The organism is Klebsiella sp. DY2415 (assembly GCF_026314315.1).
GTDB lineage: Bacteria > Pseudomonadota > Gammaproteobacteria > Enterobacterales > Enterobacteriaceae > Klebsiella > Klebsiella ornithinolytica.
Genome location: NZ_CP111115.1, coordinates 2,470,741 through 2,926,558, shown reverse-complemented (window position 1 = coordinate 2,926,558; position 455,818 = coordinate 2,470,741). Strand labels below are relative to the sequence as shown.

Sequence of the window (455,818 nt, the reverse complement as noted above, 5' to 3'; positions counted from 1 at the left end):
ATCGCGTCGAGCGGCTGCTGCGACGGCGCGAGCACGGCGGCCATTTTCGCCACATCCAGCGAGGAGCCGCCGCCGATCCCAATGACCATATCGCAGCGTGCCTCACGGGCCTGTTCCGCCGCGCGCACGGCCAAATCGGCGGGCGGGTCGGCGACGACCCGGTCGAATCGGGTTATCGTATAGCCGCTGCGGCACAAGGCGTCTTCCACCGGTGCCAGCACGCCGGCGCTCACCAGCCCGGGATCGGTGACCAGTAAGATTCGCCGGGCCTGAAAGTAGCGCCGGACGATATCGCCCAGCCGTGCCGCGCCTTGCCATTCGACGAGTACGGTCCCGACGGTGGTGAAGGTGAAGGCCTTTCCTGATGGGGGCATACTGACTCCTTATCTGTCGTTGTCCGTCTGCGGAATTAAAAAGCTCTGCACCTCTTTTTTATCCAGCAACGGGGCAATCACTTCGAGGCCCAGGTGCTGAAAATGCGGGGTTGCCCGGTGCGCATCGAGCCCGCCTGCGTGACGATAGCGCTCGAGGATCACAAAGTGGCGACGATCTTCCAGGGACTGAAAGAAGGCATAGGAGAGATTGTCCGTCTCCTGACGGGTGGCTGCGGCGAGGGCGTGCAATGCGGTTGCCACGTTCTCAACCTCATCCGGACGCGTGTAGTAGTGGGCGATGACCTGTAGCTGCTGATTTCCCATAGAGAGCTCCGCGTTATTGCGATGAAAGGGGCAGATTCCACAGCGCACTGTCGCTGCTGGAGACTGCCGTCGCGCCGCTGGCAAGCGCCGCGCGGATTTGCGCTTCGTTACTGACAAATCCGGATGCGACAATTGGCGGCAGGCGCTGGCGATCGGCCTGCGGCAGCATGGCCAGCATCGGGGCCGGCATCAGCTGCACATAATCGGGCTCGCTCTGCTCCAGCGCATGCAGACTGCGCAGCCAGGTCGAACGGTCGGTGACAAAGATCTTTTGCATCGTCACCAGCCCGCTTTTTTTGGCCCGCTGCACGGTCTGCAGGCGCGTGGAGAGCAGCCCCATGGCGCCGGTTTCGGCAATATAGTCGATCCCGCCTTTATCCTGCGACAGGCCGTTGCAGCTGTCGATATTGACGATCACATACTTGTCTGCCTTTGCCAGCAGGGTAATCACCGGCTGAAGTTTAATCAGATCGATATTGGCAATAATGCAGACCAGCGCCCGGCTGGTGAGCGCCACTTTTAACTGGTCGATGCCGTAGATCGCCATAATCATTGGGTGGCACGCCAGCTGCGTGCCGAGGTTTTTGATCATTGTTGACCTGCCGGGCGCGAAACGTATTCATCGCTCAACCCCAGTTTCCCCGGATTGAGAATACGGTGTGGATCGAGTGCGGCTTTGATCTCCGCCATCACCTTCAGGGTTTCACCTAAGGCGGCCTGCATATAAGGCGAACGCAATAAACCTACTCCATGATGATGGCTGAGAGACGCGTTGTGGCGAATCAGCACCGCGTTTGCCGCATCCCAGGCAGCGCGATACCAGGCCGCTCGCTCCTTAACGGCGACATCTCCGCGCAGCGAAAAGTAGAGACAGGCGCCATCGACGTAGGCGTGAGACTGATGGGCGGAGCCGGCGAGGGTACCCGGGACGGCGTTAATGGCGGCGACGACCTCCTCATAGATAGCGGCCAGATCGCGCCAGCGGCCAACCATCTCCAGGGTATCGGCCACCAGGCCTGGGCTGCGTGCAAAGCCTTCGGCGCTCTTCCCGGTGAGATAGCGGGTATCCAGCCAACGCTCAAATATCGGATCGCTCTCCAGCGGCTGTCCCTGGCATTGCTCACAGACGCGCGCCGAGATGGCCATCACCGCGTCCACCAGCTCCTTTTCACCTTCATCGGCAATCAACAGAACGTTGGTCTCCGGTAAGGAGAACTGCACGCCGCTTTCGAGATTATCGTACAGCCGCAGGGCGGCGGGGGTTGCGCCATGCTGGAGGATCTGTCGGCAGGCTTCGAGGCCGTCGGCAAAGCTGGCGAAACCCCAGGCGATGGCGCGGCCATACTCCGGCAGGCGATGCAGTTTCAGGCGTACGCGCACAATGACGCCCAGCGTACCTTCAGAGCCGATAAACAGCTGCTGAATGTCCGGTCCGGTGGCGCTGCGCGGCGCACCGCCGACGGTAATTAAGCGCCCGTCAGCCAGCACCACATCCATGCCGTATACCATATCCTCAATTTTCCCGTAGCGGGTCGACAGCTGACCGGCGCCGCGACAGGCGACCCAGCCGCCCACCGTGCTGATGCCAAACGAAGAGGGCCAGTGGCCCATCGTCATGCCGTACTCCTGCTGAATGGTTTGCTCGAAGATATCGCCAAACATCCCGGCTTCTACCTCTACAATCTGGCTGTCCGGGTCAAAGCTCAGCAGCTGGTTGAGATCACAAACGTCGAGCACAATGCCGCCGCGTACCGGCAACGCGGCGCCGGTGACGTTGCTGCGTCCGGCGGAAACCGTTAGCGGCAGATGGTAGCGATGGGCGATGCTGACCACCTCCTGAACCTGTTCGACGCGGGAGACGCGGACGATAACCGCAATGGGGGTTGCCGGGTTGCCATCGGTCTCGGCGATCATCGAGCCGGCCCACCAGTCGCGGGTCCAGCTCACGACATCATGACGGGCGGTGAGCACCTCGTTGGCTACGCTGCGCAGCTGGTCTACCACGCTGTCACTCACAGTGACAGGGTCACGTTGCATGCCGTCCCCGCAGCCCTCGGCCTGGCTTTGTGCGGCCCAACCCGGTGGCGTGTGGACGCCGACAAGATAATTACCGCGGTTATAACCACGTTTAATCGCTTCTTTACTGATCATTCTGCGCTCCCCATAAGGATGGATTTTTCATGTTTAACGGCGGCCCGGTAGGCGGCAATTTGCTGCGCAACGACTGCCGGGGCCAGGTTGAGTTCCTGCTGTAAGAGTTCGCCGACGCGGTCGGCGGCGGTCGCCGAGGCATCCCGCGCCATCAGCCGGGCGCGTAAACGACGTGACAAAATGTCGTCGACGCTGCCGGCCAGCTCATGACGAATGGCGTAAATCACTTCGGCTTCGGTGTAGGGCAGACCGGCAATAATCGGCGTCTCTAACGCCGGGTTGGCGTGGATGAGGTCGCTGACAAAATGGGCTTCGGCGCCATAACGCTCGCCGAGGTGGGCGGAGAGCCCGCCGGAAGCGAGAATAGCCTGCGGATCGTAGCCGGCGGCGCCAAGTAAAAAGGCGCTTTTGGTGGAACAGGCGCGTTTGCGCCCCAGCAGTTTCGCGGCCACATCGACGGTCTGTTCCGCCATATGCCGGGATGTGGTCAGTTTGCCGCCGACAATCGTAATCAGGCCATCCGGCGCGACATCAATTTCGTGATTGCGTTTCAGCTCCACGGTTTTTCCGCCGGGGCTGCCTATCAGCGGGCGGCAGCCGGCAATACTGCCAACCACATCCTGCGCGGTGAGCTGGGTTTTGAGCGCGGAATTGGCTCCATCCAGCAGAAAATCCAGCTCTTCCCGGGTGCAGCACACATCGTCCAGATCACCGTGATAATCTTCATCGGTGGTGCCCAGATAGGAGACATTGCCCCAGCGGGTAATCGTCGCGCGGCGTTTGCGCCCGGCGACGGGGATGGTGACTGTGCAGTCATTGCGAATTTTGAGCCACGGAATCGCGACATGGACGCCTTTTGCCGGGCGGATTTGTAGCGCCGACGGGGCGCCTTTTTTCTGCCCATTCCAGTCGCGCAGCCACACGCCGGTGGCCATGATCACCACCCGGGCTTTGACCGCGATCTCGCGATCGTCGGCCCGGACCCGCGCGCCGTTCACTTTGCCATGACCATCGCGAGTCGTGTCGATCGCCTGGGCATGGTTCACCACCGCCGCCCCGTGAAATGCGGCGGTACGTACCAGGGCCAGCGTCAGCCGGGCGTCATCGACTCTGGCGTCAAAGTACATAAAGCCGCCGGAAAGCTGCTCTTCATTCAGCGTCGGACAGTGGGAGAGCACCTCCGCCGGCGTGAGTTTCTGGTGCAGAATGCCTTCTCGCCAGCCGCCGGCCAGATCGTAAGTCCACAGCAGGCTCTCAAAGGCGGAGGCCATGCGTTTGTCGAAAATGCCGTTTTTATCCAGCACCGGAAACATAAACGGCAGGCGCTGTACCAGATGGCGGGCATTGCGGCGCAGACGCTGACGCTCAAGCAGCGAGTGGCGCACCAGCCCTAAATTCCCCTGTTCGATATAGCGCAGGCCGCCGTGGACCATTTTTGATGATTTGGACGAGGTGCCGGAGGCAAAGTCGTTCTTTTCCACCAGCGCCACGCGGTAGCCGCGCAGGCTGGCGTCCAGCGCGGTGTAGGCACCGGTGACGCCGCCGCCGACAATCAAAATATCAAAGGTATCGCTGGCCAGCCGGTCCAGCTGTTCTTCGCGCTGCAGGCGCAGCGGGGCAGTGTCGAACATTTCGCTGCGCGCTTTGTTGGCTTTACGGGACGGAAAAAACTTCATCAACGCCTTTACTCCTGATTGTGGGATGAGGTGGCGGCCGTGGCCAGCTCCTGGGTGATGCGGCTCTCCCAGAGGGTTCGCTGCTGCCGACGGCATTCACTATCGATGGATGGCATAAATCGACGGGCGACCTGCACGGTCTGACAGGCCTCGTGTAATGAGTCCCACAGCAGACCGCCGGATCCGGCGAGAAACGCGGCTCCTCGCAGGCTGGCGCGCGCCGTTTCGGCCATTCTGAGAACCGGAATGCCGCTCAGGTCGGCCTGGATTTGCATCAGGATATCGCTGTTGGACATTCCGCCGCCCACCACCAGCTCACTGACGCTGAGGCCGGTGGCCTGTTCGTTGGCGCGAATGCAGGCGGCTACCGAATGGGCGATGCCTTCGAGAATCGCCCGGGCTATCTGCGCGCGGGTGGTGGAGATGGAAATCCCGTTTAGCGAGGCGCGGGCCTGCGGTTGCAGCACCGGAACGCGAAGCCCGGTTAGCGCCGGAATAAAGCTTACGCCGCCAGCGCTGGCGGTTTGCGCTGCCAGGTCGCTGATCTGCTCCGGCGTGTCGAACCAGCCCAGATTTTCACACACCCAGTTAAGGGCGGATCCGCTGGTGGGGACGAAGGTTTCGACGGAATAGTGGGCTTTACCGTGCTGGCGCCTGGCGGTCATCACCAGCGTGCTTTCACCGGCCTCGTGTAGTGTCGGGAGCCGGTCGCCAACCAGCAGATCGACAAAACTGCCGGTGCCGTGCATACACAAGGATTGACCGCGGGCGATGCAGCCCAGCCCGACGGCGCCGGCAAACTGATCGCCCATGCAGGCCAGTACCGGCACGGCGATGCCGAGCACCGATTTTCGCGAGGTGCCGAGCATCTCACCATCATCGACCAGGGTCGGTAACAGTCCGCTCGGGAAAGCCAGTTCCGCCAGCCACGGGGCGTAGTAACGGTGATCCCGCAGCTGATAGGCACCGGCCGAGGTGGCATTGGTCGGCGTGGACAGGCAGCGCCGCTCCTCGGTGAGATGCCAGAGCAGCCAGCTATCGATGGTCCCAAACATCAGGCGTCCGGCCCGGTGCGCCGCTGCGATCGCCGGGGTATCGGCAATATGGCGGGCGGCCCACAGGTAAGGGGAGCGAATCCCCACCGGACGACCGGTGTGATTCAGCAGCGGTCGGTCCCATTCGCCGGCTTTATCCGCCAGTGTCCGGGCGTAGCGAGCATCCTGCCAGACCATCGCCGGCACCAGCGCCTGGCCGCTCTGGCGATCCCAGAGTACGGCGGTGGATCGCTGGGTGGCGATAGCCAGTGCCTGAATGTGCATGTTGCGGCTTTGCGCTTCGGCGATGGTCTTGCGACATACCGCCAGCGTCATAGTCAGAATCTCGTTGGCATCTTGTTCCACCACGCCGTGACGGGGGCTGACGACCCGAAGCGGGTGATATTCCAGACAGTGAACCTGTCCGTCCTGGCCGACGACCGCCGCGCGGGTGCCGGAGGTACCTTCATCAATGGACAGAATAACGTTTTGTGGTGAATTCATTTTGTGCCTCGGCCGGTTTCCTGCGCGACAGGCTGCAGGGGGGAACGGGAGAGTGGGGTAAATTGCGGCGCGCCAGGTTCGTTATCCGGCTGGATCGCAGTGCGCGTCGGATCCCAGGAGATAACGAAGCAGACGATGCTGGCGAAAAGCGGGACGGCCGACATGATCAAAAAGGTCGACTGTAATCCGTACATTTCACGAAAGATGGGGAAGACAAACAAACCGATGGCGGCGCCAATCGCCCCCAACGCACCGACGATGCCGTTGGCGCCGGCGCGTAATTCGCTGCGAAAGGAGAGAGAAGAGAGACTCTTACCGTTGGCGCCTGGACCGCCGGAATGAAACAGGATAAACAGAGCCGGTACCATCAGCGACGCCCACAGCGGCATGCGGTCGCTGAACAAACCGAGAGTGAGCAGCACCAGAAAAGCGATGGCGAAGCCGATAGCGGAGGAGCGGCGCAGACCGAGACGACGACCGATCGACGGTGACAGAAAACCGCCGACAATGCCGAATATGTTAAAAAACAGTGAACCAAGCGTTGCGTAGACAAAGCTTTTACCGAACAGACTGGCGCTGATGACCGGGAGATACCAGCCCACGCCGAAATATTGAATCGACTGACAGATCTGCACTGTTGATGCCAGAATTGTCCGCGGTAAATAGACGCCGCGAAAAATAAGCACAACGTTTTTAATCCCTTTTTGCGCCTGGCCAATTATCGGTTTTTGTTCGCTGGCGGGGGCGAGAATAAAACGATCGCCATATATTTTTTGCATCGCTTTGACCGCGTCAGCCAGGCGCGATTTACGCGCTAACCACACCGGACTTTCAACCAGATAACGTATTTGCAGCAGTAAAATAACTATTCCACAGAGCGCCGTTGCGGCCACCGAATAGCGCCAGATAGTATCGCCGACCTGCCATGAATAAAATAACAACGCCAGCACCAGATTTAAGCAGACGGCGACATACCAGACCCCTTGCCAGGTGTTGAGCCGGCTTTTAAAGCGCGCCGGGGTAAACTCCGCGAGCAGCGCCATCGCCACCGCAAAATCCATGCCGTAGGCGATGCCCACAAAGAATCGGCCGGTAAGTATCAAATTGAAATCAGGAGAGAAAGTGACGAGAAGGGCGCCGAGAACGGCGCATATTTTTGCCGCAATCAGCGGCGTGACCCGCCCCCAGCGGTCGGCGATCCAGCCGCCGACTGGATTAAAAATAATGGCAATCCATGAAGAAAAAGAGGTCAGCATCGCCACGTCCGTAGCGCTTAGCTGTAAATCCCGGGTCATCGGATTGAGCCCGGCGCTTAATGCTGAATTAGAGAAGGCGTCTAAAAATAATCCACCGAGTGCCAGCCACCAGATAATGCCGGCTTTACCCGCAATATTCGGCTGCGCATCGATAAACTGAATAATATCGTCAATGCCGCGAATATTTTTTTTGCTTGTATTTTTATGAACAGACATAGCGGTCCCCTTTGCAATACTCGAAAGAAGGCCGCTACATACAGGAAAGGCAATGAGAGACCATCTTAATGAATGACAGATAGTCTCTAATCTAAAATCTGTAGGCTGAACTCTAGAGCGCTGAACGGCGGGTGTCAAAGTGCCGGGAAAGCTTTACGCGCAATTTGTGACATGTAACTCATTTGTTAATCATTAGATCTAAAAAAATCGTCCGCGCCGATAGCGTCGGCAGCGGAAGTCGGCGCGGGCTGAGCTATAACAGTTTTTATAAACGGCTATTTTTTCATGGCTGATATACTATAGGCGCAAACCTGAACCGCGAGACTCCTCATGAAAAAGTATCAGCAGCTTGCGCAGCAGTTGACCGAACAGATTGCGCTCGGCGTCTGGCAACCCGGCGATCGGTTGCCTTCGTTACGCGAACAGGTGGTCAGCAGCGGGATGAGTTTTATGACCGTCAGCCACGCCTACCAGCTGCTGGAAAGCCAGGGCCGGATTATTGCCCGCCCGCAGTCCGGCTACTACGTGGCGCCAAAACCGGTCAGACTACGCCAGCCGCCACCGCCTGCGCAGGTGACCCGTGATGAATCGGTCGATATCAACACCTACATTTTTGAGGTGCTGCAGGCCAGCCGCCGGGCTTCGATGCTGCCCTTTGCCTCGGCATTTCCCGACCCGCGGCTGTTTCCGCTCCAGCAGCTTAATCGCTCGTTGGCGCAGGTGAGCAAAACTGCGACCGCCATGAGCGTCATTGAGAATCTGCCGCCGGGCAATGATGAGCTGCGTCACGCGATTGCCCGGCGCTACGCGCTGCAGGGGATGAACATTTCGCCGGATGAAATCGTGATTACCGCCGGTGCCCTGGAGGCGCTGAATCTCAGCCTGCAGGCGGTGACGGAGCCTGGCGACTGGGTGGTGGTGGAAAACCCCTGTTTTTACGGCGCGCTGCAGGCGCTGGAAAGGCTGCGGCTGAAAGCGCTGTCGGTGGCGACGGATGTCAAAGAGGGGATTGATTTAGCCGCGCTGGAGCAGGCGTTGCAGAGTTACCCGGTCAAGGCCTGCTGGCTGATGACCAACGGGCAAAACCCGCTCGGCTTTACCCTGAGTGCGGCGAAAAAGGCGCAGCTGGTGGATCTGCTGGCCCGCTATAACGTGGTGCTGATTGAAGACGATGTCTACAGTGAACTCTATTTTGGCCGCGAAAAACCGCTCCCCGCCAAATTCTGGGACCGGCAGGAGATGACGCTGCACTGCAGTTCGTTCTCAAAATGCCTGGTGCCCGGTTTTCGGATCGGCTGGGTGGCGGCCGGTAAACATGCCCGACGTATTCAGCAGCTGCAATTAATGAGCACGCTCTCCACCAGTTCGCCGATGCAGATGGCGCTGGTCGATTACCTCTCTACCCGGCGCTATGACGCCCATCTCCGCCGCCTGCGCCGCCAGCTTGCCGAGCGCAAACAGCAGGCCTGGCAGGCGCTGCTGCGCCATCTGCCCGCCGAGGTGAAAATCCATCACAGCGACAGCGGCTACTTTTTGTGGCTTGAACTGCCGGAAGGGGCCGATGCCGGTGAGCTGAGCGCCAGGGCATTGCGCGATAATATCAGTATTGCCCCCGGGAAAATGTTCTCTACCACCGCCAGCTGGACCTCTTTTTTCCGCTTTAATACCGCGTGGGGCTGGGGAGAAAGAGAAGAGCAAGGAGTTAAACGACTCGGCGAACTTATTCGCGAGCAGCTGAGCTAAAGAACTGATTTTTTATATACCGCTAAACAGCCGCTGATGAAATAACTAAATATTATTATCAAACCCGGCCGGCTAATATTTTACCGGCCGTGGTCATAGGAAATACGCATAGCCGTATCCTGCCTCTAACTCCTTGTCTATAATCCATATTGTTGCCAGGTCTTCATCGATTTTTGTGGAATGCGCCCCTTGTCACAACCTGAATAAATTTCTCCAGGGGGCGTAAGTGCGCCGTCTATGGTTAAAAAGGGAGATATTTTTACGGCACGGCTGCCGCTAATTTTATTGTGACAGGAGTAACACCCGATGAGCAAAAAAATTGCCCGTGGCAGCCTCTATGCGCTGGGGATGGCGATCCTGACTGCGCAGGCCGCTGAGCCGCCCGCTTCGCTGGATAAAGGAGAAGGCCGACTCGATATTATCGCCTGGCCGGGCTATATCGAGCGTGGCCAGACGGATAAAAATTATGACTGGGTCACCCAGTTTGAAAAAGAGAGCGGATGTCAGGTGAATGTGAAAACGGCCGCCACGTCCGATGAGATGGTCAGCCTGATGGCGAAAGGAGGGTACGATCTGGTCACCGCTTCGGGTGACGCCTCTCTGCGCTTAATTATGGGCAAGCGGGTGCAGCCCATTAATACGGCCCTGATTACCAACTGGTCTAGCCTCGACCCGCGCGTTGAAAAAGGCGCCTGGTTTAACGTCGGCGGTAAAGTTTACGGCACCCCGTACCAGTGGGGGCCAAACCTGCTGATGTACAACACGAAAATATTCCCGACGCCGCCAGACAGCTGGAACGTGGTCTTTGTGGAGCAAAAACTCTCCGATGGTAAAAGTAATCAAGGGCGCGTTCAGGCCTACGACGGACCTATCTATATTGCCGATGCGGCGCTGTTCGTGAAAGCAACCCAGCCGCAGCTGGGCATTACCGATCCCTACCAGCTGACCGAAGCACAGTACCAGGCGGTGCTGAAGGTGTTGCGCGCTCAGCATGGGTTAATCCACCGCTACTGGCATGACACCACCGTTCAGATGAGCGACTTCAAAAATGAAGGCGTGGTGGCCTCGAGCGCCTGGCCATACCAGGCCAACGGCTTAAAAGCCGACGGCCAGCCGGTGGCCACCGTCTTCCCGAAAGAGGGGGTGACCGGCTGGGCGGATACCACGATGTTACATAGCGACGCCAGACACCCGGTGTGCGCCTATAAATGGATGAACTGGTCGCTGACGCCGAAGGTACAGGGCGACGTGGCGGCGTGGTTTGGCTCGTTGCCGGTGGTTCCGCAAGGCTGTAAGGCGAGTGCGCTACTGGGTGACAAAGGTTGCGAAACCAATGGCTACAACGAGTTCTCTAAAATTGCATTCTGGAAAACGCCGGTGGCCGAAGGGGGTAAATACGTGCCTTACAGCCGCTGGACGCAGGACTATATCGCGATTATGGGCGGCCGGTAATCGGCCGGAGGCGGAACATGACGTACGCGGTAGAGTTTCACAACGTTTCACGTTTCTATGGTGACGTTCGCGCGGTGGACGGCGTCAACATGGGGATCCGTGATGGCGAGTTTTTCTCCATGCTGGGGCCGTCCGGCTCCGGCAAAACCACCTGCCTGCGGCTGATCGCCGGATTTGAGCAGCTCTCCGGCGGGGCGATTTCCATTTACGGTCACAAGGCCAGTGAGCTGCCGCCGTGGCAGCGTGACGTGAATACCGTCTTTCAGGACTATGCGCTGTTTCCGCATATGTCGATCCTCGATAACGTTGCCTACGGGCTGATGGTCAAAGGTATCGGCAAAAAGGAGCGCCACTTTCGCGCGCAGGAGGCGCTGGAAAAGGTGGCCCTCGGGTTTGTGTACACGCGTAAACCGTCACAGCTCTCCGGCGGACAGCGGCAGCGGGTGGCGATTGCCCGTGCGCTGGTGAATGAACCGCGGGTGCTGCTGCTTGATGAGCCGCTCGGCGCGCTGGACTTAAAGCTGCGGGAGCAGATGCAGGTCGAACTGAAAAAACTCCAGCAGACGCTGGGGATCACCTTTATCTTCGTCACCCACGATCAGGGCGAAGCGCTGTCGATGTCCGATCGGGTGGCGGTCTTTAATAACGGGCGTATCGAGCAGGTTGATGCCCCGCACGACCTCTATCTGCGTCCTAAAACCGCGTTTGTCGCTGGTTTCGTCGGTACCGCGAACGTATTTGATAGCGATCTTGCCGCCCGCCTGTGCGGGATGCGCGGGGTCTGGTCACTGCGGCCGGAACATATTCGCCTGAACAGCGGCGGAGAAGTTCAGGTGCAGGGCGTGGTGCAGGCGGTTCAGTACCAGGGAGCGGCAACGCGTATCGAACTGAAGCTGGCGAATGGCGACAAGCTGCTGGTCAGCCTGGCGAACAGCGATGGCGGTATGGCATCCAGCGCGCCGCAGACCGGACAAACGGTGCTGGCTTCGTGGTCACGTTCGGCGATGGTGCCTTTGGAACAAGGGGGCTGAGATGACGATGGTCATTCCGCGCGCACCGTCCGGGCGTCTGTCCGCACTCTTCTGGCGCAGGCCATCGCTCGGCCTGTTCTTGCTCCTGCTGGGGCCGTTAATGTGGTTCGGCATTGTCTATCTGGGGTCACTGCTGACTTTACTGTGGCAAAGCGTCTACACCTTTGATGATTTCACCATGTCGGTCACCACGGATCTGACGCTCGCCAACCTCAAAGCGCTGTTTAATCCGGCGAACTACGACATCATTGTCCGCACGCTGGTGATGGCGCTGTCGGTGACGATAGCCAGCGCGGTGCTGGCTTTGCCGATGTCGTGGTATATGGCTCGCTATACCCGCGGCAAAATGAAAGCATTCTTCTATATTGCCGTCATGCTGCCGATGTGGGCGAGCTATATCGTGAAGGCCTACGCCTGGACGTTACTGCTGGCGAAAGATGGCGTGGCGCAATGGTTTCTCGGGCATCTTGGGCTGGAGGGGGTGTTAAACCTGGTGCTGACGATTCCGGCGGTCGGCGGAAATACGCTGTCGACCTCAGGCCTCGGCCGTTTTCTGGTGTTTGTCTATATCTGGCTGCCGTTTATGATCCTGCCGGTACAGGCGGCGCTGGAACGCTTGCCGCCTTCGCTGCTACAGGCTTCCGCCGATCTTGGCGCCCGCCCGCGGCAGACCTTCCGCCACGTGGTGCTGCCGCTGGCGATCCCCGGCATTGCCGCCGGGTCGATTTTTACTTTCTCCCTGACGCTGGGGGACTTTATCGTTCCGCAGCTGGTGGGGCCGCCCGGCTTCTTTATTGGCAATATGGTCTATTCCCAGCAGGGGGCGATCGGCAACATGCCGATGGCGGCCGCATTTACCCTGGTACCGATTGTGCTGATTGCCCTTTATCTGGCGTTCGTGAAGCGCCTGGGAGCGTTCGATGCACTCTGAACGGGCACCGCTGTTCCTCAAAGTCGCCACCTGGGGCGGGGTGGTTTTCCTCCATTTTCCGCTGCTGATTATCGCGCTGTATGCTTTCAATACCGAAGATGCTGCCTTTAGCTTTCCGCCTCAAGGGCTGACGCTGCGCTGGTTCAGCGAGGCGGCAGGGCGCAGCGATATTATCGAGGCCGTGACGTTGTCACTTAAAATCGCCGCAATGTCGACGGCGATTGCGCTGGTACTTGGCACGTTGGCTGCAGGCGCATTATGGCGCAGTACGTTTTTTGGCAAAAACGCGGTGTCGTTACTGCTGCTGTTGCCGATCGCGCTGCCGGGGATTATCACCGGACTTGCGCTGCTGACGGCCTTTAAGGAGGTCAATCTGGAACCTGGCCTGCTCACTATCGTCGTGGGGCATGCCACGTTTTGCGTGGTGGTGGTGTTCAACAATGTCATCGCCCGTTTTCGCCGGACATCGTGGAGTCTGGTGGAGGCATCAATGGATTTAGGCGCCACGGGCTGGCAGACCTTTCGCTATGTGGTGCTGCCGAATCTGGGATCGGCGCTGCTGGCGGGGGGAATGCTGGCGTTCGCCTTATCGTTTGATGAAATTATCGTCACCACGTTTACCGCCGGGCATGAGCGTACCTTACCGCTGTGGTTGTTGAATCAGCTGGGGCGCCCGCGCGATGTACCGGTAACTAACGTGGTCGCGCTGCTGGTGATGCTGGTGACGACGATACCCATTTTGGGGGCCTGGTGGCTTACCCGTGATAGCGACATGAGTGCTGAAAACAGTAAATAATTCATTTCTACAGGATAATGCTATGCAACATAACCTTTTGATTAACGGTGAGTTAGTGGCGGGTGAAGGCGAAATGGTGCCAGTATTCAATCCTGCTAATGGTGAGGTCATTCTGGAGATTGCAGAAGCCACGGAGGCCCAGGTCAACGCGGCGGTTGAGGCAGCGGATCGGGCCTTTGTCAGCTGGAGCCAGACGACGCCGAAAACTCGCGCGGACTCTCTGTTAAAGCTGGCGGAGGCGATTACCGATCACGCGGAGGCGCTGGCGAAGCTGGAATCCTTAAACTGCGGCAAACCGCTGCACTGCGTGATGAACGACGAGCTGCCCGCCGTCGCCGATGTGTTCCGCTTCTTTGCCGGCGCGGCGCGCTGTCTGCCGGGTATGGCGGCGGGGGAATATCTGGAGGGGCATACCTCGATGATTCGCCGGGATCCGGTTGGCGTGGTGGCCTCTATCGCACCGTGGAACTATCCGTTAATGATGGCGGCGTGGAAGCTGGCGCCGGCGCTGGCAGCCGGCAACTGCGTGGTCATCAAACCGTCAGAGATTACGCCGCTGACGGCGCTGAAGCTGGCTGAGCTGGCCAGAGAGATTCTCCCTGCCGGCGTGCTGAACGTGCTGTTTGGTCGTGGTAAAACCGTGGGCGATCCGCTGACCGGCCATTCGAAGGTGCGCATGGTGTCGCTCACCGGCTCGATTGCCACCGGCGCCCATATTATCGGCCATACGGCCTCGTCGATAAAACGCACGCACATGGAACTGGGCGGCAAAGCGCCGGTGATCGTGTTTGACGATGCGGATATCGATGCCGTCGTGGAGGGGGTGAGGACCTTCGGTTTTTATAATGCTGGCCAGGATTGTACCGCAGCCTGCCGTATTTATGCCCAGCAGGGTATCTACGATCGGCTGGTGGAGAAACTGGGCGCGGCCGTGGCTACGCTGAAAATTGGCCAGCCGGACGACCCTGCTACTGAACTGGGGCCGCTGAGCTCGCAGGCGCATCTGGAGCGGGTCAGCGCAGCCGTTGAAGCTGCCCGCGCATTACCGCATATCCAGGTGGTGACCGGAGGAAGCCCGGCGACTGGCAAGGGATATTTCTATCAACCGACGCTGCTGGCGGGCGCCAGGCAAGATGATGATATTGTTCAACGTGAGGTGTTTGGTCCGGTGGTCAGCGTGACCTCGTTCAGCGATGAAGATCAGGTGCTGGCATGGGCCAATGATTCCCAATACGGCCTGGCTTCGTCGGTATGGACCCGCGATGTGGGCAGGGCTCATCGTCTGAGCGCGCGTCTGCAGTACGGCTGTACCTGGGTTAATACCCACTTTATGCTGGTCAGCGAGATGCCGCACGGCGGACAGAAACTCTCCGGCTATGGGAAGGATATGTCGATGTATGGTCTGGAAGACTACACCGTCGTGCGTCATGTGATGATAAAACACTAAGTGCCGACAGAAGCCGGGTGCCTGTTGCCGGCATAGAGATAAAAAGCCGCCTGCGGGCGGTTTTTTTACTGCCGCCGCGCGATGGGGAGATAAACCGCTGAACCGTGAATTGCGAGGGTGCCATTCGGAGATTGTCGTCGCGCTATGGCTAACTGAACTGTCTATATAGCGCAGCAAGAGAAGAGATTAATGATCACATCTGGCTTTAACATCGCCGATAAAAGATGCGACGGCATCCTGTAAGACGTTATTTTTGTTGGTTCTGTTAAGCGTCATTAGCGCTTTTGTCTCATCGGTGGAAATTTGCCATGTCTGGATAGTCAGTCCCAGATCCGTGGCATAGGTTCCCGTCATGGCCGTTGGACTTACCACGGTGTAATTCATGATGCTGTCGGTGACGGAAGGGGATTTTTTATCAATGTTCACCACAAACACTTTTCCCGCGAAACCATCGTTTTTAATGGCATATTGATCGTACTCATGGGCGCCAGAACCCCGCAAGTTTTCAATAACCCAGCATCCCGCATCGGCGGATGAAGCGGCCAGAAGCAGGAGGCAACCGAGAAAATAGGTCCGCGCCATTATTCATTGTTCCTTGTCGTGACAATCTGAAGGGGCCGATGAAATACTGGCCGCCAATCTAACGCTAAATATTGCCTGTTTTCACATGCAAATACATTAGCAAAGTCGGGAAATGGCTATCAGTTTTCCTGTTCATCGCAAAACATTGTCGTTCTGTAGGGCGCTGGCAGAGTGTAATAGCATCCTAATGGTTATTTATTCTGTTTTTATGCTATATTTTCAGTTTATAATTTAATTTATACAGGTTATGTCAGATAAATATATTGCGTACCGCATTTTACTCGCGACCATAGTGATGGCTATGCCAATCCTTTCATCAGCCGCAGGCGCGGACAATGCTGAATACACGGAAAAAAGGCGACTCAACTGCATGTTGGTGGATCAAAACATCATCCTGGCTGATAGTCCGGCCATCGGCAGCTTTTCAGCGGGGTGGCTGCGGCGAATTGACACGACATGGCAGCAATTTGCATCGATCGAGATAGATGGCTGGTATGTAAGAGCTTATGGCGCCGACAATTTTAGCGATGCGGAAGGAACCATCTATGCCAAAGACCTGGACCAATCCGAAGTTCTCTTCAACCGCAAAAATGGCGTCGCCACCATCTCCTTTCCTCTGCAGGATGGGCGTACTATGCTTAAAAAATGGCGTTGTGATACAGGGCCTGATATCACTAAATAACCGATGGCAAAAAACAGCTTCAAGGAAGATAACCTATTGTTTATAATGGATTAGGGTTGGCTTTCGGCTAACGCGGGACAACCCTTACGCTATACGACATCGTGAAATTCAAGGAGAGTTGACCAATGAAAAGCGAAGAGCTGACTCGTAAAGCTGAAGAAGAGATCTCGGCGCTGATTAGCAAAAAGATTGCAGAACTGCGCAAGAAAACGGGGCAAGAAGTCTCTGAAATTGAGTTTGTTGCTCATGAAACCATGTCGGGTCTTGACGGATACGACGTCAGAATCAAGCTGATGTGAAAGATAAAGGTCGCCGGGGCGGCCTTTTTTATGCCCGCTGCTGCGGGCACAACCTTCAGAGGTCGGCCGTGAGTATGAGGCGGTGGCCGGGTGACGCTGATGGCGCGATCGCGAGCTTGTAACGGACGGGATAGTCACTCATCGAGTGCATTAGCTTGCTAATAGTCACAATGGCAGTAATTGCTAAAACAGAGACAGCGAAATATGAGAATATTCTTACGCCCCTTCAAGAGCTAAGCCAATGAGTGCCGGAGATAAGCGCCGGGTGGGGCGCGTAACCTGCCTGTCAGCGTGGAGAGACAGAGAGCGAATCCAGATGATATATCCGCTGCTGCGGCAATCCACAATAAAACCCCTGTACTGAATACAGGGGTTTTTTGTTGCTGTGTACCACGTCGGCACAATAGGTGAGAGAAGGGCGCAGAGAGGGCTGAACGATCTATTTCCCGCATAAACTATAGTGTTATTTATCGCGCATGAAGTTGCAGTGAGCAAAACGTTTGTGGCCTATTCGCACGATGTTGTCACGCGCGTGTCGTGCTATCGCTTTGATTTTTTGGTCGGTAAACCAGACTGACGACGGTCGCGAATGTAAGAGACCAGATTATACGCTGCAATTACCAGCAATAGCAGTGCCACAATAAGCACAATAATTCCAGACATGTACCACCCCAAAATAAATGAGTAAAAACAAAAAAGGTCAAAATATGCAGTTAAAATGTAATTTCTAAAGGGTGATAACGCAAATGATATTTACTGATAAGTGCATTGTCAGTCACTGTTGAAAAGACAGGGTTGATTTAATTATTTGTTATTAATCAATGTATTGGTGTGTTTTTTCTTGCTGGTTTTTTGGGCTGGCGTTTAAGTTGTTCCGCATTTTTAGTCAACTTCCTATAGGTTTTTTTATTATCCATCATTAATTTACCGTATAATTTATGATGTTTTTTAGGTTTGTTCTTATACACTATTTTTATTATTCATCGAACTCTTCGGAACCTCATGTAAGGTATCAGACAGTTATTTTCTTTTTAATTTCACCTGACCAGATTGTTTTCATAGAGGAAATGACGACAAATTGTTCATATTGTCCAGTAACCTGCAGAGATGAAAGGGGGAGAATGAAGGGATATCCGCGGAGGCATCTTTTTGTTCCGCGACATTTTGTTCCACTACATGGTGTAGAAAAATGCTAAGAAACGCTGTCTGGCCGCGGCGGCCTGGGGGTAAAAGGATGCTTGAGGTTTGACTTTACAGGCTGGCTCATGCGAACATTTGTCATAATTTGTTACTTCGACGTTGATCTTGTTTTGAAAAAAATAGCTTTTTTTCTGTCAGTGGCCTGCGCCACGGCAATTCTGTATGGCAATTTACCTGCCCGGCGTATTAGCCTGTGTGAACAGCAGGGGGTCAGCGAATCCGTCTGTACGGCGGCTGAGTGGGATAATGAAAAAGTTAATCTGCTGCCTGGCTATGACCCTGAATATATGAAGGCTAATGCCGAGCTTCAGGCTCAGACCCGCGCGGATAAAACCGTCGCGATTAAAGCGTAAAAAAGCAGCCCGCAGAGGCTGCTTTTTTAGGTTTCTTTGCTGAATAAAATCACTAAAACCAACCAAAACGAACAGATAACAGGCTGATAAGCGCGAAAGCTACGCCGACATTAATCAGAATTACGGTTTTGCTGGAAACATCCATAACGCCACCTTTATGAGTAAGCCTCTACAGGTATAGTACGAGGCGAAAGGAAGTGCTATCAGACAAGGATGAATTGGTTGTTTTCCGCTGATTAAGCGTGCGATTCATTGTGTGATTTTGCGGACTGTGTCGCACTTCTGCTGCCACGCATCTCCGTATCATAATGGGGCTTATCAGGGAAGGAAGAAGAATGACCTTATACCAGAAAATGCTGGTTTTTTATGCAGTTATGGGATGTATTTGTGCAATCATTAGCTGGTTTCTGACAAAAGAGAGCCGTTTGATTCGCCTGCTGGCCGCTCTGTTGATCGGCGCCACCTGGCCGTTTAGCTTTCCGATGGCGCTGCTGGTCTCTTTATTCTGACAGCATAAAGCGATGGCAACCGCCACAATATTGCTGTATAAAAACACAGTAACTGTTGGCGGGGCAACCTTATGAAGCGCTATTTTTCCTCATTCGCTGGCGCGAACGTGCGCTGGTTTGATTTCCCAGGGCACGGCGACCCGGTGGTCTTTATTCACGGGCTGGGTTGTGCATCCTCTTATGATTATCCCGGCGTGGCGACCGATCCGGCTTTTTCCGGCCGGCGGGCCCTGCTGATCGATCTGCCGGGCTTTGGCTATAGCGACAAGCCCGGCTCTTTTGGTTACGGTATCGCTGAACAGGCGCGGGTTGTTGTGGAGTGGCTTGACAGTCTGCAGCTGACCCGCTGCTCACTGTTCGGGCATAGCATGGGCGGCAGTATTGCCATTGAAGCGGCGGAGCTTCTGGGCCGTCGCGTCCAGGCTCTGCTGGTCTCCGAACCTAATCTTTATGCCGGCGGCGGCATGTACAGTCGGGCTATCGTCGCCCAGCCGGAAGCCGAGTTTGTCGCCCGCGGCTTTGCCGATCTGCTGGCAGCGGAAACGTCTCCCTGGAGCGGATGTCTGCAAAACAGCGCCCCCTGGGCAGTATGGCGAGGAGCCAGCAGCCTGGTCGACGGGGCGTCGCCGTCCTGGTTCGCCCGCTTTCAGCAATTATCCTGCCGCAAGGCGCTGATTTACGGTGAGCTGTCGCTCCCGGCTCAGGAAGCTGACGACGTTGTCGCCGTCGGTATTCCGCTGCTGGTGGTGCCGGATGCGGGCCACTCTATGGCCTGGGAGAATCCCGTTGCCCTGGCCGATTGCATGGCGCAATTCTTCGGGGGTACGCAGGCGGACGGCTAAATATCGCCGTGATCACTTGTTTGCCCGACCGCGCGGAGGACGGAACCGCCAGCCGTGGCTTGCGAAGACGCTGGCGTGTAGCGGGACTAACTTTCTCGGCCCGGTTGGCAGGAGATGCGCTGGTTAAAGATCAGCATCTTTCGTTGTGGCGCGCTGTCGTCACGGCGATGCGACCGTTCCGCGGTTAGCCCTCCCCGGAACGGCAGCGCAATGGGGCTGTTTTAAACTGGTGATGAGAATCGGCAACCGGCAGATCCGCTGATTAAAACGGCAGTTCGCGCGGACTGGTCTGCAGCGTTATCCAGCGCAGTTCGGTAAACTCAGCAACACCTGCGCGGCCACCAAAGCGTCCGTAGCCGGAAGCTTTGCAGCCGCCAAACGGCATCTGCGCTTCATCGTGCACGGTGGGGCCATTAATGTGGCAAATGCCGGTTTGCAATCTCTGGGCAACATTCCACGCCCGGGCGGTGTCGCGACTGTATACCGCCGAGGAGAGTCCGTATTCACTTTCGTTGGCTACCGTCAGCGCCTCCTGCTCATCCTGCACCCGGATAATGGCTTTTACCGGGCCAAAGGACTCCTCCTGCCATATCCGCATGCTGCGGGTCACCCCATCAAGCAACGTGGCGCGCATCTGGGTTGTGTCGGCTTTACCACCGGTTAAAAGCCGGGCCCCTTTTGCCAGCGCGTCGTCAATCAGCGCATTGCAGCGTGTAACGGTCTTCATATCGACAACCGGCCCCATCAGCCCTGCGGGCAACGTTGCCGCGCGGCGGCTGAGCAGGGCGATAAAGGCATCGGCTATCGATTCGTCGACGATAATGCGCTCGGTCGACATACAGATCTGCCCGGCGTTAGCGAATGAGCCAAAGAGGGCTCCGGCCGCCGCTTGTTCGAGATCGGCATCATCGAGGACCAGCAGCGGCGCTTTGCCGCCCAGTTCAAGCACTGCCGGTTTCAGGTACTGTCCGCAGGTGCGGGCGATAATGCGTCCGACCGGCGTAGAGCCGGTAAAGTTAACGCGGCGTACTGCCGGATGGGCGATAAGCGACTCCACCAGCGCGGGCGCATCTTCCGGCGCGCAGGTGAGATAGTTCACGACACCGTCCGGTAATCCCGCCGCAGCCAGGGCATCAATAATCAGCGCCTGACTGGCGGGCGACATCTCGGCTCCTTTGAGGATCACCGTATTCCCGCAGGCTAACGGAGTTGCAATCGCGCGCATGGCGAGGATCAGCGGCGCATTCCACGGCGCCATCCCCAGTACCACTCCAGCACCCTGACGGACGGCCATAGCCAGATTGCCCGGTACATTCGACGGAATAATCTGCCCTTCAATCTGGGTGGTGAGGGCGGCGGCTTCCCGCAAAATGTCGGCGGCGAGATGAACGTTAAAACCCGCCCAGTGCGCCGTCGCGCCCGTCTCAGCCGACATTGCGGCGATGAATTTTGCCTCACGTTGCTGCATTTGCTCCGCCGCCTCCAGCAGCAGGCGGCGACGTTCGGCGGGGGCCGTGTCGCGCCATTGCGGGAAGGCGGCAGCGGCGGCCTCGACGCTGCGCCGGGCGTCGGCCAGGCTCGCAGCCGATGCGGTGGAAGCCGGCTGTTCGCTGAGCGGATTGGTGCGGGTAAAAGTGGCCTGGCCTTCAGCATCATGCCACTGGCCATCGGTATATAAGTTGCAGGTAATTGTCATGGGAAAACCTCGTTGGGTTGTGTTCTGCGGTTTTCCGAGTGTATCGGGCGACGGGAGCGCATGGGACAGGCAGGGCGGTTATCGCACGTTTTTTTTCTGGTTTTATAGGCAGTTCACAACTTCAGCAGGTTGGCCCGGACTGGAGAATAAATCGGCGAAAACAGCGCTTTCAGCATAACCTGATACCGATTGATTATTTGCCGGTTGCATGCCGCTGTGCTGTTATTAGAGCACTTATAACAAATTGATAAGGTTTATAACCATGTCTACAGGGAAAACGTTAATTGCGCTGGCGTTAAGCGCCTGGTTGCCGGCTGGCGCCGCGTGGGCGGCCGGTAACGATACGCTGATCTATTGCTCCGAAGCATCGCCGGAATCATTTAACCCGCAGATTGCCAGCTCCGGCCCCTCGTTTGTGGCCAGCTCGCAGGTGCTGTATAACCGCCTGATCACCTTTGATCCGCTTAAAAACACACCGATCCCTTCGCTGGCCACCGCGTGGACGGTATCGCCAGATGGCAAGACCTGGACCTTTACCCTGCGTAAAGGAGTGAAGTTCAACAGCAATAAGTACTTTACCCCGAGCCGCGATTTTAACGCCGATGACGTTCTGTTCTCCGTCCTGCGTCAACAGGATGCGAAACATCCGTACCATAACGTTTCGCAGGGCAACTATGAATATTTTCATGATGTCGGGCTGGATAAGCTGATTAAAGAGGTGAAAAAGGTCGATGATTATCATGTCCAGTTCGTACTGAGCGAGCCGAATGCTGCCTTCCTTGCCGACTGGGGAATGGATTTTGCCTCAATACTCTCCGCGGAGTACGCCGATGCCATGATGAAGAAAGGCACGCCGGAGTATGTTGATACCTGGCCTGTCGGGACCGGCCCGTATGCGCTTCAGCAGTATAAAGTCGATTCGCTTATCCGCTACATTGCTAACCCGCATTATTGGGAAGGCGAGGTGCCGACAAAACATCTGATCTTCTCCATCACCCCGAATGTCGAGACTCGCCTGGCGAAGCTGCAAACCAACGAATGTCAGATTATCCCGGCGCCGTCGCCGGTGCAGTTCGCCGCGATCAAGGGCAATAAAGATCTGGCGCTGCAGGCTGTTGAAGCGTTGAACGTCGGCTATCTGGCGTTTAATACCGAGAAAAAACCGTTTGATAACGTGCTGGTACGTCAGGCGCTGAACTACGCCACCGACAAACAGGCAATCGTCAAAGCGGTATTTATGGATTCGGGCGTGGTAGCCAAATCTCCGCTGCCGGCGAATATGCTCGGTTATAAGAAAGATCTGCCGGATTACGACTACGATCCGCAAAAGGCGAAAGCGCTGCTGAAGCAGGCCGGGCTGGAAAAAGGGGCGGAGGTGACCTTGTGGTCGATGCCGGTACAGCGCCCCTACAACCCCAATTCGCGCCGCATTGCCGAAATGATTCAGAACGACTGGAGCAAAGTGGGCATCAAAGCCAAAATCGTCACGTATGAGTGGGGGGAATATCTCTCCGGCATGCGCAAAGGCGAACACGACAGCGCCCTGTTTGGCTGGATGTCGGACAATGGCGACCCGGACAACTTTGCCGGGACATTGCTGAGCTGTGATAATATCAAGACCGGTTCCAACGTTGCCCGCTGGTGCGATAAGTCGTATGACGCGCTGGTCAAAAAAGCGATCCTGGTCAGCGATCCGCAGCAACGCGCCGCGCTGTATGGTCAGGCGCAAGAGATCTTTTATCAGCAGGCGCCATGGATCACCCTGGCGACCGGGAAAACCTACTACGCCACGCGCAGCAACGTTAGCGGGTATAGCGTGAGCCTGATGGGGAGCGATTTTTCGAAGGTCAAATTGAACTAAGCCGAAAGGAGCACATATGGCACATCTGGATGACGTTATCGCCCGCGTCGATGCGGCGATCGCCGAAGGGGTGATTACTCACATGAATGAACTGCTGGTGGCGCTGAGCGATGATGCTGAGCTGAGCCGCGACGAACGCTATACCCAGCAGCAGCGTTTACGCACCACGATTGCCCACCACGGCCGTCAGCAGCATGAAGAGCAGGAAACGCGCCGCGAGCAGTTGAATAAAGGCGGCGCCATTCTCTGATATTGCGCGCTAAAACTGGCGTCTGGCTACCAGCCAGGCGCCTGCCACCAGCATAACCGCGCCGCACAGCGGCCCCAGCAACGCCCGCCACGGCACGCCGTGCGCGCGAATGATATCCATCACGAGTCCCCCCACCAGCTGGCTGGCAATCAGCACCGCAATCGTCGTGGCGGCACCAACGTTCTGATAGCCACTGATGCTGGCGAAGACAAAAAACGATCCCAGCAATCCTGGAATGAGCGTCCACCATTTTATGCTGAGCGCCAGCTCCTGAAAGCCCGCTGCACCGTGGCGCAGGAGCAGGATGGTAACGAAAATCACAATCCCCACCAGCGAGTTCAGCAGCATCGCAATGAGTATTGTGGAGGCGGACTGCGTAATACGCACCATCAGCGTATTTTGCACGACCAGTCCGACGCCGGCGGCAATCAGACAGGCGAGGGTCAGCGAAGCGTTCATGCGCTGGCATCCGGATCGTGACGATCGTCGAGCTGGAGCTGCATAAAGGTCAGATCCAGCCAGCGGCCAAATTTTGTGCCGACCTGCGGCATCTGTCCGGTGGTCACAAACCCGAGCGTTTCGTGCAGATGCAAAGAGGCCTGGTTTTGCGCTTCGATACCGGCCACCATGACATGTTTGTTCAGGCGACGGGCCTCCTTAATCAGCGCCACCAGCAGGCTGCGGCCTAATCCTTTACCCTGATGATCGGGGTGGACGTAGACCGAATGTTCGACGGTATGGCGAAAGCCGTCAAATGCGCGCCAGTCGCCAAACGAAGAATAGCCGGTCACGACGCCGTTTTCTTCGCTCACCAGGACCGGATAGCCTGCCAGCTGACGCGCTTCAAACCAGGCGATGCGATTATCGGTATCGACGGTTTTGTCATTCCAGATGGCGGCAGTGTGCAGCACCGCGTGGTTGTAAATTTCGGCAATCGCCGCGCAATCTTCTTTGCAGGCATAACGAATGGTCATAGCAAACCTCAACTCAATATCCGTACACTATAGTAGTACGATATTATTACAATAATGTACGCGACGCTGTCATCTGTTTTAGCAAGAAATTTATCATGGCCTGTCGTCTGCTCGCAGGTATATCGGGGGGGAGATGGCCAGACGAGACGACGCGGGTTTTGCCTGAGGTCGCCTTGTTTGAGATTAATTCATACACTATAGTACTACGCTATGAATACTATTGAAGACAATATGAATCAGCGCATTAGCGCACGTATCCGCATCGAGCGCGAATCTCGCGGCTGGTCGCTCAGCGAACTGGCCGAGCGCGCCGGCGCCTCACGCGCCATGATCCACAAGATCGAACGCGGCGAGAGTAGTCCGACGGCATCGATGCTGGGGCGGCTGTCCGGCGCTTTTGGCATTAGTATGTCGACGCTGATTGCCCGAGCGGAGATGCAGGAAGGTAAACTGCTGCGCTTTGCCCAGCAGCCGGTATGGCGCGATCCGCAAAGCCACTATTTACGGCGTCACGTTTCGCCGCGCAGCGATCTGCCTATCGATCTGGTGCAGGTGGAGCTGCCGGCGGGTAGCGATGTACCGATGCCCGCAGCCTCCTACGCGCTGGCGCGTCAGCTGATCTGGCTGCAACAGGGGGAGCTGGTTTTTGTCGAGGGCGCGACCCGGCATGAGATGCGAGCCGGCGATTGTCTCGAACTGGGGCCGCCTAACGACTGCCGTTTTATCAATGAATCCAGCACATCCTGCACCTATCTGGTCGTGCGATTAAATCAATCTGCCTCATAATGCCAATGTGTGCGGCGGCAATTGCGACTAGCCTCAGTACAGGTCCTAAACAAGAGGAGTTTGCTATGGCTTTTCATCCGCAACGTCACCGCCGCTGGGTGCTGGCTTCTCGCCCGCACGGCGAGCCGACAGGGGATAATTTCCGTCTGGAAGAGAGCGAGGCCCCGACGCCGGGTCCCGGGCAGGTGCTTCTGCGCACGGTTTATCTCTCGTTAGATCCCTACATGCGCGGGCGCATGAGCGATGCGCCGTCCTACTCGCCGCCGGTTGCCATCGGCGCCGTGATGGTCGGTGGAACGGTGAGTCGCGTTGAAGCGTCTGACCACGCTGACTTTACACCGGGAGAGTGGGTGCTGAGCTCCGGCGGCTGGCAGGATTTTGAACTCTCCGATGGCAACGGGCTGGTGAAGCTGGGTGAACATCCGCAACACCCCTCGTGGGCGCTCGGCATCCTTGGGATGCCTGGTTTTACGGCCTATATGGGGCTGCTGGATATCGGTCAGCCGAAGGCGGGAGAAACGCTGGTGGTGGCCGCGGCCACCGGGCCGGTTGGCGGTACGGTCGGCCAGATCGCGAAGCTAAAAGGCTGCCGTACGGTAGGGATTGCCGGGGGCAGTGAGAAATGCCGCTACGCGGTCGAGACGCTGGGCTTTGACGTCTGCCTCGATCACCGCGCGCCGGATTTTGCCGAACAGCTGGCGCAGGCCTGCCCGCAGGGCATTGACGTTTACTATGAAAACGTCGGCGGCAAGGTGTTTGATGCCGTGCTGCCGCTACTCAATACCTCGGCGCGAGTACCGGTGTGCGGCCTGGTCAGCGGGTATAATGCGACTGGACTGCCGGAGGGGCCGGATCGTCTGCCGCTATTGATGGCGACGCTGCTGAAAAAACGGATCCGGATGCAGGGCTTTATTATCGGTCAGGACTACGGGCATCGTATTGCCGAGTTCCAGGAGGAGATGGGGCGCTGGGTACGGGAAGGCAAAATCAAGTACCGCGAGCAGCTTGTTGATGGCCTGGAGCGTGCGCCCAATGCGCTGATTGGTCTGCTGAAGGGCGAAAACTTCGGCAAAGTCGTGGTCCGGGTTTCACCCGACGAATAGGTCTTATGCCCCGGCGGCAGAGCGCCGGGGCGAGGATCGGCCAGGCACCAGAAATGGCGCGCCCCATCCGGGTTTTTCCTTAACTCACCTCTTTGTTAAATATCCTGCCTTACCTTTCTTCCGCGACCGTGATAAGGGGGATAAGGAGGCAGCTACGCGTCCAGGCCCGGCGGGAAGCAGCGATTATCGTGGCAGCTGCCAGCGGCGGAGGTATGGCACTGACCGCAGGTGGCATGACTCTGATTGGTGCTGCACCCGAGCTGGTTCTGGCGGCAAGGCTGGTCATCGCTGGTTACAAAACCAACCCCGCGCTTTGTCTGAATCAGGCTGGTATTTATGCGGCAGATATTGTGGCACCAGAAGCCATCATTGGTACTGGCGCTGTAACGACCGGCAGCACATTAATCCTAGGTAAAACCGAGGACAGCGTGAAGAAGCTGAGCCGACAGCTGGTGAACGTTTTCGATGAGTTCTACAAAACAAAAACGTTCAATACCCAGCCTGTTGCTGGTTTTATCAAAGGAGAAACAGCAGCCGGGGCTAATCTGTCGACGAAAACGGCTGATTATGTCAAAAGCCTGCAAAAAGATAACACTGCCAAATTAGTAAGTATTTTTAACAAACAAAACCCTAACGCTGAATTAAATGTTTTTGGGAAACCTTTACAACAAGTTTTGGGACCTGGAGGGAGTGATACCAGAGGTAAAATTAAAGTTTTTGCTTCAGAAAAATTAACTGAGGATGAAATTATTAGCTTTGCTACATCTCTAACTGGTGGAATACCATTTAAAGAGCAGATTCTTCCAGACGGTAGGCTGATGTATGCAAAAATAAACGACAATCAAACAATCAATCTTCGAGATTTTTCAGCTTCTGCAGAGAAAACCGGAGCAAGGTGGACAATTGAAATCATTGGGAATTCAGATATTAAAACTGTCTCCAAAACATCATTAAATAGATTTGAAGTGAAATTTAGATAAAAGAGGAGGTAAGGTGACGTATTTAACCGAGAAACAATACCAGGAAAGGAAAGAGTTTCTTCAAGGGGCTTCTACCACCATGTTATGGAAAAATATCGACCCAGAAAGTGTTGATGGCACCTATAAGCTAACTTATAAAGAAGAAAAAGCGCTTTATATCTGGTTTATCGGGCGTTTGCTGGAGGATGGTGAAATCAAACTTGCTCGTCATGGAAAGTTCCTCCCAGGAAGCATCGACAAGCAGCTCGAAGCTTTTGAAATGGCATTTCCCAAAACTGAGGATGATATGAATTGTGATGCATTTGAAGGATTTTGGTTTTTAAGTGAAAACTGCCCAGCTGGCATTGTCTGGATCCACGAGAACGGCTATGAAGACTGGACCTGATACACCGCTAGTCATAACGGCTCTTCGGATCCGTTATCCTTGAATACCTTTCCAGGGTAAACGCTGTTTGTCGGTCACGATACTGGAATTAACGAAGCTGCCTGCCTCTGATAGAGCCAACCCGGACAGACCAAAGGCAGGTTTATTGACGAACGAGCGGACAGGCTCTGCGTCTGACAAACTCATCGCCTGATACTCTGCAAACTGCCGACGCTCGTCTTTATCCAGAAGGCAGTATCGCAGCCTTTAACGTCTCTCAGAATCCTTATTCAGCCATAAAACGCCAGCCGCTCGACTAACAGGTCCACAAACCGCTCCCGGTCGATATCCAGCAACACCGTGGTATTCGGCTGCTTGCCGGTGAGGAAGTAATAATCAACCACCGTCATCCCCTGGGTGTATTTCCCCTGAGTTTCCACGCCCACCCAGCGCTCAACGCTGGTAAACAACTCCGGCTTCAGCAGCCAGGCAATGGTGCAGGGATCGTGCAGCGGAGTACCGGTGAAACCCCATTTGGCATCCTTGTGATACTCCATAAAGAAGTCGAGCAGCTCGGCAACAATGGTCGCCACCGGGTTGCCCACCTGGCGGAAACGTTCGATATCCAGGCCATGAATCTGCGCCCGATGCGTGACGTCCAGCCCGGCCATCACCACCGGAATACCCGACTGGAAGACGATCTCCGCCGCTTCCGGGTCGACGTAGATATTAAACTCGGCGGCGGGCTGCCAGTTGCCCAACACCATCGCGCCGCCCATCAGGACAATGCGGGCGATCTTGTCATGCAGTTCCGGGTGGCTGTTGAGCAGCAGGGCGACGTTGGTTTGCGGGCCGGTGGCGACAATCGTCACCGGTTGCGGGCTTTCGCGTAGCGTTTTGGCCATCAGCTCGACGGCGGTGCAGGCCTGCGGCGTAAAATCTGGTTCCGGCAGCGCCGGGCCATCAAGCCCGCTTTCGCCGTGAACGTTTTCGGCGATGATCAGCTCCCGCATCAGCGGCTTACGCGCGCCGCCGGCGACAGGAATGTCCTGCCTTCCCAGCAGCGTCAGCATGCGCAGCACGTTGCGCAGGGTTTTGTCCGGCGTCTGGTTGCCAGCGGAGGCAGTGATCGCCTTGACGTCAAGTTCGGGTGAGGCGAGGGCGAGAACCATCGCGATGGCGTCATCATGACCGGGGTCGCAATCGAGAATGATCGGCAGTGCCATAGCAGCTCCTTGTTGGGCGTTATTTGTGACAAGGGTAACGCTCGAGGGCACAACAGACGAGAAAGGATAAAACAAAGCGTGATGTAAGCCGCAATAAGACGCGCGTGGGGACGATCCGCCGGTGGCGCCATGCTTTCCGGGGCTACGGGTTTGTGCGGTCTGTTTCCCCGGTGGCGCTGTGCTTCCCGGGGAGTCAGGTTTGTACGATCTAAGGCTGGGATTACTCAAAACGCCAGGCGAGATTCAGGCCGACGCCATAGTTACGTCCCGGCGCGGGTTCGTAGTAACGACCGTTGGACTCGTTGACAATCACCGAGCCGACGTAGCTGCGATCGAAGAGGTTATCGACGCGGCCAAACAGATCCATGTCCATCTTGCCATAGCTCCACTTATAACCGGTGGTGAGACCGACCACCGTCCAGGACGGGGCTTTGGCGGTGTTTTCGTCGTTAGCCATGATATCGCTCATATAGCGAATATCGCTGCCGGCGTACCAGCCGCGATCCGGCTGATAGCCGAACGAGGCGTAGCCCATATTGCGCGCGATGCCCGGAATACGGTTGCCGTTGCAGCTGGCGTCATCGCAGACATTGGTCCGGTAGGTCGCATCCAGCCAGGTCCATGCGGCTTTCAGACGCCAGCTTTCGCCAAACTGCTGATCCAGCCCCAGCTCCATCCCCTGACGACGGGTTTTGCCGGCGTTTTTGTAGCTGGTACGGCCGCCGCTGCTGGCATCCACCACGATCTCGTTATCGGTGTTGGTCTGGAACAACGCGGCGGTAAACAGGCCATTGCCGATCCGCGTCTTACTGCCGATCTCGACCGTGTCGTTAGTCGCAGGCTGCAGGCCGAAGTTCAGACCGCTCTGGTTATCGGAACGGTAGGAGAGTTCGTTAATGGTGGGCGTCTCAAAGCCGCGCCCGGCGGAGAGATAGACGTTCCACGCCTCGGTGACCGCATACTTTAACGAGCCGGCCGGCAGCCATTTATGGTAGCTGGCGTCGCCGCTGTCATCGCCGTTACCCGGGGTAACGTAATAATCGTTGGAGTCAAACCATACCGAACTGTAGCGCACGCCGGCATCGAGGGAGAGTTTGTCCGTCAGCTGCCACTGGGTCTGCAGATACGGGTCGATGTTCCACATCAGATTACGTTCATTACGGCGCAGGTTCCCCTCTTCGCCGTACTGCGGCGCGCCGTTGACCATCACGAAGTTTTCAAACCCTTTGCGCCGCTCGCTCATGTTTTCATAGTCGAGACCGGTGGTGAAGGTGACCGGCACCAGCAGTTCGCCGCGGTGAGTCCAGCGGGTATCGATCCCCTGATAGTGGCGCGTCAGGTCGATAACGCCGCCCGCGTGAGAGGGGTTTATCTGAGGCGCGCGTGGGATTGACTGATATTGCGTGGTTTCACGTTCACCGGCGTACATCATCACGCTCAGGTCATCCTGCTCGCTGAGCTGACGCTCGTAGCGCAATCCTGCCTGGGTCTGCTTCGTCGACTTACGGGTATTGTACTGATCGCCGCGTGGCGACTGACGCGGGTTATTCCGCCATTCATCGTAGGTCAGGCCGCCGGCGTCATTGGCTTTGATATCCACGCTGTTAAACAGCAGGGTCAGCTTACTGACGTCATTGATGCGCACGCCCAGTTTGGCGTTCGCCAGGTTTTTGCGGGCGCCGCTGTGATCGCGGTAGCCGTGAGTGGTAAAACGGTTGGTCGATACGGTGTAATCGACGTCCCCGGCATGCGTTCCGTCGCCGACGGCGCCGGTCGCCTTCAGGCCATAGTGCCAGGTGCCGAAGCTGCCGTAATAGCTGCTGGCTTCGATGGTTGGCGGCTGGCTGCCGGTTTGGGTCGTCACATTGATCACCCCGCCGGAGGAGTTGCCGTACAGCGCAGAGAACGGACCGCGCAGGACATCGAGGCTATCGACGCTGCCGATATCAATATTCGAGGTTTGGCCCTGGCCATCGGGCATGGTGGCCGGAATACCGTCAACGTAAATGCGCAGCCCGCGCACGCCGTAGGTGGAACGGGAACCAAAGCCGCGAATCGATAGCTGCAGATCCTGAGCATAGTTCTGTCGGTTCTGAACCTGCAGTCCCGGTACGGCGCCCAGCGATTCAGAGAGATTGACTCGCGGCGCCGCCTGACGCATCTCATCGCCGTTAACGACGCTGACCGCGGCGGGGGTATCGAGCTCGGAGACCGCGGTCGGCGCGGCGGTCACAACCATAGTTTGTTCATCGCTGGTGCCGGGCTGGGCCACAGCGATCAGCGGAAAGAGGAGGGCAGGTAGCGCAGCCGTGCGCACGGAAAGGATTTTCATAGAGCTACTCGTGAAACGAACCAAACGGAACATATGTCCACATGTTAACCCTTTTGTAATTTTTTGAAAATTATTAACGTTATTTTCGTTAAATAATGGCACCGAATGGTTATTTTCGCCGTCAGTTTTCATAAATAACGCTCCACTTCATGTCAAATAATGATTACTATTCGCATTTGAAAATGAACGCAAAGCCAGGACTTTGTGTCAGGGAAGCAATGTCGAGCAGGCACATAGGTGTTTTATTCAAGGGAGTCGTCATGTCATTACGTCATCTGTCCGCGCCGCGTCTGCGTCGTTCACTGTTATTAACCTCTTTACTGCTGGCGGGGAGCTTCAGCGCTCATGCGGCAGAAGAAATGTTGCGCAAGGCGGTCGGTAAGGGCGCATACGAAATGGCTTACAGCCAGCAGGAAAATGCGCTGTGGGTCGCAACTTCTCAAAGCCGTTCACTGGATAAAGGCGGGATTGTTTATCGTCTCGACCCGACCACGCTGGAAGTGACGCAGGTTATTCATAACGATCTGAAACCGTTCGGCGCGACGATCAACACTGCTACGCAAACGCTGTGGTTTGGTAACACCACTGACAGCACCGTTACCGCCATTGACGCGAAAACCGGCGCGGTGAAAGGCCGTCTGGTGCTCGACAATCGTCAACGCAGTGAAACCGTGCGTCCGCTGGCGCCGCGTGAGCTGGCGGTCAATGAAAAAACCAACACGGTCTATATCACCGGGTTGGGTAAAGAGAGTGTGATCTGGGTTGTGGATGGTGAAAAGCTGACGCTGAAAGACACTATCACCAATACTGGCGCCATGGCGACCGGGCTGGCGGTGGATGCTGATGCCAAGCGTATTTACACCACCAATGCCGATGGCGAGCTGCTGACCATCGACAGCGAGAGCAACAAAATTCTCAGCCGCAAGAAGCTGCAGGATGACGGTAAAGAGCACTTCTATCTGAACCTGAGCCTGGATACCGCCGGCCATCGCGCCTTCATCACCGACAGTAAACAGCCGGAAGTGCTGGTTGTTGATCTGCGCGACGGCAAAGTGCTGCAGAAAATCGCTGCGCCGGAATCCCTGGCGGTGCTGTTCAACCCGACGCGCAATGAAGCCTACGTGACCCATCGCAAAGCCGGCGAAGTCAGCGTAATTGATGCTAAAACCTATAAAGTGGTCAAAACCTTCAAAACGCCGACCTACCCGAACAGCCTGACGCTCTCCGCCGACGGTAAAACGCTGTATGTCAGCGTGAAGCAGGAGTCGACCCGTCAGAAAGAAGCGACCCAGCCGGATGACGTTATCCGTATCGCGCTGTAAGTCGTGATTGAGGAGGGGGAGACCCCTCCCGCCCGCCAGAATCACCCTCTGTTACAAACACTTATTGGCCCGATTGCGGTTATGGTTTTACAATCATCGTTTTGCCGCCTGCTGCCTGGCGGAATTAATCATTCTGGAGGATGTATGAATAAGCCATTTATGGTTCTGTGCGCTGGCGCGATGCTGGCACTGCTTGCGGGCTGTACTTCAAACTATGTAATGACGACGAAAAGCGGGCAGACCATTGTGACTCAGGGTAAGCCGCGTCTGGATAAAGACACCGGTATGACCAGCTATGTGGATGAATCCGGCAATCACCGCCAGATTAACAGCAGCGATGTGTCGCAGCTGGTGGAAGATAACTAAGCAGGAAGCGGCGGTTTGCCCGGTGACGGACAAACCGCGATAGGGTTATTTTTGCGCTGACTGTACGCCCGGCGCCGTACTATGGATAGCATGAACGCGCTTACGCACGCCAAACCAACCGGCCACCAGCAGTACCGCAATCAGTGGAATGGAACCGATGGTATAGGTACCGTTCGGGTAATCGAAGGCCATCAGCACCAGCACGCTGAGCAGGAACAACAGGGTCAGCCAGGAGGTGAACGGCGCACCCGGCATCTTGAAGCTGACATCCGCCGCTTTCCCTTCCTTGATAGCTTTACGCAGACGCATCTGGCACACCACGATAAAGCCCCACGACGCGATAATCCCCAACGAAGCCACGTTTAAGACGATTTCGAAGACCTGCGACGGCACCAGATAGTTCAGGAACACCCCGACGACATACACCGCCAGCGTGGCCAGAATCCCGGCATACGGCACCTGATGACGGCTCATCTTCGACATAAACTTCGGCGCGGAACCGCCCATCGACATCGAACGCAGAATACGCCCGGTGCAGTACAGGCCAGAGTTGAGGCTGGAGAGCGCGGCGGTGAGCACCACGATATTCATTACGCTACCGATGTACGGTACGCCCAGCTTCGAGAAGAAGGTCACAAACGGACTTTGCCCGGCCTGATAGGCATTCCACGGCAGCAGCAGCACCAGCAGCAGCACCGAGCCGACGTAGAACAGGCCGATACGCCAGATCACGCTGTTAATGGCGCGCGGCACCATCGTCTGCGGCTCTTTACACTCGCCGGCGGCGGTCCCGACCAGTTCGATGGAGGCAAAGGCAAACACCACCCCCTGAACCAGTACCAGCGCAGGCATCAGCCCGTGCGGGAACAGACCGCCGTTATCGGTAATCAGGTGGAAGCCGGTGGCATTCCCGTCCAGCGGTTTGCCGCTGCCGAGGAAAATGGTCCCGACCACCAGGAAGGCGACAATCGCCAGCACTTTGATCAGGGCGAACCAGAACTCCATTTCGGCGAACCACTTCACGCCGATCATGTTCATGGTACCGACGATCGCCAGCGCCCCGAGCGCAAAGACCCACTGCGGGACATCGCCGAAGGCGCCCCAGTAGTGCATATACAGCGCCACGGCGGTGATATCGACAATCCCGGTCATCGCCCAGTTAACGAAGTACATCCAGCCGGCGACGTAGGCCGCTTTTTCACCCAAAAACTCGCGGGCGTAGGAGACGAAACTGCCGCTGGAAGGACGATGCAGCACCAGTTCGCCGAGGGCGCGTAAGATAAAGAATGAGAACAGGCCGCAGACCAGATAAACCAGCGCCAGCGCGGGGCCAGCCATCTGTAAACGCGCGCCTGCGCCGAGGAACAGGCCGGTACCGATGGCGCCGCCGATGGCAATCATCTGTACCTGACGGTTGCCCATCGCTTTGTGATAGCCCGATTCCTGGGAGTTGAGCCAGTGACGTCTGGCGGCATGGTGTTCCGCCGTCGAGTGTTGCTTTGTATTCATTGATGTACCCATTTTCCTGTCAATGTCCATGAGTGGTTCATCGCACCGCTGAGTAGCAGTACGTTATGCTGGCTTTCCCATCATTCTGACGTAGGAGATAAGCAGAGCATGGCGCAGCATCCTACACGTATCGAGATAGTCACGCACGTAAAACATTTCTCGAGCGCACTTGCTTAAATATCAATGAGTTCAAAGACGGAGGGCGTCCACCAGCAGGCTGAAGGCCGTCGTATGCTGGCGGCGGCTGGGGTAGTAGAGGTGATAGCCGGGGAAGGCGGGAGTCCAGGCCTCGAGGACCCGGATGAGTCGTCCTTCCGCCAGCGCCTGCTGCACGCTATCTTCCGGGACATAGGCCAGACCCAGCCCCGATTCCGCGGCATCAATTCGCTGCGGCAGGCTGTTTAAGGTAATTTGTCCTTCAACCCGCACGCGGACTTCGTGATCGTCCTGCGCAAACTCCCAGGCATAGATACCGCCGAGGGTCGGCAGGCGCAGATTAATACAGCGATGTTGTGCGAGATCGTAGGGCGTTTGCGGGATACCGTAGCGCTGAAAATAGGCCGCTGAACCGATTACCGCCATGCGCATATCGGGCCCGATGCGCACGGCAATCATATCTCTGGCAACCTGTTCACCCAGACGAACGCCGGCGTCATAGCGGCCGTCGACAATATCGGTCAGGCCGTTGTCCACGGTGATTTCGATATTGATCTCCGGGTATTGCAACATGAAGTTTTTCAGCGCCGGCCAGAGCACGGCGCTGGTGGCATGCTCGCTGGCGGTCAGGCGGAGGTTACCCGCCGGACGGTCGCGGGTATCGCGCAGAGCGTGAAGCTCCTGTTCTATCTCTTGCAGGTGCGGACTCAGGCGCTGGAACAACTTTTCGCCCGCTTCGGTAGGCGCCACGCTGCGGGTGGTGCGGGTCAGCAGCCGCACGTCGAGCCGGGCCTCGAGGTTGCGCATCGCGTGGCTGAGGGCGGACTGGGAGACGCCAAGCTGAGCGGCCGCACGGGTGAAGCTACGCTCGCGGGCGACCACCATAAACGACAGCAGGTCGTTAACGTTATCTTTTAACATCACTTTTCCGGATTAATGAATTTCGTTCATGGTTCCTTTCTGATTTTGCAGTCTAATCCTCGTTGCCAGATTGCGCTACTTTGAACAGACACGTCATGTTGAGAGGAACAGAAATGAACATTATTCGTAGCGGCTCACAGCCTTCGAGAAAGGGGCCGGATAGCTGGTTTACCGGCGATGTTCGTATTGATGCGCCGTTCCAGGCCAGCGAGCCGGCAAAAGTGGGCGGTGCGACGGTCACTTTTGAACCCGGCGCGCGTACCGCCTGGCACACCCATCCGCTTGGTCAGACGCTGATCGTCACCCAGGGGCGCGGCTGGCTGCAGGAGTGGGGCAAAGAGCCGCAGGCGCTGAATCAGGGCGATATTGCCTGGATTCCTCCGGGCGTAAAACACTGGCACGGCGCCAGCAGCGAGACCGCCCTGGTGCATATTGCGATTGCCGAAGCCGAAAACGGCAGCCCGGTAAGCTGGCTGGAAAAAGTGACCGACGACCAGTATCCGGCAGGCTAATCCCGTTGGCCCCGCGTCCGGCCCGAGCTACCGGCCGTGTTCCGTGGGGCAGCCGGTAGCGCCGTTGGGCTTTTTCGGGCTATGATTCTCAGCGGCGCAACGGCTGGGAGACAGCGATGAATATCAACGTAGTGGGGACCAGTGGCGTCGGCAAATCGACGCTGGCGCGAAGGCTCGCGCAGATCTTGTCCGTTCCCTACATTGAGATGGACAGGCTTTACTGGCGCGCGGAGTGGCAGGGCGTGCCGGATGAGGTGTTCTTCGCCAGGGTGGTTGCAGCCACCGAGACTCCCGGCTGGGTGCTGGACGGCAACTACAACCGCAGCCGCCCGGTTAAGTGGCGCAATGTCGATCTGGTGGTGTGGGTGGATTATGGTTTCGCCCGAACTCTGCGCCAGGCCATCTGTCGGGCCATCTCCCGGGCAAGCAGCGGTCAGGAGCTGTGGCCGGGAACCGGCAACCGTGAAAGCTTCCGTCGCGCCTTCCTCAGCCGCGACTCGATTATCTGGTGGACCCTCAAAACCTGGAAGAACAATCGCCAGCGTTATCAGTCTGATATGACCGACCCGGCGTATCGGCACATCCGCTTTGTACGCCTGCGTCACCCGCGGCAGACCGAGGATTTCATCCGTCAGCTGCAGCGGCAGGTGGCGCCGCGTTAAGTGCGTATATCTATTTTCCGGCAGAGTACATGTAAATAAATTGTTTCTCAGTGGCCGCGGCAGATTCTAATAATGCAGGCATGTTAATTAATACGAGCCTGCGAAATGTCTTATCGAATCAGTATCCTGGATAAAAGTCCGCTGGCGGCGGGAGAAACGGCCGCTCAGGCGCTGACGCGTACATTAACGTTGGCGCAACAGGCGGAAGCCTGGGGCTATCACCGCTTCTGGATTGCCGAGCACCACAACACCGATCAATTAGCCAGCCCGTCGCCGGAAGTGGTGATTGCCTGGATCCTCGGCCAGACCCGGCAGATTCGCGTCGGATCCGGCGGCGTCATGCTGCAACACTACAGCCCGTACAAAGTGGCGGAAAACTTCAACCTGTTGGCCTCGATAGCGCCTGGCCGCGTCGATCTTGGCGTCGGAAAAGCGCCGGGCGGCCTGCCGCTGGCAACGCGGGCGCTGCAGCAGGGGATTGATCCGGCGGAGAAGGGGACTTTTGCCGATAGCCTCGCCCAGCTGGATAACTGGCTGTCGCTCACCGATGCCGCAGGGGAAGAGAACCTGCGCGCCACGCCAATCCCGCCGCGTCGCGCCGACGGCTTCCTGCTCGGCGCCAGCCTGGAGAGCGTTCAGCTCGCCGCCCGGCTGGACTGGAATTTCGTTTTCGCCGCCCACCTTAACGGCGACAAAACGCTGCTGCGCGAGGTGTTAACCCGCTGGCGGGCGCTGAGTCGCCGCGACGCCATCATCGCTATCCAGGTCATTGTCGCTGAAGAGAGCGCCACGGCGATTGAACTGGCGAAGCAGATTGAAATCTGGGGCGTCGAACTGGAAAACGGCCAGCGGGTGACGGTAGGTAGCGAAGCGCAGGCGGCCGCCTTTGCCCGTCAGGCCGGAAGTCCGCCGGTGCGCATCGCCCGCCGCGAGGCCTCGCTGCTGGCGGGAACCGCAGACGAAGTAAAAGCGCAGCTCGACGCCCTGCATGCCGCCTGGCATATTGACGAATTTATCATCGACACGCCGATCGCCGAGGGGCAGGCGCGCCTCGACTCACTCCGCCTGCTGGCTCAGGCCCATCTTGGCGCGGAGGTGTTGCCATGAGCTTTGAACAACAGCTGATTAGCTGGCGGCGCGAGCTGCATCAGTATCCGGAACTTTCGTTGCAGGAGGTGGCGACGACGGCGCGCATCCGCGACTGGCTTGAGAGCGGCGGCCTGCGGGTGCTGCCCTACGCGCTGAAAACCGGCCTGGTCGTCGAAGTGGGCCGCGGCGAGAAGATTATCGCCCTGCGTGCAGATATCGATGCGCTGCCGATCGCCGAGACCACCGGCCTGCCGTATCGCTCGCAAAACGAAGGGGTGATGCACGCCTGCGGCCATGATATTCACACCAGCGTGATGCTGGGGGCGGCGCTGCTGCTGAAAGAACGCGAAGCGACGCTCCCGGGACGAGTACGGATTCTGTTCCAGCCGGCGGAAGAGAATTTTGGCGGGGCGAAAACCCTGATTCGCGCCGGGGCGCTGGAGGGCGTCTCGGCGATCTTCGGTATGCATAATGAACCCGGCCTGCCGCTGGGCGAGTTCGCCACCCGCGGCGGGGCGTTCTACGCCAACGTCGATCGTTTCGTCTTTAAGGTCACCGGCAAAGGGGCGCATGCCGCCCGACCGCACGAAGGCAAAGATGCGATTTTGCTGGCCAGCCAGCTGGTCACCGTCCTGCAGAGCGTGGCCAGCCGCGAGGTGAATACCCTCGATTCGGTGGTCCTGAGCGTAACGCGGATCCAGGGGGGCAATACCTGGAACGTGCTGCCGGAAAGCGTGGAGCTGGAAGGTACCCTGCGTACCCACAGCAGCGAGGTGCAGCAGCGGGTCAAGGCGCGGGTCAGCGATATTGCCGCCGGTTTCGCCAGTGCTTTTGGCGCCCAGATAGATGTGTTCTGGTACGCCGGTCCCACGGCGTTGGTCAATGACCCGCGCTGGGCGGAATTTGCCAGCGACGTTGCCGCTCGCTCCGGCTACCGCACCCGCCATGCGGATCTGCATATGGGCGGCGAGGATTTCGCCGTCTATCTACAGCATATTCCCGGCGCGTTTGTCAGTATCGGCAGCGCCAGCGAATTTGGTCTTCACCACCCGGCCTACAATCCGGATGACAACTTAATTGCCCCGGCGGCCCGCTATTTTGCGGCGCTGGCGGAGCAGGCTTTAGGCCAGATCTGACGCCTGAGCGTTCGGGCTTCTGTTTTTATTTTCGGCAAGGAAAGGGGTTGCTATGTCTGAAAAACGACAATTGCGTCTGGGCACAATATTACACGGCGCATCGGGAAATATGTCCGCCTGGCGTCATCCGGCCGCGCAGGCGGATGCCAGTATTAATTTTGAGTTCGTTAAGCAGACGGCCTTAAAAGCCGAAGAGGGCAAGCTGGACTTTTTATTTGTTGCCGATGGTTTATATATTAATGAGAAATCTATCCCGCATTTTTTAAACCGTTTTGAACCGCTGACCGTGCTCTCGACGCTGGCGGCGGTCACCCGCAATCTCGGGCTGGTGGGCACCTTATCGACCTCCTACAGCGAGCCTTTTACCACCGCGAGGCAGTTTGCCAGCCTTGACCATCTGAGTCAGGGACGCGCGGGCTGGAACGTAGTGACCTCGCCGCTGGAAGGATCGGCAAAAAACTTTTCGCGCGCGCAGCATCCTGACCACGCGCTGCGCTACCGTATTGCCGATGAATATTTGCGGGTGGTGAAAGGATTATGGGATTCCTGGGAACAAGATGCCTTCGTCCGTAATAAAGCTACCGGACAGTTCTTCGATAAAAATAAGCTGCATACCCTCGACCATCGCGGTGATTTTTTCCAGGTTGCCGGCCCGCTCAATATTTCCCGTACGCCGCAGGGGCGGCCGATTATTTTTCAGGCCGGGGCCTCCGATGACGGTAAAAAGCTGGCGGCCCGCCATGCCGATGCCATTTTTACCCATCAGGCGTCACTGGCGGAAGCGCAGGCGTTTTATCGAGATGTGAAGCATCAGCTGGAGGCCTGCGGTCGTCAGGATAACCAACTACATATCTTCCAGGGCGTCAGCGTGATTGTTGGTGACGATGCCGACGACGTCGAACAGCAATACCAGACGACCGCCGCGCTGGTATCGATTGAGGATGCCCTCAACTACCTCGGACGCTATTTCGAACACCATGACTTTGCGCAGTATCCGCTGGATGAACCGTTCCCCGATATTGGCGACCTCGGGAAAAACAGCTTCCGCAGCACCACCGATGAAATTAAGCGCAATGCGCGCGAACGTGGACTGACTCTGCGCCAGGTCGCGCTGGAAGCCGCCAGCCCGCGCCCGCTTTTCGCCGGTACGCCGCAGGAGGTCGCCGACGGTTTGCAGCTCTGGTTTGAACAGCGAGGGGCCGACGGTTTTATCATTCAGGGCGGCACGCCGGATACCTTCCCGCGCTTTGTCGATCGGGTGGTGCCGATTTTGCAAGCGCGCGGGCTGTTCCGTCGGGAGTATCCGGGAACGACGTTGCGCGAAAGCCTGGGGCTGACGCAGCCGGTTAATCAATTCCAACAACAATAACAACAGAGAACGCTCGCTATGCAGAAAAAGTCACTTTTACTGGCCCTTGCGCTGGGTTTCAGCGCGCCATTATGGGCGCAGGACGTCAATATCAACGGTACCGGCGTAAGCGTGGAGGCCAATAAAGCGCCGGTGCACACGGCCAAAAATCCGCAGGCGATCGCCCGGCTGCCGGCGAATTATCACCTTGCGGTACCGGGTAAATTTACCGTGGCGGTCGCGGCGCTGAACTCGCCGCCACTGACCGTCTTCTCGGACGACAACAAGACCCTGCTCGGCAGCGAAGTCGATATCGCCCGCCTGGTCGCCGACAGCCTGGGGCTGGAGCTGAACGTCGTGCCGACCTCCTGGGAGGACTGGCCGCTGGGCGTCTCCTCCGGCAAATATGATGCCGCGATCAGCAATATTACCGTCACCAAAGAGCGCAAAGAGAAGTTCGACTTTGCCACCTATCGTAAGGACTCGCTGGGTTTCTACGTCAAGAGTACCAGCCCGCTGAGTAAAATTGACCAGGCGGAAGACATTGCCGGGCTGCGGATTATCGTCGGCTCCGGCACTAACCAGGAAGCCATTCTGCTGGCGTGGAATGCGGAAAACCTGAAAAAGGGGCTGAAGCCCTTTACGCCGGTCTACACCAAGGATGATGCCGCCCAGACGCTGGCCATTCAGTCCGGTCGCGCCGACGCCTTTTTTGGCCCGAACGTGATCGGCGCCTGGAAGGCCGCGCTGACCGGGAAGACCAAACTGGTGGGCAGCGTGGACGGCGGTTGGCCGAAAGCGGCGCACATTGCAGTTACGCTGAAAAAAGGCAGCGGGTTGGTTGAGGCCGTGCAGACGGCGTTAAACGGCGCCATTCAGAACGGTGACTATGGCAAAGTGCTTACCCGCTGGGGGGAAAGCGTGGAGAGCATCCCGCAATCCGAAATTAACCCGGCTGGGCTGGGCGATTAACAGGAGGCAATATGAGTGCAGCATTTCGCGATATCTCACCTGAAGCGCCGGAACTCCAGCCGATTATTCACGGCCTGTTCGCCGAATACGCGTCGCGCTATGGCGACTATTTTTCTCGCGATGCGGAGGTTGAGCTGACCGAGTGGTATCTGCCGCCGCAGGGGCTGTTTATCGTCCTTGAACGTGAAGGCGAAATTATCGCCACCGGCGCCTATAAGCCGAAGGACAGTCATACGGCGGAAATCAAACGCATCTGGACCCATTCGGCCCTGCGCCAGCAGGGGCTGGCGGCGAAAGTGGTACAGGAGCTGGAGCGGCGGGCGGTTTTGGCAGGTTACAGCCATATCTACCTGACGACCGGCTTTCGCCAGCCGGAAGCGGTCAGGCTCTATCTGAGTCAGGGGTACGACGCGCAGTTTGACCTGGCACGCAACCCGGAAGAGTACAGCCAGCCGCCATTTGACGGACGGTTACGGTTCACCAAAGCGCTGGCAGTAAGCGTTTTAAGCCGCAGCGCCTGAGGAGAGAACATGAACAGATCGGAAACGATTAAAGTGATCCCGGCGCGCTATCCGCTGCGCGCCGTTGGCGCGGTGGTGGCGCTGCTGGTGCTGGCGGTCGTCGTGCAGTCGGTAGCCTTTAACCCGCGCTGGGAGTGGGCGGTTTTCGCCCGCTGGTTCTTTGACCCGGTCATTCTTGAAGGGCTGGGACAAACGCTGCTGCTGACGCTGCTGGGTACCGTCCTGAGCGTGATTTTTGGCGGACTGCTGGCGCTGGCCAGGCTCTCTTCCTCGTGGCTGCTGAGCAGCCTGGCCTGGGGCTATATCTGGCTGTTTCGATCGCTGCCGCTGATTGTGGTGCTGATCATCCTCTACAACTTCTCTTATCTGTATGACACGCTATCGCTCGGTATTCCGTTTACCGGGATCAGCTGGGGGAGTTATCAGACCATCAATGTGCTGGGGCAGTTCTCCACCGCGGTCGTGGGGCTGACGCTGGTGCAGAGCGCCTATACCGCGGAGATCATTCGCGGCGGTTTCCTCGGCGTTGACCACGGTCAGTATGAGGCGGCTGCGGCGCTGGGGCTGCCGGCGTGGCGGCGTACGCTGCGTATTATTCTGCCTCAGGCGCTGCGCACGATTTTACCCTCTGGTTTCAATGAGATTATCAGCCTCGCCAAAGGGACCGCGATGGTTTATGTGCTGGCGATGCCCGAGCTGTTTTACACCATCCAGATGATTTACAACCGAACCCAGGAGGTGATCCCGCTGTTGATGGTGGGGGCCGTCTGGTATCTGGCTATCACCAGCGTCCTGTCGCTGATTCAATATCTGGTGGAACGCGCCCTGGCGCGCAGCGAACGCCGTTCGGCGGTCAACTCGCCGCGCCGGGCGCGCGCCGATGAATCCTCTCGCCAGCCGCAGAAACCGCAGGAGGCCATTCATGCCCAACTCTCATAACGGCCATATTTCGATTACCGGCGTCAGTAAGTATTTTGGCCGCCATAAAGCGCTGGATGATGTCTCGCTGGAAATTGCGCCCGGCACGGTGACGGTGATCCTCGGGCCATCCGGTTCGGGGAAATCAACCCTGCTGCGTGCCATAAACCATCTTGAGCGAGTGGATGAAGGGTTTATTCAGATTGATGGCGACTACATTGGCTATCGGCGCCAGGGCGATAAGCTCTATGAGCTGAAGGAGAGAGAGATTCTGCGCCAGCGCGTTAACGTCGGCTACGTCTTTCAGAACTTCAACCTGTTCCCGCATCTGACGGTGCTGGAAAACCTGATTGAAGCGCCGATTGCCCACCGGCAGGCGAGCCGCAAAGAGGCCATCGCGCGCGCTTATGAGCTGCTGGACGTGGTGGGGCTGCGCCACAAGGCCGAGGCCTGGTCGCGCCATCTCTCCGGCGGCCAGCAGCAGCGTATTGCCATCGCCAGGGCGCTGGCCCTCAAGCCGCGAGTGCTGCTGTTCGATGAACCGACATCGGCGCTGGATCCGGAGCTGGTGGGCGAAGTGCTCGATGTGATTAAAAAGCTGGCCCGCTCCGGTACCACGCTGGTGGTGGTGACGCATGAGATTGGTTTTGCCCGCGAAGTGGCCGATCAGGTGGTGTTTATGGTCGAGGGGAAAATTATTGAGCAGGGCAGCAGCGATGCGGTGCTCAATCATCCGCAGCATCAGCGTACGCGGCAATTTTTATCAAAGGTGCTGGCATGAAAAAAAGGATAGTCGCCCTGGCGCTGGGCGCGCTCTCTGCGGGAGCGCAGGCGGAAATCGATCTCCGGGCGAATGAACGGCCGCTGCCGGTAACGGTGGACAACGCCGCGATCGCCAGGATCCCGGCCAGCTATCGCTTTGTTGAACCCGGTACGCTGACGGTGGCGATTTCAGCGCTTAATTCCCCGCCGCTGGCGCTGCTGGCCAGCGACAACCGGACGCGGATCGGTAGCGACCCGGATATTGCCCGTCTGCTGGCCGGCAGTTTAGGCCTCAAGCTGAAACTGGTGCCGACGGCATGGGAAGACTGGCCGCTGGGGATCACCTCCGGGCGCTATGACGTGGCGCTGGTCAATATCGCCGTCACCGAACCGCGCAAAGAGAAGTTCGATTTCGCCACCTATCGCGTCGATTCGCTGGCATTTTCGGTTAAATCCACCAGCGCCATCGACAAAATCAGCGGTGCGGCGGATCTCTCCGGGCGGAAGGTGATCGTCGGATCCGGCACGAATCAGGAGCGCATTTTGCTGGGCTGGAACGGGGAAAATGAAGCGGCGGGACGTCAACCGGCTTTGCCGATCTATTTGACCGATGACGCCTCCGGCAACCTCTATATTCAGTCAGGGCGCGCCGACGTCTTTTTTGGCCCGCAGTCCACGGCAGCCTATAAAGCGGCGCTGACCGGAGCAACCAAAGTGGTTGGGCTGGGGCCGAAAAAGGCCTGGGTCGCCACCACCACCAAAAAGGGCAATGGCCTGGTGTATGCGTTGCAGGCGGCGCTCGATGGCGCCATTGCGCGCGGAGAGTACCAGCAGGTGCTGGCGCGCTGGGGCGAACAGGGAGAGGCGGTGACACAATCGCAGGTGAATCCGCCGGGCATTACCTACTAAAAAAACCGCTGTTTCGCCGGAGTACGGGGCGAAACAGCGGGGGATTATTATTGATAGCGACTTTCATCGCGGTGTTCAGCAATCGGCAAAGATGATGTCAATGTCACTTTATGCGTTGTGTGGCGGATTTAACTTTCGGCAACGTATTTAATATGATAGCTGCACCATCATTTTCAGCTCGCCGGTTTTTAATTCCAAAGATAAATATGATGATGACGATTTTGATTTTTATCAAAATCCGTATATTTTTCGTGTGGTTAATATTTTCACTCCGCGGTTCTGCTGGGACCATCTCTTTACATCAATAATCATCAAGGGATTGAAGTGAATATATTATCAGAAGTTATTATACCCTTATCGGGCGTGGTGTTTCCTGCTGTTGTCGCATTCATTCGCGCTGTTTATAATCGCTGGGGAGAAGGCAGGAAGCTTCATCGTGACAGTCAGTTTGATAAAGTGAATGTGGAAAAGCGCCTGGCAACGTTTCGCCGTATTAAACAATTGAAAAATAAAAACGATCTTACCCCGTTTGATTTACTGGCTATCAAGGCGTTATATGAAGGTATCGGCATAAGATATCCGGTGACCATCAGCCATAAAATTCTTGAGTATATTGCCAGCAACAATATCGATTTCAATGAGCCAACCCTGAATAGCTTTCTTCGGATGTCGAGGCTGCTGAATGTTACGGATTCAGGCGTGACGCAACCGTCCAGTAAAAGGAAAAAGGCGCGCCGGGAGATAGTTATTTTCGGCGGGCTGATGATTGCCGCTATCATATACGGATTCTTTATGTCGGTGCCCGACGTGGTAGCCGAAATGTCAGGCGCGGCCGCGGTAGCCTGTTTTGTCGTTTTATTTCTTGTTTACCTGGCGATGTTTATTCTGATTGTCAGTGCCGTGGTTAACAGCTTATATGACATTCAGTGTGCCAAAAAATTCTGGAAGACATTTTCACCCTTTCTCAATCGTCAGCCATGAATATTGCTTGCAACGCCGCGAGTATTCTGCGGATAAACGGTAAGGTATGAGGTATTGAAAAGCAGGGCGTCGCTACGCTAAACGTAGCGCTACCGGTCAAAGATCATCGCGGATAACGCCTGTTCTGTAGCATCTTGCGCCGTACTGCTGGCCGGATCTCCAGCATGTCAGCCCGATTTTGTGTCTAAACTTAAGCTTTATCGTGGAGGCAGATGATGATTACTGTCTATGGCGTTCCCGGCTGGGGATCGGCGATCGGTGAGCTGATGCTGACCCTCGCCAACATTCCTTACCATTTCGTTAACGTAGCAGGCTTCGACCAGCCGGGGCCGCAGCGCGATAGCCTGATGCAGATAAACCCGCTGTGTCAGGTTCCCACTTTGCGACTGGCGGATGGCAGCGTGATGACCGAAACCGCCGCGATGGCTCTGATGATCCTCGATAGCCGTCCGGATCTGGCGCCGGCGCCGGGCACAGCGCAGCGCCATCAGTTTCAGCGTCTGTTGATCTGGCTGGTGGCCAATGTTTATCCCACCTTTACCTACGCCGATTATCCGCAGCGCTGGGCCGCCGATGCGGCGGAGCAACTGCGGCAAAACTGCATCCGCTATCGTCAATCGCTGTACCTGTGGCTGGAGCAGCAGCTGGCGGCGGCGCCTTATGCGTTGGGGGCGGAGATAACCCTGCTGGATTGTTATATTGCGACGATGTGCCGCTGGGGTCCGCGGCGGGAGTGGTTTTCCGCCCATACGCCGAAGTTTGTCGCCGTGGCTGACAAAGTCTGTCAGCACCCGGATCTGCAGCAGGTACTGCGTGACAACGAGTTGATTTAAAGCACAAAAGGCCAACCGACTGACTACCGCTATGCTAGTTTATTGCTCTCACAATAAGGAGCCTGCTATGCCGCATGTTGATATTAAATGTTTTCCCCGCGAACTGACCGATGATCAAAAAAGCGCCCTGGCCGCCGACATTACCGAGGTGCTGATCCGCCATCTGAACAGTAAAGACGGGGCGGTGAGCGTCGCCCTCAATCTGGTTGAGCAAAGCGACTGGCAAAAAGTCTGGGACAGCGAAATCGCCCCGCAGATGGAGCAGCTGATTAAGAAGCCGGGTTACAGCATGTAATGGCGAACCTTTCCCGGACAGTGATTGCCGCACCTGTCCGGGCTACCTGTCAGCTGGCCGCTGCCAGGCCCGTCGCCGTGGCGGTCTGTTGTCACGGAGTACGGTTTTAAAAGGGTGCGGAAGTTGTCGCCCGGGCGATGCTGTGCAGGGTCCGGGCGACCTGTTTTCTGCAGATCATCATCCGCAGCAGCGGCCACGGTTTTGCCGATTAGAACCAAATCTCCGACTGGATGCCGAAGTTCCAGTTCCCCCCGGCGGTAAAGCCTTTGCTGCCAAAATCATCGTTGATAGCGTAGTGATCCAGCGCTTTGTCCCAGTTCATCCACGTTACGAAGAACCGAATTTCCGGGCGAGCCTTGATATCAAACACATCGCCGACCTTAAACGTCGGCGCAAAGGTCAGCTTATAGAAATCGCCGCTCACCGCCTGATACTGGTACAGATTGTCGTTATAGCGGTAGCTACGCCCGTCAGGATTCAGGTCCATATACTGCCATGACGCTTCGTACAGCAGAGCGAAGTTACGGGTCAGCGCCTGCGAGACGCGCAGGTTGAAGGTCGCCCAGTCGTAGCGGTCGCCGTCGCGGTAGCGGTTTTCACTATGCTGGGCAATCACCGATGGCGCCAGCTGCCAGTTTTTCCCCAGCGGTAAAATGCCGTACGAGGCAAAACGTAACGATTTGGCGTTCTCGGTGAGGTCGCCGTCGCTACCGGGCTGCCGCGCCTCGGCGCCCAGTCCGCTGCCGTACTGCAGAGCACTTTCCGATACTCCCGGAGCCAGACTGTAGAACCGCTCTTTGTCGTGATACGCGAGCATCGCGTAATAGCCATTTTTCGCCGTATTGTCGCTGCGCAGAGCGTAGCTGCCGGTGGTGGAGGTATTATCTTTCAGCGAATCATTGCCCTGAGCGGTCATCGCGGTGGTCATCAGCTGCCATTTTTGCCAGAAGTGGTTTGCCGTAAACATCAGGTTCTGAATGTCGTTATCTGCGTAGTTATCGCTTCCCAGGTCGCCAAAATTACGCGCATAGAGCGAATAATCGCCGCGCAGGCTGTCGCCCCAGTTGACGTCGTAGATCCCGCCGCCGGTGCCGCCAAGGAACATGATATCGCTGTCGGTAAAGTGGATATCAAAGTTATCGCGGTCAAAGCGTTTACCCGCCCAGATCGACGCGTGCTTAAACGGTCCGGAGAAGTCGGCGAAGTTTCCCATCTCGACGTACAGCTGGCGCACGTTCAGATGATGGCTGTCGTTATCCTGTACCCACGGGTCTGGGTTGGTCGCACCATCGGCCAGCATCGTTTTGAAGCGTGCCCACGACCCGTCGCTGAAGGTCATCTTCTTGCCAAAGCTTAGCTCGACGTAGTTATCCTTTTCATTGCCAAGACGGCCAACGTGGGCATCACCGTTGAGCGAACTGGCCGGAGAGATCCCCGGGCCGCCGCGTGCGCCTTTGCCGTGGCTGTCAACCAGCATCCCGGCGCGGGCATAGGCATTGAACTCAAACCCGTCGCTTAGGCTGCTCTTCGCCAGCTGCTTATCGGTCGCCTGCTGTTTTTGTTCGGCCACCGCGGTTCTTTGGCTCAGGGTCTGTATCTGTTTTTCCGCTGCCGCCGCACGTTGCTCGGCGGCGGTGGTCCGTTGTTCCGCCTGTTGCACCCGGCGGTTTGCTTCTCCCGCCTCACGTTCGGCATGGTTCAGGCGAGCCTCCAGCTGCGCCAGCCTTTGTTCGACAGAAAGCGGCGTGGCATCGGCGGCGAAGGCCGAAAAAAGGGCGCAGCAAACCGCTGCGCTTATCACAGAGATGCGCATATCAATCCTTATTTATTCCAGAGGTAGAACGGTGCAGGGGCGCCTTAGATGGCGTGTTTTTCTCCTAAAGCCACCGACGGGTCGGGCGGCGCGCGGCGCCCTGCATCGAGGTCGGCGCGAATCTGTTCGTAATGATCGTCAAGGCGATAGAAGCGCCCGATCCACAGCATTGAGGCAACGATCAGCAGCGCCGGGATGTAGAGATAACAGGCTTTAATCGCCAACATTGCGCTGTCGCTCTGTACCTGGTTAGCGATATAGCCGCCGGAAGAGAGCAGCACGCCGGTGATCGCACCCGCGCCGGCCATCGCCACTTTCCCCAAAAAACCGTTGATGGAGGTTAAAATCCCCGCCGTATTGATGCCGGTTTTCCACACGCCGTAATCCACGGGATCCGCCTGCATGGAGAAGTAAATGGCCGTTCGCTGACCGGCGCCGAGGGACAGTACCACCGCCCCGGCAATCAGCCCCCAGCTGTTAGCGCCGGCCGCCATCATCATGCCCATACCCATGAGGTTAATCGCGCTCGCCCACAGATAAACGTGGCGCTTTTTCATCCGGCTGGCGAGCAGCGGAACGGTGAGAGTGCCCAGCAGCGGGACAAACGTGGAGATCCCGGCAACGATCGCCGTCAGATCGTTATTGCCAACGTAGTAGTGGAAGAAATAGACCAGCGCCCCGGTCTGGAAGAAGAACGCCCCCCACATCAGGAAAATGTTCACCGCGAAGACCAACCAGGGACGATTGGCGCGCAGGCTGACCCACGCACGTTTTAAGGTCATCCGTTCTTCGGTGATGCGGATGTTTTCTTTGACGTTACGGAAGCTCACCAGCAGGAAGAAGGTGGCCATCACGCCGAAAACCACCGCGGTATAGAAGAAACCATCGGCCTGGCTACCGTTGCCCAGCGCCCCGACCAGCGGTAGGGTAGCGACCGCGACAATCGTTGCCCCAAGTGAGCCCAGCAGAATACGCACCGCCGATAGCGTGGTGCGCTCCCGCGAGTCGTTGGTCAGAAACGGGAGCATCGCGCAAAATGGAATATTGACCAGGGTGTAGAGAAACGACAGACACAGGTAGGTCACAAAGGCGTAGAGCAGCTTACCGGTGGTGCCAAAATCGGGCACGTAGAAGGCCAGAATACAGAGCACACCGAAGGGTACTGCGCCAATCAGCAGGTACGGACGGCAGCGCCCCCAGCGGGTGGCGGTATTATCGATCACCAGCCCCATCAGTACGTCAGCGACGCCATCAACCAGACGGGTGACGAGGAACATCAGGCCGACATAGTAGGCGGGAAGGCCCATCACATCGGTATAAAAGAACATCAGATATAAAGAGATCATCTGCCACACGAGGTTGCAGGAGAGGTCGGCGATGCCATAGCCAATGCGCTGCCGCCATCGGGTAAAGAATGTTTCTGCCATAAAATGCACTCGCTTATTGTTGTTGTTAAAGTCCGTACTGGCGAATAAACCAGGCCGGGGTACAGCTCCACGCATGGCAATAGCTGTTGATCAGTTTGCTGCCATAAGGGGAAAACTCAGGATCCGCCGGGTCAAAAATTTCCCAGAAGGTATCGGCGCCGTAGTTGATCATCGCGCCCCAGTAGGCCTTGATTTCGGCAATGGCTTCTTCACGGAGCCCGCACTGCAGCAGGGCGGCGATATAGTGATGGCGCAAATAGGGGGTATTCATGGCGATGGCCGGCGGATGGCGTCGCAGGTTATGCATGATCTCCCGACGCTGCCCGGCGCTACCGACTTCCGCCAACACCAGCCAGATCTGCGAGGCCCAGGAGACCTGGCGCTGTGCGCCGCTGACGTAAAATCCCTGCTTCTCATCCCACAGTCTCTCCTGTACCGCTGCGCAGAGCTGCTGCAAACGGGCGCGGTAGTCCGGCACCCGCTCAGGCTCAAAGCGCTCGGCCAGCCGGATGGCGCGGCGCAGGCAATAGATCAGCACGCCCTGAGCCGCGGCTTGTTTATTCAATGATGCCTGCCAGTCGATAAAGACCCACCAGTCATCGCTATCGCGCACCAGGCCAGACGCTTCGCAGCGGGCCAGGGCGAGGTCGATTTGTCGACGCGCCGTCGGCCAGAGTTCGCGAGCGGTTTTGTCATCTTCGGTACTGTGCAGATAGTTATAGAGAATGTCGGCAAAAAAAAGAGAGTAATCAAAGAGAAAGGTATCATCAGCCAGCACGTCCGGCTGGACGAAAACGTTGGCTGACACCATCCCGTCTTCCCGGGTATGACCGGCAAACAGGTACAGACAGCGGCGGACCAGATCGTGGTGCGCGAAGGTAACATCATTGACCAACGCCTGCAGGCGTAAATCCCCGAGCCACAGGCGGCGGTCACGTTTCGGACCATCTTCAAACACCTCCTGCATACAGTTCTTCAGAGTCAGGACGGCAACCCGGTCAATAGCCTGAAGCTGCGGATCGGTGGTCACCGCCGGCGGGCAGGTTTGCGTTGCTGACGTCACGGCATTGACCTGGATCTGGTTGAGACGCAGGCGGAATTTCTCCGACACCGCCTTAACCTCCACTTTCAGGTAGCGAAAGCAGTAGCGGCGTGGCAGGTCGACGGCGGCGGGCAACACGTCAAGCCACAGGTCCTGCTGCTGCAACCAGCTGCTGCTGAGCCAGCCCTGATAATCGCTGAAGGGTTCGCACACTTCGCACAGGGTTTCGCCGAAGGTCAATTGCAAATGGGCCGGGGCGTCGGGGGGGCTGCCGGCGCTCAGACAGGTGAAGTGCAGATAGCCGACGATGTGGCTGCCGAAATCGATGATCGCACTGTCACCGCTGGTCAGTTCACGCCGGGAAAAGTCCGCTAAGGTGCCTACTTCATCCCCGCGCCAGCCGAACAGGGCCTCGGGGTCGGCATGGGCTTGTATCACCGCCATCGGCTGGCGCGACTGGCTGCGCAGTACGGGTCTGAGCGCTTCGGCGGTACGTAAAAAATGCGGGTGGCGGGTCATCGCGACCTGCGCGTTGCGTTGAATGGCCTGTGACATACTGCGTCCTCTGAGTTGATTTTCACGCAGCATAAGATGTCGACGCCCGCCACAACCACTCTGGCAATGCCAATCCTGTTATGAAAATGGCACTGATAGTGGGGTAGGACGGTTGGCGATCACAATTCTATAAATCTTGTACGTGGCAGCCAGTAAAATGCATTATCGTGCCACTGCCCGAATGCCGTTTTGGATATTGTTAACGATGATATTAACCGTTGAGTATTATTTCGCCGATCCGCAGGATAAACTGGGGATGTACGCCAGCGATCCGGAAGATAACAGTCATGAACACAGCCACGAGTTTGCTGAACTGGTGATAGTGGACGAGGGGCACGGCTTACATATTATTAACGGCCGGCCATTATATATTCAGCAGGGCGACGTTTTTTATGTTCAGCCTGGGGATGTACATTATTATGATGAGCTTGGAACACTGAAATTAATTAATGTATTGATTAACCCCGAGGTTGAATTTCATTATTTACAGCATCTCGATTCGCTATTGCAGACCTTCTCTTCCCGGCAGGCCTCCTGCTACGGCTGGCTGGCGCCAGATGCCCGCCATATCTGCAAGGAACTGGTGGGGAAAATATTTTCGGCGGATGGCCAGCGGGGGGAAAACAGGGCGCTGCGGGAAGCCGCATTTTTCCAGCTGGTGACGACCATAATGTATGCGGAAACCGAAGCGGAATATAGCAATACCAAATATAAACTGCATAAGCTGCTGACCTGGTTACAGGAGCACTGTTTTGAAGACCATAACTGGCAACAGCTGGCCGAAAAATTTCATCTGACGTCACGTACTGCTTTTCGCCATATAAAAGAAGCCACCGGGATGACGCCGGATAATTATTTAAAACGCCTGCGTTTAGTCTCAGCGCGAGTAAAGCTCCGGGAAACGGATATGACGATTACCGATGTGGCTTATTTGTGTGGATTTGCCAACAGTAACCACTTCACGACCCTGTACAAAAAGGTTTTTGGGGTGACCCCCAGCGAAGACAGGCGTCGTTTGCTGCGCTGAGGGAGCCACTATTTCAAGGCGACATTTTGTGCCTTCGCCCACTTGCGCAGGCGGGCGCAGGCGTTGGCATAAGGCGACGAGGTGTTGAGTGAAATCATCCGCCCCAGAGTCCATTTCCCATACCACGGCCGACCGTAAAGCGAATCATTGTCCTGGGCTTCGATGCAGGCGATAAGCCGCCGTTTAGCCTGATGCAGAGAATCGAGCAGAGCCGGGTAGTCCTGCGCGGGGTAATCGAGGTAGAACTTTTGCGCCAGCAGCCCAAGCTGGTTCCATTGAAAACCTGTTTCCGGGAAGTCGATGGGCTGCTGCGCTTCATCGTGAGCCAGCCATTTGAGAACCAGTTCATTCCATCCCAGCAGATAACAGACCAGATCGCGAACGCTCATTTCGGTGTTCTGTGCATGACCGGGAAGGGTCTTTTGCTCCGTCATCTCCGGGGGAATATGCGTCAAATAGCCGGCTAGTTTAGCGTAGTTTTTATTGATGGCTTGCAGGAGTTGCGCCTGGGTTTGCGGTACGCTCATAGCGAGTTCCTTTCGGTGGGATGAGTTGGTTATACGGTATGTTTGCGCAGAACGACGCAGGGGGCGACCGTGCTCAACAATCGGCGCCGTTTGTCGCCCGGGCAGGGCGCCTGCGTCGCTCATCAGATTAAATTTCGCCTCGCGCGCTGGCAAATGCGCAAGGTGGCGGGAGACGGGTTGTCTGCCAGCCATTGCGCGCAGAGCGACTGTACCCACTCCGCTCTCTCTTTACCCGCGTCATTCAGCCAGTTGGCCACAGAATCCTGGACATATCTCGACGGATCGGCACGCAGTGGGGAAAGTATTGCCAGCGCCCGCTGGGGCTGTTGTTTCAGCTCAGCGATATGCGCGCACCAGACGCCGCGCGGGCGCAGGGACTCGCAGGCAAAACGGCGAATGTACTGCGATGCGCAACAGGTCCAGGGGGTGAGCAGGGCGATAGTAAGATCCAGATCGTGCGCCAGATGCGGACGCAGCGCCAGCCACGCCCATTCGCGAACACCAAAATGACTATCGTCGGCCAGGGGATAGATAGCGTGTAAGCGCGCATCGAGCGTTAAATCCGGCGCGGCGCCGAGCATAAAACAGGCCCAGCCGCGCACGGTATCCGACGAATGAGCCGCACAGCGGTCGAATCCACTCTCCCCGAGTTCGCTCAGCAACAGACGAGCAATACCCGCCATTCGTTTAACAATACCCTGCGCAGCCAATCCCTCTGCGGCCTGGTGGGAAACCGGCGACAGCTCTGGAAAGACCGAGCGCAGCAGAACGGCCTGATCGATGGCCAGGATTTCCGTCAGGTTGGCACCTGGCAACTCTCCCCGCGAAAGCCGGTGCAAAATGTCGTCAGGGATATCCGCGACGCGGGTTGCGCCTTTACGTTGTTGTTCAACCGGCATGGGCATCTCCTTTTCCTGCCTGGGTACCGGCGGCAACTTTCGCCAGCAGTTCAGACAGCTGGGTGCGTTCTTGCGCCGAGAGAGGGCTGAACAAACCGGCGATCCAGCGGCTGTGTCGGGCAAAAACGCGGGCGATAAGCTGCTTCCCCTCAGAGGTTAATGCGATACGCATGGCCCGGCCATCAAGGGGATCGGCGTGGCGTTCAATCAGCCGGTCGCGTTCGAGACCGTTCAGCAATCCGGTAATGGTTGCCCGGGTGACGCCGGCTTTTTCCGCCAGTACGTTGGGGGCCAGACCGTCAGGCGCGCCATCGAGTATAAACAACAGAACAAAGCGCCCCTCGGACAATCCCCATGGCGCCAGCAGCAGCGCACAATCGCGATCAATCGCAGCGGCCAGCGAGAGGGTCTGAAAACAGAGACGGATCGTATCGACATCGGCAAGCTGAAGACGCCGGGCCTCCTGCAATAACGAAAGATATTTCTGTTCAAGCTCCATCGCGGCCTCTGCAATATAGTATGGCGCCTAACTATATGGGTGAGTTTATCGATAATCAAATGTCAACGCGCGTTTTGTGAACATCGGCATAAAAGATGATAAATCGGGCCTGGACAGCGTGCCGGTATTTTGCCGGGTGGCGGCTGACGCCTTACCCGGCCTACAGGGGGACACGGGTGATAGCGGAATAGCCTGACCGGCGAGGGAGGGGATGTTATGCGCCGATCGTGTAGGCCGTGCCAGCGAAGCGCCGGCGGGCAATTCCCCGGAGCTCATATGCGGCCAGCAAGCCAGGCAGGCGAGCCAGTAAATACGGGGTTGCGGATGTGATAGCAGGCGAGGGAGTGGATGTCATGTGCCGATCGTGTAGGCCCGTGCCAGCGAAGCGCCGCCGGGCAATTTCCACGAAGCGTATATGCGGCAAGCAAGCCAGGCAGTAAATACGGGGTTGCGGATGTGATAGCAGAATAGCCTGACTGGCGAGGGCGTGGATGCCATGCGCCGATCGTGTAGGCCCGTGCCAGCGAAGCGCCGCCGGGCAATTCCCCGAAGTGCATATGCGGTCAGCAAGCCAGGCAGGCGAGCCAGTAAATACGGGGTTGCGGATGTGATAACAGAATAGCCTGACCGGCGAGGGAGGGGATGTCATGCGCCGATCGTGTAGGCCCGTGCCAGCGAAGCGCCGCCGGGCAATTTCCCCGAAGCGCATATGCGGCCAGCAAGCCAGGCAGGCCGGTAAACCCTGCCTGCGCCGGCGAATGGGGTTACTCTTCCGGAGTATTGGCGCGCACGTGGCGGCCGCTGGCGACAAAGTTTCCGGTGCCGAGATGATGCAGCGTATTGATCTTATCGTCGTCGAACTGCCAGCGTCCGGTGACGAAAGCGCGCTCATCGGCGGCGGCGGAAACCACCTCGCCAAACAGCGTGTCGTACTGCTCCTGAGCTGCCGTTGGCGGCAACAGTCGGCACTCCATCCACGCCAGGCACTTCTCTTCAATCAGCGGTAATCCCAGCTCCGGCCCCTGCACCACGGGGATGCCGTAAGCGTTAAATTTATCCTCATCACGTCCACTGATGCTGCCGACCGCGTAGGTCCAGCTGGCAGCTTCTACGCCGGGGACCACGATGCCGAAGGTACCGTTGCGCTCAATGATCTCCCTTGTCCAGGCACTTTTATCCACCACGATGGCGAGTCGCGGCGGGGCAAATTCCACCGGCATCGACCACGCGGCGGCCATGACGTTACGGCGTTGAGAAGCGGCATCGTAACTGGTTATCAGAATGGTCGGGCCATGATTGAGCAGGCGACTGGCGTACTGGAGTTCCACGTGGCGAAAACGGCTCATAAGCGTTCCTTGGTAAATGGGTCTGATGCCAGACAACACGTTAATCCGCAATGAAAATGTAATCAATATGTCATGCGGGCTCCCTATAGTCGGCACCACTAAATCCCAAAGAGGATAACAATATGTTAGCTCTCCTGTCTTTATCACAGGTGAGTGCGGCCCGCCGGCTGTTGACGGCGGGCGGAGCAACGCTTTCCCGGCAGGGAGGGCGATAATGCGCGCGCTTACCGGCATCAAACTCGACGGCGTTTCGTTCGCCTTCGGCACTCATACTGTCCTGAATCAAATAGACCTGCATATCGATGCGGGTAGCATCGTGGCGCTGCTGGGGCCGTCTGGCTGCGGCAAAAGTACCCTGTTGCGCCTGTTGGCGGGGCTCAGCGTTCCGGCAGCAGGCGAGATACGCTTTGGCGATCGTCTGGTGGCGAAACCCGGCTGGGGTATGGCGCCGGAGCAGCGTGACATCGGCATGGTTTTTCAGGACTACGCCCTGTGGCCGCATATGACGGCGGCGCAGAATGTCGCCTTTCCACTGCGGATGCGCGGCGTAGCGCGCGCAGCGCGACAACAGCGGGTTAATGATGCGCTGGCGATGGTTGGCCTCAACGGCTTTGCCGATCGTAAACCCTCCGGTCTTTCCGGCGGTCAGCAGCAGCGCGTCGCGCTGGCTCGCGCCATCGTTGCCGAACCTCGCGTGCTGTTGTTTGACGAACCGCTCTCCAACCTCGATAGCGAACTGCGCGAATCGCTGTGTGTCGAGATGAGCCGTCTGCTGCGTCAGCTGGGGATCACCGCGGTATATGTCACTCACGACCGCCGCGAAGCCGAACTGCTGGCCGACCGAATTGTTCATTTATCTGCCGGCACTATTGCCGCCGTTCGCACCATCACTTCATCCTCCGGGGAACTCGCATGAAAACCGTTATGACCGTTAAGAAAGGAGCTGTGCTCGCGATGTTGTTGTCTGCCACCATGATGTCCAGCGCCCACGCGCTGACCGTATATACCGCCGGGCCGGGTTCGCTGGCGAAAAGTCTCGCCAGCGGCTATGAAAAGAAAACCGGGGTGAAGGTCAATATTTTCCAGGCCACGACCGGTAAGGTGATGGCGCGTCTCGACGCGGAGCAGGCCAATCCGCAGGCGGATGTGCTGATCTCCGCCTCCTGGGATACCGCGGAAGATTTGCATCAACGCGGCTGGCTGCTGCCGTATCAAAGCGCCAATGCCGATAAGGTCCCGGCGAACCTGAAATCTGCGGATTACGTTGCGCAGGGGATATCGGCACTGGGGATCGTCTGGAACAGCAAAAGCGGCACCCCGGAGCCGAAAGAGTGGCGCGACCTGACCGAAGCGGCGTTTAAAGATAAGGTCACGACGCCAGATCCGGCGCTCTCCGGCGCATCGCTGGATTTGCTGATCGGGTTGCAGAATGGCATGGGCGACAAGGCCTGGGCATTGTTCGACGAACTGAAAAAGAACGGCATGGTGGTCAGCGGGCCGAACGCTCAGGCGGTGACGCCGGTCATGCAGGGGGCGAAAGCGGCGGTGTTCGGCGCGGTGGACTATGTCTCTTACGGTAATATCGACCAGGGGGAATCCCTGAAAGTGATTTTCCCCGCCAGCGGCACGGTGATTGCCCCGCGGCCGATGATGATCCTTAAAACCACGGCGCATGCTGACGATGCCAAAGCCTTCGTTGACTATGTCCTGTCGCCGGAAGGCCAGGCGCTGGTCGCCGGCGCGTGGCTGATGCCCGCACGTAGCGATATCCCGGCTAAACGTCCGCTGCTTAATGAACTGAAAATTCTGCCGACCACCAGCGATGGCAGCAGCGAACGCAGTACGGTACTTTCCCGCTTCAATACCCTTTTCGCGCAGTAATTTGCCTTTCTCCCGGGGGGCGGTTGACGCCTGACCCGGGAGACGGGGCCGTATTCCCAGGACTCTACCGTGAAACAGAAACTGATTTCCGGCGTCACTCTGACGGTGCTGCTGGTGCTGGTGGCGTTACCGCTTTTATTCATCGTCTTACAGGCGATTTTCCCCCATTTCAGCGCCGGTTCCCTGAGCGGAGCGCTGACGGGCGTACCGATGCTGTTCGCCGATCCTCAGCTCCTGCCGATGCTCGGCGGCACCCTGTGGGTGGCCTGCGGCGTCGCGCTGATGAGCGTGGTTATCGGCCTGCCGCTGGGGGTGCTGCGCGGCCTGTTTAATGTTCCGCTGCCGCGCCTGTGGGATCTGCTGTTCCTGATCCCGTTCCTCACGCCGCCATATATCGCGGCGCTGTCGTGGATGCTGGTGCTGCAAAGCAACGGCTATCTGCAACAGCTCACCGGCTGGGATCTGAACGATCTGCTGTTCAGCCGCGGCGGGATCGTGCTGGTGATGACCTTTAATATCTTCCCGGTGGTCTATTTTGCCGTTTCCCGCAGCCTGCTGGCGAGCGGTCAGCGGCTGGCGATCGTCGCGCGCGTTCACGGCGCCAGCGCCTGGCGAGCCTTCTGGCATATTACGCTGCCGATGCTTTCCCCGGCGCTGGCGGCGGGGATGCTGCTGGCGTTTACCCTGGCAATTGAGGAGTTTGGCGTCCCGGCGGCGTTAGGATCGCGGGCCGGTCTGGTGATGCTCACCGTCGGTATTGAGAAAAAACTGGCTGACTGGCCCATCGATCTGCCGGGCGCGTCGCTACTGTCGCTGCTGCTGATTGGCGTCGCGCTGCTGGCCTGGTGGCTGCAAAAGCGGTTGGTGGGGGATACCGAGGTCACCAGCGTGACCGGCAAGCCGGGGAAAACAGCGGGGCGGAACTGGGGTGGCTGGCGCTGCCCGCTGTTCTGCTGATGCTGGGTATCGCAGGCGTCGCCGTGGTGCTGCCGGGCGCGGCGATGGTCCTGACCGGCCTGATGGGGACCTTATCAGGCGGCATTCATGCCGATAATTTTACTTTCCGCCATTTTGCCGCGCTGTTTGCCAGGCAGGGGGATGCGTTGTCGGCGCTGGGAACCAGTCTGTCGCTGGCGCTGGCGTCGGCGCTGATCGTCGGCCTGGTGGGGCTGATTGTCGCATGGCTGGTGCTGGTGCAGAAAATCAAAGGCCGTGGCATCGTCGATGCGCTGTCGCTGATGCCGGCGGCGCTGCCGGGGGTGGTCGTGGGCGTCGGGCTGATTCTGCTGTGGAACCAGCCGTTCTGGCCGGTTTCGCCCTATAACAGCGGATGGATGCTGCTATTGTCATACTGTTGCCTGCTGCTGCCGTGGCCGGTGCGCTATGTTGGCAGCGCTCTGCGCCAGCTGGGGAATAATCTCGAACCGGCGGCGCGGGTCCACGGCGCATCGCCGCTGCAGGCGCTGCGGCTGATTGTGCTGCCGCTGGTCTTTCCGGCGCTGCTGGCGGCGATGCTGATGGTGTTTGCCGTCGCTTCGCGTGAACTGGTGACATCGCTGCTGTTGGCTCCGGCGGGGACGCAAACCGTGTCCGTGTTTATCTGGCGTCAGTTTGAGCAAGGGTCGATCGGCCAGGGCATGGCCATGGCTTCGCTGACGCTGTTGACCGGCCTGGCGTTGATGCTCGGCGCGCTGGCCTTGATGCAACGCGGCGCGCGCGGTTAAGGGTGACCGCACAAAATATGCAGTCGGCCGGGGAAAATAGGCTATAAATGTCGAACACCGATTGCTGGAGGCATTGATGAGTCGATTTTTAAGCGCTTATTTTTCTCGTCTGGGCTGGACGGGAACCCCTGATGTATCGCTTAACACCTTGCGCGAACTGCATATTCACCACAATGGCGCGATCCCGTTTGAAAATCTGGATGTTCTGCTGCCCAGAGAGATCCATCTTGACGATCGGACGCTGGAAGAGAAGCTGATTAACGGCCGTCGTGGCGGTTACTGCTTCGAGCAAAATGGGCTGCTGGAGCGGGTACTTCGCGAGCTGGGTTTTAACGTCCGTAGTCTGCTGGGGCGCGTGGTGCTGGCCAATCCGTCGCAGATGCCGCCGCGAACCCATCGCCTGCTGCTGGTTGAGGTCGACGGTGAGCGCTGGATCGCCGATGTCGGCTTCGGCGGCCAGACCCTGACCGCGCCTGTCCGGCTGCTGGCGGATGCGGAACAGTCAACCCCGCACGGTGTCTACCGACTGATTTGCGAAGGGGATGAGTGGACGTTACAGTACAGCCATCACGGCCACTGGCAGTCGATGTACGTTTTCGACCTCGGGCGCCAGTATGCCGCTGACTATGTCATGGGGAATTTCTGGTCGGCGCACTGGCCGCAATCGCATTTCCGCCACCATCTGCTGATGTGTCGTCATTTGCCGGACGGCGGGAAAATGACGTTAACTAACTTCCACTTTACCCATTGGGATAATGCCCATGTGGTGGAGAAGATCGATTTACCGGATGTTCCTGCGCTGTATGAGGCGCTGCAAACCCGCTTCGGTCTTGGCGTCGATGATGCCAAATATGGCTTTACTGAAGGTGAGCTCGCAGCGGTCATGGCGGCGTTTGATACCCATCCTGAGGCGGGGAAGTAGGGGCGACGCTGTCCAGACAGAAGGGGCGGTCGGCCGTGCAGGCGGACCGCATCTATCGCATCGCCAGACCCGCAAGGTGAAAGGTCGCATCTGAAATCCTCTCCGGTTTTTTTCAGGGCGTCGTCCCAGCGAAAACAGAGTATAGCGACCGCCTTTTCTCGGCCATAAACCGGGGAACTGCGGCATTTGTCCTGTCACTTTCGGCGATGTTAACCCACAAGAGACATGCTTCCAGCGTCACCCGTTGTTCACCAGCATCCCCCCGGGGCCGCGGTCTGCTAATGCCGGCCGCGAGCGGTATCGGGCACCTGCTCTTTACCCGAGAGTCATGCTTCGCGATGACCCAACGTGGTGGCGCTGCGTCTCCTGTAGCGTCAGCCGCCGGGAAGCATCCTCAGCAACCGGGTCGGCTTCCGGCTCCTGACTGGTCACAGCCTCTGTTATTGCAGCGTTGCTTAGCGCGGCGGAGGAATATCCGTCAGGCTGAACATTTTCCCGCTGCCGAATGACCAGTCTTCCGGCTCGGTATAGCCGATCACTACCATCACCTCATGCGGGCTGATGCCCAGCGACTGCTCAAGTCGCGTCACTAAATCCTGATAAAAACGCTGCTTTTGCAGATGGCTGCGTGGCTTACCGGCGGTTATCTGAAACAGCAGGAAATCATCGCTGCGTCCGTCTTCAGCCCTACAGAGATAGTGCGGGTTAACTATCCGCTGCCCTGGGCTGTAGCAGTCAAAAAGCTGAAAGCAGTCGCCGGCCGGGACCGAAAAATGATCTTCAAGCGCCTGCTGCAAATCGATAGAGATTCGAGCGTGCCATTGCGCGAAACGCTGCGCAGAAATGGCGATGCGGGTTATGGGCATGCGCGTCTCCTCATTCGGTATCAAGCTGGCTAAACACATTGAGTGCTGAAACCGCCGCTGGCCATCCGGCGTAAAACGACAGGTGGGTAAAAAGCTCGGTGATTTCGCTCTCCGTTACGCCGTTTTCCCGGGCGAATGTCAGGTGCCAGGCAAGCTGTTCAGGACGATACATTGCGACCAGCGCGCTGAGAGTGATGAGGCTTCTGTCACGCGGTGACAGCGCGGGGCGTTGCCAGATATCGCCAAACAGGATCTCTTCACTCAGTGATGCCAGCTTTGGCGCCAGCGCTGCCAGGGTTTCCCGGGTCAGATTAACTTTGTCCATTTGCAATCTCATAGGTGGGATGTCACGGAGACGATATCCGGTTATGATGGTTTCGATAATCATATAATTTGTGAGTAATAATCCTGAAAAACGGGATGATTAATGATGACCAGACGACCACTGACCTTTGATGCCGACGCGCTACGCGCTTTCGTGACCGGAATGGAACTCGGCAGTTTTGCCCTTGCCGCCGAACGCCTGGGGCGTTCAACGTCGGCGATCAGCGCTCAGCTTAAAAAGCTTGAGCAGCAGAGCGGCACGGCGCTGGTACAAAAGGCCGGGCGTCATCTGGCGTTGACGGCGGAAGGGGAAATTATGCTGAGCTACGCGCGGCGAATGCTTAGCCTGAATGACGAGGCCTTGGCCGCGCTGCAGGCCAGAGGGGTAAGCGGCGAGGTTCGTCTCGGACTGCAGGAGGACTTTGGCGAGGTGTTACTGCCGGCGGTCCTCGGGCAATTTTCCCGGGCTTGTCCCGAGGTGGAGATTGCGATTACCGTCACGCGGAATGCGCCGCTGCGCGAGGCGATGATGCGCCAGGAGCTCGATCTGGCCCTGAGCTGGGAAGGGCGCGACGCACCGGTTTTTGATCATCTGCTGGGGAGACTGCCGCTGCAGTGGATCGCGGCGGCGGCGTTCGATGTTGCCCGTTATCTCGACAGCAACCAGCCGCTGCCGCTGCTGGCCTTTGAAGCGCCGTGCGTCATGCGCACCGCCGCCACCGCGGCGTTAGATAAAGCCGGAATCCCCTGGCGTATTGCCTTTACCAGTCGCAGTCTGAACGGAATCTGGGCTGCCGCATCTGCAGGACTGGGGGTGGCGCTACGCACAACGATAGGCATGCCTGCTACGCTGCAGATCGTTGATTGCGCAAAATTGCCCGCGGCGGGTGACATTGGGGTGGGATTATATGGCGATGAAAATCGGCTTACCGGGCCGGCGAAACTGCTGCTGCACACTATTACCGCCTGTTTTGCGCTGCATATGCCGCCGACGGATAATTGCGCTTTGCGCTGAAATCCGCTTGTTAATCTGTTTGTTGCGCCTGGAGGCGTAAATTTGCTATCTGTTTGAAAATAGAAAAACGATGAAAGCAACAATCGCGCACAGGCACACAAATATGACGCTCGCGGTGTACTCCTTTACCTCCGTCAGATAATCGTCATTAAATCTGTTTAACGCTTTAACGGCATCGTTTTCGTTTTCAGCTTCTACCTCAACGTGATGTTTTCTGAATCCCTGTCGTTTCATCTCTTTAAGCAAAGAGGATGTCACTGCGTCTTTTGCTACGGCTCTCCCGCCGCGACTGCTGATAAAAATGACGTATTTACCCATGGTTCCCTCACCTACGTATCATCCGGTTGAGTCAGCGCGTTTCAAGAGAAGAGATTACGTGCGGGAACAGTATAAGTCATTGCGGGAAGCGACTACAGGTTTACCTTTTCCCCCTGTTTTAACAGCGTCAGCCTCCTGGCGCGGAGGCTGACGGGTTAGCTCATAAGGGTTGACAGAGAGGGAGTCAAACCTTCAGCGTCGGGATCTCACCAGCTGGTAGCGGCGGGTCAAATACTCTATTGGCGCGCTCCAGACGTGCACCAGGCGAGTGAACGGGAAGATCAGGAAGATGGTCATCCCCAGCACCAGGTGAACGCGGTAGATAAATGCCACGCCATCAAGATGCGCCGAGGCGCCGCCGTGGAAGGTCACCACCGCCTGCGCCCAGTCCACCAGCTTCAGCATTTCACTGCCGTCAGGATGTTGAGCGGAGAAGGGGATGGTCGTCAGACCCAGCGCACACTGAATCAGCAGAATGCTCAGAATCACAATATCCGCCGTCGATGAGGTGGCGCGAATGCGCGGGTTGGTCAGACGACGAATCAGCAGCCCGGCGCCGCCCACCAGCGTCAGTACGCCGCAGATCCCGCCGAGAATCATCGCCATCAGCTGCTTTTGCGACATTGGCAGGAACCAGGAGTAAACCCAGTGCGGGGTCAGCATCCCGAAGAGGTGGCCGAAGAAGATGCCCAGGATGCCGATATGGAACAGATTCGACCACAGCACCATGCCGCGTTTGTCGAGCATCTGGCTGGAAGAGGCGCGCCACGTATACTGCCCGTAGTCGTAGCGTAGCCAGCTGCCGATGAGAAACACCGTCCCGCACAGATAGGGGTAGATATCGTAAAAAAAGACGTTCAGGTACTGTATCATTTCGGGCCTCCGGCACCGACGTCGACGTACTGTGGCGCGACGTCCTGGCTAAAGCGTCGTTGATAATGTTGCATCGGGGAGCTGTCGCAGGCGGTGGCGTTATCTTCGATAAACTTCACCTGCTCCTCCTCCCACACCGCATCCAGCGCCTGGCGGGTATCATCGCGCTTTTCACCCGCCACCTGCCTGGTGACACTGTCACTGCTGAGCGCGCTGCCAGCCAGCGCCAGCAGGACGTCAAACAGCTGATAATATTGACACTGTCGCTGTTTGACGCGCCCGCCAAGCAGCGCCAGAATCGGGGCCACGTTTTGCAAGCCTTCTCTGGCGTCGTCTGGCGGCAGGCTACTGAGGTACTCCAGATAGAGCGGTAAATGGTCAGGCAGCTCCCGGCAGTCGATGTGCAGCCCGGCCTGCTCATACTGATTCATCAGCTCGACCATCGCCTGGCCGCGGTCGCGGGACTCCGCGTGCACGTGCTCAAACAGCAGCAGCGAGGTGGCCCGTCCGCGGTCAAACACTTCACACCATTCGGCCTGGCGGTCGAGCAGCGGGGCGGCCAGCAGCGATTCAACAAACGGCAGTAGCGCCGGCGCATCGGCACGGACCAATTCCAGCGCCTCTTCACGGTTGTCCCACAGCAGGCTATCCGGATACTCCAGCAGCAGACCGATAATTTTGAGGATCCGCATTACTCTTTCTCCCCGATGTTGATCGCATCGATGCGCTGGCTGTTGAACAGGTTGAATTTGGTATCCGACCCGTGACAGCCATCGCCGAAGGTAAATCCGCAGCCGTTGCGTTCCGGGAAGGCATCTTCCGCCATTTCCCGGTGGCTGGTGGGGATCACGAAGCGATCTTCGTAGTTAGCGATGGCCAGGTAGCGGTACATCTCCTCGACCTGTTCCACGCTTAAGCCCACCTCTTCGATAGCCCGGGTGTCGGTCACTCCTTCGACGGTCTGTGAGCGTTTGTAGTGGCGCATCGCCATCATGCGTTTCAGGGCGCGCAGCACCGGGCCGGTATCGCCGGCGCTCAGCAGATTGGCGAGGTACTGCACCGGAATGCGCAGGCTTTCGACGGCAGGCAGAATGCTGCCATTATTTGGCAGGCCGCCGGCGTCGGCGACCGACTGAATCGGTGACAGCGGCGGGACGTACCAGACCATCGGCAGGGTGCGATACTCCGGGTGCAGCGGTAGCGCCAGCTTCCAGTCCATCGCCAGTTTATACACCGGCGATTTCTGCGCCGCGTCGATGACGTTATGCGGGATCCCTTGTTTCAGCGCCTCTTCAATCACCGCCGGGTCGTGCGGGTCGAGGAATACCTCGCACTGGCGTTCATAGAGGTCGGTTTCATGTTCGGTGCTGGCCGCTTCCTCAATCCGGTCGGCGTCATACAGCAGCACGCCGAGGTAGCGAATGCGCCCGACGCAAGTTTCCGAACAGACCGTCGGCTGGCCGGATTCAATCCGCGGATAGCAGAAGATGCACTTCTCCGATTTGCCGCTCTTCCAGTTAAAGTAGATTTTTTTGTACGGGCAGCCGCTGATGCACATGCGCCAGCCGCGGCATTTATCCTGATCGATCAGTACGATGCCATCCTCTTCGCGCTTATAGATAGCCCCGCTCGGGCAGGTCGCGACGCAGCTCGGGTTAAGGCAGTGTTCGCACAGGCGCGGCAGATACATCATGAAGGTGTTTTCAAACTGGCCGTACATCTCTTTCTGCATGGCTTCGAAGTTACGGTCACGGGCGCGCTTTTCAAACTCGCCGCCAAGCAGCTCTTCCCAGTTGGGGCCCCAGCTGATTTTATCCATTCGCTTACCGCTAATCAGCGAACGGGGGCGGGCGGTAGGCAGATGCTGGCTCTCCGGCGCGGTATGCAGATGCTGGTAATCGTAGGTGAAGGGTTCGTAATAGTCGTCGATGCCCGGCAGCTGCGGGTTGGCGAAGATTTTTGCCAACACGCCAACGCGGTTGCCGAGGCGCGGCGTCAGCTTACCGGTGATCCCGCGGATCCAGCCGCCTTGCCACTCTTCCTGGTCTTCCCAGTTTTTCGGGTAGCCGATACCGGGTTTGGTTTCGACGTTGTTAAACCAGGCGTATTCCATCCCTTCGCGCCCGGTCCAGACGTTCTTGCAGGTGACCGAGCAGGTGTGGCAGCCGATGCATTTGTCGAGATTGAGCACCATTCCAACTTGTGAGCGGATTTTCATTTTTTCGCCTCCTGTACCTGATCGCGACCTTCGTCATCCAGCCAGTTAATGTTTTTCATTTTACGAATCATGATGAACTCATCGCGGTTGGAGCCGACGGTACCGTAATAGTTAAAGCCGTAGGCCAGCTGCGCATAGCCGCCAATCATGTGGGTGGGTTTCGGGCAAATGCGGGTCACCGAGTTATGAATGCCGCCGCGACGGCCGGTGACTTCAGATCCGGGAATGTTCATGATGCGCTCCTGCGCGTGGTACATCATGGTCATGCCGGGCGGTACGCGCTGGCTGACCACCGCCCGGGCGGTGAGCGCACCGTTGGCGTTGAAGGCCTCAATCCAGTCGTTGTCCTCAATGCCAAGCTCTCTGGCGTCGGTTTCACTGATCCAGACGATCGGCCCGCCGCGCGACAGGGTCAGCATCAGCAGGTTTTCGCTGTAGGTGGAGTGAATCCCCCATTTCTGGTGCGGGGTGAGGAAATTGAGCGCCTTTTCCGGGAAGCCGTTCGGCGGAATCTGATGCATATGGCTGACGCTCCGGGTATCAATCGGCGGCCGGTAGACCACCAGACTTTCACCGAAGGCGCGCATCCACGGATGATCCTGATACAGCTGCTGGCGGCCGGAGAGCGTGCGCCAGGGGATCAGTTCATGGACATTGGTGTAGCCGGCGTTGTAGGAGACGTGCTCGCTTTCCAGCCCGGACCAGGTCGGACTGGAGATGATTTTGCGCGGCTGGGCCTGAATATCGCGAAAGCGAATCTTCTCATCTTCTTTGTTGATAGCCAGATGGGTGTGATCGCGTCCGGTAAACTCTCCCAGCGCCTGCCAGGCTTTGACCGCCACCTGGCCGTTGGTTTCTGGCGCCAGGCTGAGGATCACTTCCGTGGCGTCGATGGCGCTGTCGATGCGCGGGCGGCCTTTTGCCGGGCCGTCGAGCTTGACGTAATTGAGTTTGCCGAGGAAATCGACCTCATCCTGCGTTTTCCAGCTGATGCCTTTACTGCCGTTGCCCAGCTTATCCAGCAGCGGGCCCAGGGAAGTGAAGCGCTCGTAGGTGGCAGGGTAATCGCGCTCGACTACCGCAATGGTCGGGGCCGTTTTCCCCGGAATCAGATCGCACTCGCCCTTATGCCAGTCAACCACATCGAAAGGCTGGGACAGTTCGCCCGCAGAGTCATGCTGCAGAGGCAGAAGCACCACATCGGTCTCCGCGTCGAGATGGCCGACGCAGACCGTCGAAAAGACGTTGGCGATCTCTTTATAGATTTCCCAGTCGCTTTTGGCTTCCCAGGCCGGGTCGACGGCGGCGGAAAGCGGGTGGATAAACGGATGCATATCCGAGGTGTTCATATCGTCTTTTTCATACCAGGTGGCGGTCGGCAGAACGATATCTGAGAACAGGCAGGTGCTCGACATGCGGAAATCGAGGGTCACCAGCAGATCGAGCTTGCCTTCAATCGCCGGGGTCTGCCACTCGACCTCTTCCGGTTTAACCTCGTCCGTCGCCCCCAGTTCATCGCCCTGGATGCCGCTGTCGGTGCCCAGCAGATATTTGAGCATGTACTCATGCCCCTTGCCGGAGGAACCCAGCAGGTTGGAGCGCCAGATAAACATATTCCGCGGATGGTTTTTACCGTTGTCCGGCTGCTCGCAGGCAAAGCGGATGGCGCCGGATTTTAACGCCTGCACGGTGTAGTCGGCGGGTGAGAGGCCGGCGGCATCGGCCTGCTGCTTAATGGTCAGCGGATTGACGCTGAGCTGCGGGGCGGAAGGCAGCCAGCCCATGCGCTCGGCGCGCACGTTAAAATCAATCAGGTGTCCGGTATATCGACTGGCGTCCGCCAGCGGTGAAAGCAGCTCCTGGGCGGTCAGCTTTTCATAGCGCCACTGGCTGGAGTGGTTGTAGAAATAAGAGGTGCTGTTCATCTGGCGCGGCGGGCGGTTCCAGTCGGTGGCAAACGCCAGCGGCAGCCAGCCGGTCTGCGGACGCAGTTTTTCCTGGCCGACATAGTGCGACCAGCCGCCGCCGCTCTGTCCGACGCAGCCGCAGAACACCAGCATATTGATCATCCCCCGGTAGTTCATATCCATGTGGTACCAGTGGTTGACGCCGGCACCGAGGATAATCATCGAGCGACCGTGGGTTTTATGCGCGGTATCGGCGAACTCCCAGGCGATTTGCTCTATGTGGTGGCGGGGAACGCCGGTAATCTGCTCCGCCCAGGCCGGAGTGTAGGCTTTCACCTCGCTGAAATCGCCGGCCGCGTTCTCATCGTCGAGCCCCCGGTCGAGGCCGTAGTTAGCCAGGACCAGGTCATAGACGCTCACCACCAGTTTGCTCTCGCCGCTGGCCAGGGTCAGACGTTTGGCCGGAAGCCGATGAATCAGCACCGGCTGCTGCTCAACGCTGCGAAAATGCGGGTTCTCGTTGCCACCAAAGTAGGGGAAGCCCACGGCGGCGACGGTATCTTTGATATTCAGCAGGGACAGCGCCAGTTCGGTCTCCTTCCCGGCAGCCCGCGGTTCGAGGTTCCATTTCCCTTTTTCGCCCCAGCGAAAACCGATAGAGCCATGGGGGGCGACCAGTTCACCGGCGGAACTGAAGGCCACGGTTTTCCACTCCGGATTGTTGCTCTCACCCAGCCCGTCCAGCAGGTCAGAAGCGCGCACCATTCGCCCGGGGACGGTGGTACCATCGTCGCGATCGTCGAGCAGCACCAGCATCGGCATGTCGGTGTAGTGGCGGCAGTAGTTAAGGAAGTAATCGCTCGGATTGTCGAGATGGAAGCGTTTTAAGATGACATGGCCCATCGCCATGGCCAGCGCGCTGTCGGTACCCTGTTTCGGCGCCAGCCACTGATCGCACAGTTTCGCCACTTCCGAATAGTCCGGCGTAATAGCAATAGTTTTGGTGCCTTTGTAGCGCACCTCGGTAAAAAAGTGGGCGTCAGGCGTTCGGGTCTGCGGCACGTTAGAGCCCCAGGCGATGATGTAGCTGGAGTTATACCAGTCGGCAGATTCCGGGACGTCGGTCTGTTCGCCCCAGGTCATCGGCGAGGCGGGGGGCAGGTCGCAATACCAGTCGTAGAAGCTCAGGCAGGTACCGCCAATTAGCGACAGGTAGCGGGTACCAGCGGCATAAGAGACCATCGACATCGCCGGGATCGGCGAGAAGCCGACAATGCGGTCCGGGCCATAGTGCTTGATGGTCCAGACGTTGGCGGCGGCAATCAGCTGGTTCAGCTCTTTCCAGGTCGAGCGAATAAACCCGCCTTTGCCGCGCATCTGCTTGTAGCTGAGACACTGCTGCGGATCTTCCATAATGCTGTTCCAGGCATCGACCGGGTCGGGATGGCGGGCCAGCGCCGTGCGCCACAGCTCAATCAGCCGTTTACGTGCCAGCGGGTATTTGAGTCGGTTGGCGCTGTAGAGATACCAGGAGTAGCTGGCGCCGCGCGGGCAGCCGCGCGGTTCGTGGTTGGGCAGATCCGGGCGGGTACGCGGATAGTCGGTCTGCTGGGTTTCCCAGGTGACCAGCCCGTTTTTGACGTAAATTTTCCAGCTGCATGAGCCCGTACAGTTTACTCCGTGCGTGGAACGGACGATCTTGTCGAACTGCCAGCGCTGACGGTAACTATTTTCCCAGTCACGGTTGGTATCCAGGACCTGACCGTGGCCGTTGGCAAAGGTCTCGCGTTTCTGCTTAAAGTAGCGAAAGCGATCCAGTAGTTTACTCATGACGTTTCTCCTGCTCCGATAATGTCCGGCATCAAGCCCTTGCCGGATGCGACGCGTTAGCGCCTTATCCGGCCAGCAAGACCGCACGATCCCGTAGGCCGGATAAAGGCGTCAGCCGCCATCCGGCAACGATGCCGTTATTTTTTTGCCGGTTTACGACGACCGTAGACCAGCCAGGTCACCAGTACGCAAACGATATAAAAGACAAAGAAAACCTTCATGGCGCCAACCGGGGAACCGGTCATGGCTAGCGAGGTGCCAAAGGCTTTCGGGATGAAGAAGCCCCCGACCGCGCCAATAGCGGAGATAAACCCGAGCGCGGCGGCGGTATCGGTGACCGCTTCGTGCTGGGCCTGCTCATCGCTGCCGCCGCGTTTCTTGACGCTATCGATGGTTATCTGGCGAAAGATCACGGCGATCATCTGGAACGTAGAGCCGCTGCCGAGACCCGCGGTGAGAAACAGCCCCATAAACACCACGTAAAACGCCAGAAAACTCCCGGAACCGGAGCCGGGTAGGGTGAGGAACAGCAGGCCGGTAAACAGCGCCATCAGAATGAAGTTCACCAGGGTGACGTTGACGCCGCCCAGACGGTCGGAAATGATGCCGCCGAAGGAGCGCGCCAGGGCGCCGATAAACGGGCCAAAGAAGGCCAGTTTCAGGATATTCACATCCGGAAACTGCGTTTTGGCCAGCATCGCGAAGCCGGCGGAAAACCCGATGAACGAGCCGAAGGTGGCGAGATAAAGCAGGCTCAGCAACCACATATGCGGGCGTTTCAACACCGGGAGCTGATCGCGAATGGAGGTTTTGGCACCGGCGATATCGTTCATCCCGAACCACGCCGCCACGGTAGCGGCGAGCAGCAGCGGCACCCAGATGAGCGGCGAGTTGCCGAGCCACAGGGTTGCGCCGTCCGGTTGATCGACGCCGCGAACGCCGACAAAAGTGAAGATCGGCACGAAGATCACTACCGGCGAGAGCAGCTGCATCACGCTGACGCCGAGGTTACCCAGGCCGCCGTTCACGCCGAGGGCGCTGCCTTGCTTCGCTTTCGGGTAGAAAAAACTGATGTTGCCCATGCTGGAGGCAAAGTTAGCTCCGGCAAAACCGCAGAGCAGAGCGATGAGAATAAATATCCAGAATGGGGTTGCCGGGTTTTGCACCGCGATCCCAAGCCACAGGCAGGGCACCACTAAAATAACGGTGCTGATCACCGTCCAGTAGCGTCCGCCAAATATAGGAACCATAAAAGAATAGGGCACGCGTAATATTGCCCCGGACAGCGAAGGAAGCGCGGTTAATAAAAAAAGCTGATCGGTAGTGAAATTAAAGCCGACTTTATTAAGATTCACCGCAACCGCGCTGAATAACATCCAGACGCAGAAGGCAAGAAGTAAACAACTTACTGAAATAAAAAGATTTCTTCGTGCAATGGCTTTGCCTTTATTTTCCCAGAATGCTGGATTTTCCGGGCGCCACCCCTTTAAAAGGTAATGATTATCTTTCTCACTTTCTCTTGACATATTGCCCTCGAATGCACAGTAACCAAAGAAAATTTAAAGATGACAACACCGCAAATTAAGCAGAAGAGGCGATTAAGGCTGGTCGAATGAATTATTGTAGTGTTTGAAGAATAGATAAAAAAAAACGCTTCAGGAAAGCGCGTGCGCAATAGGGGTTTATTATTTGTTACTAAATGTAAATGAAATGTGACTTAAACTGCGCTCCTGTCAGCAGCGGCGACAGGTCTACCGGGCCGACAGACCGTGCCTTCCCGGCGCATTCAGAAGCTCAGTTGGCTAAATGGTTGGCGGGCGCAGTAGTTCTAACGTTATATAGTAGTTTATATAGCGTGTAAATGCGCTGTCGTCGATCGCTTCCATTCCCAGCGCATAAATCCCATCCAGCCCGCAGACCAGGGCAATTAAACGCCAGGCGATATTCTCCGCGCTGTCATCGGGATGAAATTCACCGCTTTCGCTGCCGAGACGAATAATATTGACCGTCTCCTCGTGCCACATCGACATGGTGAGCAGGTAGGCCTCTTTGATGTCGCTATCGCTCCCGGAGAGCAGTTGGCCTTCGCGCCACAAACGGATATAGGGATCCAGGCGGCCATCTTCGCTGCCGAGCATTGAAAACAGGCGCTCGCGCGAGCTGGCGTCTTCCGCTACCAGCTGGATATCCAGCATCTCACGAATTAAACGAACGAAGGCCTGCGCCTTAAGCTCGCCGATGGAGGTGAAATGGTGATGCAACTGCCCGGTGGAGACTCCGGCTTCGGCGGCGATTTGCCGGACGGTCATGGCGCCTAAGCCCCCCTGCAGCGCGACACGCATCGCCGCCAGCATGATCACCTCCCGACGCGCTTCCCGATTTAAGTAGTGCATATTTCCCCGCTGAGCCGTGGTTTTCTTCGATAGTAACAAAAAGTTGGACAGTTGTTCAACAATCCGGCAGGATCGCAATCCTGGACGCGTGTCCAATTTGCAAAATTGAGGAAAAAGTATGTCTCGGCAATGGTTAACGCTGGTGGCGATTTTGTTGGTGTATTTACCGGTGGCGATTGATGCCACGGTACTGCATGTCGCCGCGCCAACGCTTAGTATGTCGTTGGGGACCAGCAGCAATGAGCTGCTGTGGATCATTGATATTTATTCATTAGTCATGGCCGGTATGGTGCTGCCGATGGGGGCGCTCGGCGATAAAATTGGTTTTAAACGGCTGTTGCTGCTCGGCAGCGCTATTTTCGGCGTTTCGTCGCTGGCGGCGGCGTTTTCACCCACTGCGCTGGCGCTGATCGCCTCCCGCGCGCTGCTGGCCATTGGTGCGGCGATGATCGTCCCGGCGACGCTCGCCGGTATCCGTAACACTTTTTCGCAGGCGCGCCACCGCAACATGGCGCTCGGCCTGTGGGCGGCGATTGGCTCTGGCGGCGCCGCCTTCGGCCCGCTGGTGGGCGGGATCCTGCTGGAGCATTTTTACTGGGGATCGGTATTCCTGATCAACGTGCCCATCGTGCTGGCGGTTATCGCCTTCAGTGCGCGGATGGTGCCGCGCCAGCCGGCACGGCGCGAACAGCCGCTTAATCTGACCCAGGCATTGATGCTGATTGTGGCGATCCTGATGCTGGTGTTCAGCGCAAAATCGGCGCTGAAAGGGCAGATGGCATTATGGCTGACCGGATCGATCGCGCTGGTGGGCCTGGCGCTGTTGGTGCGCTTTGTTCGCCAGCAGCTTTCCGCCGTGACGCCGATGGTCGATATGCGCCTGTTTACGCATCGCATTATCTTAAGCGGCGTGATGATGGCGATGACCGCCCTGATTACCCTGGTTGGCTTCGAGCTACTGATGGCGCAGGAGCTACAGTTCGTCCACGGCAAAACACCGTTTGAAGCCGGGCTGTTTATGCTGCCGCTGATGCTGGCGAGCGGGTTTAGCGGACCTGTTGCCGGGGTGATGGTTTCTCGCCTGGGCCTGCGGCTGGTGGCAACCGGCGGTATGCTGCTGAGCGCGCTCAGTTTCCTCGGTCTGTCGATGACCGATTTCAGCTCCCAGCAGTGGCTGGCATGGGGATTGATGATTCTCTTAGGCTTCAGCGTCGCCAGCGCATTGTTGGCTTCCGGCTCCGCCATTATGGCGGCGGCGCCGAAAGAGAAAGCGGCGGCGGCCGGCGCCATTGAAACGATGGCCTACGAGCTGGGGGCCGGTCTGGGGATCGCGCTGTTTGGCCTGATTCTGACCCGCAGCTACAGTTCATCGATTGTGCTGCCCGCCGGGGTGGACGGTCAGGCCGCAGCGCAGGCCTCGTCGTCCATCAGCGAAGCGATCGCCCTGGCGCAATCGCTGCCCGCAGTTCCGGCGCATTCGCTGATTGCAGCGGCGAAAACCGCGTTTATCAGCGCCCACAGCATCGTGCTGGCCACCGCCGGGGTGCTGCTGCTGCTGCTGGCAGCCGGGATCTGGCGCAGTCTGGCGCAGGCGCCGAAAATGAACTAGCCCTACAGCTGGAGAGAAAGCTCCATGGCCGCCCGCCGCAGCGGGGCCAGCGCTTTCTCTCTCAGCGCGGCGGCGCTCATGGCACTGGCGGGCACGCCGACGTTGAGCGCCGCCACCACCTGGCCGCTGCGTGACAGCAGCGGTACCGCCAGCGAACATAATCCCACCTCAATTTGCCGATCGGCGATCGCATATCCCTGCATACGTACTCTGGTTATTTCCTCCCGCAATCCCGCTAAATCACACAGCGTATGCGGGGTGTAGCGAATTAAATTCGCGCGTGACAATGTCACGTCCAGCTGCTCTTCCGCCAGGGCGCTAAGCAGTACGCGGCCCATTGAGGTCGCCCATGCGGGGAGACGGCTGCCGCGACCGATATCAACGCTCAGCAGATTGTTGACTGCGGCCCTGGCAATATAGAGCACGTTATCGCCATCGAGGGTGGCGGCGGAGCAAGATTCGCCGAGGCTCTTACCGAGGTTATCCAGCGCGGTCTGGGCCACTTTCGCCAGCGGCGTTCCGGCCAGATAGGCGTGGCCGACGGCCAACACCCGCGGCAACAGTTCATAGCTGCGTCCGTCAGGACTGTGCACCATGCCGAGTGCGGCCAGGGTATACAGGCAGCGGCGGACGGCGGCGCGGGAAATCTGCGTTTTCTGGCTGAGCTGCGAGATAGTCAGCCGCTGGCGCTGGGGAGTAAAGGCGCTGAGAACTTCCAACCCGCGCGCCAGCGACAGCATGAAATTCGGGTCGTGTTCGGCCTGCCTGGCGCTGAGGGGGGTTGGCGGTGTCGCGCTCATTGAATTCCTCTCCATTCGAAAACAAAAGCTCAGGGGCACCACTATACCGTGGGGAAAAAGGGCGGCGACGGAATGTGCCTGTTTTACCACCCGGATCACATTATTAACCTCATTTTAACAAGCGCGTCGATAATCGCACAACATTTCGATTATCGCCGTTGACCATTTCACCGGCTCCCCCCTATTGTCAAAGTCACCGTCACCCTTCGTTATGGTTGGCGTCACAAAAAGTTATGAATTTAACGATCAGGAAGAAAACATGACCGCGACCGTAGAACGCATTGAAAGCTGGCTGGTTGATGTCCCGACCATTCGCCCGCACAAACTCTCAATGACAACCATGGGCTGCCAGACGCTGGTGATTGTCCGCATTACGCGCTCTGACGGTATTTGCGGTATCGGCGAGGCGACCACCATCGGCGGGCTGAGCTATGGCGTCGAGAGTCCGGAAGCCATCTCCAGCGCCATTAACCATTATCTGACGCCGCTGCTCAAAGGGCAGCCCGCCGATAACCTGAATGCGCTGACGCAGCGTATCAACAGCGCCATCAAAGGTAACACCTTCGCCAAATCCGCCATTGAAACCGCGCTGTTGGATGCGCAGGGCAAGGCGCTGGGGCTGCCGGTTTCAGCGCTGCTTGGCGGCGCGCTGCAGACCTCGCTGCCGGTGCTGTGGACCCTGGCGAGCGGGGACACCAACAAGGATAGCGCCGAAGGGGAAACGCTGCTGGCCGAAGGTCGCCATCAGGCATTTAAGTTGAAAATTGGCGCCCGCGAACTGGCGACCGATTTACGTCATACCCGGGCGATTGTCGAAGCCCTCGGCGATCGGGCGAGCATTCGTGTCGATGTCAACCAGGCCTGGGACGCCACTGTGGCGGCAAAAGGCTGTCGTGAACTGGCGGCGATGGGCATCGACTTAATTGAACAACCGGTCAGCGCGCAGGACAACGCGGCGCTGGTTCGCCTCAGCCATCACATTGAAACCGCGATTCTGGCGGATGAAGCGGTGGCGACGCACTACGATGGCTATCGCCTGGCGCAGCAAGGCTTCAGCGGCGCCTTTGCCTTGAAAATTGCCAAAGCGGGCGGCCCGGCCAGCGTTTTAGCCCTGGCGCACGTCGCGCAGGCGGCGGGTATCGGATTGTATGGCGGCACCATGCTGGAAGGAACCGTGGGCACCGTCGCATCGTTGCACGCCTGGTCGACGCTGCCGCTGCAATGGGGCACTGAAATGTTTGGTCCGCTGTTGCTCAAAGATGACATCGTCAGCGTGCCGCTAACGTTCACCGACGGCAGCGTCGTCCTGCCTCAGACGCCGGGTTTAGGTGTCGAACTCGATGAAGATAAATTGCAGTTCTATGCCCGCAAAGCGTAGGACATGACAGGAGAAAAATATGCTGTTTAAAGTGGATATGACCGTCAAGATCCCGCTGGGATATCCCGCCGCCGAGCTTGAGGAGATTAAACAACGAGAAAAAGCCTATTCGCAGCAATTACAGCGTGAAGGCACCTGGCGACATATCTGGCGGGTCGCCGGACTGTACGCCAATGTCAGTATTTTTGATGTGCGTGATGCCGACCAGTTACACCAGATATTAATGGCTCTGCCGTTATACCCGTTTATGGAAATACGCGTCGAGGCATTGTGTCGTCATCCCTCCTCGATTCGTGAAGACGATAGCTAAAAATAATAAAAAACCTCGCGCCGGATATTCCGGTGTAAACCCTACAAGCCAACTGCAAGCAATAAGTGAGAATCACAATGAAAAATTCTTTCGTACAACAAGAAGCCGTGCAGAAATTATTACGTGAAAGTGCCGGGTTAAATGTTCCCGGCGGTAATGAACGCTTTAAAGCCATTGTGCATCGTTTACTGGAAGATATGTGCACCCTGATCGACGATTATAATATTACCCAGGAAGAGTTCTGGCATGCGGTGAACTATTTGCATGAACTGGGCGGGCGTCAGGAAGCGGCGCTGCTGGCGGCAGGTCTCGGGCTGGAACACTTCCTCGACCTGCGTCAGGATGCGATTGACGCCGCAGCGCATCGGGAAACCGGTACGCCGCGCACCATTGAGGGGCCGCTGTACGTGGCCAATGCGCCGCTCGCAGAAGGGCACGCGCGGATGGATGACGGCCGCGATGCGGGTGAAGTCATGTGGCTGCACGGTCAGGTGTGCGACACCCAGGGACGTCCGGTTGCCAACGCCATTGTGGATATCTGGCACGCCAACACCCTGGGGAACTATTCGTTCTTCGACCAGAGCCAGAGTGAATACAACCTGCGTCGCCGCATCCGCACCGGCGCAGATGGCCGCTACAGCGTGCGTAGCATCATGCCTTCTGGCTACGGCTGTCCGCCGGATGGCCCGACCCAAAAGCTGCTTAACCAGTTGGGTCGTCACGGCAACCGTCCGGCACATATTCACTTCTTTGTTTCCGCGCCGGGCCACAAGCATTTAACCAGCCAGATTAACCTTAACGGTGATAAGTATCTGTGGGATGACTTTGCCTTCGCCACCCGCGATGGCCTGATTGCCGACCCGGTTAAAATCACCGATCGTGAGCTGATTCAGCAGCGTGAGCTTGACGGCGAACACACCGAAATTCGCTTCGACTTTACTTTGTGCCCGGCCCTCAACGCCGACGAAGAACAGCGTATTTCCCGCCTGCGCGCACAAGAGTAATGACCGGCGCACCTCCCGGGCCGGTGCGCCTGGGCGGTGAGCCATGCTGTTGCCCGGCCTGCCACGCGCGGCCGGGGATATTCCCGAATTGATTATTCTCTCTGACTTTATTAATTCCTGAATTCTGCAGGAGGGCTAAGCTCATGCAAAAAACACTCTCGCTATTAAAAGATAAAATCAGCAATGCATTAATTGTTGACCGGAAAAAACATATTTATCGCTGCCATCGTTCGATTTTTACCGATCCGCAGCTATTTGAATTTGAGATCAAACATATATTTGAAGGGAACTGGGTGTTCCTCGCCCATGAAAGTCAAATCCCTGAGCCCGGTGATTATTTTACCCTGACTCTCGGACGACAGCCGGTTATTATCACCCGCGATAAACAGCATGCCTTGCACGCGTTAATTAATAGCTGCGCCCATCGCGGCGCCATGCTCTGCCGTCGTAAAACCGGCAATAAAAACTCGTTTACCTGTCCGTTCCACGGCTGGACCTTTGGCAACAACGGTAAATTGCTGAAAGCCAAAGATGAAAGCACCGGCGGTTATCCGGAGACCTTTAAACATGAAGGGTCGCATGACCTGAAAAAACTGCCGCGCTTTGCCTCATATCGCGGCTTCTTATTCGGCAGCCTCAGCGAGGACGTGCAGCCGCTGGAAACCTATCTTGGCGAAACCTGCAAAATTATCGATCTGATGGTCGATCAGGCGCCGGAAGGGCTGGAAGTGCTGAAAGGCTCCTCCAGCTATGTCTACGAGGGCAACTGGAAGCTGGGGGCGGAAAACGGCGCCGACGGCTACCACGTTAGCGTGGTGCACTGGAACTACGCCTCCACAATGTCGCGCCGCAACTACGAAGCCGAAGGGACGCATTCCGTCGATGCCAACGGCTGGTCGAAAAGTCTCGGCGGAGGTTACGGTTTCGAAAACGGCCATATGCTGCTGTGGACCCGGGCGCTCAACCCGGAAGTGCGCCCGGTTTTCGCCCATCAGGCCCGCTTACAGGCCGAGTTTGGCGAGCTGCGCGCCGACCAGATGGTCAATGAAACGCGCAATCTTTGTCTCTATCCCAACGTCTATTTGATGGACCAGTTTTCCACACAGATCCGCGTTATTCGCCCGCTCGCAGTAGACAAAACCGAAGTCACTATCTGGTGCTTCGCGCCGAAAGGCGAGCCGGACCAGGCCCGCGCGCTGCGCATCCGCCAGTACGAGGATTTCTTTAACGTCAGCGGCATGGGAACGCCGGACGATCTGGAAGAGTTCAGCGCCTGCCAGCGCGGCTATCTCGGCGAGAACCTGGCGTGGAGCGATCTCAGTCGCGGCGCGCTGCACTGGGTCGATGGCCCGGATGAACACGCCCGGCATGCCGGATTCACTCCGCTGCTTAGCGGGGTGAAATCGGAGGATGAGGCGCTGTACATCGCCCATCACCATCACTGGCAAAACGTGATGATGGCGGCGCTGGAAAAAGAGCAGCAGCGCTATGAACAGTCCATAACCCAACGCGTGGAGGTGGTGTGATGCTGACGCTTGAACAGGTTCGCCAGTTTCTCTATTACGAAGCCCGCCTGCTGGACGACCGTCAGTGGGATCAGTGGCTGACGTGCTACAGCCCGAAAGTGGTGTTCTGGATGCCGGCATGGGGCGATGACGACAAGCTGACCCGCGACCCGCAGCGCGAAATATCGCTGATCTATTACCCGAACCGCGAGGGACTTGAGGACCGCGTCTACCGCATCAAAACGGAACGTTCTGGCGCCAGTACGCCGGAGCCGCGTACCACCCACCTGATCAGCAACGTTGAGCTGCTCGGCGAAAATGAGCAGGGGGTGGAGGTGCGCTACAACTGGGTGACTTACAACCACCGGTACCAGCACACCGATGCGTGGTTTGGCTCGACCTGCGTCACCTTGACGACCTGCGACGGCAAACCGCAGATCCTGCGTAAGACGGTGCGGCTGAACAACGATTATATCCGTCAGGTGATTGACGTTTACCATATTTAAGAGGTGGATATGTTTACTATCGCACTCAATTTTGAGGATGGTATTACCCGCTTTATCCAGTGCAATGCGGGAGAAAAAGTGCTGGACGCCGCCTACCGCCAGAAGGTCAACCTGCCGATGGATTGCTCGGACGGCGTCTGCGGGACCTGCAAATGCCATTGCGCCAGCGGCGACTATGGCATGGGGGAAGAGTATCTCGAGGAGGCATTGAGCGAAGAAGAGGCCGATGCTCGTCAGGTGCTGACCTGTCAGATGATCCCGACCAGCGATTGCGTGATTGACGTTCCGGTGGCTGCGGCGCAGTGCAAAACCGCGCTCGCCAGCAGCGGTGCGGCGGTGATGCAGGTGAATCACCTGTCGGAGACCGCCATTGAGCTGGTGCTCCAGCTGGATGAACCGCTGGCTTTTCTGCCCGGACAATACATCAACATTCAGGTACCGGGCACACCGCAGGTGCGCGCTTACTCTTTCAGTTCGCTTCCGGGCGAGCGCGAAGGTCGGTTCCTGATCCGCAATGTGCCCGGCGGGGTAATGAGCCAGTGGCTGACGCGCCAGGCGGCAGCGGGCGATCGTCTCACCCTCAGCGGCCCGATGGGCAGCTTCTACCTGCGCAACGGGGAACGTCCGCTGCTGATGCTGGCGGGCGGGACCGGGCTGGCGCCGCTGCTGTCGATGCTGCACACCCTGGCCCTGCAGGGCAGTACCCGGCCGATTACGCTGCTCTATGGCGTCACCCGCGATAGCGATCTGGTGAAGACCGAGGCGCTGGATGCGTTTGTCGATCAGCTTTCCGGCTACCGCTGGCTGCCGGTCGTTGCCGATGAACAGAGCGCCTGCCCGCAGCGCGGGTTTGTCACCGGGCATCTTGATGACGCGATGCTTAACGATGGCGATGTCGACATCTATCTGTGCGGCCCGCCGCCGATGGTCAACGCGGTTTCCGGCGCGCTTCGCGAGCGGGGAATTAATCCGGCAGGTTTCTGGTACGAAAAATTTCTCGCCAGCCAGAGTGCGGCGGCATAAGGAGGAGCGATGCGTTTTCAACATCAAGTGGTGGCCATTACCGGCGCCGCCCAGGGCATTGGCCGTCAGACGGCAGAGCAGGCCGCCCGTGAAGGGGCCCGTTTGCTGCTGATCGACCGTTCGCGCTATGTCCACGAGCTGGCGGCGACGCTGGCCGAGGGGGGCAGCGACGTGCTGGCGCTGGAGGCAGACCTCGAACAGTGGGAGAGCACCGAGCAGGCTTTTGCCGCCGGGGTCGCCCATTTTGGCCGACTGGACGTGGTGATTAATAACATCGGGGGGACGATCTGGGCGCGGCCGTTTGCCGAATATCAGCCGGATCAGATTGAAAAAGAGATTCGTCGCTCGCTGTTTCCGACGCTGTGGGGCTGCCGCGCGGCGCTACCGTGGATGCTCAAACAGGGCAAGGGCAGCATTGTTAACGTCTCGTCCGTTGCCACCGCGGGCGTTAACCGGGTGCCTTACTCGGCGGCGAAAGGCGGGGTCAACGCGCTGACCCGTTCGATTGCTATGGAGTACAGCGGCAGCGGGATTCGCATCAACGCCGTGGCGCCGGGCGGAACCGAGGCGCCGGCGCGCTTAACCCCGCGGAATCATGAAACGCCCACGGCGCAGGAGCAGGAGTGGTATCAGCAGGTGGTCGATCAAACCGTGGAGAGCAGCCTGATGCATCGCTACGGCACGCTGACGGAACAGGCGAACGCGATCCTGTTTCTCGCCAGCGATGAGGCAAGCTATATCACCGGCGTTACGCTGCCGGTGGCCGGAGGCGACCTCGGCTAACGTCGGGTGGCATACCAGCAGAGCAGGGAGCCGGCGCATACCATGCCGGCTCCCTGCCAGAATGGCCAGGAGAGGACCGCGCTGAGCAGCACCGCCGCCAGCGCCGAAGAGAGCACCGGGGTAAAGTAAGAGGCGGCCGCCAGCAGGCTGACGTTGCCGTGGAGAATACCTACGTTCCAGGCCGCATAGCCAAACCCCAGCGCCACCGCGCACATCACCAGCTTAATGACCACCGGCCAGCTGAAAATCATCGGCGGTTGATCGCTGAACATAAACTTGAGCCACAGGGTCAGGGCGGTTAATAAAACAAACAGGGTGATGCCGTTTTTGCCGCGCGCATATTTTGCGGTGACCGTGCAATAGGTCGCCCAGATAAATGCGCCGACAAAGGCCAGAATATAGCTCAGGGGGCTGGAGACGACGTTCCGGGTAATTTCATCGATATTCAGGCCATGCTCACCGCCTAATACCCAGGTGACGCCAAGCAGCGCGAGAAATAAGCCGGGAACGACCAGCCAGCTGGTTTTCTGACCATTAAAGAGAATGGCAAAGAGAATCGTCAGGCTGGGCCACAGATAATTGACCATCCCGACTTCAATCGCCTGCTGGCGGCTGCCGGCAAAGCCCAGCGACAGCGCCAGACAAATTTCATAGCTGACGAACAGCAGACTGCCGGCCAGCAGATAGGCGCGCGGCATTTGCCGCAGCCGGGGAAACCCGACGGTGGCCAGCAATAATAAGCCGCTCAGCGTATAGATCATTGCCGCGCCGCCGACCGGACCTAACCCTTCACTGACGCCACGAATTAATCCGACCATCGTGCTCCACAGCACAATGGCAGCCAGACCGGTCAACGTTGCTTTTTTCTTTTCCATGTCAAACCTGACACCGATATTCATCAAGAGTCGATTTATAACACTTTTTCATTCCTTCTGGCCCCTGTTTTCCTTCGCGCTTAATACAAAGGGAGTAATGAAATCCGCTGACCTTGACTATTAAGGGGGCGATGGTTTTCGACATTGATTTGACGCAAAAAAATCAGGGGCATTGCTGTTAGTTTCCCCCGCGATGAACACGCATCCTGCATGGAGAAAAACAATGGACGTCAGCCGCAGAAAGTTTTTTAAAATCTGCGCAGGCGGTATGGCCGGAACAACAGCTGCTGCCCTGGGTTTCGCACCCAAAATGGCGCTGGCTCAGGCGCGTAATTACAAATTATTGCGCGCCAAAGAGATCCGCAACACCTGCACATACTGTTCCGTGGGCTGCGGGCTATTAATGTATAGCCTGGGCGACGGCGCGAAGAACGCGAAAGAAGCCATTTATCATATTGAAGGGGATCCCGATCACCCGGTCAGTCGGGGCGCTTTATGCCCGAAAGGGGCGGGGCTGCTGGATTATGTTCACAGCGATAACCGTCTGCGCTATCCGGAATACCGCGCGCCAGGCTCTGACAAATGGCAGCGCATCTCCTGGGACGATGCCTTTACCCGTATCGCCAGACTGATGAAAGCCGACCGTGATGCCAACTTTATTGAGAAAAACGAGCAGGGCACCGTGGTTAACCGCTGGCTTTCAACCGGGATGCTGTGCGCCTCGGCGGCGAGTAACGAAACCGGGATGCTGACGCAGAAGTTTGTGCGTTCGCTCGGCATGCTGGCAGTGGATAACCAGGCGCGCGTCTGACACGGACCAACGGTAGCAAGTCTTGCTCCAACATTTGGTCGCGGTGCGATGACCAACCACTGGGTTGATATCAAAAACGCTAACGTCGTGGTGGTGATGGGCGGCAACGCCGCTGAGGCGCATCCGGTGGGATTCCGCTGGGCGATGGAGGCGAAAAACAACAACGATGCGACGCTGATCGTCGTCGACCCGCGCTTTACGCGTACGGCTTCGGTCGCCGATATCTATGCGCCGATTCGATCCGGGACCGACATTACCTTCCTGTCGGGAGTGCTGCTGTACCTGATTGAAAACAACAAAATCAATGCGGAGTACGTTAAGCACTACACCAACGCCAACCTGCTGGTGCGCGATGATTTTGCCTTCGAAGATGGCCTGTTCAGCGGCTACGACGCTGAAAAACGGCAGTACGACAAAACGTCGTGGAACTATCAGTTCGACGAAAATGGCTACGCCCTGCGCGATGAGACCCTGCAACATCCGCGCTGCGTATGGAACCTGCTGAAGCAGCATGTCTCCCGCTATACGCCGGAAGTGGTGGAGAATATCTGCGGAACGCCGAAAGCCGATTTCCTGAAAGTGTGCGAAGTGCTGGCTTCCACCAGCGCCGCGGACCGGACCACCACTTTCCTGTACGCATTGGGCTGGACGCAGCATACCGTCGGCGCGCAGAACATCCGCACGATGGCGATGATCCAGCTGCTGCTCGGCAACATGGGGATGGCCGGCGGCGGCGTTAACGCATTGCGCGGCCACTCCAATATTCAGGGCTTAACCGACCTCGGCCTGCTGTCGACCAGCTTGCCTGGCTATCTGACGCTGCCGTCTGAAAAACAGACCGATCTGCACACCTGGCTGGCGGCGAACACGCCAAAAGCAACGCGACCGGATCAGGTGAACTACTGGAGCAACTATCCGAAGTTTGCGGTCAGTCTGATGAAAGCGTTTTACGGCGATGCGGCGCAGAAAGAGAACGACTGGGGCTTTAACTGGCTGCCGAAATGGGATCAGGCTTACGACGTCATCAAGTATTTCAACATGATGGATAAAGGTCAGGTCACGGGCTATATCTGCCAGGGCTTCAACCCGGTGGCCTCGTTCCCGGACAAAAACAAGGTGGTCCGCAGCCTGAGCAAGCTGAAGTACATGGTGGTTATCGACCCGCTGGTGACCGAAACCTCGACCTTCTGGCAAAACCACGGCGAGTCGAACGATGTTGACCCGGCGGCGATTCAGACCGAAGTGTTCCGTCTGCCCTCCACCTGCTTTGCTGAAGAGGACGGGTCGATTGCCAACTCCGGGCGCTGGCTGCAGTGGCACTGGAAAGGCCAGGATGCGCCGGGCGAAGCGCGTAACGACGGCGAAATTCTGGCCGGGATTTACCATCGCCTGCGCGAAATGTATCGCCGTGAAGGCGGCAAAGGCGCGGAACCGCTGCTGAAGATGAGCTGGAGCTACAAGCAGCCGGATCATCCGGAGTCGGAAGAGGTGGCGAAAGAGAATAACGGCTACGCGCTGGAGGATCTCTACGACAGCAACGGCGTTCTGCTGGCGAAAAAAGGCCAGCTGTTGAGCAGCTTCGCGCTGTTGCGCGATGACGGCACTACGGCATCGTCCTGCTGGATCTACGCCGGTAGCTGGACGGAGCAGGGTAACCAGATGGCTAACCGCGATAACGCCGATCCGTCAGGGCTGGGCAATACGCTGGGCTGGGCCTGGGCGTGGCCGCTGAACCGACGCGTGCTGTACAACCGGGCGTCGGCGGATATTAACGGCAAGCCGTGGGATCCGAAGCGGATGCTGATCCAGTGGAACGGCAGCAAGTGGACGGGGAACGATATTCCTGACTTCAATACCGCCGCGCCGGGCAGCAATACCGGGCCGTTTATCATGCAGCCGGAAGGGTTGGGGCGTCTGTTTGCGCTCGATAAGCTGGCCGAAGGGCCGTTCCCGGAACATTACGAGCCGATGGAAACGCCGCTGGGGACCAACCCGCTGCATCCGCAGGTGATCTCCAGTCCGGTGGTGCGTCTGTATGAAGAGGACGCCCTGCGCTTAGGGAAAAAAGATAAGTTCCCTTACGTCGGCACGACCTATCGCCTGACCGAGCATTTCCATACCTGGACCAAGCATGCGCGGCTCAACGCCATCGCCCAGCCGGAACAGTTTGTGGAAATCAGCGAAGGTCTGGCGCAGGCGAAAGGCATTGCCAACGGCGATCGGGTGACGGTGAGCAGCCAGCGCGGCTTTATTCGCGCGGTGGCGGTGGTGACTCGCCGTCTGCGGACCCTCAACGTTCACGGCCAGCAGGTGGAGACCGTCGGGATCCCGCTGCACTGGGGCTTTGAAGGGGTGGCGCAGAAAGGCTATATCGCCAATACCCTGACGCCAAACGTCGGCGATTCCAACTCGCAAACGCCGGAGTATAAAGCGTTTCTGGTCAACATCGAGAAAGCGTAAGGAGCGATTCAATGGCGATGGAAACACAAGACATTATTAAGCGCTCCGCAACCAACCCGATAACCCCCGCGCCGCGTGCGCGGGACTACAAGGCGGAAGTGGCTAAGCTAATTGATGTCTCCTCCTGCGTGGGCTGCAAAGCCTGCCAGGTGGCCTGTTCCGAGTGGAACGATATCCGCGACGAGGTGGGGCATTGCGTCGGGGTGTACGATAACCCGGCGGACCTGAGCGCAAAATCCTGGACGGTGATGCGCTTTAGCGAAACCGAGCAGAACGGCAAGCTGGAGTGGCTGATCCGTAAAGATGGCTGCATGCACTGCGAGGAGCCAGGCTGTCTGAAAGCCTGTCCTTCCGCCGGCGCGATTATTCAGTACGCCAACGGCATCGTCGATTTTCAGCAGGAGAACTGCATCGGCTGCGGCTACTGCATTGCCGGCTGTCCGTTTAATGTCCCGCGTCTCAATAAAGAGGATAACCGGGTCTATAAATGTACCCTCTGCGTGGATCGCGTTAGCGTCGGTCAGGAACCGGCGTGCGTGAAAACCTGCCCGACCGGCGCCATCCATTTTGGCAGCAAGAAGGAGATGCTGGAGGTCGCGCAGGAGCGGGTCAACAAGCTGAAAGCGCGCGGCTATTCACAGGCCGGGGTATACAACCCGCAGGGGGTGGGCGGTACCCACGTGATGTACGTTCTGCACCATGCTGACCAGCCTGAGCTGTACCACAATTTGCCGAAAGAGCCGCAGATTGATACCAGTATTAATCTGTGGAAAGGGGCGCTGAAACCGCTGTCAGCGGCCGGTTTTATCGCTACCTTTGCCGGGTTGATTTATCACTACATCGGCATCGGGCCGAACAAGGAAGTGGATGACGACGAGGAGGAGCATGATGAATAAATCGAAAATGATTGTGCGCACAAAGTTTATCGATCGCGCCTGTCACTGGACGGTGGTTATCTGCTTCTTTCTGGTAGCGCTCTCCGGGATCTCGTTCTTTTTCCCGACGCTGCAGTGGCTGACGGAAACCTTCGGTACGCCGCAGATGGGGCGCATTTTGCATCCGTTCTTCGGCGTGGCTATCTTCATTGCGCTGATGTTTATGTTTGTACGCTTTGTCCACCATAATATTCCGGACAAGCAGGACATCCCGTGGCTGAAGGGCATTGTTGAAGTGCTGAAGGGCAATGAGCATAAAGTGGCCCGCGTCGGCAAATATAATGCCGGGCAGAAGATGATGTTCTGGACCATCATGAGCATGATTTTCGTGCTGCTGGTGACCGGGGTGATCATCTGGCGTCCCTGGTTTGCCCCTTTCTTCCCGATCCAGGTCATTCGCTACAGCCTGCTGATTCACGCCACCTCGGCGATTATTTTGATTCACGCCATCCTGATCCATATGTATATGGCATTCTGGGTGAAAGGGTCAATTAAGGGGATGGTCGAAGGGAAAGTCAGCCGTCGCTGGGCGAAGAAACACCACCCGCGCTGGTATCGCGAGGTTGAGCGCCTGGAAGCGAAAAAAGAGAGTTCGGAAGGTATCTCGTCCCGCCGTTCCTGACCGTTTCATGGCGCGACCCGGTCGCGCCATGTGCTTTCAGCTCTCGCTACGCAGGACTTCCAGCCCAACGCGCTGGCCGTAAGAGAGTTCCAGCGTATTGCCATCCGGGTCGCGGAAAAAAACGTAATAGCCCACCGGTTCCCCAAGTTGCTCCGGCTCCTTTCTCAGCACGCCCTCCCGCCGCGCCATCGCGGTTTTCCCGTCGATCTCCGCTTTGGTCGCGCAGGCGACACCTAAATGACCAAACGGCCCCAGCGGGGTATCGGTCGGCTCGTCCGCCTGCACCAGCACCAGGGCGAATAAGCGGGTACGATCGCTTAACCACGCCACGTGGCGTGCGGAGGGAAGATTCGGCGAGCGCCGGTGAATCACCTGCATGGCGGTATAACGGGTATAAAAATCGATGCTCCTGTCGAGATCCCGCACCATAAAGGCGACGTGGGTAAAACCGCTGTCAATCTCATGCATATCATGTCCTTATTGTGGTCTGACGAGGATGCGTTAAGGGTAATACCTGAAGTTAACTTGAGGTAAACGGCGGATTTGTCGATTTGAGCTCCCCAGAAAAGGGGGCCTTGCCCGCCCCGGCACCAAAGGGCCGAGGCGGGCAAGGCGGAGTCCGGGCTCAGAAACGCTCGGCAATAAAACGGAAAGGGTAATCGGCCGTTTTCACTTTGCCAATTTTACGTTTGGGTAATTTGACCGGTTCGGTATGGACGCTCTTATAGGGGATCTGCGATAGCAGATGAGTAATGATATTCAGGCGCACGCGCTTCTTCTCTTCCGAACGGGCGACAAACCACGGCGCCCAGGAGGTGTCGGTGGCGGCAAACATCGCATCCCTGGCCTGCGTGTACTCATCCCAGCGGTTAAATGACTTGATATCCATCGGTGATAATTTCCAGATTTTTCGCCCGTCATCAATGCGGTCGCGCAGCCGACGTTCCTGCTCTTCCGGCGTCACCTCGAGCCAGTATTTGAGCAGGATGATGCCGGACTCCACCATCGACCGCTCTACCAGCGGCGCGCCTGCAAGGAATTTTTCCACTTCGTCGGCGCTGCAAAATCCCATCACCCGTTCAACGCCGGCCCGGTTATACCAGCTGCGGTCGAAAATGACGATTTCTCCGGCGGCCGGCAGATGCGGGATATAGCGTTGAAAATAGAGCTGGGTCTTCTCCTTGTCGGTCGGTGCCGGCAGGGCGATCACCCGGAACACACGCGGGCTGACCCGCTCGGTGATCGCTTTGATGGTGCCACCTTTACCGGCGCCATCGCGGCCTTCAAAGACAATGCAGACCTTCAGTCCCTGACTGACCACCCACTGCTGCAATTTAACCAGCTCAACGTGGAGCTTGCGCAGCGCTTTTTCATACTCTTTGTCGCCAAGCGGCTTCATTTTGGTCGAACCCGCTACACCCTTGGCCTTCTTGTTGTTTCCCATGGCTATCGCTCCGTTCTGAGAGGGGAAATGGGACCCGTGTACCGTAAAGTGTAATCACCCCGGGCCAGAGTGGCGGACATTATGACAATTCCGCGGGTTAATGGCTGAAAGCGGCAAGGCGTCACGCGGCAGAAGGCATGAAACTTGTCCAGATTTGGACAAGTTTTCTCTTTTCATTCCGCCAGCGAGCGCATACCGTTTGCCGACTCTTTGCCATCAGACCGTCAGGTCTGGCTCCTGAGGATTGCCCGTAGGGCTGGCGTTAACGCTTTCGGGAGCGAACTAAAAAGGAATTGACCGATGAAAACAGCGAATGGTATAGCCATTTTTTTGGGATGCGCACTGACCTTTTCCGTCAGCGCGATGGATAAAACGGCCGGTGGCGCCGTGGCGGGAGCCGCCGTGGGGGCGCTAAGCGGAAAAAGCGTACGCTCTACGGTACAAGGCGCGGTCGTCGGTGGCGGTATCGGCGCCATGACTGAACACGGCGACAAAGGCAAAGCCGCACGTACCGGCGGGGCCATCGGCGCCGCAGTCGGAGCGGGCGCCGCAGCCGTTTCCGGCAACAGCGTGCTGCAGGGCGCGGCGCTGGGCGCCGGGGCCGGCGGCATGATCGGGAAAGCGACCCACTAACGCTCTCCAGCCGTATTGCGCTGCGATACGGCTGACTGCCTCTGCGTCACGCCGACGCGCCGGCCATCCTCTCTGATTCATCTCTCCCGCCCCCAGACTCACATGCAGGGATCGCGCTATTTTATGGACAAACGGGTCAGCGGACGTTTTTGTCTGGTTTGCCGATCCTGAATGGTCAATAATGCCGGCCAAAAATCCAAACTACGTGATTAACTGAATGAAAAAGACGATTTTTTCGCTCGCGCTGGGTACGTTTGGCCTGGGCATGGCGGAATTTGGCATTATGGGTGTGTTGCCGGAAATTGCTCACGATGTCGGGGTCTCCATTCCTGTCGCCGGCAACATGATCGCCTGGTATGCCTTCGGGGTGGTGATTGGCGCGCCGGTGATGGCGCTGTTTTCCAGCCGCTTTTCATTAAAGTCGGTGATGCTGTTTCTCGCGGCGCTCTGTATTGTCGGGAATACCTTGTTTACCTTTTCTTCCAGCTATTTCATGCTGGCGACAGGGCGGCTGGTGTCCGGCTTCCCGCATGGCGCCTTTTTCGGCGTCGGGGCGATTATTCTGTCGAAGGTGGCGCCGCCGGGTAAAGTGACCGCTGCGGTGGCGGGAATGATTGCCGGGATGACGGTGGCTAACCTGGTCGGCGTCCCCGCCGGGACATGGCTTGGGCATCAGTTCAGCTGGCGCTATACCTTTCTGGGCATTGCCGTCTTCAACGTGGCGGTGCTGATGTCGATTCTCTGGTGGGTACCGACCGTCTTTGATCGATCCACATCGCGGCTGCGGGAGCAGTTTCACTTCTTATCGTCGCCTGCGCCGTGGCTTATTTTTGCCGCGACCCTGTTTGGCAACGCCGGGGTGTTTACGTGGTTCAGCTACATCAAACCCTTTATGATCCATGTCTCCGGATTTTCCGAAAGCGCGATGATCGCCATCATGATGCTGGTAGGGCTGGGGATGGTTATCGGTAATCTGCTGAGCGGGAAAATCTCCGCTCGCTACAGCCCGCTGCGCATTGCGGCCGCCACCGACGGCGCCATTGTGGTGGTGATGCTGCTGATCTTTCTCTTTGGCGACCATAAAACGGCATCGCTGCTGCTGGCATTTTTGTGCTGTGCCGGACTCTTTGCGCTGGCGGCGCCGCTGCAAATCTTATTGCTACAGAATGCGCGGGGCGGAGAGATGCTGGGGGCGGCCGGCGGGCAGATAGCCTTCAACCTCGGCAGCGCGATCGGCGCATTTTGCGGCGGGATGATGATTACCTCGGGCTTTGGCTGGAATGCGATTGCGCTCCCGGCGGCGTTACTCTCCTTCCTGGCCATGACATCCCTGTTGATTTACGCCCGCGGCCAGCGAAACCGCATCGCGGCGGGCGCGGTGAATTAATCGGTTTCCCACGGTTCGCCAAGGGTCAACATCAGGCGGTTAGCCCATGCGAAAAAGGCCGCCGATTGCAGTAAATCGAGCTGGGCCAGCGTGTCCAGCCCCTGTTCTTCAAGGCCATGAAGATGCGCTGTGGTCAGGGCTGGCGGCGTGACGGAAAGGGCGGCGGCAAAGTCTATTTCCGCCCGCCAGCGCGGCGACTGGCCGTCGCTCAATGTTTCCCCCGGCGTCACCGCCAGCAGCGTTTCTATCGCACTCTCATCTTTTGCCAGCTGCGCCGCCTTGCGGGCATGGACCGATGCGCAATAAATACAGCCGTTAACTTTACTGGCGACCGTGGCGGCCAGCTCCCGTTCCGCACGCGGCAGACCGCCTGGAGTGTAGAAGATGCCTTTGTCGGTCAGCGTACGCTGCTCCAGCACCGGCTGATTGCGCGCCAGCAGCCGGAAGTAGGGGGATTCCGTATGGCCAAATTTCGCCAGAATCGCCCGTTCGTCGTCGTTGAAGGCTTCCAGCGGTTTGGCCTCAAGCCAGGGCTCCCAGTTGAGCTCATCTCGGGTGAAATGTCCCGGGGCCGGCCTACCGCTGACCGTTTGCCGGGTGGTATGCCAGAAACCGGCCGCCACCGGCGTATCGGCGCTGGCAAAGGGTTTGCCGTTCAATAACCGCAGACCGTTGAGCAACCGGCTCTGGAAGCTGACGAAGGCGATCAGCTGGGCGAGGGTGACTATCCCCCGCGGGGTCCAGCCGGCGCGGGTAAGCGCCTGCAGCGCCGAAGGCGTGGCTTCCACCGGGCTGAAGGTTAACAGGCGGGCAAACGCCAGCGCCGGTGTCAGCCGCGCGGAGGTCGGGTCGGCGAGGCCAAAACCGGCATAGTGGGCGGCCAGCGCATCGGCCTGATGCAGTTTCGCCACTTTGGCGGCGACGGCAAAACGCTCATCGGGTGGAAAATCCTCATCCTGCTGGCTGAACAGCACCTCATAGCTGCCCTGCGCATGGCGGGTCGCTGCGTCGCGCACGGCCCGGGCCTCGGCTAACGGGGAACCCGGGGAAATCTCTGCCAGCTCTGCCAAAATATCCTGACTCAGTGTCATGGTGACTCCTACCTTAGTTGCGGGGCGATATGCTGAGCGATCAGCTCAAGGGAACGCAGCGTGTCACGGTGCGCGGGCTCAACGGAGTGGACCTGGAACGAAATATCGGTGACGCGGGCCAGCACGCTGTCCCGCGCCAGAGACGCCTGTACATGTTCGACATCCCCGACGTGGGCATCCAGTTGCGACAGATGGTCGGTGACAGTGTCACCGATTATTTCATGCCCGGCGGCGCGATGCGCCGCCGCCTGCTGGCGTAATCCGGGTGCTGCAACCTGCAGAGCGTACTCCTGGCTGTCGGCAATAAAGGCGGTGCGCGAGGCGAGGATCCTTGGCGCTTTGCCGGCGGGCAGCGCCGCGAGGTAGGCATCGATCAGCGGATTCTGGATGGCATCAAGCGCTAAATATGGCTGCCCGGGCGGGCGCGGCTGCGTGCGGGAGAGCATCAGGCCGTGACCGGCCTGACCGGCGCGAATGGCACCGTCAATTGAAAACGTCGCTATCCAGATCCGTTCAGCCAGCTGCGGCGCCGGCGGGTAGAGATGGTTTTCTGGATGGGCCAGTGAATCACCGCGCCAGGCGCTGTGGATCAGATGCAGATTATCGGCAAAGGCGGCGCCCCGCTGTTCGCTGGTTAAGCCAAACGGCAGAAATGAAGTGGGCGTACCGCCGGAGCCAAAGCCGACTTCAAGACGCCCGTTGGCCAGAAGATCCAGCACCGCCGCGTCTTCGGCGACCCGCAGTGCGTTCTCCATCGGCAGCGTAATAATGGCGGTACCGAGGCGAATATGTTCGGTCTGTGCCGCTACGTGGGCGAGAAAGACCAGCGGCGAAGGCAGGCCGCCTTCATGCTCGTGGAAGTGATGCTGGGCAATCCACGCGCTGTCAAAGCCGAGACGTTCGGCGTGGCGAATCTGTTCGGTTGCCAGCCGGTAGCGCTCTTGCGCAGGGGCAGAGTCCAGCAGGCGGGTGAAAAAACCCAGGCGTTTACGCGTCATGCGATCTCCTTGCTCAGAGTGGACAGGTGGGGAATAGCGGCGATGAGGTCACGGGTATAGTCGTGCTGCGGCTGGCTAAACAGGCGGTTGACCTCGCCGTATTCCACAACCTGACCGGCGCGCAGTACCGTGACGCTCTGCGCGATGCGACGCACCGTCGCCAGGTCGTGGGTGATAAACAGATAGGTCAGCCCCAGCTGTTGCTGGAGCTGCTGAAGCAGGGCCAGAATCTGCGCCTGCACCGTGACATCCAGCGCGGAAGTCGCTTCGTCGAGGACCAGAATCGTCGGCTCCAGCACCAGCGCCCGGGCAATGGCGACCCGCTGGCGCTGGCCGCCGGAAAGCTCGCGGGCGGTCCGCGTCAGCAGCTCCGGCGCCAGTGCGACCCGGGCGGCAACCGCCTCGACCCGGGCACGACGGATGGCCGGGCTCAGCGGTTCGAAATTTTTCAGCGGCTCTTCGATAATCGCAAACAGGGTCTGACGCGGGTCGAGCGAGGCGAACGGGTTCTGGTAGACGAACTGAATTTTACGCCGCAGCTGACGCTGCGCCTCGCGACTTAAATGACCGGCATCGATACCATCGATGGCGATGTGGCCGCGATCGGCCTGTTCAAATCCGAGCAGAATCCGCGCCAGCGTGGTTTTGCCCGAACCTGATTCACCCACTAACGCATGGGTTGTACCGCGTTTCACCTCAAAGCTGACGGCGTCAAGCGCCTGCAGCCCGGCGTCGCCCAGCGAAAAACGTTTACTGATATCCGCGACCCGGATAGCGGCCGTCGCCGGATGGCGGCGCTGCGCTGCCCCTATTGTCGGCTGGATTCCCTGCAGATCGCTCAACAGCTGGCGAGTGTAGGCGTGTTGCGGTGCGCGGATAACATCCGCCGTAATGCCCTGTTCCTGAATTTCTCCGTGGCGAAAAACCAGCAGCCGGTCGGCACGCTGCGCCGCCAGCGCCAGATCGTGGGTGACGAGCAGTACCGCCGTCCCGGACTCCCGGCGCAGGGTATCGAGGAGGTCGAGAATACGTTTTTGTACGGTGACATCGAGGGCGCTGGTTGGCTCGTCGGCAATGATCAAGTCCGGCTTCAGGGCAATGGCGATCGCAATTAACACCCGCTGCTTCATGCCGCCGGAGAGCTGATGCGGATACTGATGAAAGCGCTGTTCGGGGTGGCTGAGGCCAACTTTGCTCAGCAGGGCCAGCACCTGCTGCTTACGTACGGCGGCGGGCTCTTTCTGGTGCAGACGCAGAATTTCGCCAACCTGCGCGCCGATCGTTTGTACCGGGTTCAGGGAGTTGCCCGGGTCCTGCGGGACCAGACTGATGCGCGTGCCGCGCAGACTATCAAGTCGTTTCCCCGACCAGCCGCTGATATCCTCGCCATTGATCTCCACTCGTCCACTGTCGCGTCGGGCATTGTTCGCCAGCAGGCCGATAATGGCCTGGGCGGTGGTGGTTTTGCCGGAACCCGACTCCCCGACAAATGCCAGCATTTCACCGCGTTGCAGGCTGAAACTGACGTTATGCACCACTTCCTGCCAGCGGTGCTGCGAGCGGTAGCTGATGCGCAGGTTTTCCACGCGTAATACGTTCATGAGCGCTCTCCGCTAAATTGACGGCTGATGCGGTTGGCCGCCAGCACCACCGCGACGACCGCCACGCCGGGAAAGGTGGTCAGCCACCAGGCGGTTGAGAGATAGTTACGGCCTTCGGCAATCAGCAGCCCCCATTCCGGCACCGGCGGCGGGGTCCCGTAGCCGAGAAAGCTCAGGGTGGAGAGGGCGAGAATCGCCTGGCCAAACTGCAGCGTGGCGAAGGCCAGTACGGCGGTGAGGGAATTAGGTAAAATATGCCGCCAGAAGACGGCGAAGAAAGTGCCGCCGCTGCCAAAGGCCGCTTCGACGTAGTCGCTGTGCCGCACGCGGACTACTTCCGCTCGCGCCAGGCGGGCAAAACTGGCAATGGCGGCAACGCCCACGGCAACCGCGGCGTTCAGCGTGCCGAAGCCAAGCAGGATAATCACCGTTAATGACAGCAGCAGCGACGGGATGGCCAGCAGGACGTCAACCAGCCGCATCACCAGCGACTCGACGCGTCCGGCAACGGCACCGGCCAGCGTACCGAGCGCGGTGCCGACCAGCAGCCCGATAGCGACGGCCGCCAGCGCGGCGGAAAGAGAGTGGACCGCGCCATAGACGATCCGCGTCCACAGATCGCGTCCCAGCTGGTCGGTTCCCAGCCAGTGGCCGACCTGCGGCGCCAGACGCTGCGCGCCGGAGGTCCCTTCAAGCGGGTTATAGCCGCTGAACAGCTGCGGGGCGAGCGCCATCAACAGCGCGGCGATCATGATGCTCCAGGCGAGCCATAGCCCCGGCTGGAAACGCAGCGGTCGACGGCCGGGCGCCCGCCGGCGGGCGGCGGTAGCGTAATCAACGAGGCTCATACCACTCCTCCGGTCACTGTTTTCAGGCGGGGATCGAACAGCGGCATCAGCAGATCCACCAGCAGGTTAATCAACACAAACGCGAGGGCGGAGATCATCACCACCGCCTGTAAGACGGCAATATCCTGATTGTTGACCGCCTGCTGGGTCAGTTGACCCAGACCGCCGCGGCCGAAGACGGTTTCGGTAATCAATGCGCCGGCGATCAACTCCCCCAGCAGCAGCCCGGCGATATTCAGCGCCGGTAGCAGGGCGTTGCCGGTAACGTGTCGCCACAGGACGCCGGTTTCACTCATCCCCTTGGCGCGGGCGACGGCGACAAACGGCAGGGCGGCCACCTGGTCCATGCTGCGCATCAGGATCTGCGCCAGCGGGGCGGAAATGGGCACCGCGACGGCAATGATCGGCAGTATCAGGCCCTGTAGCGGGCCGGGGTTGATCACCGGGATCCAACGCAGCTGGAAGGAGAAGAGTTGAATCAGCGCAATGCCCAGCCAGAAGGTCGGCAGCGAGATAAACAGCACCGGCAAAGATTGTAAGGTATTGCTCAGCCAGCGCAGCCCCGGCAGGCGTGAGGCGAAGGCCAGGCTAAAGGCCAGCACGATAGCCAGTATAAACGCCGGGATCGCGAGGCTGAGCGTATCCGGCAGGTTGCTGGCCAGCAGCGTACTGACCGCAATACCCGCCTGTAACGAGTAGCCAAAATCCCCCTGCAGCATCGCCGCTAAGGTGTGGAAATACTGCGTCCAGATTGGGCTGTCGGCGCCGTAGGCGATGCGCATATCGGCGATTTGCGCCGGACTGAGACCCAGATCCGGATTCTGGAACTTGATCAGTACCGCGTCTCCCGGCAGCACCTGCAGCAGCACGAAGGAGAGGGTGAAGGCCGCCCACAGCACCAGTAAACTCTGGCCCAGACGTCGCAGAAGGTTATGGCTCATCCCATGCTCCTCAGTGCTTTTCCAGCCAGCTGCCGTAGAACGACGGACGACCAACGGCTTCAAAACTCACCCCCTTCACCCACGGCGCGCCGGCAAAGACCTGCGGCTCTTCAAATATCGGGATCACGTAGGCGTTATCCAGCAGATAGCGCTGGGCATCCCCGGTCAGCTGCAGGCGTTTTTGCGCATCGACTTCGGCGGAAATCGCGGTCAGCAGATCGTTAAGCTTATCGTCGCGGAAGTGCTGCACTTTGTCGCTGGAACCGCCTTGTTGCAGCAGGGCATCGCGGTTGGTCGGGAAGAACATGCTTTTCACCACGTCCGGGTCGGCGCGACCCACTTCTGAAACGGTCAGCGGGGTCTTCAGCGGATCGAGGTTATCAATTACCCGGCTACCGGCATCGCCCGCTTTTACGCTCAGCGCCGCCCCCACCTGGCGCCACTGCTGGGCGATCAGCTGGAGCACCTCTTTGTTTTGCGGCTGCGGCAGCGATTCATAGACCGTCAGCGCCAGGCGCTGGCCATCTTTCTCTCTGATCCCGTCGGCGGCCGGTTTCCATCCGGCTTCATCGAGCAACTGTCTGGCTTTGGCCTGATCGAAGGTCAGCTTGTCGCTCAGATTGACATAACCTGCCGCCGTGCTGGCGATAGCCGAGGTCGCCTGCGGGTAGTTGGCGGAGAACAGCGTATCAACCACCTGTTTTGCATTGGTGGCATGCAGCAGCGCCTGGCGGACGCGCAGGTCGGACACCAGCGGGCTATCCGGGCGGAAACTCAGGCTGTCATTGACGCCGCGGGTGGGGGCGGCATAAATCCTGAATCCCTGGTCGGTCGCCTGCTTTTCATCGTAGGCCTGGACCTGGCGGATAAAGTCGGCCTGACCCGCCAGTAACGCCCCGATACGCACGCTGTCTTCCGGGGTGACGATAAAGGTAATGCCGTCGAGGTTGGCCGGCCCCTGTTGAGCCAGGTTTTTCGGCCCCCACTGGTAATCCTTACGGGCGACCAGCGTCAGCTCGCGACCCGGCTTTTCATCTTTAACGATAAAGGGTCCGGAGCCGATAATATTGCGCGCGTCGCCGAGCTCGTCGAAATTACGCTGCAAGGTGCTGAGAGAGACCAGCCCGGAGCCAATGGTGGCGGTACCCTGCAGGAATCCTGGCGACGGTTTTTTGAAGTAAAACTTCACCGTTAGCGGATTGATGACTTCGCTATGGTCGTAGTTGTTGATCACTTCAGAGACCGGCAGCCGGTGGGCTTTATTGCCGAGACCGTAGGTATCAAAATTTTTGGCCACCGCGTTGGCATCCAGCGGGGTACCGTCGGAGAAGGTGATGCCCGGACGCAGCGTAAAGGTGTATTCGGTTTTGTCGGCGTTCGTGACCCAGCTCTCAGCAATCCACGGTTCAACCGCCAGCGTCTTCGGGTTTTGCCAGGTGAGCTTATCGGTTATCTGATTGAGAATGCCGCCGTTGGGGTAGAAGCCTCCGGCCGGTGGATAGAGATTGGTGTGCGGCTGCTGCTCCAGATAGATTAATGTCCCGCCTTTGACCGGCGTATCGGCGGCCCAGGCGGAAAAAGCGCCGGATAAAAAGAGGGCTGCCAACGCGGGCAGACGAAAACGGCTTTGCATGGTGAATTCCTTTGTTATCTATTGTGTTGCCATCATCGGGCGCGGATATAAACAAAGGAACCAACGAATTGCGCTAAGCATTTGCGGAAAAGGCATTTACCGCGTCGGGGAAATATTCTATGTGGGTAACAGCCGGAGGAATGCGTTCATGCCGGATGGCCAGCGTCATGAAACGGCCTCTCCCTGAGCGGGAGAGGCGCGAGGCTTAGCGGCGGAAATCGATAACCATACGGCCGCGAATTTGCCCCTGTTCCATCTCTTTAAAGATGGCGTTGATGTCGCCCAGCGGACGCAGCGTCACTTTAGGAACGACTTTCCCTTCGGCCGCGAACTGGAAGGCTTCGGTCAGATCCTGACGGGTGCCGACCAGCGAGCCCACCACTTCGATACCATCCAGTACCAGACGGGGAATATCGAGGCTCATGGCTTCCGGAGGCAGGCCAACGGCCACCACGCGGCCTCCGGCGCGAACGGCGTCAACGGCGGAGTTAAACGCCGCTTTGGCGACAGCGGTGACGACGGCCGCGTGAGCGCCGCCGGTTTTTTCCTGAATGACCTTCGCCGCATCTTCATTGCGGGAGTTTATGGTCAGATCTGCGCCCATCTCGGCCGCCAGCGCCAGCTGCGCATCGTTAACGTCGATGGCGATGACTTTGGCATTGAACACGTTTTTCGCATATTGCAGCGCCAGGTTGCCGAGGCCACCAAGACCGTAGATGGCAATCCATTGGCCCGGTTTAATATGGGAAACTTTCACCGCTTTATAGGTGGTAACACCCGCGCAGGTGATGCTGCTGGCGGCAGCAGAGTCGAGGCCGTCCGGCACTTTGACCGCATAGTTAGCGGTGACGATGCACTCTTCAGCCATGCCGCCGTCTACGCTGTAACCGGCATTTTTTACCGAACGGCAGAGCGTTTCGTTGCCGCTGTTACAGTAATCGCAGTGCCCACAGCCTTCGAAGAACCACGCCACGCTGGCGCGGTCGCCCGGTTTCAGGGAGGTGACGCCCGGACCAACCTGCTGTACAACGCCCACGCCTTCATGGCCCAGAATCACGCCGGTTTTATCGCCAAAATCGCCGTTTTTCACGTGCAGGTCGGTATGGCATACGCCACAGCACTCCATTTTCAACAACGCCTCTCCATGTTGCAGGGGACGCAGTGTTTTTTCCGTCACATCAACCTGATGATCGTGGGTAACAACGGCTGCCTTCATGTTTACTCCTTGAATTTTGAAGAAAAAATGGGTGTTTACTCTTAAATAATACTCATTAAGGATTAACCCTTATAGTCAGGAATGCAAGGGAGCTAGTGAAATATGTGGTCTAGAGCAGCACTAATAGCGCAAAATTCGAGCATATGTGTGAATTTTGGCTGTTAATAATTATGTAATGAGGTCGTCATATTCTGTTCATGGCTAAGCGGCAGGCTGTTACAGGCAAATTTCTTATAACAACAGAGTGATACTACAATGCATCTGGTAAAAACTATCCTCGCCGCATCGCTGTTCCTGTCTGCCGCCACTCAGGCCCACAACGTACTGGACTTTCCGCAGCCGGAGAACAACCCGGAAGAGTTTTACGCGGTCACGGAAATTCCGACGGGCGGTATCATCAAATATGAGACCGACGCGAAGACGGGATTTATTATAGCCGATCGTTTCCAGTCGATGCCGGTCGCCTATCCGGCTAACTACGGTTCACTGACCCAGTCGCTGGCGGGAGACGGCGATCCGCTGGACGTGGTGTTCTACACGCGTGCACCGATGGCGCCGGGGACGCTGATTAAGCTGCGGGCAATCGGCGTCCTGAAGATGATCGATGGTGGGGAAAAGGACGATAAGATTATTGCCGTGCCGGCGAGCAAAATCGATCCGACCTATGATGACATCAAGAATATCAGCGACCTGCCTGCCATTGAGCAGGAGCGGCTGCAGGCCTTTTTCCGCGTCTATAAGCAGCTGCCTGACGGGCGTAAAAAGGTGGAGCTGAACGGCTTTAACGATGCCGCTGCGGCAAAACAAGAGATTAAGCAGGCATGGGATGCGTGGAAAGCCAAAAATCCACAATAAGATAAAAACAGGCACCGCACGGTGCCTGTACTTTTTTAGCCGGGCAATGACCCGTTGCGACCGTGTTTAATCCTGACAAAGAGCCGATGAGCCGGAAGGAAATACCGTTCGTGTGCGCGGGCCGAATGGCGGCGTGGATTGACAGGGAGAACGCAATAATGGTTGTATTGTGCAACTATTAACTCACCTGCACCCATCGCCATGACGCATCCATCGCTTATTAACCAATCGCTCATCACTGAAATACGCCGCTCTTCCCGCCTGATGGTTCGTGAACTCGGCTTCATGAATTCTACGCTAGCAGCCACCGACTATTCACCCTCCGCCGTGCATACGCTGCTGGAAATTTCCGCACACGGGGCGATGACCGCCGCGCAGCTGGTTCAGATCCTCGGCCTGGAGAAATCAAGCGTCAGTCGGATGTTGTCCCGTCTGCTGGCCGCCGGCGAGCTGCAGGAAAAACCCGACGGCGAAGATGCCCGCTTCAAGCAACTCGAACTGACGGAACAGGGACGAGGGACGGTCGGACGGATTAACGATTACGGGGCGATGCGGGTCATTGATGCGCTTATGCATCTCGATGCCGGACAACAGCAAAACGTGGCGCTGGGGCTGACCGCGTACGCGCAGGCGCTGGCGAAATGCCGCGACGTACCAAGGCCCGCTGCGGCAAACAACGTGACGATTGTGCGCGGATACCGGCCGGGTATGATTGGCCGCATTGCGCAGATGCACGGCGAATATTATGCCCGGCACCACGGGTTCGGCCACTTTTTCGAAGGTAAGGTCGCCAGCGGGCTGGCAGAGTTTTCTGCCCGACTTGACGCAGAGTGCAATCAGATCTGGCTGGCCGTGCTGGAGGGCAAAATCGTCGGCTCCGTGGCCATCGATGGTGAAGATCTGGGCAATAACGAAGCGCATCTACGTTGGTTTATTCTCGACGACAGCTGTCGGGGCAGCGGCGTTGGCCGACGTCTGTTGGCCGAGGCGATGGCTTTTTGCGACCGTCGCGCGTTTTCTGCCGTTCAGCTGTGGACCTTCAGCGGGCTTGACGCCGCGCGCGCGCTGTATGAATCATTCGGCTTTACGTTACATAAAGAGTGGCAGGGCGATCAGTGGGGGATGATGATGACCGAACAGCAGTTCAGCCGATACCCGGCGGATGCAGCGTCGGCGTAACCACCGTCCTTGACCGCGTACACCCGGCTAAGCTGTCTCCACCTTAGCCGGGGATTCAGTCTCCTTTAACTCAGTCTGGCGGTAATGGCCGCGATCTCCTCGCGCCACTGCGCCTGCAGGTGGGGTTTCTGGTGCTTAGGTTTACGCGATACATCATCCGCCAGCCGTTGTTCCAGATCGATCAGCCGTTCCAGCAGGGCGTCATGGTCTTCGGAGACGGTGGTCGTCGCATCCGCGTCGGCGGGCCTCCCGGGCAGGGCGCCCCGCCGCGCAGGCGGGTGTAAACGTCGTCGGCGCTATGCCACTCGCTCAGCCCGTTATCATCAATCAGCCAGAAGCGGTTACAGCTCTGGCTTATCAACTGACGGTCATGACTGACCAGCAGCAGACCGCCGGAATACTCGCGCAGCGAGGCAGCCAGCGCCTCTTTGCCTTCCATATCCAGATGGTTGGTGGGCTCATCCAGCAGAAGCAGGCTATAGCTCGCCAGCGACAGTCCGACAAACAGCAAGCGGGAACGTTCGCCCCCGCTGAGGGTGCTGACCTTTTGCCCGTGGCGGCTCCAGCTGAAACCGGCGGAAATCAGCGCCCGCTTACGGCGTTCACCGGCGGGTTCGAAGCGCTCCAGCGCCTCCAGCAGCGTGGCATTATCCGCCAGCTGATGCAGCGACTGGTCGTAGTAGCCCGGATGTAATCGTGGATGCAGACGCAGGCCGACATCCGGCGCCGCCTGCTGCATCTGCCGCCACAGCAGGCGCAGCAACGACGATTTCCCGCCGCCGTTGCGCCCCATAATCGCCACCCGGTCGCCGCTGCGCAGACGCGCCAGCCCGGCGGTGAACAGGGCTGGTAATCCCGGAGCCGGGGGCACCGGCAGCTGTTCAATTTCGAGTAAACGATCGGCCCGCAGGGCGTCACCGTTCAGCGCCAGCCGCCACGGCGTGCCGGCGGTCAGCTCGGTTTGACTCTCCTTCAGGCGCGCGACCTGTTTCTCCATCTGTTTGGCTTTGCGCGAGAGATCTTCGTTGTCGTACACCTGTCCCCAGGTTGCCAGCCGTTTGGCGCTGGTGGTGACGCGGTCGATTTCTCGCTGCTCGGCTTTATGACGCAGGGCATCGCTTTCGTCCCGTTCCGCCAGCGCCTGACGCGCCGCGCTACAGGGAAGAGAGAAGGCGTGCAGGGTTCTGTCGCGCAGGATCCAACTGGCATTAGTTACAGCATCCAGTAAGAGGGGGTCATGGGACACCAGCACGAAGCTCCCCTGCCAGGTTTGCAAGAAGCTTTCCAGCCACAGCAGGGTCGGCAGATCGAGATGGTTGCCGGGTTCGTCAAGCAGCAGGAGATCCGGCTGCTGAATTAACGCTCTGGCCAACAGCAGTCGGGTATGTTGCCCGCCGCTTAGCGTTGCCGCTCGCTGGGTGAACGCCACCGTCGTAAAGCCCATTTCTGCCAGCAGACGTTCTGCCTGCCAGCGCTGTTGTTCACGCCCGCTGGCGGGAAGCCGCGCCAGAACCACCTCAATGAGCGATTGTTGCAGCAGGGCATCCGGCAGGTGCTGTTCAACCCGCGCCATCAGGCAATGGTGCGCCAGCGCCACGCTGCCGGCAGCGGGCGTCAGCGTGCCGTCCAGCACCTGCAGCAGGGTACTTTTGCCGCAGCCGTTATGGCCGATCAGACCGATGCGGTCGCCTTTTTTCAGGGTAAAGGAGAGGTCGGTGAAAAGCGGCCCGAATGCCGTTTCAACATGCAGAGATTGCGCGCTAAATAATGTACTCATAGTGAACTTACTCAAGAGTTACAGGCGTAAAAACGCCTCGTCAAACATCGCTGACGATAACCCGGTAAGCCCGAGGGAAGGGAATTAGTCTGGGGTGTCTTCGCTCAAGCTGAAGTTATCGCAGCACGATACCGATAACGCTTGAGCAGTGACGATTACCAAATGTCAGTGAAAACATAGATATTTCACATAACAGCATGGGGTCCTCCTTTTTCATTCAGTGAGTTGACAGGTGAAGGGAGTGTAGATGAAGAAAGACGTTTTGGCTAGTTAAATGAAATTTAAGGTACTGTTTTATTTAATTGCACATGACATGTAGATTTGACATTCATAAATAATGAGCGGTAATTGTAATAATATCAGGAAATATAAATAATTTAATATGTTACATTGTTAATTTTTATGAAAATTTTATTTAAACTCAAGTGTTCTATCATTGACGTGACATCTTCTTTACTCTGGGTAAGTTAATGGTAATTTATCATCCTGAACAGCCGAATGTATGCGCTTTCGTTCTGTCAACCGCTCAATACAATTCGAGTTGAAACTCTTCTGTAATATGATAGCGTTAACCTGGTATGTTCATTGAGTTTATTATTTTGCAATTAGAAATAAAACTCGAATGCGATTTGGTTTTTTTATTAAATTTTAAATCTCAATGTTTTATGTGGAGATTAGATTAAATTTTCATTTCGCCATTTTATTAATGTCGACTCGGCCACCTCAAAATGCATTGCATCTTCATTTGGAAAACTTACTCCCCAATACCATCCTCCGGCATTAAAATATTTTGAGAGGATTAGAAGGCCACGGAAACACTTATCATCACTTTGTTTATCAAGTACACCTGATAATTTGATATCTATTGCTAAACCCCAGGAATGATTAGAAGGATTGTCACCAAGGTGAAGAGTGCCATCTTTCCGCTTAATTTTAACTTTACGGGCACATAACATTCCAGCCGTACCTAGTATTGCATAAAGATCGGGTATTTCATTTTTTACCGAATCTAAAATATCGGTCAATGACTTTAGTGCCACATCCATGCCCGTACACTTAAATGGACCTACTGACTGCGTAATAATTCTATTTTTAAAGGGGCCAGTAACAGACTGGCAATCACCTGTGTAATTATCTCTCGGTTCTCCAAAAAGACTTATCAAAGTTGATAGTTTCGGTGAGCTAAGGCCAACATTTACACTATTAGCTCGGGGTTTATCTATCAGTTCAAGATACTTATTCATTATTCCTCCGATCGGTGCCTGCTAACGTTTCGAAGATGACACTGATAGAATAGATTAAAGATGTTATTTTTTACAATATCCCGACAAACAAAATCATTTATACTTTTATAAAACTAAAACATAACTATTGATATGAATAAATAACTATACTTTTATGAATATATAAAATACTAATTTACCCTGAGGCGAGCAGCATAGCATGATATGCTGCTCTGATACTAAGCCGGGCCTGAGATTCAGGCCCATTGAATACCGGTTAAATCGAGGTCCGGCGGTAGTTGCGATACTCCGGCAACCAGAAGTTATCGCTGATCGCCTGCAACAGCGCCTCGGCGGAGGTTTTCACCGCCACGCCCTGTTCCTGAGCGACTTTGCCGACCGCGAAAGCGATCGCGCGTGAGACGGTCTGGATATCTTTCAGTTCCGGCAGCACCGGGCCTTCGCCGTTGTTGACCAGCGGCGAGTGCTTCGCCAGCGTCTCACTGGCCGCCATCAGCATCTCATCGGTGACTCGCGATGCCCCTGAGGCGATGACGCCAAGACCGATACCGGGGAAGATATAGGAGTTGTTGCACTGGGCAATAACGTACTGCTTACCTTTCAGCGTGACCGGCGCGAACGGGCTGCCGGTGGCAACCAGCGCTTCGCCGTCGGTCCAGCTGAGGATGTTCTGCGGCGTGGCTTCCACCCGAGAGGTCGGGTTCGACAGCGGCATTACGATTGGACGCGGGCAGTGCTTATGCATCTCGCGAATAATCTCTTCGGTGAACAGACCCGGCTGGCCGGAGACACCGATCAGGATATTCGGTTTCACATTGCGCACAACGTCAAGCAGGGAGAGCACTTCGTTGGTGGTATCCCACTGCTGCAGATTTTCACGCTTCTGCACCAGTTTGTTCTGGAACGGCAGCAGGTTCGGCATGGCGTCAGTCAGCAGGCCGAAACGGTCAACCATGAACACGCGCTGACGCGCTTCTTCTTCGCTTAATCCTTCGCGTTGGATCTGGGCGATAATCTGTTCGGCAATCCCGCAACCGGCAGAGCCGGCGCCGAGGAAGACGATTTTCTGTTCGCTCAGCTGGCTGCCCGCACCGCGGCTGGCTGCAATCAGCGTGCCGACGGTCACCGAGGCGGTGCCCTGGATATCATCATTGAATGAGCAAATCTCATTGCGATAGCGGTTGAGCAGCGGCATAGCGTTTTTCTGCGCGAAGTCTTCAAACTGCAGCAGAACGTCCGGCCAGCGGTGCTTAATGGCCTGGATAACGTCATCGACAAACTGATAATACTCATCGTCGGTAATACGCGGATGGCGCCAGCCCATATACAGCGGATCGTCGAGCAGCTGCTGATTGTTCGTCCCCACGTCCAGCACAATCGGCAGCGTGTAGGCCGGGCTGATACCGCCGCAGGTGGTGTACAGCGAGAGTTTGCCGATCGGGATCCCCATACCACCGATGCCCTGGTCGCCGAGACCCAGAATGCGTTCCCCGTCGGTGACGACGATCACTTTGACGTTGTGGTTCGGGACGTTTTGCAGGATATCGTCGAGGTTGTGCCGGTTCTGATAGGAGATAAAAACACCGCGCGAACGACGGTAGATCTCAGAGAAGCGCTCGCAGGCGGCGCCGACGGTCGGCGTATAGATGACCGGCATCATCTCATCGAGATGGTTGCCAATCAGGCGATAAAAGAGGGTTTCGTTGGTGTCCTGAATGTTGCGCAGGTAAATATGCTTGTCGATCTCAGTTTTAAATCCCTGGTACTGGATCCATGCGCGTTCAGCTTGTTCCTCAATTGTTTCAACAACTTCTGGCAGCAGGCCGAGCAGGTTAAAGCTGCTGCGCTCTTCCATGCTGAAGGCGCTACCTTTGTTGAGAAGGGGAAATTCGAGCAGAACGGGGCCAGCGTAGGGGATATACAGGGAACGGTTTTTCTTATGGGTGAATTGCATCGCACTAACTCCTTGATGTTCACTTCAGACCGTGCGCGGCGATAAGCGTGCGGGCTGGCAGGGAATGCAGCGGGAGCAGTATAGAGCAGATGTTATCAAAGAGGGGAAATTGTATTAAAAAAACACCATCCTGACGAAAGGACGGTGTTTTTATCATCATTCAGCTGAGAAATTAACCCGCGCGGCGCTTACGGCCGGTGGCATGAGCGTGGTTAATTGTCGTTTCCACATCGCCGTCCAGCACCACTTTTTTCTGCTGGGACAGTTTATAGTTCAGACCGAGAAGATGACGTGCCTGGTGGTTCGATTTCATTCTTACTCCTTAATCCAGTTCTGTTTCAAGGACAAGCCCGGCGTGGCCGGACGAAATGTAACCCTAAGAACGGCGCGCTAGCGCGACCGTCTATCTATCGTGGTCTATTTTTCCGCCCCTGGCAACTTTATCACCCGGAATCAGGAATAGTCTGCGTTTACCACTTCATCTCGCCGGTGTTCACCTTCGCACTCAGCTCCAGCGAACTGACTTCCGCCAGCTCCGGCCAGCGCTGTTTCATCTCGGCGATCACCCCGGCGGAATCTTTGTGCGTTTTCAGCGCCTGCTCAAACTGCTGCAGATAGTCGCGGGTAAAGGCGATCGCGCGATCCCCGGCCGGCGGTGTGCCAAGATAGTGGCCCGGAATGACCTGCTGCGGATGGAGTGCGGCCATATCGTCGAGCGTTTTGCGCCACTGCAAGCGGCTTTCGGCGCTCTGGGTATCGGCCGTCCATACGTGCATACCCCAGGCGACACCGGTACCGCCGAGGATGGCTTTGTTCGCCGGGATCCAGACGAACGCCGCGTAGTGTTGCGGCTGACGAATTTCAACTTTTTCGCCGTCAATGGTAAAGGTGTTGGCTGCAATCACCTGCGGCGTATAAAGCTGCTTCGGTGCGCCATCTTTCATCTGCGGGCCCCAGAATGCCAGCTTCGCGGCCTGGGTTGCTTCGATGTGCTTGACCACCTCGGCCGTGGCGACAACTTTTGCGTCCGGGAAAGCCTTCACCAGCGGCTCGAGGCCGAAATAGAAATCCGGATCGCCGGAGGTAATGACAATGCGGCTCAGTTTCTTACCGCTTTTGCGGATCATATCGACCAGCTTTTCGCCATCTTTCACGCTAAATTGCGCATCAAACAGCACCGCTTCATGCGGGCCGGAAGCCAGCGTCGAGTTCACGGCGAAGATACCTTTATCCTGCGGGTTATAGGTCTGCAATGTTAAAGGTGCGGCAAACGCAGCGGAGCTGAACAGCGCGGTGGCAACGGCAAGGGCGGATAATTTCATGTTGGTTTTCTCTGTGTCTGTTGAATAACGCTATTTTACGGATTTCCTGATTTGCGAAAATTCCTGAAAAAAGAGATGCTGAGTTTCATAAAACGTGCAGATGGAAGTGAAAGATGGACAGAATTATTGCCGCGCAGGTCTACATGCGGATCTGCGAACTGGGGAGCCTGAGCGCCGCGGCCCGTGCGCTGGGGATGTCGCGTCCGATGGTCAGTCGCTATCTGGAGCAGATGGAACACTGGGCGGGTACCCGCCTGATCCACCGTTCGACGCGCAAATTAACCTTAACCGCGGCCGGGGAGAAGGTGCTGCAAAAAACCCGCAGCCTGACGCAACTGTCGGATGAAATTGCCGGGCAGACCGAGCGGGCGGTGCCCAGCGGCACGCTTCGCGTCGCCTGCGCTCACTTTACGGCTATGCAGCTGATTTCACCGCTGTTACCCGATTTTCTCGCCCGTTATCCCCAGCTGCGTCTCGAACTGGATATCAATAATCATCCGGTGAGTCTGATCGGCGAGCGCATCGACGTGGCGATTCGCATCACCGATAACCCGGAGCCAGGAGCGATTGCCCGTCGGCTGGGGGTCTGTCGTTCGGTCCTGTGCGCATCGCCGCGCTGGCTGCAGTTACATGGCCAGCCGCAGACGCCGGCGGAGCTTAGCGAACATAACTGTCTGCACTACAGCCATTTTGTCGCGCCGAGCTGGCAGCTTACCGACTCGCAGGGCGAGGAGGTCTCGGTGACGGTTTCCGGAAACCTCAGCGCCGGGATCTCCTCATTACTACTCGAAGCGGCGGTAGCCGGATGCGGTATCGCGATGCTGCCGGAACTGGAAGCGCAGCGCGCGCTCAACAGCGGGGCGCTGAAGCCGGTGTTGCCGGGCTGGACGCCGAAAGCACTCAGCGTCTACGGCATCTATTTATCGCGCGACTATCAACCCAGCGCGCTACCGCTGTTCCTCGATGAGATCCAACAGCAGCTGGCGCAGCTTAGCTAGCGCGCTTTCGTACCGCCGATCCTGCGTCGTGCCTTGCGGGCGCGTGTGCTCCTGCCATCACTCACCTCGCTACCTGCTACCTGGTGGCGTCCGCACGTCTGTCTCTTGTTCGCGCCGACAGCGTCCTCTTTCGTGAGCCATCTCCGACTTTCATCTAATTTTCGTGTTAAAAAAACGACAGAAGGCGCCACCTGATAATTTTTTGTTTTATAGGGGATTTTCCTAATCCACCCCCGAAAGACGCCTCACCATCTATACTTTGGGTTCGACATACCAACAGGAGCGATTACATGGCAATCCATAAGAAAGGTCAGGCGCACTGGGAAGGGGATTTAAAAAGTGGCAAGGGGACCGTTTCGACAGAAAGCGGGGCGTTGAGCCAGCAGCCGTACGGTTTCAATACCCGTTTTGAGGGAGTAAAAGGGACCAATCCGGAAGAGTTGATAGGCGCTGCGCATGCGGCCTGCTTCTCGATGGCGCTGTCGCTGATGCTCAGTGAAGCCGGCTATACGGCCACGGCGATTGATACGGTGGCGGTGGTGACGCTGGATAAATCCGGCGGCGGTTTTGCGATTACCCAGGTGGCGCTGCAGAGTCAGATTGTTCTGCCGGGCATTGAAGCCGATGTCTTTGACGGCATTATCCAGAAAGCGAAAGCCGGCTGCCCGGTATCGCAGGTGTTGAACGCTGAGATTAGTCTCGACTACCAGCTGAATCCTTGAGTCTTTAGTGCCCGTTGCTGGCGGGCACTCTGCATCCTCGCTGCGGATAAAGTCACGGCCTGCACATGAGTCCCGCGCCGAATAGTGGTATGTTTTGCTGTCACGGAGAGAATCAGGCAAAACAATGACCAGCATACGCGGAATGATAGAAGCTCAGGTTCTGGGCTTAACCGGCATGGCGCTGAAAGAGATTGATTTCGAGCACCCGCAAGGGGAGCCGGGGCTGTTCGGCCCCCGATCGGCTATCTGGCAGGTACACGGCGACTTTACGTCGATGCTATGCGGAGGCGTGAGCGCACTGTTGCTCCAGATGTTGCACCCGCTGGCGCTGTCCGGCGTCTGGGATCACTCCAATTTCCGCGACGATATCTTCGGCCGCCTGCGGCGCACCAGCCAGTTTATCTCCGCGACCACCTTTGGCACCACCATCGATGCGGAAAGGCTGATTGCCAAAGTGCAGGGCATTCACCTGCGGGTCAGCGGGCACGATAAAGACGGCACGCCGTATAAGGCCAGCGATCCGGCGCTGCTGACATGGGTACACGTGGCCGAATGCAGCAGCTTTATGGCATCGCATCTGCGCTATAAGCGTACGGTGGTCAGCGAGGAGCGACAGACGCAATATTTCCACGAGGCGGCTGAGATTGCCCGCCGTCTGGGCGCGCGCGATATCCCGGTGACGCCGCAGCAGGTGACGGAATATCTGCAGGATATGCGCCCGCGTCTGCGCTGCGATGAGCGTACGCGGGAGGTGGCGAACGTGCTGCTGACCACCCGTTTACCCGGCCGTCTGACTCAGCCGGCAGGCCAGTTGATGATGCGTGCCGGGATTGATCTGCTGCCGCCCTGGGCGCAGGAGATGCTCTCTCTGACGCTGACTCCCTGGCAGCGGCATACCGCCCGGCTCGCGGTACAGGGTATCGCCAGGGTGCTTCGCGCATCGGTACGCAACGGCGCCTATCATTGTGCGATGCGCAGAATGGCCGTGAATTAACGTTTTTGTCGCGGATAGCACCTGTCGGCTATTATTTCAGAATAAAAAAGTCGGCGCGATTTATATTTTTATGCGCGTTTTCGGCCCTCTGTGAATTAAATTATCGGCTCGCTGGAATCGATTGCGTGTGGGCCCCGCGACAGGTGCGTTAACTGTCCAGAGGAGGCTGACGCCGGCAGGTTGATAATGTAGCCACATTAATCTCAGGGTTGATTCATTGGCGCTCTACCTCGCATCCCCGCAGTGGTTTTCATATTGCCCGATAAATAAAAAAGGACCATAATTATTGCGCCATTATTCCATCGCATATTAATGGTTAATAACAAACGCATTGTCGTGTTTATGTTCAATAAAATAATCCAATCGGTTAATAGATATTATCTATAGCCAGACTGGGCATTCAGGAAGTCATACAATGATCATCCGACCAGAACAACACTGGTTCCTTCGTCTGTTTGACTGGCACGGCTCCGTGCTGTCAAAAATCATTTTTCGCCTGCTGCTTAACGTCCTGATGTCGATTATCGCCATCATCAGCTATCAATGGTACGAACAGCTGGGTATCCATCTGACCGTGGCGCCCTTTAGTTTGCTGGGGATAGCCATCGCGATATTCCTCGGTTTTCGCAACAGCGCCAGCTACAACCGTTTTGTCGAAGCGCGTAATCTCTGGGGGACGGTACTGATTGCCGAACGCACCCTGATGCGTCAGCTGAAAAATATTCTTCCGACGGAGCACCAAACGCATCAAAAAATCGCCAGCTACCTGATTGCCTTTAGCTGGAGTCTGAAACACCAGTTACGTAAAACCCATCCCGGGGCTGACCTTAACCGGCTGCTGCCCCCCGATACCGTCGCGGAGATCCTCGGCAGCTCGATGCCGACTAACCGCATCCTGTTGCTGGTCGGTCATGAGCTGGGCCAGCTGCGCGAAGCGGGGAAGGTGAGCGATATCACCTATGGTCTGATGGACAATAAGCTCGACGAGCTGGCCCACGTGTTGGGCGGATGCGAACGCCTGGCCAGCACGCCGGTCCCTTTCGCATATACCTTGATTCTGCAGCGTACGGTCTATCTGTTCTGCACCTTGCTGCCTTTCGCGCTGGTCGGCGATCTGCACTACATGACGCCGTTCGTGTCGGTCTTTATCTCTTACACCTTCTTGTCCTGGGATTCGCTGGCGGAAGAGCTGGAAGATCCGTTTGGCACCGCGGCGAACGATTTACCCCTCAACGCCATGTGCAACACCATCGAACGCAACCTGTTGGATATGACCGGTCAGCACCCGCTGCCGGAAACGCTGCAGCCCGACCGCTACTACAATCTGACCTGATGGTTCTCTCTGCGTAACTGTTAAATAAGTTAAATCTAACGCGTGATAGATAACATTGATTATACAGTTGCGATCCCGATTGTTATGCTTTCGTTAACAAAAACGTCCGCCGCGGTGTTCTCCGGCGGACGAACTTTTTCACGTTGCGGATCGCCCTGATTAAGGTGATTCGGCACGTCGTTCTCGCTTATCGACGGCGCATTCTGGAGTAGATATGAATATGAAAAGACGCTCAGTACCTGGCGTGCATCCTTATGATGGCCCGGCCGGCGGCTGGGGCGCATTGAAAGCAACGGCCATCGCCGTGCGGACACAAATGGATGCCCTGGAGGCGCCCGTCACCCTGCTGCGCACCAATCAGCCTGACGGCTTTGACTGCCCCGGCTGTGCCTGGCCGGATAAAGAACACAAATCTACTTTCCAGTTTTGCGAAAATGGCGCCAAAGCGGTGACCTGGGAAGCGACCAGCAAACGCGTTACGCCGAAATTTCTGGCGGCGAACACCGTCACTTCGCTGTTGGCCAAAAGCGACTTTGAGCTCGAAGGCTACGGTCGCTTAACCCATCCGCTGGTCTACGATCGCGCCAGCGACACGCTGCGCCCGACCAGCTGGGAAAGCGCCTTCGCGCGTATCGGCGAAGTGGTCAGCGGCATGCAGCCGGACGAGGTCGAGTTCTATACTTCCGGACGCGCCTCCAACGAAGCGGCCTGGCTGTTCCAGCTGTTTGCCCGTGAACTGGGCACCAACAATTTTCCCGACTGTTCGAATATGTGCCATGAATCGACCAGCGTCGGGCTGCCGCAGTCGATCGGCATCGGCAAGGGAACGGTGTCGCTGGATGATTTTGATAAAACCGAGCTGGTGATTTCCATCGGCCATAATCCGGGAACCAACCACCCGCGTATGATGGGGACACTGCATGAGCTGGCTCGTCGCGGCGTACCGATTATCGTGTTTAACCCTTTGAAAGAGCGAGCGCTGGAGCGTTTTGCCGACCCGCAGAATGTTATCGAGATGGCAACCCTGCGCTCGACAAATATTGCCTCTACCTATTTTCAGGTGAAGGCCGGTGGCGATGCGGCGGCGCTGAAAGGCATTGCCAAAGCGCTGCTGCAGATGGAAGAAGAGCAGGGTAGCGTCCTCGATCGCGCCTTTATTACTGAACATACGCAGAACTTCCCGGCGTTTGTCGATGATTTGCAGAAGACCTCCTGGCAAGATATCGAACGCGAATCCGGTCTCACCCGCGCTGACCTGCAGCGGGTTGCCGACGCTTACGCTAAATCGAACGCCACGATTGTGACCTATGGCATGGGGATCACTCAGCATAACAAAGGCACATCAAACGTGCGGCTGATCGCCGACCTGCTGCTGATGCGCGGGAATATCGGCAAACCCGGTGCCGGGATCTGTCCGTTGCGCGGTCACTCCAACGTCCAGGGCAACCGCACCGTCGGGATTACCGAGAAGCCGGGCGCCGCCTTCCTGGCGAAGCTGCAGGAGGTGTTTGGGTTCGTGCCGCCGCACAAGCATGGCCATGACGCGGTGAAAGCGCTGCAGGCGATGATCGAGGGCAAATCGAAGGCTCTGCTGTGTCTTGGCGGTAACTTTGCGGTGGCAATGCCCGACCATGAGCGCGCGTTCCCGGCAATGCGCGGGCTGGATCTCAGCGTGCACGTCGGGACAAAACTGAACCGTTCGCATCTGCTGGTAGCGAAAGAGACGTTTATTCTGCCGTGTCTGGGCCGCACCGAGCTGGATATGCAGGAGACCGGGCGGCAGTCGATCACCGTGGAAGATTCCATGTCGATGGTGCACGCCTCGTCAGGAAAACTGAAACCGGCCTCGCCGCTGCTGCGTTCAGAACCGGCGATTGTTGCCGGTATGGCGATGGCGACCCTGGCAAACACTAAAGTCGACTGGCGCTCGCTGGTGGCAGATTACGACCGTATCCGCGATCTGATCGAACGCACCATTCCCGGTTTTGATAACTACAACGAGCGTATTCGTCACCCGGGCGGTTTTCGCATGCCGCTGCCGCCGACGGAGCGCATCTGGCCAACGCCAACCGGGAAAGCCATGTTCTCGGTGTTCCACGGCGTACATGAGAACGTCCATGTTGCGGGCGAGGAGGTGCTGCGGCTGGTCACACTGCGCAGCCACGATCAGTACAACACCACCATCTACGCCATGGATGACCGCTACCGCGGTATTTTTGGCCGTCGCGACGTGCTGTTTATGAACGAGCAGGATATGGCCAGTCAGGGATTCGAGCACGGCGACCGGGTGGATATCACCACCGCGCTGCCGGACAGCGATTTGCGTCTGGAGGATATTACGCTGGTGGCCTACAACATCGCGCCAGGCACCGTTGGCGCCTACTATCCGGAAGCCAACGTCCTGGTTCCGCTGGACTACATTGATGAAGAGAGCGGCACGCCTTCTTATAAATCCGTGCCGATTCGTCTGACCCTGCGCTCGAAAGAGATTCGGCCGGTCTCCGGCCTGCGCTAATCTGCCCGCGACCGCTGCCGACCTCAACGTCGGCAGCAAACTCTCGCTATTCTGGCGCCAGTACCAGCTTGATGCCAAGGCCGACAAAACCGGCGGCAAAAGCGACCCGCAGCCCCAGTAACACCCTGGGACGGGTCAGGACATAGCCGCGCATCGCGGCCGCGCAGGCGCCGTATAACATAAAGACCAGTAGCGTCATCAGCATAAAAATCCCGCTCAGCGTCAGCATCGCTTCCCCCGGGGAGGCGGCATCGCTGCGGATAAATTGCGGCAGAAAGGCGAAAAAGAAGAGCGGCAGTTTCGGGTTGAGAAGGTTAATCATCACGGCATGCGTGATGATTTTCAGCGGTGAATCGGCCTTGTCGCGGCTCTCTGGCGTGAGCGCGCCCCGTTGAGCGAGCGTATTCCATGCCATGTACAGCAGCCAGGCGACACCGAGATATTTGATCGCACCGAAGAGTTCCGGAGTGCGGTGGAGCAGCGCCGCCAGACCGGTGACGGCGGCAAGCAGATGCGGAATGATACCCAGGGTGCAGCCGAAAGCGGCCGCGAAGCTCCTGCGTCTTCCGGCAGCGAGTCCGGTGGCGATGGTGTAGAGCGTCCCGGTGCCGGGGGCGAGTACAACCAGCAATGAGGTGAGTAGAAATTCAGGGCTGATGAACGACATGGCGGTGTTCCTGTGAGAGAAATCAGTCGCTCTGAGTATTTCGCCACACCGCGGGCGCGTCTTGAATAAAATTGCAGGCGAGGTTACCGGACGGAGTGATAGCTGCCCGGGGTGGTGCCGAACTGTTTTTGAAAGGCGCGAGTCAGATGGCTTTGATCGGCGAAGCCGGCCATCTGCGCCGCATCGGCGGGGGAATGTCCGGCGCTTAACAGCCGACGCGCCAGCCGTACCCGGGACTGCACCAGATAGGCATGCGGGGTAATGCCCGTTTCGCGGGCGAAGCCGCGGATCAGCTGGAAACGACTCATGCCGCACAGCGCGGCGAGCATGTCGAGGGAGGTTTTTTCCTCCGGAGCATCATCAAGATACTCTTTTGCCAGCGCGATGGTCGGGGAGTAACGGGCCGGTGCCGTCCGGACGAGACGATGGCAGCCGGTTGCCCGCAGCAGACAGAGCAGCAGCCCCTCTTCAAGCGCCGTCTCATCGCCCGTGCGGGCGGTGATTTCAGCGAACAGTCGCTGCATGAGCAGGCGCAGCGGCGGGTCGTCGACCACCGGGCGCAGCAGGATATCCTCACTTTTGACCGCGCCCTGAAATTCATCGACGACGAGCTGCGGATCGAGGTAGAGCATTTGCCAGCTGCGGGGACCGTTCAGCGGTACGCCATCGTGCATTTCTCCCGGGTTGACCATAATGATCTGCCCGGCCGAGGCGTCAACCTGGCCAAGATGACTCCACGAGCGCTGGGCACCGCGAATGAAAATACCGAGGCCAAACTGCTCGTGAGCATGGCGCGAAAAGTGCTGTTCGGTCAGCAGTGACATGGCCTCGAGACCGGGGAGAGGCAAGTGATGCTGCTGGACGTGATGGATGCGGGGCGCCATGTGCTCCTCCCGAAGCGGTTCTGTGCGAGTGTAGTCCGCCGATCGTCACTTCCGCAAGCGCCGGACCGGCTTGTATTTGTCCGATGCTGAACGTAACATTTAACTAACATACTTTTGACCGGGCGAGGGGAGTCTGCATCGCGCCGGCGTTCGCATATAGCGAACGGCAACACACTGGATTAACCATGGATATTAAACAGCTCAAATACCTGATCGCACTCGATCAAACGCGTCATTTTGGCCAGGCCGCGGCGCTGTGCCATATCACTCAGCCGACGCTTTCGATGCGCATCCGCAATCTGGAAGAGGAGCTCAATCTGGTTCTGATTCAACGCGGGCAGCGGTTTGAGGGGTTTACCGCGGAAGGCGAACGTATTCTGGCCTGGGCACGGGCGCTGCTGGCGGCTCATGACGGGCTGGAGGCGGAAGCGGCGATTTGTCGCGGCCAGATGGTGGGGCAACTGCGGGTAGGGATGGTGCCGCTGGCCAGCCTTAACCCGATGCAGCTGATTAAACCGCTGGCCGGGAAGTACCCGGAGCTGCAGTTCAGCCTGCTTTCTCTCACCTCGGAGCAGATTATCGATGGCGTCAGCCGTAATCAGCTCGATCTGGGCATTTGCTACCTTCACCACGTCGATAGCCAGCTTTTCAACATTAAGCGGCTGCCGGCAACGCGAATGGGGTTGCTGCATGATAAACGCCATTTTCAGTTTGCCGAAGGGACGCCAGACTGGGAAACGCTGGCCGCATTACCGCTTGGTTTTCTCACTAAAGGAATGCATTACCGTGAATCCATTGAGATGAGTTTTAAGAGTAAAGGGTTCACGCCGAAATATGTTTTTGAGAGCGATTCTACCTTCCAGATTATCCAGGCGGTGCAGGCGGGAATTTGCTGCGCCATTATGCCGCTCAACAATGGTCTGGAGGCGTTAAGCGATAATCTGGAGATTATTCCCATCGTCGAAACCGAAGTAGAGTCAATGCTGGCGCTGATCATGCGCAACCAGCAGCCGGTCTCGTCACTGGCGGAGAAATGTTTTGCCGATGCGCAGGTCATTTTTAATTAATATGGCCGGGGGATGGGAGGCCGTCCCTGGGGCTCAATGGCATATTCATTTGGCAGACTACGGCTTAGTGCGCTGACGATTGCCCGCCATGAGCCGACTGCGCCGCCGATAATCACCCGGCGGCGCAGCGGACAGTCAGATATTTTCCAGCTCGATACCGCGGGTTTTCGGGCCGTAAATACCCACCGAGAGCATCACCATCAGCATGCTGGCCACGATGAAGCTAATCACCCCCGGGGTGCCGGCGTATTGTAAAATCAGGCCGATCAGAAGGCTGGTGAGCGCCGTTGACAGGCGGCTGAACGAGTAGCAAAAGCCCACGGCTCTGGCGCGAATCCGCGTCGGGAAGATTTCCGCCTGGTAGGCATGATAGCTGATGGTCAGCCAGGCGTTGGACCAGGTAATCATAAACCCGCAGACAACCAGCATCACCGGGTTATTCTGCAGCGCAAACAGGGTACCGAACACCACCGTCATCAGCGCGGAAAGAACGATCTGCCACTTATTCTCAAACCGGTGGACAAAGCGGGTGCAGAACAAGCAGCCCAGCGGGTAGGCGAGAGTGATAAAAAAGGCGTACAGCAGGCTGTGGGTAATGCTCGCCCCCTGGCCGGAAAGCAGCGCCGGCAGCCAGTTGCCGAAGCCAAAAAAGCCGATCGCCTGAAAGAAATTCATCACCATCAGCATGAGGGTTCGTCTGCGGTATTCCGGCGCCCAGATCTCTTTAAAGGTTCCACTTTTGCGCTGCGCTTCCCGGGTGTCCGGGATATGCTGCGGCGAAGGCGTGACGCCACAGCGCCGCTCCATCTGACACATCACCGCGTGCGCATCCGCATGGCGACCTTTCACCTCCAGCCAGCGGGCCGACTCCGGCAATTTTTTGCGGATGACCCAAATGATCAGCGAACACAGTGCGCCAAAGATAATCACCCAGCGCCAGCCGCTCAGGCCGAACAGCGTCGTCGGGACCAGCATCCATGACATCAGCGCGACGGCGGGAACCGAGAGAAACTGGATAAAAAAGGCAAAGGCGAACGCTTTGTTGCGCAGATGGGTCGGGACCCATTCGCTCAGGTAGGTGTCGATGGTCACCAGTTCAATTCCCAGCCCAATACCAACCAGGAAGCGGCACAAGATGACCCCTTCGGCGCTGTTCTGGAAAGCCATCAGCAGTGAAAACGCGCCGTACCAGGCCAGCGCAAACATAAAGGTCAATCGGCGGCCCAGCTTGTCCGCCAGCGGCGCCAGCAGACTGGCGCCGATAAATAATCCGAAGAAGGTGGCCGAGGCAAATGAGGCCTGATCGGAGATGCCAAAAATGCCCTGTTGGTCGGTATGAAAAATATGTTCTGCCAGCAGTCCGGTACTGATATACCCGGTCTGAAAAAGATCGTAGAGCTCAAAGAAGCCGCCCAGCGCCAGCAGAGTAATAAACGACCACAGGCCGACAGAGGCAGGCAGGGCATCAATGCGGCGGGTTAAGCTGGAGTGGGGGTGTTCTGCGGGTGCAAAAGGCGCATCCCCCAGAACCTGGGTGGTAGACATATTATTATTTTCCTCAGATAAAATGTTTGCCTGCTAATGTTATTAGATTGTTAATGGTTTTAAATTTTTAATTCCTCTTTCCATGGGACTTCCACAGCAAAAAATCTCGCCGATATGCAAAATGTCTACTGGATACGCTGGTTTCTTCGTAGGGTGGCCGACGGATTTGAAGTAAATGACCATGACACCGGCGGCCAGCATGATGCGCTGAGCCGCTGCTTAGCGGCCCACTTTTACCTGTGGCGGCAGCGCCTGTAATATCCGCTCTGCTTCCGACCCGGTCAGCGAATAATCGAAAAAGCGCTGATAAAAATCGCGGGTGATGGCGATCATATCCAGATCGTTAAAACGCTGTGGTTGCAACCGTTTCGCCGCCCATTGGATCTGCAGCGCGCTTTCCGTGCCGTAGCGATCCCACGGGAACACGCCTGCCGGATTCTGCCAGACCTTGCCGTTTTTTACCGCCCGTAGCGGCGCGAACAGCTTGCCATAAGCCGAGTGCTGTAAATCGCCGCACCCGGCGCCGAGGATGATGATATCTGGCTGCCAGGCGAGCACTTTCTCCGGGGAAATTTCCTGCATATTGCCGGAGATTTCCGCCGCGGCGTTTCGCCCACCGGCCAGGTGAATCCAGGTATCGATTAGCGTATGGCTGCCGTCAACCTTAAGAGGCTTCAGCGACTGGATATGCAGCACCCGCGGCCGCTCGCCGTCCGTCAGACCCCGGTTGCGCTGAGCGGTGACGGCGATAACCTGTTGCAGATACCGGTTGTACGCCTGGGCCCTGGCCCGAACCTGGGGCGTATCGAAGACCGCTGCGGTGGTCTCTACGGCGTGGGCCAGCGACGGGTAGTCGGTAAAGTGCATTTCCATCACGGCTAATCCCGCCTGGCGATAGGCGTCCGCATCGCCATTGCCCTGCGCCACAAAGACCACCTGAGCATCGCGCGTCAGCAGCGCTTCGCTGGTGAAGTGGGGGCCGCGACTTATCAGCACCTGATTGAGCCGGGGAGCGATATGAAACATCCACGGGCGGCTATCCGGACGGTTAACCGTGGCGACGATACGGTCGCCGACGCCGAGCGTCATCAGCAGCGAGTGGTGCGCGAACCACCCCTCTGCCACCTGAGTCACCCGATCGGGCAATATCACCGGGTGCCCGGCATCGTCCGTCACCTGACGGTCGGCCAGCACCGGGAAAGCGAGTAGCAGCGAAAGCAGACCAGCGGCTATCTTTTTCATGTCGTTCCTCAGAAATCAAACTGTACTGACGCCGTCGCTTCGCGCGGTGCGCCGGGCTGAGCGCTGGCGTAACCTGCGCCGGTATAGCCTGTCAGCGCGCCGGGCACGATGTTGGTCCAGTAGTGGCGATTAGTAATGTTAGTAATTGCTAACCTGAAGGTGGTGTCGGTGCCAAACAGTCGGGTGCGGTAGTTGCTGCCGATATCCACGGTGGTATAGCTGGCGACCCAGCTGTCATTGGCATTATCCGTCGCCCGGCGCCCGACGTAGTGAATATTGCCGTTGACGTCGAGTCCAGGAACCGGGTCGATGCTGTAAATGGCCAGCAGGTTGGCGGTGAAGCGCGGCAGGCCGACAACCTGCTTATCATCGGCATCCGCGCTCGAGGTATTATGCAGACGCGGGTCGAGCCAGGTAGCGCCGCCGAACAGTCGCAGGTTAGAGGTGACGTGTCCGTCGGCCATCAGCTCCAGCCCGCGGTTTTTTTGCGTACCGTCTTCGGCAAAATCGCCGCTATCGTTGGTGTAGGCGAACGGACGTTCGGCCTGGAATAGCGCCGCGGTTAAGAGCAGGTCGCGGTGCGGGGCATATTTCGCGCCGACTTCCAGCTGATGGCTACGATAAGGGTCGAGAACCTCTCCGGCATTGCTGGCTCCGGCCGGCGCCGTGTCGCCCTGTTGCATGCTGTTTGCCCAGGTCGTGTAGAGCGTCACATTCTCCACCGGTTTATACATCAGACTGGCTGAGCCGCTGGTACCCCGGTCATCATGATTGCTGCTGCGATTTCCGCTTTTGTTGTAATTGTCGACGGTGAACAGGTTTTCGCTACCCGAGAGCAGCAGGCTCCACTGCGGGGTGAAAGTCAGCGTATCGCTCAGTAAAAAAACGTGCTGCGTGGTGGTGGCCGAATGATAGCGATCGGTAAAGTCCGGGTAAGCAGGGCGGGCGTAATCCGGATTTTCCGCCAGCGAGGCGTGTCCCAGCGTTTGCGTCCCGCCGTTGCGTGGATTGTCGTTTTTCCACACGAAACCGCGCATGCCGACCGCCAGATCATGCTGCAGCCAGCCCGTCTCGACGCTGCCGGTAAGATTGGCAAGATAGCTGTTGATGGTAAAACGGCTGGCGGCAGAGTTGGCGGTTGTGGTGGTGTAATGGCCTCGATTGTCGGTGAGCGTATTGGTCACGGCGGTGGATTCGCGGTCGGCAATCTGGCGCAGTACGCCAATGTCCAGCAGCCAGTTACCGTCAAAATCATGCTTAATATGCAGGCTTCCGGTTGTGGTGGTGTCGTCGTTGCCGGCGTAGTACTGGCCATATTGGCTTTTGGTCGGATCCAGCGGCGACGGGAAACGGGTGCCTTTTGCGAGGGCAAAAGTGCCGGGAAGACCTTTTTGATAGAAGTGGTAGTAGCTGAAATTGCTCTCCAGCACCGTCTGGTCGGTCAGCTGGAAGTCAAGCGCCAGACCCGCATACTGGTTGCGCTGACGGCTACCGTGGGTATAGCTGCTGCCGTCCTGATCCCGCAGATTGAGGCGATATTTTACTCTGTCGGCCGCGTCAACCGGCCCGCTCAGGTCCAACGCGGCATTCGCGCCGGAGGCGGTCCCTCCGCCAACGGTTACCCTGCGCAGCGGCACATCGGTAGGCCGTTTCGAGACCAGGTTAAACATGCCTGCCGGGTTCGCCGGGCCATATAACGCGCCGGCCATACCGTTCAGTACCTCAATGCGTTGAAACTGTTCAGCGGGGTACTCGGTGGTCGACACCACGTTCAGGCCGTCAATCATGCTGTTCTGGACCACGCTGCCCTGCATACCGCGGGTTTGCGGACGAACGCCGTCGCCCTGGACGGAGGGCAGATAACGGTAGATATCTTTGACGCTGCTGGCCTGCACCTGGCGGGTCAGAGAGTCGGAGAGCGTCTGCACGGACCACGGAACGTTAATCAACTTCTGCTTGCCGAGGTTGCCTACCGTAGCCTGCTGTTCAGCGGCAGGCGTAACATCATCAAGGGATTGCGTAAGCGGTTCTGCGGTGACAACCAGGGTTTCTGCCGCATATACGGGCATCGCCGGCATAATGAGAGAACAGGGAATCATCCCGGTAAATAAAACGAGTTTATATGAGCGCATTAATTTTGAGTTCAGACGAATGAAAGCGGAATGAGGCGGGTAAAATCTCGTCTCTGTCTGAAGGGTACGGTTTTTATTTGTATGACAAAAAGATAAAAAACATCGCTGTATATGTCAATATATAACGTTGGTTTTTGTAGGTCGGCACAGTCAACCTGCTACTGAATAAACAATGCTATTTATCTGTTTTTGCAGGTTTTAGTCTGCTGATGTGCCCCTGAAGAGAGCGATGGATTTTTTTCAGGTCCGCGAGAGGTATAAAACCGTTGTGCTGCAGATAAGCTTGTTATTGTCGTGCAGGGAAGGTGTAATTGATGAGGATTCCTCATCTTTTTCCGGTGCAGATGCGCCGGTAACACCACGAAGAGCGAAAATGACGCAAGGAATGACTGAATTCAGGTTTACTTCGTTTATGGCGCAGCGGGCTGAGGAGCTGGCGTTGGCCCTTGATGCAGATCAGCAGGCGCTGGTTAATCAACTGGACACGCTGGGGAGCGGACTGACCTCAGGCAAGGCCGCCGGCGCCAAAGGGCTGTACGTCTGGGGGCGTACCGGGCGCGGCAAAAGTTTTATTATCGATCATTTCTTTACCAGCCTGCCGCTGGCGGAAAAGCGCCGGGTGCATTTCCACTATTTCTTTCGCGAACTGCATCAGCGGCTGAACGCGCAGCCCGCGCTAACCCTGCCTGAGGTGCTGGCACAGATGACCGACGGCTGTCGACTCCTGTGTTTTGATGAGTTCCATCTGCACGATCCGGGCGACGCCATGTTGGTGAAAGCGCTGCTTACGCTGCTGTTCCAACGCGGCATCATTCTGCTGGCTACCTCCAACTATCCCCCGGATCAATTACTGGCTAACCCGCTGTATCACGAACGTTTTGTGCCGTCGATTGCGCTGATCAAACAGCACATGACGATAGCCGCGCTCAATGGTGAAGAGGATTACCGGGCGCGCCATGCGCCGGCGGAAAATCCATTCTGCCGCGGGAGGTTTCTGGTGCAGCCCTCTGCACAAACCCGCCAGCGACTTGAACTACCGGATCCCTGCGTCAGCGCGCAGCCGCTGCAGGTGGGCTATCGTACGCTGCACGCCGCCTCTGCGCCGGCGCATTTTCTGCATTTCACCTTCAACCAACTGTGCATGGCGGCGACATCGGTGATGGATTATCTGGCGCTCTGTGAACGGCATGAGCGCTGGCTACTGGATGCGGTTCCGCCTTTGCGTCAGGCAGGCCCGGCGGCGCAGCAGCGTTTTATTAATCTGGTGGATGTGCTCTATGAAAAGCAGTGTCAGCTGATCGTGGTGGCTGCCTGCGGACTGAGCGAACTGGTGGCGGATGTCGAACAGGAAGATATTCAGCGTACCTACAGCCGGTTATTGCAGCTGGGGAAAACATAAGAGGGGAAGGGGAAAAGCCCCGGCGGGCATAGCGCCAGCCGGGGAGGGAGATTACAGATCGTAACGGTCGAGGTTCATCACTTTGGTCCAGGCCGCAACAAAGTCCTTAACCAGTTTCTCCTGAGCATCCTGGCAGGCGTAAACTTCCGCCAGCGCCCGCAGGACTGAGTTCGAACCGAAGACCAGGTCGGCGCGGGTCGCGGTGTACTTGCTCTCACCGCTCTGACGATCGCGGCCTTCGAACAGTTCGCCCTGCTCGTCGGTAGCGTTCCAGACGGTGGCCATGCTGAGTAAGTTGACGAAGAAGTCATTGCTCAGGACGCCGACGCGATCGGTGAAGACCCCGTGCTGGCTGCCATCATAGTTGGCGCCCAGCACCCGCAGGCCGCCCACCAGCACCGTCATTTCCGGCGCGGTCAGCGTCAGCTGCTGGGCTTTATCCAGCAGCAGCGTTTCTGTCGAGACGCCACCTTCGATACGGCGATAGTTACGGAAACCATCCGCCAGCGGTTCCAGCAGATCGAAAGACTCGATATCCGTCTGATCCTGACGGGCATCCACCCGGCCCGGCGCGAACGGTACGCTGACCTGCACACCGGCAGCCGCAGCGGCCTGTTCGACACCCACGACGCCTGCCAGCACGATGATATCGGCCAGCGACGCTTTACCCGAGGCTTTCTGAATGGCCTGCAGCGTCGGCAGCACTTTTGCAGCAACGGCGTTCACCGGCCACGATTTCTGCGGATCCAGCGCCAGACGCGCACCGTTAGCCCCGCCGCGTTTGTCTCCGCCGCGGAAGGTGGAGGCAGAGGCCCAGGCCACCGACACCAGCTCGCTGACCGACAGTCCGGCATCGGCGATGGCGGTCTTCAGCGTCGCAATATCCGCCGGCGTTGGGTTGTGGATGGCGGCCGGTAACGGATCCTGCCAGATCAGGTCTTCTTTCGGCACTTCCGGTCCGAGGTAGCGCGATTTTGGCCCCATATCGCGGTGGATCAGTTTGAACCAGGCGCGGGCGAAGGCTTCATTAAAGGCCTGCGGATCGTTGAGGAAGCGACGGGAAATCTTGCCGAATTCCGGGTCAAAGCGCAGCGTCAGGTCGGTAACCAGCATGGTCGGCTTGCGTTTTTTCTCCGGATCGAACGGATCGGGGATCAGGTCCGGGGCGTCTTTAGCTTCGAACTGAATAGCGCCAGCCGGGCTGCGGGTCTGGACCCACTCGTATTTGAACAGGTTCTCGAAGAAGTAGTTGCTCCACTGGGTCGGGGTCTGTGTCCAGACCACTTCCAGACCCGAGGTGATCGCATCGGGACCGGCTCCGCTGCCATAGCTGTTTGCCCAGCCGAGGCCCTGCGCTTCAATCGGTGCGGCTTCAGGTTCTGGGCCTACGTGAGTGGTTACCGCTGCGCCGTGGGTTTTACCGAGAGTATGACCGCCGGCAATCAGCGCGACGATCTCTTCATCGTCCATTGCCATGTTGCCGAAGGTGGCACGAATGGCGGCGGCGGCGGAGAGCGGGTCGCCGCTGGCGTTCGGGCCTTCCGGGTTAACGTAGATCAGGCCCATTTCGGTGGCCCCCAGCGGCTGTTGCGCCAGGCTTTCCGGGTGACGATGTTCGAGCCAGGCCTTTTCATGGCCCCAGTCCACGTCCAGATCCGGTTCCCAGACATCTTCACGACCGGCGCCGAAACCGAAGGTGCGGAAACCGGCGTTTTCCAGCGCGACGTTACCGGCCAGCATATAGAGGTCGGCCCAGGAGATTTTCTGGCCGTATTTTTGTTTTACCGGCCACAGCAGGCGACGGGCTTTATCGAGGCTGACGTTATCCGGCCAGGAGTTCAGCGGCGCAAAGCGCTGCTGTCCACGGCCTGCGCCACCGCGACCGTCAACGGTACGATAGGTGCCTGCACCGTGCCAGGCCATACGAATAAACAGCCCGATGTAGCTGCCCCAGTCTGCCGGCCACCACTCCTGCGAATCGGTCAGCAGCGCTCTCAGGTCTGCCTTCAGCGCGGCATAGTCGAGTTTTTTGAACTCTTCACGGTAGTTAAAGTCTTCGCCGAGGGGATTTGAGCGGTTGGAATGCTGGTTCAGCAGGTCCACGCGGAGTTGATTAGGCCACCAGTCGCGGTTGGCGGTGCCGCCACCGGCACTTTGTGTGGGCTTCCCTGCGTGAAAAGGGCACTTCCCGGCGGATGCGTTGTTAGATGAATCGTTAGACGTGCTCATATCAGGCTCCGTTTGCTTTTGTGAATGCCATTACGATATACACTGCAACCAATAAGTGATACTTGAAAGAATCTACGGAATTAATAGTTATATCCTTTTAACAACAGGTGACAAAGAAATCCATAAAAAATTTGTGGATTAAAGCCAAAATACGTAAAGCAGCTTACGTATTTTCTTATTAGCTAATCAGTATAGGACACTGTAGCGAAGCCTCTGGTGATAAAAGCAGCGGTTGCAAAAAAAGCTAAGCAGGTGAATTCTGGTCATTTACTGGTTTCCGTCGCGACGACAAGAAATAAGATTACCGCGGTCGAGTTCCTCCGTTTATATAACCCGGTAGTGCTTGCAAAATGCGCCCAGGCCTGTTTTTGCTTGATTGCCTGCGGCGGGTCGTTGGTCGCACAGATGACCTGCACCAAAGTTACGCATTGCCCCAAAACCACTCCCCATTGTGGTGTGATGCCACGCTACTTTCAGTTATCTCACTGAATTAAAAAGAACAATTTTCTGGCATGCCCTTTGCAATCAATACATCAGAAGGCAGCGCAACAGACAATCAAGATGATCCAATAGCTGGCTAGGGTTCCGGTTCACGCAGGTGAATGTCTGGTCCGAGAGCTGGCGACCTCTGCGAGGTTACACGGCGGGACAAAAGCCCGGGAGACAGCAGCACCGTCAGGTGTCGCGCTGCTCCTGTTTTTGTGCCAACCAGAGGTTCATAATGAAGACATCCCGTGTAATCCGCTCGTTCATGCTGTCGCTGGCGCTGCTGGCCAGTTTCCCTTCCTTTGCCGCCGTAAAAAAAGAGTTCAACGTCTGCTGGACGATCTATGCCGGCTGGATGCCCTGGGGCGCCATCAGCAACGAAAAAATTATTGATAAATGGGCCGCGAAATACGGCATCAAAATCAATATCGTCCAACTCAACGACTATATCGAGTCGATTAATCAGTACACCGCCGGTCAGTTTGATGGCTGCACCATGACCAACATGGATGCGCTGACGATCCCCGCAGCGGGCGGCGTCGATACCACCGCGCTTATTACCGGCAGCTATTCCGACGGCAATGACGGCGTGGTGCTCAAAGGCAGCGCTAAAACGTTAGCCGATCTGAAAGGGATGCAGGTCTATCTCCCTGAGCTGTCGGTTTCGCACTATCTGCTGGTTCGCGGTCTGGAGAAGGCCGGTCTGCAGGAGAAAGATGTCAAAGTGGTGAATACCTCCGATGCCGATATTGTCTCCGCTTTTGGCACCAGCAGCGTCCGCGCCGCCGTGGCGTGGAACCCGCAGCTGTCGGCGATTAAAAAGACCCCGCAGACCAGCGAAGTCTTTAGCTCAGCGCAGGTTCCCGGCGAGCTTATCGACATGATGGTGGTCAACACGCAAACCCTGAAAGATAACCCCGCGCTGGGTAAAGCCCTGACCGGCGCATGGTTTGAGATGATGGCCAAAATGCATGCCGGAGATGCCCAGGCGCTAAACGCGATGGCGGCAGATTCCGGCACCGATCTTGCTGGCTACCAGGCGCAGCTGAAAACGACCCACTTGTTCTGGACCGCCGCCGAAACCCTGACATTCATCTCCAGCCCGGAGCTGGCAAAAACCATGCAGCGCGTGGCGCAGTTTTCATTTGATAAAGGGCTATTGGGTGAAGGGGCGCAAAGCGCCGACTTCATTGGCATGCGCTTCCCCGGCGACGTCACCGTCGGCGATAGCGCCAATACCCGACTGCGCTTCGACGATAGCTATCTGAAAATGGCCGCCGCCGGCCAGCTGTAATCATTGATGACGGGAGTGAACGCCATGCGCCAAATTAACCGCCATCCACAGCAGGGCATGCGGCTGATGCTATTGCTGCTGCCCTTTGTGTTGCTGATCGCCGCCTGGTTTATCGGCTCCGCTATTCGCCTTGAGGCTAACCCGCAGGACAAGCTGTTGCCCGGTTTGTCGCAGATGGCGGCGGCCGTCGAGCGGATGGCGTTTACGCCGGACAAACGCAGCGGCGAATACCTGCTGTGGGGCGATACGCTGATCAGCCTGACCCGCCTGCTCATTGGGCTGGCGGTGTCCGCGCTGATTGGCCTGAGCATCGGGATCGTTGCCGGCGTGTTTCCGCTCTATCGCGCGGCGCTGTCGCCGTTGATGACCGTGGTCTCGATGGTACCGCCGCTGGCGATCCTGCCGGTACTGTTTATCGTCTTCGGTCTCGATGAACTCTCTAAGGTGATGCTGATCGTGATTGGCATCACGCCGATGCTGGCGCGCGATCTTGAACAGCGGGCGCGGGAAATCCCGGCGGAACTGTTTATCAAAGCCCAAACCCTCGGCGCCAACAGCTGGACGGTGGTCCTGCGGGTGGTCCTGCCGCAGCTGCTGTCCCGTCTGATCACCTCGCTGCGTTTGCTGCTGGGATCGGCCTGGCTGTTTCTGATATCGGCGGAGGCGATTTCCGCTACCGCCGGGCTGGGCTACCGCATTTTCCTCGTGCGGCGTTACATGGCGATGGATGTGATCATCCCCTATGTCATCTGGATAACCCTGCTGGCCTGGCTGATGGATCTGGGGCTGCGCCAGCTGCATAAAGTCTGCTTCCCGTGGGCCGAAGGAGGCCGGACATGAGTTTTATCCGCATCAACAATATCTGGCAGGAGTACGGCGACCATGTGGTGCTGGAGCGCATCAATTTAGAGGTCAAAGAGGGGGAGTTTTGTTCAATGGTCGGCGCTTCCGGCTGCGGGAAATCCACCTTTTTGCGCCTGCTGCTGGGGCAGGAGCAACCGACCCGGGGGGCGATTACGCTCGAGGGTCAGCCGCTGGCTCCCGAGCCGGATCGCAGCCGCGGCGTGGTGTTTCAACGTTATTCGGTCTTCCCGCACCTGAGCGTGCTGGATAACGTGACCGTCGGTCTGGAGCTGCCATCTTCGCCGTGCTTTGGCCGTCTGTTCGGTGCCCGCAAGCGCGCTGCCCGCGAACAGGCGGCACAGATGCTGGACAAAGTGGGGCTCGCCCACGCCCTGGACCGCTATCCGGCACAGCTGTCCGGCGGGATGCAGCAGCGGCTGGCGATCGCCCAGGCCTTTGTGATGCAGCCGCGGGTTCTGCTGCTCGACGAACCTTTCGGCGCGCTCGACCCCGGTATCCGTAAAGATATGCACGCACTGCTGCTCCAGCTGTGGAGCGAAACGCGAATGACGGTCTTTATGGTCACCCACGATCTGGCCGAAGGATTCAACCTCGGCACTCGTCTGCTGGTCTTCGATAAGGTACGCCACGACCCGCAGGCTCCCAACGCCTATGGCGCGCGCATTACCTACGATATTCCGCTTAATGAGACCCGGATGTCGCAGATGCTCAGCACCGGTACCGATAACAATGTCTATGCCTTAAGGAGATAGCCCGATGACAGCGCTTTTTCATACCTCACCAAATCTGCGCGAAGAATTTTTGCCGGGCGGGGGCCATACCTCGTTCATTTTACGCCGTGGACAGATCCTGCGTTTGACCGACATCGAGGGCGGTGCGAACGTCAGCATGATGATGCTCAACCCGCACGAGAAAAGCGAGCGCCTGAACCTGCCGGACACCCTCAAGGGACAGCACACCGCGCGACTGACGGCCGGACACTGTTTCTACTCCGATATGGGGCGGGTACTGGCGGGCATTATCGCCGATAGCTGCGGCTGGCACGATCCGTTCGGCGGGGTGCTCAATGCGCAAGAGACGGAAGAAAAATATGGTGCCGGTCGCTACCAGGAACTGCGCAACACCTTCCATCGCAACGGCACCGATAATCTGCTGGTCGAAATGGGCAAATGGGATCTCGGCCTCGAGGATCTGCTGATGGTGGTCAACTTGTTCAGCAAAGTCACCGTCGACAGCGAAGGGCGCTTTCAGTTTTGTGCGGGCCATTCCACCCCGGGTAGCTACGTTGAACTGTTCGCGCCGATGGATGTACTGATGGTCCTCACCGCGCTGCCGCATCCGATGAACCCGTCTGACGAATATGCTCCTCGTCCGGTCCAGCTGGACTGGTATCAGGCCGACGATGAGCAGGCGGCGGTCGAATCGCTGTTTACCCGCGATGAAAACCAGCGCGCCTTCACCAACACCCACCTGTTCGCCCTTTGAGGAGCCTGCGATGAGCCTTGTGACCAGTACCCGTAACCCCGCCGATGCCGTCTATCGCCACGTGATTCCCGCAGGCGAACCCTGGCTGTTCGAAATCAAAAAGGGGCAGACCCTGCGCCTGCTCGATCTGGAAGGCAACCAGGCTGTCGATACCCTGTTTTATTGCGCCGACAGCCCACGCGAGCGTTACGATCCGCAGCGCACGCTGCGCCGCCAGGGCAACGCCTACCTGACGACCGGCAGCGTGCTGTACTCCAACCTCGGGAATCCGCTGTTGACCATCGTGGCCGATACCTGCGGGCGCCACGACACCCTCGGGGGGGCCTGCGCGCAGGAGAGCAACACCGTGCGCTATGCGCTGGATAAACGCTACATGCATAGCTGTCGGGATAATTTTCTCTGCGCCTGTCTGCATGACGGCCGGCTGCATAAGCGTGATATTGGCGCCAATATCAACTTTTTTATGAACGTTCCGGTGACGGAAGCCGGCGGCCTGACTTTTGAAGACGGGATCTCTGGCGCCGGGAAGTACGTCGAGCTGCGCGCGGAGCGCAACGTGATCGTCCTGATCTCCAACTGCCCGCAGCTGAATAACCCCTGCAACGGCTGGAATCCGACGCCGGCGGAGGTGCTGGTATGGAACTGACCCGTTGGCAGCGCTGGCGCCTGCTGGCCTGGCGTCTGTTTGCCGTTCGCGCCGACCGCCTGTTAAGCACACCTTCGCGCAAGCCCTGAATGCTTGTGCGCCCCGGGGACGGCCCCGGGGACGTCGAATTTTTTGGCGGGACGACCCGCCACGACGCGAGTCCCTTGTATGTTCAAAACCTTACTGATTGCTAACCGCGGCGCCATTGCCTGTCGAATTTTACGCACCCTGCGCGCGATGCAGGTGAAGGGCGTAGCGGTCTATTCCGACGCGGATCTCAGCAGCCTGCATATCCGTGAAGCCGATGAGGCGATCGGCCTTGGCGACGGCCCGGCGGCGCAAACCTACCTGATGACGGAAAAAATCATCGCCGCCGCTGTAAAAAGCGGGGCCGAAGCGATTCATCCCGGCTACGGTTTCCTGTCGGAAAACGCCGCCTTCGCCGAGGCATGTGAAGCTGCCGGGCTGGCGTTTGTTGGCCCGACGCCCGCTCAGCTCCGCACGTTTGGCCTGAAACACACCGCCCGGGCGCTGGCCAAAGCGCAGGGCGTGCCGCTGCTGGAGGGGACCGGTCTGCTGGCCGATAGCGTTGAAGCGTGCCGGGCGGCGGACGCCATCGGTTATCCGGTGATGTTAAAAAGCACCGCCGGGGGCGGCGGTATCGGGATGCGCGTCTGTCGCGACGCCCGCGAGCTGACGGACGCTTTTGAGACCGTACAGCGGCTGGGGCAGAACAACTTTAGCGATGCGGGCGTGTTTCTCGAAAAATACATTGAACGCGCGCGCCATCTGGAAGTGCAGATATTCGGCGACGGGCAGGGCGAGGTCATCGCCCTCGGGGTGCGCGACTGCTCGATACAGCGGCGCAATCAAAAAGTGATCGAAGAGACTCCGGCGCCCAATTTACCCACCGCAACGGCGGAGGCCCTCTGTGCGGCGGCGGTCACGCTGGGCAAAGCGGTCAGCTATCGTAGCGCCGGGACGGTCGAATTTGTCTATGACAGCGTGGCGCAACGCTTCTATTTTCTCGAGGTGAATACCCGGCTCCAGGTGGAACATGGCGTCACCGAGCAGGTGTGGGGCGTCGACCTGGTGCGCTGGATGGTGGCGCTGGCGGCCGGTGATTTACCGCCGCTCACTGCGCTGCTGGCCGATCTGACTCCTCGGGGGCACGCTATCCAGGCGCGTATTTATGCGGAGGATCCGGGCCGGCAGTTTCAGCCATCGCCGGGTCTGCTGACCGAGGTGCTCTTTCCACCGGCGGACGGCGAAACGCTTCGCATCGACCGTTGGGTAGAAGCCGGCTGCGACGTGCCGCCATTTTTTGATCCGATGCTGGCCAAAACGATCGCCTGGCGGCCAACCCGCGCAGAGGCTATCGCTGAACTGGCCCGGGCGCTGGCGAACACCCGCCTGTATGGCGTGGAAACTAACCGCATCTATCTCCAGCAGATTCTGGGCTTTGAACCCTTTACCCAGGGTGAACCCTGGACCCGTTGCCTGGAACAGCTGAACTATCGGGCCGCCACCGTCGAGGTACTCAGCGCCGGGACGCAGACCAGCGTCCAGGATTTTCCCGGACGGCTGGGCTACTGGGCGGTGGGCGTCCCGCCGTCGGGGCCGATGGACGATCGGGCGCTGCGCCTCGGCAACCGGCTGCTGGATAACCCGCCGGGAGCAGCGGCGCTGGAAATCACCCTGAACGGGCCAACGCTGAAGTTTCATTGCGCAGCCCTGGCGGTGGTGAGCGGCGCCGGCGTCCCGGTCACCCTTGACGGTATCGCGCAAGAGATGAACCGCGTATTGCCGATCCCGGCCGGGGCGACGCTGAAAATCGGCGCCGTCGAAGGGGCGGGGGTCAGAAGCTACCTCTGCCTGCGCGGCGGCATCCAGGTGCCGGATTATCTGGGCAGCAAAAGTACCTTTACTCTTGGACAGTTTGGCGGCCATGGCGGACGGGCGCTGCGCAGCGGGGATGTTCTGCATCTGGCGCCAGACGGCAAGGGAGAAACTGGCGCCGCGCTGCCTGTTGCGCTGGTGCCGCCGCTGGCAACGGTGCGTACCCTGCGGGTGATTTACGGTCCGCACGGTGCGCCGGAATTTTTTGCCGCAGATTACATCGACACCTTTTTTGCCACCGACTGGGAGGTGCATTTTAACTCCAGCCGTACCGGCGTGCGGCTGATTGGCCCTAAACCGCTGTGGGCCCGCGACAGCGGCGGCGACGCGGGGCTGCATCCGTCGAATATTCACGATAACCCTTATGCCGTCGGCGCGGTTGATTTTACCGGCGATATGCCGGTTATTCTTGGCCCCGACGGCCCGAGCCTCGGCGGTTTCGTCTGCCCGGTGACGGTGATTGAAGCCGATCTCTGGCAGCTGGGGCAGTTGAAAGCCGGCGACAAGGTGCGTTTTGTCGCCGTGGATCTGTCCACGGCCCGTCGACTGGCGGCTGGCTACCGGGAGGAGCTGGCGACGCTGGAGGCAATGCCCGTGGCGTGGCAACCCGCGCGGCTAACTTCCCCGTGGTGATGAGCTGCGGAGAGGCGGATAAGCGTCTGGTGGCCCGTCTTTCCGGCGATACCCATCTGCTGCTGGAAGCGGGAGAGGCGGAGCTCGATCTGGTGCTGCGCTTTCGCATTCATGCTCTGATGCAGGCGCTGGAAAGCGGCTCCCGCGCGGGGGTGATTGACCTGACGCCAGGTATTCGCTCTCTGCAAATTCATTTCCAGCCGGAAACCCTGACGCTTGACGCGCTGTTGAGCTGGGTGAGCGTGGCGTGGGCGGCGGTGTGCGTCAGCGACGATCTGCAGGTGCCGACCCGGGTGGTCCATCTGCCGCTGTCGTGGGACGACCCGGCCTGTCGCACCGCTATCGATAAATATATGACGACCGTACGGCGCGACGCGCCATGGTGCCCGAGCAACCTCGAATTTATCCGCCGGATTAACGACTTACCGGACGAACAGGCGGTATGGCAGACGGTGTTCGACGCCAGCTATCTGGTGATGGGGCTGGGCGATGTCTATCTTGGCGCGCCGGTGGCGACGCCGCTCGATCCGCGTCATCGTCTGGTGACCACCAAGTACAACCCGGCGCGTACCTGGACGGCGGAAAACTCGGTGGGGATCGGCGGGGCCTATCTGTGCGTCTACGGTATGGAAGGACCCGGGGGCTACCAGTTTGTTGGCCGAACGCTGCAGATGTGGAATCGCTATCACGAGGTCGCCGACTTCGCCGGTAAACCCTGGCTGCTGCGCGTCTTCGACCAGCTGCGTTTCTACCCGGTTTCTGCCGAGGAACTGCAACAGATCCGCCGCGATTTTCCGCTTGGCCGCTATCCGCTGCGCATTGAGCACAGCACTCTGCGGCTGGCGGAGTACCAGCAGTTTCTGCAGCAGGAAGCGGTAAGTATCGACGCTTTTCGTCAGCATCAACAGCGCGCCTTCAATGATGAACGCGAACGCTGGATAGCCAGCGGCCAGGCGCATTTCGATAGCCAGGAAGTCCCGGCTGACGCGGGTGTCGAGGCGCCGCTGCAGCGCGGACAGCAGGGCGTGGAGAGCCCGATCTCCGGCAATCTGTGGCAGGTGCAGGCCGCCGCGGGGAGTCATGTGCGCGCCGGCGACGTTCTGGTGGTGCTGGAGTCAATGAAAATGGAGATCCCGCTGTTGGCGCCGTGCGACGGCGTGGTGCAACAGATGAATGTTCAGCCTGGGGCGTCGGTACGCGCCGGGCAACGTGTGGCGGTGATCCTGGAGGAGAACGTATGAGTCAGCCAACCTTTGATTTACGTCTTGCGACCCTGGCAGAGGCGTATCGCCGCGGCGAATTGACGCCGCGCGCGCTGCTGGCCGATCTCCGCCAGAAGGCGCAGACGCTGAATCCGGAGTATCAGTTGTTCATTCATATACTGACGGCGGATGAGCAGGAGCCCTGGCTGGCGGCGCTGGATACGGTTGCGCCGGAGACGCTACCGCTGTACGGCGTGCCGTTTGCCATCAAAGATAATATCGATCTTGCGGGAATTGCCACCACCGCCGCCTGTCCGGCCTTCGCCCGCACCGCGACTGAGGATGCCACTATCGTGGCCCAGCTGATTGCCCTCGGCGCTATCCCGGTCGGCAAAACCAATCTCGATCAGTTTGCCACCGGCCTGAACGGAACGCGTTCGCCCTACGGCCGCTGCCGAAACGCGTATCATGCGGACTATCCCTCCGGTGGATCCAGCGCCGGTTCCGCGCTGGCTGTCGCGCTCGGAGTGGCCAGCTTCGCCCTCGGAACCGACACCGCCGGCAGCGGGCGGGTCCCGGCTTCGCTCAATAACCTGGTGGGACTGAAGGCCAGCAAGGGACTTATCTCTACCGCCGGGGTGGTGCCGGCCTGCCGGACCCTCGACTGTACGACATTCTTTACCGCCACCGCCGACGAGGCCAGCCGGCTGCTGGCCCTGACCGCACGGCTGGATCCACGAGATGCCTACAGTCGCCGCAACCCGCAGTGGAACAGCCGTCAGGCGTTTGGCGCCCCGACGCCGGGATTTCGCTTCGGCGTGCCGCAGACGCTGAATTTCCTTGGCTGTGCGCAGAGCGAGTCACAGTTTATGCAGGCGAAAGCACGGCTGATAGCCCTTGGTGGCGTGCCGGTCAACCTCGATATGACGCCGTTTCTTGCCGCCGCGCGCCTGCTGTACGACGGCCCGTGGGTCGCAGAACGTTATGCGGTGGTGGAACCATTGATTACGCAGCAGCCTGAGGCGGTGCTGCCGGTGATTCGCGAGGTGCTGGCGAAAGCGCCGGATACCGATGCCGTGGCCACATTCCGCGCAATGTACCAGCTGCAAGCGTACAAGGCGCAGTGTGACGCGTTGCTGGAGACGCTGGACTGCGTGCTGACGCCGACCTGTCCGCGCCCGGTGACGCTGGCCGAACTGGAGGCCGAGCCGGTGCAGCGAAATGCCGATCTTGGCTACTACACCAACTTTATGAACCTGCTGGATTATGCGGCGGTGAATGTGCCGGTCGGTTTTCTGGCAAACGGATTGCCCTCCGGCGTCACCCTGTTTGGCCGGGCTTTCACCGACCAGTACCTTCTCGGTGTGGCCGACGCGTTCCAGCGCGTACAGCCACTGCCGCTGGTCGGCGGGAATCTGCTGGCCGCATCGTTGCCTGCCGCCACCGGGAGCCACGATCGTATGCCGCTGGTGGTCTGTGGCGCCCATCTTGATGGCCTGGCGCTGAACGGGCAGCTGCGGGAGCGGGGCGGGCGTCTGCTGACGGCCATGCAGAGCGCTCCATGCTATCGGCTGTATGCCCTGGCCGACGGACGTCGTCCAGGGATGGTGCGTGATGAAAACGACGGCGCGGCCATCGCCGTGGAGGTCTGGGAGCTGCCCTCGTCGGAGCTGGGCTCGCTGCTGGCGGCCATTCCCACACCGCTGGGGCTGGGCAAGGTCGAACTGTCCGACGGACGCTGGCTGAGCGGTTTTATCTGCGAAGGGTACGGTCTGCAGGGGGCTACCGACATTACCGGCTACGGAGGCTGGCGGGCCTGGCTGACCCGCGGCTGACCCCGGGGCCTCTGCCTTAACCGGGCAGAGGCCTTTTTGTGACAATGTCACACTCATTTCATCCCCCGGGTTTGTGCTGGCGCCTGCCGGGTATCTAACATGCTGAAACATTTCTGCTAAATCATTAGCAACCTTTCTGTAGGGCTGACGCGTCGATAACGCTATTCTGCTGCGCTTTTTCTTTTTTTCGCCTTTTATGCAAACTCAAGTGAATTGCCGCTAATGACCCTATTGAGAGATGAAATTCGCGATCACTCAGCGGAAGAGATGCTGTTTATTCGTCGTGCCGCGATCGCGTTTCTACTGGTGGTGGTCTGCTTTGGCGTGCTGATTTTTAACCTCTACCGTTTACAGGTTAAGCAGCACGATTTCTATCAGACCCGATCGAATCAGAATGACATAAAAATGCTGCCTATCGCGCCAAGCCGTGGGCTTATTTTCGATCGCAACGGTATCCCGCTGGTACAGAACATCACCCTCTACCGCCTGCAGGTGATCCCGAGCAAAATTCCCGATATGACCGCATTGCTGAACGCATTGACACCGATCGTGGATTTGAGCCCCGATGATATCGCCAGTTTCCGCGACGATATGCACCACAACAGTCGCTACAAGCAGGTGACCCTGAAGTCGGCCCTGAGCGATGTTGAAGTGGCGCGATTTGCGGTCAACGAGTTCCGTTTTCCGGGCGTCACGGTGGAGAGCTACCAGCAGCGTGACTACCCCTACGGCGCCCAGCTGGCGCACGTGGTCGGCTATGTATCGAAAATCAACGACAGCGACCTGCAACGCCTGGACAAAAACGGCGAGGCGGAAAACTATGCTGCGGACCATAATATCGGCAAGCAGGGCATCGAAGGCTATTACGAAAAAGAGCTCCACGGCATGACCGGTTATCAGGAGGTGGAAGTCGATAACCATGGTCGCGTGGTGCGCCTGCTCAAAGAGGTGCCGCCGGTAGCCGGGAAGAATATCTACCTGACGCTGGATCTGCATTTACAGCAGTATATTGAAGGGGTACTGAAGGGGCAGCGCGCGGCGGTGGTGGTGGTTGATCCACGCGACGGCGGCGTGCTGGCGATGGTCTCCAGTCCCAGCTATGACCCAAATCCCTTCGTGAAGGGGATTGGCTATAAGGCGTACCGTTCTCTGCTCGATAACCCGGACCGCCCGCTGATTAACCGCGTGACCCAGGGGCTCTATCCGCCGGCATCGACGGTAAAACCCTATATGGCGCTGTCGGCACTTTCCGCTGGCGTGATTACGCCCACCACCACCTTTTTCGGCGCGCCGACCTGGACACTGCCCGGCACCCAGCGCCGCTACCGCGACTGGCTGAAAACCGGTCACGGGATGTTGAATGTCACCAAGGCGATTGAGGAGTCGGCGGATACCTTCTTCTATCAGGTGGCCTTCGAAATGGGCATTGACCGCATTCACAGCTGGCTGAGCAAGTTTGGCTACGGGCAGTTAACGGGGATTGATTTGAATGAAGAGTATGCCGGGGTGTTGCCGAGCCGCGAGTGGAAGCAGAAGGTGCATAAAAAACCGTGGTATCAGGGGGACACCATTTCGGTCGGCATCGGCCAGGGCTACTGGATCGCCACGCCAGTCCAGATGGTGAAGGCGCTGACGACGCTGCTCAACAACGGCAAGGTAAAAAATCCCCATCTGCTCTATTCCATGAAGCGCGGCAATAAGGTTGAACGCTATCAGCCGCCGGATAATACGCCGCAGGTGGGCGACCCGAAATCGCCGTACTGGGGCATCGTGCGCAACGGGATGTACGGCATGGCTAACTTGCCTAATGGCACCGGTTATAAACTGTTTCATACCGCGCCGTACCAGATTGCCGCGAAATCCGGTACCTCGCAGGTCTTCAGCCTGAAAGAGAATCAGACCTACAATGCGAAGATGATCCCGGTCAGACTCCGCGATCATATTTTCTATACCTTGTTTGCTCCGTATCAGCATCCAAAGGTGGCGATGGCGCTGATTCTGGAAAACGGCGGCGGCGAGGGTGTTGTCGCCGGGCCAACGGCGCGCGCTATCCTTGACCACATCTTTGATCCGGCCAACGCGCCTGATGTCGCACAGGGGGCTGAGGCCAGCGTTCCGCAGATAGACAGCGCCGACGCGCAGTAGAACAGGAGAGTATCGCCCGGTGTTGTGCTGGCCGGGCGAGGTTGGCTTTTTTCTCTGCAGCGCTTATTCCCGCATGGTGTCACTCATAGAGATTGGTTATTTGTCGAAACAGCCGCCTTTCTCCATAGTGAAAGGACTGTAGAAAGCATCGAAGGGTAACGGGCTATGGCGTTGAGAAACAAACTTCTTATTGTGCAGACCGGCGCGCCGCCGGCGGAAATTGAGGCCGAACATGGCGATCTTCCGCAGTGGTTTGGCCGGCTGCTTGCCCCCTGGCGTCAGCAGATCGCCACCGTGCGTGTCTATGCGGGGGAAACATTGCCCGATCCGGATAGCCAGACCGTGGCGGTAATGACGGGGTCATGGGCGATGGTCACCGATCGGCTGGCGTGGAGCGAGAAAACCGCCGCGTGGATCCGTTCGGCGATGGCGGTAGAGATGCCGTTATTTGGTATCTGCTACGGTCATCAGCTGATGGCCGACGCGCTCGGCGGCGAGGTGGCGTACCATCCGGCAGGACGTGAAACGGGATGCAAGGCGATTACGCTTTCCGCTGCCGGACGAACGGACCCGTTGCTCAGCGACCGGCCGGCCCATTTCCCCGCGCACCTCAGCCATCTGCAAACGGTCGTCAGGCTGCCGCCGGATGCGACGGTGCTGGCCGCTTCAGCGCACGATCCCCACCAGATAGTGCGCTATACCCGCCATGCGCTGTCCACACAGTTCCATCCGGAATTTACCCCTGAAATTGCGCGTTCATTGATCCACTATCGTGATGACGTGCTGCGAACGGAGGGGATCGATCCCCGGCAACTGCTGGATAAGGTGGAGGCGTGTCCGGTCGCGGCGGGAATATTAACCCGCTTTGTGGCCAACTATCTGGAGCCGGACGTTGCACATGCTTAACAGGCCGCTGAGGGCTTAACGTAAAGCGTTGGCCCGCACAGCGCGCCTTCCGTCTGTATCACAATGTATCTGCCGGGGGAGCAATACATCGCGATACAAAACCCCGCCATTCTGCGCATATGCCGTATACAAAACGCGGGTTAACTGTCTGGGTACGCTCTTCTCTTTCAGTTAACAGGTGGCTTTATGAACAGTTTATCTCGGGTCCGTAACGGTAGTGCGCTGATGCTGGCGCTGTCGGCTCTGTGGTCAGCCAGCGTTTGTGCGGCGGACGATGCCGGTGTATTCGATCATGTTCAACAGATTCAGGCCGGCGATCTGAATATCGGCTATGTCGATATCGGTCCGCGCGACAGTCAGCCGGTTATCCTGCTGCACGGCTGGCCGTATGATATTCATAGCTATGAGAAAGTGGCACCCGCGTTAGCGCAAAAAGGGTTCCGCGTTATCGTGCCGTATCTGCGTGGATATGGTACCACCCGTTTTCTCTCTGCGAAGACGCCGCGCAACGGACAGCCGTCGGCGATGGCGGCAGATATTATTCACCTGATGGACGCCTTGCAGATAAAACAGGCCGATGTGGCCGGTTTTGACTGGGGGGCGCGTACCGCCGATATCATGGCGGCGCTGTGGCCGGAGCGGGTTAAATCGCTGGTTTCGGTGAGCGGGTATCTGATTGGCAGCCAGCAAATCGGCGCCAGGCCGCTGCCGCCGCAGGCGGAACTCTCCTGGTGGTATCAGTTTTATTTCGCCACCGCGCGCGGCGAGGCGGGCTATCGGCAGAATACGCGCGATTTTGCGCAGCTGATCTGGCATCAGGCCTCGCCGGGCTGGGCCTTCAGCGAAGCCGAATTTGCGCAAAGCGCCAAAGCGCTGACAAACCCGGACCATGTTGCCGTGACCATCAGTAACTATCGCTGGCGGCTGGGCATCGATAAAGGCGAACAGAAATATGCCGCCTATGAACAGAAACTGGCGCTGCTGCCGACGATTGCCGTCCCGACCATTACGCTTGAGGGCGACAACAACGGTGCGCCGCACCCGACGCCGGAGAGCTATCGGGCGAAATTTAGCGGCAAATATGAGCACCGGACCTTAACCGGCAACATCGGTCACAATCTACCGCAGGAAGATCCCGCCGACTTTGTTAAAGCGGTGGTCGATGCCGACCGTCTGTAGCGCGTGCGCCGGAGGCGGCGAGTTGCGCTTCCGGCAACAGCGCATATTCTTGTTGAGTTGCATTCATTCACGACGGAGCCTGCGGTGGAACATATTGACCATATTCTGGTTGTCGATGACGACCGCGATATTCGTGAACTGGTGACCGATTATCTGAATAAGTCGGGATACCGCGCCACGGGTGCTGCAAATGGTAAAGCGATGTGGTCAGTGCTGCAGGGTCATCATGTGGATCTGATTGTCCTCGATATTATGCTTCCCGGCGAGGATGGCCTGATCCTCTGTCGCCAGCTGCGTAGCCACGGTCAGCAAAATATCCCGGTTCTGATGTTAACCGCCCGCACCGACGACAGCGACCGTATTCTGGGTCTGGAAATGGGCGCCGATGACTACCTGGTCAAACCCTTCGTCGCCCGGGAGCTGCTGGCGCGGATTAAAGCGATCCTGCGGCGCACGCGCGCGCTGCCACCCAATCTGCAAATTACCGAAGCCGGCAGGCTGATTGCGTTTGGCGACTGGCAACTGGATACCTCCGCACGTCATCTGCTGGATAATGACGGCACTATCGTCGCGCTGAGCGGGGCAGAATACCGACTGCTGCGGGTTTTTCTCGACCATCCCCAGCGGGTGCTCAACCGCGACCAGCTGCTGAACCTGACCCAGGGACGCGATGCCGAGCTGTTTGAGCGCTCCATCGATCTGCTGGTGAGCCGCTTACGCCAGCGGCTGCGGGAAGATGCCCGCGAACCGGCCTACATCAAAACCGTGCGTAGCGAAGGGTATGTCCTCGCGGTCCCGGTTGCCATTCGCGAGGTCCGCGAATGAGGCTGTGGCCCGCTTCTCTGCGGTCACGGCTGATGCTGATGATTTTCTTCACCTTACTGCTGGCTAATGCCCTGACCCTTTCGCTGCTGCTGTATGAGCGGATGAGCAGCGCCCGCAGCGTGATGCTGGGAAACCTGGAGTACGACGTGGCAACCAGCGTGGCGATCCTTGACCGACTTCCCGCCGCCGAGCGTCCGCAGTGGCTGGCGCGGCTGGCGCGTGGCAACTATCGCTACCGGTTGTCCGCCGGCGTCAGCGGACACTATCCTGACAGCTGGCGTTCCCGCGATGCGGTGCGTTCTCTGCAGGAAGCGCTGAGCGGCAGCTATCCGGTCAGCATTATTGCGGTGCCCGGTCCGCGTGAACATATTCAGGCACATATCACCCTGCATGACGGAGCGCCGCTGAGCATTGATTTATGGCCGCGGCTGCCGGCGATTGCCCGCTGGCTCCCGGCGGTGCTGATCGTCCAGTTCCTGCTGCTGCTGGCGTGCGCCTGGTATGCCGTGCGCCAGGTTGTGCGTCCGATGACGCGCTTTACCCGCGCGATTGACGCCCTGCAACCGGCGAACAGCGCGCCAGGCATGATGGCGGAACAGGGGCCGGTGGAAGTACAGCACGCCGCCCGGGCGTTCAACGCGATGCAGACGCGCATTCGCGACCATCTACAGGAACGCGCGCGGATCCTCGCGGCAATTTCCCACGATCTCCAGACGCCGATTACGCGCATGAAGCTGCGACTGGAAATGACCGACGCGCCGGAACTGCGCGATAAACTCCTGCAGGACCTCGACAATATGAGTCGTCTGGTCAGGGAAGGGATTGCTTTTGCCCGCTCGGCGCAGCCGCTGGAAGAGAAGCGCCAACGCCTCGATCTGAACGCGTTTCTGGACAGCATCGCCCTGGATTATGCCGATGTCGGCAGACCGGTTGCCTTTATCCCCGCCGAAGAGGGGCGCGTCGTGCTGACACAGCCTCAGGCGCTGCGCCGAATCATGACCAATCTGATCGATAATGGCTTAAAGTTCGCTGAGCGGGTCGATATTCGGTTGAGCTATGCAATGAATGGCGACCCCATCATTCAGGTGATGGATAACGGTCCGGGGATCCCGGAAGCGAGCCTGGAGGAGGTGCTGCAACCATTCTTTCGCCTGGAAAATTCGCGCAACCGCGAAACCGGCGGCACCGGGCTCGGCCTGGCGATCGCCGCGCAGCTGACCAGCCAGATGCCGGGAACGCTTCGCCTGGGGAACCGCCCGGAAGGGGGATTAGAGGCGATTATTCGTCTCGACTCCGCCGTTTTGTATCCGTCTGTATCTCGCGCTGAGACAGACAACTTAAGAGACAAAAACCCGTAAATTCAGACACTTTATAACGACATTCGCCTGATGTAATACGCCTGCGGCCATGACCGGCCGCATGTTGATAACGAGGTGAATATGATGTCTCTTCCGATCGCTTTTTTCGGCGGTATGTTGACGCTGCTGAGTCCGTGTACTTTACCGGTGATCCCACTCATCTTTGCTAACCTTCGCGGTAAACGCAGCCATCTGCTGCTCCTGCTTGGCGGGATGGTGCTGATGTTTACCGGGATGTCGCTACTGGTGACGCTGGCCAGCAGCGGCATCGTCAGTCTGACCCTGGCCGGGCGCTGGCTGGCGCTGATTTTTCTGGCGCTGGTGGGGCTGAGCCTGCTCTCGCAACGCGTCGCCCAACGGCTTGCTTCACCGCTGGTGGCGCTGGGCAACCGTATCAACGATCGCAGCTATCGCCATGCCGGCGGATTCTCGGCGCTGCTGGCGGGGCTGGCCATCGGGCTGCTGTGGGCGCCCTGCGCCGGGCCGGTACTGGGGGCAATCCTTAGCTTTGCGTTTCTTAACGGCCAGTCGGTGACCACGGGCCTGCTGCTGGCCGCCTACGGCAGCGGTTGCGCCCTGATGCTGGCGCTGCTGTGGTGGTTGGGCTCAAAGCTGGTGGCGCGTCTGCATCGCGGGCTGGCCTTTAGCCAGCGGCTGCGTCAGCTGGCGGGAGGGGCGATCCTCGCCTCGGTGACATTGATTGCCAGCGGAGCGGACCGCTACCTGCAAGGCGCAAATGGTCTGACGCAGTCGCTGGAGCAACGTCTGAGCGCCAGCTTGCCGCAGCGGGCGCAGACAACGGTACTACAACCGGTTGTCGCGCCACAACCAACCAGCGATATACCCGCGCTGCTCGGCGGTAGCGCATGGATCAACAGCCAGCCGCTGCGCCCGGCCGACCTGCAGGGGAAGGTGGTTCTGATCGATTTCTGGACCCGGGATTGTATTAACTGCCAGCACACCTTGCCGTATGTACGCGCGTGGGCGAACAAATATCGCGCCGCCGGGCTGCTGGTCGTGGGGGTGCATACGCCGGAATACCCGTGGGAACGCTCGTTGCCGGCGCTGCGTGACGCGGTGGCAAAATGGCAGCTGCCGTATCCGATCGTCGCGGACAACGGTTACGCTATCTGGAACGCCTTTGGCAACCAGTATTGGCCGGCACATTATCTGTTTGATGCCAGGGGGAAGCTGCGCTACACCGCTTTTGGCGAAGGGGACTACGCGCAGCAGGAGAAAATGATCCAGCAGCTGTTACAAGAGGCGAAAGCCTGAGTGGGGTAATAGTCCCGCTGGCGTTGCGCTGAAGCGGCCAGTGGCAGACGTTGACAGGTTATCAGTGGCCCGCTCATCACTCAAATCGTGACGGTGTCACTTATACCTGCTCCGCAGACAGAAATAAAAAAGCCGATAAGCTAAGTTATCGGCTTTTACCAACAAGTTTCATGGCGAGGATTGTTGAGCGGGGCGGTAGTCAACCACCGTCCCGCTCAAGGATATTACTTCGCCAGCAATTCCTGCGCGGTGCGTTCCACCAGATTCAGCAGCACCTTCACGTCTTCAAGTGTCACGATCGGGTTCAGCAGCGTCAGCTTCAGGCAGGTCATGCCGTTGTGCTCGGTCACGCCGACGTTTGCACGACCGGAGTCGAGCAGCGCATCCCCAACGCGTTGGTTGAGCAGGGCGATAGCGGCATCATCGCTGCCGGCCATCTGCGCCGGACGAGAGCGGAACAGCACGCTCGCCAGCTGCGGCTGCATGACCAGTTCCAGCGTCGGCTGAGATTTAACGTATTCCGCCACCTTTTTCGCCATGGTCACGCCGTGATCGATGATCGCCGCGTACTGTTTCTGGCCCAGCGCTTCCAGCCCCATCCACAGCTTCAGCGCATCGAAGCGACGGGTGGTCTGCAGCGATTTGGAGACCAGATTCGGCACGCCGTGTTCTTCATCGAACTCGGAGTTCAGATAGGCCGCCTGGTAGCGCATCAGCTCGTAGTGGCGTGCGTCTTTTAACAGGAACGCGCCGCAGCTGATGGTCTGGAAGAACTGCTTGTGGAAGTCCAGGGTAATGGAGTCCACGCACTCAATGCCGTCCAGATAGTCGCGGTACTGCTCGGAGAGCAGCAGTGCACCGCCCCATGCCGCATCCACGTGCAGCCAGATCTGATGTTCTGCCGCCACGCCGGCGATAGCACGCAGCGGGTCGATAGCGCCTGCGTCGGTTGTGCCGGCGGTGGCGACGATCGCCATGATCTGCTCGCCGTTAGCCTGCGCTTCGGCGATTTTCGCTTTCAGGTCAGCGACGTCCATCCGCGCGAATTCGTCGGTTTTCACCAGCGTCACGGCGCGGTAGCCGAGGCCCATCAGCGCCATGTTCTTCTGCACCGAGAAGTGGGCATTTTCAGAGCACAGCACTTTATACTGACGCACGTCACCCGGCAGACCGTCCTGCTGGATAGAGTGCCCCTGACGAGCGAAGAAGGCGTCGCGCGCCAGCATCAGCCCCATCAGGTTGCTTTGGGTGCCGCCGCTGGTGAAGACGCCGGCGTCGCCGGCCGGGTAACCGACCTGAGCACGCAGCCATTCGATCAGCTTCATCTCAATGATGGTCGCCGACGGGCTTTGGTCCCAGGAGTCCATGCTCTGGTTGGTCGCGTTAATCAGTACTTCCGCCGCCTGGCTAACGACCAGGCTCGGACAGTGCAGATGCGCCACGCACTGCGGGTGATGTACCGACAGGCTGTCTTTCAGGAAGTACTCGATCGCACGTTCAATCGCCGCCTGGTTACCCAGACCCTGCTCGGTGAACTCAAGGGTAATGCGCTCACGCAGTTCGGCGACGCTTTTACCTTGATACATCTCAGGCTGCTGCAACCATTGCGCGACGGCCTGGCTGGTCTGGGCGATCGCCTGCTGATAAGCCTCAATACTTTGCGGCGAACCAGCAAGAATCGGATTCAATTTGGACATTGCGGTCACTCGCTCCACTCAGACCGGTTTGACACCGGCGGCCAGCATGGCCTGTTCAAATTTGTCGAGGAAAATTTCCAGCTCGGCGTTGCTGATCAGCAGCGACGGCAGCAGACGCAGTACGCAGCCGCCACGGCCACCGCGCTCGAGGATCAGGCCCGCTTCGAAACATTTCTTCTGCAGCAGGGCGGACAGCGCGCCGTCAGCCGGGTAGCAGCCCATATGATCCTGCTCGCCATTCGGGTTCACGATCTCAATACCGATCATCAGACCCAGACCGCGAATGTGACCCATGACCGGGAAACGCTTCTGCATATCGGCCAGTTTGCCTTTCAGCCATTCGCCCTGCGCGGCCACTTTGCCGGCAATGTCGTTGTCTTTCAGGTGACGCAGGGTGGTCAGCCCGGTGGCCATCGCCAGCTGGTTGCCACGGAAGGTGCCGGTATGGTGGCCCGGTTCCCAGGCGTCAAACTGCTTCTTGATACCCAGAACGGCCAGCGGCAGACCGCCGCCGACGGCTTTCGACATCACGATGATGTCCGGCTCAATGCCGGCGTGTTCGAAGGCAAACAGCTTACCGGTACGGGCAAAGCCAGCCTGAACTTCGTCGATGATCAGCAGAATGCCGTGTTCCTGAGTCACTTTGCGGATGCGCTGCAGCCACTCAACCGGAGCCGGGTTCACGCCGCCTTCGCCCTGAACGGCTTCGAGAATGACCGCCGCCGGTTTACGCACGCCGCTTTCCACGTCGTTGATCAGGTTTTCGAAGTAGTAGGTCAGCGCTTTCACGCCCGCTTCGCCACCGATACCCAGCGGGCAGCGGTACTGATGCGGATACGGCATAAACTGCACTTCTGGCATCATGCCGTTGACGGCTTCTTTCGGTGACAGGTTGCCGGTTACCGACAGCGCGCCGTGGGTCATACCGTGGTAGCCGCCGGAGAAGCTAATCACCGAAGAACGACCGGTGTATTTTTTCGCCAGCTTCAGGGCCGCTTCTACGGCGTCAGCGCCGGACGGGCCGGTGAACTGCAGGCAGTATTCTTTACCTTCTCCCGGCAGTAATGAGAGCAGGTATTCGGAGAAGCGATCTTTTAACGGGGTAGTCAGATCGAGCGTATGTAACGGCAAGCCGCTGGTAATGACACTTTGGATGCTTTGCAGCACATCAGGGTGGTTGTGACCAAGAGCGAGGGTACCAGCACCGGCAAGGCAATCCAGGTACTGTTTGTTATCCGCATCGGTTAACCACACGCCTTCCGCTTTTGCGATAGCCAGCGGCAGCTTGCGCGGGTAACTCCTGACGTTCGATTCGAATTCAGCCTGACGGGCCAAAAAGGTTTCGTTGTTAGCGTCCAATAAATCTGCACTTAAAGTATCAATACGGACTTTATCCGTCATCATATCACTCCCACAACCAGCGTTACGGTTGAACACTGGTTGAATAATTGGTTTTAGAAAATGAATCGCCATTCATAAAGCGCGCACAATATATGGCTTTTTAAATCGTCATTCAATGTTTTATTTATTGAGGTATTTTTACGTTATTTTTACACAACGAAAACCAATGGTAATGCTTTGATTTATATGATTTATTTAAAGTGTTATAAAACCATTAAAAGTGTAATTCTTAGTGAGGGAAAGCGCCGGGTTTTATTACCGCTTCGCTAAAGTAGCTGACGGAAATTCTTCCGTCAGCCGTATGGTTACTCAATCCAGTTCGACCGCATAATGAGTTAAAGGTGTGATTTTTTTAACCAACTTGTTGTTATATAAAAACTGTTCATAAGCTTCGTAGCGGGCCTTATCCAGCGCCGCGGGATGGTCGGCAAACAGGGGGGCCGTCTGCTGCCAGGCCTGCTGGTTCAGCTCGGTATTTAGCTCCGGATGAGCGGCGGCAAAAGCCTGCCAGGTTTCCTGCGGATGCGCGCGCAGATAGGCCACTCCCTCCTGCAGCGCGACGAGGAACTTTTTGATTTTGGCCGCATGAATTTCATCGCGGTTGGCGACAATCACCAGCTCGTCGTAGGCCGGAACGCCGAAATCTTCGACATTCATCACCTGCGGATCTTTACCCTGCAGCTTGAGCTCCAGCGCTTCAATATTACGATAGCCGCCAATCACCGCATCAACCTGGCCGGCCAGCAGGGCGCTGGTCAACTGGAAATTGACGTTAATCAGCTTGATGCTTTGCGGATCGATATGGTCATGTTGCGCCATAGTCGCCAGCGTAGCCTGCTCGATACCGCTAACCGAATAGCCGACTTTTTTCCCTTTCAGATCCGCGGGGGTTTTGATGCGCTTATCCAGAGCGATGATCGTGTTCAACGGCGAGTTAATCAACGTACCGACCCGCACCAGCGGCAGCCCCTCATCGGCGAAAAAGTGCACCTGCGGCTGATAGGTGATAGCCAGATCCGCCTGGCCGGCGGCCACCAGACGCGGCGGCAGGGCCGGGTCAGACGGCGGGACAATCTTCACGTCCAGGCCCTGCGCTTTAAAGGCGCCAATCTGTTCCGCCACCATAATCGGCGCATGGTCCGGGTTAATATACCAGTCCAGCACCAGGGTCAGCTTCTCGTTGGCCATCGCCTGTCCGCTGATAAGCGCGGTTAATGTGATGGCGGTGAAAACGGGTTTATGCATGATTATTCCTTATTCCGGTGTCCAGTTGATCAGCCGGTGTAATAGAGCATCCACTGCCAGCCATAGCAGAATGGTCAGCAGCACTAAAATAAACAGCGCCGCAAAGCAGACATCGGTTTGCATGCGCGCATTAGCATTGAGCATCACATAGCCCAGTCCTTCGGCAGAACCGACCCATTCGCCGATGATCGCGCCGATTGGCGCTACGGCCGCGGCCATGCGCAGGCCGGAACCCAGCGCCGGCAGGGCGGCCATCAGGCGAACATGTCGCAGCTGCGCCCCTGACGAGGCGCCCATCGTACGCGCCAGATCGAGGTAGTCGTGATTGACCCGCCGCAGGCCGTCAAAAAATGCCGACGTCACGGGGAAGAAAATCACCAGAACCGCCATCATCACTTTGGCGCTCATCCCGAAGCCAAACCACAGCACCAGCAGCGGGGCGAGGGCGAAAACCGGAATCGCCTGACTGGTCAGCACCAGCGGCATCAGCCAGCGCTGTAGGCGCGGCGAGATCATCATGCACAGGGCCAACACCACGCCGAGCAGTACCCCGAGAGTCAGGCCGCTGAGGATCTCGCTCAAAGTAACCAGCGTGTGCCAGCTCAGCCAGCTGCGGTTGTTCCACAGGGCGGCGGCCACCGCCGATGGCGACGGCAGCAGGAACGCCGGAATGCCGCTGTTACTGAGCAGCCACCAAAACACCAGCAGGCCGCAGAACACCACGCCGCCGCGGAAAAGTTTCCCTCTCATCCGTTGGCCCTCATCAACTGTTGCAGTAGCGCGGCTTGTCCCCTCAGCAGCGCCGGATCGTCCGGCGCCCGCGGCGGTTTCCCCGTCAGATGATGGGAGTCATCAATGCCGCCGGGCGGCGGCGAGAGCACCAGCAGGCGATGGCTGAGCCGGCAGGCTTCCATCGGATCGTGGGTAATCAACACCACCGTACGCTGAGTCAGCAGTTCCGCTGCCAGCGTCTGGATACGCGTGCGGGTAAGGGTGTCCAGCGCCGAAAAAGGCTCATCCATTAACACGATCGGCCGATCTTCATACAGCGTGCGCGCCAGCGCCGCCCGCTGACGCATGCCGCCGGAGAGCGACGCCGGACGATCGTCGGCGCAGTGGCTGAGTCCCACCTGCTCTAATAACCTCGCAACCCGCTGCCGATCGACGCGCTCTCCGCGCAGGCGGGCGCCAAGCGCTACATTGTCGCGCACGCTTAGCCACGGATAGAGCAGGTCCTTTTGCCCCATCCAGGCCAGACGAGGGGCCAGCGGGCGACCGTCGCTGGCCTGAACCTGACCGTGAGTGGGGGCAGCCAGTCCGGCGATAATTCGCAGCAGGCTGGTTTTGCCGGCACCGCTGGCGCCCAGCAGCGAAATCCACTGTCCAGCGGGAATATCAAACGACAACTTGTCAAAAATGACCCGTGAGCCGAAGCGCAGACTTAATTCCCGCACCGCGATAGTCGGAGCCGTCACTGAGCGACCGCCGCGGCATTCAGTCCCATCTGCCAGAAGTTGGCTTCCAGACGGGTGGCGGTGGTGAAGATGGCACCCAGCTCTGCGATGCGCGATTCGGCGCCGCGCTGCTGCCAGACACGCTCCAGCAGGCCGATAGCCGCCGTGACACCGTCGAGATAGCCCGCATCGCCGTAGTTACGGATCCAGGAGGCATAGGGGTTGTCGGTGAGCCGGGTGGCCGGATTGTGGAGCAGTCCGAGGCCGATTTCCGCATAGCCAGCCACGCAGGGCATCAGCGCCACCAGCAGATCGAGCGCATCGCCGGAATGACCGATATCCAGCACGTAGCGGGTGTAGTTTACCGTCTCCGGCGCTTCGCTTTCGGCGGCCATTGTCGCTTCGTCCAGCCCCCAGCCCGCGCAATAGCCGACGTGCAGCGGCAGTTCGCCAAGAATCGCGTTCATTGAGGCGGCCGCGGCGCGCATCTCCGGGAGCGTGCGCAGTTTGCTGACCAGCAGGGCATAGCTACGGGCAAAGTGGATCAGGAACAGGTAGTCCTGAGTCAGATAGCGTCGGAAGGCGCGTTCGGGCAAGGTACCGTCGGCAAGCTGGCGGAGAAAAGGATGGGCAACGTACTGTTCCCAGTCGCCTCCCGCCTGCTGGCGCAGACGACCATAAATACCCTGGGTAAAGATCGGCAGAATCACAGGACCTCCTGATTACGGGGGAGATCCGGGTGTGCGGAAGTATGAACAGGCAATGGCGGTAAACTGGCAAAATTGCCGACCCGTCCCTTCGCTGGCATGACCCAGATCAGGTTCAAAGGGTTCGGCTTACGCCATCTCAGCCCTCACGGGACACCCCTCGGTTGCGCCATGTTATACGGCATTCACTTTTTGATTACAATCCCGGCCGCGGGCGAATTGGTATCTGAATATGTGACACCGTCACTTACCATGATGGCTAAAAACTCAGCGCCAGCATATTTTCGCCGTAGACCATTGGCTTTCTATGCGTTTTTAACTGGCTAATTTGTCCAGAATTAAAAAAAACCGCCGGCCGAAAATTGGTAGTTCATGGCACCATAGGATATATTTTCATTACCATGAAACCCATTATTCTTCAGCCACATGGGCATTCAGAACCCATCACGGCGCCGGAGAGTGCATGAAGTTTTCGCTACCGACCTTATTGCTGGCGCTCATCGTGCCGCTTTCCCTTCCCGCCGTTGGCGCCGATCTGTTCGATCCCGAAGATGGCATGCTGGATATGAGCCGCTATCTCCAGGATAACCAGTACGGGTTTCTTCCGGTGCCTATGGTGATAACCGAGCCGGCGGTGGGCTACGGCGGGGGGCTGTTTGGTCTCTTTTTGCACGGTAAAGGGACGCGGGATGGCGATCATTTTATTCCGCCGCCGATCACCGCTTTTGGCGGCGGTGGAACGCAGAACGGGACCTGGTTTATCGGCGGCGGCCACCGGCATACCTGGAATAATGACCGTATCCGCTATCTGCTGCTGCTGGGCTACGCCAATATTAAACTGGATATCTATTCCGACGGATTGACCAGTTTTAACAAAAATACCGCTATCCATTCGCAGACCCGCGGCTATGGAGGTCTGCAAAAACTGCTGTTTCGCGTAGGCGACACGCCGGTATTTGTCGGGGCCTCTCAGGTGTATGCGAAAACCGACGTTTCCGCCGATAACCCGGTCGTTAATCGGGTATGGCAGCAGGTGCTGGGTCAGGAGAGTGCATCATCGGCGCTGGGCGTGGTGGCGGAATATGACACTACGGATAATTTTTTCTATCCTGAGAAGGGGTTATCGGTACAAAGCGAATATCGATTTTTCCGTTCATTGTTAGGTGGCGACTATCATTACGATCAGTTCTCTGTCGATGGGAAATACTATATCCCGCTCAGTCGCACGCTGACGCTCGCCGTGGCTGGCAACTATCAGTCGTTGACCCACCATGATAAGCGCCTGACGCCAATGGCACGCCCTTATATCGAATTACGCGGGATTTCTCGTTACCGCTATCAGGGGGATTATGTCAGTACGGCGCAGACCCAGCTTGCCTGGGAATTTCAGCCGCGCTGGATCCTGCAAGGGTTCGTCGGTATCGGCAGCGCCGCTGACGAGGCCCATTCATTGTGGGAGCAAACCGAAGTGGCGTGGGGGACAGGGTTTCGCTACCTGATAGCGCGCCAGTATGGATTACATACGGGGATTGATATTGCCTTCAGCGAACATGAACAGGCGCTTTATTTTAATGTAGGTTCCGGACTTTAAGGTCAGATGAGAAAAAAATGAGATGGACTAAAACCGTACTTACGTTGTTGTTAACGTCGGGCACCGCCTGGGGGGCCAGCACGACCGACAGTTCCGGCAGCAGCAACGACAGCTATTTTCCGATTTGGGGTGATGAGGCAAGGGCGCGTGGATACTCCATTCCGCTGCCTTTCGGGGTCAATTTAAGCTATATGAACATTCGCCAGGATATCCTGGTCGACAGTATCTCTTTTTCCGGACTGAAGCTCGGGAACCACCCGATACCGAGCGATATGTTCGCTATCGATGCCGGACACACGCGACAAAAGAGCAAGACCGAGAACCTGCGTCTGGATATGTGGGTGTTTCCTTTCTTAAATATCTACGGCATCGCCGGACATACCAGCGGATCGTCGTTATCAAAAGTCTCCGTTGACGCCGATCCCTCAAAATATACCGGGATCGACCGGATTATTGCCGGATCCGTGCATCGGCTCCATGAAAACGGACAGCTGCAGGATATTGATTTTGCGCTCGATTTTAAAGGCACCACCTGGGGAACCGGGTTTACCCTCGCCGGCGGCTATGGCAACTGGTTCGGCCTGATCGATACCAACTATACCCGGACCGACTTCGATATTCTTGACGGTAAAATCTCGGCCACCACCGTGTCGCCGCGCATTGGCTATCGCTTTAATTTGCAAGGTATCGCCGGCCCGTCAAACTTAAGTATCTGGGTGGGCAGTATGTACCAGAACGTACAGCAGGAGTTCAAAGGCAATCTCTCCGATCTGCATATGCCGCCGGAACTCCAGCCGCTTATTGCTGCGGTTAATAAAGACGATCAGGGCAAGTTTGACGTGAAGCAGCGGCTCTCTTCTCCGTGGAACATGCTGGTGGGCGCGCAATATGAAATTACGCAGAACTTTAACGTCTTAACCGAGTTTGGTTTTAACGAACGTAATAGCTTCTTTGTTGCCGGAGAATACCGTTTTTAACCTCGCAAAATGCCGCCTGCGAGCGTCCGTTTTATGTCCTGGAGACGATGTTAATGCGTAATGGCTTGTTATTTTTGCTGGCGGCCGCGTTCTCGGTGTGCGCGAAGGATCCGGTATTACCGGTCGTTCCCACTCCCCGGGTCAAACCGGTGGTCAGCCAGCTGGCGCCGCCGGAATCGCTGCGTCCGTGCTGTGCTTTTGGCTATGATCTGCATGTCAGAGCGATTGGGGTGCCGATCCCGGTCTATCAAATTGGTAATGTCCTGACGCTCGATACGTTGGGTAAGCATCGTTACAACGACAGCGCGCTGGGGGCGGTAAAAAATCTTGTCGGGCTGAGTGAAGAGGAAAACGGGCTGATCTATACCCGTCGCGGCGGGTTTATCGATATCGCCCACGTGCGCGATACGGCGGATAACACTTTTTATCTCTTCTCCCGCATTTACCCGAATCTTGGACAGGCGGGGCGCATTTTCTACAGCGAGGAGCTGGGCGTCAGACGGATCCAGCTCAATGCTTTTATGCCGCCGGCTTCCCTGTCCCGACGCTATGAGATTGCCGCCTGGCTCGCAGGCCGTCTGGCCTATGAACTTGCGCAATGGCATGAAATTGCGCAGTGGAATGGTTTCCAGTCAGTTCCCGGTTTTTCGGAGGAAATCTCCGCCTTTTCCCCGGAAGATCTCTATTCGAATCTGCTGGGCGCGCGGCTGGCCATCAGCGTCATTTTGCACGGCCATGCCGGTTCGGTTGACGACTATAACCGGGCGATGGACGTCGCGCTGAAAAAGGTGTTGGTGAAGCTGATGGTGGCTCCGCGTAGTGAAACGGAAAGTATGTTTCGCAAGCTGGATGGCGACTGGTGGAACAGCCAGCGTCGGGTTCCGGATAAATTTCTGGTGCTCAAACGCAATTACGATATGAGCGACGATCGGCTTCCGACGCCGGTCCCGTTCGAGAGGACGACGCCCTGGCGGTTAACTCTGCCGCAGACGGTGGACGGCTTTTCGCTCGCAGAACTTGGTCAGTTGCAAATTCATCCGGGGCAGGACATGCAGATGCTGCCGGTGCCGGAGACCTTCTATACCCCCGGGCAGTTCCAGGGACTGGCCGATCGCGCCGAACGGGCGGATCAAACCCAGCTTGAGCGTATCGAGAAATAACTCAGGAACGGCGAGCGCCGGGGAGAATGCCCGGCTGCTGTCAGCGGCAGCGCCGTTTTGCTTTCCCGGTACACTTTCCATAATCAAAAAGGAACTATACTTCCGGCGTCTCCATCTCGTGTCTGAACTTTCGACGTCATTTCATTAGCTTATTAGCCTACGCCGTTGGGCCATATTGGCGATGAGCGCGTCGTTCAGAAGCGTGGTGCCTGTTCGCTGGAGGGCTGCATGTTATTAAAAGAGTTAATGATTTTTGATTTATTAAGCACCCCTGTTTGGGTGGTTCATCCTTTTAAAGAAGCAGTCGTCTATTGTAATCAGGCTTCCAGAACCCTCAGCGGAGCGATGTCGCTGGATGAAATGCGCAAAGGTACGCTCTCCAGCTGCCCGGAACGCAGCCTGCAGAATTATCTGTACTACTTCAAAAATATTGCTGAAGTATTCGAAGTGTGGACGATTCAAACCCCGGAAGGTCTGAGTCCGGTTTATTGTAAAACCACCCTGATTAAATCCGCAGAATATGACACATTAATTCTTTTTGAAGCGGCAAAGATCCTGCAGCAAAATGACTCGTTTAAGGCGCTCCCCGCGCACCCTTACAAACGGCGCAGCAATAGTTTCTTTTCGCGATTCTTTATGACCAGTTCTGCCCCGATGCTGTTGATTGACCCTGAACAGGACGGGCGAATTATTGATGCTAATATCGCCGCGCTGCGGTTTTATAACTATACGGCCGATGAGATGCGCACTCGCCATACCTGGCAAATCAATACTCTGGGAAGGGACGTGCTTCCCGTGATGCGCAGCGTGGCAAGCTTACCCGGCGGCCACAAGCCGCTTAATTTTACCCATATTCTGTCCGATGGTTCTCTCCGCTACGTTCAGACCTATGCCGGACCGGTGGTGCTGAACCATATACGGTTGATGCTGTGTATTGTTCATGACATTACTGAAGAAGTGCATCTGAAGGAAGAACTTGAATTTGCCGCCACTCACGATCCTTTAACCGGATTACTTAACCGACGCGAGTTTTATCGTATTGTTGATTCTTCATTATTTCATTCAGGCGGTTTTTGCCTGCTGCTGGTCGATGTCGATAATTTTAAAGCGATTAATGATAGCTACGGACACCAAAAAGGCGATGAGGTGCTGCTGGCGATTTCCCGAATTCTTGAATCCGCTGCCAAAATTCAGGACAAGATCTATCGCTGGGGAGGGGAAGAATTTTTATTATTTCTCCCCGGCGCGTCAATCGCACCGGCGCTGGCGATGGCAGAAGCGATTCGCCACGCGGTCAGCTGTTATCATCTCCCCGAGCATGCCGGTACGGTGACGGTCAGTATCGGCGTCGCGGAACATCAAGAGGGTGAAGAGATCGATCAGCTGTTTAATCGCGTCGATAAAGCGCTGTATGCCGCGAAGAAAGAAGGGCGAAACCAGGTAAAACTTCATCTGGTCGAAAAATATTAAACACCTGGAGTACGAACGTATGCAATCCCCGGAACCTTCTCCCCCGGATAATCCGTGCGCTGAGGAGATCATCGATCTGTATGAGCGCCATGCCCGACGCTGGGCGGAACTGCGTTCAACCCACTTGTTTGAACAACCCTGGCTGGATACGTTTCTTGCGCGGGTGAGACCCGACGGTCATATTCTCGATATTGGCTGCGGTAACGGCACGCCTGTCGCCGCCTACTTTATCCGCCGGGGATATCGGGTGACCGGCATCGACGCCTCCCCGACGATGATTGCCCGCTGCCGCCGGGACTTTGCGCAACAACGGTGGATGGTGGCAGATATGCGCACCCTGGCGCTGGGGCAGCAGTTTGACGCGCTGCTGGCGTGGGACAGCTTCTTCCATCTGACCCGTGACGCCCAGCGCGCGATGTTTGCCCGCTTTGCGGCCCATGCCCGTCCGCACGCGCCGCTGATGTTCACCAGCGGGACCCACGATGGGGAAGCTATCGGGCGGTTTGAGGGGGACGAGCTCTATCATGCCAGCCTGGCGCCGGAAGCGTATCGCCGGCTGCTGGAAACCCACGGTTTTGAATTACTGAAGCATGTTGTCAACGACCCATGCTGCGGCGGGCGCACGGTCTGGCTGGCGGTAAAAAACGCCTGAATCTGTGCCTTGCAACGATCGGCTGAGCGCGCGGACGACCAGGGGCCGGCAGAAAATACGTCAATCCGCGCGTTGGCTCGCCAGGAGGGATGCAAAACTATCGCTATACTGAATTATCATACCGATCCGCTATTTTTCGTCAGGTCAGTATTTCATTGTCAGCCCAGGCTTTCGGGTAACCCTTTGATCTCCGGGTGAGGTTTCAAATAAGAAATGATGGTTTCTTTGCCACGTGCCTGCACTCTGTCTGCTGCCCTGTTGCTGGTCAGTCCGGCCTGTCTGGCTCTTGACGGTAGCCATTTAAAACAGCGCGCCGATGCCGTGCTGATGCTGATGAGCTACACCGTCGTCCCCGACGTCACCGCCAGCGACCTCAATATCGGCTCCGGCACCAATGAGAAAAATCAGCTGTCGATTACCCAGTTCGGCGGCGGGGCGACCTTGAGTAAACGTTATCCGATCTATTTAGAGGGAACGCTGGGCTACAGCCGCTACGATCCGCAGTTTGTCCTGAGCAACGGCGATGACAGCCGCACTATTCCGGCGAAGTGGAACAGCCTGACCGGGACCGGCGGCATCGGCTGGGACTTTAATCTGTATACCGATAAGTGGGGCGGTACGCTGGTCCTGCGGCCCATTTTTAACTTTATGCTGGGGACCATGGCCAGCGACGTGCGGATCGGCAGCCGGTTGATTGAGCATAAGCGGGATGCGGACTTTAAATTTCTTGACGGTGGACGGCTTAATGCATACGGGCTCGGTGGTTCGCTGATGCTGGATTACGAACTGTTCTCCAAAGAGCAGGATATCGATGTTGAACTGCGCTATTCCGGCATGAGCCTGCAAACCTTTGGCAGCACGCCGGAAGCCGTCAGCGGACAGTCCAGCGCCGAAAACCTGGGGCTGTATCTGCGTCGCCGGGCGCCCATTTCCGACTGGACGCTGTTGAAAAGCCCAGTGCGCTACGTGCTGGAAGGCGCGCATACCGAGTATCTGGGCGATCAGCGCGGGCAGCTTGGGTTTAACGGTCTTAGTTCGCTGGGAGTTGGGCTGGAGCTCGACAGCAGCCAGTATCCCGTGTTCATCAGCCGCACGCGTCTCGTCGCCCGCTATATGTTCGGGGATAATACACGGGGCTACGGCGTCGGTTTAGCAATGAGTTTTTAGTCGCGTTTGTTCTGACTGCGCATCGAACTGTGCAACTTGCCGCTTTTTTTTTATTTTTTTAGCAATATTCCCGCCGCTCATTCGTCTACCTCAGCACAAGGTTACTTTTCACTACGTTAATGAGGTCACACTGATGAGAGATTTTGGAATGCACGGCTATGCGCGCGATCGCCGGTTCGGTCATCATCGAATGGCTAAACCGCTGATTATCGGCGTGGTGCTGATCGCGATTCTTGGGCTGCTGGTGATGTCGCTGTGGAATGCGCTGCTGCCGGCCATTCTTGGCGTCAAGAGTATCGGTTTCTGGCAGGCGTTAGGTATTCTGGCACTGTCGCGCATTCTGTTTGGCGGTCTGGGCTTTCGCCCCGGCATGTTCGGGATGCGTCGCCGGATGCACGAACGCTGGATGAAGATGAGCCCGGAACAGCGCGAAGAGTTTATTCAGCGCTTCCACCATCGCGCTTCTCGCGACCCGCGCGGGCATTGCGGCTGGCACGAACGCCGGGAGGAGAAAACCCCGCCGCAGAACGACGCGGTCAAAACGACGCCAGACGAGTGAGTCAGATGAAAACAGGGCCAGGCGGGGAGTCGCTGTTGCTATCGGCAATCAACGCCTGCCGCTCACGGCTGAGCGCGTTTATCCGCGGTCGGACGCCGGTGCGCGATGATGCCGATGATATCCTGCAGGAAGTCACCTGTCAGCTGATGACCGTGGAACAGCCGGTGGAGAACGTGGCGGCCTGGCTGTTTCGTGCGGCACGTAACGAGATGACCGACCGGGCGCGTAAAAAGCGTGAGCTGCCCTTGGCGGGCTATGTGAGCCCGGACGACACTCTGCCGGAGGATGAGCTCTCAGAGACGCTGTTTGGCGTACCGCAAACGCCGGACGAGGAGTATCTGAAAGCGCTGCTCTGGGAGGCGCTGAATCAGGCGCTGTCCGAACTGCCGACCGCCCAGCGCGAAGTCTTTGAGAAGACCGAACTGCAAGGCTACAGCTACAAGGAGCTGGCTGAAGAGTGCGGGGCCAGCGAGCAGGCGCTGCTCTCGCGCAAACATAAAGCCGTTCTCTATCTTCGTTCGCGTCTGCGGACCTTCTACGATGAGCTGGTCGACGGCTAAGCCCGCCGTCCGGTTCCGCGCTTTCCTCTCATGCAGCTCGTCTGACTAAGCCCAAAGCACCCCAAAATATCCCCATAAGGGGATATTTTTATGTTTATCCCTTAGTAGGGATAAATGGCGGAGAGCGGCGAGCAATCCGGTTGACATTATCCCTGACAGGGTATAAACAGTGTTTTATCCGCAGAAGAGGATAAGGAGACCCGATGAGCCCTTCACCAACGATATACAGCCCGGTTCAGCTGGCAAACTATCTCAAGCTGGTGCGCCAGAAAAACCAGTGGACGCAGAGCGAGCTGGCTCAGCGTATGGGGATTAAACAGGCCACCGTCTCTAACTTTGAAAATCATCCCGAGAAAACGACGTTAACCACGGTGTTTAAAATTTTACAGTCACTGGAACTGTCGATGGCGATTTGCGAAAAAAATGCGCCGGATACCGACGATAACCGTGATAACCCGCGGGATCTGGAGTGGTAATGGCGACTCTCGTGACATGGATGAACAATGAGCGGGTCGGCGAGCTAATCAAGCAGGCGAACGGCGCACATCTCTTTCGCTATGAAGAGGCGTGGATGCGCAATCCTCGCGCCAGACCGCTCTCACTGTCGCTTCCGCTGCAGTACGGTAACATCACCGACGAGGCGGTATTTAACTACTTTGACAATCTGCTGCCGGACAGTCCGCGGGTACGGGACCGCATTGTTAAGCGCTATCAGGCGCGTTCAAAGCAGCCGTTTGATCTGCTGGCCGAGATCGGACGGGACAGCGTCGGGGCGGTAACGTTACTCCCGCCAGGAGAAAATGCGCCCCGCGGTGCGTTGAGCTGGGAGCCGCTGGATAACCACGCTCTGGATGCGTTACTGACGGCCTACCAGTCGGATATACCGCTCGGAATGGTCAACGAACACGATGATTTCAGGATCTCGGTGGCCGGGGCCCAGGAGAAAACCGCGCTGCTGAAAATCGGTGAGCAGTGGTGTATCCCGACGGGTACCACACCGACCACCCACATCATTAAACTGCCTATCGGCGAGATCAAACAGCCGGATGCGGTGCTGGATCTCAGCGAAAGCGTCGATAACGAATATTTGTGTCTGGCGCTGGCCCGGGCGCTGGGTTTTGCCGTTCCGCCCGCCAGCATTATCCAGACAGCCAGTATCAGGGCGCTGGCGGTGGAGCGTTTCGACCGTCGCTGGGCGCAGGAGAAAACGGTGCTGCTGCGTTTGCCGCAGGAAGATCTGTGTCAGGCCTTCGGCATTCCGTCATCGATTAAGTATGAGTCCGACGGCGGGCCGGGCATTCGGGCAATTATGGCTTTTCTGGTTGGCTCCAGCGAGGCACTCGAGGATCGCTATAACTTTATGAAGTTTATGGTGTTCCAGTGGCTGATTGGCGCAACCGATGGCCACGCCAAAAACTTCTCGATATTCCTCCAGCCGGGCGGCAGCTACCGCTTAACCCCGTTCTACGACATTATCTCCGCGTTTCCGCTGCTTGGCGGAAAGGGACTGCACCTGAGCGATCTCAAGCTGTCGATGAGTCTGAAGGCCAGTAAAGGACGTAAAACGGAGATCCAGACGCTCTATCCGCGTCACTTTCTCGCCACGGCTAAAGAGGTAGGGTTTGCCCAACAGCAGATGCTGGAGATTCTGCGCTATTTTGTCGATAACGTTCCCCGCGCGGTTGAGGCGGTAAAGGGGACTTTACCGCCTGACTTTTCACAACCGGTATATGAGGCGATCACCGATCGCTTACTGTGGGTCCATTCACGCTTGCAGAACGCAATGGCGGCGTCTCCGTCGGGCTGAGCGAGGGCCCGACGCGACTTCCCCAGCGGCTTTTCAGGTAGTTCACCGCCTGCCGGGTCTGCGGCTGGTTGAGATAGTTCTCGCGAAACAGGATCGTCCCCTGGATTTGCGGCATCGATTCGTTCAAATCCAGCTGTTTCTTCAGCTCCGGAACGCCGCCGTTGACCATCCAGTCGGGCTCATTTTTCGACGGCTCGCCAATTTTATACAGCGCCACGCCGATATACAGCCGGGTACCGGTCGGTTTCACCACGTCGGCCCACCATTTAGCAAGCACATCATAGCGGGCCGCATCACGGGCAAAGGGCCAGTACAGCTGAGGGGCGATGTAGTCAAGGAGCCCCTGCTGAACCCAGCTGCGGGTATCGGCGTAAGACTCATCATAGGCGGCCGCGCCGCGGGTGTCGGATCCTGCCGGATCGTGTGACCGGTTACGCCAGACGCCCGCAGGACTGACGCCGAACTCAACATCGGGATTAAGCTGCTTGATGGTGCGTGACACCTGGGCAATCAGCTGCTGGGTATTGTGTCGCCGCCAGTCCGCCTTTGAGGCATATCCTTGCCCATATTTCCGGTAGGTCTGGGTGTCGTTCAGCGCGGAACCCGGCGATTCGGTGTAGAAGTAATCGTCAAACTGCACGCCGTCAACCGGGTAGTGTTCCACCACTTCGGCAACGATGCTGGTTATCCAGTCGCGGACTTCCGGAATCCCCGGGTCGAGGACAAAGCGGTCGCCGGCGGTACGGATCCAGTCGCGATGCAGCACGAAGACGCTGGAGGGGATCTGCGACAGGGTTCCGTTGAGTTCGCTGACGGTTTTTGGCCGGGTGTTCACAGAGACGCGATAGGGGTTAAACCAGGCATGGACCCGCATACCGCGTTTGTGGGCTTCATCGAGCATAAACTGGAGCGGATCGTAGCCCGGATCCTGGCCGATGTGGCCGGTCAGCATATCGGACCACGGCAAAATTTTTGACGGCCACAGCGCGGTGCCATCCGGCTTGACCTGGAAGAAGACGGTATTGATGCCGAGGCTTTGCAGTTTATCCAGTTTATCGGTCAACGCTTTCTGCTGCTGACGGATCCGAACCGCAGGGTCGCCAGTCGTCACCGAGTCGACAGGCGGCCAGTCAAGGCGAGATACCGTTGTCAGCCAGACGCCGCGTACCGGTTCATGGGTTTTGGGTAAATGGGGCTGTTTCAGCGCCGGAGGAAGCGGAGTCACCAGAGAGGCGGGCGGTTTACCGGAACAGCTCACCAACAACAGCGCGGCGGCCACGGCCGCGGCGGACAGGGTGACTTTAGCGAAAACAGGGACGCTACGAGAGCAGAAAATCATATTCGTCATCGTTATAGGCCGTTGCGTGAAGATGCATTCTCCTACGATTCGGATTCAAGTCAATCAGTGTGTGTATTCTCCCCGCGTCTGACCTGTTGTTATGTGGGCTGGGCGGGCGCGGCGGTGAACGACGCCGCAACAGCGTCGGGTCGTTATCGCCGCCTTTTGCCGTCAGATGAGGTCAGCCGGCACGATGGAAATCATAAGAGTGGGCTATGCGTCCATAGCGCGGAATCCCTGTTAACGCGCCGCTTCTCGCGCGTCTTGTTATATTGTTCACAATACCGCAACAAAATTATTCACTCTCATGATCATTTTCGCACTTTTGCACCAGGGCAGTGCGCAACGAGTGAAAAGAGCAACTATGTTTAGCTCGCTGGTCGATATGGACGCCGCAGTTCCCGACTCGCCACGTGATGGCAACAGACCTCCTGACTCGTACTGAAATGCACGTCAGCCGGAGGCGGTAACGTTGTTATCACGCGTTATTGCCATCCATCACTAAGCGATCTGACGCGCCATTTCTCCCTGGCGGGATTTTTGCTTCTTCCACCCCGGCCGTGACGGCACATTGTCAGCCTTCGGCAAACCAAACAGTAATTGATATTTTCCGCGCCGTAACAGGGCGCAAGGCTATAAATCGCTGAGGAATATCGAATGTCTCTGAAACTTAAAAAGTTGACTCTTCATTTTGCGATTGCGGGTTGTATGAGCGTGGCATTTTACGCACAGGCGGATGTGAAGATTGGTGTTGCCGGACCGTTTACCGGGCCGAATGCGACTTATGGCGCCCAGTACTGGAAAGGGGCCTCGCAGGCGGCGGCGGATATTAATGCGGCGGGAGGAATCAAAGGCGAAAAAATTGTGCTGGTTCAGGGGGACGATGCCTGCGAACCCAAACAGGCTGTCGCGGTGGCGAACCGTCTGGTCGATGAGTCCGGTGTCTCTGCCGTGGTGGGGCATTTCTGTTCGTCATCCACCATGCCGGCCTCCGAAGTCTATGATGAGGCCGGTATTCTGACGATCACCCCGGGCTCGACGAACCCGCAAATCACCGAACGCGGTATGAAAGATATGTTCCGCATGTGCGGTCGTGACGACCAGCAGGGGGCTATTGCGGCGAACTATATGCTGGATGTGCTGAAGGCGAAAAAAATCGCCGTGATCCACGATAAAGATACCTATGGCCAGGGGCTGGCGGATGCCACCCGCGCCGCGCTGGCGAAACGCGGGACGAAAGAGGTGCTGTACGAGGGGCTGTCCCGGGGCGAGAAGGACTTCAACGCGCTGGTGACCAAAATTGGTGCGCTGAAGCCTGATGTGGTCTATTTCGGCGGCTGCCATCCGGAAGCCGGCCCGCTGGTTCGTCAGATGAGAGAACAGGGGGTACAGGCGAAATTCTTCTCCGGCGATTGTATTGTGACGGAAGAGCTGGTGACCGCTGCCGGCGGCCCGCAGTTCACTGACGGCGTGCTGATGACCTTCGGTCAGGATCCGCGCACCATTGCGGAAGGGAAAGCCGTGATTGAAAAATTCCGCGCCAGCGGTTTCGAACCGGAAGGCTATACCCTGTATGCCTACGCGTCTATCCAGGCGATCGCCGCAGCCTATAATGCCGTTGGAGCCGATAACACCAAAGCCAGCGAATGGCTGAAAAACCACAGCGTCGATACCGTGATGGGCAAAAAAGCCTGGGATGGCAAGGGCGATCTGAAGGTATCCGATTACGTGGTTTATAAGTGGGATGATAAAGGCAAATATCACCAGCTTTAACCGCCAGAACTTTCCGCCCCTTCGCAAGGGGCTATTCGCGAAAAGGCAGCGGCGGTGCGCCAGGCTGTTCGCTGCCCGTTTACCGGCAGGATGGTGTCTATGGAAGCGTTCTTTCTACAACAATTGATCAATGGGCTGACGCTGGGCGCCGTATATGGATTAATCGCCATCGGCTATACCATGGTGTACGGCATCATCGGCATGATTAACTTCGCGCACGGCGAGGTGTACATGATTTCGGCCTATCTGTGCGCTATCGGGCTGGCGCTGCTCTCCGGTTTTGGGATTCACTCTTTTCCTTTGCTGATCTTCGGCACGCTGGTCTTCACCATTGTGGTGACCGGCGTCTACGGCTGGACTATCGAACGTATCGCCTACCGGCCGTTGCGCAACTCCACCCGCCTGGCGCCGCTGATTTCGGCTATCGGTATGTCGCTTATCCTGCAGAACTACGTACAAATCAGCCAGGGCCCCAATCAACAGGGGATCCCGACGCTGCTCTCCGGCGTCCTGCGTTTTGAGGTTGGCGACGGCATCGTGCAAATCACCTGGACCAAAATATTTATCCTTGTCGCCGCGCTGGTGGGCATGATCGTCCTGACCTGGATCATTCAGCATACCCGGCTCGGGCGCATCTGCCGGGCGACGCAGCAGGATCGGCGAATGGCCGCAATCCTTGGAATTAATACCGATCGGGTGATCTCGCTGGTTTTCGTCATTGGCGCGGCGATGGCCGGTCTGGCTGGCGTGCTGGTGACCATGAACTATGGCACCTTTGATTTCTATATCGGTTTTATCATCGGCATCAAGGCTTTTACTGCCGCCGTGCTGGGGGGGATCGGCTCGCTACCCGGCGCGATGCTCGGCGGTTTACTGCTGGGGGTGGCCGAAGCGCAGTTCGCCGGGCTGGTGAACTCGGATTACAAAGATGTTTTTTCCTTCGCGCTGCTGGTGGCGATCCTTATTTTCCGCCCGCAAGGGCTGTTGGGTCGCCCGATGGTTGCTAAGGTTTAAGGGGTCAAACATGGCTGAAGTGTCCCGTAAGCCAGGGCTGGATATCAGGCGCTGCCTGATCGACAGCATCCTGGCCGGATTGTGCGCGCTGATTGTATTTGGCCCGATCGTGGGCATTGTGCTTAAAGGTTACAGTTACAATCTGTCAACCCAGCGGGTGTTGATACTGGTTGGCATCGTGATGATTGGGCGACTGCTGCTCAGTCTGCTGCTGCAAAGTCGCAGCGGTCGCCAGTTTCTCGCCCGTTTTGAAGGAACGAATGATGGCGTATACGTGAGACCCGCCGGTTATCGTTCGCGGCTGCGCTGGGTGATTCCGCTGCTGGCGCTCCTCGCAATCCTGTTCCCGATCGTCGCCACGAAATATCTGCTGACGGTCGCCATTCTCGGGCTGATTTATGTCCTGCTGGGACTGGGGCTGAATATTGTGGTCGGTCTGGCGGGCCTGCTCGATCTGGGCTATGTGGCCTTTTATGCTATTGGTGCCTACGGGCTGGCGTTGGGTTATCAGTATCTGGGGCTGGGATTCTGGGCAATGCTGCCGGCCGGTGCCATTATGGCGGCGCTGGCCGGTGCGCTGCTGGGATTTCCGGTGCTGCGAATGCATGGCGATTATCTGGCGATTGTCACCCTCGGGTTTGGCGAAATTATCCGCCTGGTGCTGAATAACTGGGTCAGTTTTACCGGCGGACCGAATGGGGTTTCCGTCCCGGCGCCGACGCTGTTCGGCCTCGAGTTTGGCCGGCGGGCCAAAGACGGCGGGGTGCCCATCCACGAGTTTCTGCACATCAGCTATAACCCCAACCTCAAATTTATCTTTATCTACGCCGTGCTTTGTCTGGTGGTCCTGCTGGTGCTGTTTATTAAGCACCGGCTGACGCGAATGCCTATCGGGCGCGCGTGGGAGGCGCTGCGTGAAGATGAGATAGCCTGCAGGGCTATGGGGCTCAACCATGTGCTGGTGAAGCTCTCGGCGTTTATGCTGGGAGCCTCCACGGCAGGAATTGCCGGGGTCTTTTTTGCCACCTATCAAGGGTTTGTTAACCCGACCTCGTTTACCTTTTTTGAGTCGGCGTTGATTCTGGCCATCGTGGTGTTGGGCGGAATGGGCTCGACGCTGGGCGTGGTGCTGGCCGCGTTTGTCCTGACGGTGGCCCCGGAACTGCTCAGGGGGTTCGACGAATATCGGGTGCTGCTGTTTGGTGTATTAATGGTGCTGATGATGATCTGGCGGCCGCGTGGGCTGGTGCGTACCAGTCGTACGGGGGTAGCGGTACGGAAGGGAGTGGCGCCATGAATGACACTATTTTGCAGGTTGAGCATCTGATGATGCATTTTGGCGGCATTAAAGCGCTCAATGATGTCAATCTTGAGGTCAAAAGAGGGTCAATTACCGCGCTGATTGGCCCTAATGGCGCGGGGAAAACCACGGTATTTAACTGTCTGACCGGGTTTTATCGTGCAACCGGCGGGGCGATCAGGCTAGATGCCCGTTCGCGGATCACCGACGTGATTCAGGTTCTGGGGCAGAAGCTTCATCCGACGGATTTTCTTCATCCAGCCGCGCTGGGATCGCGGCTGTATTACAAAATGTTCGGTGGGACGCATCTGGTTAACCGGGCGGGGCTGGCACGAACCTTTCAGAATATCCGGCTGTTTCGTGAGATGTCGGTAATTGAAAATCTGCTGGTGGCCCAGCACATGCAGGTAAACCGTAATTTACTCGCCGGGATCTTAAATACCCGCGGGTATCGAAATGCCGAAAACCGGGCGCTGGATCGGGCCTTTTACTGGCTGGAGGTGGTCGGGATGGCGGATTGCGCTAACCTGCTGGCGGGAACGCTCTCCTACGGGCAGCAGCGGCGGCTGGAGATTGCTCGCGCGATGTGTACCGGGCCAGAGATGATCTGTCTGGATGAGCCGGCGGCGGGGCTGAATCCCGTGGAGACTCAGGCGCTGAGCAAGATTATCCGCTTCCTGCGCCAGTATCACGGCGTGACGGTACTCTTGATTGAACACGATATGGGAATGGTGATGGAGATTTCCGATCAGGTGATCGTGCTCGATCATGGCGACGTGATCGCCCGCGGCGAACCGAAGGAGATTCAGTCGAATACCAGCGTGATCGCGGCCTATCTCGGAACGGATGAAGAGGAGCTTGCCGAATGAGCCAACCGTTGCTTGAATTTCGTCAGGTTGATGTGTTCTATGGTCAAATCCAGGCGTTGAAACAGGTCTCCTTAACGGTTAATGAAGGGGAGACGGTGGCGCTAATCGGCGCCAACGGCGCCGGGAAGTCCACGCTGTTAATGTCCATTTTTGGCCAGCCACGCATCGCTGCAGGAGAAATTCGCTATCGCGGCGAGGATATCAGCCGACGATCTACCCATTTTATTGCCAGTAACGGTATTGCCCAGGCGCCGGAAGGGCGGCGAATTTTTGCCGATATGACGGTGGAGGAAAACCTGCTGATGGGGACAATTCCCGTCGGCAGCCGCTATCAGAATGAGGACAAAGCGCGAATGTATCAGCTTTTTCCGCGTCTTGAAGAGCGACGGGCGCAACGCGCCATGACGTTATCGGGGGGCGAACAGCAGATGCTGGCCATTGCCCGGGCATTGATGAGCCGGCCAAAACTGTTACTGCTGGATGAGCCCAGCCTTGGACTGGCGCCGCTGGTGGTCAAACAGATCTTCCAGATCCTGCGGGAGCTGACGCAGCAGGGCATGACGCTGTTTCTGGTGGAACAAAATGCGCATCATGCGCTGAAGTTGTCCGATCGCGCCTACGTCATGGTGAATGGTCAGATTCAATTAACCGGAACGGGCAGGGAATTGTTGAATAACCCGGAGGTGAGAAATGCCTATCTCGGCGTCACCTGATAAGTGACAGTGTCACCATTTAAACATAAAAAAGCAGCGATATCCTGTCCGCCGGCGATTTCCCGCCGGCGTTTGTTTTTCTCGCCAGGGCAAGCCACTGATTTCTGCAGGATAAAGACGATAAACGTGCTGGCCTTTGTTCCGCGGATACGGGCATACTGAATGAACTTTACCCGGTTAGCACGCTACCGACGTCACCTGAACGGACGGATCGCTGCCCGGGACGCTATGCAGGTGCGAAATTAACGCAGGAGAAATGGAATGAACTTACCGGTTGTTGCCGTTATTGGGCTCGGTGCCATGGGGCATGCTTTTGCCAGCAATTTGTTAAAAAAAGGCTTTACCGTTCATGGCTGGAACCGTTCCCCTGAGCGGGGTGAAGATTTGATGGCCAGCGGATTAATCCGTCACGCGACCCCGCAACAGGCCGCGGCGTCGGCGGAGGTGATTCTGTCGGTACTGACCGATGGTGAGGCGACTCTGAATGCGATCCGCGAAATGGCTCCGGTTTGCCAGCCAGATGCCGTTTTCTGCCAGATGGGGACGATTGGCGTGGAAGAAACACAGGAGGCCGTTGGCCTGCTGGCGTCGCTTCGTCCATCGATGGTCTATCTTGATGCTCCGGTGTCGGGAACCAAAAAACCGGCGGAAAATGCGCAAATTCTGGTGCTTGCCAGCGGGGATCGTCAGCGAGGCGCAAAGGCCGAGAGCGTCTTTGCCGCGATTGCGCGCGGCACACAATGGTTTGGTGATGCCGGCAACAGCCAGAAAATGAAGCTGGTACTGAACGCCTGGCTGATCACCATGATGGAAGGCGTCGCAGAAAGTACGCTACTGGCGGCGAAATTAGGTTTTACGCCAGAAGCGTTCTGGGGCGCGCTTGACGGTGGCCCGCTGGCGGCACCGTATGTGAAAGCCAAGCTGGAGATGATCGCGGCGAATGATTTTACTCCGCAGATGCAGCTCAGCCATGCGCTGAAAGATGCCCGGCTGGCGCTCGAAGCGGCGGAAGATACGCAGCTGCCGATTCTGGCCACCATCGCCGACTGTTGGGATGACGCCGCCGATGAGGGATATGCCGATCGAGACCTGGCATCGGTGTATGCCTGGCTGGCGGGACGGCCGACAACCGAGTAATAATGCCAAAAGAGCAGGGAGCCTACGTGAATTCTTGTGCATAATCGTACTGCGAAACATACAGAATTCACGTAGCGCACGCATTTTCCATTAAATCTTTATAAATCATAAGGTAATGCGCGGAATATTCCAGTTTTTGGGGATCGCTACGCCGACATCAGCGATATTCGCTGTAGTTGTGCCTGGGCGTGGAATATTACGTTTGTGTTCTGAGCGCCATTGCTGCGCTGTACCCGCAGGGTTTTGTGTTATTAAGCCAGACGAGGCTGACTGTTTGACAATGCTTAATACCTTACTTTTTAAAGCGATCGTGATTTTAATTCTCGTTATGTCGTGTTGGGACTTTTTAAGAAAAAGAGTGAATACAAAAGTCGCAGAACCTGAAGACAAAATTGCCGCAGCCAACGCCAGAGAGCGCCATCAATGGCGCTATGCCAGGTGGGGATGGAATTTAATACAGCTCGCGTGCTGCCTGTATTTCATTTTTTCCGCTATTCGTTTCATTTTGAGTTAGCGACAAGCTGCCGGACCAGTGGTTTGACTGGGTCACTAGCGTTCGGGACACCGGGAATTGCCTGCACTGACGGAGAAAACTGGAATGCGCCGGAGCCGGATTAACGCAGTGTCCGACAACGTGATGACTCAGCCAGGCCGTATTCAGCCAGACAGGACTGAGATAGTGCCCAATTCATCAGCTGGCAACTGAGGGTGAGCCGAATGGGTATTTATCCACATCCACAGACATTTGTGATTATGGTAGCAATCTGCGGTGGTGATGCTGAGTTGATGAAGCAGCAACAAGCAGCACGCGGTATGAAGATAATGTATCCCGAGCTGATGTATGAAAAAGGGCAGGAACTCAAGGCGGGCATCTATTGATATCTGGCATAGCATCAGGGCCGTATAACGTCAGGGTTCCTTAAATGCAATTTAACATAATATACATTATGCGAACCAATGATGTCAGCACAAAGCGTTATTGTCGTCTCAGCACAATTCACACGCGTCGTGTACGCTAAGCCTTCATTTTGCTCAGCACAGGACCGCGATCTTATGTTGGTGACTATGACAGACAAAGAACTTTACCGGCTTGGCATCATTCAGCGAGTATTTGACCGGGCTTTGCTTCAGCGCGACGCAGCAGACATACTTAAGCTCAGCGTTCGTCAGGTGCAGCGTCTTGTGCGCCTGTACCGGACAGATGGCGCAACCGCGTTTGCATCTTCCCGCCGTGGACGTCCTGCAAACAACCGGATCGATGAAGAAACACGCTGTAAAGCCCTGGATTTGATCCGGTGCCACTATTCAGATTTTGGCCCAACGCTCGCAACCGAAAAACTGGCTGAACGCCATCATATTCATCTCTCCGTTGAAACCGTCCGTAACTGGATGACAGCCGACGGTCTCTGGCGTCCTCATTCCCGCCGGCGAACCCGGGTTTACCAGCCACGCTATCGTCGCGACTGTCTCGGCGAACTGGTTCAGATCGATGGCTCTCACCATGACTGGTTCGAAAGCAGAGCCCCAAAATGCTGTCTTCTGGTCTTCATGGATGACGCCACCGGTCGCCTGATGCACCTGCGATTCTGTGATTCAGAAAACGCGTTTGACTACATGATGGCTACCCGGCAATACATTGATAAACATGGTAAACCTGTCGCATTTTACAGCGACAAGCATGCGGTGTTCAGGGTCAGCGGACCGGAAAGCCGACGTACCGGCACAACCCAGTTCGGACGGGCTCTCCGGGAACTGGCGATCGAATTGATTTGTGCCAACAGCAGCCAGGCAAAAGGTCGCGTGGAACGGGTAAATAAAACGCTCCAGGATCGCCTGATTAAAGAGATGCGCCTGCAGAACATCAGCTCGGTTGCTGAAGCCAATCAGTGGATTGAACATTTCATGTCCGATTTTAACCGTCGTTTCTCCCGGCCGGCAAAATACCCTAAAGATCTGCACCGTGTGGTCACACAGAGTCCACTGGAGCTGAATGATATCTTCGCCTGGCAGGAGCTGCGGACCTTATCGAAAGCACTGACTTTTCAGTATGATAAAGTGATGTATATCATTGAACCCACCGAACAAAATACGCGCATAGCAGGTGAAAAAATTACCGTTTATGATTACCCTGACGGAAGCATTGCTTTCCGGCATCAGCACCGGCCACTAGGTTATAAGATTTTCGATAAACTGACCTGCGTTGATCAGGGAGCTGTTGTCGATAACAAACGACTGGGTGCCGTTCTGAGGCTGGCACAGCAGAAACAGGACGAGCTGGAGGCTGAAGGAAAGCGAATGCGCAGTACAAAAATGCCCCGCAGGCGCGCTCAGGAGCGTGCACTGGAAGAGCTCAGGGCGATCAACCCGGTGCTGGCCAGTCCGCAGGATTTTATCCCCAGCCTGAAGCGATGAGCCCTTCCCTCACCTGCGGATCTGATATGGCCGACAGATGAGAGAAAAATGGACGACAACAAACCAGTGCTCCTGACACTGCACGAAGCGCTACGCCTGGATTTGATTGAAGCCTATATGGCGCGGGAAATTACGCTGGCAGAAGTGGCAGAGTCCATGGAGCTCACCCGTCGTCAGTGCTCCCGTCTGATTAAACGCTACCGCGAGCTGGGGCCAGCCGGTCTGGTCAGCCGGCGCCGTGGAAAGCCAGGCAATCATCAGTTAAACGCCACCATCAGAGACCAGACCCTGCAGCTTATTCGCTCACGCGGCCGGGGTATGAATCCGTCAGCCATCTGGCGAATACTGACCACAGAATACGGTGTCCGGATTTCAAAAGAGACCGTACGGAAACTAATGATAGCCGAGAAAGCCTGGCATCCGCGACCATCCTCCAAACCTGACTAAGATTAAAGAAGGCATTGCCCAGACTCTCCAAACGTCATCTCTGTCTGGTTTTCAGCACGACATTTCAACATTGGCTAGACAAATGATGTGGTAGCAAAGCTATAATGTCCTAAGCCGTAGATTCTTCACCATCGAGGGATTCCGATGCATTGTTCATGCAGCGGAGTTTTTCACTTTGGATGAAGTTAACCGACTCAAAATCATTCACGATGTTGTCGCCGGCGACTGACCACACAGATAGCCGCGCAGCGCCTTGGGTATCTTCGAGCGTCAGTGTCGCGACGTCTTCTTTCACGTTTCCGCGAACACAGCTAACCGTCGTCGGGGAAAAACCAGCAATAACCAGCTCCCGGCCGGTCTTGCCCGGTATGCACTCAACATAATCCGCGAACGCTATATCGACTTTGGGCCGACGCAGGCACGTGAAAAACTCGCGGAACTTGATGACCATCAGTCCACAGAAACTGTCCGGTCGCTTAGGGTTAAAGCCGGTCTCAGGGTTCCCCGCAAACAACGAGCTTGCCACTCATTATCAGACTCAACATTCTTTACCGTTTACCATTTTAACCAGTAGGAAGTTCCATTCGTTTCCCACAATCTCTGTTGCCGGCTGTATCAATAATGAAACATCATTTTCATACTTTTATCGGGAACAATAATGTCAGTGTATTGATAATCGAGGGCTCGAATCCAAACCTGGTGTAAAACTCCCTGACTTCATCATTCAAGGCATGGACGAGAAGCGCCCTTACACCGACCTGAACTGCGATATGTTCTGTACGGTAATATGAAAGGAGATGCTCAGGCAGCGTTCAGCGGCGACCCTGATTATGATGGCGGCTATCGTGGACTATTGCCATTGCTCAAAAAACTGGATCAGGCCAGGGTGAAAAAGATCAAAATTCATTTGGTGGGACACAGTGCCGGGTCAATCGTTTTGGGCAGGCTACTTACCACTTTCGGCCGTTTTGAGCTGAATACTCTCTGTATTGAGAGTATTCATTTGATGGCTCCAGCCTGCACCGTGGATTTTTTCAATGAACATTATCAGCCTCTGCTCACAGATAAAGGGAGTATAAAGCTAAACGATAAAATTTATCTGTATATGATGCAGGATGACCTGGAGTATAAGGATATTGTTGGCCTGCCATCTGTCCCATGGCCAAAATACCGCCACTCCCTGCTGTATCTGGTATCTCGTGCATTTGAGGAAAGAAAAAATATGCCATTAGCTGGAATGGAAATTTATAAATCTGGAATGCCGAAAGGAAATAATTTGATAATCTATCATTCGCAAAGCAACGAGACAAAATCAACCTCTCACGGGGGCTTTGATAACGATTTAAGCACCATGACTACTATACTGAAATGTATTAAAGGGGGGGCATTATCCCACCCTCCCAGGGAGGATGATATGACGGGATATTAATCCATCTATACGGATAAAACGTTAAGGTAGAGAGCGCCCGTTGTTATTCAAATCAGCGCATAACAACGGCCCTCTTAGACATTTTGATGGCAGGCTTCTCCTTCTCTAAAACGAACGCTTATGTCATTTTCGAAATATACGCTTTCTCACGACTATTTTATCTAAAGCTCCACTGTGCCGTAATGACAAATACTGACGGTATGATAATGCCAACATCCATCCCAAAATAAGATGTAAAATTATACTGGAACCCATGATAGATATAGGGAGAAAAACCGATTCCTGTCGCTTTCTTAAAATCATGGTATGAGCCATGATCGCCGCAATCACTGAAAGCATCAAAGAAAAACTCACCGACATAGCCATATATTCCCTTGAAAACCCAGCCATTATCCCACCCTACCCAATCCCTTCTTACGCCGGCAGCCAGGCATCTGTCATCAAAGCTGTTTTTCATTGTGCCGAGCACAAAACTATATTTTGAATCATCAGAGAATTTTCGCTCCACGGATATGAAGTTATTTTCAAAATTCTCAGTATACTGCCCGTGGTTATGGGTTAAATGATAAACATATGAGCCCGTATTGATTGAGTACAGGTTTATTTCATCCGCCGAACAATACCATGTAACCAAATACAAAATTCCGCACCACAACCATGTGGTATATCGTTTACGGCCATCCGGTTTATATCGCGCATTATCCATACACCCTCACCTTGACTAACGTACTGAAAATGATGACTGATTTTCTAATGAACCGCTGATTAAACAATTCTACTAAGCTTTGACAATATGCTAATTTAGCGCCAACGCTGACTCCGAAGCCGATAAGACCGCCGCCGGATGAACGCCATTTCTCTACCACCGCGCTAAATTGCTACCCGCCGACCAATTTCCACCACCTGATCGCCCGGCAAACGATAGTAATTGGTAATGTGGGTGCTGTTTCTCACCATAAACGCAAAACAGTTACGCTGCCACGCGACCATGCCATGCCCCTCGAGCGCGATGATCGTCTCGTGTCCCAGATACCAGGTGATCTCTTCTGGAACAAACGGAACCGCCAGTCCAGGGACGCCATGAAGAAGCTGCGGAATATGCGGTTGCTCCATAAAGCCATAATGCGCAACGCCCTGCAGATAACCCGGTGCCCGCTCGGTAAGCACCAGTCGCTTCCCCGCATCCACATAAGGGATGTTCTGTACTTCAATGGTCAATGAGATGACCTGCTGTTGCAGAGCGCGATTACGCGCGACGTGCCAGCGCATAACCGGCGGCACGCCATTCTGACTACGGGTTAAAAACACCGCAGTACCCGGTACGCGAGGAATCTTCAGCCGGTTGATTTTCTTGAAGAACTCGTCAACATCCATCACTTTCTCATTAATCGCGCGTGACGTGGCCTTCACGCCGCGGTTCCAGATAATCATAACGCCGCAAACCACGGCTGCCAGCATAAGCGGGATATAACCGCCCTCCATGACTTTGACCAGATTGGCAATCAGAAAACTGCTGTCGATCAGCAGAAAACTGATGGCAACCAGCGTACTGGCAAGCAGATTCCAGCCCCAGATTTGCCGCATAGCCATGAACAGCAGCCCGGAGGTCATCAGCATCGTCAACGACACTGCGATCCCATAGGCTGCGGCGAGGTTCTCTGATGATTTGAATGCAATCGCGAGACCGACGGTAACGATCATCAGCAGCCAGTTAATCGTGCCGATATAGATTTGCCCGTAGCTCTCCGCGGTGATTAGCGATCGTTTATAGCAGGGAACGGCTGAAATTTATATGTGCGCTCAATCTTCATGCGCCCGGTCAGGACAGGATGAACGCTTGTGGCGCCTATTCTGGATACAGAGTAATAAGACTCAGCTCTAAGCCGCGGAAAATCTACGTAGCATGGCGATTTAAATAAGCAGGTTCACCATATTTATCACGCATCCCCCTTCTCCTGCCGCCGATACCCTATCCGGATCTCCCTTCCCTGCGCTTTTCCATGCTAACGATATTGTTCCGATTCGATAGCCTCGCGGACCTGAAGCAGCGCCGCTCTTAAATGGGTGATATTCACCGAACCAAGCGCAATCCGGATAGCCTGAGGCACCGTTTGTGAGGTACAGAATGGTTCAGCCGCTGAAACGGCAATATTTTTATCCAGCAGATCTTTGACCACCCGGTCGGCCCTGGTCTCATCCGGCAGAGGAAGCCAGGCAAAATAGGAGCCCGGATGGGCGATATAAGCAATATCCCCGAGCGCTTCTCTCAACACGGATTGCCGCTGGCGCGCGTCCCGTCGCTTCAGCATTTCAAAACGGGCGACGCTCCCATCCTGTATCCAGTTGCATACCAGGGTCGTCATAATTGATGGCGTGTTCCAGCTCGTTGCGCGGACCGCTCTCTGCAGGGCTCCTCGGTAAGCGTCAGGACAGATAACCACGCCGACTCTCAGTCCGGTGGCCACATTTTTGGAAAATCCGTTGATGTAGAGAGTACGTTCCGGGGCAAAAACAGCGACCGGCGGAGGAGGACGATGAGCCAGATAGGCATACGCGGCATCTTCAATGATCACAAGGTCATGAGTGCGGGCAATGTCGGCCAATATTTTACGTTGTCGTTGGCTCAGCACCCAGCCCAGCGGGTTATGTAACGTGGGCATGGTATACACGGCGCGCACATCTCGTTTCTGGCAAAGTTGCTTCAAGGCGGCAAAGTCCGGACCATCGGACAGCGAAGGTATGGCGATAAGTTCGAGATGGTAGAGCGCGGCCAGGGCTTTAAAGCCGGGATAGGTCAGCGCGTCAACGGCCACCACATCGCCTGGTCTGAGTAGGCCCATCACCGCGACAGCCAGTCCATGCTGGGCGCCGTTGACGATAATCACATTCTCCGCTGATGGCTGAAAGCGGTGCCCGGCAAGATGTCCGGCGATGATCTCGCGTTCGCTAAGCCGGCCGGCATGAGGCTGATAGCGTAAATGTGATTCAATATCACCGGCGGCGGCCACCCGTCGCAGAGCATCACGTAGCGCATCGCCCTGCCCAGGTAATGTCGGATAGTTAAAGTTCAAATCAAGGACATCGCTGGCCACCGCGTGCTGATCGACGCCGTGACCAGGCGGCAGCGCAATCTCTCTGACGAACGTTCCCCGCCCGGTCTCACCGCTGACCAGCCCCATCGCTTCCAGCTCTGCATAGACCCGCGTCGCCGTTGCCAGAGAAATATGCTCCTTTGCCGAAAGATCCCGATGAGTCGGCAAACGCGTCCCCGACGCGATGTCACCGCGGCGAATCGACGCCGCAAACCGATCGACGATGGCTTTATAGCGGGCTTTCATCCAATGTATCCATGACAATAATTTGATTGTATCAGATGCCTGAGATTACCATCGGCTCACCAGATGCTCAAGATAATGAGTGTTCCCGCAACGTGAGGTCATAGTGGTAAATTCTACAGCATATAAAACGGCACCGGGTTCAGCTTCCGGCTGGCTAAATGGTTTGCTCGGCGTTGTGATATTCAGCGGGTCTTTACCTGCCACGCGGGTCGCCGTGGTCGATATAGACCCGTTTTTCCTGACCTTCCTGCGGGCAACGATTGCCGGGGCGTTGGCGATGATACTCATTTTTGGCTACCGGGAAAAACGCCCGCGTGCGGACCAACTTTTACCGCTGCTTGTGGTATCGCTCGGCGTGGTCGTCGGTTTTCCTTTACTGACCGCAATGGCGCTGCAGCACGTGACGTCGGCGCATTCCATCGTCTTTTTAGGGCTGCTGCCGCTGGCCACGGCGATTTTCGGTGTGATTCGAGGCGGCGAACGACCAACACCCATTTTCTGGCTCTTCTCTGGGATGGGGAGTCTGCTGGTCATGGGATTTGCGTTATCCCAGAACGCCGCCGTTTCGCTGACCGGGGATCTGCTGATGCTGGCCGCGGTGATGGTCTGCGGTCTGGGATACGCTGAAGGGGCAAAACTGACTCGCGTGTTGGGCGGCTGGCAGGTTATCAGCTGGGCGCTGATTATTTCCCTGCCCTTTATGCTGACAGCATCCATTCTGACCCTGCCGGCCTCTTTTAGCCAGATCTCTGCTTCCGCCTGGCTGGCGCTGGGTTATGTTTCACTCTTCAGCATGCTGATCGGCTTTATATTCTGGTACAAAGGGCTGGCGGCCGGTGGGATTGCCGCCGTCGGCCAGCTACAGCTGTTACAGCCATTCCTTGGGCTGACGCTATCGGCTACGCTCCTGCATGAAGTTGTCAGCCCGCTGATGATCCTGATCACCCTGGGCGTGATCTTATGCGTGATCGGCTCGCGAAAATTTGCCAGGTAACCTGCGGCCGGGATGATAAATAATCGCCGGTGGCCAGTCGGAAACCAATCGGCAAAGAGAAATCACCAGGCTTCTGGTTCCCGCAGCATATGGACAATATTGCAGGGGTTCATGATCCATCCCCCCTTAAACCCTTCCGGCAAGGGCTCAACCGCATCGCAGCGCACGACGCCGTGCTGTTCGATATGCTTTTCCGCGGCGTGAAAATCGGGGGTGAACAGCTCCAGCCAGACTTCCGCCTGACTGATGCCAGGCGCTTCATCGATCCACAGTCGGTTTGGGCCAAGGATGAAGCCGGTGGCAGGCGCTTTGTCCGTAATCTCCGGAAGCCTGAGCGTTTGTCGGTAGAAATCCAGCGTCTGTTGATACTGGTGCGGGGGAACCTTCATCGTAATATCAATTCCCCCTTTAATTTCAGTATTCATAAAGCTGACCTCATTTCGCGGGATGAACATCGCCCGGTTCTGCGCGCTTGTTGCCAGCGCCGGGAAAGTGGAATGAGTATAGCTTACCGACGGCGCCGGACTTTCCGCGCTACTCGCCTTTCACCACTCGCCGACGATGGCAATCCTGCGGCGCCAGCGTTTTGCCTTCAGCAGAACGCACCTCCAGCGGCATAACCACCTGGTTCGATGCCTTATCCAGCAGTACCGAATGCACCTCTCCGCGTTCAAACATATAGCGCTCCCCCCACTGCCGCATGGCCACCACGATAGGAAATGCGGCGCGACCGCGCTCGGTCAGCACGTACTCTTTATAAGCGCTCCCGTCTGAGGCCGGGCAGATCTCGAACACGCCCAGATTAACCAACTGTTTCAGGCGTGAGGCGAGAATGTTTTTTGCCAGGCCGAGATTCTTTTGGAATTCACTGAAGCGTCGGACATCGTCAAAGGCCTCACGAATGATCATCATGCACCAGCGTTCGCCGATTGCCTCCAGAGTCCTGGCGACAGGACATTCACCGTCGGTGAGTGATTGCTGCTTCGCCATACGGCCTCTCCTTCTTTCACTGGGCGAATTGTTCAGTCGCCAGAATAAACGCAAACAAAACTAGTTGCAAAAAAAAACTTCTACGTCTAATTATGAGTAATCTGGTTTTAAAAAGAAACCGCAATTGATACGGAAAAACACCATGAAGATAAAGCCAGGCCTGAAAGAAGAGACGGCGTTAACGTACTGCGTAGCAGAGTCGAATCGGGAAGAACAGCGGTTAACGCCCTGGCTCACCTGCCTGTTTTCACTGACGGCGGCGCTGGCCGTCGCCAATGTCTATTTTGCCCAGCCTTTGCTTGAATCAATGGCAACAAGCCTCAGCGTACAGTCCGCGACGGTCGGGTTGGTGGTGACTCTGACGCAGATCGGCTATGCGGTCGGTCTGCTGTTTATTGTGCCGCTCGGCGATCTTGTGAATCGCAAATATCTGGTTATTACCCAGCTGTTGCTACTGGCGACCGCGCTGACGGTCGCCGGGCTGTCACAACGCTGGTTTATGTTCCTCGACGCCATGGCGCTTGTCGGGATGATGGCGGTCGTTGTGCAGATCGTGGTGGCCTGTACCGCCGCGCTGGCCGCCCCTGCCGGGCGCGGTAAAGCGGTAGGGATGGTCACCAGCGGCGTGGTGCTGGGGATTCTCCTCGCCCGCTTAACTTCAGGGGTGATTGCCGATCTTGCCGGATGGCGCGCGGTATATCTCAGCGCAGCCAGCCTGATGCTGTTGCTGGCCGCGGTGCTTGCTCAGGCGATGCCGGCCGTCAGAAAAACGCCCATGGCTGGAAGCTATCTGGCGCTGATGACATCTGTTTTCCACCTGCTGATGACGGAACCGACGCTACGGGTCAGAGGCGTCTTTGCTCTGTTGATTTTCGCCGCCTTCAGCGTTTTGTGGACCGCCCTGGTCTTACCGCTCAGCGCTCAGGGACTTTCCCATACGCAGATCGGCTTATTTGGCCTGGCGGGCATCGCTGGCGCCCTGGCCGCGTCAAAGGCCGGACACTGGGCCGATCGCGGGGCAGCGCAGCGCGTCACCGGCGTCTCTTTGGCATTACTGCTCTTTGCCTGGGCCCCGATCGCCAGGGCCGAAACCTCCCTGCCGCTGCTGGTCATCGGGGTCATCATTCTCGATTTCGCCGTACAGGCGGTTCATGTCACTAACCAGAGTCTGATCTTTGCCGCACGGCCCGACGCACAAAGTCGCCTGGTCGGGGCATATATGTGCTTTTACTCTGTCGGCAGCGCGCTGGGGGCCGTGGTGGCGACACAATGTTATGCGCACTGGGGCTGGAATGCGGTCTGTCTGGCCGGTGCGGGCATCAGCGCGGCGGCGCTGTTTTTCTGGCTGGGGTTACAGAAAAGATCGCCTGTCCGCTAGGTGTGCGACTGGGTGGCCAGGGCGAGATAGGCGGCGACGGTGCGACCCGGTTCGGTTGCACGGCCGATAATCACCAGATTCGCCGCCACTTCCGGTGCGTTAAGGCTACGATAGACCAGGCCCGGGATGTTAACCTGCTGCAGCGGCGCCGGAATTAGCGCCAGCCCGAGGCCCGCCGCGGCAATCGCCAGCACGCTCAGAGTACTGCCAGAACGATGGGCAACATGGAACTGGCTGCCCAGCATTTGCCCCAGCACAAGGTAAAGCTGTTCATGATTATCGTGAGTATCATGCAGAACCAGAGGTTCTCCGGCGAGCATCTCCACCGTCAAACAGGCGTGAGCGGCCAGCGGATGATCGTCCGCCAGCGCGACCATCATCTTCCAGCGCCCCGCCTGATATACCGTGATGCCGGGTGAATGGGTGGTACTATTATCGGGTGTGTAGCCAACATCTATCTGCCCGGCAAGAATCGCCGCCACCTGCTGCTGCGGGCCGATCTCCTCAATCGTCACCTCCGCATCCGGGTAGCGTTTTCTGAACTGCCGCAGATCGCTCATCATTTTACCGCTGAAGATTGCATTGCCGGCAAATCCGACCCTTACACGCCCCGTTTCGCCGCGAAGAGAGCGCGCCACGGCCAGACGGGTATGCTCGACCTGGTCTAACGTCCGCTGGGCCTCTGCTTGCAGCAGTTTCCCGGCATCGGTGAGCTCAACGCGGCGGCTGGTGCGAATAAACAGCGCCCCGCCCAATTCCGCTTCCAGCGCTTTGATCTGCATGCTGAGTGCGGGTTGAACAATATTCAGCCGTTCGGCCGCGCGTCCGAAGTGCCCTTCCTCCGCCACGGCCAGAAAATAGCGCAAATGACGTAACTCCATACACCCCCCATTCATCATTTAAAATGATTATTCAGTCAGATCTATCTATTTGAGTTTAACCCTGCCGTTCCGCAAACTGAAGGCCGTCAACTAACAGGAGCTGAAGCTATGAACAATCGCCAACAAGACCGCCAACAACTCAACGATCTGGTGAATGGCTGGATGCATCGCGACCTCGGTGAATGGGCCGCGCTACGTCAGCTGTTTCATCCTGATGGCACGATCGAAATCACGTGGTTTGAAGGGCTGGCGAGCGATTTTGTCGACGGTTCCATGCGGATGGGCGCATCTGACCTACGCACCAAACACCTCATCGGCACACCTGTGATCACCTTCAATGCCAGCGGGAACAAGGCTATTCTTGAGACCAACGCCATGATCATCGCTGAAAACGTCAAACTCAATCTGGGCTGTGAATGCCATAACCGGTTCTACGATCTGGCAGAAAAAAGAGACGGCGTGTGGAAATTGTTTCACCGGCAGAGCATTTACGATATGGGTACCTTTACCTTCCCGCTCGGTCCGGTTGAAATTGACCCGTCGGTAGCGCTGGCTTACCCCCGCGAATACGCGGCTTTGGCCTATCTTCTGCAACAGAGTGGTTTTCCGCTGGGACGGATTTTTGCTACCCGCGGCAGCGAACTGGAAGCGAAGATGAAAGCCGGTGCGAAAAGCTGGCTGTTGGCCTAAGCACACAATCAACAATCCAGGTTCGATTTTTAGCACAAATCCGTGATATGTATAAAAAAGTATTTTTATAACCTCATTGATTTCTCGGCTTATCACCCTGGCTGCAGCCCGCCCTTCGCCTCAGGCTTAAGCGGAGGCGGGATGGCACGCAAACCAGATGACGTAAGCCCCCTACTTCAACAATGCAAAGGATCTCAAGATGATGACGCAAAGGGAACGCCTCGCCAGTGGCTACCTGTACACCGATATGGATGAGGGGATGCCGGAAGAGCGGCTTCGGGGTAAGATGCTGGCGTATGAATTTAATCATACGTCCCCCGCAGAACCCGAGAAACGCGTGGCGTTGATCCGCCAGATGATGGGCCGCGTCGGGAATAACGTCTGGATTGAACCGCCGCTGCACGTGGCCTACGGCAGTCAAATTAGTATCGGCGATAACTTCTACGCAAATTTTAATCTGGTGGTTGTCGATGATGGCAAAGTGATTATCGGCAATAATGTCATGATTGCCCCTAACGTCACCATCTCGACGACCGGACACCCGATTGACCCCGCGGTTCGCATTACCGGTCAGCAGTTTTCACAGACCGTCACCCTGGAAGACAATGTCTGGATCGGCAGCGGCGCTATCATTAACCCTGGCGTGACCATTGGCCGTAACAGCGTGATAGGCGCCGGAAGCGTGGTAACAAAAGATATTCCCGCCAACGTGGTGGCCGCCGGCGTTCCCTGCCGGGTGCTCAGACCGATCGGCGAACAGGATCGCCGGAACGCGCTGGCAGGTTTGCCGGTGATGGATGCGGAGTAAACCACTGGCAATCGTCGAGGCTTGATAACAGGAGCGAAAATGTCGCTTAATACGATGAGTGATGCCCGGGAAATTCTGCAATTCTGGTTTCATCAAACTCCGCCTGAACGCTGGTTTCGATCGGACGCGGGTTTTGATGAGCAGATTCGTCACCGCTTTTCTGATGTTCATCAGGCAGCCTTGCGCGGTGAGCTGGCCGAGTGGCGGGAGAGCAGCTCCGGTCGGCTGGCGGAAATCATCGTGCTCGATCAGTTTTCGCGCAATCTGTTTCGCAACAGCCCGCTTTCATTCGCTGCCGACGGTATGGCGCTGGCCCTGGCACAGGAATTGGTCAAACAACCTGACTTTGACCAACTTCCTGTTGAAAGACGCGATTTTGCCCTGCTGCCATTTATGCATTCGGAATCGCCGATAATTCATGCTGCTGCGCTCAGGCTCTATCAACGCTACGCGAGCACACGCTCACTCAGAGCAGAAACAGAGCACAAGCGGGTGATTGACCAGTTTGGCCGCTACCCGTATCGCAATCAGGCGCTCGGCAGAAGATCCACGCCGGAAGAGCGCCGCTGGCTTAATCAACAACGATAGCCCCGCCCGGACGACACACATTCATGGCGCTGGCGTTGTATGAACACTTACCCCACTGTATCCCCATCACGGCCATTCTGCGGTCTGAGTTTAACAAGCCAGATTATCGTTTTACAGGCAACCCATCTCGCTGGCTAAAGTCCCTTTCGTTGCTTTGATATGAGCCGAGACCTTCGCAGGCAGCGAGGACCAAATCGAGAGTTTTGGGTTTGTTTTACTCTCAATCAAGTCTACGGTGACCTGGTAATCGCAAAAATTAGCTGTTTTAGGCGTTGACTGATCCATCAGAAACGCTGCGTATTGTCCTTTATCAGGACTGACGCCAATAAAAATGATCTTCCAGTAGGCACTTGGAATTTCAACCGAAGGGTCCGCCGGTAAAGTGGCGATATGTCGTTCGAAAAGTGGTCCGGTGACTGAATAAACAGCCGTAACATCACTTCTGTTGGCCAGTTCTCGTTCTTTATCTTCTAACCTAACCCAGGCTCCCTGATTGAGGTCCGCCTTTTGTGGAGTAATATTCGACAGATAATTGAGTGATGGCCAGTCTGACGCGCCTCCTAACCCAGCCAACGGTGCCTGGTGTCCGCGGTCTACCTCAAGGAGCGTATTAGCATTTTGATAAGCATCCGGGGATAATGTATCAGCAGGTGGTAATGCGGGATCCCGCTTCCAGTCTCTCGGACGGCCGCTCGCCTGACTGGATTTTGTCATTTTATATGCCACCCAATTAGCAAACTTAGTATTGCTATTATTATTCAGGGTATAACTATCGCGAACTAATGTTTGATCACTGCCACCGCTCGGGCATCCAACTTCACAATTATCTGTTGTTACAGGAAATTGAGTCGAGGGTTGATAACTGGTAGTACAAGAAAATAATAAGAACACAAACCACAAGCATAAATATCTATAGTAAATACGCATCTTAACACCTCATAGCATTACGCTTGACCACGCCAATATTAAACGAAAGCGCTGCAATTTATTGCAGCGCTTTATTTAAAAAAACGTCATTCCAGACACAGGGCTTTTACTGTGCTGCCACTTTTAGCCGGCGTTTTCATATCATTCAACCACTGTTCCATGGTGGTTTTTTCTTGTTCCGCAAACAGATCTTTAACCCGTTCCCAGCTCGCACGGGAGAGACTATATAACGCCTGTTGCAATGAGTATTCAGACTTAAAGGAGATCACGCCTTTGCTTTGGGTCGACGAAATCTCAAATGTGCTGGCATATAGCGTGAAAATCACCTGGTCGTCGCCAGTTTGCAAAATGTTTTGCGTAAAGTTTGATGATTTCTGATCCTGGTTTGCATAGCTTAGCGCGGCTTTCGCTAACGAGGTTACGGAAGATTTAATCTTAGACTGGTCGCTTTGTGTAAGACCATCAAAAGCATCGACAAATGAGTTGATGAGCTCATCTGCGTTATGGCTTTGTTGTTTAATATTTTTTGTCTCTGCGCTTAGTAAACTCAGACACGGAACGTTGGCCACGTTCTGAGTAAACCTGGTGAAATAGACTTTATTCCCGGTACCATCAGGATCCAGCGCGTTATAACCTGATTGCACGCGACAGAGGTTTACAATGGTTTGCAGGCCATCAAACATAGTTTGCGGGGCTGACGATGTTGCATTAACAAGTTTACTTGCGTGAATATTACCATCAATATAATCCTGCGTTGCAGCGGCTATCGCAGGGTTCATAACAAGTATATCTTGTGAGTTAAACAAGAATATATGATCATGATTTACCGGGCTGGTAATGTAGTTAAACCAGGTCTGTGTTCTGTCTTTAATATCTTCCGAACTCATGGTTTATCTCCGAACAATATTAAACAGATGCAATCACTGTACCATTGCGAAGAGCAAAGCAAGTGATTGCCTTGTGGTTGATTACCTATTAAAAGACGATGATTTAACATCAAACTGGCAGTGTAAAAGAGAAACGAAAACGTGCATTGCTGGTTGCAATGATGATTGCGCCAGAATATCTGGCGGGCTGCAAATTTGATGTTTTACTAGCTTATATTCTGTCCGAATTTTATCCATCAAATATTCCATGCAATCTTCAAAATTATATGTCGAGGTTGCTTTAATGAGCGAAAAACAACGCGATGATTATTATGAAAATAATGTATGGAGTGGACAATAGACATTTGCACAGATGCGGATGGATATCTTAAAATATGTGTTTATTCGATCATTAAAACTGTGTAATTTTATTTTTAAGGATAATATTCTTTATTTAAACGAAACGACAGAAAACCAAATTTTCAGATGAAAAAAATGACACGTGCCGGCCACCGTCAGCTTGAGTGCGGGGAACAAAAAAATGCGCCCACAGGCGCACCGCTAACGCTTTGCAGATTGATTCTTCCCTGACCGTTGGTGTCACCCTGACACCGGCAAAGACCCTAATCATGGCGCTCGAGCAGCAGTAACCCGCTAGCGGTAAAGCGCCATTGAGCTCAAACACCGCCCCGCCGGCTTAGCGATAGTGGTGCTTGTCTAAGCCAAATTTCTTCATTCGCAGGTAGAGCTTTTTACGCGGGATCTGCAAATACTCTGAGACATCGTTGATCCGGCCCTGATGGATGTTCAGGGCCTCAATAATGATCTGCCGTTCATAATCCTCAACCCGCTGGTCTAGTTGCATCGGTTCAACCTGATGCAGCAGCGGATTGGGGATCTCGGCCAGCGGCATCACCCCGACGGCAAACAGCCTGGCGGCATTTGCCAGTTCGCGCACGTTGTTCGGCCAGTGGCGATTGACCAGCTTTTTAGCCAGCGCCGTCGGCAGTTCAGGTACCGGATGATTCAGCCGTAAGCAGGCCTGCTGTAGGTAGTGCAGAAACAGGGGCTCGATATCGTCGAGACGCTGTGCCAGCGGCGGGCAAAACTGCTGGGTCATGGCAAAACAGTAATAGAGATCGGGAACAACCAGGTTGTTGCCCACCAGGGTAATCAGCGGCTGAAGCCCCGTGGCAACCAGTCGACACGGCGGTTCATCCTGCGCTTGCTGATGGGCCAGTACCAGCTGCTGCGCCTGGCTCAGAAATTCGATATTACGCAGAACCAATGTGCCGCCCTGCGCCTGCTCACACCACGCCTGCAGCGGTGTCTCCTGGCCTTGCAGGATATCGCCGAAAATTATCGGCCGATCGCCGCGCGTGCTGAGGCGATGCAGGTAGCATGCCGCCAGCGTTCGCCCCGTTCCCCGTTCGCCATGAAAATAGACCGCGACATCCGTTTCGGCCAGCTGCTGAAGCGTTTGTCGCATCTGAATCACCCACTCGCTGCGGCCAATCAGGTTGTCTTCGAGCTGCTCTTTTTGCCACTGTCGCCGCATCACCTGCGACTGACGCTGGGCCAGCGCTTTATCGACCAGCTCTAACAGCTGTCCGGGATTAACCGGTTTTTGCAGAAAATCCCAGGCGCCTTGCTTTACCGCCTCAACCGCCATCGGGACATCGCCGTGGCCGGTAATTAATATCACCGGCAAATGCGGATCGTGTTTAAGCAGTATCTTCAGTAAATCGATACCGGAACAGTGCGGCATACACACATCGCTGAGCACAATGCCGGGCCACGCCTCGCTGACCAGATCCTGTACGCTTCGCGGATCGCCGCAGGCGTAAACCCGATGCCCGGCCTGGGTGAGCAGCTGGGTATAGGCATCGAGGACATCGCTATCATCGTCAATCAGCAATATGTTGTGGTGATCGGTCAGCATGACTTATTTCCGTAGCTAAAAATTGCAAAACAACACAGGCATGACGATCCAGCGTCGACGCCAGCCGTAGATGCCCTTCCATCTGTATCATTAACGATTCGCTGATCGACAGGCCGATACCCAGCCCCAGCTGCTTGCTGGTGACAAATGGCTTGAGGAGCGACCCCGCCAACGCCAGTGGCCAGCCGCCGCCATTATCCGCGATCATCACCGTCCAGCCTTCAGCCGTGCGCTCCCACGCCACGCTAATGCAGGGCGCCGTCTGGGCGGCATCCAGCGCATTGGTGAGCACATTTACCAGCACCTGCTGGATGCGCACCTCGTCACCGAGTACCCGTGGTTCATCAGGCGGCAGGTTCAGTACGCCGCACAGCGGTTTATGGCGCAACGCCAGCAGCTCCCAGGCGGCAACGAATGCCTGGCGCAGACTGACGGCGCGGGCGGGCGTATCCGCCTCCGCACGACGAGAGAACTGCCGCAGGTTGCGGATAATGGCGTCAATTCGGCCAATCAACCCTTCCGCCCTGACCAGGGTCTGGCTGGCGCTGGCCATCTGTTCATGCTTAATGGCGGTACGGGCGCTGTAGAGATACATCGACAGGGCGTTGAGCGGCTGATTGATTTCATGCGCCAGCGTTGTCATCGTCTGCCCGACAACCGCCAGCTTGGCCGCCTGAACCAGCTCATCCTGGGTCGTACGCAGATGGATATCGATCCTCTTGCGCTCAGCGATCTCCTGTTCCAGCAGCTGGCGTTGTTGATTAAGCTGTCCCAGGGTATGGCGCAGCAGTTTCCCGATGCGCCCCAGTTCATCTTCGCCATACACCGGAATAGCGGCGTTAACATCGCCCAGTCCGATACGCACCACCGCCTGATTCAGCTGGCTAAAGCGTTTAACCAGCCGCGAGCGGATAAAATAGTGGTTGAGCAAATATGCCAGCGCCAGCGCCAACAGCGTGGCAATCAGAATCAGACTGCCGCTGAACCACATGGTATGTTCCAGGCGCTGATTGAACGCGCGCATTTTACCGTGGCTGTCGCTGAGCTGGGACTCCAGCTGGGCGCGAAAACGCGCCAGCGTGCTCTCTTTGGCTTGCGTCACCTGCGCCAGCGCCTTTTGCGCTTCAATGTATTCCCGAATCGCGGCCGGCATTTTGTTTTCCGCGATGCCGGTGTCGAGCAGCTCATCGATGGTTTGCCGCAGGGTGATCGTGCTGGGATAGCCTTCCAGCAGATGCATATTGTCATCGGCGGTGTTTTTAAGGTAGGTCAGGTAGCGAATATGCCCTTCCACGTTACCGTCGCCCTCCGTGCTGGACTGCACCTCGCTGAGTCTGTCGCGCAGGTCGCTAATAATCTGGTTCTCAATGCGCGCCAGGGTGTAGACCTGCTGCTGTTCTCCCTGTACCGCCCGCAGATTGGCCTGCAGACGGTGAACGGCATGGCCCTGCTTCTCCTCCATCTGATCCAACAAGGCGCCCTGCTGCCAGCTGAAGTCCTGCACCAGGGAGTTCATCTCCGAGGTGAAGTCATCATGCAGCCAGTTAATACGCGCGGTGATTTCATTGACCTTTTCCCGTGCTATAAACATGTTGTAGAGCGAGCGATCGAGCCTGGCGAGCAGCTGCCGGCTGTCGCGAAGCGTCAGCTCAATTTGCTGGCGTTCCGGCCTATCAAGGCGCTGGCTTAACCTGTCGATGTCATCCAGATGTTGCAGGATCTGGTTACGTAATTGCAGGCGCGACGTGGTATTGGCCGCCAGTAAAAACTCATTAAGCTGATCGACCAGCGTATTCAGGCTATTTTCAATCAGGAACGAGGTCTGAATCCGCGGGAAATAGTCGTTGAGCGCATAGCGAATTTGTGAGCTCTGTTCGTGCCAGGAATAGAGGCTGACACCGCTGACGACGAGGGTCAGCAGCGCGCCGGTCAGGAACGCGCCGCGCAGACTGGCGCTGATAGTCAGATTTCTGATAAAGCCGGGCAACCTCATTTCAGGTTCTCCAGCTTGACGATCGCCTGCCGCTGTTGTTCCTGGAAAAAGAGCTGCCACTCCATCATGAGCTGTTCGGCCCGATCTTTATTATCCAGCTGTCGGAGATAATCCTCATCGCGACTCTGCTGCTCGCTGACCGGCATGGCGGTCAGCAACGCACGGACCTCCGGTAGCGGCGTCTTAAGCCGGGCTTCAGCATTGTGCAACGCCCGCCAGGCATCCTTCAGCTGCGACAGACGAAAGCTGATCGCGGTATCAAACAACTTTTGCACCAGACGCTGACGTTGCAGGATCAACTGATAATTGAGCGAGGGTTCGCTCAATAGCTGGCGCTGCCGCCGCGCGCGCGGCGTATTTCCCGGGTCGGGGATAATCGAGTATTTTCCGGTGTTGGTATCCGAGAGCGCCTGCTGGCCTTCCGGACTCAGCAAAAACTGAATAAAGCGCCGGGCATCCGCCGGGTACGGGTTATGACGAATCATCGCAACGTAGGTAGGTGATGCCGCCGAGTGCGGAAAATAGTGAAACGTCAGGTTGGGATCGTCGAGCAACAGATTGGCGTAGTTATCAATCACCGGGCCGACCGAACCTAAGCCGCTTTTGATTTTATCCGCCACGCCAAAACTGCGGCTGGAGATGGTGATCAGGTTTCCCGCCATGCTCAAAATAATTTCCCAACCGTGGTTCCAGCCCTCCTGTTGCAGCAGCGATTCCACCATCAGATGGTTAGTATCCGAACGCGAGGGGCTACTCATTAATAAGGTGCCCTGGTAGCGCGCCTGCATCAGATCGTCCCAGCTGCCGGGCAGCGGCAGATGGCGCTCGCTGAGATTACGCTGGTTAATGAGTAAACCAAAACCGGAGATGGCCACCGCAACCGCGGTACCGCGGATCGAAGCCGGAACCCGCTGCTGCGACTGGGCCGGCGCGTCCGGGTAGGCAGCCAGCCGCTGATGTTCCTGCAGGTGCTGCAGCAGCATGGGTGAGGAAGTCAGCACCAGATCGATATTCTCGCCTCCGGCGCCGTCCAGCAGTTGTTCCAGTGAGGCGCTGGTGCGATTCAGGGTACGGATGATCACCGATTGCGGCTGAGTCTGCCAGCGGCTGATGATATAGGCGGTCGCATCAGGTGAGAACGTGGTGGCTATCACCAGTTCATTCTTTTTGGCCTCAGCGCTAAAGACCATCAGCAAACTGAGAAAGAGCGCAATACCCCATCCGCGCTGTCGTTTATTTGACCACTTCGTCATGAAATACCCTTCCCGCTGAAATGGTTTTGTGATCGTTTTCATAAAACAAGAACCTGAATAAATAATATCTCGCTGAGGTTTGTGACAAAAAAGTTCATTGCCCGGCGCTTTGCTTAAAGCCGGGAAAATATCCACACTCAGCTTAATCTCGCAGAATAATAAACAGCCTAGCACCGCTATTAAAATCATACTGTTAACAAGGTCAAACTAACAAGAATGCAGGCCCTTTGCGCCGTTGCACCATATGCCCCCGGCCCGCATGAGTATTTCACAAAATGAGTGATGCCAGAAAAATATATTTGGGTCAAAAAAAGAACATCTGGATTTATATTTGAGTCACTTTTGACTCAAATAGTCTGAATTGTATTGTCGCTTTGTTTTCACCACAATCGATAGCGTACTGACAACCGCTTAATTGAATTATCCCGATATTCACCACCGCCAATAAAATACAGGTACGGTTATGCTTTCATTATTAAAACCCAAGGTCGCCTCGGCCACGATTCCTGCACAACAGATTGTCCCCACCTATAAACGCTATCGTATGCAGGCGCTACTGAGCGTCTTTCTCGGCTATCTCGCCTACTACATCGTGCGTAACAACTTCACGTTGTCGACCCCCTACCTCAAAGAGCAGCTTGACCTGAGCGCCACTCAAATTGGCATGCTCAGCAGCTGCATGTTGATCGCCTACGGTATCAGCAAAGGCGTGATGAGCAGCCTGGCGGATAAGGCCAGCCCGAAAGTCTTTATGGCCTGCGGACTGGTGATGTGCGCGGCGGTGAACGTCGGGCTGGGCTTCAGCAGCGCGTTCTGGATTTTCGTGGCGCTGGTAGTGATCAACGGGCTGTTTCAGGGCATGGGCGTTGGCCCCTCGTTTATCACCATCGCCAACTGGTTTCCACGCCGCGAACGCGGCCGGGTCGGCGCATTCTGGAACATTTCGCATAACGTTGGCGGCGGTATTGTCGCCCCCATCGTCGGAACCGCTTTTGCGCTACTCGGTACCGAACACTGGCAGACCGCCAGCTATATCGTTCCCGCCGCGGTTGCGGTGCTGTTTGCCGTTGTGGTGTTGATTCTGGGGAAAGGCTCCCCGCGCAGCGAAGGGCTACCGGCGCTCGACGAAATGCTCCCGGAAGAGAAAGTGTTGCTCAATACCGGCAAAGTGGAAAAAGCGCCGGAAAACATGAGCGCATGGCAGATCTTTTGTACCTACGTGCTGAAAAACAAGAACGCCTGGTACGTGTCGATGGTCGACGTGTTCGTCTATATGGTGCGCTTCGGGATGATCAGCTGGCTGCCTATCTATCTTCTGTCGGTGAAGCACTTCTCGAAAGAAGAGATGAGCGTCGCCTTTCTGTTTTTCGAATGGGCGGCTATTCCGTCGACGCTGCTGGCCGGCTGGCTGTCGGATAAGTTGTTTAAAGGTCGCCGCATGCCGCTGGCGATGATCTGCATGACGCTGATCTTCTTCTGCCTGATTGGCTACTGGAAAAGTGATTCGCTGTTTATGGTCACGGTGTTTGCCGCCATCGTCGGTTGCCTGATTTACGTCCCGCAATTTCTGGCCTCGGTACAGACCATGGAGATTGTGCCGAGCTTTGCGGTCGGTTCTGCCGTCGGTCTGCGCGGTTTTATGAGCTACATCTTCGGCGCGTCGCTGGGGACCAGTCTGTTCGGCGTGATGGTAGATAAGCTGGGCTGGCACGGCGGTTTCTATCTGCTGATGGGCGGCGTGGTGTGCTGCATCCTGTTTTGCTACCTGTCACACCGCGGCGCGCTGGAGCTGGAACGTAAGCGTCAGGAGGCGGCCAGCGCGCACGAGCTGTCTCTGGCACAGGCGTAAATTCGTCAGTATGAGATAAAGAATAGCCCCGGCGGCCACAGGCTGGCGCCGGGGTGGAGACCTGAGAACCTTTAGCGAAGCGCGGCAGCGTCACTGTGTTGACGGATAAACCGTGCGCGCCAGGGTTTCAGCAGCGCAATCGCCAGCGCGGCAGTAATAAAATCAAGCCCTATCGCACAGCTGAATACCACTCCCCACCCTTGAGTATGCTGGTACAGCAGCGCCGCCAGCGGGCCGCCAAAAATCGATCCGATCCCTTGCGATATATACAACCAGCCGTAGTTAGAGCTCGCATATTCGCTGCCGAACGTGTCGGTCAACGTGGAGGGGAACAGTGAAAAGATCTCTCCCCAGCCGAAAAACACCACCCCGGACAACAGCACAAACAGCATCGGATCGTCCCGGCAGGCCAGCCACAGGGTCATCGCCACCCCTTCCAGCGCAAAGGCGATAAACATGGTGTTTTCGCGGCCATAGCGATCGGAGATAAATCCGAACAGCGGTCGCGTCAGGCCATTGGTAAAACGGTCGATAGTCAGCGCCAGCGGCAGCGCGGCCATGCCGAAAACCACCGCCTTACTGATACCGAAATCCTCAGCAAAGACGGCCATTTGCGACGTCACCATCAGTCCGGAGGTCGACATCATCGCCATCATGGCAAACATCAGCCAGAAAAGCGGTTGGCGCAGCATTTCGCGCGAAGTGAATTGCCGGGTACTTTGCGCAACGCTCCGACTGGCGGGCAACGCTCCGCTATCGGGCGGCAGCTTCAGCCCCTGACTGGCCAGCAATCCCACGGCGGCAAAGAGGATGCCAAAGACCGTCATGGTCTGTTCCAGTCCGTACTGGCCCAACGAAACGGAGACAGGAAAGGTAGTCATAATCGCCCCCATGCCATACCCTGCCGCGACGGCGCCAGCGGCAAATCCACGATGGCGGGGAAACCATCGCACCATTAAACCGACGACGCCGATATAGACAATACCGGTCCCCAGCCCGCCGAGGCCGCCATAGACGAGGTACAGCGCGGCCAGGCCGCTGACCTGAGCCGAGAGAACCCAGCTCAGCCCGGCCATGACCGTGCCGATAGAGATAAGCAGCCGCGGGCCAAAGCGCTCAACCAGCCGTCCCTGAAACGGCGAGAAAAACGTCTGCAGGATAATCAGCAGCGAAAAGGTAACCTGTAGTTCCGCTAACCCGACGCCCAGCTTTTCGGTCAACGGTCTGGTCAGCAACGTCCAGACATATTGCGGACTGGATATTGCAGCCATACAGATCAGGCCAAGTGAGAGTTGCGTCCATTTGCCATATCCGGCGACAACCAAAGGTTCTCTGAGAACGGTCATAATCAGCTCCAGTAATCCGTTAGCCACAAATCAACAATGACGGCCATGACGGTTATGGGTCCTTGAAACCCCGCCCCGTCCCCTGCGCATCCCAATACTTACAGTGCTAAGCATTAACCATGCCACGTTATTTATTTGTTATTTATCAATGTCTTCTTGAAGTTATCGGCCGCCGTATGTTCAGCCAGGCGTTGCGCTGCACCGCTGAAGGGCGGTTTATGTTCGCCTGATGTGCAGCTAAAAAGGAAGATTCGCTATAATTGTGTCGCCGCCGGGGATGTTCCGGGTTCAGGCAGGGAAAAGAGAAAGGAGTGAGATTGACTATTTCAGTTCGTCAGGCAACCCGTCATGACTGGCCAGCATTACAGCGGCTGTTTCTTTTATCGCGGTGTCATACGTTTACGTGGCTGAACGTCACCGATTTTCGCTTAACCGATCTGGAAAAGCAGACTGAAGGGGAAACGATCTGGCTGGCGCATGATCCTCAGGGAGAGCTGGCCGGTTTCATTGCCGTCTGGATGCCAGACCACTTTATTCACCATTTGCATGTCGCTCCCGCCCGTCAGGGATGCGGAGTGGGCAAAATGCTGCTGCAGGCATTACCCGGCTGGCAAGAACACGGCTATCGGCTGAAGTGCCTGACGCGCAATCACAGGGCGCTGGCGTTTTATGCCGCCAGCGGCTTTGTCACGCTTGGCGAAGGGAAAAGCGACGAGGGAACGTATCACCTGCTGGAACGCAAAGCGGCCTGGCCGCAACAGCAGGCGAAAAAAATGCGCCCGCAGGCGCATCGTTGACGCGGCGCGGATCTACTCTTCGCTGGCCGGGGATTTCACCCGTACGCCGGCAAAAACAATAATCATGGCGGTCAGCAGGAGTAAACCGCTGCCGGTAAAGACGCCGCTGGCGCCATTGAGGTCAAACACCGCCCCGCCGCCGGCCGCGCCGGCGCCAATCGCCAGCTGAATAGAGGCAACCAGCAGCCCGCCCGCGCTTTCCGCTTCATCCGGTACCGTCGTCGCCAGCCAGGTTGACCAGCCTACCGGCACCAGACCGAAAGCAAAGCCCCACATGGCGACCAGCAGTCCGTCGAGAAGCGCGATGTGGCCGAAGGTCACCATCATCAGCGCCAGTACGCTCATGGCCAGAGGAACCAGCGCCAGCGTCAAACGCAGGCTACGGCTCAGCAGATGCCCGGCAATAGAGGTCCCGATAAAGTTCGCCACCCCAAATCCCAGCAGAATCAGAGAGACCCCTTCGACGCTGGCCTGGGCGACGGTCTCCAGGAACGGCCGCAGATAGGTGAAAAAGGCAAAATGTCCGCTGAAGATTAAAATGGTGGCCAGCATCCCGCCAACCATGCCGGGACGACGCAGAACCTTAAACAGCGTAGCAAAGCTGCCGACGCTTTCCGGGCGCATTGAGGGCAGTACCCACAGTTGCCACAGCAGCGCCAGAACGCTCGGGACGGTACAGAGAATAAAGACGCTGCGCCAGCCGATCAGGCCGCCCAGATAGCTGCCCAGCGGCGCCGCTACCACGGTCGCTATCGACACGGCGGAGAAGATCACCGCCAGCGCTTTCGGCACGAACGCGGCAGGCACCAGACGCATCGCCGTGGCGGTCGACATCGACCAGAATCCGCCGATCGCTATCCCCAGCAGCAGGCGTCCCAGCAGCAGAAACTCCAGCGAGGTGGCGAAAGCCACCATCAGGCTGGAGACGATCTGCAGGACAGAAAAGAACATCAGTACCCAGCGGCGGTCGATATTTTTAGTGGCGGGGGTGATCAGCAATCCGGTCGCCAGCGCCACCAGTGCCGTCGCGGTCACCGCCTGCCCCGCCATCCCTTCGCTGACCCCAAGGCTGGCTGCCATCGGTGTTAACAGGCTGGCGGGAAGAAACTCTGCAACAATCAGGCCGAAAACGCCCAATGCCAGTGCATACACGGCGCGCCATGCGGGCCTGGCGGTGGCCAGCCTCTCTTCAGTTGCAATGCAGGAACTCATAAACATCTCTCCAGAACAATTAACATTTCGTTAAGGTTAGGAGGTTCCGTCAGGACGATCTATGATAAATACTCTGTGATTATTGATAATTCGTCCGGGAATGATGTTATGACTCAGCAAGCCCTCGATCTCACCAGCGAACTACTGCGCGGCATGCGCCTTTCCGGCGTCAACTATCGGCGCATCGAAACCTCCCGTCCTTTCGGCGTCGAGTTCGGCTTTGTACCCGGTAAAGCGCAGTTTCACTTTATCAGCCGGGGACCGGTACTGCTGCGCATGGTCAGCGGTCAGCGCTTAATGTTGCAAAGCGGCGATGCGCTGTTTATTCCCAACGGCGATGGCCACGTGCTGCTCTCTGATGACCAGGCATCGGTAGTCAACGTCTCCAGACTTCCCAGCGAACCGGTTTGTGACTCGGTAAGCTGTGTCAAAAACGCGTGCGACGACGCGGAAAGCGGCAGCGCCATTATCTTCAGCGCTTGTATGGACTTTGAGCTGGGCGGCATGCAGCCTCTGGTTAAAGCGATGCCCGAAGTGATGCTGGTCAGCAGCCTTCTGACCAGCCGCCCGGAAATCCAGCCGATGCTGGCGGCCATGGAACGCGAAAGCCTCACTCGACAGGCGGGCTATGCCGGTATTCTGGCGCGACTTGCCGATGTGGTGGCGGCGCTGATTGTTCGCGGCTGGGTGGCGTGCGGTTGCGGTAACGCAAACGGCTGGGTACAGGTCCTGCGCGATCCCAAACTTGCCAGAGCTATCTACGCGATGCATCAGCAGCCTGGCGTCAACTGGAAAGTCGAAGAGCTTGCGCGCGAAGCCGGGACCTCACGTTCCGTTTTTGCGGAACGTTTCCTCGCCGCCACCGGTACCACACCCGCGCGTTACCTCACGGAACTGCGGATGCGTCTGGCCGTGCAGTATATTTCGGATGAAGGTCAGACGCTGGAAAAGGTCGCCTTCCGCCTGGGATACAGTTCGTCAGCCGCCTTCAGTCGGGCCTTTAAGCGCATCACCGGCAAAGCGCCAGGGGCGCTCCGTGGCGAGACGGTGCTGTAACGCTTCGCGCTTACGCCCTACTCTTTTTTATTCTGCCAGTTCGCCCACGGGCTTTCCGCCGACAGCGGCGTCGCGGTGGAGGTTGAATCGCCGAGAGAGTCGATATAAAGGTCTTCAACCTCTTTACGCGCCCACGGCGTTCGACGTAAAAATTTGAGGCTCGATTTGATGCTCGGGTCGCTCTTAAAACAGTTGATATTGATCCGTTTTGCCAGCTCGGCCCAGCCATACTTCGCCACCAGGGCGTTCAGTAAAGCCTCAAGGGTGATGCCATGAAGAGGATCTTTAGAAGGCTGCATTGCGATGTTGAATCCTGAATATCTGATAAATGTCGCACACCATACTGGCTACACCGCCCCTGCGCAAGGCAGAAAGCAGGTTCGCGACGCCTTTATCCATTATTCGCAAAAGCACAGAACCCCGCCCGGTCATAAATTAGAAAAGAAGGTTATTGGTTGATTATTTTCCGTTGAGGCAAGCTGTGTTCACCCCACAGAATGAGGAAATCACCATGCGCTGTTGTTGTCCCCGAACCCTGAATATGAATAAACGCAACTCCCTGAATGCCGTCTTCGGAGCACACAATGAACGCAACGACTTTGCCGATTCTCGATCTTGCTCGCTACGCCGATCCTGCTGAAAAAACGGCTTTTCTGGCCGACCTTCGCCATGCGGCCCGCGAGATCGGCTTCTTTTATCTGATCAATCATGGCGTCGACGATGCCCTGCAAAAAGCTGTCCAGCAGCAATCCCGCCGCTTTTTTGCCCTGCCTGATGAGCAAAAACAGCCGGTTGCGATGATTCATTCCCCACACTTTCGCGGCTATAACCGCGCCGCATCCGAGCTGACCCGCGGACAGCCAGACTGGCGAGAACAGTTTGATATTGGCGCCGAGCGTCCGGCGCTGCGTCTGGATGACGATGCGCCGCGCTGGCAGCGTCTGCAGGGGCCTAACCTGTGGCCGGAAGCGCTACCGACGTTGAAACCCACGCTGCTCAGCTGGCAGCGCGCCATGACCGAGGTCGGCACAACCCTGTTGCGCGCCTTTGCTGAAGCGCTGGCGCTACCTGATGACGCCTTTGAGACCTTGTATGGCAATAAACCCAACGAGCATATCAAACTGATCCGCTATCCCGGTCAGCATGAGACGCAAAGCCACCAGGGCGTCGGCGCGCATAAAGACTCCGGGTTCCTCAGCTTCCTGCTTCAGGATGAGCAAAAGGGTCTGCAGGTAGAAGTTGCCCCCGGGCAATGGATCGATGCGACTCCGCTGGCCGGCAGTTTTGTCGTCAATATTGGCGAACTGCTGGAGCTGGCCACCAATGGCTACCTGCGTGCCACCGTCCATCGGGTGGTGTCTCCGCCGGTACACCAGGAGCGTCTCTCTATCGCATTTTTCCTCGGTGCGCAGCTGGATGCCACCGTTCCGGTCTTCACCCTGCCGCCGGAACTGGCGCAGGAAGCGCTCGGACCGGACAGCGATCCGCAAAACCCGCTGCTGCGCGAAGTGGGCTGGAATTATCTGAAGGGCCGCCTGCGCTCACACCCGGATGTGGCTGAACGCTACTACCAGGATGTGTTTCGCGAACCGGCCGGGCAACCAATCGTTTAAAGATAACAATAAAGGAAAACACCATGAAAATTGCCGCTTTTAAACTGGCAGGGGTTGCTCTGTCTCTCTCTTTCGCCTGGACATCAGCGCAGGCCGCCGCCTTACGCGTAGCGGCTGACCCGGTTCCGCATGCGGAGATCCTTAACTACATCAAGAAAATCGATCCGAGCCTGGATTTGAAGGTGGTCGAACTGACCAGCGGCGTAAATGCCAATGAACTGCTGGCAAACGGCGACGTGGATGCAAACTATTTCCAGCACGTCCCCTATTTGAAGGATCAGGAAAAGGCGCTGGGCAAGACCTTCGCCGTCGCCGCCACGGTTCATATTGAGCCTTTGGGTATCTATTCGCGCAAGCACAAAGACTTTGCTTCACTGCCGGAAAATGCCACCGTCGCCGTGCCCAATAACACCACCAACCTGAGCCGTGCCCTGTTCCTGTTGCAAAGCCAGGGACTGATCAAACTGGCCTCCTCCTTCACCGACCCGGCCACGACGCTGGCGACGCCCAAAGATATTGTGGAAAACCCGAAGCATCTGAAGATTCTCGAAATTGAATCGCCGCAGATCCCGCGCTCTCTGGACGATGTCGATCTGGCCGTGATCAACGGTAACTATGCGCTGGAAGCCGGGCTGACGCCGGCAAAAGACGCGCTTGGCCTTGAGAGCGCCAGCCATAACCCTTACGCCAACATTCTGGTCACCAATCCCTCCCTGGCAAGCGATCCGCGCATCAAACAGCTGGCGAAAGACCTGACTTCGCCGCAGGTGGCTGAATTTATCCGTCAACGCTATAACGGCTCGGTTATCCCGGTTACCCCGAAATCATGATTGAAGCGATCGGGCTGAGTAAAACCTACGCCGGAACAGGCCGACCGGCGCTGAACAATGTGTCGCTGCAGGTCCCGAAGGGCGCGATTTACGGCATCCTCGGACGCAGCGGCGCGGGAAAAAGTACGCTGATCCGCTGTCTGAATCTGCTGGAGCGGCCCACATCGGGCCGCATTATTGTGAACGGACAGGATATTACGCAGATGGATAAAGCCGCGCTGCGCGCTTATCGCCTGCGTACCGGGATGATCTTTCAACATTTTAACCTGCTGCACGCACGTAACGTCGCCGACAATATCGCTGTGCCGTTGGAAATTGCCGGCATGACCAAAACGGCGCGTCAGACGCGAGTCGCGGAGCTGCTTGAGCTGGTCGGGCTTAGCGATAAAGCCCACGCGTTCCCTTCCCAGCTATCGGGCGGGCAAAAACAGCGCGTGGGTATTGCAAGAGCGCTGGCGTCAAGGCCGGACGTCCTGCTGTGCGACGAGGCGACCAGCGCCCTGGATCCCGAGACCACCGCCTCGGTGCTGGCATTGCTCGCAGATATTAATCAGCGTCTGAATCTGACGATTGTGCTGATCACCCATGAACTGGAGGTGGTCAAAACCCTGTGCGACCACGCCGCGCTGCTGGAAAATGGCGAAATCGTCGAAAGCGGCAGTATCGCCGAACTGCTGGTGGCGCCGTGGTCGAAGCTGCGTCAATCATTGCTGCACGATCCGCAGTCGGAACGCGATTTTCTTGCTCGTCATGGTTATCAGCGGAGGCCATTATGCACAGTCGCATGAGCTGGGATGACCTTTGGCCGCTGCTGTGGGACGGGACGCTGGAGACGGTGTATATGGTGGGGCTGGCGGCGGTATTTACCGTTCTGCTCGGCCTTCCTGTTGGCGTGGTGCTGTTTATTTCGCGTAAAAACGGGTTGCTGCCGATGCCGAAACTCAACGCGCTGCTGGGGGCAGTGATTAACTTCGGTCGCTCGCTGCCGTTTATCGTGCTGCTGATCGCCCTGATCCCGTTTACCCGGCTGATTATCGGTACGACGCTCGGGAGCACGGCGGCGGTGGTGCCGGTAACGATTGGCGCCTTCCCTTTTTTCGCCCGGCTGACGGAAAACGCGCTCGATGAAGTGGATTACGGACGTATTGAAGCCATTTTGTCGATGGGCGGCACGGTCTGGCATGTAATTTTTAAATCGCTACTGCCGGAAGCATTGCCAACCCTGCTGGCTGGCGTCACGCTGACTATCGTGATGTTGATTGGCTTCTCGTCAATGGCCGGCGTGATCGGCGGCGGCGGGCTGGGCGATTTGGCGATTCGCTATGGCTATCAGCGCTTTAATAATGAAGTGATGGTCGGCACGGTGCTGATTCTGGTGGCCCTGGTGCAGGGCGTGCAGATGGCGGGCGACAGCCTGGTCCGCCGACTGGCCCACCGTCGTTAAACATCAGCCGTCGCGGCAGGTCGCCATCACCGCCGCGACGGCTGGGTGGAAAATCCGCCCTCCCGGATCAGCGTTTGCATCAGCTCCGCTGCCGGCAACGCCCGGATCATCCCGACCCCCTGTCCTGCCCAATGTGCCCCAAATCCCCATTCGCCCTGCGCTTTCGCCGCTGCCGCCAGCGCTTTTCCCGCGTCGTAGGCTAGCGGGTAGTCCGGGGGCATAACGTCGGGATTGCGTCGGCCGGTTTCACAAAATGCATTGTCAATGCAGCGCGCCGGGCGACCGGAAATCGCCGCAGTCATCACGGTTTCTGGCGTTGGTTCACCGCTCAGCGCCTGGCGATATCCGGCGTCGGTAGCCGATTCCGGGCAGAGCAGGAACGCGGTCCCCAGCTGAACCCCTTCTGCGCCCAGATGCATCATGCTGCGGATCCCGGCACCGTCCATGATCCCCCCGGCGGCAATAACCGGTATCGACACCGTCCGCTTTAGCGCCTGGACCAGCGTCAAGGTACTCATTTGCCGATCGTCGCCGCGAGGATCGAAGATCCCGCGATGACCTCCGGCCTCATACCCCTGCGCAATCACCACATCGACGCCCTGGGCGACGACCCGCTGTGCCTCGTCTACGCTGGTGGCGCTGGCCATGGTCAGCACACCTTTTTCCTTCAGCCGGCGAATGAGTGTCTTATCCGCCACGCCAAAGTGGAAACTGACCACCTCTGGCGCCAGGTCAAGTAGCAGCTCGGCCATGGGCTGATTCACAAGGAAACTTTGATAGATTTCCGTCAGCGTCTCGGGCGGTTGCGCGCCGAAACGAGCGAATAGCGGACGCAACAGCGCGGTCCACCTTGCTTCCGTGTGCGGGTCCCGGCGCGCCGGCGCATGGCAAAACAGATTGACATTGACGGGCTGCGTGGTCAGATGACGAGTACGCGCAATCAGCGCTTCGGCCTGGGAAACGGTCGCGGCTCCCAGCCCCAGCGAGCCGAGCCCGCCGCTGTTACTCACCGCGGCAGCCAGCTCTGGGGTTGAGACCCCGGCCATCGGCGCCTGAATGATGGGATAGGCAATATCCAGTCTCTGCGTAAAGCGGTTACTCATGGTCACCCTGTTTGAATGTGTGATGCTGAATGCTTAACATCTCTTTTTGAGATGTTAAGATCAATATCATTTCCATATTTAGAAGAAAAATATGAACCACGCCACGTTACTGATCTTTAAAATTGTCGCGGAAGAGCAAAGCATTACCCGGGCAGCCAAAAAGCTGGGCCGTGTGCAATCAAACATCACCACGCGCATCCAGCAGCTGGAAGAAGAGCTTGATGTCGAGCTGTTCGTGCGGGGCAATAAAAAAATGGTGCTCTCCTCTGCCGGCAAGCAGTTCCTCGATTACGCGCTAAGAATACTCAGCCTTGGCGAAGAGGCGAAACAGGCGCTGCACCCGACAAACCCCGCCGGGCGCCTGCGCCTGGGGGCGATGGAAGCGACAGCCGCGAGCCGGCTTATTTACCTCCTTCCACGGTTCCGCGCCATCTGTCCGCAGGTCGAACTGACGTTGCACACCCAGCCTACGCAGCAGTTGACCGATCTGGTACAGCGTGCCGCCCTCGACTGCGCGCTGGTGAGTCTGCCGGTTACCGCCGAAGGTGAGCTTGTCCGCCCGACGGACATCGACGCGATCCCCGTTTTTGACGAGCAGCTGATGCTGGTGAGTCCAGAGGGGCCGGCTGATATCAGACTTGCCGCTTTTCCCAGGGGCTGCAGCTATCGGGCGATCGCGGAAGCGTTTTTCGCCTCCGATGCGCATATCGAGATTCAGGATGTGGGGTCATACCACGCCATGATCGCCTGCATTGCGTCCGGTGGTTATCGCGGTATCCTGCCGCAAAGCGTAATAGATATCCTGCCCCTGCCAGACAACTGCCAGATTCAGCCGCTTAAGCAGGTACAGACTCAGCTCATCTGGCGCCGGGAATCTATGTCCCCTGCGCTCAGTGAAATGCGGCAACTGCTGACGGCGGGCATCCAATTTTAAGGATGCGCGCGCGCTGACCTGACCGCAACCAGCCCTGCCGCCAGACACAGAGACGCTGCCGCCGCAAGCAATGAGGGATTAAACGATCCCGTCAGGTTATGCAGCGTCCCGGCGACAAATGGCCCGATAATCTGTCCGATACCATAAGTGGCCGTCATCGCCGCGATCATATTGAATTTTACCCGCTGATTCAGCCTTCTGGCTTCCGGGAGCGCGATGGTAACGGTGCCCATAAAGGTAAAACCGACCAGCAGCGCGCTGAGCAGGCAAGCGAGGAGCGTCTGGCTGAGAGCCGGCAGTACCACGCCCGCCGCCTGTATCAGCAGATTAGCGGTCAGCGCCCGGCGGAAGCCCAGTTTGATCACCAGTTTGTGCCAGATAAAGCATGAAGGGACCGCCGCGAGACCAAACAGCGCCCAGAGTTGCACGGGATCGATCTGCGCCAGCGAAGCGGATAAAAACAGCGGCAGGTAGGTCGCGGTAATGATGTAACCAAAGCCAGAAAAACCATATATCGCCAGCAATCGCCAGGCATCGGCGGTTTGTCCATCCGTCGCTGTTAAAGCCGGCGACTGCGGCGGCCAGGTCTGCACCTCATGGGCCGGCGTCAGCAGCACGCGCACGACCAGTAAAAAGAGGATCGTCGCGCTCGCGGCGCAGATAAGCCAGATTTGTGGGCTGGAGAGCGCCGCATGTTTCGCCAGCGAAATACCTTCGGCGGATAAAAAGATCCCCATTCCAACGCCGGAAAAGAGTACCGGCGCACCGTGATGGTGTTGCATATGCTGGAGCAGCCATAGCGAGGCGGCGATCATCGTCACCGCACTCAGCACCCCCGCCAGTCCGCGGATAAGTATGATCCCCGAGGGCGAACTCACCCACGCCAGTAGCGCCAGGCACACTAACGTGCATGCCACCGAAGCGAGAGTCAGGCGGGTGCTGTCAGCCGGTCGGGCTTTCGACAGCAGCAGCGCCCCGATCAGATAACCCGCGTAGTTGACCGACGCTGCCAGATTCCCCTGCCGCAGCGATAGAATCTGCTCATTCAGCATTACCGGGAGAATTCCGGTATAGGCAAAACGCCCGTATCCCATGCCGATAATCAGCACCACTGCACCGGCCAGCGCCAGCCACAAAGCCTGACGTTCCGGCCGCTGTTTCGTCCTGTTCACTCGCTACCTCGCCGCTGAAAATCTCAATAAGAGAATGACGTTTCTACTGTTCTCTTGGTGTCGTGGTAATAAACAGGCCGACCAGCAGAAAACGCGGAGCGCAGGCCGACCACTGCTGCCAGTGTAGAGGAACCCGATGAAGATGCTTCGCTGAACAACGAAGTGTGGTGGTCAATGCGACGGATAAATGCGGGGGGCTTGCAGCCCCCGTAACGGTTAGCGGTGACTGAGCGCCAGTCTGGCCGCAAAGAGCATAAATACCCCCATTTTCGGATTTAATACGTTCCCGAGCACTCCTTTTAAAAACCAGTTGCTGGTAGAAGGCGCGGTAGACTGGCGCGTATCGAAGGCCTGACGTGGACGAAGCAGAAGCTGAAAGCCTGGCCAGCATAAGTAGGCTGCCCCACACCATTTCAGGATGTTGGTCACGAGCCGCATCGTGCTTCAGCGCACCAGGCGGTTCCACTCCTCCCGGGTGATTTCCCACAATTCTGCATCCAGCATGCCCGCGGTAAACTGCTGTTTCTCTACGCGAATCAGCCGCATGCCGCTGTTCATCGATATTTTCCTCGATCCATCGTTGTCGCGGGCTTTAGGCGCGCGCAGCACCTCCCGATGGAGAGTGTTAAACCAGAAGTCGGTCACACAGCGGCAGGCTTCGGTCATTAACCCCTGACGCTGCCAGGCCGGATCCAGCCAGAAGCCGCGATTGTTATCCGCCTGGTCGGAGAGCGTAATCAGGCCGATAAGCTGCTCCGGGGCGGCCTGGCGGCGAATCGTCCAGAACCAGCCGCTCCCCTTTTCGGCAGCCGGTAAGGCAATCGTGTTCACATAACGAGACGCGCCGTCGTCCGGGAACGGCCACGGAAAACTGGCCGCCAGATGGCGCACGATTTCCCATTGCGGAAACACCGCCTGAATCTGCGGCGCGTCGTCTTTGACCAGCGGGACCAGCCGCAGCCTGTCGGTGGTTAAGAGTGGCGCTTTCACGGTGCCTCCTCGCGGAGCCATGGCGTAATCGTGACGCCCGTCAGCAGCCCTTCCGGGCTGAGCAGTCGGGTGACGGTCTGACCCCATGGTTCTTCCCGGTTGGCGATCAGCAGTTGGTATCCTTTGGCCATCAGCACGTCGGTGGCGGCCTGAATATCGCGCACTTCAAATTCAATCCACGCCTGGGGAACGGGCAGATCTGCCGGCCACTCTTCACTGCCAAAGCAGGAGAACGCCGCCTGGGCCAGCGGCCAGAGGGCAAAATGTTTCACTCCCGCCAGCGCATCCTGCTCGGTCAGCAGATAGTCATCGTTACCCGCCATCCGTTTCAACGGTAAACCTAACGTCTCGCCATAAAAGGCATGGCTCAGCGCGGTGTTTTGCGTGATGGGACCAAATCCCGCGACAAACAGCACGGCGATATCGGTGAAATCTTTTGTCATCTTCCCTCCTGACGGTGAACACAGAATAGAGCCAGTAGAAAATTTATACATTGAATACGCAGACTTGCACAGATTCGTCTTGTCCCAACGCTAATTTTGGTGGGTTTGGCTAAAACAGCGGAAAAACGCATCCTGTGCTCGTCCGAATGACCGGGTCTGCGCTATGCTGCTCACACCTTCGTTTGAAATACCATGATGTTATGACCTCTTCAGTCAGTAATACTCAGCTTAATCTGCGCATTATCTCGATCGTCGTTTTCACCTGTATCTGCTATCTCTCCATCGGCCTGCCGCTTGCCGTGTTGCCGGGATATATCCATTACCAGCTGGGATACAGTACGCTCATTGCCGGTGTTGTTATCAGCCTGCAGTACATTTCGACGCTGTTCAGTCGGCCGCACGCCGGACGCTATACGGATATCTGGGGGCCGAAAAAGGTCGTCAGTCTTGGGATCGTCTGCTGCCTGTTGAGCGGTCTGTTCACACTGGTTGCTGTGGCGCTGCAATCGGTGCCGGTGCTGGCGATTAGCGCTTTGTTGATTGGGCGTATTTTCCTCGGCGTCGGTGAAAGCTTTACCGCGACGGGAGCAACGCTGTGGGGAATTAAAACCGTGGGGGCGATCCATACTTCGCGAGTGATTTCGTGGAATGGCGTGGCCACCTATGTGGCGATGGCGGTAGGCGCGCCGCTCGGCGTGATGCTCAACAGCGTCTTTGGTATCAGCGGTTTTGCCGCGGTGGTCGTTCTGGTGGCGGTGATTGGCCTGCTCTTTGCCCGTACGCGCCAGGATGTCAGCGTCACCGCCGGTATCCGGGCGCCGTTCCACGTGGTGGTACGCAAGATCTGGCCTTATGGCCTGGGCCTGGCCCTGGGAACCGTCGGATTCGGGGTCATCGCGACCTTCATCACGCTCTACTTTTCCGCGCATCGCTGGCAAGGCGCGGCATTTACCCTCTCCCTGTTCAGCGCCGGGTTTATCTGTGTTCGCCTGGTCGCAGGCAATGTAATTACCCGCTATGGCGGCGTCCGCGTCTCTCTGGTCTGCTTCGTGGTCGAGTGTCTCGGGCTGATGATTATCTGGCTCGCGCCTTCCGCATGGATAGCCGGCCTCGGCGCACTGCTGACCGGCAGCGGTTTCTCTTTGGTTTTCCCGGCGCTGGGCGTGGAGGCGGTCAGACAGGTTGAAGAACAAAACCAGGGGACGGCGCTGGGGACCTATTCGGCCTTTCTCGATTTAGCGCTGGGTTTGACCGGCCCGCTGGCTGGCTGGGTCGCCGGCTATTATGCACTGGATACAATTTATCTGCTGGCCGCGGTGGTCGTCGTGCTGGCATTCCTGCTGGTTTTTCGTGTCCACCTGCAGCAACGCGCCGCTTTGCGCCACGTATGAGCGACGGTCTCCGGTAGCCGCAGGTTACCGGAGCCGGTAAAAAACTAATCAATAATTGACTGTGATTCCGCATCCGTGCCAACATCCTTGTCACGTCTGGTTACAGGCGCACTGACGTGGCGGGTGGCATAACAGAGATCGCGTAATTAAAGATCCGGCCCGTGACGTAACCCAATCCGAATCACTGACCACGACGGTGAGTTCTTGAGCCTGGCGGGAAATACGCAAATGCATCAAAGCTTTAATCAGCGCGTTCATTTCTATTACTGCATCTTAGTCGCGCTGAAAATTCATGGAAAATCAAAAAAATCGGGTGGAATCAGAGGAAAGAACAATTTCCTGCTGAAATGGCTGCGTAAAGCTCAGGACAACAATATCTTCCATCCGGATATCACCAGCGAAATCGAATGGCTGCGCGGTAAAATTATTCAGGCCGGGTATGACACCGATCTGGAGCCGATGCTGGACTTCGTCTATGCCACGGCGAAACGCGCCGAAGCGCTCAAGGAGAGCGATTAACCGCCCGCACATTGCACATTACACATGCCGGGCTCCCCGGCATAGCCCACGTGTAAACGCTGAGGCACGTGCGGCGTACCGCTCGTGCGTGACATTGTCACAAAAAGGGTGACAATTCCTTCATCGCGTGCAAAAGACGTTTTATCTGACGGCATTGCCCTCTATGCTGATGAACGCGTATATCTTACCCGGAGTCACCCATGGCCGACTGGAATCCTTCCCTGTATCTGAAATTTGGCGCTGAACGTACGCGCCCCGCCGCTGAATTAGTCGCCCGTATTGCACAGCATCCCGTCACATTCGCTGTCGATCTGGGCTGCGGTCCTGGTAACAGCACCGCTTTGCTGCATCATGCCTGGCCGGAAGCGACCCTTGTCGGCGTCGACAGCTCACCGGCGATGCTCGATGACGCCGCCCGGGCGCTGCCGACCTGCCGGTTCGTCGCCGCCGATATTCGCCAGTATCAACCCGAACGCCCCGCGGATCTTCTCTATGCGAACGCATCGCTCCAGTGGCTGACGGATCATGAAACCCTGTTTCCGCACCTCGTTAATCAGCTGGCGGATAACGGCTTGCTGGCGGTACAAATGCCGGACAACTGGCAGGAACCCTCCCACACGCTTATGCGTCAGGTGGCGCAGGAGATGGGATTCCCGGAGAGCGGACGTCATCCGCTGCCGGGTGCGCAGGCGTATTACGATATTCTCACCGCCTGCGGTTGCGAGGTGGATATCTGGCGAACAACATATTACCACCCGCTGGAGTCGCACCAGGCGATTATCGACTGGCTGCAATCCACGGGGCTTCGCCCCTACCTGCAACCGCTCGATGCCGGGCAGCAGGAGGGATTCCTCGAACGCTATCTGGCGCTGTTGCAGCAACACTATCCGCTACAGCGTAACGGAAAGGTCCTGCTGCTGTTCCCACGACTGTTTATCGTCGCGCAGCGCAAACCTCGCCTCTGATGACAGAGACGTCCGGCGAGATAGCCACGCAATGCGCTATCGCCGGGCGTCAGCGTCGTTTTTGTCGTTGTAATGACCGCTTTCTGGCATTACGCGTTTTTTTCTTTTCTCATTGATCGTCAACTCAAGCATAAGGTCTTCCATCCGCTGTTTATCGTCCTCGTGGCGAAAGATAAATTGACATGAAATACGATATTCAACGCGGCTGTCGCGGCCAAAACAGGGGGGGCTATAAATATTTTTTATCGCCAGATCAACGATTATTTCGCCATAGGCACCAAGATTTAATATGGCTTGCTTCAGATACAGGTTAGCGACTTTTAATTCACTGAATGCCTGATGCGCTATTAATCCGCAGCCGCCGCAGGATAGATTATCGATCGCAAAATGATAGTTTTTGCCATTACGAAAACGGCCATGGCAGAAGAAAGGATAGTCCGGCGCCGTCGTCAGGCGCGGATGCGCTCTTCTCTGGGTTATTGTAATGCTATCCGGGAGATTAAATAGTGTCCCGATACTGTTCGCTACACCCTTCTTTCTCCGTGAAAAAAAATTAGCCTTTCCATTCTCGCTAAAAATAGTAAAGGATAATTTTTTACCATCAGAAATATCAAGGTCGGTGGTAAAACCGGCGGCACTCACCTCTTTCAACTGAGTGGTCATCAGGTTATCTTGCGTGTGTATTTGCAGGAGACTTTTATTTTTTAACTCCTCTCTCAATAAACCCATTAAATCATATTTATTCGTACGATGTATTCTTGACATATACTTCACCTCAGCGCAAATCTTAAGTGAAGATAAAAATAAACTTAAGTCAATAAACACGATAATAAATATCAATTAATACGATTGTTATTTTGCAGTCAAATTATTTATGGTTTGCACAGATTGAACGGTTTATAGCATGCCGCTATTTACTCGCCAGAAAAGACTATAATTAGGCCAATACTGAATACGGAAAATGCTATGGATATGATTCTGGCCATGCGCGTATATGCCCGGGTTGTCGAACGAGGGAGCATCTCGCAGGCAGCCAAAGATCTGCATATGGGGCAATCTTCGGTAAGTGAAACCCTCACCCGACTGGAAAAATATCTGGCAGTACGTTTACTGATGCGCAATCCGCGCGCTATCACCTGCACGGATTATGGCATGACGTTCTACAACCACAGCAAAATTGTCCTTGCGGCGGCGGCAGAAGCCATTCGCGCCGTGACACCGACGGAAGATCGACTTGCCGGGACGTTACGTCTGTCTTCGCCCTGCTGCTTCGGCGAAACGGTGGTGCCAGAACTATTGGCACTGCTCTATGCCGCCTATCCTTTGCTAAAAATCGATCTCACCCTCAATGATGCAATTGTGGATCCGGTCACTGAGGGGGTCGACATCTCTCTGCGTCTGGGAAAATTAGCAAACGGGATTTTTATTGCCCACCCGCTTGGCCAGGTTGAAAGAAAACTTGTTGCCTCAGCTGAATACCTCCGCAACAGCGAGGCCATTACCGTTCCGGAACAGCTCCGCCATCATCCTTTTATTCGCGTAAAGGGGATTTTTGATGGTGGAGACCTGATACTGTATGACGAGGATGGCGTGGTGGTTCACACCCGTATCAATACGGTGGTGGCGACCACCCACTGGAGTTCTATTTATGGGCTGGTCAAACGCGGCATCGGCATTGGCGTTCTTCAGGCGCCGGCATGCATGAAAGAAATAAGCAATGGTGAAATGGTTGAGCTATTGCCGGGTTATCACATCCCCGCTTTTGATTTACATGCCTTGACCCCACCGCAAAAACCGATTTCACCCACAATCAATCAGGTGATATCTTTCCTGAAAACCACGGTGCCCTCTCTTCTGGCACAATATCATGCTTCAGCAATAAACATCCGGCGCGGTTGAGCGGCGCCAAAGCAGGCGCCGCAGCAGAGTTACCAGGAAAGATGGTGCACCAGCGAGAGATCCCACGCGGTGGCCAGCAGCGAAAGAAACATAATCAGGTTAATGGCGGTCTCGATGCGTTTTTCCATTTTTGATTCTCCTGAGTTGTTTTCAGCCGCCAGGCGACGCTGAACAACGGCTTTCTTTTGACCTGTTTTAACAGGTGATGCGATAACGCACGTAATCATCAGCGGGAGTAAATTCGTCATACAGTCGACGGGCCGGATTGTCGGTGCGCGTATGCCAGTAAAGGCGCGACCATCCTTGCTCTTTGGCTTCCGCCCGTAGCGCCTGCATCAATTGCCGGGCAATGCCGCGGCCGCGGAGCTGCGGATCGACGAACAGGTCTTCCAGATAGCAAATCGGGGTTTTCACCCAGGTCCCTTCATGGAGGACGCAGATTGCAAAACCCGCTACGCGATCGTCGACCACGGCCACACGCCCCAGAACCGGTGAGCCGTGGTCCAGTAACCGCTGCCAGGTGTATTCCGTGACATCGGCCGGCTGCGGGCTGCCATAAAAAGAGGTATAGCCTTGCCAAAGCTGCAGCCATTGCGACTTGTCTTGCGCACAGACCTCGCGAATATCAACAACCATCGATTATCTCTCCTGATGTCCGAACTGGACCGGTTACGCGGGCGATCGATTAACGTCTTGCAGTTACGATGCCCCATTATTTTCCTGGCCTGACATTTCTTCAAGCGGCGGGGGCACAATTTGCCCTTATTCGTCTTTATCTGTACGCGCATTTACCGCTGTCTGGCGATTGCCGTTTTCAGCGCTACAGATCTGCGCGGTTTGTTTCTGATTTGCAGCCATTGTATGTTGTAACTAAATAAAGCAAGTTAATAACCCGGCCGTGGCCGGGTCAACGTTGATCGACGATGTTTAAATCAGCACAACGGCTTCACCGCTTCTCGCATGCCGCGCAGCAGAATGGCATCAAGATCCTGCGTTACCTGTTCAACCAGGCCATTAATCTGCGTCAGATCCTGCTCCCAATGAGAGGTCACCGATAGCACCGCTTTCACCAGTTCACGGGTGCCGATCTGCGCGTCGCGATGCTGCGCCCACAGGGTCTGGAAACGCGTCATCCATTCGGCGTCATCCTGCACCGGATAAGTTGCGCCATCGCGCTCCGCGCGATAGAAGGCAATCAACGCCGCCAGCGCAAAAGTCAGACGCGCCGGTAGTTTACCTGATTTCGCCTGCCCTGCCAGCAGCTGCGGCAGAATGCGGGTGCGGAATTTGGTCATGCCGTTTAGCGCAATGGAGAGCAGCTGATGTTTGATATACGGATTGCGAAAACGCCCTGTCACCGCGCTGGCAAAAGAGTCCAGTTCAGCGCGCGGCAGATCGAGCACCGGAATAATCTCTGTATATATCGCCTTCTCGACGAATGCACAAATCTCCGGGTCATTCATCGCTTCGCCGACGGTATCCAGCCCTGCCTGGTAGGCCACCGGTACCAGGGCGGTATGTGCGCCGTTAAGAATCGCCACTTTCCGCTCTTTGTACGGCTTAATATCATCAACAATCAGGACATTAAGTGGCAATTTATCCAGACGCAGTTCAGCGGCCAGCGATTTTGGCCCCTGGATAACAAACAGATAGAAGTGTTCGGCGGTGGCGAGGAAACCGTCTTTGTACCCCAGCTGCGCTTCGATCGCCGCGGCTTCATCACGCGGGTAGCCCGTTACGATACGGTCCACCAGCGTCGAGCAGAAAGCGTTTGCCTCCTGCAGCCAGGTCGTAAATGCCGCCGGCAGCGCCCATTCATGAGCATAGCGCAGCACCAGCTCGCGCAGCGCTTCGCCATTATAATCGATCAGTTCGCAAGGGATAATGATCCAGCCTTTATCCGCCGCGCCGGCGAAGTGGCTGTAACGCTCGTACAGCAGTCGGGTCAGTTTTGCCGGGTAGCTCACCGCCGGCGCATCTTCAAACCGATCGCCGGCGTGATAGCTGATGCCGGCTTCGGTGGTATTGGAAAACACAAAGCGCATATCCGGGTTATGAGCCAGCTGAAGGAAGGCGTCATAATCCGCGTAAACGCTGATTTCCCGGTTTACCGAACGGATCAGACGCGCATCGCTCACCGCCTCACCCCGTTCGTTCAAACCGCGGATAATGGTGGTGTACAGCCCATCCTGCGTGCTCAACGACGGGGGGAACGCGCTCTCTATGGGGCGAACAATCACCACGCCGGCGTTCAGGTCGGTATGCTCATTCAGCAGATCAAGCTGCCAGTCGACAAATGCCCGAAGAAAGTTACCTTCACCGAACTGGATGATACGTTCAGGGTACTGCGCGCCGGGAAAATCACGACGGTTTAATGTTTTCACAATAGGTTCCCTCGTAGAGTGGTCATACAACCTGAGTAATTGGTGTAATAACTTAACAGCTTTTCTAAGAGTAAAACCGTGTTTTGATCAAACCTGTCTCGGTTATTGCAGGATCTTATAGAACAGTGAGGTCGCCGTCATCGCTCCATCCGGCATTAAGGCATAACGCGGAATTTCCCCGGCTTTTTCCCAGCCACACTGGACATAAAAGCGTTCTGCGCCGCTGCCGGTGGCCGTATCAAGGACCAGAACCGACTTGCCCTGCTCGCGGGCAAGTTGCTCCAGATAATTCATCAGCGCATTAGCCAGCCCCTGCCGCCGCGCATTTTGGTGAACCAAAAGTTTTGCCACGTCGGCGCGATGAGGCTGATTTTCCGGTTGATCGATGACCAGCTGTACCGTGCCGACAATCTGCCCGGCATGTTCGGCCACCAGCACGAGGCGCTCCCCGGCCGCCGCGCTTTCGGCGATGCGCAGCCAGAACGTTCGCGCCGTTTGCAATGAAAAAGGCAGCATAAAACTGACGGAAGCACCGCCGTTAACGCAATCGGCCAGAATATCGCTCAGCGGGGAAAGGTTTTCGAGAATATCAGCACGCGAAAGCGTACGAAGAGAAAAGGATGTGGTCATTGGTCGCTCCATGAAATTGACCACATCACTATCTTTTTAACTTATATTTAACACAAGCGGAATTGTCATTGCGTTTTCTTATGGCTGATGTTCCGCCAGCGTCGGCGTACAAATCCGATTGCGCCCGGCTTCCTTCGCATTAATAAGATAATCATCGGCAGCCATCAGCAGTTGATTAAACAGCTCGGTGATCCGCCCGCCGCCGACCGGACGACACTCCAGCCCCATGCTCAGGGTCAGTTTAATCTTGTGCGGCCCCCAGACGAAGGTTTGCGCCGCCACGCCCTGGCGAATTTTCTCCGCCAGCAGCTGACCCTCCTGCGGCGTCGCGCTCAACATGGCAACGGCAAACTCCTCCCCGCCAATACGCGCCACCAGCCCCTGCTCGCCCACCAGATCCCGCACCCGCTGGGCGAACTGAGTCAGCACGCAATCTCCGCACTCGTGACCCCAGCTATCGTTGACCCGCTTAAAGTCATCGATATCCAGCAACATCACGGTAAGCTGCTGCGTTTCTGATTGCGGTTGACGCTTCAGCGCCTCGCTCAGACCGGAACGCGAGTAAACCCGCGTCTGGAAATCAAAATCAGCCCGCAGCGCCAGCTGTTTCACCAGGTTATTAATCGCGTCAACACTTGAGGCCACAATCACCGGGCTGATTAACATCGCCGCAATGCCAAGGCGGGTCGAGAACAGCTGCCATGGCTGCAGATGCGCATCGGGAGAGAGATGAACTAATGCATTCGCCACCAGCAGGATCTCCCCGATTCCGGTGAGGAAAGTCAGCAGGCAGGTCAGCGGCAGCGGATAACGAATCGCACACCAGATCAGCGCAGGCAGCGGGAAAGTGATACTTTCGGCTCCCCCTACGGCGACGCCAAGGATAATGGACAGCACCAGCACCATGACCGGTAGCAGCTGACTCCAGCGGAAGCCGCTGAACGTCGAAGGGATCGTCACCGTCAGGATAAACGGCAGGATCAGCACCGCCGTCGAGAACTGTTCGCTAAACCAATCGGCCAGCAGAGAGATAAATGTCTCCCGCTCGACATCCATCGATCCAAGCGTCCCCACGGCGGCGCTCAGGAAAGCGGCCAGCAGACAGTAACAGAACAAATTCAGCACATTGATCGGGCCCGGCATGGAATCAGTCCGTCGCTTATCCCACAGCAACAGCTGCGCCAGGCTGACGATAAAGACAATATTCGAGAAATTAATCAGCAGCGAGGCAAAGCCCATTCCCCAGCGTGAGGTCAAGCCGTCGTACACCATCATCGCCACAAAACAGGTGGCATAAAAATAGCTACGATTGAGCCAGACATAGCGGGCGAAGATCCCGACCATCACGGCATTCAGCGGCCAGAAAAAGGACAGTTCCTGGACCAGACGCAGCATGGCACCGAAAAAATGGAGCAACAACGTTAAGGTGAATAACACCAGCGCGTCACGCACGGGGTGTTCCTCACGAAACAGCGTGAATAACCGAATCGACAGTGAAGACATTCAGTGATTATCCGTCTAATTGTTTCAGGCAATTATTATGTTAATAATTAGTTAGCGGATTATCATAACATGAGAATATTTATCCAGCATACCCATGGCGGATAAATGCGCATTATTGACCTCCAGATGAATTCATCTGGATAACCAGCCAGCGATGGATCACCTGCACCACATAGCGCTGCTCCCGGTCTGTCAGTTCACGGCCGGCGGGAATATCATGCCACTTCGCGAGACAGCCACGACAGCAGGTGGCGGTGGCATGTTGGGCGATAAATACCGGGTGCCCGCGCATCGGCGTCTGTTTACCGTCATTCGGAATATGCGCTGGCGCCAGACGGCGGGCAATAAAATCCGCCGCGTGCTGGTCAATGATCTCCGGCCCTTTATCGACACAGTACTGCCGCTCTTTGCGACCAAGATGGAAGCGGGAACGAAAGGTCGACCGCTGGAGACGGGCAAATAAGGAATCTATGTTGGCCATCAGAATACCGACCTTCCCAGGCGTTGGGTCAGTTTTTCCAGTACCGCGGTTCCCGCCAGCGAGTTACCGGCCGCATCCAGCTCCGGACTCCACACCGCGATAGCCATCTCCTGCGGGACAATGGCGACAATACCACCGCCTACCCCAGATTTTGCCGGCAGTCCGACGCGCCAGGCAAATTCGCCGGCGTTCTGATACATCCCGCTGGTCATCATTAAGGCATTCACCTGCCGCGACTGGATCGGGGCAATTACCGGGGTATCCAGATGCGGAGCCACCCCGCGATCGGCGAGAAACAGAAACGTCCGCGCCAGTTCGACACAGCTCATTTCCAGCGAGCAGTAGTGAAAATAGTTTTGCAGGACCGTCGCGACATCATTATGGAAGTTGCCGAACGATTTCATCAGCCATGCGATCGCGGCATTACGCGCCGAATGTTCGAACTCCGAACGCGCCACCACCGGATCATACCCGATATCCGTCACTCCGCTCAGACGACGCACGATTTCCAGCATCCTCTGTCGCGGCGCGCTCAGTCGGCTTTGCAACATATCGCAGACCACCAGCGCACCGGCATTAATAAACGGGTTGCGCGGTTTGCCCTGCTCGATTTCCAGCTGTAATAATGAATTGAACGGCTGTCCGGAAGGATCTTTCCCCACCCGCTGCCAGATCTCCTCCTCCTGATAGTGGTTCATCGCCACCACCAGGCTCAGCACTTTAGAGATGGACTGAATGGAAAAACGCTCGTGGGCATCGCCGGCAGAATAGTGTTGCCCCTCCACCGTACAAATCGCCACACCCAGCTTATTACCGCTTACGCTTGCCAGCGCCGGAATATAATCCGCCACTTTGCCACGCCCAATTAGCGGCCTGATTTCTGCCAGAATCGTCTCCAGCATTGCATTATTGATGACCGTCGCCACACCTGGCTCCTTGCCCGCCGTCAAAATTCGGGCTGCGAGTATAGCAGAGCACGACGACGATCGTCAGGTGCGACTTCCGTTAGCGACGGTCTTTCCATACGGTCTGGACGTTGCAGAACTCATGCAGGCCAAAGTGGGACAGCTCGCGACCAAAGCCGCTCTTCTTCACCCCGCCAAACGCCACGCGCGCATCGCTGGCGCTGTAACCGTTGATAAAGACGCCACCGCACTCCAGCTCGCGAGAAAAACGCCCGGCTTCATCGACGCTGGCGGTAAACACGGTCGCCGACAGGCCGAATTCGCTGTCATTTGCCAGCGTCAGCGCATGGGCGGCGTCTCGCGCCACGGTAATGGTCGCCACCGGACCAAACAGCTCCTGGCGGAATCCGGTCATCTCCGGGGTCACGTTGCCCAGTACCGTTGGCGCATAGTAGTTACCCTGCCCGGCGATTTTCTCCGCCCCAAGCAGCAGGGTCGCCCCTTCAGCCAGGGTGGCCGTTACCTGTTGATGCAGCTCATCACGCAGATCGAATCGCGCCATTGGCCCGAGGTAATTGGCCTCATCACGCGGATCGCCCATCTTCAGCGCTTCAACCGCGGCAACAAACTTTTTGCTGAAGGCTTCGGCAATCCCGGCCTCAACGATAAAGCGCTTCGCGGCGGCACAAACCTGCCCGGTATTTTGATAGCGGCCAATCACCGCGGCTTTTACCGCTTCATCGAGATCGGCATCATTCAGGACAATAAACGGATCGGAACCGCCCAGTTCAAGAACGCATTTCTTCAATGCCGCGCCGGCCTGGGCGCCAATCGCTTTCCCGGCGCGTACGCTGCCGGTTACCGTCACCGCGGCAATACGCGAATCGTTGATCATCCGGGAGACGCCGTCATTGGTCGCATTAACCCAGCCAAATACGCCGGCCGGCAGCCCTGCCTGATTAACGATCTCGCCAATCAGCGCCGCGCTCCCCATCACGTTCGGCGCATGTTTCAACAGATAGCTATTCCCCGCCAGCAGAATCGGTACCGCACCGCGCAGAACCTGCCACAGCGGGAAGTTCCACGGCATAATGGCGAGAATCGCGCCCAGCGGACGATACTCAATCACCGCATTGTTATTTTCCACCTGAGTGGCTTCGGTCGCCAGCATGGCCGGGCCGTGTTCCGCATACCAGTCGCAGAGATTGGCGGATTTAGTCACCTCACCACGAGCCTGGGCAATCGGTTTACCCATCTCCAGGCTGATCATTTGCGCCATCTCTTCGGCGCGTGCGCGCAGCGCGTTACCGACTTTACGCAGGGCGTCAGCGCGCTGTTCGAGACTGACGTGACGCCACTGACGATAACCTTGCTCAGCAAGCGCAATCGCCGAATCCACCTCTTGTTCGCTCGCCCAGGGCAGAGACGACACCCTTTCTCCCGTGGCCGGGTTGACGGAAACCGCGTGAGTTGCAGATAAATTCATCGTTATGCTCTCTCTGTTGATGACGAATGTTGATTGCGAATTGACCTCATTCTGGCTTACCCTGCTTTTCATTGAAAATGAATAATATTAAGCAACCTATTCACAAAAGAAGAACACTATGGACCTGACCCAGCTTGAGATGTTTAACGCCGTCGCCAGCACCGGCAGCATTACCCAGGCCGCGCAGAAGGTGCACCGCGTCCCGTCAAATCTGACGACCCGAATTCGCCAGCTGGAGGCCGACCTCGGCGTCGAGCTGTTTATTCGTGAGAATCAGCGCCTGCGCCTTTCGCCGGCGGGACACAGCTTTTTGCGCTACAGCCAGCAGATCCTCGCGCTGGTCGATGAAGCCCGAATGGTGGTCGCCGGAGATGAGCCGCAGGGGCTGTTTTCGCTGGGTTCCCTGGAGAGTACCGCCGCGGTTCGCATTCCCTCGACGCTGGCGCTTTATAACCAGCGCTACCCGAAAATCCATCTCGCGCTTTCTACCGGCCCTTCCGGAACGATGATTGATGGCGTACTGGAGGGCACCTTAAGCGCCGCATTTGTCGACGGGCCGCTGGTCCATCCCGGCCTTGAGGGGTTACCGGTCTTTCCGGAAGAGATGATGATTGTGGCGCCCTTCGGCCATCCGCCGATTACCCGCGCCAGCGAGGTGAACGGCAGCAGCGTCTACGCCTTTCGCGCTAACTGTTCCTATCGCCGCCATTTTGAGAGCTGGTTCCACGCCGACCGGGCAACGCCGGGGCGGATCCATGAAATGGAGTCCTATCACGGGATGCTGGCCTGCGTCATTGCCGGCGCCGGGCTGGCGCTGATCCCGCGTAGTATGCTGGAGAGTATGCCCGGCCATCATCAGGTGTCGGCCTGGCCGCTGGCCGAAGAGTGGCGCTGGCTGACAACCTGGCTGGTCTGGCGGCGCGGAGCGAAAACCCGTCAGCTGGAGGCGTTTATAGCGCAGCTGAACGAAGATCGGCAACGAGCAGTTTCTCCATAAACAGGCTCAACGGGTCCGGTTGATAGGGTGCGAAGGCGCTGCGGGTCTGATAACCCCAGCGGGTATACAACCTGACCGCCGCCTGCTGATGAACTCCCGTCTCCAGCCGCACGGTATGGCAGTCCCGGCGCAGCGCTTCCGTTTCCAGCGCCTCCAGCAGCCGTTCGCCAAGCTTTTGCCCACGATGATCCGGGTCGATAAACACCCGCTTCATCTCCCCAACCCCATCGCGGCCGAGCACAATCGCCCCGCAGCCGACCGCCTGTTGGTGGGCATCGCGGATCAGCAGCACAATCACCGACTCCACCGCCAGCTGGCTCAAATCCACGAGGTGGTTGCTCTCGGCCGGATAGAGGGATTTCTGATAGGCATCGAGGCGAGCAATCAGCGCCGTCAGATGCGGATCGGTTATGGCTGTCGGGGCGATGGTATACATAGGCGAGCTCCTTTTTTCGCCTACTGTAGCGCAGCGCATACCCCCTTTCTCATAGTTTTAACTTATACAACCCGCCGCCACTTGCGCTAAGCAATTGAACCGCAGTAATTTTATGCCATGACGCTTGATATCGGGAATGGACCATGAATACCAAAGCACGCAAGGTGATGATTATCGGTGCCGGCAATGTCGGCACCTCAGCGGCTTACGCATTGTTAAACCAGACTATCTGCGAGGAGCTGATCCTTGTGGACCTCGATAGGGCCAGAGCACAGGCACATGCTCAGGATCTTAGCGATGCAGCCGCCTATATGCCGGGGATGATGACCATTTCAACCCGGGAGGTCAGCGACTGTGCCGATGTCGATATCGCGGTGATTACCGTTTCCGGCGGATCGCTGAAACAAGGCCAGACCCGCCTTGACGAACTGAACGCCACCGCCAAAATCGTTAACAGCATCGTTCCACAGATGATGGACAACGGCTTCAACGGCCTCTTTCTGGTGGCCACCAACCCCTGCGATATTATTACCTGGCAGGTATGGAAGCTGTCCGGACTCCCGCGTAGCCAGGTGATAGGCACCGGCGTCTGGCTGGATACCACCCGCTTGCGGCGGGTGCTCGCCCAGGCACTCGATATTGGCGCCCAGAGCATCGATGCTTTTATTCTCGGCGAACATGGCGACACGCAGTTTCCGGTCTGGTCGCATTCGTCGGTTTACGGTTCCCCGATTGCCGATGTTTACCTGAAACATACCGGCCAGCGGCTGGATCGCCAGCAGATCGCGGAGAAGGTTCGCACCCTTGGCTTTGAAATTTACGCCGGGAAAGGCTGCACCGAGTACGGCGTCGCCGGCACCATCGCCGAGATCTGTCGCAATATTTTCACCGGCAGCCACCGTGCACTGGCTATTTCGTGCATTCTTGACGGCGAATACGGTATGTATGATGTCGCGGTTGGCGTACCGGCGGTACTGACGCAGAGCGGCGTCCAGCAGATTATTGAACTGCAACTGGCCGACGATGAAGCGGCGCAATTCCGCCGCTCTGTTGAGGTGATTAAAGCCAATATCGCCCGTCTCGGCTAGACTCGCTTCTCTGCCGTTGATGCCCGCTTTACGCGGGCATCCTGCTCTCACGGGTTTAGATTCAACGCAGCAAAATTCTCCCCTGCAGCCAGGTCACCGCCTGGCCGGCCATCAGCACGCGATCGCCCTTCAGCTCACAGCGAATATCGCCGCCGCGCGCCGATATCTGGCGGGCCAGCATTTTACTTTTCCCCAGTTTCGCGCTCCAGAACGGGATCAGCATGGTATGCGCCGAACCGGTGACCGGATCCTCCCATACCGCTTCTCCCGGGGAGAAAAAGCGGCTGACAAAGTCATACTCGCCATCGCCGGGGGCGGTAATCGTCACCTTATGTTCTCCGGGCGTCATTGCCGCGATATTCGGGCGCACGGCGGCAACCTCTTCGCGGCTGGCCAGCTCGATAAGCCATGCCCGGCCACGGTGGGCGCTTACGTACCGCTCAAGGCCTAATCCGGCGAGCAGGGCTGCAGGCGGGGTGCTCTCTTGCGTGGCACTCGCCGGGAAATCCAGGGTCAGCCAGCCCCCTTCCCGGCTCACGGTCAGACGACCGGAGGCGGTCGCAAAATGAATCGCCGCGTGCGGAAAGTCGAGGTGATGAAAAATAACGTGTGCGCTGGCGAGAGTGGCGTGCCCACACAGATTCACTTCATTGCGGGTCGTGAACCAACGCAGAGAAAACGCCTCTCCCTCGCGCACCACGAAGGCGGTTTCAGACTGATTATGCTCCTGCGCCATTTTGAGCAAAATATCATCCGCCAGCCACGCGTCCAGCAGGCACACCGCCGCCGGGTTACCGGCAAAAGGCCGTTCACTGAACGCTGAAACCAGATACATGGGGATCTCTTTCACGGTATCTCCTTAGCGTAGCGTAATGGTGCCGGTCATGTACGTTGTCGCCTGCCCGCCAATCAGCACCCGATCGCCCAGCCACTGACAGCGCAGATCGCCCCCGCGGGCGGAGACCTGCCGCGCCTGCAGCGTCGTTTTGGCCAGTTTTTCCCCCCAGTAGGGAATCAGCATACTGTGCGCCGAGCCGGTCACCGGGTCTTCAACAACGCCCTCGCCCGGGCAGAAAAAGCGGCTGACGAAATCATATTCATCATCGGCGGCGCTGACGCAGATCATTTTGCCCGTCCGCTCAAGCAATGACATATTCGGCCGCACGGCTTCCACCTGCTGGCGGTTTTCGAGGATCACCAGATAATCCCGCCCTTCGCGAATCTCTACGGCCTTATCCAGCCCAAGTCCGGCCAGCAGCTCCGGCGGCGGGGCGATAACCGGGGTGGTTTGCCACGCCGGGAAGTCTAACGTCAGCCAGTCGCCGTTACGCGTCACCCTCAGTTCCCCCACAAAACGGGTACTGAACACCACCGTGGTGGAAGGATGGTCGAGATATTCAAAGATAATGTGCGCCGAGGCCAGCGTGGCGTGACCGCAGAGGTTAATCTCATGCAGCGTGGTGAACCAGCGCAGCTCATAACCCTCATCGGTACGCACAAAAAAGGCGGTCTCGGACTGGTTGTGCTGCTGCGCCATACTCAGCAGCGTGTCGTCGGGTAACCATTCGGTGAGTGGGCACACCGCGGCGGCATTACCGCCAAAATTGCGATCGCTGAAGGCATCTACCAGGTAAAAATCAATTTCCTGCATCATACAACGCTTCCTGTTTTTACTTTTCTTCAACATGACATAAAAGCGGGTCATGTACACGATCTATATAAAAATGAATCCGTTAGCTTATAAATGCCGCCTGATGTCATAGTGAGATCCAGATCACAAAACGATTGTATTTTCACCAGCAATCGTTTTAAGATCGAGACCTCTTCTTCCTCTTTAGTAACCAGCTCAGAACCTATGATTACAAACACGGTTTCACGCAGGGTCGCGTGGCTTCGGGTAGTCACGCTTGCGATCGCCGCTTTCATTTTTAACACCACCGAGTTCGCTCCGGTCGGTCTGCTGTCCGACATTGCCGACAGCTTCGGCATGGAGACCGCTCAGGTGGGTATGATGCTGACCATCTATGCGTGGGTGGTCGCGTTAATGTCGCTGCCGTTTATGCTGCTGACCAGCCAGATGGAGCGCCGCCGCCTGCTGATCGGCCTGTTCATTCTGTTTATTGCCAGCCATGTGCTGTCGTTCTTTGCCTGGAGCTTCAACGTTCTGGTGATCAGCCGCATCGGGATCGCCTTTGCCCACGCGGTCTTCTGGTCGATAACCTCTGCATTAGCAATACGTCTGGCGCCGCCGGGCAAACGTGCGCAGGCGCTGAGTCTGATTGCAACCGGCACCGCGCTGGCGATGGTATTCGGCATTCCTATCGGCCGCATCATCGGGCAGTATTTTGGCTGGCGGACCACCTTCCTGGCGATCGGTCTGGGGGCGCTGGTGACGCTGGTGTGCCTGTTTAAGCTGCTGCCTAAACTGCCCAGCGAGCATTCCGGTTCGTTGAAAAGCCTGCCGGTGCTGTTCCGTCGCCCGGCGCTGCTGAGCATCTATCTGCTGACCGTCATCGTGGTGACCGCACATTACACCGCCTACAGCTATATTGAACCGTTTGTACAAACGGTAGCCGGTATGAGCGGTAATTTTGCCACCGTGCTGCTGCTGATCCTCGGCGGAGCAGGGATCATCGGCAGCGTGCTGTTTGGTAAACTGGGCAACCAGCATGCTTCCGGGCTGATTAGCATCGCCATTGGCCTGCTGCTGGTCAGCCTGCTGCTGCTGCTGCCGGCATCGCAAAACGCTCACCACCTGATGGTGTTAAGCATCTTCTGGGGCATCGCGATCATGATTATTGGTCTGGGGATGCAGGTGAAAGTTCTGGCGCTGGCGCCGGATGCCACCGATGTGGCGATGTCGCTGTTTTCAGGGATCTTTAATATTGGTATCGGCGCGGGCGCGCTGGTCGGCAGTCAGGTCAGTACGCATCTTTCGATGGACGCGATCGGCTACGTCGGGGCGATTCCGGCGCTGGTGGCGCTGGTGTGGTCAATCATGATATTCCGCCGCTGGCCGGTGTCGCTGGACGATCATCAGCCTCACCACTCCTGAACGGGATGACGAAAGAAAAAAGCCTGCCGGTTGTTCCATCGGCAGGCTTTTTTATTCGCGGGTCGTCAGTGAAGCGACGGCGACGTTATCAGGCGTGGTAGGTGGTAATAATTTCCAGCACGCCGTTGATAATAAACTGTACACCCATGCACACCAGCAGGAAGCCCATCAGGCGCGAAATCGCTTCGATTCCCCCTTTCCCCACCAGACGCATGATTGCCCCAGAGCTGCGCAGGCAGCCCCAGAGAATAATCCCGACCAGGGCAAAGATAATCGGCGGCGCCACCAGCACCACCCAGTTCGGAAAATCGACGCCATGCTTCACCGTCGATGCCGTACTGATCAGCATGGCGATGGTCCCCGGCCCGGCGGTGCTCGGCATAGCCAGCGGCACAAACGCGATATTGGCCGTCGGTTCATCCACCAGCTCTTCGGATTTGATCTTCGCTTCCATCGAGTCATGCGATTTCTGCTGCGGGAAGAGCATCCGAAAACCGATGAAGGCCACAATCAACCCGCCGGCAATGCGCAGGCCGGGAATAGAGATGCCGAAGGTGCTCATCACCACCTGACCGGCATACCAGGCAACCATCAGGATAATGAATACGTACACCGAGGCCATCAGCGATTGTTTGTTGCGCTCCTCGTTGTTCATATTGCCAGCCAGCCCGAGGAACAACGCAACGGTCGTCAGCGGGTTCGCCAGCGGTAAAATCACCACCAGCCCCAGACCTATCGCCTGAAAGAGTTCAATCATAATGAATTAAGGCCCCGTTAATTTTTCACTATTAAAAAGTTTTGCCGCGCCAGTATAACTTTGCTCGTCAATATCATTCCAGCGCTTATCACCCGGCCAGTGCAGCGCCCCACCGCCGCTTCAGCCAGGGCCAGAAGTCTGCTTTAGCAAATCGTGTCATCGTCTAATCCCTCAGGTTGACATATTATTGCCTGGGCAATAATATCAGCAGCAATTAACTACTTGCCTGGGCAACCATTGTGAAAAACACCAGCGATCTGTTTAACGAAATGATCCCCCTCGGTCGCTTGATCCAAATGGTTAACCAGAAAAAAGATCGCCTGCTCAACGAATATCTCTCGCCGATGGATATTACTTCCACCCAGTTTCGGGTGCTTTGTTCCATTCGTTGCGAAGTATGTATTACCCCCGTTGAGCTGAAAACCGTGCTGTCGGTCGACCCAGGCGCAATGACGCGCATGCTCGACCGTCTGGTCTGTAAAGGCTGGATTGAACGGTTACCCAACCCCAATGACAAACGCGGCGTACTGGTGCAGCTAACACCAGACGGTGCAGCCCTTTGTGAGCAGTGTCATCAGGTTGTGGGTCAGAAATTGCACCAGGAATTAACAAAAAATCTGTCGGCGGATGAAGTGGTCAATCTTGAGCATTTACTCAAAAAAGTCCTGCCGTAATAAGAAGAGGTAAGATGATGTCCAGACGCAATAATGACGCCATCACTATCCATAGTATTTTGTCGTGGATTGAAGATAACCTGGAATCGCCCCTGTCGCTGGAAAAAGTGTCCGAGCGTTCTGGTTACTCCAAATGGCACCTGCAAAGAATGTTTAAAAAAGAGACCGGTCACTCCTTAGGCCAGTACATCCGCAGTCGCAAGCTGACGGAAATCGCGCAAAAACTCAAGCAGAGCAATGAGCCGATTTTGTACCTGGCAGAACGTTACGGTTTCGAATCGCAACAAACGCTGACGAGAACCTTTAAAAACTACTTCGACGTTCCGCCGCACAAATATCGCATGACCAATATGCCGGGTGAATCCCGCTATCTGATGCCACTAAACAACTGCTGTTAATCGCCTGCAACAAGACGTATTGAGGAAATCATGAAACTATTCGCTACCGCGGCCATGGTCCTGGTCGGCCTGGTCTCCAGCCAGAGCTATGCGGAGCAAACGACTACGCCGGTTCGCCACAATCACCGCGACGCGATGATTATGCCTTCCGAACATAACGACTCTCCATTTGATTTCAATCATATGGCTGCCGGTAGCGACAAATCGGATGAGCTGGGCGTACCGTATTACAATTAACTGCACTACCCGAGCATTTCGCCCCGTTTACGGGGCTTTTTTTTTGCGCCTCTGACAACAACGGATCGCGCCCCCTGACTGTCCCCAGGTGGCCGTTTACTGCGCTCCCTCAACTCAATTTGTCCCCCAATATCATATAATTCCTTATCCCTGTTCATCGTAGTTACGCTCGCAAAACGATAAGACCGCCGATGTACATTTCAACCCGGTTTAAAATTGTTCTTCACCTGTGTGGGTTTCTGGTTTTGCTCTACAGCCTGACCATGATCCCGCCGATGCTGATTGCGCTGTTCGCCAAAGAGCGCAGCGTTTTTGCCTTTTTTTCGACCTTTGTTCTCGCCTTCTCTGGCGGTTTGCTCTGCTGGCGGGCGACGCATCAGTCGAAGGTTAATCTCGAAACCCGCGATGGTTTTCTGATTATCGTGCTGTTCTGGCTGCTGTTTTCCGCCATCAGCGCCTTGCCGCTGTGGTTAAATGACGAACTACGCCTGTCGATAGCCGACGCCCTGTTTGAGGGCGTCTCGGGGATTACCACCACCGGGGCGTCAGTATTTCATGACGTCTCTTCGCTACCCGTGTCGATCCTCTATTACCGCGCCCAGCTCAATTTTGTGGGTGGCTTAGGGGTTATCGTGCTCGCTGTGGCGGTGTTGCCGCTGCTGGGCATCGGGGGAATGAAGCTTTATCAGTCCGAGATGCCCGGTCCGTTTAAAGAGGAGCGTCTGACGCCGAGGCTGGCGGATACTGCCAGAAGTCTGTGGCTCACCTATATGCTGCTGGGAGGCGCCTGTACTCTTGCTTTTTTCCTTGCCGGGATGTCGTTTTTTGATGCCCTTTGTCACGGGCTATCGACGGTGTCGCTGGGAGGGTTCTCCACGCATACGGAAAGCATCGGTTACTACCAGAGCGATGCAATAGAACTGGTGGCCGGGGCCTTTTCTCTGCTCTCGGCCCTTAACTTCACCCTCTATTTTGTGGCTATCGCGCGTCGTAGTCTGAAACCGTTTCGCCGCAGCACCGAGATACATTTCTTTTTCCTGGTGGTGGCGCTGGTGGTGGCGGTGGTCACTTTCGAAGTGTGGCGTGCGGGGATGTACAGCCTGCCCAAATCGTTGGTCCACGCCTTTTTTCTCACCAGTTCTATGATCACCGATAACGGTCTGGCAACGGCGGATTATGCCTCCTGGCCGCCGGAAATTATCGTGCTGCTGCTGTCAGCGAGCTTTTTCGGCGGCTGTGTCGGGTCGACCTGCGGGGGAATTAAGGCGCTGCGTTTTCTGATCCTCTTCAAGCAGAGCCGCCACGAGGTACATCAATTAGCCCATCCCCGGGCAATCATGAGTATCCGCGTCGGAAACGCAATCATCACCGATCGCGTGCTGCGTTCGGTGTGGAGTTTCTTCTTTCTGTATATCCTCACGACCTGCCTATTTGTCTGGCTGCTGAATCTACAGGGCTACGATCTGCTGACATCGTTTGCATCGGTTGCCGCCTGCATTAATAACATGGGCCTCGGTTTTGGGGCGACCGCCGATGGCTTCGCTGGCCTGAATGATGTCTCGAAATACCTGATGTGTATGGCGATGCTGCTGGGGCGACTGGAGATCTATCCGCTACTGATTCTGCTTTCGCGTACATTCTGGCGTAGTTAGCGGAGACGGCTTCCGGCTATTCACCAGACAGTTGATCGCGCTCCGGCGCTGAGAAGAATACATAACGCCTGCAGTGCAGGCGTTAATGGTTAGTTCACCGTGGCCGGATGCGCCAGACGACCCTCGTCCTCACCCCGCTGCTCTTTCTCGTGCCTGCGCTCCGCCAGTAGTCGGCAGATCTCCGCATGCTTCTCCTCGGTAAAGGTAAAGCGCGACATAAACACCAGCCGGATCAGCGAGCCTATGGCCGGGAGCAGGCAGATACCAAAGAACAGCCCCGACAGCACGCCGTCACTCTGGGTGGGCGCCTGCGGCACATAGCCGATCATCGTCAGAAACACGCCGATTAACCCGCCGCCGACCGCAACCGACATCTTGCCAGTAAAGGTTTGTCCGGAGAAGGTGATCGCCGCGCAACGCTTGTGGGTGTGGTACTCCGCATATTCGATGGTGTCGGCAATCATCGACGAGGTGAGGATATTGGTCATCATCACGAACAGCGTACTCAGGCCAAGCAGGATAAACAGCATGGCCGCGTGCTGATATCCGACAAACCACATCACCACGCGTACCGCGACATCCAGCCCGCAGAGGATCATAAACAGCTTCCGCTTCTGCATCCTGCGCGTCAGCATCGGGGCGACAAGGCACACCACCGCCGCCATAATCCCCATCACGCCGATCGCCATCTGCAGGCTGCCGTCCCCCATATTGTTGATAAAGAAGTAGATATAGAGGCCACCGGCCACGTTGTGAAACACGCAGAAAAAGAACGACAGCAGAACGATAAACAGCGGCTTGTTCTGGCGCAGGTTATGGAAGGTGTCACGTATCGTCACCTTTTCCGGACTCGGCGGCACGCGCTCCTTAATCTGCATAAAGCCGTTGAGCATCAGCGGCAGGCCTACCAGCATCATGACCAGCGCCGCCATAAAGTAGCCTTTGTCGTTGCTGTAGTGCGCGAAAAACGCCGCCAGTTTCGGGAAGAAGATATTGGCGCAGGCGATCCCGGCGTTGACCCCCAGCATGGCCGCCGTCACCGCGCGGGTGCGCTGCCCGGAGTCATTGGTCATCACCGACGACATCGACCAGAACGGAATATCAGAGATGGCGTACAGCGTCCCCCACAGAATGTACGTCACCCCGGCGTAGAGAATTTTAGTGGTCATGTCCGCTTCGATTTTATAGAACGACAGCAGCGTGACGCCGGTAATCAGTACCGGGGCAATCAGCAAAAAGTGGCGAAACTTGCCGAACCGGGTGTTAATGGTATCCATTATGCTGGCAAATAGCGGATCGTGAACCGCGTCCCACGCGCGGGCAATCAGGAAGATGGTACTCGCCGCCAGTGCCGAGATCCCCAGCACGTCGGTGTAGAAATAGTTAATAAACGAACCCACTAAACCAAAGCTAAAACACTGACCTAAACCATAACCAAAATAAGACCACAACTCGCGAGACGGTATTTTCATTGTCATTGCCATAGTGCGTACCTGGTTGCCCGGCGGCAGGCCGCCGGGTGGATATTATTAGCCCTGAGCCTGCGGGGCAATCTGACGGAGCTTCTTCATTAAGGCCATTTCACTGCGCGAAAACGGGATACCGTTCTCCTCAAACACATCGTGGAACCAGAGACGGCAGTAGTCCGTGGACTCTTTCATCACTACCGGCCACGGCAGCCACGTCTGCGTTTTGCCGCGCACCAGTCCCCACTGATACGGAGCGATCTTCGCCGCGTACATCAGCGGGAGTTGCTCTTCGATGGTGCTGCCCACGTGGCGGGCCAGCCATTCGGTGCAGAAGATTGGTCGCCCAAGCGCCTGCAGCTGCTGGATAATCGCGGTCATACGCCCGGTGTTGGTGTAGGCGTGGAAACTCACCACGTCTGATAACGCCAGCGCGGTCTGATCCAGCGGATGCTGATAAAACGTCTCGCCCTCCTCCTCCGCCGGCAGACGCCAGGCGCAGACGGTAAGCGGCTGAGTCGGATCCTCTTCACGCGCCCAGCGGAACGCCAGTTTCATCAGCTCATGCGCGCAGGTCTCCAGCTTCGCGTCATACTGCACCTCTTGCGTACCGGTTGCGAAAATGCCGCGGTTGCCCGGCTCGTTATACAGATCCCACAGCAGCACGCGGCTGTCGTCGCGGAACTGGCGGACAACGTCGCGGATATAGCGCTCAATATGCGGCCAGCAGTCGGGATCGCAGACCTTGTCGCGTCCCGGGCTCGCGGCCGCCTGGCTGTTGTGCTTACCCGGCACCGGCGGTTTTTGCGGCCCCAGATAGGGCTCATCACCGGAGAAACCGCAGTCGTCCATCAGAGTCAGCATGGTGCTGAATCCGCGACTGTCGGCGAGGGTCAGAAACTTGTCGATACGCGCTATCAGGCCGTCGCGGTCGTCTTCCCAGACAATAAACGGCAGGTTGATACGCAGGGTGTTGTAGCCCGCCTCCGCCGCCCAGCCCAGTTCGCGATCGATGGTCTCGGCATCGAAAGTCTCTTGCTGCCAGATATCGGTCCAGTTCACTGCCGTTGACGGCAGGTAGTTGAACCCGCACAGCCACCCCTTCTGCTGATACCACGCCTGCGCCTGCGCTTTACTCCACTGCTCTTTCATTACGCGTCCTCTTACTGATAATATTTAGCTAATAAATATTAGTTGCGGGATAAATGCGCAAATCACCACGCGAAGAAAAGCGACAGCCTTCACAAAGTTCACGCTTCGGTGAATGAGAAACGTGATCGACAGCGCGTAAGCGAGCAGTTAGGGTATGATGCGGTGACGCGAGAGGGAGAGGACGAATGAAGCGAAAGACTAAAGTCACGATGAATGATATTGCGCGAACGGCGGGCGTGTCTCAGGCGACGGTATCGCTGGTGCTCAACCAGTCGCGCAACATCAAGCTCAGCGACGACACCCGCCAGCGGGTCATCAGCGTGGCGACCGAACTCGGCTACGACCGCCTGCCCGCCATTCATGCGCCGCGCAACCAGGAAGAAATCGCCCTGCTGGTGAGCTCCCTGCAAAGCTTTGATCCGTTTATCGACGCCATCAGCCAGGCGCGGGAAGCCGCGTGGCGCAACGAAGCGCTGCTGACCGTTTACGACTATGGCGATGACGTGGAGCTGGCGCTGAACATTATCCGCCAGCTGGAGAAGCGCAACTGCGTGGGGATTATTCTCGCCTCCCCCGTGACCACCCTTGTCGACATGACTGCTTTTCAGGACTGCAGCCGCATTCCGCTGGTGCTGCTCAACCAGCGCGACCCCGGCTCGCCGCTGCTGCCGTCGTTTATTCCGGACGACTACGCCAACGCCTTCCAGGTAACAAAACACCTTATCGCCTGCGGCGCAAAGCGTATCGCCCACATCACCGGGGAGAGCTGGATGGAAGCCTCCCGCCAGCGTCTGGCCGGCTACCAGGCCGCGCTGCAGCAAGCCGATTTAGCGTGTGACGACAGCCTGGTGCGCCAGACCAACTGGCAGTTCAGCGAGTCTTTTACCGCCACCACCTCTCTGCTGGCGCTGGATGAACGCCCGGACGCCATCTTCTGCGCCAGCGACTGGCTGGCGATCGGTTGCTATCAGGCGCTGGCGGTAAACGGCATTGGCATCCCCCAGGATATGCTGCTGGCGGGTTATGATGACCAGAAAATCTCCGAGCAGCTCACCCCGCCGCTGACCAGTATCCAGCTGCCATACAGCGAGCTGGGACGCCTGGCGGTGGAGTACCTGTGCAACCAGGAAGATGCCGCCACGCACGTGATGCTGGCGGGCAGGCTCAAGGTGCGGACATCGAGCCTCGTCTGAGGTGAAGACCCTTCTGGCGCAAGGCTCGCCGCCGGCGTGGCGCGTAACTTACGGCTATTGACTATCCGAGCGCGCAGAACCGCATCGATCGGCAACGATGTCCTGAAGATCTGTGCGCGAGGCGGCTACGCTTTTCACGCGACCATGATAGACCGCCGAATTAACGTGTCCGGTATCGCCAGCGCCATTAACGCCGGCGAGATGTCTCTTCCAGGCTGGAAGGCGAACGGTCGCTTGCATCGTCCCCAGGGGTTGGGGAAATGGTTGCGATGATCTGTCTGTTCGACCGAAAGCGTATTTCGTAACCTTATCTGCCCTGCATTGCTAAACACCCGCGGCACCACTCATCAGCAGGTTTTAAGCTTATTCATGGCTAATAATCAAGCGGTCCCACAAAAATCCGTTACGTGCGTAACGATAAGACCGATAATTGCACTTCCCTGTCTTTTTTTAAAAGATCAGATGCTCAGAAAATATCGGGTGTTTTTTAATTCCTCATGTAATTATATTCGCTGCAAGGAGATGCAATGCGCTATACCCATTTTTTAATGGTTCCTGAAATCGGCGCGAACCGCCTCAACCAGACGCTGAAAAAAGACGCACAGACCATGCCTTTTTATGTCGTTTTCGATAACAGAGAAAACCGACAGCATTATGGCTATATCTCTTGTCAACAGGCAAAAGTCAGGGGAATATTTAGTCAGTAAGTTTGATTAAAAACCATTCCTCCTCATGCTGTCTTGATTAAGAAGAGGAATATTAATTTATTAAAAAATCAGTACCCTGCAGCTTTATTGGCGGCTTTTATACGCTTATTCATGGCGTCTTTTTCTTGTTTGTCATGGGCCTGCATTATCCCGCCCGCAGCATCCACCCAATCATTTGCGGTACATCCTGATAATCCCACGCTCAGCATAAACGCAAAAACATACTTCATATTCGCCCATCCCCTGATTATTGTAGAAATAACGTCCATGTAATACACAAAGTATTCGACGCTGACGTCGTTACTTTAACAAGAAAAAGGCATTATGAACAAGACGAGAATTTCCAATCCGCTACGCTATAACGGCCAGAAATGAATTCTGACGTTATTCATTTAATATACAGAAGAGAAAATAGAACTTAACACACTTCATTTTAAAGGGTGAACTTGACTGTTTTTTAGCGTGGCGTCGCCTGGATGCGGGATGTTGCCAGAAGGCCGCGTCGGGGCATTGGACATCCCCCCGTTCCCCCTGCGATGGTTGACAGAAGAAAGCAAGAAGCCCTTTGCTTTCTCTCTCTTCTCAGACGGATTTAATCAGTTGGTCGGCAGCAGCTAAAAAATGAATGGCCCGAATGACAAGAGCACTTAGATTTCAAGTGCAGCACGGATTATGGTTTCCATTTTCTCCGGCGTGACGAACGGTGCAAAACGCCTGAGCGGTTTACCGTCGCGTCCAATCAGAAATTTAGTGAAGTTCCACTTGATCCGCCCGCCCAGTACGCCGGGCAGTTCATCTTTCAGGAAACGAAACACCGGGTGCGCTGCGGCCCCGTTCACCTCTACTTTCTCGAACATCGGGAAGCTCACACCGTAGTTGATGTGACAAGTCCGGGCGATTTCGTCGGCACCGCCGGGCTCCTGCTTACCGAACTGATTGCAGGGGAAACCAAGCACCACCAGCCCCTGGGCGGCGTACTTTTTGTACAGCGCTTCAAGGCCGGCGTATTGCGGCGTGAAGCCACAGTGGCTGGCAGTATTCACCACCAGAACCAGTTTGCCGGCGTAGTCGGCCATAGAGATGTGCTGGCCACGCAGACTGTTGGCCGTCAGTTCATAAAAGGCGGTCATGTCGGAATCCTCAGAGCAGAACCCGTTCGACACCGACATGGCTACGCAGCGTGTTGCTGCACGGGAATATCGCGTGGAGAGCGGCAAGTTGTTCCTGCTGATGATAACCCGGTAGGTCCTGAATCGCGACGTCAAGTTTTAGTAAGAGCAATGCCGGCGGTGGTGGCCTGAATCCGAACGCGGATCCCGGCATCGTTCCTTGGCTGCCTGTTCACACAATTAAATCGTGCGAACAGGACCAGAAGGACACCCAACAGGCGACCGGTGCCCCGTTCCCCATTGATGAACTCTGCATGATGTTAATCGTGTCCGTTTTTGCTACGAAACCCACCATAGAGCTACCATCGGACGACGATGAGCGAAAAGCTGACCTTGAGTCATCCTTTCCCAGGCCGGCGTTTTATGTTTTCCTTAGCCTAAGCAACGGAACAAGGAAAACACCGTGAAAATCTACTGGACCCTAAAAAGTATTACCGAACTAAAAGACTTATCTTTTCGGGAGCGCGGAAGACGGTGGCGGAATGCCTATAAATCGGCCTTCCGGCACTGGCAGACCTGGGGCGGCCTCGTCCTCTGCGGGGCCTTCAGCGGCGCGGGAGCGCACTTTGGCGGCCTGGCCGGCACCGTAATATTTGCTGGGCTGGGTGGCTTTATTTACGGCCAGATCGTGACACACGTTGTCCTGAAACATTATCGGCACCGACTGCAGGACGAAGCCAACAGATCTTTCAGGCCTGAAAAGCGTTCAGGCTCATCAGGCTGCAAGTGATTAGATCGTTTTTTCGCAGCTAACATTTCTAATGATTGAATCTTAAGGTGCTCCCTCCTGCTCACCCTGGCCAAAACCCCCACTACGTTTCCCCGCGATACAGTAAAGGCCCTGCATTTAAGATACCACCCAAAAACAGTAATGATAACTATTTGCATCAGTATGCTATGTTGTATGCGCTTAAAACAAGAGCGGGCTCTCATGGCGGAAGATAAGACTCATCGCGTGGGAAAATCCTGTGGCTGCGCTGAGATGCAGCATCAATACAATTTATGGAGAGAAGATGAGAAGAATTTCAGTCTGGTCAGTGCTGTTGGCTTCAGCTATTGCGATGTCAACCGCCATAGCGGCATACGCCGATAGCCAATGGACAGCCGCCACCACGACCTTTCCTGGTAGCATCCGTGCCGGGTCACGGGAAATTCCCGTCAAGCCCGGAGATAAAACGGTTATAGCCATTAAGAGCCTGCAGGCGGGCACGACCGTCACCATTCTCAATGGTGCTGAAGTCCTGACACCGAAACCACTGACCGCCGACGAGAAGGGAAACCTCACTATTCCGTTGACCGTTCCGGCCGATGCCGCAACAGGCCTTCATCCACTCACTGTTATTACGCAAAACCCGGCGAGCGTTTCGCAGGTCATGTTGAAATTGTCCCAGATTGTCCCGCCAAAAAACACGGAGGCTTTCAGGCTGCAAACAACGTCCGTCGGTGAGCGGGCTTACCAGGCGGCAGTGTCGGCTGACGGAAAGCTGTTCGTGACCTCTGCCCGCGGCCCGAAGGATGGTAGCCGCCTACTGAGACTGAATGCCAGAACCCTGGCTGTCGAAGCGGAGGCAACACTGCCTGAAGACAAAAAGGGTGAGCAGATTGGTGTCTTCGGTGTCGGTGTTGATAATGCCCATAATCAGGTCTGGACGACGAACACCCTTGCCGAGACGGTGACCGTCTATGACGCAAAAACGCTTGCCGTCGCCAAAGTCTTTCCGGAGGGTTCGGTCGCACATCCACGCGATGTGGTTATTGATGAAGCCAACAATCGGGCCTATGTCAGCGCGGCGCTGACCGGTTTTGTCGAAGTGTATGACACCAAAACGCTGGAGCACATCGGTCAGCTGGAGTTTGTGGTGGAGCGTGGCAAAAACCTGTTTAACAGTACCGATCTTACCCTCGATAGCGCTGGCGGCAAGCTCTACGGCGTCAGCCGCGATACGCCATGGGTAGGCTGGATTGATCTCAAAACCGGCAAGAGTACGACGGTGAAAGTACCTCAGGCGCAGGGCGCAACCGACATCGCTCGCGATCCGCAGACCGGCCGTCTGTATGTCGCGTCCCAGGAGACGAACAATGTCGTGGTTCTTGATGAGGACGGTAAGGTACTTGCGGATACCTATATTGGTGCCGGGGGAGTATCTGTCGTCTGGGATCCGGTGACCTCGCAGGTTTTCGCCGCCGCGCGTGCAGGCGGAACCGTAGCAGTGCTGAACAAGGACGGTAAACTGGTCGCTAATATCCCGGTGGATGATACGCCAAACAACCTGACCGCCGGGCCTGATGGCGCAGTTTATCTGGTGTCTATGTATGGCTCGACCGGAGATAAAGTTCAGACCGGCTCAGTGACGAAAATCACCGCCAAAAAATGACGCCATGAGTCCGCCGGGTTAGTCGCAGGCAGGTCAGCCTGGCATTATTATTAACCCCCAGTCACCTGTGGGCCGGGGGTATGTTTTAGCGTATCCGATCGATATTCACATCTTTTTACTCGAGGCTGATTGACGTCCATCGCGATCAAGCAACACAAATCTCGTTCTGGTGTTCACTGTCTCACCTGGACGAAGCGGTATGTCTGCCCAGAGGCCCACAAAAAACGGCTTCCGCGGTTGCGGCACCTTACCTTCCGGCTGCAAGCAGATCAGAATAAAACGCTATACGTCAGGAGCTCGAGGGAAAATTTCAAGGTAACTACTATTCGTATAAAAAGGAACAATCAGAAACAGCATACCGGCACCTCCTTGCTGATACTGTACGGCTAAATCTCCATTATGAGTGATGAAGAGTCGGTGCTCCCACCACTGGCATCCGGCGCTCATATCTGGGGTACAGTTTTTGACCTTTCTAATTAATTCACCATCCTTTGTCAGATATAGAGATTTCGCGTTTGAGTCTGATGGTTTTTCTTCTGAGCCATCGAGAAGGACAAATGTTCTTTCATCCAGAGTTCTGTTTTGCGAATCAATCGATTTGATATGCATTGTTTTGGAATCATAATCGAGTTTTAACTCTACAGTTGAAGTCTTGTCACCTTTAACGTAAAAAAACTCAGTCAAATCGCCTGCGCCCCAGTATTTCTCCTCACTTGATTTAACGGGTTTAGCCATGAACCGATAAAGGCTATGTGAATGAATATCCTGTCGGTTAGAATACTCCGCTTTATATTGTGCCATCTGCGGCGAATGGACAACACACCCGCTCAGTGCCAGCACAATGAATAAAACAGACGGTCCGCGTATTGACAATTCCCTATGTTAAATAACCCAAGCCAGCATTAATTTATACTATATCTCTAAGCGGCTGACTAACAGGGATTATCGACCGCTGTTCAGCGGTCAGCTATATAGCCTGATCCGGCCACGGAAACCCTCTCAACGAAGAAAAGTGAAAAAGCCAGACCTCACTCCAGCCTGTTTTTGCCAGTGACCTCTCTTTCTACCTGTTTTCGCGTTGCAGCGGGCGTTCCGCTGTTTCTGTCCATGCATGCAGAATGGCTGCCGATACACCTTCATGAGTTTACAGTAGTTAACCGGCAGCTTTGAGCGAGAAGCGGACCGTCATCTATCACGGTGAATACGCGAGACTCAATCATCCACCGTCAGATTAAGGCGCTAACGGACGAAACCCGATCATTGTGTTGTTGGTTGCGTTTTTTCCAGAATCAGCAACAGCAGGCAGATGGCTCCCGCCGCTGCGAGGTTGTAAAGCATTCCAGCCACAAAGGCAGAAGCATACTGTCCGGCTGGTGACAAAGAGGTCGTCTCTGCAAGAGCGCCATTAAACAGAATGCCCACGACAGCAACGCCCAGAGCAGCGCCGACTTGCTGTACTGTTGATACCACTCCGGAAGCCATGCCGGAGTCTACTTCGTCAACGAAACCCAGCACCAGGTTCAGCAGTGGCGTCATAATGTAACCCTGTCCGGCACCGATCATAACAAGCGCCGGGAGCAAGTACACCGGCTTCAGTTCAGCGCCTGACAGCCAAACCTGAGCAACTAATACCGTGATGAATAGCGCATAGATCAGGGCGCCCCAAAAAAGGGTCCGGGTTCCCCATCTGGAAAGCACTCGTGGCGCCGCCAGTGACGCAAGCACAAACCCTACGCTACAGGGCGCAAACAGGCTTCCCGCCATGAAGGGATCCAACCCCATCCCCGTCTGTACCAGTAAAGCAAAGCAGAGGAAAAATGAACTTGATGTCGAATAAACCAGTAATACCAGCAACGTGCCCAGCGCAAAATGGCGCTTCGCCATCAGGCGCATATCCACCAGCGGCCATTTACCACTCATTCGGCGGCGTACCTGTTGTCGACAAAAGAGCGCGAGTACAATCAGCGCGATACCCGGTGACCATAGACTCCACGCGGGCCAGCCTTGCACCGGCCCTTCTATCAATGGAACCAACAACAGCGTCAACCCGGAGCTGATCAGTACCACGCCGATCCAGTCCAGCTGTGGTCTTTGCGGGGCGGCGGATTCGGGAATCGATCGTGCGGCGAGAATAGCGAGAACGCCAACCGGCACATTGATAAGAAACAGAGTGCGCCAGCTCAGGCCGAACAGGTCTACATGTACCAGCCAACCGCCCAGCACCTGACCGGCAATCGCGGCCAACCCCAGAGTCATCCCCAACAGGCCAAAAGCTTTGCGCCTGTCATTACCCGCAAAGTTAACCCGGATGGAGGCATACACCTGCGGGAACAACAATGCCGCCGCCAGCCCCTGTAACACCCGGGCGCTGATAAGATAACCGGTATCAGGCGCCAGGCCACAAAATGCCGACGCCAGCGTAAAGCCAGCCATACCGATGATGAAGAGGCGACGGCGGCCAAACCGATCCCCCAGCCGCCCGCCGGTAATCAACAAAACGCCAAACGCGAGTTCATATCCGGCGACAATAAGACCAATCTCGGCGAAATTTGCCCCCAGCCCGGCCTGAATACTGGGAATGGCCACATTAACGACAAACAGATCAAAGATGGTGACGAATCCCGCGAGGAGCAACACGGTCAAACCAGCCCACGGAGGCGTTTCACGTTCGCGCGGCATCGAAAAACAGAGGGGTGAACTCATCATGTATATCCAGGGTAAGGAGAATATGCGACGATTCTCTCTTGCTCTTTAAACCATTACAATTTAACACTTTATACTATTACTTTAAGTAACGAGATAAGCGATGCGCACACTGAATCGAACGCGTTCCGATCTGGCAGCCTTCCTGCGGGCACAGCGGGAACGTCTGTCACCTGCCGACGTCGGGTTGCCCAGCGGAACCCGGCGCCGGACGCCAGGCCTCCGGCGTGAAGAAGTCGCGGCGCTTGCCGGAGTCGGCCTCACCTGGTACACGTGGCTTGAACAGGGCCGGGATATTGGGGTGTCGTCCACCTTTCTGGATAATCTGTCGCGGGTACTGAAACTGGATGCCGCTGAACGTCGACACCTCTTTATGCTCGCACATCAGCGTCCTCCTGCCGACCCCGGAAAAACCTGGTGCGTACTCCCTCCCCTTGTGCGGCGGCTGATGCACGATCTGCCGCATCCTGCTTTTGTGCTCAATCTGCGCTGGGATGTCCTGGGCTTTAATATGTTAGCCGATAAGCTGTTTAATTTTGCCCGTCATGTACCGGAGCGACGTAACCTGCTCTGGCTACTGTTCACCGATTCCGCGCTACGGGCGCGTGTGGTTGACTGGGATGAACAGGCTCCGCTGATGTTGTCTGACTTTCGCCGTGACTTCACTCGCGCCAGCCAGAGCAGCGATATTCCTGAACTGGTCAATGAGCTGGAACAGGTTTCACCCGAGTTCAAAACCTGGTGGCGACAACATCAGGTTCACGCGCCTTGTAATGGCATCCGCCGTTTGCTGATAGAGGAACAGCCCGTGCCTTTCGAATTCACGTCGCTGACCGTGGATGAAGACAGGCATCTGAGGCTGGTGGTGTATGCGCGCCAAAAAGAGGAACCAGCGCTTGCTGATTAGCATTCAGCGTGGGGCCAGTGGCTTTCGCCCGCTGGCTTAAACACGGCTGAATCTACCGCAGCTGCTCACGTAACTACGTTCCGATCCCATCTGGCGATCTTCAGATACCTTCGGGACCAGGGGCTTTCCGCGGGAGGCAACTTGTTTTTCTCACTACTTCGTTCTTTTATTCATCTTGATCCAATACAACTTGAGCGTGCCCGGGAACACCTTCGTCACCCTCTCCGGTGTGATGAGCGGTGGATGGACAAATCAAAGTAACGATACCTCTGTTTTTTCCGGATGCGTAAGCACGCAAGATAGCGTTGGAGAAAATGGGGGCGATAGAAAGCGGGAAGCAAACCCTGGCGCGCCTCGCAGGCTATGTAATCAAAACCTAATCAAAGAGAAAATCATGAGAAAAATAGTTTCGTTTGTCCATGTGTCGCTAGATGGTTTTGTCGCTTCTACCGCAGAGGGCCCGGCGGGTCTGGCCTGGATAAGCATAAGCCCCGACCTGTTTGAATACGTAGAGCAGCGAATTCAGCAAACCGACACCGCCTTATATGGGCGCACCACCTACCAGATGATGGAATCGTACTGGCCAACGGCTGCCGACAAGCCTGACGCCAGCCCACATGACCATGCGCATTCGCGTTGGTATAAATCTGCCCACAAAGTGGTGTTGTCGAAAACCCTTCTGGAGAAAAATCACCCTAATACGCAAATTATCAGTCGCAATTTAAGCGGCGAAATCAGCAAGCTCAAGCAGAGCGCGGGTAGCGAAATCTTAATGTTTGGTAGTCCCTCAGCTACTCACTCGCTAATGGCGGAAAACCTTATTGATGAGTATTGGCTATTCGTCAATCCGATTCTGCTGGGGCAAGGCATTCCCTTGTTCCAAAATATAAAACACAGAACTTCACTCATGCTGGTGAAGAGTCACGTTTTCCCGTCGGGCGTAGTGTGTCTGCAATACGAGGTGAAACGAAATTAATAATGCCAGGTTCCGATAGTTCAGCAACAGGAATAAAACTCCGGGCGGCTGCATTTCTGCAAAAGTGTAGCCAATCGATGTTTTGCGCTATGTGTCTACCCTGATTGACAATAGCGCCTAAGGGGTCGCAACATCCGCTCCTGGCACGCAGCGGACTTTACTTGCATAGATATTAGGGAGGCGCAATGTTGTCATTGCGCTGTGGCCTGATGAAAATCGTGCGCTCTCGATGATGGCCTGCCGATGTAAACAAGTCTTTCATTTTCATCATCTCCAACGATAATCCACTCTAACCCCAGGCCCACACTATGCGGGCAGGATTAGCTGCAAATCCGGATAGCGTTCCAGCCACCGTTTTGCCACGACACGCTGCCAGAAAACATCCCGCTTATCGCTCTCAAAGAATGGCGTTGCCCGAAGACGTCGTTCAAACAGATCGTCGAGCCCATAAGGCGCAATGATCTCAATAAGGGTGGAACGGCCTATTCTGACCGCGACGGCCGTCGCCGTCTCAGGCCAGTAGCGAAGAGCATTCGCTGTCGAGCAATAGGGTTCATTATCATTACGTTGATGCATCCTGGCTTGATTCTTCACCGACCAGTTAAAGACCGGTGATTGCCGGCTGAGCGTCTCTTCCAGAGCGCTATCAACAACTGAACTGCAGTTTTTCGGGTCGAACCAGACAACATCCACATCACCCGAGACTGGCCTTTGCCCGTATCCGTGCAGATGATCCCAGACCGCATCTCTGACCAAGCCGGCACCAATCCAGCCATCGCTGAGTTCCAGCGCCTGAACGGCATACAGCGCCTTCATTCTTATCGGGTCGTTTAACAACAGGTCCTGCAATACGCCCTGATATTTCATCATTTCCCTGAAAACAGTGATTAAGGTTGCTATCTGCCTGATAATAGCATCAATGTCCAGGGGGGCGCCGCTGCTGGCGCCCCCCTGCTATTACCTCGCGGCTAATCCTCGTACGAGGCGTGATGGAAATCAATTTCCCACTGCAGCACATCCCCGTACAGCGCCGACAGCGCCTGCTTTTCGTTATCACTCAGCGCCATGGCGCAGCGATCGAGTTCGTTCTTCAGCCAGAGAGCCTGCTGATAAAAGTCGTCTTCGGCGTGCATTACCACCCAGCGCCTGACGTCAGCATCGCTCTGACGATGCTCGCTCGCCCCCCGGCACCAGGAGTAGTACATCCATTCCGCCCCGAACATCATGGTAATGATCTGTTCATAGTTGCCCGACCGGGCTGTCCGCAGCATGCCGTCGCGAAAGCGCTGCACGGCTGGCAAATCGTGCGGATAATCCGCGGGATTAATCCGCCGGTCAGACAAGACCTGTTCAAACCACGCAATCTGCGTGTCTACCAGCGCGTTCAGTACGCCGATGAGCCAGCGCTGCTGCTGAATATCCGGCGCCTTGCTGACCCCGAGGGCGAAAATCGCGATTGCCGTGGCGACAAAGTTGCCCTCAAACACCAGATAGCGGTTGAATACGGTTGTCGGCAGACGATCCTGTTCAATATCAACCACAAAACGGTGCCTCTGCATCGTCTGCCAGACCTGCTGATGTTCGCGCAGCAGGCGATCGCTAAATGCTTCCATTATGCCTCCTCCAGCGCGGCCTGGGCGACGGACATAAAATGCTTAACCCGGGCCAGCTCTACGTCGTTCCACCAGACGCCATCAACCTTCATGGTGCTGGCCACAATGACTCCCTGAGTCCGTCCGAGGATCTGGCTGACATTGGCTGGTGTCACCCCCGAGCCCACTAATAACGGTAGCTCTGTCGCCGCGCGAATCTCATCAATTTCCGCCATCGTGGCGCTATCGCCGGTGCGCTGACCCGTGGCAATCACCGCGTCGGCCTCGAAAAAGTCCACATCGCGAGTCAGCTCCTGAATCGAACGATCGGCAACGATAGCATGGCTGCCGTGCTTAACGTGGCTATCGGCAAAAACGCGGATATGTTCAGCGCGCAGCATGCTGCGATAGCGCAACGCCCTGGCCGCCGCCCCTTCAATAAACCCTTCGTTGGCGATATAAGCATTGGCCCACTGATTGACGCGAATGAAATCGGCGCCCCCCGCCAGAGCGATAGCCATCGCCGGAATCGCAGCGTTTGCCAGGACATTAATTCCCAGCGGTACGCCAAAACGCTCGCGTACTTTCTCGGTAATGACCGCCATCAGCGCCGAGGTTTCATGACCGATATCTTCAGGTTTAGAAAAAGGGATATCGCCATGATTTTCAACAATCAAGCCATGAACGCCTCCAGAAATATAATTTTCAGCATCCCGAAGCGCACGCTCGACAATATCACCCACTGATTTCCCTCGATATTTAGGCGTGCCGGGAAAAGGATCGCAATGAATAACACCTATAACAACTTTACCACGTGAAAAAATAGCTTGTATTGCATTCGTTTTTTCTGCTGAGATAGCAACCATCTTATCCATCCTGTTAAGGGAACACTATGCGTGTTTACGTTATCGGCAATATTACCGTAGATGAAACCTGGTCTGTTTCGGATATACCAAAAAAAGGCACTTCAATTCATGGCGTTAAAGTTTCGCAGGATATCGGCGGTAAAGGCGCGAATCAGGCGATTATATTATCCCGCAGTGGAATAGAAACGCGCTTAATTGCTGCCACAGGAAATGACAGCAATGGAATCTGGATTCGCCAGCGGATACAAAATGAAGCATTAACGTTGCTACCCGACTGCCATTTTAACCAACATAGCGATACCTCGATTATTTTAAATAGCGCTGATGGCGATAATGCCATCATTACCACTACCGCCGCCGCCGATACATTCCATCTTGATGATATTATTCCACACATGGCCGATGCCGCCGCGGGCGATATTTTGCTACAACAGGGCAATTTCTCCCTGGAGAAAACGCGGGCGCTATTCCAGTATGCCAGAACCCGCGGTATGACAACGGTATTCAACCCCTCACCGGTCAATCCTGACTTTTGTCATCTGTGGCCGCTTATCGACATCGCAGTGGTCAACGAATCAGAGGCTGAATTGCTCCAGCCATACGGCGTAAAAACCTTAGTGATTACCCAGGGGGCAGCAGGCGCCTGGCTGATCCGTGATGGCCAGCGTCAGTTTTGCCCCGCCGCCCCCGCCGAGGCGCTTGATACCACCGGCGCGGGCGATACGTTCCTCGCTGTGATGCTGGCATCCGCGCTACTGCGCGACGTCGAACCAGATCGCCTGGCGCTTGCCCATGCCAGCCGTGCTGCCGCGATTACCGTTAGCCGCCGGGGCACGCTCAGCGCGTTTCCCGATGCTCAGGAACTCGCCGCCCTGTTAGCCACGGGCGGCGCGCACTGACCTACTTAAACAGCGAGCGGTAGCTATCAACGTTCGCTTTGGTCACCACCGTTGCCGGAACCAGAATGGTTTTCGGCACGGTTTTTCCCGACGTAATGCTGTTCAGCGCCTTGAGGGCTTCGGCCCCCATCTTTTCCGGATCCTGTTGCAGTACGGCGGTGACGTATCCGCCGTCAATACCCGAAATCGCCTTCGCCGTCAGATCCCAGCCAAAGACTTTAATATCTTTCTGACGCCCCTGGTTCTCCACCGCGGCAATGGCGCCCAGCAGCGCAGGTTCGCCGGTAGCATAGATAGCCGTCAGATCGGGGTTGCCGGTAATCAGGTTTTCCGCCGCGGTCATCGCTTTATCCTGCACGTTCTGCCCGTCGACGACGTTGGCGATGGTAATTTTCGGGTTGCTTTTCAGCGTCTCTTCGAAGCCCTTCTGCCGCTGGTTCTGAATCGCCGAGTTCAGGGCGCCGACGATCCCCAGCCGCGCCTGGCCGCCCATCTCTTTCTGCACGTAGTCAACGAAGTATTGGCCAATAATTCTGCCGCCTTCGATATTATCCACGCCCACCTGAGCCGCCTGAGGCCCGGCCGGTAATACGGCATCAATAGCAATCACAGGAATGTTAGCAGCGGCGGCTTCTTTTACCGCGGGCATAATTCCGTTAACGTCGATAGCGGCAACCAAAATGCCCTTAACACCTTGCTGAATATAGTTTTCAATCGCGTCATTTTGCGCGACGGGATTGTCGTTAGAGTTAAAAATAACTAAATCCTTACCGCTGGCTTTTGCTGCATCCTGCGCGCCTTTATTCATCAAATTAAAAAACAGAGCCTGCTGATTGATCTGTACCAGCGCATAAGTGGGAGCGGCGGCACTGGCGGTAGAAATAAAGCTCACTGATGCCAGCATCGTCGTTGCTATAGCAATAAAACGCAGTTTTCCGGTGTTAAATAACATCATCAGTATCCTCGTCGGGAATAGTTGATAGCCAGCAGAGTTCCGCGTCGCATGCGAACGCAGAAGGATTATTTTTTGGCGGGCAAATATCGTCTATATGGCCAGAACGATCGTCGAACGTTCGGCTGGACCTGCTTAATTTCATTCCGGCAACCGGTCCGTGTCGGTGCGCGACTGGAATGAGTTAAACGGGTTTGGGAATGACTTCCCGGATGATGCGGTAAACTGCCTATACAATTCTCCGCCATTTAAAATTTGTCAAGCATTTATTTAAGGATATTGTTAACAGAGATATTGCTGTATCCACCGCGCTTAACTATGTTACAGATAGCCGACTCTGGCAGAAATGGCGCAGGAAATGAGTATAAAACGCGTATTATTATCCGACGTGGCAAAGCTGGCGGGCCTGTCGAAGGCTACCCTGTCGCGCTATATGAACAACAGTATTGTGCTGCCGCAGGAAACCATCGACCGCATCGAAACGGCAATACGCGAACTGGACTATCGCGGTAATAGCCTCGCACGCCGTCTGAGTAAAGGCGGAAGCGAAACCCTTGGCCTGGTGCTGCCCGACATCACCAACCCCTTCTTTGCCGAACTGGCCGATGCCGCCGAAGAGGCCGCCTCTGCCAACGGCTACAGCCTGGTACTGTGCATCACTCGTAATAACCCGGAAAAAGAGTGTCAGTTTATACGCTGGCTGGATACCTGCCAGGTCGATGGTCTGCTGTTCACCACCAACCGCCCCGATAACGGCCTGCTGCGCAAAGAGGTTCAGCGCCACGAACGCATTGTGCTGCTGGATGAGGACATTCCCGGCAGTAAGGTTCCTAAAGTCTTTGCCGATAACGTCCAGGGCGGGCGGATTGCGACCGAAAAACTGATCGCCGCCGGGCATCGCCATATCGCTTTCGTCGGCGGTCCGGACAAGCTGATGAGCGTCCGCGAACGCTATCAGGGCTTTTGCACCGCCATGAAGCAGGCCGGTCTGAGCTGGCCCCCCGAATGGGTTATGTACGGCGACTACCAGCGCGAGTTCGGCCAACAGGCGCTGCAGTATTTGTTTAGTCAGCCGGTTCGCCCTACTGCCGTCTTCGCCGCCAGCGACTATCTGGTGCTTGGCCTGCTCGATGGGCTGCGCGCCGGCGGACTGCAGGCGCCGGAGGCGCTGTCGTTAGTCGGCTTCGATGACGCCAGCTATGCCGATTTCACCCAGCCGCGTATTTCAACTATCCGCCAGCCCGCCCGGGAGCTGGGCCGCACTGCGGTGAACGTCATGATGCGCTTGCTCAACGACGACAAAGATATCCCGGCAGAAACCCGCCTGCCGGTGGAATGGATTGGCCGCGACTCGATCAAGATTTGTTAAGCGCGTCCCAAAATGGCGCAAAAGCGCCCAGTTTTGGCGCAAAAAACGTTCAACCTGCCATCTCTTCACTATAATCAGTAAACCGGTTTACCGGAATGTAATCAAGAAACACTATCTATTACATAAGGTTAAGTCACAGGGCTGCGGTGTTGTTCCTGCCCTGGCACGGATGCTGCAATGTTCTTACTGGCGAACAAATATCTTACATAGCGTTTGACCAGACTGTGTTGGCGAGTGCTCCACTCCGCAGGTAAACCGGTTTACTAGAATGTAAACCGTGTCGGATGGGGTATCTCCCGCAGGCTGGCGAACATTTTCCCGGCAATAGCGATGGGAGTTATCAGATGCAGCAGCCACAAACTACCCCGCCAAGGGTGGAGATGATCAATATCACCAAGACCTACGGGTCGATACGTTCGTTGCGCGGAGTCAACCTGGAGCTGGCTCCGGGCGAGGTGCTGGGATTAGTGGGCGATAACGGCGCGGGGAAATCAACCCTGACCAAAGTACTATCTGGCGCGGTGATCCCCTCCAGCGGCACTATTCGTATCGACGGTGAACAGCACCAGTTTGCTAATCCGGCCGATTCGCGTCGCTGCCATATCGAGATGGTGTATCAGGATCTGTCGCTATGCGACACGGTCGACGTCGCGGGCAATCTGTTTATGGGTCGCGAGCCGATGAAATCGCTCCTCGGCATCCCCTTTCTCGACGAAGCCAGAATGCACGCTGATGCCCGGGAGATGCTAAAAGGGCTGGGAATTTCCATTCCTGATACTCGCCTGTTGGTGCGAAATCTTTCCGGCGGCCAGCGCCAGGCCATTGCCATCGCCCGCGCGGCGGCTTTTGATCCGAAGGTGCTGATCATGGACGAGCCAACCGCCGCGCTGGCCGTCGCGGAAGTTGAAGCGGTTCTGGAGCTAATTCGTCGCGTTTCCGCTCGCGGCGTGAGCGTTATTCTGATTACCCACCGCCTGCAGGACCTGTTCCTGGTCTGTGACCGGATCATGGTGATGTATGAAGGTACCAACGTCGCCGACCGGCGGGTGGCCGACACCAGCCTGAGCGATATCGTTAACCTGATTGTGGGCGAGAAATTCACCGCCCGCTCTGCGGCTGCACATTGAGGTAACAGGATGAGTATCATGAACTTAAGCAGCTCCCGCATGATCCAGCATTCGCTGCCGCGCCGCCTGCTGCATAACCACTCGGGCGTGGTGAGCATCGCGCTATTTTTTGTCTTCTGCTGCGTGGTGTTTTCGCTGATTACCGGCAATTTCCTCACCGGCACCAACTGGCTGAATATCATCCGTCAGAGCGCCCCGCTGCTGATCGTCGCAACCGCAATGACCCTGGTGATTACCACCGGCGGCATCGACCTGTCGGTGGGATCCACCCTCGCGCTGGTCGGCGCGCTTTCCGCTATCGCCCTGAACAACTGGGGACTGCCGTGGCCGGTGGTTTTGCTCGGCGGTCTGCTGCTCGGCGGATTAGTCGGCGCCATCAACGGCTTTTTTATTGCCTATGAAGGCATTCCGGCGTTTATCGTCACCCTCGCCACCCTGGCCGTTGTGCGCGGTATCGCGCTGCTGGTGACCCAGGGCTATTCGATTCCGCTTCCCGCTGACAGCCTGTTTACCTTTATAGGGCGCGCGTGGGTCGTGGGTATCCCCATGCCAGCGCTGATTGGCATTATGGTTCTGATTATCGGGCATATCGTTCTCAACCATATGCGTTTTGGCCGCTATGTGACGGCTATCGGCGCGAATGCCGAAGGCGCACGACGCAGCGGGATTAACACCAAAGCGGTAACCATGAAGGTCTATATCATCAGCGGAATGGCCGCCGCGCTGGCCGGAATGATTATTACCGCACGTCTCGGCAGCGGCTCCTCCAACCAGGGCGAAGGTTTTGAACTGCAGGTCATCGCCGCCGTTGTGCTCGGCAGTACCAGCCTGTTTGGCGGCTTCGGGACGATTATCGGCACGCTGCTCGGCGCGCTGTCGATTGCGGTGATTCAGAACGGGCTGATCCTGTCGCATATTTCACCGTTCTACACCCAGATAGCCACCGGCACTATCATCCTGCTGGCTATCTGGCTGAACACCCGCATTCTCAACCCCACGCGCTCGGCGGCAAAAGGATAGATAGCTGATGAAAGGATCAATTTTTCGCCATCCCTCCCCGCTGCCGGTCGGCGTCAGCAGCGGTTACGTCATGACGGTGCTGGGCCCGCTGCCGATTAGCGAGATGGGCGTCACGCTGATGCATGAGCATATTCTGCTGGACGCGTCCGGCAAATGGGTGCCGCCCTGCTGCTGTAGCGATCGCCATCTAGCCGAAATGCCGGTGAAGATGGAAAACCTCGGCGAACTGTCGCTGAACCCGCTGATGAGCCGCGATAACTGCCAGCTATTTGATGTCGACGTCGCGATTGAAGAACTGACCAAATATCGCGCGCTTGGCGGGGAAACGGTGGTCGACCCGACCAATATCGGCATTGGCCGCGACCCCAAAGCGCTGGCGCGCATCGCGCGTCTGACCGGTCTGAACATTGTTATGGGTACCGGCCTCTATCTGGAGCCGTCACACCCCGAGTGGGTAAAAACCAGCAGCGTCGAACAGCTGGCCGAACGGCTGATTTACGATCTTGGCGGCGCGGAGGAGAAACCGGAAGTGCTCGCCGGGCTTATCGGCGAAATCGGAATCTCAAGCCGCTTTACGCCGGATGAAGAGAAGTCTCTGCGCGCGGCCGGCCGCGCCAGCGCCGCGACCGGCGTGCCGATCGAGGTCCATCTGCCGGGCTGGGAGAGACTGGGTCACCGGGTGCTGGATATTCTCGAACAGGAAGGCGCCGATCTCCGTCATGCGGTGCTGTGTCATATGAATCCCAGCTTTGCCGATAAGCGCTACCAGCGCGAACTGGCGCAGCGCGGAGCGTTTCTCGAATACGACATGATCGGCATGAGCTACTACTATGCCGACGAGTCGGCGCAGTCGCCCTCCGACGAGGAGAACGCCCGTGCGATTCGCGAGCTGATTGACGATGGCTATCTCCAGCAGATTTTGCTGTCGCAGGATGTGTTCCTGAAAACCATGCTCACCCGCTACGGCGGCCACGGTTACGGCTACATACTCAAGCATTTTGTTCCTCGTCTGCGGCGCCACGGCGTCAGCGGCGAACAGCTTGAAACCTTGATGATTGGCAATCCCCAACGGGTCTTTGGCGGATAAAAGGAAACTCATAATGCAGAAAAAAATCTTACTGGTCGGGGAATCCTGGACCAGCACTTCAACGCACATTAAAGGCTTCGATCAGTTTGCCACCGCTACCTGGCACACCGGCGCAACGGATTTTCTCGCCGCGCTTGCGGACAGTCATTACGCGATTACCTACATGCCTGCCCACGCGGCGGCGACCGACTTCCCGCTGACTCAGGAAGCGCTGCGGCAGTGGGATGCAATTATCCTGTCGGATATTGGCGCCAATACGCTGCTGCTGCATCCGGATACCTGGCTGAAAAGCCGGCGCACCGCCAACCGGCTGACGCTGATCCATGACTACGTTGCCGCCGGCGGTGCGCTGATGATGATTGGGGGCTATTACAGCTTCCAGGGAATTAACGGCGGCGCACGCTATCGCCATACCGCGGTGGAGAAAGTTCTGCCGGTGCGCTGTCTGGCATGGGACGATCGTATTGAAACCCCGGAAGGTTGCTATGCCGAAGTGACAGAATCTCACGCCCTGTTTAACGATATTCCTGGCGAATGGCCGTGGCTGCTGGGCTATAACGAAGTGGAAATGCATCCGCAGGGCAAACTGCTGGCTACCGTCGCCGGAACCGGTCATCCGCTGCTGGCTATTCGCGAATATCAACAGGGTCGCTCGCTGGTGTGGACCAGCGATATGTCCGCACACTGGCTGCCGGAAGAGTTTGCCAAATGGCCCGGCTATCGCCAGCTGTGGATTAACTGCCTCGACTGGCTAACGGAACGCGACTGATGACCACCACCCTTCAACTGGCCCGGCAGCTGCTGGGTTTTAACACCATCAACCCGCCGGGTAGCGAAGCTGACTGCATGCGCTTCTTTGCCGACTGGCTTCAAGAGAGCGGCTTTGAGGTTTCGCTGTCGTCGTTCGGCGAGGGACGCAGCAATCTGATCGCCAGTCTGCCCGGGATGACAGCCGGTAAACCGCTGGCTTTTACCGGACATCTGGATACCGTGCCGCTTGGGAACGCGCAGTGGCGATACGATCCTTTCGGTTCACAGACGGAGGACGGTCGTCTTTATGGACGCGGCGCCAGCGATATGAAAGCAGCGGTGGCGGCATTTGCCGTCGCCTGCGTTCATCAGCGGGAAACTATTCTCGCCGGCAGCGGTGCGGTATTGCTGATTACCGGAGGGGAAGAAACCGGCTGTGACGGCGCCCGGGCGCTGATCGCCTCCGCTCCGTTGCCGGAGATCGGGGCGCTGATCGTCGGCGAACCCACCGCCAATTACCCGGTTATCGGGCATAAAGGCGCCCTCTGGCTACGTTGTGAAACGCGAGGGAAAACCGCGCACGGCGCGATGCCGGAATTGGGGATTAACGCTATCTATCTGGCGGCGGATGCGGTAGGTAAGATTCAACATTTCTCGCCAGGCGCGCCGCATCCGCTGATGAAACAGCCCACTCTTAACGTCGGACGAATCGAAGGCGGGCTCAATATCAACTCCGTGCCGGACCGCACGCGTTTTGATGTCGATATCCGTAGCGCGCCCAATTTACAGCACGCCACTATCCGGCAGCGATTGACCACGCTGCTTGGTGAGAGCGTCACGGTGTCGACATTGGTTGACTTGCCCGCGGTACTGAGCGAAGCGGACCACGTTTGGATAAAGCAGGTTTATCAACGCTGCCAGCCGCTGCACGATCGGCCGCTTGAGCCGCGCGTGGTTCCCTACTTTACCGATGCCTCCCTGCTGCTGCCTGCGCTGGGCAACCCGCCCTGTATTATTCTCGGCCCCGGCGAGCCGTCTCTGGCTCATCAAACCGATGAGTACTGCCTGCTCAGCCGACTGGAGGAAGCGGAACAGCTGTACGGAGAAATTATCCGCGACTGGATGCGGTAATCTGCCTGCCGGAGTCGCATAAAAGTGACAGCGTCACACGGAAAGAATGCCTGCGTTCGAACCTCCGCAGGCACACTCGTTGATAAACATTTGAATACCCTCGCTGAATAGCAGAGGATGACCGCATATCACGCCGAATTTATCCTACCAGGCAAGGAGGCATTACCATGACCGTGAGACGCAGTCCGCTACTCTTTTGTTTCCTCTCTTTACTCCTGACGGCCTGCTCAGGCACCGCTTCCCCACCTGAGCGCGCTGAAAAGGCTAAATTATCGGCAGAAGTGGATAAGCTGTTTGCAGATTATGAGATGAGGTCAGACAATTCGCCGCGGGCGACTAATTTGCGCTATCTGCATCAGGTCAGAACGGCTATCTTCGCTAAAATAGACCAGCCGCAGGCGTATCAGGGGCAAAAATGCTCCGTGCGCTTAACGTTCCAGCGTGACGGGAAGGTGCAGAATCCAACGCAAGCGCATGGCGATCCGGCTTTATGCGCGGAAATTATAGCCGCGCTACAAGAGGCGCAGATTCCGCCAGCCCCGGATGAACAAACCTATCAGACATTCAACAATGCCATTATGGATTTCAGACCGTGAGCGGGATTTCCGCAATATTGTCTCAGGGGCCCTTGGCCCCTGCATCATTCTCAGAACTCCACGCGGCCGCCGAAATTATAGCGCCGCCCTTCCAGCATCGCGGTCTGCCTGTAGGTGGTGGTGTAAACCGGATTCACATCAAACAGATTGTAGATCCCGCTCATCAACGTGACGTGTTTATTCAGATGGTAACGCGCGCCTAAATCAACCAGCGCATACGCATCCGTTGAGCTGGACTTGCCGATATCCGGCGAGTTGCTGCGCCAGCTCGCCTTGGTCCACAGCTCCAGATCGGACGTTGTATTCCATGACAGCGAAACGTTGGCCATACTGCTCGGAAAATCATTTAGCGCATAGCCCTTATACTCACCGCTTTTCTGTTCACTGTGGGTATAGGTATAGTTGGCGTTGGCCTTCAGCGCCGCGGTCACCTGCCAGTCGCCGTTCAGCTCCAGGCCGTAGATCTCCGCATCCCCGACGTTAATATATTGCGACACGCTATCAGCGGTATAGCCATTGTATTGACACTGTTGGGTGGCCGATGAGGTACAGATGGTGTGGTCGCTGATTTTATCTTTAAATTTGGTATGGAAAAGCGTCGCATCCAGCGCCAGCGCGTTTTGCTGCCAGTACACGCCCAGTTCGGTGTTGATGCTCTGTTCCGGCTTCAGATCGTCGTTGCCGATACCAATCTCAGAATAGGGATAAGCACCATAGACGCTGGTAAAACCGGCGTTGTTCTGCCGTAAATCCGGTTTTTTATAACCGGCGGAGACGCCCCCTTTCAGCGCCCAGGTCTCGTCGATAGTCCAGTTACCATACAGCTTAGGCGTGACGTGATAGCCAAAGTAGCTATCATGATCCAGGCGCGCAGAGGTGGTCAGCGTAAAGTCCGGCACCATCATCCATGCATCTTCCGCAAAAACCGCCCAGCCATGACGCGTGATTTTACTCACCGGAGTGACGCCAGGCGCCTGCTTATCCGCGATACCGAAGGTGTCATTCAGCTCATTGCGCGTGAAGTTTACGCCTAACGTCAGCTTGTGATCGGCCAGAGTAAAGGTGTTCGCGCTATTGGCCTCAAAATTATTCTGCTTAATAAATTGCGAATCCATCCCGGGCACGCGGTACTCCGTGCGGGCCTTCTCGTAGCTGATAAAGTTCTTCACCTCCACCAGATCATCGCCGTACCAGGCATGCTGTGACAGTGAGGCCGCGTCGCGGTCAAAGCCCCAGTACCACGCTTTATCGTTATGGGTTTTCTCCTGATTGCCTTTAGAGGCGTTCAGATCCCAGAGCTGAGTATCGGTTGGCGAAAGAGAAATGGTGGCGTCCAGATTCCCGGCCTGATGCTTCACGAAGCGCTCTTTGGTTGGGCTATCATCATCGCGACGATCGAGGTAGTCTGCGCCCACGCTGATCCCGAGTTTGCCCGGGATGACAGGCCCCATCAAGAAAGCGTTGGTCTGATTAGTGTTGCCGTATTCACTTTTTTCCTGCAGGAAGTAATTATCCTCCAGCACCCCGGTCCATTTTTCGAGGTTCCAGGACTTTTTGGTGATAACGTTGACCACGCCACCAATCGAGTCAGAGCCATACAGCGAGGACATGGGGCCGCGAATGACCTCCACCCGTTCAATGGCAGCCAGCGGCGGCATAAAAGCCACTTCGCTACCAATGTGATGCCCGTAGGGGCGGGATTCGCGGGTAGACTGCTTGATACCGTTGACCATAAACGAGGTATAGGTCGAATCCATACCGCGCATCTGTACATCGCCGGTGGCCAGACTGCCGTGACCGTTGCCCACCAGCACGCCCGGCATCTCGCGCAGCGCTTCCGCGACATTCTGATTGGAACGGGTATTCAGCGCCTTCTCATCAAGCACCGAGATCGTCGCCGGCGCCTCGCGCCTCTCCTGGCTGAAACCTGTGGCGGTGACTACCATCTGCTCTTCGTTTACGGCGGCGCTATCTGCAGCGTAGGCAGCCGCGGGCAGATTGACGAAGGCGAGCGCAATCGCCACCTCCATGTGTGTCTTAATCGTCACAAAAAAGTCCTTAGAATTTAGTTAGATCAATCTTGAGAACGTAATCAGCCTGGTCGCTTTTTTCGTCCTGTTTGACGCTGGCATAAAGCGTTCCGGCATCCGCAGAAAGCGCCAGACTGTTGGGCATGGCCGCCGTTTTGATGGCGTGTTTGAGATGATGGGTTTTTGCGTCGATGACGCTAATCGAACGATCGTTGCGATGGGTAACGTAGATTTCATCGCGCGCGGCGTTATAGAGCACGGCGACCGAATTGGGCGAGGCAATACGATCCACCAGCTTGCCGGAGTCCAGCCGCACCACCAGCACATCGCGGGTGTTGGTATCAGCGATATACCCGACTCCTGCGGCGCTGTTCAGGGCGATATTGAGGAAATAATGGTCCGGTTCAGCCGGGTCGACCTTCACGCGGGCAAGGAGCTTCGACGTTTTGCCATCGAGGGTCACCAACTCCCCGTTGCCGGTAACTACATAAACTTTGTTACCCGCGTCATCAACGGCAAACCCCACCGGTTCGAGATGATTCAGCGTTTCGCTAAGCTGCTGCTTTCGCGTATCGACAACCCACAGCAGCCCTTTGTCTTTGCGCCCGATCCCGGACACATACAGACGTTGATTTTGCTTATCCAGCACCACTTCGCGCACGTGAGCCTGTTTCTCAGGATCCGCATCATCGCTTAGCTGAATAGTTTTAATCACCTTATTGGTCAACGTATCCACGAGCGTTAGCGAACCATCCAGCGCATTGCCCAAATACAGGATATGGTTTTCTTCATCCAGAGAAAGTGCAAAGGTACGCCGTTCGGTGGCTATCTTCTGATTAATCTGCAGAGAATCGGCCGCCAGCCGAAATACAACGCCCGTCGTTTTATCTTTCTCAAACGAGGGCGCTGAGGCGGCATAGAGCGTCTTCTGACTGTTATCATAAGCCAGCTCATAAACGCCGTGGCCAAGAGGCTGTGAGCGGAAGGCCTGCTCGGTAAAATCCTTAGCCGAGACAGAGAAAACAGGCAGAGAAGATGAAATGGCCAGCGCGCAAAGCGTTACTTTCGTCAGGGATACGGTAGACATGTAATTTTTCTTTACAGTAGTTTACGGAATGCAAACATTAATGAAAATAAATATCATTTGCAATTGCATTTATCTTCATATTCCCTACCATTTTTTGTGCTAGCGTTGAAGCCGCCGCGCTATAAGCTGGTGAAATGACCGGACGAAAATGCTTTATCTTCAGGCGCTCATCATCAGGGCTGAGATATACAGCCCTCCCCCATACGCCAGATGCGTGAGCAGACTGAGCAGACGAGCCAGCCAGGGACGAGGGGTTCGTGAAGCAGCGAAACCAAAACCCAATGCCGGCTGCAGAATGATGAACGGAGCAAATAGCGTCGATAAACCGGCCAGAAGACCGACTTTAAGAGAGGGCTCGCTGAACCAGGCGGTTGCGTTCAGCATAAGCGGTACAAAAGCAAAAACGACCCCGATCAGGTAGTGGAACATCCAGCCGGTGAACATCTCCCCTTGTATTCGCGGCGTTGTCGCAATCGTATAATGCCAGTACTTTCCTCTGGGCAACCATAAAATCCAGCGCCCAACCAGCGCATAGTTTAGCGGCGGCGCTTTGAGCAGGTATTTCTGCAAAAGTGACCAGATATCCATGATCAGCGTGGCGCCGATGCCTGTTATGACCGTTTTACCGAGAATAATCATATCCAATGTCTGCTCCTTATTGATGGAATGCTAAGCTGACAGCCAGTGTGCAACTTAAAGTGAGGTTTAAGTCAACAATGAAAGAACGGGATATCAGAGAGATCGCTGACCTTGCCGGGGTTAAACCCTCCGCATTGCGATATTACGAAACGAAAGGATTAATTCGGCCTGTCGGGCGAAATGGTCTTCGCAGGCAGTACCATGAGAATGTGCTTTATAAACTGCAACTCATTGCGCTGGGACAGGCCGCAGGGTTTTCTCTGGATGAAATCGCCGTGATGATCGGTACGGAAGCTCATCCAGATATTAATCGCGAACTGCTCCACAAACGCTCACGGGAAATTGACGTGACCATTCGCAGACTGCAATTATTAAGCCGCGGCCTAAAACATGTTGCGCGCTGTACTCAGCCCGAGCATACCCATTGTGAGGAGTTCAAGAGAATCGTTTCACGAGGACTTCGACTGGTCAGGTAACATTTCCCAGCGAGCATATGCTGATTATGCCACCGCCTCTCAGAATGCGCGTCGGGTTAGCCCCGTCTGCTACGTGTACAGGGCCGCCGGTCGCCCTGCCAACTTAAAAAAAACAATAAATTCATATCATTACAACGACAAACAAACCTCAGCGCCCCGGTAATGAGCCGGGCTTTATGGCCACTGTGCGGTGAAAACATCAAATACACCTTTAGAGAAAAGCCACTTACTCTAATGCCTATTTATAGGTAGCCTGTCGGGATATCAGCAACGCTATTGGACAATACCCCCATGCTGATTAAACATTTAACATTCGCGGAGAAATAATGATTTTAATTGTTACGATGTTTATATTTTCCCTCACCATGTCATTTTCACCAGGCCCGGTAAATATGATCATTATATCGTCAGCGGCGGCGCATGGATTTAGAAAAACCTTCCCGTTTGTCTCTGGTGCGACAACAGGATTTACTGCCTTGCTTATATTCGTTTGTTTCGGATTCTACGCTGCGATTGAACAGCACCCGTTATTTTTCAAATATCTCAACGTTGCTGGCGCAGTATTTATCATGTACCTGGGTTATAAAATAGCGTCGTCTCACCCTGATTTGCCATTACAAAAAGCAGAGACCCCAGGTTTCATTCAGGGTTTTTTAATGCAATGGTTCAACCCGAAAGCCTGGACTGCCTGCGCATCAGGAGCGGCGTTGTTTTCCGACCCGGCAACCAGGACAACGGTATCCGTCTTTATCATGATTTATTTTTTAGTCTGTTATCTCTCACTGGCTTCATGGGCAATCCTTGGTGACAAAGTGTCAATGCTGCTCAGGAGCAGACAACGTATCCGTACGTTTAACTTATTGATGGGCAGTTCGCTGATCGTTACGGCTGGCTACATGCTCTGTCTGCCATTCCTGAATCATTCATAATTTATGCGACTCAAAGGAATTATAAATATTATTAATCAATTTGTAGGCAATACTGCTGGTCGATATATTCGCCGGCCATATGGCGTATACCTTTAGAGGTTCTAATGACCAGTCCGGGAGTATTTCCTGCATTTCTGCGCGCTTAACATCATTCTCACTCAGATAGCGAGGGGGAGCGGCCAGTCCAATGTGTTGCTTTGCAAGAGCATAGGCCGCTTCAACATTATCAACGACAACCGTTGGCGTATACTTGACTAACGCCACCTCGCCATTTTTATGCCTGAACGCCCGCTGGTTCTGCCTCATGGTCAGTCCAATCCAGGGCAGTGGTTCAAGATCATCAGGGTGGTTGATGGGCTTATATTGGCTTAACAACGCCTTTGATGCGACGAGCTGCCGGGGCAGCACAAAAAGATGCCGGGCTTTGAGTGAGCTGTCCGGGAGCTCCCCAATCCGAAAAGCAACATCAATACTCTCTCCGATAATATCTTTCCGCGTGTCGCTATAAGAAATATTGAGGAAAACATCCGGATATTCCTTTATAAAAACCGCAAGATGGCGAGTAAATGCGCTATTGATAAAAACGGCAGGAACAGAAATATGCAGCTTGTTAGCCGTTGATATAGACCGCTGCTTAAATTCAATAACCCCCTTCTCATACAGCTCCAGCATAGATTTGGCCGTCTCCAGCAAACTGAGGCCATCGTGAGTCAGAGAGAGTTTCCGGGTATTTCTATATAGCAGAGCACTACCCAGATTTTTTTCCAGTTTTGCCAGATGCGTGCTCGCCGTTGCGGTCGTCAGCCCTAAAGCTTCTGCGCCACCTGAGATGGATCCCGCCTCTACAATTTTTGCAAAAACGATCAGGTAGCGGATGTCATCAATCATTTATATTCCTTTGGTCACTCATTCGCTTTGCCCCTGAGCCTAACCACATCATGGTCAAAGACCAGCGACAAGCAACCCTGGCGCCGTCATGCAAAAAACATCCCTGTCCAGATATATGGCCTTTACTTATCTTGGGACCACGCCCGTCCGCCAGGTCCGCAGGCCGAAAACGTTGATATACAGCCCGGCCATAATCAAAACGGCCCCCAGCAGCTGCAAGCCGTTCAGCGTTTCACCGAGCAACAGCGCGGCGCTGGCCATCCCCACGACCGGCACCAGCAACGACAGCGGCGCCACGCGCCAGGTTTCATAGCGCCCAAGCAGCGAGCCCCAGATGCCGTAGCCCACAATCGTGGCAATAAACGCCAGATAAAGCAGCGAGAGCACGGTCAGCATATCAATATGAATCAGGCTCGCCACCATCGTCTGCGGGCCATCGATCGCCCATGACGCCAGCATAAACGGCAGCACTGGAATCAGCGCGCTCCACACCACCAGGGACATAATCTGCGGTTTCTCGGCGCGGGACATGATCTTCTTATTAAAGATATTACCGCACGCCCAGCTCAACGCCGCCGCCAGAGTCAGCATAAATCCGACGACCGGAACATGCTGGCCGCCGAGGCTGGCTTCCACCAGCACCAGGATGCCAAAAATAGCCAGCGCAATCCCGGCCAGCTGTTTTCCCTGCAGGCGTTCACCGAAGGCAAAAGCGCCAAGAATAATGGTGAAGAACGCCTGCGCCTGCAGCACCAAAGAGGCCAGGCCAGCGGGCATCCCAAGATTAATTGCGCAGAATAAAAAGGCGAACTGACCAAAGCTGATGGTCAGGCCGTAGCCGAGCAGCAGGCGCAGCGGAATTTTGGGACGGGCAACAAACAACAGCGCCGGAAAGGCCACCAGTAAGAAACGCAGTCCCGCCAGCATCAGCGGCGGCATATTGTGGAGTCCGACCTTAATCACCACAAAATTCAGCCCCCACACCACTACCACCAGCAGCGCCAGCAGCCCGTCTTTACGTGTCATACCCTGCCTCTGTTGTTATATGAATTTTTGTGAACAAAATCAAAGTACCCAAAAAAGCGCCCGCCGGATAGATCATTATTTTTAGCAGGGTACCAAAGCACATGATGACACCGGGTTGCGCTATACAAGGTCCTGAGAGCATGGTATTTCTGAGCGGTACCACATAAAAAAAACATTTCATCAGGCAAACAACATGATACCGACCATCAGGCGCTCCACCATCGCGCTGCTGGCGTCCTCGCTGCTGCTGACTATCGGCCGTGGTGCAACGCTGCCCTTTATGACCATTTTCCTCACCCGCCAGTACCAGCTTGAGGTGGATAAAATTGGCTATGCGCTCTCCATCGCCCTCACCGTCGGCGTCGTCTTTAGCATGGGGTTTGGCATTCTGGCCGATAAGTTTGATAAAAAGCGCTATATGCTTATCGCCGTGCTGGCCTTTATCTGCGGCTTTATCGCGATTCCGCTGGTCAATAGCGTAAGCCTGGTGGTGTTTTTCTTTGCTCTGATCAACTGCGCCTACTCCGTCTTCTCCACCGTGCTGAAGGCGTGGTTTGCCGATGTTCTGTCGCCGGAAAAGAAAGCGCGGATCTTCTCCCTCAACTATACCTTTCTCAACATTGGCTGGACCGTCGGCCCGCCCATCGGCACGCTGCTGGTGATGCACAGTATCAACCTGCCATTTTGGCTGGCGGCGGCCTGCGCCGCATTGCCGCTGGTTGGTATTCAGCTCTTCGTTCAGCGCTCCTCGGCGACCATTGCCCAGGATAATGCCACCCAATGGTCGCCTTCCGTGTTGCTGCGCGACCGCGCGCTGATGTGGTTTACGCTGTCCGGCCTGCTGGCCTCGTTCGTCGGCGGTTCATTCGCCTCCTGTATTTCGCAGTATGTGCTGGTGGTCGCCGATAGCGATTTTGCCGAAAAGGTGGTGGCGGTGGTACTCCCGGTCAACGCCGCCGTGGTGGTTGCGCTGCAGTACGCCGTCGGCCGTCGCCTGAGCGCCAGGAATATTCGTCCGCTCATGACCTTTGGTACGTTCTGTTTCGTCCTCGGTCTGGGGGGATTTATTGTTTCCGACAGCAGCCTGCTGCTATGGGGGCTCTCTGCCGCCGTGTTTACGCTTGGCGAGGTCATTTACGCGCCCGGTGAGTATATGCTGATTGATAACATCGCCCCCGCCGGCATGAAGGCAAGCTACTTTTCCGCCCAGTCGCTGGGCTGGCTGGGCGCCGCCTTCAACCCGATGATTACCGGATCTATCCTGACCCATATGCCGCACTGGTCGCTGTTTGTGGTGCTGATGCTCGCTATTATCGTTGCCTGGCTGATGATCTTCCGCGGAATGAAAATTCGCCCGTGGCAGAATGGCTGTTCGGCCGTCAGCGCGTAACCCCAGGCGTCATGCGGCTGTCGGGTTAATGTCGTGCAACTGTCGGCTGCGGATCGTGGTGCCCGACAGAGCCCGGCGCCACACTCCATCTCAGGTTTTCACCCGGAGATAGACATGATGAACAGCACTAATCAGGTTAAACAATTACGTCTACAGCGCGCCTGGTCCCAGGAGCAGCTGGCAGAACTTGCCGGCCTCAGCGTGCGGACAATTCAGCGCATTGAAAACGGCGACCGCCCAGGGCTGGAAACGCTGAGCGCCCTTGCCGCCGTCTTTGAAGTTAACGTTGCCGATATCACCGGTGACTCCCCGGCGGGGCACGAAGAGTCTCTCGATTTACGCATCGAAGAGGCAAAAGCGCGCGTGCATCAGGAAAGCCGCTTTTTCCGCTCACTGTCGACCGCCGTGGTGGTATGCGTGTTGCTGGTTTTACTTAACCGGTTTACCAACCCGGAGAACAACTGGTCTGCCTGGGTCGCCGGGATCTGGGGGGCGTTGCTGCTGGTGAGAGGCATGCGATTGTTTGTTTTCGGCGGATGGATCCGCAGCTGGCGTCAGACGCGGCTGCAGCGACTGCTGCGCAAATAGCTATTTTACCTTGCAACCATTCCCCGCTTGCCTGGACGCTGAGCGGGTCTACAGATTGCAGGCGGGCCCCGGCTAGTCACCTCGCAGAGATTTCACGCCTCTGGGTGATGACGCGCCAGCGATCTGGGATAGCTTCGCTCCGGGTGGCGTTTGCCGGTTTTCTTTTGCGACGGAGGCTTTTGCCGATGGGCGAGATTTACCATCCGGAATTACCGCAATGGGAGCAATATTGCCGACTGTCAGCGTCGGTTTTACTGCCATGATCCGATCTACGTAGCTGGTCTGCGCCTGACCTTCAGGGAGAAACCCACGGCGGAAGTTGCCGCTGTAGTAGCAGGAAAAAGCCGCCAGCTCCGCCTGTTGCGGTGAAAACTTGACCGAAGCGCGCCGCAAGCATTCATTAAAAATACCCGCAGCGGCGCGGGCGTTATGACAAGGATCGAAGACGGTCTCATAATCCAGTCCGTATTTGTCGAGGTTGTGCCGGTTCACCTGGCCCAGCCCCAGCGAAAAATTCCAGCCTGCCTGTTCCAGATATTGCGCGGTGGCGATAGCCTCTTCCTTGTGGCGTGGCTGACGCGCCAGCCGTCCGCCTACCACGCCAATGGCGTATGGATTAAACGACGACTCCACTTTCATTAAACGTTCCAGCACCTGGGGAGCGACCTCTGGCGCGCACTGATTAGCCAAAACAGCCAAATCCAACACTCTGACCTCCTGTCGCGCGGGTGGTTATTCCGGCTCATTTTTATTGATAAATTTCACCGAGGATTTTTTAGCAATCCCCGTCAGGACGTTAATAATGTCCTGGTAGTTGGTGGCAAGGAACACGTTGTCTCCTGCGCAGTAATTGCGCCAGAGGTCGAGAGCGTTGGTCGTTTCTGAACTATTGACCGTAAAAATAAAGAAAATATCCGCCAGTTGCGTAGGCGTTCCCTCAGGATAGCGCAGTAACCCCTCTCTGATGCGGCTACACAAACTATACTGATCAAATAATTTTTTGCTCAAAGCGCCGCCATCAATATCAATACCATCTGATATGATAATTATTGCTTTTCTTGGGTTATTTCCTTTGGCGATAACGGGAAGCGCGCGCAGTAATCCTGAAGTGACATAGGTTGTGCCATCAGTGACATTCATCTCTCTGAATTTATCGATTATTTGACGGTCATGAGTTAACTCAATAAGATAAGAGGCTGGTTTAGCCGTCTTACTCCTCAGCATATTGCTTGCAGTGGTAGCGTTAATAGCACCAAAGGTCGAATAGCAGTCATATAAAAATGGTCTATCATTAATATTATTAACCATGTATTTGAAAGTGGTAATGGAGGCATCGGTAAACATATAATCACCCGTAACTAAGCCGGGGAAATCCATCGTTACTGTATTAAATATCGTGCGCTGAGAGTAAGCGTAGTACATAAGTTCATGTGCTGCCACACGGCCTTCCTGAAACTCCGGGTAATTCTTAAACAGGCTAGCCCGAGGATCGGCATCGCAGCTATATTGTGCTTTACCAACCGCAGAACCAAATTGCGCATTTTTCACACACCAGCCTTTATTAATCATATCATTGATGCTGTATCCTGTTGCTGGACGTACAACATTATTATACCAGTTATATAATAACTGATCGTACTGATAGGACTGAGTTATTTCTGTCGGAGTTGCTAAAGAGGTATTAAAGCGTATTTTATTATACCAAAAGTCCAGATCTACCTTCGCATATTTTTTCTGGAACTTACCAACATATGAACAACCAAAATTATTTCCTCCAGCAACATTTTCTCCGGGAAGAATAACTGATACACCTGCAGTAAATGGAATAATTCCTACGGTATTAGTCACAGAATCATCATTTAAAACCTCGCCAATAAACTCCGTGACGACTTTACGTAACAACTCGATCCTGGTCAGGCCTGGCTCTGATGACGATTTTAGCATCGAACCTGAAAAATCCAGCACAAGAGCATAGTCCGTCGGGTATTTTATCTCTTCGATTGTACGTCTGACCACTCCCGCGCCGCTGTCGGCGCGAATATCTACTGCAGAGTCAAAACCGACCTCTTGCTGCGCGCCAATGAGCGGCCGCATGCTGGCCTTTCCGCTGGCGGTATAGTCCACGGAGTCAAGTTTACCTGTTTTCGTTGTGCTGTAGTTCACATCGACCGAAACGGCCAGATCGCTTTTCGCGATCCTCGCATCCGGCACATAGTAGGAAAGGTAGTGATGTAACAGCGTAATATTCTCCGCCTCATCCGCGGCAGTGGTATTGCGGTTATCGATCATCGCCACCGCCAGCACGCCCTGATTGAGGCCATCTGCCAGCCTGGCGCGACTGCTTTGTAGATTAGCGCCATCATATGCCACCGAATAGAACATCATTAACAGCGGAAACATAATGGCAAACATGACGGTTATCGCGCCATATTCCTGACGCAAAAGACGAACGATAAACCGCAAAAATCGGCTTCGCATAATTTTCACCTCGCCCATAAGGAACGGTATTAACGCGGGATCACCGCATTGCTGATGGCAATATCGCCGATCTCTATTCCGACGCTATTCAGGGTGCGTTTAAACAAGCTCTCGCCACCCGGCAAGCACATCGTCACCTGATAAACCGGTAGCCAGCGCCCTTTCGTATCCCACGGCGACAGATCCGCAATTTGCGAACTGGTTATGCCAGGTCGGCTATGGCAGTCCCCGGAACCCCGGGCGATGGACTGGGTATTAAGCAGGTGTCTTTGCGCTTTGCTGCCGCTGGACTGAAAAAAGGCGGCCTCCACCACCAGCTGATAGCGGCTGCCTGCCAGCCGACTCTCCTCCAGTAAAACACCGGCCAGTTCGTAGAGATCGCTGACGTCCTGCTGGCTTAGCTCCTCTTTTTCGCCATAGAAGACGGATCTTTCTCGCACCACGCTGGCCAACGAATAAGTTACTCGCGCGAGGTAGCTTTTATTCAGAAAAACGGCGCTGAAATCCACCAGCAGCGCGCACAGCACAAAAAAGACAACGAAGTACAGGCCGGCCTCAATCGTGACTGACCCTCGTTCATCGCATAGAGAGCGTTTTATCTCGCCCATCGGGTTATTCATCATTTTCTGCCTCACGCTGAAATTCCTGTACCAGTAAAATCCTGCGACTCAGTTCACGGATGACGCTTTGCGATGGAAAGAAAAAAAATAGTGGCTGATAATCAGTGGTCACTTTATAAAATGCCAACGGTTTATTACGCGCATCCATAGTGGTGCAAGTGTGGTTAATCACCGCGGAAATACTGTCACACCAGCTAACCGAAAGTTCGACATGTATTTCACGGGAGATGAGCGGCCAGTCGGCCATGCGTTTATTGATTTCGGCGTTGAAATATTGCTGATAATTGTCTGGCGCTCTGGTGATCGCCGCTATATGCCCCGACTCGGCGATAATCAGATCGAGCGCCGAGGAAATAAAGACCACCCGGCACATCTCGGCAATAAAAAGTATCGAAATAATAAAAGGAATAAACACCATGGAAAATTCCATAGCAGCAACGCCATGTTCAGCGCTTAAATAATGACGCAGACCGTTTTTTACCTTTTTAAACATACATTCACCAATGGTTATACCCACAGCTGTAGCCAGTACCCGCAGCTGATGGCCAGCGCATATGGCACCGTCGCGCGTTCCTCGCGGGCGAAGAAATAAAAATAGAGCAGGCTGACAATGGCGACGGGAATACCCGCGATGGCCGTCAGCAGCAAAAAATTGCCGGTCTCCGGTACTGACAACGCCACCGCCAGCGCACACACCAGCTTAATATCCCCGGCGCCCATCAACTTCGCCATCGCGGCGATAAATCCCAGCGCCAGCAGTATGCCGGGGAGAATGAACGCCGGATAAGGCATATGCGTAAATCCTGCGAGACAGGAGAGCAGCAGTATCAGCAGCGTGGCGCGGTTAGGTATCCGCCGCCAGAGTATATCCACATAGCAAATATAGATAAGAACTCCACTAATACCGGCAGTCAATAGCCATGCGATACTCACAATAATCCCTTATTCTCCATGCATCATAAAAATTCGATATTAAAAAGAACCATTTTTATTCAGGTGAGAGATTCTCTGGTTGCGTCAGTTCATTATTTTCAGGGGCTGGCATCGTATATGCCTGGAGCCAGGAATAATAGCTGGTCACACTCTCGATGATTCTGCTGTCGCGATCGTAAAGCACCGGCGCCAGCGCAATGGCATCGCTAAGCATATCGGCGGCCGTTAATTCAACGGCCTGCAGCAGCAGAAGCGAGAAAATATCTTCCGGGATCGGTATCTCTTTCTGCAAATGACTACACAGCGAATGTAGCCATTGGTGATACCACTTCAGACGCTGCTGAATTAACTCCGATCTGTTATCCAGGACCGGCGATACGGAAATAAAACCACAGCTCATGTCTGCCGAGCATAATCTGACGGCAAAGGACATCGTTAACGGATCATTCATAATGATATTCCTGTAGCGGCGGCAGATCCGGCTGCGCATGGCAGATCTCAGCAATGGCCGCCGCCAACTGGCGCAGCAGCCAGAACAGTTGCCCGAGGGGCTCCTGTGCGGAAGCCACGACGGTCAGACATAACGAAAAACGCTGCGTAGCGACCTGCCAGAGCAGGATATTGTCCCTCTCGCCCTCGACGGTGATGGCTTTCTGCTCTCCGGCCGCGATTTCATTTAGCATCGCAGCGCCAATCCCCAGCAGAGAGCTGGTCATCGCCGCGATTTTATGTAAACGCCCAGGGTCCTCTTCTTTGAGAACGGCCGCAACCTCATAACCATCGGCGGTCGCCACCAGCAGCTCCCCCATCACAGGATAATTCTGGGCAAACTCCAGCAGCAGTTGCTGAATCTGCTGGCTGAGTTCAGTAGACAGGGTACCGGCATCTTCAATCGCAAACGGAAGTATGCTTGTCATCAGGAATAAACCTCTTCATTTCTGGCACGCTCAAGCTGGCAAAACAGCACCTTCAGCAGAAATAAGACCCTTTCCGGGCTGCGTGCATCCAGCGTCGCGACGGGAAGAGTTAGCCCCTCCTCCCGCAGCAAGCGCTGGTATTGTTCAAGATCAGGTAAGGGGGACAAATCACACTTAACGATACCCAGCAGCACGATTGCATTTCCCGCCAACGGGCCGGTTTTCAGCGCCCGCAACCAGCTACGAGTCTCTGCCAGCGGGTCTGGACGGTGATTATCAGCCAGCAGTAGAATACCGACGCTGCCGCGTTCCAGGATATCGCGCATAAACGTGAAGCGCTCCTGCCCCGGAGTACCGTAAAGCCGCATCCGGTTTTGCCCGCCAGGAATAGTCAACTCGCCATAGTCAAAACCGACGGTGGTGGTTTCTTTCTCTGCGTCGACGCGGTCCGATGCCAGCACGTCCGTTGACACGACGTTGATTTCACTGACGCTACGGATAGCCGTGGTCTTACCCGAGCCGCTGCGTCCTACCAGGATCACCTTATAGTCTTTCATCATCCCGAACCTTATGTCCTCCGCCCGCGTTACGCGGGCGAGGTTACTTATAAAATGACGATGGCCTCTTCGACGTCCGTCACTTTGCGTCTGGCCAGCGCCAGATTTCCATTGCGGCGATCGAGAATGGTATACACGAATACCCCATCCACAGCCCTCACCGGTCGGAGTATGTGGTACTGTTTGCCCTGCGTAATCAGGATGTCTTCTACTTCATCCCCGGTCGCCATTAATTTCAGCATCTTGATATTGGCGCGCAGCACGTCAGTAATGGCCGCGGCGGCAATTTCGATATCCAGACCGGCGGAGCCCACACCGTGTAACAGCATGCCATTACGCGCATCGACCAACGCCGCCCCCAGGGCGCCATCAAGGTTTACCAGTCCATCCAGTAATTTTTCCATTTCAGCCATTATTTTCTCCTGTGATTTCATTTTGTTATAATTAATCAGTGACCTTTAAGTCATGAAGAACTTCTTTTACATTTGCCAGTAAGATATTGTCGATAGAAAGCCCTTCGACCTTCAGTTTTAATATCTGGCACCATGGCTTCATGCCCGGTGTATAGCAGCTGACAACTGCATGAACCTCTGAGGTCAAACAGAGTTCTTCATTAATAGTCGCATGTAGCGTGTATTTATCGCCGACGCGGAAACGTTCGGTTCCTGGCAACGCAAACTCGTGAATAACAATCGGCGAATATTCCCGCAGCGCGGCAATCTCAGCATGTGATTTTTCCCAGTTCAGCACAGCAGGAATAATACTTTCCGTCGTTTCCCAGGGGCGGGACAATGACATATCCGGCCTGCTGCGATAGCCGCGTAATACGCCATCCGCGCCGATCATCAGATGCGTAACTCCCGCCGGCACCTGCACCAGCAGATCGTTGTATTCATAAATTTTCATAATGTTTATTTCCGTATAAAAATAGACCCGGCGGTTCAGCCATAATAAATATCAAACACAAGTCTCTCTCCTGGCGCCTTATCCGAAGCAAGGCGAAACACTTTCGCTTTTGCCAGTGAACGGGTAAATTCAAACTCAATTAAAACAGCATCCGCCTGATGCTGATAAAACGTCAATTTATTGATATCAGGGTGTTCCCTGGTAATATCCTCAGCCGCTCGCAGCAATGCATGCCCTAGTCTGACATTCTGTAATTCAAAAATACGCTTATTTTTATCCGTACCAGGTAGTTCACGGAAATTAATCGCATGCCGCGATTCCAGTATCATGCGGAAATAACCGGGATGGCGCCCGGAGCGAACCGCAGAGATATCTTTCAGACTACTGGTTAATGACAGAGAAGCTTTTTCCGGTAGCCCTGCCGGCTTCGCCGTCTGCTGATTATCCAGGAACCGGGCGAGCTCATCCTGAGTGGCAACCGGGGTACGTCCAGCGGCCGCCGTTCTGACCAGCAGGGGCCCGCCGCCAGCCTGCTCCCCGATTTCACCGCGGGCGCTGCGCTTTCCGCTATCGATACCGGAGCCGCAGCCGATAATGTTGCAGACGGCGCGCGCGGGCGCGGATTCACTTTCGCCAGCGCTTCCATCAACCCGTCGCTACGGTCGGCCATCTTTTCCTGCTGCAGGATGCTTTCCGCAGCGTTAAAGTCCTGGAGCTTCACCAGCACGTAGACGAGGTTATGCAGCACTTTCTGGCTCGCATGCCCCCGGCCATAGAGAGAAAAAAGATAGTCTCTGGCGGTGGCGTAATCGTTTTGCATAATGGCCAGCATCGCCAGGTTATTAATTACGATATCGTCATCAACAAAGCGCTGCCTCGCGCTATTAAACGCGCGGGTCGCCCCGGGAAAATCGCCATCTTGCGCCAGCAGGATCCCCTGTATATTCCAGGCCTCACCACTTTTGGGGTTCTGTCTGAGCACACCGGAAATCGCCGCCTGCGCTTCTCTATAATCCCCGAACTCCATCAAGTTTTTACTTGCCAGTAATAATGCCCGTTCATCGGGATTGTTGGCGATGAGCGGCTGTAGATACTGGCGGGAAGAGTCAAAATCCTCCGCCAGATAATAGTATTCCGCCAGCTGGTAGCGGGTATCCTTATCCTCTTTACGGCTGAGTTTTTCACGGTAGAGCTTGATCAAGCCGTTATAGTTATTGACCTTACTGAGAATATATTCACGCTGACTATCATCGAGTTCACTGCCGCTGCCAGTTTGGCTCTGGCACCCACACAAAACGAAGAGCGCCAGAAGCGACGTAAGAGAGATTATTTTTCCCACACCGACACCATCCCTATAAAACCCGGCCCTGCAACGATAACCAACAGCGGAAACATAATGAAGGCGATCATCGGCAACGTCATTTTTGCTGAAAGACTGGCCACCTTCTCTTCGGTATTCAGCAGCTGCAGTTCGCGCATCTCTTTAGAAAGATCGATCAACACCTGATATATCGATGAGCCATATTTAATACTCTGCTGTAAGGTCGAACATAGCATCCTGACTTCCGTGCCTGGAACTTCTTCATAGAGTTGTTCCAGCGCAGCATTAATACCGTTGACCTCTGTTTTGAGCATCGCCCTGTCGAACAGCGTGGCGATATTGGGATTAATGGCATAGGTATTGTCGGCGATATAACGCAAAGCTTTTTCAATGGTCATCCCGGATTGCACGCAAACTGCCAGCATATCGATAACGAATGGCAGGTCGTCAGAAATCCTTTTCATATGTTTTTTAATGACCATTTCTTTTACCAGATTTGGTAGCAGAATCACCACCACCACGCAGGCTATTACGCAAAGAAATAACATTTCATGAGAAAATGTATAAATCCCGGCAGCATTCACTAATACCAGCAGTAGCGTCGCGATGAATACGACTAACGTTTTAGCGACAATATTTTTATCCAACATCGCGGTCCACGAGACCAGGCGACTGGTTTTCCTCATTATCCGCTCAAACGGCGTCGTATTATCCTGTGGGATAAAAGCGTACTGGTTGCTACTCTGCTCCAGCAGATGATAAATACGCTGCCGACGCTGCCTCAATAACCAGATCCGGGCTAGCCCCCCAGTGCCTAATACCAGCAGAGCTAGCGCAATAATATAAAACATAAGCCACCTATACTTTATTCATCATCATCCAGACAATCAGCAGCCCCAGCAGAATGCTGCAAATAGCGTAATAGAGCATCATCTGGCCCGTTGGATGGTGCAGTAAAATGTCGAAATTAGCCGGCGACTGAAACTTCAGAAAGAAGAAGAAAAAAATGGGGATAGCTGTCAAAATCTTAATCGACATGCGGACTTCCGAAGTCATGGCGTATTTTTTCTTCTCCAGCACCCGGGCGTTGGAGATCAGCGTCCCCAGACGCGACATCACCTCTTTGACCTGACCCCCACCTTTCATGTTGAGCTGTACGGTAATAATGAAAAAGTAGTATTCGCTAAACGGCAGACGTCGCCACGAGGCCATAAATACGCTTTCCGCATCTTCACCAATTTCCAGGCGCTGCGATATCTGTCTGAATTCCTCGCCCAGCACACCATCAATCTTTTGCCCGCACTGCTCAATCCCCTGAATAACAGAGTTACCGGCGCGGATGGAGCTATTAATGATATTCAACGCTTCCGCGAATTGAGCATCAAATTCCAGACGCATCTTTTTCTTGCTGCTGAGATAGAGGCCGTACAGAGTCAGCACAAATAATACGGGATGGATAATGATCGGGCTCAGGTTCAGGTAATTGCGGTTAACGTAGAGGCTTACGGCCTGTACCAGCAGCAGGATCAGCCCGTGGCGTAAGGCGGTACTGCGCTGCTTGCCCAGTAAATGTAGACGCATATCATCCATCAAGCGTGATAACCACCCGCCCAACGGATTACGCAGCAGTCGCCTCGTCAGTTCCACCCGGTTACGGGCGGCTTCCGCCTGCTGTAAACGCTGCATGCGCTTCTGCTGGCGATACCACAGCCCCAGCTGAATACAGCCTGCCAGCAGCAGAAAGCTAAAAATGATCATCATCATGGCATCCGGTTCCCAAACAGTTGTTTTAAAGGTTCAAGCAGGCCGTGAACCAGCGCCTGACGGTACACAGCCGAACGCTGAAGCAGCCCAAAACAGGTAAACGTCCCCTGAATTTTCCCGTACTCATTGCGATCCGCTTCTGCGCCGAAGCTGAAGATGTCCTGTAGGATAATGTTGTCTCCTTCCATACCCATCACCTCGGCAATGTTGATCACCTTGCGCGAGCCGTCCGGCAGGCGCGACACCTGAACAATAATGTTTACCGCCGAGGCGATATTTCGGCGTATGGCCGCCAACGGCAACGAAGCGCTGGACATCATGATCATGCTCTCCAGCCGCGCCAGCGCGTCGCGCGGTGAGTTGGCATGCAGAGTCGACATAGAACCATCATGGCCGGTGTTCATGGCCTGCAGCATCTCAAAAGCCTCCTCACCACGACACTCGCCGACGATGATCCTGTCTGGACGCATACGCAGCGCGTTGACCACCAGATGGCGCATATTCACCACCCCCTGGTTTTCCGATCCGGCCATTCGCGTTTCCAGGCGAACCACGTGCGGTTGCTGTAGCCGCAGTTCGGCAGCATCTTCCAGGGTAAGTACCCGCTCATCTTCATTGATGTATTGCGACATCGCATTAAGCAGCGTAGTTTTCCCGGACCCCGTCCCCCCGGAGACAATAATATTGATCCGACAGCGGCTGGCGATGACCAGAAAATTGGCCATCATTTCATTCATGCTGCCGTACTCCACCAGGTCGGCCAGCGATTTCTTGCCCTTACCAAACTTACGAATGGAGATCGACGCACCATCCAGAGCCACCGGTGAAATCACCACGTTCAGACGGCTGCCGTCCGGCATCCTCGCGTCTACCAGCGGCTGGGAATCATCGACCCGGCGCCCTACTCGCGAAACCAGCCGTCTGGCGATATCGGTGAGCTGAATGTCGTTGAGGAAGCGTTTATCGACCTGTTCAAGTTTGCCGAACCGCTCGACAAAAATGCGATCCGGTCCGTTCACCAAAATATCGCTGATAGTGTCGTCTTCCATTAATTCTCGTAACGGGCCGTAGCCAGTTATCTCATCGGTAACCAGCTCGCACAGATCGTGACCGGCGCGGGAGGATAAATATCTACCGCTACTATTCACCTGCCGCGTGATCACCTCACTGATTTCACGAAACAGCGCATCGCGGTCGTGACGCAATGCATCAACCCGTTCTAAATCAACGCTCTTAAGCACAAGCTCGCGAAAATAGAGCAGGGATTCAAAGCTCTCCGTATCCATTGCTTTCATCATCCTTAAAAGTTATGTTCCCACCGCGTGACGAAGTCCGCTTATCCGCTACGACTTACGGTCGGGACGTAATGAGAAAAACGATGGAAATAGTCTCCTCTTTGCTGCCTCTTGTTCAGATTTACCCAACAGGCTCTGTGCGGTAAAACGCCACAGCGGAGTCACCGACAACGGTTGGTTTTTCTTAACGTTCCACGGATTAATCACCGCCAGCGGGTAACCGAGATACTCCTCAATATCATCATTGCGCAGCTCATCGCCGTGCGCAGGGTGATTCTCATTGAGGCAGATGAAGACCCGCAGTTCTTTACCACCGCGCGACAGGTCAACGCGCTGCTTCTCATCCAGTAAATACTTAGCCACCCTCAGAGCGCTCAGATCGCGGTTAATCACAAGAATCAAGGTGCTGGATTGCGTAAAGACTGTCTCAAGATGCTCGTAGGGTTGGGCATAGACGCCGTGATCGAACATCACCAGATTGAACGCATTGAAGTGGCTATCGTCATAGGTCCAGGCCGCATCCAGGGGTTCTATGCGCGCGGACTGCTGAGGCCCCAGAGACGTAATCGCCCCGTCTCTGGGTAGACCACAGAAGGTCAATAAATCAAGATCCCGGCTACCGCTGGCGCCCTGCACCAGCAGCGAGGGGATAGAGGTCTGCATACCGATAGCCTGAAACAGCTGCCAGGCCACGGTCGTGGTACCCGCACCACCTTTGCAGCCCAGAAGGCTGATTTTCATCATACTGCGCGTCGCCTGGGCGCTGTCCGGTTGCTGGAGCTGCCCGGCCAGCTGTGCCAGCTGGGACTGAATATGCAGATAGCAAACGCCGGCGCTCATCAGTGCCTGGGCGAAAGCGATCGAGTCATTGCGGCCGAGAAAGACCTGACGCGCGCTGGCAGGAATCAGCAGTGTGGCCGTTTCACAGATCAACGTAACATCATTGCAGCTGCCGATATCAATAATCACCGTCGCAGCGCCGCGCAAGATGCTGTCATCCAGCAAGGCAAAAAAATCAAGAGGATGACCAATAACGTTATTAAAGTTATTAATTAATAACAAACTGCTAATATCAGAAAGCATCTCTTTATCAGGGGAGATAATGATTATCGACTGCGGCCCTCCCTTTTTCGCCTTGTGCGCGACTTCCGGCTCGCTTTTCTTTTTAGAATCCGAAAACAACTTCATCTTTCACTCCAGAAATATGTCAATGATGCGATGTCGTTAGCGGGCAAAGCCGCCCTGTTCAAGAAAGCGTCCGGCATCACTATTTAAACGCTCTTCGCGCATTTTCTGGTCAACGCCGACGTTGAAGAACAGCTTCTCAACCGAGCTGCGGCGAAAGGATGGAAGCGACATATTGCGGGCCGCCGCTTCTGACTGCGGTTTCACCAGATTCACCGTGGCAAACACCACCAGTTCGCTTTTGCTTCTTTCGGTCATCGAGCTACGGGCTAATGCTCCCAGCACCGGAATATCGCCAATAAACGGTACTTTGGTGAGCGACTCCTTGTCCGCTTCGCTTAATAAGCCGCCGATAACAAAGCTGTCGCCATCCGCCAGCTCGATGGTTGAGCTGGAACGGCGGGTACGCATGGTTGGGATCTGGTAGTCGTTATAGGCATACGAACCGGTGACGCTGCTTAATTCGTTGGAGACAAACAAACGTATCTTCTGGCGTTTTTCCACCTTAGCGGTGATATTCAGGCGAATGCCGTACTCTTTATACTGCACGGTGACCGAGTCCTGATCCTTCACCATAATCGGAATTTCTCCGCCCACCAGAAAGCTGGCTGACTCTCCGGAAAGTACGGTGAGATTAGGCTGAGCCAGCACCCGGGCAATAGAGTCATTTTTTACCGCGTTGATCAGGGTGCTGATATTTCCGACATCAAACCCGCGGCGAAACCCCAGCAGATTAAAGACCCCAGGACTGTTGGTGGTCATGCCGCCATTTCCGCCGCCGTTGATAATGCTATCCAGCGTCAGGCTGCTCCACTCGATACCCAGGTTATCGGTAAACTCTTTGCTTACCTCCACCACGGTCAGTTTAACGTTGACCTGGTTTGAGGACGGGAGTTGTAAGCGGTTAATGACATTGTTGTAGACTTTGGCAATCGCAAAACGGGTGTTTTCACTGCTGGCGTTGCTGCCGTTACTTTTTCCGCCGCCATCGCCGGAACCCACCAGGCTGCCAACCAGCTGATAAACCCCGTCGCGGGTCTCTTCATCAGGCACCGTGCCACTCAGGATCCACGTGGCTTTGTCGGCATTCTGGAAGCGTTTCACCTCCACCGTACTGCCGGGGTATTCACGCGCCACGCGCTGGCGAATGTCGCTCAGAAAAGGGTCGACATCCACGCTGAGATTCATCAGGATCTTCGCCTGCGGACCATAGACCACCAGCTCAGTACTGCCCAGCTTGCGGGCATACAGCACGATATTTTTATCGTTGACGATTTTGTAATCGGCAACGGCCGGGTCTGACACAAACACCGTATTAACGGCGCTAGCGAAGCGCAGCGTTTTCGATTGCCCGGGTTTGAGATTGACGACCTCCGCCCTGGCCCCCAGAGAAAACACGCAAAAAATCAGCAGCACAAACAGCCTTTTAATGCAGAACAAACGTTGAGTCATTTTTTAAAATATCCCTGTATCCGGGGTTCCATGGTGTTATAAGCCACCCGACGTCAGGCGGCGATTTAGCCTCGAAGCTCGTTAATTTCTGAGGTGAGCTTTGCTGGAACGGGAGGTAGATTAAAAATCACGTCGTCGCTGACCGGCCATGCCGCCTCTGGCGAGGGCAGCGCAATGGTCGATTTCCCCTCCGGAGTGGTGGTGGCCGGAAACAGAAGAATATTCGCCAGCTCGCCGCCCAGCCCCTTCAGCATCTTGACCTCGTGGTCCTGCAGCTCCACCACTAGCTGGCTGCCCTTTTCCACCACGTTGACACCGTTATTGACAACCGTTTTTGCCGGGCGAATCGCCAGCACCCGCTTATTGCCCATCAGCGGTTTCAGGCGGTTATAAAGCTGATTTTTCTCGCGGGACTGTTCGGCCCCGACTTCCAGCGTATCTTCATGTTTGGGATATATCCGACGATAGGAGAGATAAATATCCACGCCCTGCCCGGCTTTGATGTTATTTAATAAATAGTTGTCTGACTTGTTTAGCTCAAAGGTATAGAGAATATTTCCCGGTCGTAAAAACAGGGTCAGGTATTCATCGCTGCCCGGCGCCACCATTAAACCCGGCAAAATCCATGAATTCGCCGGCACCGCGCTTTTTAACGCCCAGTTATCCAGGTTTTTACCGACAAGATTAAACTGCGTATCGGTACTGCCGACATCAACCGTAACGGTTTTAATCTGAAAGTCCCCGGCCCGTAGTATCGTTCTGGCGTCTAAATCACGGGTGGCTACCACCACGCTTATCGTCTGCTGCGGTTTTTTTTCTGGCTGACTGGCCTGCAAAGGAGCAGCCGTGCGGGATTGATTAAAATAGAAAAACAGCCCCAGAATACCGACAACGATCATCACCACATAAACAAGCAGACCGCCTCTTTTCATATTCATTGTTTTCCACTTTGCGTTGACAGTATCCATGTATCTGAAATTCATCAATACGGGCATTGCGTCCTGCTATGCCCGTATTAAAACCACTAATGAACTTGCAAAGGCTTATGGCGTCATAGAGGCATCGACCTTATCTTTGACACTAGTAAAGATATCGGACAACATCGTCTGCACGGTTCCGCCCGAACCAAAGATAACGGCGACAACAGCGGCCAAGCCAGCGATGACAATCGCATACTCAACGGCGGTGACGCCTTTTTCATTGTTTTTAAAATCATAAATGCATCCAGCAACACAGGTATAGGCAGCCAGATATTTATCATAAACACGGTTTAGCATTACCAGTTTCCTTATTAACCATCATTCAATATTTAAATTTATATGTCACCCAAAATATATTCATAAAAAGAATCTATCTTTTCAGTATTGATATTTTCCGGGCAGTAGAAGAATAGCCTGATAATTCTGCAGCCAGCTAATATTTATAATCGATCGATTTCAATCCAATTAATAGTCAAAAGCTATCATTTAACATATAACGATCGTTTTTACCGATCATTTGTAGAAAAAACAGCCTCAGAAAAATGGACTAATTGCTTATAAATCAGGAATTATGCGACGGTATTTCTTACCGTAATGGGGCAGCAGGCAGAGTTTATTTTTAGCAGATGATTTCATAATAAAAAAACAACTCAACAACCATTACATTCGATAAAAATCAACATTTAGTATTAAGCTCTGGTTTCGTCATTAAATTCGCAAATTAAACAGTTCCTGAGCAAATTAAGAAGTGTTTTATCTCTTACAATATATGGCGAATATCGATATCGGAAACACATATAAATAACAAATAATTAAAACAAGAAAAGCGTCTGAATTTATACAAAACAATTAGCGTCCAGAACCAGGCAATTAACCACATACGCTGAGCAATAGCAGCGCCGTCATCAACGGAGCCATCATATAGATAGCGAATAGATAAACAGACTTAACGGCTGGGAATGAAATATGCTGGATTTTATTCTTATTGCAGAATAAAAGGCGAACAGACGTCTGTTCGTATGGGACGGGACCTGTTAACGGTAAACAGGCCTTGCCTCAAGGCGGCAAAGCCCTTAAAAAAGTCCGCGTGTTAAATCGTCACCATGCCGCGCACCCCTTCCGCTTCCATCGCCGCGCCGTTCCCCTGTTGAATAATCGTTCCCCGCGACATCACCAGATAGCGATCGGCCAGCGCCGCGGCAAAGTCATAAAACTGCTCGACCAGCAGAATGGCCATATCGCCACGGTTCGCCAGCTGGCGGATCACTTCGCCAATCTCTTTGATGACCGACGGCTGAATACCTTCCGTCGGCTCATCCAGAATCAGCAATTGCGGCCGGCTGGCCAGCGCGCGACCGATAGCCAGCTGCTGCTGCTGACCGCCGGAGAGATCGCCGCCGCGCCGCTGTTTCATGGTTTTCAGCACCGGAAACAGCTGATAAATCTCCTCCGGTACCTGCCCGGCCTCGCTGGCCGGAAACCGCGACAGCCCCATCAGCAGATTCTCTTCAACCGTCAGGCGAGGAAATATTTCACGACCCTGCGGCACATAGGCAATACCGGCCTGCACCCGCTGGTGCGGTTTACGCTGGGTGATGATTTTCTCCTGCCAGATGACTTCACCGCTGCGCGCCGGGATCAGCCCCATCAGGCACTTCAGTAAGGTGGTTTTACCCACGCCATTGCGCCCCAACAGACAGGTGACCTCGCCTTGCCGGGCCTCAAAATCGACCCCGCGCAGAATGTGGCTGCCGCCATAGTATTGATGTAACTGATTAACCTGTAACATTCGCTCTCCTTAACGACCGAGATACACCTCAATCACCTGCTCATTCGCCTGTACCTCGCGGAGCGAGCCCTCTGCCAGTACCTGGCCCTGATGCAGCACCGTGACCCGATCAGCGATGGTTTCGACGAACCCCATATCGTGCTCCACCACCATCAGGGAATGTTGCCCGGCCAGGGCGCGGAACAGCTCGGCGGTATACTCGGTTTCAGCATCGGTCATCCCGGCAGCGGGCTCATCCAGCAGCAACAGATGCGGCTCCTGAACCAGCAGCATGCCGATCTCGAGAAACTGTTTTTGCCCGTGAGAAAGCAGCCCCGCCGGGCGCGCGCGTTCGCCATCAAGACGCAGCAGGCGCAGAATGTCGCTGATGCGGTCCTCCTGCTCGCCGTTCAGCCGCGCCCGCAGGCTGGCCCAGACCGACTTATCGCCTTTCAACGCCAGCTCAAGATTTTCGGCGACGGTCAGCGCCTCAAACACCGTCGGTTTCTGAAACTTGCGGCCGATCCCCTGGCGGGCGATAGCGATAGGATCAAGCCCGAGCAGATCGATCGACTGGTCATACCGCGCCCTGCCGCTCTGCGGCCGGGTTTTGCCGGTAATGACATCCATCAGCGTCGTTTTCCCGGCGCCGTTCGGCCCGATAATACAGCGCAGCTCGCCCACGCCAATCTGCAATGAGAGATCCGTCAGCGCCTGGAAACCATCAAAAGTGACGTTGATGTTCTCCAGCTCGAGCACCGGGTCGGTCTGCTCGCGAAAGCGGTCCGTGGGCTGCTGGCGGGTAAACAGGCCTTCATCCGGTTGCATTAGCGGTCTCCTTTGCGCAGCAGGCCAATAACCCCGCGAGGTAGAAACAGGGTCACGATGATAAAAATCAGACCAAGGAACAGCTGCCAGTACTCCGGCATAGTGACGGTGAACAGGCTCTTCGCTCCGTTCACCAGCCCGGCGCCAAGCACCGGGCCAATTAAGGTGCCGCGACCGCCAAGCGCCACCCAAATAGCCGCTTCAATGGAGTTGGTTGGCGACATTTCGCTGGGGTTAATAATGCCCACCTGAGGCACGTACAGCGCCCCCGCGAGGCCACACAGCACCGCCGACAGCGTCCACACCAGCAGCTTAAAGCCGCACGGATCGTATCCGCAGAACATCAGCCGGTTTTCCGCATCACGCACCGCCGTCAGGACACGGCCGAATTTACTCTGCGCCAGCAGATAGCCGATCCCTAACGTCAGCAGCAGCAGTAAAACCGTGACCATAAATAGCGCGGCCCGCGTGGTGGTCGCGGTAACGGAATAGCCAAGCAGCGTGGTGAATCCGGTAAAACCGTTGTTGCCGCCAAAACCGGTTTCGTTACGGAAAAAGAGCAGCATGCCGGCGTAGGTCAACGCCTGGGTCATGATCGAGAAGTAGACCCCTTTGATTTTAGAGCGGAAAGCAAACCAGCCGAAGACCAGGGCCAGTACGCCCGGAACCAGCACCACCAGCAGCATCGCCCAGGCAAAATGCTGGGTTCCCCACCAGAACCACGGCAGCTCGCTCCATGACAGAAAAGACATGAATGCCGGCAGACCATCGCCCGCCGCCTGGCGCATCAGATACATCCCCATCGCATAGCCGCCGAGGGCGAAAAAGATGCCGTGGCCCAGCGACAGCATACCGGCGTAACCCCAGACCAGATCCAGCGCTACGGCGACAATCGCGTAACAGAGAATTTTACCGCTGAGGGTCAGCAGCCAGGTGGAGACCGCCAGCGGATGTGACTGCGGCAGCAGCGCCAGAAACGGCATGCTCAGCAACCCCAGCACCAGGAGTACACCAAGCCATTGCAGCGATCGCGGCGCCTTACGCGCTAATGTTAAGCTAATTGGTTGGCTCATCAGTCAATAACCCTCCCTTTTAAGGCAAACAGACCCTGCGGACGCTTCTGAATAAACAGGATGATCAGCACCAGGATCAGGATCTTGCCCAACACTGCCCCGAGCTGAGGTTCGAGGATTTTGTTGAAGATGCCGAGGCCAAAGGCAGCCACTACGCTCCCCGCCAGCTGGCCGACGCCGCCGAGCACCACCACCAGGAAGGAGTCGATGATATAGCCCTGGCCCAGTTCCGGGCCGACATTTCCCAGCTGCGACAGCGCCACACCACCCAGACCGGCGATACCCGAACCGAGACCAAATGCCAGCATATCCACTCGCCCGGTTGGCACGCCGCAACAGGCGGCCATCGCCCGGTTTTGGGTCACCGCCCGCACGTTCATGCCTAAGCGGGTTTTATTGAGAATTAACCAGGTGAAGAACAGTACCAGCAGCACAAAGCCGAGCACCGCCAGGCGGTTCCACGGCAGGATCAGGTTCGGCAGAACCTGCAAGCCGCCGGAGAGCCAGGCCGGGTTTGCCACTTCCAGGTTCTGGGCGCCGAACAGCATGCGCACCAGCTGGATCAGCATCAGGCTAATCCCCCAGGTGGCCAGCAGCGTCTCCAGCGGCCGGCCGTAGAGATGACGAATGATAGTGCGTTCCAGCGCCATACCGATGCCGCCGGTTATCAGGAAAGCGACCGGCAGCGCGACCAGCGGATAGAACGCCAGCCACTGCGGCGCCAGCTGTGCCAGCGCTTGCTGCACCAGCCAGCAGCTGTAGGCGCCGATCATCAGCATCTCGCCATGCGCCATATTGATGACGCCCAGCAACCCGTAGGTGATGGCCAGCCCCAGCGCTGCCAGCAGCAGCACCGACCCCAGCGATAGCCCCATGAATGCCTGGCCGAGAATATCGCCGAGCAGCAGACGCTGTTTAATCTGGCTCAGGCTGTTTGCCGCCGCATCGCGCACGCGGGCGTCAGGCTCATGTTGAAGATCGGTATAGGGAATCAGCAGCGCCTGAGTCTCCGGATCCACGGCGTGACCGAGCTGTTCAACGGCGGCCAGCCGTCTGGCGCTGTCCGGGCTGGCAAGCTGCAGGCGGGCCAGCGCAATGTCCAGCTGCGTTTTAACCCCCTCATCGGTTTCAACCGCCAGCCGTTGTTGCAGCAGCCCCGCCATTTCCGGCGTCGCCTCCCGCTGTAGCGTTTTGACGGCTGCCGCCCTCTCCGTGACACTGTCACTGACAAGCAAATGGGTGGCCAACGCCCCGGCGACCAGGTTACGCAGGCGGTTGGTGAGGCGAACCGGTTTTGTTGCCCCTTGCGGAGTGCGCGCGGCCCCCAGCGCCTGTTGCTGGCTGAAGGCGTGGCCACTGTCATCAGCCACCAGGGTTTCCGCTTTCAGCGCCCGCAGCAGCGGCAGCCGCCGGGCATCGGGCGCGGCGGCCCACTGTTCCAGCAGGCGCGCCTGCTGGGTACGGTTGGCCGTCACAAAATCATCCGCATCCGCTGCCTGCGCCCGCCACGGCACGATCATCACCAGTAGCGCGAGGTAATACCCCACTATGCGCCATGTGCTCATGAGTATCTCCTTGTGTCATTTCCCCGTTAACGCTAACGAGGGTCGCGCGGGATTCCGGGATAGCCCCGGCAGCGCTGGCGCTTGCCGGGGCTACTTATGTCGCCCGGGCAAGGCGTTCGCGCCCGGGAAAGAGGCGCTTAATTAGCGGCAGTTTTTATCGGATGATCGGGTTTCTTATCGTTACCGGCGATCCACGGGCTCCACGGCTGGGCGCGTACCGGCTTATCGGTCTGCCAGACGACGTTGAACTGCCCGTTGCTTTCGATTTCGCCAATCATCACCGGTTTGTGCAGATGGTGATTGGTCGCGTCCATAGTCAGAGTAAAGCCTGATGGCGCGTTGAAGGTCTGGCCGGCCATCGCTGCCCGCACCTTATCGACATCGGTGGTTCCCGCCTTGGTTACCGCCTGGGCCCACATGTGCAGCCCAACCCAGGTGGCTTCCATCGGGTCGTTAGTCACCACGGTATCGGCGTTTGGCAGCTTGTGGGCTTTGGCATAGGCACGGTAATCCGCCACAAACTGTTTGTTGGTCGGGTTATCGACGGACTCAAAGTAATTCCACGCCGCCAGGTTCCCCACCAGCGGTTTGGTATCAATACCGCGCAGCTCCTCTTCACCGACCGAGAAGGCCACCACCGGCACATCGGTCGCTTTCAGCCCCTGGTTTGCCAGCTCTTTATAAAACGGGACGTTGGAATCGCCGTTGATGGTAGAAACCACCGCCGTTTTGCCGCCGGCGGAGAATTTCTTAATGTTGGCAACGATGGTCTGGTAATCGCTGTAACCGAACGGGGTATAGACCTCTTCGATGTCCTTATCCTGGATCCCTTTCGCATGCAGGAATGCGCGCAGAATTTTGTTGGTGGTACGCGGATAGACGTAATCGGTGCCCAGCAGGAAGAAGCGTTTCGCCCCGCCGCCATCTTCACTCAGCAGGTATTCCACCGCCGGAATCGCCTGCTGATTCGGCGCCGCGCCGGTATAGAAGACGTTTGGCGACATCTCTTCGCCTTCGTACTGTACCGGATAGAACAGCAGGCCGTTCAGCTCTTCAAAAACCGGCAGCACCGATTTTCGCGAGACCGATGTCCAGCAGCCAAAGACCGCCGCCACTTTGTCCTGGGTTAGCAGCTGACGGGCTTTCTCCGCAAACAGCGGCCAGTTTGAGGCGGGATCGACAACCACCGGCTCGAGCTTTTTCCCCAGCACGCCGCCTTTGGCATTGATGTCGTCAATTGCCATCAGCGCCACGTCTTTCAACGGTGTTTCGGAAATCGCCATGGTCCCGGAGAGTGAATGCATAATCCCGACTTTAATGGTGTCGGCGGCATAAACCTGGAAAGAGTAGCCCATGAGAACGGTAGAGGCGGAGAGGGCAAAAGCTTTTAATAATGTTCGACGCTGCATGATTCACTCCTGAAAATCGCAAAAACGAAAAATGAATGAACGACTATCCGGAAGTGATAAGGCAAAAACGATGCCAGGTTGGCTGACGGCGAGAAAGCGCGCGACGGCGCGGCAGGAGAGAAACAGACAGGCAGCGTTGCCTCAAAACGGTGCAACGCTGCGCTATGAAGAGCGGTTACCAGACCTGAGCGGCGATCCCGGTGACCAGGCGGACTTTATCCCACTGTTGGGATTCCGTCAGCGCATTCCCCTCTTCGGTCGAGGCGAAGCCACACTGCGGGCTGAGGCAAATCTGCTGCAGCGCAACATACTGCGCGGCCTCCTGCAGACGGGCCTTCACTCCCTCCGGGTTTTCCAGCTCGCCGTTTTTGGTGGTGATTAATCCCAGCACGACCTGCTGCTTGCCCGGACGGATAAAGCGCAGCGGGGCGAAATCGCCGGAGCGGTCATTATCATACTCAAGGAAGAACGCATCGACGTTGACGCCGCCAAACAGCACCTCGGCAACCGGCTCATAACCGCCTTCCGAGATCCAGGTGGAACGGAAGTTCCCGCGACAAACGTGCAGGCCGATGGTCAAATCGTCCGGTTTGCCTTCCAGAGCCTTATTCAGCACCCGGGCATACGTTTTTGCCAGCTCGTCGGGATCGTCGCCGCGATCGCGCACCTGCTGGCGCTGCTCATCGGAACACAGATAGGCCCAGACGGTATCATCGAGCTGCAGATAGCGGCAGCCGGCATCATAGAAGGCGCGGATGGCATCGCGCCAGGTCGTCGCCAGATCGTCGAAATAGTCGGCGAGATCCGGATAAACCGTGGCATCGATATCTTTACGCCCGCCGCGGAAATGGAGCACGCTCGGGCTTGGAATGGTCATCTTCGGCTGTGCTTCGCCGCTGACGCTTTTCAGATAGCGAAAATCTTCCAGCATCGGATGATCGCCAAACGCCAGTTTGCCAATGACGCGAACGCCGTGTGCCCGGGTCTGCACGCCGTTAAACTGGATCCCTTTGTCGGAATCGTAGCGTTCAACGCCTTCTAAGCCATCGAAGAAATCGAAGTGCCACCACGCGCGGCGAAATTCCCCGTCGGTCACCACGTGCAGCCCGCAGTCACACTGCTGCCTGACCAGCTGGCGGATAGCATCATTTTCAATCTGGCGCAGCTGTTGTGCATCTATGGCGCCTTCGGCAAGCTGCTGACGCGCGACTTTTATTGCCTCTGGACGTAAAAAACTGCCGACGATATCCGCGCGGAACGGGGCCTGTTGACGTTGCATGGTGTCTCCTTAGCGGTAAGCACAATTAGTTGCCTGCCGTGATAGTTCATTATTTGAATTTTAGACTTCTGGATGGCTATATGTCCAGATACTGTCATGCACTGCCGTCAGCGGCAAACGAGAAAATTTCATCGGTCATGAAATAAATTCATTGTGCGGCCTGCTCCCCGCAGGAAACCGGCCGCGGTGAGTTAGTCGGCGAAAGGCAGCCCCTCGTCCTGCCAGCCGGTGAGGCCGCCGAGCATCATTTTGACCGGACGCCCCAGTTCAGCCAGCCTGAGAGCGGCAATATCCGCACCGTTGCAGTGTGGGCCGGCGCAATAGACGACGAACAGCGTCTCAGCTGGCCATTCGCTCATTCGGGCGGCATCGATCAGGCGATGCGGTAAATGCAGCGCCCCGGGCAGATGCCGTCGGGCAAAGGCCTCCGGACTGCCGACAACGTGCAGCAGCACAAAATCGCAGGCCCCGTCGCGCATCGCGCTGTAGACATCCGCGCAGTCGGTTTCAAAACTCAGTTTATGCCGGAACCAGGCGGCAGCCTCGCTGGAGGTGGCTGGGGTAAAAGCAGTTACAACACTCATGGCGTATTCTCCTTGTCTGTGGTACCACTAATTTAATGAATCCGCCCACTTATCCTCTGCCGGCAACCATGACAGAAAACGTTGAAATCCTGACAAACCATCCCGTGACGTTGTCACGCCATCGGGTCGTTGTGCTGGCCTATGATGGCCTGTGCACCTTTGAGTTTGGTATCGCGGTGGAGATCTTTGGTCTTCCCCGCCCGGAGATGGGCGAACGCTGGTACCAGTTCGCGGTCGCCGCCGTCGATGACGGTGAGCTACGTGCTACCGGCGGTATCCGGCTGATGACCGACGGCGGCATGAATTTGCTTCAGGATGCGCAGACTATCGTGGTGCCCGGCTGGCGCGGGATCGATGCGCCGATCCCGGCGGCGCTGGGTGATGCCTTAGCCGCCGCCCATGCGCGAGGCTGCCGGATTATCTCAATCTGCTCCGGCGTATTTGTTCTCGCGGCCGCCGGGTTACTCAATGGCCGCAAAGCGACAACGCACTGGCGATACACGGAAAATCTGCGCCAGCGCTACCCGCTGATTGATGTCGTCGCCGATGTGTTGTACGTGGGTTCTGACGGCATTATGACCTCCGCGGGCAGCGCCGCCGGCATCGACCTGTGCCTGCACCTTGTGCGTGAGGATTTTGGGATTGAAGCCGCCAATACCGTGGCCAGGCGACTGGTTGTCTCTCCGCATCGCGACGGCGCGCAGGCGCAGCAGGTCGTCCGGCCCGTGGCCCAGGCGCGGGAAAGTCAGCGCCTGGGGCTGGTGTTTGATTATCTGCATCAGCATCTTGCCGCCAGCCATACCGTGGCGTCGCTGGCGCAACAGGCGGGGATGAGTCCTCGCACGTTTTTGCGCCGTTTTCAGGCGGCGACCGGTAAGACCCCTGCCCGCTGGCTGCTGGATGAGCGGTTGCAGCGCGCGCAGCAGCATCTGACCCATAGCCGCATCAGCATCGATAAAATCGCCGAACTCAGCGGTTTCGCCGATGCCGGCACCCTGCGCCACCATTTTCGCCAGCAGTTCGCCATCAGCCCATCTGCCTACCGGAAGAAGTTTTCTGTCGCCGCGGTTGTAAAATCGTAACAGGCGGTCACAATGGCTTTCAGTTTGCTGTCATTACGCAAGGAGCCTGTCAGATGAAAAAAGAGTGTCGAGTCGTTCTGTACAAAGAGGGGATTCTGGGGAGCATGTTTTTTGGTGAAGCGAAAGCTGACCCGGAGAAAATGAGCCGTTTTCTCAATGAGTTCACCCTGCAGGGCTGGGAAGTCAAAACGATGTCCGTGGAGCGCCGCAGAACCGGACTGTTCTGGTCGCGCGAGGCCTATCTGTTCGTCCTTGAACGACCGCTCTAATCACTCACCGCACTATTTATTTCACGGCGAAAAAGTTTTCCTGGTTAATTATTTGTTTAGGTTGACCAGGTTATTCTTTATGCAACAACCGTACACCACGTTCAATAAGGACTACTTAGCGCACACTAATCAATGATGGAGGTTAATCATGCTGGGAAATATGCATGTTATTATGGCATGCAAAAAATTAGTTTAGCAAATTCAATGATCTGCAATATTTTCAACGAGATAGCGCTGTTGACTTTTGGTCAAATACGGACAAATGCGGACATTTGATTGCCCCAAATCGTGCCCCAAACGTTATTCTGCCCCAAAATTTGCCCCAATTTTACCCCCTAAGGGTCTGAGGCAATAACCATTCTCATAGCTTACAAATAACCCACTAAGGGGTTGCAAGTTGACTACTTTGCCAGTAGGTGCTTATGGGCGATTAATGAGATACGTTTCTTGCGCTACCACTGCTCACGGTGACTCCCGATAAGGATTTTGCAGCCCGGTTTAAAGCGGTATTGAAAGCAATGAGTGTTACTGGCCGGCATTCGTTCTTCACACGATTTGAATGGCTCTGGAACACAAAAATATCCTCTGGATGCCTTTCCCGTCGCCGCGCTATCATCGCCATCACCGTAGGTGGAATTTCAACGCGCAGTGCTTTCAGTCTCCCCCTCTCTCGTATCAGTATCGAATTGCCATCTATGTCATCGTAACGAAGAGACAGCAGCCTGCCCGCACCAAGGCTCGTATGGAAAATCAATACCCACAAATCAGCCCAAGTATCTGAGATGCCGGCGAGTTGACTATTTATTATCAAAAATTGCATGAACGTTAACGTTTTCTTACTGCTCATATTTAAACGCGCTTTGCTCTATTATTCGTGGGGTTATTATCTCAGATGTGAATTTCAGGCAACAGTAGTTAACGTGCGGTTAATCACACTCCCCTTCAAACAGGGGTAGTATCCAGCCTCAAGCTGTTGATCGTGTGCATAGCAACTCCGAGCACTTCAACAGCTCCAGGACCCCTTAAGTAAAAACATACCCATGCAACCGGAACTTTAACTTAACTGTTCAGACCAGAATTATCTGGAAACATCAGGAGTTTTCTCAGAAGATATACTCCGCGCGGAGACGCACGCAGCAATAATGTAATGAAGTTTTTTCCCCTGAGTGTGCCTGCTCCGGGGATTTTTTTTATCAAACAGGGCTATCACCCTACCTCACTCGCCTACCGGAAAATATTTGTAAACCGTCTTAACCCCTACGCCGATCACGTTGGCCACCTGCTGCCGTATGGCTCCGTTCTCCAGCATTCGTCGCGCCCGCTCGACAACATCAGTGGTCATCACCCGCCTGCGGCCGCCGGGACACATCAATGACTGCGTAGCCGTCGCTGGTTTCAACTACAAGCGTATTGGCACCAAGGTTGCACAGACTGGTAATACTTATCCTGCGCTCGATATAGTCAGTTGCTGGAGAAGGAAAGCCCATCACAGCCCTCCGTTCGGGTTGAATAACTGGAACGTCCGATCGTCTCCCTCTTGCGTGGAAACATCACGGAATGTCGTCACGTATCCCTCTATCCACTGATTGGCCTGCCGTGGTGACCAGTGCCAGTTTACCTTCTCCAGCTCCGCCAGGAATCGGCGCGTTGTGATGATGCGCCTGCCATTGGGCTCGATGACTATCGCCGCCCGGCAGGCTGTTTCGATTTCGTATAGACGCGGCATGTTCTGAGCCTCTCAATTACACTGTATTTACATACAGTGATTTTAGCGAGAAGGCAGATCAAGAGAGGTTGCGCCTATCAATTTTCATGGCAGGCGCAACATTTTGATTAAAATGAACCTTTAAATGACGCCCATTTACGCTGAGTTAAATTTTGCAATCATAGGACGGGCGTGCAACGCAGAACCGGCCGCATTGGGGTGCAGGTTGTCGTTTGTGTAAATCGACAGATTGTAGAGATTTATCCCTGAATTATTGAACAGGTCGCAGACGGGGACCGAGAACATTGAACAAACGTCCTTGATGGCCTGCACATATTGTTCCAGAAAAAAACCAGCGGCATTTGCCGCCGGATAAACGACACTCTGCCCATCGGTCTGACCCCGTTTCATTGGCGTGCTAAACACCACACGTACCGAGGGTTTCAGCGTATAGATTTTATCCAGCACGTAGAAAACGTTGTGATAAAACGACCTGCCGTTTGCCGTTTCATCGTAGGCACTGGTCGCGTCTGCGATGGTCCCCAGCCTGACATTGCCGCCGTAGTCGTTGGTCCCCCCGAGGATAGAAATAAAATCAGCATTCGCGATAGTCTCGGCGGTGAGCGAGTCGGCCATGGTGCGCACGGTTTGACCCGGAACACCATAGTTAGCTAACTCCGTCATGCCGGTCCCTGCCAGAACATACGGTTCATACAGACGGTTATTGGTGATACTGTCACCCAGCCAGATTATTTTTTTACCCTGCCAGGGTAACGTAGCGGTTTTACCTCCGAACGGGACATACCCGGATGGCACGGTCTGGCCGGGACTCACCATCAGGGATTCTAATCGAGCCAGGCCTAAAACCTGAAACCGCACGTAGTAGGCATTTTCAGGCACTGCATAGGGGGTGTTCGCAACCAGGTTCTGGAATCCACTGAGGAACGTGCCGTCAATTTTATAGAACGCGCCGCCACCCGATCCATACGTAGAAACGAACCAGTCTCCAGGTGTGACCATCATTTTAGGTGTGGCAAAATACCCGGCCGCTGCCGACGTGCCGCCGGTCTGGTATGAAACGGCCGTATCCAGCATGGCCAGCGATTTATCAAACAAATTGACCTGCTGGGGCTGTAATGACAGCGCCACTGACCGGGCTACGGTTAAAGCCTGGGTATCGACATACGTCGATGTTGGCGAACCAAACGACAGATAGCTCGCAGGGAGTACAGTGCCTTCAACCATCATCAGTGTGTTTTTAACGGTCAGACCCAGAACCTGAAACCGGACAAATGCCGCGCCAGCGGGCGTGGTAAATACGGTACCGTTAGCGATAGTTCCGTTTGAAACTTTAGCTTTATTGGCATCAAAGAATACGGCAACGCCTGAGGCAGCGTTCATGATGTATTGCTGCGATGGCTTGACAGGTATCCAGCCGGTAACAAAGTAGTTATTAGAGGCATAGGGTGTTCCGCTCGTTGCCAGTGCGTAATTATCCAGCGCAACATCCTTGTTGAACATATTGCGTATGGCAGCCAGAGTGCCGTCCGCTATTCCCCAGCTGATTGACTGAGTGATTGCGGTGGCTTCCGCAGTAGTCAACGCACCAAACCCTACATACGATGTCGGTAGCGATGTTCCGCGAATAACCATCAGTGAGTCTTTAGCAGTCAATGGCGTGCTCTGGAAGCGCAGGTAATAAGAACCAGCAGGCACGGTGAAAGAAGTTGCTGCAGCGACAGTGATGTTTGACGTTTTGCTCAGGTCCGGATCGTAAAAGCACAACACCTGCGTGCCGGATGAGAGTATGTAAGCTTCTCCTGGTAGCACCGGAATGTAGTCAGTAACGAAATATGCCGCGTTAGCTGTCAGGCTGCCATTAGTCGAGAGTGCATACCCGTCGTTAGCCCGGTTTTTATCAAAAAGATTCCTAACCAGAGCGTTTGCACGTGAACTGATATCAATCGCCTGAGTCAGTGCGGTACGTTTGGCCGAGAAAGGATCGACAAGTCCCGCGCCGACATAATCAGTTGGTACAACAGTGCCTTTTAGCAGCATCTGAGCATTCTTTCCTGTGCTCAGGGTCTGTGAGAAGCGGATATAACGCGTTCTGGCTGGCGTGGTAAATGCAGCACCAGCAGTGGCACCTGCAACATAGGAAATGAAGGTGCCCTGCAAGTCATAAAATGCCAGTTGCGAAACGTTAACGGCAAACACGTACTGCGTGTTACCCAGCGCGGGGATCATATCACTCGCGTAATAAGCTGCATTGGCCACAAGAGAACCGGTTGTGCCGAGTGCAAAACCATCCGTAGCCCGCGCTTTGTCGAAATAGTTAATTACCAGCGAACCGCGCCCTGTATCAGAATAAATCTGCCCGGTCACCGTGCTGACGGAATCCAGATATGACTGAGACGGCATTTTCCGCCCGGTTGGCTGCAACGTCCCGCCGTTGTTGATTACCTCAACAGCCAGCGCGCTATCATCCGGGCTACGGTAATACGTGGTTGAGCCCTCCGGGATATTGGCAATGTCTGCCTGGGCTGCCGCCAGCGTCTGGTACTGCTTACTGAGTGGGATCAGGTTCTGGCGGGTTGCATCTACCACGGCTGCGCCATCAGTTGCCATTTGTTCGCGCTGATCGTCGGCCTTCTTCTGAATCCCGGATAACGTGTCGTGCTCTATTCCGGTTCTTGTTATCACAGTTAATTCAGGTGAGTTAACAAACCCATCAATTGTTGCATTGTTATCCCATGCATCAGGCATAGCAGAAGACGGGACAGGGTTTCCCGTATTATATTCACCCATTTTTATCACCAGATTTTAAAATTCAGGAATGGCAGGCCAATCGACATCATTAGTGGATGTAACTGAAAGTCTGTTTAAAGCAACCCTGTAGTTCTTCCACTTGTCGAGGTTTGTTTTTTCATCGTCAGTTGCAATGCCAATATCTACAGCATCCTGTAGAGGGGCGATTGCACTGGATGCAGAAGCCATAAGGCTTTGCTTCTTCTGAAGTCTTGAGTTAATTAAATCAGAAACCATCTTAATCCTGCTCTCTTCTTTAATTATCCATGAGAGAGAGATTGCATCCCAGTCATGGTACTTGCCTGGTATTTTATCGCTTATCTCAAATTTTTTATTTTTTAGATAAACTCTGCAACCATTATTTATAGAAAGGTAAAAACGTCGATATTCTTCTTCACTAATTTCTACGGCATCTATGGGAAAATCGTCACCGTAATCAATACCGGGCAAATAGAACGATTGATTTAATTCAGAAAATAACATATCACCCCATCAATAACCAATTGAGATATAAGTGCCAGTCATTGATGCATTTGGAGCCCGGCACTGCACACCAAATACGCCAGCAGTTTTACTTTTAGCTAAACTCCACGCCATTTCCTGCATGCCAACACCCCCTACATCAGACGACCCACCGGTTATTACTGCAAGAACTGCATTTGGAAATGTTACAGGCCATGCTACGTTAATGTTGGAATTTTCGTAAACCCCATTGTTACCAACACTATCGGTCGTCCCAGTGAAGGTACCAAACTGGATGTAAAATGTTTTTTTTACACCACCAAGTAAAGCCGGGAGTGCTATATATCCATTAGTCTGATTGACAAAAACCGGCAAAAGATTATTCGTAATATCTTCACGCAAGGCATTAGTGAAATCCGTGACAAACGCGGACTCATTACCATTATCCAGGACATCCTTGTTTAGCGTGGATGAAATAAATTGAGCAATTGCCGAAGATACAAAAGACGATTGCCGCAAAACTTTATTCACCTGCGCGGATAAAGCTTTACCGGAAAGAAATCCGGAGGCCAAGGCCGACAGCGCCTCATAGTCGGCCTGCGATAATACGTTTGCCCCACTGCCTATAGCGAAGGGTTTAAAATCGTTAGTCGCCATTAAAATTTCTCTCCCCATGACCCGCGGTCAAAACCTGCGATATAGTCATTTTCGATGTCGAAGCCAAAAAACTGATATCCGTCGCTGACGGTTTCTATTTCACGAACACGAACCCCAGCGGCCTTTACCGTCATATAACCATTCTGAATCGCCCACCAGAGTTCACTGTTTACCTGGTCAATCGGATTGACGTCATAACGCGATGGCACATATCCTGCTGGCAATGTGATAAACGGCCCTTTGTTGACAGCGCTATCCAGGATTAACCGGTCAATCTCACTCATCGCGACCGCGGGGTCGCCGAGTATCCAGATAGAGATCGACATATCCTGGTTATCGACAATAGCCATGCGGATCCCTGAGCCCGCCAGGGCTGCATCAAGAATCGGAGGCAGAGAATCATTCCGGCCGTCCCAGTTGTTTATCGCCACCTTCACTTTGAGCATCAGCCGATATATCTCATCACTGAGATCGATAAATCCGTCGTCCGGGTCATAGGGCCCCTGCCAGACACCCTGATCCCATCCCACGCGCTCCGTATCCCACGAAAAATAAATCCCAGAGACAGGCGTTGCTACGCGACGAAAACGCCCCACCCACTCACCGACAGCGTCAAGCTGAACGCCCACTGCGGTGTCAATATCAAAATCAGCAATGAGACCGACGACAGCAGTCGAAACGTCGGTGAGAGGCCTGGTAGAGAGGTCAACGTGCGCGAAGAACTTCGGTTTTCCGGCGTGGTAGTTAGTAATCCGATCTGTGTATTTGCTCATGGCACCACCAGCTTGATATTGCTGACGGTGCAGGATGCTGACTGGTCAAAAGCGATAAACACATTCGCCGCGGCTACACTGTCGGCAGACGTCCCGATCAGTAGTTCGGTTATATCGTAGTAACGAGCATTCCCCCCACTGACTACGCCCAGGTTTGCCGGGGAATAAATGCGACTCAGCAGCACACTGGCACCAATCGCCAACGAGTTGATATATGCAGCGATGGCTGCTTTTATCTCGTCACCTACCTGTGAGGTATATCCAGTAAGAGGGGTGATGGTGATTTTGACGTAAATGGGTACATCAACTGGCCTCGAAAAACCAACCGGGTGAGGATTTCCGTACTTATCAGGCACAACAATTACCGTGCTACCGTAAGGCGTTACGCCCTGCCCTTTCACACCACGAATACTGTTCGCAATGACCGTCGCATCACCACCTTCGACAATGGCAGCGATTGAATGCGGAGGCAGGCCATTTGCATCAGTGTTATCTGTATCGTTCTCATACAGCTTGTGTCGTGTTACGCCGCTGATATTTGCTATCGCACCATCTACCGCGTCAAACGGCGTGAGAGAGGCCAGCGCGACGCTTTGCGCCTGCCTTACGCGTAGCTGCGCATCCATCTCAGCAGCGACACCTACCGTGGCCGCCAGAGGGTTAGTCACCGAAGACCATCCACGCGTCGGCGTGTTGATGCCATTTACCGACCCCGCCACCGCAGCTACGGCGCCAGCATTCGCACACGTGGCCGTCGCCACCACGGTACCATCAGAGCCAATCACTACCGTCGCCGGCAGATTCCACACCACACTGTTTGTGTCGCGTACCGAACCATTTGTGATGGTCGTGCCGATAGTGCCGGTCAGCAGTAGATCGACCGTCGAATTAGTCGCTGCACGCCGGGTAATGCCGTTAATTTTGACGTTGCTCGTCAGTGCATCTGACAGGGCCGTCGCCGGCGAGAACGAACGGTAAACCGAAATGGCTGTGTTGTTCGCGTCATGAATGGCCAGAGCCACCAGCGCCACCATCTGGCCGTCCTTGCTGTCAGGATCGAGATAGGCATCACTGCTATAAATCTGCTGGAAATAGCCGGTGATAGTATCCAGCACGGTCTGATAGTCTGGCGCACTTATCCCCTCAGCGGTTACCGTTGCCGATAAGCCGAGTGTATCGAGGTCCAAAGACATTACGCCTCCGAGGTTACTGTGGTTGTCCCGTAGAGGGTTTCTACCGTTGCTGTGAACGTTACACGGCGCGTGCGGCCGTCAACTTCGGTGTTAAATTCGGTGATAGAGCTCACGCCCTGCGTTTCCAGAATGCGCCGGCGGATAGCCAGGTTGTAGGTATCTGGTCGTTGTTTTCCGAGGACTGACTGAATCCAGGGTGTTCCCTCTGTGGTATCGAGGAACCACTGACCGTACCAGAGCAGAAATCGCGTTTTAATGGCCTGCGCTACGGCCTCAGGAGAGTTTACCAGCCAGGTATCATCACCCTGTCCAAAGGTGTAATCACCGTCATCGTCTTCACGTCGGTATCGCATTATTCAGGCCCCCCGGTGCTGTCGTTACCATGCTCAACCCCACCATGCGTGTGCGTCATCAGGCTCTTACCGCCTGCAGTCACGTCGTTGGTTACGGTTACCGGGCCGTGCATCGTCGCAGAGCCTCCGCTCTCACCCATTCCTTGCGACAGATTTCCGTTGATCGTCACGTTGCCGTTAAGGATGATTTCAGGAGAGGTTATTTCCGTGCCGCCGTCAGCGCTGGCCGTCAATTTACCCGGCGTTTTAACGGTGACGTCATGACCTGCTGCCACTTCAATAAATGCCGATCCGTCGTCGGTACGCAGCTGCGTGGCCGTAGTGCTAATGCCGCTGATTTTCTTTGCCTGCGACTGCGGGCCGACAATACAGAAGGCATCCGATAAATCGTGCATGCGTCCGTCTACCGGCTCCTGTATGCCCCCGCTCTGCCACCAGAAATCAATGCAGCGGTCGGCAAATATCACCAGGCATTCATCACCTTCTTTAACGGGAAATGTCAGCGTACAGCCGCCACCGCGGGGGAATATGACAGGAACGTCCACCAGCAGCGGGTAATCCTTCGTTTCTTTGTTACCGTCGTTGTCACGCTCGATGTAGCGGATCGCCGGCTGAACAACACAAGTGGGAGGTCTGTTATCATCACCAGGATCAAACGACTGAATAATGCCTGGCAGAGCTACGCGTATTTGCTCACTAATCGTCTTTCGCTCTGACGCCAGAACCTCCGCCAGCGCACCGCTACGGGTTTTATCGGATACTGCCATTTGCTTTACTCCGGGCATTAAAAAACCCGCTCGAAGGCGGGTTACTGATCAAATATCAGGATATAAACAATAACTTATTGGTGGTAAACCTTTTGGGTAGCACTTTGTACCTCAAAGTCTTTAAGCACAATTTGAGCTTCTTTATAAAAAACTAAAGCTAATAGAGTGCCGCTGAGCGACCAAATAGCTTTCCATCTATCTCTAATGGAGCCACCAAACGTTATGACCAAATCAGTTTTCAATTTGCGCCTCTCAAAAAGCTCGGGTCAGGAACTCACCCCATACATTGAACAGGTTATCCAAGAAAATGATAGAAGTAGAAGTGTTATAGCCCGCGTTGGTGACTCTGCGCCTATGGTAGGGTCTACCACTTCAGTAATAATTGGGTATGTTTTTGAGTTTATTCAAAATAAAGATGTTTGTTATAGCCTGGCTGCCGTCGTGGCCGCGTGGATTCGAGCAAAACACAGTAAAAAGATAACCATTCACAAGGGCAACTATAAGATTGAGGCAAGCAACCTTAATGAGCAAGAATTGTTTAAGCTCTTCAGTGAGGCTAAAGAGGAAATTAGGATCAAAGAAGAGTAGCCCTGTGCCGGTTAATCCGGCACCTTTTTGCAGGGGAAAGACCCGATGATCTTTGGTGCATCCATGCTGTTTTGTAGAAGTTGGACGTTGAGGAATGCCTTTCCGTTGCGCTTAACAAACTCAAAGCCATAGTTGTTACCATCACGCGCAGGCATAAGGCCCATGTCCATTTTCATGTTCGCGTAGTCGCCATTCTTACCCAAAAATTTTATCTTCTGAGATGTGACTGTTTCTCCGTTGATAACGGTCATTCCATCACCGGTCATCACATAATTGCCACACTGAATTGCAGCCATAGCTGGGGTTGAAATCACCACGAACAACGCCAAACAGAAACTTTTCATTAAAGCCCTCTTTCCCTCGCTGATGAGGAAACAAGATCCATCGCGCCACGCGCTTCACACATCATGTCCATGTACCACGCCTGGCCCCTTGTGTCGCCAGTGTACATAATGCCGCGGACAATATAAACGCCGTCGGTCGCAATACTCGCCGGCTGCGCAGTGGTACCCTCGACGGTGATATTGCCGTTGTTATTCTGGTCGGTGATGCGCCCCTGCGTCATGGCGATATCGTTATTACCCAGCACAGTGCGGTATACCGAAGCCTGATTCAGCTCTATCAGCCCATTAACGCGGATGTTAGGGTTAATCAGGCAACGGACGTTAACGCCGCTGCCGATGGTCTGCTGGGGCATGCCGATCAGCCCGGTAGCGCTGTTCAGCTTAATAGCATCGTGAACCACTTCGTTTTTCGCCACCATCTCGCGTTTACCATCAACAAACATCCAGTCAGCCTGGCATTGTTCGGCAACGTTATCCATCAGGTGACGCGTCATGCCAAACAGCACCCGCCCACGTGGGAAGACCGTAGCGGGCATAGCAGGAGTGCTTCCCTCAGTCGCGCCTTTTGCATTGAAATCGTTCATCAGTGCCGCATTGACATCTGCAACCGTATAGCCCGCCGCAAGTGTCTGCGTCGTGATCGAGGTTGCAAATGCCCGGTCTGAGTCGGCAGCCTGAATCAGCACAAAGCTATCGATGGGGTTATCTTTGCCGGTGATGGTGTAGCGTATCTCGCCATCAAAGATTAGCCCGTAGTTCCGCCCGTCCATCTGGCCCACATCATCGGGGTTTACCCTTCGCGCTGTACCGACCTGACTGGCGGAAACATCTGCTGCAACCCCATCGTAACCGGCAATTACCCGGATACGGGTAAATTCATCACCAACAATCCGGTTAACGGTATCAGCGGCCAGGTTATACACCTTGAAGGTCCCTACCCGCGTTTCACTGCTCAGATTGAACCAGTCGATGGTAAAAGTGACCTTGAAGCTACCGAAATCGGTAGCGTTGCCTTTCGAGTCGACAAGCTGCAGCTCAAAATGCCGCATCCAGTTCTGTGACATGGTTACTCCGTTACCGCGTAAAGATGGCTGTTTATTCCGAGATCGCTTTCAGTGGGGTTTTCGTTTGCCGGGTTATCACAGCCGACATAAAGCGAAAATCCCAGCCCGAGATAGTAGTATTGCGCCAGCAAATCAGCCCCGGTGATTAGCGGTATGCCCTTAATCAGGTCGGCAGCGTTGCTGTCCATGATGTCCAGGCACCAGAACGCAGCACGCCAGGTAACCGCCATTTGAAAGCTCTGCCCCGCCAGTGATATAGAAAACGCCTGATTTTCTGGTGATAGCGGGATTTCTGATACGGCCATTTATCCTCCAGTTGCGTAGCCAGCCAGCCGGCTTAACAGAGACTCATTTTTCGCCGTCGGCGTTTTAACTCCTGAGTTCTGTACTGCCGAAGTATTCGCCCCCAGTTTCATGTCCTCTTTGGCTGCTACCTGCGTGGTGGTCGTGCTGGTGATAATGACCTCGCGAAGCGTAAGCACCGCAGACAACACATTTTCTGACGTCCTGTCGGTCGTGACCTCCAGCGCGCGGATCAGCATGTTGGAGTAAATCCGCTTACCGGTCACCACATCGAAAGGCACCCTGCTGTTCTGCAGGTCCAATAGTTCCTGATACGTTTCTTTCGGGCTAAGACCAGCGCTCAACCCGAAAGAGGTGGTATCAAGAAAGTCGAGCAGAGATCCACCACCAGCAAAGCCGACCTGCATAACCACTTCTGACGGGCGGCGGTAGGCGTGGTCGGAAATTGCAGCGCCGACCTCTACCGGGTGTTCGGTGATTTCCAGCGTGTCATTGTGCTTTTCAGAAATGACGACGCTAGGAACGATCAGCCCGATTTTCCTGCTTTGCTGCTGAAACAGCGTAGAAAGAATATCCATCAGCCGGCCCCGCTTTGATTAACCCGCAACACCCTGGCGTTCGCTTCGAGCTGCCGGCGCCCGACTTCCTGGCCGACTTCCTGAGCGTTTGCGCCGTAGATGTTGTAGGTGTTCTGCTGCTGAACCTGTGCACCAGCCGCCTGATGAGCCAGTGGGCTGTTCCAGTTCGAATAGCCCTCTTTACGGGCCATTGACTGCATAAGGGCACCCATCGTATTTGGATCGGACAGGTTAAGCGCCGCCGTCGGCGACACCCCCATCCATCCTGCTACTTGTCGGGCGTACTGCTGCGGGTCGTTATTATCGCCCGCTGGAGCCCAGGTGCTGACGATATCCATGATGGTCTGCAGGCGGCGCCCGGTTGTTTTCCCTGTGAAGTAGCGCATCAGTTGGTTTTTCATGGCTGTCCAGCCGCGGAGGGCGTTCTCGAAGGTACGGAAGCCACCGCCGCCCACGGGGCGGATATTGCCGGGATTGTTGTTGCGATCAGCCAGAGTATTGCCCGTCCCGCCCGGAATATCCGGCTGGATATTGGCGCCATGAACAATGCTCGTCTGGGTCTCTCCTTCTCCCGCAATTGGCGTCTTGCCCTGCTGCCATATTGCGATACCCAGGCGCTTCACTTCGCTCCAGTTTCCTTCGTTGATGGCATTCAGTAGATCGCCGATCATGCTCAGCATCTTGCTGAACTCCCCCATCTGCATGATGAAGTTGTCGAAGTCCCATTTCAGCGACCAGGATTTAGGGTCTATGCCAAGCAGCTTTGAGATGGAGTTGGTAAGGTCAGAAATCGTATTACGCAGCGACTTAATGAACTTCTCTGCGTTATCGATCTCAGTCTTCCACTTACCCCAGTCAACCAGGCTTTTCCCGCCCTCCTTCCATGTCTGGTAATCCTCCCATAGCAGCGCTACAGCAGCAGCCAGCCCGAGCACCCACGTAATCGGAGAAGCCAGCATTGCGCGGTTCAGCAGCCACCACGCGGCGGTAAGCGCACCAAGCAGTTCTATCAACTCCTGAGACTGTTTATCGAGAGAATCCCACCAGTTGCTGATACCTTCCCCTAACTGGATAAGACGGTAAATAACCCTACCGACCATTTCACCAGCCCAGAGGATACCCTTAACCGTCGCGGTGATTGCCCCTTCGATTTTCGGGAAGTTATCCAGGATTTGGCGCCGCAGGCGGTCCAGCGAGCCCGCCAGACCATCGGCCAGACTGGACCCGATTTTGTCCCGCGCCATACCGGCCATCAGCCCGAAGGAACGCAGCGAGGTCATGAACTTGTTTGAGCTGACGGCAGCCGCATCAGCGTTATAGCCGATCGCCTTCGCCATTGCGGTATATTCGGCACTGAACTGGCCGATACCGCGACGCATTGCCATCAGGGTATTTTCATCAATACCCAGCATCTGCGCGTACTGGTTAGCGCGGTAGTAAGGCATGCTGTTAAGACGCTGGCCGACGCCGGTGAAGATGCTGGCCATATCCCGCATGTTGCCTTTAGCATCACGGGTCTGCACGCCAAGACGATTCAGGAAGCCTTCAGCGCCGGGGTTGTTACGCACGAACCGTGACAGGTTTTCGAGAGAGCCTCGGGCGGCGTCCACGCTGCCGCCCATCTGGCTGACGGCATACCCGATTTGTTTAATGCCCTGCACCGTCGCGCCGGTGCGCTGGGAAGCCCAGTAAAGGTTATCGAGGCTGCTGGCGATTTTGGCGGTAAAGGCCACGACCGACGCAGCGGCCAGTTCAACTTTGGTGCCAAGCTCAATCGCCTTCAGCGTCGTCCCGGCAACCACGGCATCAAATTTTCTGGCGCCAGCCTCGTCAACGTTAAACCCAAGCGAGATCAGAAAGTCCTTGAGCGTTTCAGCGTTCATTGTCCTCTCTCCATTTCGCTATGCGGTAGTCGTTATCGGCTTTGAGGTCCAGCCAGTCATTCATGCGGGCAATGTCAGCCAGGTCGACTGACCCGTCCTTCAGTGCGGTATAGGGGATATACCCGGCTTCCACCGGGCGCATCAGGAAGCTTTCTCCTTCCGGTAAGGATTCCAGCGTTAAGCCTGCGGCGACGGGTCCGCCGTTTCGCTGGCGGGGAGTTCTTTCAAAAAATTTCCCAGACTGTCGGCGACCACCCGCGCCACCAGTTGCAGCATCGTGAACAGGTCGATATCGTCGAACATAAGCACGCCCTGATCGAAGACTTTCGCCCAGCCCTTTTCGTGCTGGCGGGAAACGACACTCAGGCACGGATAAATCACCGCGTTAACGTCGTCGTCCGGCAGCGCTGCCAGCGTATCGGCAATTTTCGGCAGTACGCTTTCCAGCACAGCGCCGGAGTTACCGGCGGCGGCCTGAGCCTTCAGCGTAGAGAATTCACTGACCAGACCGGCCAGCACTGGCAGAAGCTTACGGCTGACCTTCAGCTGCTGGAAAACGTCGAGTTTGGCGGTACGGTAGTTAACGCCTTTGATTTCAAATTCCATCTGTTAAAACTCCCCCAGCAGTTGGTCAATCTTACCGGCGTCAAATACCCACGACACCGTATTGCCGACCTTGGCGTTAGCGTGATCCGGCTGTTTCTGGAATGCGCAGCTGCGCGCGGTGGTGATATCGCCTGACACCTTGTTGCGGATGACGATCACGTTATTACCCCAGGTCGCGGAGGACTGGCTCTGCGCGTTATACATCAGGGACAGCTTTTTGTTCACCGGGGAGGTTTTCAGAAGGGTTACCGTAATGGTGCCGCTCTTACCGGCGTGCAGGCTATGCATCACTTCACCATCGGCGCCGACGGTCATGGTGTTTTTTGCCTCGGTCATCGCAACCGTAATACCCTCTTCGGAGTTCGCCGAGCCATAGCCCAGATCGATACTGCCGGTTGGGCCGGTCAGGGATGACGAGACGTCAATAAAACTATAGATTCCGCTCATGGTCTCTCCTTATCGCACCACGTTGATCTGCACGTCGCCATAGTGAATAGCACCCGCCAGTTTGAGCGCCGCCTGAATCACCGGTGACTTACGGGCTTCACGGTCAGACTGAGCCTGATTCGCTACCGCGTCGGCGTAGACGTAATAACCCTTCGTCAGCGTGTCACCCGATTCAATCTGGCCGATCGGGCCACCATTCCATACCCCCGGCGCCACCAGACCGTTATTAACCGCCTGGTCGAGTGACGCTTCGACGTTGGTCATTAAACGGGTTACGCCGGCGTCGGTCTGTGGGATTTTGGTGGTTGAGGTGTACAACAGGTTGTAGAGATTGGTCTGTACGTAGTTCTGCAGCCAGTCCAGGCCATGGCGTTCATCAAAGAAATCGCCGTTCGCCATCACACCCTGCTGAATAATCGCCGTATCGTTGGCGTAGTAGACGTAGACGTTACCGTTAATGGCATCAATGGCGGACGCCTGTGCTGTCGTCAGTGTCTCGTAGGTGATGCCTGGCTCGTTTTTAAACTTCAGAGTGATCGTGGTGTTATTGCCGGTGAAGTTCACTGTAAACGCGCGACCAAATGCAGAGATGGCAGCATATTTGCTGCTGGAACTGTACTGCCAGAACGTACGGCTGTAGCCGGCGGCTTTCAGCTTATAGCCGATGTTATCGGTGTTACCGGCCACCAGCACGTTCACGTCATCTGTGGTTACGGCCAGAACGCGGCTAAGGCTGGATGCCTCAATAGCAGCAGCAACCGAAATAACATCAGCCTCAACAAGATCCACACTGTCGGCAATCGCCAGCCCGTACCAGTTGGTATACTGCAGCGCAGCATTAACCGCCTGCAGCAGCGTTTCCACCGTACCATCTTCGCCATCTGCCAGCGTCTTCGTCCAACGGCCGATATAAACCAGCGTCGGTTTTGGTGACTGTGAAAAGAAGATGGTAGCCGCTTCGTATTCCGGAGAATCAACGCCAAAATCATCGCCGATATCTTCAATGGCCGAATACTGGCGAATGCGCTCGGTCACCGGAATAACGGTTGAGGTTCCCAGAATGAGGAGCGCACCGAAGTTACGCCCCGTAGCCGCAACCGCTGACATGATGATGTCCACGTTCACGACATTGGAAACAGGTAAGCCCTGTGCCATGTTTTATTCTCCAAAATATTGCACTGGCGCGTCGACCAGCGATTGAATGCCGTACTGGCGGATGATTTTGCGGCGCAGGTCAACGCTGATGTCGTAGCGGCGCACCCACTTGTTATTGATGAGTTCAGGCAGATTGAGGATCCGCCCATGCTGCAGAAAGGTAAGCCCGACCCGGTTGAGCTCGTCATTGTTCTGCGAGACCAGCAGACCGTCACGAAAGCGTGTGGCCGTCGCCAGTCCCTGCGGACCGTAGAAGCACAGAATCAGACTCACGGTCTCATGTGACCATTGTTCGGTACTTTCTTCACCTTGCAGGTAGGCGGGATTGAAGTCCTCCTGAATACCGGTGATACCGAATGCGCACCAGGTGGTGCCGGTTTTGGGTATCTGCTTTTGCGGGTCGGTCCAGCGCGGGTAAACCAGCGTGGCAACCAGCCCTGTCACACCCCGTATCCAGCGACTGATTAACCTTTCCAGATCCTCATCGTAGGGCGGCGAATCACCGACGGGCGTCAGATAGCCCGCCGTTGTGCTGTCGTTACTCAACTGGCGTACCTCCGTCAAATTCCAGCAGTTCACAATGTGCCTGGACGAACCCGGCGCCGTAGGCCGTATACGGATCGACAAACGTCACGCGATAGTCGCGCCCCTGGTAGGTCACTGTGTCAGCATCCAGTCCGGGCTGACCCTGCGTAAGCCTGAACTGAGTAACGATGAGGATTGCGCCGTTGATGTTCTGTCCGGCGGCCATACGTTTAGCTTCCAGAGAGCGGTCAACGGTCACCACTCCGGAGAACGGGATATCCTGCGGCGTATTGATCGAGAAATTATCTTCGTCAACCGTCTGCACCTGCCGGTGACATACCAGCGTCAGATCGACAAAATCCGGGTCCAGAAGAACCTCTGTCACATCGAGTAAAGGCATTATTTTTTCCTTACGACGTATTGAATCGCACGCAACAGGAAGCCATGAGCGTACAGCGGCTTAATACCTCTCAAACCAGCAGCACGACGTCGCTTAAGCGTCTTTTCGGATAAAGGCTCTAGTCGATCACCGTCACCGATAACCGCCTTTGCCGCATCACGGGCAATCTGCCCAGCAGCTTCAAGATGCTGTTCTGCCACACCAGAATTCCCCTCAAGCGCAGCCTGTGCGGCAAGCTTCAGCCGTGCGGTGGTTTTATCCCGAGAATCCTCTATACCCATATCGAGAAAAGGCCGTGGCGGGAGCGTGACGCTCTCGCCGTCAATCTCCACGGTCGCCCCGGTGGACTGCAGGTAACCAATTTCGGCATTACTCAGTGGGGAATCTTCACGTGGAGGGCCAGCGGGAATACCCACCAGCACATCGGTGCCAGACAGCTTATTCAGTGCGTCGAGAATATCGGCGTAATTGTCAGAGCGTATCGTGAGTCCGCTTTTCATTACGGCGTCCCCAGTTGAACTGCTCCTGCACCGAAAATCATGAGGTATTCCCATAACTCAGACCCATGACGGGAGTTATTCCAGAAGCCCGCATTCGGGTCCAGCGTCGCGCTGGCATCGTAGCTTACCGAAACCTTATCCACTGACTTTGAGGTCTGCACTCCGCTATTTGCACCACCAGCAGTACCCACGGCAACGCCACGCGTATCAGCGGCGTACAGGTACAGGTAGTGCGCGACATACAGGCCGATAATGTAGGGGAAAATATCTTCACCAAACCGCGATTCGCTAAACAGAACATCAGCGAGATTAATGCGCATCTGAATCATTGGCGTGGGGTACTTTGTTTCGTCAGCGTACTGCGGAAATGCTGCTCTGAACTGCTCAGGCGTCGGTAGACTTTGATTTCTTGCCATTGGTGGTGGCCTCCGCCAACTGCGCTTCTAGCTCTGCGATACGCGCTTCGTACTCAGCAATACGCGAATCTTCCACCACCGCCGGCGCTTCGCCATCTGGTGAGCAATGCGCTTTTACAAACCAGTGATCTGCCACTGCGTCATCAACATCATGGAAACCTGCAGCGAATGGCGTTATTTTCGCACCGTCGTTGAAATTGAACGCGGTCAGTACATAGATTTTCTTCATCGGTATTCCTTAGAAAAAAGCCCCTGTGAAGGGGCTGTATCTGGATTAAATGCCATCCATGTAGTTCAGGGTTTCCGGGTAAACCGGCTCTACCGCACCCAACTTGCCGTAGTAGGTCACCAGCTGATACAGGCCGCGATACTGGATCGGGACGCTCTGCAGCGGAACCATCGGGAAGCGAACAAACTTCTTATCGTTGGTGTAGGCCACCATGCGATCAGTTCCGCCCACACCGCGACCTTTCATCCATTTAACCGGGCGAATGTTCAGCGGCTTGCCGTTCTGGTGGTAGGCGATAGTGTTCGTCTCCAGATAGGTCAGCAGAGACTGGTTACCGGCGCTGGAAACAATGGTGCTCGCAATGAATGAATACTGCTCAGGCGGGATCAGCAGGTCTTCCGGCACTTTGGAGTAAGCGGAGCGAGCCCATGCATTGCTCAGTACCTGGTTAATGCTGGCGCGGATTTCGTCGGCAGTTGAGTTGGCCCACGTTTTTGTCGCGTTCGTCGGCGTCACCTGAACCAGGTTAAGCAGACCCTTAGCGCCTTTTGCCGAATCACCGATATAAACCTGCTCATCGGTATCCATGTTCCATTTCAGTTGCATGCCATCGTACTTCTGGGTGTCGATAGGACGCCCGACCTGTGCCGCGGCATTCAGTTCGATAACGGTCCAGCCAAGCTCCATGCCCCACAATTCGAGCGGGAAGCCTTTTTTCTCGATATCAACGTTAATGCCAGCAATCGCAGTCGCCAGCGGGCTGATCCAGTTTTTACCGTTGGCGTTAGGTGTACCGGCAGCGGCAAAGGTGGTGTTGGTGAAAGAACTGATTTCGTCAGCGATAGAAACGTCTTCACGCAGCTGAATATCTCGGCTCCATGTCTGGGAGGTCAGCGGCAGATTCAGCGTCTGGTCGAGGCGCTCCAGCTCATGGACGAGAAAGGCACCAGAACTGTCAATGGTGGCCTGGTCAAATGTCATTGGCATTTGCGATTTCCTTAAATATTTAAGGCCAGCTCAATGTTGCCGCTGGTGTCGCCAGGGCCATTGAAGTAAGCGTTAGTGATTTGTACGGTATTGGCGCCATCTGCGGCAGCCAGGAAGGCACCCAGCGGGCTGGATGCGGTCGGAGTAGCCACACGCATATACACAGCACCGCCAAGTGCGACAGAGCTGGCATCAACACCGAGATTCACCGTCACATAGCCACGCTTCATGCAGTCACCCGCGAAGTTAAAGCCGGTGCCAATCTGACGGACTTTGTCGGGCTGGGACGCTGTCGGATATGGGCGAACATAGATACCCACCACAACAGCAGCCGTATCGGCCGCCTCGATCGGCACAAACTTGCCAGCCGAGAACTTCCCGGCCAGACCGTACGCAGCAAATGCCTTCGCGCTGTCCAGGGTCTGAGGTTCAACCGTCAGATCCTGCGGACGTGAGATTGCCCCGGCGATGCCCGCAGGCATCCGGTAAAGAAAAGTGTTATCCATTGAATGCCTCGTTAGCGTTTAGCCCAGAGTTCCTTCGCGGCAGCGTTAATCTCCGCGATGGTTTTAGTGGTGTTGGAGTTGATAGAGCGGAAACTATCGGTAGTTTTAGCCGCGGTATTGCGATTCTTCGCCAGTTCAGATACAGCGTTAAATGCCATATCTACCGTAGCTTTTTTCAGTTTGGTGATATCGGCATCACCAACGATAGAGCGCACCATCGCCTGATCGGCAGTTGCCAGCACTGAGCGCTTGAATGCGGTAGGCTTTGCTTTGGCGGGCAACTGAATGCCTGGCTGAATCAGATCGGCACGATAGGCGGCATCGCCGGTAACCGCACCCTCTTCCTCTTTCTTCTCCTCCTCATCCTCATCGCCGGTCGCAGCTGCCGGGGTGAGTTTGGCAACCGCTTCAATCAGCGCCTTACCCCAGTCGGGAATTTCTTCTGCATCACCGGTCCCCGGAAGAGCTGGACCCGGCAGCGGGCTTTGAGGTGAGAGATTAATCACCACCCCACCAGGCGTAAGCGTCGAACTCACGTCATCATCACCCGTAACGCTCTCTGGTGGATTATCAATAAGGTTCGCCATTTCGGCGGCGTCGTTGGTTTTACGAGCGCGCACAAGGCGCTCCCACCAGTTTTTGGCTTTATTTGGCATGCTATCTCCAAGTGCGCAGCGAGAACCGGCCCGCCCGTTAGGGACGAAAGCCAGATGATTACCGGTGATCGCGTACTGCTCCGCGATACCCGGCGAGATTTGGCGGTAGTCTGCGTCATACCCGCAGCTAACCTCGTCATCACCATCTGCCACCGCCTGGATAGCTTCCGGTGTTTTTGCGATAACGTCAGCCAGGAGCAGGTCTGCCTGATCTCCGCTACCGCGCCTGACGTTCTGAATATGGCCGTTTGCCAGTCGGCGCCAGTTTTCTGGCGTCACGAAAATGATGTTGCCGTTGAAATCTTTCGGATGACCGATAGTGACTGCCATCCCCTCAAAAGAGGCTATTGTGCGCTCACTAAATACCTCTTCTGGAGTCCGGCGAACGACGATCAACCCCTGAGTATCTGGCTCAATCCCCGGCAATTCTTCCGCGCCGTAGACCTGCTCTCCAGTGCGTCCGATCGGTACGTCTTTGAATAGCACCGAGCCATCAGCGAGCTGGAAGCGAGTATTCCCCAGGCGGGTTTTAAAGAAATATTTCATGGTGCCTCGCTAAATGAGCGCGGGGTCAGCGTTGCGAATAAACTCACGGAGCAGCGCCTTAACCTGGCGGACGTTACCGCGACCTGTGGCTTTTAACTCTTGGATCTCGCCAGCGGCGCGATAACGCGCGGTGATGCCGCCTATCGATATTTCGATAATCCTGCGGTCGCCGGCTCGCTTTGATTCGATATGGACCTTTTTCATTCTCACCTCTTCGGGCAACAAAAAAGGCCGCTCAGAGGCGACCTTCGGTAAAGGGTTAATTGTTCAAAATAGCGGGCTATTTAACATAATGGTTCTTACCCGCACCACCAAAAATGGACTGGATTGAAATGTCCTGTTAGAGCCTCATAACCAGCAGTTTTCCAGCCGGAAATTCAGCTTTTTTGAACGCAACATTTTCGTAACATTTTGCGGGTATTGGGCTTCAGCCAGAATGACAGGGATAGCCGCTGTTTTTTCATTTTCCCGGGTCAGGAATCTGCACTTCCGACCAACATTTGCAGTTAGGCAGACACCCGGCATGTCCGGTCATGCCGTCGAGAGTCGGCGGGTTATCCCAGCGCACGAACTTATCTTTCATTTTGCGGTGTGATGGCCGGGTGCCAGCACCCTCAATGCGCCACCAGTAGCCCTCCGATCCGACTGCCAGAGCCCGTGCCTGTGTCAGTGCGCCAGTAGCGCGGCCAATCTCAGTGCGAGCTATCATTCGCGCCCTGCTGGCCGCTACATCGCCGGACTGCATAATCATCTCGTAGAGCTGGTCAGGTCGCTCGCCGTTGATAACCGCCTGTATCGCACGCTCCTGGATTTCCCTGACCCTGCCAGCAGCCTCTAATGGCAGAGACTTCATGTAGCGAATCTGCCGGTACACGATGTCCTGTGCGACCATGCCGACAGGAGTGTTACCAATCACGTCACGCAGACCAGCGGAAATTTCTTCCGAGACAGACCGCCACTGGTTCCATTCTTCCTGCTCTACCTGGGCAAACATCTTTCGTCCGACCATTTCGGCCCAGTCGTCAATCACCCCGGAGTAGTCAACCAGAGATTTAGCAATGCTCTCAGCGCTTGCCTGTGAACCATCGTATGAACCCGTTACGATTTGGTTTATCTGGTCGACTATCGCCAGTAGGCTTTTCTGATACTGGCGTTCCGACCGGCGGCGGAGGTTGGGTTTCAGATTCAGTCTCCTCCCACTGTTTCGCCGCATTCTGGATATCCTCGTCAGTAATTGATGCCCCAATGCCTGTTACATCGGCCAGTTCGCGTAGGTCAGTCAGCGCAGCTGCTGGAGACATGCCCAAATCGCGCACAGCCGTTGCCAGGGCATTGGCGGTATTGGTCGCCACCGTGGATCGGTCGGTGTCACTCATCTGCCACAGCGGATTAAACTCGAAAGTAAAATCGTCCGGCAGCGGCTCACCAAACTCCGAGCGATGCAGTACATCGAATAGCAAGCGGATGTGAGGCCGTAAATCTCGCTCCTGCAGCGTCCCCACGTCATCGTAGTAGTTCGCCAAATCAGCATCGCCGGTTGAAAACCCCTTTGGTGACTGTCGGAACAAGCGAACAAGAGGGATACCAACAGCACCCGCGATATCCTCTTTAAACTCCCCCAGGAGATCAGAGAGGCCCGCGAAAGAATAAGAATGAGTTTCAAATTCATCCTCCAAATCAAAGAGGGACATCCCCTCATTCGTCTGGAACTGGCGGACCATTTCCATGTTTTTGATCAGCGCTTCGAATGGCTTGCCGCCCAAAGCGATAATTTCACGTAACTTTTTAATCTTAACTGTTCGAAGATGCGCCTTATACGCGAGCTGGGCTGCGCCAACACTGGTGCTGTCGTAGGATGTCAGACGGTCGAAAATACGCTCAACAATGGACATACCCCATTCGTTTTCGGTGATTTTCTGCTGGTACGGCAGTTTCACGCCATCCATGCGGATCAGGCGACTGTGATGAACTGTCCAGGCAGGCAGCCCCTGCGCCGTCGTCACAATATCGTAGAACTCTGGCTTGCCGAGGTTGGGCCCAAGCGCTTTTATGCGCCTGGTCAGTTGCGGATTAATCATCCAGCGGTCGAGGACGGCCAGCCCTTTGAAACTTCCCTTGCCGACCTTATCCAACATCAAAGGCGTTAACGGTGCCTGCCCTTCAATAAGGATCAGTGCAACAGCCCCGCCATATAGCCGGGACCATTTCAACGTCTCGTTGATGCAGTCCCACAGTTGTAGCTCATCAAAGCGTGACTCCAGCACTCCCCGACGTTTCGGGTCAATCTCGCTGGTAATGCGAACGCCCTTTTTGGTCATGTCGTCCGCTTTCGAATCGACAGCGGCGCCAATAATCCAAGAGGAGCGGTACGCATACTCAATCAGCAACCGGTTACGGCTGGTATAGTTCGCCCGATATGTCGATGCAGCGTGCTGGTTAGGCTGCTGCATGCCGACGCGGGCCATAAAGTTATCGTACGAATCCGCCGTGGCGACTCGTCCCGTTTTTTTCGCCATGGTGATGATGCTCCGGTTTTTCGATACCCGTGACGGATCAGATAATTTGTTAAAAAATGGCCCGATTTAACATAATGACTGTTACCCGCACCAGCCGGATCCCTCCCATGATGAAATGTCCGCCAAAGGCTTATTTCGTCAGGATAAGTAGCAGAAAGTGCGTGAATAAAACGTGCATAAACAGGGTCAAAAAGTGAATAGGGATTTTTCGGCGTGAGGTGGCTATTTCCTGATGTTTAACCTCTTCCCAGGGCTTCCCAGATATCCATTGCCGTATCAGTCGGGGCGAATGCCATAATGAATGCATCAGCCACGTTCGGTGACGGAACATCACGCTTAGCGAGGTCTTTCTTGCTCTCCACCATTACGCGACCATTCTTGTCAAAATCACGGTGCGGGGTGGTAAGTTCCAGCTTGAGCTTTTCCAGCAGCGGACAGGATGAGTCAATGCTAATCAGCTCATCTACCGGGTACTTCTCGCCGTTCTTTACCGCGTTGAAGGTGTTACGGAAGCGATCCGCTACCAGCCACCAGGCTTGCGCTTTGAGGTTGGCGAAAAAATCCTTGTTCGGGATGCCAATATATTCGTAGTCCGGCTCATTCACACCAGCGCCAGCATTGAAACGCTGATAGTTGATGCGGGATGCATTCATGTTTTCGCGCTTACGATCCTCATTAATTTCTGAGAATTTCGCGCCAGCAGATGCCCCAACGCCGATTGAGTCGTAGACGATATCAGCATCACGCTCCAGTGCCGCCTGATAGGTACGCTGGCAGCTCTTCAGCAATTCGTCTTCTTTCGCCTTCCACTCATCCGCCCAGTACACGACGGAGCCGTGACGATAGACGTTAGCGCACTTATCGGCGCCGCTATCAGCAACGTCGAAGCCAATACGCTTGCGCCCGCTCGGCTCGAAATTAAGGACTTTATGGGCATCAACGGCCGCCTCAATCCATGACAGCTTGATAATGGCCGCATCATCATCCGACTCTGGCACGCCTTCGTAGACATGCTTAAACCCATCCGGATCCCGGCGCTTAGCGGCTTCGATAACCTTCAGCATAGTGTCGGACAAAAAGGGGTTTTCATCGTAGTTGATTTTGCGTATCAGCGTATCTTCTGGCGGATCGACCACAAAGTTACGCCACACGAAATCAGTCACCAGTCCGGGGTTAAAGATAAACCAGCACTCTGAGCCCTCTTTACGGATGGTAGGCTCCAGTATCTTCCACTGGTATTCCGTCAGCGCGTGGGCCTCTTCAAGCCACAGAACGCTGATACCTTCCAGAGACTTAATCTCTTCAATGTTGCGCCAGAGCCCATAAAAGACGAATTCAGACCCGGTCACCCGGTTAATGATTTTGTTGTTCAGAATGCGGAAACGATGCCGCAGGCCAAAGCGGTCAATCTGAATTTTGAGCAGGGTATACACCGACTCTTCAATTTTGTTCTGGATCTGACGTGCACAACAAAAGCGCAGGCTGTATTTATTCGACAGAAATATGGCTATGCCAGCGGCATCCCACGATTTTGACGATGACCGGCCACCATAAAGCACTTTGTTACGCGCCTGCGTCGTCCAGAAGCTACGCAGGACCGGATTCAGCGTCGGTTTGGATGTCAGAGTAGAAGTCATTGAGGTCACGCTCTCCGTTGCCATCATCAATACCTGCATCACGGCGAAGACGATCGGCCTCCAGCGACACCTTATCAGTAGCAGCCTTGCGATAGTCCGTATCAGCAAATATTTTGCCTACCGTCGCAAGCGTGCCGACGATGGACTCAATACGAACGGTATTGCGCATCATCGCCTTCTCGGCGGCACTGATATTTTCCATCAACACCTTTCTTTCCTGGTCCCCTTCAGCATCATCCAGCTTGGTCAACCACCGGCCAATATTCTCTGCGGCGACAAGGTTGTTAGCCCGAAGGCGAAATAATTCGTCTTCGAGTGTCAACGCTTTCGCGTCTTCAATGACCTCATCTTTAAGCAGAAGGCGGCGGGCGTAACCTCCATGCTTTAACGCCTGCTGGTTGCCGGGTTGGAATGGGTTGGTCGGAGGATCGGTACGCACCCCGCGTATCGGTTTCGTATCTGGTGGAGGTTCGGCTTTTGGTTGCGTACTTTTTTGCGTACCGCCAGAGCGGGCGGGCTTTACGGTAGTACGCACCTTTCCTTTTTGCGTACCGGCTTGCGTACCGGCTTGCGTACCATTTTTGCGTACCTGCGTACCTGTCTTGCGTACCCAACCAAACTTTTTAGCTCTCTTCCTGATAGCCCCTTCAGTAACGCCGTTTTGCTCGCCTATATCACGGAGAACAAGGACTCCGGCCCGGTATGCCGACTCGATGGCCTCCCAGTCCGGTGTTGCCATGGTTCTGTTCCTGTGGTTAAAGCCATTAATAAAGCCACCCGGTTAATGAACCGCCCTCCATAAAGGTGGCCTTTGTGATATCAATTAATCTACTGAAAACACTTGTAAGCGTTATCCAATATCTGTATTTGTGAAGTAATGTCATTTTTATTCAAAGTAATGGCATGCAAGATACTTATTAATGATGCTCCTATCATCCAGCCATGAGGTATTGCAGTGATAAACATTTTTCTGAAAATCTTCGGTTTTTTTGCCTCCATATGGGCAGGCCTAAGCAACGAGCAGAAAGATAAAATCATCAACATCCTTGTTGATGCATTTGAAGGAATTTTTCGCAAGTATTATCGCGATAGCAAAAATGAGGTGAAGCATGGTGAAGCTTAAAGATGTGGTGCGCAATGTCATCTCCGGAGCTAATAAACAGCTTCCAGACCATTCGACAACACAATCTACTGCATCTACTGCTCTGGCAACTGAGATTTACACCAAAATCTCTTGTATAAGTCCCAGAGCGTTAGGCATTGGTGGAGATAAGCAATCTGATTTTGCCAATCAAGCTGCTGAACTGGTGACCGATGAAAAATTTCTTGACGAGCTTCAAGATAAAATTGGTAATCCTCAAGCCAATGAGAATGAAGACGAATTTACTCATAGAGCCAAAAAAGAGATGCGCAACCTGTTGAAATCGAAATTAAAGTAGCTAAAACAGCTAGTCTTTGCATTCTGCTTACAATGCAATAAAGGATGAGAACGGCTCTTATGGCCGCATTTACCATTTTTCTTATGGGAATGGTGAAGTGCTATCTCAATTGCATTGAGTGTTGATGTACTCCTGCAGCGTCTTCAGGGCCGTCTGATCTCGTTGGATGCCGGCCCTGATACCGAGAACGTTTCGTCCAGCAACTGCAGAGAGTTCGACGGTGGCATCATCGCCCATGCTGGCGGAGCCGGCGGTTTGGGTTGTGGCTGACACTGGACACTTGCCTTTGACGAGCACCCGGCCACCATTATCAAGCTTGCGCTGAAGAGCATCATTTTCAGCTTTTGCATCGGCTAATTCCTTCGTGTACTTCGCATCAAGCGCAGCAACGTCACGCTGGCGGGTTGTCATGTCGGTGATGGTGGAGTTCGCCAGGTCGAGCGCCTTCACTTTCTCGTCGCGCTGCCTTTTAAACTCAGTGGCGTTGGTGTGGTAATGATTAGCCAACCACCCAAGGCTGACTATCAGGCAGATAACCACTGCGCTGATAATTGCGGTTAAGCGGCTCATCGTTTTGCGCGCCTGTCTATATAAATGCCAACGTAGCCAGCGCCCCAGCGGGTATAAATCCACAGACGCAAACCATATGACGGGCTATAGACAGTGATTGGTACCAGACTGAAGGAAACCAAACGCCACCAAGGCCATTTCTGAGGCCCATGGCTGGGTTTCAGGTCTTTGGAAAAATGCGCAACAGAATGCTCAAACTTAGTCTTCATGGCTTCACCGAATTTATCACTGGTCTAACCCCCAGCACGTCAACGCGCTTTCCTGGTCACGTCGCTCAACCTGACCGTAACAGCCGTTTTTCTGGCCTTTTGTCAGCCGGCAGTCGCGGCCTCCGTCTTTAATCCACCAACGGATCGCTTCACACGCGCCTCTGCGGTCACCGGCATTGATTCGTTTGTAGAACGTAGAGGGGTAGCATTTACCAGGTCCGATGTTGTAGGGACAGAATGACGCGATACCGACTTTTTGCGGTGCCGTCAGAGGAACCTTGATATTCCGGTCTACCCACGCCAGCGCCTTGTCCCGCTCAATGGCGTTAACCTGATCGCACTTGGCCTGCGTTAACTTCATGCCCTGCGTTACAGGCTTGCCATCAACCCGGGTAGCTCCGCGGCAAATTGTCCAGACGCCAGAACCATCACGGTATGACGTCAGGCTGTTGCCCTCTTTCTCATTCAGGAATTGGTCCATCAGGACCGGCGCCGATGCACCAGCGGCAATTAGCGCCAGCATGGCCGCGCTGAGTTTATTCCTCAGCTTTGGTGACATAGCCATTCAGCCGATCCTCCCGTTCCTTTCGCCGGTAATACCAGTTCACGCCGCAGGTAATAACAGTGCATGCAATACCGACAACGATCGCCCAGTCACTCAGGCTCATACCCGCCACTTTGTCAGCCAAAATCCATACCTCTGTTTTCGATACGTTGGCATACGCCTTTGCTGAAACACCGCAGCCCGTTAATGCGGTCCCGGTGCCGTATGAGAGTCTGCTGTAAATGGTGCTCATCTTGGTCATAGCCTCACCCCCGTGGTTACGGATGGCGCTGTGTTAAGGAAATAGGCGGGATCTGCGCAAGCGCCCGACGATTGGGTTATGAGCCGTCGCCGGTGAGCCCTGTATAGGGAATGGCCACCAGATGGATTTGCGACAACACACAGAGTGAGTGACGTTCTGGCGGCACAAATAGAAAAGGCCGAACAAATGCGCGGCCTTTATATGTCTGAGCAAAAAAAAGCCCACTCGTCGAAGTGGGCAAAATGGTAGTTTGTTCAGTGGAGGTTACACCGCCAGCTCTGCCACAACGTCTTATGCACGTTATTTCAGGATTTAGCGAAACGATGCAACCACACAAAAAGTATAGTACGTAAAACAAGAAAAACATGGAGTGTGGTGCCGGGTGCCTCCCGGTAAGTCGCCGCCAGTCCACAGACGACTCGCAATGCGCAAAAAAACATATCAGACTGGCAATGCCCCTCCGCATAGGGGGATTCACCACACCATAAATTTAACATCTGATGAAACTCGTTTCAATGCTCTACGACGATGTGACAGGGGTACTGATGCAATGCATCTCGCGAATACCCCTGTCGTATCGCCGGAAAGCAAAAACCCCGCACTGGCGGGGTTCTCGTTATGTTCAAATTGTCGCTTTTTGTCGCTGCCGAGTGGCGCAGCTCTGCCAAGCATAAATGAATTATCTAACTTCCTGGGTGAAATTCAAGTTATTTTTCCAAAATAATCACGATTAGATAGTTCTTGCCGATAAAAATACCTTTGACCTGAATATCTGAAGGCACCATTTAACGCGCTCCCTTGCCTGTTCTGACGTGAGCCAGGGGGCTAACCGCTGCAGCTCTCTGGTGATATCGGATATCTTCTTTCGGGTGGTGTAGTAGCTAACGCCAACAACGTAGATTGGATCACTTGAATCAAATGCCTTGAGTACGCATTGCTCAACAAAATCAACGTCATCATCATGGATGGCGGTATCTATTACACTGCTGGATGCTTTCGGCCATAGAATTGCATGCGCCCGATTTAATGCCTGCTGCCCGCTAAACCCCTCCTCTCTTGCCTGCTCAATCGCAGCAGTAAAGCGCTCTAATGCTTTGTCTGACCAGCGCATGCCCTTCTGCATCTTCCAGCAGGAATGGCTGGTAGGCTTCCTGGGGGCTGTACCACCGCATACGCTTTCCCCCCAGATGGTAAGCAGAGATTTAATCCAGGCGGACTGAATGCCAGTCAACAATTCAGGTCGCCCCAGGTATCGTTTATGGACGGCGGCAGCCACCTCTGACAGGGCACCATTGTGTTTACGACGCTGTTGTGGGGTCATGCGTTTTCTCCTTTGCCAGTAGCAAACAGCGCCAGTGTCAGAAATGCGCGGCCCTTTGCTTCGATGTCTGTTCGATTGATGTAACTAAAACGCTCTCCTCGCCAGGTCTTATCAAATACAGCAATAGCACCTGCGAAAAATGCACTAGTCGCCTTTTGTTTTTCATCCGCAGGCTTAAACCAGACAGGCAGATCGAAACCAATTCGCCCACGGATAAAGCAGACATGATCCGCACCTTCCGGCCACCATGTTTCACTCGTTGCTGACTTAACCAGGAAGACATAGCGCCCGCCCTTCTCACGTTGTGCAACCGCGTAATTCATGATGTGAGTCATGCCAGTGATGGCTTGCTTTTCGTGATATTGAGAGCGGCTATATGGAGGGTTTCCGAAGGCCGCGCCGCCAAGTTCATCCAAGCGGCCAGACCAGTCTTGCACCAGCGCATTGTCTTCAGCGGTATACCAGGCTGGGCATTTTGCGTTGCTGTCGTCGGCGAACAGGTCCAAAACCAACGGGCCAAACATCGCATTAATGCCCCAGAACAGCGGATCCGGGGTACGCCATTGGTCGCCAACCTCTTTTAATTTATGAGATGCCGCTACGCGCTGAGCAGCAAGGGATTCGCAGTAAGAATTAGTCATGCCGCCTCCTGTGCTTTTTTAAGTGCGCGTAAGTCGGCGTATGCTTCAGTTCGGATGGCATCCAGTTCTTCAATAGTCCAGCGGTGAATCCGGTTGTCGTTATCAAGCCCCTGTACTGCGGCTTCACCGATTTTCGCCACCAGCCCTATGCGGTAGGTTTTAATGTTTCCTGACTTGCCTACGTTGCAGTCATCGCACTGGAGATTGATATTGATGCGGGTAAACCGCAGGTGGGAGGCTTTGGAAACGGTCCGGTAATGGCCAGCATGCCAGACAGCAGCCTGGTGAGTACCGCATGAAATGCACCCCTCGCCATTAGCAAGGGCAGTTTCACGGCACAGGGTGTTCACAACCCGCTCGGTAACTTCCAGCCAGTGACTGAGGGGTTTTTCTGCCGTTGGCAGTTCAGGGCGAATACGATGAACGGGTTTATTTTTTAACCGGTCTTGCGCCTTGGCCTTTTGCTTGTCGCGCTGCAGCGACAAGTACTGGCGTTTATGCTCTTCGCAGCACCAGTACACATTTGAATAGGTAAGGTTAAACCAGGCACCGCAGCCGGGGGCCTTGCATCTGCGACGGGGGTCTCTCATATCGCACCGCCTGGGCGCGAAAGACAAACAGAAACACCGCGCACAAAGGCACGGCGTAGAATGGTGTTGCTGCGTTTTTGCGTCATCACTTTACTCCGGTGATGGCGCCATAGATTCGGTGTTCAGCCGAGATGATTAGTATAAATCACTTTTTCTTCTTCCGGAAGAATATCTTGCATTCATATGTGGTTACAACCTTCCCCTTCTCATTCTGGGTCAAAATATAAATGCCATCACGAAGACTACCCAATACGTAACTACCCGGCATATGGATCGCCTATAATAATTACTCTTCGCTTATGGGACACCATCCTATGAAGATTTTTTCATCAGTAATAACTCTTTTCATTCTACAATTAATACTTCTCATATCCCCCGTTAACGACAGTCATACACACAAACCCGGCAGTGGCATTTGAGAGAATACATGACACCATTAAGTCCTTACTCAATAATTACTTGATAAATTTCTGATTAATCTATATCAACCCTCGCCAAAATATATCAACCAACTTAATTTTTGTGTTATTTATCGCCTTTGTTGTCCTGCTGTTTTTTCATATTTTCCATAATAGATCCTTTATAGCTACTGATCATTGCTGCCATCAAGCCGCCTACAACTGGCACTAATGGCAAGACTGAACCATTACCTAGCACGAGTGAATCAAGAACTTTTCCATTGAGCTCGTAGGATTTCGAAATATTATTTTTAGACGGTTGAAGTGCAATATCTTTAATTACACCTTGGATATCTTCAGCTTCTTTATCTGTTACTTCCAAATTAATCAATGAATCAATAGCAGATTGCGTTATTTTATTAATCTCCTCACCAATCCCTTTGATCTTTAAGAAAGAATTATAAGATAAAAACCGATTATGTGCCACCTCATTTCTTAGTTCATAAAGAACCTTCCATTTCTTTAATGTTTTCTCATACCCAACTCCGACCCAAGATGAAAAATACCGCTCCCAATTACTACGAGGAAGGTACCTATCCTTTATCTCATCGACCAGTATATCACCTTTTATTAACCTTCTATGCAACTCATCATCCAAAATGGTTTTATACCCACTAAAAAACATAGAAAATATCTGTATAAAATCTACATTAAAGAGTATATTCAGTCCCTCTTTATTTTCATCTCCACCTTTTATCGAGTCAATAACCTCCTGAGGTATATTATCTAAAAACCACTCATCGCCGACTTTAACAGTCATAAAAATCGTGATTAATTTCCTCATGTTGTTTTCAACTGAGTTTAATATGTAATATGCATTCATTGCTAAAAAACTACATGCTGTATTTAACACGGGGAGGATTTTTTTATTTTTTATTTCTTTGACATTTTTTATAACCTCATCACAAAGAATGATAAAAACACTAGCATTATCTATTGTCTGTTCAACATCCGACGATGAAAAAACCTTAACTAGACAGACTCTATTTTTATCATCTTCAGATGACATATCCAAGACACTAAGATTATACTTCCTCTCTTTATAAATAAATTCATCCCCAACGAAAGAAAAATTGACATTCCTTTTAATTCCGCCAACTACATCCGAACTCCCCTTCACAGTTGAAGAATCGCCATCAAATACAAACATTAACTCCATCTCAAACATCGCCCCTCCCATACATCAGCCTGAAATATTATTATTAAATACCACGTATTTTCACACTCACTCCATAAAACATTAACGCAGCCGAATCAAAACTAGTCTTTTATTGCCCCTTCCTATTTAAAAACGTAGGGCAAAAGCAACATTAGTTCAATCAAAGCATGTAATCAAAGAAGTATTTTTCACAATATCAATTATTTTCAATGTGGCGCGATAAAATGTTATAAAAATTAAAAAGTTAACCAAGAACCCATCTCAAAGCAGCGGCATACGCCCCAGTGGCTGACTCTAGAGCCTTAGAGATTTCTTTGCGGGTTTTAAGGCGTCGTTTTGTTTCACCGAGAACCTGGCGCTGGCGGCGGGCCTTTTCATGCCCGCTTGTGCCAGCGGTTGCCGTTTCGATCTGCTGGACCTTTTCCCGCTGCTCATCTGGTGTGAGAGATGTAAGCTGGCGAGCCTGGGTTACGGTTATGGCTCCCTGCTCCACTGCATCCCTAACAGCCTGGGTTGCATCCAACAAAGAGAGCGTTGCGCGTACGGTTTGGATGCTGACCCCGAACATCAGCGCCAGGTCCTCTTCATCGTGACCACGCTCCAGTGCGTCGGCCATCTTTTTAGCCCGGCCCAACGGAGTATCGGCCTGGCGGATTTCGTTAGCTGAAACCATCGCTTGAGCCATGCGAACAGCTGAACCGCGTTTAGTGACTGCCGGAACCAGCAACGGGTTTTTGCCCTCTTTCGCCAGGCGTTTGTTGGCTTCCAGTGTATGGCGCACACGCTGACGGCCGTCGACAACACAGGACAATCCCGTCTCGGGGTCTTTCCAGACAATGATCGGCTCCAGAACACCCTGGTCCATGATGTTCAGCACCATGGCTTCACTGAGAGGTAAGTGAATACGTTCATCGTAAAGCGGGTGTGCCTTGTCAGTGACAAGATGCAGCTTTTCAGGTTCAAACATCAGAACGTTTGTCTTGCCGCTGGCACCGTATGCGTCGATTGAATTCTTAGCCATGTTTAACCTCGTTTTTATTCACCGCTTCAATCCATTTCTCTTCCAGCGCTTGTCTGGCTTTGTTTTTGCCACCAGCCCAGTAACCATGCTCAACGCGATAATGGTAATTAGGACATTTCAGGGCACCAAAACAGGAGCCGAACGAGTTGTCCTTCCACCAGAATTCCGGGCGAAGGCCACAATCAGGGCACACAGGTAATTTCATTGAGCTACCCCGCGACATTCCCTCAGGAGGTTTTCAAACATCATGCGGATACGGTTCGCGCAGCCAAACGGCATGTCGTTAAAGCGCCACAAGGCTGCGCCGTTGCGTAGGCCGCTCTGGACAATCTGACCCGCTCCATGCAACTGGCGAAGCTGGCCATTCACTGAGGACATGCCGCGCCCCAGCGCAGTGGCGATTTCACGCGTAGTCAAATCAGAGTTAGCTTTGAGAAATTCGATCATCGTGATTTCACCGCTGTATTGTGTTTTCTTGGATTTAGTTGTTTTCATTGAAAAAACTCCCGGCTAAATTTTTAACTGTTTCGCTGCCAGCGCCATGGCTTTCAGTTGCTCCGCTGGCGTAGGTCCAGTGGGATGCCGTGGTGCTGCAATTTGTTTCCGCACTGGCGGGATCGCATTGCCCTCACTCACATGCTTCTCCCACTTCGAAAGCTGCCTGGCTGCAAGCCCTTCAAGCTCCTTTTCGGTCATTTGCAGATCGACACCCTTTTGCCGCATCTCCGTACAAATCTGGTACAAGACCGGATGACTCCAGGGAAACTGATCTGCACTGTCGAACCGGTATGCTTCATTGCGCCATCGGTGGTATTCCGCCATAACATCCGCCACGGATAACCCCAGGGCATTCCCGCAACAATCAGCAGCCAGCGTGACAAATTCTGCAAGGTCAGGAGGCCATGAGTTACCCGTACGACAGCGCTCCACCAGCGCTTTACAGACGTTCCTCGTCTGGTCGCTGGTCAAGCTCCCAATCTGAGCAATCCACAGGTCCGACGGAGCCGAGCCGTTTTTGGTCTCCCACCGGTTGGAGTAGATTTCCAGCATGAGAACCCAGAACTTCCATGCCCTCTCCTCGTGCTCTGAGCTGTGCGGCGCGGGCTGCATGTGCTCGCTGTACGGCTGCGTTTGCAGTGGAACCTGGCTCCAGTCCTGCATTGGTGGCACCTCTCGGTTTTGTTGGTTTGGCGTTCTGCAGGTGGTTAGCGAACTTCTGCTCCCACTGCGACTGGTGAAACACTTTGCCCTCTGGCTCCCAGTAGGCGATGAAGGCGTTTAACTCAGCCCTCAGGTTCAGCCCCTCGGGAATAACCTTCCCCCAGAAAGCGACGCGCTGGCGAAAATCTGGTGACGGCACCCAACTGGCTGTCATCGGGAATTTCCCGAACGACTCAGCAGCAGGGAAATTAACTCCTGGCTGCCCAGGGTATTCCGGCACTGACCTGGATTGTTCGCCGTCAGAATTCCCCTCGCGCGCGTTTTTATTGGGGTTTAATGACGGATCGGTAGTTAATGACGGATCGGGGGCAATTATTGGGGGGTTAAATCGCCTTTTTCATCAATTTTTGACCCCCTCAAAATTTGCCCCCTTAAATTTGAGGGGTCATTTTTTGACGGGTCAGAATTTACCCCCTTGTCGCCATCATTTAAGGGGGCATTATTTGACGGGTTAATATTTGCCCCCTTGCCCTCTGTCGCTACTGGTATGCAGCGTGAGGACTTTTTCTTCACTCTTGCGTCCTTTATTTTTTTGCGTCCAAGAGCGGCTTCAAATTCGAGTTTTTCGATGTTGATTTGATAAATGTTGGTCAGGTTTCGCCCGCCAACTTTTCGCTCTGTTTTTGTAATCCATCCGTCCTTCACTAATTCCTTCAGTCCAGCCTTAACGGTAGTCTCGCTTCTGGCCCCAATTTCAATCATCAGGGTCTCAATGGCTGGCCAGCATACGCCGTCTGAATTACTGTAATCAGCAAGGCGGGCCATCAGAGCAACGCGGGAAATATTAAGCCCCGCCTGTGCGCAACCCTCCCATACGAGGCCATGCAATTTGCTGCTCATTCCGAAACCTCATTGTGTAGCCGTAAAAACTCTCTCAATCCCACCCAGCCAACAGCCCCGCAGGCTTTGCGGTAGGAAACATCTTTCGCTGTCGCTGTGAGTACCGTCACCATGTGGCCTTTGTGTCTGTGCTGGAAGCGAGAGCCGACCTCAGGGATACCATTACTGGCTTTATCCACCTCGGAAGGCTCATACGCCGGATACGCTCGTTTCAGGCGAGCAATCAATTCAGCAGCAGACTGGTTACACATAGTCACCTCCGGAATCAGTGGTATTTCGTTACTTCAACAGCACCGGGTTGATACGCTTTGCTGTATACGGCTTCGATAGCATCGTCATGAGCGTCAATCGCCGTTCCGATAGCGTGTTGAGCAGCAAGCAGCGCACGACGTTCAATGGTGTCGTAGATGCTCAGTCGGTGGCGGATTTCACGCGGGAGAACACGCAAAATCGCCGGGAGAAGGACCCGAATTTTTTCACGCTGCTGCTCCGTCTCGCCTTTCAACCAGCGGTGAAAAATATTCTGCTGATTCGCCCATGTTTTCCCTGGCACCAGGCGCAGCTGGTTTCCTCCTCGGCGTACATACTCTTCCGCAATCGCATTCGCTGCATATGCCTGACCGACTTCAGCCGCCCAGGTCAGCAAGGCCATTTCTACGTGCTCGTGTTTGATTTCCATCAATCAGACTCCTTGTTGTTTCTGAGGCAGAATCACGCCTTCAGGTATGCCACTGATAGGGGTTGGGTGCAGATCCGGGCGTAATTCATGCGGGGTTACTTCCCATCCCATTAGTTGGCAGAGGGGAATTACCCGACCAGATGGAACTTGTTTTTTTAACCACTTGAAGACAGTTTGCTGGCTTACGTTTAAGTGCTGACCAATTTCGGCCTGGGTGAAGCGCCGTGCTACTAGCGCTTTAATTTCTTTTTTCATGGTGCATCTCCTGTTATTCACATTTTAAAAATACAACTTCAAGGCGTGATATGCAACAACTTTAGGTTCATATCGCAAGTAACAATCTTTGGTTGTATTATTTGGGTATGAAAATGAAGACCATCGACATCACCACCTACCGCATAAACAGGCTCCTAAAGGAAAGAAATTGGAGCCAAACAGATCTCGCCCAGAGGATGGGCGTTACGCAGCAAACCATTCAGAAATGGGCGAAAGGTAAAACCAGCCCTTCTATGGAGAACGTCGATAAGTTATCGGAGATTACAGGACATCCACCATATTGGTTCATGCTCCCGCCAGACGAAGGCGACCAGGTGGTGACTCCGGACACAATGAAGTTAGGCCCTATGCAGTTAGACCTGCTTAAAACCTTCAATGCGTTCCCGGAAGAAGATCAGCAACAAATGCTCTACGAGATGAAAGAGCGAAAAGAAACTATGGATAAGACCGTTGCTCGGTGGCTTGCCGCCCAAAAGGGCAATAAAGCGTAAGGCGCTACATGCGCCTTACAAACATCCAGAAAAAGAAAAGCCATGCTGCGTTAGTTAGAGAGATAGCTAACGCGACAGAGGATAGTAAATCAGAGAAAGTATACACATCTGACATAAGGATATTTCCTTGATTTATAGTGATTTAGTAGCAACCTCTGCCATGATTGTAGCCATAGTGGCTGTTCCAGCAAGTGGCTATCTAAGTTACCAATATGCGATTAAGGGGGAAAAGCGCAAGGAGTACAACACCATCGCCGACGCCCTCCGCAAAAAGCTAAGAGAACAACTTGAGGCGGTCGATCTCGGGTATTATCCAAATGAAAGAAATGGCATATCTAATGGTGAATTTGAGTATTTTTTAGATATGCTCCCAAGAAAAAAACGCGAGCCTGCCCGTAAGATTTGGAAAGAATATCAAATATCTTTAGTTGAATGCGCACATTACGACGATGGTTTTTTCATCTTTATCAACCAAAACGACCTTAAAACGGCTATACAAAAACTTCTACCCGTTACAGAACGCCGCTAACCCGCCATGGGTCATTTTTTTAATATTCCTCTACTCCTCCAGCAGCTTTACCGCCAGTTTCATCACCTGAATCTGATCCAAGTCCCACTTATCAATCCCCTTTGAAATCTCCGTTCTTATCACGTCAGCTATGGCTACCCGCTTGGTTTCATGCCCTTCGGCGACCATAGCAAACACGACGTCCCCAACGATACGGCACATCTCCTGATAGCGAAGTTGCGCGGCTTCTTCGTAGTCCATACCAGTAACCCTATTTGATGTTTTTGTGAGCATACCACTTTGCATTGCCTTTCAACACAAACATGCCACCATAAAAAATACAACCTGAAGTTATTGACAACATAACTTCAGGTTGTATTATTAATCCCATCAACACCTATCAACGGTGCCATAGATAAACGTTCCGCTACCCGGCGATAAGGGCTAACTAACGAGGTGAATATGGAAAGCAAAGATCTGGTAGTGATTAACGGTCAGCTATGCAGCAAAGACGTTGCCCTGCTGATTATTGAGAAGGTTTTACCTACCGTTCTTGTGGTGGTGGCTGAAAAGGTGAGGGACAGGCGAACCAAGGATGAAGTGAAAGAAGCAGCCACAACCGTAGTTGAAGCCGCTATATCGGCAATTAGTTTGAAGAGCCTAGTTGCTCCCAAGTCTTGATCGCTTTCGCACTTTCCTCTTCCTCACGCTTTGTAAGCAGGGAGAGAAAATCAACCTCAGAGCGGTCGACTTCAGAAAGGAACTCTTCAGGGGTGATTTCTTTGGGTTGAGTTGATGCGTAAACAACGGCCAAAAGCCAAGCCTTATCATCTTTATTCATGATTTACCTTTGCTGGTTGTGTGAGAACTCCAGCATACCACCGAGCCTGAAGTGGTGAAAAGACAGGCAAATAACAGACCTTGCAATGCAGTGAATGCGGCTATGCGCACGCGGTTCAGTTAAAGCGGTACAACAACGGTCATTCATGTTGTGGGGAAAAAGCAGGCCGATACCAGTTGTTAACTGGCTGGTATCACCGGGAGGCACCCGGCACTGCATTGCAAAGTCTGTTCGGTACTCAATATCACATGAGGGTAATGGGATGATTAGAGAAGAAGACAAGCCGGCATGGAACCTGTTCTGGGTTAAGGTCATCGCCTTATTGGCTGCGGTCGCCGTTCTCAGCTTTGCATGCTGGGGTGGCAAATGAGCCGAAACGGTATTCGTTCACTGGTTATCGTTCTGACTATCTGCCTTGTTGCCTGGTCAGCGACGATTATCAAGATTCTGCATGTTACGGGGGTGTTTGATGGTTAGTGCAAACTTGTTGTCTGCTCAAAATAAACTGGTTATCGCGCAGGCTGTCGGCGATAGCGTGATGTGGGCTCAGGCTATGGCATCAATGAAGCACGAATATGATTCTGTCAAACAAACTGAAGATAGAATGCTTTCAGGTCATATAAACCTTCTCTCAAGCCTCAAAGTTGATGATGTAATTTGCAACTACGAAATATATGGTGACTTAACCATTATTGACGGTGATTTACTTCTGGCTCAGTCAAAAATCAATACTGATATTTTTTATTAATCATGAACATTAACCGTTATTCATGTCTTAACTGGCAGGGATAAACTCAATCTAAATATGCCTGTTACATGAAAGGCAGGAGATAAAAATGGAAGATCCAAAACTTCGTTGCTACGGCTGCGGTGGCTCCTTCGTACGTGAAGAATTACAATACCGCCCTTCCGGTAGAGGTGCATATCGTAAAGAAAAATACTTCTGCCCGACATGCAATGAGAAAGAGATAAAGAAAAACACTCTGACCTCAGTAGTATCATCATTCCGAAAATCATTACCAGCCAGACCTGGCTACATGAGCCATAAGCGCTGGTAGGTGAATGATGATAATAACATCTAACCACATACCTCCGCACATTAATGAAAAGGCATCAAATGTTTTGAAAATGTATGCCAGTGGCAAAATAAACCCATGCCGAATTAAGTGTGGAAACTTAAGTTTAAAGGTTGGCCGGAAGTGGCGTTTATTGTCACAAGATGATGGTGAATGCTGGAAAGTAATGAGCCACGAAAAATACAACCAACTTAAAGTCAGGAAACAAAAATTATGAGAATCAAACTTAACGATCAGGGCGCGACTGTTACCGCAACTATAACCAGCACAGTATTCGAGTTCAGACGCCACAATCGCGCTGTGGATACTGCCATCTTCATGTCTCCTGGCGTACGTGCCAGCAGTAGCGGGTTCTTTATGCTGAAAACGGTGATATCTGGCAAAGCAATTCATGTGCTTCGAGCTTACAGAACTCTTCAGTCCGAGGCCATAAGATAAGCAAATCATTTACAGCAACCGTACCGAAACTGATTACTAATAATCAACATTAAGCCGGGATACTGATTATAGTTTCCCGGCCATGAGGTTATTTATGGCCGATATTGCTCAAGAAGATGAATGGGTAATGGAAAAAGGAATTGTAGCGAAGATGTATATGACTCCTCGGCAAATTAAATCCTACCGGGAAGGAAGGTGGGTAGAAGGCATTCATTACAAGAAGCACTCCCCTAACCCTCAAGCCACTGAAGGAAGGGCAATACTTCTCTACAACTATACAAAAATTAACAGGCTTGTTGGAGATGCGTGATGGATATGCCTGTTGGCGTGGAAGTTCATGGGAAAGGAATCAGAATTAGCTTTTTGTATCGCGGAGTGCGTTGCAGAGAGGTTTTGAGGGGATGGGCTCCATCAAATGGTAATATCCGAAAAGCAGGTAATCTTCGTGCACTAATTGTCAGTGAAATACAGTCAGGGAATTTTAATTATGCCAAGCACTTCCCTGACTCTAAAGCCATACAAAAATTCACAACTACGCAAATGATCCGCACGTATGGCGAGCTATGCGATACATACCTTAAAGCAAAGAAGCTTGAAGTATCCTTAGCGTCATATCGCGGTATAGCCTCCAGATTAGAAACCCTGAAGACCGTGGTCGGAAGCAATACCCATATTGCAGACATTCAGCATAGTGACCTGCTGAATTATCGAAATCAGCTGTTGACCGGAGAGTCAGTATCACCACACTCCCCCTGGCTTAATAAAACAGGACGGGCAGTATCCACCGTTAACGGGCTGATGAACACGCTAACGGAGATGCTTAAGCTGGCCCAACGCAGTAACTTCATCAGTCACACACCGCATGAAGGTTTAAAAATGCTGAAGCGGTCGCGTAAAGAGCCAGATCCGCTACTGCATGACGAATACTACGCCTTCATCCAAGCGCTGCCACCTCCTGCAGCATTGTTATGGACAGTAGCAATCCACACGGGACTTCGTCACGGCGAACTGTCAGCGCTTGCATGGGAAGATGTAGACCTCGAACGAGGAGAGATCCACGTTTGTAGAAACAAAACCAACGAAGGGCTATTCGTCCCACCTAAAACTGATGCTGGTAATCGGACTGTCACCCTATTACAGCCTGCAGTGGATGCTCTTCGGCTTCAGTTTCAGAAAACGGGGGCACTTCGCAAAACAGAAATCACGTTCAACCACCGGGAATATGGTTTAACTGAGCAGCAGAATTTACGGTTTGTCTTTATCCCGGACGCTCGTTCCCGGACAAAGGCCACTAGTTTCAGCAAGTCCTCCCTGGGCTACAGTTGGGACGCCGGTTTAAAGAAAGCCGGCATAAGAGCTCGCCGGCCTTATCAGTCGAGACATACATTCGCCTGCTGGTTATTAACTGCGGGTGCTAACCCGTCATTCATTGCCAGCCAGCTCGGGCACGAAAATGCCAAGATGGTTTATGAGATTTACTCAAAATGGATCGGAGGGATGGATCGCAACCAGGTAGAGCTGCTGAACAGCACGTTGCCAACCGCTGTGCCCCATGGGTGCCCCAAAGAAAAAATTAAGAAAATTAATTTCAATTAGTTCAATGGCATGCGGCTAAGCTGGATAATATGCATGTATTTATGGCAGTACTGGGAACAATTCTGTTCTTTGGTTTTCTTGCCGCGTATCTAAGCCACAAATGGGATGACTGATGAACGACGATAATCCCCACCCGTAACCGCCCCCTGTTGCTGACTGCACCAGGGGGCGTTCCGTTTTTAGCTTTCCGAACATAGTATTAGCTTCATTGTGAGAAATTCATTCCTTCCGCCGTACCCGGCCCCCTGATGGCAACGAGGATCGTCACTTTACCTTCATACTGAGGGTGTAGATTATTCAGCATTATTCGCGATATCGGATTCCTTGCCAGTGAAAACCCATATAGCTATTCCGTTGCTAGCTTTTTTGCTCACATTGCTAGCCGGCGTATTTTTAAACAGACCCTCCTCACGGATTATTCAAGATAAATGCATGTCGTTCGATGGCGTAATGGCATCGTGCATGACCACGCACTACCGCTCCCGCCACCGAATTTCGAAAGCTTTCCTGCATTGACAATGCTCTCTCTCTGCTGGCGGTAAGATCCCACATTTTTTCGTCATAACGACTCGGTTCGGACGCGGTGATTGGCGCTATGCCGTACTTCGGTACGATGTGGGGAGGATTATCGCCGCCCTTCGCGGAAGCTCTGCCGTCCTACCGACCTCAGGCACAGCGTGAGAGCTAGTCTTCCAGGTCTCATGCCCCGCGATAGTGCTAATTGTCGATTCTCAACAGAAAAATAGCGGTGTTGGACACCCCTTCGGTGAGTCAGCAGAAATATCACTCAGGTCAACACATCGCTTTGATGACATCGCGGCCAGGCTTCCTCATGGAATATTCCTAATTAAGGTGTGTCGCGAAGGGGAATTATTGATTCTCCATAAAATAATCACATTTTTGGTTTGGAATTGAGGCTCGCCAGTTCAGGAGTTTATTATGAAAAAAATTATCCTTGTCATTTTTGTGCTCTGCGGAGTCATGTCTCTTTCCGGATGCATCCTTCCGCCGGGAGGCCACGGAGGCGGACCCGGCGGTGGTCCTGGTGGTGGTCCTGGTGGTGGACACTTTCACGGGCCAGATCTTCGCTAAGGTGGGAAAGCCATTTTGTTACAGCTGTTAATCAAGCCACCCGCAGATTAATGCCGATCGTTTAAGGTCGGCTGCCCCCGGCATTGCGCTGCCCTCCCGTGGCCGTCACGCTGCGATATCCTTGCTGAAGGTTTTTCAGCGGCGGAATGGTCAGCATGGAATAACGGGACATGCCGCAGGGGGCTGGCGCGGCTGAAAATCGCTGAGCCGGGGCCGCCAGCATGGACAAAAACGCCCGGAGCGTTTTTGAACGACGTTGACGTCGGCCCCGAAGGGGTGAGTCCCAGGGATGGGACGAATAACCTGCAGAAGGTCCATGGGTTTATCCGGGAAATTACCCAGGGCGGTATCGATTATTAGTTCAACAGAATATTCGCGTTTATCGCTATCAACAGATAAAAAGCGACACGCTGATATTATGTTTATTTATAAAAAAGTAAGTGTTATGCGTTCTTTAACTATTAAAATACCGCTCACCCGGAGAAGAGTCGCCTCTTAACGGCTAAAAAGTGTGACATTGATCAAACTCAAAACATGACAGGCGCAAAGGCGTATTTATATTACGTCCGTTGCCAGGGCCCGGCCTTGTACGCAATACGGTTTTTTTTGATGCACAGAGAAAAAAGGAGAAATACCCATGGTCACTTACGATCGTAACCGCAATCCTATTACCAACGGAAGCCAGGTGATGATTAATGGGACAGGTAAAACGGGTAAAATTGTTGCTATCCACGCCAGTGGACTCACCCCCGCCCAATTACGTCGCAGCAAAACCGTTGAAGTTGAAGGGAATGAAGGTAAGTTCGAACCCGTTGAACTGATCCGTCTTGGCCTACACTAAAGACGGCAATGCCGCTGCGGCACCGGCGACTAAATATCTGGCAAGCTACTGCATAGCCGATATTCAGCAAACCGTACTGGAACGGCATTCTTATTCCCTGCCTTACGCGCCGAATATCCCCTTCTGTCTGGCACAGATTCAGCAACCCGGCCTCATCATGGCTCACATTTCCAGATGGTATTTTGTACCCCGCTGCCCTTCGGCAAATTCGGGTTCATATTTGCGCTATGGACATATACTGCTTTTGATTTGCCATACTGCTGACAGGCTTTAACGGCCGTAGAATGCAAACTATCGAGACCGTACCACGCATCAGCCTGAATGCTGACCTTTTCACCATCGTTATATTGGACTGCTGCGCACCCTGATAACGTTCCTGCGAGCACAATACTCAATACTGCTGTCATACTTTTCATTCAGTTCCCCCACAATAAATGCCGGGGATTATAGTTTAAGCAACCACCCGCGTCTGGCATATTTCAGGCAAACATCGTTTACCAGAGATATCTAAACAGATCGGAGAGACAGACCGAAAGAGCGTCACTCTACAGCCGCCCAGGCATCCCCCTGTAGCATGACGGCTTCAGGTATTCATACCAGAAGCCGTCCGGGCATGAGGAAACAGAATTACCGGTTCTTGTCTACGGGCTGGCGCCGACGGTAAACACGCAGAGCATCGATCACCCGCGAAAATGCGGGAGAAACTTGCTTCCGGCTGGGGTAATACAGATAGTAGCCAGGGAAAGGCTGGCACCAGGTTTCCAGCACCCGAATCAGCCGACCTTCTTCAATATGTGCGCCAAACTCTTGCTCAGGTAAAAAAGCGATGCCTAATCCGGCCAGTGCGGCGGTGACAATATGCTCTGAAGTGTTGAACGTCACCTGCCCGTTCACCCGAACGTTCAAATCACCACCTTCCTGATCAAAATCCCAGACGTACAGCCCTCCGGATTTGACCATTCTCTGGTTTATACAGCAGTGTTGCGTCAGTTCATGCGGAGTCTGCGGAATCGGGTAGCGTGAAAAATACTCCGGCGAAGCCACGGCCGCCATGCGTAATTCCGGGCCAATCGGTATCGCAATCATATCTTTATCAATGGTGTCGCCCAGACGCACTCCAGCATCAAAGCGGTCGGCAACAATATCGCGGAAACCGTGATTAGCATCGAACTCAATATGAATATCCGGGTATTCACGCAGAAGCGGCGTCAGTTTGGGTAATAAGGTGGTACGTAACACATCCGGCCCGCAGGTAATTCGTACCGTACCGGCAGGTTTGTCACGCAGTTCCGTGAGCATATCCAGTTCAGCTTCAATTTCATCAAAACGATTGCCGATGGCCTGCAGCAGCCGCTCTCCGGCTGCGGTGGGCGACACGCTGCGGGTGGTTCGGGTAAGGAGACGAATTTGCATGCGCTCTTCCAGGGCTGAAATCGCCTGACTGAGAGCGGGTTGCGTCACACCAAGATGCGCCGCCGCTCGGGTAAAACTCCCTTCACGGGCAACAGTGACAAAATAAAGAAGGTCATTCAGGTTGCGTTTCATTCGGCTGACACTCCCGATTAATAACTCAGGCTTATAAGCCTATTAAGTATTCATTAGCTAGTCAGGCTACACCAGTCATGTAAAACTTTCAGTAATTGATAAGCGTCAACAGCATGTTTATGCGTGCGTTTTTTGTCGTTATTCCCGTGAATAGCGTCCGGCCCCGGCTTGCCTGAATTCAGCCGGGTCGATATTCAGAGGTAGCCGTTTATGTCCACACTCAGTCATGAAAATTCATATCACCAGGAGCGCGCATACTGGAGCGGTGTGCTGGCGATGACGCTCTGCGTCTTTGTGCTTATCGCCTCAGAATTTATGCCTGTTAGCCTGCTGACGCCCATCGCGGCCGACCTCAGGGTGAGTGAAGGGCTGGCTGGACAGGGGATCGCCATTTCCGGGGCGCTGGCGGTGTTGACCAGCCTGTCTCTTTCGACTCTTGCCGGGAATCTGAATCGTAAATATCTGCTGCTGGGCATGACGGCATTAATGGCTTTATCGGCAACTATGGTCGCCCTGTCCCCCAGCTACCTGATTTATATGACGGGTCGCGCCCTGATTGGCATTGCGATCGGTGGCTTCTGGTCGATGTCTGCCGCCACTGCGCTGCGTCTGGTGCCACGGCGCCGGGTCCCTCACGCATTAGCTATTTTCAATGGCGGTAATGCCCTGGCAACCGTTATCGCGGCACCGCTCGGCAGTTATCTCGGCGCCGTAATGGGCTGGCGCGGAGCGTTCCTCTGCCTTGTTCCGGTAGCGATCGCCGCCTTCATCTGGCAGTGCTTCAGCCTCCCCGCGATGGCCCCCGACAACAACAGGCAGCCCGGGCGTTCTGCTTTTCATCTGCTCTCCCGTCCCGTTGTTGCCGTTGGTCTGCTGGCCTGCGGGCTGTTCTTTATGGGGCAGTTCTCGTTATTCACCTACGTACGGCCGTTTCTTGAAACCGTCACCCGGGTGGATATCAGCGCCTTATCGCTCATTTTGCTGACCATCGGGATAGCGGGTTTTATTGGCACGCTGGTGATCAGTCATTTTTTAAAGCGGGGCCTTTATTCAACGCTTGCAGCCATCTCTTCACTCATGGCTGTCGTCGCCGTGACGCTCATACTCACGGGCCAACACCTCTGGTTTGTCGTGCCGCTACTGGGGTTCTGGGGACTGATGGCGACAGCTGCACCAACCGGATGGTGGGCCTGGGTCGCGCGTACGCTGCCTGATGATGCCGAAGCCGGCGGCGGCCTGATGGTCGCGGCGATCCAGCTTTCTATCGCCCTGGGTTCCACGCTTGGCGGCCTGGCGTTTGATCACACCGGCTGGCAGAGCACTTTTGCGCTGAGTAGCGGGCTGCTGATTGTCGCTGCGGGGTTAACCATTCTGACATCACGTAAAACACACCACTCACAATAGAGGATAAAACTCCATGAAAAATATGACGCTGGCGCTGGGGCTGTTAATCAGCTCGTTTGCCGCCTCTGCGGCGGATATGTCAAAAGGCGCCGACAACTTTTATAAAAGCGATAAGGTTATCCAGCAAAAGGTGACGTTTAAAAACCAGTACCAGATGAGCGTTGTAGGCAATTTATTTATTCCGAAAACGCTGGATCAGAATGTCAAAAATCCGGCAATTATTGTCGGACATCCGATGGGGGCGGTAAAAGAGCAAAGCTCGAATCTGTATGCGCAAAAACTGGCGGATCGGGGCTTTGTGACGCTGGCAATCGATCTCTCCTTTTGGGGTGAAAGTGAAGGTAAACCGGGTCATCTGATTTCGCCGGAAATATATTCTGATGACTTCAGCGCGGCAGTTGATTACCTCAGTAGCCAGCCGTACGTTGATCCTGAGAATATCGGCGTGTTGGGGATTTGTGGCAGCGGCAGCTTTGTTATCAGCGCGGCCAAAATTGACCCCAGGATGAAAGCGATTGCCACTGTCAGCATGTATGACATGGGCTCGGCTTTCCGCAATGGCCTGAATCATTCCCAGACGCCAGAGCAACGTCAGTCCTTCATCCAGTCGGCCATCGAACAGCGACAGGCCGAATTTAACGGTGCAGAGAAGGCATATATTCCGGGGACCGTAAACAAGCTGGATGACGCCACACCGGCCATACAGCGTGAGTTTTTTGATTTCTATCGTACAGCGCGAGGCGGCTATACCCCGCAGGGCGAGAAAGAGGCGCTGACCACCAAACCGCTGTTAAGCAGTATTGGCAAATTTATGAATTTCTATCCATTCAACGATATTGAAACCATTGCCCCGCGCCCAATGCTGTTTATTACCGGCGCCAATGCGCATTCAAAAGAGTTTAGCGAGGATGCCTATGCGCGCGCAGCTCAACCGAAAGAGCTCTATATCGTTGCTGGTGCAGGCCATGTCGATCTGTACGACCGAACGGATCTGATCCCTTTTGCGAAGCTGACGTCATTCTTTAAAACCAATCTGAAATAGTGCTACCCGCCGCTCCCATAAAGGGAGCGGAAAATTTACAGGAGAGCCATGTTGAATAAACCGTTAGCGCTGTTATTTGTCCTGGTTAATCATTGTGTGTTTCCCGTTTATGCCGGGGGTGCTGTTCCGTCAGGTAAGGAGAAGCCGATGATTGTGAAATTGACCCTCCATCAACAGAGTTACGACGTTGAGCTTGCTGATAATCCGACAGCGAAGGCGTTTATCAAACAGCTGCCGTTAACGCTGACGATGCAGGAGCTTAACGGCAATGAGAAATTCGCTGACTTACCCCATCCTTTACCCCCCAATCCCATCCGCCCTGAAACCCTCTATCAGGGGGATCTCATGTTATACGGTGGTCATACTGTTGTTCTTTTTTACGAGACCTTTCGCACATCCTACAGCTATACGCCGATCGGCAAGGTCGTTGCGGCGAATACGCTGCAAGATGCCGTTGGGCGCGGTAACATTAAAGTCAGCTTCTCGATGATGAAATAGCTTAAACCTGAACGGTCTGCACAAGCGCGAAACGGTTTTCCAGCGCATGCGCAATTTCGTCTTCTGTCAGCCACTGCTTTTCTACCCTGTCTGCAGTAATGGTCTTAAGCATATTGCCCAGCAGAATATAGCGCCCCTCGGGTCGATGCTGGATGACAAGCAGCTTTTGTACAAAGACCGCATCGGGGTGCGTGGAGTTAAGGTAATTGGCCGGAACAAAATCAATCCATTCCTGAGGCGACAGGTCAAAACCGTATTGATCGCACCAGTCTCCGTCAACCCTGGCCTGAAGCAGATAGTCTCCACTCGCATCGCGACTCAGCCGGAACGTATCAAAATCCTGAATGATGTCCGTATCCAGTTCATCTAAGGCCAGCGGCGCGCGGATACCGTAGCTACCAAACCCAAGGTCGCACAGCCATTGACGGCCATCAACTTCAGCAATGACCGCCATATGGGTTTTAGGCCGGCGCGCGGGATAGAACATTGGCCGCGCCGCGACAAAACGGTAGGTTATACCCAGCGTCTCCAGCGCCATCGTAAACAGTCCGTTGAGTTCATAGCAGTAGCCGCCCCGGCTCTGCTGTAATAATTTGTTGGCAATATCATCAGGCTCCATCGAAACGATTTTACCTGCCTGTACGTCCAGATTCTCAAAGGGGAGCGCAAAGAGCTGGTGGCGCATGAGCGCCTGTAGCGTGGCGGTATCGGCAGCCGCAGGCCCGCTATAGCCTATGCGCCGGAAGTAGAGGGAAAGATCAAAATTGTCGCTGTGCATGGGACTTCCTTGGCTGGTTTGTGTTGCCCACACTATAGATGGCGCCTCGTATCGCCTGTATAGTCAGATTTATCAAAAATCAGACTATACAGATTACGATGTCCGACCCGTCCCCGCCGACTCCCCACTATCGCCGAATAGCCGAATTGCTGCGGCTGACGCTGACTTCAGGCGCTTTGCGCACAGGAGATCGGATTATTTCCGCGCGTAAACTGGCCGAGCGCGAGCAGGTCAGTCTTCCCACGGCGCTGGAGGCCCTACGTTATCTTGAGGCGGAGGGGCTGATTATCGCGCGACCACGCTCAGGTTACTTTGTCCACCAGATCATCTCCGCCGGGGAGAGGCCGGGCACCGCCTCTTTACCCGTCCCCGTGCCGGTAACCATGTCCGCAATAGCCCGCTCATTGTTCGGGAGCGCCGAGGCGCGCCTGGTCCCGCTTGGCGCCGCGCTACCGGATCCCGCCTGGCTTCCCGTAGATACTCTGCAAAGGGCATTGCAGACTGCAGGTCGTCGGCTTGATGCGCGCGGGCAGAGCTACAGCCTGCCCCCGGGGAGAGCAGACCTGCGCAGAAAGATTGCCGCGCGCGCGGCACAGTGGGGGGCACTTTTTGGCGCGGATGACCTTATCATTACCGCAGGGGCAACCCAGGCGCTACGCCTGGCTCTCCGCGCCGTGTGCCAACCGGGTGATGCCGTGGCAATTGAGCAGCCTGCCTACTTCGGCACGCTCCTGCTGTTGGAGGATCTGGGCCTGAAGGCATTACAGATCCCCACTGACCCTGTTGAAGGTTTACTGTTGGCGCCGCTTGAAGAAGCCCTTCAGCGCCACCGTCCTGCGGCCGTTCTTGCCTCACCCACGGTGCAGAATCCGTTAGGTGCCAGCATGCCCGTCGCGCGCAAGCGGGATCTGGTGGCCCTGCTTGCCGGCATGGGCATCCCTTTAATTGAGGACGATGTGTATGGCGATCTGGCCGGGGATGCGCAGCGTCCGCCTGCGTGTAAAGCCTTCGACAGGTGCGGAAATGTTATTTATTGCAGCTCACTGTCTAAGACCCTGGCGCCGGGCTGGAGAATCGGCTGGATTGCAGCCGGACGCTATCACTCAACGGTATTGCAGGCTCGAATGGCCGGGGAGTGGGCCGGCGCGCCCCTGATTGAAGCCGCGGCGAGCGAGATCCTGGCAAGTGGTGATTATGACAGGCATCTGCGGCAGCTGAAGCTCCGCATTGCGCAAGGGATGCAGGCTATCATCGCACAGGTTGAAACAAGCTTCCCACCGGGCACGCGGGTAGCCGCTCCAGAAGCCGGTTTTCTGATTTGGGTAAAGCTTCCGTCAAAGATAGATGCGCTGGAGGTACATCGTCGCGCACTCGCCCTTGGCATTGGCGTCAGTCCGGGACCGTTGTTTTCCCCGGGGGCGGCAGAACTGCAAAACTTCCTGCGCTTGAACGGTGCTAATGAACCCACCCGCCATCTTTTGAAGGCTGTGGAACAACTCGGTCGCTTGTGCCACGACCTGGCCTCGGGACATTGACAGCGGATATTTCTGGGGTCAGCCCATCCACCTTATGATCGGGTCTGCGGGTAAATAATGGCCCGGGTCACGATACCCGCCTTGTGCCAGAGGCAGACGTTACCGGGATATTCCCGTTAAGCCAATGAGGACAAAATCAGCCGCTCGTAAGACGCTTCGCCCTGGCTGCCCTTTGCTGTTTCACGGATAAAAAAGCCCCGCATTTGCGGGGCCTCAGAGCAAACGGTTTACCGTTAGTCAAAAACACCATTAATGATTGATGTAACGATGGCCGTACTTAATGCGACCAGCACCAAATCATGGCCCACCGCACGCCATTCATATCCTGGATAATAGGGTAAATCGTTAATCATGGATGCCGGGAGCGTTTTCTTCGCAATCCCCGGAGGCAATGGCTTGCCCCGGACTAAATTCCTGGCGATACCCGGAGGGAGCGCCTTATAACCCACCAGACCATAATTTACTGCCAGGGAGCGCGCCCGCGAGAAGCTGATATCGGAGTCAACATGGTCTGGTTTCCCATAGTTCTTGCGGTTGCCATGATCCTCAGCCGATTTCCCCTGGCCCTGGTTGCTATGGTCTCCGCTGTTGCCATGATTGCCGCTGTTCCCGTGGTTCCCCCCGCCATTGCCATGCCCACCGCCGTTTCCGTTTCCTGGGTTGGCATAAACCGGCGCAGCAAGAACAACAAGAGATATAACCGCCGCAAGTGCAGTTTTGAGAGTGCGACGCTTAAACATGATAACTGTTCCTTAAGATTACGTTGACACTTAAAACATATGACAAAGCTATACCCTTAACAATTTCATGTTTTCTTATTTTTGGATGATTCTGCAGCCATCATCAATTCCCATCGATATTTCAGCAGATAAACCGGGCATCATTAACCGGAGAGATGTTCAGCGTTTTCGAAAGGCATTGAGGCAATCCCTGGATGAATGTTAGTTTAGGCACAAACTTATCCCGGCGACTTATCCCATCATGATCGTAGCGACGACTTCACGACTTTTTATTCGTTCTTTTAAAGAAAAAGATGCCCTGCCGCTGCTGGAATACCTGTCTTCCCCTCGCGTGCCCTGTTTTCAGGATGAAAAGCTCAATTCCATTGCGCAAGCCAAGGAAGACGTCATCAAAAGGGCCAGTGACGCAAGCCAGTTTGCAGTTTGCCTCAAGGAAAGCGATCGGCTCATCGGGCACCTGTTTGCCGACAACGACGAAGAGCCGGACCACAATACCTGGTCCGTGGGCTGGCATTTTAATCAACGTTATGAGGGTCAGGGCTTTGCGACGGAAGCCGTTTCCGCGCTTTTTCACTATCTGTTTACGGCGAAAGAAGCCCGCCGTTTGTATGCCTATGTTGAAGACTACAATCAGGCCTCTCAGAAACTTTGTGAACGTCTTCAGATGCGCCAGGAAGGCTGTTTTAAAGAGTTTGTTTCGTTTGTGACCGCCAGCGGCGAACGACGATATGACAATACCTGTATTTATGCTCTTCTGAAGAAAGAATGGAATTTACAATATAAGCCGTAAATATTGATGCGCAATTCACGTCTCGCACATGGCCGCCAGGTAAAATCCTGACGGCGTTTTTTGTCGGGCACAATAATGAAGCCCCTTTCTCGCGGTAACATGATTATTCAGTCACGGGATTATTCCTTTGGCTGCGGACTTTCAGGAAAATATGCAGTAATCCCATTGCGCCGTGGGCCCAGAAATATGTCTCAATAAATACGGTCAGGAATTTATGCAAGCCCAGGACATCATGTGCCAACGCAGAGGATGGACCAAGCGCTGTATTCAGCACAAACCAGAGCCCGCCACACAGAGCCACGCCCAGCAGTGCCAGAACCCCCAGCCCCTGAATAAATGCCGCCACTCCCCCGGCATGCGCGTCAGGAAGACGTAATGAAATCAGCGTCTTGAAATCGACAACCATGCCGCGAAAATCGAGCTTCAGCCAGGCAAAATAGTAATGAAAACCACGCTGTGTCAGCATCCAGATAAGCATCACAATCCCCAGAGCAATCAATGTAAATCCGGAGATAACGTGAAACCAGGTCACGAACCCAGCCAGGCTAACCTCGCCGAGGGCCTCACTTTCAGTGAAGTCAGAGTTAATAATCTGCAATAAAACCAATATCGCGACGCTGATATGTAGCGCGCGAAAAAAAGGGGTATCGCGATGGGGAAGCGCCTGACATAACCGGTCTTTCATGATTTAACCACTTTGTTTACGGGAAAGTTAATTTCATCAGTATCGTTGCGGTTAATTAACGAAACCTTAAAGCCGCAGTGAAATTATCAATTTATTCCATTTCAGGATCCGCGCAAGCGCCTGCGGTTGTTCGCGGAGACCGATAACCGACGGGCGCCCGGAATCGACAGTAACGCGGTGGCAGGAAGCGGAATTTAACGTCATCGCGAACGTTGAAATAACGCCGTTCGGCGGCATGAGCGGAACCTGATGTCATCTGCGCAATCGCGGCGACCGCGCAGGGCAACGCGGGCATCGGTCATTTAACATTTACCCGGTAATAATTCATAGTATATTGGGACTTTTCTCTCTTATCAGGTCTCCTTCATGTCTTACTCCATCGGTGAATTTGCCCGGCTTTGCGGGATCAACCCCACTACGCTTCGCGCCTGGCAGCGCCGATATGGCCTGCTCAAACCGCGGCGTACAGAGGGTGGACACCGTCTGTACAGTGATGATGATGTTCAGCTGGCGCTCAAAATTCTCGACTGGATTCAAAAAGGGGTTCCCGTCAGCCAGGTGAAACCTCTGCTGGATAGCCCCGTCGCGAGGCGGACTGACAACTGGTCAAGCCTGCAGGAAACCATGCTGCAGCGGCTTAAAGAGGGGAAAATCGACGCCCTGCGCCAGCTAATCTACGATGCAGGCCGCGAGTCCCCGCGCCCGGAGCTGGTTACGAAAGTACTGCGTCCGCTGCGCGGTAAACTGTCTGCCCGCATCCCGACAATGATGACGCTGCGCGAAATTCTCGACGGGATCATTATCGCCTATACCTCGTTTTGCCTCGAAGGCGATAAAAAAGCGCCGGGAGATAACTGGCTGATAGCCGGCTGGCATCTCTCCGACCCCTGCGAAATCTGGCTGGAGGCCCTCGCCCGTACCGGCCAGGGCCAGCGTATCGATCTCCTTCCCGTCCCGCCGGCGGCTCTGGCGCCCGAGGTTTTCCCGCAGCGAAACTGGCTGCTGGTCACCTCCGGAACACTGACCGCTGCCCGCAAAAAACAGATCGCATGCTGGCGGCAGCAGGTCAGCGCCCTCGACGTTATCTCCCTTTCCTCCGGCGATATCTCGCCGGACGCGACCGCCGATACCAGTCAAAGAGATTGAGTCCTCCGGACTTTAGTACATCGCCTAACGGTAAAGGACCGATGAAAACCGTTAAATATAACCACTTGAATTAAATAGATAATAATAAATATCCTCGCTAATACTTGGACAAATATTAGTTATTGTGTAAGTTTTAAGTATGTGAAGACGTCGCGCGGGCCGGCAACCGGTGGTCCCCCTGTTCTTCCTACAACCAATGCACTAAGAGGATGGCACCATGAACACGCAACCCGCAGTCGGCATCAGCGCATGTTTAACCGGCTCAGCCGTACGCTTTGACGGCGGGCATAAACGTATGGGCTTTGTCATGGACGAACTGGCGGATTGGGTCGCCTTCAAACCCGTCTGTCCGGAGATGGCCATCGGCCTGCCCGCTCCTCGCCCGGCTCTTCGTCTGGTGCAAACCAACGAAGGAGCCATTGAGATGCGTTTTAGCCAAACGCCCCACGATGATGTGACGGAGAAAATGGCCGAATTTAGCGCCTCATTTCTCCCCCGCGTGGATGCACTCTCTGGCTTTGTTGTCTGTGCTAAATCGCCCAGCTGCGGTATGGAGCGCGTGCGGCTGTATGACGAAAATGGTCACCGTGGGCGTAAAGAGGGAGTGGGTCTTTTCACGCAGCAATTGCTGATGCACTACCCGTGGCTGCCCGTAGAAGAGGATGGCCGCCTGCACGATCCGGTGCTGCGGGAGAACTTTGTTGAGCGCGTTTTCGCTCTGCACCAGTTAACTACCCTGCGAGCGCAGGGACTTAGCCGCCGTGCGCTCCTGGATTTCCATAGCCAGTACAAACTGCAGCTGCTGGCGCACGACCAGGCGGGCTATCGCGAAATTGGGCCTTTCGTTGCCTCCCTTCACCAGTGGGAAGATCTGGATGCCTTCTTTGTCGCTTATCGCGCGAAGCTGATGGCGATTCTTAAACAACCCGCTTCGCGGAAAAACCATACCAACGTGCTGATGCATATCCAGGGCTACTTTCGCGATCGGCTCAATAGTCGTCAGCGCGGCGAACTTCGCGAGGTGATCCTCAACTATCGCGCCGGTTTGCTGCCAATACTCGCGCCGATGACATTGCTCAAACATTATCTGGGCGAATTTCCAGACCGCTATTTGCTGACGCAAAACTACTTTAATCCCTATCCCCAGGATTTAGGTCTGCGCCTGAGACTCCTCTGATGACGTAAAACGGGCCCGCCGTCGCGAGCCCGTCATTGCCATCGCTTTTCCGGCAATTATCTGAACGGTGAATTCAGCGGAACTTCAGCATCAGGTTCATGAGTGATACGGTTTCGCAGATCGCGGCGGATCATCTCTATCGCCCAGAACCAGAAAATATGCCCGACCAGTTCCGAAATATATTCATCGGCGGGGATATTAAGCAGAGAAGGCGTCAGACCTAATAAAGGGAAAGAGATCCAGTGAACGGCGATAGTAGCAACAATACCCGCCCATACCCCCTGCCATAATTTTACTTTGGGGAAAACTTCTGCCACCACGCAATAGCCAATGGCAAATACCAGCGAGAAAATAATATGCGTCACCATCACCGGATTGATGATGTGCTCTGAGAAGGTATAAACGGTGTGAGTAGGATCAATCCCCAGGTAATCACGTAAAAAAAGATAGGGTGGATTAAATTCATCCCTGCCGCCGGAGAAAGTACGGGGCGGTAACGGAACTTCAGCCCCCCACTTCACAAATGCCGACATAATACCCGCAATGATCCCAACGCCTGTTGCCACGCCATAACGCCGGCGCCCGGGTTCCGTTTGTGCAAAGAAGTCCTTGATAGCCATCGATTACCACCTGATTATTTTTAGAATGAATACATTAGCTATGTTTAATGTTACTCACGACCGGCCATATTGATCGCGATCACACTTTTGTCTATGAGAACAATTTTTATTCGTATCTCTTTGCTCGTCAGGTCAATGCGTTACCTTCTCTCGGCATACGTTTCTCGCCGGCAAAAATCGTCATTAACCCTGTTCTTAGCGCAAAATAGCGGCAAACTAACGCACGTTACCATGAAGAGGCGTCGGGGAGTCCAGCCGTTCAGGCACGGTCATGCCCCCTGCTTTGCCATCGCTGTCCCGGCACGCAGATGTTTTACTGAATGACGAAGGACGGCCAACAGCAAAGAGATACTGAACGATTGCCGGGTGAATCCGGAGCAGAGAGATCGGCTGCCGAATTAGCGTTATCCGGCATTGTTTAATTTAAAGCGGATGGTTTTGGTCATTCCCTTATAGGGCTTATTGCTCTCAAAGCGCCATTTTGCCGCGGCGGAAATGACGGCATCATCGAATAGATGCTGTGGTTCAGAGGTGAGTATCCACATTTTCTCCACTTTACCGTTCGCCCCGACATCAAAACGGATCGTCACTTCCCCGTCGAGATGGTTGGCCAGAGCGTAATAGGGATAATCGGGTAGCGTGGAGACAAGCTGTTGAGGCGCAACGCCTTTCATCTGGCTGGTACAGGCTGATATCAGGCAGCAGCCGGCAAACAGAAATGCCCGGGATAGTTTCATCATCAGCCTCCATATTGATAATAATTCTCAATACTATCACAGACGGCTGATGTTGCGCGGTTTTTTTCCTCTGTTTGTGAGCAGTGAAGGCGCAACCGACAGGCGGTAAAGAGAGAGGCCGCCTGCGTTTATCCGCCGGCGGCCTGTGCGTTAAACGGATTTATCGACGTTGGTATTTGCACCGGAGGTCAGGATACGAACTTTGTCGCCTTTATTGAAGGTCAGTTGACCATCATACGGCTGCAGCACCTGGATTAGCTGGCCAGATTGCGTTTTGATCGTCAGTTCGATCTGCCGGGCGGCCTGGCGCTGCGTTTGCCGGTGATGCGACGCGCTGGCTCCGGCAACCGCCCCCACCGCCGTCATCGCCGTTTGCCCGCTCCCGTTACCAAACTGGTGGCCGATGGCCCCGCCAACCGCGCCGGCGGCAAGCGTTCGCAGCGGTTGGTTACGGGCCTGGCTGGTGATGATTTGACTTTGTTGCACAACGCCGTAATCCACCACGGTTTTACTCCCCGCAAAGCCGGGCTGGCTGGTAAAGGCGAGAAAGCTGAGAGCGATGAACAGGAATCTCTTCATAATGGCTCATTTTTCGTTCTGTCGCGGGTGATGCGATCCTGCAAAAAGAGAATCCCGCCATTGCTGGCGGGTTTGCAATTAATTCAGCGCTTGCTGGAGATCTTTTTTAACCTGGGTACGCTGTTCCGGCGTCAGCACCTGGTTGACGCCAAAATAGTATTTCACGCGGTAGTAACGTACCTGCTGATCTAACTGTCCAAAAGCGGCCAGCTGTTGCTTCACTTTCGCTTCATCCCACTTGCCGGACTGGATCACATCGATCAGCGCGCCATCTTTGAAACCTTCGATTTTGATATTGTTGACGTTAGTTTCAAATTCCTGATGCAGGCCCTTAATTTTTGTCACCTGATCGTTACTCAGCTTAAGGTGCTGCACCACCGGGTCCTGAGAAACCGGCGGGACTTCGTCAGCGGTGGCTGCCTGTGCGGCCATGGAGAAACCCGCGGTCATCGCCACGGCAAGCAGGGTGTTACGGAAAAGTTTATTCACAATCAATTATCCTTAATGTGCAAAAGAAGAGATTTGATTATTGCTCTCAAAATGAAAGCCTTCTGTAACAAAGAGTTAAATTTAAATTTGGACAATAATCCGCTGGTGATTGCGCCATTTCTATCGGCACAGAGAGCTGGATGGCCGCCCCTCTTCAGCAGCATTTTATGCTGGGTAAGAAACTAAAACCCGCGAGAGCCGCCGCACCACCACCCTGAAAAACAGCGTATTTATTCTGTTGGCTGCGCGCTTAATGCGCAACTGGCGGAATAAAGCAAAATTCCGCTAGCTGATGCGGGAATAGCGGCAAAAAAAAACCGCCAGATAGCTGGCGGTGAATAAATGCTTGCATGGATAGATTGTGTTTTGCATTTTACGTAGAGGCATTTTCCCTCTCCTTCTACGCCTGGCCATACGCTAGCATAGTTATCTTCAATGAAAGTTAAACCGACATCTGCTTACAGTTTATCCACCAGCGCTTTGAGCTGCGCAATCAGCGGATCGCGCGGATACTCCCCCTCACGAGGCCAGGTTGACTGACGGACAATCAACCGGGTGGGAAGCAGTTCGCGGATCGGCACCTGCGGCGCCGCCATCTGCTGGATCAGCAGCTCCACCGCCCGTTTCCCCAGCAAATCGAAGTTTTGCGCCACGGTCGTCAGCGGCGGCTGAAAGTAAAGACTGTCCGCCGTATCGTCGTAGCCGGTGACCGAAACAGCGCTGTTACCGGTACGATTAAGCTGCGCCAGCGCGCTAAGTACCCCTAATGCCATCTGGTCATTGGCCACGACGATGGCGCTGAGCCGCGGCTGCAGGTGGAGCAGTTCAAAGGTTTTCTGCCAGCCGCTGGCGGCGCTCCAGTCGCCGAAAACCGTCACGGCCTGGCTTACGCCCAGGCGATGCAATGTCTCCCGCCAGCTACCGAGGCGCATCCGGGCAGAGACCGAACTTTCCGGACCGGCCAGCAGGCCAAATTCGCGATGGCCGAGTTCCCAGAGATGCCGAACGCAGGCGCCGCAGCCGTCACGATGATCAAAGCGCACGCAGGAGACTTCGGTCTCCGGCGACACATCAAGAAACAGACAGGCGATATCCGGATTTTCCTTCACCAGCCGTTCCGCGATGCTGCTCTCCAGCGGCAGGCTGATAATCGCGCCGCGAATATGCTGAGCACGAAACTCATCCAACCGGGTCTGCAGAGAAGCGTAATCGCTGCGTTCGGGCATGGCGATGGACACTTCCAGCTGATGAGCCCCGGCATGGCTTTTTACCGCCGAGGCGATTTGCGACGGCGCGTGTAGCGTCAGTGACGCCGTAATCAGCCCGATTGAAGGTGCGGCTTTCCCCGCCAGCAGCTGCGCCGATCGGTTGGGCACATAATGCAGCGCCTGCATCGCGCGGATCACCTTCTCGCGAGTCCGCGCGGAGACGACATCGGGACGATTCAGCACCCGGGAGACCGTTTGCTGTGAAACGCCGGCCTCGTGTGCCACATCGTCTAAGGTTGCTGAACGCCGCTGCATAATCCCCCCTGTCTGCGCAAAACTCGTCTGATTACGTTAAATGTCGTCCGCTAACATTTTATGTCTAACTGACGACAAAAATCAGCTCTGATTCTGCAGTTTCGTGATCGTGAGTCGGTTTCATTTTCGCCATTATTGCGGCCTGATAGAAAATATCTGATAACAACATCATCCTTGTCTAGCGAATGACATTTTTTCCACTTATCCGTCAGGTATGCCTATGCAACAACATGACTCAAACGCGGTTCGCTCGTTGACGTTTCAGGACGTGCTGGCCCGTGAAGACTGGCAAAATCAGACCATTACTCACCTTAATCGCTTAGCGGCTCACCCCACGTTTGCCAGTTGGCGATCGCTCGACGACGCCCGGGACAACCGCCCTTCCGACCGCCTCCGCCTGCTCGACGGGCAGTGGCAATTTTGCTGGGCACCCAGCCCGTTTGCCGTCGATGGCCGCTGGATCGAGCGCGATCTCGACACCAGCCGCAGCACGCCGGTGCCCTCTAACTGGCAGATGGAAGGCTACGATGCGCCGATCTATACCAACGTCCGTTATCCCATTGATACGACGCCGCCGCGGGTCCCGGAAGAGAACCCGACCGGCCTGTACTCGCTCAACGTCACCCTGGAGCAACACTGGCTGGCCGATGGCCTGACGCAGATTGTTTTCGACGGCGTTAACTCGGCGTTTCACCTGTGGTGTAACGGCGTGTGGGTCGGTTACTCCCAGGATAGCCGGCTGCCGGCTGCTTTCGACCTGACCCCCTATCTGCGGGCGGGAGAAAACCGCCTGTGTGTGATGGTCATGCGCTGGAGCGCGGGCAGCTGGCTGGAAGATCAGGATATGTGGCGCATGAGCGGGATTTTCCGCTCGGTGTGGCTGCTGAACAAACCAAAGCAGCACCTCAGCGACGTGCAGATTTCCCCGCAGCTGGATGCGCTGTATCGCGACGGCGAACTACAGGTCAATCTGGCCATCTCCGCCGCTGATGAGCAGCTGGCCGGGCTGGAGGCTGAAGTCAGTCTGTGGGACGGCGAGCAGCTGATTGCCCGCCGGCGCCAGCGGCCAGGTTCTGCGCCAGTTGATGAACGGGGCCATTATGCCGAACGGGCAACGCTGGTCCTGGCGGTGGAAAAACCGCGGCAATGGAGCGCGGAAACGCCCCACTGCTATCGCACCGTGGTTGCCCTGTGGCGCGGCGAAGATCTGGTTGAAGCTGAAGCCTGGGACATCGGCTTTCGCCGGGTGGAGATCGGCAACGGCCTGCTGCTGCTCAACGGCAAACCGCTGCTTATCCGCGGAGTGAACCGCCATGAGCACCACCACCAGCGCGGCCAGGTGGTGACCGAAGAGGATATGCTGCAGGACATTCTGCTGATGAAGCAGAATAACTTTAACGCCGTGCGCTGTTCGCACTATCCCAACGCCGCACGCTGGTATGAACTGTGTAACCGCTACGGCCTGTACGTGGTCGATGAGGCGAACATCGAAACCCATGGCATGGTGCCAATGAACCGCCTGTCCGACGATCCTGCCTGGCTGCCGGCCTACAGCGCTCGCGTCACCCGGATGCTGCAAAGCCACCGTAACCATCCGTCGATTATTATCTGGTCACTGGGGAACGAGTCCGGCTGCGGTGCGAACCATGACGCCATGTATCACTGGCTGAAACGCGAAGATCCTACGCGGCCGGTCCAGTACGAAGGCGGCGGCGCCGACAGCACGGCGACCGATATTATCTGCCCGATGTACGCTCGCGTGGAACGCGATCAGCTGATTCCCGCCGTGCCCAAATGGGGCATTAAAAAGTGGATCGGCCTGCCCGGCGAACAGCGACCGCTGATTCTCTGCGAATACGCGCACGCGATGGGCAACAGCCTCGGTAATTTTGCCGATTACTGGCAGGCCTTCCGGGAATATCCGCGCCTGCAGGGCGGCTTTATCTGGGACTGGGCGGATCAGGCAATTGAAAAGACCTTCGAGGACGGCAGCGTGGGCTGGGCCTACGGCGGGGATTTTGGCGACACGCCAAACGATCGGCAGTTCTGCATGAACGGGCTGGTGTTCCCGGATCGCCGCCCTCATCCTTCGCTGATTGAAGCGAAACATGCCCAGCAATATTTCCAGTTTTCCCTGCTGGCGCACTCCCCGCTGCGGGTCAGCGTTGTCAGCGAATACCTGTTCCGTGCCAGCGATAATGAAGTGCTGAACTGGCAGGTGCAGTCCGCCGGTGAAACCGTCGCCAGCGGCAGCCTGACGCTGAACCTCGCGCCGCAGGGCGAGGAAGATTTTACCTTGTGCGACCAGGTGACCCTGCCGGCAGGCGCCAGGGAGGTCTGGCTGACGCTGGAAGTTGTCCAGCCGCAGGCGACGGCGTGGTCTGACGCCGGGCACCGCGTGGCCTGGGCGCAGTTCGCCCTCGCCGCCCCGCTGGCCTTACCCGCGCCCGCCGCCGTCGGCCCGGCTCCGGAGCTGACCGTCGATGATGAGACCTTCAGCGTCCGCCAGGGATCTCAGCAATGGATTATCGATCGTCAGAGCGGTCTGTTAACTCACTGGCTGGCGGAAGGCATAGAGCAGCTGCTGTCTCCGCTGCGCGACCAGTTCGTTCGCGCTCCGCTGGACAACGATATCGGCGTGAGTGAAACGGATCGTATCGACCCCAACGCCTGGGTTGAACGCTGGAAAAGCGCCGGACTCTATGCGCTCGACGCGCGCTGCGTTGACTGTACCGCGCAGCGCCTGGCACATGAGATCATCATCGACAGCCGCTGGCACTATCTGCGCGGCGATGAAGTGGTCATCGTCAGTCAGTGGCGGATGACCTTTGATAGCGATGGCCATCTGCATCTGGCGGTGAGGGGAGAGCGGGCCGGCACGCTGCCGCCGCTGCCGCGCGTGGGCCTTCACTTCCAGGTCCCGGACCAGCGGTCGCCGGTCTCCTGGCTCGGCTACGGGCCGCATGAAAATTACCCTGACCGGAAGAGCAGCGCCTGTTTCGCCCGCTGGCAGCTTCCGTTGGAAGCGATGAGCACGCCCTATATTTTCCCGACGGAAAACGGCCTGCGCTGCGACAACAAAGCGCTGGATTGGGGGCGCTGGCACGTGACCGGTGACTTCCACTTCTCGGTTCAGCCCTACAGCACCGCGCAGCTCATGGAAACCGATCACTGGCACCGGATGACCCCGGAAAAAGGCGTCTGGATCACTCTCGACGGCGCGCATATGGGCGTCGGCGGCGACGATTCGTGGACACCAAGCGTGCTGCCGCAGTGGCTGCTGCTCGGGACCCGCTGGCAGTACCAGCTCTCGCTGTCTTTACGCTAAACCCTCAACGGGGGCTCTCGCCCCCCTTTAAAACGGCTATACCCGCATATTCGGGATGCAGCGTGGCGGAAATGGACAGAATCCGCGCCGAAGGCCAGGAATGGCGAGTATCACGAAGGGAACGGCGTGCCGCCAATAACAGGCAGCTGGAATGATGACGAGTATAATAACCCTGGAACATCTCTATGAAATTCTCTGAACTGGCGCCACGCGAACGGCATAATTTTGTTTATTTCCTGCTGTTCTTTTTCTTTTACTACTTCATTATGTCGGCCTATTTCCCGTTTTTTCCGGTGTGGCTGGCGGATGTAAACCATTTAACTAAAACGGAAACCGGGATTGTCTTCTCTGCTATTTCGCTGTTTGCCATTATTTGCCAACCGATATTTGGCCTGATATCCGATAAGCTGGGACTGCGTAAACACCTGCTGTGGACCATCACCATCTTATTAATTCTGTTTGCCCCGTTCTTTATCTTTGTCTTCTCGCCGCTGCTGCAGGTCAATATTATCGCCGGGGCGCTGGTGGGGGGACTCTATCTGGGAATTGTCTTCTCCAGCGGTTCCGGCGCGGTCGAAGCCTATATTGAGCGGGTCAGTCGCGCCAACCGTTTCGAATACGGCAAGGTTCGCGTCGCTGGCTGTGTCGGCTGGGCGCTCTGCGCGTCAATCACCGGCATCTTGTTTGGTATTGATCCCAATATCACCTTCTGGATCGCCTCCGGCTTTGCGCTGGTGCTTGGGGTGCTGCTGTGGTTCTCCCGTCCGGAAAGCAGCAACAGCGCCCAGGTGATGGACGCCTTAGGGGCAAACCGTCAGGCGTTTTCTCTGCGCGTCGCCGCTGAGCTGCTGAGAATGCCGCGATTCTGGGGATTTATTATCTATGTGGTCGGCGTCGCCAGCGTCTATGACGTATTCGACCAGCAGTTTGCTAACTTTTTTAAAGGCTTTTTTGCCGATCCGCAGCGCGGAACTGAAGTCTTTGGTTTCGTCACCACCGGCGGCGAATTGCTGAATGCGCTGATCATGTTCTGCGCCCCGGCTATTGTGAACCGTATCGGGGCGAAAAATGCGCTGCTGACCGCCGGAATAATTATGTCCGTGCGTATTCTCGGCTCCTCATTCGCCACGACGGCGGTCGAGGTCGTGATCTTAAAAATGCTGCATATGTTTGAAGTTCCGTTCCTGCTGGTCGGCACCTTTAAATATATTTCCTCGGCCTTTAACCCGAAACTGTCCGCCACCCTGTTTCTGATCGGTTTTAACTTATCGAAACAGCTCTCTGGCGTGGTGCTGTCGGCATGGGTGGGCCGCATGTACGACACCGTCGGCTTCCACCAGGCTTACTTGATTCTGGGTTCGATTACCCTGGGCTTTACCGTGATCTCACTGTTCACCTTGAAAGGCAGTAAAACGCTGCTGCCGACCGCCGGCTATAACAACGCCGCGTAAACCGCAAATTAGCAGCCCGTTACGCAGGACGGGCCGCTACCATTATCCGGCGGCTGCAGCTTTGATTCGCGTCTCGCCGTCGCTGTTTTCCAGCTCATATAGACGGCTCTCGGCCTGCGAGGAGATAAGTGCCGCCAGCTCGGCAGAGTGGCTGGTCAACCAGATTTGGCTATAGCGGGAGGCCTCGACAATCAGTCTGGCCAGCGCCGGGAACATCTGCCGATGCAGGCTGTTTTCCGGTTCGTTAATTGCCAGGAATGCCGGCGGACGCGGGCTCAACAGCGCTACCGCCAGACATAAAAAACGCAGCGTGCCGTCCGACATTTCCGCCGCCAGCAGCGGGCGAAACACCCCGTTGCGCCGCATCTTAATCGAGAAACGCGAGTTTTCGTTTTCGCAGAAGAACGTGCACTCCGGAAAAGCGGCGGCCAGAATCTCGTGCAGGAGCGCTTCGGCGCCAATTTCGACAATCGTCTGAAAAGCGGCGGCAAGATTATGCCCGTCGCTGTCGAGGACCGGTGAACGATAACCTACCGTCGGATGTCGGAGCGCCGAATGTCGGCCGATATTAAATTCATGGTAGAAACGCCACTGGCGCATCGTTTCCCGGACGCGAGAAACTTCCGGGAAGCGGTGCGGCTCGCCCAGTTGACCAAAGATCGACTCGTTTTCATAAATCGTGTCGGTGAAGGTATTTTTCTCGCCGTTGACATCGAGCAGGAACGCGGCCTGGTTTTTCCGCTGCAGCACCCTGGCAGAAGGTCGCCGGGAGAATCCCGCCAGCCAGATGGACTCCTCTTTGACAATCGGGTCGAGCATAAACTGAGTGGGATAAGGCAGCTTTTCCGGGAAACCCACCTGGAGCTCATAGTCAAACTCCGCGGTCAGACAGGAAATTTGCAGCCGACGCGGGTGGCGCGCCGTCGGTGCCGTTCGCCCTGACCACATCACATTTTCCAGGCCGCCCTCCTCGCTGATATAGCTTGAGAACTTGCCGTCCGCGGAGGCGGTTAACAGGTGAATCGCTTTGTAGATGTTGGACTTGCCGCAGCCATTCGGCCCAAACACGATATTGAGCGCGCCCAGTTCCAGTTCGATATCCCTGACCGACCTGAAATTTTGTATGCGGATATGGTGAATCATGGTGCTCCCGATGAAAAAACTCCGTGCTGCGGCAGTGGCAAACAAGGGGAATGATAACACGGTCAGGCCGGACGAAGGTCAATCGTCCGGCAAGGACGCACTCAGCGGAGAGACTTTTTCATGCCTCGGGTCAGGGCCACGCGTTTGAGCTTGTCAGCATCGTCATGGGTTTCGCTAAACACACCGAAAAAGTAGCGCTCATCATCGATCGTTTGCGAAACAATCCGATAGCTCAGCGGATTGCCAGATTTCGCGCCATACTGCGCGGCGGTGACGGACAGTTCCGTCGCGGTACCGGCGACGCTGACCAACAGGCCATCCGCCTTTCCCCCCACCAGCATGACCTTAATTAGCGGGTCCACCATGTTCCTCCCGGATGGATCAATGGTTAATATGTGATTGCCGACGGCGTAGAGCATTTATACAACCTTCAGTACATTCTTATAGTTCATACCAGCCTGAATGAAAAAAACTCTTTCATATAGTGAGCTAAGCATTGATTATTACTGGTAAAAGCTGGCAGATGATGAAGGAAAAAAGAGAAATTGTGAATCTTCATAACTCTTATTTGTCTTTATTTTTTGTTTATTTTCCGTGACGTCCGCAAAACCCGCCAGATCGACTTGTGGACAACAACCTGCAGGGAAACATTCCGCTATGCGTCAATATCGATTCGCCCTTCTGCCATTGTTAGCCGCCCTGGCGCTCCCCGGTTGGGCGCATGAAGCCACGGTGACGACGGTTAAACAAGCCGAAAGCCAGCTGCAGGGCCGGGTCGGCTACGCCGAACTGGATTTAGCTTCCGGCCAACTGCTGTCCGGCTATCGCGCTGGCGAACGCTTCCCGATGATGAGCACCTTTAAAGTGCTGCTCTGCGGCGCAGTCTTGTCGCGCGTCGATACCGGTGAAGAACAGCTCGATCGCCGTATCCATTACCGGCAGCAGGATCTGGTGGAATACTCGCCGGTGACGGAGAAGCATCTTGCCGATGGGCTCACCGTGGGCGAACTGTGCGCGGCCGCCATTACCCTGAGCGATAATACGGCGGCAAACCTGCTGTTGACCACTCTCGGCGGCCCGCAGGGGCTGACCACGTTCCTGCGCCACAGCGGCGACCAGACTTCGCGACTCGACCGGTGGGAAACGGAACTCAATGAAGCGCGGCCGGGCGATGTGCGTGATACGACGACTCCGGAAGCGATGGCCAGGACACTGCGAAATCTGTTGACCGGCCGCGTGCTTTCCCCCGCCTCGCAGCAGCAGTTGCAACGCTGGATGGTAGAGGACAAAGTTGCGGGGCCGCTGTTGCGCTCTGCGCTGCCGGCGGGCTGGTTTATTGCCGATAAGACCGGAGCCGGCAATCGCGGCTCGCGCGGAATCATCGCCGCTCTCGGTCCGGACGGTAAAGCCGCGCGCATCGTGGTGATTTATTTAACCGCAACCCCGGCCTCAATGGATGAGCGCAATAAACAGATTGCGGCCATCGGTGAAACGCTGGTCAGGCACTGGTCCAAAGACGATAAAAGACCCTAGCCGGTCAGCGATCGCTCGCCATCCGGAACATCCCCGGACAAAACCTCAGACGTAAAAAAGCCTCGCAAACGCGAGGCCTGACGCGGAGAGATCGCAGCGATGGCCGGGATTAGTTTTCCTCGTAACCTTCGAGCGCATCCTGAATGGCATCGGCTAAGGAAGCGACTTCCTGAGCCACATTGCGTAAATCCATCTGGCTACGAATCCCGGAATTCGCGGTTGATGAAGAGACGGCGGCTTTCGAAATTTCTAATGCCGCCTGAACAGCGAGCAGACGCTTATGTTTCTCGATAGCCGCGTCGCCACTATCGCCATCAAATTGAAAGTATTTTTCTAACATAGCGGATCCTTTTCAGCCATTTCATTATCGGGGAGGATATTCTCGTCTAAGCGGGGGCAAATAAACAGCAAAAAAAATATTAATTACAAAGAGTTAATATTTAGTTGTTTAACAACGTCGTTCAGAGCGCAGGGCGTCACTAAGGACAGCGCCGCAAGAGGTCTGCAGGATGAAGAAGAGATAACACCGGGCGATTCTGTTTGCCAACGTCTGGCTACGTTTAATCAGCGGCTCTTTTCGCGACGAACCGTGTGACGGTTTCGCCAGCGACACACAACAAACCATCGCTGCATCGCGCTATTAGCCTTCCCGTCGTCCACGCAACTTGATACTGTATGCAAATACAGTAAAAATAGCGCCAACAATTAACGCTGAGAGATGAAATATGTTTGTGGAACTGATTTATGACAAACGGAACTTTGAGGGCCTTCCCGGGGCGAAAGAGACGATTGCAGCTGAACTATCGAAGCGAATTCACCGTATCTTTCCCGATGCTGATGTGCGTGTAAAGCCGATGATGACGCTACCGGCAATTAACACCGATGCCAGCAAGCACGAAAAAGAACAAATCAGCCGTGCTGTGCAGGAAATGTTTGAAGAGGCTGATATGTGGATGGTCGAGGAGTGACGGAGAGAGAAAATGTCATTGTCCCCGGGGGTGAATCTATCGGCCTGCGGACAAGATTTTCCCCATACCGCCGACATGCATGAGCGATGTTGAGGTACAAAAGGTGGACAAAAAACCGGGCCTCAGGCCCGGTTCTGTTTCCGACACACGGTTAGCCTATGCACTCAGTCCGCGGTTTTCCAGCATCGGCTCAATCTTCGGATCGTGCCCGCGCCACTGGCGATAAAGTTCTGCTAAATCAGTACTGTTACCGCGGGACAAAATCGCCTCGCGGAAGCGCTGGCCGTTTTCGCGGGTTAACCCGCCCTGCTCCACGAACCACTGATAGCCGTCATCGGCCAGCATCTGCGTCCACAGGTAGGCGTAATAACCTGCGGCATAGCCGCCGCCGAAGATATGCGAGAAGTAGCTGCTACGGTAGCGCGGCGGTACCGCGGCGAGGTCCATCTGCTCCTGACGCAACGCCAGCGCTTCAAAGCTATCGACATCGCGCGGAATATCTGCCGACGAGAGGCTATGCCAGTGCATATCCAACAGCGCCGCCGCCAGCAGCTCGCTCATGTCATAGCCCTTATTAAACTTCGCCGCGCGCAGCATCCGCTCACGCAGCGTATCCGGCATCGCTTCCCCGGTCTGATAATGGCGCGCATAGTGGGCGAACACCTGAGACTGACTGGCCCAGTGCTCAAAGATCTGCGACGGAAACTCAACAAAATCGCGCGGCGTATTGGTCCCCGACAGACTGGCGTAACGCTGACTGGCAAACAGCCCGTGCAGCGCGTGACCAAATTCATGGAATAAGGTGATGACCTCATCCCAGGAGAGCAGCGCGCTGTGGCCGGCCTTCGGTTTCTGGTAGTTGCAGACGTTGTAAATCACCGGATGCCGGGCGAGCAGCGTGGATTGTTCAACGAAGACATCCATCCACGCCCCGCCGCTTTTCGAATCCCGCGAGAAGTAGTCGCCGTAAAACAGCGCCAGACCTTCCCCGTTGGCGTCAAAAATTTCCCATACCCGGACGTCCGGATGATAAACCGGAATATCAAACCGTTCGACAAAGCGCAGACCAAACAACTGCGACGCCGTCCAGAACACGCCATCCTCTAAAACGCGGTCGAGGGAGAAGTAGGGTTTTAACTGGGCTTCATCGATGGCGAATGTCGCCCGGCGCACCTGTTCGCCGTAATACAACCAGTCCCAGGCTTCAGCCTTAAAACCGCCGCCCTCACCATCAATCACCCGTTGGATATCCGCCAGCTCCCGTTCCGCTCTTGCCCGGGCGGCCGGGGCTATCCGACGCATGAACGCAAATGCCGCCTCGGGCGTTGCCGCCATTTGGTCGGCCATCGACCAGCTGGCGTAATCCGCCACGCCCAGCAGTTCCGCTTTCCGGGCGCGAATCTCCGCCAGGCGAAGCACCAGCTCGCGGGTATCATTCGCATCGCCCTTCTGATTGCGTTTCCAGCCGGCAGCAAACAGATTTTCACGCGTCTGGCGGCAGCGTAAGGCGAGTAACGCCGGTTGCTGGGTGGTGTTCAGCAAAGGCAGCAGCCAGCGATCGCTCAGCCCTTTTTCCCGCGCGGCATCTGCGGCTTCAGCAATCTCTTCATCGCTGAGTCCGGCTAACTGCTCCGGGTCGTCAACCACCAGACCGCCGGATTTAACCGCCGCCAGCAGCCGCTGCTGAAACTGACTCTGCAAAGCCGCAGCCTGGGTATTCAAAGCCCGCAGCTCTGTTTTTTGCGCATCGGCCAGGGTCGCACCGGCCAGCGTAAAACGCTGCCAGGTGATCACCAGCAGCCTGCGGGACTCGCTATCTGGCGGCAAGGTGTCACGCTGCTGCCATACCTGCTTCACGCGCTCGAATAGCGCCGCGTTAAGCCAGATATCATTTCCCAGATCCGCCAGCTCAGCAGAAAATTGCTCATCAAGCGCCTGGATCGTCGGGTTGGTATGCGCCCCGGCCATGGCAAAAAATACCCGGGTAACGCGCGCCAGCAGCTGCCCGCTCTGCTCGAGCGCGACCAGCGTGTTGGCAAAGTCCGCCGGCGCCGGATTATTTACTATCGCGGCAATCTCTTCCCGCTGACGGCGAACGCCTTCATCAAAGGCCGGTCGGTAATGGGTATCGTCAATCAGATCAAACTGGGGTGCCTGATAAGGCAACAGACTGACGCGCAAAAAGGGGTTATTGTCGGCCATCATCGTCTCCTGGACTCGGTAATCCAGTAAGATTAGGCAACTCATTGATTGACCGCAATGATTTCCGCCTGCTGGCGAGTGGCGCTACCCGAATGCGGTCATAACAAAAAAAAGAAAACGCCGGCCACCAGCAGCGCGCCCGTTACGCCAAGAATATCGATTGCCGTGCTGATTATGGTGGCGTGCGTCGGAATGCTCTCTTCTTCTTCCCATTCGTTCATCGGAACCCTCCTCAGGCAAAAAAGCGCCGCCGCAACGGGCCGGCGCGACAAGGATTTAGGTGTCAATCCTGTGCTCTTCTGTCGTGTGGCGGCAGAATAACAATCCCCATAATGTCGTCGATGATCAATTCATGCCATGAATGCTTTCTTGTTTATTTTTCCACAAGTTTCGCATAACTGACCAGCCGGCCACCTCTTTTCCGTTAGCCAACAGCGCCGGTTCGCCCACTCTTGCCACAGCGATGTTTATCCCGGCGGAAAGGCGCTCATCCGCGCTCGCCGTCGCAATTACCTGTTTTGGAAACGTATTGCTTGTTCCACGGATGTAGACTCTCTTTTCTTTTGTAGCTACAGTGCTGGTAACGAGCGGTTATCGTCATTGTTTAATCTTTTTCTCCGGATTGGGTCCTTTGGCGCGCAGCAATACGCCGGCGAACCGTTTTTACGCAAAATATTAAGCAAGACGGTATGGAAAGCCCCGACATAAGACGGCTGGGGCATGATGAGAACATTGACAGGAGCGATAATGATTATTCTGATTACCGGGGCAACAGCAGGTTTTGGTGAAAGCATGACTCGCCGTTTTATCGCTAATGGTCACAAGGTGATCGCCACCGGGCGTCGCGAAGAGCGCCTGAAAACGTTGCAGGATGAGCTGGGCGCGAATCTCTACACCGCGCAGCTGGATGTCCGCAACCGTGCCGCGATTGAAGAGATGATTGCCGGACTACCGGCCGAGTGGCAGGCCATCGATGTGCTGGTCAATAACGCCGGTCTGGCGCTGGGCCTTGAGCCGGCGCACAAAGCCAGCGTCGAAGACTGGGAAGACATGATCGACACCAACAACAAAGGGCTGGTCTATATGACCCGTGCCGTGCTGCCGGGTATGGTTGAGCGTAACCGCGGTCATATTATTAATATCGGTTCCACCGCCGGCAGCTGGCCTTATTCCGGCGGCAACGTCTACGGCGCGACCAAAGCCTTTGTGCGTCAGTTCAGCCTGAACCTGCGTACCGATCTGCACGGTACAGCCATTCGAGTGACCGATGTAGAGCCCGGCCTGGTCGGCGGTACTGAGTTCTCTAACGTCCGTTTTAAAGGCGACGATGCTAAAGCGAGTAAAGCCTACGAGAATACCCAGGCATTAACAGCGGAAGATGTGACCGAAGCGGTATGGTGGGTCGCCACCCTGCCCGCGCATGTCAATATCAACACGCTGGAAATGATGCCGGTCAGCCAAAGCTTTGCCGGCCTGAGCGTCCATCGCGCGGGCTAAAACCGGCAGCCCGGCCGCTTTGCGGCCGGGTATGGGCGAATGGACAAATAACGCGTAAAATAGCGCATATCCCCCAATAAAAGTAACCATCAATGGCCGCAGAATTGCAACTTAATCCGACACAGCCTGTAAACCAGCAAATTTATCGTATCCTTCGCCATGATATCGTTCATTGTTTGATCCCGCCGGGTACCCCGCTGTCTGAGAAAGAAGTGTCTGTGCGTTTTAGCGTTTCCCGCCAACCGGTGCGTGAGGCTTTTATCAAACTGGCTGAGAATGGTCTTATTCAAATTCGCCCGCAGCGCGGCAGCTATGTCAATAAGATCTCACTGTCTCAGGTGCGCAACGGATGTTTCGTTCGCCAGGCTATCGAATGCGCCGTGGTGCGCCGTGCCGCCGGAATGATCACCGCCGAACAAATCTATCAGCTTGAGCAAAATCTTAACCAGCAGCGTATTGCGGTTGAGCGTCAGCAGTTAAATGATTTTTTTCAGCTGGATGATGAATTTCACCAAAAACTGTCGCTGATTGCCGACTGTCAGCTGGCGTGGGATACCGTCGAGAATATTAAAGCGACAATTGACCGGGTCCGCTACATGAGCCTCGATCACATTACCTCGCCGGAGATGCTGTTGCGCCAACACCATCAAATTTTTCAGGCTCTGGAAAATCGTGATGCGGAAGCGGTCGGCACCGCGATGAATATTCACCTGCATGAAATCAGTGAATCGGTATTATTAATTCGTCAGGAAAATCGCGACTGGTTTAGTGAAGAGTAAATGATTTCGGCGGCAGCCAAATAAACAGCAACGCTGCCGCCCTGATGGCTAAATACGCTAACGGACAACCAGCACCGGTATTTTTGCGTAGCGCAGAATTGATTCGGCGTTCGAGCCGAGAAGATGCGTGGATAGGCCCGGTGTGCGTGAGCCAACAACAATCACGTCAAACTCGTCGGCATTGCCGATAGCCAGTATTTCATCGCGGACATTGCCAAATACTACCCGGGTATGAATCCGCTCAGCCGGAATCGAGAACAGACGGGACAGCGTCTGCATTTTCTTTTCTGACTCTGCTTTCATAAAGGTTTCGAATTTCTGAATATCCGCAGCGAAGCCGCGTAAAACGGAACGACTGCTGTTTGGCAATACGTTTAATAACGTAATTTCGCCCTCTTCAGCCGACGCCAGGAACTCAGCATGACGAACCGCTTTATCACTCAAATCCATTTCAAATACATCGACCGGCAAGAGAATTTTCTTGTACATATGCAGCTCCTTTTTCCGAAGTACTTAATTTCACTGCGCACATCATGACATATTTATTTTCAGTCCCACACAACTAATAACCCTGTAATCTGGCATATTCATTAAAATAAACATCAATTATATATAGTTAGCTCTGGATAGCTAAAGTTATGTATATTCAATGTTCTCGATCAATATTTGTATAAAAGCCACAATAAATATTTTTACCGCCGAAGAAAACGCCCTGCCAGGATGTTAACGAACGTGATTGCAAAAATTAAGACACCCGGATGGGTGTCTTAATATTGTTCCACAAGGTCGAGCGGGACGGGTGCCGCTAGTGAGTCTGGGCCCAGGCCGCAACGGTCGCCTTCGCGCCCCGCGCTTTCAACGACAGCCAGGCGCTCGTTACGGCATCGACAAAACGACCGTTCTGCGGCAAATCGCGGCCAAAGATGGCTTCGATACCCAGCAACGCTTTCACCCGTTCCGGCCCCTCAGCGCTGTTCTGGACCGCCTGCTGAATCACCGGCAGCAGCGGATCGCAGATCTCAATCGCCTGTCCCTGCTCATCAACGCCGCCGACATAGCACATCCAGCCCGCGATCCCCATCGCCAGCAGGCTGAAGTCGGTACGCTGCGCGAGATGCCAGCGCACGGAATCCAGCATCCGCTGCGGCAGTTTCTGGCTGCCGTCCATCGCAATCTGCCAGGTGCGGTGCTTCAGTGCCGGGTTGCTGTAACGGTCGATGAGAAGCCCGGCGTAACGTTCCAGATCAACGCCCTGGACTTTCAACGTCGGCGCCTGTTCGCTGAGCATTAAGCTGCGCGCCGCACGGCGGTAATTCTGATCCTGCATACAGTCATTGATATGCTGATAGCCGGCCAGATATCCCAGATAGGCGAGGAAAGAGTGGCTGCCGTTGAGCATACGCAGTTTCATCTCTTCAAAAGGTACGACGTCAGCGACCAGTTCGGCCCCCGCGAGTTCCCACGCCGGGCGACCCGCCACAAAGTTGTCTTCAATGACCCACTGACGGAACGGCTCACAGGCAACGCCCGCCGGATCGCGCACGCCGGTCAACTGCTCAATTTTATCCAGCGTGTCGGCCGTCACCGCCGGCACAATGCGATCAACCATCGTCGACGGGAAGGTCACCTGTTGCGCAATCCAGTCGGCGAGATCGCCGTCAATTGCGCGCGCCAGGGCACAAACCACATTGCGCGTGACATGACCGTTCTCCGGCATATTATCGCAGGACATCACGCTGAATGCCGGCAAGCCTGCAGCTTTGCGCCGCGCCAGGGCTTCAACGATAACGCCCGGCGCAGATTTCGGCTGGTGCGGATTCAGAATATCCGCCGCGATCAGCGGATGCTCCAGCTGTATCTCGCCGGTGGACGGCGAGTGGCAATAGCCTTTTTCGGTAATCGTCAGGGATACAATGGCCACCTGAGGCTCACACATCTTCGCCAGCACACTTTCAAGGCCATCGACCTCTGCATGCATGGCTTGTTTAACCACGCCGACCACGCGGGCCGTCCAGGCATCCGCCGACATTTCGGCAACGGTATACAGGAGATCCTGTTTCTGCAGATCGGCAATCTGCTGCTCGCCGCCAATCAGGTTAACTTCGGTGTAGCCCCAATCGCTGCCCTGTTCTGCCGCCAGAATATCGGCATAGACCGCCTGGTGCGCGCGATGGAATGCGCCAAAACCGAGATGGACAATGCGCGAAACCAGTTTGCTGCGATCGTAGGAAGGAAGCGTTGCCTTGGCTGTTAAAAGCGTGTTTTCCATGGTGACTCTCATTTTTATGATTACTAATCAACCATTCTCGAGGAGAATGCCTCTGTGAGGTAAACCATCTCATGCAATTGGTATGACATCTTTGATTTCCATCAACTACCATACAAGAAGATTTTGCCATTCACAGTCTGTTTCACTACGGGTGAATAGAGGAAATAAAAAGCCGGGTTCCGCACCCGGCCAGTTTGCACGTCGGTCTGTCAACGGTTCAGGTTAACTGACCGCTTCTCACCTCGCGATGTTGAGGAACGGCGTCTGCCGCATCGTCCAGCAAGCTGAGATCGCGGTCCCGCACTTCTGGCATAAGGAGAGCGGAGAGCAAGCCAATAGACGAGTAGCAGATAAGCATGGCAACGATCGGCCACCATGACTCCGTCATATTACAGAAAATACCGGCCAGTACCGGACCAAAGCCTACGGCAACTAAACCACCGGTTTCTTTTGAAATCGCCATTCGCGTAAAGCGGTTACGCGAACCGAAAATTTCCGCCATGGTGATATTTTCAAGCGCAAACAGACCCAGCACAGCAATATTATGGATGACAATCAACGACGCCATAATTGCGCCGACGCTGTGGCTCTTATCAACAATGATCGAGACCATCGGATAGGCCAGTATAATGGCGGTGATATTCACGATAATATAAGGGACACGGCGACCGATTTTATCGGATAACCACCCGAGGAGAGGGATGGTGATAAAACCGATGCCGGAACTAATCATTAAAGCATCGGTTGGAATAGCTTTATCAAATAATAAGGTCTGTACCAAATAGCCGGCCAGGAACGTCTGCAATAAACCTGAGTTACCCGCCTGACCGAAACGTAACCCGGTTGCCAGCCAGAAGGATTTACTTTTCAGCATCGCGCCAAAAGTAGTCTCCCGCTCCGCCGCGCCGGTTTGCAGCTCGCCTCCCTCGTTGACCTGTTCAAATACCGGACTTTCTTTAAGGTTCAGCCGCAGCCAGATAGCGAATATCATCACCACGGCGCTGGCAAGGAACGGGATTCGCCATCCCCATGCCACCAGCTCCTCCCGGTCAAGCAGGAAAAACATTATCGCCCAGATAGCCGTTGCGCTCAGCGTGCCGCAGTTGGTCCCCATTGCGACCAGCGACGAAATGATGCCGCGTTTCCCCTTCGGCGCATATTCGGCCAACATGGTACCTGCTCCGGAGATTTCAGCCCCGGCGCCCAGCCCCTGGACAATACGTAAAGTCACCAGTAACACTGGCGCAAAAATGCCAACCTGCGCATAGGTAGGCAACACCCCAATCAGGGTGGTACAAATGCCCATCATCGTAATAGTGATAAAGAGAACGCGTTTACGTCCGATTTTGTCACCCATCCGGCCAAAGATAAAAGCACCGACTATTCGCGCAATATATCCCGCGCCATAGGTCCCCATCGCCAGAATAAGCGCCATTGCGGCTGATTGCTCAGGAAAAAAGATTTCATGAAAAACCAGCGCAGCCCCTAAAGAATAGAGTTGAAAGTCCATAAACTCCAGAGCGGTCCCTAACCACCCAGACACAGCCGCACGGATGAGATCGGCCGTTGTTCTCTCATTATTTACTGTAGTCATCATTATTTTCTCTAATTGTTAGAAGTCGAGCCTGCATTTATTATTAGAGTCAAAAGGTCAGTAAAACCTTACAACAGCTCTTTCTGTCTTTTTCAAAAGTTTCGATAGCGTCGATAATATTCTGATAGTCAAAAACATGAGTAATGAGAGTTTCAGGATCAATTAACCCTTGCTCTAACCACGCCAATACAATGGGGAATTTATGCGCATTCAGCCGCGATGAAAATATAGACAGTTCTTTACCGGTAATACCCTGCTGGGCAACCTGCGAGGGTTCCGTTGAGAATCCCATGAGCACAATTCTGGCCGCCGGAGAGGCCAGCGTCACGGCCTCCTGAAAAATTGACGGATGACAGGCCGCATCAATAATCAGCGTCGGTTTAATGCCTTTATCCTGCAGGCATTCCGCTAATGACGTTTGACCGTTGTTGATCGTCCAGTCGGCACCATTGCGCTTCGCCATTTGCAGGCGTTCGTCGATCTGGTCAGTCACAATCACTTGCTTAACCCGATAGACCCGCTTCAGCACCTGAATCGTAGTTAAGCCCATCGGCCCGGCGCCGAATACCAGCGCGATGTCCTGTGCCGTCGGTTTAACCTGTCCGGTGACGTTGGCAGCAATGGTGAAAGGCTCAACCATCACCGCGTGCCGATCGGGTACCGTATCCGGCACTAACCAGCAATTTTGAGCAGGCACAACCACATATTCGCTAAAACCGCCATCCCGGTGGACCCCCAGAACCACCAGAGAAGTGCAGACGTTGGGTTTGCCCACTGAGCACGGATAGCAATGACCACAGCTAATCACCGGGTCAACGCTCACCCGCTGGCCGACCTTCCTGTCCAGCACCCCATCGCCAACGGCATCGATGATGCCGTAGAATTCATGGCCAATAACGCGAGGGTATTGAGCAAAAGGATTATGCCCGCGGTAGATATGGCTATCGGAACCGCAAATCCCCGCCAGCTTAACTTTTACCCGCACTTCTCCAGGCGCAGGTTCCGGCCTGTCTCTCTCTTCCACCTTCAGCTCATTGGGTTGTCGTATCACGATGCTTTTCATTTTTATCTCCTTACCAGTTCCATAAGGTGCCGTCGTCCAGTCTGGCTACCGGCAGACAGGCGGGCTCATACGGGTATTTTGCTGCCCGTTTTTCATCAAACTCGATACCCAACCCCGGCTTTTCTCCTGGATGCATATAGCCGTTGTCAAAGGTCCAGCTGTGTGGGAAAACCTCCAGCATCTGCCCGGAATAACCCATATATTCCTGGACGCCGAAGTTCGGCACCCACAGGTCAAAATGAAGCGCCGCAGCCATGCAGATCGGCGACAGGTCGGATGGCCCGTGCGAACCGGTACGGACCTGATAAAGCGAAGCAAAATCGGCAATGCGGCGCATGCCGGTAATCCCGCCAGCATGGGTGATAGTGGTGCGGATATAGTCGATCAGCTGTTCTTCAATCAGCTGCTTGCAATCCCAGATGCTGTTGAAGACTTCACCGACGGCAATGGGCGTCACGGTGTGCTGGCGAATCAGGCGGAAGCACGCCTGGTTCTCTGCCGGGGTAGGATCTTCCATCCAGAACAGGCGATACTCTTCGATGCTTTTACCAAAGCGAGCCGCTTCAATGGGCGTCAGCCGATGATGCATGTCGTGCAGCAGATGCTCGTTAAAGCCAAACTTTTCACGCACGGCGGCAAACAGCTGCGGCGTAAAATCCAGATATTTCTCCGTTGACCACAGCTGCTCTTCCGGCCACTGGCCCTTGGTCGCCGGCTCGTACGCCTGGCCTTTACCCTTCGCCATTCCATAGGTCGTTTTCATACCCGGAACGCCGCACTGCACGCGAATGGCCTTAAAGCCCATCTCCTGGTGGCGGGCATAGTCCTCCAGTACTTCATCGATGGAGTGCCCGGTGGTGTGGCAGTAAACCATCACGCCTTCTCGCGATGCACCGCCCAACAGCTGATACAAAGGCATCCCCGCCGCTTTCGCTTTTATATCCCACAGCGCCATATCGACGGCAGAAATAGCCGACATGGTGACCGGCCCACGGCGCCAGTACGCTCCTTTGTAGAAAAACTGCCAGATGTCTTCAATGCGGTGCGCATCGCGGCCAATAAGCTGCGGACAGAGATGATCCTGCAGATACGATGCCACGGAGAGCTCACGTCCGTTCAGCGTCGCATCCCCCAGCCCGACAACCCCGTCATCGGTGGTGATTTTAAGGGTGACAAAGTTACGTCCGGGGCAAGTGACGAAAACTTCAGCGGCAACGATCTTCATCTCTGTTTCCTTCCATTCTGACGATAAGTGATCAAAATTAAAGCATCAGACCTACTACCATACAAGTATGAAATTAGAAAAAGACGCGTTCGGTCACATTCTTCAGACGAGGTGAAGCGGCGCTGAGCGCCGCTTCTGTAGGCTAATGAATAGGGTCTTTTACAATGAAGAAGTAGCAAAGTGCGCCGGTAAAAGTCACACAGGCGGCAATGACCAGCGCAAGATTGAATGAGTGGGTGGTGTCGACGACCCAACCGGTAACGACCGGGGCAAAAGAGGCAAAAACGAAACTGCCGAAATTCTGAATCGCCGCCACCGAGGCAACTTTCTGCTCACTGACCAGCACCTGTACCAGCCCCCACGCCGAGGTTCCGGCAAAATGAACGCAGAACAGCGCCATCGAGATAAAAGCCACGGCCTGAGCCGGCGATGAGGACTGCACCACCAGCAGCGTGCCCAGCGCGGAAAGCAGCAGACCAACAACAATCGCGGTTTTGCGTGTCTTCGCCAGATCATATCCCCGGCGCGCCAGGGCATCGACGACAATACCATTAACCCACATGCCAACGGCAGCGGCCAGGAAAGGAATGGCCGCCACCCACCCCGTTTTTGCAAGACTGAGTCCCTGCTGCGCCTGAAGGTATCCCGGCAGCCAGGCAATATACAGCCAGCCGGTATAGTTCACGCCCGAAAAACCCAGAATCATGCCCCAGGTCGTCCGGCGTTTAAACAGCCCCAGCCACTCGCTAAAATTCAGCGTCGGACGCGCCTGCACCGGCGCCGCAAGGTAGAGCCGCTCATCCTGCTGCAGATCAAACTGCGCCCGGTTGCGATACCAGGCATACCAGCACAGACCCACCACAATACCCGCCAGACCAATAACCACGAACATCGTCCGCCAGCCCCAGGCAATCTGCATCAGCACCAGCGCTGGCGGCGCAATCGCCTGCCCTAATACCGTCGATGAGTTAAAGATCCCCACAGCCGTTCCGCGCTCTTTCTGAACATACCAGTCGTTGATCGATTTAACGCCCGCGGGCATAAACGGGGCTTCGCCAATGCCAAGACCAATACGCAGGAGAATAAAATGGCTGAATGAGTTCACCATCCCGGTCAGTGCCTGCATTAATGACCAAAAGATGAGTCCGGCCCCGAGCACAATGCGCGGGCCAAAGCGGTCCAACAGCATGCCTGAAGGTAGTTGAGCGAAACCATAGGATAGTGAAAACGCCGACAGCAGCACACCGAACTCGGTCGCACTCAGCCCCAAATCACCGCGAATAGCCTCTCCCGCGACGCTTAACGACGAACGATCGAGGAAGTTGACGATGCCAGCGATAAACAGAAGCACCAGCGTCACATTCTGTACCCGGCGAATGCGAGCCGGTTTGGCGCCAGTCTGGCTGGCGAGAGTCTGGATAGCCATAGTTGTTCCTTACTGTAATTGACGATATGCATTTAACAGTAAGACAACAAGCCGACTACCATACAAGAATAAAGGTTAAAATTAGCGTGAACGATCACAGAAGAACGCGCGTTAAGCGCGTCCCCAGCCAGCGACAATAATCAACATGCCGCACAGCGCAATCAGCGCCCCTGCCCAGTCATAATGGCTAAGCTTAACGCCATCGACAAAACGCAGCCACAGCAGCGCGGTGCAGACATACACGCCGCCATAAGCGGCATAAACCCGCCCGCTTGCTGCCGGATGCAGCGTCAGCAACCAGACAAACATCATCAGCGCCAGACCTGCCGGAATTAACAGCAGCGGCGTTGCGCCGCGTTTTAACCATAGCCAGGGTAAATAACATCCGAGAATTTCACAGAGCGCGGTGGCGAAGAAAAGCAGCGTTGTTTTGAACATTAAAGACACGTAAAGAGAGCAGGTTGTTGGCCCATTTTACGCAATAATCTGCCTCTTCCACACTCTTTTGTCGGGTATGCCGGCGAAAAGAGATGTAGTAAACTGCCTGCAGATTGCAGGGGCTTCCCCTTTTTATCACTCAAAGGAAATCGTGATGAAAATGACACAGAACACACGTTACTGCCTGACGGCTATGCTGGCGCTGAGCGCCGTACTCTTTACCGCATCGTCTTTCGCGCAAACCAGCAAGCTGGTGATTGAATCCGGCGATAGCGCACAAAGCCGCCAGCAGGCCGCCATGGAAAAAGAGCAGTGGAACGACACCCGCTCTTTGCGTCACAAGGTCAACACCCGCACCGAAAAAGAGTGGGACAAGGCTGACGTCGCTTTTGATGCGCAGGACAACTGCCAGAAAAGCACGAACGTCAACGCGTACTGGGAACCGAACACCCTGCGCTGCCTCGACCGCCGCACCGGTCGCGCTATTGCACCTTAATCCGTCACGCATCCATGGCGCCCGCGGGCGCGATATTTAGCTTTTATCGACAGGAACAGCCATGACCGACGCATACTCAATCAAACTTCGTCCGCTCGAGCGTGAAGACTTACGTTTTGTCCACCAGCTCGATAACAATGCCAGCGTGATGCGCTACTGGTTCGAAGAGCCCTACGAAGCTTTTGTTGAGCTCTCCGACCTTTACGATAAACACATTCACGATCAGAGCGAACGCCGGTTTGTTATCGAATGTAATAGTGAAAAAGCCGGGCTGGTGGAACTGGTTGAGATCAACCACGTCCATCGCCGCGCCGAATTTCAAATCATCATTTCACCGGATTATCAGGGAAAAGGTCTGGCGACACGCGCCGCGAAGCTGGCGATGGACTACGGTTTTACCGTTCTCAATCTGTATAAACTGTATCTCATCGTCGACAGCGAAAATGAAAAAGCCATCCACATCTACCGCAAGCTTGGGTTTATGGTAGAGGGGGAGCTGATTCATGAATTTTTCATCAACGGCGAATACCGCAACACCATTCGTATGTGCCTGTTCCAGCACCAGTATATTAGCGAACATCGCACTCAGGGACAGTCGCTGCTGAAGCCCACGGCTCAGTAATATTCGATACTGTTTTTGATGGTATAACGACGGGTCAGCGGCGGCTGGACGCTTTCATCGACCACCTGCAGCTGGCAATCAACCGGATTATCGTGGCTATCGTAGTCACAGGTTTGACGCACGTTCCCCAACTGACGATCGTTGAAGGTGCTGGTCGCCGTGTAGTCCAGCTTTTTACGTGGATCCTTCGCCGGCGTGGAGATCACCGTAAAACGCTCATTTTTCGCCACGGTGGTTTTACCGGTCGGATAACCCTCGCTGTCATACTGATAGGTGGCAGTCGTCTCTTTGCCACGCGCGGCCACCACAAAGCCGTTATCATCCGTCTCCCAGATAATGCCGGCCGACGGCAGTTCCGCGAGCTGGCATTTTCCCTGCAGGCGCAGGCGTTTCTCACGGGTGCGGGCGTCAAGATAGAAGTTGGCATCCAGCATCAGCGTCGCGCCGGTATTATTTTCCCGGTCCTCCAGGTCCAGCAGATCAAAACAGCCCTCCCTCGAGAGGCTCGCGCTCACCCGTTTTACCACCTCATCGTGTTCGTCGAGCAGCGTCTGGCTAAAATCTTTCACCGGACCACGCAGCGGATCGAACTCGAACTCATTGGAAAAACTCGCCATTTCCGGCGTAAATGCTTCTGGCTTCTTCTGCGCATCGCAGGCGCTGAGCACCATCACCGCCGATATCAGCAATAACCGTTTTTTCACGCCGAATCCCTTTTGTATACATTGCAATCATATTAGCAAATACAATTGTTTACACCAGTTCTGCTATGCTTAAATCTGGATAACATTAATAAGGAGTCTATGATGAAACGCTCTTTCTGGCTATGCGCCGCGCTGCTGCTGGGTTCAACCTCAGCGCTGGCCGCGCCCGATTCCTGCGAACGCGTGAAGAACGATATTCAACAAAAGATCGTCAATAACGGCGTGCCGGCCTCAGGCTTTACTTTAGCGATCGTGCCCAACGATCAACCCGATCAGCCCGGTGCCCAGGTTGTCGGCCACTGTGCTAACGACACCTTCAAAATTACCTATACCCGCAGCGCCGATTCAGACAGCGACGCCCGTTAACCTCTTATTTTCATTCGAAGGATATTATCCCTGAGTTGACCAGGGATAATATCCTTCTACCCCACTCTGGGTATGATTGCTCCCCCATACACCGGAAAATGATACCGGCGATCTTTCAGCGGCAACACAACGATGGGGTGAGCCATGTCCAGTCAGGAACATTCTGGCGGCGTCAGCCGACGCACGTTAATCAAATCGTCTGCGATAGGCTCACTGGCGCTTGCCGCCGGTGGACTCTCGCTTCCTTTTAGTCTGCGCTCCGCTGCGGCGGCCGTTCAGCAGGCGACACAGAGTGAAGAACGTATCGTCTGGGGCGCCTGTTCCGTAAACTGCGGCAGTCGCTGCGCGCTGCGTCTGCACGTGCGCGATAATGAAGTCACCTGGGTAGAAACGGATAATACCGGGATGGACAATTATGGCGACCATCAGGTACGCGCCTGTCTACGCGGCCGCTCCATTCGCCGGCGAATCAACCACCCGGATCGCCTGAATTACCCGATGAAACGCATCGGCAAACGCGGCGAAGGCAAGTTTGCGCGCATCAGCTGGGAAGAGGCGCTGGAGACTATTGCCGGCAATCTGCAAAGAGTCGTCAAAGACTACGGCAACGAGGCGGTTTACATTAACTATTCGTCGGGAATTGTCGGCGGCAATATGACCCGTTCCTCGCCTTCGGCCTCGCCGGTCGCCCGTCTGATGAACTGCTATGGCGGGTCGCTGAATCAGTACGGCACCTACAGTACCGCCCAGATTGCCTGCGCCATGCCCTACACCTACGGCAGCAACGAGGGTAACAGCACCTCGGATATCGAAAACAGCAAACTGGTGGTGATGTTCGGCAACAACCCGGCGGAAACCCGCATGAGCGGCGGCGGTATCACCTGGTATCTGGAGCAGGCCAGAGAACGCTCCAACGCGCGGATGATTGTCATTGACCCCCGCTATACCGATACTGCCGCCGGGCGGGAAGATGAATGGATCCCCATCCGTCCGGGCACCGATGCCGCGCTGGTGGCCGGTATCGCCTGGGTACTGATTAGTGAGAATCTGGTCGATCGGCCGTTCCTCGATAAATACTGCGTCGGCTATGACGAAAAAACCCTTCCCGCCGGCGCCCCGCCAGACAGCCACTACAAAGCCTACATTCTCGGCCACGGCGAGGACGGGACCGCCAAAACGCCGCAGTGGGCGTCGCGTATCACCGGGATCCCCGTCGACCGAATCATTAAGCTGGCCCGGGAAATTGGAACCACCCGACCCGCCTGTATTTGCCAGGGCTGGGGACCGCAGCGCCAGGCTAACGGGGAACTGGCTTCCCGGGCGATCGCCATGCTGCCGATTCTGACCGGCAATGTCGGCATTAACGGCGGCAACAGCGGCGCGCGCGAATCGACCTATACCCTGACCATTGAGCGCCTGCCGGTGCTGGTCAATCCGGTCAAAACCGCCATCTCCTGCTTTAGCTGGACCGACGCCATCGCGCGCGGCCCGGAGATGACCGCGCTGCGTGACGGCGTCAGAGGCAAAGATAAGCTGGATGTCCCGATTAAGTTTATCTGGAACTATGCCGGGAATACCCTCGTCAACCAGCATTCTGATATCAACAAAACCCACGAAATTCTCAAGGACGAGAAAAAATGCGAAATGATCGTGGTGATCGAGAACTTTATGACCTCTTCGGCGAAGTATGCCGACATTCTGCTGCCGGACCTGATGACCGTCGAACAGGAAGACATCATCCCTAACGACTACGCCGGGAACATGGGCTACCTGATTTTTATTCAGCCCGCAACCGCGCCGAAATTCGAACGCAAACCGATCTACTGGATCCTCAGCGAAGTGGCAAAACGCCTCGGCGACGATATTCATCAACGATTTACCGAAGGTCGCACCCAGGAGCAGTGGCTCCAGTATCTGTACGCCAAAATGTTGGCCAGAGATCCCGCGCTACCCACCTATGAAGCCCTGAAAGCAATGGGGATTTATAAGCGTAAAGATCCGGACGGCCATTTTGTCGCCTATCGCGATTTTCGCGCGGACCCGATCGCGCACCCCTTAAAAACGCCCTCCGGCAAAATTGAGATTTACTCCAGTCAACTGGCGGATATTGCTGCCCGTTGGCAGTTGCAGAAGGATGAAACAATCAGCCCGCTGCCGATCTACGCCTCCACTTTCGAAGGCTGGGATGACCCGATGCGCGACCAGTTCCCGCTGCAGCTTTTCGGTTTTCACTACAAAGCCCGAACCCACTCCAGCTACGGTAACGTCGATGTGCTACAGGCCGCCTGCCGCCAGGAGGTGTGGATCAATCCGCTTGATGCCGGGAAGCGTGGAATTAAAAACGGCGATTTGGTGCGCGTCTTCAACCCGCGCGGCGAACTGCGTATTGCGGCGAAAGTCACGCCGCGTATCATGCCCGGCGTTGCGGCCATGGGCCAGGGAGCATGGCATGACGCCGACATGGACGGTGATCGCATCGATCGCGGCGCCTGCATTAATACCCTGACCACCCAGCGGCCCTCTCCGCTGGCAAAAGGAAATCCACAGCATACGAACCTCGTTGACATCGCCAGGGTCGAGGACACGGCGTCATGATCTCCTGGCTGCCAGGAGGCGCAGACGAGCCAACAGCCAGCAAGGAGATCGCCCATGGGTAGTGGATGGCATGAATGGCCGCTGGTGCTGTTTACGGTACTCGGTCAATGCGTGGCGGGAGCGACTATCGTCAGCGGTCTGGGATGGATGTCGCTGACAGATAACTCCGAGGCCCGGCAGCGTCTGGTCAAACGCATGGTCTTTCTCTGGCTCATGATGGGGGTCGGTTTTCTGGCATCGGTTCTGCATCTGGGATCGCCGCTCCGGGCATTCAACTCTCTTCATCGCATTGGCGCCTCGGCGCTGAGTAATGAAATTGCCAGCGGCGCCCTGTTCTTCGCCGTAGGCGGCATCTGGTGGTGGCTGGCGAGGCTCGGCAAACTGCCTGCGGCCCTCGGTCGCCCCTGGCTGCTGCTGAGCATGCTGCTGGGCCTCATTTTTGTGCTGGCGATGACCCGGGTTTACCAGATTGAAACCGTCCCGACATGGTATAGTGGCGGCACGACAACATCCTTCTTTCTGACAATGGCGCTGACCGGGCCGCTGTTCGCCGCGCTGTTATTGCGGGCTGCGAATGTTGAGTTCAACGGGCGTTTTTTCGCCTCCTTGAGCGTGCTGGCGCTGTTTGCCAGCATTGCTCTGGTGATTATACAGGGCGTTGAACTCAGCGACATTCAGAGCTCAGTGCAGCGCGCCGGCGCGCTGGTGCCGAATTATGCCGCGTTACAGATCTGGCGCATCGCGCTGCTGGCGCTTGGCCTCGGCTGCTGGATCTGCCCGCTTTGCCGGAACAAAACCCCGCGCCCGACCAGTTTGTTCCTCGGACTGCTGCTGGTTCTGGCCGCAGAACTTATTGGCCGCGGTCTGTTTTATGCTCTGCATATGACCGTCGGCGTGGCGATTGCTGGTTAATATTCAGGCGTGGCACCGTCCCGCCGCAGTAAGGAAGAGTACATGATACAAGCTCACTACCGCGACGCCGTCGCGTTGAGCGCCCGCACCCTGGGCGCCCTGTTTTCATTTTCCCCGGAAAGCGCGCAGGCCGCGCCGCTGGTAGCGGCTCTGCAAGACGGCAGCTGGCAGGCTCAATGGCCTTATCCGCTAGCCGATTCGCTGGTGACCGGGTTCGCCGCCGCCAGCGATGAACCGCTCCCCCAGGCCTGGCAACGCCTGTTTATTGGTCCCTGGGCGCTGCCCGCCCCGCCGTGGGGTTCGGTCTGGCTGGATAAAGAGAATGTGCTGTTCGGCGACTCTACTCTGGCATTGCGGGAGTGGATGCGCGCGAACGGAATTGGTCACGCAACGCAAGGCCAGGAGCCGGAAGATCATTTTGGTACGCTCCTGCTGCTGGCCGCCTGGCTGTGCGAATCCGCGCAGGAGGAGGCGTTTTCGCAGCTTCTCGCCTGGCATCTGCTGCCCTGGTCCGGCCGGTTCCTCGAGGTGTTTATCGCCGGAGCCGAACACCCCTTTTATCATTCCCTCGGACAACTGGCGCAGGCGACGCTCGCCGAATGGCAACGCCAGCTCCCCATTGCCGTCGCCGACAAACCGCTTTATCGCTAAACGCACCGCCATGCCGGGAGAACTGGCATGGCGGCTTTTCAGTGACAACGTCACGCAGACAGATTTTTAAGCCCCTTCATCCGCCCGTTTTCAGCGCAAGCGGCATTTATAGCTTTTGCGTCTAAGCTTATTTCCTATCACAATAAGTCTATGTTTCCCGCTCACCGTAACCTCTGATGCACCGTCTGCACAATTATCCTGATGTTCAGGTCATGTTTCGTCGCCTGCTGATTGCGACGCTGGTCGGTATACTGGCGGCGCTGGCCGTTGCGTTATTTCATTCGGCGATGGCGATCCTGGAAGGGCTTTTTCTCAACGATCATAGCGGGAGTCTGGTCAATGCCGCCGAAGGACTACCCGGCTGGCGACGTCTGCTCACCCCGGCGGCTGGCGGACTGGCTGCCGGCGCACTGCTCTGGTTCTGGCAATGTCGGACCCGTCAGCGCCCGCATGCGCCCACCGACTATATGGAGGCGCTCGATAGCGGAGACGGTCAGTTTGATACCCCCGCCAGCCTGGTTAAATCCCTGGCTTCCTTGTTGGTGGTGACTACCGGCAGCGCGATTGGTCGCGAAGGCGCGATGATTCTGCTGGCCGCACTGGCCGCGTCGCTGTTCGCCCGCCGCTTCACGCCAAAAGCAGAATGGAAGCTGTGGGTCGCCTGTGGGGCCGCCGCCGGGATGGCCAGCGCCTATCACGCGCCGCTGGCCGGAAGTCTGTTTATTGCCGAAATTTTATTTGGCACGCTGATGCTTGCGTCACTGGGTCCGGTGGTGATTTCCGCGGTTATCGCCCTGCTGCTCACGCAGTTGATCAACGGCGGCGCATCGCCGCTGTATCAGGTGGAGTTTCATGAGACGCTGACCGCTCTCCACTATGCGCTGATGCTGGCTACCGGACTGTTAGCCGGGCTTTGCGGACCGCTGTTTATCGCGATGATGAGCTACAGCCACCGCTGTTTTTTACGCATCAGGCTCTCGCCGCCGTGGCAGCTGGCGCTCGGCGGAATGATTGTCGGCCTGCTGTCGCTGATCACGCCTGCGGTGTGGGGCAATGGTTACAGCACGGTACAGCATTATCTGCAGTCGCCGCCGCTGTTTAGCGCCATCGCGGTGGTCTTTGTGTGCAAACTGATAGCGGTGCTGGCCAGCAGCGGATCCGGCGCGCCGGGCGGCGTGTTTACCCCTACGCTGTTCGTCGGGCTGGCGATGGGCATGCTGTTTGCCAGCTTCAGCGGGCTGTGGCTGCACCACGATCAAGGACTGGCAATTATGATTGGTCTGACCGGAATGGCGGCCTTTCTGGCGGCCACAACGCATGCGCCGATTATGTCGACATTGATGATCTGTGAAATGACCGGGCAATACCTGCTACTGCCCGGTTTATTGATTGCCTGCGTACTGGCATCGGTGCTCTCCCGGACGTTACGCCAGGACTCTATCTACCGCCATCATGTCGCCGAGCATGGTTAAGTCAATATACTGGCTCAGCTCACGCTGTTCGGCGCGCGGCAGGTAAGGAAGTTCGCCGATCAGCGGCCCAGGCAGCTTTTTACTCAGCACCTCGATGATTTCAGCGTAATGCGCTAAGCCCGGGTTAATGCGGTTTGCCACCCAGCCAATCATCGGCAGACCGTCGTTAGCAATGGCCTGGGCGGTCAGCAGAGCGTGGTTGATGCAGCCTTCCTGGATGCCAACGACCATCACCACCGGAAGCTGCTCCTGGACCACCCATTCTGAAAGCGGACGCAGGTCGTTCATCAGACTCCGCCAGCCGCCGGTCCCCTCAACCACAACGTGATCGACCTGCCCGCTGAGGCGCTGAAGACCATCCGACAGCAGCCCGTAGTTAATCGGGCAGCTGTGCGCCACGCTGCTCTCATCTTCGCTTAATGCTATGGGATTGACAGCATCATACGGTAACGCCAGCGACGACACGCTTTGTAAAATCAGCGCATCTTTGTTACGCAATCCGTCCGGCGTCTCTTTGCTGCCCTTCGCCACAGGCTTGTATCCCGCGACGCTTTTGCCGCTGGCAGCAAGTGCCTGCAACAGCGCACGAGAAACCACTGTCTTCCCGACAGAGGTGTCAGTACCTGTTATAAAGAAACGCTTAAACATCATTAACCCCACAGTTATGTTGATGATTTATACAGAAGAGAAGGAATAAACTGTGGGAAAAGTCTACGCGAAGCCGCCGGATACCAGCTTGAGATAGCGCAATTTTTGGTGTGACTATGAAAAAATGTTAACCCTGTAACAGTCGAATCAGCAGAGATCCGTTATAGAGGGCATCCTTCACCAGCGCTGCGCCAGCCATCGTTCCACGGTTAGAAAACTGCGTGCTTTCAACGCTAATATGCCGGCTGTAGGCGGGCAGAGATTGTTGCCGAATACAATCTGAAATGGCGGGAAATAAGATATCGGCCGCCAGACTAAACGGGGAGCCGATGAGGATTTTTTGCGGGTTGAACAGATTGACCATGATCGCCAGAATCCGCCCGACGTGCTGGCCCACGCCGCTAATAATATCCCGCGCCAGCAAATCGCCCTGCAGCGCCGCCTGGCAAAGCCACTCCACGTTCAGCGGCTGCTGATGCAGCATCGAACTCATTGATTTAGTCATTCGTACCTGGGCCAGTTCCAGCACGCTTTCGACGCTGGCGATAGTCTCCAGACAACCGTGGTTACCGCAGTAGCATCGCTTGCCGTAGGGATCGACCTGAGTATGACCGATCTCGACCAGACTGCTGCTGCCCGCATGCAGCAGGCGACCATCGGTAATCACCCCGGCGCCGACGTTATGATCAATCACCACCTGAATGACGTCCCGCGCCCCGCGGGACGCGCCAAACAGCGATTCCGCCATCGTCCATGCGCTGATATCGTGCTGAATATAGACCGAGACGCCGGTGTGGTTCGCCAGAACCTCGCCAAGAGGCAGATCTTTGACCTCTTCATAAAATGGCATCCGATGAATCACGCCGTTTTCGGTATCAATGATGCCCGGCATGGTGACGGCGATGGCGGTCAGACGTTCCAGTTTCTTTTGATGGCGGATAAAGAACTGGTCGATATGCTCAACAACGCGCGTCAGGAACGGCTGTTCGTGCTGGAGCGCCAGCTCGAGCTGCTCCTCAACCACCAGTTTGCTGCTGAGATCGCGCAGCGCAAGGTGAATTTCACCGCGGCTGATTCGCACGGAGAGATAGTGCCAGGCCTCGGTCTCGACCATCAGCCCGACGGCGGGACGCCCGCGGCTCCCCGGCTCCTGGATTTCCGTCTCCTGAACCAGATGCGCTTCGAGCATTTCACGCACGATTTTAGTAATGCTGGCCGGCGCCAGTTGCGCAAAACGCGAGAGGTCGATGCGCGACACCGGGCCAAGCTGATCAATCAGGCGATATACTGCTCCTGCATTGGTCTGCTTTATTTGATCGATATGGCCTGGCTGACTGTCCGCTACCACCATTGACTCCCTTTATTTTCGCGCTTCGAAATAAACTTTTAGCTATGGTGAAGCACTTCGGTAGCACTCGTCAAATTTTTACTTAGCCTTGTGATTTACCGCACGTTTTTGACTGTTTTTAGTCTTAATTATTCACCGCAGCGGCGGCAAGAAGGTATTCACGAAAGCGTTGCGCCGCCTGACTCTGTTCATGATGCTTCGACCACACCAGCCACATTTCCGAAACCGCATCCTGTTCTTTAATGGGTAGCCAGCGCATCTCGTTGAGCTGCACCCGCTTAAACGACGCCGGTAATATCGATACCCCCAGCCCGGAAGCCACCAGGCCGATAATCGTCATCGCCTCGCCCACCTCCTGAGCGATCATCGGCGTCTGACCATAGCGTCGCATCAGCCCCAGAATGTCGTCGTACAGTCCGGTTCCGACGTGCGGGTCAAAAAAGACGAACGGTTCGCGGGCCAGTTCGATCAGGCTTACCGCCTCCTGACGCGCGAGGGGATGGTCGCTCGGCACCATCGCCAGCAGCGGTTCGCGCAGCACCCGTTCCCAGACCAGGGTCTCCGGCAGCTGCGTATTGCGCATCAGCCCCAGATCGAGGGCGCCTTCGTTCAGCGGCACAATCTGCTCGCGGGTATTGGTTTCCCGGGTCTGGATATGCACGTCCGGGTAGCGCCGGCGAAAGGTGGACAGCGTATCGGAAACCGCCTTGATGAACGGTGCGGAGGAGGTAAAGCCGATGTGTAGCTCCCCGGTTTCCCCGTGATGCAGACGGCTTGCGCGCGCCGCCGCATCGTCGACCAGACTGAGAATGTGCCGACTGTCGGCAAGAAACTGACGACCCGCCGCCGTCAGACTCACGCTGCGGTTGGTTCTGGCGAAGAGGCGTGCGCCAATCTGTTGTTCAAGTATCTGAATCTGCTGGCTTAACGGCGGCTGTGAAATGTTCAGCCGTGCCGCTGCCCGGCCAAAATGGAGCTCTTCGGCGACGGCAATGAAGTAGCGGAGATGACGCAGCTCGATATTCATATCTAAAACGTCTTATTTGAGATTATTAATATATTAGACAGAATATTTACATTTTCATACCCTTAAAATGTGATCTGTGATGTTTCCTAACTCTGTGTTCTCAGCAAGGATTTTTCCGTGAGTCGTACAACTACCGTTGATACCGTGCCGGCAAGCGAGGTCAGCGACAATGTTATATCCCAGCCAAATCAGTTTATTAAGCGCGGTACCCCCCAGTTTATTCGGGTCACTCTCGCCCTCTTCTCCGCCGGTCTGGCCACTTTCGCCCTGCTTTACTGCGTTCAACCGATTCTGCCGGTGCTCTCGACCGAATTTGGCGTGACTCCCGCCAGTAGCAGCGTTTCGCTGTCGATTTCCACCGCGATGCTCGCCGTTGGCCTGCTGTTTACCGGCCCGCTTTCGGATGCTATCGGCCGTAAACAGGTGATGGTCACCGCGCTGGTGCTGGCCTCATGCTGTTCTTTACTGTCTACGATGATGTCGAGCTGGCACGGCATTTTGATTATGCGGGCGCTGATTGGCCTGTCGCTAAGCGGCGTGGCGGCAGTCGGGATGACCTATCTGAGTGAGGAGATCCACCCCAGCGTCGTCGCCTTTTCCATGGGACTGTACATCAGCGGCAACTCGATTGGCGGAATGAGCGGCCGTCTGCTGACCGGGGTTTTCACCGACTTTTTCGGCTGGCGCGTGGCGCTGGCGGTGATCAGCTGCTTCGCGTTAGCCTCGGCCATTATGTTCTGGCGAATCCTGCCGGAATCGCGACACTTCCGCCCGAGTTCGCTGCGCCCCAAAACCCTGCTGATTAACCTGCACCTGCACTGGCGCGATCGCGGGCTGCCGCTGCTGTTCCTCGAAGGATTCCTGCTGATGGGGTCTTTTGTCACCCTCTTCAACTACATTGGCTATCGCCTGATGATGTCGCCCTGGTCGCTGAGTCAGGCGGTGGTTGGCCTGCTCTCCGTCGCATATCTGACCGGGACCTGGAGTTCCCCGAAGGCCGGGGCAATGACCGCACGCTACGGCCGCGGCCCGGTGATGCTTGCCTTTACCGCCGTTATGCTGGCCGGGCTGACGCTGACCCTGTTCTCCTCTCTGTGGCTGATATTTGCGGGCATGCTGCTGTTCTCCGCCGGCTTCTTTGCCGCCCACTCGGTCGCCAGCAGCTGGATTGGTCCTCGTGCGCGCCGCGCCCGCGGCCAGGCATCGTCGCTGTACCTGTTCAGCTACTATCTCGGCTCCAGTATTGCGGGGACATTAGGCGGGGTATTCTGGCATAACTATGGCTGGAACGGCGTGGGTGGCTTTATCGCGCTGATGCTAATGGCCGCACTGCTTACCGGCGTTTGCCTGCACAAACGTCTGCAATAATCTCTCTTCACGTGGCCTTTATCGGCCACGTCTTTCACCACATGCCCAGTACCGACGACGCCCCCAATAGCTCTCTGACGGCATCGATAGACAGCAGTGCAATAAATAGCATAGTGAACGGATTCATAATGACTCCCGAACGACGGCCTGTGCCCAAAATAAGTTTAGCCGCTGCTCAAAAAGAATCCGCTATTCTGACCACATCAATGTGACAATATTTCGATCCTGCTCCCGGCCAGGCGAAAAAACTGGCGCGATAGTCCGTCCCCACCGATCGCTCTGCCGGACGGCCCGGCGAGCCTTGCGTCTCGTGTGGAAGATTGGCGCGGATCAGGATAGTGTAGAGGTCAACGGGCAACGCCTTTCGTTCACTCGCAACAGGCCAAACTAAACATGACTGACAACAAAAACTATCAGCAGCTTACCCGCACTTTCCAGCGTCTTTCCCGCTTCTCGCATCTCGGCGCTATCGCCGGCTGGGATATGTTCGCCATGATGCCGCCGGGCGGCAGCGCCGCGCGAGGCGAGGCTCTGGCGGAACTGGGCGTGCTGCAGCATCAAATCCTGACGGATAAGAGCGTGGCTGAAGCGCTGCGCAACGCACGCCAGGAAAATCTGAACGACGTTGAACAAGCGAATCTGCGCGAAATGACTCGCCAGTACGAACAGGCGGCGCTGCTGCCGGAAAGTCTGGTTGAGGCCAAATCGCTGGCAGGCAGCCGCTGCGAACATGCCTGGCGCAGCCAGCGCCCGGCGAACGACTGGGAAGGTTTCGCCGAAAACCTGCGCGAGGTGGTGAAGCTGAGCCGTGAAGAAGCGGCGATTCGCGCCGGGGCGAAAGGGTGCTCTCGCTATGATGCCCTGCTGGATATTTTCGAACCGGATATGACCAGCGCGCGGCTTGACGTGTTGTTTGCCGATCTCAAATCCTGGCTGCCGGCTCTGCTCGCCAGCGTCGTCGAAAAGCAGTCCCTGACCCCGCCGGTTGCGCCGCAGGGGCCGTTCCCGCTCGCTGAACAGCGTGAGCTGGGACTGGAAGCCATGCGGATTCTGGGTTTTGATTTTGATGGCGGGCGTCTGGATATCAGCGCCCATCCGTTCTGCGGCGGCGTGCCGCAGGATGTGCGCATCACCACGCGCTATAACGAAGAGGATCTGCTCAGCGCCCTGTTCGGTGTGATTCATGAAACCGGTCATGCGCGCTATGAACAAAACCTGCCGCGTAAATGGCTCGATCAACCGGTGGCGCTGGCCCGCTCAACGGCGATCCACGAATCGCAAAGCCTGTTCTTCGAAATGCAGCTCGGACGCAGCGATGCCTTCCTGAAACGCCTGCTGCCGGCCGTGCGTCAGCGTTTTGGCGAACAGCCGGCCTTCAGCACTGAGAATTTCATTGCCTGGAACCAGCGCGTCAAGCCGGGTTATATCCGCGTGGATGCTGACGAGGTCAGCTATCCGGCCCATGTTATCCTGCGCTATGAGATCGAACGGGCGCTGATCGATGGTGACATCGAGGTAGACGATATTCCCGCGCTGTGGGATGAGAAAATGCAAAGCTGGCTGGGACTCTCTACCACCGGCAATTATCGTAATGGCTGTATGCAGGATATTCACTGGACCGATGGCGGGTTTGGTTACTTCCCTTCCTACACCCTCGGCGCCATGTACGCCGCGCAGCTGATGGCTGCCGCGAAGCGCGCGTTGCCGCAGCTGGAGGCCAACATTGCCAACGGTGATTTCACGACGCTGTTTGCCTGGCTACAGCAGAATATCTGGCAGCACGGCAGCCGGTTCAGCACCTCACAGCTGATCATTAACGCCACCGGGGAAGATCTGAACAGCGACTATTTCCGCCAGCATCTCAGCGCACGCTACCTGTAAATGCCTCCGTCGCGCCGGGGCACTCCCCGGCGCTCACCGAAATATCCTCGTCTCAGTTTCGGTTGTACATATCGTTACACGCCGATACCAAACACTCACGGAAAGCCAGAAAAGAGAGGCATATAGTTCTTTCAACGGCCCCGCAGTGGGGTTCACTGAAAAAACAATTTCGAGGATATCAGAATGAAAAAAGTATTAGCTCTGGTCGTTGCCGCTGCTATGGGTCTGTCTTCTGCTGCTTTCGCTGCTGACGCAGTAAGCACCACTCAGGCTCCGGCTGCTGCAACTCACAGCACCACTGCCAAAACCACTCATCATAAAAAACATCACAAAGCCGCTGCCAAACCGGCCGCTGAGCAGAAAGCTCAGGCCGCGAAAAAACATCACAAAGCCGCCGCCAAACCGGCCGCTGAGCAGAAAGCTCAGGCCGCGAAAAAACACCACAAAGCCGCCGCCAAACCGGCCGCCGAACAGAAAGCTCAGGCCGCGAAAAAACATCACAAAGCCGCCGCCAAACCGGCCGCTGAACAGAAAGCCCAGGCCGCGAAAAAACACCACAAAGCAGCAACCAAACCAGTAGCCCAGAAAGCCCAGGCCGCGAAAAAACACCACAAAGCGGCAACCAAACCAGTAGCCCAGAAAGCTCAGGCTGCTAAAAAACACCACAAAACTACTAAACATCAGGCCGCTAAACCTGCTGCACAACCGGCTGCTTAATTCTTCCGGCAAGTCAGGTTAATCATAAACCGGCGCTGTTTCAGCGCCGTTTTTTTCTGGAGGGCACTTATGCTGCGGCGCTATCGTTTTGAGCTCATCCTGATCCTGTTAATTCTCTGCGCGCTGATTGCGACCCGCTTTTTCCTCTACTGAATAAGACGGCGCTTCATCACTCTGCGCAGCGACTCTCCGGCCCGACATCTCACCATGCTGTCACCGTCTACGTTGCTCCTCCTTGTCGCCCCGTCGGATTGCGCGGTGAATACCGCATCAATGCGCTGATTTTCATCACAAGGTCACGCCAGCAGACCGCTACTCCTCCCGTAGCGAGAAAGCGCTAATGACCTGCCAGCAGCCAGAAATGATACCCCACGCCATACACCCCAAGAATCAGCAAAAAGCAGGCGGCAATTGTCGTTAAGCGATGGGCATGCGCCGGGGCCAGCCAGCGCCGAATGGCGAGGATATAGAACGACAGCACCCCAAGATCGATAGCCACCCAGATGATGCTCAACAGACCAAGGCTCAGGCCAACATCACTGGTAATCTGGATAAACTGCGGGAAAAACGCGGCAAAGAACAGAATGTCCTTGGGATTACTCAGGGCGGTCACGAACCCCGACCACACGCCGCCTCGCGCGGTCGCCGCGCCAGGTGTCACAGGCGACGGACGCAGCATACTCAGAGCAAGCCACGTAATATAGATGGACCCCAGCGCCGCCAACAGCAGCAGAATGTCGGGATGGATCGCCACGGCGCCGGTCAACATTGCCGCCGCAACGGCCATCAGCACCAGCGACGCGAGATTGCTGCCTATCATCGTACGCACTGCCGATGAAGCCCCGTCTCTGGCGGCGCAGCCGGTCACCAGTAGCACCACCGGCCCCGGCGTAGCAATCAGCGCCAGCACCGTCATGCTGTATCCCGCCATCAATGCATAGTTCATGATACTGACTCACTCTTTTTTTTCAGGTCAGCGCATTTTCTATTTAGATTTCAGGATTGAAAAACGACAAATGGTGAGTTTGAATGTGAGTTTAACTCAATATAGAAAGCTGACCGATATGTCGATGCCGCCGCTGTATGCCCTCCGCGCTTTTGAAACCGCCGCCCGCCTTGGCTCCTTTAGCAAAGCCGCTGCGGCGCTGCACGTTACCCCCGGGGCGGTCAGCCGCCATATCAGCACGCTTGAGGCCTGGTTTGACTGCCAGCTGTTTACCCGTCAGGGGCCAAAAGTGATGCTCACCGATGCGGGAAGGCAGCTCGCCAGCGCGCTGGCGGAAAACTTTGCCGCCATTGACAGCGCCTGCCAGACCTTGCGCCATCAGGCGGGCAAGCTGCGGCTGAAATCGCCGTCGACACTCACCATGCGCTGGCTGCTGGATGTGTTGCAGCGCTTTCGCCAGCAGCATCCGCGACCGGTCATAGAGATGAGCAGCGTGTGGATGGACAGAGACAGCGTAGACTTCAGCCGCGAGCCTTACGATTGCGCGATTCTGCTCGGCGATGGTCATTTCGGCGAAGAGACCTGCCACAGGCTGTTGTTTGCCGAATGGCTGGTTCCGATCTGCGCCCCGTCCATGGTCGAGGCCGCTCGCCAGAGATTATCCGCCTGCCCGCTGATTCATCCGACGACCGATCGCCGGGACTGGCGACGTTGGCTACAGCATGCCGGAGCGTTATCGCAGACCGGGATAAACCAGGGAATCGTCTTTGATAGTCTGGAACAAGGCACGATGGCGGCCATGAGCGGGCACGGGGTCTCGGTGGGCGATCTCTTTTTGAGTCTGCAAGCGATTCGCAGCGGCCTGCTGGCGCTTCCGTTCCCGCAGGCCGTTGCCACCGGCGAGGGCTATTACCTGGTGTGGCCCAAAAAGAGGCTTAATCCACAGCCTGTCGCCCTGCTGTATCACTTTTTACTCGCACATATCCCGGCGCCGTTCCCGGATGGATTAACCCGCCTGGGTCAGCCGCCAAAGTGACTGCGGTCCTGGCGGTTTACATAACATGTACCGCCTGCACAACCAGATATCCCGCCGCGCCCCAGATAAAAACCGACGCGAGAGAAACATAAACTAACGCACGAATACCTTTTTTAGACATACATCCTCCCGAAACCGGAGATAAGAATTAGCGGATATCATCGCCGGGGTAACATCTCTGTTTGTTCAACGGCAGAGAGGAATAACAATATTTGCGGTGAGAAAATGTTTCACATTGAAAGCAACTGAGAATGCTGTAAAGAAGTGCATTTTCCGCTGAAGAAATGTCTGTTTTTACTGCTCGCCGTCGCGTTCTGCGCATGACACTCCCGATCCCTCCGCGCGGCCCGCTTGCCTGTTTTTCGTCTGATTTGGTACTTTCCGTAACCCGATTTATGTTGCTTCCGCTAGCGCTTTCTGCGGAAATAACGCGATGGAAAGATGCGTGCTAACCGGTTGAGTTATCTTCATTCTTCCGCCAAAAAGAGCCGTTTTGAGGTAATTTTGTCCGCCGTGGGCTTTGATTAAAATTACTCTTAACTTTCATAAACTTAAATCTCCTGCTACTGTCAATATAGACAAAATCATCCCGGCGGCTTCATTCGCATGAAGTACGCAAAAGGATGCAATGTAGAAACATAATTTCTCCCCAGAGAGTGATATGCGTAGAGACGTACTGTTATTGCTGTGTTCATTTTGTTTGTTGTCCCCGTTTGCTCACGCTGATGATGACAGCATGAGTGCGAAAGATATCAAGACGCTTTTTTTCGGTCATGACGATCGCAAACCGGTCAACAATCCTGCCGAGGAACCCTGGGATGCCATTGGTCAATTAGAAACGGCCAGCGGCAATCTGTGTACCGCCACGCTCATTTCGCCGCATCTGGCGCTGACCGCCGGTCACTGTCTGCTGACGCCGCCAAAAGGCAAGCCGGATAAACCCGTTGCGCTACGCTTTATTTCCCGCAAAGGCGGCTGGGTGTATGAGATTCACGGCATTGAAGGTCGCGTCGACCCGTCGCTGGGTAAGCGGCTCAAAGCCGATGGCGACGGCTGGATTGTCCCGTCGGCGGCTGCGCCCTGGGACTTTGGCTTAATCGTTTTACGCTACGCGCCGGGCGGCATCACGCCGATCCCGCTGTTTAGCGGCGATAAAGCCGATCTCACCGCCGCGCTGAAGGTGTCTGAGAGAAAAGTCACCCAGTCCGGCTACCCGGAAGACCATCTGGATAATTTATACAGCCATCAGGACTGCATTGTGACCGGCTGGGCGCAGACCACGGTGCTGTCTCATCAGTGCGATACGCTACCCGGCGACAGCGGTTCGCCGCTGCTGTTGAAAACCGATACCGGCTGGCAGGTCATTGCCGTACAGAGTTCAGCGCCCGGTCCGAAAGATCGCTGGCGGGCGGATAACCGGGCGATTTCGGTGACCGGTTTTCGTGACAAGCTGGAAGCGCTGGCCGGTGAGTAAACGATCAGCCCTGCTGCTGGCGCAGCTGTAGCAATGATGTGATCGGCATCGGTTCGCTGAAGTAAAAACCCTGCAACCGATCGCATCCCGCCCGCCGCAGCAGAGCCAGCTGCTGCTGATTCTCAACCCCTTCGGCCACCACCGTCATTCCCAGCGCTCCGGCGATACGCACGGTCCCGCGAACCAGTTCCGCGGCCTGGGCATCTACATCCACCAGCCCGGCCAACGATTTATCAATTTTAAGCGTGTCGAAGCGAAAACTGCGCAGATAGCCGATGCTGGAATAGCCAATGCCAAAATCATCCAGCGCAACCGCGGCCCCCAGCGCTTTCAAATTTTCAATCGCCGCAAGGGCGCGGGCGGGATTTTCCATCACATAGCTCTCGGTCACCTCGATTTGCAAACGGCGGGCCGGAAAATGGCAGCGGGCGAGCACCTGGACGACGCGCGTTTCAAACTCCGGGTCGCGAAACTGTGCGGGCGAGATATTCACCGACAGCATCAATTCCCCGATGGACTGAAGATCGCAGCAGGCCCGGTAGAGCGCAAACTGCCCCAGCGCATAAATCAGACCGCTGCTTTCCGCGATGCCGATAAAGACATCCGGCGGCAGCGGCCCTTCCGGCCGACGCGGCCAGCGCAACAGCGCTTCGACCCCCTCCATCACCAGGGTATCGGCGTTAACAATCGGCTGGTACCAGACATCAAATTCATCGTTTTCCAGCCCCTGGCGAATGCCGTTTTCGATATTCAGCTGATATTGCCGGGTATCGTTGAGGGTCTCGTCATACCAGGAGGTACGCCCTTTCCCCGATTTTTTCGAGTGATACATCGCAATATCGGCCCGGCGAAACAGCTCGGTACTCGGACAGGATGCGGGCGTGCCGCTGGCAATACCGATGCTGGCGCTGATGTAAATTTTCCGCTCATTAAGCTTCACCGGCGACTTCAGCATCTCCAGCACCGCCCACGCAAAAGCCGATGCATGATCCACCGCCTGCTCCCCGCTGATGGTCATGGCAAACTCATCGCCGCCCATACGGGCCAGCAGACCGTCGCCCGGCACCCGCTCCTGCAGCTCCCGCGCAATATGGGCAATCAGCGCGTCGCCGACCTCATGCCCATAGTTGTCGTTGACATCCTTAAACCCGTCGAGATCAATAAACACCACGCACTGGGTCTCATGCTGCGACTTATCGCACTCCTGATTCAATCGCCCGATCAGCGCCCGGCGGTTGGGCAACTGGCTGAGCCAGTCGGTCAACGCGATTTTACGCGCCAGCTTCTCTCCACAGGAGAGTTTGTACAGCCCGAGGCAGCTGAAGAGAATAAACAGCAGGATCAGGCTGGCGGCCACCAGGGCGATAAGCCGGATACTGTTCGACGCCGCATGCGCCGCCTCCGCGCCGGGTAGACGCGGCTGCCAGCTGAGATAGCCAATGATCTCCCCGCCATGGGTACGCAGCGGAATGCTATATTCACCGCTGCCCTCCGACTCATGCAGGCCGTTAATCTGAAAAGTATTCCCCAGTTTTTGCAGCATCTCGGCATTGATATGCCGGGTGACCACCAGGTAGCGACGCGTATCATCATGCACCTGTAAGCGCCCCAGCGTCGGGCGAATCAGTCCGATACCAATAAAGGCGATGCCTTCACGGGTGCGGGTAATACCGGCGTAGGCGCCTTTGCCGCTGCGCAATGCTTCAGCATGCCGGGCGATGAGCGATTGCAAACCGCTGCCAAAAAAGCGTATGTCGGTTTCGTTAAAGGCCTGGCTGCGAAACGATCCCCACAGCACGCGATAGTGCTGATCGAGCACAAAGGTACCGTCGTAAAGATTGTTGATTTTGAAGCCCGAGCCCCAGGAGTCATACAGCCAGCCGGTATTCAATACCGGGGCGTAGGTTTGTTTAACCGCGTCGTCCCAAATCGAGTTATCCAGTACCAGCGAGAGAACGCGGTTCACCGATGTCTGCACCGCGCCATCCACCGAAAGAACGGAGCGATGTCTGTCGATTTCATTTGTTTTAATACTAATCAGATGCTGGGAAAGATAGATTAAAGAAATAACAGAAACAATGAGGCCGATACCGGCGAGGAAGATCATGACCGAAAGCGTTTTGGCCGAGGGAAGATTGCGCCAGCCAGGCAAATTAACCATTCTTTGTCCTCATCACGGCTAAAGGTAAACGCGCCGCCAGTACTCTTTTTTAAAGAATAATACAGAGAACAAATTTTGCCGCCCGCGGGAGCAGGCGGCATCACATTACGCCAGTTTAATCAGCACCATCCCGGTCACCAGCAATATCACGCCAATCCAGCCTTTATGATTTAAGCGTTGGCCGAACAGAATCCATCCTGCGGCAATCGTGGCGGCAATACCGAAACCGCCCCACAGCGCATAGGCCACCGACAGGTCAATGCCCTTCACCGCCTGCGAGAGCGCGCTGAAGGCACCCAGCACCGCCAGCAGCGACAGTATGCCGTATACTTTACGACGAAAACCGTCTGAAAATTTCAAAAAGACGTTAGCGACAATTTCCAGCACGATGGCCAGCGCCAGCCAGGCGCCGTGAATCCACTCAAACTGTTGCATGGGCCGCCTCCGTTGGCTGCTTCACCGCTTTTTGGGTACCGGATTTAATTAACACGATCCCGACCACCAGCGTCGCCAGCCCCGCCATTTTGATCGGCGAAAGCGCTTCATCAAACAGCAGGACGCTGAATAAAGTGATCAGCAAAATACCGATACCCTCCCACAGGGCATAGGCCACACCGAGGGCGATTTTTTTAACGGCAAAAGCCAGAAATATATAGGAAAGTGCAATCATCACCAGCATTAAAATAAAGCCGATGTGTCCACCGCTGACGCTGGCCCATTTCATAGAAAGTGTGCCGGTAATTTCAGCAACGATTGCTAACGCTAATAAGATCCAATAAAACATAATCCTTCTCCTGCTAGAGAATATAATCCACCGCGGCTTACAGCGAAGGTAAACCGGAAAAATTCTGAGATTGTTTAGCCGTGCGCAGGGCGCCAGCTCAGGCAGAGAGAAAGGACTAAAGCGCGGAGCGCCAGTGTTGCTCGCCGGCAAAGCGGCAGCCAGGGAAGGAAACGGCAGGGTGAGTCGAAATATACATCCTGAACTGATTGTCCATAAAATTACAATTATCCGCGGTATTGCTTCTCGTCATTGCGGATGAGTATTGTCCTCGGTAGTTACACACAGTAAATTTGTACCATAATGCTACATTATACTCAAAGTCTTTGCACTTCTTTACGTCTGACATTTGATTTTGATTAGCTTTTACTGATGGCAATCGCCATTATGATGGCGCTTCACTTTTTTATTTTCGCCACCGAATTGTTTTCACCACCGTAGACGTTTTAGCCGGCGCAGTCATTCTGCCTGAGCGAGGCAGTTTTTGCTGATTTTACCCCGGCATTCGGGTCTACACTGTGAGGAAAACCGGTCATTTTTTCAGGGACACACATGGCTAAACCCATCATTACGCTTAATGGATTAAAGATTGTCATCATGCTGGGCATGCTGGTCATCATCCTCACCGGTATTCGCTTCGCCGCGGATATCATCGTCCCGTTCATCCTTGCGCTGTTCCTCGCCGTGGTCATTAACCCGGTGGTCCGGCTGATGATGCGCTGTCGGGTACCGCGCGTGCTGGCCATTTCGTTATTAATCAGCGCGATTGTCATGCTGGCGGTGGTTTTGCTGGCCTCATTAGGTACCTCGCTGAATGAACTGGCGCGCACGCTGCCGCAATACCGCACCTCCCTCAGCGAGCCGGTGCAAACCGTGACGCCCTGGCTACAGCGATTTGGGTTTACCGTTTCCGTTGTCGAGTTGAATAAATACATCGACCCCAACGCGGTCATGACGATGGTAACCAGCCTGCTTACCCAGCTGTCGAACGCAATGTCCTCAATCTTCCTCTTGCTGCTGACGGTGGTCTTTATGCTGCTGGAAGTGCCCCAGCTGCCGGCCAAGCTGCAACAATTGATGTCCAGACCGGTGGAAGGTATGGGCGCCATACAGCGCGCGATCGACAGCGTCTCTCACTACCTGGTGCTAAAAACCGCCATCAGTCTGGTCACCGGGATGGTGGTCTGGGGCATGCTGGTACTGCTGGACGTTCGCTTCGCCTTTATGTGGGGGCTGCTGGCCTTTGCCCTCAACTATATTCCGAATATTGGCTCGGTGCTGGCCGCCATTCCGCCTATTTTGCAGGTGCTGGTGTTCGGCGGACTGTACGACGCGCTGGTGGTACTCACAGGCTACCTGGTGATTAACCTGGTGTTCGGGAATATTCTTGAGCCGCGGATCATGGGGCGCGGTCTGGGGCTATCGACGCTGGTGGTATTTCTGTCGTTGATTTTCTGGGGATGGTTGCTCGGACCGGTAGGCATGCTGCTTTCCGTCCCATTGACAATCATTGTCAAAATCGCGCTTGAGCAGAGCCCCGGCGGGCGGAGTATCGCCGTGCTGCTGAGTGATTTAAGTAAATAGATTTTGTTCGCGCTGGCGGTACAAGGCCGCCAGCGGCAGATTTCCCTTCGTCGATGCGTAAACACGCTGCTGTTGGCGAATTTCTCATGCCAGACGATCCCGACCTCAGGGTGCTTCTGACATCCGCCCCCCGCCTCTTCTTAGCGCTGTCTGGCAAAACGAGCGGAGCATCGTCGGCCGACGGGAAGCGTTGCCGACACCCGGCATTTGCGCATTGTCAAAGATGTTCACGCTCATGCAATCAGCTCGATTCCCCCCGGCAACGCATGATATCTCCTGCTGGCACGCCCTCGCATGTCGCATTTTGCCCTTTAATTCCTCTCCTTCGGGTCCTCCTCTAGCCGACACCTTGAACCTCTGCTTCGATCGCCGTCACATAATTTCCCTTAGAATTATTACTCTCAGGCTAACAATCCTTTAGCGGGCTTAATTGATGCGCTGCCCGGCGCGTCGCACACTAACTTCCACACCAGGACAATCAAAACGATCTGTCGAATCAGGAGGTTAATAATGAATGCCGAACAATCGCCGGGGCGCGTCTGGAACCGTCGCCGTACGGAAAAGCAGCGGCGACTGGCCGCCGCGAACGTCTCCGGTAAGGTTATCCCCACCGACCAGCTGGTCGAGGCGCTGGAACATCTGCTGGCACCGGGCGACCGCGTCGTACTGGAGGGCAATAACCAGAAACAGGCCGATTTTCTCTCCCGCATGCTTGCGGAAGTGAACCCGCAAACTATCCACGACCTGCATATGATCATGCCCAGCGTCGGACGCAGCGAGCATCTGGATCTCTTTGAAAAAGGGATTGCCCGTAAGCTCGATTTCTCGTTCTCCGGTACCCAAAGCCTGCGGATTTCGCAGCTGCTGGAAGATGGTCTGCTGGAAATCGGCGCGATTCACACCTACATCGAACTTTACTCTCGCCTGTATGTCGACCTGTCACCCAACGTCGCGTTAATCGCCGGGTATAAAGCCGACCGCAAAGGCAACCTTTACACCGGACCCAGCACCGAAGATACCCCGGCGCTGGTCGAAGCCGCCGCCTTCCACGACGGGATCGTTATCGCCCAGGTGAACGAACTGGTCGACGACGAGTGCGATCTTCCGCGCGTCGATATCCCCGGCTCGTGGATAGACTACGTGGTGGTGGCCGATAAGCCGTTCTTTATTGAACCTCTCTTTACCCGCGACCCGCGCCTGATTAAACAAGAACATATTCTGATGGCGATGATGGCGATTAAAGGCATCTACGCGGAACATCAGGTGCAGTCTCTCAACCACGGGATCGGCTTTAACACCGCCGCCATTGAGCTGCTGCTCCCGACCTATGGTGAACAGCTGGGGCTGAAAGGCAAAATCTGTAAGCACTGGACGCTTAACCCGCATCCGACCCTGATCCCGGCCATCGAAAGCGGCTGGGTGGAAAGCGTCCACTGCTTCGGCGGCGAACTGGGGATGGAAGAGTACATCCGCGCCCGCCCGGATGTGTTCTTTACCGGCGCCGATGGCTCTATGCGTTCTAACCGCGCCTTCTGCCAACTGGCGGGTCAGTACGCGGTCGATATGTTTATCGGCTCCACCCTACAGGTTGATGGCCTCGCAAACTCCTCAACCGTCACCCGCGGACGGCTTTCCGGATTCGGCGGTGCGCCGAACATGGGTCATGACCCGCACGGTCGCCGCCACGCGACCCCGGCCTGGCTGAACATGATCACCGAACCTGACCCGATGCAGCGCGGCAAAAAGCTGGTGGTGCAGATGGTCGAAACCTTCCAGGCCGGCGTGAAGCCGACCTTTGTGGAAAAACTTGATGCGGTAGAGGTGGCGAAAACCTCCGGCATGCCTTTAGCCCCGGTAATGATCTACGGCGATGACGTCACCCACGTGCTGACCGAAGAGGGTATCGCCTATCTCTATCGCGCGGAAAGCCTGGAAGAGCGGCGGGCAATGGTCGCCGCCGTGGCCGGCATCACCGACATCGGTCTGGGCGTCGATGCCAGACGCGTCGCCGAACTACGTCGCAGCGGCAAAGTGGTCTATCCGGAAGATATCGGTATTCGCCGCAGCGATGCGACCCGTTCCCTGCTCGCCGCCGGCAGCGTTGCCGATCTGGTCGAATGGTCCGACGGTCTTTACAACCCACCTGCCAAATTCCGGAGCTGGTAATGAAACTCCTGTCACAGACTCATGCCGGGCTGCAGGCCGAGACGCTGGCGTGGATCGCCCGCGACTGCCTGATCGACGAAGCGCGATTAAGCCCGAAGCCGGGTCTGGTGGACAGCCGGGGAAACGGCGCCCATCACGACCTGTCGTTAGATCTGATGGAGCGCTCGGCGCACAGCCTGACCCCGACGTTTCTGCAGCTGGCCCAGCAGAGCTGGCAGCGCCCGGCCGACATCGCCCTGCGCGAAACCATTGGCCGTTTAGGACGCGAAGGCGAACGGCAGATGATGGCGGCCACCGACGGCGTGAATACCCATCGCGGCGCAATTTGGGCTCTGGGATTACTGGTGAGCGCGAACGCGATGTTAAGCGCCAACGCCAGCGCGCAGCAGATTGCGGACACTGCCGCCCTGCTCGCCCGTCTGCCGGACAGCGCCGCGCCGAAGGTCTTCAGCAAAGGGCTGAAGGCGACGCACCGTTACCGGGTACCGGGCGCGCGTGAAGAGGCGCAGCAGGCCTTCCCGCACGTGATGAAACTGGCGCTGCCCCAGCTGTTGCGCAGCCGCGCACAGGGCGCGGATGAAAACGCCGCTCGTCTTGACGCGCTGATAGCAATCATGACCTCGCTCAGCGATACCTGCGTGCTTTCACGCGCCGGAATGGCCGGTCTCAACGCGATGCAGACCGGCGCGCGCGCCGTGTTGCGTGCCGGCGGCAGCGCCACGGTTCAGGGCAGCAAAGCGCTCGCCGAACTCGACGCGCAGATGCTCGCCCTCAACGCTTCGCCCGGCGGCGCCGCCGATTTGCTCGCCGCCACGCTGTTTCTCGACAGGGTCAGCCAGCCCGCGTCTTGCTCAATTTAAAGAGGATGTTATGGAACACATTACATTGTCATTCCCTGCCAGCCGTACCCTCAGCGGTAAAGCTCTGGCAGGCGTCGTAGGCTCCGGTGATATGGAAGTGCTGTTCACCGCGGCCATCGGCGACACGCTCAACATCGATATCACCACCTCCGTAGACAACAGCACTCACCGCTGGAACGCGCTGTTTGACCGTCTGAATCTGATCAACGGCCTGCCTACGGGCACGCTGATTATTCACGACTTCGGCGCGACGCCGGGCGTGGCGCGCATTCGCATCGAACAGGTTTTTGAGGAGGTTTCCCATGCGTAACGACCGCAGCTTTATTGAATTACGCGCCCGTGAACGTGCCCGGACGCTGCTTGATCAAGGCAGCTACCGCGAACTGATCGATCCGTTCGCCGGCATGATGTCGCCGTGGCTCGCGCCGCAGGGCGTGGTACCGCAGTCCGACGACGGCATGGTGGTCGCTCGCGGCACCATCAACGGCCAGTCCGCGGTGGTCATTGCCATCGAAGGCACCTTCCAGGGCGGCAGCATGGGTGAAGTCTCCGGCGCGAAAATGGCGGCGGCACTGGAACTGGCGGCCGAAGACAACCGCAACGGCATCCCGACGCTGGCGGTTCTGTGCCTCGAAACCGGCGGCGTGCGCCTGCAGGAGGCCAACCTCGGTCTCGCGGCGATTGCCGACATTCATGCGGCGATTGTGGACCTGAGGCGCTACACCCCGGTGGTCGGCATTATCGCGGGCACCGTCGGCTGTTTCGGCGGGATGTCTATCGCCGCCGCCCTGTGCAGCTATCTGATTGTCACCCGCGAGGCGCGTCTGGGTCTCAACGGCCCGCAGGTTATCGAGCAGGAAGCCGGAATCGAAGAGTACGATTCCCGCGATCGCCCGTTTATCTGGAGCATGACCGGCGGCGAAATCCGTTATGCAAGCGGGCTGGTCGATGCGCTGGTCGGTGACGGCATCGATGCGGTGAAATCGGCAATGAATGAGGCCATTGCCAAAGGCGTCCCGGCACAACACCGCAGCGATAAATATGCGGATTACCTGGCCCGCCTGACCCACTTCGATACCCGCCAGCAGGCGGATACCGCGCAGATCAAACAGCTTTTTGCCCGGGAGGTGAAATGATGACTCAGTCCAATAGCCGTGGGGCCGTATGGCTGGAAAAACTGGCGCCGAACGCGCCGCGCGTAAACGGCCTGTGCCCTTCAGTACAGGTCGCTGACGGTGAACTGAACGGCGCAAGCGTGCGCTTCATCGCCGTGGTGCCGGATGCCAACAACCACTACCCGCGCGCCGCCAAAGGCGAAGTGGGTCTGCTGGAAGGCTGGACGCTGGCGAAAGTGGTCAATGAAACCATCGATGCCGACGCCAACAGCGACGTAAAACGCCCGATAGTGGCGGTCATCGACGTCCCGAGCCAGGCCTATGGCCGCCGCGAAGAGGCGTTCGGTATCCACCAGGCGCTGGCCGGTGCCGCAGGCGCGTATGCAAAGGCGCGCCTGGCGGGTCATCCGGTGATCGGCCTGATCGTTGGTAAGGCAATGTCCGGCGCGTTTCTGGCGCACGGCTACCAGGCTAACCGCCTGATTGCCATCAACGACAAAGGCGTGCTGGTGCATGCGATGGGCAAAGCGTCCGCCGCGCGGATCACGCTACGCACCGTCGAGGCGCTGGAAAAACTGGCGGCGACCATTCCCCCCATGGCCTACGACGTCAGCAGCTACGCCACGCTCGGTCTGCTCTCCGACCTGCTCAATCTCAGCAATCCGGATGCCCCGTCTGATGCTGACCTGGCACTGGTGGAGATCAGCGTGCAAAAGGCCATTTCCGATGCGCGCAAAGACCCAACGCTGAAAAACCGTCTCGGCGCGGAAAATCGCCGTAGCTCAGCCCTGGTCCGCGAGCGGATGCGCGCCAGCTGGTAACGGGCAACATCAGAAGTACGTAAAAAAAGACCTGCCGAAAGCGGCTACCGTCGGGCGCAGCATAGCGCCCACGGCTCGCGGCTTTTAGAAAACTAAAAACATCGCAATTAGCCCAATACGCTGAATCATTCACGCTGGCCCAAGGCGGCAGCTGAGTCAATCCCCATGAGCTGAGTTGAGTCAGTGACCGGGAGCCGGGAAGGCAGCCAACGCACAGGCAGCGTGAAGGACGACGCGTATCTCTTTTTTTATCTACAGGTGAGTACTCTATGACTTATGTAATTGTTCATGCCCTGGCGCCGATTTTTCTCATCATGCTGCTGGGCTTCTGGGCCGGCAAAGCCAAAATGGTCGACAATAAAAACGTGTCGCTGCTGAATATCTTCGTGATGGACTTCGCCCTGCCGGCCGCGCTGTTCAGCGCCACCGTACAGACGCCGTGGGCGGGAATCGTCGCGCAATCCCCGCTGATTGTGGTGCTGACCGGCGCCATGTGGGTGACCTATGCGGCGATCTACTTCCTGGCCACCGGCGTGTTTAAAAAGTCGCCGCAGGACGCGGCGGTGCTGACCCTCACCGTGGCGCTGCCGAACTATGCCGCACTCGGCCTGCCAATACTCGGCAGCGTGCTGGGCGAAAGCTCCGCCACCTCGCTGTCCGTGGCGGTGTCCATTGCCTGCGGCTCGGTACTGATGACCCCGTTTTGCCTGCTGATCCTCGAACGTGAAAAAGCGCGCGCCGCCGGGGAAAACAGCGGTTCTACCCTGGCGATGCTACCGGTGCTGATGTGGCGCTCGCTGAAAAAACCTATCGTCATGGGCCCGCTGCTCGGCGTGATCCTTTCGGCGATAGGCATCACCATGCCAGACCTGCTGCTGGCGGCGATCAAACCGCTGGGCCTCTCAGCAACGGCTGCCGCGCTGTTCCTGACCGGGGTCATTCTGTCTGCCCGTAAGCTGAAGCTGAACGCGATGGTCGGCATCGCAACCATCGCCAAGCTGCTGATCCAGCCGTTTATCGCCTGGGGTATCGTTCTGGCATTCGGGCTGCACGGTTCGGTGGCGATCACCGCTATCCTGATGATTGCGCTGTCTGCCGGTTTCTTCGGCGTGGTGTTCGGCAACCGCTTTGGCGTCCAGTCACCGGATGCCGAAGCCGTGCTGCTGTTGAGCTCCGTTCTGTGTATCCTGTCGTTACCGCTGTTTATTACTCTGACTTCCGGACTCTGATATGACCTTTACCCCGCGCCCGCACGATTTACTGTGGCTGAACAACGCCAACGCCTTACTGACCGTTGAGGAGGCGTGGGTGGCCACCCAGTGGCACCCCGGTTTGCCGGTGGTGGTGCGGCGCGATGTAAATGAAAACCATGATATTCCGGTGGGCGTGCGCGGCATGAAGCGCGAACAGCGCGCCGCCGGATGGGTGAAGGCAGAGGCGGTTTCCCGGGTGGTGACGCCGGAAGCGCTCACCGACCGCGAACGCCTGCTGCACTCGCCGTTTGTTTCCCAGCCGCCGGTTCAGGCGGCTATTTTACTGACGACCTTCGCGTGGCCGTGGCTGTGGGGCATTACTGGCAGTACCGGCTATGCGCTTGCCAGCGAAATTCCCGTTCTGCACGCCGACAGCGATCTCGATTTGCTGATCCGCGCCCCTATGCCGCTGACCGGGGATGAGCTACGGCAGTGGCAGACGCAGGTTGCGAAACTGCCGTGTCGGGCCGACACCCAGATTGAAACGCCGTTCGGCGCCTTTGCGTTGAATGAATGGCTGCGCGATGGCCGCGTATTGCTGAAAACGTCCCGGGGCGCGCGCCTGACCACTACGCCCTGGCACAGGGAGGAAGCATGAAAATTCTCTTTACCTTTCCCGGTCAGGGAAACCAGCGCCCGGGTATGCTCGGCGTCATCCCCCACCGTGAGGCGATCCTCGCCGAGGCCCGCAGCGTACTCGGGGAAGAGATCGTCACCTTAGATAGCGTCGAGGCGCTCAGGCACACCCGGGCCGTGCAGCTGTGCCTGCTTATCACCGGCGTCGCCTGGGCGCGGGAACTACAGCGCCAGGGCGTCCAGCCGGATATCGTCAGCGGGTTGTCGATCGGCGCCTTTCCTGCCGCAGTCATCGCCGGGGCGCTGGATTTCGCCAGCGCACTGCGCCTGGTGGCGCGACGCGGCGATTTAATGGAACAGGCCTATCCGCACGGTTACGGCCTGACCGCGATTATGGGGCTGACGCGGGATCGGGTGGAGGCGCTGCTGATCGCGGGAGAGACCTACATCGCTAACCTCAATGCCGACACGCAGATTGTGATTGCCGGCACCGATGAGGCGATGGCGCGCGTAGCGCAGAAAGCGCTGGCCATCGGCGCCACTAAAGCACAGCGGCTGGCGGTCAGCGTTCCCTCGCACTGCGCGCTGCTGGACGCCCCGGCAGCCGCGCTGGCGCAAGCCTTCACACAGGTCTCGTTGCAGCGCCCGCGCTGCGCTTACCTGAGCGGTTCCACCGCGCGGGTACTGTGGGATCCGCAGCGGATCGCCGACGATCTGGCGATGAATATGGCGCGGACGGTACGCTGGCAGGATGCCGTCGTCGCCGCCCAGGAGCGCGACGCCCGGCTGGCAATAGAGATGCCGCCCGGCGGTGTACTCACCTGCCTCACCCGCCAGGCGGGCTGGCAGGGAGAGAGTCTGGCGCTTGAGAGTAGCGGCGTGGCGGTCGTGCGTCATCTGGCGCAGCGGCTTAACGGTTAAGACTGCGGGCGTACATTCGCCCTTCTGCCGCCAGCGCCAGCAGATCGGCGTCACGTTCACGATGGTGGGCATAGACGATAGAGATCAGCTGGCGCATCTGGTAGGGTTCCGCCAGCTTTAACAGCTGCACATCGTTTTCATACACTTTCTTCATGCGGCCTGGCAGCAGCGCAAAACCGACGCCGGCCTGCACCAGGCTAATCATTGAGAAGATATCGTTCACCCGGGTCACAATTTCGGGTTCGAATCCCGCCACCTGAAAGGCTTCCTGGAACCCGGCATAGGTGGCAAATCCTTCGGCCAGCGAGACAAATTTGCGGTCTGCATAGTCGCGCAGGTCGGCAGGCAGCACGCTGTCGAGTTTTTCCGCCGCCGGTGCGGCGAGGAAAATATCGTCTTCAAACAGCGGGACCACATCAAAGGCAGTATTACTGAACTCCCCTTCATTGGTCGCGATCAGAATGGCGTCGAGAGCATCGTCTTCCAGCATATCCAGCAGCATCTGGTTGGATCCCATGGTCAGATCGAGCTCCAGTTCGGGCCGTCGTAGCTTCATACCCATAATAATTCGCGGCACCGTCTCAAGAGTTAGCGAGTAGAGTGTGCCAATGCGCAGACGCCCCTGGCCGACGCCGGCCACCTTGCGCGTCGCTTCCAGCCCACGGGTCATTAAACTGGTGACATCCTGGCAGTACTCCAGCAGTGTCCAGGCCGCCGGCAGCGGCAGTAAATTTCGCCCCTTATGCACAAACAGCGAGCAGCCAACCCCCTCTTCAAGGGTATGCAGCGCCCGATGAACGCTCACCCCGCTGAGCTCCATGGCTTCGGCGGTTCTGGCAATATTCCCCTTAACCATAAACATCATAAATATCGACAGTTTGCGGAAGGTTATCTCCTGATTAATGTCGTCTTTCATTATTTTCGCCCCGTATTTCCGCTTTTTTCTTGTCAATTCAAGCCAGTATAACCACAATCGGCGGCGAAAGTTTTAACGGGGCGCAAGTTCAGGGCCTGTCGCATCTCCTCGCGGCGAGAACCGCTGCCGCCGTCGGTGATAAACCTGAACCGGCCTGAAATCAGGCGTTTAATTCATCAGGCAACGGTGCCGACGGCGTCCAGGCCAGCAGCAGGCTGGCAAGCGTAAAGGCCCCCATAATCCACGTCATCGTCCAGGGTGTACCATCATGTAATCCGGCCAGCAGCAGTGAAGAGACGATTCCGCTGCCATATTGCAGCGAGCCGATGAAGGCCGATGCCGAACCGGCAAACGCCCCCGCCTCATCCAGCGCTGCCGCCGTTGAGGTGGCGGCAATCACGCCGTTCATAGAGAAAAAGAGAAACACGCACAGGGCGATCCCAACGAGACCGCCGTGATGCAATTTGACGCTGAACGCCATCGCCGCCATCGCCAGAGAGGCCACAACCAGCGCCGCTTTGAGCAGATCCCCCAATGCATAACGCTGAACCAGACGGCGGTTAACCAGGCTCATGGTCATCACGCCGAGAATATTGACCGCAAATAACCAGCCATAGTGCTGCGGTTCAACGCCGAAATAGCGAATATAGACATCCGGCGAACCGGTAATAAAAGCGTAAGCGGCGACGTAATAACAGGTCAGACTCAGGGTATAGCGCATGAAAATGCGATTGCGCAGCAGCTGCCCGTAGTGATGAAACGCCTTCAGCGGCGATCCCTGCTGGCGTCGCTCCGGCGGCAGCGTCTCCGGCAGCCAGCGTAGCGCCAGCAGCATCACCAGACCAATGCCCGCCAGTAGCCAGAAAATGGCATGCCAGCTGGTGACTCTTATCATCTGCCCGCCCATCAGCGGCCCGATAATCGGTGCAATGGCCATCACAATGGTCAGCGTCGAGAGCATCTGCGCGGCGCGGGTCCGGGCAAAGAGATCGCGTACCATCGCCCGCGCCAGCATGGGCCCGGTACAGGCCCCCAGAGCCTGAAAAACGCGCCAGAAAATAATCCGATCGATGCTGTCTGAGAGCGCGCAACCCGCGGAGCCGATGATAAACAGCACCATACCGATAAACAGCGGCGTGCGACGACCAAGACGGTCGCTCACCGGCCCCCAGATGAGCTGCGCCAGAGCAAAACCGATTAAAAAACCGGTAATCGTCAGTTCGGCGTCACCCTGCAATTCCGCCGCCATAACCGGCATGGCGGGCAGATAAATATCGGTGGATAACGAAGCGAACGCCATCAGCCCGCTTAAAATCAAAATAAACAGCGGTCCGCTGGCGGCGTTTTTTTGCGGCACAGTCATGTGAGATATCCGTCAGGAGAGAGTGATACAGAGCGAGGTATGTTAACGAGAAAGGAGCGGCGGATAATCCCCTGCCACCGTATCGAGGTTATGAGCCGCATTCATGAATAGGCGCGCAGAGGGTACGCCGCGTGGATGGCAGGCGTATCCGCAAAAAAAAGCCAGCTGGCGACAGACCAACTGGCATGCTTTGTGACGGACGTTATGTCAGATTACAGCGCTATATCGTGCTGTGCTGACTCCGCAGGTTTTGCTTCGGCCGGCTTCGCGGTGGTCACCGCTGGCTGAGTCTTGCTCATGTCGATGACCGGCGGTTTCACCAGCTGCAGCGTCGCGGCGGTATCATCCCACACCTGCTGCGTCAGCGCCGGGTTATCGTTCAGCTTCTGCCCGTAGCTCGGTACGATAGCATGAATGCGGTTCTGCCACTGCGCAGAAGCAAACTGCTCCGGGAACATCTGCTTAAGGACGTTAAGGGTGATCGGTGCCGCGGTGGATGCCCCCGGCGATGCCCCCAGCAGCGCCGAGATGGTTTTCTGTTGATCGACCACCACTTCGGTACCCAGCTTCAGGACTCCGCCCTTGTCGGCATCTTTCTTGATAATCTGCACGCGCTGGCCGGCCTGGATCAGTTTCCAGTCTTCTTTACGCGCGTCCGGATAGTACTCTTTCAGCGCCGCAAAACGGTCATCATCGTTCAACATCACCTGGCTAATCAGGTATTTCACCAGATCGAAGTTGTCGAGCCCCACGTGGGTCATCGGCAGTACGTTATCGGTAGTGGTGGTGCTCAGCAGGTCCATAAAGGAACCATTTTTGAGGAATTTGGTCGAGAAGGTCGCAAACGGCCCGAACAGCACCACGCGCTTACCATCGATGAAACGGGCATCGAGGTGCGGAACCGACATCGGCGGTGCGCCAACGGAGGCCTGACCGTACACTTTTTCCAGATGTTGCTTCGTCACGTCCGGATTTTCCGTCATCAGGAAGGAGCCGCCGACCGGGAAGCCCGCGTAATTATCCGCTTCCGGAATGCCGGTTTTTTGCAGTAATTTCAGCGCGCCGCCGCCGGCACCGATAAAGACATATTTCGCATCGATCGCCTGTTCCTGACCGCTATTGACGTTTTTGATCGTCACGTGCCATGAATTATCGCCATTGCGTTTAAACCCGGTGACTTCAGAAGAGGTCTGCAGCGAGAAATTATTATTTTTCTTCAGGCTGCCGATCAGCTGACGGGTAATTTCGCCGTAGTTGACGTCGGTGCCAACCGGAGTCCAGGTCGCCGCCACTTTTTGTTGCGGATCGCGCCCTTCCATCACCAGCGGCGCCCACTGTTTAATTTGCGCGTGATCGGTGGAGAATTTCATCCCCTGGAATAACGTCGTCTGCTGCAATGCGGTATACCGCTTTTGCAGATACTCCACATTATCACCCCAGACGAAACTCATATGCGGCGTGGAATTAATAAAGGCGTGCGGATCGTGCAAAATGCCGCGTTTGACCTGCGCCGTCCAGAACTGGCGGGAGATCATAAACTGCTCGTTAATATCCAGCGCTTTGCTGACATCAATGGAACCGTCCGCACGCTCCGGCGTATAGTTCAGCTCCATATTCGCTGAGTGGCCGGTCCCGGCGTTGTTCCAGCCGTTAGAGGATTCCAGCGCAACGCCATCCAGCTTCTCGACCATCACCTGTTTCCAGTCCGGCTGTAATTCCTGCAGCCAGGTGCCAAGGGAGGCGCTCATAATTCCGCCGCCGATCAGCAGGAAATCGGTTTTTTGAGCGGTATCAGTATTCGCATACGACGCGGTGCTGACAAACATCGCCAGGGCGGTCACAGATAAGATAGATTTTTTTATTGCAGGCATAATAGAATTATCGCATAGCACAATGAAATAAGTGCAAACATGTTAACGCATTTCTATTATATTTTAAAATATCATTTACATTTTCCGCACAGTTAATCAATTTCCGACAAATACTTTTTTAACTTAAAAAAGTAAAATATCGCGCGAAAAAATAAAAATCAGAAAATAACGGCGGCAATTAAGGGGTTAAATAATTTCCGCCGGTTTATTTAGTTATTTATCATCCCGTCGCCCTCGCGGCATTACGGCGCGCGATTGCGCGCCGCATCATTCAATTTACGCTGCTCAGCGTCGAACGCTTTGTCTCCTGCAGCGCGAGGCGCAAACGATCGTTATTTTCCGCCAGCAGATCCCGCGCCTGCCAGGCGTCGAGCCCGGTCATCAGCATCAGGATTGCCGTGCGCACATGCTGATTACAGCTGGCCAGCGCGGCTTTGGCCTCGCTGCGCGAGCAGTCGGTGGCCGTCATGACGATGGCAATCTGGCGCTCAGTCCAGCGCGGGCTGATGGCCTGCAGATCGACCCGCAGGTTGCTGTAAACCCTGCCGCTGCGAATCGCCAGCCCGGTAGTCAGCATCGTGAGGATCTGCCGCTGCGCCAGCTGCGCTTTCGGGTTACCGAACCCCGCCACCGCTTCTGGCCCGGTTTGCGGCGCGATAATGATATCCGCCAGCTGGGCGGCTTCACTCTCCGCTTGCTGCGTCAGTACCGCAATTGGCGCACCGAGCGACCAGGCGTGACGCATCGCGCCCCACACCCACGGCGTTTGTCCGCTAACCGTCAGCGCCAGCAGCATATCGTTGCTGGTGAAACGGATAGCCTGCAGCTCAAGCGCCCCGAGATCGTAATCGTTAGCGGCCGTCTCCATCTCCTGCAGCGCGGCTGCGGGGCCGCCGGCAATGAGGCCAACCAGCGAATGTTTCTCTTCCGGCGTGTACTCGCTGACCGTCTGTAGCGCCGCGCGGCCGGATGCTCCGGCGCCGACAATCACCAGCCGCCCTCCCCGGCTCAGGGCTGCGGCGGCATTATCGACGAGACGGGCAACCTCCGGTAAACAGGCCCCGACGGCGTCGGCAATTTGCCGATTGTCTTTATGCAGCAGGGTCAGCATATCGAGGGTGGCGAGAGTGTCGATGTGGTGAGTTTCAGGGTGGCGTCGTTCCATCATTGATGCGGTTGGCTTACTGCTCATAAAAACCTCCTTTTAAATAACTCCATATTCACTATAAGGATATTTATTGCGAGGTCCTGCGAGTGAGGTCACGCTTCCCGGTTCTTTCAGCGTCTTTTTGCTTTTTTACATAGCTTTAAGAAATGGTTACCTTCAGCGATAATAGCCCTTCGCCGAACAGTTCAGGGGATGGTATGAAGGATATCGCGGAGTCAATTCCGCCCGCGCGCAAACGACTGATGAGTATGAAGCTGAGTACCGCCGTGACGCTCATGATTAGCAGCGTGATTGGTTCGGTACTGCTGCTGGTCTACGCGCTGTGGTTTATACAGATCAGCGATACCACCCGCGACGGCGTAAAAGATACGGCGCTGGCGGTTGCTCGCACGTTCTCCGATATGCCGGAAGTGAAGCAGGCCCTGACGCTGCCGCCGCAGAGCGGACTCATCCAGCCGCTGGCGCTGGCCATTACCCGGCGTAACGATCTGCTGTATGCGGTGGTGACCGATATGCATGGCGTGCGCTATTCGCATCCCAACGCCCGGCTTATTGGTAAACAGTTTATCGGCGAGGATATTCAACCCGCCTTTAACGGCAAAGAGAATGTCGCCGTCAATCACGGGGTGCTGGCTCCGGCGCTGCGCGTCTTTACGCCGGTATTCAACGACCAGCAGCAGCAAATTGGCGTGGTGGTGGTCGGGATTTCGCTGAGTAAAGTGGATGAGCAAATTGCCAAAGGACGCTGGGATGTGCTGTTAACCGTGCTGTTCAGCGCCCTGGTCTGCGGAATCGGTACCTGGAGCCTGGTGCGCGGACTCAAGCGCGTGCTGCTGGGACTGGAACCGCAGGAGATCTCTACGCAGTTTCAGCAGCGGCAGGCGATGCTCCATTCGTTAAAAGAAGGGGTTGTCGCGGTGGATGTCGAGGGTCGCGTCACGCTGATCAACCCGGCCGCTAGCGAGATCCTGCTCAGCGGCCCCGGCAAAGAGATTGCCCACACCCCGCTGCTGGCGGATCTGCAGGAGGTTTTGCAGACCGGCGAGCCGATTTACGACCGCGAACTCGGCTGCAACGGCTTCCTGCTGATCAGCAACACCGTGCCGGTACGCAGCCAGAACGCTATCGTCGGCGCCATCAGTACCTTCCGTGATAAAACGGAAGTCAGCCAGCTGTTGCAGCGGCTGGACGGTATGGTTAACTATGTCGATGCGCTGCGCACGACCTCGCATGAATTTATGAATAAGCTGCATGTGATCCTCGGCCTGTTAAACATGAAAAGTTATGACAAGCTGGAGGAGTATGTGCTGCAAACCGCCCATACTTATCAGGCGGACATTGGCGAAATTCAGCACCGTATCAAATCACCGGTGGTCGCGGGCTTCCTGATTGGTAAAATCCAGCGCGCCAAAGAGCGCGGCTTCACCCTTAACTTAGCCGAAGAGAGCCTTGTGCCCGATTGCCCAAATGAAAAGCAGGTTACCGTGCTGGTCACCGTGCTGGGTAATTTGATTGAGAATGCGCTGGATGCCATGAGCGGCCAAAGCGAGGGGGAAGTCGGCCTGCTGCTGCACTATCAGAACGGCTGGCTGAGCGGCGAAGTCAGCGATGACGGACCGGGCATCCCGCCGGCGAATATTGATGCCATCTTTAATAAAGGCTTCTCTACCAAGGGTGAGAATCGCGGCGTTGGCCTGTTTCTCGCCAGCCAGCAGCTCCGTGAACTGGGCGGCACGCTGGCCGTCGAGTCTGAGCCTGGCGTCTTTACCCAATTTTTTGTTCATCTTCCCTGGGATAGTAAAAGGAAACGTGCGTGATAAATGTATTAATTGTTGACGATGATGCCATGGTCGCCGAACTGAATCGCCTGTATGTGGCGAGAATTCCCGGCTTCCGCTGCTGTGGCACCGCGTCTACGCTGAGCAAGGCCCAGGAGATGGTTAACGATAGCGCACAGGAGATCGATCTGGTGCTGCTGGATGTCTACATGCAGCATGACAGCGGCCTGGATCTGCTGCCGACCATCCGCGCCTCTGGTCGCCCTATCGACGTGATTATGATTACCTCCGCCGCCGATGCCGCCACCGTGCAAACCTCGATGCACTACGGCGTCGTCGATTATCTGATCAAACCGTTCCAGTTTCCGCGCTTCGAAGAGGCGCTGACCGCCTGGCGCGAAAAACGCAAACTGATGACCGGACAGCCCTATTATGAACAGGCCGATGTTGACCGCCTGCTCCACGGCAACGCGCCGGAAGCCAGCGACGCGCGCAAGCTGCCGAAAGGCTTAACCGCCCAGACGCTGCGCACGCTGTGCCAGTGGATTGATGCCCATCCGGGCACCGAGTTTTCCACCGATGAACTGGCGGTGGCCGTCAATATTTCCCGCGTCTCCTGCCGGAAATACCTGATCTGGCTGGCACAGATTAATATTCTCTACACCAGCATTCACTACGGCGCGACCGGGCGGCCGGTCTATCGCTACCGGCTGGTCGCCGAGCAGTACAGCCTGCTTAAGCAGTACAGTCAGTAAGCCGGTAGCTGTCGTCGAGTAAGTGAAAACGAAAGCGGCGCTGTGATGAGAGGATAATGTCGCGATTTTTGGTGACGAAAATCGCCTCAATGTCTTCGCGATGGCGCAGCGCCGCACAGCCTTTTTCCACCCCAAGACCGAAGATCAACGTGGTCCAGATATCGCCGTCGAGCGAATCATCGGCAATAATGGTGACGCTCTCCAGCTCGTTATCAAGCGGATAGCCGGTGCGCGGGTCGAGGATATGGTGCCAGCGTCGACCATCCTGCTCAAAATAGCGCTCGTAAATGCCGGACGTCACCACCGACTGGCCGACGACATCAATACTTCCCACCAGCGCATTATCGGCCGCGAACGGTTTTTTCAGCCCAATCGACCACGCCCCCAGGGTATGCACGTTGCCGCCGAGGTTAATCAGCGCCGCGTCGACGCCCTGGCGCTGCAGGTCATCGCGCACCCGGTCGGCAATGTAGCCTTTGGCAATCGCCCCAAGATCGATCTCCATTCCCGGCTGGGCGAGAAAAACGCTGCCGGCGGCGTCATCGAGGATCACATCCTGCGGGCGGGTCAGCGCTAAGCGCGCGGCGATATCCGCCGCCGCCGGAACGCTGTGGCCGTTAAAACCGATGCGCCATAGCTTCACCAGCGGGCCAATCGCCAGATTAAAGGCGCTCTCCTGTACCATGCTGGCCGCTTTCGCGCATTTGATCAGCTGGTAAACCGGGCGGCTGACGCTGACCGGATGGCGGCCGGCGGCATGATTAATCCCCATCACCTCCGAGTGTGCGCGGTTGACGGTAAACAGGTCTTCGTAGCGTTTAATCAGTTGAAACGTGCGGGAAGCCAGGGCTTCATCGTGGGAGAACAGTTTGAGCAGGATGGGAGACCCCATCAAAACAGCGGAGTAGCTATAGAGGCGTTGATCGCCAGAGATACCAGACATCATTGAAGCTCCTCTGTGTCACCCGGGCAGGCAGACGCCGCCGGGAATCGGCCGGGCGAACCCGGCCTGTTATCACTGAGCGTTAGCCTCTGGCGCGTTTTGCCGCCTGGTGGCCCGCCAGGGTGCCAAAGATAATGATATCCGCCACGGCATTGCCGCCGATACGGTTGCCGCCGTGGATACCCCCGACCACTTCGCCCGCGGCATAAGCGCCGACAATCGGCTGATGATGAGTATCCAGGACCGCGGTGTCAGTATTAATGGTCACACCGCCCATAGTGTGGTGAACCCCCGGCGCGATGCGAATCGCATGGAACGGCCCCTGGTTAACCGGCGCGCGCAGCGCGGTGGTACGACCGAACTCTTCATCACGCTGATTTTCAACAAACCCGTTGTAGCGTTCCAGCGTGGCGAGGAAGGCATGGTAATCCATCCCCAGTTTCTCCGCCAGTTCGCGCGGCGAGCTGGCGCTGGTCACCAGACCTTTGGCGATATATTCGTCGGCCGCTTTGTTTTTTGCCCGGACATGTTCATCAAAGACGATGTAAGCATAATGCTCCGGTAGCGCGATGATCGCCGCAGACACTTTATCGCGGGTCTCCATTTCGTTGAAGAAGCGGTTACCCCGTTGATTGACCAGAATGGCGCCGCCGCCGCGAATCGATTCAGAAATCAGATACGACGTGTTCTGCTCAACGGTCGGGTGGATTTGAATTTCGCCCATATCAACGGTACCGGCGCCAATCCGTTCCAGCAGCGCAATGCCGCCGCCGGTCGCCCCTTTATGGTTGGTGGTGACAAAACCCGCCAGATCCGGGCGATATTTCACCACCATCGCGCTATTGGCGCTGAAGCCACCGGTCGCCATGACGATACTTTTGGTCTGCACCTCGATGCTTTCCTGCTCATCATTCAGCAGACGTACGCCGCTCACTTCGCCGTGAGCCATCAGGATCTCTTCCACCGACGTATCCAGCATCACATCGATGCCGCGGCGGGTGATATTGCGCACCAGACCGCTGATCAGATAGCCACCAACCGCAGATCCGTCACGCGGACGGTGAGTACGGTCGATACTCATCCCGCCGGTGGTGGTGATGTCATTCAGCATGATCCCACGACGCGCCAGCCATTCGATGGCCTCAGGGGCGTTTTCCACGAACCGACGCAGCAATTGCGGATTGTTTTTATTCTGCCCGCCTTTTAAGGTTTCCTGATAGAACAGCTCTTTGCTGTCCTCAATACCTTTTACCCGCTGGAAGCGCGTTTCCGCGGCGTTCATTCCGGCAGAGGCTTTAATGGTATTACCGCCGATGGTGGGCATTTTCTCTACGATCAGGACGCTTGCGCCTTCATCGTGCGCCTGAATGGCTGCCGCCAGGCCGGCGCCGCCGCTCCCGACCACCACCACGTCATAGCTTTTCGGCGTCAGGTCTGCGCCGCCCTCTTCCAGCGCCAGCGCTTTACTTGATTTCAGCATCGCTTTCGACACCGCTTTTTTCACCGCTTCACTTTGGCTGGTCGCGCCAGAAATCGCGTCCACGTGCGGCGTATTGGCGGTCAAAATGCGCTCGCGGATCTCTTCGAAACTGGTGGTGAACTCCACGTTCTGGACCGGGCCGGCAGCCAGTTCAATATCGGCGATGCGGTCATTTTCCAGACTGACGTTGATGACCAGTTCGTTGGCATCGTCCTGAACGGTTTCCACAAAAAGGCCGGGTTTAAACTTCGCATCGCCCATGCTCATGTCGCGGATCATGGCTTCTACCAGCGAGAAGCGCCACAGCGGCTCCGGGATATTCAGCGCTTCGCGCTGGGTGCTATCGATAAACAGCTCGAGATTTTCTCCCGCAGCAATCCGCGCCGCCCAGTCCGGATAGGCAATGCAGGCGCGGCCCACGGCAATCAGATCGTAACCATGATCCAGCCCCTGCTCCGCATCCGCGGCGTTCACCACGCCGCCAACGCCCATCACCGGGATTTGAGCCAGGGTGTCAGAGCGCAGCGCACAATATTTTTCAATCAACGGCGTCGGATCGCGGGTATCAACAATCGACGGACGCAGTGACGCGCCGACGGAGAAGTGCAGATAGTCGAGACCGCGCGCCGCCAGTTTTTCCAGCAGGTACATGGTGTCGTCAAAACGGATACCCGGCTCTTCCAGCTCTTCCGGGGAGAAGCGATAGCCGATAATAAAGGCATCGTCGGCGTACTGGCTCGCCATTTTGTGGGTAATGTCCAGCACCGCCAGCGGGAAACGCGCGCGGTTGTCGCGGCTGCCGCCCCACTGGTCATCGCGTTGGTTGGAGTTCGGGGAATAGAACTGCTGGATAAGATAGGTGTTAGCGCCGTGAATCTCCACGCCATCAAAACCGGCCAGAATGGCACGACGTACGCCGTCGCCAAATTTGGCGATCATGCCCTCAACTTCTTCACCGCTCAGCTCACGCGGCATCGCGGCACCTTCACGCGGTGCCGCCAGCGCGCTCGGCGCCACCGGTTGACGGCCGCCGATCAGCTGCGGATCGACCATACGCCCGCCGTGATAGATCTGCAGAATCGCTTTTGACCCTTCGGCTTTGATGGCGTCGGCGATTTTAGCCAGACCGGCAATTTTCTCGTCATTGTCGATGCCGATGGCGCCGGGGAAAGCCAGACCGTAATTATCAATAAAGCAGCACTCAACGATAATGGTGCCAATGCTGCCGGCACGAGCGCGATAGTATTCCACCAGTTCGCTGGTGACGCTGCCGTCAAAATAGCCGGTGCAGGTGGTCATCGGTGCCATTAACAAACGGTTTTTTAACTCAGTACCATTCGGTAAGGTAAAAGGACGCAATATACGTGGGTTACTGGTCATATTAACACTCCAGATTTTAAATATTGAAAATTCAGAATTGGGTGACGGAATTGTTTTTGGTTGTGTTTCTTAATTCCTGTTGTCATGCCCATAATATAGCGCTATTTTTAGTTACCAAACTAATTACGTTAGTTAAAAAACTATTTAATACCACCAATAACATCAGTACCTCCATTGTATTATTAATTAAAAATACAATTTTCACACAAAGCAAAACACCGATAACATACTCGCCACTTTTGTTAAATAACAAAACATACCAGACACAAAATAAAACTTATCAATATCATATAGATAGGATAGATTTTGTTTTAACGAACGTTTATAAATCAATTATCCATTAACATTTATCTATATTTTAAACAAATAAACACCTCATCCGTCAGGGTTATTTTGAAAATAAAAAAACACCTTCACACACCGTGTTTATTGATCTTGATCAATTGCAATAAAGCAACAAAGCGCAATATATAAATAACCAACAAATTAAATTTAACGCACGGAAAAAGGCGTTAAATAACCGTCACGAAAATCATCAAAACCAAAGATTAATAAGTAAAGAAAGTTTTGAAATTAAAAAAAATCACCGGTTATGACGTGACGCAACCGTATTTTCAACTACTCGCAGATACTCATTATGAAAGAGAAACAGACAACCATACCGCCTGCCGGTGCCGCCAGTCCCAAGGCTGCAAATAAAAACCGCCTGCTGATGATGGCGCTGCCCATTATTGTTGCAGTTCTTTTACTCTTCGTGCCGGTGCCTGACGGGTTACCGCCTTATGCCTGGCACTACTTTGCTATCTTCGTTGGCGTCATTGTCGGGCTGATTTTTGAACCCCTGCCGGGCGCCGTGATCGGTATCACCGGGGTGGTGGTCATCGCCCTGTGCAGCCAGTGGCTGCTCTTCAACCCGGCGCAACTGGCCGACCCTAAATTCAAACTGGCCGGCGCCTCGTTTAAATGGGCGGTCAGCGGTTTTGGTAACTCCACCGTCTGGCTGATTTTCGGCGCCTTCATGTTCGCCGCTGGCTACGATAAAACCCAGTTTGGTCGCCGTCTGGCGCTGATCCTGGTGAAGTATCTGGGCCGCCGCAGCCTGACGCTGGGTTATGCCATTACCTTTGCTGACCTGCTGCTGGCACCGTTTACCCCGTCCAATACCGCGCGCAGCGGCGGGACAATCTACCCGATTATCGCCAACCTGCCGCCGCTGTACGGTTCTAAACCAAACGATCCCAGCGCGCGTCGAATCGGCTCCTACCTGATGTGGGTGGCCATTACCGCCGCCTGTATCACCAGTTCGATGTTCCTCTCCGCGCTGGCGCCAAACCTGCTGGCCCTCGCGCTGGTCAAAAGCATCGTTGGCATCAATATCTCGTGGGGCACCTGGTTTATCGCCTTCCTGCCGCTGGGTATCCTGCTGATTCTGGCTATGCCGCTGCTGGCTTACTGGTTCTATCCGCCGGAAGTGAAAGTCAACAACGAAGTGCCGCTGTGGGCCGCTCGTGAGCTGGAAAAACTGGGCAAGCTGTCGCGCAATGAGATCCTGCTGCTGGTGTTCGTCTGCTTCGCCCTGACCATGTGGATTTTCGCCGCCGAGTGGATTGAACCGGCGCTGGCCGCCCTGCTGGTGATTGTGCTGATGCTGTGGACCGGCGTACTTTCGTGGAGCGATATCACCAACAATAAAGCGGCATGGAACACCTTTGTCTGGTTCGCAACGCTGGTGGCGCTGGCCGACGGCCTCTCCTCGACCGGTTTTATCGCCTGGCTGGGTAAAGAAGGTGGCGCGTTGATGAGCGGCATCTCCCCGGGGGTCGCCACTATCGTGCTGCTGCTGGCGTTCTACCTGCTGCACTACCTGTTCGCCAGCACCACCGCGCACACTACCGCGCTGCTGCCGGCGATGCTGACTATCGCCTCCACCATTCCGGGTATGAATATGCAGGTCTTCGTCCTGCTGATGGTCACCTCGCTCGGCGTGATGGGCATCATCACCCCGTACGGTACCGGTCCAAGCCCGATTTACTACGGCAGCGGCTACCTGCCAACCAAAGACTACTGGCGCCTCGGCACCATCTTCGGCGCCATCTTCCTGGCCGCCCTGCTGCTGATTGGCTATCCGTGGATGTCTATGATGTTCTGATTCATAACCGCCGGAGGTACTCCTCCGGCGGTTTTACTCTTAGGGAGCAAAGCTATGTCGACTAAACCGTTTGTATACCAGGAAGCCTTTCCGCTGGCAAAAGATGAGACCGAATACTATCTGCTGAGCAAAGAACATGTTTCCGTGGCCGAATTTGAAGGCCAGGAGATCCTGAAGGTTGAACCTGAAGCCCTGACCCTGCTGGCCCAGCAGGCCTTCCACGATGCGGCCTTTATGCTGCGCGTTTCCCATCAAAAGCAGGTTGCGTCAATCCTGCTCGACCCGGAAGCCAGCGAAAACGACAAATACGTCGCCCTGCAGTTCCTGCGCAATTCGGAAATTGCGGCGAAAGGCGTGCTGCCGACCTGCCAGGATACCGGTACCGCGATCATCATGGGTAAAAAAGGTCAGCGCGTCTGGACCGGCGGCGGCGATGAAGCGGCGCTGGCCCGCGGCGTTTACAACACCTATACCGAAGATAACCTGCGCTACTCGCAAAATGCTCCGCTGGATATGTACAAAGAGGTCAACACCGGGACTAACCTGCCGGCGCAGATCGATCTCTATAGCGTTGACGGCGACGAGTACAAATTTCTGTGCATGGCGAAAGGCGGCGGCTCAGCCAACAAAACCTATCTGTATCAGGAAACCAAAGCGCTGATTACCCCGGCGAAGCTGAAAAGCTACCTGGTTGAGAAGATGCGCACCCTCGGCACCGCGGCCTGTCCGCCGTACCATATCGCCTTCGTGATCGGCGGCACCTCGGCGGAATCGACGCTGAAAACCGTGAAGCTGGCCTCCACGCGCTACTACGATGGTTTACCCACCGAAGGTAACGAGCACGGCCAGGCGTTCCGCGATGTTCAGCTGGAGCAAGAGCTGCTGCTGGCAGCGCAGAATCTCGGCCTCGGCGCCCAGTTCGGCGGCAAATACTTTGCCCACGATATCCGCGTGATTCGCCTGCCGCGTCACGGGGCCTCCTGCCCGGTCGGCATGGGCGTCTCCTGCTCCGCTGACCGCAATATCAAAGCCAAAATCAACCGCCACGGTATCTGGATTGAAAAGCTGGAGAGCAACCCGGGCCAGTACATCCCGGAAGCGCTGCGTGAGCAAGGTGAAGGCCAGGTGGTCAGCATTAATCTGAATCAGCCGATGAGCGAGATCCTGGCGCAGCTGTCCGCCCATCCGGTCTCCACCCGTCTGACGCTGAACGGCACCATCATCGTGGCGCGCGATATCGCCCACGCGAAGCTGAAAGAGCTGCTGGATAATGGTGAAGCGCTGCCGCAGTACGTGAAAGATCACCCGATCTACTACGCCGGTCCGGCGAAAACTCCGGAAGGTTACGCCTCAGGTTCACTCGGCCCAACCACCGCAGGGCGCATGGACTCCTATGTTGATCTGCTGCAGTCCCACGGCGCCAGCATGGTGATGCTGGCAAAAGGCAACCGCAGCCAGCAGGTGACCGACGCCTGTCACAAACACGGCGGATTCTATCTCGGCAGCATTGGCGGCCCGGCGGCGGTACTTGCCCAGCAGAGTATTAAGAGCCTGGAGTGCGTGGCGTATCCGGAACTGGGGATGGAAGCTATCTGGAAAATCGAAGTGGAAGATTTCCCGGCCTTCATCCTGGTGGATGACAAAGGCAATGATTTCTTCCAGCAGATTCAGAACAAGCAGTGTAACGGCTGTGCCCAGCGGTAGTGTTGCCGGCTAAAGCCGGGCGCTGAGCTAAGAGGTATTCCGTTCACCCTACGTCAGGCAGAACATGCGGCCTCAGTGCGAGGTGACCGGGTTAAGGGGAAGATAACCGTCTTCCCCTTAACAATCCCCGCGGTCCCGCACGGAAATCGGTGCTGCGCACTGCGCTCACCTCCCGGCCTGCAGCCTGCGGTCGGCTCAACTCGACCTGCTCGCCCGTTCCGGGGCTCGCTCCTGTCTCGATTCGCCTCTTGCCGCCATCCCTGGCGGCCAGCCCTTGTCTTCCGGCCTTCGGTTCGCCGATTTCAGCGGGGTCCAGGGCCCCGCTGCACGCCTTTTCATCCCAAAATGTCCATCACTGCGGAGAGCAACAACGGTCGAGGAAAAAGCAGGCAACGATCGAATTAACAGACGCAGCTCGGGCTCGTTTTTTATCACCCCGCGGCTAGTGACCGGCCGAGGGGGCGCCCGGCGCTCCGGCACGACTGAACGGCGGCCGGGCAAACCAGATAACCACGATCAGCGCCATAAAGCCCCAGCCCAGCACCCAAAAATAGTCGATGGTCGACATCATGTAGGCCTGCTGCTCAATGCTCTTATCAATCAGCGCCATATGCTGCTGCGTGGCTCCGCCCATCTTGTCGATGTAGTCCACCGCAGCGGGATTGTAGGCGGAGACGCTTTCCGTCAGGTTGGCATGGTGGAAAACTTCCCGCCGCGACCAGATCCAGGTGGTGAGAGACGACGCGAACGAGCCGCCCAGCACGCGGAAGAAGGTCGCCAGACCGGAGCCTTCCGCCACTTCTGCGCCGTTCAGGTTTGACAGCACAATCGTCGTGATAGGCATGAAGAAAAACGCCACACCGATTCCCATGAACAGCTGCACTTCGGCGATAGTGCGGAAATCGACATCGGTATTGAACTGCGCGCGAATAAGGCAGGAGGCCCCCATCGTCAGGAACGAGAGCGAAGCCAGAATACGCAGGTCGAAATTATTGGCGTAGCGGCCAATAATCGGCGTCATTATCAGCGGCAGGATCCCCATCGGCGCGGCGGCCAGTCCGGCCCAGATCGCGGTGTAGCCCATCTGCGTTTGCAGCCACTGCGGCAGAATAATATTGATAGCAAAAAAAGCCGCGTAGCCCAGAGTCAGCGAGAGCGTACCAATCGCAAAATTGCGATCTTTGAACAAGCGCAGATTAACAATCGGATGACGCTCGCCCAGCTCCCAGATAACGAAAGACACCAGCGAGATGGCTGAAATCGTCGACATCACAACGATCTGCGAAGAGGCAAACCAGTCAAGATCGTTACCTTTATCAAGCACCACCTGCAGCAGCCCAACCCCAAGCACCAGCAGCGCAATCCCGATGTAATCAATGGGGGCGTGGGTGGTGGTCTCTTCCCGTTCACGCATCTGCGTCCAGACGACGATGGTGGCGAAGATGCCGATCGGTACGTTGATGTAGAAGATCCACGGCCAGGAGTAGTTGTCCGTTATCCAGCCGCCGGTAATCGGCCCGACAATCGGCGCCACCACGGTCACCATCGACAGGAGCGCCAGGGCCATACTGCGTTTACTGGCGGGGAAGATAACCAGCAGCAGCGTCTGACACATCGGGAACATAGGGCCGGCGAAAAAGCCCTGTAGCGCGCGGAAGATAATCAGCTCGGTCATACTGTGGGCAAATCCGCACAGGAATGAGGTCAGCGTAAACATCATCACCGAGCCAATAAACAGCTTTAACTGCCCGAAGCGGCGCGTAAACCAACCGGTCAGCGGCAGCGCGATAGCGTTACATACCGCAAATGAGGTGATCACCCATGTCCCCTGATCCGCGCTGACCCCGAGGTTGCCGGCAATCGTCGGCAACGCCACGTTGGCGATAGTGGAATCCAGCACCTGCATAAACGTGGCCAGAGACAGCGCGAGCACCGCCAGCCACATATTGGGCGGTGTAAAGGCAGCCTTATCGTGCATAACGTCTCTCTTAACGGGCGCCGGCGGCTACCGTTTTGCTGTTGTCATGAAGGATTTTAGCCACCAGTTTGTCCGCTTCTGCCAGCGGGTTTTGATACACATCGGTGGTGAAACGCGGGCTGCTAACGGTTTGCTGCGGCAGCAGGTGCCCGTCAGCGTCGCGAATATCGACGCTAACGTTCATCGACAGGCCGACGCGCAGCGGGTTTTTCTGCATATCATGGGGATCGAGCACGATACGGACCGGCAGACGCTGGACAATTTTGATCCAGTTACCGCTGGCGTTCTGTGCCGGCAGCAGCGAGAAAGCGCTACCGGTGCCAATGCCCAGGCTCTCGATGGTGCCGTGATACTCAACATCATCGCCGTACAGATCCGCGCTGAGCGTGACTTTTTGTCCGAGGCGCATCCCCTTCATCTGGCTCTCTTTGAAGTTGGCATCCACCCAGACTTCGTTCAGCGGCACGATAGCCATCAGCGTCGTGCCGGAATCAACGCGCATGCCAAGCTGCACCGCCCGCTTCGCCACATAGCCGCTGACCGGAGCCACGATGGTGCTGCGGGAGTTGTCGAGATAGCGCTGACGGAGGGTGGCGACGGCACTTTTAATTTCCGGGTGGCTATCGATTACGGTGTCATCCACCATGGCCATATTGGTGCGCAGCGCTTCCTGAGCGGCCAGAAGATCGCTTTGCGCGCTGGTGACCGCATCGCGGTAATGCGCCAGGTCTTCCGCGGCGATCGCCCCGCTCTGGAAGATTTTCTGCCGCCGCGCATAGTCGTTTTGCGCCGTTTGCAACGCCACTTTTTTTGCGGCGACCTGGGCGCGGTAGTTATCCGCGGTGCTGTACAGGCCGCGAACCTGGCGAACGGTATTCGCCAGACTGGCCTCCGCCTGCTGCAGCGCAATTTCGGTATCGCTGGGGTCGAGCAGCACCAGCGGCTGCCCCTTCTGCACGAAGTCGCCTTCATCCACCGTCACCTGAGTGACCGTACCGCCAATCTGCGGGGTGAGCGTCACCTGGTTACCATTGACATAGGCATCGTCGGTCGTTTCATAGTAGCGGGCGTACAGCAAATACCACGCCACCCCGCCTCCGGCGGCGAGAAGCAGAATAATCAATAAAATAATAAAGTTTCGTTTGCGCTTGCTGCCGCGCTCAGCCTGTTGTACCGCAGTGGTTTCCATCTTGTCAGGACCTTTTTGAATGCATTAGCGATGAGGGGCGACGATCTCGTCTGGTAACATTTTGGTCATCAGATCGACCAGCTGTCGGGATTCATCGGGAGTCAGTCGGGCGGTGAGTTCGCTGATGATCGACACCAGCGCTTCATTGACAAAGCGCTCGCAAATCAGCAGCCCTTTGTCGGTCAATGCCAGAATCACCTGGCGTTTATCCTGTGGATTTGGGGAGCGGCTGATCAGCTCACGCTTGACCATTCGATCCACCATTCGGCTCATGGCGCCAGCGTCCATGACCAGGTTTTTACTGATCTCGACCGGGCTGTTAAAGCCTTTATAAATACTGATCAGCACCTTGAACTGCGCGGCGGTAATGTCCATGCCGGAGAAGTGCTGGCTAATCAGCTGGTCCTTGAACTGGTTAGCCAGATGGATCAACAAACCTAAGTGAAATCTATTGTTAATAATACCCGGATGGTTACTCATGATATTTGCCTGGTCAGTAATTACAATTGAAACTACTGACCAGGCATCTATTTGTCAACGCAGTGTCAAGAAGATCGCACATTTTGTCAGCACAAAAGCCACCGCTCAGCACATTGTGACGCGGCCCCCGACGCCGTTTGCCGGCCTCGTCCTCGATATTCGCGGCCTGTCCGCCGCGCTTGTATTCGCTTATCGCTGGTCTATGCTCAAAGCAGGGCCTGGTCAGGGAGTGCCGTTGACCACCTGAAAAATAACGATAATTCTCTTTTTTTGGGTGCTGCATATGAACAAGATACAGGCGTTTTTTTTAGCCGCCCTCGCGCTATGCCTGGCGTTCCCCCTTTCGGCGGCAGAACCGCGCCAACAGCCCACAGAACGTGAACAGGCCCGTACGGTAAAAATTTTCCACCAGCCGATTGTGATGTTACAGGCGACCTTCGGCCAGACGACGCCCGAAGAGCGGGTGCTGCGGATTCGGAATACGCTACGTGCTTTTACCGAGGCGGATATCAGCCAGCCGCTGCAGGTTGTTCCGGTCACGCGCTACAGCCTGCCGGGTCGTTTGTTCCTTATGAACGGTAAACCCATTATGTTGCTGAGCCAGGCCGACCTCGACGAAGGTGACGACCTGACCCTCGACCAGGCCAGCCAACGGGTTCTCGCCCGTATGGAGGCACAGCGCAGTGCGCTTCGTGAACAGTACAACACCCCCTACCTGGCGCTGGCGGTGGTTAAAGTGGTGGCCGGGGCGCTGCTGTTGGCCGCCTTTTATTACGTCGCCTGGCGCTCGTGGCGTCGGGTTCGCCGCTATTTTCTGCTGCAGATTCTGCAAAAGCGCGGCTGGATCCCCCAGAGCTGGCGGCGGTTTCTCGGCAATATCGAAACCAGACTCTATGCCCTGCTGATGGTCTTGCTTGGTACGGTGGCGCTCTATGCCTGGCTAAGCTGGGCCTTCGGCCTGTTCCCCTGGACGCGCGTGTGGAGCGAATCGCTGGGAGAGTGGTCGGTGCGCGTCCTGCAGGAGATTGTGCTGTCGATAGTCTCGGCGCTACCCGGCCTGCTGATTGTTCTGATTATCCTGCTGATCACCTGGTTTATTATCCGTCTGGTAAAACTGCTGCTCAGTCAGGTGGAAGCCGGTCGTCTGCAAATTCCGGGTCTGCATCCGGAAACGGTAGGCGCGACGCGTAAACTTATCTCGGTGGTCATCTGGCTGTTCGCCCTCTCCGCCGCTTACCCCTTTTTGCCTGGCGCCAACTCGCTGGCTTTTAAAGGCATTAGCGTCTTTTTCGGTCTGATGTTAACCCTGGGATCGGCGGGAGTCATGAACCATGCCATGAGCGGTCTGGTGCTGATTTACTCGCGCGCGCTGCGCAAAGGCGATGTGATTCGGATTGCCGATAATGAGGGTAAGGTCAGTGAAATTGGGATGCTGGCCACCAAAATCGTCACCCGGGAAAACTATATCGTGACGGTGCCAAACGCCGTAGTAGTCAGCGGAAAAATCACCAACCTCAGCGCCCAAAACAGCGAAGCCGGCCTTAATCTGACCACCGGCGTCACCATCGGCTACGACACGCCGTGGCGACAGGTTCAGGCGATGCTGGAACTGGCGGCCCGCCGCGCGCCGGGTATCGACCACCGCCAGCCGCCGCTGGTGCGTCAGCTTGGCCTGATGGACTGGTACGTCTCCTATGAGCTGCAGGTCCTGCTACTGGCGGATACCTCGCTGGCCGACGGGCGTACCGCACTGCATAGCAATATTCAGGATGTATTTAATGAATTTGGCGTGCAGATCATGTCGCCGAACTTTGTCATGCAGCCGAAGGGAACCGTGATGGTGGCGAAAGAGGACTGGTACGCCGCGCCGGCGGCGCAAGACCCGCAGACAACAGAGGGATAAATCACGATGCTGGCCGGTAAAGACCGGCCAGCAGAGCCGCATCAGGCCGGTTTCCCGTCCAGCTCATCAAACACCTGCTGCGCAAGATGCATCGTGGCATTGGCAGCAGGCAGCCCGCAGTACAGCGCCGAGTGCATAATCAACTCTTTCAGCTCATCGCGGGTCACGCCATTATTAAACGCCGCGCGCAAATGCATTTTCAGCTCCGCTTCACGGTTCAGCGCAATCAGCATGGCGATAGTTATCATGCTGCGGGTATGGTGATCCAGCCCCGGTCGGGTCCAGGTTTCTCCCCACGCATAGCGGGTAATGAAATCCTGAAACTCGTCATTGAGCGGCGTCAGATTGTGCAGCGTGCGCTCGACATGGGCATCGCCCAGCACTTTGCGCCGAACGTTCATGCCCTGCTGGTAACGGGTTTTATCGTCCACGATCGCCCTCCTGCAAAAAAGCCAACAGCGCCGCGCTAAAGGCCCCCGGCGACTCGATGCTGGACAGATGTGAGGCGGAAACCACCACCACCTGCGACGCGGGGATCTGCTGATGTAAAAAATGCGCATCGGCAACGGTAGTGACAGGGTCACTTTCACCGGCAATAATCAGCGTCGGCACGCGAATTTGTCCGACTTCGCTGCGTAAATCGGCTGCCGCCAGCGCTTCGCAGCACTCGGCATACCCTTCGGCATTGCTATGGGTCAGCTGATGGCACAGCGCCTCAACCACCTCCGGCGCCTTCTGACGGAAGGCGTGCGTGAACCAGCGGTCCGCCGCACCGGCGGCCACCACGTCCATTCCCTCCTGGCGCACGGCACGCGAACGGGAAAGCCAGCTGGCCTGATCGCCAATCCGCGCCGCCGTGTTGGCCACCGCGATACCGTAGAAACGATCCGCGGCAAAACGCCCCAGCCATAGCCCGGTCAGGCCGCCCATCGAGATGCCGCAAAACCAGGCTTTGGCGATATTGAGATGATCGAGCAGCGCAATCACATCTTCCCCAAGCTGCGCCAGCGTGACCTTGCCCGACTTTTGGGTTTTACCATGGCCGTGGGTGTCATAGCGCAGCACGCGGAACCGTTGGGTTAAGGCCGCCATCTGCGGCTGCCACATTGCGCGGGTGGTCCCGAGCGAGTTAGAAAGCACAATGACCGGCGCGCCTTCCGGCCCGTCCAGCTGATAATCAAGGTTCATTACGTTGCTCCTTGTAACGCGCCACGACCTGGCGCACAAAACGTTCGGCGCTGCCGGTGGCCGTGGCCGGATCCAGCAGCTGCGTTAAACGGGGGGGCGAAAGATGCTGACTGACCAGCGGGTCGTTCTCCAGCAACGCCTGCAGCGGGCGGGATTCGTCGATCGCCTGGCGGCACAGCGCCTCAATACGGTGATGGGCATCGGCTTTGCCAATAAACGCCGCCAGCGCCAGCGTCACCGCCTCGGCCATAATCAGTCCGTGGGTTATCTCCAGGTCGGCCCGCATTTTCTGCGGGAAGACCTGCATATCGCGAACCAGCGCATCGCTTTGCGCCAGTGCCCCACCCACCAGCATAATCAGCTCCGGGAGGGTCTCCCATTCCGCCTGCCAGCCGCCAAGGGCGCGTTCATGCTGCTGAATCTGGCCGGCGTAAAGCGTCGCCACCAGTCCAGGCGTGCGCTGGGCCGCGGTTAAAATCGCGCTACAGGCGATTGGGTTGCGTTTGTGCGGCATGGTCGACGATCCGCCGCGCCCTTCCGCAACCGGTTCGCTGACTTCCGCCACTTCGGTTTGCATCAGCAGGGAAAAATCGTTCGCAAATTTGCCCAGCGTGCCGCACAGTCCCGCAAACCAGGCCCCCACTTCCAGCAACCGGTCACGCTGACTGTGCCACGGCGTATCCGGCAGAGTCAGCCCGAGCAGGCTGGCAAGCGCCGCCGCAACCGGCGATGCGTCGGCCTTTAGCGAATCCAGGGTACCCGCCGCGCCGCCAAACTGCAGCACCAGCACCCGCGGACGCATCTCCCGCAAACGCTGCTGCCAGCGCAGCAGCGCATCAAGCGTCCCCGCCAGCTTCAGGCCAAAGGTGACCGGCAGCGCGTGCTGCATCCAGGTACGACCGGGCATTACCGTGTTCTGATAGCGTTCAGCCTGGGTGGCGAAGCCGTCAATCAGCTGTTGCAACAGGCGTTCCGTTTCGTCCAGCGCGCCGCGCAGCTGCAAGACCAGCCCGCTGTCGATGGCATCCTGGCTGGTCGCCCCCCAGTGAACGTAGCGTGCCGCACCGGCATCCTGCGTCTTCACCCGCGCGGTGAGCTGCTTCACCAGCGGAATCGCCAGGTTGCCCGCGCTGGCGGCAGCCAGCCCCAGGGCCGGAAAATCGATGGACGAATGCTGGCAGGCGCTGACGATGGGGGCGACAGCATCCTGCGGCACGGTGCCGCAGGATGCCTGTGCGCGGACCAGCGCCGCTTCAAAATCCAGCATCCCCTGCACCCGCTGCGCATCGCTAAACCAGGCGGTCAGCGGACTGCTGCGCAGCATGGGGGTCAACAAACTCATGTTGGCTCCTTAAACACGTTCAATAATCAGCGCAATACCCTGACCGACACCAATACACATGGTACACAGCGCATAGCGCCCACCGGTACGACGTAGCTGATACGCGGCGGTCATCGCCAGACGACCACCCGACGCCCCCAGAGGGTGGCCCAGCGCAATGGCGCCGCCGTTGGGATTGACGTGGGGCGCATCGTCGGCCAGCCCTAAATCGCGGGTCACCGCCAGCGCCTGCGCGGCGAACGCTTCATTCAATTCAATGACATCCATTTGCTCCAGCGTCAGCCCCGTTTGCGCCAGCACTTTACGTACCGCCGGAGCCGGACCGAAGCCCATAATACGTGGCGCCACGCCCGCCGTCGCCACGCCGACGACCCGGGCCAGGGGGTGCAGATCGTTGGCCGACAGCGCCGATTCGCTGGCCAACAGCAAGGCACAGGCGCCATCGTTCACCCCGGAGGCGTTCCCCGCGGTCACCGAACCGTCCGGACGCACTACCCCTTTGAGTTTCGCCAGCGCTTCCGCAGTCGTGCTACGCGGGTGTTCATCGCGAGTAAACAGCAGCGGGTCGCCTTTACGCTGTGCGATAGAAACCGCGATCAGCTCATCAGCAAACCGTCCGGCCTCCTGCGCCGCGGCGGTGCGCATCTGGCTGCGCAGCGCAAAGGCGTCCTGATCGGCACGCGAAACGGCAAAATCAGCGGCGACGTTCTCGGCGGTCTCCGGCATCGAGTCGACGCCGTACAGTTCTTTCATCCGGGCGTTGATAAAGCGCCAGCCGATCGTCGTATCTTCAATCTTCATGTTGCGGCTAAAGGCATTCTCCGCCTTACCCATCACAAACGGCGCGCGCGACATGCTCTCCACGCCGCCGGCGATCATCAACTGAGTTTCGCCGCTTTTGATGGCCCGCGCTGCGACGCCGATCGCATCAAGACTGGAGCCGCACAGCCGGTTAATGGTGCTACCCGGCACCGTTTGCGGGAGTCCGGCCAGCAGCAGCGCCATACGGGCAACGTTGCGGTTATCTTCCCCGGCCTGGTTTGCGCAGCCGTAAATCACATCATCAATGCGCGCGGGATCGAGGCCCGGGTTGCGCTCCAGCAGCGCTTTCAGCGGCAGAGCGGCCAAATCATCGGCGCGCATTGTCGCCAGCGTACCAGCAAAACGTCCGAACGGTGTACGCACCGCATCACAGATAAATGCCTGATTCATCATAGGTTCCTTATGCGCTTTCCGCCAGATGTTCAAAGGTCAACGCCACCGGAGTGATGCGCTGCAGCTCCTCAAAAGAGAGGCCGTTGAAAATTTCTCGTACCACCGGACCGGCCGGGGTGATGTCAATGACCGCCAGGTCGGTGTAGATCCGGCTGACGCAGCCCACTCCGGTGAGCGGGTAGCTGCACTGTTCAACCAGCTTACACTCGCCGTCGCGGGTCAGGTGATCCATCATCACAAACACCTGACGTGCGCCGATGGCCAGATCCATCGCCCCTCCCACCGCCGGGATCGCGTCCGGTGCGCCGGTGCTCCAGTTGGCGAGATCGCCGCTGGCGGAGACCTGATACGCCCCGAGTACGCAAATGTCGAGGTGGCCGCCGCGCATCATGGCGAATGAGTCGCCGTGATGGAAAAAGCAGCCGCCTTTGAGCAGGGTCACGTACTCTTTCCCGGCATTAATCAGCTCCGGATCTTCTTCACCCGGCTGCGGCTTACCCCCCATCCCCAGCAGGCCATTTTCACTGTGCAGAAAGACCTCTTTATCGCTCGGCAGATAGTTGGCGATGCGGGTAGGTAAACCGATGCCCAGGTTGACATAGGCCCCTTCCGGGATATCGCGCGCCACTCGCTGGGCCATTTCATCGCGGGTTAGTTTTTGCATAGTTGGCTCCTCAGGCGCGTTGTGCGGTGGTCAGATGTTCCAGCGAGAACACACGCTGGACGAAAATCCCCGGGGTGATCACATTTTCCGGGTCAAGGTCTCCAAGACTCACCAAACGGGAGACTTCAACGATGGTGGTTTTTGCGGCGGTGGCCATAATGGGGCCGAAGTTGCGCGCCGCTTTGCGATACACCAGATTGCCCCAGCGGTCGGCCTGGTGCGCTTTGATCAGGGCAAAATCGGCCTTGATCGGGTATTCGAGGACGTAATGACGACCGTCGATTTCGCGGGTCTCTTTGCCTTCAGCCAGCGGCGTGCCGTAACCGGTCGGCGTAAATATCGCGCCCAGGCCGGCGCCGGCGGCCTGGATTCGCGCCGCGAGATTACCCTGCGGGACCAGTTCCAGCTCCACTTTGCCGCGGCGATAAAGATCGTCAAAAATCTGTGAGTCAACCTGGCGCGGGAAAGAACAGACCATCTTTCTCACGCGTCCGGCCTTCAGCAGTGCCGCCAGGCCAACTTCACCGTTGCCCGCATTGTTGTTGATAATGGTGAGGTCGCGGGCACCCTGTTCAATCAGGGCGTCAATCAGGTACGTTGGCTGACCGGCGGGACCAAAACCGCCGATCATGATGGTCGCCCCGTCGTGAATCCCGGCGATGGCATCACTTAGCGTCGACACGCTTTTATCAATCATCAGGTCGCTCCTTTACGTGCGGTAATCGCACTTTTATGCGTTGTTCGCACAAAATGTGACCCGCTTAACGATGTTGGTCAAGGGCGATAATCGAAATATGGTGCGATAATCGAACATCGTATATCTTTAGCGAAAGAATGTGATCGACGGCAAATATGGAGAAAAAAATGGAGAAGCATCCAGACGATTTACTGACGGGCGACAGCGATCCGTTTAAAGGCGATCCGAACTTTATGGCCTCGCTGGCCCGCGGGCTGGAAGTGATTCAGGCCTTCACCCCGCAGCGCCCGGTCCTGTCTATCTCGCAAATCAGCCAGAAGACCGGTATTCCGCGCGCGGCGGTGCGCCGCTGCCTGTACACGCTGGGGAAACTGGGATTCGTCTATGCGGAAGATGGCAAAAACTTCCAGCTGCGCCCGCGTATTCTGGCCCTCGGCCACGCGTGGCTAGCCTCCACGCCGCTGGCGCGTTCGGCGCAGCCTGTTCTTAAACACCTGAGTGAAATGCTGAACGAATCCTGCTCGATAGCCACCCTCGATGGCGACGATATTCTCTACATTGCCCGCGCCTCCAGTTCGCGGATTATGACCATCGATCTGGATATCGGCAGCCGCCTCCCGGCCTGGGCGACCTCGATGGGGCGCGTGCTGTTAAGCCATCTGCCGGAAGAGAAGCTGAACGATATGCTGGCGCGGGTGACGATGATTCGCTACACCCCGCAAACGGTGGATTCGGTGAACAAGCTGCGCGCGGAGCTGAAGCGCGTCCAGCAGCAGGGCTACGCGCTCAACGATCAGGAGCTGGAAATGGGACTGCGCTCGCTGGCGGTGCCTTTGTTCAACCCGCAGGGCCAGATACAGGCCGCGCTGAACGTCGGCGTGCATGCCGGGCAGGTCTCCACTCGCGACATGCTGGAACGGGTTCTACCCGAGCTGCAAAAAGCGGCTCGCGAGCTGACGCTGCTGCTGCGCTAGCGGCTGCGTTTGGCGTGGCGCTCCCAGTTCTCCTGTTTCGCCTCGGCGGATTTGCGCAACGCGACGTAACACGCTCCGCTGCCGCCATGCTGTGCCGAGGCCGCGCAGAACGCCTGTACCTCGGGCAGTTCGACCAGCCAGCGCGCCAGATAGCTACGCACGATATTAGCGTGCGCGTTATCTTCCCGCCCTTTTCCGTGGACGATCAGCAGATTGCGCAACCCCTCCTTTTGCGCCTGCACGACAAAGGCAAACAGCATTTGCCGGCACTGTTCGACCGGACGGCGCAACAGATTCAGGCTGGCCTGCTGGTCATATTTCCCCAGACGCAGCTTATCCAGCACACCGTTTTGCAGCCCTTCGCGTTTAAATTCCAGCGGCAGAATATCGAGATAGCCGGTGGTGAGAAAATTATCGAGCTGCAGGACATCAAGACGCTGCGTCGGGCGCGGGTTGCGTTCCGGATGCCAATGAACGTCATTGCCGCGCTTCAGAGGCTGAACGTCCTCCATGGCGCCAAGAAATAGCGATTTGTCGTCAAGATTCATGTGCACTCCTCCGGCTGCTACCGGAGGCTACTATAGCCGCCGCGCCCCGCCGCCTCAATGCGTTTATCGACAACCGGCGACAATTTGCCCTGCCGGCTCAGGCGGGAAACTGGTGGCGACTTTGTCGGCGAAACTGGGTAATCAGCGAGGCCGTTAACGGCGTCTGCCGCGAGTCGCGGCGCTGGATCAGATAATAGGTCGCTTTCGGTAACGTTTCGCTCACCTTGATCATCACCAGCTTGTCGGCAATCATCGGGTCGCTGCCCAGCTCAACCGGTAAGATACTCAGAAAATCACTCTGTACCACCAGACTGATGCAGGAAGAGAAGGTTTCGCACACGATGCCGACATGCGGGATCTGCGAACGGTGGCTAAACAGATCCTGCAGCTGCTTAAAGTAGCTGCCGCGCGGGGTTGGCATGGTCCAGCTGTAATGCAGCAGTTGTTCAATCGAGGTCGCCTGGGTTGCGGGATGCCCGGCGCGGGCGAAGACCGCAAACGGCTTTTCGAACAGTTTCTCAAAGCTGAATTCATGATCGTAAGGGCCGGGATAATAGGTATTGATGGTGAAATCGAGCTCCCCCTGCCGCAGTTCGTTGATCATCGACAGCAGCTGACCTTCCATGATACGCACCTTCACCAGCGGGTGCTGCTGATGAAAACGACAAATCACCGAGGGCATCAGCGAGCGCGCCACGCTGGCTCCAAGACCAATATTGATCTGCCCGGTCAACGCCCCCTGGCGCTGCAACAGATCTTCCTGCGCCGCCCGCAGCTCCTCAAGAATCAAACTGGCGTGCTGATAAAAACTTTCGCCATTCTCGGTTAACGATACCCCCTGGCTGCGGCGCACGAACAGCTGGGCGGACAGCCCCTCTTCCAGCTCTTTAATGGCCTTGGTCAAAGCCGGTTGCGATAACGCCAGCGTCCGGCTGGCACCGCGAATACTGCCCTGACGCGCCACTTCAACGAAGGCACGAATTTGGTGAAATTTAATCTGAAAAGACATCGCCGTAGTGATAACCATTGTTTATCAAACAGAAGAAAATGGCATCTACTGTAATGCAAAGCGTTGTGGCAACGTAAGAATGCGCTGCTGAAAAACCCATCAGCGATAAGTAAAAGCTATCACACCGTGAACCTCATCACATTTTTAAATATGACAGGACAGGTTATGCCGTTACTCAATGAATACATCCGTCAACTGCTGCCAGAGATGACGCAATGGCGTCGCGATTTACACCATTATGCCGAGTCCGGCTGGGTCGAGTTCCGCACCGCCAGTAAAGTTGCAGAGCAGTTGCATCAGCTGGGCTACGACCTGACCCTGGGCCGCGAAGCGGTCGATGCCGATAGTCGGATGGGATTACCGGATGAGATCACCCTGGCCAACGCCTTTCAGCGCGCCCGTGAGCAAGGTGCGCCAGAACCGTGGTTGAGCGCATTCGAAGGCGGCTTCACCGGTATCGTCGCCACGCTGGATACCGGGCGTCCCGGCCCCACTCTGGCCTTTCGGGTCGATATGGATGCCCTCGATCTGAATGAAGATACCGACGGCCGCCACCGCCCGTTCCGCGAGGATTTTGCCTCCTGTAACCCTGGGATGATGCACGCCTGCGGACATGATGGTCATACGGCCATCGGCCTTGGCCTGGCCCACGTTCTGAAACAGTATGCCGATCGGCTGCACGGCGTGATCAAGCTGATTTTCCAGCCTGCGGAGGAAGGTACCCGCGGCGCGCGGGCAATGGTCGCCGCTGGCGTGGTGGATGATGTCGATTACTTTACCGCTATTCATATCGGTACCGGTGTCCCGGCCGGTACCGTGGTGTGCGGCAGCGATAACTTTATGGCGACCACTAAATTCGACGCGCTATTCACCGGCGTTGCGGCCCACGCCGGAGGTAAACCGGAAGACGGGCGTAATGCGCTGCTCGCCGCGGCGCAGGCGGCGATTGCTCTGCACGCCATCGCGCCGCATAGCGCCGGCGCATCGCGGGTCAATGTCGGCGTGATGCAGGCGGGCACCGGGCGGAACGTTGTCCCATCCGGCGCGCTCCTGAAGGTGGAAACCCGCGGCGAAACGGAAGACATTAACCGGTATGTGTTTGAACGCGCGCGGGAGGTTATCCACGGCGCTGCCGCGATGTACGGAGCCAGCGTCGAGCTGCGCCTGATGGGCGCGGCGACCTCCAGCGCACCGTCCCCGGCGTGGGTACACTATCTGCGCGAGCAGGCGGCCCGGGTGCCCGGCGTGGAGCAGGCTATCGACCGTATTGCCGCCCCTGCCGGCTCAGAAGATGCCACCCTGATGATGGCCCGGGTTCAACAGCATAATGGTCTGGCCTCGTATATGGTTTTTGGCACGGAACTCAGCGCCGGTCACCACAACGAACAATTCGACTTTGATGAGAACGTGATGGCCATCGCCGTGGAAACTCTGGCCCTCACCGCGCTCAATTTCCCCTGGCAGCGAGGTGTGTAATGGAGGCCCTCTACCGCTACGTTGATGAGGTGATTACCGCCCGCGCCGGCGAGTTGACCGCTATCGCCGACGCCATCTGGGATCACCCGGAAACGCGCTTTGAGGAGTTCTGGTCAGCCGAAAGGCTGGCGCTCGCCCTTGAAGCAGAAGGTTTTGAGGTCTGCCGTGAGGCCGGCGGGATCCCCAACGCCTTTGTCGCCAGCTACGGCAGCGGAAAGCCGGTGATTGCCCTGCTGGGTGAATATGATGCGCTGGCCGGGCTTAGTCAGCAGGCGCAGTGCGCGTATCCTGCTGCCGCGACGCCTGGGGCGAACGGCCACGGCTGTGGTCACAACCTGCTGGGCACCGCCGCACTGGCCGCCGCCATTGCCTGCCGGAGCTGGCTGGTGCAGCACGGCGGTTGCGGGACGATTCGTTTCTACGGCTGTCCGGGGGAAGAAGGCGGTTCCGGCAAAACGTTTATGGTGCGCGAAGGCATGTTTGACGATGTGGACGCCGCGCTGACCTGGCACCCGGAAGCCTACGCCGGCATGTTCAGCACCAGCACGCTGGCCAACATTCAGGCCGCGTGGCGTTTCAGCGGCACCGCGGCTCACGCCGCCAACTCGCCGCATCTGGGGCGCAGCGCGCTGGACGCCGTCACGCTGATGACCACCGGCACCAACTTCCTCAATGAGCACATTATTGAGAAAGCACGCGTCCATTATGCCATAACCGACAGCGGCGGCATTTCCCCCAACGTGGTACAGGCTCAGGCGGAGGTGCTCTATTTAATCCGCGCGCCGGAGATGGCGGATGCGCAGCAAATCTATGCCCGCATCGAGAAAATCGCCCAGGGCGCGGCGCTGATGACTGAAACGTCGGTCACCTGTCGTTTCGAGAAGGCCTGCTCCAGTTATTTACCTAATCGCACGCTGGAGGCGGCGATGTATCAGGCCGTGTGCCACTACGGTACACCGTCATGGAGCGAGGCGGATCGCGCGTTTGCCGACGACATTCGTGCCACGTTAAGCGAGAACGACCTCAACAACAGCCTGAGAAATATCGCCGGCACAGGCGGCGAAGAGGGCAAACGCTTCGCCCGTCGCCACCGGGAAACGGTGCTGATCGATGAAGTCGCCCCCTGGGCTGCGACGGATACTATCCTGGCGGGATCCACCGATGTGGGCGACGTCAGCTGGAAAACCCCGGTCGCCCAATGTTTCAGCCCCTGTTTTGCCGTCGGAACACCGCTGCATACCTGGCAACTGGTGAGCCAGGGCCGCACGGCCATCGCCCATAAGGGGATGCTGGTGGCCGGAAAAGTGCTCGGCGCCACGGCGATCCGCCTGCTCACCGATGGTGCGCTGCTGCAAGCCAGTCAACAAGAACTGGCGCAACAGCTGGCTGAAAAGCCATATCACTGCCCGATCCCGCAAGGCGTGACACCGTCACCTTTAAAATAAAAACAATCATTCACGCACTAAACACCACAACTAACACAACAACGACTGAGGAATGCCCATGAGTATGTCATCCATACCGTCGCCTTCCCCCAACGGGAAGCTGTACAGCTGGGTTGAAAAGATCGGTAACAAGGTTCCACACCCTTTTTTGCTGTTTATTTATCTTATCGTGGTGCTGGCGGTAACCACCGCCGCGCTGTCGGCCTTTGGCGTGGCGGTGATCAACCCGACGGACGGCTCCACCGTGGTGGTCAAAAACCTGCTCAGCGTCGAAGGGTTACACTGGTTTTTGCCAAACGTCATCAAGAACTTCAGCGGGTTTGCACCGCTGGGGGCGATTCTGGCGCTGGTGCTCGGCGCTGGACTTGCTGAGCGGGTGGGACTGCTGCCGGCGCTGATGGCCAAAATGGCCTCGCACGTCAGCGCGCGCTACGCCAGCTATATGGTGCTGTTTATCGCCTTTTTTAGCCACATCTCATCCGACGCCGCTCTGGTGATTATGCCGCCGCTAGGCGCCCTGATGTTTCTCGCCGTTGGCCGCCACCCGGTCGCGGGCTTACTGGCGGCGATTGCCGGCGTCGGCTGTGGGTTCACCGCTAATTTGCTGATTGTCACGACCGATGTGCTGCTCTCGGGCATCAGTACCGAGGCGGCAAAAACACTGGATGGCTCGCTGCATGTCAGCGTTATCGACAACTGGTATTTCATGGCCAGTTCGGTCATCGTTCTGACCCTGGTTGGGGGGCTTATCACCGATAAGTTGATTGAACCGCGGCTGGGAAGCTGGGAAGGCCGCAGCGAGGACAGACTTGAGGCGCTGACGGCGGAGCAACGCTTCGGGCTGCGGGTTGCCGGTATCGCGTCATTGGTTTTTATCGCTCTGGTCGCCATCATGGTCGTGCCGCAGAACGGTATTCTGCGCGATCCGGTCAGCCATACGGTGATGCCCTCTCCCTTTATTAAAGGCATTGTGCCGCTGATTATTTTTTTCTTCTGCTTCGTCTCGCTGGCCTACGGTATTGCCACCGGGAAAATTCGTCGTCAGGCGGATTTGCCGCCGTTAATGATCGAACCGATGAAAGAGATGGCCGGGTTTATCGTCATGGTGTTCCCGCTGGCCCAGTTTGTTGCCATTTTTAACTGGAGCAATATGGGTAAATTTATGGCCGTGGGGCTGACTGATTTGCTGGAGCAGGCGGGAATGAGCGGAGTACCGGCTTTTGTTGGCCTGGCGCTACTGTCGGCATTTCTCTGTATGTTTATCGCCAGCGGCTCGGCAATCTGGTCCATTCTGGCGCCGATCTTTGTGCCGATGTTTATGCTGCTCGGGTTTCATCCGGCCTTTGCCCAGATACTGTTCCGCATCGCGGATTCGTCGGTCCTGCCGCTGGCGCCGGTATCGCCGTTTGTCCCGCTGTTTCTTGGCTTCCTGCAACGCTATCGCTCAGATGCGAAACTCGGTACTTATTATTCACTCGTCCTGCCCTATCCTCTGATATTCCTCGTCGTGTGGCTTCTGATGCTGGTGATATGGTACTGGCTGGGTTTACCCATCGGCCCGGGAATTTACCCGCGCCTGTCCTGATAAAACCGGGTGGCCAGAGCCTGGTCACCCTCCGCTGCGCGCGTGACGACACGCATCATCGCGTGATCGCGTGGAGAGAAGCGTTCATCTCCAGACTTTTTATAATATCAGCCTTGTCGTCTGCGCCGCATTTTTCGTCACCCGAGGTTGTCCTGCGACATTCTTAAAGATGCCGTTTTTTTAAATGCATCTCTTTCAGCATCTTATATACCGACTCAATCGCAAGAGAGACAGCGTTTAACAATAAACTACTGATAATCAAGATTAAAAGTCCTGTCAGCATATATTGCATATCGATACCTCTAATGGTTATAAAAAAAAGCCAACACCGGGGTGCTGGCAAAATAATTGACTCAAGGAATGCCTGTATATTTATTCGCGGCGCCGGGTGCCTCCCGATGAATTAGCCAGTTCTTACTAATCCGCGTGCGTATGACAAACTGCAGAGAAAAATGAACTGAACGCTCCTCCGCACAGGGGAATTCGCCGCCGAATAAAAGTAACAAAAACCCGTCACACCCGCGCGGCGTAATTAATACAAAAATAAACATCACCGCAGACGGTATCTCCGCGGTTTTATCCGTCTCAGCAGCCGTATGCAGATTGAAATCGCGCGTCATTTCTTCCCCCGGTTCCCGGCCTTTATCCGCACAGCGGTGGATTATCTTTCAGGAGTATAGTTGGCGGAACGGCGTGCGTGATATCTTGTCAATATCACGCAATAGTTATCTTGCTAATCAGGTAACAAGGAGAAATGATGCTGGTACTGCTTCAGGACAAAATCGACACCCCGCTGGGGCCGTTATGGATTCTTTGCGACGAGCAGTTTCGCCTGCGCGCCGTGGAGTGGGACGAGCATAGCGACCGTATGACGCAACTGCTTGATCTGCACTATCGTCATGAAGGTTATCAACGCATCGATGCCCGCGATCCCGGCGGACTGAGTCGCCAACTTGACGCCTACTTCGCCGGCGATCTCAGCGTCATTGAGACGCTGCCGACGGCAACGGCAGGCACCCCCTTTCAGCGTGAAGTCTGGCAAGCCCTGCGCACTATTCCCTGCGGTCAGGTGATGCATTACGGCCAGCTGGCGGAAACGCTGGGGCGTCCTGGCGCGGCGCGTGCGGTCGGCGCGGCCAACGGTTCAAACCCGGTCAGTATTGTCGTGCCCTGCCACCGCGTGATTGGGCGAAATGGCACCATGACCGGCTATGCCGGCGGCGTGCAGCGGAAAGAGTGGTTATTGCGCCATGAGGGGTATCTGCTGCTTTAACGCTACGTGCCTTTTATCGGAAGCATCAGGTAACTTTACAATATGCTTCCGACCAACATTGCATTGGTTATCAATGAGATAAAAGTGATAAAAGCTTTACCCTTTTAATATTACGTGTTTCACGGGTTCGAGGCTTACCTGCTCACCAAAAAGATGTTAAAATTGACCAATATCAATTAAGGCTTGAGCAGACTTATGATCCCGGAAAAGAGAATTATACGACGCATTCAGTCTGGCGGTTGCGCAATCCATTGTCAGGATTGCAGCATTAGTCAGCTTTGCATCCCTTTTACTCTGAACGAGCACGAGCTTGATCAGCTGGATAATATCATCGAGCGTAAAAAGCCAATCCAGAAAGGGCAAACCTTATTCAAAGCTGGCGATGAGCTGAAATCTCTGTATGCGATTCGTTCGGGCACCATCAAAAGCTATACCATTACCGAACAAGGTGACGAGCAGATTACCGGCTTCCACCTGGCGGGTGATTTGGTTGGCTTTGATGCCATCGGTACCGCGCTGCATCCGAGCTTTGCACAAGCGCTGGAAACCTCAATGGTCTGCGAAATCCCTTTCGAAACGCTGGACGATCTTTCCGGTAAAATGCCCAATCTACGCCAGCAAATGATGCGGCTGATGAGTGGCGAGATCAAAGGCGACCAGGACATGATCCTGCTGCTGTCTAAAAAGAATGCGGAAGAGCGTCTGGCGGCCTTTATTTATAATTTGTCCCGTCGTTTCGCGCAGCGCGGTTTCTCGCCTCGCGAATTCCGCCTGACGATGACCCGCGGTGATATCGGCAACTATCTTGGTCTGACCGTCGAAACCATCAGCCGTCTGCTGGGGCGTTTCCAGAAAAGCGGCATGCTGGCGGTAAAAGGCAAATACATCACCATCGAAAATAGCGACCTGCTTGCTCAGCTCGCTGGTCAGGCCCGCAACGTCGCCTGATCCTCTTTGTCCCTCCGCCAGATCGCTCATTTTTTTTCTGATTTGTTGATCTGGCCAGGGTCATCCCCTGTTTCATTTCATCCATATAGGTTATCTTTTTAAAGACAGACTGTGGTTACAGTTGTAAGGAGACCCTGTATGGCCAAGTATCAGAACATGCTGGTAGTAATCGACCCCAATCAGGACGACCAGCCTGCATTGCGGCGTGCGGTGTATCTACACCAACGGATTGGTGGACGCATCAAAGCCTTTTTGCCGATCTACGATTTTTCCTATGAGATGACAACCCTGCTGTCGCCCGACGAGCGGACGGCGATGCGCCAGGGCGTTATCAGCCAACGTAGCGCCTGGATCAAAGAACAGGCCCGGTTTTATATTGAATCCGGCGTTCCCATTGAGATTAAGGTGGTGTGGCACAATCGCCCCTTCGAAGCCATTATTCAGGAAATCCTCAGCGACAAACACGATTTGCTGCTGAAAATGGCGCACCAGCATGACAAGCTGGAGGCCGTTATTTTCACCCCAACCGACTGGCATCTGCTGCGTAAATGCCCATGTCCGGTCTGGATGGTAAAAGATCAGCCGTGGCCGGAAGGCGGCAAAGCGCTGGTGGCCGTCAATCTGGCCAGCGAAGAAAATTACCACGACGCGTTAAACGAAAAACTGGTTAAAGAAACCCTCGAACTGGCGGACCAGGTCAACCATACCGAAGTCCACCTGGTGGGCGCCTACCCGGTAACGCCGATTAATATCGCTATCGAACTACCTGATTTTGACCCCAGTATCTACAACGATGCCATTCGCGGTCAGCATTTGCTGGCCATGAAGTCCCTGCGGCAAAAATTCGGCATTGATGAAAACCGCACCCACGTTGAAAAAGGCCTGCCGGAAGAGGTCATTCCTGACCTCTCTGAACACCTGCAGGCGGGGATTGTGGTTCTGGGCACCGTCGGGCGCACCGGGCTGTCGGCGGCCTTTCTCGGCAATACCGCCGAGCAGGTTATCGACCATCTGCGCTGCGACCTGCTGGTTCTCAAGCCTGAGCAGTACAAAACGCCGGTTGAAATGGATGACGAGGACGACGATTAATCGATCGCGGATTGATGCTGCGTAAAATACGTTCCCCTGCTTCGGCGGGGGATTTTTTTAGGTATCCACTCCGGCAACGGAAAAAACAAAGGGCCTTTCGGCCCCGTCATCGACAACACATAGACAGCAACAATGCTTTTAATGGATACCTAAGCGCCAGGCATGATCGATCTCTTCTTTCAGCTCGCTGGAAGAGAGCGACATCAAATCCGCAAATTCCAGCTCAAGAAGTTTGAATTTTTTCAGGTACTGCGCGGGGGTTAATGCTGTTGGGTCGCGACGCAGAAACTCGATTGCCATTTGCGCCGGGGTTAATTCGGTATCCATAATATCCTCAGAGTGATGAAAAAACAGGCTTAGTATAGCACTCCGGGCTGACGACTTTATGAGCAATTCATGGCCTTGCTGTATATATAAAAAAGCCGTCTCAGCAGAGACGGCTTCAGAATCAAACATTATTTAGGACGGCAAACCATTACAACGCTTTGAGAATTGCGTCGACGCTGGCTTTCGCATCGCCAAACAGCATGTGGGTGTTCTCTTTGAAGAACAGCGGGTTCTGAACGCCGGCATAACCTGTGTTCATTGAACGCTTAAAGACCACCACATTTTGCGCTTTCCACACTTCCAGCACCGGCATGCCGGCGATCGGACTCTTCGGATCGTCCTGCGCCGCCGGGTTAACGGTGTCGTTGGCGCCGATAACCAGCACGGTATCGGTATCGGTGAAATCGTCGTTGATCTCATCCATTTCCAGCACCACGTCATACGGCACTTTCGCTTCCGCCAGCAGTACGTTCATGTGCCCAGGCAAACGTCCGGCAACCGGATGAATACCAAAGCGCACTTTGATGCCGCGAGCACGTAATCTTTCGGTGATTTCCGCCACCGGATACTGTGCCTGCGCGACCGCCATGCCGTAGCCCGGGGTGATGATCACCGAGTGCGAGTTTTTCAGCATTTCCGCGGTATCTTCGGCGCTGATTTCACGGTGTTCGCCTACTTCTTCATCGCTGCCGGTAGAGGAACCATCGGTACCAAAACCGCCGGCAATCACGCTGAAGAATGAGCGGTTCATCGCCTTACACATGATGTAAGACAGAATCGCACCCGACGAGCCCACCAGCGCCCCGGTCACAATCAGCAGGTCGTTGCTGAGCATAAAGCCCGCCGCTGCCGCTGCCCAGCCCGAGTAGGAGTTCAGCATTGAGACCACGACCGGCATATCTGCCCCGCCGATCGAAGCCACCAGATGCCAGCCAAAGGCCAGGGCAATGACCGTCATCACCAGCAGCGCCAGAACCTGAGTTCCTGTGCTGTCGGTGCGAACAAAGGCCACCAGCAGCAGGAAGGAAACCACCAGCGCCGCCAGATTCAGCTTATGGCGATGCGGCAGCATCAGCGGTTTAGACGAAATCTTGCCGCGCAGTTTGCCAAAGGCCACAATCGAGCCGGTGAAGGTCACCGCACCGATAAAGATGCCGAGGAACACTTCCGTCAGGTGAATATTCACCAGGATCTGTTCCATACCCGCTTCGTGATACAGGTAGCTGTTAAAGCCTACCAGCACCGCGGCCAGGCCCACAAAGCTGTGCAGCACGGCAACCAGCTCCGGCATTTCGGTCATTTCGACTTTCTTCGCCAGGCGAATACCAATCGCGCCGCCGATAACCATCGCCAGGATGATCCACGCCACGTTGCCGGTATCCGGCCCGAGAATGGTCGCCAGCAGCGCGATAGCCATCCCGGCCATCCCGAACAGGTTACCCTGCTTCGAGGTTTCGTGCTTTGACAGCCCCGCAAGGCTAAAAATAAACAGAATAGCGGCAACAATGTATGCAGCTGTAACTAATCCTCCAGACATGTGCTACCCCTTAGTTCTTGCGGAACATTTTCAGCATGCGCTGAGTAACGGTGAAACCACCAAAAATATTAATGCTGGCGATCAGCACCGCGATAAAACTCAGGAAGCTGACCCAGCCACCGTGGCCGATCTGCAATAACGCTCCGACAACGATAATCCCTGAAATAGCGTTGGTCACCGACATCAGCGGCGTGTGGAGCGCATGAGAAACGTTCCATACCACGTAATAGCCCACCACGCAGGAGAGCGCGAAGACGGTAAAGTGACCGAGGAACTCTTTCGGCGCCACGTTGGCAAGCCAGCCAAACAGAATAATCGCCAGCGCCATCAGCGCGTATTTACGCCACGGTGAGGTCGGTTTTTCTGCTTCTTTCGGCGCATCAACAGGCTTCGCCGCAGCCTGCGGCTGGGCAGAAACCTGAATCGGCGGCGCCGGCCAGGTCACTTCGCCCTCACGAACCACCGTCACGCCGCGAACCACGACGTCGTCAAAATCGATGGTGATATTGCCGTCTTTCTCTTTGCACAGCAGCTTCAGCAGGTTGACCAGGTTAGTCCCGTACAGCTGCGAGGACTGTGTCGGCAGACGGCCCGGCAGGTCGGTATAGCCGATGATCTTCACGCCGTTGGCGGTAGTCACCACTTCGCCAGGAACGGTGTATTCACAGTTGCCGCCGTTCTGCGATGCCAGGTCGACCACCACGCTGCCCGCGGTCATGGAGTCAACCATTTCACGGGTAATCAGCTTCGGCGCCGGTTTACCCGGGATCAGGGCCGTGGTGACGATGATGTCCACCTCTTTGGCCTGCGCGGCAAACAGCGCCATTTCGGCTTTAATAAAGGCTTCCGACATCACTTTGGCGTAGCCATCGCCGCTGCCCGCCTCTTCTTTAAAGTCCAGCTCCAGGAACTCGGCGCCCATACTCTGCACCTGTTCTTTCACCTCTGGACGCGTATCGAACGCACGGACAATGGCGCCGAGGCTGTTCGCCGCGCCGATGGCCGCCAGTCCGGCGACGCCGGCGCCAATGACCATGACCTTCGCCGGCGGAACTTTGCCGGCAGCGGTGATCTGACCGGTAAAGAAGCGACCAAATTCGTGGGCCGCTTCAACAATCGCCCGGTAGCCGGCAATGTTGGCCATCGAGCTGAGCGCATCCAGCGACTGGGCGCGAGAAATACGCGGCACTGAATCCATCGCCATCACGTTGATATCGCGAGCCGCTAATTTCTGCATCAGCTCAGGATTTTGCGCAGGCCAGATAAAGCTCACCAGCGTGGTGCCCGGATTGAGTAATGCAATTTCATGTTCTTCTGGTGCGTTCACCTTCAGAATAATGGATGACTGCCAGACTTCAGCGGTGTCTACAACTTCTGCACCCGCCTGAGCAAAGGCTTCGTCATCGAAACTTGCCAGATGACCCGCGCCGCTTTCAACGGCAACGGTAAACCCGAGTTTTAGCAGCTGTTCCACCGTTTTCGGCGTGGCAGCGACGCGGGTTTCATTGGCAAACCGTTCTTTTGGTACCCCGATACGCATAGTTTTCCCTTCCATCGGTTTTTGATGATGGTTTTTCTTTTCTTACAGACGACGGTTAAGCGGCAAAACATGCCGTTTCTTTTCCATTGACTGAAAAAATGAAACAGTAACAAACTTTTTATAACCTACTGAAAATAGCGATTGTGATCTACTGCGATAAAACAGAAATTTTGATTTTATTGGTAAAACGCATCGCGAACCGTGTCAGGCAGCAATATTTACCTTAAATTTATGGTCAGGCCTGATAAATCGCTTAACTGATGCAGTAATACGCCATTAATCGCCAGCAAGAACATAACATTAACATTACGTTAACTTATAAAAGTGGTATTGATTATCAATTTTGCTGGTCAAGCGGCTGTTTTTTCAACATATCAGAAATTGTTATATTATTGTGAAGCACGTTTCGGGCGGTAAGCAAAAAATGACGCAGACAGTGACTCCTTTTAAATGCAATAATCGAGCGTTATCAGTCAACAACAATACCAGTACATGGTTTGCGCAAGGCAAAGGATTATTTTTATGAAGCTTAAGAACTCACTCCTGGCGTCTGCTCTCCTGGCTACGACAGCGTTGTCAGCCCATGCAGCGACCGAGCTGACTCCGGAGCAGGCGGCGGCGCTAAAACCCTACGATCGCGTAGTGATCACGGGCCGTTTTAATGCCATCGGCGATGCGGTAAAAGCCATGTCCCGTAAAGCGGACAAAGATGGCGCGGCCTCATTTTATGTTGTCGACACTTCTGATTATGGCAACAGCGGCAACTGGCGCGTAACGGCAGACTTGTATAAAGACAATGCCCCGCAGGCGGATGCCCCGAAAAATCGCGTCATCAATGGCGTCATGGAGTTACCAAAGGATCAGGCCGTCGAACTTGAGCCTTTTGATACCGTGACCGTGCAGGGCTTTTATCGCAGTCAGCCGGAAGTGAATGATGCGATCACTAAAGCGGCGAAAGCCAAAGGTGCCGCCTCCTTCTTTATCGTCCGTCAGGTTGATGCCAACCAGGGCGGTAATCAGCGTATTACTGCCTATATCTATAAAGCCGATGCCAGAAAACGCGTTCTGCAGAGCCCGGATGCGATCCCGGCCGACTCTGAAGCCGGTCGCGCGGCGCTGGCTGAAGGCGGCACCGCTGCGAAAAATGTTGAAATCCCAGGCGTTGCCACCACGGCAGCCGTCGGTTCCGGTACCGGCGTAGGTCGTTTCTTCGAAACCCAGTCATCAAAAGGTGGACGTTACACCGTCACGCTGCCGGATGGCACCAAAGTCGAAGAAGTGAACAAGATTACCGCGGCCCAGATGGCGCCGTTTGACAGCATCAAGTTCACCGGCAATTACGGCAACATGACCGAGATTTCTTACCAGACCGCCAAGCGCGCGGCGAAGAAAGGGGCGAAGTACTACCACATTACCCGCCAGTGGCAGGAACGTGGCGGTAACATCACCATCAGCGCAGACCTGTATAAATAATCGTATTGGCACTGTGTAAAAAGGCGGCAATATGCCGCCTTTTTGTTTTTTTTCATCCGCCACCATTGCATGCGCACAAGACACTCCGTAAAATCCCGCGCCTTAGCGTAATCCTCCATTTTTATGCGATTTCGCCAAATAAATATCCTTGATTCACTGCCGTCACCTCGGGAATACAATGGAAAAGAAACTGGGCCTCAGCGCCTTGACCGCACTGGTACTGAGCTCAATGCTGGGCGCAGGGGTGTTCAGCTTGCCGCAAAACATGGCGGCCGTCGCCAGCCCGTCGGCGCTGCTGATTGGCTGGGCAATCACCGGCGTGGGGATTTTATTCCTCGCCTTCGCCATGCTGCTGTTGACCCGCATTCGCGCCGATCTTGACGGCGGTATCTTCACCTATGCCCGCGAAGGTTTCGGTGAACTCGTCGGTTTTTGCTCCGCCTGGGGCTACTGGCTGTGCGCGGTGATCGCCAACGTCTCGTATCTGGTGATTGTTTTTGCCGCGCTCAGCTTCTTTACCGATACTCCGGACGCCATTATTTTCGGCAACGGGAATACCTGGCAGGCGATCGTGGGCGCGTCGGTCCTGCTGTGGGTGGTGCACTTTCTGGTCCTGCGCGGCGTCCAGACCGCCGCAGGCATTAACCTGATCGCCACCCTGGCCAAGCTGATCCCACTCGGTGCATTTATCATCCTCGCCGTCATCGCCTTTCGTCTGGAGACGTTCCGCCTTGATTTTAGCGGTCTGGCGCTCGGCGTACCGGTCTGGGAGCAGGTGAAGAACACCATGCTGATCACCCTATGGGTGTTTATCGGCGTGGAAGGTGCGGTCGTGGTTTCCGCGCGGGCGCGCAATAAACAGGATGTCGGCCGCGCTACGCTGCTGGCGGTCCTTTCCGCACTGGTGGTTTATCTGCTGGTGACCCTGCTCTCTTTAGGCGTGGTCGCCCGTCCGGAACTGGCCGAAATGCGTAATCCGTCGATGGCCGGCCTGATGGTGAAAATGATGGGCTCATGGGGCGAAGTAGTGATCGCTGCCGGGCTGATTATTTCCGTGTGCGGCGCCTATCTGAGCTGGACCATTATGGCGGCAGAAGTTCCCTGGCTGGCCGCGACGCATAAAGCATTTCCGCGCCGCTTCGCCCGGCAGAATAAAAACAACGCCCCGTCGGCCTCGCTGTGGCTAACCAATATCAGTGTTCAGCTGTCGCTGGTGCTCATCTGGCTGACAAAGTCTGATTACAATACGTTATTGACCATCGCGTCCGAGATGATTCTGGTGCCCTATTTCCTCGTGGGCGCCTTCCTGCTGAAGATTGCTGTACGCCCGCTGCATAAGGCGGTGGGTGTCGGTGCATGTATTTATGGCTTATGGTTATTATATGCATCCGGCCCTGTGCATTTATTGTTGTCAGTGGTACTTTACGCTCCGGGTCTTCTGGTTTTCCTGTACGCTCGCCGTACGCACCAGCACGATCGCATGCTCAAACGCCGTGAATTAGCCTTAATTGGTTTTTTGCTGGTTGCCGCTGTACCGGCAACGTGGATGCTGGTGGGGTAAGCGGTCGCCCTGCTGCTGAACTCAAAGGAGATACCCATGACTGTCCGACAGCCTCGCCCGATTCTCATCACCGGTGGAGGCCGCCGCATCGGCCTTGCGCTGGCGCACCATTTTCTGGATCAGCAGCAGCCGGTTATCGTCAGCTATCGCACGCACTACCCGGCCATTGACGCACTGCGCGACGCCGGAGCTATCTGTCTTACCGCCGATTTTAGTACCGATGAGCAGATACTGGCCTTCGCCGAAGCGGTAAAACACCACGCCGCCGCCGGCCTGCGCGCCATCGTCCATAACGCCAGCGACTGGATGGCTGAAAAGCCGGGCATTCCACTCACCACGGTGCTGGCCAGCATGATGCAGATCCACGTTCATGCCCCCTATTTGCTCAACCATGCGCTGGAAACGCTCCTGCGCGGGCACGGGCACGCCGCCAGCGACATTATTCATATCACTGACTATGTCGTTGAACGCGGCAGCGATAAGCATATTGCCTACGCGGCCAGTAAAGCGGCACTGGATAATATGACCCGCTCGTTTGCCCGCAAGCTGGCGCCGGAGATTAAGGTCAACGCCGTTGCCCCTTCGCTGATCATGTTTAATGAGGGCGACGACGCCGAATATCGCCAGCAGGCGCTGGATAAATCGCTCATGAAAAGCGTGGCGGGCGAAAAAGAGATCATCGACCTGCTCGATTATCTGTTCGCCAGCCGGTTCGTTACGGGCCGCTCTTTTGCCGTGGATGGCGGCAGACACCTGCGTTAGTGGAAGCGGCTCCAGCCGAGGATCAGCAGCCAGGCACACAGCCCCCAGCACCCGACTGCGCCCGCCAACGCCAACGGCAGGCGCATCATCCCGGTGAAGTACCAGAGCGACAGCAGATAGACGAAATAGGGAATGATTGACCACATCCCAAAGACGATCGTGGTCCGCAGCGCCTCAAGCCCGCGTTCGCTGGCCACAATATAATGCGCAATCAGGGCAAAGGTCGGAAATAGCGGAATTAAACCAGCAATATAATAATTTTTGCTTTTCGACAGTACGCCAATCAATATCACCACCAGCGCACCGATCAGCCCTTTAATCAACAACCCCATTCCTTTAGCCTTAACATTTAAACAACAGTTGATGTAGCATAACGGAAGTATCTCTCTTCACAATATTATTCGAATCGCCCCACCGCGGCGCAAGAGCGAATGCCCCGAAGCATAGATAACCGGCTGACCGCTCCGCGCGAAGCAAACGTCGGGGTCGCTTGAAGGATGAGGTCTTTTTTATAAAAGAGTAATGGCAGGTAGTCTGGTGGCGGTGTATGTTAATTCTTTTTCCAGTACAAGTAAGATATGAATAAGATCGTTTTTGTTGAGGATGATCCGGAAGTGGGCGCTCTGATTGCCGCTTATCTCGGAAAGCACGATATGGACGTAGTGGTTGAACCACGAGGTGACCGGGCAGAAGAGGTTATCGCGCGGGAAAAACCCGATCTGGTGTTGTTGGATATCATGCTGCCAGGCAAAGACGGCATGACTCTGTGCCGCGATCTGCGCGGCCAGTGGCAAGGTCCGATTGTGTTGCTCACCTCGCTCGACAGCGATATGAACCATATTTTGTCCCTGGAAATGGGCGCCAGCGATTACATTCTGAAGACCACGCCGCCTGCCGTATTGCTGGCACGTCTGCGCCTGCATTTACGCCAGCACGTCGCCTCCCCCGTGACCAATGCTCCGGCATCGCTCACCCCGCATAAATCGATTGCATTCGGTTCACTGCTCATCGACCCGGTTAATCGTCAGGTATTGCTCGGTGGCGAAAGCGTGGCCCTCTCAACGGCGGATTTTGAGCTGTTATGGGAACTGGCCACCCACGCCGGACAGATTATGGATCGTGATGCGTTGCTGAAAAATCTGCGCGGCGTCAGTTACGATGGGATGGATCGCAGCGTGGATGTGGCAATTTCGCGCCTGCGGAAAAAACTGCTCGACAGCGCGACCGAGCCCTATCGCATCAAGACGGTGCGCAATAAAGGGTATCTGTTCGCTCCTCACGCCTGGGACAATTAATCTTCCCCCGCCGTAGAGCGCGACAAAAAACCGCCGACGGGTTAATGCGGGTCACTTAATGGTGACCCGCATTTTTGGCCTGGCGGCCAGTCCTGGATGCACACCAGCATTCTCGCCCGTTTTCCCGGTAGGCAATACGGTAACCCTGGCCCGCCTTGAGCACGTTGGCAAAACCCGAACGGTCTAAATGCATTCCTGCAACCAACAGTTTTTCACTTGCCGCCTGCGCGAGGATTTTTTTACGTGTCTCTTCAGCCTGAAGGGGGTCACAGTCAAACACAATGGAAACGTCCGGGCGTGCTGACTGGATATGCGGAAAATGGACGATGTCTCCCCAGATCAATAAGCATTGTTCCCCGGAAGTGATACGGAATCCGGTATGCCCTGGCGTATGTCCTGGCAGCCATACCGGGAGAATACCCTCAGTTATCGCCCCCTCGTCAAGCAGGCGCAGCTGCCGGGCGTACACGTCTAACGTCCTGCGGGCGAGGTTAAAATTTCGCTTCCCGCGCTCATTCGCTACTTTAAATCGTTCATTATCCTGCCAGTATTGCGCCTCAAGCGGGTGAAGATGAAGTTCGGCCTGTTTAAAAACAGGTAGCCCTTCGGCATCTAAAAGCCCCCCAATATGGTCAGGATGGCCGTGCGTCAGCAACACGGTATCGACATCATCGGGGCTGATACCTGCAGCGCCAAGATTATCTATGAGTTGCCCGCCTACGTTATTCAGCCCCCCGGCACCGGCATCGACCAGGAGGGTTCGCCCGCGCCCCTGGATAAGATAGCCGTTGATATGGATATTGCCGGGTTCAGCGATCCGGGCGCGGTGTTGAATCACCGTTGCTTCTGCTGTTTCAATGCCTGACAGCCAATCCAGACTGGCGGACATCGTGCCATCGCTCAGCGCGGTCACCACAAAATCCCCAATCCGACGGGTTGAAAAAGAGTGATGGTTCATCGTTACCTCTGGTTAATTGCGCGCAAACAGGTGTGATGCAGCGGAGCCAAAACAGCGAATACGCGCTGTAAGGCCCGAAGCTTCTCGAATGGCTCGTTCTAACTCGCGCATGAACTCCTCCATGACTTCTGACGTACGCACGTTTGTCAGACGATAAAAAAGCTCGGCATATACCGGATGTCCGCATCCGGGTTTTACATCGACATAGATGATATGCACATTTTCCGACTCCGCAGCGAGAATGCCTGTGCAGAGCGCACTGCAGATACGCGTTAAATCGCGGAGGTCACTAAACCTGGCAGCATGTTCCTGAGAAAGATAAAACGTCAGATTCGGCATGTTGATAAACTCGCCTCCCTTCAGGCTTGAGCAGGATTCGTCAACTGCGCTGTCAGCGGCGCATAGAAGTTTACGCCGGGCAGGTCAGCTAACTGCGCGGCAGTTTCCCGCGTCACCACCCAGGCAATGCGTCGGGCGGGCATTTTATCTAATCCTGACGCCTGCATTTGCAGTGCCGGGTACCCCAGCCCCTCAATAAAGCTCAATGGCTGGGTGCTGAGCAGCAGGATTTCATCACTGGCTACCGCAGGTGCCGTGCCGTCACACTCATACAAATTACGCTGCCAGTCGGTGATGTGATTTTGCCAGCGTGAAAAATGACCGCCCCCTTTCAGCTTGTACTCCTCGCTGGTAAGTACCTCTGCATACTTCACCGTATGAATGGCGAGATACCGGGAGCCGCCTGGTTTCAGGGCCTTAAAACGCTGGGAAGAGCTAAACCCGGCGACCGAAATCAGCGCGGGCAGCTTTTGCTGGCTGTAAAACGTATTCCACTCCTGCTCACTTTCAGGGTCGGTATAGTTACACTCCACGGTATAGAGCATCGATTCACCTCTGCATGAATAAAACGCAGGGCCCGAATGGCCTTGCTTAATGACTTTTGATCATGCTATATGCTGTTAACTCGGCGATGAATCGATATTAATTCAAGTTTTAGTGACATTATGTCACTAACAATTCACACTTCCGTCGAATAAGGCAATTCTAATGCGCAGAAAAATTCCCAGCAGCGCTTCACTTCAGGCGTTTGAGGCCGCTGCCCGGCACGGTAATTTTGCCCGTGCCGCCGCGGAGCTATCGCTGACCGAAGGCGCCATCAGTAGACAGATTGCCCGCCTGGAGGCTCTGCTCGAGTGCAGACTATTTGACCGTACGGGAACCCGAGTAAAGCTTAATCCAGTGGGTTCACACTATGCCCATCACGTACGGGAAATACTCGAACGGTTAGAACGGGATACTCAGTATGTGATGGGCATGCCCGAAGGCAGCAGAAGCCTGGAAATTGCTGTCCTGCCGACGTTTTGCAGCCGCTGGCTGATTCCCCGGCTCAGCGGCTTTCAGTCTTTATATCCGGACATCACGTTGAATATCGCGGCGAGAACCGACCCTTTCATTATCACCGGGAGCGGATTTGACGCGGCGATTCATTTCGAGCATCCCGCATGGGCGGGTATGCGCACGCAGGTTCTGTTTGAAGAGAAGCTGGTGCCGGTTTGTCGTCCCGACCTGTTAAGCGATAAGGATATCGTTGAACAGTTGAATACACTGCCCCGCATTCACCGGCGGCAGAACCCAGAAGCCTGGCTGCATTATGCCGGGCAAAGTGGGGTAGTCCTTGATAACCCGGCGCAGGGAGTCCGCTATGACCTTCATGAAATGGCGATAGCAGCCGTACTGGCGGGACAAGGTGTGGCCATGGTGCCACGCATCTACGTCGAAAAAGAGCTAAACCAGGGATTGCTGGTTGCGCCCTGGCCGGACTCAGAGCAACTGAGCAAGACATTTTGTTTGGTAAAACCGGTGGAAACAGGAATTAATGAACCCGCCCTGCAAGATTTTGAGCGCTGGTTACGGGCAGAACCGATGCTCGTGACATAGCGGTTGTCTGCTTTCTGTCAAAAGCGGAAAATAAAACATGATAAGAATCAGCTGCAGTTTAATATTTATAATCCATAAAAGAGCGATGCCAATGCTCCATCGTGCCCATGAAGGTAAAAGACAGGTAGTTAACTTTTTTGATTTTTAGGTGAGATTTAATGAAAAAGCTGTTTGTGCAGTTTTACCTTCTGCTGTTCGTCTGCTTCCTGGTGATGACCATGCTGGTGGGGCTGGTGTATAAATTCACCGCCGAACGTGCGGGCCGGCAGTCGCTGGACGATCTGATGAAAAGCTCGTTGTATCTGATGCGCAGCGAGCTGCGGGAAATCCCACCGCGCGACTGGAGCAAAACGCTAAAGGAGCTGGATCTTAATCTGTCGTTCGATCTGCATATTGAGCCGCTGAGCAAATTTAAGCTGTCGGAAAACTCCATGCAGCATCTGCGCGCCGGGGATATTGTCGCCCTCGATGATGAATACACCTTTATTCAACGCATTCCGCGAAGTCACTATGTTCTGTCGGTGGGCCCCGTCCCCTATCTCTACTTCCTCCACGAGATGCGTTTGCTGGATGTTGCCTTAATGGCTTTCATCGCCATTTCGCTGGCCTTTCCGGTGTTCATCTGGATGCGCCCCCACTGGCAGGATATGTTGCGTCTTGAGACCGCAGCACAACGCTTTGGCGAGGGGCATTTCACCGAACGCATTCATTTCGACAGTATGTCCAGCTTCGAGCGTCTGGGCGTGGCCTTTAACCAGATGGCCGACAATATCAACGCGCTAATCGCCAGCAAGAAGCTGCTGATCGACGGCATTGCCCACGAACTGCGTACTCCGCTGGTGCGTCTGCGCTATCGCCTTGAGATGAGTGAAAACCTGACCGAAGCGGAATCCCTGGCGCTGAACCGCGATATTGGGCAGCTGGAAGCCTTAATCGAGGAGCTGTTGACCTACGCCCGTCTGGACCGACCGCAGAACGAACTACACCTGACGACGCCTGATTTTCCCGCCTGGATAGCGGCGCACGTTGAAGAGATTCAGATGGTGAATCCCCAACGCGATGTGACGTTACATAAGGTGGTCGCCGGGGATTACGGCGCGCTTGATATGCGTCTGATGGAACGGGTGCTGGACAATCTCGTCAACAACGCTTTGCGCTACAGCAATCAGCGAATTCAGGTCAGCCTCACGCTACAGGGTTCGCGCGCAACTTTACAGGTTGAAGATGACGGTCCGGGCATCGACCCGGAGGAGCGCGAGCGGGTGTTTGAGCCCTTTGTCCGTCTCGATCCTAGCCGTGACAGGGCCACCGGCGGCTGCGGGCTTGGGCTGGCGATCGTCCACAGTATCGCCCAGGCCATGTCCGGCGAGGTGAGCTGCGGCGCCAGCTCTCTGGGCGGCGCTCGCTTTTGTTTTAGCTGGCCAATCTATCACCAGCTGCCCAATTTGAGCGCTCTTTGAGTACTGCCTGACCCTCTTGCGCAGGTGCTTCGGCCTGCGTATAGTTAAAAACCAAACAGTATGTTGTAACTAAGGTGGGCGCCATGGCCAGCTACGATCTCGTTGAACGTCTGAATGACACCTTTCGCCAGCTGGAACGCGAGCTACAGATGCTCCAGCAACGCCTGCGCGCCTGTCGACTACTGGCCGCCCGGGTGTTTGAACTGCCGGCCGTCAGTAAAGAGACGGAACACGATCCGCTGGAGACTATTCAGGTGGTTCAGCACACCGGTCAACCGGCGCTGGAGATGGCGCTGAAACACTACAGCCATCTGTTCATTCAACAGCAATCAGAAAGCCGTAGCAGTAAGGCTGCGGTCCGCCTCCCCGGCGCCATCTGCCTGCAAACCGATGGCGAGGAACAGGCGGCGTTACTGCAGAGCATTTCTCGCATTAACGCGCTGAAAGCCGCTTTCGAAAAGATTGTCACCGTTGATTCCGGCCTGCCCGCCGCGGCACGTTTTGAATGGGTGCACCGTCATCTGCCGGGGCTTATCACCCTCAGCGCCTACCGTACCTTGACGGTGCTATGCGACCCAAGCACCCTTCGCTTCGGTTGGGCTAATAAGCACGTGATTAAAAATCTCACCCGTGATGAGGTGCTGCAGCAGCTGGAAAAAAGTCTGCAATCGCCGCGCGCGGTGCCGCCCTGGACGCGTGAACAGTGGCAAAGCAAACTGGAGCGAGAATATCAGGATGTCGCCGCTCTGCCGCAGCGGGCAAAACTTAAGATCAAGCGGCCGGTGAAGGTCCAGCCTATTGCACGCGTCTGGTACGCCGGTGAACAGAAACAGGTGCAGTACGCCTGCCCGGGCCCGCTTATCACGCTGATATCCGGCACTCAGGGGGTGAGCGTGCCGGATATCGGCGAGTTACTGAACTACGATGCGGATAATGTGCAGTATCGCTATAAGCCGCAGGCGCAGTCGCTCAGGTTACTTATCCCGCGACTGCATCTGTGGCTGGCTAACGAGTAGCCATGCTGCCCACCATCTCTTCCGGGCGCACCCAGCTGTCAAATTCGGCCTCCGTCAGATAGCCCAGCGCTAACGCGGAGGCTTTGAGCGTCAGCCCCTCTTTATGCGCCTTTTTGGCAATCTCCGCCGCTTTGTCATAGCCAATATGGGTATTCAGCGCCGTGACCAGCATCAGTGACTCATTGAGCAACTGAGCGATCCGTTCACGGTTCGGTTCGATGCCGGTCGCACAGTGTTCATTAAAACTCTCCATCCCATCCGCCAGCAGACGCACCGATTGCAGGAAGTTATGAATCACCATCGGACGATATACGTTCAGTTCGAAGTTACCGGACGCCCCGCCGATATTGACCGCCACATCATTCCCCATAACCTGACAGCACAGCATCGTCAGCGCTTCGCACTGCGTCGGGTTAACCTTACCGGGCATGATGGATGAGCCGGGTTCATTTTCCGGAATCGCGATTTCGCCAATCCCGCAACGCGGGCCGGAAGCCAGCCAGCGTACATCGTTGGCAATCTTCATCAACGAAGCCGCCAGCCCCTTCAGCGCCCCGTGGGCATGAACCAGCGCATCGCAGGTCGCGAGGGCTTCAAATTTATTCGGCGCAGTGACGAACGGCTGGCCGCTGAGGGTCGCCAGTTCTTCCGCTACGCGAACGGCATATTGCGGATGGGTATTCAGACCGGTACCAACGGCGGTACCGCCCAACGCCAGCTCGCTCAGGTGCGGCAGGCTCAGCTCCAGATGGCGGAGATTGTGTTCCAGCATCGCCACCCAACCTGAGAACTCCTGCCCCAGCGTTAACGGCGTCGCATCCTGCAGGTGCGTGCGGCCAATCTTAACGATGTCGTTGAAGGCCGCAGCTTTATCACTCAGCGTCTGTTTCAGCACCGTGAGCCGGGGGATGAGCGCTTCGCGCAGCGCGATAATCGCCGCGACATGCATCGCGGTTGGAAAGACATCGTTGGAACTCTGGCTCTTGTTAACGTCATCGTTAGGATGAACTTTGCGCTCCATGCCACGCACGCCGCCCAGCAGCTCACTGGCGCGGTTGGCCAACACTTCGTTCATGTTCATGTTGCTTTGCGTGCCGGAACCGGTCTGCCAGATGGCCAGCGGAAATTCATCGGGATGATTGCCGGCCAGAACTTCATCTGCGGCTTGAATAATCGCTCCGGCCTTCTCTGCGGTCAGTAATCCCAAATCCTGGTTAACCTTCGCCGCCGCCCGTTTGGTCAGCGCCAGCGCATAAATCAGTTCGCCCGGCATTTTTTCCGTCGAGATGCGGAAATGTTCCAGCGAACGCTGGGTCTGCGCGCCCCATAGCTTATCGGCAGGCACCTCGATAGCGCCCATTGAGTCTCTTTCACTGCGATGCGTTGTCATTACTTTCTCCTTGAATACAAAGTACGTAATTACGACAAAGCTCACCTGCTATAAAGGGTTAAGTATTGGTCAAATTTTTAAGATTATGTTGCTCGTTCGTGCCGCTAAACGACATAAAAAAACCGCCCCGGAGGGCGGCTTAGATTATTTCACACAGCGTGTGCACTGCGAGGTCTGAATCTGCTGGAAGAAATCGTTGCCTTTGTCATCCACCAGGATGAAGGCCGGGAAATCTTCCACTTCGATTTTCCAGATAGCTTCCATCCCCAGTTCCGGATACGCCACGCACTCCAGGCTGCGGATACTCTGCTGCGCCAGCACCGCCGCCGGGCCGCCAATGCTGCCGAGATAGAATCCGCCGTGTTTGTGACAGGCGTCGGTCACCTGCTGGCTGCGGTTGCCTTTTGCCAGCATCACCATGCTGGCGCCGTGGGACTGCAGCAGATCAACATAGGAGTCCATGCGCCCCGCGGTGGTTGGGCCGAGTGAACCTGAGGCATAGCCATCGGGCGTTTTCGCCGGACCGGCGTAGTAGATCGGGTGATCTTTCACGTACTGCGGCAGCGCTTCGCCGTTATCCAGCAGCTCTTTCAGCTTCGCGTGGGCGATATCTCGCGCCACGATGATGGTACCGCTGAGCGACAGCCGGGTCGATACCGGGTACTGCGACAGCAGTGCCAGAATCTCGCTCATCGGCTGATTGAGATTAACCTTCACCGCTTCACCTTCACCGGCCTGACGCAGCGACTCCGGAATGTATTTACCCGGATTGCTTTCCAGCTTCTCCAGCCAGATCCCTTCCCGGTTGATTTTGGCCTTGATATTGCGGTCAGCGGAACAGGAGACGCCCATGCCGACCGGACAGGAGGCTCCGTGGCGCGGCAGACGCACTACGCGGATATCGTGGGCGAAGTATTTGCCGCCGAACTGGGCGCCGAGGCCGAGATTCTGCGCTTCCAGCAGCAGCTCTTGCTCCAGCTGAATATCGCGGAACGCCTGGCCGTGTTCGTTACCTTCAGTCGGCAGGCCATCATAATATTTGGTCGATGCCAGCTTCACGGTTTTCAGCGTCGATTCCGCCGAGGTGCCGCCGATCACAAAGGCGATATGGTACGGCGGACAGGCCGCGGTGCCGAGGGTGCGCATCTTCTCAACCAGGTAGCTTTTCAGCTTCGCCGGGGTAATCAGCGCTTTGGTTTCCTGATACAGATAGGTCTTGTTGGCCGAACCGCCGCCCTTGGCGATACAGAGGAATTTGTATTCGTCGCCGTCGGTGGCATACAGATCGATCTGCGCCGGCAGGTTAGTCCCGGTGTTGACCTCTTTATACATATCCAGGGCCGCGTTCTGCGAGTAGCGCAGGTTATCCTGGATATAGGTGTTATACACCCCCTGCGCCAGCGCCGCTTCATCGCCGCCGCCGGTCCAGACGCGCTGGCCCTTTTTACCGGTGATGATTGCGGTACCGGTATCCTGGCAGGTCGGCAAAATGCCTTTGGCCGCGATATCGGAGTTGCGCAGGAACTGCAGGGCGACGTATTTGTCGTTTTCGCTGGCTTCCGGGTCGTTAAGGATATCGGCGACCTGCTGCTGGTGCGCCGGGCGCAACATGAAGGAAGCATCGTGGAAAGCGTGTTGTGCCAGAAGGGTCAGCGCCTGAGGTTCAACCTTCAGGACTTCCTGGCCGGCGAATTCGGCGACAGAGACGTAGTCACGACTGAGGAGATAATACTCGGTGTCATCCTTTTTAAGGGGAAAAGGATCCTGATAAACAAACGGTTTATTCGACATTGTGCTCTCACTTACTGCTGGGCTGATTATATTTCAGGCAGACACTCCATTTGCCTGTAGAAAAGCGAGTCGATCAATTTTACACAAAATTTTAACAAAAACTGAGACAGGGACGACTTTTTCTTTCAGCAGTTGCTTCTCGGCGGTTTGCTGGTTTAATAGAGCGATTATTATCATGTGGAAACAGGGATTGAGAATGCAAAAGCTCATTAACTCAGTGCAGAACTATGCCTGGGGAAGTCACACCGCATTAACGGAACTTTATGGTATCGCCAACCCGGACAACCTGCCAATGGCAGAGCTGTGGATGGGCGCGCATCCGAAGAGCAGTTCGCAGGTTCTCGACGCTGACGGTCGCCCGCACGCGCTGCGCCAGATCATTGACGGCGACAAGTCCGCCCTGCTCGGCGACAAGGTTGCACAGCGTTTCGGCGAACTGCCGTTCCTGTTTAAAGTGCTCTGCGCCGCCCAGCCGCTCTCCATTCAGGTTCATCCGAACAAGCAGGCTTCAGAAATTGGCTTTGCCAAAGAGAACGCCGCCGGCATTCCGCTGGATGCCGCTGAACGTAATTATAAAGATCCTAACCACAAGCCGGAGCTGGTCTTTGCGCTGACGCCATTCCTGGCGATGAACGCGTTCCGCGAATTTAACGAGATTGCCGCCCTGCTGCAGCCGGTTGCCAGCGCGCACCCGGCCATCGGCGAATTCCTCAGTCACCCGGATGCTGAACATTTAAGCCAGCTGTTCGCCGGCCTGCTCAATATGCAAGGCGAAGAAAAAGCGCAGGCTCTGCGCGTGCTGCAAGCGGCGCTGGATAACCAACAGGGCGAACCGTGGCAGACCATCCGCCTGATCGCCGAATTCTATCCCGACGACAGCGGCCTGTTCTCTCCGCTGCTGCTTAACGTGGTGAAGCTGAATCCAGGCGAAGCGATGTTCCTGTTCGCCGAAACGCCGCACGCCTACCTGCAGGGCGTGGCGCTGGAGGTGATGGCCAACTCGGATAACGTGCTGCGTGCCGGCCTGACGCCGAAGTACATTGATATTCCTGAGCTGGTTGCCAACGTGAAGTTCGTTGCCAAGCCGGCAGGCGAGCTGCTGACTCAGCCGGTGCAACAGGCCGCGGAGCTGGATTTCCCGATTCCGGTCGATGATTTCGCCTTCTCCCTGCACGATCTCTCGGCACAGGAATCCACCCTCGACCAGCAGAGCGCGGCTATCATCTTCTGCGTAGAAGGCGAAGCGGTTCTGCGTAAAGGTGAACAGCGTCTGACCCTGAAAGCCGGTGAGTCGGCCTTTATTGGCTGTAACGAGTCGCCGGTCGCGGTCAGCGGCAGCGGTCGTCTGGCGCGCGTCTTTAATAAGCTCAAGTAAGTTACTGAACTTTTTAGTCGCGCTTGCTAGACTTTCCCTCATCATGACAACATGACCAGGCGGCTCGATCCGCCTGGTTTTATTTATGGACAAATGCTATGAAGAAATCGCTGGTCGCAGCAGGAATTATCGTGGCGCTGGGCGTCATCTGGACAGGCGGCGCCTGGTACACAGGGAAACAGCTGGAAAGCTACCTCGCCGAGGTAGTGCAACAGGCTAATGCGCAGCTACAGAGCAGCGCGCCGGAAGCGGGCGTCGAGCTGTCATGGCAAAACTATCAGCGCGGCGTATTCAGTAGCCACCTGCAGCTGGTAGTGAAGCCGGTTGCCGGTAAAGAGAACAGCTGGCTGGCGGCCGGGCAGTCGCTGGTGTTTGATGAAGTGGTCGATCACGGCCCCTTCCCGGCGGCAGCGCTGAAATCCGGCCAGCTTGCCCCGGCGATGGCGTCCGTCAGAACCACGCTGGTCAATAACGATGCCAGCAAAGGGCTGTTTGATATCGCCAAAGGCGAGTCACCGTTTACCATCAATACCCGGATTGCCTACAGCGGCGACAGCCGGTCGGCTATCGACCTGAGACCACTGGACTACGCGAAAGGCGATGAGAAAGTCACCTTCAGCGGCGGCCAGTTCCAGCTCGATGCGGATGCGGAAGGCAAATCGGTGAGTCTGAGCGGCGAAGCGAGCAGCGGTCAGATCAACGCGCTGAATGAATACAACCAGAAAGTTCAGTTGAACTTCAATAACCTGAAAACCGACGGCGCCACCGAGATGACCAGCTTCAATGAGCGCATCGGTAAGCAGAAAATCTCCCTGGAGAAGCTGTCGATTGGCGTTGAAGGGAAAGAGCTGGCCCTGCTGGAAGGCATGAACATCGATGGCCAGTCTTCGCTGACTGAAGACGGTAAAGGGATTAACAGCCAGCTGGATTACACCGTCAACAGCCTGAAGCTGCAAAACCAGGATATCGGCAGCGGTAAACTGACCGTCAAGCTGGCGAATCTTGACGGCCAGGCCTGGCATCAGTTCAGCCAGCAGTACAATGCCGAAGCGCAGGCGCTGATGGCGAACCCGCAGCTGGCGCAGAATCCTGAGCTGTACCAGCAGGCGCTGACGGAAACCTTCTTTAAAGCGCTACCGATTTTACTGAAGGGTAACCCGTCGCTGACTATCGCCCCGCTGAGCTGGCGCAACGCCAAAGGGGAAAGCACCTTTAATATGTCTGTTCTGCTGAAAGACCCGGCGCTGACCACCGCTGAACCGCAAACGCTGGCGGATGAAGTGGATCGCAGCGTCAAGTCGCTCGACAGCAAGCTGGTCATTCCGGTCGATATGGCCACCGCATTTATGACTCAGGTTGCCGGCCTCGAAGGCTACCAGCCGGAAGATGCGGCTAAACTGGCAGACCAGCAGGTGAAAGGTCTTGCCGCCATGGGCCAGATGTTCCGCATTACCGCGATGGAAGACAACGCGATCACCTCCAGTCTGCAATACGCCGAAGGTCAGGTCACCCTGAACGGGCAGAAAATGCCGCTGGATGAGTTCGCCGGAATGTTTGGCTTTACTCTGCCGGCAGCCCCTGGCGCCGAACCGCAGGAAACCCTGCCAGAAGAAGTGGCGCCGCCGGTCGCGCCGCAGCAGTAATCTCGCGATTAGCCCCTTTCGAGGGGCTCAGTTTAGCGGTCAGTGCCCGGCGACGCTTCGCTTGCGCGGGCCTACCGGAGACGTGGCAACCGCTACAATCACGCAGGCCCGGTAAGGCGTAACTCCACCGGGCAAGAATGCGGGAACCATAGTTTACATCTGAGCCCCTTTCGAGGGGCTATTTTCGGGTCACCAGCCGCGGGGGCATAATTTGATTTCTCGCGCTCATCTGCCCCTTCTCCAGACGCCGTAGAATACATTCCGCCAGGCTTTGGCCCATCTCGCGCGCAGGCGTGGTGACCCAGGTCAACGGCACATCATCCAGCGCGCTTTCCGGGACTTCGGCAAAAGCCGCCAGCGCCACGCGCTGTTCAAAATAGCTTTCCACGCTGTCTTCGCCGCTCTGGCGTCCCGCTCGCATCAGGCCAAACCAGGCGCCGGTGGCAATCACGTTGTTGTAACACAGCACGGCGGTTATGGTCGGATTCTGCCGCAGCAGCGAGGCCATTGCTTCGGCCGCCAGCTTTTGGCTGGATTCGCACTCCACGACCCATTCGCTATGAAACGGCAGACCGTACTTCAGCAGCGTCGCGCAGTATCCGCCCACCCGCTCCGCCCGCGTCAACGACGCGCTTTGTCCGCCGAGCCAGGCAATGCGCTGGTGTCCGCGGCGGATCAGATGCTCGGTGACAATCTGCGCGGCCTGCATATTATCCGGGCGGATAAGGTCGATATCATCGAGGTAGCTGGCGCGGGAGGCAAACACCAGCGGCATACCAACCTCCGCGGCGTGATCGCGCAGTTCGCTACCTTTGTCGATAGCACCGGCAATAATCACCCCGTCTACACCCTGCGAAATCAGGGTTTCAAAACGTTGACGCATTTTTTCCCCACCGTAGCCGCCCTGGGTAAGAAAGACCATTTTCCCCTCGGCCTCAAGCGCATCGGTCAGCCCGGCGGTAAGCTCCGCATAAAACGGCTTGGAGAGGTCGCTCACGATAAGACCAATCACGCCGCTCTGCCCGCCGCGCAGTGCAGCCGCCTGGCGGTTACGCACAAAACCCAGCTGTTCAATCGCCTGATTGACGCGCTCGCCGGTGGCCGACGATATCCGGCCTTTGCCGCTCAGCACCAGTGAGACCGTACTCACCGACACTCCGGCCACCTGCGCAACGTCGTTAATGGTGATCTTTTTTGCGATAGCCATAACTGCAACCGTCTCCCTGTGGCGGTCGATAAAACGTTTTATCAATGGGTTACCTTTATAAACGTTATCTTCGCCTGATTATGTGATTTTTATCGCACTAAAAAGTGATAAAACGTTTTATCTTGCCGTAGCGTTACACCCTACCCATAACTTAAAAAATCAGGATTCGTGTTAATGACGGCAAAAACGACACCAAAAATTACCTTGTGGGAGTTTTTCCAGCAGTTAGGAAAAACGTTTATGTTGCCCGTGGCATTGCTTTCTTTTTGCGGGATCATGCTGGGGATCGGCAGCTCTTTAAGCAGCCACGATGTGCTCACCCTGCTGCCATGGCTCGATATTCCGCTGCTGCAGGCTGTGTTTGTCTGGATGAGCAAAGTCGGCTCCTTCGCCTTTAGCTTCCTGCCGGTGATGTTCTGTATCGCGATTCCGCTGGGGCTGGCGCGTGAAAATAAAGGCGTGGCGGCCTTCGCCGGCTTCGTCGGCTATGCGGTCATGAACCTGGCGGTGAACTTCTGGCTCACCGCGAAAGGGATTCTCCCCACGACCGATGCCGCGGTGCTGAAAGCCAACAATATCCAGAACATCATCGGTATTCAGTCGATCGATACCGGGATCCTGGGGGCGGTGATCGCCGGGATCATTGTCTGGATGCTGCACGAGCGTTTTCACAATATCCGCCTGCCTGACGCATTAGCCTTCTTCGGCGGCACGCGTTTTGTACCGATTATCACCACCGTGGTGCTCGGGCTGGTTGGTCTGGTTATCCCCCTCGTCTGGCCGGTCTTTGCCATGGGAATTAATGCCCTCGGTCACGTGATTAACAGCGCGGGCGACTTCGGACCGATGATCTTCGGCACCGGCGAACGTTTGCTGCTGCCGTTCGGTCTGCACCACATTCTGGTGGCGCTGATTCGCTTTACCGAAGCGGGCGGGACCATGGATGTGTGCGGTCATACCGTCAGCGGCGCGCTGACTATCTTCCAGGCGCAGCTAAGCTGCCCGGAAACTCACGGCTTCTCAGAAAGCGCCACCCGCTTCCTGTCGCAGGGTAAAATGCCGGCATTCCTCGGCGGCCTGCCGGGAGCGGCACTGGCGATGTACCACTGCGCACGTCCGGAAAACCGTCATAAAATTAAAGGCCTGCTGATCTCCGGGGTGATTGCCTGTGTCGTCGGCGGCACCACTGAACCGCTGGAGTTCCTGTTCCTGTTCGTCGCCCCGGTACTGTATGTTATTCACGCCCTGCTGACCGGCCTTGGTTTCACCATTATGGCGGTGCTGGGCGTCACTATCGGCAACACCGACGGGAACGTCATTGACTTCGTGGTCTTCGGCATCCTGCACGGTCTGGCAACCAAGTGGTATCTGGTACCGGTGGTTGCCGCCATCTGGTTTGCGGTGTATTACGGCATCTTCCGTTTCGCCATTACCCGCTTTAACCTGAAAACACCGGGCCGCGATATCGAAACCCAGACAGCCTTTGACAAAGCCGTGAGCGGCGTCACCGGTAAATCTGGTTACAACGTGCCGGCAATTCTGGCCGCGCTGGGCGGAGCCGAGAATATCGTCTCCCTGGATAACTGCATTACCCGCCTGCGGCTGTCGGTGCACGACATGAGTAAAGTGGATAGCGCCGCGCTGAAAGCCAACCGCGCCATCGGCGTCGTACAGCTGAATCAGCATAACCTGCAGGTTGTTATCGGCCCTCAGGTGCAGTCGGTGAAAGATGAAATGACCGTCCTGATGAATACCGTCCAGGCATAAACGCCCGCCCCCTCCTGACCCGGAGGGGGCTTTGATAAAGGAAGTGTCAATGTTTGATTTTGCAACGCCTGTCGATCGCCACGGCACCTGGTGTACGCAATGGGACTACGTAGCCGACCGCTTCGGCGCCGCCGACCTGCTCCCCTTTACTATCTCCGATATGGATTTCGCCACCGCCCCCTGCATTCTTGATGCCCTCAGTCAGCGCCTGGCGCACGGCGTGTTCGGCTACAGCCGCTGGAAAAACGATGAGTTTCTGGGCGCGGTCGCCCACTGGTACGCCAGCCGTTTTCACTGCCCCGTTAACCGCGATGCGATCGTCTATGGCCCGTCGGTCATTTACATGGTAGCGGAGATGATTCGCCAGTGGTCTGACGAAGGCGACGGTGTGGTCGTCCATACCCCGGCCTATGACGCTTTTTATAAAACCATTGAAGGAAACCGGCGTCGCGTTGCATCGGTGCCGCTGACGCAGCGGGATAATCAGTGGCATTGCGATATGGCGCAGCTTGAACGCACGCTGGCGGAGCCGCGCAACACGCTGCTGCTGCTGTGCAGCCCGCATAACCCGACCGGGAAAGTGTGGCGCCGCGAGGAGCTTGAGACCATGGCCCTGCTGTGCGAAAAGCACGGCGTGAAGGTCATCAGCGATGAGATTCATATGGATATGTGTTGGGGTGAGCATCGTCATACGCCGTGGTGCGACGTCGCTCGCGGGCCGTGGGCGCTGTTCACCTCCGGCTCAAAAAGCTTCAATATTCCCGCGTTTACCGGGGCTTACGGCCTGATTGATGATGCCGCATCCCGCGAAGCTTATCTCACGGCTCTGAAGAGTCGCGATGGCCTCTCTTCGCCTTCCGTACCGGCGCTGGTCGCCCATATTGCCGCCTACCGTGAAGGCGCCCCGTGGCTCGATGCGCTGCGGGCCTATTTACAGGACAACATGCGCTATATTGCTCAGGCGCTCAATCACGCCTTCCCGCAGCTGAACTGGCAGCCGCCGCAGGCCACCTATCTCGCCTGGATCGATCTGCGCCCGCTCGGCGTAGACGATCGCGCGCTGCAAAAAGCGCTCATCGAGGTTCAGAAGGTCGCCATTATGCCCGGGTATACCTACGGCGAAGAAGGCGTTGGTTTTGTGCGCCTCAATGCCGGCTGTCCCCGGGAGAAACTGGAAAAAGGCGTCAACGGATTGATTGCCGCGCTGCGCGCTTTAGCATAGCGATACCGCGGCGTACCGCACGGCGTCGGCCGTGTTAAACGCCGCGGACAAGTCTACCCGGCTCACAAGTCGTCCCGCCGCCGAAAGGCCAGATATCCGGCCCCAAGGGTAAATCCACCGACGAGCAGCACCAGCAGGATAAACCCGTGATGATTGGTGGACAGCGGGATCCCCCCGACGTTCATGCCGAAGAACCCCGCCACAATATTGATCGGTAACGCCAGCACGGTAATGACCGTCAAGGTATATAGCGTGCGGTTGCTTCTTTCCATTTGCCGGGCGCTGATCTCCTCCTGCAGCAGGCTGATACGCTCGGTCAGCCCGGAGAGATCGTTGAGCACCACGGTAAACTCCTCGGTGAACTGGCGAAACTCCTGAACCACGGAGCGATCGATCCACGCCGGAGGCCGGTTGAGGAGTCGAAACATGGCTGCCGGTTCGGGAGCCAACAGCCGCTGAAAGCGCAGGAGCATCCGCCGCAGGCGCGCCAGGTCGGCGCGGTTACGCTGGACGTGGTTACTGAGCAGCCGCTCTTCGATGGCATCGACATGGCGGCTGGCCTGGCGCACCACCTGTTCCAGCACCTCCTCCTGCTCCTCCAGTAAAAAGGCCAGCAGCGCGGTGGAGGATGTCACGTGCAATGTCGCCAGCCGCGGCAACATCCATTCAATAAAGCGCAGCGGCTTATAGCGGGCCGTCACCACCAGCTTCTGGCTGCAGTACAGCCACAGCGTCGATGTTTCTGCGGTGGTCTCTTTGGGATGAAAAATGACGTCGTTAAGCACGGCAAACAAATTGTCGCCCTGGCGCTCAATGCGGGTGGTGTGAGAGCCGTCGCGGATCTCCTCAAAGAAAAAATCGGCAACGGGGAAATGATTCATCAACCACTTCTCGGCGGTTGCGTGGTTGAGATTGAGATGCAGCCAGACGAAATCATTTTCGCCGTCCAGCTCGTGAAAGCGGGCGCATACTTGCTGGGAGGTGATTTGCAGCGGCTGATGCCCTTCCCGAAAAAGAAAACCGTACACCAACCCGGAGACTTCCATATCAAAATCGGGCTTTAACATCTTTCCTGCGACATCTTGACTCATATATCCCTCAGGATTGTATTGCATGCTGTTCGGACCCGAATAAAGTCATCTTTCGCTATTTTTCAGAGCCTGGCAAGGTTAATGATTTGTTCATCAAACGGAAACCTGGCTGACATCTGCGTTTTATAAGTTCAGCGCTGTCACCCGTAACAATTTATCCTGTCTGACGTTTAAAGGAAGGTTCCTGATGAGCGATAACAGCAGCTCGCAACGCGTTGCGCCGGGCCTTAGCCCGCAAATCATCCAGTCAAAGATTTACCAAAAGAACAGTAAAAAAACTGTTCTTTTTTTTGTCTTTTTATTAGCTATCGGCATCGCATTTTCCGCCGTGAGCTTATTTAACGACGTGGCCCGTTCAGGAACGGTATATACCAGCTACCTGCCTTTTCTTTTATTAGGGCTGGCTTTATTGATTGCACTCGGCTTTGAGTTTGTTAACGGCTTTCATGATACCGCCAACGCCGTGGCCACCGTCATCTATACCCACTCCCTGCCGCCGACGGTCGCGGTCATGTGGTCCGGCTTTTTTAATTTCCTCGGCGTGTTGCTCTCCAGCGGCGTGGTGGCCTTTGGTATCATTTCATTACTCCCGGTCGAACTCATTCTGCAGGCCGGTACCGGCAACGGGTTTGCCATGGTGTATGCCCTGCTGTTTTCAGCCATTATCTGGAACCTGGGCACCTGGTGGTTCGGCCTGCCGTCCTCTTCGTCACACACGCTGATCGGCTCGATCATTGGCGTCGGCGTTTCAAACGCGCTGATCCACGGGCGCAACGGTACCAGCGGCGTCGACTGGGGCCAGGCGGTCAATGTCGGCTATTCTTTGCTGCTCTCGCCGGTGGTCGGTTTTGTCTGCGCCGCCGTCCTGCTGCTGCTGTTAAAGCGTTTCGTCAAAAACAAGCAGCTCTACGCCGCACCGGAAAATGACGCGCCGCCGCCGCTGTGGATCCGTAGTCTGCTGATCCTCACCTGTACCGGCGTCTCGTTTGCCCACGGTTCTAACGACGGGCAAAAGGGAATGGGGCTAATTATGCTGATTCTGGTGGGGACCATGCCCATTGCCTATGCGCTTAACCGCACTCTGCCGCCGGAACAGGCACCGCGGGTCGCGGCGCTGGCCGAAGTCACCGAAAACAGGCTGCTCAAACAATTCCCGGGCAACCTCCCCACCGATCCTCGTGAAGTGTTGACCCAGTATGTGCGCGACAGCCAGCTGACGCCGGACGTATTACCGGCGCTGGCGCGCCTTTCCGGCATTATTGGCGACCAGATTCGCCAGTACGGTTCGGTAGATAAAATCCCGGCCCAGGCGGTATCCAACACCCGTAACGATATGTATCTGGCTTCGGAAACTATCAAGCATTTGAAGAATAACCCCGATCTCCAACTGCCGCTGGAGACATCGCAGAATCTCGATGCGCTGAAAAAAGAGCTCGATAACGCCACGCGTTTCATTCCGTTCTGGGTCAAAGTGGCCGTTGCTCTGGCGCTCGGACTGGGTACCATGGTCGGCTGGCGGCGTATTGTCGTCACCATTGGCGAGAAGATCGGCAAAACGCACCTGACCTACGCGCAGGGTGCCAGCGCAGAACTGGTGGCGATGAGCACCATCGGCGCCGCCGATGCTTTTGGCCTTCCCGTTTCCACGACTCACGTCCTCTCTTCCGGTATCGCCGGAACCATGGCGGCAAATCGCTCAGGACTGCAGTTTTCTACCGTGCGTAATCTGCTGATGGCCTGGGTACTGACGCTGCCCGCCTCGGTGATCCTCTCCGCGGTGCTGTACTGGATGTTCGCAAAAGTGTCCTAGCCACCGGCGCAGATTTGCCCGCTTCCCGCCCGTCGCCCTGACGGGCGGACTCATGGGTAAAAACAGCCATGATTTTGATAAAGCTCAAAAAAATTCACTGGCAAAAGGTGTATTAAAAAGCCGCTAACCATCCCGTTCAGCTATTTTGATAAGAGGAGGAAACCATGAAAACTTACGATCGTAACCGTAACGCTATCTCAACAGGCAGCATGGTTATGGTGGCAGGAAATGGCGTGACGGGCGTCATTAAGGCCATCCACGGCGAAGGTAAAACGGCGGAACAATTACGCCGCGCTGACTGCGTGGAAATAGAAGGCTGCGAAGGGTTATATTGCCCAATGAGCCTTATTCGGCTGGGCTTTCATTAATTACCTCCCGGCGATGGCTCGTCGCCCTGCCGAAAGAGAATAAAGGCCGCCGCGGCGGCCTTTATTTTTGTTGCCGGATCGATTCATTTTGATCCCATCGAGCGTTTTCTCGCTATAAGCGGCGTATTATCCCGCCTTCTTTCACCCCGCCCGGGGTAATTTACCTTCTGAGTTCAGAGGCATCTTTCATGACATGGCAACAGTTCAAACAGGCCTACCTGATTAAATTCTGGGCACCGGCCCCCGCGGTTATCGCCGCCGGTATTCTCTCCACCTATTATTTCGGTATTACCGGCACGTTCTGGGCCGTGACCGGGGAATTTACCCGCTGGGGCGGGCAGCTATTGCAACTTGCCGGCGTTCATACCGAGCAGTGGGGTTATTTCAAACTGATTCATCTCGAAGGGACGCCGTTAACCCGCATTGACGGCATGATGATTATCGGCATGTTTGGTGGCTGTTTCGCCGCCGCGCTGTGGGCAAACAATATCAAATTACGCCTGCCGCGCAGCCGGATCCGTATTATTCAGGCCGTAGCGGGCGGGATCATTGCCGGTTTTGGCGCACGCCTGGCGATGGGCTGCAACCTGGCAGCCTTTTTTACCGGTATTCCTCAGTTTTCCCTCCACGCCTGGTTCTTTGCCATCGCGACAGCTATCGGGACCTGGTTTGGCGCACGCTTTACGCTACTGCCCCTGTTTCGAATTCCGGTCAGGATACAAAAAGTTTCTGCGGCCTCGCCGCTCACACAAAAGCCGGCGCAGGCGCGGCGTCGTTTTCGCGCAGGAATGCTGGTGTTCTTCGCCATGATCGCCTGGGGATTACTGACTGCACTCAATCAGCCTAAACTCGGCCTGGCGATGCTGTTTGGGGTCGGTTTTGGTCTGCTGATTGAACGTGCGCAGATCTGCTTTACTTCGGCATTCCGCGATATGTGGATCACCGGACGCACCTATATGGCCAAAGCGATTATCTTCGGGATGGCGGCGAGCGCGATTGGCATTTTCAGCTATGTGCAGCTGGGCATGGAGCCCAAAATCATGTGGGCAGGCCCGAATGCGGTGATCGGCGGCCTGCTGTTTGGTTTCGGTATTGTGCTGGCCGGCGGCTGTGAAACCGGCTGGATGTACC

General features: G+C 55.9%; 451 protein-coding genes, 8 pseudogenes and 2 riboswitches (2 of these 461 running past the window's edge). Of the genes and pseudogenes, 213 read left to right on the top strand and 246 right to left on the bottom strand.

Annotated features, from left to right (window positions below; all coding sequences use genetic code 11):
- The 7 genes in view from OQV00_RS13825 to OQV00_RS13795 are tightly spaced (at most 13 nt apart) and all read right to left on the bottom strand, a layout consistent with a single transcriptional unit that may run on beyond the window.
- A protein-coding gene (locus OQV00_RS13825; protein WP_032717383.1) for an iron-containing alcohol dehydrogenase crosses the window boundary here: on the bottom strand, positions 1-374 show its beginning. 793 nt of this gene lie to the left of the window's left edge; only the first 374 of its 1,167 coding nucleotides appear in the window; its start codon is at positions 372-374; its stop codon lies off the left edge, out of view.
- Between the two features lie 9 nt (positions 375-383).
- On the bottom strand, positions 384-698 hold the full coding sequence (locus OQV00_RS13820; protein ID WP_004861516.1) for a putative quinol monooxygenase: 315 nt from the start codon (positions 696-698) through the stop codon (positions 384-386).
- A gap of 13 nt (positions 699-711) precedes the next feature.
- Positions 712-1,290, bottom strand: coding sequence for a glycerol-3-phosphate responsive antiterminator (locus OQV00_RS13815; protein WP_266278756.1), 579 nt, complete (start codon positions 1,288-1,290; stop codon positions 712-714).
- Complete coding sequence (locus tag OQV00_RS13810; protein ID WP_054829384.1) at positions 1,287-2,849, bottom strand: FAD-binding oxidoreductase; 1,563 nt, start codon at positions 2,847-2,849, stop codon at positions 1,287-1,289. Before OQV00_RS13810 ends, OQV00_RS13815 begins: the two co-directional genes overlap by 4 nt.
- On the bottom strand, positions 2,846-4,525 hold the full coding sequence (locus tag OQV00_RS13805) for a glycerol-3-phosphate dehydrogenase/oxidase (protein ID WP_004861523.1): 1,680 nt from the start codon (positions 4,523-4,525) through the stop codon (positions 2,846-2,848). Before OQV00_RS13805 ends, OQV00_RS13810 begins: the two co-directional genes overlap by 4 nt.
- Before the next feature lie 8 nt (positions 4,526-4,533).
- Positions 4,534-6,063, bottom strand: a complete 1,530-nt coding sequence (locus OQV00_RS13800; RefSeq protein ID WP_032717388.1) for an FGGY family carbohydrate kinase — start codon at positions 6,061-6,063, stop codon at positions 4,534-4,536.
- Positions 6,060-7,535 carry an MFS transporter gene (locus OQV00_RS13795; RefSeq protein ID WP_266278753.1) on the bottom strand — a complete coding sequence of 492 codons (1,476 nt, stop codon included), beginning with the start codon at positions 7,533-7,535 and terminating at the stop codon, positions 6,060-6,062. The genes OQV00_RS13800 and OQV00_RS13795 overlap by 4 nt, the downstream gene beginning before the upstream one ends.
- Before the next feature lie 330 nt (positions 7,536-7,865).
- On the opposite strand from OQV00_RS13795, the gene OQV00_RS13790 reads away from it, so the two are divergent.
- From OQV00_RS13790 to patD, 6 genes are all read left to right on the top strand, one after another.
- Positions 7,866-9,278: an aminotransferase-like domain-containing protein gene (locus OQV00_RS13790; RefSeq protein WP_004861535.1), complete on the top strand. Its 1,413-nt coding sequence runs from the start codon at positions 7,866-7,868 to the stop codon at positions 9,276-9,278.
- A 306-nt stretch (positions 9,279-9,584) separates the two neighbouring features.
- On the top strand, positions 9,585-10,730 hold the full coding sequence (gene ydcS / locus OQV00_RS13785) for a putative ABC transporter substrate-binding protein YdcS (RefSeq protein WP_004861538.1): 1,146 nt from the start codon (positions 9,585-9,587) through the stop codon (positions 10,728-10,730).
- A gap of 17 nt (positions 10,731-10,747) precedes the next feature.
- Positions 10,748-11,761 (top strand): ABC transporter ATP-binding protein, encoded by a 1,014-nt coding sequence (locus OQV00_RS13780; RefSeq protein WP_004861541.1) that lies wholly within the window; start codon positions 10,748-10,750, stop codon positions 11,759-11,761.
- 1 nt (position 11,762) lies between these two features.
- Complete coding sequence (locus tag OQV00_RS13775) at positions 11,763-12,692, top strand: ABC transporter permease (RefSeq protein ID WP_004861543.1); 930 nt, start codon at positions 11,763-11,765, stop codon at positions 12,690-12,692.
- Positions 12,682-13,488, top strand: coding sequence for an ABC transporter permease (locus tag OQV00_RS13770; protein ID WP_004861545.1), 807 nt, complete (start codon positions 12,682-12,684; stop codon positions 13,486-13,488). Before OQV00_RS13775 ends, OQV00_RS13770 begins: the two co-directional genes overlap by 11 nt.
- A gap of 22 nt (positions 13,489-13,510) precedes the next feature.
- Positions 13,511-14,935 (top strand): aminobutyraldehyde dehydrogenase, encoded by a 1,425-nt coding sequence (gene patD, locus OQV00_RS13765; RefSeq protein WP_015584419.1) that lies wholly within the window; start codon positions 13,511-13,513, stop codon positions 14,933-14,935.
- Positions 14,936-15,121: 186 nt separating this feature from the next.
- Here patD and OQV00_RS13760 read toward each other — a convergent pair whose 3' ends face one another.
- Positions 15,122-15,517, bottom strand: a complete 396-nt coding sequence (locus OQV00_RS13760; protein ID WP_044346615.1) for a hypothetical protein — start codon at positions 15,515-15,517, stop codon at positions 15,122-15,124.
- A gap of 247 nt (positions 15,518-15,764) precedes the next feature.
- On the opposite strand from OQV00_RS13760, the gene OQV00_RS13755 reads away from it, so the two are divergent.
- Positions 15,765-16,199 (top strand): hypothetical protein, encoded by a 435-nt coding sequence (locus tag OQV00_RS13755; protein WP_048024286.1) that lies wholly within the window; start codon positions 15,765-15,767, stop codon positions 16,197-16,199.
- 125 nt (positions 16,200-16,324) lie between these two features.
- Entirely contained in the window at positions 16,325-16,498 is a 174-nt protein-coding gene (locus tag OQV00_RS13750; RefSeq protein WP_004861555.1) for a GnsA/GnsB family addiction module toxin, read from the top strand.
- 540 nt (positions 16,499-17,038) lie between these two features.
- Here OQV00_RS13750 and OQV00_RS13745 read toward each other — a convergent pair.
- Positions 17,039-17,161: a small membrane protein gene (locus tag OQV00_RS13745; RefSeq protein ID WP_086816685.1), complete on the bottom strand. Its 123-nt coding sequence runs from the start codon at positions 17,159-17,161 to the stop codon at positions 17,039-17,041.
- A gap of 647 nt (positions 17,162-17,808) precedes the next feature.
- Between OQV00_RS13745 and OQV00_RS13740 the strand changes: the two genes are divergently transcribed.
- Positions 17,809-18,051, top strand: a complete 243-nt coding sequence (locus tag OQV00_RS13740) for a hypothetical protein (RefSeq protein WP_032717568.1) — start codon at positions 17,809-17,811, stop codon at positions 18,049-18,051.
- Positions 18,052-18,103: 52 nt separating this feature from the next.
- Here OQV00_RS13740 and yncL read toward each other — a convergent pair whose 3' ends face one another.
- The gene (gene yncL / locus OQV00_RS13735; protein ID WP_004861562.1) at positions 18,104-18,196 is read right to left on the bottom strand and encodes a stress response membrane protein YncL; all 93 of its coding nucleotides are present in this window, start codon (positions 18,194-18,196) and stop codon (positions 18,104-18,106) included.
- 190 nt (positions 18,197-18,386) lie between these two features.
- Here yncL and OQV00_RS13730 point away from each other — a divergent pair, with 190 nt between their 5' ends.
- Positions 18,387-18,560 (top strand): GhoT/OrtT family toxin, encoded by a 174-nt coding sequence (locus OQV00_RS13730; protein WP_004861568.1) that lies wholly within the window; start codon positions 18,387-18,389, stop codon positions 18,558-18,560.
- A gap of 71 nt (positions 18,561-18,631) precedes the next feature.
- On the top strand, positions 18,632-19,402 hold the full coding sequence (locus OQV00_RS13725) for an alpha/beta fold hydrolase (protein ID WP_015584416.1): 771 nt from the start codon (positions 18,632-18,634) through the stop codon (positions 19,400-19,402).
- A gap of 262 nt (positions 19,403-19,664) precedes the next feature.
- Here the strand turns inward: OQV00_RS13725 and OQV00_RS13720 are convergent, their stop codons facing one another.
- Positions 19,665-21,098 carry an aldehyde dehydrogenase gene (locus OQV00_RS13720; RefSeq protein ID WP_103073168.1) on the bottom strand — a complete coding sequence of 478 codons (1,434 nt, stop codon included), beginning with the start codon at positions 21,096-21,098 and terminating at the stop codon, positions 19,665-19,667.
- 262 nt (positions 21,099-21,360) lie between these two features.
- Here OQV00_RS13720 and OQV00_RS13715 point away from each other — a divergent pair, with 262 nt between their 5' ends.
- Both OQV00_RS13715 and OQV00_RS13710 read left to right on the top strand, forming a co-directional pair.
- A complete protein-coding gene (locus tag OQV00_RS13715) occupies positions 21,361-22,959 on the top strand; it encodes an ABC transporter substrate-binding protein (protein ID WP_064367543.1) in 1,599 nt (532 codons plus the stop codon).
- Between the two features lie 16 nt (positions 22,960-22,975).
- Positions 22,976-23,209 (top strand): YdcY family protein, encoded by a 234-nt coding sequence (locus OQV00_RS13710; RefSeq protein ID WP_004861582.1) that lies wholly within the window; start codon positions 22,976-22,978, stop codon positions 23,207-23,209.
- Between the two features lie 9 nt (positions 23,210-23,218).
- Here the strand turns inward: OQV00_RS13710 and OQV00_RS13705 are convergent, their stop codons facing one another.
- Both OQV00_RS13705 and OQV00_RS13700 read right to left on the bottom strand, forming a co-directional pair.
- Positions 23,219-23,668 (bottom strand): DMT family transporter, encoded by a 450-nt coding sequence (locus OQV00_RS13705; RefSeq protein WP_004861584.1) that lies wholly within the window; start codon positions 23,666-23,668, stop codon positions 23,219-23,221.
- Positions 23,665-24,183, bottom strand: coding sequence for a GNAT family N-acetyltransferase (locus OQV00_RS13700; protein ID WP_064357092.1), 519 nt, complete (start codon positions 24,181-24,183; stop codon positions 23,665-23,667). The genes OQV00_RS13705 and OQV00_RS13700 overlap by 4 nt, the downstream gene beginning before the upstream one ends.
- A gap of 210 nt (positions 24,184-24,393) precedes the next feature.
- Here OQV00_RS13700 and OQV00_RS13695 point away from each other — a divergent pair, with 210 nt between their 5' ends.
- The 4 genes from OQV00_RS13695 (at position 24,394) to OQV00_RS13680 (ending at position 27,437) form a co-directional block, all read left to right on the top strand.
- Positions 24,394-24,969: a helix-turn-helix domain-containing protein gene (locus OQV00_RS13695; protein WP_015584412.1), complete on the top strand. Its 576-nt coding sequence runs from the start codon at positions 24,394-24,396 to the stop codon at positions 24,967-24,969.
- Between the two features lie 65 nt (positions 24,970-25,034).
- Positions 25,035-26,072 (top strand): NADP-dependent oxidoreductase, encoded by a 1,038-nt coding sequence (locus OQV00_RS13690; protein ID WP_004861590.1) that lies wholly within the window; start codon positions 25,035-25,037, stop codon positions 26,070-26,072.
- A 212-nt stretch (positions 26,073-26,284) separates the two neighbouring features.
- Complete coding sequence (locus OQV00_RS13685; RefSeq protein WP_266278746.1) at positions 26,285-27,052, top strand: hypothetical protein; 768 nt, start codon at positions 26,285-26,287, stop codon at positions 27,050-27,052.
- Between the two features lie 79 nt (positions 27,053-27,131).
- Positions 27,132-27,437: a DUF596 domain-containing protein gene (locus OQV00_RS13680; protein WP_065906477.1), complete on the top strand. Its 306-nt coding sequence runs from the start codon at positions 27,132-27,134 to the stop codon at positions 27,435-27,437.
- Positions 27,438-27,706: 269 nt separating this feature from the next.
- On the opposite strand, the gene rihA is transcribed toward OQV00_RS13680, so the two are convergent.
- A complete protein-coding gene (gene rihA / locus OQV00_RS13675) occupies positions 27,707-28,642 on the bottom strand; it encodes a pyrimidine-specific ribonucleoside hydrolase RihA (protein ID WP_266278744.1) in 936 nt (311 codons plus the stop codon).
- A 220-nt stretch (positions 28,643-28,862) separates the two neighbouring features.
- A complete protein-coding gene (gene pqqU, locus OQV00_RS13670; protein WP_075808691.1) occupies positions 28,863-30,974 on the bottom strand; it encodes a TonB-dependent receptor PqqU in 2,112 nt (703 codons plus the stop codon).
- 260 nt (positions 30,975-31,234) lie between these two features.
- On the opposite strand from pqqU, the gene yncE (OQV00_RS13665) reads away from it, so the two are divergent.
- Positions 31,235-32,296, top strand: coding sequence for a 7-bladed beta-propeller protein YncE (yncE, locus tag OQV00_RS13665; RefSeq protein ID WP_004861605.1), 1,062 nt, complete (start codon positions 31,235-31,237; stop codon positions 32,294-32,296).
- A gap of 144 nt (positions 32,297-32,440) precedes the next feature.
- Complete coding sequence (locus OQV00_RS13660; protein ID WP_004861607.1) at positions 32,441-32,662, top strand: YgdI/YgdR family lipoprotein; 222 nt, start codon at positions 32,441-32,443, stop codon at positions 32,660-32,662.
- Positions 32,663-32,707: 45 nt separating this feature from the next.
- On the opposite strand, the gene ansP is transcribed toward OQV00_RS13660, so the two are convergent.
- Positions 32,708-34,171, bottom strand: coding sequence for an L-asparagine permease (gene ansP, locus OQV00_RS13655; protein ID WP_004861610.1), 1,464 nt, complete (start codon positions 34,169-34,171; stop codon positions 32,708-32,710).
- Between the two features lie 189 nt (positions 34,172-34,360).
- Complete coding sequence (locus OQV00_RS13650) at positions 34,361-35,248, bottom strand: LysR family transcriptional regulator (protein WP_004861613.1); 888 nt, start codon at positions 35,246-35,248, stop codon at positions 34,361-34,363.
- Between the two features lie 113 nt (positions 35,249-35,361).
- On the opposite strand from OQV00_RS13650, the gene OQV00_RS13645 reads away from it, so the two are divergent.
- From OQV00_RS13645 to pptA, 12 genes and pseudogenes are all read left to right on the top strand, one after another.
- Positions 35,362-35,760 carry a (R)-mandelonitrile lyase gene (locus tag OQV00_RS13645; RefSeq protein WP_004861615.1) on the top strand — a complete coding sequence of 133 codons (399 nt, stop codon included), beginning with the start codon at positions 35,362-35,364 and terminating at the stop codon, positions 35,758-35,760.
- Positions 35,761-35,876: 116 nt separating this feature from the next.
- Entirely contained in the window at positions 35,877-36,422 is a 546-nt protein-coding gene (locus OQV00_RS13640) for a P-loop NTPase family protein (RefSeq protein ID WP_004861618.1), read from the top strand.
- A 105-nt stretch (positions 36,423-36,527) separates the two neighbouring features.
- Positions 36,528-37,529, top strand: coding sequence for an MsnO8 family LLM class oxidoreductase (locus OQV00_RS13635; RefSeq protein ID WP_015584404.1), 1,002 nt, complete (start codon positions 36,528-36,530; stop codon positions 37,527-37,529).
- Positions 37,526-38,647: a M20 peptidase aminoacylase family protein gene (locus OQV00_RS13630; protein ID WP_065906479.1), complete on the top strand. Its 1,122-nt coding sequence runs from the start codon at positions 37,526-37,528 to the stop codon at positions 38,645-38,647. Before OQV00_RS13635 ends, OQV00_RS13630 begins: the two co-directional genes overlap by 4 nt.
- Before the next feature lie 52 nt (positions 38,648-38,699).
- Positions 38,700-40,967 (top strand): annotated as a pseudogene (locus tag OQV00_RS13625) (NtaA/DmoA family FMN-dependent monooxygenase).
- An 11-nt stretch (positions 40,968-40,978) separates the two neighbouring features.
- Complete coding sequence (locus tag OQV00_RS13620) at positions 40,979-41,488, top strand: GNAT family N-acetyltransferase (protein ID WP_004861630.1); 510 nt, start codon at positions 40,979-40,981, stop codon at positions 41,486-41,488.
- A gap of 9 nt (positions 41,489-41,497) precedes the next feature.
- Positions 41,498-42,427 carry an amino acid ABC transporter permease gene (locus OQV00_RS13615; RefSeq protein ID WP_004861632.1) on the top strand — a complete coding sequence of 310 codons (930 nt, stop codon included), beginning with the start codon at positions 41,498-41,500 and terminating at the stop codon, positions 42,425-42,427.
- Positions 42,411-43,187 carry an amino acid ABC transporter ATP-binding protein gene (locus OQV00_RS13610; RefSeq protein ID WP_004861634.1) on the top strand — a complete coding sequence of 259 codons (777 nt, stop codon included), beginning with the start codon at positions 42,411-42,413 and terminating at the stop codon, positions 43,185-43,187. Before OQV00_RS13615 ends, OQV00_RS13610 begins: the two co-directional genes overlap by 17 nt.
- Positions 43,184-44,077, top strand: coding sequence for a transporter substrate-binding domain-containing protein (locus OQV00_RS13605; RefSeq protein WP_064357085.1), 894 nt, complete (start codon positions 43,184-43,186; stop codon positions 44,075-44,077). The genes OQV00_RS13610 and OQV00_RS13605 overlap by 4 nt, the downstream gene beginning before the upstream one ends.
- Positions 44,078-44,401: 324 nt before the next feature.
- Positions 44,402-45,058: a hypothetical protein gene (locus tag OQV00_RS13600; RefSeq protein ID WP_064357084.1), complete on the top strand. Its 657-nt coding sequence runs from the start codon at positions 44,402-44,404 to the stop codon at positions 45,056-45,058.
- Positions 45,059-45,273: 215 nt separating this feature from the next.
- A complete protein-coding gene (locus tag OQV00_RS13595; RefSeq protein WP_004861641.1) occupies positions 45,274-45,891 on the top strand; it encodes a glutathione S-transferase family protein in 618 nt (205 codons plus the stop codon).
- A 67-nt stretch (positions 45,892-45,958) separates the two neighbouring features.
- Positions 45,959-46,186: a tautomerase PptA gene (gene pptA / locus OQV00_RS13590; RefSeq protein WP_004861642.1), complete on the top strand. Its 228-nt coding sequence runs from the start codon at positions 45,959-45,961 to the stop codon at positions 46,184-46,186.
- A 208-nt stretch (positions 46,187-46,394) separates the two neighbouring features.
- Here the strand turns inward: pptA and OQV00_RS13585 are convergent, their stop codons facing one another.
- The 3 genes from OQV00_RS13585 to OQV00_RS13575 are packed head-to-tail and all read right to left on the bottom strand — an operon-like array spanning position 46,395 to position 51,023.
- Positions 46,395-47,999: a carbohydrate porin gene (locus OQV00_RS13585; RefSeq protein WP_266278739.1), complete on the bottom strand. Its 1,605-nt coding sequence runs from the start codon at positions 47,997-47,999 to the stop codon at positions 46,395-46,397.
- Between the two features lie 44 nt (positions 48,000-48,043).
- Entirely contained in the window at positions 48,044-49,426 is a 1,383-nt protein-coding gene (locus OQV00_RS13580) for an MFS transporter (RefSeq protein WP_266278737.1), read from the bottom strand.
- Positions 49,427-49,451: 25 nt separating this feature from the next.
- Positions 49,452-51,023 carry an alpha-L-rhamnosidase-related protein gene (locus OQV00_RS13575; RefSeq protein WP_044351475.1) on the bottom strand — a complete coding sequence of 524 codons (1,572 nt, stop codon included), beginning with the start codon at positions 51,021-51,023 and terminating at the stop codon, positions 49,452-49,454.
- A gap of 205 nt (positions 51,024-51,228) precedes the next feature.
- On the opposite strand from OQV00_RS13575, the gene OQV00_RS13570 reads away from it, so the two are divergent.
- The gene (locus OQV00_RS13570; RefSeq protein WP_004861650.1) at positions 51,229-52,050 is read left to right on the top strand and encodes a helix-turn-helix domain-containing protein; all 822 of its coding nucleotides are present in this window, start codon (positions 51,229-51,231) and stop codon (positions 52,048-52,050) included.
- An 8-nt stretch (positions 52,051-52,058) separates the two neighbouring features.
- Here the strand turns inward: OQV00_RS13570 and OQV00_RS13565 are convergent, their stop codons facing one another.
- The 4 genes from OQV00_RS13565 to OQV00_RS13550 all read right to left on the bottom strand — a co-directional run bounded on the left by OQV00_RS13565 (position 52,059) and on the right by OQV00_RS13550 (position 55,321).
- On the bottom strand, positions 52,059-52,577 hold the full coding sequence (locus OQV00_RS13565) for a ClbS/DfsB family four-helix bundle protein (protein ID WP_004861652.1): 519 nt from the start codon (positions 52,575-52,577) through the stop codon (positions 52,059-52,061).
- A 122-nt stretch (positions 52,578-52,699) separates the two neighbouring features.
- The gene (locus tag OQV00_RS13560; protein WP_004861654.1) at positions 52,700-53,476 is read right to left on the bottom strand and encodes a DNA alkylation repair protein; all 777 of its coding nucleotides are present in this window, start codon (positions 53,474-53,476) and stop codon (positions 52,700-52,702) included.
- On the bottom strand, positions 53,466-53,975 hold the full coding sequence (locus tag OQV00_RS13555; RefSeq protein ID WP_004861657.1) for a MarR family winged helix-turn-helix transcriptional regulator: 510 nt from the start codon (positions 53,973-53,975) through the stop codon (positions 53,466-53,468). The genes OQV00_RS13560 and OQV00_RS13555 overlap by 11 nt, the downstream gene beginning before the upstream one ends.
- 764 nt (positions 53,976-54,739) lie before the next feature.
- A complete protein-coding gene (locus OQV00_RS13550; protein WP_004861659.1) occupies positions 54,740-55,321 on the bottom strand; it encodes a flavin reductase family protein in 582 nt (193 codons plus the stop codon).
- 211 nt (positions 55,322-55,532) lie between these two features.
- On the opposite strand from OQV00_RS13550, the gene OQV00_RS13545 reads away from it, so the two are divergent.
- The 4 genes and pseudogenes from OQV00_RS13545 (at position 55,533) to nhoA (ending at position 59,848) form a co-directional block, all read left to right on the top strand.
- On the top strand, positions 55,533-56,237 hold the full coding sequence (locus OQV00_RS13545; protein WP_162098180.1) for an ABC transporter ATP-binding protein: 705 nt from the start codon (positions 55,533-55,535) through the stop codon (positions 56,235-56,237).
- On the top strand, positions 56,234-57,202 hold the full coding sequence (locus tag OQV00_RS13540) for an ABC transporter substrate-binding protein (protein ID WP_004861664.1): 969 nt from the start codon (positions 56,234-56,236) through the stop codon (positions 57,200-57,202). Before OQV00_RS13545 ends, OQV00_RS13540 begins: the two co-directional genes overlap by 4 nt.
- A gap of 69 nt (positions 57,203-57,271) precedes the next feature.
- A pseudogene (locus tag OQV00_RS13535) lies at positions 57,272-58,926 on the top strand (ABC transporter permease).
- Positions 58,927-59,002: 76 nt separating this feature from the next.
- Positions 59,003-59,848 (top strand): N-hydroxyarylamine O-acetyltransferase, encoded by an 846-nt coding sequence (nhoA, locus tag OQV00_RS13530; protein WP_004861668.1) that lies wholly within the window; start codon positions 59,003-59,005, stop codon positions 59,846-59,848.
- 455 nt (positions 59,849-60,303) lie between these two features.
- Here the strand turns inward: nhoA and OQV00_RS13525 are convergent, their stop codons facing one another.
- Positions 60,304-60,714, bottom strand: a complete 411-nt coding sequence (locus OQV00_RS13525) for a tautomerase family protein (protein WP_266278734.1) — start codon at positions 60,712-60,714, stop codon at positions 60,304-60,306.
- 10 nt (positions 60,715-60,724) lie between these two features.
- A complete protein-coding gene (locus OQV00_RS13520) occupies positions 60,725-61,039 on the bottom strand; it encodes a carboxymuconolactone decarboxylase family protein (RefSeq protein WP_004861674.1) in 315 nt (104 codons plus the stop codon).
- Positions 61,040-61,144: 105 nt separating this feature from the next.
- Here OQV00_RS13520 and OQV00_RS13515 point away from each other — a divergent pair, with 105 nt between their 5' ends.
- Positions 61,145-62,053, top strand: a complete 909-nt coding sequence (locus tag OQV00_RS13515; protein ID WP_266280669.1) for a LysR substrate-binding domain-containing protein — start codon at positions 61,145-61,147, stop codon at positions 62,051-62,053.
- Positions 62,054-62,098: 45 nt separating this feature from the next.
- Here the strand turns inward: OQV00_RS13515 and OQV00_RS13510 are convergent, their stop codons facing one another.
- The 7 genes from OQV00_RS13510 to OQV00_RS13480 all read right to left on the bottom strand — a co-directional run bounded on the left by OQV00_RS13510 (position 62,099) and on the right by OQV00_RS13480 (position 71,592).
- Entirely contained in the window at positions 62,099-62,371 is a 273-nt protein-coding gene (locus tag OQV00_RS13510; protein ID WP_032717404.1) for a hypothetical protein, read from the bottom strand.
- Between the two features lie 192 nt (positions 62,372-62,563).
- On the bottom strand, positions 62,564-63,244 hold the full coding sequence (gene narI / locus OQV00_RS13505; RefSeq protein ID WP_004861681.1) for a respiratory nitrate reductase subunit gamma: 681 nt from the start codon (positions 63,242-63,244) through the stop codon (positions 62,564-62,566).
- Positions 63,241-63,936: a nitrate reductase molybdenum cofactor assembly chaperone gene (narW, locus tag OQV00_RS13500; RefSeq protein ID WP_004861686.1), complete on the bottom strand. Its 696-nt coding sequence runs from the start codon at positions 63,934-63,936 to the stop codon at positions 63,241-63,243. Before narW ends, narI begins: the two co-directional genes overlap by 4 nt.
- Positions 63,936-65,462 carry a nitrate reductase subunit beta gene (narH, locus tag OQV00_RS13495; protein ID WP_015584391.1) on the bottom strand — a complete coding sequence of 509 codons (1,527 nt, stop codon included), beginning with the start codon at positions 65,460-65,462 and terminating at the stop codon, positions 63,936-63,938. The genes narW and narH overlap by 1 nt, the downstream gene beginning before the upstream one ends.
- Complete coding sequence (locus OQV00_RS13490; protein WP_128320896.1) at positions 65,459-69,199, bottom strand: nitrate reductase subunit alpha; 3,741 nt, start codon at positions 69,197-69,199, stop codon at positions 65,459-65,461. The genes narH and OQV00_RS13490 overlap by 4 nt, the downstream gene beginning before the upstream one ends.
- Before the next feature lie 137 nt (positions 69,200-69,336).
- Positions 69,337-70,725, bottom strand: a complete 1,389-nt coding sequence (locus OQV00_RS13485; RefSeq protein ID WP_128320895.1) for a NarK family nitrate/nitrite MFS transporter — start codon at positions 70,723-70,725, stop codon at positions 69,337-69,339.
- A 276-nt stretch (positions 70,726-71,001) separates the two neighbouring features.
- Positions 71,002-71,592: a TetR family transcriptional regulator gene (locus tag OQV00_RS13480; RefSeq protein WP_032717407.1), complete on the bottom strand. Its 591-nt coding sequence runs from the start codon at positions 71,590-71,592 to the stop codon at positions 71,002-71,004.
- A 118-nt stretch (positions 71,593-71,710) separates the two neighbouring features.
- Between OQV00_RS13480 and OQV00_RS13475 the strand changes: the two genes are divergently transcribed.
- A complete protein-coding gene (locus OQV00_RS13475) occupies positions 71,711-73,201 on the top strand; it encodes an MFS transporter (RefSeq protein WP_266278731.1) in 1,491 nt (496 codons plus the stop codon).
- A 2-nt stretch (positions 73,202-73,203) separates the two neighbouring features.
- Here the strand turns inward: OQV00_RS13475 and OQV00_RS13470 are convergent, their stop codons facing one another.
- Positions 73,204-74,001, bottom strand: a complete 798-nt coding sequence (locus tag OQV00_RS13470) for an IclR family transcriptional regulator domain-containing protein (RefSeq protein ID WP_015584389.1) — start codon at positions 73,999-74,001, stop codon at positions 73,204-73,206.
- Positions 74,002-74,212: 211 nt separating this feature from the next.
- Between OQV00_RS13470 and OQV00_RS13465 the strand changes: the two genes are divergently transcribed.
- The 7 genes from OQV00_RS13465 to benD all read left to right on the top strand — a co-directional run bounded on the left by OQV00_RS13465 (position 74,213) and on the right by benD (position 80,510).
- Positions 74,213-75,379, top strand: coding sequence for a muconate cycloisomerase family protein (locus OQV00_RS13465; protein WP_416309821.1), 1,167 nt, complete (start codon positions 74,213-74,215; stop codon positions 75,377-75,379).
- A gap of 19 nt (positions 75,380-75,398) precedes the next feature.
- On the top strand, positions 75,399-75,689 hold the full coding sequence (gene catC / locus OQV00_RS13460) for a muconolactone Delta-isomerase (protein WP_004861704.1): 291 nt from the start codon (positions 75,399-75,401) through the stop codon (positions 75,687-75,689).
- Between the two features lie 77 nt (positions 75,690-75,766).
- Positions 75,767-76,693 (top strand): catechol 1,2-dioxygenase, encoded by a 927-nt coding sequence (gene catA, locus OQV00_RS13455; RefSeq protein ID WP_004861706.1) that lies wholly within the window; start codon positions 75,767-75,769, stop codon positions 76,691-76,693.
- A 143-nt stretch (positions 76,694-76,836) separates the two neighbouring features.
- A complete protein-coding gene (locus tag OQV00_RS13450) occupies positions 76,837-78,219 on the top strand; it encodes a Rieske 2Fe-2S domain-containing protein (RefSeq protein WP_266278727.1) in 1,383 nt (460 codons plus the stop codon).
- Entirely contained in the window at positions 78,219-78,704 is a 486-nt protein-coding gene (gene benB, locus OQV00_RS13445; protein ID WP_004861712.1) for a benzoate 1,2-dioxygenase small subunit, read from the top strand. Before OQV00_RS13450 ends, benB begins: the two co-directional genes overlap by 1 nt.
- Before the next feature lie 9 nt (positions 78,705-78,713).
- Positions 78,714-79,727 (top strand): benzoate 1,2-dioxygenase electron transfer component BenC, encoded by a 1,014-nt coding sequence (benC, locus tag OQV00_RS13440; RefSeq protein ID WP_004861714.1) that lies wholly within the window; start codon positions 78,714-78,716, stop codon positions 79,725-79,727.
- Positions 79,728-79,736: 9 nt separating this feature from the next.
- A complete protein-coding gene (benD, locus tag OQV00_RS13435) occupies positions 79,737-80,510 on the top strand; it encodes a benzoate diol dehydrogenase BenD (RefSeq protein WP_004861716.1) in 774 nt (257 codons plus the stop codon).
- On the opposite strand, the gene yddG is transcribed toward benD, so the two are convergent.
- Positions 80,507-81,385: an aromatic amino acid DMT transporter YddG gene (yddG, locus tag OQV00_RS13430; RefSeq protein ID WP_004861717.1), complete on the bottom strand. Its 879-nt coding sequence runs from the start codon at positions 81,383-81,385 to the stop codon at positions 80,507-80,509. The genes benD and yddG overlap by 4 nt on opposite strands.
- Before the next feature lie 223 nt (positions 81,386-81,608).
- Here yddG and fdnG point away from each other — a divergent pair, with 223 nt between their 5' ends.
- Genes fdnG through fdnI form a run of 3 tightly spaced genes read left to right on the top strand, consistent with a single transcriptional unit; the run spans position 81,609 to position 86,213 of the window.
- The gene (gene fdnG, locus OQV00_RS13425; RefSeq protein ID WP_099144447.1) at positions 81,609-84,656 is read left to right on the top strand and encodes a formate dehydrogenase-N subunit alpha; all 3,048 of its coding nucleotides are present in this window, start codon (positions 81,609-81,611) and stop codon (positions 84,654-84,656) included.
- 11 nt (positions 84,657-84,667) lie between these two features.
- A complete protein-coding gene (fdxH, locus tag OQV00_RS13420) occupies positions 84,668-85,552 on the top strand; it encodes a formate dehydrogenase subunit beta (protein WP_015584385.1) in 885 nt (294 codons plus the stop codon).
- Positions 85,545-86,213, top strand: coding sequence for a formate dehydrogenase-N subunit gamma (gene fdnI, locus OQV00_RS13415; RefSeq protein ID WP_004861726.1), 669 nt, complete (start codon positions 85,545-85,547; stop codon positions 86,211-86,213). The genes fdxH and fdnI overlap by 8 nt, the downstream gene beginning before the upstream one ends.
- Before the next feature lie 36 nt (positions 86,214-86,249).
- Here the strand turns inward: fdnI and OQV00_RS13410 are convergent, their stop codons facing one another.
- Positions 86,250-86,681, bottom strand: coding sequence for a VOC family protein (locus tag OQV00_RS13410; RefSeq protein ID WP_044348267.1), 432 nt, complete (start codon positions 86,679-86,681; stop codon positions 86,250-86,252).
- A gap of 157 nt (positions 86,682-86,838) precedes the next feature.
- The gene (ppk2, locus tag OQV00_RS13405) at positions 86,839-87,657 is read right to left on the bottom strand and encodes a polyphosphate kinase 2 (protein WP_004861730.1); all 819 of its coding nucleotides are present in this window, start codon (positions 87,655-87,657) and stop codon (positions 86,839-86,841) included.
- A gap of 300 nt (positions 87,658-87,957) precedes the next feature.
- On the opposite strand from ppk2, the gene OQV00_RS13400 reads away from it, so the two are divergent.
- Positions 87,958-88,290 carry a hypothetical protein gene (locus tag OQV00_RS13400; RefSeq protein ID WP_004861735.1) on the top strand — a complete coding sequence of 111 codons (333 nt, stop codon included), beginning with the start codon at positions 87,958-87,960 and terminating at the stop codon, positions 88,288-88,290.
- Between the two features lie 217 nt (positions 88,291-88,507).
- The gene (araJ, locus tag OQV00_RS13395; RefSeq protein ID WP_004861738.1) at positions 88,508-89,677 is read left to right on the top strand and encodes an MFS transporter AraJ; all 1,170 of its coding nucleotides are present in this window, start codon (positions 88,508-88,510) and stop codon (positions 89,675-89,677) included.
- Here the strand turns inward: araJ and OQV00_RS13390 are convergent.
- The 7 genes from OQV00_RS13390 to adhP all read right to left on the bottom strand — a co-directional run bounded on the left by OQV00_RS13390 (position 89,674) and on the right by adhP (position 98,005).
- Positions 89,674-90,768 carry an alkylhydroperoxidase domain protein gene (locus OQV00_RS13390; RefSeq protein ID WP_266278723.1) on the bottom strand — a complete coding sequence of 365 codons (1,095 nt, stop codon included), beginning with the start codon at positions 90,766-90,768 and terminating at the stop codon, positions 89,674-89,676. The genes araJ and OQV00_RS13390 overlap by 4 nt on opposite strands.
- Positions 90,769-90,776: 8 nt before the next feature.
- Positions 90,777-91,766 (bottom strand): putative FMN-dependent luciferase-like monooxygenase, encoded by a 990-nt coding sequence (locus tag OQV00_RS13385; RefSeq protein WP_015584382.1) that lies wholly within the window; start codon positions 91,764-91,766, stop codon positions 90,777-90,779.
- The gene (locus OQV00_RS13380; protein ID WP_266278721.1) at positions 91,763-93,367 is read right to left on the bottom strand and encodes a dipeptide ABC transporter ATP-binding protein; all 1,605 of its coding nucleotides are present in this window, start codon (positions 93,365-93,367) and stop codon (positions 91,763-91,765) included. Before OQV00_RS13380 ends, OQV00_RS13385 begins: the two co-directional genes overlap by 4 nt.
- The gene (locus OQV00_RS13375) at positions 93,364-94,215 is read right to left on the bottom strand and encodes an ABC transporter permease (RefSeq protein WP_004861751.1); all 852 of its coding nucleotides are present in this window, start codon (positions 94,213-94,215) and stop codon (positions 93,364-93,366) included. The genes OQV00_RS13380 and OQV00_RS13375 overlap by 4 nt, the downstream gene beginning before the upstream one ends.
- Complete coding sequence (locus tag OQV00_RS13370; protein ID WP_004861753.1) at positions 94,212-95,156, bottom strand: ABC transporter permease; 945 nt, start codon at positions 95,154-95,156, stop codon at positions 94,212-94,214. Before OQV00_RS13370 ends, OQV00_RS13375 begins: the two co-directional genes overlap by 4 nt.
- A 10-nt stretch (positions 95,157-95,166) precedes the next feature.
- Complete coding sequence (locus OQV00_RS13365; protein WP_064357071.1) at positions 95,167-96,789, bottom strand: TIGR04028 family ABC transporter substrate-binding protein; 1,623 nt, start codon at positions 96,787-96,789, stop codon at positions 95,167-95,169.
- Positions 96,790-96,994: 205 nt separating this feature from the next.
- Positions 96,995-98,005, bottom strand: coding sequence for an alcohol dehydrogenase AdhP (gene adhP, locus OQV00_RS13360; protein ID WP_004861757.1), 1,011 nt, complete (start codon positions 98,003-98,005; stop codon positions 96,995-96,997).
- A 255-nt stretch (positions 98,006-98,260) separates the two neighbouring features.
- On the opposite strand from adhP, the gene OQV00_RS13355 reads away from it, so the two are divergent.
- Both OQV00_RS13355 and OQV00_RS13350 read left to right on the top strand, forming a co-directional pair.
- The gene (locus OQV00_RS13355) at positions 98,261-98,860 is read left to right on the top strand and encodes an inorganic diphosphatase (protein WP_097357864.1); all 600 of its coding nucleotides are present in this window, start codon (positions 98,261-98,263) and stop codon (positions 98,858-98,860) included.
- Positions 98,861-99,061: 201 nt separating this feature from the next.
- Complete coding sequence (locus tag OQV00_RS13350; RefSeq protein WP_064357069.1) at positions 99,062-100,039, top strand: bifunctional helix-turn-helix transcriptional regulator/GNAT family N-acetyltransferase; 978 nt, start codon at positions 99,062-99,064, stop codon at positions 100,037-100,039.
- A gap of 65 nt (positions 100,040-100,104) precedes the next feature.
- Here the strand turns inward: OQV00_RS13350 and OQV00_RS13345 are convergent.
- The 5 genes and pseudogenes from OQV00_RS13345 to OQV00_RS13325 form a co-directional block, all read right to left on the bottom strand.
- Positions 100,105-101,816: pseudogene (locus OQV00_RS13345) on the bottom strand (ABC-F family ATP-binding cassette domain-containing protein).
- Between the two features lie 674 nt (positions 101,817-102,490).
- Positions 102,491-103,060, bottom strand: coding sequence for a M15 family metallopeptidase (locus OQV00_RS13340; RefSeq protein WP_004861768.1), 570 nt, complete (start codon positions 103,058-103,060; stop codon positions 102,491-102,493).
- A 256-nt stretch (positions 103,061-103,316) separates the two neighbouring features.
- Positions 103,317-105,014 carry an NAD-dependent malic enzyme gene (locus OQV00_RS13335; RefSeq protein WP_004861771.1) on the bottom strand — a complete coding sequence of 566 codons (1,698 nt, stop codon included), beginning with the start codon at positions 105,012-105,014 and terminating at the stop codon, positions 103,317-103,319.
- A 172-nt stretch (positions 105,015-105,186) separates the two neighbouring features.
- The gene (gene sra / locus OQV00_RS13330; protein WP_004861775.1) at positions 105,187-105,327 is read right to left on the bottom strand and encodes a stationary-phase-induced ribosome-associated protein; all 141 of its coding nucleotides are present in this window, start codon (positions 105,325-105,327) and stop codon (positions 105,187-105,189) included.
- A 157-nt stretch (positions 105,328-105,484) separates the two neighbouring features.
- Entirely contained in the window at positions 105,485-106,336 is an 852-nt protein-coding gene (locus OQV00_RS13325; RefSeq protein WP_004861778.1) for a Vmh family MBL fold metallo-hydrolase, read from the bottom strand.
- Between the two features lie 113 nt (positions 106,337-106,449).
- On the opposite strand from OQV00_RS13325, the gene OQV00_RS13320 reads away from it, so the two are divergent.
- The 5 genes from OQV00_RS13320 to OQV00_RS13300 all read left to right on the top strand — a co-directional run bounded on the left by OQV00_RS13320 (position 106,450) and on the right by OQV00_RS13300 (position 112,898).
- Positions 106,450-107,334, top strand: coding sequence for a LysR family transcriptional regulator (locus OQV00_RS13320; protein ID WP_004861781.1), 885 nt, complete (start codon positions 106,450-106,452; stop codon positions 107,332-107,334).
- 290 nt (positions 107,335-107,624) lie between these two features.
- A complete protein-coding gene (locus OQV00_RS13315; RefSeq protein ID WP_004861784.1) occupies positions 107,625-108,056 on the top strand; it encodes an OsmC family protein in 432 nt (143 codons plus the stop codon).
- A 124-nt stretch (positions 108,057-108,180) separates the two neighbouring features.
- Positions 108,181-109,050, top strand: a complete 870-nt coding sequence (locus OQV00_RS13310) for an oxygenase MpaB family protein (protein WP_015584366.1) — start codon at positions 108,181-108,183, stop codon at positions 109,048-109,050.
- 415 nt (positions 109,051-109,465) lie between these two features.
- Positions 109,466-110,383, top strand: a complete 918-nt coding sequence (locus OQV00_RS13305; RefSeq protein WP_004861790.1) for a bestrophin family protein — start codon at positions 109,466-109,468, stop codon at positions 110,381-110,383.
- 214 nt (positions 110,384-110,597) lie between these two features.
- Positions 110,598-112,898, top strand: a complete 2,301-nt coding sequence (locus OQV00_RS13300; protein WP_004861793.1) for an FdhF/YdeP family oxidoreductase — start codon at positions 110,598-110,600, stop codon at positions 112,896-112,898.
- 46 nt (positions 112,899-112,944) lie between these two features.
- Here OQV00_RS13300 and OQV00_RS13295 read toward each other — a convergent pair whose 3' ends face one another.
- Together OQV00_RS13295 and OQV00_RS13290 are read right to left on the bottom strand one after the other, a co-directional pair.
- Positions 112,945-113,565, bottom strand: coding sequence for a LysE family translocator (locus OQV00_RS13295; RefSeq protein WP_032717430.1), 621 nt, complete (start codon positions 113,563-113,565; stop codon positions 112,945-112,947).
- An 83-nt stretch (positions 113,566-113,648) separates the two neighbouring features.
- A complete protein-coding gene (locus tag OQV00_RS13290) occupies positions 113,649-114,449 on the bottom strand; it encodes a helix-turn-helix transcriptional regulator (protein WP_015584364.1) in 801 nt (266 codons plus the stop codon).
- A gap of 185 nt (positions 114,450-114,634) precedes the next feature.
- Between OQV00_RS13290 and OQV00_RS13285 the strand changes: the two genes are divergently transcribed.
- Complete coding sequence (locus OQV00_RS13285; RefSeq protein ID WP_266278716.1) at positions 114,635-115,516, top strand: LysR family transcriptional regulator; 882 nt, start codon at positions 114,635-114,637, stop codon at positions 115,514-115,516.
- 135 nt (positions 115,517-115,651) lie between these two features.
- On the opposite strand, the gene OQV00_RS13280 is transcribed toward OQV00_RS13285, so the two are convergent.
- The 3 genes from OQV00_RS13280 to OQV00_RS13270 form a co-directional block, all read right to left on the bottom strand.
- Positions 115,652-117,061, bottom strand: a complete 1,410-nt coding sequence (locus OQV00_RS13280) for an MFS transporter (RefSeq protein WP_004861807.1) — start codon at positions 117,059-117,061, stop codon at positions 115,652-115,654.
- A gap of 219 nt (positions 117,062-117,280) precedes the next feature.
- Positions 117,281-118,303, bottom strand: coding sequence for an ABC transporter substrate-binding protein (locus OQV00_RS13275; protein WP_104895644.1), 1,023 nt, complete (start codon positions 118,301-118,303; stop codon positions 117,281-117,283).
- 8 nt (positions 118,304-118,311) lie between these two features.
- On the bottom strand, positions 118,312-120,435 hold the full coding sequence (locus OQV00_RS13270; protein ID WP_015584361.1) for a TonB-dependent receptor: 2,124 nt from the start codon (positions 120,433-120,435) through the stop codon (positions 118,312-118,314).
- Positions 120,436-120,808: 373 nt separating this feature from the next.
- Here OQV00_RS13270 and zapE point away from each other — a divergent pair, with 373 nt between their 5' ends.
- Complete coding sequence (gene zapE, locus OQV00_RS13265; RefSeq protein ID WP_266278713.1) at positions 120,809-121,834, top strand: cell division protein ZapE; 1,026 nt, start codon at positions 120,809-120,811, stop codon at positions 121,832-121,834.
- A 51-nt stretch (positions 121,835-121,885) separates the two neighbouring features.
- Here zapE and katG read toward each other — a convergent pair whose 3' ends face one another.
- On the bottom strand, positions 121,886-124,063 hold the full coding sequence (katG, locus tag OQV00_RS13260; RefSeq protein ID WP_004861819.1) for a catalase/peroxidase HPI: 2,178 nt from the start codon (positions 124,061-124,063) through the stop codon (positions 121,886-121,888).
- 566 nt (positions 124,064-124,629) lie between these two features.
- A riboswitch (guanidine-I (ykkC/yxkD leader) is annotated at positions 124,630-124,728 on the top strand.
- Between the two features lie 56 nt (positions 124,729-124,784).
- Here katG and OQV00_RS13255 point away from each other — a divergent pair.
- The 13 genes and pseudogenes from OQV00_RS13255 (at position 124,785) to OQV00_RS13195 (ending at position 142,095) form a co-directional block, all read left to right on the top strand.
- A complete protein-coding gene (locus OQV00_RS13255; protein ID WP_004861822.1) occupies positions 124,785-125,843 on the top strand; it encodes a putative urea ABC transporter substrate-binding protein in 1,059 nt (352 codons plus the stop codon).
- A gap of 24 nt (positions 125,844-125,867) precedes the next feature.
- Entirely contained in the window at positions 125,868-126,683 is an 816-nt protein-coding gene (locus OQV00_RS13250; RefSeq protein WP_004861825.1) for an ABC transporter permease, read from the top strand.
- Complete coding sequence (locus tag OQV00_RS13245; RefSeq protein WP_015584357.1) at positions 126,680-127,459, top strand: ABC transporter ATP-binding protein; 780 nt, start codon at positions 126,680-126,682, stop codon at positions 127,457-127,459. Before OQV00_RS13250 ends, OQV00_RS13245 begins: the two co-directional genes overlap by 4 nt.
- Before the next feature lie 4 nt (positions 127,460-127,463).
- Positions 127,464-128,192: an urea amidolyase associated protein UAAP1 gene (locus OQV00_RS13240; RefSeq protein WP_004861830.1), complete on the top strand. Its 729-nt coding sequence runs from the start codon at positions 127,464-127,466 to the stop codon at positions 128,190-128,192.
- Positions 128,193-128,202: 10 nt separating this feature from the next.
- On the top strand, positions 128,203-128,838 hold the full coding sequence (locus OQV00_RS13235; protein WP_004861833.1) for an urea amidolyase associated protein UAAP2: 636 nt from the start codon (positions 128,203-128,205) through the stop codon (positions 128,836-128,838).
- A 168-nt stretch (positions 128,839-129,006) separates the two neighbouring features.
- Positions 129,007-132,611 (top strand): annotated as a pseudogene (gene uca / locus OQV00_RS13230) (urea carboxylase).
- Complete coding sequence (gene atzF / locus OQV00_RS13225; RefSeq protein ID WP_266278710.1) at positions 132,608-134,407, top strand: allophanate hydrolase; 1,800 nt, start codon at positions 132,608-132,610, stop codon at positions 134,405-134,407. The pseudogene uca and the gene atzF overlap by 4 nt, the downstream one beginning before the upstream one ends.
- A gap of 222 nt (positions 134,408-134,629) precedes the next feature.
- Entirely contained in the window at positions 134,630-136,552 is a 1,923-nt protein-coding gene (gene mrdA / locus OQV00_RS13220) for a penicillin-binding protein 2 (protein ID WP_004861842.1), read from the top strand.
- A 165-nt stretch (positions 136,553-136,717) separates the two neighbouring features.
- A complete protein-coding gene (locus OQV00_RS13215) occupies positions 136,718-137,458 on the top strand; it encodes a glutamine amidotransferase (protein WP_015584350.1) in 741 nt (246 codons plus the stop codon).
- Between the two features lie 186 nt (positions 137,459-137,644).
- Positions 137,645-138,637 (top strand): alpha/beta hydrolase, encoded by a 993-nt coding sequence (locus OQV00_RS13210; protein WP_266278708.1) that lies wholly within the window; start codon positions 137,645-137,647, stop codon positions 138,635-138,637.
- A gap of 84 nt (positions 138,638-138,721) precedes the next feature.
- Positions 138,722-139,462: a response regulator gene (locus tag OQV00_RS13205; RefSeq protein WP_015584348.1), complete on the top strand. Its 741-nt coding sequence runs from the start codon at positions 138,722-138,724 to the stop codon at positions 139,460-139,462.
- Entirely contained in the window at positions 139,459-140,820 is a 1,362-nt protein-coding gene (locus OQV00_RS13200; RefSeq protein WP_163980495.1) for an ATP-binding protein, read from the top strand. Before OQV00_RS13205 ends, OQV00_RS13200 begins: the two co-directional genes overlap by 4 nt.
- Positions 140,821-140,904: 84 nt before the next feature.
- Positions 140,905-142,095, top strand: a complete 1,191-nt coding sequence (locus OQV00_RS13195) for a cytochrome c biogenesis protein/redoxin (protein ID WP_032717442.1) — start codon at positions 140,905-140,907, stop codon at positions 142,093-142,095.
- Between the two features lie 224 nt (positions 142,096-142,319).
- Here OQV00_RS13195 and OQV00_RS13190 read toward each other — a convergent pair whose 3' ends face one another.
- The 6 genes from OQV00_RS13190 to OQV00_RS13165 all read right to left on the bottom strand — a co-directional run bounded on the left by OQV00_RS13190 (position 142,320) and on the right by OQV00_RS13165 (position 148,602).
- Positions 142,320-143,801 (bottom strand): pyridoxal phosphate-dependent decarboxylase family protein, encoded by a 1,482-nt coding sequence (locus tag OQV00_RS13190; protein ID WP_160873090.1) that lies wholly within the window; start codon positions 143,799-143,801, stop codon positions 142,320-142,322.
- A 9-nt stretch (positions 143,802-143,810) separates the two neighbouring features.
- On the bottom strand, positions 143,811-145,196 hold the full coding sequence (locus tag OQV00_RS13185) for a diaminobutyrate--2-oxoglutarate transaminase (RefSeq protein ID WP_015584344.1): 1,386 nt from the start codon (positions 145,194-145,196) through the stop codon (positions 143,811-143,813).
- 306 nt (positions 145,197-145,502) lie between these two features.
- Positions 145,503-146,438 (bottom strand): ABC transporter substrate-binding protein, encoded by a 936-nt coding sequence (locus OQV00_RS13180; RefSeq protein ID WP_004861888.1) that lies wholly within the window; start codon positions 146,436-146,438, stop codon positions 145,503-145,505.
- Positions 146,439-146,447: 9 nt separating this feature from the next.
- Positions 146,448-147,188 (bottom strand): ABC transporter permease, encoded by a 741-nt coding sequence (locus OQV00_RS13175; RefSeq protein ID WP_004861892.1) that lies wholly within the window; start codon positions 147,186-147,188, stop codon positions 146,448-146,450.
- Positions 147,185-147,913 (bottom strand): ABC transporter ATP-binding protein, encoded by a 729-nt coding sequence (locus OQV00_RS13170; RefSeq protein WP_044346646.1) that lies wholly within the window; start codon positions 147,911-147,913, stop codon positions 147,185-147,187. Before OQV00_RS13170 ends, OQV00_RS13175 begins: the two co-directional genes overlap by 4 nt.
- Complete coding sequence (locus OQV00_RS13165; protein WP_004861896.1) at positions 147,910-148,602, bottom strand: TenA family protein; 693 nt, start codon at positions 148,600-148,602, stop codon at positions 147,910-147,912. Before OQV00_RS13165 ends, OQV00_RS13170 begins: the two co-directional genes overlap by 4 nt.
- Before the next feature lie 66 nt (positions 148,603-148,668).
- A riboswitch (TPP riboswitch) is annotated at positions 148,669-148,770 on the bottom strand.
- Positions 148,771-149,062: 292 nt separating this feature from the next.
- On the opposite strand from OQV00_RS13165, the gene OQV00_RS13160 reads away from it, so the two are divergent.
- The 10 genes from OQV00_RS13160 to OQV00_RS13115 all read left to right on the top strand — a co-directional run bounded on the left by OQV00_RS13160 (position 149,063) and on the right by OQV00_RS13115 (position 158,542).
- Positions 149,063-150,190: a BamA/TamA family outer membrane protein gene (locus tag OQV00_RS13160; RefSeq protein ID WP_097357847.1), complete on the top strand. Its 1,128-nt coding sequence runs from the start codon at positions 149,063-149,065 to the stop codon at positions 150,188-150,190.
- Positions 150,191-150,207: 17 nt separating this feature from the next.
- Positions 150,208-151,167: a porin family protein gene (locus OQV00_RS13155; protein ID WP_015584341.1), complete on the top strand. Its 960-nt coding sequence runs from the start codon at positions 150,208-150,210 to the stop codon at positions 151,165-151,167.
- Positions 151,168-151,220: 53 nt separating this feature from the next.
- Complete coding sequence (locus OQV00_RS13150; protein ID WP_004861907.1) at positions 151,221-152,327, top strand: DUF4056 domain-containing protein; 1,107 nt, start codon at positions 151,221-151,223, stop codon at positions 152,325-152,327.
- Between the two features lie 228 nt (positions 152,328-152,555).
- Entirely contained in the window at positions 152,556-153,797 is a 1,242-nt protein-coding gene (locus OQV00_RS13145) for a GGDEF domain-containing protein (RefSeq protein ID WP_004861912.1), read from the top strand.
- Positions 153,798-153,816: 19 nt separating this feature from the next.
- Positions 153,817-154,449: a class I SAM-dependent DNA methyltransferase gene (locus OQV00_RS13140; protein WP_266280585.1), complete on the top strand. Its 633-nt coding sequence runs from the start codon at positions 153,817-153,819 to the stop codon at positions 154,447-154,449.
- A 213-nt stretch (positions 154,450-154,662) separates the two neighbouring features.
- A complete protein-coding gene (locus tag OQV00_RS13135; RefSeq protein ID WP_004861921.1) occupies positions 154,663-155,616 on the top strand; it encodes a hypothetical protein in 954 nt (317 codons plus the stop codon).
- Positions 155,617-155,749: 133 nt separating this feature from the next.
- Positions 155,750-156,175, top strand: a complete 426-nt coding sequence (locus OQV00_RS13130; protein ID WP_032724724.1) for a hypothetical protein — start codon at positions 155,750-155,752, stop codon at positions 156,173-156,175.
- A 5-nt stretch (positions 156,176-156,180) separates the two neighbouring features.
- Positions 156,181-156,735: an RNA polymerase sigma factor gene (locus OQV00_RS13125; RefSeq protein ID WP_266280582.1), complete on the top strand. Its 555-nt coding sequence runs from the start codon at positions 156,181-156,183 to the stop codon at positions 156,733-156,735.
- 203 nt (positions 156,736-156,938) lie between these two features.
- A complete protein-coding gene (gene hipB / locus OQV00_RS13120; RefSeq protein ID WP_032717448.1) occupies positions 156,939-157,211 on the top strand; it encodes a type II toxin-antitoxin system antitoxin HipB in 273 nt (90 codons plus the stop codon).
- Positions 157,211-158,542 carry a type II toxin-antitoxin system HipA family toxin gene (locus OQV00_RS13115; protein ID WP_015584335.1) on the top strand — a complete coding sequence of 444 codons (1,332 nt, stop codon included), beginning with the start codon at positions 157,211-157,213 and terminating at the stop codon, positions 158,540-158,542. Before hipB ends, OQV00_RS13115 begins: the two co-directional genes overlap by 1 nt.
- Here OQV00_RS13115 and OQV00_RS13110 read toward each other — a convergent pair.
- Positions 158,475-159,881, bottom strand: a complete 1,407-nt coding sequence (locus OQV00_RS13110; RefSeq protein ID WP_015584334.1) for a glycoside hydrolase family 10-like protein — start codon at positions 159,879-159,881, stop codon at positions 158,475-158,477. The genes OQV00_RS13115 and OQV00_RS13110 overlap by 68 nt on opposite strands.
- A gap of 714 nt (positions 159,882-160,595) precedes the next feature.
- Here OQV00_RS13110 and OQV00_RS13105 point away from each other — a divergent pair.
- The 6 genes from OQV00_RS13105 (at position 160,596) to OQV00_RS13080 (ending at position 166,687) form a co-directional block, all read left to right on the top strand.
- Positions 160,596-161,654 (top strand): branched-chain amino acid ABC transporter substrate-binding protein, encoded by a 1,059-nt coding sequence (locus OQV00_RS13105; protein ID WP_162180097.1) that lies wholly within the window; start codon positions 160,596-160,598, stop codon positions 161,652-161,654.
- A gap of 99 nt (positions 161,655-161,753) precedes the next feature.
- A complete protein-coding gene (locus tag OQV00_RS13100; protein WP_015584333.1) occupies positions 161,754-162,668 on the top strand; it encodes an ABC transporter permease subunit in 915 nt (304 codons plus the stop codon).
- A 10-nt stretch (positions 162,669-162,678) separates the two neighbouring features.
- On the top strand, positions 162,679-163,965 hold the full coding sequence (livM, locus tag OQV00_RS13095; protein WP_015584332.1) for a high-affinity branched-chain amino acid ABC transporter permease LivM: 1,287 nt from the start codon (positions 162,679-162,681) through the stop codon (positions 163,963-163,965).
- Positions 163,962-164,837, top strand: coding sequence for an ABC transporter ATP-binding protein (locus OQV00_RS13090; protein WP_032717450.1), 876 nt, complete (start codon positions 163,962-163,964; stop codon positions 164,835-164,837). Before livM ends, OQV00_RS13090 begins: the two co-directional genes overlap by 4 nt.
- Entirely contained in the window at positions 164,834-165,550 is a 717-nt protein-coding gene (locus OQV00_RS13085; protein ID WP_004861956.1) for an ABC transporter ATP-binding protein, read from the top strand. The genes OQV00_RS13090 and OQV00_RS13085 overlap by 4 nt, the downstream gene beginning before the upstream one ends.
- A gap of 261 nt (positions 165,551-165,811) precedes the next feature.
- A complete protein-coding gene (locus OQV00_RS13080; protein WP_015584329.1) occupies positions 165,812-166,687 on the top strand; it encodes an NAD(P)-dependent oxidoreductase in 876 nt (291 codons plus the stop codon).
- Positions 166,688-166,792: 105 nt separating this feature from the next.
- On the opposite strand, the gene OQV00_RS13075 is transcribed toward OQV00_RS13080, so the two are convergent.
- On the bottom strand, positions 166,793-167,092 hold the full coding sequence (locus tag OQV00_RS13075) for a hypothetical protein (RefSeq protein ID WP_155117244.1): 300 nt from the start codon (positions 167,090-167,092) through the stop codon (positions 166,793-166,795).
- Positions 167,093-167,404: 312 nt separating this feature from the next.
- Here OQV00_RS13075 and OQV00_RS13070 point away from each other — a divergent pair, with 312 nt between their 5' ends.
- From OQV00_RS13070 to OQV00_RS13055, 4 genes and pseudogenes are all read left to right on the top strand, one after another.
- A complete protein-coding gene (locus tag OQV00_RS13070; protein ID WP_155075028.1) occupies positions 167,405-167,566 on the top strand; it encodes a hypothetical protein in 162 nt (53 codons plus the stop codon).
- Between the two features lie 186 nt (positions 167,567-167,752).
- Complete coding sequence (locus tag OQV00_RS13065; RefSeq protein ID WP_204112107.1) at positions 167,753-169,099, top strand: ISNCY family transposase; 1,347 nt, start codon at positions 167,753-167,755, stop codon at positions 169,097-169,099.
- A gap of 48 nt (positions 169,100-169,147) precedes the next feature.
- The gene (locus OQV00_RS13060) at positions 169,148-169,546 is read left to right on the top strand and encodes a helix-turn-helix domain-containing protein (protein WP_154949064.1); all 399 of its coding nucleotides are present in this window, start codon (positions 169,148-169,150) and stop codon (positions 169,544-169,546) included.
- Positions 169,547-169,694: 148 nt separating this feature from the next.
- Positions 169,695-170,066 (top strand): annotated as a pseudogene (locus OQV00_RS13055) (ISNCY family transposase); the annotation flags it as partial.
- Positions 170,067-170,181: 115 nt separating this feature from the next.
- On the opposite strand, the pseudogene OQV00_RS27150 reads toward OQV00_RS13055, so the two are convergent.
- Positions 170,182-170,331, bottom strand: a pseudogene (locus OQV00_RS27150) (GNAT family N-acetyltransferase); the annotation flags it as partial.
- Between the two features lie 2 nt (positions 170,332-170,333).
- On the opposite strand from OQV00_RS27150, the gene OQV00_RS13050 reads away from it, so the two are divergent.
- Positions 170,334-170,975, top strand: a complete 642-nt coding sequence (locus OQV00_RS13050) for a hypothetical protein (RefSeq protein WP_266280572.1) — start codon at positions 170,334-170,336, stop codon at positions 170,973-170,975.
- A gap of 157 nt (positions 170,976-171,132) precedes the next feature.
- Here the strand turns inward: OQV00_RS13050 and OQV00_RS13045 are convergent, their stop codons facing one another.
- The 3 genes from OQV00_RS13045 to OQV00_RS13035 form a co-directional block, all read right to left on the bottom strand.
- Entirely contained in the window at positions 171,133-171,681 is a 549-nt protein-coding gene (locus tag OQV00_RS13045; protein WP_004862054.1) for a hypothetical protein, read from the bottom strand.
- A gap of 164 nt (positions 171,682-171,845) precedes the next feature.
- A complete protein-coding gene (locus tag OQV00_RS13040; RefSeq protein ID WP_416309820.1) occupies positions 171,846-172,691 on the bottom strand; it encodes a KUP/HAK/KT family potassium transporter in 846 nt (281 codons plus the stop codon).
- A 287-nt stretch (positions 172,692-172,978) separates the two neighbouring features.
- Positions 172,979-174,313, bottom strand: coding sequence for an aminotransferase-like domain-containing protein (locus tag OQV00_RS13035; RefSeq protein WP_100663662.1), 1,335 nt, complete (start codon positions 174,311-174,313; stop codon positions 172,979-172,981).
- Positions 174,314-174,416: 103 nt separating this feature from the next.
- On the opposite strand from OQV00_RS13035, the gene OQV00_RS13030 reads away from it, so the two are divergent.
- Positions 174,417-175,307 carry a DMT family transporter gene (locus OQV00_RS13030; protein ID WP_044351621.1) on the top strand — a complete coding sequence of 297 codons (891 nt, stop codon included), beginning with the start codon at positions 174,417-174,419 and terminating at the stop codon, positions 175,305-175,307.
- 62 nt (positions 175,308-175,369) lie between these two features.
- On the opposite strand, the gene OQV00_RS13025 is transcribed toward OQV00_RS13030, so the two are convergent.
- Both OQV00_RS13025 and OQV00_RS13020 read right to left on the bottom strand, forming a co-directional pair.
- Positions 175,370-175,732, bottom strand: a complete 363-nt coding sequence (locus OQV00_RS13025) for a hypothetical protein (RefSeq protein ID WP_266280566.1) — start codon at positions 175,730-175,732, stop codon at positions 175,370-175,372.
- A gap of 109 nt (positions 175,733-175,841) precedes the next feature.
- The gene (locus OQV00_RS13020) at positions 175,842-176,297 is read right to left on the bottom strand and encodes a winged helix-turn-helix transcriptional regulator (RefSeq protein ID WP_004862084.1); all 456 of its coding nucleotides are present in this window, start codon (positions 176,295-176,297) and stop codon (positions 175,842-175,844) included.
- Between the two features lie 142 nt (positions 176,298-176,439).
- Between OQV00_RS13020 and OQV00_RS13015 the strand changes: the two genes are divergently transcribed.
- Positions 176,440-177,675 carry an MFS transporter gene (locus tag OQV00_RS13015; protein ID WP_266280563.1) on the top strand — a complete coding sequence of 412 codons (1,236 nt, stop codon included), beginning with the start codon at positions 176,440-176,442 and terminating at the stop codon, positions 177,673-177,675.
- Here OQV00_RS13015 and OQV00_RS13010 read toward each other — a convergent pair.
- Entirely contained in the window at positions 177,672-178,556 is an 885-nt protein-coding gene (locus OQV00_RS13010) for a LysR substrate-binding domain-containing protein (RefSeq protein ID WP_015584316.1), read from the bottom strand. The genes OQV00_RS13015 and OQV00_RS13010 overlap by 4 nt on opposite strands.
- A 108-nt stretch (positions 178,557-178,664) precedes the next feature.
- Here OQV00_RS13010 and OQV00_RS13005 point away from each other — a divergent pair, with 108 nt between their 5' ends.
- From OQV00_RS13005 to OQV00_RS12995, 3 genes are all read left to right on the top strand, one after another.
- Positions 178,665-179,246 carry a nuclear transport factor 2 family protein gene (locus OQV00_RS13005; RefSeq protein ID WP_152292824.1) on the top strand — a complete coding sequence of 194 codons (582 nt, stop codon included), beginning with the start codon at positions 178,665-178,667 and terminating at the stop codon, positions 179,244-179,246.
- A gap of 199 nt (positions 179,247-179,445) precedes the next feature.
- Positions 179,446-180,054, top strand: a complete 609-nt coding sequence (locus OQV00_RS13000) for a maltose acetyltransferase domain-containing protein (RefSeq protein WP_004862093.1) — start codon at positions 179,446-179,448, stop codon at positions 180,052-180,054.
- A gap of 39 nt (positions 180,055-180,093) precedes the next feature.
- The gene (locus OQV00_RS12995) at positions 180,094-180,642 is read left to right on the top strand and encodes a DUF924 family protein (RefSeq protein WP_077266760.1); all 549 of its coding nucleotides are present in this window, start codon (positions 180,094-180,096) and stop codon (positions 180,640-180,642) included.
- 111 nt (positions 180,643-180,753) lie between these two features.
- Here the strand turns inward: OQV00_RS12995 and OQV00_RS12990 are convergent, their stop codons facing one another.
- The 5 genes from OQV00_RS12990 to OQV00_RS12970 all read right to left on the bottom strand — a co-directional run bounded on the left by OQV00_RS12990 (position 180,754) and on the right by OQV00_RS12970 (position 187,623).
- Positions 180,754-181,569 carry a DNA/RNA non-specific endonuclease gene (locus tag OQV00_RS12990; protein WP_044023526.1) on the bottom strand — a complete coding sequence of 272 codons (816 nt, stop codon included), beginning with the start codon at positions 181,567-181,569 and terminating at the stop codon, positions 180,754-180,756.
- Positions 181,570-181,655: 86 nt separating this feature from the next.
- The gene (locus OQV00_RS12985; protein WP_004862099.1) at positions 181,656-182,456 is read right to left on the bottom strand and encodes a hypothetical protein; all 801 of its coding nucleotides are present in this window, start codon (positions 182,454-182,456) and stop codon (positions 181,656-181,658) included.
- Positions 182,457-183,132: 676 nt separating this feature from the next.
- A complete protein-coding gene (pgtA, locus tag OQV00_RS12980; protein WP_004862101.1) occupies positions 183,133-184,377 on the bottom strand; it encodes a two-component system response regulator PgtA in 1,245 nt (414 codons plus the stop codon).
- Positions 184,343-186,370, bottom strand: coding sequence for a two-component system sensor histidine kinase PgtB (pgtB, locus tag OQV00_RS12975; protein WP_004862103.1), 2,028 nt, complete (start codon positions 186,368-186,370; stop codon positions 184,343-184,345). Before pgtB ends, pgtA begins: the two co-directional genes overlap by 35 nt.
- Positions 186,367-187,623, bottom strand: coding sequence for an ABC transporter substrate-binding protein (locus OQV00_RS12970; protein ID WP_369974008.1), 1,257 nt, complete (start codon positions 187,621-187,623; stop codon positions 186,367-186,369). Before OQV00_RS12970 ends, pgtB begins: the two co-directional genes overlap by 4 nt.
- A 463-nt stretch (positions 187,624-188,086) precedes the next feature.
- On the opposite strand from OQV00_RS12970, the gene pgtP reads away from it, so the two are divergent.
- Positions 188,087-189,472: a phosphoglycerate transporter PgtP gene (gene pgtP, locus OQV00_RS12965; RefSeq protein ID WP_004862107.1), complete on the top strand. Its 1,386-nt coding sequence runs from the start codon at positions 188,087-188,089 to the stop codon at positions 189,470-189,472.
- A gap of 71 nt (positions 189,473-189,543) precedes the next feature.
- On the opposite strand, the gene oxlT is transcribed toward pgtP, so the two are convergent.
- Positions 189,544-190,818 (bottom strand): oxalate/formate MFS antiporter, encoded by a 1,275-nt coding sequence (gene oxlT / locus OQV00_RS12960; protein ID WP_050486211.1) that lies wholly within the window; start codon positions 190,816-190,818, stop codon positions 189,544-189,546.
- Between the two features lie 317 nt (positions 190,819-191,135).
- Here oxlT and OQV00_RS12955 point away from each other — a divergent pair, with 317 nt between their 5' ends.
- Positions 191,136-191,615, top strand: coding sequence for a GNAT family N-acetyltransferase (locus OQV00_RS12955; RefSeq protein ID WP_088911464.1), 480 nt, complete (start codon positions 191,136-191,138; stop codon positions 191,613-191,615).
- A gap of 12 nt (positions 191,616-191,627) precedes the next feature.
- Here OQV00_RS12955 and OQV00_RS12950 read toward each other — a convergent pair whose 3' ends face one another.
- On the bottom strand, positions 191,628-192,827 hold the full coding sequence (locus OQV00_RS12950; RefSeq protein WP_004862113.1) for an MFS transporter: 1,200 nt from the start codon (positions 192,825-192,827) through the stop codon (positions 191,628-191,630).
- Positions 192,828-192,935: 108 nt separating this feature from the next.
- On the opposite strand from OQV00_RS12950, the gene OQV00_RS12945 reads away from it, so the two are divergent.
- Entirely contained in the window at positions 192,936-193,883 is a 948-nt protein-coding gene (locus OQV00_RS12945) for an AraC family transcriptional regulator (RefSeq protein WP_088402538.1), read from the top strand.
- A 17-nt stretch (positions 193,884-193,900) separates the two neighbouring features.
- Here the strand turns inward: OQV00_RS12945 and OQV00_RS12940 are convergent, their stop codons facing one another.
- On the bottom strand, positions 193,901-194,182 hold the full coding sequence (locus OQV00_RS12940) for a VF530 family protein (protein ID WP_004862116.1): 282 nt from the start codon (positions 194,180-194,182) through the stop codon (positions 193,901-193,903).
- A 285-nt stretch (positions 194,183-194,467) separates the two neighbouring features.
- Between OQV00_RS12940 and OQV00_RS12935 the strand changes: the two genes are divergently transcribed.
- Genes OQV00_RS12935 through OQV00_RS12920 form a run of 4 tightly spaced genes read left to right on the top strand, consistent with a single transcriptional unit; the run spans position 194,468 to position 197,770 of the window.
- Positions 194,468-195,496 carry an isopenicillin N synthase family dioxygenase gene (locus OQV00_RS12935; protein WP_004862120.1) on the top strand — a complete coding sequence of 343 codons (1,029 nt, stop codon included), beginning with the start codon at positions 194,468-194,470 and terminating at the stop codon, positions 195,494-195,496.
- 23 nt (positions 195,497-195,519) lie between these two features.
- Positions 195,520-196,326 (top strand): MetQ/NlpA family ABC transporter substrate-binding protein, encoded by an 807-nt coding sequence (locus OQV00_RS12930; RefSeq protein WP_004862122.1) that lies wholly within the window; start codon positions 195,520-195,522, stop codon positions 196,324-196,326.
- The gene (locus OQV00_RS12925) at positions 196,323-197,114 is read left to right on the top strand and encodes a methionine ABC transporter ATP-binding protein (RefSeq protein WP_004862124.1); all 792 of its coding nucleotides are present in this window, start codon (positions 196,323-196,325) and stop codon (positions 197,112-197,114) included. The genes OQV00_RS12930 and OQV00_RS12925 overlap by 4 nt, the downstream gene beginning before the upstream one ends.
- Positions 197,111-197,770: a methionine ABC transporter permease gene (locus OQV00_RS12920; protein WP_160873165.1), complete on the top strand. Its 660-nt coding sequence runs from the start codon at positions 197,111-197,113 to the stop codon at positions 197,768-197,770. Before OQV00_RS12925 ends, OQV00_RS12920 begins: the two co-directional genes overlap by 4 nt.
- 26 nt (positions 197,771-197,796) lie before the next feature.
- On the opposite strand, the gene OQV00_RS12915 is transcribed toward OQV00_RS12920, so the two are convergent.
- Positions 197,797-198,873 (bottom strand): NAD(P)H-dependent flavin oxidoreductase, encoded by a 1,077-nt coding sequence (locus OQV00_RS12915; protein ID WP_069475937.1) that lies wholly within the window; start codon positions 198,871-198,873, stop codon positions 197,797-197,799.
- Between the two features lie 91 nt (positions 198,874-198,964).
- Between OQV00_RS12915 and OQV00_RS12910 the strand changes: the two genes are divergently transcribed.
- Positions 198,965-199,807 (top strand): LysR family transcriptional regulator, encoded by an 843-nt coding sequence (locus tag OQV00_RS12910; protein WP_064357043.1) that lies wholly within the window; start codon positions 198,965-198,967, stop codon positions 199,805-199,807.
- Here the strand turns inward: OQV00_RS12910 and OQV00_RS12905 are convergent.
- The 4 genes and pseudogenes from OQV00_RS12905 to OQV00_RS12890 form a co-directional block, all read right to left on the bottom strand.
- Entirely contained in the window at positions 199,804-200,901 is a 1,098-nt protein-coding gene (locus OQV00_RS12905; protein ID WP_407081735.1) for a YbfB/YjiJ family MFS transporter, read from the bottom strand. The two genes, OQV00_RS12910 and OQV00_RS12905, sit on opposite strands and share 4 nt — an antisense overlap.
- A gap of 333 nt (positions 200,902-201,234) precedes the next feature.
- Positions 201,235-201,411, bottom strand: a pseudogene (locus tag OQV00_RS12900) (LysE family translocator); the annotation flags it as partial.
- 12 nt (positions 201,412-201,423) lie between these two features.
- Entirely contained in the window at positions 201,424-201,969 is a 546-nt protein-coding gene (locus OQV00_RS12895; RefSeq protein WP_032717465.1) for a GNAT family N-acetyltransferase, read from the bottom strand.
- A complete protein-coding gene (locus OQV00_RS12890; RefSeq protein WP_032717466.1) occupies positions 201,966-202,412 on the bottom strand; it encodes a VOC family protein in 447 nt (148 codons plus the stop codon). Before OQV00_RS12890 ends, OQV00_RS12895 begins: the two co-directional genes overlap by 4 nt.
- A gap of 200 nt (positions 202,413-202,612) precedes the next feature.
- Between OQV00_RS12890 and OQV00_RS12885 the strand changes: the two genes are divergently transcribed.
- The 3 genes from OQV00_RS12885 to tam all read left to right on the top strand — a co-directional run bounded on the left by OQV00_RS12885 (position 202,613) and on the right by tam (position 205,287).
- Positions 202,613-203,803 carry an MFS transporter gene (locus OQV00_RS12885; RefSeq protein WP_032717467.1) on the top strand — a complete coding sequence of 397 codons (1,191 nt, stop codon included), beginning with the start codon at positions 202,613-202,615 and terminating at the stop codon, positions 203,801-203,803.
- A gap of 228 nt (positions 203,804-204,031) precedes the next feature.
- The gene (locus tag OQV00_RS12880; protein ID WP_004862141.1) at positions 204,032-204,322 is read left to right on the top strand and encodes a hypothetical protein; all 291 of its coding nucleotides are present in this window, start codon (positions 204,032-204,034) and stop codon (positions 204,320-204,322) included.
- Between the two features lie 200 nt (positions 204,323-204,522).
- A complete protein-coding gene (gene tam, locus OQV00_RS12875; protein ID WP_032717468.1) occupies positions 204,523-205,287 on the top strand; it encodes a trans-aconitate 2-methyltransferase in 765 nt (254 codons plus the stop codon).
- 36 nt (positions 205,288-205,323) lie between these two features.
- Here tam and OQV00_RS12870 read toward each other — a convergent pair whose 3' ends face one another.
- Positions 205,324-206,052, bottom strand: a complete 729-nt coding sequence (locus tag OQV00_RS12870; protein ID WP_065906527.1) for a flagellar brake protein — start codon at positions 206,050-206,052, stop codon at positions 205,324-205,326.
- A gap of 201 nt (positions 206,053-206,253) precedes the next feature.
- Here OQV00_RS12870 and OQV00_RS12865 point away from each other — a divergent pair, with 201 nt between their 5' ends.
- A complete protein-coding gene (locus tag OQV00_RS12865; protein WP_004862149.1) occupies positions 206,254-207,186 on the top strand; it encodes a LysR family transcriptional regulator in 933 nt (310 codons plus the stop codon).
- Positions 207,187-207,381: 195 nt separating this feature from the next.
- On the opposite strand, the gene OQV00_RS12860 is transcribed toward OQV00_RS12865, so the two are convergent.
- The 7 genes from OQV00_RS12860 to sad all read right to left on the bottom strand — a co-directional run bounded on the left by OQV00_RS12860 (position 207,382) and on the right by sad (position 214,575).
- Positions 207,382-207,822, bottom strand: a complete 441-nt coding sequence (locus OQV00_RS12860; RefSeq protein ID WP_004862154.1) for a GNAT family N-acetyltransferase — start codon at positions 207,820-207,822, stop codon at positions 207,382-207,384.
- Positions 207,823-208,118: 296 nt separating this feature from the next.
- The gene (locus OQV00_RS12855) at positions 208,119-209,570 is read right to left on the bottom strand and encodes a tagaturonate reductase (protein WP_064367565.1); all 1,452 of its coding nucleotides are present in this window, start codon (positions 209,568-209,570) and stop codon (positions 208,119-208,121) included.
- Positions 209,571-209,672: 102 nt separating this feature from the next.
- Complete coding sequence (locus tag OQV00_RS12850) at positions 209,673-210,200, bottom strand: GNAT family N-acetyltransferase (RefSeq protein ID WP_136342498.1); 528 nt, start codon at positions 210,198-210,200, stop codon at positions 209,673-209,675.
- A gap of 78 nt (positions 210,201-210,278) precedes the next feature.
- Positions 210,279-211,703: a GGDEF domain-containing protein gene (locus OQV00_RS12845; RefSeq protein WP_048023611.1), complete on the bottom strand. Its 1,425-nt coding sequence runs from the start codon at positions 211,701-211,703 to the stop codon at positions 210,279-210,281.
- 112 nt (positions 211,704-211,815) lie between these two features.
- Positions 211,816-212,184: a DUF4186 domain-containing protein gene (locus OQV00_RS12840; RefSeq protein WP_032717473.1), complete on the bottom strand. Its 369-nt coding sequence runs from the start codon at positions 212,182-212,184 to the stop codon at positions 211,816-211,818.
- Positions 212,184-213,110, bottom strand: a complete 927-nt coding sequence (gene glsB, locus OQV00_RS12835) for a glutaminase B (RefSeq protein ID WP_004862165.1) — start codon at positions 213,108-213,110, stop codon at positions 212,184-212,186. Before glsB ends, OQV00_RS12840 begins: the two co-directional genes overlap by 1 nt.
- Positions 213,111-213,189: 79 nt before the next feature.
- Complete coding sequence (sad, locus tag OQV00_RS12830) at positions 213,190-214,575, bottom strand: succinate-semialdehyde dehydrogenase (protein ID WP_015584296.1); 1,386 nt, start codon at positions 214,573-214,575, stop codon at positions 213,190-213,192.
- Between the two features lie 118 nt (positions 214,576-214,693).
- Here sad and ptrR point away from each other — a divergent pair, with 118 nt between their 5' ends.
- The gene (gene ptrR / locus OQV00_RS12825) at positions 214,694-215,572 is read left to right on the top strand and encodes a putrescine utilization regulator PtrR (protein WP_004862169.1); all 879 of its coding nucleotides are present in this window, start codon (positions 214,694-214,696) and stop codon (positions 215,570-215,572) included.
- Here the strand turns inward: ptrR and OQV00_RS12820 are convergent.
- A complete protein-coding gene (locus OQV00_RS12820; protein ID WP_015584295.1) occupies positions 215,526-216,008 on the bottom strand; it encodes a GNAT family N-acetyltransferase in 483 nt (160 codons plus the stop codon). The genes ptrR and OQV00_RS12820 overlap by 47 nt on opposite strands.
- Positions 216,009-216,151: 143 nt before the next feature.
- On the opposite strand from OQV00_RS12820, the gene OQV00_RS12815 reads away from it, so the two are divergent.
- Positions 216,152-217,096: an L-lactate dehydrogenase gene (locus OQV00_RS12815; protein ID WP_015584294.1), complete on the top strand. Its 945-nt coding sequence runs from the start codon at positions 216,152-216,154 to the stop codon at positions 217,094-217,096.
- Between the two features lie 61 nt (positions 217,097-217,157).
- Here the strand turns inward: OQV00_RS12815 and OQV00_RS12810 are convergent, their stop codons facing one another.
- Both OQV00_RS12810 and OQV00_RS12805 read right to left on the bottom strand, forming a co-directional pair.
- The gene (locus OQV00_RS12810; protein WP_032717476.1) at positions 217,158-217,946 is read right to left on the bottom strand and encodes a PhzF family phenazine biosynthesis protein; all 789 of its coding nucleotides are present in this window, start codon (positions 217,944-217,946) and stop codon (positions 217,158-217,160) included.
- A 9-nt stretch (positions 217,947-217,955) separates the two neighbouring features.
- Positions 217,956-218,747 (bottom strand): PhzF family phenazine biosynthesis protein, encoded by a 792-nt coding sequence (locus tag OQV00_RS12805; protein WP_032724359.1) that lies wholly within the window; start codon positions 218,745-218,747, stop codon positions 217,956-217,958.
- Positions 218,748-218,951: 204 nt separating this feature from the next.
- Between OQV00_RS12805 and OQV00_RS12800 the strand changes: the two genes are divergently transcribed.
- The gene (locus tag OQV00_RS12800; RefSeq protein ID WP_004862182.1) at positions 218,952-220,151 is read left to right on the top strand and encodes a sugar transporter; all 1,200 of its coding nucleotides are present in this window, start codon (positions 218,952-218,954) and stop codon (positions 220,149-220,151) included.
- An 88-nt stretch (positions 220,152-220,239) separates the two neighbouring features.
- Here OQV00_RS12800 and OQV00_RS12795 read toward each other — a convergent pair whose 3' ends face one another.
- Entirely contained in the window at positions 220,240-220,908 is a 669-nt protein-coding gene (locus OQV00_RS12795; protein ID WP_004862185.1) for a MarC family NAAT transporter, read from the bottom strand.
- A gap of 239 nt (positions 220,909-221,147) precedes the next feature.
- On the opposite strand from OQV00_RS12795, the gene marR reads away from it, so the two are divergent.
- The 4 genes from marR to OQV00_RS12775 all read left to right on the top strand — a co-directional run bounded on the left by marR (position 221,148) and on the right by OQV00_RS12775 (position 223,869).
- Positions 221,148-221,582: a multiple antibiotic resistance transcriptional regulator MarR gene (gene marR, locus OQV00_RS12790; protein ID WP_004862187.1), complete on the top strand. Its 435-nt coding sequence runs from the start codon at positions 221,148-221,150 to the stop codon at positions 221,580-221,582.
- A gap of 17 nt (positions 221,583-221,599) precedes the next feature.
- Entirely contained in the window at positions 221,600-221,980 is a 381-nt protein-coding gene (marA, locus tag OQV00_RS12785; protein ID WP_004862191.1) for an MDR efflux pump AcrAB transcriptional activator MarA, read from the top strand.
- Positions 221,981-222,010: 30 nt separating this feature from the next.
- Positions 222,011-222,217: a multiple antibiotic resistance protein MarB gene (marB, locus tag OQV00_RS12780; RefSeq protein WP_004862194.1), complete on the top strand. Its 207-nt coding sequence runs from the start codon at positions 222,011-222,013 to the stop codon at positions 222,215-222,217.
- 191 nt (positions 222,218-222,408) lie between these two features.
- The gene (locus tag OQV00_RS12775) at positions 222,409-223,869 is read left to right on the top strand and encodes a TrkH family potassium uptake protein (RefSeq protein ID WP_266280547.1); all 1,461 of its coding nucleotides are present in this window, start codon (positions 222,409-222,411) and stop codon (positions 223,867-223,869) included.
- 89 nt (positions 223,870-223,958) lie between these two features.
- On the opposite strand, the gene OQV00_RS12770 is transcribed toward OQV00_RS12775, so the two are convergent.
- Complete coding sequence (locus tag OQV00_RS12770) at positions 223,959-225,353, bottom strand: MFS transporter (RefSeq protein ID WP_065906531.1); 1,395 nt, start codon at positions 225,351-225,353, stop codon at positions 223,959-223,961.
- Between the two features lie 45 nt (positions 225,354-225,398).
- Complete coding sequence (locus tag OQV00_RS12765; RefSeq protein ID WP_015584289.1) at positions 225,399-226,487, bottom strand: cellulase family glycosylhydrolase; 1,089 nt, start codon at positions 226,485-226,487, stop codon at positions 225,399-225,401.
- Between the two features lie 185 nt (positions 226,488-226,672).
- On the opposite strand from OQV00_RS12765, the gene OQV00_RS12760 reads away from it, so the two are divergent.
- From OQV00_RS12760 to OQV00_RS12750, 3 genes are all read left to right on the top strand, one after another.
- On the top strand, positions 226,673-227,680 hold the full coding sequence (locus OQV00_RS12760) for a LacI family DNA-binding transcriptional regulator (RefSeq protein ID WP_015584288.1): 1,008 nt from the start codon (positions 226,673-226,675) through the stop codon (positions 227,678-227,680).
- A gap of 36 nt (positions 227,681-227,716) precedes the next feature.
- Positions 227,717-227,953 carry a hypothetical protein gene (locus OQV00_RS12755; RefSeq protein WP_142631541.1) on the top strand — a complete coding sequence of 79 codons (237 nt, stop codon included), beginning with the start codon at positions 227,717-227,719 and terminating at the stop codon, positions 227,951-227,953.
- 254 nt (positions 227,954-228,207) lie between these two features.
- Positions 228,208-228,387: a hypothetical protein gene (locus OQV00_RS12750; protein WP_099843554.1), complete on the top strand. Its 180-nt coding sequence runs from the start codon at positions 228,208-228,210 to the stop codon at positions 228,385-228,387.
- A 68-nt stretch (positions 228,388-228,455) separates the two neighbouring features.
- Here the strand turns inward: OQV00_RS12750 and OQV00_RS12745 are convergent, their stop codons facing one another.
- Both OQV00_RS12745 and OQV00_RS12740 read right to left on the bottom strand, forming a co-directional pair.
- The gene (locus tag OQV00_RS12745; RefSeq protein WP_004862211.1) at positions 228,456-228,617 is read right to left on the bottom strand and encodes a hypothetical protein; all 162 of its coding nucleotides are present in this window, start codon (positions 228,615-228,617) and stop codon (positions 228,456-228,458) included.
- 417 nt (positions 228,618-229,034) lie between these two features.
- The gene (locus tag OQV00_RS12740; RefSeq protein ID WP_180862635.1) at positions 229,035-229,517 is read right to left on the bottom strand and encodes a glutathione peroxidase; all 483 of its coding nucleotides are present in this window, start codon (positions 229,515-229,517) and stop codon (positions 229,035-229,037) included.
- Positions 229,518-229,959: 442 nt separating this feature from the next.
- On the opposite strand from OQV00_RS12740, the gene OQV00_RS12735 reads away from it, so the two are divergent.
- The gene (locus tag OQV00_RS12735) at positions 229,960-230,286 is read left to right on the top strand and encodes a hypothetical protein (RefSeq protein ID WP_015584285.1); all 327 of its coding nucleotides are present in this window, start codon (positions 229,960-229,962) and stop codon (positions 230,284-230,286) included.
- 283 nt (positions 230,287-230,569) lie between these two features.
- Positions 230,570-231,931: a YncE family protein gene (locus OQV00_RS12730; RefSeq protein ID WP_044023524.1), complete on the top strand. Its 1,362-nt coding sequence runs from the start codon at positions 230,570-230,572 to the stop codon at positions 231,929-231,931.
- 282 nt (positions 231,932-232,213) lie between these two features.
- Here OQV00_RS12730 and OQV00_RS12725 read toward each other — a convergent pair whose 3' ends face one another.
- Positions 232,214-232,666, bottom strand: a complete 453-nt coding sequence (locus OQV00_RS12725) for a hypothetical protein (RefSeq protein ID WP_266280543.1) — start codon at positions 232,664-232,666, stop codon at positions 232,214-232,216.
- Between the two features lie 522 nt (positions 232,667-233,188).
- Positions 233,189-234,637 (bottom strand): MFS transporter, encoded by a 1,449-nt coding sequence (locus tag OQV00_RS12720; protein WP_266280541.1) that lies wholly within the window; start codon positions 234,635-234,637, stop codon positions 233,189-233,191.
- Between the two features lie 100 nt (positions 234,638-234,737).
- On the opposite strand from OQV00_RS12720, the gene OQV00_RS12715 reads away from it, so the two are divergent.
- Positions 234,738-235,541: a helix-turn-helix transcriptional regulator gene (locus tag OQV00_RS12715; protein WP_004862226.1), complete on the top strand. Its 804-nt coding sequence runs from the start codon at positions 234,738-234,740 to the stop codon at positions 235,539-235,541.
- Positions 235,542-235,935: 394 nt separating this feature from the next.
- Positions 235,936-236,517, top strand: a complete 582-nt coding sequence (locus OQV00_RS12710; protein ID WP_032717483.1) for a dihydrofolate reductase family protein — start codon at positions 235,936-235,938, stop codon at positions 236,515-236,517.
- A 306-nt stretch (positions 236,518-236,823) separates the two neighbouring features.
- On the opposite strand, the gene OQV00_RS12705 is transcribed toward OQV00_RS12710, so the two are convergent.
- The 3 genes from OQV00_RS12705 to OQV00_RS12695 form a co-directional block, all read right to left on the bottom strand.
- Positions 236,824-237,384, bottom strand: coding sequence for a nucleotidyltransferase family protein (locus tag OQV00_RS12705; RefSeq protein WP_266280666.1), 561 nt, complete (start codon positions 237,382-237,384; stop codon positions 236,824-236,826).
- 101 nt (positions 237,385-237,485) lie between these two features.
- Positions 237,486-238,130: a TenA family protein gene (locus OQV00_RS12700; RefSeq protein WP_266280538.1), complete on the bottom strand. Its 645-nt coding sequence runs from the start codon at positions 238,128-238,130 to the stop codon at positions 237,486-237,488.
- A complete protein-coding gene (locus OQV00_RS12695; protein WP_004862236.1) occupies positions 238,130-238,975 on the bottom strand; it encodes a BtpA/SgcQ family protein in 846 nt (281 codons plus the stop codon). Before OQV00_RS12695 ends, OQV00_RS12700 begins: the two co-directional genes overlap by 1 nt.
- Positions 238,976-239,001: 26 nt before the next feature.
- On the opposite strand from OQV00_RS12695, the gene OQV00_RS12690 reads away from it, so the two are divergent.
- Positions 239,002-239,874, top strand: coding sequence for a PfkB family carbohydrate kinase (locus OQV00_RS12690; protein ID WP_032717485.1), 873 nt, complete (start codon positions 239,002-239,004; stop codon positions 239,872-239,874).
- Between the two features lies 1 nt (position 239,875).
- Here the strand turns inward: OQV00_RS12690 and OQV00_RS12685 are convergent, their stop codons facing one another.
- Positions 239,876-240,829, bottom strand: a complete 954-nt coding sequence (locus OQV00_RS12685) for an ABC transporter substrate-binding protein (protein ID WP_004862240.1) — start codon at positions 240,827-240,829, stop codon at positions 239,876-239,878.
- A 343-nt stretch (positions 240,830-241,172) separates the two neighbouring features.
- On the opposite strand from OQV00_RS12685, the gene OQV00_RS12680 reads away from it, so the two are divergent.
- The 7 genes from OQV00_RS12680 to OQV00_RS12650 all read left to right on the top strand — a co-directional run bounded on the left by OQV00_RS12680 (position 241,173) and on the right by OQV00_RS12650 (position 247,906).
- Entirely contained in the window at positions 241,173-242,195 is a 1,023-nt protein-coding gene (locus OQV00_RS12680; RefSeq protein ID WP_266280534.1) for a LacI family DNA-binding transcriptional regulator, read from the top strand.
- Between the two features lie 380 nt (positions 242,196-242,575).
- Positions 242,576-243,322 carry an ATP-binding cassette domain-containing protein gene (locus OQV00_RS12675; protein ID WP_160873108.1) on the top strand — a complete coding sequence of 249 codons (747 nt, stop codon included), beginning with the start codon at positions 242,576-242,578 and terminating at the stop codon, positions 243,320-243,322.
- 18 nt (positions 243,323-243,340) lie between these two features.
- The gene (locus OQV00_RS12670; RefSeq protein ID WP_004862247.1) at positions 243,341-244,342 is read left to right on the top strand and encodes an ABC transporter permease; all 1,002 of its coding nucleotides are present in this window, start codon (positions 243,341-243,343) and stop codon (positions 244,340-244,342) included.
- A gap of 7 nt (positions 244,343-244,349) precedes the next feature.
- Positions 244,350-245,429 carry a phosphotriesterase family protein gene (locus tag OQV00_RS12665; protein WP_048023633.1) on the top strand — a complete coding sequence of 360 codons (1,080 nt, stop codon included), beginning with the start codon at positions 244,350-244,352 and terminating at the stop codon, positions 245,427-245,429.
- A 13-nt stretch (positions 245,430-245,442) separates the two neighbouring features.
- The gene (locus OQV00_RS12660) at positions 245,443-246,198 is read left to right on the top strand and encodes a glutamine amidotransferase (protein WP_004862251.1); all 756 of its coding nucleotides are present in this window, start codon (positions 245,443-245,445) and stop codon (positions 246,196-246,198) included.
- Positions 246,198-247,310 carry a M20 family metallopeptidase gene (locus OQV00_RS12655; protein WP_015584277.1) on the top strand — a complete coding sequence of 371 codons (1,113 nt, stop codon included), beginning with the start codon at positions 246,198-246,200 and terminating at the stop codon, positions 247,308-247,310. The genes OQV00_RS12660 and OQV00_RS12655 overlap by 1 nt, the downstream gene beginning before the upstream one ends.
- A gap of 167 nt (positions 247,311-247,477) precedes the next feature.
- Positions 247,478-247,906 (top strand): cell envelope integrity TolA C-terminal domain-containing protein, encoded by a 429-nt coding sequence (locus tag OQV00_RS12650; protein WP_165551877.1) that lies wholly within the window; start codon positions 247,478-247,480, stop codon positions 247,904-247,906.
- A 50-nt stretch (positions 247,907-247,956) separates the two neighbouring features.
- On the opposite strand, the gene OQV00_RS12645 is transcribed toward OQV00_RS12650, so the two are convergent.
- The 3 genes from OQV00_RS12645 to OQV00_RS12635 all read right to left on the bottom strand — a co-directional run bounded on the left by OQV00_RS12645 (position 247,957) and on the right by OQV00_RS12635 (position 251,662).
- Positions 247,957-249,936 carry a TonB-dependent receptor domain-containing protein gene (locus OQV00_RS12645; RefSeq protein ID WP_151333781.1) on the bottom strand — a complete coding sequence of 660 codons (1,980 nt, stop codon included), beginning with the start codon at positions 249,934-249,936 and terminating at the stop codon, positions 247,957-247,959.
- 28 nt (positions 249,937-249,964) lie between these two features.
- Entirely contained in the window at positions 249,965-251,023 is a 1,059-nt protein-coding gene (gene yncE / locus OQV00_RS12640; protein WP_015584275.1) for a 7-bladed beta-propeller protein YncE, read from the bottom strand.
- 159 nt (positions 251,024-251,182) lie between these two features.
- The gene (locus OQV00_RS12635) at positions 251,183-251,662 is read right to left on the bottom strand and encodes a DUF2938 domain-containing protein (RefSeq protein ID WP_015584274.1); all 480 of its coding nucleotides are present in this window, start codon (positions 251,660-251,662) and stop codon (positions 251,183-251,185) included.
- 77 nt (positions 251,663-251,739) lie between these two features.
- On the opposite strand from OQV00_RS12635, the gene OQV00_RS12630 reads away from it, so the two are divergent.
- Both OQV00_RS12630 and OQV00_RS12625 read left to right on the top strand, forming a co-directional pair.
- Positions 251,740-252,138 carry a MerR family transcriptional regulator gene (locus OQV00_RS12630; RefSeq protein ID WP_015584273.1) on the top strand — a complete coding sequence of 133 codons (399 nt, stop codon included), beginning with the start codon at positions 251,740-251,742 and terminating at the stop codon, positions 252,136-252,138.
- Between the two features lie 326 nt (positions 252,139-252,464).
- Complete coding sequence (locus tag OQV00_RS12625; protein ID WP_151333644.1) at positions 252,465-253,067, top strand: LysE family translocator; 603 nt, start codon at positions 252,465-252,467, stop codon at positions 253,065-253,067.
- Here OQV00_RS12625 and OQV00_RS12620 read toward each other — a convergent pair.
- Both OQV00_RS12620 and eamA read right to left on the bottom strand, forming a co-directional pair.
- The gene (locus OQV00_RS12620; RefSeq protein ID WP_228399952.1) at positions 253,062-253,955 is read right to left on the bottom strand and encodes a LysR family transcriptional regulator; all 894 of its coding nucleotides are present in this window, start codon (positions 253,953-253,955) and stop codon (positions 253,062-253,064) included. The genes OQV00_RS12625 and OQV00_RS12620 overlap by 6 nt on opposite strands.
- 126 nt (positions 253,956-254,081) lie before the next feature.
- Positions 254,082-254,981 (bottom strand): O-acetylserine/cysteine exporter, encoded by a 900-nt coding sequence (eamA, locus tag OQV00_RS12615; protein WP_015584270.1) that lies wholly within the window; start codon positions 254,979-254,981, stop codon positions 254,082-254,084.
- Positions 254,982-255,174: 193 nt separating this feature from the next.
- Between eamA and ydeE the strand changes: the two genes are divergently transcribed.
- Both ydeE and OQV00_RS12605 read left to right on the top strand, forming a co-directional pair.
- Entirely contained in the window at positions 255,175-256,371 is a 1,197-nt protein-coding gene (gene ydeE, locus OQV00_RS12610) for an efflux MFS transporter YdeE (protein WP_015584269.1), read from the top strand.
- Positions 256,372-256,488: 117 nt separating this feature from the next.
- Positions 256,489-256,959 carry a helix-turn-helix domain-containing protein gene (locus OQV00_RS12605; protein ID WP_048023699.1) on the top strand — a complete coding sequence of 157 codons (471 nt, stop codon included), beginning with the start codon at positions 256,489-256,491 and terminating at the stop codon, positions 256,957-256,959.
- Positions 256,960-257,031: 72 nt separating this feature from the next.
- On the opposite strand, the gene OQV00_RS12600 is transcribed toward OQV00_RS12605, so the two are convergent.
- The 26 genes from OQV00_RS12600 to OQV00_RS12475 all read right to left on the bottom strand — a co-directional run bounded on the left by OQV00_RS12600 (position 257,032) and on the right by OQV00_RS12475 (position 279,873).
- Positions 257,032-257,667 carry a lytic transglycosylase domain-containing protein gene (locus OQV00_RS12600; protein WP_004862278.1) on the bottom strand — a complete coding sequence of 212 codons (636 nt, stop codon included), beginning with the start codon at positions 257,665-257,667 and terminating at the stop codon, positions 257,032-257,034.
- Between the two features lie 24 nt (positions 257,668-257,691).
- Complete coding sequence (locus OQV00_RS12595; protein ID WP_180862633.1) at positions 257,692-259,437, bottom strand: TadE/TadG family type IV pilus assembly protein; 1,746 nt, start codon at positions 259,435-259,437, stop codon at positions 257,692-257,694.
- A gap of 29 nt (positions 259,438-259,466) precedes the next feature.
- Positions 259,467-260,072: a tight adherence pilus pseudopilin TadF gene (gene tadF / locus OQV00_RS12590; RefSeq protein WP_125041299.1), complete on the bottom strand. Its 606-nt coding sequence runs from the start codon at positions 260,070-260,072 to the stop codon at positions 259,467-259,469.
- Complete coding sequence (locus OQV00_RS12585; protein WP_032724239.1) at positions 260,050-260,550, bottom strand: TadE/TadG family type IV pilus assembly protein; 501 nt, start codon at positions 260,548-260,550, stop codon at positions 260,050-260,052. Before OQV00_RS12585 ends, tadF begins: the two co-directional genes overlap by 23 nt.
- A 14-nt stretch (positions 260,551-260,564) precedes the next feature.
- A complete protein-coding gene (locus OQV00_RS12580; protein WP_195873967.1) occupies positions 260,565-260,990 on the bottom strand; it encodes an A24 family peptidase in 426 nt (141 codons plus the stop codon).
- A gap of 55 nt (positions 260,991-261,045) precedes the next feature.
- On the bottom strand, positions 261,046-261,441 hold the full coding sequence (locus OQV00_RS12575; RefSeq protein WP_004862288.1) for a hypothetical protein: 396 nt from the start codon (positions 261,439-261,441) through the stop codon (positions 261,046-261,048).
- Positions 261,434-261,907, bottom strand: a complete 474-nt coding sequence (locus tag OQV00_RS12570) for a roadblock/LC7 domain-containing protein (RefSeq protein WP_128318907.1) — start codon at positions 261,905-261,907, stop codon at positions 261,434-261,436. The genes OQV00_RS12575 and OQV00_RS12570 overlap by 8 nt, the downstream gene beginning before the upstream one ends.
- Complete coding sequence (locus OQV00_RS12565; protein WP_227499829.1) at positions 261,907-262,467, bottom strand: GTP-binding protein; 561 nt, start codon at positions 262,465-262,467, stop codon at positions 261,907-261,909. Before OQV00_RS12565 ends, OQV00_RS12570 begins: the two co-directional genes overlap by 1 nt.
- A 44-nt stretch (positions 262,468-262,511) precedes the next feature.
- Entirely contained in the window at positions 262,512-262,877 is a 366-nt protein-coding gene (locus OQV00_RS12560; protein ID WP_004862293.1) for a hypothetical protein, read from the bottom strand.
- A gap of 31 nt (positions 262,878-262,908) precedes the next feature.
- A complete protein-coding gene (locus OQV00_RS12555; protein WP_032717493.1) occupies positions 262,909-263,370 on the bottom strand; it encodes a hypothetical protein in 462 nt (153 codons plus the stop codon).
- Positions 263,371-263,405: 35 nt separating this feature from the next.
- Positions 263,406-263,699 carry a hypothetical protein gene (locus tag OQV00_RS12550; RefSeq protein ID WP_266280520.1) on the bottom strand — a complete coding sequence of 98 codons (294 nt, stop codon included), beginning with the start codon at positions 263,697-263,699 and terminating at the stop codon, positions 263,406-263,408.
- A gap of 59 nt (positions 263,700-263,758) precedes the next feature.
- Positions 263,759-264,709: a tetratricopeptide repeat protein gene (locus OQV00_RS12545; protein WP_266280518.1), complete on the bottom strand. Its 951-nt coding sequence runs from the start codon at positions 264,707-264,709 to the stop codon at positions 263,759-263,761.
- Positions 264,697-265,542 (bottom strand): type II secretion system F family protein, encoded by an 846-nt coding sequence (locus tag OQV00_RS12540; RefSeq protein ID WP_032717494.1) that lies wholly within the window; start codon positions 265,540-265,542, stop codon positions 264,697-264,699. The genes OQV00_RS12545 and OQV00_RS12540 overlap by 13 nt, the downstream gene beginning before the upstream one ends.
- A 7-nt stretch (positions 265,543-265,549) precedes the next feature.
- Positions 265,550-266,455: a type II secretion system F family protein gene (locus OQV00_RS12535; RefSeq protein WP_004862304.1), complete on the bottom strand. Its 906-nt coding sequence runs from the start codon at positions 266,453-266,455 to the stop codon at positions 265,550-265,552.
- A complete protein-coding gene (locus tag OQV00_RS12530; protein WP_004862305.1) occupies positions 266,452-267,741 on the bottom strand; it encodes a CpaF family protein in 1,290 nt (429 codons plus the stop codon). Before OQV00_RS12530 ends, OQV00_RS12535 begins: the two co-directional genes overlap by 4 nt.
- A 57-nt stretch (positions 267,742-267,798) precedes the next feature.
- Positions 267,799-268,938, bottom strand: a complete 1,140-nt coding sequence (locus OQV00_RS12525; protein ID WP_004862307.1) for a hypothetical protein — start codon at positions 268,936-268,938, stop codon at positions 267,799-267,801.
- Between the two features lie 36 nt (positions 268,939-268,974).
- The gene (locus tag OQV00_RS12520) at positions 268,975-270,387 is read right to left on the bottom strand and encodes a type II and III secretion system protein family protein (protein WP_071359435.1); all 1,413 of its coding nucleotides are present in this window, start codon (positions 270,385-270,387) and stop codon (positions 268,975-268,977) included.
- A gap of 65 nt (positions 270,388-270,452) precedes the next feature.
- Positions 270,453-271,325: a CpaB family protein gene (locus OQV00_RS12515; RefSeq protein WP_032717495.1), complete on the bottom strand. Its 873-nt coding sequence runs from the start codon at positions 271,323-271,325 to the stop codon at positions 270,453-270,455.
- Positions 271,326-271,430: 105 nt separating this feature from the next.
- A complete protein-coding gene (locus tag OQV00_RS12510) occupies positions 271,431-271,664 on the bottom strand; it encodes a Flp family type IVb pilin (protein WP_266280513.1) in 234 nt (77 codons plus the stop codon).
- Between the two features lie 793 nt (positions 271,665-272,457).
- Positions 272,458-273,156 (bottom strand): urea ABC transporter ATP-binding subunit UrtE, encoded by a 699-nt coding sequence (gene urtE / locus OQV00_RS12505; RefSeq protein ID WP_015584267.1) that lies wholly within the window; start codon positions 273,154-273,156, stop codon positions 272,458-272,460.
- Between the two features lie 9 nt (positions 273,157-273,165).
- On the bottom strand, positions 273,166-273,963 hold the full coding sequence (gene urtD / locus OQV00_RS12500) for an urea ABC transporter ATP-binding protein UrtD (protein ID WP_064357024.1): 798 nt from the start codon (positions 273,961-273,963) through the stop codon (positions 273,166-273,168).
- Positions 273,963-275,036, bottom strand: a complete 1,074-nt coding sequence (gene urtC, locus OQV00_RS12495) for an urea ABC transporter permease subunit UrtC (RefSeq protein WP_163980511.1) — start codon at positions 275,034-275,036, stop codon at positions 273,963-273,965. The genes urtD and urtC overlap by 1 nt, the downstream gene beginning before the upstream one ends.
- Positions 275,036-276,601: an urea ABC transporter permease subunit UrtB gene (urtB, locus tag OQV00_RS12490; protein WP_099144414.1), complete on the bottom strand. Its 1,566-nt coding sequence runs from the start codon at positions 276,599-276,601 to the stop codon at positions 275,036-275,038. The genes urtC and urtB overlap by 1 nt, the downstream gene beginning before the upstream one ends.
- Positions 276,602-276,738: 137 nt before the next feature.
- On the bottom strand, positions 276,739-278,010 hold the full coding sequence (gene urtA / locus OQV00_RS12485; RefSeq protein ID WP_004862326.1) for an urea ABC transporter substrate-binding protein: 1,272 nt from the start codon (positions 278,008-278,010) through the stop codon (positions 276,739-276,741).
- 175 nt (positions 278,011-278,185) lie between these two features.
- Positions 278,186-279,289 (bottom strand): cobalamin-independent methionine synthase II family protein, encoded by a 1,104-nt coding sequence (locus OQV00_RS12480; protein ID WP_004862329.1) that lies wholly within the window; start codon positions 279,287-279,289, stop codon positions 278,186-278,188.
- Between the two features lie 191 nt (positions 279,290-279,480).
- Positions 279,481-279,873 (bottom strand): rhodanese-like domain-containing protein, encoded by a 393-nt coding sequence (locus OQV00_RS12475; protein WP_032717500.1) that lies wholly within the window; start codon positions 279,871-279,873, stop codon positions 279,481-279,483.
- Between the two features lie 68 nt (positions 279,874-279,941).
- On the opposite strand from OQV00_RS12475, the gene ftrA reads away from it, so the two are divergent.
- Positions 279,942-280,955: a transcriptional regulator FtrA gene (ftrA, locus tag OQV00_RS12470; protein ID WP_151333779.1), complete on the top strand. Its 1,014-nt coding sequence runs from the start codon at positions 279,942-279,944 to the stop codon at positions 280,953-280,955.
- 53 nt (positions 280,956-281,008) lie between these two features.
- Positions 281,009-281,224, top strand: a complete 216-nt coding sequence (locus OQV00_RS12465) for a DUF4177 domain-containing protein (RefSeq protein WP_004862336.1) — start codon at positions 281,009-281,011, stop codon at positions 281,222-281,224.
- Positions 281,225-281,654: 430 nt separating this feature from the next.
- On the opposite strand, the gene OQV00_RS12460 is transcribed toward OQV00_RS12465, so the two are convergent.
- The 10 genes and pseudogenes from OQV00_RS12460 to OQV00_RS12415 form a co-directional block, all read right to left on the bottom strand.
- Positions 281,655-282,071 carry a site-specific integrase gene (locus OQV00_RS12460; RefSeq protein WP_025108037.1) on the bottom strand — a complete coding sequence of 139 codons (417 nt, stop codon included), beginning with the start codon at positions 282,069-282,071 and terminating at the stop codon, positions 281,655-281,657.
- 369 nt (positions 282,072-282,440) lie between these two features.
- A pseudogene (locus OQV00_RS12455) lies at positions 282,441-282,584 on the bottom strand (helix-turn-helix domain-containing protein); the annotation flags it as partial.
- A 126-nt stretch (positions 282,585-282,710) separates the two neighbouring features.
- The gene (locus OQV00_RS12450) at positions 282,711-282,950 is read right to left on the bottom strand and encodes a DNA polymerase V (protein WP_266280508.1); all 240 of its coding nucleotides are present in this window, start codon (positions 282,948-282,950) and stop codon (positions 282,711-282,713) included.
- A gap of 135 nt (positions 282,951-283,085) precedes the next feature.
- Positions 283,086-285,737 (bottom strand): SGNH/GDSL hydrolase family protein, encoded by a 2,652-nt coding sequence (locus OQV00_RS12445; RefSeq protein WP_416309817.1) that lies wholly within the window; start codon positions 285,735-285,737, stop codon positions 283,086-283,088.
- A 15-nt stretch (positions 285,738-285,752) separates the two neighbouring features.
- Positions 285,753-286,220 carry a tail fiber assembly protein gene (locus OQV00_RS12440; RefSeq protein ID WP_266280506.1) on the bottom strand — a complete coding sequence of 156 codons (468 nt, stop codon included), beginning with the start codon at positions 286,218-286,220 and terminating at the stop codon, positions 285,753-285,755.
- Between the two features lie 9 nt (positions 286,221-286,229).
- The gene (locus OQV00_RS27145; protein WP_266280504.1) at positions 286,230-286,856 is read right to left on the bottom strand and encodes a gp53-like domain-containing protein; all 627 of its coding nucleotides are present in this window, start codon (positions 286,854-286,856) and stop codon (positions 286,230-286,232) included.
- A complete protein-coding gene (locus tag OQV00_RS12430; protein ID WP_152305760.1) occupies positions 286,856-287,629 on the bottom strand; it encodes a baseplate wedge 1 family protein in 774 nt (257 codons plus the stop codon). Before OQV00_RS12430 ends, OQV00_RS27145 begins: the two co-directional genes overlap by 1 nt.
- On the bottom strand, positions 287,626-288,822 hold the full coding sequence (locus OQV00_RS12425; RefSeq protein WP_266280500.1) for a baseplate J/gp47 family protein: 1,197 nt from the start codon (positions 288,820-288,822) through the stop codon (positions 287,626-287,628). The genes OQV00_RS12430 and OQV00_RS12425 overlap by 4 nt, the downstream gene beginning before the upstream one ends.
- Positions 288,822-289,175, bottom strand: coding sequence for a thioredoxin domain-containing protein (locus OQV00_RS12420; protein ID WP_020804070.1), 354 nt, complete (start codon positions 289,173-289,175; stop codon positions 288,822-288,824). The genes OQV00_RS12425 and OQV00_RS12420 overlap by 1 nt, the downstream gene beginning before the upstream one ends.
- Positions 289,175-289,942, bottom strand: coding sequence for a Gp138 family membrane-puncturing spike protein (locus tag OQV00_RS12415; RefSeq protein WP_266280497.1), 768 nt, complete (start codon positions 289,940-289,942; stop codon positions 289,175-289,177). The genes OQV00_RS12420 and OQV00_RS12415 overlap by 1 nt, the downstream gene beginning before the upstream one ends.
- A gap of 222 nt (positions 289,943-290,164) precedes the next feature.
- On the opposite strand from OQV00_RS12415, the gene OQV00_RS12410 reads away from it, so the two are divergent.
- A complete protein-coding gene (locus OQV00_RS12410) occupies positions 290,165-290,530 on the top strand; it encodes a hypothetical protein (protein WP_204786991.1) in 366 nt (121 codons plus the stop codon).
- An 11-nt stretch (positions 290,531-290,541) separates the two neighbouring features.
- Here OQV00_RS12410 and OQV00_RS12405 read toward each other — a convergent pair whose 3' ends face one another.
- The 22 genes from OQV00_RS12405 to OQV00_RS12300 form a co-directional block, all read right to left on the bottom strand.
- On the bottom strand, positions 290,542-290,874 hold the full coding sequence (locus tag OQV00_RS12405) for a hypothetical protein (protein ID WP_266280494.1): 333 nt from the start codon (positions 290,872-290,874) through the stop codon (positions 290,542-290,544).
- Complete coding sequence (locus OQV00_RS12400) at positions 290,874-291,938, bottom strand: hypothetical protein (protein WP_266280491.1); 1,065 nt, start codon at positions 291,936-291,938, stop codon at positions 290,874-290,876. Before OQV00_RS12400 ends, OQV00_RS12405 begins: the two co-directional genes overlap by 1 nt.
- A 2-nt stretch (positions 291,939-291,940) precedes the next feature.
- A complete protein-coding gene (locus tag OQV00_RS12395; protein WP_410175198.1) occupies positions 291,941-292,243 on the bottom strand; it encodes a phage baseplate plug family protein in 303 nt (100 codons plus the stop codon).
- Positions 292,244-292,819, bottom strand: a complete 576-nt coding sequence (locus tag OQV00_RS12390) for a phage baseplate protein (protein WP_211843479.1) — start codon at positions 292,817-292,819, stop codon at positions 292,244-292,246. It lies immediately after the preceding gene.
- The gene (locus OQV00_RS12385; protein ID WP_266280489.1) at positions 292,819-294,702 is read right to left on the bottom strand and encodes a hypothetical protein; all 1,884 of its coding nucleotides are present in this window, start codon (positions 294,700-294,702) and stop codon (positions 292,819-292,821) included. The genes OQV00_RS12390 and OQV00_RS12385 overlap by 1 nt, the downstream gene beginning before the upstream one ends.
- Positions 294,692-294,844, bottom strand: a complete 153-nt coding sequence (locus OQV00_RS12380; RefSeq protein WP_047664957.1) for a DUF6889 family protein — start codon at positions 294,842-294,844, stop codon at positions 294,692-294,694. Before OQV00_RS12380 ends, OQV00_RS12385 begins: the two co-directional genes overlap by 11 nt.
- A 35-nt stretch (positions 294,845-294,879) precedes the next feature.
- Positions 294,880-295,308 (bottom strand): phage tail assembly chaperone, encoded by a 429-nt coding sequence (locus OQV00_RS12375; RefSeq protein ID WP_104895376.1) that lies wholly within the window; start codon positions 295,306-295,308, stop codon positions 294,880-294,882.
- 3 nt (positions 295,309-295,311) lie between these two features.
- Positions 295,312-295,755, bottom strand: a complete 444-nt coding sequence (locus tag OQV00_RS12370; protein WP_266280485.1) for a DUF3277 family protein — start codon at positions 295,753-295,755, stop codon at positions 295,312-295,314.
- A gap of 9 nt (positions 295,756-295,764) precedes the next feature.
- Positions 295,765-296,910, bottom strand: coding sequence for a DUF3383 family protein (locus tag OQV00_RS12365; protein ID WP_266280482.1), 1,146 nt, complete (start codon positions 296,908-296,910; stop codon positions 295,765-295,767).
- 3 nt (positions 296,911-296,913) lie between these two features.
- Positions 296,914-297,456 (bottom strand): phage neck terminator protein, encoded by a 543-nt coding sequence (locus OQV00_RS12360; protein ID WP_407798803.1) that lies wholly within the window; start codon positions 297,454-297,456, stop codon positions 296,914-296,916.
- Positions 297,449-297,835, bottom strand: coding sequence for a head-tail adaptor (locus OQV00_RS12355; RefSeq protein WP_180888635.1), 387 nt, complete (start codon positions 297,833-297,835; stop codon positions 297,449-297,451). Before OQV00_RS12355 ends, OQV00_RS12360 begins: the two co-directional genes overlap by 8 nt.
- On the bottom strand, positions 297,835-298,335 hold the full coding sequence (locus OQV00_RS12350; protein ID WP_266280477.1) for a hypothetical protein: 501 nt from the start codon (positions 298,333-298,335) through the stop codon (positions 297,835-297,837). Before OQV00_RS12350 ends, OQV00_RS12355 begins: the two co-directional genes overlap by 1 nt.
- Positions 298,335-298,751, bottom strand: a complete 417-nt coding sequence (locus OQV00_RS12345) for a DUF4054 domain-containing protein (RefSeq protein WP_266280475.1) — start codon at positions 298,749-298,751, stop codon at positions 298,335-298,337. Before OQV00_RS12345 ends, OQV00_RS12350 begins: the two co-directional genes overlap by 1 nt.
- Positions 298,720-298,980: an STY1053 family phage-associated protein gene (locus OQV00_RS12340; protein ID WP_177334004.1), complete on the bottom strand. Its 261-nt coding sequence runs from the start codon at positions 298,978-298,980 to the stop codon at positions 298,720-298,722. The genes OQV00_RS12345 and OQV00_RS12340 overlap by 32 nt, the downstream gene beginning before the upstream one ends.
- A gap of 45 nt (positions 298,981-299,025) precedes the next feature.
- A complete protein-coding gene (locus OQV00_RS12335) occupies positions 299,026-299,967 on the bottom strand; it encodes a DUF2184 domain-containing protein (protein ID WP_104895370.1) in 942 nt (313 codons plus the stop codon).
- Between the two features lie 11 nt (positions 299,968-299,978).
- Positions 299,979-300,473: a structural cement protein Gp24 gene (locus tag OQV00_RS12330; RefSeq protein ID WP_266280471.1), complete on the bottom strand. Its 495-nt coding sequence runs from the start codon at positions 300,471-300,473 to the stop codon at positions 299,979-299,981.
- 11 nt (positions 300,474-300,484) lie between these two features.
- The gene (locus tag OQV00_RS12325) at positions 300,485-301,675 is read right to left on the bottom strand and encodes a DUF2213 domain-containing protein (protein WP_266280468.1); all 1,191 of its coding nucleotides are present in this window, start codon (positions 301,673-301,675) and stop codon (positions 300,485-300,487) included.
- 9 nt (positions 301,676-301,684) lie between these two features.
- On the bottom strand, positions 301,685-301,879 hold the full coding sequence (locus tag OQV00_RS12320) for a hypothetical protein (protein WP_134936539.1): 195 nt from the start codon (positions 301,877-301,879) through the stop codon (positions 301,685-301,687).
- A 256-nt stretch (positions 301,880-302,135) separates the two neighbouring features.
- The gene (locus tag OQV00_RS12315; RefSeq protein ID WP_134936537.1) at positions 302,136-302,684 is read right to left on the bottom strand and encodes a phage head morphogenesis protein; all 549 of its coding nucleotides are present in this window, start codon (positions 302,682-302,684) and stop codon (positions 302,136-302,138) included.
- Positions 302,685-302,739: 55 nt separating this feature from the next.
- Positions 302,740-304,191 (bottom strand): DUF1073 domain-containing protein, encoded by a 1,452-nt coding sequence (locus OQV00_RS12310; protein ID WP_211843472.1) that lies wholly within the window; start codon positions 304,189-304,191, stop codon positions 302,740-302,742.
- 236 nt (positions 304,192-304,427) lie between these two features.
- On the bottom strand, positions 304,428-305,828 hold the full coding sequence (locus tag OQV00_RS12305) for a PBSX family phage terminase large subunit (protein WP_266280464.1): 1,401 nt from the start codon (positions 305,826-305,828) through the stop codon (positions 304,428-304,430).
- Complete coding sequence (locus OQV00_RS12300; protein WP_004218030.1) at positions 305,779-306,267, bottom strand: hypothetical protein; 489 nt, start codon at positions 306,265-306,267, stop codon at positions 305,779-305,781. The genes OQV00_RS12305 and OQV00_RS12300 overlap by 50 nt, the downstream gene beginning before the upstream one ends.
- Before the next feature lie 670 nt (positions 306,268-306,937).
- Here OQV00_RS12300 and OQV00_RS12295 point away from each other — a divergent pair.
- A complete protein-coding gene (locus tag OQV00_RS12295) occupies positions 306,938-307,267 on the top strand; it encodes a hypothetical protein (protein WP_103072851.1) in 330 nt (109 codons plus the stop codon).
- A 105-nt stretch (positions 307,268-307,372) separates the two neighbouring features.
- On the opposite strand, the gene OQV00_RS12290 is transcribed toward OQV00_RS12295, so the two are convergent.
- From OQV00_RS12290 to OQV00_RS12220, 16 genes are all read right to left on the bottom strand, one after another.
- Positions 307,373-307,837 carry a lysis protein gene (locus tag OQV00_RS12290; protein ID WP_237183932.1) on the bottom strand — a complete coding sequence of 155 codons (465 nt, stop codon included), beginning with the start codon at positions 307,835-307,837 and terminating at the stop codon, positions 307,373-307,375.
- Positions 307,838-308,062: 225 nt separating this feature from the next.
- On the bottom strand, positions 308,063-308,611 hold the full coding sequence (locus OQV00_RS12285) for a lysozyme (protein ID WP_100663624.1): 549 nt from the start codon (positions 308,609-308,611) through the stop codon (positions 308,063-308,065).
- The gene (locus OQV00_RS12280) at positions 308,583-308,852 is read right to left on the bottom strand and encodes a phage holin (RefSeq protein WP_103072899.1); all 270 of its coding nucleotides are present in this window, start codon (positions 308,850-308,852) and stop codon (positions 308,583-308,585) included. Before OQV00_RS12280 ends, OQV00_RS12285 begins: the two co-directional genes overlap by 29 nt.
- Positions 308,853-309,582: 730 nt before the next feature.
- Positions 309,583-310,173, bottom strand: coding sequence for a hypothetical protein (locus tag OQV00_RS12275; RefSeq protein WP_266280455.1), 591 nt, complete (start codon positions 310,171-310,173; stop codon positions 309,583-309,585).
- Positions 310,170-310,814 (bottom strand): phage N-6-adenine-methyltransferase, encoded by a 645-nt coding sequence (locus OQV00_RS12270; protein WP_134935301.1) that lies wholly within the window; start codon positions 310,812-310,814, stop codon positions 310,170-310,172. Before OQV00_RS12270 ends, OQV00_RS12275 begins: the two co-directional genes overlap by 4 nt.
- Positions 310,811-311,404, bottom strand: a complete 594-nt coding sequence (locus OQV00_RS12265; protein WP_134935300.1) for a recombination protein NinG — start codon at positions 311,402-311,404, stop codon at positions 310,811-310,813. Before OQV00_RS12265 ends, OQV00_RS12270 begins: the two co-directional genes overlap by 4 nt.
- 525 nt (positions 311,405-311,929) lie before the next feature.
- On the bottom strand, positions 311,930-313,030 hold the full coding sequence (locus OQV00_RS12260; protein WP_266280452.1) for a HEPN domain-containing protein: 1,101 nt from the start codon (positions 313,028-313,030) through the stop codon (positions 311,930-311,932).
- 235 nt (positions 313,031-313,265) lie between these two features.
- The gene (locus OQV00_RS12255; RefSeq protein ID WP_266280449.1) at positions 313,266-314,042 is read right to left on the bottom strand and encodes a ParB/RepB/Spo0J family partition protein; all 777 of its coding nucleotides are present in this window, start codon (positions 314,040-314,042) and stop codon (positions 313,266-313,268) included.
- Positions 314,035-314,247, bottom strand: coding sequence for a hypothetical protein (locus tag OQV00_RS12250; RefSeq protein ID WP_136342519.1), 213 nt, complete (start codon positions 314,245-314,247; stop codon positions 314,035-314,037). Before OQV00_RS12250 ends, OQV00_RS12255 begins: the two co-directional genes overlap by 8 nt.
- Positions 314,244-314,537: a FaeA/PapI family transcriptional regulator gene (locus OQV00_RS12245; RefSeq protein WP_049079959.1), complete on the bottom strand. Its 294-nt coding sequence runs from the start codon at positions 314,535-314,537 to the stop codon at positions 314,244-314,246. The genes OQV00_RS12250 and OQV00_RS12245 overlap by 4 nt, the downstream gene beginning before the upstream one ends.
- Before the next feature lie 15 nt (positions 314,538-314,552).
- Positions 314,553-315,092: a replication protein P gene (locus tag OQV00_RS12240; RefSeq protein ID WP_136342520.1), complete on the bottom strand. Its 540-nt coding sequence runs from the start codon at positions 315,090-315,092 to the stop codon at positions 314,553-314,555.
- Complete coding sequence (locus OQV00_RS27140; RefSeq protein ID WP_416309816.1) at positions 314,980-315,417, bottom strand: DnaT-like ssDNA-binding domain-containing protein; 438 nt, start codon at positions 315,415-315,417, stop codon at positions 314,980-314,982. Before OQV00_RS27140 ends, OQV00_RS12240 begins: the two co-directional genes overlap by 113 nt.
- Before the next feature lie 158 nt (positions 315,418-315,575).
- Entirely contained in the window at positions 315,576-316,103 is a 528-nt protein-coding gene (locus OQV00_RS12235) for a helix-turn-helix domain-containing protein (protein WP_323136597.1), read from the bottom strand.
- Positions 316,100-316,354, bottom strand: coding sequence for a hypothetical protein (locus OQV00_RS12230; RefSeq protein ID WP_136342521.1), 255 nt, complete (start codon positions 316,352-316,354; stop codon positions 316,100-316,102). Before OQV00_RS12230 ends, OQV00_RS12235 begins: the two co-directional genes overlap by 4 nt.
- 14 nt (positions 316,355-316,368) lie before the next feature.
- Entirely contained in the window at positions 316,369-316,782 is a 414-nt protein-coding gene (locus OQV00_RS12225; RefSeq protein ID WP_044350666.1) for a toxin YdaT family protein, read from the bottom strand.
- A 3-nt stretch (positions 316,783-316,785) separates the two neighbouring features.
- Complete coding sequence (locus OQV00_RS12220) at positions 316,786-317,037, bottom strand: transcriptional regulator (protein ID WP_086893324.1); 252 nt, start codon at positions 317,035-317,037, stop codon at positions 316,786-316,788.
- A 113-nt stretch (positions 317,038-317,150) separates the two neighbouring features.
- On the opposite strand from OQV00_RS12220, the gene OQV00_RS12215 reads away from it, so the two are divergent.
- The gene (locus OQV00_RS12215; protein WP_134935289.1) at positions 317,151-317,549 is read left to right on the top strand and encodes a helix-turn-helix domain-containing protein; all 399 of its coding nucleotides are present in this window, start codon (positions 317,151-317,153) and stop codon (positions 317,547-317,549) included.
- 127 nt (positions 317,550-317,676) lie between these two features.
- Positions 317,677-318,078, top strand: a complete 402-nt coding sequence (locus tag OQV00_RS12210; protein ID WP_118860296.1) for a hypothetical protein — start codon at positions 317,677-317,679, stop codon at positions 318,076-318,078.
- Positions 318,079-318,108: 30 nt separating this feature from the next.
- Here OQV00_RS12210 and fumD read toward each other — a convergent pair whose 3' ends face one another.
- Positions 318,109-318,318: a fumarate hydratase FumD gene (gene fumD, locus OQV00_RS12205; RefSeq protein WP_165634198.1), complete on the bottom strand. Its 210-nt coding sequence runs from the start codon at positions 318,316-318,318 to the stop codon at positions 318,109-318,111.
- Positions 318,319-318,519: 201 nt separating this feature from the next.
- Here fumD and OQV00_RS12200 point away from each other — a divergent pair, with 201 nt between their 5' ends.
- Positions 318,520-318,738, top strand: coding sequence for a hypothetical protein (locus OQV00_RS12200; protein ID WP_085332315.1), 219 nt, complete (start codon positions 318,520-318,522; stop codon positions 318,736-318,738).
- Here the strand turns inward: OQV00_RS12200 and OQV00_RS12195 are convergent.
- Positions 318,704-318,898, bottom strand: a complete 195-nt coding sequence (locus OQV00_RS12195) for a hypothetical protein (protein WP_074189305.1) — start codon at positions 318,896-318,898, stop codon at positions 318,704-318,706. The genes OQV00_RS12200 and OQV00_RS12195 overlap by 35 nt on opposite strands.
- A 366-nt stretch (positions 318,899-319,264) precedes the next feature.
- On the opposite strand from OQV00_RS12195, the gene OQV00_RS12190 reads away from it, so the two are divergent.
- The 9 genes from OQV00_RS12190 (at position 319,265) to ydfZ (OQV00_RS12155) (ending at position 323,941) form a co-directional block, all read left to right on the top strand.
- Positions 319,265-319,375, top strand: a complete 111-nt coding sequence (locus OQV00_RS12190) for a hypothetical protein (protein ID WP_227818850.1) — start codon at positions 319,265-319,267, stop codon at positions 319,373-319,375.
- Complete coding sequence (kil, locus tag OQV00_RS12185) at positions 319,368-319,646, top strand: host cell division inhibitory peptide Kil (protein ID WP_044350725.1); 279 nt, start codon at positions 319,368-319,370, stop codon at positions 319,644-319,646. Before OQV00_RS12190 ends, kil begins: the two co-directional genes overlap by 8 nt.
- Positions 319,647-319,734: 88 nt before the next feature.
- Positions 319,735-319,956, top strand: a complete 222-nt coding sequence (locus OQV00_RS12180) for a hypothetical protein (RefSeq protein ID WP_266280430.1) — start codon at positions 319,735-319,737, stop codon at positions 319,954-319,956.
- 4 nt (positions 319,957-319,960) lie between these two features.
- On the top strand, positions 319,961-320,191 hold the full coding sequence (locus tag OQV00_RS27250) for a ParE family toxin-like protein (protein ID WP_463351427.1): 231 nt from the start codon (positions 319,961-319,963) through the stop codon (positions 320,189-320,191).
- Entirely contained in the window at positions 320,188-320,412 is a 225-nt protein-coding gene (locus OQV00_RS12175) for a hypothetical protein (RefSeq protein WP_266280427.1), read from the top strand. The genes OQV00_RS27250 and OQV00_RS12175 overlap by 4 nt, the downstream gene beginning before the upstream one ends.
- Positions 320,413-320,506: 94 nt before the next feature.
- Positions 320,507-320,722 carry an excisionase family protein gene (gene xisR, locus OQV00_RS12170; RefSeq protein WP_044350731.1) on the top strand — a complete coding sequence of 72 codons (216 nt, stop codon included), beginning with the start codon at positions 320,507-320,509 and terminating at the stop codon, positions 320,720-320,722.
- The gene (locus OQV00_RS12165) at positions 320,722-322,008 is read left to right on the top strand and encodes an Arm DNA-binding domain-containing protein (RefSeq protein ID WP_266280425.1); all 1,287 of its coding nucleotides are present in this window, start codon (positions 320,722-320,724) and stop codon (positions 322,006-322,008) included. Before xisR ends, OQV00_RS12165 begins: the two co-directional genes overlap by 1 nt.
- A 29-nt stretch (positions 322,009-322,037) precedes the next feature.
- Positions 322,038-322,121 carry a protein MgtS gene (gene mgtS / locus OQV00_RS12160; RefSeq protein ID WP_088402565.1) on the top strand — a complete coding sequence of 28 codons (84 nt, stop codon included), beginning with the start codon at positions 322,038-322,040 and terminating at the stop codon, positions 322,119-322,121.
- A gap of 1,616 nt (positions 322,122-323,737) precedes the next feature.
- Positions 323,738-323,941, top strand: a complete 204-nt coding sequence (gene ydfZ, locus OQV00_RS12155) for a putative selenium delivery protein YdfZ (protein WP_004862340.1) — start codon at positions 323,738-323,740, stop codon at positions 323,939-323,941.
- Between the two features lie 155 nt (positions 323,942-324,096).
- On the opposite strand, the gene OQV00_RS12150 is transcribed toward ydfZ (OQV00_RS12155), so the two are convergent.
- Together OQV00_RS12150 and OQV00_RS12145 are read right to left on the bottom strand one after the other, a co-directional pair.
- Positions 324,097-324,357 carry a hypothetical protein gene (locus tag OQV00_RS12150; protein WP_004862343.1) on the bottom strand — a complete coding sequence of 87 codons (261 nt, stop codon included), beginning with the start codon at positions 324,355-324,357 and terminating at the stop codon, positions 324,097-324,099.
- A 211-nt stretch (positions 324,358-324,568) separates the two neighbouring features.
- Positions 324,569-325,486, bottom strand: a complete 918-nt coding sequence (locus OQV00_RS12145; RefSeq protein WP_004862346.1) for a LysR family transcriptional regulator — start codon at positions 325,484-325,486, stop codon at positions 324,569-324,571.
- Between the two features lie 210 nt (positions 325,487-325,696).
- Here OQV00_RS12145 and OQV00_RS12140 point away from each other — a divergent pair, with 210 nt between their 5' ends.
- Genes OQV00_RS12140 through OQV00_RS12130 form a run of 3 tightly spaced genes read left to right on the top strand, consistent with a single transcriptional unit; the run spans position 325,697 to position 328,430 of the window.
- Positions 325,697-326,890, top strand: coding sequence for an MFS transporter (locus OQV00_RS12140; RefSeq protein WP_064359299.1), 1,194 nt, complete (start codon positions 325,697-325,699; stop codon positions 326,888-326,890).
- 13 nt (positions 326,891-326,903) lie between these two features.
- Entirely contained in the window at positions 326,904-327,932 is a 1,029-nt protein-coding gene (locus tag OQV00_RS12135; protein ID WP_032717502.1) for an alpha/beta hydrolase, read from the top strand.
- A 48-nt stretch (positions 327,933-327,980) separates the two neighbouring features.
- Positions 327,981-328,430: a cyclophilin-like fold protein gene (locus OQV00_RS12130; RefSeq protein ID WP_048023651.1), complete on the top strand. Its 450-nt coding sequence runs from the start codon at positions 327,981-327,983 to the stop codon at positions 328,428-328,430.
- Between the two features lies 1 nt (position 328,431).
- On the opposite strand, the gene OQV00_RS12125 is transcribed toward OQV00_RS12130, so the two are convergent.
- A complete protein-coding gene (locus OQV00_RS12125; protein WP_032717503.1) occupies positions 328,432-329,208 on the bottom strand; it encodes an arylamine N-acetyltransferase family protein in 777 nt (258 codons plus the stop codon).
- A 38-nt stretch (positions 329,209-329,246) separates the two neighbouring features.
- Between OQV00_RS12125 and OQV00_RS12120 the strand changes: the two genes are divergently transcribed.
- Entirely contained in the window at positions 329,247-330,743 is a 1,497-nt protein-coding gene (locus OQV00_RS12120; RefSeq protein WP_088883942.1) for an aminotransferase-like domain-containing protein, read from the top strand.
- 233 nt (positions 330,744-330,976) lie between these two features.
- On the opposite strand, the gene OQV00_RS12115 is transcribed toward OQV00_RS12120, so the two are convergent.
- On the bottom strand, positions 330,977-331,483 hold the full coding sequence (locus tag OQV00_RS12115) for an anti-virulence regulator CigR family protein (protein WP_015584261.1): 507 nt from the start codon (positions 331,481-331,483) through the stop codon (positions 330,977-330,979).
- Positions 331,484-331,724: 241 nt separating this feature from the next.
- On the opposite strand from OQV00_RS12115, the gene OQV00_RS12110 reads away from it, so the two are divergent.
- Positions 331,725-332,273 carry a GNAT family N-acetyltransferase gene (locus OQV00_RS12110; RefSeq protein ID WP_004862362.1) on the top strand — a complete coding sequence of 183 codons (549 nt, stop codon included), beginning with the start codon at positions 331,725-331,727 and terminating at the stop codon, positions 332,271-332,273.
- Between the two features lie 103 nt (positions 332,274-332,376).
- Here OQV00_RS12110 and OQV00_RS12105 read toward each other — a convergent pair whose 3' ends face one another.
- Positions 332,377-332,958 (bottom strand): cytochrome b/b6 domain-containing protein, encoded by a 582-nt coding sequence (locus tag OQV00_RS12105; protein WP_064357018.1) that lies wholly within the window; start codon positions 332,956-332,958, stop codon positions 332,377-332,379.
- A 366-nt stretch (positions 332,959-333,324) separates the two neighbouring features.
- Between OQV00_RS12105 and OQV00_RS12100 the strand changes: the two genes are divergently transcribed.
- On the top strand, positions 333,325-334,104 hold the full coding sequence (locus OQV00_RS12100) for a MerR family transcriptional regulator (RefSeq protein WP_004862368.1): 780 nt from the start codon (positions 333,325-333,327) through the stop codon (positions 334,102-334,104).
- A gap of 217 nt (positions 334,105-334,321) precedes the next feature.
- The gene (locus OQV00_RS12095; protein ID WP_004862370.1) at positions 334,322-335,281 is read left to right on the top strand and encodes a YbgA family protein; all 960 of its coding nucleotides are present in this window, start codon (positions 334,322-334,324) and stop codon (positions 335,279-335,281) included.
- 56 nt (positions 335,282-335,337) lie between these two features.
- Here the strand turns inward: OQV00_RS12095 and OQV00_RS12090 are convergent, their stop codons facing one another.
- The 5 genes from OQV00_RS12090 to OQV00_RS12070 all read right to left on the bottom strand — a co-directional run bounded on the left by OQV00_RS12090 (position 335,338) and on the right by OQV00_RS12070 (position 339,229).
- On the bottom strand, positions 335,338-335,901 hold the full coding sequence (locus OQV00_RS12090) for a YagU family protein (RefSeq protein WP_004862371.1): 564 nt from the start codon (positions 335,899-335,901) through the stop codon (positions 335,338-335,340).
- 404 nt (positions 335,902-336,305) lie between these two features.
- Positions 336,306-336,641 carry a TonB family protein gene (locus OQV00_RS12085; RefSeq protein WP_004862374.1) on the bottom strand — a complete coding sequence of 112 codons (336 nt, stop codon included), beginning with the start codon at positions 336,639-336,641 and terminating at the stop codon, positions 336,306-336,308.
- Between the two features lie 147 nt (positions 336,642-336,788).
- Positions 336,789-337,217: a glycine zipper 2TM domain-containing protein gene (locus OQV00_RS12080; protein ID WP_048023657.1), complete on the bottom strand. Its 429-nt coding sequence runs from the start codon at positions 337,215-337,217 to the stop codon at positions 336,789-336,791.
- A gap of 78 nt (positions 337,218-337,295) precedes the next feature.
- A complete protein-coding gene (locus tag OQV00_RS12075) occupies positions 337,296-337,667 on the bottom strand; it encodes a Spy/CpxP family protein refolding chaperone (RefSeq protein ID WP_048023702.1) in 372 nt (123 codons plus the stop codon).
- A gap of 497 nt (positions 337,668-338,164) precedes the next feature.
- Positions 338,165-339,229, bottom strand: coding sequence for a LacI family DNA-binding transcriptional regulator (locus OQV00_RS12070; RefSeq protein WP_004862380.1), 1,065 nt, complete (start codon positions 339,227-339,229; stop codon positions 338,165-338,167).
- 220 nt (positions 339,230-339,449) lie between these two features.
- Here OQV00_RS12070 and OQV00_RS12065 point away from each other — a divergent pair, with 220 nt between their 5' ends.
- Both OQV00_RS12065 and OQV00_RS12060 read left to right on the top strand, forming a co-directional pair.
- Positions 339,450-342,557: a beta-galactosidase gene (locus OQV00_RS12065; protein ID WP_266280417.1), complete on the top strand. Its 3,108-nt coding sequence runs from the start codon at positions 339,450-339,452 to the stop codon at positions 342,555-342,557.
- Positions 342,558-342,742: 185 nt separating this feature from the next.
- Positions 342,743-344,008 (top strand): MFS transporter, encoded by a 1,266-nt coding sequence (locus OQV00_RS12060; RefSeq protein WP_004862386.1) that lies wholly within the window; start codon positions 342,743-342,745, stop codon positions 344,006-344,008.
- Between the two features lie 42 nt (positions 344,009-344,050).
- Here OQV00_RS12060 and OQV00_RS12055 read toward each other — a convergent pair whose 3' ends face one another.
- Together OQV00_RS12055 and OQV00_RS12050 are read right to left on the bottom strand one after the other, a co-directional pair.
- Positions 344,051-345,151: an AAA family ATPase gene (locus OQV00_RS12055; protein WP_032717509.1), complete on the bottom strand. Its 1,101-nt coding sequence runs from the start codon at positions 345,149-345,151 to the stop codon at positions 344,051-344,053.
- A 101-nt stretch (positions 345,152-345,252) separates the two neighbouring features.
- Positions 345,253-345,516: a hypothetical protein gene (locus tag OQV00_RS12050; RefSeq protein ID WP_015584254.1), complete on the bottom strand. Its 264-nt coding sequence runs from the start codon at positions 345,514-345,516 to the stop codon at positions 345,253-345,255.
- 292 nt (positions 345,517-345,808) lie between these two features.
- Between OQV00_RS12050 and OQV00_RS12045 the strand changes: the two genes are divergently transcribed.
- Positions 345,809-346,684: a broad-spectrum class A beta-lactamase ORN-1 gene (locus tag OQV00_RS12045; RefSeq protein WP_004862397.1), complete on the top strand. Its 876-nt coding sequence runs from the start codon at positions 345,809-345,811 to the stop codon at positions 346,682-346,684.
- A gap of 109 nt (positions 346,685-346,793) precedes the next feature.
- Here the strand turns inward: OQV00_RS12045 and OQV00_RS12040 are convergent, their stop codons facing one another.
- Positions 346,794-347,024, bottom strand: a complete 231-nt coding sequence (locus OQV00_RS12040) for a hypothetical protein (RefSeq protein WP_004862401.1) — start codon at positions 347,022-347,024, stop codon at positions 346,794-346,796.
- A gap of 385 nt (positions 347,025-347,409) precedes the next feature.
- Here OQV00_RS12040 and OQV00_RS12035 point away from each other — a divergent pair, with 385 nt between their 5' ends.
- The gene (locus OQV00_RS12035) at positions 347,410-347,652 is read left to right on the top strand and encodes a DinI family protein (protein WP_004862406.1); all 243 of its coding nucleotides are present in this window, start codon (positions 347,410-347,412) and stop codon (positions 347,650-347,652) included.
- Between the two features lie 156 nt (positions 347,653-347,808).
- Here the strand turns inward: OQV00_RS12035 and dcp are convergent, their stop codons facing one another.
- Together dcp and OQV00_RS12025 are read right to left on the bottom strand one after the other, a co-directional pair.
- A complete protein-coding gene (dcp, locus tag OQV00_RS12030) occupies positions 347,809-349,854 on the bottom strand; it encodes a peptidyl-dipeptidase Dcp (protein WP_118842292.1) in 2,046 nt (681 codons plus the stop codon).
- 98 nt (positions 349,855-349,952) lie between these two features.
- On the bottom strand, positions 349,953-350,075 hold the full coding sequence (locus tag OQV00_RS12025; protein ID WP_004862412.1) for a hypothetical protein: 123 nt from the start codon (positions 350,073-350,075) through the stop codon (positions 349,953-349,955).
- Positions 350,076-350,601: 526 nt separating this feature from the next.
- Between OQV00_RS12025 and ydfG the strand changes: the two genes are divergently transcribed.
- Positions 350,602-351,351 (top strand): bifunctional NADP-dependent 3-hydroxy acid dehydrogenase/3-hydroxypropionate dehydrogenase YdfG, encoded by a 750-nt coding sequence (gene ydfG, locus OQV00_RS12020; RefSeq protein ID WP_004862414.1) that lies wholly within the window; start codon positions 350,602-350,604, stop codon positions 351,349-351,351.
- 92 nt (positions 351,352-351,443) lie between these two features.
- Positions 351,444-352,130, top strand: coding sequence for a GntR family transcriptional regulator (locus tag OQV00_RS12015; protein WP_004862416.1), 687 nt, complete (start codon positions 351,444-351,446; stop codon positions 352,128-352,130).
- Positions 352,131-352,187: 57 nt separating this feature from the next.
- Here the strand turns inward: OQV00_RS12015 and OQV00_RS12010 are convergent, their stop codons facing one another.
- The 7 genes from OQV00_RS12010 to OQV00_RS11980 form a co-directional block, all read right to left on the bottom strand.
- On the bottom strand, positions 352,188-352,619 hold the full coding sequence (locus OQV00_RS12010) for a universal stress protein (RefSeq protein WP_015584251.1): 432 nt from the start codon (positions 352,617-352,619) through the stop codon (positions 352,188-352,190).
- Between the two features lie 316 nt (positions 352,620-352,935).
- Positions 352,936-354,399: a mannitol dehydrogenase family protein gene (locus OQV00_RS12005; protein WP_004862419.1), complete on the bottom strand. Its 1,464-nt coding sequence runs from the start codon at positions 354,397-354,399 to the stop codon at positions 352,936-352,938.
- Positions 354,400-354,616: 217 nt separating this feature from the next.
- Positions 354,617-355,993 carry an MFS transporter gene (locus tag OQV00_RS12000; protein ID WP_127673651.1) on the bottom strand — a complete coding sequence of 459 codons (1,377 nt, stop codon included), beginning with the start codon at positions 355,991-355,993 and terminating at the stop codon, positions 354,617-354,619.
- Positions 355,994-356,042: 49 nt separating this feature from the next.
- Positions 356,043-357,056, bottom strand: a complete 1,014-nt coding sequence (locus tag OQV00_RS11995) for a Zn-dependent oxidoreductase (RefSeq protein ID WP_015584248.1) — start codon at positions 357,054-357,056, stop codon at positions 356,043-356,045.
- 10 nt (positions 357,057-357,066) lie between these two features.
- Positions 357,067-358,281: a D-mannonate dehydratase ManD gene (gene manD, locus OQV00_RS11990; RefSeq protein WP_004862427.1), complete on the bottom strand. Its 1,215-nt coding sequence runs from the start codon at positions 358,279-358,281 to the stop codon at positions 357,067-357,069.
- Between the two features lie 142 nt (positions 358,282-358,423).
- Positions 358,424-359,707: an MFS transporter gene (locus OQV00_RS11985; RefSeq protein ID WP_015584247.1), complete on the bottom strand. Its 1,284-nt coding sequence runs from the start codon at positions 359,705-359,707 to the stop codon at positions 358,424-358,426.
- A 111-nt stretch (positions 359,708-359,818) separates the two neighbouring features.
- Positions 359,819-360,145: a YnfA family protein gene (locus OQV00_RS11980; protein ID WP_004862432.1), complete on the bottom strand. Its 327-nt coding sequence runs from the start codon at positions 360,143-360,145 to the stop codon at positions 359,819-359,821.
- A 154-nt stretch (positions 360,146-360,299) separates the two neighbouring features.
- Here OQV00_RS11980 and OQV00_RS11975 point away from each other — a divergent pair, with 154 nt between their 5' ends.
- Together OQV00_RS11975 and speG are read left to right on the top strand one after the other, a co-directional pair.
- Positions 360,300-360,641 (top strand): DUF1283 family protein, encoded by a 342-nt coding sequence (locus tag OQV00_RS11975; protein WP_004862434.1) that lies wholly within the window; start codon positions 360,300-360,302, stop codon positions 360,639-360,641.
- Between the two features lie 61 nt (positions 360,642-360,702).
- Positions 360,703-361,263, top strand: coding sequence for a spermidine N1-acetyltransferase (speG, locus tag OQV00_RS11970; protein WP_088912135.1), 561 nt, complete (start codon positions 360,703-360,705; stop codon positions 361,261-361,263).
- Here speG and OQV00_RS11965 read toward each other — a convergent pair.
- Positions 361,257-361,934, bottom strand: coding sequence for a YnfC family lipoprotein (locus tag OQV00_RS11965; RefSeq protein ID WP_054829311.1), 678 nt, complete (start codon positions 361,932-361,934; stop codon positions 361,257-361,259). The two genes, speG and OQV00_RS11965, sit on opposite strands and share 7 nt — an antisense overlap.
- A 135-nt stretch (positions 361,935-362,069) precedes the next feature.
- Between OQV00_RS11965 and OQV00_RS11960 the strand changes: the two genes are divergently transcribed.
- The 5 genes from OQV00_RS11960 (at position 362,070) to clcB (ending at position 367,963) form a co-directional block, all read left to right on the top strand.
- A complete protein-coding gene (locus OQV00_RS11960; RefSeq protein WP_004862440.1) occupies positions 362,070-362,333 on the top strand; it encodes a DUF1161 domain-containing protein in 264 nt (87 codons plus the stop codon).
- 144 nt (positions 362,334-362,477) lie between these two features.
- Positions 362,478-364,928 carry a selenate/tellurate reductase subunit YnfE gene (ynfE, locus tag OQV00_RS11955; RefSeq protein WP_266280415.1) on the top strand — a complete coding sequence of 817 codons (2,451 nt, stop codon included), beginning with the start codon at positions 362,478-362,480 and terminating at the stop codon, positions 364,926-364,928.
- Positions 364,929-364,982: 54 nt separating this feature from the next.
- Positions 364,983-365,840: a DmsC/YnfH family molybdoenzyme membrane anchor subunit gene (locus OQV00_RS11950; protein ID WP_113991066.1), complete on the top strand. Its 858-nt coding sequence runs from the start codon at positions 364,983-364,985 to the stop codon at positions 365,838-365,840.
- Positions 365,841-365,882: 42 nt separating this feature from the next.
- The gene (gene dmsD, locus OQV00_RS11945) at positions 365,883-366,491 is read left to right on the top strand and encodes a Tat proofreading chaperone DmsD (protein ID WP_015584242.1); all 609 of its coding nucleotides are present in this window, start codon (positions 365,883-365,885) and stop codon (positions 366,489-366,491) included.
- 176 nt (positions 366,492-366,667) lie between these two features.
- On the top strand, positions 366,668-367,963 hold the full coding sequence (clcB, locus tag OQV00_RS11940; protein ID WP_004862444.1) for a voltage-gated ClC-type chloride channel ClcB: 1,296 nt from the start codon (positions 366,668-366,670) through the stop codon (positions 367,961-367,963).
- On the opposite strand, the gene bioD is transcribed toward clcB, so the two are convergent.
- The 3 genes from bioD to OQV00_RS11925 form a co-directional block, all read right to left on the bottom strand.
- Positions 367,916-368,611, bottom strand: coding sequence for a dethiobiotin synthase (gene bioD, locus OQV00_RS11935; protein ID WP_015584240.1), 696 nt, complete (start codon positions 368,609-368,611; stop codon positions 367,916-367,918). The two genes, clcB and bioD, sit on opposite strands and share 48 nt — an antisense overlap.
- A gap of 127 nt (positions 368,612-368,738) precedes the next feature.
- Positions 368,739-369,959, bottom strand: a complete 1,221-nt coding sequence (gene mlc / locus OQV00_RS11930) for a sugar metabolism global transcriptional regulator Mlc (protein WP_266280646.1) — start codon at positions 369,957-369,959, stop codon at positions 368,739-368,741.
- 124 nt (positions 369,960-370,083) lie between these two features.
- The gene (locus tag OQV00_RS11925; protein ID WP_004862447.1) at positions 370,084-370,986 is read right to left on the bottom strand and encodes a LysR family transcriptional regulator; all 903 of its coding nucleotides are present in this window, start codon (positions 370,984-370,986) and stop codon (positions 370,084-370,086) included.
- A gap of 117 nt (positions 370,987-371,103) precedes the next feature.
- Between OQV00_RS11925 and OQV00_RS11920 the strand changes: the two genes are divergently transcribed.
- Positions 371,104-372,354: an MFS transporter gene (locus OQV00_RS11920; protein ID WP_004862448.1), complete on the top strand. Its 1,251-nt coding sequence runs from the start codon at positions 371,104-371,106 to the stop codon at positions 372,352-372,354.
- Between the two features lie 34 nt (positions 372,355-372,388).
- Here OQV00_RS11920 and OQV00_RS11915 read toward each other — a convergent pair whose 3' ends face one another.
- Positions 372,389-372,481 (bottom strand): KPN_01571 family protein, encoded by a 93-nt coding sequence (locus OQV00_RS11915; protein WP_004862449.1) that lies wholly within the window; start codon positions 372,479-372,481, stop codon positions 372,389-372,391.
- A 266-nt stretch (positions 372,482-372,747) separates the two neighbouring features.
- Here OQV00_RS11915 and OQV00_RS11910 point away from each other — a divergent pair, with 266 nt between their 5' ends.
- The 3 genes from OQV00_RS11910 (at position 372,748) to ydgU (ending at position 375,105) form a co-directional block, all read left to right on the top strand.
- The gene (locus OQV00_RS11910; RefSeq protein WP_266280413.1) at positions 372,748-374,235 is read left to right on the top strand and encodes a carboxypeptidase M32; all 1,488 of its coding nucleotides are present in this window, start codon (positions 372,748-372,750) and stop codon (positions 374,233-374,235) included.
- 183 nt (positions 374,236-374,418) lie between these two features.
- Positions 374,419-374,952, top strand: coding sequence for an acid resistance repetitive basic protein Asr (gene asr / locus OQV00_RS11905; protein WP_143958920.1), 534 nt, complete (start codon positions 374,419-374,421; stop codon positions 374,950-374,952).
- Positions 374,953-375,021: 69 nt separating this feature from the next.
- Positions 375,022-375,105 carry a small membrane protein YdgU gene (ydgU, locus tag OQV00_RS27245; protein WP_099130682.1) on the top strand — a complete coding sequence of 28 codons (84 nt, stop codon included), beginning with the start codon at positions 375,022-375,024 and terminating at the stop codon, positions 375,103-375,105.
- 184 nt (positions 375,106-375,289) lie between these two features.
- Here the strand turns inward: ydgU and OQV00_RS11900 are convergent, their stop codons facing one another.
- Positions 375,290-375,898, bottom strand: coding sequence for a LysE family translocator (locus OQV00_RS11900; RefSeq protein ID WP_004862458.1), 609 nt, complete (start codon positions 375,896-375,898; stop codon positions 375,290-375,292).
- Positions 375,899-376,016: 118 nt separating this feature from the next.
- Between OQV00_RS11900 and OQV00_RS11895 the strand changes: the two genes are divergently transcribed.
- Entirely contained in the window at positions 376,017-376,934 is a 918-nt protein-coding gene (locus OQV00_RS11895; RefSeq protein WP_032724363.1) for a LysR substrate-binding domain-containing protein, read from the top strand.
- A 661-nt stretch (positions 376,935-377,595) separates the two neighbouring features.
- Positions 377,596-378,408, top strand: coding sequence for a trypsin-like serine peptidase (locus OQV00_RS11890; RefSeq protein ID WP_004862464.1), 813 nt, complete (start codon positions 377,596-377,598; stop codon positions 378,406-378,408).
- A 4-nt stretch (positions 378,409-378,412) separates the two neighbouring features.
- Here OQV00_RS11890 and OQV00_RS11885 read toward each other — a convergent pair whose 3' ends face one another.
- The 3 genes from OQV00_RS11885 to mdtJ all read right to left on the bottom strand — a co-directional run bounded on the left by OQV00_RS11885 (position 378,413) and on the right by mdtJ (position 381,353).
- A complete protein-coding gene (locus tag OQV00_RS11885; protein ID WP_266280411.1) occupies positions 378,413-380,569 on the bottom strand; it encodes a putative bifunctional diguanylate cyclase/phosphodiesterase in 2,157 nt (718 codons plus the stop codon).
- Positions 380,570-380,674: 105 nt separating this feature from the next.
- Positions 380,675-381,004: a multidrug/spermidine efflux SMR transporter subunit MdtI gene (mdtI, locus tag OQV00_RS11880; protein WP_004862469.1), complete on the bottom strand. Its 330-nt coding sequence runs from the start codon at positions 381,002-381,004 to the stop codon at positions 380,675-380,677.
- Complete coding sequence (mdtJ, locus tag OQV00_RS11875; RefSeq protein WP_054829443.1) at positions 380,991-381,353, bottom strand: multidrug/spermidine efflux SMR transporter subunit MdtJ; 363 nt, start codon at positions 381,351-381,353, stop codon at positions 380,991-380,993. The genes mdtI and mdtJ overlap by 14 nt, the downstream gene beginning before the upstream one ends.
- A 549-nt stretch (positions 381,354-381,902) precedes the next feature.
- On the opposite strand from mdtJ, the gene OQV00_RS11870 reads away from it, so the two are divergent.
- From OQV00_RS11870 to mdcH, 9 genes are all read left to right on the top strand, one after another.
- Positions 381,903-382,934, top strand: a complete 1,032-nt coding sequence (locus tag OQV00_RS11870; protein ID WP_004862473.1) for an AI-2E family transporter — start codon at positions 381,903-381,905, stop codon at positions 382,932-382,934.
- A 510-nt stretch (positions 382,935-383,444) separates the two neighbouring features.
- Complete coding sequence (gene mdcA, locus OQV00_RS11865) at positions 383,445-385,100, top strand: malonate decarboxylase subunit alpha (RefSeq protein ID WP_004862476.1); 1,656 nt, start codon at positions 383,445-383,447, stop codon at positions 385,098-385,100.
- Positions 385,100-385,960 (top strand): triphosphoribosyl-dephospho-CoA synthase, encoded by an 861-nt coding sequence (locus OQV00_RS11860; protein ID WP_004862479.1) that lies wholly within the window; start codon positions 385,100-385,102, stop codon positions 385,958-385,960. Before mdcA ends, OQV00_RS11860 begins: the two co-directional genes overlap by 1 nt.
- A 10-nt stretch (positions 385,961-385,970) precedes the next feature.
- Positions 385,971-386,270, top strand: coding sequence for a malonate decarboxylase acyl carrier protein (gene mdcC / locus OQV00_RS11855; protein ID WP_165458805.1), 300 nt, complete (start codon positions 385,971-385,973; stop codon positions 386,268-386,270).
- The gene (locus OQV00_RS11850) at positions 386,263-387,096 is read left to right on the top strand and encodes a biotin-independent malonate decarboxylase subunit beta (RefSeq protein ID WP_004862483.1); all 834 of its coding nucleotides are present in this window, start codon (positions 386,263-386,265) and stop codon (positions 387,094-387,096) included. Before mdcC ends, OQV00_RS11850 begins: the two co-directional genes overlap by 8 nt.
- Positions 387,096-387,896, top strand: a complete 801-nt coding sequence (gene mdcE / locus OQV00_RS11845; protein ID WP_032717605.1) for a biotin-independent malonate decarboxylase subunit gamma — start codon at positions 387,096-387,098, stop codon at positions 387,894-387,896. Before OQV00_RS11850 ends, mdcE begins: the two co-directional genes overlap by 1 nt.
- A 269-nt stretch (positions 387,897-388,165) precedes the next feature.
- A complete protein-coding gene (locus OQV00_RS11840) occupies positions 388,166-389,125 on the top strand; it encodes an AEC family transporter (protein WP_004862487.1) in 960 nt (319 codons plus the stop codon).
- A 1-nt stretch (position 389,126) separates the two neighbouring features.
- Positions 389,127-389,747, top strand: coding sequence for a malonate decarboxylase holo-ACP synthase (locus OQV00_RS11835; protein ID WP_004862489.1), 621 nt, complete (start codon positions 389,127-389,129; stop codon positions 389,745-389,747).
- Positions 389,744-390,646: a malonate decarboxylase subunit epsilon gene (mdcH, locus tag OQV00_RS11830; protein ID WP_048024979.1), complete on the top strand. Its 903-nt coding sequence runs from the start codon at positions 389,744-389,746 to the stop codon at positions 390,644-390,646. The genes OQV00_RS11835 and mdcH overlap by 4 nt, the downstream gene beginning before the upstream one ends.
- Here mdcH and OQV00_RS11825 read toward each other — a convergent pair.
- From OQV00_RS11825 to OQV00_RS11810, 4 genes are all read right to left on the bottom strand, one after another.
- Positions 390,636-391,562, bottom strand: coding sequence for a LysR substrate-binding domain-containing protein (locus OQV00_RS11825; protein ID WP_004862492.1), 927 nt, complete (start codon positions 391,560-391,562; stop codon positions 390,636-390,638). The genes mdcH and OQV00_RS11825 overlap by 11 nt on opposite strands.
- Positions 391,563-391,722: 160 nt before the next feature.
- A complete protein-coding gene (locus tag OQV00_RS11820) occupies positions 391,723-392,925 on the bottom strand; it encodes a multidrug effflux MFS transporter (protein WP_004862496.1) in 1,203 nt (400 codons plus the stop codon).
- A 212-nt stretch (positions 392,926-393,137) separates the two neighbouring features.
- Complete coding sequence (gene mqo, locus OQV00_RS11815; protein ID WP_266280641.1) at positions 393,138-394,751, bottom strand: malate dehydrogenase (quinone); 1,614 nt, start codon at positions 394,749-394,751, stop codon at positions 393,138-393,140.
- A gap of 316 nt (positions 394,752-395,067) precedes the next feature.
- Positions 395,068-395,988 carry an N-acetylmuramic acid 6-phosphate etherase gene (locus OQV00_RS11810; RefSeq protein ID WP_004862501.1) on the bottom strand — a complete coding sequence of 307 codons (921 nt, stop codon included), beginning with the start codon at positions 395,986-395,988 and terminating at the stop codon, positions 395,068-395,070.
- 173 nt (positions 395,989-396,161) lie between these two features.
- On the opposite strand from OQV00_RS11810, the gene OQV00_RS11805 reads away from it, so the two are divergent.
- Both OQV00_RS11805 and dcuR read left to right on the top strand, forming a co-directional pair.
- Positions 396,162-397,781 (top strand): sensor histidine kinase, encoded by a 1,620-nt coding sequence (locus OQV00_RS11805; RefSeq protein WP_004862503.1) that lies wholly within the window; start codon positions 396,162-396,164, stop codon positions 397,779-397,781.
- Positions 397,778-398,497 (top strand): two-component system response regulator DcuR, encoded by a 720-nt coding sequence (gene dcuR, locus OQV00_RS11800; protein WP_004862505.1) that lies wholly within the window; start codon positions 397,778-397,780, stop codon positions 398,495-398,497. The genes OQV00_RS11805 and dcuR overlap by 4 nt, the downstream gene beginning before the upstream one ends.
- On the opposite strand, the gene OQV00_RS11795 is transcribed toward dcuR, so the two are convergent.
- Positions 398,478-399,440, bottom strand: coding sequence for an FAD:protein FMN transferase (locus OQV00_RS11795; protein ID WP_032717606.1), 963 nt, complete (start codon positions 399,438-399,440; stop codon positions 398,478-398,480). The two genes, dcuR and OQV00_RS11795, sit on opposite strands and share 20 nt — an antisense overlap.
- An 82-nt stretch (positions 399,441-399,522) precedes the next feature.
- Positions 399,523-402,300, bottom strand: a complete 2,778-nt coding sequence (locus OQV00_RS11790) for a flavocytochrome c (protein WP_004862509.1) — start codon at positions 402,298-402,300, stop codon at positions 399,523-399,525.
- Between the two features lie 637 nt (positions 402,301-402,937).
- Between OQV00_RS11790 and OQV00_RS11785 the strand changes: the two genes are divergently transcribed.
- Together OQV00_RS11785 and fumA (OQV00_RS11780) are read left to right on the top strand one after the other, a co-directional pair.
- Positions 402,938-404,449, top strand: a complete 1,512-nt coding sequence (locus OQV00_RS11785; RefSeq protein WP_004862511.1) for an anion permease — start codon at positions 402,938-402,940, stop codon at positions 404,447-404,449.
- A gap of 54 nt (positions 404,450-404,503) precedes the next feature.
- The gene (gene fumA, locus OQV00_RS11780; RefSeq protein WP_100663277.1) at positions 404,504-406,153 is read left to right on the top strand and encodes a class I fumarate hydratase FumA; all 1,650 of its coding nucleotides are present in this window, start codon (positions 404,504-404,506) and stop codon (positions 406,151-406,153) included.
- Positions 406,154-406,595: 442 nt separating this feature from the next.
- On the opposite strand, the gene OQV00_RS11775 is transcribed toward fumA (OQV00_RS11780), so the two are convergent.
- Genes OQV00_RS11775 through OQV00_RS11765 form a run of 3 tightly spaced genes read right to left on the bottom strand, consistent with a single transcriptional unit; the run spans position 406,596 to position 409,800 of the window.
- The gene (locus OQV00_RS11775; RefSeq protein WP_004862517.1) at positions 406,596-408,131 is read right to left on the bottom strand and encodes a DHA2 family efflux MFS transporter permease subunit; all 1,536 of its coding nucleotides are present in this window, start codon (positions 408,129-408,131) and stop codon (positions 406,596-406,598) included.
- Between the two features lie 10 nt (positions 408,132-408,141).
- Positions 408,142-409,320, bottom strand: a complete 1,179-nt coding sequence (locus OQV00_RS11770; RefSeq protein ID WP_004862518.1) for an efflux RND transporter periplasmic adaptor subunit — start codon at positions 409,318-409,320, stop codon at positions 408,142-408,144.
- A gap of 24 nt (positions 409,321-409,344) precedes the next feature.
- Positions 409,345-409,800, bottom strand: a complete 456-nt coding sequence (locus tag OQV00_RS11765; protein WP_004862520.1) for a MarR family transcriptional regulator — start codon at positions 409,798-409,800, stop codon at positions 409,345-409,347.
- Between the two features lie 283 nt (positions 409,801-410,083).
- On the opposite strand from OQV00_RS11765, the gene OQV00_RS11760 reads away from it, so the two are divergent.
- Positions 410,084-411,703 (top strand): mechanosensitive ion channel family protein, encoded by a 1,620-nt coding sequence (locus tag OQV00_RS11760; RefSeq protein ID WP_123629015.1) that lies wholly within the window; start codon positions 410,084-410,086, stop codon positions 411,701-411,703.
- Between the two features lie 41 nt (positions 411,704-411,744).
- Here OQV00_RS11760 and pcaC read toward each other — a convergent pair whose 3' ends face one another.
- Genes pcaC through OQV00_RS11730 form a run of 6 tightly spaced genes read right to left on the bottom strand, consistent with a single transcriptional unit; the run spans position 411,745 to position 416,809 of the window.
- Positions 411,745-412,134, bottom strand: coding sequence for a 4-carboxymuconolactone decarboxylase (pcaC, locus tag OQV00_RS11755; protein WP_004862525.1), 390 nt, complete (start codon positions 412,132-412,134; stop codon positions 411,745-411,747).
- Positions 412,124-412,891 (bottom strand): 3-oxoadipate enol-lactonase, encoded by a 768-nt coding sequence (gene pcaD / locus OQV00_RS11750; protein WP_004862527.1) that lies wholly within the window; start codon positions 412,889-412,891, stop codon positions 412,124-412,126. The genes pcaC and pcaD overlap by 11 nt, the downstream gene beginning before the upstream one ends.
- Positions 412,881-414,233, bottom strand: a complete 1,353-nt coding sequence (locus tag OQV00_RS11745; protein WP_071359497.1) for a 3-carboxy-cis,cis-muconate cycloisomerase — start codon at positions 414,231-414,233, stop codon at positions 412,881-412,883. Before OQV00_RS11745 ends, pcaD begins: the two co-directional genes overlap by 11 nt.
- Positions 414,234-414,242: 9 nt before the next feature.
- On the bottom strand, positions 414,243-415,445 hold the full coding sequence (pcaF, locus tag OQV00_RS11740) for a 3-oxoadipyl-CoA thiolase (RefSeq protein WP_004862531.1): 1,203 nt from the start codon (positions 415,443-415,445) through the stop codon (positions 414,243-414,245).
- Between the two features lie 10 nt (positions 415,446-415,455).
- A complete protein-coding gene (locus OQV00_RS11735; protein WP_004862533.1) occupies positions 415,456-416,112 on the bottom strand; it encodes a 3-oxoacid CoA-transferase subunit B in 657 nt (218 codons plus the stop codon).
- A gap of 10 nt (positions 416,113-416,122) precedes the next feature.
- Positions 416,123-416,809, bottom strand: a complete 687-nt coding sequence (locus OQV00_RS11730; protein ID WP_004862535.1) for a 3-oxoacid CoA-transferase subunit A — start codon at positions 416,807-416,809, stop codon at positions 416,123-416,125.
- 167 nt (positions 416,810-416,976) lie between these two features.
- Here OQV00_RS11730 and OQV00_RS11725 point away from each other — a divergent pair, with 167 nt between their 5' ends.
- The gene (locus OQV00_RS11725; RefSeq protein ID WP_004862537.1) at positions 416,977-417,783 is read left to right on the top strand and encodes an IclR family transcriptional regulator domain-containing protein; all 807 of its coding nucleotides are present in this window, start codon (positions 416,977-416,979) and stop codon (positions 417,781-417,783) included.
- On the opposite strand, the gene smrA is transcribed toward OQV00_RS11725, so the two are convergent.
- Positions 417,780-418,331: a DNA endonuclease SmrA gene (gene smrA / locus OQV00_RS11720; protein WP_266280408.1), complete on the bottom strand. Its 552-nt coding sequence runs from the start codon at positions 418,329-418,331 to the stop codon at positions 417,780-417,782. The two genes, OQV00_RS11725 and smrA, sit on opposite strands and share 4 nt — an antisense overlap.
- Positions 418,332-418,428: 97 nt before the next feature.
- The gene (locus tag OQV00_RS11715; protein ID WP_015584221.1) at positions 418,429-419,340 is read right to left on the bottom strand and encodes a LysR family transcriptional regulator; all 912 of its coding nucleotides are present in this window, start codon (positions 419,338-419,340) and stop codon (positions 418,429-418,431) included.
- A 165-nt stretch (positions 419,341-419,505) separates the two neighbouring features.
- Here OQV00_RS11715 and OQV00_RS11710 point away from each other — a divergent pair, with 165 nt between their 5' ends.
- The 3 genes from OQV00_RS11710 to abgT are packed head-to-tail and all read left to right on the top strand — an operon-like array spanning position 419,506 to position 423,846.
- Positions 419,506-420,816 (top strand): M20 family metallo-hydrolase, encoded by a 1,311-nt coding sequence (locus OQV00_RS11710; RefSeq protein WP_266280406.1) that lies wholly within the window; start codon positions 419,506-419,508, stop codon positions 420,814-420,816.
- Positions 420,816-422,261, top strand: coding sequence for a M20 family metallopeptidase (locus tag OQV00_RS11705; RefSeq protein ID WP_015584220.1), 1,446 nt, complete (start codon positions 420,816-420,818; stop codon positions 422,259-422,261). The genes OQV00_RS11710 and OQV00_RS11705 overlap by 1 nt, the downstream gene beginning before the upstream one ends.
- 58 nt (positions 422,262-422,319) lie before the next feature.
- On the top strand, positions 422,320-423,846 hold the full coding sequence (gene abgT, locus OQV00_RS11700) for a p-aminobenzoyl-glutamate transporter (RefSeq protein WP_266280404.1): 1,527 nt from the start codon (positions 422,320-422,322) through the stop codon (positions 423,844-423,846).
- 353 nt (positions 423,847-424,199) lie between these two features.
- On the opposite strand, the gene OQV00_RS11695 is transcribed toward abgT, so the two are convergent.
- The gene (locus tag OQV00_RS11695) at positions 424,200-424,466 is read right to left on the bottom strand and encodes a hypothetical protein (protein ID WP_004862550.1); all 267 of its coding nucleotides are present in this window, start codon (positions 424,464-424,466) and stop codon (positions 424,200-424,202) included.
- Positions 424,467-424,603: 137 nt separating this feature from the next.
- Between OQV00_RS11695 and ogt the strand changes: the two genes are divergently transcribed.
- The 3 genes from ogt to uspE all read left to right on the top strand — a co-directional run bounded on the left by ogt (position 424,604) and on the right by uspE (position 427,156).
- The gene (ogt, locus tag OQV00_RS11690; protein ID WP_004862553.1) at positions 424,604-425,119 is read left to right on the top strand and encodes a methylated-DNA--[protein]-cysteine S-methyltransferase; all 516 of its coding nucleotides are present in this window, start codon (positions 424,604-424,606) and stop codon (positions 425,117-425,119) included.
- 195 nt (positions 425,120-425,314) lie between these two features.
- Positions 425,315-426,067 carry a fumarate/nitrate reduction transcriptional regulator Fnr gene (gene fnr, locus OQV00_RS11685; protein ID WP_004862555.1) on the top strand — a complete coding sequence of 251 codons (753 nt, stop codon included), beginning with the start codon at positions 425,315-425,317 and terminating at the stop codon, positions 426,065-426,067.
- 138 nt (positions 426,068-426,205) lie between these two features.
- On the top strand, positions 426,206-427,156 hold the full coding sequence (uspE, locus tag OQV00_RS11680) for a universal stress protein UspE (protein WP_266280402.1): 951 nt from the start codon (positions 426,206-426,208) through the stop codon (positions 427,154-427,156).
- A 138-nt stretch (positions 427,157-427,294) separates the two neighbouring features.
- On the opposite strand, the gene OQV00_RS11675 is transcribed toward uspE, so the two are convergent.
- The 3 genes from OQV00_RS11675 to pntA all read right to left on the bottom strand — a co-directional run bounded on the left by OQV00_RS11675 (position 427,295) and on the right by pntA (position 430,560).
- Positions 427,295-427,483: a YdiH family protein gene (locus tag OQV00_RS11675; RefSeq protein WP_004862559.1), complete on the bottom strand. Its 189-nt coding sequence runs from the start codon at positions 427,481-427,483 to the stop codon at positions 427,295-427,297.
- Between the two features lie 148 nt (positions 427,484-427,631).
- On the bottom strand, positions 427,632-429,020 hold the full coding sequence (pntB, locus tag OQV00_RS11670; protein ID WP_004862561.1) for a Re/Si-specific NAD(P)(+) transhydrogenase subunit beta: 1,389 nt from the start codon (positions 429,018-429,020) through the stop codon (positions 427,632-427,634).
- 10 nt (positions 429,021-429,030) lie between these two features.
- Positions 429,031-430,560 (bottom strand): Re/Si-specific NAD(P)(+) transhydrogenase subunit alpha, encoded by a 1,530-nt coding sequence (gene pntA / locus OQV00_RS11665; RefSeq protein ID WP_004862565.1) that lies wholly within the window; start codon positions 430,558-430,560, stop codon positions 429,031-429,033.
- 522 nt (positions 430,561-431,082) lie between these two features.
- Here pntA and ydgH point away from each other — a divergent pair.
- From ydgH to folM, 3 genes are all read left to right on the top strand, one after another.
- Positions 431,083-432,033 (top strand): DUF1471 family protein YdgH, encoded by a 951-nt coding sequence (gene ydgH / locus OQV00_RS11655; protein WP_004862568.1) that lies wholly within the window; start codon positions 431,083-431,085, stop codon positions 432,031-432,033.
- 178 nt (positions 432,034-432,211) lie between these two features.
- Positions 432,212-433,594: an amino acid permease gene (locus OQV00_RS11650; RefSeq protein WP_004862570.1), complete on the top strand. Its 1,383-nt coding sequence runs from the start codon at positions 432,212-432,214 to the stop codon at positions 433,592-433,594.
- Between the two features lie 36 nt (positions 433,595-433,630).
- Complete coding sequence (gene folM, locus OQV00_RS11645; RefSeq protein ID WP_099843712.1) at positions 433,631-434,356, top strand: dihydromonapterin reductase; 726 nt, start codon at positions 433,631-433,633, stop codon at positions 434,354-434,356.
- Here the strand turns inward: folM and OQV00_RS11640 are convergent.
- Complete coding sequence (locus OQV00_RS11640) at positions 434,353-434,688, bottom strand: GlpM family protein (RefSeq protein ID WP_004862575.1); 336 nt, start codon at positions 434,686-434,688, stop codon at positions 434,353-434,355. The two genes, folM and OQV00_RS11640, sit on opposite strands and share 4 nt — an antisense overlap.
- A gap of 246 nt (positions 434,689-434,934) precedes the next feature.
- Between OQV00_RS11640 and rstA the strand changes: the two genes are divergently transcribed.
- A complete protein-coding gene (gene rstA, locus OQV00_RS11635) occupies positions 434,935-435,651 on the top strand; it encodes a two-component system response regulator RstA (protein WP_004862578.1) in 717 nt (238 codons plus the stop codon).
- A gap of 55 nt (positions 435,652-435,706) precedes the next feature.
- Here rstA and OQV00_RS11630 read toward each other — a convergent pair whose 3' ends face one another.
- From OQV00_RS11630 to OQV00_RS11620, 3 genes are read right to left on the bottom strand one after another with little or no spacing between them, the layout of a single operon-like run.
- Complete coding sequence (locus tag OQV00_RS11630) at positions 435,707-436,609, bottom strand: MBL fold metallo-hydrolase (RefSeq protein ID WP_266280399.1); 903 nt, start codon at positions 436,607-436,609, stop codon at positions 435,707-435,709.
- A 12-nt stretch (positions 436,610-436,621) separates the two neighbouring features.
- Positions 436,622-436,948, bottom strand: a complete 327-nt coding sequence (locus OQV00_RS11625; protein ID WP_044348979.1) for a hypothetical protein — start codon at positions 436,946-436,948, stop codon at positions 436,622-436,624.
- 20 nt (positions 436,949-436,968) lie between these two features.
- The gene (locus tag OQV00_RS11620) at positions 436,969-437,493 is read right to left on the bottom strand and encodes a DUF4286 family protein (protein ID WP_004862584.1); all 525 of its coding nucleotides are present in this window, start codon (positions 437,491-437,493) and stop codon (positions 436,969-436,971) included.
- A 163-nt stretch (positions 437,494-437,656) separates the two neighbouring features.
- On the opposite strand from OQV00_RS11620, the gene OQV00_RS11615 reads away from it, so the two are divergent.
- The 3 genes from OQV00_RS11615 to tus all read left to right on the top strand — a co-directional run bounded on the left by OQV00_RS11615 (position 437,657) and on the right by tus (position 441,023).
- Entirely contained in the window at positions 437,657-438,547 is an 891-nt protein-coding gene (locus OQV00_RS11615) for a LysR substrate-binding domain-containing protein (RefSeq protein ID WP_069475901.1), read from the top strand.
- A 158-nt stretch (positions 438,548-438,705) separates the two neighbouring features.
- The gene (gene rstB / locus OQV00_RS11610; RefSeq protein ID WP_064356998.1) at positions 438,706-440,007 is read left to right on the top strand and encodes a two-component system sensor histidine kinase RstB; all 1,302 of its coding nucleotides are present in this window, start codon (positions 438,706-438,708) and stop codon (positions 440,005-440,007) included.
- An 83-nt stretch (positions 440,008-440,090) separates the two neighbouring features.
- On the top strand, positions 440,091-441,023 hold the full coding sequence (gene tus, locus OQV00_RS11605; RefSeq protein WP_004862589.1) for a DNA replication terminus site-binding protein: 933 nt from the start codon (positions 440,091-440,093) through the stop codon (positions 441,021-441,023).
- Here tus and fumC read toward each other — a convergent pair.
- Both fumC and fumA (OQV00_RS11595) read right to left on the bottom strand, forming a co-directional pair.
- Positions 441,013-442,413 (bottom strand): class II fumarate hydratase, encoded by a 1,401-nt coding sequence (gene fumC / locus OQV00_RS11600; RefSeq protein ID WP_015584215.1) that lies wholly within the window; start codon positions 442,411-442,413, stop codon positions 441,013-441,015. The two genes, tus and fumC, sit on opposite strands and share 11 nt — an antisense overlap.
- A 144-nt stretch (positions 442,414-442,557) precedes the next feature.
- Positions 442,558-444,204: a class I fumarate hydratase FumA gene (gene fumA, locus OQV00_RS11595; RefSeq protein ID WP_032687435.1), complete on the bottom strand. Its 1,647-nt coding sequence runs from the start codon at positions 444,202-444,204 to the stop codon at positions 442,558-442,560.
- Positions 444,205-444,400: 196 nt separating this feature from the next.
- Here fumA (OQV00_RS11595) and manA point away from each other — a divergent pair, with 196 nt between their 5' ends.
- Positions 444,401-445,579, top strand: coding sequence for a mannose-6-phosphate isomerase (manA, locus tag OQV00_RS11590; protein ID WP_004862597.1), 1,179 nt, complete (start codon positions 444,401-444,403; stop codon positions 445,577-445,579).
- Positions 445,580-445,677: 98 nt separating this feature from the next.
- A complete protein-coding gene (locus tag OQV00_RS11585) occupies positions 445,678-447,222 on the top strand; it encodes a YdgA family protein (RefSeq protein WP_266280365.1) in 1,545 nt (514 codons plus the stop codon).
- 178 nt (positions 447,223-447,400) lie between these two features.
- Here the strand turns inward: OQV00_RS11585 and OQV00_RS11580 are convergent, their stop codons facing one another.
- Positions 447,401-448,429, bottom strand: a complete 1,029-nt coding sequence (locus OQV00_RS11580) for a Mal regulon transcriptional regulator MalI (RefSeq protein ID WP_266280363.1) — start codon at positions 448,427-448,429, stop codon at positions 447,401-447,403.
- Between the two features lie 174 nt (positions 448,430-448,603).
- On the opposite strand from OQV00_RS11580, the gene malX reads away from it, so the two are divergent.
- Positions 448,604-450,196 (top strand): maltose/glucose-specific PTS transporter subunit IIBC, encoded by a 1,593-nt coding sequence (gene malX, locus OQV00_RS11575; protein WP_004862603.1) that lies wholly within the window; start codon positions 448,604-448,606, stop codon positions 450,194-450,196.
- 49 nt (positions 450,197-450,245) lie between these two features.
- Positions 450,246-451,418 carry a MalY/PatB family protein gene (locus OQV00_RS11570; protein WP_054828937.1) on the top strand — a complete coding sequence of 391 codons (1,173 nt, stop codon included), beginning with the start codon at positions 450,246-450,248 and terminating at the stop codon, positions 451,416-451,418.
- Positions 451,419-451,480: 62 nt separating this feature from the next.
- On the opposite strand, the gene OQV00_RS11565 is transcribed toward OQV00_RS11570, so the two are convergent.
- On the bottom strand, positions 451,481-452,509 hold the full coding sequence (locus OQV00_RS11565; protein ID WP_004862606.1) for a CorA family divalent cation transporter: 1,029 nt from the start codon (positions 452,507-452,509) through the stop codon (positions 451,481-451,483).
- A gap of 187 nt (positions 452,510-452,696) precedes the next feature.
- On the opposite strand from OQV00_RS11565, the gene OQV00_RS11560 reads away from it, so the two are divergent.
- From OQV00_RS11560 to yedE, 3 genes are all read left to right on the top strand, one after another.
- Positions 452,697-454,319: an inorganic phosphate transporter gene (locus OQV00_RS11560; RefSeq protein WP_015584211.1), complete on the top strand. Its 1,623-nt coding sequence runs from the start codon at positions 452,697-452,699 to the stop codon at positions 454,317-454,319.
- A gap of 164 nt (positions 454,320-454,483) precedes the next feature.
- Positions 454,484-454,687 (top strand): putative selenium delivery protein YdfZ, encoded by a 204-nt coding sequence (gene ydfZ, locus OQV00_RS11555; protein ID WP_004862611.1) that lies wholly within the window; start codon positions 454,484-454,486, stop codon positions 454,685-454,687.
- A gap of 188 nt (positions 454,688-454,875) precedes the next feature.
- Positions 454,876-455,818 carry the 5' portion of a selenium metabolism membrane protein YedE/FdhT gene (yedE, locus tag OQV00_RS11550; RefSeq protein ID WP_004862613.1) on the top strand. The gene runs 269 nt beyond the window's last position, so the window shows 943 of its 1,212 coding nt (coding positions 1-943); the start codon lies at positions 454,876-454,878; its stop codon lies off the right edge, out of view.

Bases quoted from the DNA above. Each gene is read 5' to 3' on its own strand.
- OQV00_RS13160 (WP_097357847.1), top strand. From the start codon at position 149,063: ATGAAGTTTTCGCTACCGACCTTATTGCTGGCGCTCATCGTGCCGCTT.
- OQV00_RS13640 (WP_004861618.1), top strand. From the start codon at position 35,877: ATGAATATCAACGTAGTGGGGACCAGTGGCGTCGGCAAATCGACGCTG.
- OQV00_RS12340 (WP_177334004.1), bottom strand. From the start codon at position 298,980: ATGAAGAAAATCTATGTACTGACCGCGTTCAATTTCAACGACGGTGCG.
- rstB (WP_064356998.1), top strand. From the start codon at position 438,706: ATGAAAAAGCTGTTTGTGCAGTTTTACCTTCTGCTGTTCGTCTGCTTC.
- OQV00_RS13060 (WP_154949064.1), top strand. From the start codon at position 169,148: ATGGACGACAACAAACCAGTGCTCCTGACACTGCACGAAGCGCTACGC.
- OQV00_RS12075 (WP_048023702.1), bottom strand. From the start codon at position 337,667: ATGACCGCGGGTTTCTCCATGGCCGCACAGGCAGCCACCGCTGACGAA.
- OQV00_RS13705 (WP_004861584.1), bottom strand. From the start codon at position 23,668: ATGAACGCTTCGCTGACCCTCGCCTGTCTGATTGCCGCCGGCGTCGGA.
- OQV00_RS12085 (WP_004862374.1), bottom strand. From the start codon at position 336,641: ATGATGAAACTATCCCGGGCATTTCTGTTTGCCGGCTGCTGCCTGATA.
- OQV00_RS13010 (WP_015584316.1), bottom strand. From the start codon at position 178,556: ATGGAGTTACGTCATTTGCGCTATTTTCTGGCCGTGGCGGAGGAAGGG.
- OQV00_RS13215 (WP_015584350.1), top strand. From the start codon at position 136,718: ATGGCGTTGAGAAACAAACTTCTTATTGTGCAGACCGGCGCGCCGCCG.
- OQV00_RS13745 (WP_086816685.1), bottom strand. From the start codon at position 17,161: ATGTCTGGAATTATTGTGCTTATTGTGGCACTGCTATTGCTGGTAATT.
- OQV00_RS11625 (WP_044348979.1), bottom strand. From the start codon at position 436,948: ATGCCGAATCTGACGTTTTATCTTTCTCAGGAACATGCTGCCAGGTTT.
- OQV00_RS12620 (WP_228399952.1), bottom strand. From the start codon at position 253,955: ATGATTGATGACATCCGCTACCTGATCGTTTTTGCAAAAATTGTAGAG.
- OQV00_RS12935 (WP_004862120.1), top strand. From the start codon at position 194,468: ATGAACGCAACGACTTTGCCGATTCTCGATCTTGCTCGCTACGCCGAT.
- OQV00_RS12550 (WP_266280520.1), bottom strand. From the start codon at position 263,699: ATGATACTGGAATCGCGGCATGCGATTAATTTCCGTGAACTACCTGGT.
- OQV00_RS12035 (WP_004862406.1), top strand. From the start codon at position 347,410: ATGTTTGTGGAACTGATTTATGACAAACGGAACTTTGAGGGCCTTCCC.
- malX (WP_004862603.1), top strand. From the start codon at position 448,604: ATGACGGCAAAAACGACACCAAAAATTACCTTGTGGGAGTTTTTCCAG.
- OQV00_RS12765 (WP_015584289.1), bottom strand. From the start codon at position 226,487: ATGAAAGAGCAGTGGAGTAAAGCGCAGGCGCAGGCGTGGTATCAGCAG.
- OQV00_RS11725 (WP_004862537.1), top strand. From the start codon at position 416,977: ATGGAGAAGCATCCAGACGATTTACTGACGGGCGACAGCGATCCGTTT.
- OQV00_RS12405 (WP_266280494.1), bottom strand. From the start codon at position 290,874: ATGAAAAGTTTCTGTTTGGCGTTGTTCGTGGTGATTTCAACCCCAGCT.
- OQV00_RS13465 (WP_416309821.1), top strand. From the start codon at position 74,213: ATGGTTGGCGTCACAAAAAGTTATGAATTTAACGATCAGGAAGAAAAC.
- OQV00_RS11950 (WP_113991066.1), top strand. From the start codon at position 364,983: ATGGGTAGTGGATGGCATGAATGGCCGCTGGTGCTGTTTACGGTACTC.
- OQV00_RS27250 (WP_463351427.1), top strand. From the start codon at position 319,961: ATGATGATAATAACATCTAACCACATACCTCCGCACATTAATGAAAAG.
- OQV00_RS12890 (WP_032717466.1), bottom strand. From the start codon at position 202,412: ATGACAAAAGATTTCACCGATATCGCCGTGCTGTTTGTCGCGGGATTT.
- OQV00_RS12415 (WP_266280497.1), bottom strand. From the start codon at position 289,942: ATGGCAGTATCCGATAAAACCCGTAGCGGTGCGCTGGCGGAGGTTCTG.
- OQV00_RS12050 (WP_015584254.1), bottom strand. From the start codon at position 345,516: ATGGTGGACCCGCTAATTAAGGTCATGCTGGTGGGGGGAAAGGCGGAT.
- OQV00_RS13380 (WP_266278721.1), bottom strand. From the start codon at position 93,367: ATGAACGTATTACGCGTGGAAAACCTGCGCATCAGCTACCGCTCGCAG.
- OQV00_RS11860 (WP_004862479.1), top strand. From the start codon at position 385,100: ATGAAACTCCTGTCACAGACTCATGCCGGGCTGCAGGCCGAGACGCTG.
- pcaD (WP_004862527.1), bottom strand. From the start codon at position 412,891: ATGAACCTTGATTATCAGCTGGACGGGCCGGAAGGCGCGCCGGTCATT.
- OQV00_RS12230 (WP_136342521.1), bottom strand. From the start codon at position 316,354: ATGTGTAACCAGTCTGCTGCTGAATTGATTGCTCGCCTGAAACGAGCG.
- OQV00_RS12110 (WP_004862362.1), top strand. From the start codon at position 331,725: ATGATCGTAGCGACGACTTCACGACTTTTTATTCGTTCTTTTAAAGAA.
- kil (WP_044350725.1), top strand. From the start codon at position 319,368: ATGGTTAGTGCAAACTTGTTGTCTGCTCAAAATAAACTGGTTATCGCG.
- OQV00_RS12990 (WP_044023526.1), bottom strand. From the start codon at position 181,569: ATGCGTATTTACTATAGATATTTATGCTTGTGGTTTGTGTTCTTATTA.
- atzF (WP_266278710.1), top strand. From the start codon at position 132,608: ATGAGTCAGCCAACCTTTGATTTACGTCTTGCGACCCTGGCAGAGGCG.
- OQV00_RS13005 (WP_152292824.1), top strand. From the start codon at position 178,665: ATGAACAATCGCCAACAAGACCGCCAACAACTCAACGATCTGGTGAAT.
- OQV00_RS13285 (WP_266278716.1), top strand. From the start codon at position 114,635: ATGGATATTAAACAGCTCAAATACCTGATCGCACTCGATCAAACGCGT.
- OQV00_RS13750 (WP_004861555.1), top strand. From the start codon at position 16,325: ATGAAAAGCGAAGAGCTGACTCGTAAAGCTGAAGAAGAGATCTCGGCG.
- oxlT (WP_050486211.1), bottom strand. From the start codon at position 190,818: ATGACCGTTCTCAGAGAACCTTTGGTTGTCGCCGGATATGGCAAATGG.
- OQV00_RS11980 (WP_004862432.1), bottom strand. From the start codon at position 360,145: ATGTTCAAAACAACGCTGCTTTTCTTCGCCACCGCGCTCTGTGAAATT.
- sra (WP_004861775.1), bottom strand. From the start codon at position 105,327: ATGAAATCGAACCACCAGGCACGTCATCTTCTCGGTCTGAACTATAAA.
- ydgH (WP_004862568.1), top strand. From the start codon at position 431,083: ATGAAGCTTAAGAACTCACTCCTGGCGTCTGCTCTCCTGGCTACGACA.
- OQV00_RS13195 (WP_032717442.1), top strand. From the start codon at position 140,905: ATGTCTCTTCCGATCGCTTTTTTCGGCGGTATGTTGACGCTGCTGAGT.
- OQV00_RS13110 (WP_015584334.1), bottom strand. From the start codon at position 159,881: ATGATTTTCTGCTCTCGTAGCGTCCCTGTTTTCGCTAAAGTCACCCTG.
- OQV00_RS11885 (WP_266280411.1), bottom strand. From the start codon at position 380,569: ATGGTTAATTTGCCTGGCTGGCGCAATCTTCCCTCGGCCAAAACGCTT.
- OQV00_RS13355 (WP_097357864.1), top strand. From the start codon at position 98,261: ATGCATCTGGTAAAAACTATCCTCGCCGCATCGCTGTTCCTGTCTGCC.
- OQV00_RS13245 (WP_015584357.1), top strand. From the start codon at position 126,680: ATGAGTTTTATCCGCATCAACAATATCTGGCAGGAGTACGGCGACCAT.
- OQV00_RS12165 (WP_266280425.1), top strand. From the start codon at position 320,722: ATGGATATGCCTGTTGGCGTGGAAGTTCATGGGAAAGGAATCAGAATT.
- OQV00_RS13350 (WP_064357069.1), top strand. From the start codon at position 99,062: ATGACGCATCCATCGCTTATTAACCAATCGCTCATCACTGAAATACGC.
- OQV00_RS12105 (WP_064357018.1), bottom strand. From the start codon at position 332,958: ATGAAAGACCGGTTATGTCAGGCGCTTCCCCATCGCGATACCCCTTTT.
- OQV00_RS12130 (WP_048023651.1), top strand. From the start codon at position 327,981: ATGTTGAATAAACCGTTAGCGCTGTTATTTGTCCTGGTTAATCATTGT.
- OQV00_RS12270 (WP_134935301.1), bottom strand. From the start codon at position 310,814: ATGACTAATTCTTACTGCGAATCCCTTGCTGCTCAGCGCGTAGCGGCA.
- OQV00_RS11825 (WP_004862492.1), bottom strand. From the start codon at position 391,562: ATGAAAGACGACATTAATCAGGAGATAACCTTCCGCAAACTGTCGATA.
- catC (WP_004861704.1), top strand. From the start codon at position 75,399: ATGCTGTTTAAAGTGGATATGACCGTCAAGATCCCGCTGGGATATCCC.
- OQV00_RS11835 (WP_004862489.1), top strand. From the start codon at position 389,127: ATGACCTTTACCCCGCGCCCGCACGATTTACTGTGGCTGAACAACGCC.
- pntB (WP_004862561.1), bottom strand. From the start codon at position 429,020: ATGTCTGGAGGATTAGTTACAGCTGCATACATTGTTGCCGCTATTCTG.
- OQV00_RS13605 (WP_064357085.1), top strand. From the start codon at position 43,184: ATGAAAAAAAGGATAGTCGCCCTGGCGCTGGGCGCGCTCTCTGCGGGA.
- OQV00_RS11565 (WP_004862606.1), bottom strand. From the start codon at position 452,509: ATGAGTCAAGATGTCGCAGGAAAGATGTTAAAGCCCGATTTTGATATG.
- OQV00_RS13565 (WP_004861652.1), bottom strand. From the start codon at position 52,577: ATGAGCGTACCGCAAACCCAGGCGCAACTCCTGCAAGCCATCAATAAA.
- OQV00_RS12335 (WP_104895370.1), bottom strand. From the start codon at position 299,967: ATGCCAATGACATTTGACCAGGCCACCATTGACAGTTCTGGTGCCTTT.
- OQV00_RS12465 (WP_004862336.1), top strand. From the start codon at position 281,009: ATGAAAAAAGAGTGTCGAGTCGTTCTGTACAAAGAGGGGATTCTGGGG.
- OQV00_RS13135 (WP_004861921.1), top strand. From the start codon at position 154,663: ATGATGGTTTCTTTGCCACGTGCCTGCACTCTGTCTGCTGCCCTGTTG.
- benD (WP_004861716.1), top strand. From the start codon at position 79,737: ATGCGTTTTCAACATCAAGTGGTGGCCATTACCGGCGCCGCCCAGGGC.
- OQV00_RS12795 (WP_004862185.1), bottom strand. From the start codon at position 220,908: ATGATTGAACTCTTTCAGGCGATAGGTCTGGGGCTGGTGGTGATTTTA.
- OQV00_RS13700 (WP_064357092.1), bottom strand. From the start codon at position 24,183: ATGACCATTCGTTATGCCTGCAAAGAAGATTGCGCGGCGATTGCCGAA.
- mdcA (WP_004862476.1), top strand. From the start codon at position 383,445: ATGAATGCCGAACAATCGCCGGGGCGCGTCTGGAACCGTCGCCGTACG.
- OQV00_RS13795 (WP_266278753.1), bottom strand. From the start codon at position 7,535: ATGTCTGTTCATAAAAATACAAGCAAAAAAAATATTCGCGGCATTGAC.
- OQV00_RS12660 (WP_004862251.1), top strand. From the start codon at position 245,443: ATGCAGAAAAAAATCTTACTGGTCGGGGAATCCTGGACCAGCACTTCA.
- OQV00_RS11895 (WP_032724363.1), top strand. From the start codon at position 376,017: ATGTCGATGCCGCCGCTGTATGCCCTCCGCGCTTTTGAAACCGCCGCC.
- OQV00_RS12905 (WP_407081735.1), bottom strand. From the start codon at position 200,901: ATGGGATACGGGCGTTTTGCCTATACCGGAATTCTCCCGGTAATGCTG.
- OQV00_RS13615 (WP_004861632.1), top strand. From the start codon at position 41,498: ATGAACAGATCGGAAACGATTAAAGTGATCCCGGCGCGCTATCCGCTG.
- OQV00_RS11850 (WP_004862483.1), top strand. From the start codon at position 386,263: ATGCGTAACGACCGCAGCTTTATTGAATTACGCGCCCGTGAACGTGCC.
- OQV00_RS13470 (WP_015584389.1), bottom strand. From the start codon at position 74,001: ATGAGCGCGACACCGCCAACCCCCCTCAGCGCCAGGCAGGCCGAACAC.
- OQV00_RS13155 (WP_015584341.1), top strand. From the start codon at position 150,208: ATGAGATGGACTAAAACCGTACTTACGTTGTTGTTAACGTCGGGCACC.
- OQV00_RS12850 (WP_136342498.1), bottom strand. From the start codon at position 210,200: ATGACCACATCCTTTTCTCTTCGTACGCTTTCGCGTGCTGATATTCTC.
- OQV00_RS12135 (WP_032717502.1), top strand. From the start codon at position 326,904: ATGAAAAATATGACGCTGGCGCTGGGGCTGTTAATCAGCTCGTTTGCC.
- OQV00_RS12440 (WP_266280506.1), bottom strand. From the start codon at position 286,220: ATGTTATTTTCTGAATTAAATCAATCGTTCTATTTGCCCGGTATTGAT.
- OQV00_RS11840 (WP_004862487.1), top strand. From the start codon at position 388,166: ATGACTTATGTAATTGTTCATGCCCTGGCGCCGATTTTTCTCATCATG.
- mdcE (WP_032717605.1), top strand. From the start codon at position 387,096: ATGACTCAGTCCAATAGCCGTGGGGCCGTATGGCTGGAAAAACTGGCG.
- OQV00_RS12770 (WP_065906531.1), bottom strand. From the start codon at position 225,353: ATGGCAATGACAATGAAAATACCGTCTCGCGAGTTGTGGTCTTATTTT.
- OQV00_RS12760 (WP_015584288.1), top strand. From the start codon at position 226,673: ATGAAGCGAAAGACTAAAGTCACGATGAATGATATTGCGCGAACGGCG.
- OQV00_RS12395 (WP_410175198.1), bottom strand. From the start codon at position 292,243: ATGGCCGTATCAGAAATCCCGCTATCACCAGAAAATCAGGCGTTTTCT.
- OQV00_RS12330 (WP_266280471.1), bottom strand. From the start codon at position 300,473: ATGGATAACACTTTTCTTTACCGGATGCCTGCGGGCATCGCCGGGGCA.
- OQV00_RS13145 (WP_004861912.1), top strand. From the start codon at position 152,556: ATGTTATTAAAAGAGTTAATGATTTTTGATTTATTAAGCACCCCTGTT.
- mqo (WP_266280641.1), bottom strand. From the start codon at position 394,751: ATGTTTGTCAGCACCGCGTCGTATGCGAATACTGATACCGCTCAAAAA.
- OQV00_RS12140 (WP_064359299.1), top strand. From the start codon at position 325,697: ATGTCCACACTCAGTCATGAAAATTCATATCACCAGGAGCGCGCATAC.
- OQV00_RS12010 (WP_015584251.1), bottom strand. From the start codon at position 352,619: ATGTACAAGAAAATTCTCTTGCCGGTCGATGTATTTGAAATGGATTTG.
- OQV00_RS12060 (WP_004862386.1), top strand. From the start codon at position 342,743: ATGAAATTCTCTGAACTGGCGCCACGCGAACGGCATAATTTTGTTTAT.
- mdtJ (WP_054829443.1), bottom strand. From the start codon at position 381,353: ATGTTTTATTGGATCTTATTAGCGTTAGCAATCGTTGCTGAAATTACC.
- pqqU (WP_075808691.1), bottom strand. From the start codon at position 30,974: ATGAAAATCCTTTCCGTGCGCACGGCTGCGCTACCTGCCCTCCTCTTT.
- OQV00_RS12695 (WP_004862236.1), bottom strand. From the start codon at position 238,975: ATGGTTGCTATCTCAGCAGAAAAAACGAATGCAATACAAGCTATTTTT.
- OQV00_RS12100 (WP_004862368.1), top strand. From the start codon at position 333,325: ATGTCTTACTCCATCGGTGAATTTGCCCGGCTTTGCGGGATCAACCCC.
- OQV00_RS12180 (WP_266280430.1), top strand. From the start codon at position 319,735: ATGGAAGATCCAAAACTTCGTTGCTACGGCTGCGGTGGCTCCTTCGTA.
- OQV00_RS13305 (WP_004861790.1), top strand. From the start codon at position 109,466: ATGATCATCCGACCAGAACAACACTGGTTCCTTCGTCTGTTTGACTGG.
- OQV00_RS12070 (WP_004862380.1), bottom strand. From the start codon at position 339,229: ATGCAGCGGCGTTCAGCAACCTTAGACGATGTGGCACACGAGGCCGGC.
- zapE (WP_266278713.1), top strand. From the start codon at position 120,809: ATGACGCAAGGAATGACTGAATTCAGGTTTACTTCGTTTATGGCGCAG.
- marA (WP_004862191.1), top strand. From the start codon at position 221,600: ATGTCCAGACGCAATAATGACGCCATCACTATCCATAGTATTTTGTCG.
- OQV00_RS11775 (WP_004862517.1), bottom strand. From the start codon at position 408,131: ATGCACGATAAGGCTGCCTTTACACCGCCCAATATGTGGCTGGCGGTG.
- OQV00_RS12940 (WP_004862116.1), bottom strand. From the start codon at position 194,182: ATGCAGCCTTCTAAAGATCCTCTTCATGGCATCACCCTTGAGGCTTTA.
- OQV00_RS11695 (WP_004862550.1), bottom strand. From the start codon at position 424,466: ATGACGCGCGATTTCAATCTGCATACGGCTGCTGAGACGGATAAAACC.
- OQV00_RS13270 (WP_015584361.1), bottom strand. From the start codon at position 120,435: ATGCGCTCATATAAACTCGTTTTATTTACCGGGATGATTCCCTGTTCT.
- OQV00_RS12930 (WP_004862122.1), top strand. From the start codon at position 195,520: ATGAAAATTGCCGCTTTTAAACTGGCAGGGGTTGCTCTGTCTCTCTCT.
- OQV00_RS13775 (WP_004861543.1), top strand. From the start codon at position 11,763: ATGACGATGGTCATTCCGCGCGCACCGTCCGGGCGTCTGTCCGCACTC.
- OQV00_RS12385 (WP_266280489.1), bottom strand. From the start codon at position 294,702: ATGAACGCTGAAACGCTCAAGGACTTTCTGATCTCGCTTGGGTTTAAC.
- OQV00_RS13275 (WP_104895644.1), bottom strand. From the start codon at position 118,303: ATGAAAAAGATAGCCGCTGGTCTGCTTTCGCTGCTACTCGCTTTCCCG.
- fdnI (WP_004861726.1), top strand. From the start codon at position 85,545: ATGAATAAATCGAAAATGATTGTGCGCACAAAGTTTATCGATCGCGCC.
- OQV00_RS13370 (WP_004861753.1), bottom strand. From the start codon at position 95,156: ATGAGCCATAACCTTCTGCGACGTCTGGGCCAGAGTTTACTGGTGCTG.
- OQV00_RS13185 (WP_015584344.1), bottom strand. From the start codon at position 145,196: ATGATGACGGATAAAGTCCGTATTGATACTTTAAGTGCAGATTTATTG.
- OQV00_RS12460 (WP_025108037.1), bottom strand. From the start codon at position 282,071: ATGAGCAGTAAGAAAACGTTAACGTTCATGCAATTTTTGATAATAAAT.
- OQV00_RS13790 (WP_004861535.1), top strand. From the start codon at position 7,866: ATGAAAAAGTATCAGCAGCTTGCGCAGCAGTTGACCGAACAGATTGCG.
- OQV00_RS13820 (WP_004861516.1), bottom strand. From the start codon at position 698: ATGGGAAATCAGCAGCTACAGGTCATCGCCCACTACTACACGCGTCCG.
- urtE (WP_015584267.1), bottom strand. From the start codon at position 273,156: ATGTTACAGGTTAATCAGTTACATCAATACTATGGCGGCAGCCACATT.
- OQV00_RS13800 (WP_032717388.1), bottom strand. From the start codon at position 6,063: ATGAATTCACCACAAAACGTTATTCTGTCCATTGATGAAGGTACCTCC.
- urtC (WP_163980511.1), bottom strand. From the start codon at position 275,036: ATGAGCCAACCAATTAGCTTAACATTAGCGCGTAAGGCGCCGCGATCG.
- OQV00_RS11710 (WP_266280406.1), top strand. From the start codon at position 419,506: ATGCCGTTACTCAATGAATACATCCGTCAACTGCTGCCAGAGATGACG.
- OQV00_RS12705 (WP_266280666.1), bottom strand. From the start codon at position 237,384: ATGAAATATCAGGGCGTATTGCAGGACCTGTTGTTAAACGACCCGATA.
- speG (WP_088912135.1), top strand. From the start codon at position 360,703: ATGACCGACGCATACTCAATCAAACTTCGTCCGCTCGAGCGTGAAGAC.
- OQV00_RS13320 (WP_004861781.1), top strand. From the start codon at position 106,450: ATGGACAGAATTATTGCCGCGCAGGTCTACATGCGGATCTGCGAACTG.
- OQV00_RS13805 (WP_004861523.1), bottom strand. From the start codon at position 4,525: ATGAAGTTTTTTCCGTCCCGTAAAGCCAACAAAGCGCGCAGCGAAATG.
- OQV00_RS12240 (WP_136342520.1), bottom strand. From the start codon at position 315,092: ATGCTGGAAATCTACTCCAACCGGTGGGAGACCAAAAACGGCTCGGCT.
- mrdA (WP_004861842.1), top strand. From the start codon at position 134,630: ATGACCCTATTGAGAGATGAAATTCGCGATCACTCAGCGGAAGAGATG.
- clcB (WP_004862444.1), top strand. From the start codon at position 366,668: ATGCACCGTCTGCACAATTATCCTGATGTTCAGGTCATGTTTCGTCGC.
- yncL (WP_004861562.1), bottom strand. From the start codon at position 18,196: ATGGATGTTTCCAGCAAAACCGTAATTCTGATTAATGTCGGCGTAGCT.
- ogt (WP_004862553.1), top strand. From the start codon at position 424,604: ATGCTGGTACTGCTTCAGGACAAAATCGACACCCCGCTGGGGCCGTTA.
- narW (WP_004861686.1), bottom strand. From the start codon at position 63,936: ATGCGGATCCTCAAAATTATCGGTCTGCTGCTGGAGTATCCGGATAGC.
- OQV00_RS13525 (WP_266278734.1), bottom strand. From the start codon at position 60,714: ATGCCCATAACCCGCATCGCCATTTCTGCGCAGCGTTTCGCGCAATGG.
- OQV00_RS12015 (WP_004862416.1), top strand. From the start codon at position 351,444: ATGGCCGCAGAATTGCAACTTAATCCGACACAGCCTGTAAACCAGCAA.
- OQV00_RS13340 (WP_004861768.1), bottom strand. From the start codon at position 103,060: ATGAATAAGTATCTTGAACTGATAGATAAACCCCGAGCTAATAGTGTA.
- OQV00_RS12370 (WP_266280485.1), bottom strand. From the start codon at position 295,755: ATGAGCGGAATCTATAGTTTTATTGACGTCTCGTCATCCCTGACCGGC.
- OQV00_RS12125 (WP_032717503.1), bottom strand. From the start codon at position 329,208: ATGCACAGCGACAATTTTGATCTTTCCCTCTACTTCCGGCGCATAGGC.
- mgtS (WP_088402565.1), top strand. From the start codon at position 322,038: ATGCATGTATTTATGGCAGTACTGGGAACAATTCTGTTCTTTGGTTTT.
- OQV00_RS12635 (WP_015584274.1), bottom strand. From the start codon at position 251,662: ATGATTATTCTCGGTAAAACGGTCATAACAGGCATCGGCGCCACGCTG.
- OQV00_RS12425 (WP_266280500.1), bottom strand. From the start codon at position 288,822: ATGTCTTTGGACCTCGATACACTCGGCTTATCGGCAACGGTAACCGCT.
- OQV00_RS11620 (WP_004862584.1), bottom strand. From the start codon at position 437,493: ATGCTCTATACCGTGGAGTGTAACTATACCGACCCTGAAAGTGAGCAG.
- OQV00_RS13580 (WP_266278737.1), bottom strand. From the start codon at position 49,426: ATGGCAGAAACATTCTTTACCCGATGGCGGCAGCGCATTGGCTATGGC.
- fumC (WP_015584215.1), bottom strand. From the start codon at position 442,413: ATGACAACGCATCGCAGTGAAAGAGACTCAATGGGCGCTATCGAGGTG.
- OQV00_RS12970 (WP_369974008.1), bottom strand. From the start codon at position 187,623: ATGACGAAGTGGTCAAATAAACGACAGCGCGGATGGGGTATTGCGCTC.
- OQV00_RS11805 (WP_004862503.1), top strand. From the start codon at position 396,162: ATGAAGGATATCGCGGAGTCAATTCCGCCCGCGCGCAAACGACTGATG.
- OQV00_RS12475 (WP_032717500.1), bottom strand. From the start codon at position 279,873: ATGAGTGTTGTAACTGCTTTTACCCCAGCCACCTCCAGCGAGGCTGCC.
- OQV00_RS13710 (WP_004861582.1), top strand. From the start codon at position 22,976: ATGGCACATCTGGATGACGTTATCGCCCGCGTCGATGCGGCGATCGCC.
- adhP (WP_004861757.1), bottom strand. From the start codon at position 98,005: ATGAAGGCAGCCGTTGTTACCCACGATCATCAGGTTGATGTGACGGAA.
- rstA (WP_004862578.1), top strand. From the start codon at position 434,935: ATGAATAAGATCGTTTTTGTTGAGGATGATCCGGAAGTGGGCGCTCTG.
- OQV00_RS12260 (WP_266280452.1), bottom strand. From the start codon at position 313,030: ATGTTTGAGATGGAGTTAATGTTTGTATTTGATGGCGATTCTTCAACT.
- OQV00_RS12605 (WP_048023699.1), top strand. From the start codon at position 256,489: ATGAACAGCACTAATCAGGTTAAACAATTACGTCTACAGCGCGCCTGG.
- OQV00_RS13620 (WP_004861630.1), top strand. From the start codon at position 40,979: ATGAGTGCAGCATTTCGCGATATCTCACCTGAAGCGCCGGAACTCCAG.
- OQV00_RS12225 (WP_044350666.1), bottom strand. From the start codon at position 316,782: ATGGAAATCAAACACGAGCACGTAGAAATGGCCTTGCTGACCTGGGCG.
- OQV00_RS13485 (WP_128320895.1), bottom strand. From the start codon at position 70,725: ATGTCAAGAGAAAGTGAGAAAGATAATCATTACCTTTTAAAGGGGTGG.
- yncE (WP_004861605.1), top strand. From the start codon at position 31,235: ATGTCATTACGTCATCTGTCCGCGCCGCGTCTGCGTCGTTCACTGTTA.
- ydcS (WP_004861538.1), top strand. From the start codon at position 9,585: ATGAGCAAAAAAATTGCCCGTGGCAGCCTCTATGCGCTGGGGATGGCG.
- folM (WP_099843712.1), top strand. From the start codon at position 433,631: ATGACTGTCCGACAGCCTCGCCCGATTCTCATCACCGGTGGAGGCCGC.
- OQV00_RS11615 (WP_069475901.1), top strand. From the start codon at position 437,657: ATGCGCAGAAAAATTCCCAGCAGCGCTTCACTTCAGGCGTTTGAGGCC.
- OQV00_RS13690 (WP_004861590.1), top strand. From the start codon at position 25,035: ATGGCTTTTCATCCGCAACGTCACCGCCGCTGGGTGCTGGCTTCTCGC.
- OQV00_RS13385 (WP_015584382.1), bottom strand. From the start codon at position 91,766: ATGACGCGTAAACGCCTGGGTTTTTTCACCCGCCTGCTGGACTCTGCC.
- OQV00_RS12870 (WP_065906527.1), bottom strand. From the start codon at position 206,052: ATGTCAAGAATACATCGTACGAATAAATATGATTTAATGGGTTTATTG.
- OQV00_RS12995 (WP_077266760.1), top strand. From the start codon at position 180,094: ATGTCGCTTAATACGATGAGTGATGCCCGGGAAATTCTGCAATTCTGG.
- OQV00_RS12220 (WP_086893324.1), bottom strand. From the start codon at position 317,037: ATGAAAAAAGAAATTAAAGCGCTAGTAGCACGGCGCTTCACCCAGGCC.
- OQV00_RS11790 (WP_004862509.1), bottom strand. From the start codon at position 402,300: ATGACCAGTAACCCACGTATATTGCGTCCTTTTACCTTACCGAATGGT.
- OQV00_RS12700 (WP_266280538.1), bottom strand. From the start codon at position 238,130: ATGGAAGCATTTAGCGATCGCCTGCTGCGCGAACATCAGCAGGTCTGG.
- OQV00_RS13065 (WP_204112107.1), top strand. From the start codon at position 167,753: ATGACAGACAAAGAACTTTACCGGCTTGGCATCATTCAGCGAGTATTT.
- OQV00_RS13650 (WP_004861613.1), bottom strand. From the start codon at position 35,248: ATGTTAAAAGATAACGTTAACGACCTGCTGTCGTTTATGGTGGTCGCC.
- OQV00_RS11760 (WP_123629015.1), top strand. From the start codon at position 410,084: ATGAACAAGATACAGGCGTTTTTTTTAGCCGCCCTCGCGCTATGCCTG.
- OQV00_RS13175 (WP_004861892.1), bottom strand. From the start codon at position 147,188: ATGAGAGGGAAACTTTTCCGCGGCGGCGTGGTGTTCTGCGGCCTGCTG.
- OQV00_RS13315 (WP_004861784.1), top strand. From the start codon at position 107,625: ATGGCAATCCATAAGAAAGGTCAGGCGCACTGGGAAGGGGATTTAAAA.
- tus (WP_004862589.1), top strand. From the start codon at position 440,091: ATGGCCAGCTACGATCTCGTTGAACGTCTGAATGACACCTTTCGCCAG.
- OQV00_RS12315 (WP_134936537.1), bottom strand. From the start codon at position 302,684: ATGGTCGGACGAAAGATGTTTGCCCAGGTAGAGCAGGAAGAATGGAAC.
- OQV00_RS11995 (WP_015584248.1), bottom strand. From the start codon at position 357,056: ATGAAAAGCATCGTGATACGACAACCCAATGAGCTGAAGGTGGAAGAG.
- OQV00_RS13000 (WP_004862093.1), top strand. From the start codon at position 179,446: ATGATGACGCAAAGGGAACGCCTCGCCAGTGGCTACCTGTACACCGAT.
- OQV00_RS12675 (WP_160873108.1), top strand. From the start codon at position 242,576: ATGATCAATATCACCAAGACCTACGGGTCGATACGTTCGTTGCGCGGA.
- rihA (WP_266278744.1), bottom strand. From the start codon at position 28,642: ATGGCACTGCCGATCATTCTCGATTGCGACCCCGGTCATGATGACGCC.
- OQV00_RS12115 (WP_015584261.1), bottom strand. From the start codon at position 331,483: ATGTTTAAGCGTCGCACTCTCAAAACTGCACTTGCGGCGGTTATATCT.
- OQV00_RS11795 (WP_032717606.1), bottom strand. From the start codon at position 399,440: ATGTCTGGTATCTCTGGCGATCAACGCCTCTATAGCTACTCCGCTGTT.
- OQV00_RS13780 (WP_004861541.1), top strand. From the start codon at position 10,748: ATGACGTACGCGGTAGAGTTTCACAACGTTTCACGTTTCTATGGTGAC.
- OQV00_RS13300 (WP_004861793.1), top strand. From the start codon at position 110,598: ATGAATATGAAAAGACGCTCAGTACCTGGCGTGCATCCTTATGATGGC.
- benC (WP_004861714.1), top strand. From the start codon at position 78,714: ATGTTTACTATCGCACTCAATTTTGAGGATGGTATTACCCGCTTTATC.
- OQV00_RS13540 (WP_004861664.1), top strand. From the start codon at position 56,234: ATGAAAACCGTTATGACCGTTAAGAAAGGAGCTGTGCTCGCGATGTTG.
- OQV00_RS12215 (WP_134935289.1), top strand. From the start codon at position 317,151: ATGAAGACCATCGACATCACCACCTACCGCATAAACAGGCTCCTAAAG.
- narI (WP_004861681.1), bottom strand. From the start codon at position 63,244: ATGATACAGTACCTGAACGTCTTTTTTTACGATATCTACCCCTATCTG.
- ynfE (WP_266280415.1), top strand. From the start codon at position 362,478: ATGTCCAGTCAGGAACATTCTGGCGGCGTCAGCCGACGCACGTTAATC.
- OQV00_RS12680 (WP_266280534.1), top strand. From the start codon at position 241,173: ATGGCGCAGGAAATGAGTATAAAACGCGTATTATTATCCGACGTGGCA.
- livM (WP_015584332.1), top strand. From the start codon at position 162,679: ATGGCTGAAGTGTCCCGTAAGCCAGGGCTGGATATCAGGCGCTGCCTG.
- OQV00_RS12195 (WP_074189305.1), bottom strand. From the start codon at position 318,898: ATGAATAAAGATGATAAGGCTTGGCTTTTGGCCGTTGTTTACGCATCA.
- ydfZ (WP_004862611.1), top strand. From the start codon at position 454,484: ATGAAAACTTACGATCGTAACCGTAACGCTATCTCAACAGGCAGCATG.
- OQV00_RS11960 (WP_004862440.1), top strand. From the start codon at position 362,070: ATGAAACGCTCTTTCTGGCTATGCGCCGCGCTGCTGCTGGGTTCAACC.
- OQV00_RS12400 (WP_266280491.1), bottom strand. From the start codon at position 291,938: ATGTCACAGAACTGGATGCGGCATTTTGAGCTGCAGCTTGTCGACTCG.
- OQV00_RS12150 (WP_004862343.1), bottom strand. From the start codon at position 324,357: ATGAAAAGTATGACAGCAGTATTGAGTATTGTGCTCGCAGGAACGTTA.
- OQV00_RS12445 (WP_416309817.1), bottom strand. From the start codon at position 285,737: ATGGGTGAATATAATACGGGAAACCCTGTCCCGTCTTCTGCTATGCCT.
- OQV00_RS12005 (WP_004862419.1), bottom strand. From the start codon at position 354,399: ATGGAAAACACGCTTTTAACAGCCAAGGCAACGCTTCCTTCCTACGAT.
- OQV00_RS13595 (WP_004861641.1), top strand. From the start codon at position 45,274: ATGATTACTGTCTATGGCGTTCCCGGCTGGGGATCGGCGATCGGTGAG.
- OQV00_RS12625 (WP_151333644.1), top strand. From the start codon at position 252,465: ATGATTTTAATTGTTACGATGTTTATATTTTCCCTCACCATGTCATTT.
- OQV00_RS12560 (WP_004862293.1), bottom strand. From the start codon at position 262,877: ATGGCTGAAATGGAAAAATTACTGGATGGACTGGTAAACCTTGATGGC.
- OQV00_RS12275 (WP_266280455.1), bottom strand. From the start codon at position 310,173: ATGACCCCACAACAGCGTCGTAAACACAATGGTGCCCTGTCAGAGGTG.
- OQV00_RS11915 (WP_004862449.1), bottom strand. From the start codon at position 372,481: ATGAATCCGTTCACTATGCTATTTATTGCACTGCTGTCTATCGATGCC.
- OQV00_RS12290 (WP_237183932.1), bottom strand. From the start codon at position 307,837: ATGAGCCGCTTAACCGCAATTATCAGCGCAGTGGTTATCTGCCTGATA.
- pcaF (WP_004862531.1), bottom strand. From the start codon at position 415,445: ATGAATCAGGCATTTATCTGTGATGCGGTGCGTACACCGTTCGGACGT.
- OQV00_RS13450 (WP_266278727.1), top strand. From the start codon at position 76,837: ATGCAAAAAACACTCTCGCTATTAAAAGATAAAATCAGCAATGCATTA.
- OQV00_RS11650 (WP_004862570.1), top strand. From the start codon at position 432,212: ATGGAAAAGAAACTGGGCCTCAGCGCCTTGACCGCACTGGTACTGAGC.
- OQV00_RS12540 (WP_032717494.1), bottom strand. From the start codon at position 265,542: ATGTTTTATATTATTGCGCTAGCTCTGCTGGTATTAGGCACTGGGGGG.
- OQV00_RS13585 (WP_266278739.1), bottom strand. From the start codon at position 47,999: ATGCGCATCTCTGTGATAAGCGCAGCGGTTTGCTGCGCCCTTTTTTCG.
- OQV00_RS11870 (WP_004862473.1), top strand. From the start codon at position 381,903: ATGGCTAAACCCATCATTACGCTTAATGGATTAAAGATTGTCATCATG.
- OQV00_RS13150 (WP_004861907.1), top strand. From the start codon at position 151,221: ATGCGTAATGGCTTGTTATTTTTGCTGGCGGCCGCGTTCTCGGTGTGC.
- OQV00_RS12910 (WP_064357043.1), top strand. From the start codon at position 198,965: ATGAACCACGCCACGTTACTGATCTTTAAAATTGTCGCGGAAGAGCAA.
- OQV00_RS12450 (WP_266280508.1), bottom strand. From the start codon at position 282,950: ATGCCGCGTCTATACGAAATCGAAACAGCCTGCCGGGCGGCGATAGTC.
- OQV00_RS13575 (WP_044351475.1), bottom strand. From the start codon at position 51,023: ATGTCACAGGCCATTCAACGCAACGCGCAGGTCGCGATGACCCGCCAC.
- OQV00_RS13325 (WP_004861778.1), bottom strand. From the start codon at position 106,336: ATGAAATTATCCGCCCTTGCCGTTGCCACCGCGCTGTTCAGCTCCGCT.
- OQV00_RS12350 (WP_266280477.1), bottom strand. From the start codon at position 298,335: ATGAAAAGCGGACTCACGATACGCTCTGACAATTACGCCGATATTCTC.
- OQV00_RS12255 (WP_266280449.1), bottom strand. From the start codon at position 314,042: ATGGCTAAGAATTCAATCGACGCATACGGTGCCAGCGGCAAGACAAAC.
- OQV00_RS12840 (WP_032717473.1), bottom strand. From the start codon at position 212,184: ATGGCCAACATAGATTCCTTATTTGCCCGTCTCCAGCGGTCGACCTTT.
- OQV00_RS12430 (WP_152305760.1), bottom strand. From the start codon at position 287,629: ATGAGCAAATACACAGATCGGATTACTAACTACCACGCCGGAAAACCG.
- OQV00_RS12040 (WP_004862401.1), bottom strand. From the start codon at position 347,024: ATGTTAGAAAAATACTTTCAATTTGATGGCGATAGTGGCGACGCGGCT.
- OQV00_RS12095 (WP_004862370.1), top strand. From the start codon at position 334,322: ATGAACACGCAACCCGCAGTCGGCATCAGCGCATGTTTAACCGGCTCA.
- OQV00_RS12345 (WP_266280475.1), bottom strand. From the start codon at position 298,751: ATGGCAAGAAATCAAAGTCTACCGACGCCTGAGCAGTTCAGAGCAGCA.
- OQV00_RS12175 (WP_266280427.1), top strand. From the start codon at position 320,188: ATGAGAATCAAACTTAACGATCAGGGCGCGACTGTTACCGCAACTATA.
- OQV00_RS12535 (WP_004862304.1), bottom strand. From the start codon at position 266,455: ATGATGATGATCATTTTTAGCTTTCTGCTGCTGGCAGGCTGTATTCAG.
- OQV00_RS12725 (WP_266280543.1), bottom strand. From the start codon at position 232,666: ATGGCTAAACCCGTTAAATCAAGTGAGGAGAAATACTGGGGCGCAGGC.
- OQV00_RS12885 (WP_032717467.1), top strand. From the start codon at position 202,613: ATGACCTCTTCAGTCAGTAATACTCAGCTTAATCTGCGCATTATCTCG.
- OQV00_RS12045 (WP_004862397.1), top strand. From the start codon at position 345,809: ATGCGTCAATATCGATTCGCCCTTCTGCCATTGTTAGCCGCCCTGGCG.
- OQV00_RS11640 (WP_004862575.1), bottom strand. From the start codon at position 434,688: ATGGGGTTGTTGATTAAAGGGCTGATCGGTGCGCTGGTGGTGATATTG.
- OQV00_RS13755 (WP_048024286.1), top strand. From the start codon at position 15,765: ATGTCAGATAAATATATTGCGTACCGCATTTTACTCGCGACCATAGTG.
- OQV00_RS12595 (WP_180862633.1), bottom strand. From the start codon at position 259,437: ATGCGAAGCCGATTTTTGCGGTTTATCGTTCGTCTTTTGCGTCAGGAA.
- ydeE (WP_015584269.1), top strand. From the start codon at position 255,175: ATGATACCGACCATCAGGCGCTCCACCATCGCGCTGCTGGCGTCCTCG.
- OQV00_RS13050 (WP_266280572.1), top strand. From the start codon at position 170,334: ATGAAAGGAGATGCTCAGGCAGCGTTCAGCGGCGACCCTGATTATGAT.
- OQV00_RS12950 (WP_004862113.1), bottom strand. From the start codon at position 192,827: ATGAGTTCCTGCATTGCAACTGAAGAGAGGCTGGCCACCGCCAGGCCC.
- OQV00_RS13210 (WP_266278708.1), top strand. From the start codon at position 137,645: ATGAACAGTTTATCTCGGGTCCGTAACGGTAGTGCGCTGATGCTGGCG.
- OQV00_RS11580 (WP_266280363.1), bottom strand. From the start codon at position 448,429: ATGGCTATCGCAAAAAAGATCACCATTAACGACGTTGCGCAGGTGGCC.
- abgT (WP_266280404.1), top strand. From the start codon at position 422,320: ATGAGTATGTCATCCATACCGTCGCCTTCCCCCAACGGGAAGCTGTAC.
- pptA (WP_004861642.1), top strand. From the start codon at position 45,959: ATGCCGCATGTTGATATTAAATGTTTTCCCCGCGAACTGACCGATGAT.
- OQV00_RS11630 (WP_266280399.1), bottom strand. From the start codon at position 436,609: ATGAACCATCACTCTTTTTCAACCCGTCGGATTGGGGATTTTGTGGTG.
- OQV00_RS13070 (WP_155075028.1), top strand. From the start codon at position 167,405: ATGGGTATTTATCCACATCCACAGACATTTGTGATTATGGTAGCAATC.
- hipB (WP_032717448.1), top strand. From the start codon at position 156,939: ATGAGCCCTTCACCAACGATATACAGCCCGGTTCAGCTGGCAAACTAT.
- OQV00_RS12355 (WP_180888635.1), bottom strand. From the start codon at position 297,835: ATGCCTTTACTCGATGTGACAGAGGTTCTTCTGGACCCGGATTTTGTC.
- OQV00_RS12310 (WP_211843472.1), bottom strand. From the start codon at position 304,191: ATGGCGAAAAAAACGGGACGAGTCGCCACGGCGGATTCGTACGATAAC.
- OQV00_RS11900 (WP_004862458.1), bottom strand. From the start codon at position 375,898: ATGAACTATGCATTGATGGCGGGATACAGCATGACGGTGCTGGCGCTG.
- OQV00_RS12420 (WP_020804070.1), bottom strand. From the start codon at position 289,175: ATGCGATACCGACGTGAAGACGATGACGGTGATTACACCTTTGGACAG.
- OQV00_RS12845 (WP_048023611.1), bottom strand. From the start codon at position 211,703: ATGTCTTCACTGTCGATTCGGTTATTCACGCTGTTTCGTGAGGAACAC.
- OQV00_RS13645 (WP_004861615.1), top strand. From the start codon at position 35,362: ATGAACATTATTCGTAGCGGCTCACAGCCTTCGAGAAAGGGGCCGGAT.
- OQV00_RS13660 (WP_004861607.1), top strand. From the start codon at position 32,441: ATGAATAAGCCATTTATGGTTCTGTGCGCTGGCGCGATGCTGGCACTG.
- OQV00_RS13510 (WP_032717404.1), bottom strand. From the start codon at position 62,371: ATGGGTAAATACGTCATTTTTATCAGCAGTCGCGGCGGGAGAGCCGTA.
- fdxH (WP_015584385.1), top strand. From the start codon at position 84,668: ATGGCGATGGAAACACAAGACATTATTAAGCGCTCCGCAACCAACCCG.
- nhoA (WP_004861668.1), top strand. From the start codon at position 59,003: ATGAGTCGATTTTTAAGCGCTTATTTTTCTCGTCTGGGCTGGACGGGA.
- OQV00_RS13475 (WP_266278731.1), top strand. From the start codon at position 71,711: ATGTCTCGGCAATGGTTAACGCTGGTGGCGATTTTGTTGGTGTATTTA.
- yncE (WP_015584275.1), bottom strand. From the start codon at position 251,023: ATGTCTACCGTATCCCTGACGAAAGTAACGCTTTGCGCGCTGGCCATT.
- OQV00_RS12685 (WP_004862240.1), bottom strand. From the start codon at position 240,829: ATGATGTTATTTAACACCGGAAAACTGCGTTTTATTGCTATAGCAACG.
- mdtI (WP_004862469.1), bottom strand. From the start codon at position 381,004: ATGCAACAGTTTGAGTGGATTCACGGCGCCTGGCTGGCGCTGGCCATC.
- OQV00_RS12235 (WP_323136597.1), bottom strand. From the start codon at position 316,103: ATGAGCAGCAAATTGCATGGCCTCGTATGGGAGGGTTGCGCACAGGCG.
- OQV00_RS13290 (WP_015584364.1), bottom strand. From the start codon at position 114,449: ATGGCGCCCCGCATCCATCACGTCCAGCAGCATCACTTGCCTCTCCCC.
- sad (WP_015584296.1), bottom strand. From the start codon at position 214,575: ATGAATTTATCTGCAACTCACGCGGTTTCCGTCAACCCGGCCACGGGA.
- OQV00_RS12645 (WP_151333781.1), bottom strand. From the start codon at position 249,936: ATGGAGGTGGCGATTGCGCTCGCCTTCGTCAATCTGCCCGCGGCTGCC.
- OQV00_RS13365 (WP_064357071.1), bottom strand. From the start codon at position 96,789: ATGCAAAGCCGTTTTCGTCTGCCCGCGTTGGCAGCCCTCTTTTTATCC.
- OQV00_RS12630 (WP_015584273.1), top strand. From the start codon at position 251,740: ATGAAAGAACGGGATATCAGAGAGATCGCTGACCTTGCCGGGGTTAAA.
- OQV00_RS11910 (WP_266280413.1), top strand. From the start codon at position 372,748: ATGACTGACAACAAAAACTATCAGCAGCTTACCCGCACTTTCCAGCGT.
- OQV00_RS12190 (WP_227818850.1), top strand. From the start codon at position 319,265: ATGAGCCGAAACGGTATTCGTTCACTGGTTATCGTTCTGACTATCTGC.
- OQV00_RS12815 (WP_015584294.1), top strand. From the start codon at position 216,152: ATGAATACCAAAGCACGCAAGGTGATGATTATCGGTGCCGGCAATGTC.
- dmsD (WP_015584242.1), top strand. From the start codon at position 365,883: ATGATACAAGCTCACTACCGCGACGCCGTCGCGTTGAGCGCCCGCACC.
- katG (WP_004861819.1), bottom strand. From the start codon at position 124,063: ATGAGCACGTCTAACGATTCATCTAACAACGCATCCGCCGGGAAGTGC.
- OQV00_RS12250 (WP_136342519.1), bottom strand. From the start codon at position 314,247: ATGAAATTACCTGTGTGCCCTGATTGTGGCCTTCGCCCGGAATTCTGG.
- OQV00_RS11810 (WP_004862501.1), bottom strand. From the start codon at position 395,988: ATGAGCAGTAAGCCAACCGCATCAATGATGGAACGACGCCACCCTGAA.
- OQV00_RS12305 (WP_266280464.1), bottom strand. From the start codon at position 305,828: ATGACTTCTACTCTGACATCCAAACCGACGCTGAATCCGGTCCTGCGT.
- pgtA (WP_004862101.1), bottom strand. From the start codon at position 184,377: ATGCTGACCGATCACCACAACATATTGCTGATTGACGATGATAGCGAT.
- urtD (WP_064357024.1), bottom strand. From the start codon at position 273,963: ATGCAACCGGATGAAGGCCTGTTTACCCGCCAGCAGCCCACGGACCGC.
- OQV00_RS13100 (WP_015584333.1), top strand. From the start codon at position 161,754: ATGGAAGCGTTCTTTCTACAACAATTGATCAATGGGCTGACGCTGGGC.
- OQV00_RS13715 (WP_064367543.1), top strand. From the start codon at position 21,361: ATGTCTACAGGGAAAACGTTAATTGCGCTGGCGTTAAGCGCCTGGTTG.
- OQV00_RS13140 (WP_266280585.1), top strand. From the start codon at position 153,817: ATGCAATCCCCGGAACCTTCTCCCCCGGATAATCCGTGCGCTGAGGAG.
- OQV00_RS11705 (WP_015584220.1), top strand. From the start codon at position 420,816: ATGGAGGCCCTCTACCGCTACGTTGATGAGGTGATTACCGCCCGCGCC.
- manD (WP_004862427.1), bottom strand. From the start codon at position 358,281: ATGAAGATCGTTGCCGCTGAAGTTTTCGTCACTTGCCCCGGACGTAAC.
- OQV00_RS11730 (WP_004862535.1), bottom strand. From the start codon at position 416,809: ATGATTGATAAAAGCGTGTCGACGCTAAGTGATGCCATCGCCGGGATT.
- OQV00_RS12805 (WP_032724359.1), bottom strand. From the start codon at position 218,747: ATGCAGGAAATTGATTTTTACCTGGTAGATGCCTTCAGCGATCGCAAT.
- OQV00_RS12000 (WP_127673651.1), bottom strand. From the start codon at position 355,993: ATGACTACAGTAAATAATGAGAGAACAACGGCCGATCTCATCCGTGCG.
- manA (WP_004862597.1), top strand. From the start codon at position 444,401: ATGCAAAAGCTCATTAACTCAGTGCAGAACTATGCCTGGGGAAGTCAC.
- OQV00_RS12925 (WP_004862124.1), top strand. From the start codon at position 196,323: ATGATTGAAGCGATCGGGCTGAGTAAAACCTACGCCGGAACAGGCCGA.
- ydfG (WP_004862414.1), top strand. From the start codon at position 350,602: ATGATTATTCTGATTACCGGGGCAACAGCAGGTTTTGGTGAAAGCATG.
- urtB (WP_099144414.1), bottom strand. From the start codon at position 276,601: ATGAGCACATGGCGCATAGTGGGGTATTACCTCGCGCTACTGGTGATG.
- OQV00_RS11570 (WP_054828937.1), top strand. From the start codon at position 450,246: ATGTTTGATTTTGCAACGCCTGTCGATCGCCACGGCACCTGGTGTACG.
- catA (WP_004861706.1), top strand. From the start codon at position 75,767: ATGAAAAATTCTTTCGTACAACAAGAAGCCGTGCAGAAATTATTACGT.
- OQV00_RS12745 (WP_004862211.1), bottom strand. From the start codon at position 228,617: ATGAAGTATGTTTTTGCGTTTATGCTGAGCGTGGGATTATCAGGATGT.
- OQV00_RS13235 (WP_004861833.1), top strand. From the start codon at position 128,203: ATGAGCCTTGTGACCAGTACCCGTAACCCCGCCGATGCCGTCTATCGC.
- OQV00_RS12480 (WP_004862329.1), bottom strand. From the start codon at position 279,289: ATGCAACGTCAACAGGCCCCGTTCCGCGCGGATATCGTCGGCAGTTTT.
- OQV00_RS12265 (WP_134935300.1), bottom strand. From the start codon at position 311,404: ATGAGAGACCCCCGTCGCAGATGCAAGGCCCCCGGCTGCGGTGCCTGG.
- marB (WP_004862194.1), top strand. From the start codon at position 222,011: ATGAAACTATTCGCTACCGCGGCCATGGTCCTGGTCGGCCTGGTCTCC.
- OQV00_RS12650 (WP_165551877.1), top strand. From the start codon at position 247,478: ATGACCGTGAGACGCAGTCCGCTACTCTTTTGTTTCCTCTCTTTACTC.
- OQV00_RS13520 (WP_004861674.1), bottom strand. From the start codon at position 61,039: ATGGACAAAGTTAATCTGACCCGGGAAACCCTGGCAGCGCTGGCGCCA.
- OQV00_RS11765 (WP_004862520.1), bottom strand. From the start codon at position 409,800: ATGAGTAACCATCCGGGTATTATTAACAATAGATTTCACTTAGGTTTG.
- OQV00_RS13090 (WP_032717450.1), top strand. From the start codon at position 163,962: ATGAATGACACTATTTTGCAGGTTGAGCATCTGATGATGCATTTTGGC.
- OQV00_RS13390 (WP_266278723.1), bottom strand. From the start codon at position 90,768: ATGACACTGAGTCAGGATATTTTGGCAGAGCTGGCAGAGATTTCCCCG.
- OQV00_RS13630 (WP_065906479.1), top strand. From the start codon at position 37,526: ATGAGCTTTGAACAACAGCTGATTAGCTGGCGGCGCGAGCTGCATCAG.
- tam (WP_032717468.1), top strand. From the start codon at position 204,523: ATGGCCGACTGGAATCCTTCCCTGTATCTGAAATTTGGCGCTGAACGT.
- OQV00_RS12365 (WP_266280482.1), bottom strand. From the start codon at position 296,910: ATGGCACAGGGCTTACCTGTTTCCAATGTCGTGAACGTGGACATCATC.
- OQV00_RS13015 (WP_266280563.1), top strand. From the start codon at position 176,440: ATGAAGATAAAGCCAGGCCTGAAAGAAGAGACGGCGTTAACGTACTGC.
- OQV00_RS12570 (WP_128318907.1), bottom strand. From the start codon at position 261,907: ATGACAAGCATACTTCCGTTTGCGATTGAAGATGCCGGTACCCTGTCT.
- OQV00_RS13250 (WP_004861825.1), top strand. From the start codon at position 125,868: ATGCGCCAAATTAACCGCCATCCACAGCAGGGCATGCGGCTGATGCTA.
- OQV00_RS12080 (WP_048023657.1), bottom strand. From the start codon at position 337,217: ATGAAGAGATTCCTGTTCATCGCTCTCAGCTTTCTCGCCTTTACCAGC.
- OQV00_RS13200 (WP_163980495.1), top strand. From the start codon at position 139,459: ATGAGGCTGTGGCCCGCTTCTCTGCGGTCACGGCTGATGCTGATGATT.
- OQV00_RS12090 (WP_004862371.1), bottom strand. From the start codon at position 335,901: ATGGCTATCAAGGACTTCTTTGCACAAACGGAACCCGGGCGCCGGCGT.
- OQV00_RS12880 (WP_004862141.1), top strand. From the start codon at position 204,032: ATGCATCAAAGCTTTAATCAGCGCGTTCATTTCTATTACTGCATCTTA.
- OQV00_RS12750 (WP_099843554.1), top strand. From the start codon at position 228,208: ATGCGCTATACCCATTTTTTAATGGTTCCTGAAATCGGCGCGAACCGC.
- OQV00_RS12740 (WP_180862635.1), bottom strand. From the start codon at position 229,517: ATGACCGCCTTTTATGAACTGACGGCCAACAGTCTGCGTGGCCAGCAC.
- OQV00_RS12585 (WP_032724239.1), bottom strand. From the start codon at position 260,550: ATGTTTAAAAAGGTAAAAAACGGTCTGCGTCATTATTTAAGCGCTGAA.
- OQV00_RS12820 (WP_015584295.1), bottom strand. From the start codon at position 216,008: ATGTATACCATCGCCCCGACAGCCATAACCGATCCGCATCTGACGGCG.
- OQV00_RS11745 (WP_071359497.1), bottom strand. From the start codon at position 414,233: ATGAGTTTGTTGACCCCCATGCTGCGCAGCAGTCCGCTGACCGCCTGG.
- OQV00_RS11820 (WP_004862496.1), bottom strand. From the start codon at position 392,925: ATGACTGTGCCGCAAAAAAACGCCGCCAGCGGACCGCTGTTTATTTTG.
- OQV00_RS12865 (WP_004862149.1), top strand. From the start codon at position 206,254: ATGGATATGATTCTGGCCATGCGCGTATATGCCCGGGTTGTCGAACGA.
- OQV00_RS12915 (WP_069475937.1), bottom strand. From the start codon at position 198,873: ATGAGTAACCGCTTTACGCAGAGACTGGATATTGCCTATCCCATCATT.
- OQV00_RS12325 (WP_266280468.1), bottom strand. From the start codon at position 301,675: ATGAAATATTTCTTTAAAACCCGCCTGGGGAATACTCGCTTCCAGCTC.
- OQV00_RS12055 (WP_032717509.1), bottom strand. From the start codon at position 345,151: ATGATTCACCATATCCGCATACAAAATTTCAGGTCGGTCAGGGATATC.
- OQV00_RS13560 (WP_004861654.1), bottom strand. From the start codon at position 53,476: ATGCCGGTTGAACAACAACGTAAAGGCGCAACCCGCGTCGCGGATATC.
- OQV00_RS12710 (WP_032717483.1), top strand. From the start codon at position 235,936: ATGAGAAAAATAGTTTCGTTTGTCCATGTGTCGCTAGATGGTTTTGTC.
- OQV00_RS11585 (WP_266280365.1), top strand. From the start codon at position 445,678: ATGAAGAAATCGCTGGTCGCAGCAGGAATTATCGTGGCGCTGGGCGTC.
- OQV00_RS12375 (WP_104895376.1), bottom strand. From the start codon at position 295,308: ATGGAATTTGAAATCAAAGGCGTTAACTACCGTACCGCCAAACTCGAC.
- ansP (WP_004861610.1), bottom strand. From the start codon at position 34,171: ATGAATACAAAGCAACACTCGACGGCGGAACACCATGCCGCCAGACGT.
- ptrR (WP_004862169.1), top strand. From the start codon at position 214,694: ATGGACCTGACCCAGCTTGAGATGTTTAACGCCGTCGCCAGCACCGGC.
- OQV00_RS13400 (WP_004861735.1), top strand. From the start codon at position 87,958: ATGAAAACAGCGAATGGTATAGCCATTTTTTTGGGATGCGCACTGACC.
- OQV00_RS11925 (WP_004862447.1), bottom strand. From the start codon at position 370,986: ATGAATATCGAGCTGCGTCATCTCCGCTACTTCATTGCCGTCGCCGAA.
- OQV00_RS13760 (WP_044346615.1), bottom strand. From the start codon at position 15,517: ATGGCGCGGACCTATTTTCTCGGTTGCCTCCTGCTTCTGGCCGCTTCA.
- OQV00_RS11985 (WP_015584247.1), bottom strand. From the start codon at position 359,707: ATGGCTATCCAGACTCTCGCCAGCCAGACTGGCGCCAAACCGGCTCGC.
- uspE (WP_266280402.1), top strand. From the start codon at position 426,206: ATGGCCAAGTATCAGAACATGCTGGTAGTAATCGACCCCAATCAGGAC.
- OQV00_RS13490 (WP_128320896.1), bottom strand. From the start codon at position 69,199: ATGAGTAAACTACTGGATCGCTTTCGCTACTTTAAGCAGAAACGCGAG.
- OQV00_RS12390 (WP_211843479.1), bottom strand. From the start codon at position 292,819: ATGGATATTCTTTCTACGCTGTTTCAGCAGCAAAGCAGGAAAATCGGG.
- OQV00_RS12280 (WP_103072899.1), bottom strand. From the start codon at position 308,852: ATGACCAAGATGAGCACCATTTACAGCAGACTCTCATACGGCACCGGG.
- OQV00_RS13255 (WP_004861822.1), top strand. From the start codon at position 124,785: ATGAAGACATCCCGTGTAATCCGCTCGTTCATGCTGTCGCTGGCGCTG.
- OQV00_RS13080 (WP_015584329.1), top strand. From the start codon at position 165,812: ATGAACTTACCGGTTGTTGCCGTTATTGGGCTCGGTGCCATGGGGCAT.
- pgtB (WP_004862103.1), bottom strand. From the start codon at position 186,370: ATGAGGTTGCCCGGCTTTATCAGAAATCTGACTATCAGCGCCAGTCTG.
- OQV00_RS13610 (WP_004861634.1), top strand. From the start codon at position 42,411: ATGCCCAACTCTCATAACGGCCATATTTCGATTACCGGCGTCAGTAAG.
- mdcC (WP_165458805.1), top strand. From the start codon at position 385,971: ATGGAACACATTACATTGTCATTCCCTGCCAGCCGTACCCTCAGCGGT.
- fumD (WP_165634198.1), bottom strand. From the start codon at position 318,318: ATGGACTACGAAGAAGCCGCGCAACTTCGCTATCAGGAGATGTGCCGT.
- OQV00_RS13125 (WP_266280582.1), top strand. From the start codon at position 156,181: ATGAAAACAGGGCCAGGCGGGGAGTCGCTGTTGCTATCGGCAATCAAC.
- OQV00_RS11735 (WP_004862533.1), bottom strand. From the start codon at position 416,112: ATGCAAAAACTAACCCGCGATGAAATGGCCCAGCGAGTGGCGCGCGAT.
- OQV00_RS12655 (WP_015584277.1), top strand. From the start codon at position 246,198: ATGACCACCACCCTTCAACTGGCCCGGCAGCTGCTGGGTTTTAACACC.
- OQV00_RS27140 (WP_416309816.1), bottom strand. From the start codon at position 315,417: ATGACAGCCAGTTGGGTGCCGTCACCAGATTTTCGCCAGCGCGTCGCT.
- OQV00_RS13410 (WP_044348267.1), bottom strand. From the start codon at position 86,681: ATGCATGAGATTGACAGCGGTTTTACCCACGTCGCCTTTATGGTGCGG.
- OQV00_RS13310 (WP_015584366.1), top strand. From the start codon at position 108,181: ATGACCAGCATACGCGGAATGATAGAAGCTCAGGTTCTGGGCTTAACC.
- eamA (WP_015584270.1), bottom strand. From the start codon at position 254,981: ATGACACGTAAAGACGGGCTGCTGGCGCTGCTGGTGGTAGTGGTGTGG.
- urtA (WP_004862326.1), bottom strand. From the start codon at position 278,010: ATGCAGCGTCGAACATTATTAAAAGCTTTTGCCCTCTCCGCCTCTACC.
- yddG (WP_004861717.1), bottom strand. From the start codon at position 81,385: ATGGAAAAGAAAAAAGCAACGTTGACCGGTCTGGCTGCCATTGTGCTG.
- OQV00_RS11965 (WP_054829311.1), bottom strand. From the start codon at position 361,934: ATGGTGCTCAGCGCCTGCGATGCGCAGAAGAAGCCAGAAGCATTTACG.
- dcp (WP_118842292.1), bottom strand. From the start codon at position 349,854: ATGGCCGACAATAACCCCTTTTTGCGCGTCAGTCTGTTGCCTTATCAG.
- OQV00_RS13680 (WP_065906477.1), top strand. From the start codon at position 27,132: ATGTTATGGAAAAATATCGACCCAGAAAGTGTTGATGGCACCTATAAG.
- OQV00_RS13515 (WP_266280669.1), top strand. From the start codon at position 61,145: ATGACCAGACGACCACTGACCTTTGATGCCGACGCGCTACGCGCTTTC.
- OQV00_RS13570 (WP_004861650.1), top strand. From the start codon at position 51,229: ATGATATTAACCGTTGAGTATTATTTCGCCGATCCGCAGGATAAACTG.
- OQV00_RS13280 (WP_004861807.1), bottom strand. From the start codon at position 117,061: ATGTCTACCACCCAGGTTCTGGGGGATGCGCCTTTTGCACCCGCAGAA.
- OQV00_RS13335 (WP_004861771.1), bottom strand. From the start codon at position 105,014: ATGCAATTCACCCATAAGAAAAACCGTTCCCTGTATATCCCCTACGCT.
- OQV00_RS12525 (WP_004862307.1), bottom strand. From the start codon at position 268,938: ATGAAGTTGTTTTCGGATTCTAAAAAGAAAAGCGAGCCGGAAGTCGCG.
- OQV00_RS13025 (WP_266280566.1), bottom strand. From the start codon at position 175,732: ATGAATACTGAAATTAAAGGGGGAATTGATATTACGATGAAGGTTCCC.
- OQV00_RS12565 (WP_227499829.1), bottom strand. From the start codon at position 262,467: ATGATGAAAGACTATAAGGTGATCCTGGTAGGACGCAGCGGCTCGGGT.
- OQV00_RS12120 (WP_088883942.1), top strand. From the start codon at position 329,247: ATGGCGCCTCGTATCGCCTGTATAGTCAGATTTATCAAAAATCAGACT.
- patD (WP_015584419.1), top strand. From the start codon at position 13,511: ATGCAACATAACCTTTTGATTAACGGTGAGTTAGTGGCGGGTGAAGGC.
- OQV00_RS12800 (WP_004862182.1), top strand. From the start codon at position 218,952: ATGATTACAAACACGGTTTCACGCAGGGTCGCGTGGCTTCGGGTAGTC.
- OQV00_RS12670 (WP_004862247.1), top strand. From the start codon at position 243,341: ATGAACTTAAGCAGCTCCCGCATGATCCAGCATTCGCTGCCGCGCCGC.
- OQV00_RS13555 (WP_004861657.1), bottom strand. From the start codon at position 53,975: ATGGAGCTTGAACAGAAATATCTTTCGTTATTGCAGGAGGCCCGGCGT.
- OQV00_RS13180 (WP_004861888.1), bottom strand. From the start codon at position 146,438: ATGCATAAACCCGTTTTCACCGCCATCACATTAACCGCGCTTATCAGC.
- OQV00_RS11975 (WP_004862434.1), top strand. From the start codon at position 360,300: ATGAAAATGACACAGAACACACGTTACTGCCTGACGGCTATGCTGGCG.
- OQV00_RS13375 (WP_004861751.1), bottom strand. From the start codon at position 94,215: ATGAGCCTCGTTGATTACGCTACCGCCGCCCGCCGGCGGGCGCCCGGC.
- OQV00_RS11675 (WP_004862559.1), bottom strand. From the start codon at position 427,483: ATGGATACCGAATTAACCCCGGCGCAAATGGCAATCGAGTTTCTGCGT.
- OQV00_RS12920 (WP_160873165.1), top strand. From the start codon at position 197,111: ATGAGCTGGGATGACCTTTGGCCGCTGCTGTGGGACGGGACGCTGGAG.
- bioD (WP_015584240.1), bottom strand. From the start codon at position 368,611: ATGTTTAAGCGTTTCTTTATAACAGGTACTGACACCTCTGTCGGGAAG.
- OQV00_RS12200 (WP_085332315.1), top strand. From the start codon at position 318,520: ATGGAAAGCAAAGATCTGGTAGTGATTAACGGTCAGCTATGCAGCAAA.
- OQV00_RS13020 (WP_004862084.1), bottom strand. From the start codon at position 176,297: ATGGCGAAGCAGCAATCACTCACCGACGGTGAATGTCCTGTCGCCAGG.
- OQV00_RS13085 (WP_004861956.1), top strand. From the start codon at position 164,834: ATGAGCCAACCGTTGCTTGAATTTCGTCAGGTTGATGTGTTCTATGGT.
- OQV00_RS12720 (WP_266280541.1), bottom strand. From the start codon at position 234,637: ATGATGAGTTCACCCCTCTGTTTTTCGATGCCGCGCGAACGTGAAACG.
- asr (WP_143958920.1), top strand. From the start codon at position 374,419: ATGAAAAAAGTATTAGCTCTGGTCGTTGCCGCTGCTATGGGTCTGTCT.
- OQV00_RS13035 (WP_100663662.1), bottom strand. From the start codon at position 174,313: ATGAAAGCCCGCTATAAAGCCATCGTCGATCGGTTTGCGGCGTCGATT.
- OQV00_RS12860 (WP_004862154.1), bottom strand. From the start codon at position 207,822: ATGGTTGTTGATATTCGCGAGGTCTGTGCGCAAGACAAGTCGCAATGG.
- OQV00_RS13550 (WP_004861659.1), bottom strand. From the start codon at position 55,321: ATGAGCCGTTTTCGCCACGTGGAACTCCAGTACGCCAGTCGCCTGCTC.
- OQV00_RS12510 (WP_266280513.1), bottom strand. From the start codon at position 271,664: ATGCTAAACCGTGTTTATGATAAATATCTGGCTGCCTATACCTGTGTT.
- narH (WP_015584391.1), bottom strand. From the start codon at position 65,462: ATGAAAATCCGCTCACAAGTTGGAATGGTGCTCAATCTCGACAAATGC.
- OQV00_RS12520 (WP_071359435.1), bottom strand. From the start codon at position 270,387: ATGACTCAACGTTTGTTCTGCATTAAAAGGCTGTTTGTGCTGCTGATT.
- OQV00_RS12145 (WP_004862346.1), bottom strand. From the start codon at position 325,486: ATGAAACGCAACCTGAATGACCTTCTTTATTTTGTCACTGTTGCCCGT.
- OQV00_RS12555 (WP_032717493.1), bottom strand. From the start codon at position 263,370: ATGAAAATTTATGAATACAACGATCTGCTGGTGCAGGTGCCGGCGGGA.
- OQV00_RS13720 (WP_103073168.1), bottom strand. From the start codon at position 21,098: ATGACAATTACCTGCAACTTATATACCGATGGCCAGTGGCATGATGCT.
- OQV00_RS12065 (WP_266280417.1), top strand. From the start codon at position 339,450: ATGCAACAACATGACTCAAACGCGGTTCGCTCGTTGACGTTTCAGGAC.
- OQV00_RS13685 (WP_266278746.1), top strand. From the start codon at position 26,285: ATGGCACTGACCGCAGGTGGCATGACTCTGATTGGTGCTGCACCCGAG.
- OQV00_RS12575 (WP_004862288.1), bottom strand. From the start codon at position 261,441: ATGAATGATCCGTTAACGATGTCCTTTGCCGTCAGATTATGCTCGGCA.
- fnr (WP_004862555.1), top strand. From the start codon at position 425,315: ATGATCCCGGAAAAGAGAATTATACGACGCATTCAGTCTGGCGGTTGC.
- OQV00_RS13730 (WP_004861568.1), top strand. From the start codon at position 18,387: ATGACCTTATACCAGAAAATGCTGGTTTTTTATGCAGTTATGGGATGT.
- pgtP (WP_004862107.1), top strand. From the start codon at position 188,087: ATGCTTTCATTATTAAAACCCAAGGTCGCCTCGGCCACGATTCCTGCA.
- OQV00_RS13770 (WP_004861545.1), top strand. From the start codon at position 12,682: ATGCACTCTGAACGGGCACCGCTGTTCCTCAAAGTCGCCACCTGGGGC.
- mdcH (WP_048024979.1), top strand. From the start codon at position 389,744: ATGAAAATTCTCTTTACCTTTCCCGGTCAGGGAAACCAGCGCCCGGGT.
- OQV00_RS12515 (WP_032717495.1), bottom strand. From the start codon at position 271,325: ATGAATATGAAAAGAGGCGGTCTGCTTGTTTATGTGGTGATGATCGTT.
- OQV00_RS12025 (WP_004862412.1), bottom strand. From the start codon at position 350,075: ATGAACGAATGGGAAGAAGAAGAGAGCATTCCGACGCACGCCACCATA.
- OQV00_RS12410 (WP_204786991.1), top strand. From the start codon at position 290,165: ATGACCAAATCAGTTTTCAATTTGCGCCTCTCAAAAAGCTCGGGTCAG.
- OQV00_RS11770 (WP_004862518.1), bottom strand. From the start codon at position 409,320: ATGGAAACCACTGCGGTACAACAGGCTGAGCGCGGCAGCAAGCGCAAA.
- OQV00_RS12530 (WP_004862305.1), bottom strand. From the start codon at position 267,741: ATGGATACGGAGAGCTTTGAATCCCTGCTCTATTTTCGCGAGCTTGTG.
- OQV00_RS12715 (WP_004862226.1), top strand. From the start codon at position 234,738: ATGCGCACACTGAATCGAACGCGTTCCGATCTGGCAGCCTTCCTGCGG.
- OQV00_RS12730 (WP_044023524.1), top strand. From the start codon at position 230,570: ATGAGAAGAATTTCAGTCTGGTCAGTGCTGTTGGCTTCAGCTATTGCG.
- OQV00_RS12285 (WP_100663624.1), bottom strand. From the start codon at position 308,611: ATGGCTATGTCACCAAAGCTGAGGAATAAACTCAGCGCGGCCATGCTG.
- OQV00_RS12320 (WP_134936539.1), bottom strand. From the start codon at position 301,879: ATGAAAAAGGTCCATATCGAATCAAAGCGAGCCGGCGACCGCAGGATT.
- OQV00_RS11715 (WP_015584221.1), bottom strand. From the start codon at position 419,340: ATGTCTTTTCAGATTAAATTTCACCAAATTCGTGCCTTCGTTGAAGTG.
- xisR (WP_044350731.1), top strand. From the start codon at position 320,507: ATGGCCGATATTGCTCAAGAAGATGAATGGGTAATGGAAAAAGGAATT.
- OQV00_RS11785 (WP_004862511.1), top strand. From the start codon at position 402,938: ATGAAAGAGAAACAGACAACCATACCGCCTGCCGGTGCCGCCAGTCCC.
- araJ (WP_004861738.1), top strand. From the start codon at position 88,508: ATGAAAAAGACGATTTTTTCGCTCGCGCTGGGTACGTTTGGCCTGGGC.
- OQV00_RS13045 (WP_004862054.1), bottom strand. From the start codon at position 171,681: ATGGATAATGCGCGATATAAACCGGATGGCCGTAAACGATATACCACA.
- ppk2 (WP_004861730.1), bottom strand. From the start codon at position 87,657: ATGGGAAACAACAAGAAGGCCAAGGGTGTAGCGGGTTCGACCAAAATG.
- OQV00_RS27145 (WP_266280504.1), bottom strand. From the start codon at position 286,856: ATGGCGACTAACGATTTTAAACCCTTCGCTATAGGCAGTGGGGCAAAC.
- OQV00_RS13115 (WP_015584335.1), top strand. From the start codon at position 157,211: ATGGCGACTCTCGTGACATGGATGAACAATGAGCGGGTCGGCGAGCTA.
- fumA (WP_032687435.1), bottom strand. From the start codon at position 444,204: ATGTCGAATAAACCGTTTGTTTATCAGGATCCTTTTCCCCTTAAAAAG.
- OQV00_RS12945 (WP_088402538.1), top strand. From the start codon at position 192,936: ATGACTCAGCAAGCCCTCGATCTCACCAGCGAACTACTGCGCGGCATG.
- OQV00_RS13810 (WP_054829384.1), bottom strand. From the start codon at position 2,849: ATGATCAGTAAAGAAGCGATTAAACGTGGTTATAACCGCGGTAATTAT.
- OQV00_RS13130 (WP_032724724.1), top strand. From the start codon at position 155,750: ATGAGAGATTTTGGAATGCACGGCTATGCGCGCGATCGCCGGTTCGGT.
- OQV00_RS13635 (WP_015584404.1), top strand. From the start codon at position 36,528: ATGTCTTATCGAATCAGTATCCTGGATAAAAGTCCGCTGGCGGCGGGA.
- benB (WP_004861712.1), top strand. From the start codon at position 78,219: ATGCTGACGCTTGAACAGGTTCGCCAGTTTCTCTATTACGAAGCCCGC.
- OQV00_RS13695 (WP_015584412.1), top strand. From the start codon at position 24,394: ATGAATACTATTGAAGACAATATGAATCAGCGCATTAGCGCACGTATC.
- OQV00_RS12690 (WP_032717485.1), top strand. From the start codon at position 239,002: ATGCGTGTTTACGTTATCGGCAATATTACCGTAGATGAAACCTGGTCT.
- OQV00_RS12295 (WP_103072851.1), top strand. From the start codon at position 306,938: ATGGTGAAGCTTAAAGATGTGGTGCGCAATGTCATCTCCGGAGCTAAT.
- fumA (WP_100663277.1), top strand. From the start codon at position 404,504: ATGTCGACTAAACCGTTTGTATACCAGGAAGCCTTTCCGCTGGCAAAA.
- OQV00_RS13725 (WP_015584416.1), top strand. From the start codon at position 18,632: ATGAAGCGCTATTTTTCCTCATTCGCTGGCGCGAACGTGCGCTGGTTT.
- OQV00_RS12985 (WP_004862099.1), bottom strand. From the start codon at position 182,456: ATGAGTTCGGAAGATATTAAAGACAGAACACAGACCTGGTTTAACTAC.
- OQV00_RS13295 (WP_032717430.1), bottom strand. From the start codon at position 113,565: ATGTCGTTCATCAGCCCTGAATTTCTACTCACCTCATTGCTGGTTGTA.
- pntA (WP_004862565.1), bottom strand. From the start codon at position 430,560: ATGCGTATCGGGGTACCAAAAGAACGGTTTGCCAATGAAACCCGCGTC.
- ydfZ (WP_004862340.1), top strand. From the start codon at position 323,738: ATGGTCACTTACGATCGTAACCGCAATCCTATTACCAACGGAAGCCAG.
- OQV00_RS11890 (WP_004862464.1), top strand. From the start codon at position 377,596: ATGCGTAGAGACGTACTGTTATTGCTGTGTTCATTTTGTTTGTTGTCC.
- OQV00_RS12380 (WP_047664957.1), bottom strand. From the start codon at position 294,844: ATGCGCCCGGTGGAAGCCGGGTATATCCCCTATACCGCACTGAAGGAC.
- OQV00_RS13240 (WP_004861830.1), top strand. From the start codon at position 127,464: ATGACAGCGCTTTTTCATACCTCACCAAATCTGCGCGAAGAATTTTTG.
- OQV00_RS11560 (WP_015584211.1), top strand. From the start codon at position 452,697: ATGAGCGATAACAGCAGCTCGCAACGCGTTGCGCCGGGCCTTAGCCCG.
- OQV00_RS12775 (WP_266280547.1), top strand. From the start codon at position 222,409: ATGTACATTTCAACCCGGTTTAAAATTGTTCTTCACCTGTGTGGGTTT.
- ydgU (WP_099130682.1), top strand. From the start codon at position 375,022: ATGCTGCGGCGCTATCGTTTTGAGCTCATCCTGATCCTGTTAATTCTC.
- OQV00_RS13815 (WP_266278756.1), bottom strand. From the start codon at position 1,290: ATGATCAAAAACCTCGGCACGCAGCTGGCGTGCCACCCAATGATTATG.
- OQV00_RS13480 (WP_032717407.1), bottom strand. From the start codon at position 71,592: ATGCACTACTTAAATCGGGAAGCGCGTCGGGAGGTGATCATGCTGGCG.
- ftrA (WP_151333779.1), top strand. From the start codon at position 279,942: ATGACAGAAAACGTTGAAATCCTGACAAACCATCCCGTGACGTTGTCA.
- OQV00_RS12665 (WP_048023633.1), top strand. From the start codon at position 244,350: ATGAAAGGATCAATTTTTCGCCATCCCTCCCCGCTGCCGGTCGGCGTC.
- smrA (WP_266280408.1), bottom strand. From the start codon at position 418,331: ATGAATCTTGACGACAAATCGCTATTTCTTGGCGCCATGGAGGACGTT.
- OQV00_RS12245 (WP_049079959.1), bottom strand. From the start codon at position 314,537: ATGAAAACAACTAAATCCAAGAAAACACAATACAGCGGTGAAATCACG.